Annotated in this window: 308 protein-coding genes, 2 tRNA genes, 1 other RNA gene and 6 pseudogenes (1 of these 317 cut by a window edge); 146 read left to right on the forward strand and 171 right to left on the reverse strand. The window is 42.2% G+C overall.

Annotated features, from left to right (window positions below; translation table 11 throughout):
* The 13 genes from U5J89_RS00255 to U5J89_RS00315 all read right to left on the reverse strand — a co-directional run.
* Positions 1–1,139, reverse strand: partial view of a nicotinate phosphoribosyltransferase gene (locus U5J89_RS00255; RefSeq protein ID WP_322573595.1) — the 5' portion only. Its footprint begins 271 nt before the window's first position; 1,139 of the gene's 1,410 nt are visible here — the first part of the coding sequence; it begins with the start codon at positions 1,137–1,139; its stop codon lies off the left edge, out of view.
* 36 nt (positions 1,140–1,175) lie between these two features.
* The gene (locus tag U5J89_RS00260; RefSeq protein ID WP_322573596.1) at positions 1,176–1,793 is read right to left on the reverse strand and encodes a phosphoribosyltransferase; all 618 of its coding nucleotides are present in this window, start codon (positions 1,791–1,793) and stop codon (positions 1,176–1,178) included.
* A 207-nt stretch (positions 1,794–2,000) separates the two neighbouring features.
* Complete coding sequence (locus tag U5J89_RS00265; RefSeq protein ID WP_322573597.1) at positions 2,001–2,456, reverse strand: plastocyanin/azurin family copper-binding protein; 456 nt, start codon at positions 2,454–2,456, stop codon at positions 2,001–2,003.
* A 34-nt stretch (positions 2,457–2,490) separates the two neighbouring features.
* Positions 2,491–2,976 carry a plastocyanin/azurin family copper-binding protein gene (locus U5J89_RS00270; protein ID WP_322573598.1) on the reverse strand — a complete coding sequence of 162 codons (486 nt, stop codon included), beginning with the start codon at positions 2,974–2,976 and terminating at the stop codon, positions 2,491–2,493.
* A complete protein-coding gene (locus U5J89_RS00275; protein WP_322573599.1) occupies positions 2,973–3,581 on the reverse strand; it encodes an SCO family protein in 609 nt (202 codons plus the stop codon). Before U5J89_RS00275 ends, U5J89_RS00270 begins: the two co-directional genes overlap by 4 nt.
* Positions 3,581–4,375, reverse strand: coding sequence for a formylglycine-generating enzyme family protein (locus tag U5J89_RS00280; RefSeq protein WP_322573600.1), 795 nt, complete (start codon positions 4,373–4,375; stop codon positions 3,581–3,583). Before U5J89_RS00280 ends, U5J89_RS00275 begins: the two co-directional genes overlap by 1 nt.
* A gap of 37 nt (positions 4,376–4,412) precedes the next feature.
* Complete coding sequence (locus tag U5J89_RS00285; protein ID WP_322573601.1) at positions 4,413–5,546, reverse strand: multicopper oxidase domain-containing protein; 1,134 nt, start codon at positions 5,544–5,546, stop codon at positions 4,413–4,415.
* Positions 5,547–5,772: 226 nt separating this feature from the next.
* Positions 5,773–6,519: a DUF2249 domain-containing protein gene (locus U5J89_RS00290; protein WP_322573602.1), complete on the reverse strand. Its 747-nt coding sequence runs from the start codon at positions 6,517–6,519 to the stop codon at positions 5,773–5,775.
* 143 nt (positions 6,520–6,662) lie between these two features.
* On the reverse strand, positions 6,663–7,013 hold the full coding sequence (locus U5J89_RS00295; protein WP_322573603.1) for a DUF488 domain-containing protein: 351 nt from the start codon (positions 7,011–7,013) through the stop codon (positions 6,663–6,665).
* 54 nt (positions 7,014–7,067) lie between these two features.
* A complete protein-coding gene (locus U5J89_RS00300) occupies positions 7,068–7,892 on the reverse strand; it encodes a phosphosulfolactate synthase (protein WP_322573604.1) in 825 nt (274 codons plus the stop codon).
* A 267-nt stretch (positions 7,893–8,159) separates the two neighbouring features.
* Positions 8,160–9,527, reverse strand: coding sequence for an MmgE/PrpD family protein (locus U5J89_RS00305; RefSeq protein WP_322573605.1), 1,368 nt, complete (start codon positions 9,525–9,527; stop codon positions 8,160–8,162).
* A gap of 118 nt (positions 9,528–9,645) precedes the next feature.
* Positions 9,646–10,278, reverse strand: a complete 633-nt coding sequence (locus U5J89_RS00310; RefSeq protein WP_322573606.1) for a helix-turn-helix transcriptional regulator — start codon at positions 10,276–10,278, stop codon at positions 9,646–9,648.
* A gap of 36 nt (positions 10,279–10,314) precedes the next feature.
* Positions 10,315–11,085, reverse strand: coding sequence for a hypothetical protein (locus U5J89_RS00315; protein WP_322573607.1), 771 nt, complete (start codon positions 11,083–11,085; stop codon positions 10,315–10,317).
* A 166-nt stretch (positions 11,086–11,251) separates the two neighbouring features.
* Between U5J89_RS00315 and U5J89_RS00320 the strand changes: the two genes are divergently transcribed.
* From U5J89_RS00320 to U5J89_RS00345, 6 genes are all read left to right on the forward strand, one after another.
* Entirely contained in the window at positions 11,252–11,605 is a 354-nt protein-coding gene (locus tag U5J89_RS00320; RefSeq protein WP_322573608.1) for a DUF3470 domain-containing protein, read from the forward strand.
* 8 nt (positions 11,606–11,613) lie between these two features.
* Entirely contained in the window at positions 11,614–11,937 is a 324-nt protein-coding gene (locus tag U5J89_RS00325; RefSeq protein WP_322573609.1) for a metal-sulfur cluster assembly factor, read from the forward strand.
* A gap of 139 nt (positions 11,938–12,076) precedes the next feature.
* The gene (locus U5J89_RS00330; RefSeq protein WP_322573610.1) at positions 12,077–13,186 is read left to right on the forward strand and encodes a hypothetical protein; all 1,110 of its coding nucleotides are present in this window, start codon (positions 12,077–12,079) and stop codon (positions 13,184–13,186) included.
* Positions 13,187–13,211: 25 nt separating this feature from the next.
* A complete protein-coding gene (locus U5J89_RS00335) occupies positions 13,212–13,637 on the forward strand; it encodes an OsmC family protein (protein WP_322573611.1) in 426 nt (141 codons plus the stop codon).
* 77 nt (positions 13,638–13,714) lie between these two features.
* On the forward strand, positions 13,715–14,284 hold the full coding sequence (locus U5J89_RS00340) for a plastocyanin/azurin family copper-binding protein (RefSeq protein WP_322573612.1): 570 nt from the start codon (positions 13,715–13,717) through the stop codon (positions 14,282–14,284).
* Positions 14,285–14,556: 272 nt separating this feature from the next.
* Positions 14,557–14,871 carry a hypothetical protein gene (locus U5J89_RS00345; protein ID WP_322573613.1) on the forward strand — a complete coding sequence of 105 codons (315 nt, stop codon included), beginning with the start codon at positions 14,557–14,559 and terminating at the stop codon, positions 14,869–14,871.
* A gap of 72 nt (positions 14,872–14,943) precedes the next feature.
* On the opposite strand, the gene U5J89_RS00350 is transcribed toward U5J89_RS00345, so the two are convergent.
* The 9 genes from U5J89_RS00350 to U5J89_RS00390 form a co-directional block, all read right to left on the reverse strand.
* Positions 14,944–15,351, reverse strand: a complete 408-nt coding sequence (locus U5J89_RS00350; protein WP_322573614.1) for a cbb3-type cytochrome c oxidase subunit I — start codon at positions 15,349–15,351, stop codon at positions 14,944–14,946.
* Positions 15,352–15,604: 253 nt separating this feature from the next.
* Positions 15,605–16,168: a hypothetical protein gene (locus U5J89_RS00355; protein ID WP_322573615.1), complete on the reverse strand. Its 564-nt coding sequence runs from the start codon at positions 16,166–16,168 to the stop codon at positions 15,605–15,607.
* 72 nt (positions 16,169–16,240) lie between these two features.
* Positions 16,241–16,705 carry a hypothetical protein gene (locus U5J89_RS00360; RefSeq protein WP_322573616.1) on the reverse strand — a complete coding sequence of 155 codons (465 nt, stop codon included), beginning with the start codon at positions 16,703–16,705 and terminating at the stop codon, positions 16,241–16,243.
* Entirely contained in the window at positions 16,693–16,914 is a 222-nt protein-coding gene (locus U5J89_RS00365) for a DUF3565 domain-containing protein (protein ID WP_322573617.1), read from the reverse strand. Before U5J89_RS00365 ends, U5J89_RS00360 begins: the two co-directional genes overlap by 13 nt.
* 5 nt (positions 16,915–16,919) lie before the next feature.
* The gene (locus tag U5J89_RS00370; RefSeq protein WP_322573618.1) at positions 16,920–17,399 is read right to left on the reverse strand and encodes a hypothetical protein; all 480 of its coding nucleotides are present in this window, start codon (positions 17,397–17,399) and stop codon (positions 16,920–16,922) included.
* Positions 17,386–17,565, reverse strand: a complete 180-nt coding sequence (locus U5J89_RS00375) for an acetyltransferase (protein ID WP_322573619.1) — start codon at positions 17,563–17,565, stop codon at positions 17,386–17,388. Before U5J89_RS00375 ends, U5J89_RS00370 begins: the two co-directional genes overlap by 14 nt.
* Before the next feature lie 2 nt (positions 17,566–17,567).
* Positions 17,568–17,957 (reverse strand): group III truncated hemoglobin, encoded by a 390-nt coding sequence (locus tag U5J89_RS00380; RefSeq protein ID WP_322573620.1) that lies wholly within the window; start codon positions 17,955–17,957, stop codon positions 17,568–17,570.
* A 4-nt stretch (positions 17,958–17,961) separates the two neighbouring features.
* A complete protein-coding gene (locus U5J89_RS00385; protein WP_322573621.1) occupies positions 17,962–19,161 on the reverse strand; it encodes a hypothetical protein in 1,200 nt (399 codons plus the stop codon).
* A 103-nt stretch (positions 19,162–19,264) separates the two neighbouring features.
* A complete protein-coding gene (locus U5J89_RS00390) occupies positions 19,265–21,340 on the reverse strand; it encodes an acetate--CoA ligase family protein (protein WP_322573622.1) in 2,076 nt (691 codons plus the stop codon).
* Positions 21,341–21,458: 118 nt separating this feature from the next.
* On the opposite strand from U5J89_RS00390, the gene U5J89_RS00395 reads away from it, so the two are divergent.
* Positions 21,459–22,862: a tryptophanase gene (locus U5J89_RS00395; protein ID WP_322573623.1), complete on the forward strand. Its 1,404-nt coding sequence runs from the start codon at positions 21,459–21,461 to the stop codon at positions 22,860–22,862.
* Between the two features lie 462 nt (positions 22,863–23,324).
* On the opposite strand, the gene U5J89_RS00400 is transcribed toward U5J89_RS00395, so the two are convergent.
* The 21 genes and pseudogenes from U5J89_RS00400 to U5J89_RS00500 form a co-directional block, all read right to left on the reverse strand.
* Positions 23,325–24,713: a tyrosine phenol-lyase gene (locus U5J89_RS00400; RefSeq protein WP_322573624.1), complete on the reverse strand. Its 1,389-nt coding sequence runs from the start codon at positions 24,711–24,713 to the stop codon at positions 23,325–23,327.
* A 312-nt stretch (positions 24,714–25,025) separates the two neighbouring features.
* Positions 25,026–26,840, reverse strand: a complete 1,815-nt coding sequence (locus U5J89_RS00405) for a hypothetical protein (RefSeq protein ID WP_322573625.1) — start codon at positions 26,838–26,840, stop codon at positions 25,026–25,028.
* 93 nt (positions 26,841–26,933) lie between these two features.
* A complete protein-coding gene (gene ric / locus U5J89_RS00410) occupies positions 26,934–27,653 on the reverse strand; it encodes an iron-sulfur cluster repair di-iron protein (RefSeq protein ID WP_322573626.1) in 720 nt (239 codons plus the stop codon).
* Between the two features lie 77 nt (positions 27,654–27,730).
* Positions 27,731–28,771 carry a COX15/CtaA family protein gene (locus U5J89_RS00415; RefSeq protein WP_322573627.1) on the reverse strand — a complete coding sequence of 347 codons (1,041 nt, stop codon included), beginning with the start codon at positions 28,769–28,771 and terminating at the stop codon, positions 27,731–27,733.
* A 153-nt stretch (positions 28,772–28,924) separates the two neighbouring features.
* Entirely contained in the window at positions 28,925–31,579 is a 2,655-nt protein-coding gene (gene ppdK / locus U5J89_RS00420) for a pyruvate, phosphate dikinase (protein ID WP_322573628.1), read from the reverse strand.
* Between the two features lie 12 nt (positions 31,580–31,591).
* Positions 31,592–32,449 (reverse strand): oxygen-independent coproporphyrinogen III oxidase, encoded by an 858-nt coding sequence (hemN, locus tag U5J89_RS00425; protein ID WP_322573907.1) that lies wholly within the window; start codon positions 32,447–32,449, stop codon positions 31,592–31,594.
* Positions 32,355–32,969 (reverse strand): radical SAM protein, encoded by a 615-nt coding sequence (locus U5J89_RS00430; protein WP_322573629.1) that lies wholly within the window; start codon positions 32,967–32,969, stop codon positions 32,355–32,357. Before U5J89_RS00430 ends, hemN begins: the two co-directional genes overlap by 95 nt.
* 114 nt (positions 32,970–33,083) lie before the next feature.
* On the reverse strand, positions 33,084–33,875 hold the full coding sequence (locus U5J89_RS00435) for an ABC transporter permease subunit (RefSeq protein WP_322573630.1): 792 nt from the start codon (positions 33,873–33,875) through the stop codon (positions 33,084–33,086).
* A complete protein-coding gene (locus U5J89_RS00440) occupies positions 33,872–34,582 on the reverse strand; it encodes an ABC transporter ATP-binding protein (RefSeq protein WP_322573631.1) in 711 nt (236 codons plus the stop codon). The genes U5J89_RS00435 and U5J89_RS00440 overlap by 4 nt, the downstream gene beginning before the upstream one ends.
* Positions 34,579–35,826, reverse strand: a complete 1,248-nt coding sequence (locus U5J89_RS00445) for a nitrous oxide reductase family maturation protein NosD (protein ID WP_322573632.1) — start codon at positions 35,824–35,826, stop codon at positions 34,579–34,581. The genes U5J89_RS00440 and U5J89_RS00445 overlap by 4 nt, the downstream gene beginning before the upstream one ends.
* Positions 35,827–35,873: 47 nt before the next feature.
* Positions 35,874–36,323: a nitrous oxide reductase accessory protein NosL gene (locus U5J89_RS00450; protein ID WP_322573633.1), complete on the reverse strand. Its 450-nt coding sequence runs from the start codon at positions 36,321–36,323 to the stop codon at positions 35,874–35,876.
* 17 nt (positions 36,324–36,340) lie between these two features.
* Complete coding sequence (locus tag U5J89_RS00455) at positions 36,341–36,910, reverse strand: hypothetical protein (protein WP_322573634.1); 570 nt, start codon at positions 36,908–36,910, stop codon at positions 36,341–36,343.
* 87 nt (positions 36,911–36,997) lie between these two features.
* On the reverse strand, positions 36,998–38,974 hold the full coding sequence (nosZ, locus tag U5J89_RS00460) for a Sec-dependent nitrous-oxide reductase (protein WP_322573635.1): 1,977 nt from the start codon (positions 38,972–38,974) through the stop codon (positions 36,998–37,000).
* Positions 38,975–39,012: 38 nt separating this feature from the next.
* Positions 39,013–39,480, reverse strand: coding sequence for a cytochrome c (locus U5J89_RS00465; protein WP_322573636.1), 468 nt, complete (start codon positions 39,478–39,480; stop codon positions 39,013–39,015).
* Between the two features lie 225 nt (positions 39,481–39,705).
* Positions 39,706–40,158 carry an Rrf2 family transcriptional regulator gene (locus U5J89_RS00470; RefSeq protein WP_322573637.1) on the reverse strand — a complete coding sequence of 151 codons (453 nt, stop codon included), beginning with the start codon at positions 40,156–40,158 and terminating at the stop codon, positions 39,706–39,708.
* A 116-nt stretch (positions 40,159–40,274) separates the two neighbouring features.
* Positions 40,275–41,277, reverse strand: a pseudogene (gene rfbB, locus U5J89_RS00475) (dTDP-glucose 4,6-dehydratase).
* A gap of 72 nt (positions 41,278–41,349) precedes the next feature.
* A pseudogene (locus tag U5J89_RS15850) lies at positions 41,350–41,511 on the reverse strand (GIY-YIG nuclease family protein); the annotation flags it as partial.
* Positions 41,512–42,059: 548 nt separating this feature from the next.
* The gene (rfbC, locus tag U5J89_RS00485) at positions 42,060–42,608 is read right to left on the reverse strand and encodes a dTDP-4-dehydrorhamnose 3,5-epimerase (protein ID WP_322573639.1); all 549 of its coding nucleotides are present in this window, start codon (positions 42,606–42,608) and stop codon (positions 42,060–42,062) included.
* 337 nt (positions 42,609–42,945) lie between these two features.
* Positions 42,946–43,239: a GIY-YIG nuclease family protein gene (locus U5J89_RS00490; protein ID WP_322573640.1), complete on the reverse strand. Its 294-nt coding sequence runs from the start codon at positions 43,237–43,239 to the stop codon at positions 42,946–42,948.
* Between the two features lie 453 nt (positions 43,240–43,692).
* The gene (gene rfbD / locus U5J89_RS00495; protein ID WP_322573641.1) at positions 43,693–44,562 is read right to left on the reverse strand and encodes a dTDP-4-dehydrorhamnose reductase; all 870 of its coding nucleotides are present in this window, start codon (positions 44,560–44,562) and stop codon (positions 43,693–43,695) included.
* The gene (locus tag U5J89_RS00500) at positions 44,562–45,266 is read right to left on the reverse strand and encodes a sugar phosphate nucleotidyltransferase (protein WP_322573642.1); all 705 of its coding nucleotides are present in this window, start codon (positions 45,264–45,266) and stop codon (positions 44,562–44,564) included. The genes rfbD and U5J89_RS00500 overlap by 1 nt, the downstream gene beginning before the upstream one ends.
* Before the next feature lie 362 nt (positions 45,267–45,628).
* Between U5J89_RS00500 and U5J89_RS00505 the strand changes: the two genes are divergently transcribed.
* From U5J89_RS00505 to U5J89_RS00545, 9 genes are all read left to right on the forward strand, one after another.
* Positions 45,629–46,141 (forward strand): hypothetical protein, encoded by a 513-nt coding sequence (locus U5J89_RS00505; RefSeq protein WP_322573643.1) that lies wholly within the window; start codon positions 45,629–45,631, stop codon positions 46,139–46,141.
* A gap of 131 nt (positions 46,142–46,272) precedes the next feature.
* Positions 46,273–46,719 carry a hypothetical protein gene (locus U5J89_RS00510; protein ID WP_322573644.1) on the forward strand — a complete coding sequence of 149 codons (447 nt, stop codon included), beginning with the start codon at positions 46,273–46,275 and terminating at the stop codon, positions 46,717–46,719.
* Positions 46,720–46,731: 12 nt separating this feature from the next.
* Positions 46,732–47,763: a hypothetical protein gene (locus U5J89_RS00515; protein WP_322573645.1), complete on the forward strand. Its 1,032-nt coding sequence runs from the start codon at positions 46,732–46,734 to the stop codon at positions 47,761–47,763.
* 193 nt (positions 47,764–47,956) lie between these two features.
* Positions 47,957–48,475, forward strand: a complete 519-nt coding sequence (locus tag U5J89_RS00520; protein WP_322573646.1) for a DUF4402 domain-containing protein — start codon at positions 47,957–47,959, stop codon at positions 48,473–48,475.
* 18 nt (positions 48,476–48,493) lie between these two features.
* A complete protein-coding gene (locus tag U5J89_RS00525) occupies positions 48,494–49,039 on the forward strand; it encodes a DUF4402 domain-containing protein (RefSeq protein ID WP_322573647.1) in 546 nt (181 codons plus the stop codon).
* A gap of 191 nt (positions 49,040–49,230) precedes the next feature.
* A complete protein-coding gene (locus tag U5J89_RS00530) occupies positions 49,231–49,551 on the forward strand; it encodes a hypothetical protein (RefSeq protein WP_322573648.1) in 321 nt (106 codons plus the stop codon).
* A gap of 220 nt (positions 49,552–49,771) precedes the next feature.
* On the forward strand, positions 49,772–50,269 hold the full coding sequence (locus tag U5J89_RS00535; RefSeq protein WP_322573649.1) for a DUF4402 domain-containing protein: 498 nt from the start codon (positions 49,772–49,774) through the stop codon (positions 50,267–50,269).
* Positions 50,270–50,422: 153 nt separating this feature from the next.
* Positions 50,423–51,247, forward strand: a complete 825-nt coding sequence (locus U5J89_RS00540) for a hypothetical protein (protein WP_322573650.1) — start codon at positions 50,423–50,425, stop codon at positions 51,245–51,247.
* Entirely contained in the window at positions 51,244–54,732 is a 3,489-nt protein-coding gene (locus U5J89_RS00545; protein WP_322573651.1) for a hypothetical protein, read from the forward strand. The genes U5J89_RS00540 and U5J89_RS00545 overlap by 4 nt, the downstream gene beginning before the upstream one ends.
* Before the next feature lie 32 nt (positions 54,733–54,764).
* Here the strand turns inward: U5J89_RS00545 and U5J89_RS00550 are convergent, their stop codons facing one another.
* The 6 genes from U5J89_RS00550 to U5J89_RS00575 form a co-directional block, all read right to left on the reverse strand.
* Entirely contained in the window at positions 54,765–55,166 is a 402-nt protein-coding gene (locus U5J89_RS00550) for a hypothetical protein (protein WP_322573652.1), read from the reverse strand.
* A gap of 466 nt (positions 55,167–55,632) precedes the next feature.
* Positions 55,633–56,883 carry a pyruvate dehydrogenase complex dihydrolipoamide acetyltransferase gene (locus tag U5J89_RS00555; RefSeq protein ID WP_322573653.1) on the reverse strand — a complete coding sequence of 417 codons (1,251 nt, stop codon included), beginning with the start codon at positions 56,881–56,883 and terminating at the stop codon, positions 55,633–55,635.
* A gap of 62 nt (positions 56,884–56,945) precedes the next feature.
* Complete coding sequence (locus tag U5J89_RS00560) at positions 56,946–57,929, reverse strand: pyruvate dehydrogenase complex E1 component subunit beta (protein ID WP_322573654.1); 984 nt, start codon at positions 57,927–57,929, stop codon at positions 56,946–56,948.
* A gap of 154 nt (positions 57,930–58,083) precedes the next feature.
* The gene (gene pdhA, locus U5J89_RS00565) at positions 58,084–59,190 is read right to left on the reverse strand and encodes a pyruvate dehydrogenase (acetyl-transferring) E1 component subunit alpha (RefSeq protein ID WP_322573655.1); all 1,107 of its coding nucleotides are present in this window, start codon (positions 59,188–59,190) and stop codon (positions 58,084–58,086) included.
* 106 nt (positions 59,191–59,296) lie between these two features.
* A complete protein-coding gene (gene alaS / locus U5J89_RS00570; protein ID WP_322573656.1) occupies positions 59,297–61,735 on the reverse strand; it encodes an alanine--tRNA ligase in 2,439 nt (812 codons plus the stop codon).
* A 67-nt stretch (positions 61,736–61,802) separates the two neighbouring features.
* A complete protein-coding gene (locus tag U5J89_RS00575) occupies positions 61,803–61,967 on the reverse strand; it encodes an alanine--tRNA ligase-related protein (protein ID WP_322573657.1) in 165 nt (54 codons plus the stop codon).
* 350 nt (positions 61,968–62,317) lie between these two features.
* Between U5J89_RS00575 and U5J89_RS00580 the strand changes: the two genes are divergently transcribed.
* Complete coding sequence (locus tag U5J89_RS00580) at positions 62,318–62,887, forward strand: DUF502 domain-containing protein (protein WP_322573658.1); 570 nt, start codon at positions 62,318–62,320, stop codon at positions 62,885–62,887.
* 60 nt (positions 62,888–62,947) lie between these two features.
* On the opposite strand, the gene U5J89_RS00585 is transcribed toward U5J89_RS00580, so the two are convergent.
* Together U5J89_RS00585 and U5J89_RS00590 are read right to left on the reverse strand one after the other, a co-directional pair.
* On the reverse strand, positions 62,948–63,874 hold the full coding sequence (locus U5J89_RS00585) for an FAD-binding oxidoreductase (RefSeq protein WP_322573659.1): 927 nt from the start codon (positions 63,872–63,874) through the stop codon (positions 62,948–62,950).
* 315 nt (positions 63,875–64,189) lie between these two features.
* Positions 64,190–64,552, reverse strand: coding sequence for a response regulator (locus U5J89_RS00590; protein WP_322573660.1), 363 nt, complete (start codon positions 64,550–64,552; stop codon positions 64,190–64,192).
* A gap of 223 nt (positions 64,553–64,775) precedes the next feature.
* Between U5J89_RS00590 and U5J89_RS00595 the strand changes: the two genes are divergently transcribed.
* The 10 genes and pseudogenes from U5J89_RS00595 to U5J89_RS15855 form a co-directional block, all read left to right on the forward strand.
* A complete protein-coding gene (locus U5J89_RS00595) occupies positions 64,776–65,519 on the forward strand; it encodes a hypothetical protein (protein ID WP_322573661.1) in 744 nt (247 codons plus the stop codon).
* A 163-nt stretch (positions 65,520–65,682) separates the two neighbouring features.
* On the forward strand, positions 65,683–66,279 hold the full coding sequence (locus U5J89_RS00600; protein ID WP_322573662.1) for an RNA polymerase sigma-70 factor: 597 nt from the start codon (positions 65,683–65,685) through the stop codon (positions 66,277–66,279).
* 72 nt (positions 66,280–66,351) lie between these two features.
* A complete protein-coding gene (locus U5J89_RS00605) occupies positions 66,352–67,803 on the forward strand; it encodes a DUF5666 domain-containing protein (protein WP_322573663.1) in 1,452 nt (483 codons plus the stop codon).
* A gap of 13 nt (positions 67,804–67,816) precedes the next feature.
* Positions 67,817–68,779: a FecR family protein gene (locus tag U5J89_RS00610; protein ID WP_322573664.1), complete on the forward strand. Its 963-nt coding sequence runs from the start codon at positions 67,817–67,819 to the stop codon at positions 68,777–68,779.
* 3 nt (positions 68,780–68,782) lie between these two features.
* Entirely contained in the window at positions 68,783–71,428 is a 2,646-nt protein-coding gene (locus U5J89_RS00615; RefSeq protein WP_322573665.1) for a TonB-dependent receptor, read from the forward strand.
* Between the two features lie 77 nt (positions 71,429–71,505).
* The gene (locus U5J89_RS00620; protein WP_322573666.1) at positions 71,506–71,967 is read left to right on the forward strand and encodes an NfeD family protein; all 462 of its coding nucleotides are present in this window, start codon (positions 71,506–71,508) and stop codon (positions 71,965–71,967) included.
* 164 nt (positions 71,968–72,131) lie between these two features.
* Entirely contained in the window at positions 72,132–73,079 is a 948-nt protein-coding gene (locus U5J89_RS00625; RefSeq protein ID WP_416208490.1) for an SPFH domain-containing protein, read from the forward strand.
* Entirely contained in the window at positions 73,076–74,017 is a 942-nt protein-coding gene (locus U5J89_RS00630; protein ID WP_322573668.1) for a stomatin-like protein, read from the forward strand. The genes U5J89_RS00625 and U5J89_RS00630 overlap by 4 nt, the downstream gene beginning before the upstream one ends.
* Before the next feature lie 112 nt (positions 74,018–74,129).
* A complete protein-coding gene (locus U5J89_RS00635) occupies positions 74,130–74,453 on the forward strand; it encodes a hypothetical protein (protein ID WP_322573669.1) in 324 nt (107 codons plus the stop codon).
* Between the two features lie 30 nt (positions 74,454–74,483).
* A pseudogene (locus U5J89_RS15855) lies at positions 74,484–74,830 on the forward strand (2OG-Fe(II) oxygenase); the annotation flags it as partial.
* Here the strand turns inward: U5J89_RS15855 and U5J89_RS00640 are convergent.
* Positions 74,774–75,799: a TIGR00341 family protein gene (locus tag U5J89_RS00640; protein WP_322573670.1), complete on the reverse strand. Its 1,026-nt coding sequence runs from the start codon at positions 75,797–75,799 to the stop codon at positions 74,774–74,776. The pseudogene U5J89_RS15855 and the gene U5J89_RS00640 overlap by 57 nt on opposite strands.
* A 161-nt stretch (positions 75,800–75,960) precedes the next feature.
* Here U5J89_RS00640 and U5J89_RS00645 point away from each other — a divergent pair, with 161 nt between their 5' ends.
* The gene (locus U5J89_RS00645; protein WP_322573671.1) at positions 75,961–76,359 is read left to right on the forward strand and encodes a nuclear transport factor 2 family protein; all 399 of its coding nucleotides are present in this window, start codon (positions 75,961–75,963) and stop codon (positions 76,357–76,359) included.
* Between the two features lie 7 nt (positions 76,360–76,366).
* On the opposite strand, the gene U5J89_RS00650 is transcribed toward U5J89_RS00645, so the two are convergent.
* The 6 genes from U5J89_RS00650 to U5J89_RS00675 all read right to left on the reverse strand — a co-directional run bounded on the left by U5J89_RS00650 (position 76,367) and on the right by U5J89_RS00675 (position 84,208).
* Positions 76,367–76,747: a LytTR family DNA-binding domain-containing protein gene (locus tag U5J89_RS00650; protein WP_322573672.1), complete on the reverse strand. Its 381-nt coding sequence runs from the start codon at positions 76,745–76,747 to the stop codon at positions 76,367–76,369.
* 58 nt (positions 76,748–76,805) lie between these two features.
* Entirely contained in the window at positions 76,806–77,861 is a 1,056-nt protein-coding gene (locus U5J89_RS00655) for a FecR family protein (protein WP_322573673.1), read from the reverse strand.
* Between the two features lie 98 nt (positions 77,862–77,959).
* Positions 77,960–78,520 carry an RNA polymerase sigma-70 factor gene (locus U5J89_RS00660; protein ID WP_322573674.1) on the reverse strand — a complete coding sequence of 187 codons (561 nt, stop codon included), beginning with the start codon at positions 78,518–78,520 and terminating at the stop codon, positions 77,960–77,962.
* A gap of 401 nt (positions 78,521–78,921) precedes the next feature.
* On the reverse strand, positions 78,922–79,956 hold the full coding sequence (locus U5J89_RS00665; RefSeq protein WP_322573675.1) for an AAA family ATPase: 1,035 nt from the start codon (positions 79,954–79,956) through the stop codon (positions 78,922–78,924).
* Positions 79,941–81,506 (reverse strand): ATP-dependent nuclease, encoded by a 1,566-nt coding sequence (locus tag U5J89_RS00670; RefSeq protein ID WP_322573676.1) that lies wholly within the window; start codon positions 81,504–81,506, stop codon positions 79,941–79,943. The genes U5J89_RS00665 and U5J89_RS00670 overlap by 16 nt, the downstream gene beginning before the upstream one ends.
* A 767-nt stretch (positions 81,507–82,273) precedes the next feature.
* Positions 82,274–84,208 (reverse strand): hypothetical protein, encoded by a 1,935-nt coding sequence (locus tag U5J89_RS00675; RefSeq protein WP_322573677.1) that lies wholly within the window; start codon positions 84,206–84,208, stop codon positions 82,274–82,276.
* A gap of 930 nt (positions 84,209–85,138) precedes the next feature.
* Here U5J89_RS00675 and U5J89_RS00680 point away from each other — a divergent pair.
* The 6 genes from U5J89_RS00680 (at position 85,139) to U5J89_RS00705 (ending at position 90,725) form a co-directional block, all read left to right on the forward strand.
* The gene (locus U5J89_RS00680; RefSeq protein ID WP_322573678.1) at positions 85,139–85,618 is read left to right on the forward strand and encodes a hypothetical protein; all 480 of its coding nucleotides are present in this window, start codon (positions 85,139–85,141) and stop codon (positions 85,616–85,618) included.
* 154 nt (positions 85,619–85,772) lie between these two features.
* On the forward strand, positions 85,773–86,684 hold the full coding sequence (locus U5J89_RS00685) for an ATP-binding protein (protein ID WP_322573679.1): 912 nt from the start codon (positions 85,773–85,775) through the stop codon (positions 86,682–86,684).
* A 355-nt stretch (positions 86,685–87,039) separates the two neighbouring features.
* The gene (locus U5J89_RS00690) at positions 87,040–87,486 is read left to right on the forward strand and encodes a hypothetical protein (protein WP_322573680.1); all 447 of its coding nucleotides are present in this window, start codon (positions 87,040–87,042) and stop codon (positions 87,484–87,486) included.
* Positions 87,487–87,591: 105 nt separating this feature from the next.
* Positions 87,592–87,918 (forward strand): hypothetical protein, encoded by a 327-nt coding sequence (locus U5J89_RS00695; protein ID WP_322573681.1) that lies wholly within the window; start codon positions 87,592–87,594, stop codon positions 87,916–87,918.
* 939 nt (positions 87,919–88,857) lie between these two features.
* Positions 88,858–89,538 (forward strand): hypothetical protein, encoded by a 681-nt coding sequence (locus U5J89_RS00700; RefSeq protein WP_322573682.1) that lies wholly within the window; start codon positions 88,858–88,860, stop codon positions 89,536–89,538.
* 173 nt (positions 89,539–89,711) lie between these two features.
* Positions 89,712–90,725: a TlpA disulfide reductase family protein gene (locus U5J89_RS00705; protein ID WP_322573683.1), complete on the forward strand. Its 1,014-nt coding sequence runs from the start codon at positions 89,712–89,714 to the stop codon at positions 90,723–90,725.
* A 115-nt stretch (positions 90,726–90,840) separates the two neighbouring features.
* Here U5J89_RS00705 and U5J89_RS00710 read toward each other — a convergent pair whose 3' ends face one another.
* Positions 90,841–92,037 (reverse strand): site-specific integrase, encoded by a 1,197-nt coding sequence (locus U5J89_RS00710; protein ID WP_322573684.1) that lies wholly within the window; start codon positions 92,035–92,037, stop codon positions 90,841–90,843.
* A gap of 160 nt (positions 92,038–92,197) precedes the next feature.
* Positions 92,198–92,564: a transfer-messenger RNA gene (gene ssrA, locus U5J89_RS00715) on the reverse strand.
* 297 nt (positions 92,565–92,861) lie between these two features.
* Between ssrA and U5J89_RS00720 the strand changes: the two genes are divergently transcribed.
* Positions 92,862–93,254, forward strand: a complete 393-nt coding sequence (locus U5J89_RS00720) for a hypothetical protein (RefSeq protein ID WP_322573685.1) — start codon at positions 92,862–92,864, stop codon at positions 93,252–93,254.
* 8 nt (positions 93,255–93,262) lie between these two features.
* Here U5J89_RS00720 and U5J89_RS00725 read toward each other — a convergent pair whose 3' ends face one another.
* Positions 93,263–95,851 (reverse strand): bifunctional aspartate kinase/diaminopimelate decarboxylase, encoded by a 2,589-nt coding sequence (locus tag U5J89_RS00725; protein WP_322573686.1) that lies wholly within the window; start codon positions 95,849–95,851, stop codon positions 93,263–93,265.
* Positions 95,852–96,008: 157 nt separating this feature from the next.
* Between U5J89_RS00725 and U5J89_RS00730 the strand changes: the two genes are divergently transcribed.
* From U5J89_RS00730 to U5J89_RS00760, 7 genes are all read left to right on the forward strand, one after another.
* Positions 96,009–98,282 (forward strand): TonB-dependent receptor, encoded by a 2,274-nt coding sequence (locus U5J89_RS00730; protein WP_322573687.1) that lies wholly within the window; start codon positions 96,009–96,011, stop codon positions 98,280–98,282.
* A gap of 2 nt (positions 98,283–98,284) precedes the next feature.
* Positions 98,285–99,166: a DUF4249 family protein gene (locus U5J89_RS00735; RefSeq protein WP_322573688.1), complete on the forward strand. Its 882-nt coding sequence runs from the start codon at positions 98,285–98,287 to the stop codon at positions 99,164–99,166.
* Positions 99,141–99,857: a DUF4159 domain-containing protein gene (locus U5J89_RS00740; protein WP_322573689.1), complete on the forward strand. Its 717-nt coding sequence runs from the start codon at positions 99,141–99,143 to the stop codon at positions 99,855–99,857. The genes U5J89_RS00735 and U5J89_RS00740 overlap by 26 nt, the downstream gene beginning before the upstream one ends.
* Positions 99,858–100,007: 150 nt before the next feature.
* Complete coding sequence (rpiB, locus tag U5J89_RS00745) at positions 100,008–100,418, forward strand: ribose 5-phosphate isomerase B (RefSeq protein WP_322573690.1); 411 nt, start codon at positions 100,008–100,010, stop codon at positions 100,416–100,418.
* Positions 100,419–100,423: 5 nt separating this feature from the next.
* The gene (gene glyA / locus U5J89_RS00750; protein ID WP_322573691.1) at positions 100,424–101,722 is read left to right on the forward strand and encodes a serine hydroxymethyltransferase; all 1,299 of its coding nucleotides are present in this window, start codon (positions 100,424–100,426) and stop codon (positions 101,720–101,722) included.
* Between the two features lie 20 nt (positions 101,723–101,742).
* Entirely contained in the window at positions 101,743–102,585 is an 843-nt protein-coding gene (tatC, locus tag U5J89_RS00755) for a twin-arginine translocase subunit TatC (RefSeq protein WP_322573692.1), read from the forward strand.
* Positions 102,586–102,707: 122 nt separating this feature from the next.
* Positions 102,708–103,268 carry an FKBP-type peptidyl-prolyl cis-trans isomerase gene (locus tag U5J89_RS00760; protein WP_322573693.1) on the forward strand — a complete coding sequence of 187 codons (561 nt, stop codon included), beginning with the start codon at positions 102,708–102,710 and terminating at the stop codon, positions 103,266–103,268.
* Between the two features lie 12 nt (positions 103,269–103,280).
* Here U5J89_RS00760 and alr (U5J89_RS00765) read toward each other — a convergent pair whose 3' ends face one another.
* Genes alr (U5J89_RS00765) through U5J89_RS00775 form a run of 3 tightly spaced genes read right to left on the reverse strand, consistent with a single transcriptional unit; the run spans position 103,281 to position 105,958 of the window.
* Positions 103,281–104,345 carry an alanine racemase gene (gene alr / locus U5J89_RS00765; protein WP_322573694.1) on the reverse strand — a complete coding sequence of 355 codons (1,065 nt, stop codon included), beginning with the start codon at positions 104,343–104,345 and terminating at the stop codon, positions 103,281–103,283.
* Between the two features lie 13 nt (positions 104,346–104,358).
* Positions 104,359–105,756 carry an NAD(P)/FAD-dependent oxidoreductase gene (locus U5J89_RS00770; RefSeq protein ID WP_322573695.1) on the reverse strand — a complete coding sequence of 466 codons (1,398 nt, stop codon included), beginning with the start codon at positions 105,754–105,756 and terminating at the stop codon, positions 104,359–104,361.
* Positions 105,722–105,958 carry an FAD-dependent oxidoreductase gene (locus U5J89_RS00775; protein WP_322573696.1) on the reverse strand — a complete coding sequence of 79 codons (237 nt, stop codon included), beginning with the start codon at positions 105,956–105,958 and terminating at the stop codon, positions 105,722–105,724. The genes U5J89_RS00770 and U5J89_RS00775 overlap by 35 nt, the downstream gene beginning before the upstream one ends.
* A 107-nt stretch (positions 105,959–106,065) precedes the next feature.
* Between U5J89_RS00775 and sppA the strand changes: the two genes are divergently transcribed.
* Together sppA and U5J89_RS00785 are read left to right on the forward strand one after the other, a co-directional pair.
* A complete protein-coding gene (sppA, locus tag U5J89_RS00780; protein WP_322573697.1) occupies positions 106,066–107,856 on the forward strand; it encodes a signal peptide peptidase SppA in 1,791 nt (596 codons plus the stop codon).
* A 9-nt stretch (positions 107,857–107,865) separates the two neighbouring features.
* Positions 107,866–108,717, forward strand: coding sequence for an MBL fold metallo-hydrolase (locus U5J89_RS00785; RefSeq protein WP_322573698.1), 852 nt, complete (start codon positions 107,866–107,868; stop codon positions 108,715–108,717).
* A 9-nt stretch (positions 108,718–108,726) separates the two neighbouring features.
* On the opposite strand, the gene rho is transcribed toward U5J89_RS00785, so the two are convergent.
* The gene (gene rho / locus U5J89_RS00790; RefSeq protein WP_322573699.1) at positions 108,727–110,202 is read right to left on the reverse strand and encodes a transcription termination factor Rho; all 1,476 of its coding nucleotides are present in this window, start codon (positions 110,200–110,202) and stop codon (positions 108,727–108,729) included.
* 130 nt (positions 110,203–110,332) lie between these two features.
* The gene (locus tag U5J89_RS00795) at positions 110,333–111,616 is read right to left on the reverse strand and encodes a folylpolyglutamate synthase/dihydrofolate synthase family protein (RefSeq protein WP_322573700.1); all 1,284 of its coding nucleotides are present in this window, start codon (positions 111,614–111,616) and stop codon (positions 110,333–110,335) included.
* An 84-nt stretch (positions 111,617–111,700) separates the two neighbouring features.
* Between U5J89_RS00795 and U5J89_RS00800 the strand changes: the two genes are divergently transcribed.
* Positions 111,701–112,786 carry a quinone-dependent dihydroorotate dehydrogenase gene (locus tag U5J89_RS00800; protein ID WP_322573701.1) on the forward strand — a complete coding sequence of 362 codons (1,086 nt, stop codon included), beginning with the start codon at positions 111,701–111,703 and terminating at the stop codon, positions 112,784–112,786.
* On the opposite strand, the gene U5J89_RS00805 is transcribed toward U5J89_RS00800, so the two are convergent.
* Both U5J89_RS00805 and pyk read right to left on the reverse strand, forming a co-directional pair.
* Positions 112,783–115,377, reverse strand: coding sequence for a tetratricopeptide repeat protein (locus tag U5J89_RS00805; RefSeq protein WP_322573702.1), 2,595 nt, complete (start codon positions 115,375–115,377; stop codon positions 112,783–112,785). The two genes, U5J89_RS00800 and U5J89_RS00805, sit on opposite strands and share 4 nt — an antisense overlap.
* 20 nt (positions 115,378–115,397) lie before the next feature.
* Complete coding sequence (gene pyk / locus U5J89_RS00810; RefSeq protein ID WP_322573703.1) at positions 115,398–116,831, reverse strand: pyruvate kinase; 1,434 nt, start codon at positions 116,829–116,831, stop codon at positions 115,398–115,400.
* Positions 116,832–117,070: 239 nt separating this feature from the next.
* Here pyk and U5J89_RS00815 point away from each other — a divergent pair, with 239 nt between their 5' ends.
* Positions 117,071–118,510: a GWxTD domain-containing protein gene (locus tag U5J89_RS00815; protein WP_322573704.1), complete on the forward strand. Its 1,440-nt coding sequence runs from the start codon at positions 117,071–117,073 to the stop codon at positions 118,508–118,510.
* A 1,038-nt stretch (positions 118,511–119,548) separates the two neighbouring features.
* On the opposite strand, the gene U5J89_RS00820 is transcribed toward U5J89_RS00815, so the two are convergent.
* A complete protein-coding gene (locus U5J89_RS00820; RefSeq protein ID WP_322573705.1) occupies positions 119,549–120,940 on the reverse strand; it encodes a RagB/SusD family nutrient uptake outer membrane protein in 1,392 nt (463 codons plus the stop codon).
* A gap of 11 nt (positions 120,941–120,951) precedes the next feature.
* The gene (locus U5J89_RS00825; protein ID WP_322573706.1) at positions 120,952–124,011 is read right to left on the reverse strand and encodes a SusC/RagA family TonB-linked outer membrane protein; all 3,060 of its coding nucleotides are present in this window, start codon (positions 124,009–124,011) and stop codon (positions 120,952–120,954) included.
* A 401-nt stretch (positions 124,012–124,412) separates the two neighbouring features.
* Here U5J89_RS00825 and U5J89_RS00830 point away from each other — a divergent pair, with 401 nt between their 5' ends.
* Positions 124,413–125,837, forward strand: coding sequence for a GWxTD domain-containing protein (locus tag U5J89_RS00830; protein ID WP_322573707.1), 1,425 nt, complete (start codon positions 124,413–124,415; stop codon positions 125,835–125,837).
* 726 nt (positions 125,838–126,563) lie between these two features.
* On the opposite strand, the gene alr (U5J89_RS00835) is transcribed toward U5J89_RS00830, so the two are convergent.
* Together alr (U5J89_RS00835) and U5J89_RS00840 are read right to left on the reverse strand one after the other, a co-directional pair.
* Positions 126,564–127,736 (reverse strand): alanine racemase, encoded by a 1,173-nt coding sequence (gene alr, locus U5J89_RS00835; RefSeq protein ID WP_322573708.1) that lies wholly within the window; start codon positions 127,734–127,736, stop codon positions 126,564–126,566.
* Positions 127,733–128,998, reverse strand: a complete 1,266-nt coding sequence (locus U5J89_RS00840) for an amidohydrolase (RefSeq protein ID WP_322573709.1) — start codon at positions 128,996–128,998, stop codon at positions 127,733–127,735. The genes alr (U5J89_RS00835) and U5J89_RS00840 overlap by 4 nt, the downstream gene beginning before the upstream one ends.
* Before the next feature lie 158 nt (positions 128,999–129,156).
* Between U5J89_RS00840 and U5J89_RS00845 the strand changes: the two genes are divergently transcribed.
* Positions 129,157–129,696 carry an REP-associated tyrosine transposase gene (locus tag U5J89_RS00845; RefSeq protein WP_322573710.1) on the forward strand — a complete coding sequence of 180 codons (540 nt, stop codon included), beginning with the start codon at positions 129,157–129,159 and terminating at the stop codon, positions 129,694–129,696.
* 126 nt (positions 129,697–129,822) lie between these two features.
* Here the strand turns inward: U5J89_RS00845 and U5J89_RS00850 are convergent, their stop codons facing one another.
* The 5 genes from U5J89_RS00850 to U5J89_RS00870 form a co-directional block, all read right to left on the reverse strand.
* A complete protein-coding gene (locus U5J89_RS00850; RefSeq protein ID WP_322573711.1) occupies positions 129,823–130,419 on the reverse strand; it encodes a peptidoglycan DD-metalloendopeptidase family protein in 597 nt (198 codons plus the stop codon).
* Between the two features lie 108 nt (positions 130,420–130,527).
* Positions 130,528–131,601: an alanine/ornithine racemase family PLP-dependent enzyme gene (locus U5J89_RS00855; RefSeq protein WP_322573712.1), complete on the reverse strand. Its 1,074-nt coding sequence runs from the start codon at positions 131,599–131,601 to the stop codon at positions 130,528–130,530.
* A gap of 3 nt (positions 131,602–131,604) precedes the next feature.
* Positions 131,605–132,048: a GNAT family N-acetyltransferase gene (locus U5J89_RS00860; protein WP_322573713.1), complete on the reverse strand. Its 444-nt coding sequence runs from the start codon at positions 132,046–132,048 to the stop codon at positions 131,605–131,607.
* A complete protein-coding gene (locus tag U5J89_RS00865; RefSeq protein ID WP_322573714.1) occupies positions 132,048–133,532 on the reverse strand; it encodes a sodium:solute symporter family protein in 1,485 nt (494 codons plus the stop codon). Before U5J89_RS00865 ends, U5J89_RS00860 begins: the two co-directional genes overlap by 1 nt.
* Positions 133,533–133,668: 136 nt before the next feature.
* Entirely contained in the window at positions 133,669–134,022 is a 354-nt protein-coding gene (locus U5J89_RS00870; protein ID WP_322573715.1) for a polymer-forming cytoskeletal protein, read from the reverse strand.
* Between the two features lie 176 nt (positions 134,023–134,198).
* Between U5J89_RS00870 and rocD the strand changes: the two genes are divergently transcribed.
* The gene (gene rocD / locus U5J89_RS00875; protein ID WP_322573716.1) at positions 134,199–135,434 is read left to right on the forward strand and encodes an ornithine--oxo-acid transaminase; all 1,236 of its coding nucleotides are present in this window, start codon (positions 134,199–134,201) and stop codon (positions 135,432–135,434) included.
* Positions 135,435–135,710: 276 nt separating this feature from the next.
* On the opposite strand, the gene U5J89_RS00880 is transcribed toward rocD, so the two are convergent.
* Positions 135,711–135,783: transfer RNA gene (locus tag U5J89_RS00880), tRNA-Met, on the reverse strand.
* 114 nt (positions 135,784–135,897) lie between these two features.
* On the opposite strand from U5J89_RS00880, the gene lat reads away from it, so the two are divergent.
* The gene (gene lat / locus U5J89_RS00885) at positions 135,898–137,256 is read left to right on the forward strand and encodes an L-lysine 6-transaminase (protein WP_322573717.1); all 1,359 of its coding nucleotides are present in this window, start codon (positions 135,898–135,900) and stop codon (positions 137,254–137,256) included.
* Positions 137,257–137,321: 65 nt separating this feature from the next.
* On the opposite strand, the gene U5J89_RS00890 is transcribed toward lat, so the two are convergent.
* From U5J89_RS00890 to U5J89_RS00900, 3 genes are all read right to left on the reverse strand, one after another.
* A complete protein-coding gene (locus U5J89_RS00890) occupies positions 137,322–138,041 on the reverse strand; it encodes an SDR family oxidoreductase (RefSeq protein WP_322573718.1) in 720 nt (239 codons plus the stop codon).
* 205 nt (positions 138,042–138,246) lie between these two features.
* Positions 138,247–140,508 carry a phosphoribosylformylglycinamidine synthase subunit PurL gene (purL, locus tag U5J89_RS00895; protein ID WP_322573719.1) on the reverse strand — a complete coding sequence of 754 codons (2,262 nt, stop codon included), beginning with the start codon at positions 140,506–140,508 and terminating at the stop codon, positions 138,247–138,249.
* A gap of 72 nt (positions 140,509–140,580) precedes the next feature.
* Positions 140,581–141,273 carry an HAD-IA family hydrolase gene (locus U5J89_RS00900; protein ID WP_322573720.1) on the reverse strand — a complete coding sequence of 231 codons (693 nt, stop codon included), beginning with the start codon at positions 141,271–141,273 and terminating at the stop codon, positions 140,581–140,583.
* Positions 141,274–141,468: 195 nt separating this feature from the next.
* Here U5J89_RS00900 and U5J89_RS00905 point away from each other — a divergent pair, with 195 nt between their 5' ends.
* From U5J89_RS00905 to U5J89_RS00915, 3 genes are read left to right on the forward strand one after another with little or no spacing between them, the layout of a single operon-like run.
* Positions 141,469–142,056: a LemA family protein gene (locus tag U5J89_RS00905; protein WP_322573721.1), complete on the forward strand. Its 588-nt coding sequence runs from the start codon at positions 141,469–141,471 to the stop codon at positions 142,054–142,056.
* A gap of 14 nt (positions 142,057–142,070) precedes the next feature.
* Positions 142,071–142,520 (forward strand): TPM domain-containing protein, encoded by a 450-nt coding sequence (locus U5J89_RS00910; protein WP_322573722.1) that lies wholly within the window; start codon positions 142,071–142,073, stop codon positions 142,518–142,520.
* 24 nt (positions 142,521–142,544) lie between these two features.
* Entirely contained in the window at positions 142,545–143,321 is a 777-nt protein-coding gene (locus U5J89_RS00915; protein WP_322573723.1) for a TPM domain-containing protein, read from the forward strand.
* A 57-nt stretch (positions 143,322–143,378) separates the two neighbouring features.
* On the opposite strand, the gene U5J89_RS00920 is transcribed toward U5J89_RS00915, so the two are convergent.
* The 11 genes from U5J89_RS00920 to U5J89_RS00970 form a co-directional block, all read right to left on the reverse strand.
* Positions 143,379–144,614, reverse strand: a complete 1,236-nt coding sequence (locus U5J89_RS00920; RefSeq protein ID WP_322573724.1) for an aminotransferase class I/II-fold pyridoxal phosphate-dependent enzyme — start codon at positions 144,612–144,614, stop codon at positions 143,379–143,381.
* Positions 144,607–145,095 carry an Lrp/AsnC family transcriptional regulator gene (locus U5J89_RS00925; RefSeq protein ID WP_322573725.1) on the reverse strand — a complete coding sequence of 163 codons (489 nt, stop codon included), beginning with the start codon at positions 145,093–145,095 and terminating at the stop codon, positions 144,607–144,609. The genes U5J89_RS00920 and U5J89_RS00925 overlap by 8 nt, the downstream gene beginning before the upstream one ends.
* A 178-nt stretch (positions 145,096–145,273) precedes the next feature.
* The gene (locus U5J89_RS00930) at positions 145,274–147,766 is read right to left on the reverse strand and encodes an acyl-CoA dehydrogenase (RefSeq protein ID WP_322573726.1); all 2,493 of its coding nucleotides are present in this window, start codon (positions 147,764–147,766) and stop codon (positions 145,274–145,276) included.
* Between the two features lie 27 nt (positions 147,767–147,793).
* On the reverse strand, positions 147,794–148,411 hold the full coding sequence (locus U5J89_RS00935) for a TetR/AcrR family transcriptional regulator (RefSeq protein ID WP_322573727.1): 618 nt from the start codon (positions 148,409–148,411) through the stop codon (positions 147,794–147,796).
* Between the two features lie 97 nt (positions 148,412–148,508).
* On the reverse strand, positions 148,509–149,201 hold the full coding sequence (trmB, locus tag U5J89_RS00940) for a tRNA (guanosine(46)-N7)-methyltransferase TrmB (RefSeq protein ID WP_322573728.1): 693 nt from the start codon (positions 149,199–149,201) through the stop codon (positions 148,509–148,511).
* Between the two features lie 38 nt (positions 149,202–149,239).
* Entirely contained in the window at positions 149,240–149,899 is a 660-nt protein-coding gene (pdxH, locus tag U5J89_RS00945) for a pyridoxamine 5'-phosphate oxidase (protein ID WP_322573729.1), read from the reverse strand.
* Positions 149,900–149,907: 8 nt separating this feature from the next.
* Complete coding sequence (locus U5J89_RS00950) at positions 149,908–150,489, reverse strand: thioredoxin family protein (protein ID WP_322573730.1); 582 nt, start codon at positions 150,487–150,489, stop codon at positions 149,908–149,910.
* Between the two features lie 232 nt (positions 150,490–150,721).
* On the reverse strand, positions 150,722–151,783 hold the full coding sequence (locus U5J89_RS00955; protein ID WP_322573731.1) for a PA0069 family radical SAM protein: 1,062 nt from the start codon (positions 151,781–151,783) through the stop codon (positions 150,722–150,724).
* A 138-nt stretch (positions 151,784–151,921) separates the two neighbouring features.
* Positions 151,922–152,728: a hypothetical protein gene (locus tag U5J89_RS00960; protein ID WP_322573732.1), complete on the reverse strand. Its 807-nt coding sequence runs from the start codon at positions 152,726–152,728 to the stop codon at positions 151,922–151,924.
* A gap of 138 nt (positions 152,729–152,866) precedes the next feature.
* A complete protein-coding gene (locus U5J89_RS00965) occupies positions 152,867–154,228 on the reverse strand; it encodes an NAD-dependent succinate-semialdehyde dehydrogenase (protein ID WP_322573733.1) in 1,362 nt (453 codons plus the stop codon).
* Positions 154,229–154,303: 75 nt separating this feature from the next.
* Positions 154,304–155,488 carry an aspartate aminotransferase family protein gene (locus tag U5J89_RS00970; RefSeq protein ID WP_322573734.1) on the reverse strand — a complete coding sequence of 395 codons (1,185 nt, stop codon included), beginning with the start codon at positions 155,486–155,488 and terminating at the stop codon, positions 154,304–154,306.
* A 119-nt stretch (positions 155,489–155,607) separates the two neighbouring features.
* Between U5J89_RS00970 and U5J89_RS00975 the strand changes: the two genes are divergently transcribed.
* Together U5J89_RS00975 and U5J89_RS00980 are read left to right on the forward strand one after the other, a co-directional pair.
* A complete protein-coding gene (locus U5J89_RS00975; protein WP_322573735.1) occupies positions 155,608–156,090 on the forward strand; it encodes a hypothetical protein in 483 nt (160 codons plus the stop codon).
* Positions 156,080–159,202, forward strand: a complete 3,123-nt coding sequence (locus tag U5J89_RS00980) for a T9SS type A sorting domain-containing protein (protein WP_322573736.1) — start codon at positions 156,080–156,082, stop codon at positions 159,200–159,202. The genes U5J89_RS00975 and U5J89_RS00980 overlap by 11 nt, the downstream gene beginning before the upstream one ends.
* Positions 159,203–159,220: 18 nt before the next feature.
* Here U5J89_RS00980 and U5J89_RS00985 read toward each other — a convergent pair whose 3' ends face one another.
* Together U5J89_RS00985 and U5J89_RS00990 are read right to left on the reverse strand one after the other, a co-directional pair.
* On the reverse strand, positions 159,221–159,841 hold the full coding sequence (locus U5J89_RS00985; RefSeq protein WP_322573737.1) for a thioredoxin family protein: 621 nt from the start codon (positions 159,839–159,841) through the stop codon (positions 159,221–159,223).
* Positions 159,842–159,921: 80 nt separating this feature from the next.
* Positions 159,922–160,827 carry a UbiA family prenyltransferase gene (locus U5J89_RS00990; protein WP_322573738.1) on the reverse strand — a complete coding sequence of 302 codons (906 nt, stop codon included), beginning with the start codon at positions 160,825–160,827 and terminating at the stop codon, positions 159,922–159,924.
* Between the two features lie 91 nt (positions 160,828–160,918).
* On the opposite strand from U5J89_RS00990, the gene U5J89_RS00995 reads away from it, so the two are divergent.
* On the forward strand, positions 160,919–161,830 hold the full coding sequence (locus U5J89_RS00995) for a 3-methyladenine DNA glycosylase (RefSeq protein ID WP_322573739.1): 912 nt from the start codon (positions 160,919–160,921) through the stop codon (positions 161,828–161,830).
* A 109-nt stretch (positions 161,831–161,939) separates the two neighbouring features.
* Here U5J89_RS00995 and U5J89_RS01000 read toward each other — a convergent pair whose 3' ends face one another.
* Complete coding sequence (locus tag U5J89_RS01000) at positions 161,940–162,173, reverse strand: GIY-YIG nuclease family protein (RefSeq protein ID WP_322573740.1); 234 nt, start codon at positions 162,171–162,173, stop codon at positions 161,940–161,942.
* A gap of 212 nt (positions 162,174–162,385) precedes the next feature.
* On the opposite strand from U5J89_RS01000, the gene U5J89_RS01005 reads away from it, so the two are divergent.
* Together U5J89_RS01005 and thrC (U5J89_RS01010) are read left to right on the forward strand one after the other, a co-directional pair.
* Positions 162,386–162,637, forward strand: a complete 252-nt coding sequence (locus U5J89_RS01005; protein WP_322573741.1) for a hypothetical protein — start codon at positions 162,386–162,388, stop codon at positions 162,635–162,637.
* Positions 162,638–162,749: 112 nt separating this feature from the next.
* Positions 162,750–164,453: a threonine synthase gene (gene thrC / locus U5J89_RS01010; RefSeq protein ID WP_322573742.1), complete on the forward strand. Its 1,704-nt coding sequence runs from the start codon at positions 162,750–162,752 to the stop codon at positions 164,451–164,453.
* A 71-nt stretch (positions 164,454–164,524) separates the two neighbouring features.
* Here the strand turns inward: thrC (U5J89_RS01010) and thrC (U5J89_RS01015) are convergent, their stop codons facing one another.
* From thrC (U5J89_RS01015) to U5J89_RS01040, 6 genes are all read right to left on the reverse strand, one after another.
* On the reverse strand, positions 164,525–165,844 hold the full coding sequence (gene thrC / locus U5J89_RS01015; RefSeq protein ID WP_322573743.1) for a threonine synthase: 1,320 nt from the start codon (positions 165,842–165,844) through the stop codon (positions 164,525–164,527).
* Positions 165,841–166,788, reverse strand: a complete 948-nt coding sequence (locus U5J89_RS01020) for a homoserine kinase (protein ID WP_322573744.1) — start codon at positions 166,786–166,788, stop codon at positions 165,841–165,843. The genes thrC (U5J89_RS01015) and U5J89_RS01020 overlap by 4 nt, the downstream gene beginning before the upstream one ends.
* A 1-nt stretch (position 166,789) precedes the next feature.
* Complete coding sequence (gene thrA / locus U5J89_RS01025) at positions 166,790–169,264, reverse strand: bifunctional aspartate kinase/homoserine dehydrogenase I (RefSeq protein ID WP_322573745.1); 2,475 nt, start codon at positions 169,262–169,264, stop codon at positions 166,790–166,792.
* Between the two features lie 51 nt (positions 169,265–169,315).
* Positions 169,316–170,071 (reverse strand): 2,3,4,5-tetrahydropyridine-2,6-dicarboxylate N-succinyltransferase, encoded by a 756-nt coding sequence (locus tag U5J89_RS01030; protein ID WP_322573746.1) that lies wholly within the window; start codon positions 170,069–170,071, stop codon positions 169,316–169,318.
* A 65-nt stretch (positions 170,072–170,136) separates the two neighbouring features.
* Positions 170,137–171,021, reverse strand: coding sequence for a 4-hydroxy-tetrahydrodipicolinate synthase (dapA, locus tag U5J89_RS01035; protein WP_322573747.1), 885 nt, complete (start codon positions 171,019–171,021; stop codon positions 170,137–170,139).
* Positions 171,022–171,023: 2 nt separating this feature from the next.
* Positions 171,024–171,695 (reverse strand): dihydrodipicolinate reductase C-terminal domain-containing protein, encoded by a 672-nt coding sequence (locus U5J89_RS01040; protein WP_322573748.1) that lies wholly within the window; start codon positions 171,693–171,695, stop codon positions 171,024–171,026.
* A 131-nt stretch (positions 171,696–171,826) separates the two neighbouring features.
* Between U5J89_RS01040 and U5J89_RS01045 the strand changes: the two genes are divergently transcribed.
* The 6 genes from U5J89_RS01045 (at position 171,827) to U5J89_RS01070 (ending at position 175,880) form a co-directional block, all read left to right on the forward strand.
* Positions 171,827–173,080, forward strand: coding sequence for a DUF819 domain-containing protein (locus tag U5J89_RS01045; protein WP_322573749.1), 1,254 nt, complete (start codon positions 171,827–171,829; stop codon positions 173,078–173,080).
* 153 nt (positions 173,081–173,233) lie between these two features.
* Entirely contained in the window at positions 173,234–173,788 is a 555-nt protein-coding gene (locus U5J89_RS01050; RefSeq protein WP_322573750.1) for a hypothetical protein, read from the forward strand.
* Positions 173,781–174,431 (forward strand): hypothetical protein, encoded by a 651-nt coding sequence (locus tag U5J89_RS01055; RefSeq protein ID WP_322573751.1) that lies wholly within the window; start codon positions 173,781–173,783, stop codon positions 174,429–174,431. Before U5J89_RS01050 ends, U5J89_RS01055 begins: the two co-directional genes overlap by 8 nt.
* A 45-nt stretch (positions 174,432–174,476) precedes the next feature.
* Positions 174,477–174,641, forward strand: a complete 165-nt coding sequence (locus tag U5J89_RS01060) for a hypothetical protein (RefSeq protein WP_322573752.1) — start codon at positions 174,477–174,479, stop codon at positions 174,639–174,641.
* Positions 174,642–174,662: 21 nt separating this feature from the next.
* The gene (locus U5J89_RS01065) at positions 174,663–175,145 is read left to right on the forward strand and encodes a hypothetical protein (RefSeq protein ID WP_322573753.1); all 483 of its coding nucleotides are present in this window, start codon (positions 174,663–174,665) and stop codon (positions 175,143–175,145) included.
* Positions 175,146–175,151: 6 nt separating this feature from the next.
* A complete protein-coding gene (locus U5J89_RS01070; protein WP_322573754.1) occupies positions 175,152–175,880 on the forward strand; it encodes an SAM-dependent methyltransferase in 729 nt (242 codons plus the stop codon).
* A 66-nt stretch (positions 175,881–175,946) separates the two neighbouring features.
* Here the strand turns inward: U5J89_RS01070 and U5J89_RS01075 are convergent, their stop codons facing one another.
* From U5J89_RS01075 to U5J89_RS01090, 4 genes are all read right to left on the reverse strand, one after another.
* Positions 175,947–176,324 carry an ankyrin repeat domain-containing protein gene (locus tag U5J89_RS01075; RefSeq protein WP_322573755.1) on the reverse strand — a complete coding sequence of 126 codons (378 nt, stop codon included), beginning with the start codon at positions 176,322–176,324 and terminating at the stop codon, positions 175,947–175,949.
* A gap of 154 nt (positions 176,325–176,478) precedes the next feature.
* A complete protein-coding gene (locus tag U5J89_RS01080) occupies positions 176,479–178,116 on the reverse strand; it encodes a dipeptidyl-peptidase 3 family protein (protein WP_322573756.1) in 1,638 nt (545 codons plus the stop codon).
* Between the two features lie 32 nt (positions 178,117–178,148).
* A complete protein-coding gene (locus U5J89_RS01085) occupies positions 178,149–179,171 on the reverse strand; it encodes a mechanosensitive ion channel family protein (protein WP_322573757.1) in 1,023 nt (340 codons plus the stop codon).
* Between the two features lie 7 nt (positions 179,172–179,178).
* The gene (locus U5J89_RS01090) at positions 179,179–182,121 is read right to left on the reverse strand and encodes a hypothetical protein (protein WP_322573758.1); all 2,943 of its coding nucleotides are present in this window, start codon (positions 182,119–182,121) and stop codon (positions 179,179–179,181) included.
* Positions 182,122–182,281: 160 nt separating this feature from the next.
* On the opposite strand from U5J89_RS01090, the gene U5J89_RS01095 reads away from it, so the two are divergent.
* Genes U5J89_RS01095 through U5J89_RS01110 form a run of 4 tightly spaced genes read left to right on the forward strand, consistent with a single transcriptional unit; the run spans position 182,282 to position 185,364 of the window.
* A complete protein-coding gene (locus U5J89_RS01095; RefSeq protein ID WP_322573759.1) occupies positions 182,282–183,559 on the forward strand; it encodes an N-acetylmuramoyl-L-alanine amidase in 1,278 nt (425 codons plus the stop codon).
* Positions 183,560–183,577: 18 nt separating this feature from the next.
* Positions 183,578–184,234 (forward strand): uridine kinase, encoded by a 657-nt coding sequence (udk, locus tag U5J89_RS01100; RefSeq protein WP_322573760.1) that lies wholly within the window; start codon positions 183,578–183,580, stop codon positions 184,232–184,234.
* A 56-nt stretch (positions 184,235–184,290) separates the two neighbouring features.
* On the forward strand, positions 184,291–185,010 hold the full coding sequence (locus U5J89_RS01105) for an SDR family oxidoreductase (protein ID WP_322573761.1): 720 nt from the start codon (positions 184,291–184,293) through the stop codon (positions 185,008–185,010).
* A complete protein-coding gene (locus tag U5J89_RS01110; protein WP_322573762.1) occupies positions 185,011–185,364 on the forward strand; it encodes a DUF4296 domain-containing protein in 354 nt (117 codons plus the stop codon).
* Position 185,365: 1 nt separating this feature from the next.
* Here the strand turns inward: U5J89_RS01110 and U5J89_RS01115 are convergent, their stop codons facing one another.
* A complete protein-coding gene (locus tag U5J89_RS01115; protein ID WP_322573763.1) occupies positions 185,366–186,802 on the reverse strand; it encodes a helicase-related protein in 1,437 nt (478 codons plus the stop codon).
* Positions 186,786–187,295, reverse strand: coding sequence for a DEAD/DEAH box helicase (locus tag U5J89_RS01120; RefSeq protein ID WP_322573764.1), 510 nt, complete (start codon positions 187,293–187,295; stop codon positions 186,786–186,788). Before U5J89_RS01120 ends, U5J89_RS01115 begins: the two co-directional genes overlap by 17 nt.
* A 502-nt stretch (positions 187,296–187,797) precedes the next feature.
* On the opposite strand from U5J89_RS01120, the gene U5J89_RS01125 reads away from it, so the two are divergent.
* Genes U5J89_RS01125 through proC form a run of 3 tightly spaced genes read left to right on the forward strand, consistent with a single transcriptional unit; the run spans position 187,798 to position 188,991 of the window.
* On the forward strand, positions 187,798–187,923 hold the full coding sequence (locus tag U5J89_RS01125; protein WP_322573765.1) for a hypothetical protein: 126 nt from the start codon (positions 187,798–187,800) through the stop codon (positions 187,921–187,923).
* A 4-nt stretch (positions 187,924–187,927) separates the two neighbouring features.
* On the forward strand, positions 187,928–188,206 hold the full coding sequence (locus U5J89_RS01130) for a hypothetical protein (protein WP_322573766.1): 279 nt from the start codon (positions 187,928–187,930) through the stop codon (positions 188,204–188,206).
* Positions 188,203–188,991 (forward strand): pyrroline-5-carboxylate reductase, encoded by a 789-nt coding sequence (gene proC, locus U5J89_RS01135; RefSeq protein ID WP_322573767.1) that lies wholly within the window; start codon positions 188,203–188,205, stop codon positions 188,989–188,991. The genes U5J89_RS01130 and proC overlap by 4 nt, the downstream gene beginning before the upstream one ends.
* 79 nt (positions 188,992–189,070) lie before the next feature.
* Here proC and U5J89_RS01140 read toward each other — a convergent pair whose 3' ends face one another.
* The 3 genes from U5J89_RS01140 to U5J89_RS01150 all read right to left on the reverse strand — a co-directional run bounded on the left by U5J89_RS01140 (position 189,071) and on the right by U5J89_RS01150 (position 192,569).
* Positions 189,071–189,838: a succinate dehydrogenase/fumarate reductase iron-sulfur subunit gene (locus U5J89_RS01140; protein ID WP_322573768.1), complete on the reverse strand. Its 768-nt coding sequence runs from the start codon at positions 189,836–189,838 to the stop codon at positions 189,071–189,073.
* 76 nt (positions 189,839–189,914) lie between these two features.
* On the reverse strand, positions 189,915–191,834 hold the full coding sequence (locus tag U5J89_RS01145; protein WP_322573769.1) for a fumarate reductase/succinate dehydrogenase flavoprotein subunit: 1,920 nt from the start codon (positions 191,832–191,834) through the stop codon (positions 189,915–189,917).
* Positions 191,835–191,861: 27 nt separating this feature from the next.
* Positions 191,862–192,569, reverse strand: coding sequence for a succinate dehydrogenase cytochrome b subunit (locus U5J89_RS01150; RefSeq protein WP_322573770.1), 708 nt, complete (start codon positions 192,567–192,569; stop codon positions 191,862–191,864).
* Positions 192,570–192,801: 232 nt separating this feature from the next.
* Between U5J89_RS01150 and U5J89_RS01155 the strand changes: the two genes are divergently transcribed.
* The 7 genes from U5J89_RS01155 to coaBC all read left to right on the forward strand — a co-directional run bounded on the left by U5J89_RS01155 (position 192,802) and on the right by coaBC (position 198,539).
* On the forward strand, positions 192,802–193,425 hold the full coding sequence (locus U5J89_RS01155) for a YigZ family protein (RefSeq protein ID WP_322573771.1): 624 nt from the start codon (positions 192,802–192,804) through the stop codon (positions 193,423–193,425).
* A gap of 76 nt (positions 193,426–193,501) precedes the next feature.
* Complete coding sequence (locus U5J89_RS01160) at positions 193,502–194,047, forward strand: cob(I)yrinic acid a,c-diamide adenosyltransferase (protein ID WP_322573772.1); 546 nt, start codon at positions 193,502–193,504, stop codon at positions 194,045–194,047.
* A 108-nt stretch (positions 194,048–194,155) separates the two neighbouring features.
* Positions 194,156–195,499 carry a phosphoglucosamine mutase gene (gene glmM / locus U5J89_RS01165; protein ID WP_416208488.1) on the forward strand — a complete coding sequence of 448 codons (1,344 nt, stop codon included), beginning with the start codon at positions 194,156–194,158 and terminating at the stop codon, positions 195,497–195,499.
* A 72-nt stretch (positions 195,500–195,571) separates the two neighbouring features.
* Entirely contained in the window at positions 195,572–196,453 is an 882-nt protein-coding gene (locus U5J89_RS01170; protein ID WP_322573774.1) for a YicC/YloC family endoribonuclease, read from the forward strand.
* On the forward strand, positions 196,446–197,024 hold the full coding sequence (gene gmk, locus U5J89_RS01175) for a guanylate kinase (RefSeq protein WP_322573775.1): 579 nt from the start codon (positions 196,446–196,448) through the stop codon (positions 197,022–197,024). The genes U5J89_RS01170 and gmk overlap by 8 nt, the downstream gene beginning before the upstream one ends.
* 15 nt (positions 197,025–197,039) lie before the next feature.
* Positions 197,040–197,333, forward strand: a complete 294-nt coding sequence (locus U5J89_RS01180; protein ID WP_322573776.1) for a DNA-directed RNA polymerase subunit omega — start codon at positions 197,040–197,042, stop codon at positions 197,331–197,333.
* 3 nt (positions 197,334–197,336) lie between these two features.
* Entirely contained in the window at positions 197,337–198,539 is a 1,203-nt protein-coding gene (gene coaBC / locus U5J89_RS01185; protein WP_322573777.1) for a bifunctional phosphopantothenoylcysteine decarboxylase/phosphopantothenate--cysteine ligase CoaBC, read from the forward strand.
* On the opposite strand, the gene U5J89_RS01190 is transcribed toward coaBC, so the two are convergent.
* The 3 genes from U5J89_RS01190 to U5J89_RS01200 all read right to left on the reverse strand — a co-directional run bounded on the left by U5J89_RS01190 (position 198,536) and on the right by U5J89_RS01200 (position 202,179).
* Entirely contained in the window at positions 198,536–200,689 is a 2,154-nt protein-coding gene (locus tag U5J89_RS01190; RefSeq protein WP_322573778.1) for a PAS domain S-box protein, read from the reverse strand. The two genes, coaBC and U5J89_RS01190, sit on opposite strands and share 4 nt — an antisense overlap.
* A gap of 80 nt (positions 200,690–200,769) precedes the next feature.
* Positions 200,770–201,912 carry a hypothetical protein gene (locus tag U5J89_RS01195; RefSeq protein WP_322573779.1) on the reverse strand — a complete coding sequence of 381 codons (1,143 nt, stop codon included), beginning with the start codon at positions 201,910–201,912 and terminating at the stop codon, positions 200,770–200,772.
* Positions 201,913–201,969: 57 nt separating this feature from the next.
* Positions 201,970–202,179, reverse strand: coding sequence for a hypothetical protein (locus U5J89_RS01200; RefSeq protein ID WP_322573780.1), 210 nt, complete (start codon positions 202,177–202,179; stop codon positions 201,970–201,972).
* 92 nt (positions 202,180–202,271) lie between these two features.
* Between U5J89_RS01200 and U5J89_RS01205 the strand changes: the two genes are divergently transcribed.
* On the forward strand, positions 202,272–203,000 hold the full coding sequence (locus U5J89_RS01205) for a hypothetical protein (protein WP_322573781.1): 729 nt from the start codon (positions 202,272–202,274) through the stop codon (positions 202,998–203,000).
* Position 203,001: 1 nt separating this feature from the next.
* Complete coding sequence (locus U5J89_RS01210) at positions 203,002–203,862, forward strand: hypothetical protein (RefSeq protein WP_322573782.1); 861 nt, start codon at positions 203,002–203,004, stop codon at positions 203,860–203,862.
* A 2-nt stretch (positions 203,863–203,864) separates the two neighbouring features.
* On the opposite strand, the gene surE is transcribed toward U5J89_RS01210, so the two are convergent.
* From surE to U5J89_RS01245, 7 genes are read right to left on the reverse strand one after another with little or no spacing between them, the layout of a single operon-like run.
* On the reverse strand, positions 203,865–204,632 hold the full coding sequence (surE, locus tag U5J89_RS01215; RefSeq protein ID WP_322573783.1) for a 5'/3'-nucleotidase SurE: 768 nt from the start codon (positions 204,630–204,632) through the stop codon (positions 203,865–203,867).
* A 12-nt stretch (positions 204,633–204,644) separates the two neighbouring features.
* Positions 204,645–205,472: a 3-methyl-2-oxobutanoate hydroxymethyltransferase gene (gene panB / locus U5J89_RS01220; RefSeq protein WP_322573784.1), complete on the reverse strand. Its 828-nt coding sequence runs from the start codon at positions 205,470–205,472 to the stop codon at positions 204,645–204,647.
* Positions 205,473–205,916 carry a 3-hydroxyacyl-ACP dehydratase FabZ gene (gene fabZ, locus U5J89_RS01225; RefSeq protein WP_322573785.1) on the reverse strand — a complete coding sequence of 148 codons (444 nt, stop codon included), beginning with the start codon at positions 205,914–205,916 and terminating at the stop codon, positions 205,473–205,475.
* Between the two features lie 41 nt (positions 205,917–205,957).
* A complete protein-coding gene (gene ubiE / locus U5J89_RS01230) occupies positions 205,958–206,647 on the reverse strand; it encodes a bifunctional demethylmenaquinone methyltransferase/2-methoxy-6-polyprenyl-1,4-benzoquinol methylase UbiE (protein WP_322573786.1) in 690 nt (229 codons plus the stop codon).
* A 35-nt stretch (positions 206,648–206,682) separates the two neighbouring features.
* Positions 206,683–207,330, reverse strand: a complete 648-nt coding sequence (locus tag U5J89_RS01235) for a histidine phosphatase family protein (RefSeq protein WP_322573787.1) — start codon at positions 207,328–207,330, stop codon at positions 206,683–206,685.
* A 1-nt stretch (position 207,331) separates the two neighbouring features.
* The gene (locus tag U5J89_RS01240) at positions 207,332–207,967 is read right to left on the reverse strand and encodes a hypothetical protein (protein WP_322573788.1); all 636 of its coding nucleotides are present in this window, start codon (positions 207,965–207,967) and stop codon (positions 207,332–207,334) included.
* A 52-nt stretch (positions 207,968–208,019) separates the two neighbouring features.
* The gene (locus tag U5J89_RS01245) at positions 208,020–208,730 is read right to left on the reverse strand and encodes a ComF family protein (RefSeq protein ID WP_322573789.1); all 711 of its coding nucleotides are present in this window, start codon (positions 208,728–208,730) and stop codon (positions 208,020–208,022) included.
* A 149-nt stretch (positions 208,731–208,879) separates the two neighbouring features.
* On the opposite strand from U5J89_RS01245, the gene U5J89_RS01250 reads away from it, so the two are divergent.
* The 6 genes from U5J89_RS01250 (at position 208,880) to U5J89_RS01275 (ending at position 219,049) form a co-directional block, all read left to right on the forward strand.
* The gene (locus tag U5J89_RS01250) at positions 208,880–210,031 is read left to right on the forward strand and encodes a helix-turn-helix transcriptional regulator (RefSeq protein ID WP_322573790.1); all 1,152 of its coding nucleotides are present in this window, start codon (positions 208,880–208,882) and stop codon (positions 210,029–210,031) included.
* Between the two features lie 23 nt (positions 210,032–210,054).
* Positions 210,055–212,058, forward strand: coding sequence for an NAD-dependent DNA ligase LigA (gene ligA / locus U5J89_RS01255; RefSeq protein WP_322573791.1), 2,004 nt, complete (start codon positions 210,055–210,057; stop codon positions 212,056–212,058).
* Between the two features lie 122 nt (positions 212,059–212,180).
* Positions 212,181–214,631, forward strand: a complete 2,451-nt coding sequence (locus U5J89_RS01260) for an HDIG domain-containing metalloprotein (RefSeq protein WP_322573792.1) — start codon at positions 212,181–212,183, stop codon at positions 214,629–214,631.
* Between the two features lie 5 nt (positions 214,632–214,636).
* Positions 214,637–215,545 (forward strand): site-specific tyrosine recombinase XerD, encoded by a 909-nt coding sequence (gene xerD / locus U5J89_RS01265; RefSeq protein ID WP_322573793.1) that lies wholly within the window; start codon positions 214,637–214,639, stop codon positions 215,543–215,545.
* A 99-nt stretch (positions 215,546–215,644) separates the two neighbouring features.
* On the forward strand, positions 215,645–216,205 hold the full coding sequence (locus U5J89_RS01270; protein WP_322573794.1) for an ECF-type sigma factor: 561 nt from the start codon (positions 215,645–215,647) through the stop codon (positions 216,203–216,205).
* A gap of 24 nt (positions 216,206–216,229) precedes the next feature.
* Positions 216,230–219,049: a serine/threonine-protein kinase gene (locus tag U5J89_RS01275; protein ID WP_322573795.1), complete on the forward strand. Its 2,820-nt coding sequence runs from the start codon at positions 216,230–216,232 to the stop codon at positions 219,047–219,049.
* 218 nt (positions 219,050–219,267) lie between these two features.
* Here the strand turns inward: U5J89_RS01275 and U5J89_RS01280 are convergent, their stop codons facing one another.
* Both U5J89_RS01280 and U5J89_RS01285 read right to left on the reverse strand, forming a co-directional pair.
* On the reverse strand, positions 219,268–220,917 hold the full coding sequence (locus U5J89_RS01280; RefSeq protein ID WP_322573796.1) for an IPT/TIG domain-containing protein: 1,650 nt from the start codon (positions 220,915–220,917) through the stop codon (positions 219,268–219,270).
* A gap of 134 nt (positions 220,918–221,051) precedes the next feature.
* A complete protein-coding gene (locus U5J89_RS01285; protein ID WP_322573797.1) occupies positions 221,052–222,248 on the reverse strand; it encodes a DUF5050 domain-containing protein in 1,197 nt (398 codons plus the stop codon).
* Positions 222,249–222,776: 528 nt separating this feature from the next.
* Between U5J89_RS01285 and U5J89_RS01290 the strand changes: the two genes are divergently transcribed.
* Together U5J89_RS01290 and U5J89_RS01295 are read left to right on the forward strand one after the other, a co-directional pair.
* Positions 222,777–223,337, forward strand: a complete 561-nt coding sequence (locus U5J89_RS01290) for an ECF-type sigma factor (protein WP_322573798.1) — start codon at positions 222,777–222,779, stop codon at positions 223,335–223,337.
* Positions 223,338–223,422: 85 nt separating this feature from the next.
* Entirely contained in the window at positions 223,423–226,131 is a 2,709-nt protein-coding gene (locus U5J89_RS01295; RefSeq protein ID WP_322573799.1) for a serine/threonine-protein kinase, read from the forward strand.
* A gap of 67 nt (positions 226,132–226,198) precedes the next feature.
* Here the strand turns inward: U5J89_RS01295 and U5J89_RS01300 are convergent, their stop codons facing one another.
* From U5J89_RS01300 to U5J89_RS01310, 3 genes are all read right to left on the reverse strand, one after another.
* Positions 226,199–227,338 carry a DUF5050 domain-containing protein gene (locus tag U5J89_RS01300; protein WP_322573800.1) on the reverse strand — a complete coding sequence of 380 codons (1,140 nt, stop codon included), beginning with the start codon at positions 227,336–227,338 and terminating at the stop codon, positions 226,199–226,201.
* Positions 227,339–227,521: 183 nt separating this feature from the next.
* On the reverse strand, positions 227,522–228,049 hold the full coding sequence (locus tag U5J89_RS01305) for a hypothetical protein (protein ID WP_322573801.1): 528 nt from the start codon (positions 228,047–228,049) through the stop codon (positions 227,522–227,524).
* Positions 228,050–228,143: 94 nt separating this feature from the next.
* The gene (locus tag U5J89_RS01310; protein WP_322573802.1) at positions 228,144–229,340 is read right to left on the reverse strand and encodes a DUF5050 domain-containing protein; all 1,197 of its coding nucleotides are present in this window, start codon (positions 229,338–229,340) and stop codon (positions 228,144–228,146) included.
* Positions 229,341–229,869: 529 nt separating this feature from the next.
* Here U5J89_RS01310 and U5J89_RS01315 point away from each other — a divergent pair.
* Positions 229,870–230,430, forward strand: coding sequence for an ECF-type sigma factor (locus U5J89_RS01315; protein ID WP_322573798.1), 561 nt, complete (start codon positions 229,870–229,872; stop codon positions 230,428–230,430).
* An 85-nt stretch (positions 230,431–230,515) separates the two neighbouring features.
* Positions 230,516–233,224, forward strand: a complete 2,709-nt coding sequence (locus U5J89_RS01320) for a serine/threonine-protein kinase (protein WP_322573799.1) — start codon at positions 230,516–230,518, stop codon at positions 233,222–233,224.
* A gap of 67 nt (positions 233,225–233,291) precedes the next feature.
* Here the strand turns inward: U5J89_RS01320 and U5J89_RS01325 are convergent, their stop codons facing one another.
* From U5J89_RS01325 to U5J89_RS01345, 5 genes are all read right to left on the reverse strand, one after another.
* Entirely contained in the window at positions 233,292–234,470 is a 1,179-nt protein-coding gene (locus U5J89_RS01325) for a DUF5050 domain-containing protein (RefSeq protein ID WP_322573803.1), read from the reverse strand.
* 143 nt (positions 234,471–234,613) lie between these two features.
* Positions 234,614–235,792, reverse strand: a complete 1,179-nt coding sequence (locus U5J89_RS01330; RefSeq protein ID WP_322573804.1) for a hypothetical protein — start codon at positions 235,790–235,792, stop codon at positions 234,614–234,616.
* Positions 235,793–235,809: 17 nt separating this feature from the next.
* Positions 235,810–236,274, reverse strand: coding sequence for a hypothetical protein (locus U5J89_RS01335; RefSeq protein ID WP_322573805.1), 465 nt, complete (start codon positions 236,272–236,274; stop codon positions 235,810–235,812).
* A 160-nt stretch (positions 236,275–236,434) separates the two neighbouring features.
* Positions 236,435–237,865: a hypothetical protein gene (locus U5J89_RS01340; protein ID WP_322573806.1), complete on the reverse strand. Its 1,431-nt coding sequence runs from the start codon at positions 237,863–237,865 to the stop codon at positions 236,435–236,437.
* A 202-nt stretch (positions 237,866–238,067) separates the two neighbouring features.
* Positions 238,068–238,928, reverse strand: a complete 861-nt coding sequence (locus tag U5J89_RS01345) for a hypothetical protein (RefSeq protein ID WP_322573807.1) — start codon at positions 238,926–238,928, stop codon at positions 238,068–238,070.
* Positions 238,929–239,086: 158 nt separating this feature from the next.
* Here U5J89_RS01345 and U5J89_RS01350 point away from each other — a divergent pair, with 158 nt between their 5' ends.
* The 4 genes from U5J89_RS01350 to mtnA all read left to right on the forward strand — a co-directional run bounded on the left by U5J89_RS01350 (position 239,087) and on the right by mtnA (position 245,523).
* Positions 239,087–239,275: a hypothetical protein gene (locus U5J89_RS01350; RefSeq protein WP_322573808.1), complete on the forward strand. Its 189-nt coding sequence runs from the start codon at positions 239,087–239,089 to the stop codon at positions 239,273–239,275.
* Between the two features lie 373 nt (positions 239,276–239,648).
* On the forward strand, positions 239,649–242,342 hold the full coding sequence (locus U5J89_RS01355) for a TonB-dependent receptor (RefSeq protein WP_322573809.1): 2,694 nt from the start codon (positions 239,649–239,651) through the stop codon (positions 242,340–242,342).
* Positions 242,343–242,547: 205 nt separating this feature from the next.
* The gene (ggt, locus tag U5J89_RS01360) at positions 242,548–244,260 is read left to right on the forward strand and encodes a gamma-glutamyltransferase (protein ID WP_322573810.1); all 1,713 of its coding nucleotides are present in this window, start codon (positions 242,548–242,550) and stop codon (positions 244,258–244,260) included.
* A 204-nt stretch (positions 244,261–244,464) separates the two neighbouring features.
* Positions 244,465–245,523, forward strand: coding sequence for an S-methyl-5-thioribose-1-phosphate isomerase (gene mtnA / locus U5J89_RS01365; protein WP_322573811.1), 1,059 nt, complete (start codon positions 244,465–244,467; stop codon positions 245,521–245,523).
* An 18-nt stretch (positions 245,524–245,541) separates the two neighbouring features.
* On the opposite strand, the gene ytxJ is transcribed toward mtnA, so the two are convergent.
* The 3 genes from ytxJ to U5J89_RS01380 all read right to left on the reverse strand — a co-directional run bounded on the left by ytxJ (position 245,542) and on the right by U5J89_RS01380 (position 248,014).
* Positions 245,542–245,928, reverse strand: a complete 387-nt coding sequence (gene ytxJ, locus U5J89_RS01370; protein WP_322573812.1) for a bacillithiol system redox-active protein YtxJ — start codon at positions 245,926–245,928, stop codon at positions 245,542–245,544.
* Positions 245,929–246,262: 334 nt separating this feature from the next.
* Positions 246,263–247,339: an ATP-dependent 6-phosphofructokinase gene (locus tag U5J89_RS01375; RefSeq protein WP_322573813.1), complete on the reverse strand. Its 1,077-nt coding sequence runs from the start codon at positions 247,337–247,339 to the stop codon at positions 246,263–246,265.
* 3 nt (positions 247,340–247,342) lie between these two features.
* Complete coding sequence (locus U5J89_RS01380) at positions 247,343–248,014, reverse strand: L-threonylcarbamoyladenylate synthase (RefSeq protein ID WP_322573814.1); 672 nt, start codon at positions 248,012–248,014, stop codon at positions 247,343–247,345.
* Positions 248,015–248,234: 220 nt separating this feature from the next.
* On the opposite strand from U5J89_RS01380, the gene U5J89_RS01385 reads away from it, so the two are divergent.
* Positions 248,235–248,942, forward strand: coding sequence for a metal-dependent hydrolase (locus U5J89_RS01385; protein WP_322573815.1), 708 nt, complete (start codon positions 248,235–248,237; stop codon positions 248,940–248,942).
* Positions 248,943–249,022: 80 nt separating this feature from the next.
* Here U5J89_RS01385 and U5J89_RS01390 read toward each other — a convergent pair whose 3' ends face one another.
* The 3 genes from U5J89_RS01390 to U5J89_RS01400 form a co-directional block, all read right to left on the reverse strand.
* Positions 249,023–250,015 (reverse strand): universal stress protein, encoded by a 993-nt coding sequence (locus tag U5J89_RS01390; protein WP_322573816.1) that lies wholly within the window; start codon positions 250,013–250,015, stop codon positions 249,023–249,025.
* Between the two features lie 42 nt (positions 250,016–250,057).
* On the reverse strand, positions 250,058–251,182 hold the full coding sequence (locus U5J89_RS01395; RefSeq protein ID WP_322573817.1) for a DUF368 domain-containing protein: 1,125 nt from the start codon (positions 251,180–251,182) through the stop codon (positions 250,058–250,060).
* A gap of 89 nt (positions 251,183–251,271) precedes the next feature.
* Positions 251,272–251,940: a protein-L-isoaspartate(D-aspartate) O-methyltransferase gene (locus U5J89_RS01400; RefSeq protein WP_322573818.1), complete on the reverse strand. Its 669-nt coding sequence runs from the start codon at positions 251,938–251,940 to the stop codon at positions 251,272–251,274.
* A 147-nt stretch (positions 251,941–252,087) separates the two neighbouring features.
* Here U5J89_RS01400 and U5J89_RS01405 point away from each other — a divergent pair, with 147 nt between their 5' ends.
* The 8 genes from U5J89_RS01405 to U5J89_RS01440 all read left to right on the forward strand — a co-directional run bounded on the left by U5J89_RS01405 (position 252,088) and on the right by U5J89_RS01440 (position 265,254).
* Positions 252,088–255,168 (forward strand): AsmA-like C-terminal region-containing protein, encoded by a 3,081-nt coding sequence (locus tag U5J89_RS01405; protein WP_322573819.1) that lies wholly within the window; start codon positions 252,088–252,090, stop codon positions 255,166–255,168.
* Positions 255,169–255,273: 105 nt separating this feature from the next.
* The gene (gene cysS, locus U5J89_RS01410; protein ID WP_322573820.1) at positions 255,274–256,728 is read left to right on the forward strand and encodes a cysteine--tRNA ligase; all 1,455 of its coding nucleotides are present in this window, start codon (positions 255,274–255,276) and stop codon (positions 256,726–256,728) included.
* Between the two features lie 575 nt (positions 256,729–257,303).
* Positions 257,304–257,693 (forward strand): endonuclease domain-containing protein, encoded by a 390-nt coding sequence (locus U5J89_RS01415; RefSeq protein ID WP_322573821.1) that lies wholly within the window; start codon positions 257,304–257,306, stop codon positions 257,691–257,693.
* Between the two features lie 171 nt (positions 257,694–257,864).
* A complete protein-coding gene (lgt, locus tag U5J89_RS01420) occupies positions 257,865–258,695 on the forward strand; it encodes a prolipoprotein diacylglyceryl transferase (protein ID WP_322573822.1) in 831 nt (276 codons plus the stop codon).
* Positions 258,696–258,715: 20 nt separating this feature from the next.
* Entirely contained in the window at positions 258,716–260,458 is a 1,743-nt protein-coding gene (locus tag U5J89_RS01425) for a phospho-sugar mutase (protein WP_322573823.1), read from the forward strand.
* A gap of 152 nt (positions 260,459–260,610) precedes the next feature.
* Positions 260,611–261,363 carry a ZIP family metal transporter gene (locus tag U5J89_RS01430; protein ID WP_322573824.1) on the forward strand — a complete coding sequence of 251 codons (753 nt, stop codon included), beginning with the start codon at positions 260,611–260,613 and terminating at the stop codon, positions 261,361–261,363.
* A 90-nt stretch (positions 261,364–261,453) separates the two neighbouring features.
* On the forward strand, positions 261,454–263,688 hold the full coding sequence (locus U5J89_RS01435; protein WP_322573825.1) for a S9 family peptidase: 2,235 nt from the start codon (positions 261,454–261,456) through the stop codon (positions 263,686–263,688).
* Between the two features lie 312 nt (positions 263,689–264,000).
* Positions 264,001–265,254 carry a hypothetical protein gene (locus U5J89_RS01440; RefSeq protein WP_322573826.1) on the forward strand — a complete coding sequence of 418 codons (1,254 nt, stop codon included), beginning with the start codon at positions 264,001–264,003 and terminating at the stop codon, positions 265,252–265,254.
* A 60-nt stretch (positions 265,255–265,314) separates the two neighbouring features.
* Here U5J89_RS01440 and U5J89_RS01445 read toward each other — a convergent pair whose 3' ends face one another.
* Entirely contained in the window at positions 265,315–266,235 is a 921-nt protein-coding gene (locus tag U5J89_RS01445; protein ID WP_322573827.1) for a mechanosensitive ion channel family protein, read from the reverse strand.
* Between the two features lie 248 nt (positions 266,236–266,483).
* On the opposite strand from U5J89_RS01445, the gene U5J89_RS01450 reads away from it, so the two are divergent.
* Together U5J89_RS01450 and rlmN are read left to right on the forward strand one after the other, a co-directional pair.
* A complete protein-coding gene (locus tag U5J89_RS01450; RefSeq protein WP_322573828.1) occupies positions 266,484–266,912 on the forward strand; it encodes an OsmC family protein in 429 nt (142 codons plus the stop codon).
* Between the two features lie 135 nt (positions 266,913–267,047).
* Positions 267,048–268,161 (forward strand): annotated as a pseudogene (gene rlmN / locus U5J89_RS01455) (23S rRNA (adenine(2503)-C(2))-methyltransferase RlmN).
* Here the strand turns inward: rlmN and lepB are convergent.
* The 4 genes from lepB to U5J89_RS01480 all read right to left on the reverse strand — a co-directional run bounded on the left by lepB (position 268,158) and on the right by U5J89_RS01480 (position 272,271).
* Positions 268,158–269,255 carry a signal peptidase I gene (lepB, locus tag U5J89_RS01465; protein WP_322573831.1) on the reverse strand — a complete coding sequence of 366 codons (1,098 nt, stop codon included), beginning with the start codon at positions 269,253–269,255 and terminating at the stop codon, positions 268,158–268,160. The pseudogene rlmN and the gene lepB overlap by 4 nt on opposite strands.
* 19 nt (positions 269,256–269,274) lie before the next feature.
* Positions 269,275–269,907, reverse strand: a complete 633-nt coding sequence (locus tag U5J89_RS01470; RefSeq protein ID WP_322573832.1) for a hypothetical protein — start codon at positions 269,905–269,907, stop codon at positions 269,275–269,277.
* A 14-nt stretch (positions 269,908–269,921) separates the two neighbouring features.
* Positions 269,922–271,736 carry a translation elongation factor 4 gene (gene lepA / locus U5J89_RS01475; RefSeq protein ID WP_322573833.1) on the reverse strand — a complete coding sequence of 605 codons (1,815 nt, stop codon included), beginning with the start codon at positions 271,734–271,736 and terminating at the stop codon, positions 269,922–269,924.
* 169 nt (positions 271,737–271,905) lie between these two features.
* A complete protein-coding gene (locus U5J89_RS01480) occupies positions 271,906–272,271 on the reverse strand; it encodes a thiamine-binding protein (RefSeq protein WP_322573834.1) in 366 nt (121 codons plus the stop codon).
* A gap of 655 nt (positions 272,272–272,926) precedes the next feature.
* Between U5J89_RS01480 and hisG the strand changes: the two genes are divergently transcribed.
* From hisG to hisA, 6 genes are all read left to right on the forward strand, one after another.
* Positions 272,927–273,808, forward strand: a complete 882-nt coding sequence (hisG, locus tag U5J89_RS01485) for an ATP phosphoribosyltransferase (RefSeq protein WP_322573835.1) — start codon at positions 272,927–272,929, stop codon at positions 273,806–273,808.
* A gap of 93 nt (positions 273,809–273,901) precedes the next feature.
* Positions 273,902–275,197 carry a histidinol dehydrogenase gene (gene hisD, locus U5J89_RS01490; RefSeq protein ID WP_322573836.1) on the forward strand — a complete coding sequence of 432 codons (1,296 nt, stop codon included), beginning with the start codon at positions 273,902–273,904 and terminating at the stop codon, positions 275,195–275,197.
* Between the two features lie 18 nt (positions 275,198–275,215).
* Complete coding sequence (hisC, locus tag U5J89_RS01495) at positions 275,216–276,274, forward strand: histidinol-phosphate transaminase (protein ID WP_322573837.1); 1,059 nt, start codon at positions 275,216–275,218, stop codon at positions 276,272–276,274.
* Complete coding sequence (gene hisB, locus U5J89_RS01500; protein ID WP_322573838.1) at positions 276,271–277,164, forward strand: imidazoleglycerol-phosphate dehydratase HisB; 894 nt, start codon at positions 276,271–276,273, stop codon at positions 277,162–277,164. The genes hisC and hisB overlap by 4 nt, the downstream gene beginning before the upstream one ends.
* 1 nt (position 277,165) lies before the next feature.
* Positions 277,166–277,777, forward strand: a complete 612-nt coding sequence (gene hisH / locus U5J89_RS01505) for an imidazole glycerol phosphate synthase subunit HisH (protein ID WP_322573839.1) — start codon at positions 277,166–277,168, stop codon at positions 277,775–277,777.
* A 106-nt stretch (positions 277,778–277,883) separates the two neighbouring features.
* Positions 277,884–278,600 (forward strand): 1-(5-phosphoribosyl)-5-[(5-phosphoribosylamino)methylideneamino]imidazole-4-carboxamide isomerase, encoded by a 717-nt coding sequence (hisA, locus tag U5J89_RS01510; RefSeq protein ID WP_322573840.1) that lies wholly within the window; start codon positions 277,884–277,886, stop codon positions 278,598–278,600.
* A 10-nt stretch (positions 278,601–278,610) separates the two neighbouring features.
* On the opposite strand, the gene U5J89_RS01515 is transcribed toward hisA, so the two are convergent.
* Complete coding sequence (locus U5J89_RS01515) at positions 278,611–279,114, reverse strand: phosphoheptose isomerase (RefSeq protein ID WP_322573841.1); 504 nt, start codon at positions 279,112–279,114, stop codon at positions 278,611–278,613.
* Between the two features lie 429 nt (positions 279,115–279,543).
* Between U5J89_RS01515 and hisF the strand changes: the two genes are divergently transcribed.
* Positions 279,544–280,305, forward strand: coding sequence for an imidazole glycerol phosphate synthase subunit HisF (gene hisF, locus U5J89_RS01520; protein WP_322573842.1), 762 nt, complete (start codon positions 279,544–279,546; stop codon positions 280,303–280,305).
* An 81-nt stretch (positions 280,306–280,386) separates the two neighbouring features.
* Positions 280,387–281,001, forward strand: a complete 615-nt coding sequence (gene hisIE / locus U5J89_RS01525) for a bifunctional phosphoribosyl-AMP cyclohydrolase/phosphoribosyl-ATP diphosphatase HisIE (protein ID WP_322573843.1) — start codon at positions 280,387–280,389, stop codon at positions 280,999–281,001.
* A 280-nt stretch (positions 281,002–281,281) separates the two neighbouring features.
* Here hisIE and U5J89_RS01530 read toward each other — a convergent pair whose 3' ends face one another.
* Both U5J89_RS01530 and U5J89_RS01535 read right to left on the reverse strand, forming a co-directional pair.
* Positions 281,282–282,289: an acetamidase/formamidase family protein gene (locus U5J89_RS01530; protein ID WP_322573844.1), complete on the reverse strand. Its 1,008-nt coding sequence runs from the start codon at positions 282,287–282,289 to the stop codon at positions 281,282–281,284.
* 28 nt (positions 282,290–282,317) lie between these two features.
* The gene (locus tag U5J89_RS01535) at positions 282,318–284,366 is read right to left on the reverse strand and encodes an OPT family oligopeptide transporter (RefSeq protein WP_322573845.1); all 2,049 of its coding nucleotides are present in this window, start codon (positions 284,364–284,366) and stop codon (positions 282,318–282,320) included.
* A gap of 166 nt (positions 284,367–284,532) precedes the next feature.
* On the opposite strand from U5J89_RS01535, the gene U5J89_RS01540 reads away from it, so the two are divergent.
* The gene (locus U5J89_RS01540; RefSeq protein ID WP_322573846.1) at positions 284,533–284,949 is read left to right on the forward strand and encodes an OsmC family protein; all 417 of its coding nucleotides are present in this window, start codon (positions 284,533–284,535) and stop codon (positions 284,947–284,949) included.
* A 298-nt stretch (positions 284,950–285,247) separates the two neighbouring features.
* On the opposite strand, the pseudogene ilvD reads toward U5J89_RS01540, so the two are convergent.
* Positions 285,248–286,928, reverse strand: a pseudogene (gene ilvD, locus U5J89_RS01550) (dihydroxy-acid dehydratase).
* A 545-nt stretch (positions 286,929–287,473) separates the two neighbouring features.
* Between ilvD and ilvB the strand changes: the two are divergent.
* From ilvB to leuB, 8 genes and pseudogenes are all read left to right on the forward strand, one after another.
* Positions 287,474–289,229 (forward strand): annotated as a pseudogene (gene ilvB, locus U5J89_RS15860) (biosynthetic-type acetolactate synthase large subunit).
* Positions 289,226–289,750 (forward strand): acetolactate synthase small subunit, encoded by a 525-nt coding sequence (gene ilvN, locus U5J89_RS01565; protein ID WP_322573851.1) that lies wholly within the window; start codon positions 289,226–289,228, stop codon positions 289,748–289,750. Before ilvB ends, ilvN begins: the two are co-directional and overlap by 4 nt.
* A gap of 26 nt (positions 289,751–289,776) precedes the next feature.
* Complete coding sequence (ilvC, locus tag U5J89_RS01570) at positions 289,777–290,802, forward strand: ketol-acid reductoisomerase (RefSeq protein WP_322573852.1); 1,026 nt, start codon at positions 289,777–289,779, stop codon at positions 290,800–290,802.
* Positions 290,802–292,391: a citramalate synthase gene (cimA, locus tag U5J89_RS01575; protein WP_322573853.1), complete on the forward strand. Its 1,590-nt coding sequence runs from the start codon at positions 290,802–290,804 to the stop codon at positions 292,389–292,391. Before ilvC ends, cimA begins: the two co-directional genes overlap by 1 nt.
* Before the next feature lie 134 nt (positions 292,392–292,525).
* Positions 292,526–293,710: a 2-isopropylmalate synthase gene (locus tag U5J89_RS01580; RefSeq protein ID WP_322573854.1), complete on the forward strand. Its 1,185-nt coding sequence runs from the start codon at positions 292,526–292,528 to the stop codon at positions 293,708–293,710.
* A gap of 178 nt (positions 293,711–293,888) precedes the next feature.
* Positions 293,889–295,202, forward strand: coding sequence for a 3-isopropylmalate dehydratase large subunit (locus U5J89_RS01585; RefSeq protein ID WP_416208489.1), 1,314 nt, complete (start codon positions 293,889–293,891; stop codon positions 295,200–295,202).
* Positions 295,203–295,232: 30 nt separating this feature from the next.
* Positions 295,233–295,811, forward strand: a complete 579-nt coding sequence (locus tag U5J89_RS01590) for a hypothetical protein (RefSeq protein WP_322573856.1) — start codon at positions 295,233–295,235, stop codon at positions 295,809–295,811.
* Entirely contained in the window at positions 295,798–296,907 is a 1,110-nt protein-coding gene (leuB, locus tag U5J89_RS01595) for a 3-isopropylmalate dehydrogenase (RefSeq protein WP_322573857.1), read from the forward strand. The genes U5J89_RS01590 and leuB overlap by 14 nt, the downstream gene beginning before the upstream one ends.
* A gap of 86 nt (positions 296,908–296,993) precedes the next feature.
* Here the strand turns inward: leuB and msrB are convergent, their stop codons facing one another.
* The 11 genes from msrB to U5J89_RS01650 form a co-directional block, all read right to left on the reverse strand.
* Positions 296,994–297,443 carry a peptide-methionine (R)-S-oxide reductase MsrB gene (gene msrB / locus U5J89_RS01600; RefSeq protein ID WP_322573858.1) on the reverse strand — a complete coding sequence of 150 codons (450 nt, stop codon included), beginning with the start codon at positions 297,441–297,443 and terminating at the stop codon, positions 296,994–296,996.
* Between the two features lie 191 nt (positions 297,444–297,634).
* Complete coding sequence (gene gap, locus U5J89_RS01605) at positions 297,635–298,639, reverse strand: type I glyceraldehyde-3-phosphate dehydrogenase (RefSeq protein ID WP_322573859.1); 1,005 nt, start codon at positions 298,637–298,639, stop codon at positions 297,635–297,637.
* 124 nt (positions 298,640–298,763) lie between these two features.
* A complete protein-coding gene (locus U5J89_RS01610) occupies positions 298,764–299,453 on the reverse strand; it encodes an ankyrin repeat domain-containing protein (protein ID WP_322573860.1) in 690 nt (229 codons plus the stop codon).
* A gap of 92 nt (positions 299,454–299,545) precedes the next feature.
* The gene (gene fmt, locus U5J89_RS01615) at positions 299,546–300,460 is read right to left on the reverse strand and encodes a methionyl-tRNA formyltransferase (protein WP_322573861.1); all 915 of its coding nucleotides are present in this window, start codon (positions 300,458–300,460) and stop codon (positions 299,546–299,548) included.
* Positions 300,461–300,468: 8 nt separating this feature from the next.
* Positions 300,469–301,038: a peptide deformylase gene (gene def / locus U5J89_RS01620; protein ID WP_322573862.1), complete on the reverse strand. Its 570-nt coding sequence runs from the start codon at positions 301,036–301,038 to the stop codon at positions 300,469–300,471.
* Positions 301,010–301,465, reverse strand: a complete 456-nt coding sequence (gene ruvX, locus U5J89_RS01625; protein WP_322573863.1) for a Holliday junction resolvase RuvX — start codon at positions 301,463–301,465, stop codon at positions 301,010–301,012. Before ruvX ends, def begins: the two co-directional genes overlap by 29 nt.
* Positions 301,466–301,467: 2 nt before the next feature.
* On the reverse strand, positions 301,468–301,800 hold the full coding sequence (locus tag U5J89_RS01630; protein WP_322573864.1) for an HU family DNA-binding protein: 333 nt from the start codon (positions 301,798–301,800) through the stop codon (positions 301,468–301,470).
* A 163-nt stretch (positions 301,801–301,963) separates the two neighbouring features.
* The gene (locus U5J89_RS01635) at positions 301,964–304,213 is read right to left on the reverse strand and encodes a bifunctional (p)ppGpp synthetase/guanosine-3',5'-bis(diphosphate) 3'-pyrophosphohydrolase (RefSeq protein WP_322573865.1); all 2,250 of its coding nucleotides are present in this window, start codon (positions 304,211–304,213) and stop codon (positions 301,964–301,966) included.
* Between the two features lie 171 nt (positions 304,214–304,384).
* Positions 304,385–304,960: an outer membrane protein gene (locus tag U5J89_RS01640; RefSeq protein ID WP_322573866.1), complete on the reverse strand. Its 576-nt coding sequence runs from the start codon at positions 304,958–304,960 to the stop codon at positions 304,385–304,387.
* A gap of 175 nt (positions 304,961–305,135) precedes the next feature.
* Positions 305,136–308,813, reverse strand: a complete 3,678-nt coding sequence (locus U5J89_RS01645; protein ID WP_322573867.1) for a T9SS type A sorting domain-containing protein — start codon at positions 308,811–308,813, stop codon at positions 305,136–305,138.
* A gap of 23 nt (positions 308,814–308,836) precedes the next feature.
* Positions 308,837–309,364, reverse strand: a complete 528-nt coding sequence (locus U5J89_RS01650) for a hypothetical protein (protein WP_322573868.1) — start codon at positions 309,362–309,364, stop codon at positions 308,837–308,839.
* Between the two features lie 253 nt (positions 309,365–309,617).
* Here U5J89_RS01650 and U5J89_RS01655 point away from each other — a divergent pair, with 253 nt between their 5' ends.
* Positions 309,618–309,836 carry a cold shock domain-containing protein gene (locus tag U5J89_RS01655; protein ID WP_322573869.1) on the forward strand — a complete coding sequence of 73 codons (219 nt, stop codon included), beginning with the start codon at positions 309,618–309,620 and terminating at the stop codon, positions 309,834–309,836.
* A gap of 247 nt (positions 309,837–310,083) precedes the next feature.
* Positions 310,084–310,350: a hypothetical protein gene (locus U5J89_RS01660; protein ID WP_322573870.1), complete on the forward strand. Its 267-nt coding sequence runs from the start codon at positions 310,084–310,086 to the stop codon at positions 310,348–310,350.
* 82 nt (positions 310,351–310,432) lie between these two features.
* On the opposite strand, the gene U5J89_RS01665 is transcribed toward U5J89_RS01660, so the two are convergent.
* Together U5J89_RS01665 and U5J89_RS01670 are read right to left on the reverse strand one after the other, a co-directional pair.
* Positions 310,433–310,723 carry a hypothetical protein gene (locus U5J89_RS01665; protein ID WP_322573871.1) on the reverse strand — a complete coding sequence of 97 codons (291 nt, stop codon included), beginning with the start codon at positions 310,721–310,723 and terminating at the stop codon, positions 310,433–310,435.
* A gap of 553 nt (positions 310,724–311,276) precedes the next feature.
* On the reverse strand, positions 311,277–312,395 hold the full coding sequence (locus U5J89_RS01670) for a GNAT family N-acetyltransferase (RefSeq protein WP_322573872.1): 1,119 nt from the start codon (positions 312,393–312,395) through the stop codon (positions 311,277–311,279).
* A gap of 563 nt (positions 312,396–312,958) precedes the next feature.
* Between U5J89_RS01670 and U5J89_RS01675 the strand changes: the two genes are divergently transcribed.
* From U5J89_RS01675 to U5J89_RS01685, 3 genes are all read left to right on the forward strand, one after another.
* Positions 312,959–313,519, forward strand: a complete 561-nt coding sequence (locus U5J89_RS01675; RefSeq protein WP_322573873.1) for a ferritin-like domain-containing protein — start codon at positions 312,959–312,961, stop codon at positions 313,517–313,519.
* Between the two features lie 31 nt (positions 313,520–313,550).
* Entirely contained in the window at positions 313,551–313,796 is a 246-nt protein-coding gene (locus U5J89_RS01680) for a hypothetical protein (RefSeq protein WP_322573874.1), read from the forward strand.
* Positions 313,797–314,452: 656 nt separating this feature from the next.
* Positions 314,453–315,271, forward strand: coding sequence for a hypothetical protein (locus tag U5J89_RS01685; protein WP_322573875.1), 819 nt, complete (start codon positions 314,453–314,455; stop codon positions 315,269–315,271).
* Positions 315,272–315,595: 324 nt separating this feature from the next.
* Here the strand turns inward: U5J89_RS01685 and U5J89_RS01690 are convergent, their stop codons facing one another.
* Positions 315,596–315,931, reverse strand: a complete 336-nt coding sequence (locus tag U5J89_RS01690; protein ID WP_322573876.1) for a type II toxin-antitoxin system PemK/MazF family toxin — start codon at positions 315,929–315,931, stop codon at positions 315,596–315,598.
* The gene (locus U5J89_RS01695; RefSeq protein WP_322573877.1) at positions 315,925–316,182 is read right to left on the reverse strand and encodes an AbrB/MazE/SpoVT family DNA-binding domain-containing protein; all 258 of its coding nucleotides are present in this window, start codon (positions 316,180–316,182) and stop codon (positions 315,925–315,927) included. Before U5J89_RS01695 ends, U5J89_RS01690 begins: the two co-directional genes overlap by 7 nt.
* A gap of 578 nt (positions 316,183–316,760) precedes the next feature.
* On the opposite strand from U5J89_RS01695, the gene U5J89_RS01700 reads away from it, so the two are divergent.
* From U5J89_RS01700 to U5J89_RS01715, 4 genes are all read left to right on the forward strand, one after another.
* Positions 316,761–317,603, forward strand: coding sequence for a TIGR02452 family protein (locus tag U5J89_RS01700; protein WP_322573878.1), 843 nt, complete (start codon positions 316,761–316,763; stop codon positions 317,601–317,603).
* A 488-nt stretch (positions 317,604–318,091) separates the two neighbouring features.
* On the forward strand, positions 318,092–318,313 hold the full coding sequence (locus U5J89_RS01705; protein WP_322573879.1) for an AbrB/MazE/SpoVT family DNA-binding domain-containing protein: 222 nt from the start codon (positions 318,092–318,094) through the stop codon (positions 318,311–318,313).
* Positions 318,310–318,699, forward strand: a complete 390-nt coding sequence (locus tag U5J89_RS01710; RefSeq protein ID WP_322573880.1) for a type II toxin-antitoxin system death-on-curing family toxin — start codon at positions 318,310–318,312, stop codon at positions 318,697–318,699. The genes U5J89_RS01705 and U5J89_RS01710 overlap by 4 nt, the downstream gene beginning before the upstream one ends.
* Before the next feature lie 263 nt (positions 318,700–318,962).
* The gene (locus tag U5J89_RS01715) at positions 318,963–319,334 is read left to right on the forward strand and encodes a hypothetical protein (RefSeq protein WP_322573881.1); all 372 of its coding nucleotides are present in this window, start codon (positions 318,963–318,965) and stop codon (positions 319,332–319,334) included.
* A 256-nt stretch (positions 319,335–319,590) separates the two neighbouring features.
* On the opposite strand, the gene U5J89_RS01720 is transcribed toward U5J89_RS01715, so the two are convergent.
* The 10 genes from U5J89_RS01720 to U5J89_RS01765 form a co-directional block, all read right to left on the reverse strand.
* Positions 319,591–319,923, reverse strand: coding sequence for a DUF86 domain-containing protein (locus U5J89_RS01720; RefSeq protein WP_322573882.1), 333 nt, complete (start codon positions 319,921–319,923; stop codon positions 319,591–319,593).
* A complete protein-coding gene (locus U5J89_RS01725; protein ID WP_322573883.1) occupies positions 319,913–320,218 on the reverse strand; it encodes a nucleotidyltransferase domain-containing protein in 306 nt (101 codons plus the stop codon). Before U5J89_RS01725 ends, U5J89_RS01720 begins: the two co-directional genes overlap by 11 nt.
* Positions 320,219–320,618: 400 nt before the next feature.
* The gene (locus tag U5J89_RS01730) at positions 320,619–321,014 is read right to left on the reverse strand and encodes a PIN domain nuclease (RefSeq protein ID WP_322573884.1); all 396 of its coding nucleotides are present in this window, start codon (positions 321,012–321,014) and stop codon (positions 320,619–320,621) included.
* A complete protein-coding gene (locus U5J89_RS01735; RefSeq protein ID WP_322573885.1) occupies positions 321,011–321,208 on the reverse strand; it encodes a type II toxin-antitoxin system VapB family antitoxin in 198 nt (65 codons plus the stop codon). Before U5J89_RS01735 ends, U5J89_RS01730 begins: the two co-directional genes overlap by 4 nt.
* A 164-nt stretch (positions 321,209–321,372) precedes the next feature.
* Positions 321,373–321,549, reverse strand: coding sequence for a tyrosine-type recombinase/integrase (locus U5J89_RS01740; RefSeq protein WP_322573886.1), 177 nt, complete (start codon positions 321,547–321,549; stop codon positions 321,373–321,375).
* 142 nt (positions 321,550–321,691) lie between these two features.
* Entirely contained in the window at positions 321,692–322,090 is a 399-nt protein-coding gene (hepT, locus tag U5J89_RS01745) for a type VII toxin-antitoxin system HepT family RNase toxin (protein WP_322573887.1), read from the reverse strand.
* Complete coding sequence (locus U5J89_RS01750) at positions 322,083–322,520, reverse strand: nucleotidyltransferase domain-containing protein (RefSeq protein WP_322573888.1); 438 nt, start codon at positions 322,518–322,520, stop codon at positions 322,083–322,085. The genes hepT and U5J89_RS01750 overlap by 8 nt, the downstream gene beginning before the upstream one ends.
* 143 nt (positions 322,521–322,663) lie before the next feature.
* On the reverse strand, positions 322,664–323,839 hold the full coding sequence (locus U5J89_RS01755) for a tyrosine-type recombinase/integrase (RefSeq protein WP_322573889.1): 1,176 nt from the start codon (positions 323,837–323,839) through the stop codon (positions 322,664–322,666).
* A 353-nt stretch (positions 323,840–324,192) separates the two neighbouring features.
* Positions 324,193–324,267 (reverse strand) — tRNA-OTHER (locus U5J89_RS01760).
* Positions 324,268–324,741: 474 nt separating this feature from the next.
* Positions 324,742–324,996, reverse strand: a complete 255-nt coding sequence (locus tag U5J89_RS01765; RefSeq protein WP_322573890.1) for a hypothetical protein — start codon at positions 324,994–324,996, stop codon at positions 324,742–324,744.
* Positions 324,997–325,241: 245 nt separating this feature from the next.
* Between U5J89_RS01765 and U5J89_RS01770 the strand changes: the two genes are divergently transcribed.
* From U5J89_RS01770 to U5J89_RS01805, 8 genes are all read left to right on the forward strand, one after another.
* Entirely contained in the window at positions 325,242–325,487 is a 246-nt protein-coding gene (locus U5J89_RS01770; protein WP_322573891.1) for a hypothetical protein, read from the forward strand.
* 69 nt (positions 325,488–325,556) lie between these two features.
* A complete protein-coding gene (locus U5J89_RS01775) occupies positions 325,557–325,805 on the forward strand; it encodes a hypothetical protein (protein ID WP_322573892.1) in 249 nt (82 codons plus the stop codon).
* 108 nt (positions 325,806–325,913) lie between these two features.
* A complete protein-coding gene (locus tag U5J89_RS01780; protein WP_322573893.1) occupies positions 325,914–326,252 on the forward strand; it encodes a hypothetical protein in 339 nt (112 codons plus the stop codon).
* 158 nt (positions 326,253–326,410) lie between these two features.
* On the forward strand, positions 326,411–326,587 hold the full coding sequence (locus U5J89_RS01785; RefSeq protein WP_322573894.1) for a hypothetical protein: 177 nt from the start codon (positions 326,411–326,413) through the stop codon (positions 326,585–326,587).
* Positions 326,580–326,840: a hypothetical protein gene (locus U5J89_RS01790; protein ID WP_322573895.1), complete on the forward strand. Its 261-nt coding sequence runs from the start codon at positions 326,580–326,582 to the stop codon at positions 326,838–326,840. The genes U5J89_RS01785 and U5J89_RS01790 overlap by 8 nt, the downstream gene beginning before the upstream one ends.
* Positions 326,841–326,919: 79 nt before the next feature.
* Positions 326,920–327,351 carry a hypothetical protein gene (locus U5J89_RS01795; RefSeq protein ID WP_322573896.1) on the forward strand — a complete coding sequence of 144 codons (432 nt, stop codon included), beginning with the start codon at positions 326,920–326,922 and terminating at the stop codon, positions 327,349–327,351.
* Positions 327,348–327,617 carry a hypothetical protein gene (locus U5J89_RS01800; RefSeq protein ID WP_322573897.1) on the forward strand — a complete coding sequence of 90 codons (270 nt, stop codon included), beginning with the start codon at positions 327,348–327,350 and terminating at the stop codon, positions 327,615–327,617. Before U5J89_RS01795 ends, U5J89_RS01800 begins: the two co-directional genes overlap by 4 nt.
* A gap of 97 nt (positions 327,618–327,714) precedes the next feature.
* Positions 327,715–328,008: a hypothetical protein gene (locus U5J89_RS01805; protein ID WP_322573898.1), complete on the forward strand. Its 294-nt coding sequence runs from the start codon at positions 327,715–327,717 to the stop codon at positions 328,006–328,008.
* 13 nt (positions 328,009–328,021) lie between these two features.
* Here the strand turns inward: U5J89_RS01805 and U5J89_RS01810 are convergent, their stop codons facing one another.
* Positions 328,022–328,216: a hypothetical protein gene (locus tag U5J89_RS01810; RefSeq protein WP_322573899.1), complete on the reverse strand. Its 195-nt coding sequence runs from the start codon at positions 328,214–328,216 to the stop codon at positions 328,022–328,024.
* Between the two features lie 181 nt (positions 328,217–328,397).
* On the opposite strand from U5J89_RS01810, the gene U5J89_RS01815 reads away from it, so the two are divergent.
* From U5J89_RS01815 to U5J89_RS01845, 7 genes are all read left to right on the forward strand, one after another.
* On the forward strand, positions 328,398–328,604 hold the full coding sequence (locus U5J89_RS01815; protein ID WP_322573900.1) for a DUF1737 domain-containing protein: 207 nt from the start codon (positions 328,398–328,400) through the stop codon (positions 328,602–328,604).
* A gap of 32 nt (positions 328,605–328,636) precedes the next feature.
* Positions 328,637–329,290 (forward strand): CHC2 zinc finger domain-containing protein, encoded by a 654-nt coding sequence (locus tag U5J89_RS01820; RefSeq protein ID WP_322573901.1) that lies wholly within the window; start codon positions 328,637–328,639, stop codon positions 329,288–329,290.
* A 78-nt stretch (positions 329,291–329,368) separates the two neighbouring features.
* A complete protein-coding gene (locus tag U5J89_RS01825; protein WP_322573902.1) occupies positions 329,369–329,965 on the forward strand; it encodes a hypothetical protein in 597 nt (198 codons plus the stop codon).
* A 141-nt stretch (positions 329,966–330,106) separates the two neighbouring features.
* The gene (locus tag U5J89_RS01830) at positions 330,107–330,547 is read left to right on the forward strand and encodes a hypothetical protein (RefSeq protein ID WP_322573903.1); all 441 of its coding nucleotides are present in this window, start codon (positions 330,107–330,109) and stop codon (positions 330,545–330,547) included.
* Complete coding sequence (locus tag U5J89_RS01835; protein WP_322573904.1) at positions 330,540–331,703, forward strand: hypothetical protein; 1,164 nt, start codon at positions 330,540–330,542, stop codon at positions 331,701–331,703. Before U5J89_RS01830 ends, U5J89_RS01835 begins: the two co-directional genes overlap by 8 nt.
* A gap of 474 nt (positions 331,704–332,177) precedes the next feature.
* Positions 332,178–332,501, forward strand: a complete 324-nt coding sequence (locus U5J89_RS01840) for a hypothetical protein (protein ID WP_322573905.1) — start codon at positions 332,178–332,180, stop codon at positions 332,499–332,501.
* Positions 332,502–332,556: 55 nt separating this feature from the next.
* The gene (locus U5J89_RS01845; RefSeq protein WP_322573906.1) at positions 332,557–332,709 is read left to right on the forward strand and encodes a hypothetical protein; all 153 of its coding nucleotides are present in this window, start codon (positions 332,557–332,559) and stop codon (positions 332,707–332,709) included.
* Positions 332,710–332,799: the final 90 nt, after the last annotated feature.

A 332,799-nucleotide genomic window follows, 5' to 3' on the forward strand; every position in this document is an offset into this window, starting at 1 on the left:
TCAATGTCTGATTCACCATCTAACGCAACAACTTCACCGCCATAAAATGAGCCATCTTCATTAAACAGCCGATACACCTGCTTTTTTCCAGGCAGATTAATTTTACTAACTGTTTCTGAAAGCTTAAGACGCGGCTCACCATTGGCATACGACAATTTATAAACGCCATCAAGAGCAGAATCAGGTCGACCGGTAACCAAGCTCGTACCCACTCCAAACAGGTCGATAGGTGCATTTTGATTAATCAGACTTTTTATAACATGCTCATCAATCTGATTAGAGGCCGCTATTTTCACATACTCCAATCCAGCCTCATCCAGCATCCTGCGCGACTCTTTGGCCAGCCAGGCAAGATCTCCGCTATCAAGGCGAATGCCCTTTAATTTTTCTCCCCGCTCTTCCATCTCCTTGGCCACTGTTATGGCGTTTGGCACTCCGCTTTTCAGGGTATCATAGGTATCAACAAGAAGCACACAGTCGTGGGGACGAATCTCAGCAAAATCGCGAAATGACTCTATCTCCTCATCATAACGCTGAACAAATGAGTGCGCCATTGTGCCCGATATCGGCATGTTATAATCGCGACCACTTCGCACGTTACTAGTGGCATCAAATCCACCAATAACAGCAGCACGACTGGCCGAATAACCACCGAGCCCGGGAGCGCGCCGCAATCCAAAATCTACCAGTTGACGATCACCGGCTGAAAGTCTCATCCTGCTAGCTTTCGTAGCAATTAAAGACTGATAATTAAGCGTATTTAGGATAAGGGTCTCAAGCAGCTGAGCTTCAATGATAGATGCTTCAACACTAATTACCGGCCGGTTTGGAAATATGACATCGCCCTCTTTGCAAGCATAAATATTCCCGTTGAAGCGAAAGTCTTCCAGATAATCTAGAAACTCCTGATCCATCCCTTCATCTTCCAACAATTCCAGATCTTTTTCATCAAAACGGAGATTTTCTACGACTTCGAGCAGATCTTCAAGACCAGCAAAAACAGCGTAACCGCCATCAAATGGTAGCTTCCGGAAAAAATAATCAAAAATAGCTGTTTCGTCTTTCAGGCCTTTGTGAAAATAAACCTGAGACATCGTTATCTGGTACTGATCAGTATAGGTTGCTGTGTAATCAAACATAATAAGAAACGTTTTTAGTAAAGAGTATCACGATATTTAGTTTTCCGGATAGTTACTTTTCATAGCAAGCACTTTGTCTAGAAGTTCTTTTTGAACATCAAGATCATACTTATCCGAGAGGTGTTGCAGCATCTCTTCTTTATCAGCTGATAACATCTCATCCTTTTTCAAAAACTCTAACAAATCTTCCGTAACCGCCCACTGATAGATCAGCCACTTCCACTCCGTCTGATATGCCCCCACAAAATCGGCGCTAAGAGAGGTATTCTCCTTCTCATGCAACACAGCTGTTTTAACCGTTGCAACTCCCTTTGTTTTAATATGATCAACGGCGACCTTTAAGGTCTTTCCAGAATCATTAACATCATCTACGACAAGAACATTTTTTCCTTTGAGATCAATATCTATGGGATCGGTAATTTCGACTTCTTCTTTTGCCTTGCCTCCTGGCGTATAATGACGGATCTGTATTGCAGTAAGCGTCTTAATATTCAAAAAGTCACACACCAATCGTGCTGGCGGAAAACCTCCGCGAGCAATCCCAACTATAGCATCAACATTCAAGGTAGACTCAGTTATTTTTTTGGATACCTTATAAGCCATCTCATAAACTTCAGCTAAACCAACGATACGGGCTGTAAAATCTTTTTTCATGTTCCCTCCTCTTTTAAATATGTCTTATCGGATATCGACCATAAACAATTTAAGCTATCAAACTCTTTTTTAATAACTTTATACAAAATAGATTTTAAATAAGATGACCTCTTAAAAATCATCTTTCCTATTTGTCCCTAAAATAAAAAAGGACATCCGCAAGGATGCCCTTCAAAAAATAATAGATTTTAAATAACTGGCTTACAGTTATTCTCGAACTTTTAATATACCTTTCATTCCAGCTGAATAGTGTCCCGGGAATGAGCAGATATACTGATAATCCCCCGTTTCTTCAGGTACGGTAAATGTCACTTCAACCGTTTCTCCGCCGCCGGCCAGACCAGTAGCTGCAATTATTTCATCCTCATATTCCGGTGCGATATAATCGTTGTCTCGCGCCCTCATGGAAGCCTGAGCAACCTCATCTACATCAGCATCCTTATCAATAACTACTACGTTATGTGCCATTGCCTGTTTCGGGATCTGACTTTTAGTAGTAAGCTTTATAGTGATTTCTTCACCGGGCGTAGCCTCGATCGTAGTAACGCTAAACTTCATATTATCCATCCCCACCATCTCGATGGTTCGCTGTGCCATTGCAGAAGACACAACACCGGTAAAAATGAGTGCAATTATTAGTGTAATTTTAGTTAGTGATTTCATAGTAAGTAACCTCTTTTTGTTTATTGATATGTATTTATTGATTTAAAAATATTTCTGTTTCTTCCTTCAATTTCGTTAATGCTGCTTTGGGCATACCTTCATCGGGATAATCCTCAGCAGCATCGAGAGATCCTGCTATTATTCGTCCCACATGACCTATTTTTTCGTGAGGAAGGCAAAAATAATCGTACACGCCTTCTTCTGATATCGTTAATAACCACTCGTCGCCTTGTTCCATAAGCCCCGAATCAAAAGGTTTCGCTGACAGCGGAATTCGCTTCGGTCTCCGGTTTTCGGGATGGTACGCCGTTACCGTATGCAATCCTTCGCGTACTAAAAATTGTATCACATCGCCGGGATTGACTGCCACGACCACCGGATCAAACCGCGCATCACCATCAGTGCCTTTGACTTCTACGGTGACCGTATCAGCCTGAGATACATCAACGGCGATGGTATCTTTCCATCCAATAATTGTTACAAAAGTTATTAGTAATATTACTACTGAAAATTTCATCATTTGTTCAGTCCAGCCATTATCGACTCAATTGTTGCCTCAGCCTTATTCATAGGCTGATTCAATCCCTCAACCCGATGAGCAATTCTACCTTCTTCATCCAAAACGGTAACCAAATTGGAATGGGCAAAATGTCCATCGCTTTTCTTTGAATACTGCACGCCCAGCATCATAGCCAGTGTTCGCACGTCAGCATCATCCGCAGTTATAAAGTGCCAACCGGGAATATCCAGCTGCTCATATTTTGCATAATTGTTCAACACCTCAGGCGTATCATTTTCGGTGTCAAAACTGACGGCTAACACGTTCACATCCTCTCGCAAAGATTCATCCACCCCGCTGTATAAACGCCAGGCGTCCTGTATCAGAATGGGACAAACGTCGGTACAATTTCCATAGAACATCACCACAATCACCGGAGTACCCCTGAAATCTGCCAAAGATACCGTCTCACCACGATGATCCGTCCACTTTGCCTCCAGGTGATACAGTGAATGCTCCGAATCCACTTCCTTAGCATTCAGAGTATTATCAGCACCATGATTGTGCTGTGCTGACAAGCTCGTTGCTGTAAGCAAAAAAATCAGTATGAGGTAAAATTTCTTCATCACAAGCTCGCTTTTTGATCTTCAATCGTTTCTACATCGTAAGCACAGCGAAATCCCACGGTGCTGTTGGTGCTTTTTGGACTAAAACTCATGCGCGTTATATACCGTATAGAGGCCGCATAACTGTAAGCATTGCCCAGTTTTTGCATGCGTCCAACCGTGCCACAATCCAAAGAAAGGTCATTGGCAATAACCGGTTTAAAATCTTCGACCCATTCCATAATCAATCCAAACTGATCTTTAACGCCATGCCGATTTTCAATTCCGGTAGAACCCACGGCTCCGATATTTTCATTATCAAACGTTGAGTACCAGCTCATTAAACTGTTGGCAAACTCCCGGGCCTCATCAAGTGAATCAAAATCCATAAGCTGCGCCGAGTACTCCCATTCATTAAGAGTTGGCAGGCGTCCACCCACCGACTGGCAATACGCATTGGCCGCATACCATGAAACATTTGTTACCGGTTGATCCGGATTTACAACTTCATCAGAATTGGTATTCTCCCAGCTTTTCAGATATCCTTTGTATGCAAAAATACTCGGGACATTTCCGGGTTGCCAATTCTCATGATCTTGTAAAAATTTACTGTACTGTTTATTCGTTACAGCCGTCTTATCGAGATAAAAAGAATCAACTTCTACAGGTTCTCCCTTTACTTCGGGCATTACAGAATGAAATGATCCCGACGAAACCAGCACCTGGGCATCAGCCACACTGGACAGGCTCAGCATCATCACTGTCAGTATAGTCAGCGTGATTTTTACAGGTGCTATGTTCGTCAGGATATTCATTTCAATTAATTAAGTAGACGTTTATTAATTTATGGATTTACTTCTCACGTGGTCCAGCTTTCAATGTACCCGTTGCGCCTTTTTCAGCATCAGCAAATTCGTGATCAATCAGAATGTACTTGCCTTCTTCAGGCACGATCATATCTATTGTCGCTGAACTTGAGGCACCAAGTAGCACCGTCTGCATGCCGCGCATTTCATTAAAGGGGTGACCTTCTAACCAGACGCGATCAAAAATACCGCCGATAACGTGGAAGCTTGACGTTCCGCTTGGGCCGTTGTTGGATACGTGGAAGCGTACGCGATCACCGGCATTTGCTTTCAGCGGTTGGTCGTGCAAAATCGTCTGGTGTCCATTGAATACGACGTGCGAAGGATTTCGATTTTGAGCTGCTTCATAATCGTACTGATAAAGATCACCGGATCCTTTTTTCAGGTAATATTCTGATTGTACGATTACATACTCCTTATCCACCTCGTATTCGGTATCATAACCCTCCTTCGGTGAAACAACGACTACGCCGTGCTGTCCCATGGCCGTGTGCATAAGTACGCTTGGCGTTCCGCAGTGATAGATGTATGATCCAGCATAATTGGCAACCCAATCAAACTTGATGGACTGACCCGGGGCAATCGTTCTCCACTTGTCATCTTTGGCAACGGTTCCCGCATGAAAATCCATTGAGTGCGGCATCGGCATCGTAGCTTCTTCAGCCTTCATGTAATTATTCTGGGCCACCTGCTGCATAAAAGGAGAACCTTCTTTTGTTGGCTCCGTGATGGTTACCTCTTCATCCGAACGATTCTTCATCGTAAACGTAATGCGGTCGCCCTCCCTGACGTGCAGTACCGGACCGGGAACGGTTCCACCAAATGTCCACGCCTCGTATTTTACGCCATCTGCCACCTCAATTTCCTGTGCAATAATATCGATGCGAACTTCGTGGGTCTTGTTCCCCTTATAATCGAGCGGCTCAAGGTTGGGAAGCAGACTTAAGTGATCTCCTACCACGGGAGGCCCGTCATAATCTTCAGTAAACACTTCCGCTTCGGGCATCCCAAAGGTCTTGCCATCCATCTCATACTCATCCGTTTGAGCATAGCTCAGGCTCGTAATCCCCGTTAGTAACAATCCTATTATAAGTGTAAAAGTAAGTTTTATTGATTTCATAGCAGTTAAATTTATTGCTGATTACTATTTAAGACAATTTTGTCTTTTATTGTTCTGGAACATTGTTATGCAACCACCATGCCAACATATGATTGAACTAAAGAAAATTCAAAATCTGTCCTCAGATGGGTCTTTTTTAGGAAAAGAATAATTTTTTAACGATGAACTTATGCACCGTTGCAATACTACAATTCCCCATTCCTGCACTGCTGCAATAGTGTAAATATTATTCCTTAAGCTTCATAACTTTCACCTTCCACTCCTTGGGCATCGTTTCGAGATATTCCCATTTGAAGGGTTCATCACTTTCGGCTTCCATCTGATAATAGAGTGGCTTGGGATCATGATCATTGATAAAGACAAATGCTTCTCCGGACTCGAGTTCATCAAAGGCATCGAACACCATATCATGTCGCTTTGCCGGGGGATGCGGACGTACATCAAACGAATTTATGATCGAAACATCTTCCAGGGCGGGATCGGTTTCTTCTTTTTTTGTCACATGTATTACATATTCACCCGGATGATCTTTTTTATATGTCCACGTGTATTCACCATCGAATTTCTTTTTGAATATTCTGCGGATTTCTTCCGGATCTTTTTCCGAGTTAATCTCCATCGTGTCTCCTTTTAGCATCATACCATACCGATGGAATACAGCATACTTCCAATCTTTACGATCGGCTTTGCGGAGATCCAACAAAGTAGAAATATCCTCAAATTCACGTCCTTGTGAGGGCTCAGTCCTTGTTACGCGGACTTTCCATTCCTGTCCGCCGCGCTGCAGGTATTCCCAACCGACCACATCACCATAAATTGATCGAAATTCGTAATACAGCGGCTTGGGATCGTGGTCGTTGATAAAGACAAAGCTGTCTCCCGCCGGTAGTTCTTTAAATAACTTCAGTAGTTTTTCGTGTCGTTTTATGGGGATTAACGAGCGTACATCAAGTTCTTGTTCTGTTTTCTGCATTATTTGATTAAATAATTTTGATGAGTATTAGAAACATCATGTCATGCTGAACTTGCTGTGTCCCGACTCTTCGGGGTTTCAGCATCTATTACACTTATCATTTTAGATCCTGAAATAAATTCAGGATGACACAGGAATAGAATTTACTTCTGTTGCTCTTCCAAAAATTCCTTCAGTACCAGAGCGTGATTATGATCTTCATCTTTTGCGGCATAAAGCAGCGTGACCAACTGTTCCCTCGAATTTTTTAGGAGATGATCAATTAAATCTCCCTTCTCAGTCAGCTCTGCTTTATACCGGTTAGCAAACTCCTCAAATTTATTCGGATCGTGATCAAACCACTTTCGCAGCTCGGTTGAGGGCGCTATTTCTTCGCACCACTTATCAAGTCGGGCCTCTTCTTTGGATACGCCCCGCGGCCACAGGCGGTCCACCAACACGCGATAACCATCATCTTCAGAATAATCTTCGTAGATACGTTTGGTTTTGAACATAATCGAAAAGAGATGGAGCCCACCTCAAAAGGTGGCCTCCATCTTATTTTTGTATTAATCTTTATACGTAAGCACACGCCCCCAGAGGCTCTTCGTACCCCAGATACCACGACGCAGCGTTTCGAGCTGCACGATCTGGCTGTTATCCACAAACATATTTACTTCGGGACCATAGTTTTTGATGTACCAGGCAAAAACCTCAGGATCGGCCGCTTCAAACATCAGCTTCTCCAAGCCGATTTCATTGATAAATTCAGCCGGCACGTCGGTTCGCCACGGATCAGCGTTTTCAGTTATTCCCTCCGACTCGATCATAATCATATAGGCTCCGGCATCCACAAAACGCTTGGCCTGCTTGACCGCATAACCGGTATCGAGCGTGCCTTCGGATTCGAGTTCGCCCTTGGCCGTATCACCGCCGGCGCCAAACTGGATACCGATTTCGGGCTTTGCTTTAAGTCCGGCTTCCTGCACCTTTTCAATAAGTCGCAGCCAATCATCGGTAGGCAGGGTAATAAATCCCGCAGAAAGCTCGATAATGTCAAATCCATAATCTTTGCAGGTCTCGATATACTTATCGACGGCCTCATTTCCCTGTGTAAGCACGTATTCCATAAATCCGCCGGTAGATACCAGCGCCTCGTGCTCGTGTGCAATATCGATAAGCTCGGTTACCGCTTCTCGCGGCATGATGGAGAACGATCCGCCGGAAAACTTGAGCGAGTCGACGTGTTCGCCCATAGTTTCCATAATATCCTTGAGATACCGCTTGCCCATTACATCGTAATAGGGACCGCGAATCTCGGTAATGCCTGTTTTTCGAGGTTTGGATTCCCGTTCGTTCTTGTTGAGAAAATCGAATGTTTTTTGTTCAGCCATAACAGCTACCTCTCTGTAATTTTACTTGGTGAGACACGGCACGCCGTGTCCTTACATGCAATTAAATTTAATAATAAATCGATATTCTTACTTTCAATTATTCAAGCAGTAATCCTTCGATCAATCTCCCTAAATCCCTCTTCTCCAAGAGGGATTTTTAAGACCCTTAATTAAAATATGAGCCGGTAATTTTTTCATGAGTTCCTCCTTAGAAAAGGAGGACAGGAGGATTGATCTCTTTTGTCAATTTTGGATAAATGCAATTTTTTACTGCTGTTTTTTAATGTTGCTTAATAAATTCATCAAATCCGAAACCGAGTATTCCTCAAAATGCTGAACCATATCTACAATCTGATTGCGTAATTCCTTTGTCGTATAGGGCTCAGCCAATCCCTCAAACTTCTGGATGATCGTCTCCCAGCTCATGGGACGCGTATGAAATCCCTCGTAATCACTCTTTTCAAGGGAATGGGTTTTTCCATTTTTGAGATGCACTTTAATCTTGGTCGGCATCTCATCGGGGAATCGGTCGCTGTATTCCTGTTTGGGTGAAACCTTTACTTTCTTCAGCAGTGCCTGAATGTCATCTGCTTCGATGCGGTCTTTCTCGTACTGCTCTGGCATCACCTGTCCGTCAAGTAGCGCAGCCGACACCATATATTGTAACGAGTGATCGGCTTCTTCTTTGGTTCGCACAATTGTTTTATCACCCTCTTCACCACCGCCGATAATGTGATAGGCCACATCAAAAATTTCGATCTCAATTTTGTCCACTTCATCTGCCGAAAATCCGTGCTTCTCTTTCAGCTCAATCATCCCTTCAATGGATGACTGCGAATGGATCTCTGCGTTATACTTTTTGATAATGGTATCAGTCACCCGCTCGAGATCTTCGCTTTGCCAATCGATTGAAAACTGGCCGGCAATGGAATCCATAAATCCTTTGTTACCTTCAAAAACAGCGGGCGGACCCGTAATGCCATATTTGGCAAGCATCGCCGCATGCGTCCCGCCAAATGCTGTATGTGGATAGGCCAATCCTTTCCAGTTCGAGAGTGCACCAGTTCGGGTCACGCGTAGTGCATTCAGTGCCGTTCCCGCGATGGAAATAGCGTTGGCTGTTTTCTCTTCATCCAATCCCAGTGCCTTGGAAACACCGGCCGCTACGGCGTAAGAACCCTGTGTAGTGTGATCGAAACCTTTATCGCGCACCGGGGCTTCATCACTCAATCTACACTGCACTTGATAAGCCACTGCCAATGCCGTCATAAAATCTTTGCCGCTAAGTTCTGTCGTTTCTCCAGCCGCCAGAATCGATCCAATATTATCGCTCGGATGACACGTTTCTCCCTTAGCCAAATAGCTATCGTTAAAATCCAAGTACCTAACCAAACCACTGTTATACAAGGCCGCACGGTCAGGCGTTGTCTTTCCACCCCCGATAAGCGTGCTCATTTCTGATCCACCAAAATCTTCAAGCATTTCTCTAATTGCTTCAACCGGCGGACCTTCAAAGGCTCCGATTGCAGTTCCCAGCGAATCCAAGAGCCTGATTTTTAACTGCTTTTTGGCCTCATCCGATAAATCGCTGTAAGAAGCATTTTTCACAAAAGTGGCCAGTTTATGAACAAGCATAATACTGAAGTTTAAAGTTTGTGATTAAAATATAATAGATCCTACTTTAAATGATTTAATACTGTCTTATCTTCTATTGTACTTATTTATCATCAATTACCATTACATTCAACACTCATTATTGATCGGCCGGAATGTCATAAGTACAGGAATAATCCCCCTCGGCGATATAACTGGTCCGCTGCGCATTCTCGTTAAATAACTTCTTATAAAACATCTCCTCCAGCTTACAGGGCAGCCGTGTTTCTTTAATAACTTCACTAAAGGGACAATTACACTCTTTTACCGTCAGTGACTCATCACTTTCATCAAAGTTAAACTCTGGCATAAACCCCTCCTCTTCCAGCATCTGCATCAGTATCTCAACTTTTGATTCCAAATCCTTGGCCGAGGATTTCTTTATACGGCCTTGGGCTTCTTCCAGGCGTTGGTCCCAAAAATCCTCGAAAAATTCCTCAACCAGCTGCTCACTCCCTTTTGATTTAAGATAGTTAATAATATTGCGAATCAGCTTCGACTCAGAGGATGGAAACAGGCTATTCCCTTTGGAGGTCAGTTGATACTGCAAGCTGGGACGTCCGGGTCCCGATCGCACGTATTCTCTATCCACAAAACCATCCCGCTCGAGCTGTAGAAAATGCTCGCGGAGGGTCGTTTTCGCCAAATCAATCTCATCCACGGCTTCATCAATAGAAAGAGTACCCCTGCGTTTTATTAAATCGACAATCTCTTTTTTTGAGCCGGTAATCATGATGGATGGTTTTTTAAACTTTTAGATTTACGCGTGTTATTGTTGAGTTAACCCTTTGCTTTTATCTCTTCTTTTATACGCGGTAATAAGCTGCCCCTTCTCTATTTTAAACTGTTGATCCAACTGGGAAAACAGGATTTTAAAATTCTCGTTTTGGATTCGCAATGTTGAACACGCATTCCCGGGATTTTCAAACTTATTTCCTTTTTCCCGGATGGTCTTCATAAAATTACGCAGGCGATTTTGATCTTTTCCAATTACAGTAAATGATTTCTCTAATTTTTGGATCGTTCCATGGTTCAAATTGTTGTTACTATTATTTTTGAGGCGCTGGATTAGCGGGAAAAACTTTTCTCGCTCAAAGGTGTAATACATACCGAGCGCTTCTCTGAATTTTTCAAAGTGCCACTTCATCCTTTTAAGCCACGTATATTGATTTCCATGTATTTTAATAACGCGTGGAAAATTTTCCTCTAACTCCTCCAAAAGTGATCGGTTAGAACGTATAAATGAATCTTCCAGGTATCTCGTCCATTTTGTCAGTGAATCATCCTTCTCAGGAACAGAACCTGTATTATTTTTTGGAGTTTCTCCCTTAGTTGTTGAACTGTGTTTCTTTAACCACTGAAGTACCTCTACTTCACTCCATTTGCGCTGTTGGCAGACCGACCGAAGCGTTTCCTGCTCATGGTCAGAGGGTGACAACCCAATAGAAGAAAGTAGCTCACCCGCGTCATTATCTGAGCAAACTATCTCTGAAATAGTAGCTTCAGGGGTAAGTTGAGAAAGGAATTGATCGGAATTCATAACATTATGTATGTCAATTAAGTTTGTTTTCAATCCATTCCTAAGATATCAATCATTTTATGATAAATCAATAAAAAAGGTAAAAACCGTTTTTATAGTTGATATTAATTTCATGGACTCCTACCTTTGCATTGAAGCAATTAAAATCGAGTACGAGTTAGCAGATATGGCGTACGTTGTAACCGATCCCTGTATTCAATGTAAACACACCAACTGTGCGGCCGTTTGTCCCGTTGATGCGTTTCGGGAAGGACCCAACTTTTTGGTGATTGATCCCATTGAATGCATTGATTGTGATGCGTGCGTAGCCGAATGTCCCGAAGAAGCTATTTATCCGGACGACGAAGTGCCCATGGAATGGGAGGATTACATCGAATTAAACGAAAGACTCTCTGAAGAGTGGGCAGACCATGTGATCAACCAAGCCAAAGATGCCCTGCCCGATGTTGAACAATGGAGCGCAAAGCAAAACAAACGTGAACATCTTATTGAAAGCTGGGAAGAAAAACCCGTAGAATAGTTAAGAAAATGACAGAAAGTACTCCCATAGATAGAGGCAAGATAGTCCGGCAACTCCGTGAAGTCATTGATCCCGAACTGGGTGTCAATATCGTGGACCTGGGACTGGTATATAATATCTTGATTGACGATGGCAAGGTAGTGCTCGAATATACCGTCACCACGCCGGGCTGTCCCATGCGTCGCTATCTGCAACAGGAAATTGAAAAGACGCTCAAGTCGATAGATGAGATCGATGAATTCGAAGCGCGTCTGGTCTGGGAGCCAGAGTGGTCAGTCGATATGATCAAGGATGATGTAGAATTCTTTGCTCATCCCCCGCCTATGCAATAACTACGATTGCTAATGAAGTGATTTAAAAACTAACCACCGTGTCATGCTGAACTTGGTTCAGCATCTGAAATTTATTTTGACAAGTATAGATCCTGAAATGAATTCAGGATGACACAGATTCAAAAATTTCACTTGTTTAATGAATCCCGATAAAACACCAACCTACATATTAGTAAGTCTTCTTATTTTAGCGGCCATCGGCTTGCTTACTGGACTCTACTCGGGACTCCTGCGCCTGGGATTGCTGTCCTCAGCCGAACCGGCGATATCTCCCATCGCCCACGGTCCGCTGATGATCAATGGATTTCTGGGTACGCTCATCGGACTTGAACGTGCAGCTGCCCTAGAACATAAATGGGCGTACACGGCACCGGTATTTATGGCGGCCTCCACTATTTTACTGCTAATTGGCTTTCCCATTCCATCGAACTGGGCCCTTATTATCGGCTCAGTCGGACTTACCGCAGTGATGGGCTATCTGTATTATTTACAGCCCAAAATTTACCACCTAATTATGGCTCTGGGTGCCGCCTCACTATTGGCAGGAAACGTTCTTTTCGTAGCTGAATTTCCAATTTATGAACTGGTTGGCTGGTGGGCGGCCTTTCCAATGCTCACTATCTTTGGCGAACGTCTGGAGCTCAATCGCATCATGCGTCCGCCCAAACGAGCTCAACACCTATTTGCAATACTCATTTTGGGATGGATTTCCGCTCTTGCGCTTACCCATTTTGATCGCACTATCGGCTGGATTCTTGCCTCACTCCTACTCATCGTCATCGCCGGCTGGCTGATTAAATACGATGTGGCCCGGCGAACGATCAAATCTACAGCATGGACACGCTACAGTGCCATCAGCTTGCTAACAGGATACGGCTGGCTCATCCTAACGGGATTATTTGGACTCTGGAAGGGCTTTCCTACCGCCGGCCCCATTTACGATGCACTACTGCACATGCTTTTTGTAGGATTTGTATTCAGCATGATTTTCGCGCACGCCTCGGTCATTATCCCCTCACTTTCCGGTAAATTAGTGCCCTACCACAAGTATTTTTATCTGCCTCTTATTTTGCTACATCTGTTTCTACTGGCACGTGTGATAGGTGACTTTGCCTGGTGGCCAGTCGTTAGAAAAATAGGCAGCTATGGTAACGTGATAGCGATCCTACTGTTTTTGGGCGGAATCGCCTTTCAACTATTTAGAGAAACCAAAATTAAAGAATCTAAACTTAACCCTACATCCAACTAAATATTAATTAAACACTTATATCATTATGCCTACCCAAAAAGCAAGTGCACAATGGAACGGAGATCTGAAAAACGGAAATGGAACAATGGAATTTGGAAACGGCGCCTACTCAGGCAGCTACACCTTTGCCTCCCGATTCGAACAGGCCTCGGGCACCAATCCCGAAGAGTTAATTGGAGCAGCCCATGCCGGATGTTTTTCAATGGCATTATCATTAGAGCTATCAGAAGCCGGATATGATCCTAAATCCATTGATACCCGTGCGGAAGTCACCTTTGAGGTAAACGATAATGGCCCCGCTATTAGTGGAATTAAATTAATTACCAAAGCAAACGTGCCCGACATTGGGAACGATGATTTCCAAGAATTTGCTAACGGTGCTAAGAAAGGATGTCCAGTATCTAAAGCTTTAGCTGGCACTGACATCTCACTGGAAGCAGAGCTACTTTAATACACATTTCATGCTGTATAGAACAAAATACTTTCGTATCTTCTATACTTAATTTTTAACTAAAGATTTACACATTTATGACACGTTTTGCACCTTATTTATTCTCACTTATGTTGCTATTCGTCACTGCCTGTGGCGGTGGATCTGACCAGCAACAAGCTGAAGATCAGACAACAGATACCCAAGCTACCGAACAAGCTGATGACGTTCGTACGATCGAAATAGTCGGTATCGACCGCATGAAGTTCGTCGTTGACGGCGAAGAGGAAGGTATCACCACCGGCGAAAAAATGGGCGACTATGTATTGCTCGAATCAATTACTGCCAAACCTGGTGAAGAGATTCGCATTAGTCTATATACCGAAAGTGATCTACCGGCATCTGCCATGGCACACAACTTTGTGCTGCTTACCATGAATGCTGATGCAGCAGCCTTTGCAAATGCTGCGTCTAAAGCCAGAGATAATGATTATATTCCTACTGATATGGAAGATCAAATCATTGCTCATACGGACCTTGCTGCCGGCGGAGAAACAGTAGAAGTTACATTTACTGCACCAGAAGAAACCGGAGAATATGAGTTTCTTTGTAGTTTCCCCGGTCACTATTCTGGCGGCATGAAGGGAATCCTCAACGTAGAAGAATAATTTTCTTCACGATTTGATTCTATTTTTAAAGGCGACTGTTTATATCAGTCGCCTTTTTTATTTCTGTCACTTTTTAAAACAGAAATTCAATTCTCGTGTATTATTTCTCGGTTTTTATTCACACAAACTCAGCCATTTTCTGGATCGGAGGCATGCTGTTTACGCCAGGAGTGCTGGTTCCGGCATCCCGACATAAATTACTCAAAGACAAAAAAGGGAACTTTTTTACACTAGTTGGCAGAAAGTTCAGCCGTATTTCCTAGGTACTTTTTGTGGTGCTAATTATTACCGGCATAACCAATTTATTAACAAGGTGCTATGCCGTAGAACAACTTCTAACCGGTTCTTTTTGGGTTGATGTATTTGGAGGTAACCTATTTATAAAGCTGCTCATATTTGCTTTGGTATTAATCATGAGTGGCATTCACGATTTCTATGCCGGACCGAAGGCTGCAAAGCTGATGGATAAAGAGCCAAATAGTGATAAAACCAAAAAGATGCGCAACATTTCCAGCTGGCTTAGTCGTCTTAACTTATTACTGGGATTGGCTATTCTCTACTACGCCATGCGCTTGCTGAGAGGATAATTAGAAAAAATAGAGGTAATAAGTAATGAGTAATAAATAATTTTTTGCTAATTACTCGTCACTTTTTACTTATTACTTATTATAACTCACTGCTCGATTCCAGTGTAGCCCTACAAAAAGAACTACAGCTATAATTTCTAACAAGCGTCCCCAAATAGTCGCTGAACTTCCAATTATATCTAAATACGAAGCTACATTTATTAATATCCCAACATTTAGCACTCCCACCATCAGCATTGCTAAATTGGGATTGCCACGCGATTTATCAACAAGATAGCGCGGCAAAATCCAGTAGGCCGTTCCCATTGTAAGCTGAATAATCCAGCCAAAAATGCTTACCTCGATGTGGATTGATAGCAGGCTCCATACCGACGAGGATTCGGGGTATACCTTGCTGATTAAAATCAGCGCACCGATAACAAATCCTGCCAGCATGTACAGCATCGAAGCTTTAATCATCCAGCGACTTGGTGTTGGCATGGACTAGTTGTTGCTTTATTATTACTAACGTGTCACCCTGAACTCGTTTCAGGGTCCATTTGAAAACTTCATTTAGAGTATAGATGCTGAAACGAGTTCAAAATGACACGTAACGACCTGGCGCATGAATGTTGAGTTATTAAATAATGAACGAAAGCTTAAAAAGCCAGAAGGTGGCAAGATCTGGCAAGGCGTGTCCGCTTAATGCGCGTCTCATAGGGCCTAACAAATTATTTTTATTTTCCCGAAACTTTTATTCCATTTTCATCTTACCCGTAGCGATCATCCAGTGATGTAGTTGGTGATGGGCACCTTCAGATAGTAAGCCTATATATCCCAATGCCCGGATTTTTTGTACTTCGGACTCGTTATTAGTAGTGCAAGTAATCATCCAATTGTTGCCATTTTGTTTCGCATTCATATCCCACCCCTTCTCTTTTTTGATCATATCTGGGTGCATGCTGAATAATTTTTCCAGCGCTTGAACTGCTCGTTCAGAATGAGGACGAACCGTAATTGCAATCCCTTTTTCAATTTGATCTTTTGATAGTATCTCTACTTCTTCAGTAAACGCTTTCATATCAAGCAGATGCTGTCGCAAAGCTTCTAAGTTAACCTGCGACCAATCGGTGTCGGGATTTGCTTCCAGTTTTTGGACTACTTCCTGAATAGTTCCAAAAATATCATTCCCGGGTTCGGTAAGCGGAGTACTATTTTGATGCATGTTATGTTGGCCATAAGCAGTTCCTGTGATACCAAATATAATAAACACAGCAACCCATTTAAGAGCAAAAGTCGTAATTTTATAAAAAGGCATTACTTTTGGAGCTTTGAAATTTTTGGCTAAATGAAATTATATGTAGTGTAAGAAATATTTGGCCCTATAACATTATTTATCACTATTAGCTTTCTGTCGTTCACGTTTCTTCTTTCGTTGCCTGCGGCGCTGTTCTTTCGATTGGATACGCGGCCACAGTTCTGTGATATAAGTCAGGGCGGCCCCTACTTGACTCACCGCTGATATCACAATCAAAATGCTCCACAATGATCCCGTAACTAAATAGGTAGCGGGTTCTGCAACTACACGCAGTATTAATCCAACATTTAAAAAAATATATGTAAGCCAACCCCAAAGCTGTGCTTTAAAACCTTCTTCGCGGGTTCGACCGGGAAACATCCACATGGATACCCCAAAGATAATCTGCGTAATCCACCCGACCATCAACAGGTGCCAGAAGAGCGGCACGATACCGGGAAATTGGAGCCAGTTAAACTCAGCAGCTAATCCCAACAACAGCGAAGCTAAAAAATAAATGAGTCCCGTTTTAATAAATACACGCGCTATTCTCGGCATGACGGATCAAAATCTTTTGGTTCGTTGCGATCACATTTCTTACAGTTCAATTCTTTTCCGAGTCGACTTTCCCTGCCCTTTTCAGTAGTCACCCAGGGACGAAGCATCCACGGCGGATTATGCCGCACGTGCTGGTTATGTCCGCACTGCAGCTCAGCCACCCAATCGTTTTCTTTATCTTTATGAAATCCTATAATGGGCTGCTCCATTACAACTACTGCTCCAACCTTGCTGTAGAAATTGGTTTACGATAGTTGGAATGGCAATCCACACATCCCTGCTGGGTTATGCGATAGTGCTTGAGTACCTTCTGCATATTTTCTTCAATAGCTGCCATTCGCATTGAATCGGCATGATGGTGTACCACCATGTCAAATTCTAAAAACTGCTTCATCTCTTTATCAAGCGTTTTCTTTACCAGTTTTTTATCCTCGGATGTCATCGTCGGATGATCAGATATATTGCCAGCTCCTTCTTCGATCATTGCAAAATTTTCAGTGTAAATTCCACGGTCAACCTGCTGAATATCATCCATCAGCTGCTGCATCATAGGTACCAGAGGCAAGGTTTCTGGCTGATGTGACTTTTGTCCGGATATATCTTGTGTAAATACGGACCCACCCATCAAAACAAAGACACTTATAAAAAGTATGAGTACAATATATTTCGTGTGAGACATTTTATTCTTCATCATGGATTACCTTGTCTAATTTCAAATTCTGCATTGCACTAATAGCCGCTTCCATGGAGCCCTCGGTGCACAATCCGCTCATTGCTGCATCCTGGAATCCTTCACGAGCTGCATTAATACAAGCTTCACGGACATTCTCTGCAAGTTCTGCTCGATCACCATCCTTCATAATTATTCTGCCTCATTCGATTTCTCAAATTTTCCGCTCATCGCCATTCTTGTCGAAAAAGAATTCGCAATATTCTCAGCCATCTCTTTGGCATAATTAGCTCGCTTACCCTCAAAATGTTCATCTACCGTTTCAACAAATAAGCCAACCCAGCGGCCAAAATCATCTTGCTTAATTGGCAATGGCAGATGTTGACGAAATGGACGTCCCTTGTACCGTGAAGTGCCGAACAACAATTTTGACCAGAAGCTCACCATTTTGGGTAGATGCTCATCCCAATCCACGTTGGCCTCCTCGTTAAAAATGGGACCCAGTCGTTCATCCTTCTCAATTTTTGCATAGAAAGCATGAACCAAAGTAGCTATATCTTCTTCATTTCGAATATCATGCATAATCCTAATGATGTATTTTCTTTGGGAATTGGATCAGCTTAAACCAATAAACAGTTACCGCTAAAATTGGAAGTATGGCTCCAATTACCAAAGCATCTACAATCCATGCGCCTGAAAGCACCTGTGGCCAAAGTCCGGTAAACATCAGTAATGTAAAGAGCGTCACAATTATTGACACACCGATAATGTGGAAATACTTTTGGGAGATCATTGATTGATCATTGATCCAGGCAAAAGCCAGCAACGTCAATCCTCCCAACAAAAGAATGTGCAGGTAAAGTACCCGTAATGCCGGATCGGACAGCCAGAAAGAGCTGGGCACAACAGAGGCTCCCAATTGCAATATACCTTTAGAGGTTAATAATAGAGCAGGCCAAACCCAGATCGGATGGCTCCATTTTCCGGATCTAAAGACAGCTCCCATAACCAGTATCAAGCCAATGGCCGCCAGCCCTCCACCCAATCGAGCCGTACCTAACAACATGGGTGAGAGCAATGATTCTGAAATCCCATAGGGAAATGTCAGCGGTGCTCCGATGGCAATAGCTCCCAATGCAAATTGCGGAGATACCCACCAGGTTTGTTCATCGATCTCAAGTTCACTGATTAAAATACCGCACAGCACCAACACCACCCATCCTTCGGTAAAAGCTGCTAGGAAAAAGTGCGTCATGCTTTTCATGAGCAGATGCGACTCGGGAGCTACCTCCTGAATCACAGCTACGCCCCATGCTCCCAGCGAGCAGACAGCCAACAAGATAAGTGCCCCATCAAACCATGGCAAGCTTTCATCATTCTTTAATACAGCCCTGCTCTTCCAGTAGCCAACCATAAACCCATACCAGCCGATCATCACCAAACCCGAAAAGATGACCGAAAATGGAAGCGATGCCGATCCAATGACAACCGAACGATATCCGTAGAATAGGAAAAAAGGATAGGCCATTAATCCAAAAAATATAACCGCTGCAATAGCAGATCTCATCCCATTAATACTTTTTACTTTGTCCTCAGTTTTGCCAATAATTTTTTGCATGATGATATACAACGGTAACGGCACGGCCCATCCAAAGAACATGAGGTGAGAATGTGCGTGACGGATATTTCCCAGCGACAACTCTCCGGGAATCCATCCCATCATCCCTAATCGATACAGAAAGCCCGTTAGTCCTGCCAACACAAAACATGCTATTGATGCATGCAATAACCAATGACTCTTGAAGTGATTTTCTTTTAAATACTTGCTCTGATTCCTCACCGAAACATCAACCCTTAACTTATGTAATACATTAAGTAAAAATTAGAAACTATATGGTGATCTTTTCGTCATCAGTCATCGTCCCTCGAACATCGACAGCAAAAGCCCCCTGCCCTTCGGGTAACACATACAGCGGATTCATTTCCAGTTCGTCAATGTTAGATAAATCGTCACCGAGCTGTGATAACCGCATCAAATATTTAATCACTGTTTCCCGATCGGCCGGCGGCTGATTACGCCATCCTTTCAGCTTAACTCCTGCACGGGTAGCGTCCATCAGTTTTTCGGCCTGTAAGCGATTTAAAGGAGCAATAGCAGATTCAACATCCTGTAACAGTTCTACATCTGTCCCTCCTGTTCCAAACAATACCATCGGACCAAATTGGGAATCCCGACGAAGTCCCATAATTACCTCCTGCCCCCCGCTCAGCATTTTTTGAACCTGCACGCCTTCCATATCTACACCTGCAGAATCGGCCGCCTGCTTAATATCTTTCCATGCCGATTGTACATCCTCAGCATTACGAAGCCCCAGCTTAACTCCGTTGACTTCCGTTTTATGTGAAACTGATTCAGAAATCAATTTCAAAACCACAGGATACCCGATAGATTCAGCTGCTTCAATGGCATCCTCCTCAGTTTGGGCAAATTGCTCAGGTGGAAAAGCGATACCATATTCCTTTAGCAACGATTTCCAATCTTTTTTTGATACAGCTTGTTGTACGACATTCTCATCAAGATCTGTAAATCGCTCAGGTGTTTGCTGAGGTACGTCAAACCACTCCTTTCGTTTAACCATAGCCGCCAATACCGAAGCTACCCGTTCCGGAAAAGCAACATTCGGTATTTTGCGTTTATGTAGTATTGTTAGCGCTTCTTCTACCGAGGCCTTTCCCATGATAGAAGTAATAACCGGCTTGTCATGGACGCCCGCCACTTCGCCCACCACCTCCGCTAAACTGGCCGGCAAAAACCAATCCTGAGGCGCTTGAATCACAACCACTGAATCCACCGTTTCGTCGGTTAACAGTGCATCCAACGCTACGGCATAGGTCCCCGGTCCTGACCCCGCCAATACATCTACGGGATTACTTACGCTTGCCGCTTTAGGTAATCTCGACTTTAAATAGTTTTTAGTCTCTGTGGTTAATTCTGCCAGTTCCATTCCAGCTTTTTCCAAGGCATCAACGGCCAGAATAGCCGGTCCACCCGCATTTGTTAAAACCGCTACGTTTTTTCCTTTGGGAAGCGGTTGCCATGCCAACGCCCGCGCCCAATCAAACATCTCCTCCATCGTACTCGCTTGCTGTACCCCTGCTCGATCAAAAGCAGCCTCGTAGGCTTCCGTACTCCCTGCCAGCGCTCCCGTATGGGATGCCACCGCTCGTGCCCCGCTTTCACCACGGCCCCCTTTCAACGCTACTACCGGTTTATCTTTAGCAGCTCTTTGGGCTATTTCCATAAAGGCCTTTCCATCCGAAACACCTTCGATATAGGCCGTTATTACACTGGTCTGATTATCTTCATGAAGGGCTTTAATCATCTGCGTTTCATTGATATCAACTTGATTGCCCAGGCTTACAATTCTCGAAAAGCCAACACCTGCCCCACGGGCCCAATCGATCACCGAGGCTACCATTGCCCCCGACTGCGAGCAAAATCCAATTTCTCCGGATTCGGGCATCCCCGTCACAAAAGTTGTATTCACCGGCGTATGGGTATCGATAGTGCCAATACAATTGGGACCAATGAAATTGACCTCCCATTCGTTAGCCACTCTTTTAAGCTCTTCTTCGAGCTTTTGTCCTTCTTCGCCGGTCTCGCTAAACCCACCACTAATAACGATCGTATGCTTGATGCCTCGCTGTCCACATTGTTTAATAATTTCAGGAACAACCGGTGCCGGAACAATAATAACAGCTAAATCTACGGGGTCGGGAACTTCTGCGACCGACTCATAACAGGGTAAATCCAATATTTCTGTTGCCGATTTATTAACCGGATAAATACCTCCCTGATATCTGTAATCCTTAAGATTGCGCACAACACCGTAACCCAATTTATGTGGATTTCGGGAAGCCCCAATAACGGCAACACCTTCTGGCTTAAAGAATGGTCTGAGCATAATTAATAATATTCAAATTTAAGAGTAATTTGTCTTATTTTATCCTTTATTTTATAATTTGTCAAAGGCTAAACACCTTTTTTTACACGAAAATATTAACAGGAACCGGCATTAGACTATGGAAAATTCATCCCTAACTCCTTTTAGAACAGATACCATCATCGAACCTTTCCGTATCCGCTCGGTAGAACCAATTCGGTTTACCACAATGGAAGAGCGCGAGCAATTGCTTAAAGAAGCCGGATATAATCCGTTTTTATTGAAAGCTAAAGACGTACTCATTGATCTACTCACCGATAGTGGAACCGGGGCGATGTCATCTAAACAGTGGGCGGGTATGATTGAAAGTGATGAATCTTACGCCGGTTCTTCCTCCTATTATAAACTGGAATCAGCCGTACAGGATATCACAGGTTTCAAACACCTTATCCCAACCCACCAAGGACGAGCTGCTGAAAATATTTTCTTTACCACTATTGCCGGTGAAGGGGATGTTATCCCCAGTAATACCCATTTTGATACTACTCGTGCCCATGTTGAACATGCCGGGGCTGAGGCACGTGATTTAGTGATTGAAGAAGGACATCAACCACAGAGTAACCATCCCTTCAAAGGGAATATGGATCTGGAAAAACTGGAAGAAACGATACAGGAAGTAGGCTCAGAAAACATCCCAGTAATTATGATTACCGTCACAAATAATTCGGGCGGCGGACAACCGGTAAGCATGGCTAATATCAAGGCCGTTTCTAACATCGCTAAAAAACACAACATCCCGTTCTTTATTGATGCCTGTCGATTTGCCGAAAACACCTGGTTTATCAAGACTCGTGAAGAGAATTTTGCGGATAAAGATCCTATCGAAATCGCTCGCGAGATGTTCAATTATGCCGACGGCTGCACCATGAGTGCAAAAAAAGACGGTATGGCTAATATTGGAGGTTTCCTGGCAATGAACAGCGATGAGCTGGCATCAGAATGTCGAAATCTGGAAATTCTTACTGAGGGATTTCCCACTTATGGTGGCATGGCCGGCTACGATATGGAGGCTGTTGCTCGTGGACTTTATGAAGCCCTCGATCCCGATTACCTTCGCTATCGCATTCGTTCTATAAGCTATCTTGGGGATAAACTGACTGATGCCGGCATTCCCATAGTTCAACCTACCGGCGGACATGCGGTGTACCTCGATGCCAAACAAATTCTTTCCCATATCCCACCGACGGAATATCCAGCGTGGTCATTTAATAATGCCCTTTATCTTCTGGGCGGGATTCGCGGTGTAGAAATTGGCACCGTAATGTTTGGCAAACAACCCGATGGCTCTGAAAAACCGGCGGCCATGGAACTTGTACGATTGGCCTTTCCACGTCGCATGTATACCCAAAGCCATGTGGATTATCTGGCAGAAGTAATTATCTCTGCCTATGAGCAGCGTAATAAGTTAAGCGGCTATAAGATTGTCGAAAGTCCGGACGTGCTGCGACACTTTTCTGCTCAACTTGAACCTATTAATGAGTGATAAAAATTGTTCAATTGTCATAGCTAACTATAGATCATCCTGTTCTCAAATCAAGAATTTTATAACGATAAAATAATGGAGCTAACAAAAAGATAGGCTATAAATAGAAAAAGCCCTGCGATTGCAGAGCTCTTTTTCGATCAACTGTTTATAATATAAGGATATTACCCTACACGGAACAAGTATATCTGCTATACTACAACTAATATATAACTAATCAATAAATGATAAAAAGTAATAGCTGTTTATTCGTAGTTTTTTAAAAGGTTTTCATTAATGCATATCTATTCTTTTTTCGAAAAAACATACTACCCTTGTGCTGAAATTTGAAGGTTTGGCCAACATAATCACGGAAATTTCTGTTAAGTATCCTGTAGAATTAAAAGAACTTAGTTCTACAGATTTATTTTCGGAAGGCAAAAATAAAAGCGCGGGAATTAATTCCCGCGCTGTATATATCAATTAATCGAGTTTCTTAAACCGCGACTGAAAGAACCGTAAGTATTCCGGCTCGTAATCGAACTCTAGTCCCGTAATATTTTCACGCTGTTGGTACACGGCTTCCACAGATTCGGCTACCACATCCATATGCGCCTGCGTATATACGCGCCGCGGGATGGTCAGTCGTACCAACTCCAAATCAGGATAATTATGTTCACCTGTTTCAGGATCACGACCGGCAGAAACAACTCCACGCTCCATACTTCGAATACCGGCATCCAGATACAGCTCGGCGGCAAGTGTCTGCGCGGGTAATTCTTCCTGACTAAGATGAGATAAAATCTTCTTGGCGTTTAAGAAAACACCGTGACTCCCAATCGGACGAACCACCGGCACGCCCATATCAATCAGTTTTTCGCCCAGATACTGCACTTGGCCAACACGGGCACGGATGTGATCTTCATCTACCGACTCCGTTATACCGATCGCCAGGGCTTCCATATCACGCCCGGCCATACCGCCGTAAGTATGTAATCCTTCATAAACTACGACCATATTCTGTGCTTTTCGGAAAAGCTCTTCGTCGTTAAGCGCTAAAAATCCGCCGATATTTACCAGCGCATCCTTTTTGGCACTCATCGTAGCCCCATCAGTAAGCGAACAAATCTCATGTACAATATCCTTGATAGGAGTATCCTCGTAGCCTTCTTCTCGCTGCTTAATGAAGTAGGCATTCTCAGCCACACGCGTCATATCATGAATAATCGGAATATCATACTCATTGGTCAGCTCCCGAACTTCTTTCAGATTGGCCATCGATATGGGCTGACCACCGGCCATATTCACCGAGGTTGCAATAGATACATATGGAATTTTATCGGCCCCTTTCTTTTTGATGAGATCTTCGAGTTTATTGAGATCTACATTGGCCTTAAACGGATGCTCATTCTCCGGATCGTGCGCCTCATCAATTATCACATCCACAAAAGTGCCACCGGCCAGTTCCTGGTGCAGCTTAGTCGTCGTGAAATACATATTGCCTGGCACAAAATCTCCCTCATTAATCATCAGCTGTGAAATCATGTGCTCGGCTCCGCGTCCTTGGTGAGTAGGAACCACATGGTCATAACCATAATATTTCTGGATTGCTTCCTCGAGATGATAAAAGTTTTCACTGCCGGCATAGGCTTCATCGCCCATCATCATGCCCGCCCACTGGCGATCACTCATCGCAGAGGTGCCACTATCGGTCAAAAGATCTATATACACATCGCGCGACCGCAAAAGAAAGGTATTAAAACCGGCCTCCATAATTGCTTTTTCTCGCTCTTCCCGACTGATCATCCGTACCGGTTCTACCATCTTAATTTTATACGGTTCGGCCCATGATCGTTCTCGATTATCTGCCATAAAAATCCTTTTTATTATATTTTTGATTCTAAGTATTACTCTGTCTCACGGATTAGTAATTATTGCCGTAAATTATTTTTTCAATCTCCCTAAATCCCTCTTCTCCAAGAGGGATTTTTGAAGCACACTTTTTCTGAATAATAGCTAATCAAGAACTAAGGGGGTCCTCCTTGGAGAAGGAGGACAGGAGGATTGATAAAATCCTGTTCATATCACCTAATTTTAGCGTTTGGAAATAAGCGGGTATAAATTTTCCAGTCAACTCCACAGAAAAATAGATGGTTTCACAAAACCCCAATTTTATTCCCACGGTTACACTCCCACAGAAATGCGTTCTTCGTAAGTATTCAGAATAGCCTGCAGGCGCTGTTTCTGCTCAGATACAACCAAGGAAATTGACGGCAAATTTTCATCCTGATAAGGGTCCGTATTTGCAATTTCCAGGCAATACGCCATGCCTTCTTCCAGGTTCTTCTGAAACTTCTGCAATTTCTTTAATCCAGACTCACCATCCAATTGCCCGGCCAGCTCTTCAACATAATCAACATAGAGCGTAATCTCCTTGGCGAACATATGGGGGCGTTCTTCATCTGCCAGTGATTTACTGCGTCCGTAGATATGATCGACCATCTCCCGAAGTGTATACTCCCCATTATAATAGGCAATATTCGGTCCCGGACAGATGGCCTGGGGCGCCCGATGCTCGGCCAGTATTCCTAGGTTAATAAGTGCGCCATTGCCCAGATGATCACACAGACATGCTTTGCTCAGCACTTTTTCGCGCGTTTGCTCTTTTTTATCCTCAGGCATTTCACTTTGTGCAATTTGATCGAGCTTGAGCAGCTGATACTGCGTGGAAGCCGTACAAATGGGCTGATCAGTAAATTCGGTATTGGATTTCAAGAAACCCTTCGGACAGGGTGAGCCCGGCTTATCTTTTTCGATACGTTCTTTATGCCACTGTTCTGACCCAGTATTTTTGACATTATTGAACGGCACACCCAACGGTGAAACGCCGCTCAGGTAAAGCTCCTTTTCGCCCGCATTTTCCATAAGCTGACGAGTTGGTTTGTCTACAGTTGTAGCTTCTGGAACCAACAGAAACGGACTGCCCCATCCGGTGGAATCCATCTCGAAATCATTTAGCAGACGATCGGCCTCACCGCTGACGCCAATACCACCCTGAACGGTCAATCTTGGTTCGGTGATTTCCCAGTCATCCGAAAATCCATCAGCATTTTCTTCGTAATACTTTTCAATAAGGGGCTCCACCGCTTTTGTAAGCTGATCACGTTTTTCACGAAATTCCCGAAGCAAACTCGGCATTAAATGTCCATCGGATGGAAACGCGTGTCCCCCACAGTTCAGTCCCGATTCAATACGATATTCAAATACCTCTAACCCCTTTTTTGCCAAATACTTTCCCTGTATCAAGGCCGAGCGAAAATCACTCACTTTCAGAATAATTTTCTTCTTTATTTCTCCGGCCGCATCCCTATAAAAATCCTTGAACTCCGTAATATAATTATAGAGACGCGGGTTAAATCCGGCTGATAAAATCAAGCTGGAGGAAACCTTACTTTTAGCATACCCGCGGAGAGCTGCACTGGCGTCACTAAATTCGTTGCTCATCGGTGTTCCGTTACCATCATAATTCAGCTTATCCACCTTCGCCATGATATTTACATCGATAGAACCGGACTTCATCATTCGTGAAAGTTCACATGATAATCGATCCCGCAAACTCCCTTCCTCCGTACTCATCAACTGGTTGTACTTCTCTTTTATCGTACTGTTATCGGGAAGCATCTCGAAATACTTGGCCTTCTCGTTTTTCTCAAAAAAGGGCTTATTTTTTATGACCGAAAACTTCTTTTCCACGATCTCCTGTACCGTATTCAGATAAGCAGTAATTCTTCGGGCACGGCCATCTTCGGCTGTGCGTCCAATATTGTTGTATTCAAAATCGTACTTTTTGCAGTAATACTTGCGGATTTTTTCAACCAGCAGGTCATCCACAATTGAGATTACTGAGTTAATTCCATACGGTCCGACCCTGATAGGAGAATCAATAGAGTGGCCGGTTCCCATTACGGGGATCGAAAAGTCATGGGGAGAGTGGGACATAAATTGGGTCTTATTTCGTATTTAATTGCAAATTTAAAATAATATGCAACACGCAATACGATCTACGTATTGCGTATTTTATTGAGCCTATTTCTAATTCAATTGTTTTTCAAGTTCAAGCGCTTTGGGAAACAGAATATTATTTTCGAGGTGAACATGCTTGTGGAGATCTTTCTCAAAGCCCTCCAGATTTTGATAAAGCAACCGGTATGTCGTACAGGCATCTTCGGGTGGAGTAAAATCATTACTTAACCGTCGAATTTTTGCCATCGAGCTGCCTGCTTCCTCGTGCTCATCCTCCATCATTGCAATGGGATTGGCCGCCTCCCCAAATTCGGGAGCTTCCGGCTGCACTCCTTTCTTTTCTGCCTCTACCAACTGCTTGATATAAGGAAAAAGAATACGTTCCTCTTTATCGAGATGATTGAATATTTCGGTATGGAGCATGGTAAACTCGTAATAAATTTCATTCAGCTCTTCATGCTGATCACCATGCACTTTGGCCACCTTTTTTGCATACTTGCCAATTTCGGGCAGTTTATTACGGGTAAATTCATGGTGATTGTTAACAATATAATCTACCAGAAAATCCAGTGACCATTGATCGTAATTATCATCTTTGATACCGTTTGTTCTTATCTGATCTAAAGCTTGAATAACCTTATCGGGATTCACGTTCTTACCTGTACAAGCCTCTTCAATCGTCCGACCTCCACCGCAGCAAAAATCCAATCCATACTGCTGGAATACCTGCGCCGTCCTGTAATCATCTTTAACAACCTGTCCAATTGTACGTTCTTTTGTAATACTCATAATTATGATCTGAATTTCTTAGGTGATTCTAACCTTTATAATATTAAAGACTATTTTATCCTAAATTAAGAATAAAATTAGACATTTACCCAATTAGATTTAATATCGTGGTGATACCAGATCCAGAAAAAGAGAACGGCTAATGCCCCCGCCTGATGCACTACACCTATCAAAAGCTGAACGTGAGTAATCACCGTTAAAATACCCAGTACATACTGTGTGAGCATCATTCCCAGTAAAATCCTGGCTTTTTGCTTGAGCAGATCGTCTATACTCGAATTTTTATTCTTCCACCAAAAACCGATTGTTGCTATGCCCAGCAATGTCCCCAAAATCCGGTGTGTCCATTGTACGGTTCCCGGATGTTCCACAAAGTTTGCAAGTACAGGTTGTAGCGTCCATGTACCTTGTGGTACCCAATCACCGTTCATCGTTGGAAATGTATTATAGATATATCCGGCATCAAGTCCGGCCGTAAAAGCGCCCCAAACAACTTGAGCAATAAAGAGAATAAGCAGCCCAATAGACCACCGCCTGAGGGAAGGCAGATCGGGACTTGTCTTGGCAGATGATTCATTTTCATAAAGATCGAGCGCATACCAGATACAAAAGCTGAATAAGAGCATGGCCAGCAACAGATGAATGGCCAATCGATAGTGGCTGACGTAAGGTACATCCACAAGGCCGCTTTTAACCATAATCCAGCCCATTGCTCCCTGGAGTGCTCCTAATCCGAATAACACCCAAACGCGCCGCAAGGTCTTTGAATTGAAATAGCCTCGAATCCAGAAAAACGCAAACGGAATCAAAAATACGAGCCCAATAACTCGTCCCAGCAGGCGGTGAATATATTCCCAGAAAAAGATAGTTTTAAACTCTGCCAGCGACATTCCGGCATTTAGCTGCTGGTACTGGGGAAATTCTTTATAGCGTTCAAAAGCAGCCAGCCATTCGGCTTCATTCATCGGGGGAATGGCTCCCATAATCAGGCTCCAGTCGGACATCGAAAGTCCGGAATCCGTAAGACGAGTAATGCCTCCTACAACCACCATAATAAAAATGAGGATGGCACCAGACCAGAACCAGGTTCTTACTGCTTTTCTTTCAAATGAATTCACAAAAAATGTATCGCTCGTCTGTTATTTATGATTGATTGTGTCCGAATTTATCTAAAGGGTCAAAGTCCCTCGAATAATAATTTTTTGTCTAACAAAAAAACTGCCCCCTCTTAATGAGAGGGCAGAAGAAGATATCATCTAATCATGAAGTAATTATGAAACGACCTTTTTTCCGGATCGCAGAAAAGCCTGTGCAGAGGCAAGTCGTGCAATGGGCACGCGATACGGCGAACATGATACATAATTCAATCCAAGGTTATAGCAAAAAGCCACACTACTGGGATCACCACCGTGCTCACCGCAAATTCCAACCTTAAGATCAGACTTTGCATCGCGACCTTTCTCTACTCCCATTTGTACCAGTTGCCCCACGCCTTCTTCGTCCAACACTTGGAAAGGATCATTTTTAAGGATTCCCTCATTCAGATAATGCTCCAGGAACTTACCGGCATCATCACGACTGTAGCCAAAAGTCATCTGGGTCAAGTCGTTTGTACCGAAAGAGAAAAAGTCTGCTTCATCGGCAATTTTATCGGCAATAAGTGCCGCCCGTGGAATTTCGATCATTGTACCTACTTTATAATCGACCTCACTGCCCTTTTCAGCAAAAACTTTTTCGGCAATTTCATCCACAACATGCCGCTCATGGATGAACTCCTCAGCTGTGCCCACCAGCGGAATCATGATTTCCGGATACACCTTTTTACCCTTACTCTTAACTTCAACAGCCGCTTCTAAAATAGCACGCGACTGCATTTCAGTAATTTCGGGATAGGTGATTCCGAGTCGACATCCTCGGTGTCCCAGCATGGGGTTAAATTCGCTCAACAACCGGATTTTACGCTTTAATTCGGCCGTGCTAATTCCCAGCTCCTTCGCAAGTGCTTTAACTTCTTTTTCCTCCTCGGGCAGAAATTCATGCAGCGGTGGATCCAGCAACCGTACCGTCACAGGCAAACCTTCCATTGCCTCAAAAATTTCAATAAAATCCTGACGTTGGTACGGAAGCAGATTTTCCAGTGCACTTCGACGCTCCTCCTCGCTCTCGGAGATAATCATGCGACGCATTTCGCGAATCCGCTCATCCCCGAAAAACATATGCTCGGTACGAGCCAGTCCAATTCCCTGTGCACCGTATTCTCGGGCGCGTAAGGCATCTTCGGGCGTATCGGCATTCGTGCGTACCTTCATATCACGGAACTCATCCACCCAGTTCATAAAGGTTCGGAAATTCTCACCAAATTGGGGAGCCTCCACTTCTTTTTTCCCCTTGATTACTGTTCCGCGTGCGCCGTCGATCGAAATCCAGTCGCCCGCCTTTACGGTAACATCACCGGCCGTAAATAGCTGCTTGTCGTAATTAATATTGATATCATCACAGCCAGCCACACAGGGTTTACCCCATCCGCGGGCGACCACTGCAGCGTGACTGGTCATTCCACCGCGTGATGTGAGAATTCCTTCGGCAGCCGACATTCCGCCCACATCTTCGGGACTTGTTTCAATACGAACCAAAATCACCGGATTTCCTTTACTATGCTCTTCTTCGGCGGTATCAGAATCAAACACCACTTTACCCACCGCAGCACCGGGGGATGCCGGCAACCCTTCTCCAAGAATATCGTTTTTATCAATTTCATCCTCCTTAAGCTGGGGATGTAATAGTTGATCCAGATGACCGGGCTCTACCAAATTTTCTACGGCTTTATCTTTTTCCAGAATACCCTCATTCACCATATCTATGGCAATTTTGACCGCTGCCGCACCCGTTCGTTTACCATTACGGGTTTGCAGAATAAACAGTTCGCCCTGTTGCACAGTAAACTCAATATCCTGCATATCCTGGTAATGCTCTTCCAGCTGATTGGTCAGCTCAAGCAACTCATCATAAGAATCAGGCATCACCTCTTTAAGCTCATTGATATCGCGTGGCGTACGAATACCCGCTACCACATCTTCGCCCTGTGCATTAATCAAAAATTCACCGTAAAGTTCACTTTCACCATCAGATGGATTACGCGTAAAGCAGACGCCCGTGGCACTATCGTCGCCCATATTTCCAAATACCATCGCCTGCACATTTACTGCAGTGCCCAGCAACCCGGTGATCTTATTGATCTTACGATACTTGATAGCTCTTGGAATATTCCAGGACCCAAAAACACCGTTTATCGATTTGTGTAACTGTTCATCAGGATCTTGCGGAAAATCCTCTTCCGTATTTTCCCGGTACACTTTTTTATAACGATCAACCAGCTCTTTGAGATCATCAACATCCAGCTGGGTATCCAGCTCAACACCTCTCTCATCCTTCAACTCCTGCAGAGCTTCCTCAAACTTTTCATGTGCTACGCCCATTACTACATCACCAAACATATCAATAAAACGGCGATAGCAATCGTAAGCGAATCGTTCGTTCCCCATTTTTTGGGCCAATCCCTGTACCGACTGATCGGTGAGACCCAGATTGAGTACCGTATCCATCATGCCCGGCATCGAAACAGCGGCCCCCGAACGCACTGATACCAAAAGTGGATCTTGAGGATCGCCAAATGTTTGCCCCATTAACTCTTCGAGATGGGCAATACTATTCTGTATTTCGGCTTCAAGTCCTTCAGGCCATTCTCCATCATGCTCATTATAGTATTGGCAAACTTTGGCAGATATCGTGAATCCCGGCGGTATGGGCATGCCGATGCTGCTCATCTCGGCCAGGTTCGCACCCTTTCCACCCAGTAATTTTTTCATTGATTTATCTCCTTCTGCCGTGCCGCCGCCAAACGTAAAAACTTGTTTCTGAGCATCCATAATAGCCACCTTTTATACCGTTTTTGAAAACGAACGCGAAGACTTTTTTCGATTTAGATATTTATCAAAACACATCGCAATATTTCGCAGAAATAATCGTCCACGTTCTGTTATTATAATTTTATCGGATTTAATAGTAACGAATCCATCAGCCTCCAACTTCGAAAGACGTTGTAGGCTGTCACTAAAATAATCCTCAAAAACTATGCCCCATTTATCCTCGATTTCAGCAAATGAGAGCATCCTTTTACACATTATTTGCATTATTACACGATTACGCAATTTATCATCATTGCAAAGATGCAATATCTTCGCCAAAGGCCTCTCATTTGCATCCAACATCTTGTAATAGTCACCAAGTTCCTTGGTATTTTGCCAGTAATAATCTCCCACATTCGAAATACCAGACATCCCAAAAGCGTAAAGATCGGCGCCGGCTAATGTACTGTATCCCTGGAAATTACGTTGCAAACTTCCATTTTCCATCGCCTTAGTCAGCTCTTCATCTTCTCGTGAAAAGTGATCCATGCCAATAAACCGGTATTGGTTATCGGTAAGATAGGAAATACTTAATTGCAGCATCGCCAGCTTTTCATCAGTAGTAGGCATATCTTCCTCATTAAGCAACTTTTGGGCGGGCATCATGCTCGGAATATGCGCGTAGCTGTACACTGCGAGACGATCGGGTTGCAGAGTGAGAATATCGTCCATTGTCTTTCTAAAAGTGTTGACGGTCTGCAGCGGCAACCCGTAAATCAAGTCAAAGTTTATGGAGTCAATTCCAGACTCCCGAAGCCATTTGGTTACTTGTTTTGTTTGCTCGAAGCGGCTGAATGCGGTGGATGGCTTGCTGCACTTCTTCGTTAGTATCCTGAACGCCCAGTGATGCTCGGTTACATCCAATATTCGCCAATGTTTGAATGTGCTCTTTCGTGCATTTCCGCGGATCAATTTCTACGCCGAATTCTGTCTCACTATTTGTGTTAAATCGACTATGAATAGCTTTACCGAGTCGCTGCAGCTGATCAGGCTTCAGAAAAGTGGGCGTACCTCCGCCAAAGTGAATCTGTACGACTTCCGAATCAGGATGCAATATTTTGGCTACCTGATCCATCTCTTTTTCCAGGTAATCGAGATAGAGATCGCCGCGATCCTGATCTTTGGTAATTACTTTCGTACATCCACAGTACCAGCAAAGCGAGAAACAAAATGGGATATGAAAATACAGTGAGATGGGATGCGGCTCCTCGTTACGATCTATCAAATAATTATGCAGCACTTTCACATCTTGGTCATCGGCTTCCTGAAACTGCACGGCCGTGGGATATGAGGTGTAGCGCGGTCCCTGCACGTTGTACTTTTTGATGAGATCGAGACTAACGTTTTTCATAGCTATCTGCTTTAATAGAACACGGATTTTACAGATGCTACAGATGACCGCGGGTAATAAATTATTTATCTGCGGTCATTAGCTTAACCTGTGTCATCAGCGTTCTATTGATCATTAAAAATCTTTTTTCTCGAATTGACGCTGGCTTCTCCACAATGGAATGCCGAGCCACAGCATCAGGCAACTTAAAGCAACACTAATGCCCAACATACTCCCAAAGAAACGATTGAATACAGCCCCTGTGTATCCCATGAGGGCCGAAATATCAAATTCAAGTAACACCGTAATGCGAGCTAAATCAATGGGATTTGCCAGTGCTAAGGCCAGCATTGGTTTCTCAATGGGGTAATCTCCAAAAGCAAAAACTGCCAGTAATATGAGCCCATCGTAGAGCACTGCTAAAAAGAGCCAGCTTACCAAGGCAAAACCAAGTCCCTTTACGCGATCCTCAAAAAACTTGAGTCCAAACCAGAAACCAAGTCCCGTAAACAGCAGACTTAATACAATACCCAGACCTAATATCAGCAAAATAGATTGCAGATTGGCTGTAACAATCATGCCAGTGTAAATCATTGGGATAACTGTACCTAATGCATAAGCAACCGCTAGCGGCACTGCCAACCCACCGAATAATCCCCAAAATAGTGAGGGCCGGTCAATGGGTTGGGCAAGGAGCAGTTCGGTAAATTCACGGGACTGATACAGATACAGCGCGCCGTAAATCATCCCTACAAGAGGAATCAGCAAGAGCATGATGTTTGAAATACTAAGCATGGCTTTGGGGCCTGCATTACCGAAGCGAATCATTGCATCGGCAATTAGCAGGTAAATAAGTCCGTAACCAACAATCCACTTGCCGCGAAGCAGATCTTTCCATTGATATTTTAAAATTGTAAGTGCTTTCATGCTGCTGTTTCCTCCATCATTTTTGCCACGGCGCCTTCAAGCCGCTGTTCTTGTTGCCGTTCTATAAGCTCTCGCATTGGGCCATCATATCGAATATTGCCTTCCACCATAAAGATCAGATGATCGGTCAACTCTTCAATCTCACTCATAATATGCGATGTTAACAATACCGTTTTGCCCTTCCCTTTTTCTTCCTGCACCAGCCTCTTAAACTGTACGCTCGACTTGGGATCAAGCCCCGCCGTGGGTTCATCAAAAATCAATATCTCCGGGTCGAACATCATCGCCAGAATAGCGCCCACTTTTTGACGCATTCCGCCGGAAAGTGCTCGCATTCGCTTGTCAATTTCATTATCCAGATCAAAATATTCGAGCAATTCCCTATCACGATTGGTATCACTGCCCCTCATATTTTTAATAAACTGAAAGAGTTCTCCAATCGTCATATTTTCGGGATAGCGAGCAATTTGAGGCATATAACCAATCTTGTTTCGGTATAGCCACTCCCCCTCTATTGATTTTCCATCAACCTGGATGTCGCCTGACGTAGGTTTTACCAGCCCCAATAGTGCCTTTATCGTAGTCGTTTTTCCCGATCCGTTGGGACCAACAATACCCGTAGCCTGTCCGGCCGGAATCTCTAAATCCAGCTCGTTAAGGACCGTACGAGTACCAAAATCTTTGCGTAATTTTTTTATTGAAATCATTGTACAGGTTCCATTTGAGGTTTTGAATCAAGGAGTGTTTCCGGGGTAAGCACCGGCATAAACTTTTCGGCAGCATCCAGAAGATCAACCAGCAAGCTACGCAACAGTAACAGAGACTGCGGTTGTTTTTCTACCAATATGGAGAATAATCGCACCGGACGATGAGGCACATCTCCCACTCCGTCACGATTTAAATCGTAGCCCTCATATTGACTCCAGTAATTCTTATCAAAATTATTGCTGTAATTCATTCTACTATTTGTGGATACTTCAAAAGAGTTAGCCACGAAATTATTCCTGTGAAATTCGTTATCTGTTGAGTTTGCCATCAGCTGAACAGCCCAGCCGTTCTGTTTGAATTGATTGCCTTCCACGTTATTTCGACTGGAAGCTTCCATATACAATCCCACAGAGTTATTTTCAAAGGTATTTCCCTCGATTTTACTTCTGCTTATTTCCTTGGCAAGTAACCCATAAGCTGACGAGCCCCAGTTATCGGCAAAGCGATTATTGATCACATCTACGTGCTGCGAATACATCACTGCCACACCCCCGCCATTGTTCCGAAACGTATTTTCTTCATAGCGACAGTTATCAGAATACATAAAGTGAATACCATAACGAATATTATTTTCGCTCATATTGCCCCTGATATAAGCACCTTCCACAAATTCAAAATAGAGTCCATCGCGATGCCCTGCTACATAATTGTCGATAATCCGAGCATCTTTTGTGTACCAGAGGTGAATAGCATTACCGGATTTAGTTTCGCGCGTACCCGATGCGGTAATATGATTATTTTTAATAACAGAATTGGAAGTTTTTGACAGGTAGATTCCAAAAAAATTATCAGTCAATGTTGCATTTTCAATCAATGTGCTATCAGTTTCCTCAACAAGTATACCAGCATAATCTTCCATAAAGCTAGTGCTAGCGTGCCTTACCTCTACATTTTTAAGAGTCACATCATCAGCCGTAATAACAATTACAAAGCCCTTGTATTCTCCATCTATAACTACTCCATTTTCGCCCAGAATGGTTAGTGGTTTATTTACCCTGATATCATATTCGCTATATGTTCCTTTCTTAATTTTAAGCGTATCGCCTGGTTCGGCCCGGTCAATGCCCTGCTGTACAGAAGTGATATCACCGTCTTTGGATACGGTGATCTGCGTAGCATAACTCAACGGAGCCATGAGCAACAGACCTACGAAAATTGCTATTATTTTTGATATTATATTCATTGCCTCAATCCTTTTTTGAGCAAATTAAATTGTACGGTACTACTTGTTTACATTTCGACTTGGGATACCTTGGCCCAATCCAATAATTTTCCCGGCCGTTCAGCTATGTGCTTCTTTGCTTCTTCTTGGGAGGGAAAAGCAAGCAGTGATTCGCCCATGGGACTATTCACTACTTCACTTTTCACAAACTGGGCCTCCCTGGCATTTAACCAATTACCGGGCTCATCATAGTTACTCACATAAAGCTTTGCTCCATCCAGCTCATCTTCATTCATGCGATGATAAACGGCCATGCATTCAATAGCATCAAACTTTAGCGCCTTACCCTTATCTGTTACAATTTGGGAAGCAAACTGCTTGTCCGTAATCATCATTTTACAATGCGCGCATTCGTCACTGCCATAGTGAACTTCTGCAGGTTCCTGACTACAAGCCGTTACCAGCAACAACAATCCTATAGCAGCAAAAACTTTTATAATATTAGATAAATACATCATTGTTTACCTCCTTTTAATCAATCCTTTTTGCTTCTCCACCATACTGTACCTGCAATACTCATTGATAGCAGTGAAATATAAAACCCAATATGCGGCAGTGAAGTAGCATTAATATTTAACAACTGTTTACTACCTATCAAGGGCGGTTGGTAGGTCATTCCGGGGACTTTAATGGGGGCATCGGGATTTAGATTGTGCCCGTAATCGTAACCCCAGAGATAAAAATCTACCAAACCGGCAATAGCAAACAACACAAACAATCCAAGCCAGAACAATATCCACTTAGGTTTTCCTATTCCCGCAATTACTAATCCACTGAGAATAAGGAACCCAAAAATATACGGCATGACCTTAAGCTCGGGTATAGAATCGGGATTAATTTCCTTCATCCCGATATAGTGATTCAATCCGTTAATATTTTGCAAATCGTTTTCATTCTTGCCCTCAATATTGTCAATAGAAATATTCATTCCAATACCTTCGGGGTACTGCGGAGCTTCCATACTAATACTCCAAATGGGCGTAAAATAAACGCCGATCAACATGAGTGCCGCTACTGCCATTAAAATCCGATTTCGAGTATCCATAATATTAATCCTTACTTAATGTAATACGATTATTTTAAATAAGAGGAAGGGAGGCTTCACCCTCCCACCCTCAAGGATTGAGGTCACTTACTGACCTGTGCTATAAGAGATTGGTGTATCAGAATTTTCTGGTGATACTCGTACATAGCCCTGCATCTCCTGGTGCAGCGCCGAGCAGAAATCGGTACAATAGAATGGGAACACGCCTACTTTCTTAGGTTGCCATTTTAATGTCAGGGTTTCACCAGGCATTACAAGTATCTCGGAAGTGTTAGCTCCTTTCATGGCAAAACCGTGCGGTACGTCCCAGTCCTGCTCGAGGTTCGTCACGTGGAAGTACACTTCGTCACCAACTTTAATGCCTTCGATATTGTCAGGCGTAAAGTGACTTCGAATAGTAGTCATATACACGTGAACTTCGTTACCGTCACGAACTACCTTGGTCTCTTTCTCGCTTTTGGTAGCGTGCGGGTGATTATTGTCATCGATTTCGTAGAATCGCTTCTGATTTTTCTTGACCTTTTCCGCAGCGATTCCCTGGGCGTAGTGCGGCTCACCCTCGGTGGGGAAGTCGAGCAACAGCTCCATCTTTTCGCCAGAGATATCAATCAGCTGTGCCGAGTGGAACAACTCTGGTCCGGTTGGCAGGTAACGATCCTTGGTAATTTTGTTTAATGATACCAAGTATTTGCCGTCGGGATTTTCACTGTCACCGCCCGGAATCATCAAGTGTCCCGGAGAGTAATACACGTCAATACGATCAACGACTTCAGTTTTTTCAATATTCCACTTAACTATTTCGGAAGAGATAAATGCCGTAGTATAGGCATTTCCTTTGCCATCAAACTCGGTGTGGAGTGGTCCCAATCCTGGGTTTTCCACCTCACCATGTAGAATGGAATCGTATTTTAATACAGGGATACCCTGCTCTTCACCTGCGAAGTCTTCGTTTTCAATGGCATCCTGCATTTTGGCAAAGGAGTGAACCGGAATAACCGTAGAAAGTTTACCCCCGGCCGCGATGTATTGTCCCGTAGGATCTACGTCAACACCGTGCGGTGATTTAGGCGTAGGAAGAAAATAAACAATACCTTCCAGCTTTCGCGGATCAAGTACGCGTACTTCTTCAATGACTTCACTTTTTGCAATACCGCCTTCTTCGTGATCGATATAATTGCGATAGTGCTTGCCGGGAATCATTTCTCCCTTGCCCTGCTTGGCATATTCAGCTGCTTTTTTCCAGTTGATAGCAGCGATATAGTCCTTATCATTCTTTGAAGCATTGATCTCTAACAGAGTATTCGCTTCTTCACTGTTATATGAAGTAAAAAATGACCATCCGTCAGAAGGACCTTTTCCTGCATGGGAAAGATCATAATTAAAGCCAGGCATCATAATCTGGAAATCAATGCTCATGTGTCCTTCATCTGACACCTTGATAAAAGAGATGGTCCCTTTAAAATTCTCTTTATAGCTGTCAATGCTCACATCCATATTCTCCAGACTACCCTCCTTCATAGGTATACTAAAACGTGTGGCTGCAGAAACGTACTCGGTATTGGGAGTTACAAAAGATGAAGCGTGATTACCCGCCGAATTGGGAATCTCGATAATCTCTTGTGTTTTAAACTCATCCAAACCGATACGAGCAACACGAGGGGTATTATTCTCATTCATAAATACCCAGCGTCCGTCGGTTTCGCCATCTGTTTGAGATAGCTCAGGGTGGTGTGCATCGCCCCACGGTATAAATCCGTCGGTCGTCTGCAACATAGCTTTAGTTTCCTCAGAAAATCCATACCCATTTACCGGAGCCTGTGAAAAGACCGGAATGGTAAAGATATGTCGACCTGATGGCAATCCATATACGCCCATCTGACCATTGTATCCGCCGGAGAAGAAGCCGTAAAATTCGTCGTGCTCTCCCGGTGCTACGTAGACTTTCTGTGCAGCGTCAGAAGAGGAGCCAAACTCCCCGTTCGAGCTACATCCCATAGATATAAATCCCATAGCTGTGATTGCCGCAAGCGACCACAGTAAAGATTTTTTTAACAATTTATTCATAGTATTTCTCTTTTAGATTATTGATTGGTTGATTGGTGTTATTGTGATTCTTGTGCTAAGTATTCTACGACAGCTCGTGCTTTCTCACGCGTCAATTGTTGATTCGTCATTCGTGTTGGATATTCGGTAGTAACTGATTTTGCAACCGGATGCTTTGCACGCATTTCATCCGTATTTAGTATCAGATTCATGACGTATGCCGGTGACCGTACATTCATTATGCCACCCAGCGGCGGACCCACATAGCGGCTGTCCAGCTTATGACAGGCGCCACATTTCATATCAAAAACCCGCATGCCCTCTTTCGCCAATTCGGGATCTATTTCGCCAATTTCTATTTCTTCATCCACCGGACCAATGCCATGCTCCATTTCAAAATCCGTTAATTTCTGCTCTTCCTTTTCGGCAGAGGCCTCACTTTCATTTTTTTCTCCGCTACCGCCACAAGCCGCAAACAGCAGCATTGTTAATATTATCAATCCTGAAAGTTTTGTTATCTGTGACATAATCCTATTAAAGTTTTAAGAGTTCTTTATCTTCTATTAATAATTAGTACAAGTAATGTGCCAAGAATCAACAGCCGGCTATATGTTGTGTGAAATAACACCTGTATAATCTATTTACTGATATACATGCTTGAAATATTCTTTAAGGATATTACTAGCTATTGAATTTTTGCAGATACACAACAAAATTACTTTTAACCATTGCAGTACTGCAATACATTGTGATTAACCCCAAACAAATTTTCCATCAGGTGTTATGCGTAAATCCTTTGCCTTTCCTTCCTTCGACATATCCTGCAAGCTGGTGGTTGTAAACAACTCATTTATTTCATCTCGAGTATCCTCCCACATTTCATGCATTGGACAAGGTTTTTCACTACCACAGCCGGGTAATCCCAAAACACACTCGGTAAAAATAGCCGACCCGTCAATGGCTTCAACAACCTCTTTCAGCATAATTTCCCTGCCTGACTTTGACAGCCTCACGCCTCCCTTCGGACCTTTCATCGATTCCAGAATATCTTCAGCTGTTAATTGCTGCAGTATTTTAGTCAAAAAATGGAAGGAGATATCCAGCTTTTCACTCAATTCTTTGATTGATACATAATCCTCTCTCGAGATCGATGCAAGATAGATCATTGCCCGAAGGCCGTACACACATGATGTAGAGAAGATCATTTATTTTAAGTTTTAAGACAATTTTATCTTAAATATAACTCGCTTGTAAATAACCTTCAACTTTTTTTGGCACTTTATTTTTGTTATGTGATCTCAGAGATTAGTAGGAACAAACGTTATTCGCTATATCGCCGGATATACCATTGTACGGTCTCTCTCAAACGTTGCTCAAACGACGCCTCGCTATTCCATCCCAGCTCTTCCTTAATTTTAGAGGCGTCAATAGCATAGCGAAAATCATGTCCGGGACGATCTTTGACAAAGGTAATCAGGTTTTTGAAATCCGAGCTCGGTGCATCACCGACCTCCTCATTTAAAATATTACAAATCTTCTTTACCAGATCGATATTCTTCCATTCGTTATTGCCGCCTATAATATAGGTTTCTCCCGATTCTCCCTTATTAAAAACCAGATCCAATGCACGGCAGTGTTCCTGAACATAGAGCCAATCGCGGACATTTTCTCCTTTTCCATAAACGGGAATATCATTGTGCTTGAGTGCCGTACGAATAACGGTGGGAATCAACTTTTCGTCGTGCTGGTGCGGACCAAAATTATTGGAACAGTTTGTTGTAACCACATTCATCCCGTAGGTGTGAAAATACGATCGAATAATAAAATCACTACCCGCTTTTGATGCCGAATACGGTGAATTCGGGGCATAGGGAGAGTCCTCCGAAAAAGCGCCCTGTTCCCCCAGCTCTCCATACACTTCATCGGTGGATACATGCAAAAATCGATTATTTTGCCACTGTTCTTCATCCTCTTTCCAAAACTGTCGGCATTCCTCAACCAAATTAAAAGTCCCCACTACATTCGACTGAATAAAAGGCTCCGGCCCCTTGATAGAGTTGTCTACATGCGACTCTGCCGCAAGGTGGAAATACGCCTTCGGGCTTATAGCTTCGGATGATATTCCGTACGGCCTCGCGATCTACAATATCCAGCTTTTTAAAGGTATAGCGATTCGAATTTTTAATCTCATCGAGATATGATAAATCCGAAGCGTAGCCAAGTTTATCGATATTGAGCAGCTGATAATCGGGATACTTCTCGTGCAAATACAGCAGCAAATTTGATCCTATGAATCCCGCACCGCCTGTAACTAATATTCTCATTCTAAATCTTTATTCTAATTTAAATTATTAGCTCTTATTCTCTTGTCCTGTGAAATACGATTTGAGCCGCTTTTAAACAAACATCTTTCCATAGTGAGTCTTTAAGTACTTTTCACGCTTTATCGCATACTTTTTATTTCGACAACCTTCATAGTAGATCAATTTGAATGGTCGGCGGTTCTTTGTTGATTGAACGTTACCTGCTTGATGTTTCTCAAATCGTGATCGCAGATCATCCGTATAACCTTCTTTTTCGCCTTTTGGCTTGACCCATCCCGATTATCTCGGGACCAGCAAAGCTGAAGTAAAAACTCTCCCGAAAGCTTTCGGGATAACTCCTCGGTGCCGGTTTCATCAATCAACGCTGATTAAATTCTATAGCAGCCCCTCGTCAGACAGAAATTTCTCCCATCTGGTTTTTAACGCTTTCGATAATAATAAGTTGATTACTTATTATGAAATTCACGGTTTAAAGTATGGCCTTGAATTGTATACTGCAGCCAAAGGATGCTATTTTGTAGATTTTATACTGGTGATATACCAATATTATGCACAATTGTCTAAAGACCATCAAAATCTACGCATCCTGCAAGCTAAAGTGATTATACAATTTATAGTCTTGATTTTTTAGTTCCTTTTGTATCAAGACAAAAGGAACACTACAAAATTTAGATTCTGTTTTACATAGTTCAAAAATAAAACACAACGATTTGCCGATAGACTTTACTTTCAACTATTTCACGGTATAAATCCACTACCCGTAACAAGTACTTGTTTTTTCTTCATGAGAATAGATCTTCCTCTTTAATTTCCTGAAGCCGCGGTTGGTGCATATCTTTCTCTGAGATAATGGGATCAGTAACCTTCCAATCGATATTCAGTTCGGGATCATCCCATAACAGCCCCCGCTCTCCTTCCGGATAGTAATAGTCGCTGCATTTATAATACACTAACGCATCATCCGATAGCACCGAAAATCCGTGAGCAAACCCCTTGGGGATAAACATCTGGTGTTTATTTTCGGCGGAAAGTTCCATCGCTACGTGCTCACCAAATGTGGAAGAACCTTTCCGCAAATCTACCGCCACATCCAAAATGGCTCCCTGCATTATCATCAACAATTTATCCTGCTGCCGCTCAATCTGATAGTGCAATCCGCGTACAGTATTCTTCTGAGATTTGGACAGGTTATCCTGCACAAAATGGACATCAATATTTTTCTCCTTTAGGTGCTGCTCCCGGTAGGTCTCCAGAAAAAATCCCCGATCGTCCCGATATACCTCAGGCTTTAGCAATAACACATCGGGGATGTCAGTTTTAATTATTTCCATACTCATATTTTGGAATTCAATTAAGTCCAAGATTTCTCGTATACCCTCAAACTTTGGCGATGATGCTCAGCTTGATTGCGAATATATGGTTTTACTTTTTCAATCGCAGAAGCTTAAACCAAAAATTCCTCATACAACCTCCACCAACGCCTTATATTGGCTATAAAAACGGTAATCATTGCTTTTTTTATAAGAAAAAAACAACGTTGATGTCATGGTGAGCGGAGTCGAACCATCTCCTCGAAATAGATGGCTCTTGAATCAGGGAAATTAGTTAGATGCTACGCGAACCTAATGGAAGGAGATCCCTCCGCGCCGGTCGGGATGACATTGCTTTTTATATAAGAAGCTCCTCATACAAATCTTTCCACTTCGGATTTAACCGTTCAATAAGAACCTCTTTTTTCTTTCGGGTCCATCGCTTTATCTGCTTTTCGCGGTCAATGGCGTCTTGCGGGCAGTCACATTCCTCAATATATACCAATTTTGTGCAATTGTATCGCTTTGTAAAGCCCTCCACCAATCTATGTTTATGCTGCCAGCCTCGGCAAATGATGTCGCCCGTCATGCCGGTATAGAGTACTGTGTGATGAGTATTAGTCATAATATAAACGTGATATTTCTTTTCCATAGAATAGTAAGACCGTTTAAGAGGTGAAATCTTACAAGCAACAATCGTCATTGCTCCCTTTACACAATGACAGCTTTTGTGTATGAGAGTTTAGCCCTTTAAATACTATGCGAACTTTTTCCGGGAGACTGCCGCGGTTATTCCGCTAACGCGGAACGCCCTCGCAGTGACATTGCTTTTTTAAACAACAACGGCTGTCATCGCGAGCGAAATGGAGTGGAGCGTGGCGATCTCCATAAAACAATTTACTAAGGCTTAAAGGATAACCTTTAGATGCTACGCAAATCTATTCAAGAAGATTACCACGGTCGTCCCGCGAATGCGGGACTCCCTCGTAATGACAGCCTTTAAAAAACAACGACTGTCATCGCGCCGTGCCCCATAGTTGCGGGGAGCGGAGTCGAACCATCTCCTTGAAATAGATTGCTCGTGAGCGAGGGAACGCACCTTTACTTACAACCGATTAAGCAGCTTTCGTAACCCCTCTTTCCAATCAATAATCTCAATTCCTGAAATCTCATCAATCTTATGTGTGCATAATTTCGAAAAATACGGACGTTCGGCTTTGGTGGGAAAGGCATCCGAATCAACCGGCTCAATCTCAACGTCCATACTAGCCTGATCAAAAATTTCCCGGGCCAAATCGTACCACGTTATCAATCCATCTGAAGTGATGTGATAAGTTCCACGATGTCCATTTTCCAATAGTGTCAAACAGTTACGAACCACATTTTCAGCAAAAGCAGGACTGCCCCACTGGTCATTCACCACCTGCAGCTCGTCGCGCTCCTGTGCCAGCCGAATCATAGTCTTTACGAAGTTGGAACCAAACTGGCCACACAGCCATGATACGCGAATAATTAAATGGTTTTCAGCGGTCTGACGAATAGCCTGCTCCCCCTCCCACTTGGTCTTGCCATACCAGTTCACAGGATCAGCCGGATGATCTTCAGGATATCCCTCCGGAAATTCCCTTTTATTAAGCTTTGTGCCGGGAAACACATAATCAGTCGAATAGTGCACCAGCTTAAATTCCAGCTGCTGACTCAGTTCTGCCAGGTACAACGGAGCCTCCATATTGACCTTACGAGCCAGCTTCTTATGATCTTCGGCTCCATCCACATCCGTAAAGGCTGCGCAATTAATTACAACATCCGGCTTTTGATCACGAAACTCATCAGAAACCTCCTGATAATGGGTGATATCCAGATCACTTGATGTGTACGAGAGCAAGGCAATCTCATCTGAATAGTCTCTATTAATAATGCGTTGCCACTCTCTGCCCAATTGTCCTGATGCCCCAAGTAGTATTGCTTTCATCATTATTCAGAATCAACCAATTCATTTGCCCGCTTGTATGATGAGGGCGTTCCCGCATCAGTCCACCAACCCTCCATCACCGAAAACCGCATACCGTCCTCTTTTATATAGTGATTATTGACGTCAGTAATTTCCAGTTCTCCGCGATCGGATGGCTCCAGATCCCGAATAAAATCAAAGACCCGGGAATCATACATATACACTCCGGTCACCGCCAACTTACTTTTAGGCTGATCCGGTTTTTCTTCGATTCCAACGATTTTATCACCCTCTACTTCTGCCACTCCAAAACGCTCGGGATCATCTACTTCTTTAAGTAAAATTTGTGCTCCCTCACCGGGATAGGAATTTATTGCCTTCTGCAGGGAGGTTTGGAAGATATTATCTCCCAGAATCACCGTCATGGAATCATCTCCCACAAAGTTTTCTGCCAGTCCCAACGCCTGTGCAATTCCGCCGGCCTCATCCTGCACTTTATACGTAAATCGGCAGCCAAAATCCTTACCCGATCCCAGCAGGTTTACCACATCCCCCATGTGCTCGGTACCGGTTACAATCAATATTTCTTCTATACCTGCGTTGGTTAATTTCTGAATGGGATAATAAATCATCGGCTTATTACCCACCGGCAACAAGTGTTTGTTGGTTACTTTCGTCAGTGGATATAGTCTCGATCCCGTGCCGCCCGCTAAAATAATGCCTTTCATAGTCTTAATTTGTGATCAATGAATGTAAAACCATCCGAAGCATATAAAATTATTACTACGGATGCTCAATATAATTTCTTTAGGCTGATCTTTAAAATATCTCTCACTTAAACTTTTAAAGACCAATTTTTAACTATTTTACCATATAAAACTTTAAATTATGTAACATTATAGTCTGTGTTCCCTCCTGATAGTACAGCAGACGACTAAAAAATAAATATTTTACAATCATCGTTAATGAAAATTAATTAGGTCTATACAGTCGTTATTATAATATTGGCGATGAAGTTTCATTAAGGATGGTAAAACATTTAATGTTTTCTAACATTTGCAATAAAATTGATATTTAGACATCTACAGCTATGGTAGGATATAGTGAAGTATTACAAACAATGGCAGCAATGGTGCTGTTTTCCCTGATCTTGTTGACTTCAAATAAGATAATCTTTCTTAACAGTCAGCATGAAGTCGAAAGTGAAGTTGAGAAAAGAGCTATCACTATTGCTCAAAGTTACATTGATAGAGCACGCGCTCTGCCTTTTGATGCCAATACAGTATCAGGCGAACCTTCTCAAGTACCCGAAGGATTCTCTGATTGTGGCCAGGCCAATTCCACAGATTTCAATGACTTTGATGATTATCACGATTTAAAGGAAAAGGTGGATTGGGAACCCGGTTCTGGTGATGAAGCATTCCAAGTAGATGTAGAGGTATTGTATGTAAGTCCGCCGAATTATGAAATGGCAAGCGGCCACACTGACACACCCTACACCGAATACAAAAAAATGGTTGTAACCGTGACCAGCGACTATCTGAAAGATGGAAACGGTGACAACATTGAAATTAAAATACCGTACTTGCGCCGATATTATTAACAATAATACAAGTTAACATTATGAATCTGGGGCTGACAACAAGTTTTATTATTGCAGGAGTTTTACTCTTGAGTATTCTGAGCATGAATATGAATATCTCACAGAGCTCTACTGCATTAACTATGCGACAAATGATACAACAACGAACGGCAACTATTTCAGAAGTTTTAGAAAAAGACATTTCAAATATCGCTTACGGTCAAGAAAAGCCCTATGATGATCCTATTCTTGATGCCCGGGAGGGATTTATAGAATTCAAAACGGATATTGATGACGATGGAAATCCAGATAATATTCAGTGGGAACACGACGAATCAAATAACCAACTGATTCGAAAACTTAACGGAGATGCAACCACCTTTAAATGGAATATTACTGACTTTAAAATGACTTACCTGGACAGTGATCGAGATACCGTATTGGGTAATGATCAAAATGAGCGCAATGATATTCGATTTATTGATATATCAATGACTGTGCGAAGTCCTGAGAAAATAGGTGGATTGGGGTCATCTGATCCCGAATACATAACAACAAATTGGAATAGAGAGTTTAGACCAATTAACTTAAGCTTATAGAGGTACACTACCATGGGTAGACCAATGTTAATTATCGTAATGGGCTTACTTGTAGCCCTAGGCTATACGTTTATGGGAATGAACAACCAGCGCAAAGCTATGACCCAAGGGTCAGTAAATGCGGCAGAACAAGCCATGGCCCAAAACTTAGCTCATACAGGTATAGAATTTGGAATTAATGAATTAAGTGAAAACCCCAGTTGGGAAGAGGGTGAGAATAATACAATTAGTAAATCCATAGATGGTGGAACAATTAAATATTATTGGGCTAATCTTCCAAGCTCTAGCAACATTGAACTTACTGTAATAGCAACGATTGACAATACCAGTAAAGAGATAGTTGCAAAAATATCCAAAGGAAAAGCCATTGATATATCCAAAGTACCTGGTGCTATGGGTGTATATGGATCGAATACTACTGTTCGAATTAATGGACAGCCTCCAAATATCGACGGTAGAAATTTTTCTATGGATGAAACTTCTCCCAATGATGATGCTGATAGTTACAAGCCGGGGGCAGTCGGTATTCGTAGTCAAGATGACACATTTGAAAAAAAGGGAAAACCCGGTGATGACTCTTTTCTTGTAGGTGAGCCTGATGGTTTTGCGCAGGATTCAGACTTAGATAGTCAAAACTTGCAAGATAATATAGATAATAAATATCTACCTAATGCAGAATCATATAATGGCTTAGATTTAGGTACCAAAGACAACCCTAAAATAGTATCTGTTGAACAGGATGGTTCTGCTAATGGTAATGGTGCCGGTATATTAATTATAAGACCGGGTGTGAATTTTCAAATTACAGGAAATGATAGATATTACGGTTTAATCATTGTTCAAGGGAATCTAGAACTAAAAGGAACACCTCAAGTTTATGGTTCTATACTTTTTGCTGACAACTCTAGTATTGATGTAGAAGACCCCGAAGGTACATATGCGGGTACACCTGACCTACGGTACAGTAGTGATGCCTTAAACAATGTTAATAAGAATCTGCAAACAGGCGGAAGCAAAGTAAAACTCATCAGTATGTATAACTGATCATAGTTTTTGAAGTAGTAACATTTTTAAGATTCACTTATCTACCTTAAGATTTACTAATGCAGAGGGAACCTTTCCTCTGCATTTTTTATTTTAGGCTGACTACAGAAAATGGTTAGGTTATCAGCCAACATTTTATAGGACTATTCGTTTACATAGTGCGAACAAACGGCAATTATCCAATAGGACTTTGATGCAAAAAGCTACTACAATATTGCTGCTCATATTTACAGCAGTAAGTTTTACAACCCTTACAGCAGCGGCACAGGATCAGAATGGAGGGTCGAGCAGAATTAGCATTAGTGCTTCTGCCCAGGTGGTTGAATCCATAGAAATGGTAACGCTAAGAGATATTAGTTTTAGTCCCGTACAACCCAGCCAGCAAACGATTACCATCGATCCGCTTTCTGATACCAACACGGGCAAAATGGTTGCCCTGGGCAATGCCGATTCCCAGATTCGAGTTAGCTTTGTCCGTGAACGCACCTTAACACACGACAGCGGTACCAACTCACTAACCTTCACCTATGAAATTGCGGGCAATGATGAGGACGATCAGAGCTCGGCCGAAATCCTGCAAACCGACAATCGCGACCTGACTCTCAACGGAAATGGAGAATATTATTTCTGGATTGGCGGACAGGTCAACGTTGAAAATGCCAAGCCGGGTAATTACAACGGCGATTTTACCATTGAAGTTGAATATATTTAATTCTACAGGGTGCTTTCTATGAAAAAACTTTTTACTGTAATATCGCTGCTTCTGTTGCCCATTTGGGCACTTCAGGCACAGACCCTTGCTTTAAATATTGAAGCCCCTCCGGAATTAACCATAACCGTCATATCAGATGGAGTTCTTGATTTTGGTAGTCTTTTACAGAATCAGGGTACTGTTCAGATTCAATTGCAGGACCCTCAAACCGAAACTATAAGCATCGAAGGAGAACATAACAGAGATGTTCGTGTTACGATTTATCCTCCTCCAGCACTACAACTAGACGCAGATAATAAACTACCTTTTACCCTTGGAGCAGCTTATGCCAACGACGGCGAAGACAATAAAAATCAGGCAACAGTATTTTCCGGCAATACGGCTACATTTCCAATTTATCAGGATGATGGAGGTGGCCCACCCCCATGGGCCAAAGGAGGAAAAAAAGGCGGTGGTCCCCCGACTTCAAAAGCATACTTATATATTTATGGAGATATAACCGTTGGAAATGACAGAGCCGGAACCTATACCGGAACTATAAACATAAGTGTTGAGTATGATTAAGAAGCGGTTTAAAATTTTATTTTGTATTTCGCTCTTAATTCTTCCCCTAGCCTACTCTGGGGATGCCCAAACCGTGCGTTTCAATATGGACGTACAGCCTGAGTTAGGCGTAGAAGTACTTCAGGATTTAAATTTCGGTACGGTGGTTACCAACAGCGGTACCCAACAAATTGAAGCTGGGTAATCCGCAAATGGGTATTTTCAAAATCAGGGCACTGGCGGCACAAAGCGCGATCCTTAGCCTGCAAAAACCAGACCGCTTAACACCATCCGCCGGACAAGATACAACCAATACCATCCCTCTTACTTTAGATGCAGCCTATTCCCCTGAAGCAAGCAATTATCAGGATTATATGCCCTTTGCCAATGAAGAGCTACGCATAACCCTGGGCAGTGATAATGAACAGGTTTGGGATACCGGCTACGTATATATCTTTGGAAATATTGACGTCGGCAATGTTACTCCGGGCGCCTACTCGGGCACGTTAGTTTTGAACGTCGTTTACCAATAGAAGTTACGATTTATTAATCTTTGGCAATATTGAAACGCTCTAAAGAATATTCCTTGTTAATTAACTTCACTAACAACGCTAGTTACTTAACTTTAGAAAAGTTTAGAATCCTTTAATTAAAAGGCTCTAACTAGGAGACCCAAGAGATCATTTTTATCTTGGGAGTGAAGCAAACAAAGAAACTCAATTTATCTACAAACAATAATAAACGGCTTAAATTATGAAACGATTACTCCAACTTACTCTCGCATTTTTTTTGATGACCGGTTTAACAACAGCTACATTTGCACAAATTGATGCCACAGCAACCGTTGAATCAAATGTATCTGTTACCGATGGAAGTAACTTAGACTTTGGAACTTTAGCAGCTGGTGCTAGCAGTACTGTAAATGTTGGTGACGCTACTGCCGGTACATTTCAAATTACAGGTAACGGCGGTCAGCTTGATCTAACTTTTTCCTTTGCAAATGGCGGAAACTTAGTAGGCCCCGGTGCTGATATCGCTATTAACTTCGATAATACTAGTGCAGCTTGGGACAACTTGGCAACCAGTCAAAGTAATACATTCGACCCTACGGCAGGGGCCACTACTTCTGCTCTCTCTGCTGACTCCGATAATACTCTTCATGTATTCATCGGTGGTACTATTAATGCAGCAGCTAACCAAACTGCCGGTACATATTCCGAGGAAATTACATTGACCGCTGCATACAACTAAGTATTTTTTCCTTCACTAAAAGCCAAGACCTAATTCGTCTTGGCTTTTTTATTTGTTAGACTGCGCCAGAATAGTTCAATCAGTAGCTTACTATGCTTTTTTGTACAAATTTCTTAGGTTCCCCAAACGGCAATTAAAACCAGTCTATCCGCAATGAAAAAACTGTTATTTATATTTCTGCTTCTTTTTGGGGTGCTTTTTACCGGCGCCAAGGCGCAAATTACCATCGCTCCCACCATGGTTTTTATTGACCAGCAAGAGCGTTTTGGAAGCTTTTTGGTACTAAACGGATCGGATCAGGCGCAGGAGGTATCCATTGAATTTCCCTTTGGCTACCCCACAACCAATACGGAAGGCAATGTAGAGATGGTATATGACGACAGCAGCCGGGCCCAGCAGTACGGTATCAGCAACCTGGTTAAGGGCTTTCCACAGAATTTTGTACTCCAACCCGGTCAGCGCCAAACGGTGCGAATGACCGTACGACCCAAAGACTTTTCGGATGGCACCTACTGGACACGCATTAAAACAACGTCAAATGCTCAGAACCCTGCTGTGGGTGAAGAAACTGATGATGGAATAACGGCCCAAATCACTTATAAGTTTGAGCAGGTTACGACTCTATTCTACAAACACGGCGATACCAATACCGGTATAGAGATCCAAAAGTTTAGCCAGCAAAATTCGGAAGATAATTTTGAATTTATTACCGATGTCAAAAGATCAGGAAACTCTCCTTTTCTTGGAACCATCATATTAACGATCTCAGACCGTAGTGGTAATACCGTAGTAGAAAAACGTACTTCCACGTCTATCTATTTTGATTACCGACAAGTATTTGAGGTAGCACAGGATGAGCTGGAAAATGGTAAATATACGGCCAAAATCACCTTTGAAACGCAGCGACCCGATGTGCCTTCGGAAAACATCGTTCAAATGGAACCGGTATCTCAATCCATAAGCTTCACCAAAAAGTGAGTAAAGAAGGACGTTTTTTAATTCTATCTCTTCTTCTATTCGCTTTAAGTACGCCTGCCCTTTCTTTTAATAATAGTATACAGGCTGCACCGACATCCAGTTTTCAGGACGGACAAGCTAACCAGCAGCAGTCAAATCAACAGGAGATATTTCTTTCCTTTACCTACCGCAATTTCTTTGAAAAGGTTATTACCGCCTATTATGAGGACGGCACCTACTATCTTCCGGTTTCAGAAATATTCAGCAGTCTAAAAATCTCTCACGAGGTAGACAATGGCAGTTTATCTATCCAGGGCTTTTACCTTGACCCCGATAATAATTTTCGATTCGACTTTAGCAACTACGAAGTAACGCTGGATAACAAGGGAACCTTCCGTTACGATGCCTCCAAAATGCTGGTTAAGGAACTGGATTTCTATGTGAGTCTTGACGTGCTATCCGAAGTGTTTGACTTAAACTTTTCTGTGGACCTCAATAATCTGCTATTGCAGCTTGAAACCCCCAACACCTTGCCCATTGTGGAAGAGTACGAGCGACAACGGCGCAGAGAGCAACAAGATAAAGCCAATATCGGGCAAAGCTATCATCCACTTATGTTTGAACGGGACCGAACGTTTTTCGGAGGTGGCTTTTTTGACTATTCGCTCACTTCAATAATAAACGAAAACCAAAATTCATATACCTATAATTTTGACCTTGGAGCAGAAATAGCCGGTGGCGATCTCGAGGGTTCTGCATTTGGTAACTATTCCGGCGGATCATCAAACTTTACCACCAATAACCTGCGCTGGCGATACGTCATGCGCAATAATGACTACCTCAGCCAAATATACGCCGGACAAACACGTTCTGATGGATTAAGCAGTCGAAATTTTACAGGGATTAAACTGACCAACGAACCCATCGAGCCCCGGTATATGTACGATTCCTATGAGGTGGAGGGCACTGCCCCAATTGGCTCAGAAGTTGAGCTTTACTACAATAATGCCCTCTATGACTTTACCAGAATAACGGAAGACGAACAGTATCGTTTTTTAGTGCCACTCACTTATGGTACTTCGCGATTGCGGTTGCGAATCTATGGTCCCGACGGGCGCATCCGGGAACGAGAAGAGCGAATACAGATCCCTTTCAACTTTCTGCCGGAAGGGGAATTCAGCTATCACCTGAACGCCGGTCAACTTGATAACCCTATTTTTGGCACCACTACAGAAAGTTATATGACTCAGGGCGATGTAGCGTATGGAATCTCAAACTGGCTGACCCAGCAAGTTGGGGTAGAATATTTTGATGAATATTCCAATGAGTCGCCTGTTTTCTATAGTTCTACTTCTGCGCGGGTTTTTGACGATTACTTGTTAAATCTCGATATCGCTCCCAATGCTTTCTATCGAATATCCGGGAATGTTGTTTATCCCTCATCTGCCAGCTGGGGCATAACCTATTCCAATTATACCGACAACCGGATCTATAACCCCGTTGGTAACGAGCAGGAATTTTCAGCTAATGCATTTTTCCCATTATCAATAGGAGAAGTGCCATTAAACTTTCGATTTCAAGGGAATTACGCTCAAAATTCACCGCAGGATAATATGAGCTATTCCATTGACTTAAACTCCCGCATTAATCGCCTGAATCTCAGGTTCAGTTACCGGGATCGTCAGTTCGGCGACTTTTCACTTGATCCAAGCACCAGCTCAGATCTGAGCGCATCCGCTACGTACCTCATTTCCAGAACCCCCAACATACCCCGTTATCTTCAAAATACATTTATCAGTGGCAGTATCGATTATAGTCCGGGTATTGGTGCATTCAGAGAGGCCGAAATACAAGCCTCAAAAAGCATATTTGAACATGGAAGAATCCAGGCCTCCTACTCCAGAAATTTTTTAAATGACCTGAATTTTCTAAACCTTGGCCTGACCATCGACTTCAATGCATTTCGAAGTACGTCAAATGCCCGGAAATCAAGAGATCAATATTCATTTACACAAAATATTAGAGGTTCCATCGGGTATGATGATTACAATAAAGATTTAACCGTCTCAAACAGGCAGCAGGTAGGACGTTCTGCAACATCTGTTCGTCTTTATGTAGATGCAAACAATTCCGGGACCTACGACGAGGGAGATGACGTAATCAATGAAGAAGCAGTTCGCATTGGACGAGCCGGCGTCATGTCTACCTCTTCGGAGGGTATCCTTCGATTCAGCCAGCTTCAGTCCTACCACAGGATTAATATGGAGGTCAATCAATCAGAAATAAAAAATCCTATGCTGGTGCCTGAAATAGAAAAATTTTCTATTGTTACAGATCCCAACCAGTATAAACCAATAGATATTCCCTTCTATACTTCCGGGGTAATATCGGGCAAAGTCGTAAAAATGACCAAAGGGAAAGAGAATCCACAGTCCGGCCTCCGCGTATATTTGGATGCTAAAGAGGATACCACATATAAAAAAGAAATGCGCACCTTTAGCGATGGTACATTCTATGCCTATGAAATTCCACCGGGTAACTATAATTTATATATAGATAGCAAACAGCTGGAGTTCCTCGATGTTAATTCGCAACCCGATACCATGGAGGTTGAAGTTGAGGCCCTGGCCGAGGGAGATTTTGTAGAAGGGTTGAACTTTACCCTAAAACCTAAAACAACGCCTGAGCCCATTGCAGCCGATACTGTATCTGCTGACTCAACCACTGACACTACGTATATCTCTGATCAGGAACTCTATTATAAGATCCAGATTGCCAGTTTCAGGACGTTATCAAAAGCTAAAGAAGTTGCTATGGAAGCGGCAAGCAAACTTAAAGGATCCTTTAGTGTGATATTGAATACTAACACCGACTTATACGCTATTCGTAGCCTCCCCTTGCCAAATCGGAATCAAGCTATCCAAAACATATTATCATATCACCGCAATACCTTTGAAAAAGCCGCACTGGTTGTCCTCGACAGTGGAAATATTGCACCTGATGCCCCTCAATCAGACTTTATCAAGCTGGGAGAATTTAAAACAGAAGATGCTGCTAACCGCTTTGCGGAACAAACCAAAAATGACTTGGATCTATTAACCTCAGTCAGTTTTAATGAGGCCAATGAAAAGTATTTGGTATATGTAGATGAGCGATATTACTCAAAAACATCGATGGAATCCCAACTGGCTACTATACAAGACAAACCATCTTATGAAGATGCCTCTATGGCAAACATCCAAAACTATTCGCTATTTCTTGGTGAGAAAGACGAGCGGGCAATGAACTTTAGTTTTGAAATCCGCATTGAGAATCCGGGAGGTGAATTGGATGAAAAACTATTAAAATCCATGATTGATCCTGAATCAGGAGCGGAATTCAAAAAGTCTAACGGTACCATTGTTTTTGAAGGGCTTATATCCTGGACAAAGACCAAGCAATTGCAACAGAAGCTTGCTGATATCCCTGCAATAGAACATCCGATTACAGTACTGATTGAAAAATAGAAGGATTGGCTGGGATTCTACTATTCTCTTTTCTAAAGGTATTCTACAGTCGCTTTCAGTTCTCCGCTGTAAGAACCTCTTTCGGGACTATCTTGTGAGTTTAGACCCTGGAAACGAATATTACCAGCATTAGTCTCTATATCATTAATAGCTGTGATATTGAGATTTATCTGATTACCATTCGAATTAAAGAGTTGTAGCTTATCTGATACTTTTACCAACGTATTATCACTGCCCTGTAAACGCATTGCCCCAAGATCGGAGTTTCCGTTTTCTGATAAGTTAACTTTATCCGGCTGACTCATTACAATACTTGCTCCCTCTACTACTTCAACACTCACTTTCATTGACGCCTGTGCTGATTGTTGTGCTACAGCTGAACTGGCAAGTAGCCCGCTTATAAGTATTGTTGATATGAATATTTGTTTTAACATAATTGTCTCCAAGTATTTACTCTCTGGGAGTAATATATTAGAATTTATTAATATTAAAAATTTCTAATGTTAATTAGATGTTCTTAATTTTTAAATATAGCCATAGCAGTATCAGCAGGCGTTTTTACAAAGATTAGAATTATATCAGTAGATTTATTTTAAGGAGAGAAGATATAATCCGAGGAGAAATGAGAGATTCTGACAGTCAAGAAATCAAAAAAGTATGAAAAAGTATCTCTTACTTATTCAGTCATAATAGCTTGATGAGGTTTGTATCTGTCAAAAAATTCAGAGCAATAAAAAAAGCCCTGAACCTTACGATTCAGGGCTTCAATAAATGAAAAATAGAAGATTTTGAATTACCATCCCATCCGACCGCTGAATTTGCGATCGGATGGATTAACAACTCTCTAAAGCATGTCCATCAGATGGTTTCTACAAAATAGTTCTAATATTGGCACTCAGATTACAGCACCATCCCCAAAGGATTCTCAAGCATACGTTTCAGCGTATCTAAGAATTTAGCTGCTGATACGCCATCCACAATACGATGATCGCTGGACAGGGTAACTTTCATCCGCTTGCCGGGAACCACTTCCCCATCTTCTACAACGGGTTCTTCACGAATAGCTCCCACCGCAAGAATACAGGCGTTGGGCGGATTGATGATAGCCGTAAACTCTTCGATACCGAACATGCCAAGGTTGCTAACCGTGAACGTACTGCCTTCCATCTGTTCGGGCTGCAAGTCGCGATTCTGAGCTTTTTCAATCAGCTCTTTACTTTCGACCGCAATCTGTTGTAATCCTTTCTGGTCAGTATTATCAATAACCGGAGTAACAAGTCCCTCGTCAATACCCACAGCCACGGCAACATTAACATCGCCATGTTCAATAATTTTATCTCCCTGCCATGAGCTATTGATATCAGGATGCTGACGCAGTGCTGTTGCACATGCTTTCACCACAATATCGTTAAAGCTGATTTTAGTATCACTAATTTCATTGAGTTGCTTTCGGGCATCCCAGACCGCGCTCATATCAATATCAATGGTCTCATAATAATGCGGGCTACTGAACTTACTTTCAGACAATCGTCGAGCAATGGTCTTTCGCATCTGAGATACGCGGTGCTCTTTGTCCTCCCTTGATACCGTAGCTGCCGGTGCTGCAGCAGGCGCTTTCGAAGGTTCGTAACTTTCTATGTCTCGTTTAATGATTCTTCCGTTTGGACCACTTCCTTCTACATTTGCAAGATTGATGCCCTGTTCTTCAGCCATATTTCGCGCCAAAGGAGAAGCTTTAATTCGTCCGTCATCAGGTTGACCGTTTCCTTTCTCATCCAGATCACCGAATACGGGATCGAAACTTTCCTCTTCTTCATCAGCCTCTTTAGCAACTTCTTGCTTTTCTTCATCAGAAGATTCCTTGGAACCGCTCTCAGATTCAGCTTCTTCCAAAATATCACTGATATCTTCACCTTCCTCACCAATCACGGCAATCAAACCGCCGAGTGGCACAGCATCTCCTTCATCAACAAGAATTTTTAGGATCGTCCCGGCATCAAAGACCTCAACTTCCATCGTTGCCTTATCAGTTTCCACCTCGGCAATAACATCGCCGGATTCCACTGTATCTCCTTCTTCAACATTCCACGAAGCGATAACGCCTTCTTCCATCGTATCGCTTAGCTTGGGCATTTCAACCTTAACTGCCATAATAGTTAAATTTAAATCGTTTACTAATTGTAATTTTATTCAACAAATTTGAAACTCAGTGTTTACTTGCGATAAGTAACAGTATTAACTGCATCTATCACCTGGTCCGGACTTGGCAACCACTCATCAAAAAGATTTTTGGCAAAGGGCGCATTTGTATCCGGCAACGTAACGCGCTGTACAGGGGCATCCAGATAGTCAAACGCCTCGCGCTGTATCAGGTATCCAACCTCGGCCGCGAATCCGCCAAACGGATGCGCTTCATCAACAATTACGCAGCGATTGGTTTTGCGGATGGATTTCACAATTGTTTCCATATCCAGCGGCTTAACAGTACGGGGATCAACAATTTCCACATCAACATCTTCCTTGGCCAGCTTTTCGGCTGCCTGGGTAGCAACGTGGTACATTTTTCCATGCGCTACCACCGTTACGTCACTTCCTTCGCGTTTTACTTTGGCCTTTCCAATGGGGATGGTAAAATCATCCTCTTCGGGCACTTCGCCTTTCAAACCGTACATCTGCTCAGATTCCATAAAAAGTACCGGGTTATCATCGCGAATGGCCGATTTCAAAAGACCTTTGGCATCGGCCGGCTCTGAGGTATAAATCACTTTAAGTCCGGGAAAATGCGCATACATGGAATCATACGAAACCGAGTGCGTGGCACTCAACTGTCCCGCTGAAGCATTGGGTCCCCGAAATACAATCGGAATCTCCACTTGTCCGCCGGTCATATATCGCGCTTTGGAAGCGTGATTAATAATCTGATCAGCGGCCAGCACGGCAAAATTAAAGGTCATAAACTCCACAATGGGTCGCAGGCCATTCATGGCCGCTCCTATTCCGATACCGGCAAAACCGAGCTCGGAAATAGGCGTATCGATCATCCGCTTTGACCCGTATTTATCGAGCAGACCTTTGGTGACCTTATAGGCTCCATCGTATTCGGCGACTTCTTCGCCCATTACAAAAATATTTTCATCCTGAGACATCTCTTCATCTATTGCTGCCCGGATTGCTTCTCTGAATTGTAACTCAGCCATTTTATCTAGATTCTCAGTTAAGTTAGCTTTTCGTAGTACTTATTTATTATCAAATTCTGTAATCGCTCCACATTTTAGAAGCCAGAAGTTTGAAGTTAGATAAACCCTTAAAACCAGCATTTAAATCCAATCTCAAACTTCCAACATCCAGCTTCTAGGTATGGAATGGATAATCATCTTCGGCAAACATGTGATCGTAAAGATCTTCTTTTTCGGGGAAATCACTTTCCTCAGCAAAATCGATCGCATCCATCACCGTGTCTTCCACACTATCTTGAATTTCATCAACCTTATCTTCATCAATGATACCTTCATCAAACAGGTAGTTTTTAATTCGCGCAATCGGATCGAGCTTTTCATATTCTTCGAGCTCTTCATCCGTACGATACTGCATGGGATCCGACATTGAGTGTCCGCGATAGCGATACGTTCGAATCTCTACAAACCACGGCTCAGAGTTTTTTCGGACGTCCTCGGCAATTTCTTTCATCTTTTCGTAAACCGTGAGCACATCCATGCCGTTGATCACCATTTTCTTCATCTTAAAACCATCGGCACGATCCACAATTTCACCAACCGAATGTCGGTGTACGGCCGTACCCATTGCATAGCCGTTATTTTCTACGGCATAGATACAAGGCAAACCCCAGTTTTGGCTCATATTCAACGTTTCGTGCAGGGCGCCCTGTGGAACAGCTCCATCGCCCAGGAAACAAGCCGTAACACGGTCATTTTGCTTGTATTTGTTGGCAAAAGCAATTCCGCCGCCGAGGGGAATATGTCCGCCTACAATTCCGTATCCACCCCAGAAGTGTTCATCCACATTGGCAAAGTGCATCGATCCGCCCTTGCCTTTTGAACAGCCGGTCACTTTTCCATAGAGCTCAGCCATACCTTCTTTGGGGGATACCCCTCGAACTAAGCCCCATCCGTGATCGCGATAGGCCGTAATAATATCATCGTCATCATTCAGGGCGTAAGTCGTTCCGGTAGAAATAGCCTCCTGTCCCATATATAGGTGGAGGAATCCACCGAACTTCCCTTTTTGATACATCTGCATTGCGCGTTCTTCAAACCGGCGCTGCAAATACATCTGTTCAAACATATCTACAACATCATCGTCCGATAAGTCGAGATCACTATGTTTCTTATCGGTGGGATCGGGCAATTCCGTACTGCGAACAATCTCTCCGTCGGTACGGATACCGGTTCCTTTTGGAGTAAACGAAACTTCTTCAGCGTTTTTTTCTTTTTTAGCCATAATATCTTTAACAGCAGATTAGCTGTTACAACGTTTCAATTGAAAATTTCACTCAAATCAGACTCAGAAAATATACCTAAAATTATGGAAGATTACAGGTAATCCGTTAATCTAAATGTTTGTTGATAATTGACGGAAGCTGATCAAATAATTCTTTCAGCTTTTCCGGTTTTCGTCCGCCGGCTGTTGCCAGGTTCGGCTGGCCTCCGCCTCCACCGCCGAGCATCTGTCCAAGCTCACCCACTAATGCACCGGCCTTTAACTCTTTTTGTTTAATGAGGTCTTCGGTTACAGCCGCCATCACATAGACTTTGCCTTCTTCAGAATCTTTGGCCCCAAGCACCGTAACCGTTCCTTCCTGCTGTTTATCGAGCGACTCATACCCCAGCTGTTTCAGCAGATCCATATCGGCATGCGGCACTTCACCGGAAACCAACTTGATACCGCTGTTGAGTTCCCGCGCATTCTGGATAAGTCCATCTAACTTGGAAGCACTCTGTTGTTTGCGCAAATCTTCAACCTCTTTTTCCAGCTCTTTTCGTTCTTCAATAAGCTGATGTATATCGCGCACCAAGTCTTGGCTCTGACCTATCTCTGAGCGAATTTGCTGTACCAACTCGTTTTCTTGCCGCAAATACTCGTCCACACTCTTTCCTACTTTTGCTTCAATTCGTCGAATTCCAGCCGCTGCAGAAGATTCACCGGTAAAACGGAAATAGCCAATTTCGCCGGTAGCATCTACGTGCGTACCACCGCAAAGCTCCATCGAATAATCCGGATCAAAAGAAATTATGCGGACCTTATCACCGTATTTTTCGCCAAACAGCATCGTAGCCCCGCGCTCTTTCGCTTTATCAATAGGTACATTGCGCTCTTCCTGTTTAGAAATATTCTGCTGTATACGATTGTTGACAATTTCCTCAATCTGATTCAACTCACTATTCGTAATTTGATCATAATGTGAGAAATCGAATCGCAGATGTTGTTCATCAACCAGTGATCCCTTTTGTGCGATATGATCGCCCAGCACCTGTTTTAGTGCGGCATGTACCAAGTGTGTAGCGGAGTGGTGCTTTCTGACTTCCTTGCGTCGGTCGCCATTGACCATTGCCTCCCACTCTCCTTCGGGATCTTCGGGCAATTTATCAACAATGTGAATGTAGCCGTCCGGCGATTGCTGTACATCCAGCACCCGCAAGTGTTCATCACCATTGCTGATGATTCCCGTATCGGCTACCTGACCACCGCTTTCTGCATAAAAAGGTGTTTTGTCCAAAATAAGAGCATTTTGGTCGTCACCTTTACGCATAGCTTTAATATTACTCCAGGTTGAAAGCGAATCGTATCCCACAAACTCAAAATCTTCGGTATCGGTAACAGTAAACCATTCTTCTTGGGATGATTGATCCACGTTGAAGTTCCCCGCCGCACGAGCGCGTTCTTTCTGTTCTTTCATACGTTTATTAAATCCTTCCACATCAACATCCATGTCCCGTTCGCGCGCCATCAGCTGCGTCAAGTCGATGGGGAATCCGTATGTATCATGCAGTTTAAAAGCATCTTCGCCGGATATTTTGTTCTTACCCTCGGCCATCTCATTAAATAGTTCAATGCCCTGCCCCAGCGTATTTAAAAAGCTTTTCTCTTCGGATTGAATAACATTCTGCACGTAATCCTGCTGGTTGACAAGAACGGGAAATACATCTTTGAACTGTTCGGCCAGCGTGGGCACCAGCTTGTAGAAAAACGGCTTTTTCAAATCCAGCTTGTCCCAGCCGTAGCGAATAGCGCGCCGCAAAATTCTACGAATCACATAACCGCGCCCGTCATTACCCGGCGATGCCCCATCAGCAATAGAAAAACTTACCGCACGAATGTGATCGGCAATAACCCGCATGGCAATATCGATCTCATCGTCATCACCATAGGTAACATCCGCAAGTTCACCAATTTTATTAAGCAAGGGCGCAAAAAGATCGGTGTCGTAATTCGACTTTTTATCCTGTAGGATTGCACAAATACGTTCAAAGCCCATACCCGTATCTACATGCTGGGCAGGCAGCTTTTTAAGTGAGCCGTCGGGCTGACGATTAAACTGAATAAATACCAGGTTCCAAATCTCCATCACCCGCGGGTCATCCATATTCACGAGCTCGGCTCCATCTTTTTCTTTACGCTCCTCGTCAGGACGAATATCCACATGTACCTCGGAGCACGGGCCACATGGTCCGGTTTCGCCCATCTCCCAGAAGTTGTCCTTTTTATCAAATTTCAGAATGTGATCGGGATTGATAGTGGTTTCCTCTTCCCAAAGTTCAATCGATTCTTGATCTACCGGAAGTCCATCGTCCTCATCCCCTTCAAAAACCGTTGCATACAATCGGTCCGGATCAAGTCCCCATTCATCAACAAGCAGCTCCCATCCCCAGCGGATGGCTTCACGCTTAAAATAATCTCCGAACGACCAGTTACCGAGCATTTCAAAAAGCGTGTGGTGATAGGTATCGTGTCCGACTTCTTCAAGGTCATTATGCTTGCCGCTCACACGAATACAGCGCTGACTGTCAACCGCTCGCTGCCAGGTTTCACCATTTTTTTCGTAACCGGATTGTTCATCCAGAAAAGATCGGTTTAAACTGATTCATCCCTGCATTTGTAAATAGCAAAGTAGGATCATTCTGGGGTACAACCGGTGCGCTGGGTACAATCAAATGATCTTTTTCTTTAAAAAAGTCCAGGAATTCCTGGCGTATTTGTGCAGAACTCTTGTGGGACATCAGTTTTGTTTATCTTAGTTTCAGATTATTCAGACCGTTGAAAATAGCAAAAATTAGTGTTGAACTCATCTTAAAAACGGTTGAAATAATAGTTCTTTTGCACACTATTAATTGCGATTATAGATTATGTTCATACATTATTCTAGAAGAGGCCTCGCAAAACCTATTCTTTCGTGTCATTCTGAACTCGTTTCAGAATCTAAATCTTCTATATTAGTTTTAAATATAGATCCTGAAACCTGTACTCCGAAGTTTTAACGTAGGAGTATAAATTCCCCGCATAGGCGGGACACTGCAGGATGACATTTTAAGTTTTGCAAAGTCCTCTAATAAACAAAATATTTGTCGATATGCGTCCCATTATCAATAGTTTTCTACGTGGATTATTACTCGTCTTTCCAATCGGAGCTACCATATATGTAATTTATTCGGCTATTAGGTGGTCAAATAATTTTTTTAATGATCTGCTTTTTGAGTGGCTCAATATCGATATTCCCGGGTTGGGTATTATCACTGTTTTCTTTGGGATTTCGGCCATTGGATACATCTTTTCGCGAGCTATCACCAAACCTATTGTTACATATTTTGAACAATTCCTAAAAAAGGTTCCCTTCATCAAAATTATTTATACTTCGCTGAAAGAGCTTACCGAAGCCTTTGTCGGGGATAAAAAACGATTCAACAAACCGGTTCTTATTGATTTAGGTGGTATGGAAGCCAAACGAATTGGTTTTGTTACTCAGAAAGATCTCAACCAGTTTGGTATCGAGGATATGGTTGCCGTTTATTGTCCCCACTCTTACAACTTTTCGGGAAACTTATTCTTGGTGCCCACCCAAAACGTCACTCCCATTGAATTCAATTCTACTGACGTAATGAAGTACATCGTTTCTGGAGGGGTAACAAATATTACGAACTAGTTTCGCATCAATTAAGAATAGTAGAATAATGATAGAAACGAATTACAAGCTGTATCTCACTTAATACACTTCTACAAATGTTCGTGCAGAAGGCTTAACGTATCTTTTAAGATCCCTTTCGTCCCATTCTTCGGGTGTTTTCCCGGATGCGGGCTCTCGAACATCCAGATACTGGGTAAATCCTTTTTTAGCCAATGCACGATAAATACCACTCTCCATCCCTTTAAGTCCACAAATATACATTAGCGTGTTCTCCTGCTCCATGAGGGGATCAAGTAATTCGGACTCATCCCATAAACAGGTTTGTACATATTTTTTAGTGCCGTCGGGACGTCGATCTTCACGGGAAACATGAGGCAGGTAATGAAAATTATCGTGCTTCTCATCCAAGGGCTCAAAATAATCTGCATAAAGTAAATCTGTGCGATACGCGCAGCCAAATATCAGTACGATTTCATTTTCAAAACCGTTATCAAGCAGCTCTTTAATCATGCCCCGATAGGGTGCAATACCAGTGCCTGTAGCAAAAAAGACGTAATTAAAGTCGGTGGCATTTTCGGGCAGTAAAAAACGGCGTCCGCTGGGACCGGTCATTTTTACTTTATCCCCGGGCTGCAGGTCTGCCAGGTAATTGGAGCATACGCCCAAATACAGCTCATTATTATCAAATTCTTCTATCGTTCGCTTAACCGTTGTAGATATCAGATGTGATTTGCCATCTTCTCCTTTTGTAGGCGAAGAAACAGAATAAAGCCTCAATTTATAATCGCGACCCTTTTCATTTTTTCCGGGCGGTAAAATGCCTATTGACTGTCCAACACGAACGTGTCCTTCCAAATCGGTTCCCGAAATATCAAAAGTCACATGACGTACAAAATTGGGGCTACTTTCTTTCGTGCAAATCCTATTTTCGACGATTGGCACTTCGACAGGATCTTTGGGCGTATAGATATTTAATTCTACTTCTGGGAGTTTGATCTCCGGCATAATTGTAATTTAAAAAACGTTATTTAGATCAGATTTAAACGGCTATGAACTTGTGAATGTTCAGCCAAAATTACAAGCGGATTTTGTACTTATATAATCTCTAAATACGAAAAGCCAGCCAGCTAAAAACGTTTTTAATATTGTTAGATTTGATTAGAAATGAGACATCGATCCAGTGTAGGGATGTAACCGCAATTATCAGCCTTTCAGTACTTGTTATATTACTATACGGACTTAGAAAAGATACTGATAATTAATTTTCAGAGCTACATTTTTCATTCAGTGGTAATTCGACCGCAATATGTCCTATTCTCCTCATGATGCCACACTGAAAGATTTGCTTAAATCAGATTGGGAAATAGGTTTAGAAAGAAAATCGATATAATCGGTATTATTCATTTTCTTCTGATGAGCCAAGTCAGAATTTCCGGAAATATAAATTACTGGAATCGACATTTTTTCCTGAATCCTTCTCATAGCTTCAATCCCATCCATCTCTCCTTTTAGACGGATATCCATTAAAATTAGATCGGGACTGTGTTCTAATGCCTTATTTATAGCATCTTCTCCGGATGAAACTTTGTCGATAACCTGATGACCCATACTGGTAACCATTCGCTCAATCAACATGGCAATAATCATCTCATCCTCAACAATTAACACTTTTTTTGTCTCCATAGAAGCCGTTGTTATACAAATATTTTTAAATACTGTGCCTTTTTGTTTATAAGAGTATTGAGTTGCAGAGTTGTTACAAATCAGACCTCTATTATTGGTATTAGTTCCATTAATATTTCTTAATAATTTATTCCAAAAAAGGATTGGGGGTACCCCCTTGCGGTATGTGTATTAACAACAGAAGTTGAACACAATTATAAAAAAACTACAAAGAGGTAATGTTATGAATCTACTTAACAGGCTATCCCTAATTATTTTAATACCTGCATTATTATTTGCCGTAAGCTGCAGTGTTTCTGATTCCAATTCAGGCGGTGAAAAACAGGTAGCAGTAAAAATGAAGCTAAATCAAATGTCAACAGCCACTGCTAAACAAATCTCATCATCACCCACCATACAATCGGTAGACTCCCTGACGGAAGTTAAACTCTTAGTCGAAGAACTGGAGTTGGAAAGTACGATGGATGAAGATTCTCTTGATTTCGAAGTCGATGACTTTGTTGTGAACCTTCCGCTCGATGGCAGCGAAATCGAACTTTCGTCAGCTAATGTGCCTGCGGGAGTGTATGATGAGTTTAAAATGGAAATCGAACACGACGATGACACCAATGTAAACGATCCCGATTTCATTAACGAATCCGGCGATGACGATGGATATACTATTGTTATTAAGGGCGTTTACAACGGTGAAGACTTCATGTATCGCTCCCAGGAAGATTTTGAAATCGAGATGGAATTCAATCCTCCTTTCGAAATTAATGACAGCTCCTCTCCTTCTATTGCAATTAACATAGATCCCAGTGGTTGGTTTAAAGATTCATCCGGCAATGATCTGGATCCCACAGATCCTGCTAACCAAGAGCAAATTGATGAGAACATTGAAAACTCATTTGATGTGGAGGAGGAAGAAGACGATGATGATGACGATGATAGCGACGATGACGACAGTGATGATGACGATAATTAGTCAATGATGTCATCTAACATAATGCAGTTCTAATTATTATGAGGGCAAGCCTTCCACAGGTTTGCCCTTTTTTTATGAGTTTCTCATCAAAAAAAATTTTTGCCAAAATAAACCTATAGAGTTCGTACTTTTAAAAATTCACTCTTGGTTTTACTTTTAGCTCATGATTGATCCCGCAAGTGTACCCCTTGTATTATTTGCCTTAGCCACTGCACCTGCTAAAAAAGCAGATGAGGCAGCAATAGCTCAAAAAATTAAAGAAGGCAATCATGATGCATTCAAGAATTTTTATGACCTTCACTACGACTCTCTATTTCGCTTTTTAGTAAGCAAAAATACGTCCCCGGAAAATGCCAAAGATCTCATCCAAAAAGCATTTATTTATATCTGGGAGCATCGGGAACAGATTGACCCACAAAAATCTTTGAGGGCATATATTTTCCAAATTGCTTACACGCGCATGCTTAATCATCATCGTGATAACAAAAAATTTAATGTCGAAGAGGCTGTTCCGGAGCAACAAACCTCTCACACTCCCGAGGATTCTGCACAAGCCAGCGATCTAAAACGATTAATCGATCAAGCTATTGAAGACATGCCCGAAAAGCGGGGCACTGTATTTCAGCTATGTTTTATTGATGATTTTACTTATAAAGAAGCAGCCGAGGCATTAGAGGTAAGCCCCAAAACGATTGAAAACCATATGGGGTTAGCACTTAAGGATATGCGCGAGTATCTTAAAAATTTTCAAAATTATTAGGGGTAACCCCCAACCTGATGTGTACTATATATGAAAGCCTGATATACTCCTAATTCTATATACCATTTAATAATGAATCTCTATCGAAGATTAAAAATATCAACCGCGGTTCTGCTCCTTATTACAGCCGCAGGCTGTACACTCGATGATGTGAGCAGCAGCAATGATGAAACTATTACGGAGCAGGATCTACAAGCGGCCAGTCAAATTTTAGGGGAATCCCTTTCCAGCGACAACAGCGGCATTTTATTAAGCTTAAATGATGCACTAACAAACTTCTCGAGTACCAACTTCACTACTTCTCAAAATAAAACCGGCACTCCAACTACGCAGGATGATCGCAGCGGTCGAGGTGGAGAAACAAATTACAATTATTCCTATGACCAGCAAACGGGTACTCATACCATCTCCTTCAGCAGACAAGTTGATCGCCCTCTTTTTAGCAAAACTGTTATAGATACGCTTAATTATATTTTTAAGGATAATAATGGTGCGTTTATTGAGTCACCTGATACTGAGGCAGATCGCATTGAATTCATAAACTATAATGCCAATCGCGAAGGAGAAATATTAACACCTCGCAAGAGTTCCTTTTTTGTACGTACTGATACCTTTCTAATCGACGGTGTTTCTGATGCAACGCCCGTGCTCTCTATTGATGGTGTTCACAATAGTAATGGAAATATCGAAGTTGACAACCAGGTCGAGAACCAAGCCTTTGAACGCAGCTACGAGCTGGAAATCAATTTTTTAAGCATTGAAATAGAGAAACCCTCCAGTGGTCCCATTGATCTTAGCCGAGGGGTAACAGGTACCTTAAGCTGGGAAATGACCATCCGAAAAAGCGCCAATGGCAGCTCCGATTCCAAAACGCTTCGCGGCACTATTGAAATGAGTGGAGACGGTACTGCACTTCTTCGATTTCAAGACTTATTTAAAAGGTTCCAGGTTAATCTTAGGAACGGAGATGTTAAAGATCAGGACGAAGAATTTGAAGGCCGTGTCCAGTCGGTAAACATAAGTGAAGAATTCATAACACTCGTGAATGGTCGAAGCATCTATCTTACTAAAAACACTGAAATTGATGATGACGATTATACATCTTTAGAAGAAGTACAACAGGCTGTTAACGATGGCGTTTTTGTCTGGGCCGAGGGTGAAGGATATGTCAATAATAACCGATTTTATGCTGAAGAAATTGAGTTTGAGCGGGAAGATGAAGAAGGTGATGCTGAAGGTGAAATAGAATTCAAAGAATGGGTTTCTTCGGTAGATCTTGAAAATAAAACGTTTACACTTGCTCAGGATGTAGTAGTACAAATAACCGAAAATACTACCATTGAAAATGAAGGCGACTACATCACGCTACAAGAGGTAGCTGATGCGCTTGAAAATGGTGCAATAGTTGAAGCTGACGGTAGTGCGTTGGAAGAAACGGAAAACCCGGATATTGATCTCACAGCAGTAAACGTTGAGTTTGATCGTGAAGAACAAGATGATGACGATAATGATGAAAACGATTAGACTAAGTGTATAAATGGCTGACCAATTACCACATAACGATCCAGACTTACAACTTGCCCGAAAAGTTGGTAATCATCAGTTGGATGAAAAGCCGCTATCGGATATTGATGATCCACTCATTAATCAACTGCTGACTTATAAGAGGCAAAAAACAAGTGAGAATCCCATCGATCCCGATGATAAACAACAGGTTTGGGATGACATTGCTTCTGCAACACAGCCACAGTCACAAAGTGCCAAGGTTACATCTATTTTTAGTTCAAAATCGATTCAATGGGCTGCTGCAGCTGTACTCATTATTGGGGCAATATTCAGTTTCGTTTACCTTAATTACCTTAATCAACCGCAAATAGTGGCCCAGTCACAAACAACCATTAAAACAGTAACACTCAGCGACGGAAGTTCGGTAACTTTGCGTCCGCACTCTACGCTGTTTGAGGTTGAAGAATCTGCTACGTCACAACAGTACCGACTCGAAGGTGAAGCGATATTTGATGTCACCTCCGAGCCGGACCGTACTTTCCAAGTCACAACTGCATTGGGAAAAGTTACGGTTTTAGGTACTCGTTTTTCGGTAAGTTCGTGGGGTAAGCAAATGCAGGTTTTTTTGGATGAAGGATCTGTGGAAGTCATATCTACTCAATCACAAAACCCTGTTCAACTTTCCCCCGGTCAATCTGCCTCTATAGACAGTAGCAAAAATATAACCGTTTCCGAGAAAGCAAATCACAAAGAGTATTTTGATTGGATTAATGGGGAACTTGTTTTCGAAAATAAAGCGTTGAAAGATATTACTGCTGAAATTGAGCAACAGTTCAACATCACCATCACATTACCGGAAACGATTGCTGAAGATTCTCTTTCCGGTCAATTACCGCTGGATAATCTTGAATTGGCTCTACAGGATCTTGAACTTGTATTAAATGGCGAATTCTCAAAAACCGGCGAACAAAGTTATACTTTTGAAGCAAATTAACGCATGACCATTTATAAGTTTTTATTCAAGAGTTTCGTTATTTCGGGATTATTAATCATTGGAGTTACGCAACACGTCTGTGCACAGTACCAGTATAACAATAAGCCCGTACTTCAAATCATCAATAATTTAGAACAGGAAACAGCTTTCGGATTTCTCTATCGGGATGCCCTTCTCTCTGATATCAAACTCAGCTTTACTGCCTCAGAAACAAATCTTTTTTCAGTATTTCGTACAGCTTTAGCCCCACATCAACTATCCCTCGATGTTGACAGCACCCGAAAACAGGCAATCATTTATCAGAAAAACACAGACGGAGCAACAGACCGAACCATTACCATACGCGGTCAGGTTGTAGATGCCCAAACCGGTGAACGCCTCCCTTTTGCAACGATCCGCTGGAAAAAGCAGGGTACCACCAAAGGAACCGGCGCTAATGAAAGCGGGGCCTTTTCATTCAGCAGAACATTTAACCGCCAAACTATTGATATAACCGGCTCTTATGTGGGATACAGCTCTAAGACTATTCGCTTAAACTTGTCGCAGAAAAATGCGATCAGAGAACTCACGTTCCGGCTTCAGCCCACGCGTATTGACGGAAATGAACTTATTATTACAGGCACCAATTCTTATAATGATATCGATCAAAACGTAACAGGTCTGGTAAATATGGGCACCTTTAGCCCGATGGGAGAAACCAATGCCCTTCGTGCCTTGCAAAACCTCCCCTCTGTATCACTGGCCCCGGCCTTAAGTGACGGTTTAAATATTCGCGGCAGTACCACTGATGGCTTTCAAGTATTGATTGATGACATTACCATATATAATCAAAGCCATCTTTTTGGCCTTGTTGACAGCTTTAATGCAGATATTTTAAAACGAAGTGGTTTTTTCTATGATATAGCACCCGCACAATTTCAGGCGCCTCCCGGGGGCACCCTCTCACTACTGACAAAAACGGGTTCACTGGATCAACTGTCCGGATCTGCAGGCCTCAGTAATACATCGGCTCGGATTTCGCTTGAGGGTCCCATCCAAAAAGGTAAAAGCAGCTGGCTCATTTCAGGACGCACCTCGTACATGAACACCGTTGACTGGTTCAACAATACGGATCTAGTTGAATGGGGACTTAATATTGATCGCAACAAAGACGTATTGGATAATGATCTCATTGATTTTAAATCCCAATTGGTTTCTCCTAAACAAGCGGATGCTTCATTTTTTGATCTTCACGCGAAAACGTACTTCGAAACGCAAAGCGGAAACCAACTTATTATCAGTGGATATTGGGGCGGCGACGATACCCGGCAGCAAGCCAACCGCCTTTATCGCTCTTTTTCGACAAATAATCCTGAGAACCTGGAAGAACGCCCTGTAACAACCGCTAATGATTGGCAAAATGCAGCGGCAAGCATCAAATATCAGCAGTGGTTTGGCGATAACATCTATTCAAATACTACTTTTGGTACCAGTATTTATGAGACTTCATTTTTAAAGGAGGATTTTACCTATATCGACATTACGCAAGCCCAGGGAGCACTGCAGGCCTTTGTTTTTCCATTTGAGAATCAAAGTATCTTAAATGAAATAAAAGCTGAACAACAGCTACAACTAACAAAAGAACATTGGACAGGAACAGGTGGCGTTTCGTATCATTATTACCTGGGAGAATATTTTGAGGATTCTTTTGAACGTCCCGGCTATTTTTCTTCACAGTCATCACATCAAGTTGACACCTACCTTCAACTCGACTACAGCGGCTTTGAGATGCTCGATATTTTTGGCGGTATGCGATTGCATTACTACAGTAACGGTAATTTTGTGCAGTGGTCTCCCCGTGTAAAAATCACTCTTTTCCCTGATTCCGATCTATCACTCTCCGGCGGATACAGCAAAAACCATCAGTTCTTAAATAAAATAACACTCAGTAACACCGTTACATCCGATATATGGATTTTGGCCAGCAACAGGCAGCCTCCCACATCAGTAGATTATTTCTCAACCGGAATCTATTACGATCCATCCGATCAGCTCTATCTGCAGGCAGAGGCCTACCACAAAGAATTTAAAAATATACGTCTTCACGAGATCAACACTTTCTCACTAAGCAATACCTTTAACAATACTCCCTGGTATGTACAAAATAGTGGTCTCGGAAAAGGATTGGAGTTTTTGATGCGAAATCAGTTTCAGCATTTTAAGATCAATCAGACATTAACTATTTCCGAAATTACGTTATCCAATCCGGAAATTAATGACGGCGACCCTTTTTATGCTGACTGGGACCGGACCTACCGTTATACAGCGTCCGCAGAAATAAATCCCATAACGAATTTTTCATTATATCTATCCTGGATGTATGCCAGTGGAACACCCAACAAATTAGCCACATTTGGTCCACAGAACGAGGAGCGTCTTGGAAATTATTATCGCACTGATATTTCTGCCGAATACAGTCAATCGTTTGGTGGAACCGAACTCTCCTTCTCACTAAGCGTTTACAATCTCTTGAACAGGAAAAACCCCTGGTACAGAGATCTGTCTTTCGTAATAGATCAAAGCTCTCCCCAAAACCAATTCCGTAGCGTTCCGGTAGATGTGTATGATATAGGCATCCAGCCATCGTTCAATATCAGCATTCGTTTTTGACACAATTGACTAAATTGAGGTTTGTCCCGATCTGTTTTTTAGCTATAATATGACAAACTAAAGTAAATCAAGTTGGGATGGATGCAGAAACACTTACTATGATCTTCTTTATCGGGGGGATTGTACTCATGATAATCGAAACACTCATCCCGGGAGGCGTATCATTTTTCTTGGGCGTAAGCGGACTTTTTGTTGGCGCACTGCGCTGGTTTGGAATTTTAGAAGATCCTGCCACCTCTATTATTACCTGGCTTTTTACATCGGTAGCACTCATCCTAGCCATGCGTCCCATATTAATGAAGTACTGGGGTGGAGAAAGCAGTTACAAACTTGCCAATGAAGATGTGGAAGCCATGGATCAGGTGGTAGATGTCGTTGAGACCGTCAATCCAGATGATAACTCCGGACGCATTCGTTTCCAGGGCATTTCGTGGCAAGCCCGAACATTGGAAGGCGAAATTCAAGCAGGTACCAAAGCAAAAATCCGGTACCGCGATAATGTAACGTGGATCGTTGAGCCGGTAGATGAGTTCGAATAATAATCCGATTAAAATAACACCAATTCCCCACGGATGAATCCGTGGTCTAAGCCTTTAAAAAAATCACTTTAAGCGAACTTAAAAAAATTTCTTAGCCTAATAATTCATCATTAGGCTAAATGACCAAGCAAATACTCTTATCTATAACTAAAAAATCAACCATCATGTGGACGACCTTACTTATTATCATTGCCTTGGGCGTCTTTATCTTTACAAAAGTATTTATCATTGTAGAGATGCGCGAAGAAGTCATTCAGGAACGACTCGGTAAATACATTAAAACACTAAAACCAGGACTGCACTTTTTAATTCCTTTTGTTGATCGCCCTGCTTACCGTCAAGAAATGCGCGAGCAGGTGATCGACGTGCCCAGCCAAACCTGTATTACCAAAGACAATATTGAGGTAGAAGTAGATGGCTTGGTATATGTTAAAGTGATGGACGCCTATAAAGCCAGCTACGGTATCGGCAATTATAAGATGGCGGCTATAAATCTTGCGCAAACGACCATGCGGAGTGAAATTGGCAAAATCACGCTGGATGATACCTTCTCCGAGCGGGAACAGATGAACGAAAATATCGTCCGGGAAATCGACAAGGCTTCCGATCCGTGGGGAATAAAAGTACTACGATACGAAATTCGGAACATACGTCCATCAGATAATCTGATTCACACGCTTGAAAAACAGATGGAAGCCGAACGCGATAAACGCGCCGAAATTACCAAATCTACCGGAACACGCGATTATAAAATCAACGAATCGCAGGGAGAGCGACAAGAGGCTATTCTGCTTTCTGAGGCACAGCGGCAAAAGCGAATTAACGAAGCCAAGGGCAAAGCCAAAGAGATCGAACTTATAGCCAAGGCTACCTCCAAAGGCATTAAACGCGTATCCGAAGCCATTGCCAAACCCGGGGGTGATCTGGCTGTTAAAACAAAACTAATCGAACAATTTATCGGCCAGCTGGGCAATGTGATCGAACAAGCAAATGTATCCGTACTGCCTACCGAAACTGCTAATCTAAAAACATTTTTTGAAGGCGTCAGCAAGGTAAGTGACGGCACACAACCTTCTTCTGCCTATAAAGCCACCAAGGGAGGCCAACAATGATAGAACTCATCAGCCAAATTGTACTCGGACTTTTAAGCATTTATGTACTCTTTAAATTCATTCAGTCGATTCAACTCGTACCTACACAAAAAGCATATATCGTAGAACGACTGGGTAACTATCACCGAACACTCGGACCCGGATTTCACGCTTTGGTACCCTTCTTCGACCAAGTAAAATACAAGCAGGATCTGCGCGAAGAAACCATCGAGGTAGAACCACAGGAATGCTTTACAAAAGATAATGTAAAGGTTGAAGTTGATGGGGTAATTTACCTGGCCGTTATTGATCCGGTCAATGCTAGCTACGGCGTTACTGATTACCGTTTTGCAGCCGTTCAGCTGGCGCAGACGACAACCCGCTCTATTATCGGTACCATGGATTTAGATGACACCTTCGAGGATCGGGCGATTATCAATAAAGAAGTCGTCAATGTGCTCAGCGAAATGGAAAAAGCCTGGGGTATCCGGGTTCTGCGTTATGAGATCAAAAATATCTATACGCCTAAAACCATCCAGAATGCTATGGAGCGTCAGATGACGGCCGAGCGTGAACGTCGGGCGACCATCGCCAAATCGGAAGGGATTATGCAGTCAACGATTAATGATGCGGAGGGAGAAAAAGAGGAAATTATCAATAAATCGGAAGGCGAAATGCAGCGGCAGATCAACGAGGCCGAAGGTGTTGCCCAGGAAATTGAATCCATAGCCGAGGCAACAGCAATATCAATCGAAGAAATTGCCGATGCCCTTTCTAAAAATAAGGGAAAAGAAGCTATGCAGATGCGGCTTGCAGAAAAATATATCAGCCAGCTTTCAAAACTTGCCAGCGACAAAAATGACGTCATCATACCGACTGACATCACCAACTACGACGCAATTATGAAGGGGCTTTCGCTGGATAAAATTTCAATTGTACCGGATGAAGAAACAGGCTAACATTGTTACAGCATGGAAGATGTTTGCACCCCCAGATTTTTAATTCCAACTAAATTTTAAGGGTGTGCATTTTTAAAAGTTCATATATTGTTAGTCAAAAAGCCTGGCCTCTATGAAATCATCTAAAAAAATATCACACTACTCTGAAAACAAATGGGACAGCTGGCTTACAACACTGGCCGAACAGGAATACTTTTTTGTTGATAACTTTATTCCTGATCAACTCTACAAAGAAACACAACAATATTTTCAACAGCTACTTGATGAACGTGAATTTAATAAAGCCGCTATTGGCACCAATCAACAACGACAGATTGAGTCTAATATCCGCGGCGATTTTATCTACTGGCTGGACAAACAAGAGGATACTAAAATAAGCTCACTTTTTATTCTGTTTGATGAAGTATTGGCAAAACTAAGAGAATATCTCTTTTAAAGCGTATCTAATTATGAATTCCACTTTGCACTATATCCTCCCCACACAAGATATGAGAAACACATAGATCAATTCCACGGGAGGAAGAATCGGGTTATCTCCATGCTCATCTACCTCAATGAAAATGGAAGCCCGGTGACGGAGGAGAACTGAAAATATATGAGCCAGAGGGTGACACTACTTTAATTGAACAACTTGCCAAACGACTGGTTATGTTTAAGAGTGATAAGGTAGAACATGAGGTTTTGCTTACCCAAACACCGCAAAAAAGTATTACGGGATGGCTTTTACATCAGCCGGCTACAATTGGGCACTTTTTTTTAAAGCGGGTTCACGGACAAGTTCCAATACCAGATTATTATAGCCAGAATTGCTAACAAAGCTACCCAAATTCCAATGGCAATGCGGGTAGCCTTTTTTGCTTTTTCGACCTCCCACCAGCTGCGGGGCTGAATGCCCTGCACCAAGAAGGTAAGTATTCCAGCCAAGTTAATACAAATAAGGTTTGTGGTCGTAAGAATCACCGAACCTATTGCCAAATTTGTATATCCTGCCCCCAGTAACAATCCCACGTTAACCAGCGGCGGAAGCAAGGCAACCGCCACCATCACACCTACTATTGCGGCAGGTACACCTCGAGTATAAGCCAACACTCCAGCGCTACCTGCAGCCAGTGCGATGGTGATGTCACCCAGATTCACATTTGTTTTATTAATGAGTTGCTGCGATTCAAGATCGACCTGCATCACTAATCCCATTAGAAAAGCCAAGCCCAATGATGCAACTATTCCAGCGACATTGGTTTTAAGGGATTGCCATCCCAAATCCAAATCACCGAGTGTTACTGACAATGCCATGGAGACGTTAGGACCCAAAAGCGGAGCAATAACCATCGCTCCGATAATGACAGCAACATCATCACGAACGAGTCCAACCCCTGCAACAAGTGTTGATAACAACACCAATCCTACAAACACAGTATTCAACTCGCTTCCGCTGGCAACATCAGAATAAAGCTCTTCACGACTAATTCGCCCAATGCTTTTTCCCTCCGATTCGTCCTGCTCCTCATGAGAATCTTTTTCATCCTCTTCCTCTTTAGGTTGCGGCAATGTTGCCTCTACCTCAAAGAGCATGATCCTAAACCCTTCCACATGCGAAAACTTTTCGGCAAGTTCATCGGTAAGAGCTTCCGTGCGATTGGCATCCACCAATATCCGCAATATTGAACAGCCATCCTCCAAATTGTCGGACCAGACGCCAAATACATCTTCCTCTTCAACAAAAGTGCGCGCTTCTTTTGCAGTCTCGGGCGGAGCAATAAGCTCCAGCATGCGGTAATTCATTTGCCAAACTTTTTTGATAATTTGCTACAGGGTACAAAGGAATTCGAAAAGTAAAAAATGAATATTTAAATAACCTCAACAACTAGATTACATAATCGTAGTAATGACTTAATTGTTAAATTTCAATCATTAAAAACGAATGTAAAACTCAATTTTTTTATATGAATGCTGAAGAAATAAGAGCTACAATTGAACATTTTTTTGAGGCAATGGATACCCAAGATCTCAAGGTAATGAAAAAGCTCATCCCTAAAACAAATTCAACTGTACATATAGGAACGGATAAAGGCGAAATTTGGAAAGGATGGAAAGAGCTCAATAATGCTACGGAAGGACAGTTTGAAGGGCTCGAATATTACAAGGCAAATATTCGAGAGTTAACGTTTAATGTTGCAGAATCCGGAGATGTAGCCTGGTACTTTCACAAACTCGATGCCAAAATTAAATCGAATGGCAGTATTACTCATTGGAAAGGGGCACGCTTTACCGGCGTTTTGCAAAAAATTGACGGGCAGTGGGTAATGGCGCAAACACAAGTTTCAATCCCGGAATCAACCTGATCCTAATTTAATTGAGCGTAAATTTTTCGAGATTGTCCTTATAATTTCTGCTCATTCGAAGGGTCTTCCCGTCGCTTAAAATTACTTTTGAATCTCCGGAAAACCACGGCTCTATTTCTTTAACTTCATTGATATTTACCATCCATGATCGATGAATGCGTACAAACTGAAGTGGATTTAACTTTGACTTCAGGTTCTTTAACGAACTTCTGATCATGTATGACTTTTCAGGTAAATGGAGCTTTAAGTAATTACCAGAACATTCGATCCACCGTATTTCAGAAACATCGACAAAGATATTTTTGTCTGAGTTTTTAACCAAAATGCGATTTAAATACGGTTGTTCAACTTGCCCGTTTATTTTTTCCGCTTGTTGCTTATTCTCCATTCTTTGTCCCCTTTTATTTTAGCATTTACTTATTTGATACGAATATATTGCCTAACAGTTATTCATTTTGATGCAAATACAGTTTATCATCTTCTCGGATGTACTCGATTGATAAGTCGAGCGAATCTGCAATTCGTTCTAACGCTCCCAGCAGTGAATGGTCAGCTGTTAATGTAAACCGATACTGTCGAAGTGAGTCCTCCTCAAGTTCAATATCTACATCATAATTGCGTTCAAGATATCTAAGAGCAACAAACAACCTGTTGTTGACAAATTTAATTTTCGGATCCTTCTTCTTAACGCTGCTGTGTCGTACTAATAACGGTTTATCAAAGTTTACTTTTTCTAAACTATCTTCTTCCCGTACAGAATCTTCCGGTGCTTTAAATCGCAAAGTGGCCGATTCATTTTCTGCCAGATCAAGTGGCTCCAATCGTTCATCCTTAGAAAAGAAACGAACTTTCCCTTCATCTACTTCCACAATTACTTCTGGCTGATCAGGATAAGCCTCAACTTCAAACTTTGTTCCCAGAACCCGGATAAATGAATACTCTGTATTTACAACAAATGGACGAGCGAAATTATCTTTAACCTCAAAATAAGCTTTGCCTTCCAGGCTAACACTTCGGGCCTCCTTCTCAAATCCTTTTTCAATAATTAGCTCACTATCAGCATTTAAACGAACACTCGATCCATCGGCAAGCGTAACGGTCGTATCTGAGCTGGATGACGCCACTACTGTTTTAGGATACTTTGAGGTAGTTTTTTGGTTGATTTGCTGTTGCTCTTGCTCTAAAAAGAACAATACAACAAACAGTGATAATATTATTGCGGCAGCAATACCCATCCATCTGTGTATTACATTACCTGTAGACTTCTTCTTGTATTTTGAAGGATGATTGATATCAGATTTAATATGTGCATATAACTCATTAGAAGGGACTTCAGGATATTCGAGAACATCTTCAAATGTTTTAGCAACTCTGATGTCACGATCAATTTCAGTCTCCAAGAACTGCTGCCCTTCATCCGTCTTTAGCCATACCAATACCTTTTTAGCTTCAGCATCGGTACATTGACTGCTGAGATATTTTTCGAATAGTTCTTTATCCATGTAAATCTTTCAATTAATACTTCTGTCTTCTCTTCTATAACTTAGTACACCTGCCAGCGACAAAAGTATTATGGATTTTTTTAAAAAATTGAGAAAGGCTACTCAAAAGAGAGTTCGGTATGCTCTCCAAGTTGCTTCTTAATAAATTTTGATGCTTTATAATATTGTGATTTTACCGTATTTACCGAGATATCAAGCTTCTGAGCAATCTTTTTATTTGATTTCCCTTCCTGCATTTTAAGTTCAAAGATCTCTCTTTTCCCCTCCGGCAACTGTTTCAAAAAGAACTCAAATACCTTTTTATAGTTTTTGAGCGTTAGTTTAGCTACCGTTTTATTCTGTGATACCGGCTTCAAATGAGAATACTGTTTATTCTTATCTTCGTCTCTCTTTTGATTCCTGATCATGTTCAACACATGATTCTTTGCCATTGTAAATAAAAATCCCTTAAGTGATTGCCCGGAATCAAGTTTTTCGCGGTAATCCCAAAGCTTGATAAAAACATCATGAACAGCATCTTCAGCCTGCGGTTTACTTTTCAGATATTTGAAAGCAATTCCATATACAGGCCTATGATATTTTTCATAAACTTTACGAAAAGCCTGCTCGTCTCCCTCTTTAAGGTTTTCTATAAGATCACGATCGATATCCTGTTTCATAAAACTGGTTACATCCCAAAGTTCAAATACAAACCATAGCCCCTACTTAAAACTTTGTAATAAAATAAAAATCCTACAAAACCATTGTTCGATTTAATTTTTACACGACTATAACTATTCCATGTTACAATTTAAGATCTGCAACCAAAACCATGAGGTCCTTATTGAAAAATGTGTAAAAATACAAAAGCCCAACCCTTTGGAGGTTAGGCTTTTACTAATCTGTTGTGGAGGTGCGGGGAGTCGAACCCCGGTCCGAAATGGTTCTTAAAAGTCAATAAACCAATATTTTCCGCTACTTGTCAGCCAGTGCTAACACATTGTTAAATCTATGATAGGCAAATTGACTATGCAAATCCTATAATTTCTTATCGTAAACCTACCTACTATTGTCGAGAGAACTATCCTCTTTTATGATGCTTAATCTTTTCCTCAGAAATAAAATACAAATCATTATGTGACCTTGAACAAGCAACGTACAATTTATTTTTAGTTACTGGACTTAACTTTTCAAGCTTTCCCTTTTTATAAAATCTTTCTGTTTTTTGATTCAAAACAACACAAACATTTTCATATTGGTTTTCTCCCTTGCAGTCCCCCCAGTTCCTTGAGTAACAATCGTATTTATAATGTTCTTGGTAGAAAAGCTTTACAATTTGATCATCTTGATAAAGGTCCTCAATTTCTTCTGCTGTTTCAATATATTCAACTAAAGTAGAATCTTGTTTGTGAGATTCAATTTGAATTCCCAGTTGATTATTAATGAAACCACAAACTGTTGGACTACATCTCCAGCTTTTCTCAAGTTCATCTTCGTTAACCTCAACTCCCAGAGCTTCAAATTCTTTTAGATATTCACCATAATCCTGATGCAAGTTCTTGTTTGTATTACCATCGCGACTTGTATCAAATGTGTGTTGGTAGAAGTCACCAACAAGTTTGACTTCTAAGTCAGTGGTTAAAATACTTTTTAAAAGGTTAAAGTCATGTCCTGCAAAATCTTGAATCTCATCTATATAAAGAGCATCATAATATTTTTCTATCCTTCGGTTAATATCTTCTAAAACATCAAGCTCTTCCAATAATCTGGCAATACGATTATGATATAACCTCCTATTTTTTGAAACATAATATTCAATCTGATTTGCTTTGGTATACCTCTTACTCGGGGGAGGATAGTCATAAGTTATACCTCTTGGTTTAATCTTATAACCCAAAAAAGGATTAAAACAAAAAGCGTATAGAAATGGGAAGTAAGTATATAGGTCTATATTCTCGGGTAAGTGGTCAAACTTTTTTGCTATTTCATGTTTTAAATTTCGATAATTATTAATCGTATAAGTTATTACCAAGTAATTCTTCTCAAGATCAAGATTCTTAATTATATGAGTTGTTTTCCCTGACCCTGCAACAGCTGATATTATTGATTTATCCATTCTATAGCTTCTTCAATGTATTGAGGAGTAGAGAGCTCATCTCTTTTGTTATCAAGTATCTCAAAAGCAGATTCAGTTTTGTTAGCCAACATATACTCTTGTACACTTAGTGTCCGCCTTCCTTCAGCGAACAAGTCATCACAGAGGCTTTCATTTTCCTTATAAACAGCCTTTTCAAATGTTGAAACTGAGTTATCTTGGTCTGCAAATACCTTAGCATTTTCACTCAAATAATCAGCATATCTTTCTTCGCAATTCACTTGATAGTTGCCATCATTATCTGTGATAACAGCAGTTTTAACACCAAGCAAGTTGGAAATTTCTAAATACCTCTTAAAACTGGTTCCCCCAACGGAAATAATATGTATATCAGTTTCCTCGATATCAGTTGAAGTAACCTCTTCAAAAAAAGCTTTTAATAAAATAAACTCAGCATCTCCCTCGACTAACAAAACCTTTTTCGATAATATAAATTCAAGAAGGTTATTATTAGGAGCCTTCATAAAAAAACGGGCTGTATCCTCACTTAAGTCATCTAAAAGCACATAGTCTGTACTTAAACTATTTAGCAAAATTGCCCTTCTTAAATCCAACCTGCTACTTATTAAACTATTATGAGTGGTTATGAACAACTGCTTAGTCTCCGAATCATGAATCTTTTGAATAAGTTTCTTCATGTTCGTATGACTGAGGTGATTTTCAGGCTCTTCCAAAAGAATGGTATCTAAATCACCCTCATTTTTTTGAAGGGCAAAATCGGTTTTTATAAAGCATTGTTTACCTTTGCCTTTATTATCAAGCGCAATTTCTCCCTCTTTAATTGTAAGATCATTTTCGAGATTAGACTTAGGCCCTGTATCTACAGCAAAAGAATAATCCCCTTGAATTCTTGTGTTTAGTTCTGATAACTCTTCTCTCCTAAACTTGTCTTTGTAATTTCGGTATTCATTTTCATGTTTATTCTTCTCTGCATCTTCAGTATTAGTTGAATAAATCGTCTTTATATATTGTCGTTTAGCATAATCACTACTTATTAAGGAGTTATCAATAAGTAAGTGTTGCATATACTTTCTATAGCCTGAATATGATTTGCCAGCAAAAGTTTTGAAAGTTATAGAGTAAAATTCAAAAGGAAAGTTATCTACCTCTTGATCAAGTATTTCAGCTATTTCAGAGCTCAGATCTTCTCTTGGCTCACATAAAAGCTGTAAACCGTGAGTATTTAAATCGCTTGAATTATACTTGCCCTCTAAATCCTTATTATTTTGATCATTCAAATATAATTCGACAAATAATATCGGCAAATCCGCATACTCTTTTTCTGATTCTAAAAATTCATTAATAGTATTTTTATTAAACAAACTTTCTAATCCATACCTCTCGACCTTACTTCGACTTCCACTCAAAACCAAGTCAATAGCTGATACTAATGTACTTTTCCCAGACTCATTATCTCCAATGAACAAATTTAATGTTTCATTAAAATCAAGTGATAAGTTTGGAAACCTTTTGAAATTCTGAAGCTTAATTCTCTTAATGATCTTGTCCATAAATGATCTTGTTTTTTAGTGATATGTTCATAAACGTTAATAATTATGATAGACAGATGCACATCACACATTTATATTCAGTCACCAGCATCTTAAATTATTATCGTATCATTACACTAATTGAGACCACAATTTGATATAAGACTCTTGATAATCTATATAGAGAAGTGGGGACTCGAACCCATCACTAAAATCCTTCTTCAAAAGCTCTAAACCTACCTTCCAATAGCTTCAAGAATTAATGCTAACAAATTGTTCAATTTAGAAGGGCAAAACTACCATTCTAAGCTATCTAAGACCTGTCTCTTAAAGAATTCAATTATATCTATTATGCTAAGTCAATGGTGTTGAGGGAGATTATTAGCTGATTAATACAAGCGCTCGAACAGTTCTTTTTTTGCGAGCCTCGTAATTCTTCTCAAAACTTAACAAGCCCAAGCAATAGTTTTCCGTTAGCTTTCTATTGATTAAACTACTGGAAGGTTTACTTCTAATAGAGAAATACTTGTTCCCATTACCCCACCGATGGGTGTAAGGGGTACGTTGGGGGTCCGAATGTCGCTCAGCACAGTGATAGTACCGTTTTTAATGCGTGAGCTATTTTGGCCCCACAATTCATCTATCCGTTAGGTACTTAATAGAAGCCTAACGAATTAATTACATTATGTCCTCAACTAAATTGCGAAGTTCGCAAGAATGGAAAATGACGAAAGGGCTCGCTCTGAATGCGAACCCTTCGTAGTTCAACATCATATGTTATTCTGAGTTTAATTATACCTGAATTCAGCCTGATTTAAGGGTAAATTGCTATATACGTTTACAGTAGAATCTTCCCTTAAGAGTCTGGCTCTTCCTACCGCCTGTATTAAATCAGCCTCAATACATTGAAGTTGTAGTTGTGTTAGCTCAGGATGATTAAAGCTATTGAATTTGAACTCAAACCCATTATATCTGACTAAATTATACTCAAAATTGACTTCTGTTTCGTCAAAATCTATACCTATAGCTTTTGCCCTTAATAGGTATAGGGCATTGGTTTTGTGAGGGGTTCCAATCACATCAAGGTTGAAACCTTTCAAGTAGTCATGTCCCCTCAAATTTCCGAAATGCATTAAATCGTCTGCCTTTGAGATATCTTCCTTCTTTCCTTTGAATGTAATTGCAGCGTCTCCAGTAAGCTTGTCATTTGCCTCCTCAATAGAGCCTTCAAGGCTGGTTTTACTGTAGCTTTTCTTTGTATGCTGAATAATATTACCTGTAATCTCAATATTTGATAAGTCAACCACCTTAACCCGTTCGCCATACAGCTTTTTATAAATCATTGGACTACAAGTCGCGCTCATGATGGCAATCTTTTTATCCTGAGGCAGTTCTTTGCGAGAAATATAATGTAATTCTCCCTCGTTTTTATAGACATAATCAGCATTAATGAAGCCCACTACATCAAAAGAAACCTTACTTTCGATTAACTCTTCTTCGATATCTGATAGCTCTAACTTGCAATCGGGTATCTTCTTAATACTTTTTTCATCCATCCAACTACATTGACTATATAGCTCATCAAAGAAATTTAAATAATTCTCTTCAACGTCTAATAATAGTAGCTTGTTTAGCTGATTTAATGTAGTGCTTTTGATAGAAAGTACATGCGAAATTGGATCTTCATCAAAGATCAACGTATTGTGATCATACTCATTACAGACGCCTCTTGGATGGGTAGTAAGGACAGTTTTCTCAGTGTTATATGTTCTATTATGTTGACATATAAATCTGGAAGCTTTATCCCTATCTTGTTTACTATTGGCATGATGTCTTAACCAGACGAGCAATCTAAATTTTTCATTACTCAGGCCAGCGTTGTGATAGAATTCAATCTCTTCATTTCGAGTTGAGTTCTCAAGACTGGGCGTTTCAGGTGAACAAACATGATCGGCTTTCATCTTATCTGAAACCTCGTCTTTAAGAGCATGTGTTGGTAGTGCTATAGTTACTCCTTTTGCCTCAAGTAGATGGCGGGTCTTACCAAAGCCTGCAGGACATTTAAAAAGGTAGATACTGTTACTTTTGTCTTTTGAAAATGCCTCAAACTCTTCCTTAAATTTTTCTTCCGCTTCTGAAAGACTCATCAAGTCAGGCTTTTCTAATTGCCTAACATAACCTTGTGGTTTTCTTACAGAACATGCTATAGTATCATAACGATGATCATTGGTATGAGGAGAGTATTGCGCGAGTGGCATCGGCTCAAAATAACCACCTTTCAATCTTCTATTCTTCTTTCTTAGATATTTTAGCGTGTTAAAGTTCGTATTGGAGTAATCTGTATTACCGTCATTGTTATGCCTTTGCATGATCTCTTTCATCCATTTAAAACCCCCAGAAATCCAATATAAATTAGAGGCTAAACCCAATAGTTTTATTTGATTCAACTGCTCTCCTTCAGCAAATTCTCTAAGAATTTGGACCTTGGAACACGCTTCTTCGAAGTCAAATTTATTACTGTTCTGTTTTTTTCTCTTTAATTCTTTGAACCAATAACCATCACAGTTTTTGAATGGAGTATTTTCATCCAAATGGTCAGTCCTACCATAATTCTCTTCAATTGAATGTATATCGTCTATACAATTGATGAAGCTCTCTTGATCAGGGAAATATCCATTTAGAATTTTCAGTTCGTTGTCTTTTATAAGAGTTTTTGTGCTCATATTTCTGAAGCTTTTTCAATTTGAAATTAACATTAAACTCATTGCAAGAGATCGCTCCCGAATGAGTTCGAGGTCCTAATAAAAAAGTTGCCTCATCCAATCCAATGAGAATTCTACAGGGGTTTGGAAAAAAATCGTATATCTCAGAACTGGTTTAGAAAAAGGAACTTGATATAGTATATGATAGGTCAAGGTTGTTGAGAATGGTGTAATGCCCATAAGCTTTGTTCAACCTTGTAAGAGTTATTACAATAGATGCGTATCCTTATGTATAGTTATTATAAGTACACGCTTTTGTTGAATTTCACTTATCGAGATGTTGTCCTTCGGTTTTTGCAAACGCCAAACATCCTCCCAAACCTATTGATCCAACAAGATGAAATGTACTTTTTTGAGTAACAGTCAACCTACATATTCAAAAGAGTATTTTTCTGGACAAGAGCATTAGAAATGTACGTTCTATTTTAGATAAGTCATTGGTTGTGAGGAAGTTAGTTACTGAACGTAAGTGTTATTTATACTTGCAAGTCATTACAAGAAATGCGTACTCTTATACAATTAATATAGAAGTACGCTTTTTATGAAAAGCATAGAACTCTAAAAAGTTTAACTCTCCGTACAGCTGAACCTCTCCATCTCACACCTATTGATACCAAACATATAAAGAAGTGTTTTTTTTCTAATCGTACACTGTTTGTATTGTACTTAACTTACTTTAGTACCGTAAATTAGAAATGGTAAGCTAAAGTCGAATTTTTCTTATCCAGAGGGGGAATTGCGAGCCTCGCAATTCAACTTTTACAGTAGCTACTTTTCAAAGTTAAGTCAAATTTTTGGCTTTTTAGCTCTCCATTGGTTATTTATCAACTTAACATTCATGCGTGCACACCTAATGCGCGATTGCGTTAGGTGTTAAATAGAAAATTCAGCATGTTCACTTTTATTTTAAGCTTATTGATTTCAGCAGGATTTTATAAGCTCTTAGAACACTTCTTTAGCAAAGAAAAAGATAGTATTAACAAAACGTTGGGATCGTTGGCTTTCTTTTTCTTCTTAACTATTTACTACGGTTCCGGCTATTTTGGGTTTAAAATACCTGGCTCAGTATTTGAGAGAAATGAATACAAAGCAGTCGTAGAATTAAAAGTCAAAAATGAAAACTCGATCCGACTTATTGATGGCAAGATCCAAAAATCTATTTTCAAAGGAAGAGAACAAAGTTACAGCCAATATTATCTACTTTACTTAGAACTTCCATCTGGTCAGAAAAAATACTTTACAGAAAACAATCAATTACTCGGGAAAGCTTTGGAACTTGAAAGCTATGTAAATTTGGAAGATGACTCAGGGGATAACTGGAGTATTTGCTTACAACCTCTTTTGCCCTACTATTTATGGATGAACAGGTAAATTAACAACTAAACAGTGTCATCAAGTGAATGTCCTCACCTATTCTTGCCCGCTTCCTTTCCATTAGTTAACCTTCAGTTTATAAACAATTTCAACACGTTGGTTCCTTCAGCTTATGCGCAATGTCATAATAGATATTTAAATATTCATCATTATGGAATACAATTATCAATACATAAAAAACCTAATCGCTCATAAAGAAGAGGAATCTTTAAAGCTGGAGTTCAAAAACACAGAAGCACTCAAGAACAAAAAGGAAATGGCTAAAGATGTATCTGCGATGGCTAATTCAGCGGGAGGAATTATTGTTTATGGGATAAATGAAGTTGACCACAAAGCGGACAATTTATCTACTATTGATGGCAATAAATACAACAAAGAGTGGTTTGAAAATGTGTTGGTATCAAACATTCATCGCCCAATTAAAGATCTCAAAATTCATCCCATTAGATTGGAAGGAAAAATCTCAAAATCTATTTATGTGATTGAAATTCCTGAAAGCGAAGACACTCCACATATGGCTTCTAATAACAGATATTATAGAAGGCATAATTTCCAATGTATTCCTATGGATGAATACGAAGTCAGGGCATTATATTTTAAAAATAAAACGCCTGACCTCTACATCTCATCAATGACAAATAAAACATCTGTCGAAATTGAAGAACATCACGGTCGAAAAATAGCCTTTAGTAAACCGAGCTTCCAGATATATAATGAAGGAAATGGTATTTCTTTAAATCACAAGATTGTTATTGAGATGAATGAATTAGATAAATATACCATCTCTGTAGATGCATTGAGAAGTAAAACCTCATTATCTCAATCATTAAATGAAGATAAGAGTCGGATAATATCTATTTATGACAAAACACCAATATTTCCAGAAGAACTAACAAGCATTGGTGATTTTAAATTTGGTTATTTGTTTGATGAAATCAGTAAAGAAAAAGAGACAGATGAGAAAAAAATAAAGGTCAAAATTTTACATGAAACTGGTGTAGATTCAATGAATCTGAGTTTATATGACTTTTACAGGAATACAGACATTGAAAAATACATATAGTCACGCATTAAGCAGGATGCCCCCACATTCTCTTACTTTATCTTGCGAGACTCGCAATTAAGCTTTATCAATAGTTACTATCGAACATAAGTCAAAGCTTGTGAGGAGTTAGAGCGCTTGAAATTTTGCGGTTAAAGCGCTTCAACCTCTTAATGCACAGTTAGCAGACCCCTATTTATAACTGCTTCTATGAAGGAACTTTTTTAGCAGTATCACCATCCTCAACAACATTGATCCATCCAATATTATACTTGTCACATATCTTAACCAGTTGGCAAGAGTACACCGATTTTATATTTGGCCTCAAAATTAGTACAATCGTTAGTAAATAAACTTTATGCTAAGACATTGATCAATGAGAGAAGGAAAGCATATCTTCTTAGGATTTCTAATTTTATTTATTAGCGTAAGCTGCGGAAAAGATTACAAAGTTATTGAAAAGTTTCCTGAAAGTATGCAAGGAGTCTGGAAACAAGAGTATGAAGATATTTATTGGAAAATTAACTCTAATAAAATATATCTAATAGATAAAACTACTGAGGACACAGACACCACAGTTATTAATACTGATGAGATCAGACGGACAGGTAGAGCAAATTGTAAAGACTGTGCTAATTGGGGAATAGAAATCGTAATTCAAGATGGATCAAAAAGCTGGCGAAATTTCTATTTAGATAACTATAATGAGCTAAAGAAAAATTTTGATGAACTCTTAGTAATCCCATCTATGAAAAGTTCACACGACAATCAGAGAACTTATTTCAGTAAAATGAGATTAAATAGGATTTACAATCCAAATTAAATTTTTAGCTACGGCCGAAATATGAAAAATAAAATAGAGCTACAAAACAAAAGATTGGATTTAAATACGATAAATAATTTCCATCAACACTAATAAAAACATTTCATGTTCCGCATTATTTTAGGAACTATCGTGTTAAGTTCCGCCGCTATAAATTTGGTTAATCAGTTTTCAATCAAGCGTTGGATGATGACCCTAATCCTAATTGGTCTTGCTGGGTTATTATATTTTATCAATGTTTTTTTAATAAAATACTACATCAAAAAGAATGCACCCACATTATGGAATAAAAAAGAAAGTATTTCAGGTATACAAAATTGGGAATTAACAGCTAATACTGGAGTCGTTCCGAATTGGGTTTCGTGGTTAGGGATTTTATCTATATCAGCTTTAATAACTGCAATCGTACTTTGGGTTATTGCTTTGCTATAAAAAGATGCCACATAAACTCCGCATAATAAGCACCTTACACTTTCTTATTATCTGCTGCTACTGGCTTTTGAACTCTTCCTTCATTACTTAGTAATTCAATATTTAGTCGTACCTCTGTCATCAAGGTCATAGGTTATTTGCAAAATAAGCTGAAAAAAACTCGCTATTTGGTATTTAAAATCATTAAGAATCAGTTATGGAACGAAATTGGATTGATAAATACTTCTGGCAATTTATCATTATCACAAGCATAGTAATTACTGTAATCATAAATCTCATCAAAGGTTTTCCAGTAACCACCTATCCTGAAGAACCATATTTTCAGATGCTTGGAAATATTGGAGTAATCTTACTATTCCCCTACATGATTATGATTCCTTATCTAATATACCAGAAAATGAAAACAGGCAAGATACCGCAAGAAAAATTTCACAACTGGTACTTTGGCATCTGGTCCACATTTATTGTCTTTTGGATAATCGGAACACTTAATTGATATGCAATTTTTATTATATCAGTTACCACTTATAAAATTTAGCTGGTAAAATTGCGAACCTCGCAATCCAACTTATGCAGTGGCTATTTATAAAGTTAAATCAAAGATTGTGAGGAGTTAGAGCGCCTGAAATTTTGCGGTTAAGACGCTTCAACCTCTTAGTACATAGTTTGCGACCCCTCTTTTAACTGCTTTTAGAATGGGGAATTTCCTGAGCGCTTGCCCCACTTCTTCCAACACCTTGATCTATTGAACTACTTTAGCTTTGAATGAAAACAAATATAAATGGATATTATCTGTACATATTATTCATTTTGAAAATCCACTTTTGAATCCCTGAAGTTTCTCCCAGTTGTTTTAATGATACACATCATATATTATGAAAATTGATTGATATGAATAAACATAGGTTAGCAAGCCTCTAAAAATTGAACCTCATTAAGATGATGAAATCCAGATATTTTTTACTCACTCTTTCACTTTGTACTATTCTATTTTGCTCATGTTCGAAAAGCGATGATCCAACAATAGCTATTGAAGGTGTTGTTGAAGATGCGCAAGGAAATCGAATTTCAAACGCAAAAATTGCTTTGACATATCATCTTTCTGGTTCCAATCCTGATACAGCTTCTAATGACGGGGTAGGCATCCAATTCCAAGTAGCGTCTGAGCAAAATGTGACCCTGAGAATTAAAGACAGCTCTGACGATTTAGTAACTACGTTAATTGACGAAATTAAACCTGAAGGTATTTATCGCTATTCTTGGAGTCTGAGGAATGATGAAAACCAGTTTATTACAAGTGGAATCTATACCTATGAGATAATATTTGGTAATAGTGACAATTTTGAGAAGAAATTGTTTTTAAATATCGGTCACTACGATGCCTATTCTTTTGAAGAGGTTTCATATTTAGCCAGAACTGATGAAAATGGTCGATTCAAAATCAATAAAAAAGATCTGGTTTTCGACAATCCCTCACTTGATGAGCTTTCTTTAGAAGGCAATCTTAGTAATCAGCTCACGATATGGGCAATTGACTCTGAAATGGGTGTTGCGTCAAATTCGGATGTATTTTACGATGTTCAGAGTTCGGAAATCCAACAAACAAATATCACCTATTAATCCAATGGTCCGGCTTGCTAACCCGCGCATTAACGCGGACAGGCCTCGCCATTCCTTTGCCTTCCTTTCATTTATTAGTTAATGTTTCGTTTTAAAACTAATTCAACGTTCCGGCGCCTGCCGGTTATGCGCAATGTCGTTAGCCGTACAACAACGTAAACTAAATTTTAAATATGTCATTTCATCTGAGAGTACTCTTATTAACAGTTGCTTCCCTCTTTTTCATTACAATAAATACATTTGGCCAGTCTCAACAAAGCTTCGTTGACTCTACATTTTCAGCATACATGGATAGTGCCAGTGTAGATCTAAGAGAACATAGTTATTCAGACAGCCTCCAAAAGAAATATTCTGACGAGTTCTATCAATATTTTGTACAACATTCAAACACAGAAACAGGTCGGCAAGCCTTATGGAGGGCATTTCTATTATGGGGCAATTTGGGAGAAGCTAAAAAAATGGATAAGGCGATGACTCAACTTGACTATGATTCAAAAATCTGGCGTCAAATTATTATTCCGATAAGTAATGGATATCACCTTAGCGATCAAAAAACAAGGAAGGATTATATTGACCTTCTTGAAAAACTTAAGACCAATTTAGTTGACCCCGAAAGTAAGTCTGAAGTACTTTTTGCTTTGGCTCGACACTACAACACCAAAAATAACAATAAGAAGGTTATAGAGCTGGCCAGAGAAATGATCGAAATTAACGCCAACGATTTCTATGTGGAAAAAGCATTAGGTTTTCAACATGAAGCAGAATCATTAGGTATTGGAGTTCAGGCTCCAAATTTCAGGGCAAAAACCATTCAGGGAAATAAAATCTCGCTTTCTGATCAAAAAGGAAAAATTGTAGTGCTTGAATTCTGGGCAACCTGGTGCGGTCCCTGTATGCCTGACATTCCACATCTTAAATCAATCAATTCCAATTATTCAGAAAATGATGTTCAAATTATTGGTGTTTCGTTAGATACTGATAGTGAAAAACTGAATAGGTTTGTAAAAGAGAGAGAAATCAATTGGCCTCAGATTTTGCAATCCCAAAGATGGGACGATGAAATTACTCAGATGTACAATGTTTATGTAATTCCAAAAAGCTTTGTTATTGGTCGGGATGGCAAGATCGTTGCTAAAAATATACGTGGAGAAGAACTTGAAAAAGAAATTGCTAAGCTTGTTAAATAATAAGTTGTCCGGCTAACCCGCGCATTAAGCGGACACGCCTCGCCGTTGGTTTAATCATTGCGAATCTCGCAATTTTGAAAAAGCGGGAGCCTAACATGACTCCCGCCCTATTTCTCTACTCATTTGAAGCTATCCTATCACGAAGCTTTTTCATATCAGAACTGATCTTTGCATTTGTGACTCGTGCGTAGTGAGATGTCGACCGTCTATCACGGTGTCCAAGTAAAATTTGTACCGTTTCTAATGGGATGTCATTATCCAAAGTAACTGATGTTGCAAAAGTATGGCGACCACAGTGAGTCGTCAGATTCTTTTTGATTTCACAACACTTGGCAATCTCTTTCAGGTATTTATTCATTTTTTGATTTGAGATTACAGGCAGAAAGTCTGGGCACTCTACATATTTATCATAGATTTCTTTGGCTTTGCTAAATAAAAGAAGGTGAGCTGGTTCATTCGTTTTAGTTCTGTTTTGTTGTAGCCAGATATCCCCTTCATTGTCTTTGTAGAAATCAGTCTCCCTATCCAAGCTTGCTAAATCGCTATAGGCAAGGCCAGTGTAACAGCAAAACACAAAACAGTCGCGCACTCGCTCTAACCTCTCACAATCACTGAAATCATATTCCTCGATACGTTTCAACTCATCCATTGTAAGATAGGTAGGCGTTTTCTCCTTTTTACTCATATTAAAACCATCGAAAGGATCACGTCTGATATAGCCTCTTCTTAGAGCAATGTTAATGATCTTCTTAATGTGTTTCAGATATTTGAAGGTGGTATTGTGGGAAATCTCTTTCTCCATTTTAAACCAGTGCTCTAAGTCCTCAACAAACTTTAAGTTGAGTTTTGACAAATAGATATCACTCTTATTGTATCTATCATTTAGAAAGCTTTTCGTATGCTTTAGCATTGTGCAATACTTGGCATAGGTAGCCTCAGCAACCTCTCCCTTATCTGCTAATTCTTCCATTTTTTCGTTGTGTTGATTGAATAATTCAATGAATGAAATAGCCTCGTTCTCCCCTTTCATTTCGGACAGAAGACGTTCAAGAGTTACGACATCATGTTGGTTGATCAGAGCATTTTCAGCCTCTCTAACTTGATTCTCAATAACACTGAGGGTTTCATTGATAGAGTTAGACTGTGGATGTGAAGAACTTACTCTCTGGGTATCTTGATTCCAGTATTGGCTATCAATTTTCTGACCAGTCGAGCGAGTTGACTTTTCTCCCTCAACACTAATGCGAGCATAAATTGTGGAAGAATTATTGCGGGTAAGCAAGTAAAAATAGACGTTACTTTTGCGTAACATGTTCGAGCCTCTGTTAGCTTTATTTGCAATTTGTGTTAAAAGATGTGCTAACACATTGCTAACAAGTAAGGCTTAAAACTAAGCATGTGGACTCCGAAGGAGCCACTTTTTGAGCGTCTAAAGGCCGATTACAGCCTTCAGAACGGTCTCAAAGCGAAAAAAGTGGAGGTGCGGGGAATCGAACCCCGGTCCGAAATGGTATATCGTTCAAGCATCTACATGCTTAGTTGCCGTTTAAAGTTCGCCTGAAGCTTCGCCCGGCAACAGGCAACTTCAGACTAGACTGTTAAAGTTTTACGCAGGTTCGACAGTCAACGAAACCTACGCTATCCTGTCATAATCGGCGCTCCATTCAGCACTGACAGGCAAGAAGCTGAAGGAACGGCTAAGCTGCGTTACGCAGCTAAGCTATAAGAATAGTTGTTGTCAACTACATTTAATTGCATGATGATGATTTACGAGTTCATCGCTCAAACTCGGCATGCAGCCTGCGATTTTACTCACTCCGTCGAATCCATTACACCCCCAATAAATCAAAGAACAGCAATCTTTAAAGAACGTTTCTTGTACTCCTCATGTTTCACTTTATATAACAAATTAAAGCGAGGTAAAATTCAAACTATTTTACGCCAAAGTCAATGTAACAGATTATAATTATTTCTTATTGATTTCTATTACAAAGTTCGATAATCTACTTTTAAAAGGTATAACTTGATGGACTTTTTACCGTTATGAAAAAAACACACCTTCTTATTTTAGCAGTAAGTTTTCTCACTTTCGGTTGTATCACCGGCAATCAAGAAAGGGGAAATACTCCTCCGATAATGGATATTAGCATTAGTTACGTTAACGAAGAAGGAGAAGATTTATTGGAACCAGATTTTTTTCGGTTTTACAACATCTACTATCTGCAAAAAAATGAAGACTCCGGAGAATTTGAACGTATTAAAGCAGGTAAAAACCAACATTCTTTTTATTTAGATCAAGAAACCAATCGCTATGCACTTCGTGTTTTTCCCAATCGGGAATTTATAGACGGAAAATCCACCACGCTAATCGAAGATCATCGTGATAATAAAGATACCCTGCGCGTGCAAGGATATAATGAAGGTCGCGGCTCAATAGCCGAGCGTATCTGGTATAATGGCGAGCTGGTTTGGGAAACAGCACCCAATCCGCCAAGACGTTATTTCACAATCACTAAGTCCAGCTTATAAAGTGCATATCATTTAATAACCTTTTCTCCAGCCGGTTCTCGCAAATTATAGTTCGAGCTCATCACTTTTCCGTAGGCTCCGGCATTTGCAATCAAAATAACATCCCCCTCTTCTGAATTGGGAAACAAGCGATCAATACCCAGCTTATCACCTGATTCACAAATAGGTCCAACGATATTTACAGTCTGATTGGTAGGCTGCTCTAACTTTGAAAGGTTAACAATGGTATGCCGAGCGCCGTAGAGAGCCGGCCGGATAAATGAATTCATCCCTGTTTCGATACCTACATATTGCATTTCCCCTTTCCCTTTCAATTGTGTTACCTTACTCAATAATACACCGGCGGTAGCAACTAAAAATCGTCCGGGCTCAACCCATAGATCATACTGCGGATGAGCTTCTTTAAACTGCTTCAGTGATTTATCAACCTCTTCGATATCCAGGATGGCCTGAGTTTCATTTTCTTGAATCCCAAAACCACCACCCACATCCAGTATGTCGACACCACCAAGCTGTTCAGCAACGTTATGCAGAATCACAGCCGTATCTTTCCATGATTGCGGATCTTTAATACCGCTTCCTATATGAGCATGCAATCCCTTTACAGATATCTCATGCGCTTCAATCAATTCTTTTAGTTCGTCAATCTCAAAGCGAGGAATCCCAAATTTTGATTGCACACCGCCGGTTTTAACATGCTCATGGTGCCCGCCACCATGGCCGGGATCAATCCGCAGAAAAAGCTCTTCTCCCTTAAACAGACTTGGCCATTTCTGCAGTGTATAGATATTATCGAGCGTCACGTTAACGCCCCGTTCCAGTCCCTTTTCATACTCAGATCGGGGAGCAAAATTGGGAGTAAACAGTATTTTCTTGGGATCGATATCAGGGAATAGGTCAAACACTTTTTCCACTTCTCCAATCGATACACACTCAAAGCCAAAACCAAGTTTTCTAAATGTTTTTAATATCTCATCATTCGCATTGGCTTTCATCGCGTAGAGTCGAAATGATACCGCATCCAGATTTTGTATAAACCCTGCGTATCGTTTAACCGTATCCAGATCATAAACATAAGAGGAACCGTTATTCTGCATAATTTCCAGCAGTTGTGCGCGTTTTTCCCTCCACCAGTCCTTTCCATCTTCTTTTACCTCATCACTCTCCTTCATCAACTGCGACCAGGTTGGACCAAACGAATCCTGCTTACCCGACTGTAAAATTACTTGTTCGTGCAGCTGACGGACCAATCGATCGGCTTGCTTGCTTTCCACCACAAAAGTAAAGTTAAGATCATTCGCTGCCTGACTCACCAAATAAACCTGGTGTTCCTGAAAGACCTCAAAGGCCGAACCCAGCTGATGCAAAATAGTACGAATGCGACGTCCCAAAAGACTTACAGCTGAAACAGATTCAATGACTTCAACATGGCAGTAATTCTCCAGATCCTGCACAAACTCATCGCGAATATCCTGGAAATGATCATTCAATCCCGGATCAAGGGAAACCGTAACGTTGGACTGCGAAGTGGATACCAGATCAATAGACAAACCAAAATGCTTAAACACCTCAAAAGCATCCGCCAAGAAACCAACCTCCTGCCACATACCCAGCGAATCCATACTCACCAGAATTACATTATCACGAACGGCAATAGCTTTCACAATTGCTTCATCATCAGAACCCTTGGCAGAAATTATTGTACCGGACAATTCAGGCCTCAACGTACAGCGCACATGGATAGGGATATTATGCTTGCGAGCAGGCATTATACTCCGCGGATGCAATACCTTCGCCCCATTTGTGGCAATTTCCTGGGCTTCTTCGTAACTAAGATGATTTAACAACCTCGCAGAAGGCACAGCATGCGGATTAACCGAAAACATGCCCGGCACATCAGTCCAAATTTCTAACCGTTCTGCTCCAATTTTGGCAGCGAAATAGGCTGCCGAAACATCCGATCCGCCGCGACCCAAAATTACGGTTTTATTTTCCGAATCACTGCCGATAAATCCCTGTGTAACTACAATGGGACCCGCCTTATCCAGCGCATCAGCAACTCCTTCATCATAATCAGTGGTGCTAACCGCAGAAATAATCCGTGAGCGTTCGGTGGCATTTTTACGGATAATCGTTTTTATCTGTTCCCGTGCATCCATCCACTGAACACCATCCAGGGTTTGTTGCAGGTAGGCACTGCCCAATTTAGTTGCCATCAGCTCCCCCATCGCCAAGAGCCGCGCCTGAACCCGGTAGCTTGCTTCACCGATCAGCTCAATCCCTTTTACAATATGTCCCAACTCCTCAAAGTCATCAGAAAGCAGTTCTTGGGCAGCAACGTCCAGTTCTCGACCTAAATCAAGATGCTGCTCTTTAATCTCTTCTACCTTTTTGAGAATAATTTTATCAGACGGCGTTTCAATAATTTCTTGAAGTGTATTCGAAACCCCGCTTAAAGCAGAATGCACCAGGCACACCCTGTAGCCATCATTGCGTCGTTTTTTAACTTCCGATGCAATTTTTTTCCAATTCTCCAGTGATGATACACTGGTGCCCCCAAATTTTAAAATAATCCATTTCGAACGTTCGCTGGTCATATTGTATTGATACTAACTGAAATTCTTGTTTTTACTCATATAAATAGCCGTAAAGATAATAATCTCTGAAACCGTTTTTTGAAAAATTCAGAAACTAATTTTCGGTGAGTCTTTTTATTCTCTTACTTTGTGCAACGTTAATTACGATTTATAAATTATGGCTATTCGAGACGTGAAAAAACTCATAGCAGTGCTGGTTATTTTTCTTTCAGCACAATTTACATATGGGCAACAATCTGCTTCGGTTAACGGATACATTTCTGACGCCGAAACCGGTGAAACGCTTATATCAGCCAATATTGCTCTAAAAGACAGTCGTAAAGGCACATCATCAAATACTTCGGGATACTTCTCCCTAACAGATATCGATCCCGGAACATATACCATCGTTGCTACTTACGTAGGGTATCAGCGCCACGAGCAGGAGATTTCTCTGGAGCCCGGACAAAGCTTACGCCTTGATATTGAACTTGATCCGGAAGGATTCCAACTCGAAGAAGTCGTTGTTGAATCAGAGCGTGAAAAAGAGGAGCAACGTAATATTGGTATTGCACAAATGCAGACGAAACTCATTAACGATTTGCCCTCTGTTCTTCAATCTGATGTCTTTCGATCGCTGCAGTTACTCCCGGGAGTAAAAGCGGCTTCCGACTTCTCAAGTGGACTCTACATTCGCGGGGGAAGTCCCGACCAAACCTTAATCCTGCTCGATCGAACAACAGTATACAATCCTTCGCACTTTTTCGGTTTTTTCTCAACCTTTAATCCGGATGCTGTTAAAGACGTGCGCCTCTACAAAGGCGGGTATCCGGCCAAATACGGCGGTAGGCTTGGATCGGTACTTACCATCTTTAATAAAGATGGCAATAGAAATGAGTTTAAAGGATCGGTTACAGCAGGACTGCTCTCTTCGCGCGTTTCTATAGAAGGTCCTTTCAAAAAAGGGTCTTATATGCTTGCCGTGCGTCGCTCTACCCTGGAACCGGCACTTGCCATATTACAAAATACTACTGAGAACATTCCTGAAAGCTTTTATTTCCTTGATGTCAACGGAAAAGTCAATTACGATGCCAACGAGAACAACAAAATCTCACTGGCCTTTTACGCCGGAACCGATAACCTTGAATTCCCCTTCGCCACCGATGCAGGCATTGACCTCAATTATGGCAATCAGACACTCAGCTCAACCTGGACCCATATTTTTTCTGGCAAGGTATTCTCGAACTTTACCCTAACCGGATCACGATATTTTAACTACCCCTCCATAAATATTGCTTCAACGCCCATCGATCGCTCTAATAATATCTACGATTTCTCGCTCAAGGGAGATATCGAATACTTGCCCAACGACAATCATGAAATTTCTACCGGCTTTTGGATGGGAAATATGACCTTAAAACTACAAGACAGTTTTGATGGTGAAGATACATTTAGCTCGCGTATCCAATCACAGTACGGTTCATGGTATATTCAGGATAAATGGGATATAACAGACCAGTGGATTGCTACTCCCGGATTGCGAGTAGCCGGATTTAGTGAAGGGCAATACCTGCGGCTGGAACCCCGCATGTCGCTGGAATATCGTCCTACCGATCGTATCCGCCTGCAGGGAGCTTATGGACGTTACAATCAGTTTTTGACGCTGATTTCCAACGAAGCCTTTACCGGTTTTGATGTCTGGCTCACCACTGACGACGGCGTTCCTCCCGCTTATGGTAATCAATATGTGGTAGGAGCAAAAACAATTCCATGGGAGGGCTACGGTCTGGACCTTGAACTCTACTATCGTTCGATGCATGATCTTTTTGAACTCGATCCTTTTATTTCGGATCAAGCCGGATTACCGTACAAAGAGATTTTCCGTTTTGGAGATGGATATGCATATGGAGCAGAACTTTACTTTGAACGACAGGTTGGCCGATTAACAGGATTTGCCGGATACACTTTTAGCGTAACACGACGAAAGTTTCCCAACTTTAACGATCCAATTTCGAATCAAGGTACCGCCCGATACTATCCACCGAAATATGATCGCATCCATGATCTCAACATTGTTTTACAATACGATATTAGCTCACGGTGGTCAACAACGATAACCTTTAATTATGCCACCGGACAAGCCTATACCAAACCACTGGGACGCACAACCGCTTTTGATGTTCCAACTTCCGGACTCAGCTTCGACCAGCTGATAGTCGGGCGTGTTAATGCATCACGACTACCCGACTACAACAGGCTGGATTTTAGCTTTAGTCGTAAGGGCACTTTTTTTGGGATGGGAGAAGCGGAATGGCAATTTCAAATTATAAATGCCTACTCTCGTCGCAATGTTTGGTTTTACAATTATAATTTGGATGAAAATCCAGCGGAGCGCGAAGCAATAAAGCTGCTTCCCATTTTACCAACCATTTCATACACCGTCGATTTTTAACCATGAAAAAATTATTAGCAATAATAACTTCCTTGGCTATCTTGTCAGGCTGCGAACTTTACGAGCAAGATAAATACCAGGAATACTATGTCGTAGAATCGTATTTAATTGCTAACGGTAATCTTCAGCAAGTTCGACTTTCTACCACAAATCCAATCGATGAGACTTATCAATTTGAGGATAATGCCATAACCGGTGCAACGGTAAAAATTCAGCGCTTAGATCCTGACAGCTCTGTCGTCGAAGAGTACTCCTACCAAGAACAGCAGCCCGGTATTTACACTCCTATTAATAATATTACTGTACAGGCCGCACAACTGTATCGCCTGCATGTAACTACACAAAATGGGGATGAAATTTCTGCCACTACATATGTCCCCGGTAACTTTGAAACCGTAAATGAACTGGAACCTGCCTATATATATCAGGGCCCACAGCAAGTTGAACTCACAACCACTCCCAGCTCATATATAACTGATCGCCAAACTTATTTTATTTTTACTATTAATACATTGGACCCAAACCCCAATAATTTAACGCCCTTTTATGCTGATCAAGTGGAAGATGAAGAAACCGATATTGAGGAGTACTACGTTAACTCATCGGGTATTGTAAATGAGGGCAATTTTGAACAAAATTCCGACGGCACCATCACCCTGCGATTACCCTGGCTGGCCGTTGCATTTTACGGTTCCAATAATATAATTGTGAATGCCATAGATGATAATCTCTATGACTTTCTCCGATCCCATGATACGCAATCTGGAGGCACAACTTTATCGCCCGGCGAAATTCAGAATATCCGTTATAATGTAAACGGCGGAATTGGTATTTTTGGAAGCATGGCCAGTGATACCAATGGCACTTTTATTGCTCGACCATAATCTACCGCTGATGTATTCACACATTTTTAAATACATAATAATATTCGTGTTGGCAGCTGGTTTTGCCCTGCCTGTAAAAGCTCAGGATTCCGATTCCTTTAAATTAGCCCGTATTCAATACCGTGGAGGCGGCGATTGGTATAACGATCCGTCAGCGTTACAGAACCTGGCTGAATTTGCAAGACAACAGGTCCCTATCGCAATAAATCCGGAATATGACGATGTTGATATTGGCAGTCCTGATCTATTTAATTATCCTTTTGCGTTTTTAACCGGCCACGGTACCATCACCATAAACCAGGCCGAAGCCTCAAATCTGCGAACATATCTGCAAAACGGCGGTTTTCTTTACGTTGATGATGATTACGGACTGGATAAACATTTTCAAAAAATGATCGACAAAGTATTTCCCAACGAGGAGTTAGTCGAGCTCCCTTTTGACCATCCGATCTACCATCAAGTATTCGAATTTCCCGAAGGACTCCCCAAAATACATGAACACGATGGCAAACCGCCGCAGGGATTTGGCATTTTTTTGGAAGGCAGGCTTGCTGTATTCTATACGTATGAAACGAATTTAGGGGATGGCTGGACAAATCCCGAGGTACATAATGATCCTGCTGCAATCAGAGAAAAGGCTCTTCAAATGGGTACAAATATCTTAATATATGCCCTCACCAGCGGGCGATAACATTGTAGTGCGTTCAGTTCGAATGAAAGCAAATATATTATGCACGATCCCTTTTTAATAAGGCGTAATTTACGGATATTTAACCAACTTATAATTCAAGCAAATCTCCTGTAATTATGATCATTCCTATAGCCAGCGATCATGCCGGTTTTGAGGCCAAAGAAAAAGTTAAAACTATGGCTCGAAGAAATGGATCACATGCCTGTTGATTTTGGCACTCACTCTGATGAGTCAGTTGATTATCCCGATTTTGCTGTACAAGTAGCTGAGAAAGTTAATGACGGTGAGCACGAAAAAGGGATTCTTATTTGCGGAAGTGGACAGGGAATGTGCATGACTGCGAATAAATATAGAAACGTTCGCGCCGCACTGGTATATGATGATAAATCTGCAAAAATGACTCGACAGCATAACAACGCAAATATTTTATGCCTGCCGGGTCGAGAACTTAGTGAAGAGGACTTAAAAAAAATTGTCGAGATCTGGCTTAATACCGATTTTGACGGCGGCCGCCACGAACGTCGCGTTAATAAAATTCACGATCTAACCGATAAAGAGTAACATTTATGCAACCTCTATCCGATCAAGATTCTGATATATATCAACTTTTAGCCGAAGAAAAAGAACGGCAAAATGATAATTTAGAACTCATTGCATCTGAAAACTTTGCTTCACGTGCCGTCATGGAAGCAATGGGGTCTACACTAACAAATAAGTATGCTGAGGGATTGCCCGGCAAACGATATTACGGCGGCTGCGAAGTGGTAGATAAAGTTGAAGAGCTTGCCCGCGAACGAGCCAAAAAACTTTTTGGAGCCTCCTGGGTAAATGTTCAGCCCCACTCGGGAGCCCAGGCAAATGCCGCAGTCTATCTCACTTTTATGAAACCCGGCGAAACACTGTTGGGTCTTGATCTCTCGCACGGCGGACATTTAACACATGGATCGCCCGTCAATTTTTCCGGAATATTGTATAACTCTGAATTCTACGGGGTAGATAAAGAAACCGGCCGTATAGATTTAGAAGAAGTCCGCAAAAAGGCCAAAGAAATACAGCCAAAGCTTATTTCTATCGGGGCCTCAGCTTATCCCCGCGATTTTGATTACAAAGCATTTCGCGAAATTGCTGATGAAGTCGGAGCCTACCTGTGGATGGATATGGCGCACACTGCCGGACTCATCGCTGCGGGCTTACTGAATGATCCTCTACCCCACTGCCACGTAGTTACCACAACTACCCACAAAACATTGCGCGGTCCGCGCGGCGGCATGATCTTGCTTGGAGAAGATGGAGAAAATACACTCGGTGTCACTGCTCGCAAATCCGGACGGACAAAAAACTGGAGTGAGATACTCGATTCCGGCGTATTCCCGGGAACGCAAGGTGGTCCGCTCATGCATGTTATAGCATCAAAAGCTGTTTCTTTTAAAGAAGCGCTGCAAGACGATTTTAAATCATATCAAAAGAAGGTACAAGCGAATGCCAAAGAAATGGGAGATGCGTTTATGGAGATGAACTACAACTTGGTAAGCAACGGTACCGACAATCATCTAATACTTGTCGACTTGCGCAATAAAGGCTTAACCGGTAAAGTTGCTGAAGAAGCACTGGACAAAGCTAATATAACCCTCAATAAAAATATGGTCCCCTTTGATACCGAAAGTCCGTTTGTAACTTCGGGTATCCGTATTGGATCACCGGCTATGACCACCCGTGGATTTGGAACCGACGAGTTTAAAACAATTGCTAAGCTGATCGATAAGGTACTGCAAGATCCGGAAAATGAATCTGTGATAAGTGAAGTGAGAGGCCAAGTTTCTGAGCTCTGCAAGGCATTTCCTCTTTATGATTTCGTAACAGCTTAGTATTTGTCCCATATCCTTTTATGAATGAAGAACGACAAATAATGACCGAGGATTTACCCGAAGCAAAGAAGCCCAAAGATCGAACCGCCAACATGTCGTTTTTAGATCATCTCGAGGAACTTCGTTGGCGACTCATTAAGGGGCTTGGTGGAATTGGCATAGGTATGATTATCGCTTTTTTCATTGGGGATTTTCTTGTTTCTGAAGTTATGCTGGGACCTACCCATTCTAATTTTTTCGTGTATCAGCTTCTTGGCATTGATGCCATCGATCTCACCATCCAAAGCAGAAAACTACCCGGGCAATTTTTTACCTACTGGGGTACCCTGATCGTCTTTGGAGGTATTTTGGGTTCTCCCATCCTATTTTATCAGCTATGGTCGTTTATAGAGCCGGCCATGGAAAAATCGGAAAAATGGAAATCTTTTGGTCACAGTGCTTTCATTACCTTCTTTTTTCTGTTAGGCGTTGCTTTCGGATACTTTATTCTTGTTCCCTTTGCCCTTCAGTTTTTCAGCCAATTTCAAATATCTGATGCCATCCACAACGATTTTGATATCAACGAATATTTTAGCTCGCTTACAATGTGGGTGCTCTCATGCGGTATTATCTTTCAACTGCCGGTGTTGAGCTATTTCTTTTCCAAATTCGGATTACTGACCCCCGAATTTTTAAAACAATACCGGCGACATGCGATCATTACCTGTTTCGTTCTCTCAGCTTTTTTGACGCCCCCTGATCCGGTCTCACAAGTGCTTATTGCAATTCCTTTGGTATTGCTTTTCCAGCTTTCTATTTGGATCAGCAAATTAGGAGTTCGCAAACGCAACAAAGAGCTGGAAAAAGCGTTTAGTGATGGCTAGAGACTTAAAAATTTTGTTTTCCCGTGCACTGTAAATACGTTACCTTTAACGCTATTAAATTAAACATAGATAGAAATTTATAACTACCTCATTAAAATCAGATTTTAATTAGTACCAAATCAATGAGATTTATAAAAAAATTACCTTTTCTGCTGGTTGCATTACTCTTTTCTTCAGTACTTATTATTCAGGGCTGTAGCGATGAGAATAACCGCCCAACCGGACCGGACTTTAGTAATGTACCCGAACCCTATAACATGTCAAATGCAGATACCACGTATACCAAAGAGGGTGGGGTCGAAATTTATGTCATCGAAGAGGGAGTGTGCCCAAGCGGTGAAGAGGAGTTTTGCACCGTTACTCCTCGTGATCAAATCAGTTTAAAGTATACAGGGCGAATTTTTGATGGTGGAACAGGTGAGGGAGAAATTTTTGAAAGTACTTATGTGGACAGCACTCGCTCTTCTGCAATTATCACAAACCTGACTCCGAATTCTACACAACAACAGGCAGCACAAATCGAGGGATTCCGACGTGGCCTGTTAGGAATGAAGGAAGGAGAAAAAAGAGTTATTATTGTTCCTCCGTCATTAGGATACAGTGATAGCCGACCAGGAGTAAATGGTATGGATCTAAGAGATGAAACCCTTCGTTACGACGTAGAACTGACTGGTATTCAATAACAGCTCATATCTTTATAAAATATATTCCCTGGGAATCTTGGGATTGATACTCGTTAATATTTCGTAGGGTATCGTATCAATTTTTGATGCCCAATCCCGCGCATCACTTTCGGCATAAAGCAATTCAACCGAGGTTCCAGGCTTATATTTATCATCACCCAGAAAAACCATGCTGTAGTTCATGGTTATATTACCTACCAGTGGATATTTCTCCCCGCCTATCCGTACCGTAAGCTCTTCTGATAAACTTCGTTTGAGACCGTCATCATAACCCACGGGAATGACACCCAAATTTCCGTCTGAAGGAGCCTGCCATGTCGCTCCATAACTAACTGGGCTTTCTTCAATAATAGGCTTTATTTGAACGAGATTTGACTTCCATTGAAGTATAGGTTTGATTCCTTCAATATTCGTTTTGCCCGGTGCATAACCATAGAGTCCAATACCCAGACGAACCATATCAAACTGCTCACTTGAATAAAAAGCAGTAGCACCGGTGTTTGCAACATGGGCTGATAGTTTGCCAGGAAATTGCTCTCGAATTTTTGTGAACAAATGATGCTGTTCCGTAACAAAATCCGATTCCGGACTATCAGCTGTTGCAAAGTGGCTATAGAGTCCGGTACAAAATAAATTCTGATTTTCCTCCATCAACGATAGAACCCGTTCCGACTCTTCAGGGGAAAATCCCAAACGACCCATACCGGTATCAAAATTGAGGTGATACGAAGTTCCATTGGGAAGCCAGTCAAAATGTTCTTTGGCACTCACCGTGGCCGTTAAATTATGTACCCTGTATTGTGATGCGGTCGTTTTCTGCGGAACTTCAAAAACCAGAATAGGCTTTGTGATATCTTGCTTTCGCAGCTCAATCCCTTCGTGAATATCATTTACGGCAAAAGCTTCTACCATAGGTTCCAAAGTACTGGCTACCTCTACGGCGCCATGGCCATAGGCATCCGCTTTTACCACAGACATCACCCGAGTATCTTCATCTAAATATGATCGAAGTGCCTGCAAATTTTTTTTAAGCTTAGCAAGATTAACTTCAACTGTGGCATTCGATTTCTGAATCATAAAAACGGTACTATTAAAAATTGAACCAGGATTTCTTTTTCTCTTTTAAAATTACGTTTGCAGCATTATATCCTGCTGCCCCAAAAACACCTCCACCCGGATGACACGATGCCGATGATAAATACAAGTTTTCAATGGGCGTTTTATACTCGCTCATCTCGGGAATGGGACGAAACATAAACATTTGATCAAAACTCATCTCCACATGCATTACATTTCCGCGCAATAACCCATGCTTTCGTTCAATATCAAGTGGCGACTGTATATACCAATCTATGAGCTTGTCTTCCATATTCGGCGCATAGCGCGTTACCACATCATATATTTTTTGGGCTTCCCGTTCCCTGATATCATCCCAATGCAAGCCATTCTCCAGTTCATATGGATGCCACTGTGCCCACGCAAAAAGGGTATGTCCTCCGCTCGGTGCCACATCAGGATCAATTTGTGAAAACGTCATTGCCAACACAGCCGGATCCCCCGGTGGCTTTTTCTGTAGGTAATCACCAATTGCATCATTCATATACTGAACCGAAGGCGCCAGAAGCTGCATTCCGTTATGGATAAAAGTATCATCAGGACAAGCCGAATAACGGGGCAGTTCCTCCACCGCACAACGGATGACCATTCCAAAACCATTGCCCACGTTTATATTTTCCACTTTTTCATAGGTAGAACTTGGAAGATGATCACGCCCTACCAATTTCATCATGGTCGTTTGCACGTGCGCATTTGAGATAATAGTATCAGCCCGGTATTCCTCTCCTTCTGCCAAAACTCCCAGTGCCTTTCCATCTTCAATAATAATATTTTCAACAGGTGATCCGGTAATAATCTCTCCATCGTGCGCTTCAATAAATCGGGCCATCGCCTGTGTTAACATTCCGCTGCCGCCGCGCGGATGCTTAGCTCCACTCTGGTGTAACATCGACTGCCAACCGGCAAAATCGCCCGTAGCGGGATGATCAGGCGTTGGGCCCGACTGTGCCGCAAACCATATTAAAGCCGCCTTCATATGCGGATTTTCGAACGCATCATCAACGACTTTCCCATAACTGCTCAGTATTTTCTGGAGGCCATCAAGCTGCTTTCCTTTTTCGAACATTCCGCCATCACGTATCTGTCCCTTGGCAACTTCGGTAATAATATTCTTTCCGCTGGGCGGAACCATAAATGCTTTTAAAACCCCCTTGTTAATGCGTCCCCAGAATTCCACAAAATTACGATAGTTTTCGACATCTTCGGGAGCCACTTTGGCAATAGAATCCAAGGTGCGTTCCAAATCCTTAAAAAAATGAATAACGCCCTTTCCCTCCGGTACCGGGTACGACATAATTGGATCCATTTCAATGTAATCCAACCCATACTTCTCCAGCTCAAGCTCTTCCAAAATCCCGGTCTGATGAATCATAATATGAACAGAAGAACCCTACATCCATCCGAAAACCCTGCGGGTATTTATCTGACTTGAACATCGTCTCGGTACTCACCGCCCCTCCCAGTTGATCTTGACGTTCAATCACTGTAACAGAATAGCCTTCTTTGGCCAAATAGCAACCGGTAACCAAGCCGTTATGACCTGAACCTATAATTATAACATCTTGTTTAGACATTGTTTATAACACTCACTTTTGATAACATACTTCAAAATTTAACGTACAAGGTTTTTAACAATTCATCACCGCAATTAATTCTGAAACAACATACTTGGTTTAATTTTATGAACTTCTTCAAAACACTTATTGCCGCTACGCTGGGTACCCTTATCGCACTGCTGCTTATTTTCTTTGTTGGCATTATCACTATTTCAACAAGTTCGCAGGAACCGGAACCATACATCCAGAGTAATTCCGTGCTAAAAATTTCTCTTCGCGGGACGTTACCCAGCCAGGATTCACAAAACCCACTGGATGAACTCTTGAACCAGTCAAACAATGATAAGGTCTCCCTGGAAACATTGAAAGAAAATTTGTCCAAAGCTCAAGTTCATGATAATATCGAAGGCATTTGGCTTGAGATTGATTTTATGAGCGAAAGCTGGGCAAATCTTCAAGAGGCGCACCGGCTTATAAGTGCTTTTCGCGACAGCTCTGACAAGTTCATCTATGCCAGTACCAACGATCTCGGTTATAACGAAAAAGGGTATTACTTGGCAACAGCGGCCGACTCTGTTTTTGCTCCGCCGGAAACATTTTTCGAATTTGATGGATTTTTCAGCCAAGTTACATTCTTCGATGGGATGTTTGAAAAACTGGGGATAGATGCAGAAGTCATTCGCCACGGTAAATACAAGGGCGCCGTTGAACCTTTTTACAGAAAAGATCTATCCGATGAAAACGAATATCAGCTAACCCAAATCTTAAATCAAACAAGCAGTACCTTTCTGGATGCGGTTAGCAATAAGACCGGCCATTCTATCAAAGAGCTGAATCAACTGTTAAATGGTCAGCCTAACTTGACTACCCAGTTCGGTTTTGAAAATCAGCTGATAGACTCTCTGGTCTATACCGATGAATTAGTTGCACATATGAAAACAAGAATAGGCCTCGACGAAAGTGCTTCTATCAAAACGGTAGACTTTAATCGCTATTCAAAAGTTACCCCATCCTCAGCCGGGCTTTCTACTCCATCAACTTCAGATAAAATTGCAGTAGTATATGCCGATGGACCTATTATGCCGGATGTGGGTTCCAACTCCCCATTCAACAATCAGCCTCAGATTACTGTTGATTTTATTGAGGAGCAGCTCGAAGAAATTCGAGAGGATGACAATATTAAAGCATTAGTATTGCGTATCAACAGCCCGGGCGGTTCCGGCAGTACTTCTGATGCAATCTGGCGCATGATGCAAGAAACCAAGAAAGATATACCAGTCATTGTTTCGATGGGCGGCGTTGCTGCTTCAGGCGGATATTATATAGCCATGGCCGGCGATTCTATTGTTGCAGAACCAACAACTATTACAGGATCCATCGGCGTTTTTGGCACCAAGTTTAATACCAAGCAATTAATGAATGACAAGCTGGGTATTACCTTTGATGAGGTAAAGACACACGAACACGCTGATTGGCTGCTTCCAACCCGGGAATTCACCTCATCTGAGGAGAAAGCATTTCAACAGTATATCGACAATTTCTACCAAACTTTTATCACCAAAGCGGCTAAAGGACGAAATATGGAAGTTGATCAGATGGACGAACTTGCCCAGGGGCGCGTCTGGGTTGGGGCTGATGCCCATGAAAATGGTCTGGTAGATGAGTTGGGCGGCCTCGAAAAAGCACTGAGCATAGCAGCAGAAAAAGCCGAATTAAGTGATTATAAAATTGCCAAATTCCCCAAACCGAAATCAATCTATGAATTGTTTATGGGTTCTGCAGCTACTCAAGCCAAAGCCCTGTTACCCAGCAGCTGGTTCTTATCTAACGAAATACAAACTGTGGAACAGCAGTTTTCTGTTCTCAAACGTCGCGATGCATTAACATTATTCCCATACGAAATCAGCATTCAATAAATAACCGATATGAATATAGGTTCTTTTACGGTAGAAGTGTTAAGCGAAGGGCACTTCGAGCTTTTTGAAGATGGACACATCAACCGATCTAAAAGAACTGCACACTCGGGCTCAACCCCCAAATATCCCAGCGATAGCAATGCTGTTATGGTTGGGATCAATCCCGTTTTAGTACAATCGGGAGGCCAAAATATATTACTCGATACCGGTCTTGGCTGGGGATTAGATGCAGGCAGCCAATATACAGATGTTTCCAACGTATGCACCAACCTGCGTATCTTTGGGCTAACCCCCAAAGATATCACCCACGTGATTCTAACTCATTTGCATTACGATCACGCCGCCGGCTCCTCCTTTACAGATGCAGAAGCCAAAACGCAGCCTACTTTCCCAAATGCCACATACTATGTCCACCAGCAGGAATGGGACTTCGCACTTGAACAGAGTAAAGGACAGCAACTATCGTACTGCGAACGGTATCGCCTGGACGATTTTTACCGATTGGTCAGTGATGAGCGAGTTACCTTTTTATCCGGTAATAAAACAGAGATTATGAACGGTATTACAGTCGTTAAAACAGGAGGACATACGCCCGGACATCAAATTGTGATCCTTGAAAGCGATGGAGAGAAGGCCTACTATATGGGAGATTTATTACCGACCGAATATCAGCTTAATGAGTACGCCATGGAAAGAGCAGATATCTATCCTCTCGAAGCCAAGAAAAAGAAAGTCCGGCTTCTGCAAAAAGCCTGTGACGAAAAAGCCTTATTACTTTTCTATCACTCTGGAAATGGACAAGCAGGTCATCTATTTAAAGATGACGACAAAAAATATGTTTTAGCTAAACAGCTACCCTAACAAGGTTGACTATTTATTCATGGAGAGCAAGAACTCTTCATTATCTTTGGTCCCCTTCATCTTATCGAGGACAAATTCCATCGCTTCAAAACTATTCATGCGATTTAGATAACGTCGTAAGAGTACCACTTTTTCATGCTCTGATTCCGGGACAATAAGCTCTTCGCGTCGCGTTCCGCTTTTAAAGATATCCATCGCCGGATAAATTCTGCGCTCAGAAAGATTACGGTCAAGCACAATTTCCATGTTACCGGTCCCTTTGAACTCCTCGAAAATAAGATCATCCATACGAGAACCGGTCTGAACCAGCGCTGTAGCAAGAATAGAAAGACTGCCGCCATTCTCAATATTACGGGCTGAGCTAAAAAGCTGACGGGGCGCTTTTAGCGCTTCTGAATCTATACCGCCCGACATTGTTCGTCCGGACGACGGCTGACAAATATTATATGCACGCGCCAATCGAGTAATAGAATCCAACAATACTAATACATCGTGCCCACTTTCTACAAGACGTTTACTTTTCTCAAAAACAATCTCAGAAAGGCCAATATGATTTTCCGGTTTTTCATCAAACGTAGACGCTACTACCTCTGCATTTTCAACATTGCGTTCCATTTCGGTTACTTCCTCAGGACGCTCGTCAATAAGCAGAATAATGATCTTCGTCTCGGGATTATTCTCATTGACAGCATTTGCGATATTACGCAGAATGGTCGTTTTACCTGTTTTAGGTTGTGCAACGATAAGGCCACGCTGTCCCTTTCCTATCGGCGTAAACAGATCCAGAGCACGGGTAGTATATTCTGTTGGTTTATGCTCCAGTTTAAGTCGGTCTTCGGGATAAATAGGCATAAGATCTACAAAATCCTCACGGTTATCCATGTCATGAGGAATTTTACCATTCACCCCATCTACGCGCAGAAGAGCAAAATACCGTTCTCCGACTTTAGGCGGACGGATAATTCCAATCACGCAATCACCCTGTTTAAGTCGAAAACGCTTTATCTGAGAAGGTGATACATAAATATCATCGGGACTGGCCTTGTAATTATAATTCACCGACCGCAAAAAACCGTATCCATCAGGCAGAATTTCCAGCGTTCCCTCCTGTATCAGATATGGACCTAATTCGGGCTGAATTTCAGCCAGCCGTTCATCAAGCGTGGGGGCATCCGATTCAGGCAGAATTTCATGTACACTTTTTTTCTTCTTTTTCGTGCTTCGATTATTGTCGGAACGTCCGGAGTTACTACGACTGCCATTATTATTGGACTGATGGTCACTACCATCTTCATCCAACTCTCCTCGAGCTCTTGCTTTGTCACGAACTGATTGTGTAATACGATTAATCAGTTCTTGCTTGCGCAAGTCTGATACCGAACTTAATCCCTGTTCACGGGCTAAATAACGAAGTTCCTTAACTGTTTTTTCCTGAAGAGTATCTATTTCTTCAAGAGAAACTCCATCGGTTTGGTAATCCGACATAATCTTCTTCTATCTATTTTTAAATATGAAAATGGGTTACGATGAATAAAATGATCCTATAATCTTTTGTCAGAAGCTATAGAGAATAGATCTACGCTGTAATAAGGGAGCAAATTCAGGTAGATATGAGTTATTGGTTTAAAACAAAAGTTGAAACCCAGTCCCGAACTGTTTCATAAAAGTAAAAACTTCCTGAAAAAATTACTAATTCTGAATCAAAATCGTCTTGCATTATTTTTTTTCGATCTTCATCAGAAGCAGGAAAGGGATTTGCCTTGGGCAACCATTCTTTAATATCGTCAAAAGTTGCTGCCCGTTCAAGGCCTAGGGAATAATAATAGATATTTTTGAATTCTAAAAATTCTGTCATCACTTCCTCCCGAATTTTATCTTGCATCAACGAGAGCACCAACGTTGCATTCTCAACATTGCCCACAGTTTTTACTGATTCTTTTAAAACCTTTACGGCCTCCAGGTTATGCCCGCCGTCGAAGTACCAATGCTCACCATCAACAAGTCGCTCAAACCTCCCAAAACCGGTATTAACACGCTTAAGACCACTTATAAAGTTCTCTTCTGTTATACTCCCATACTTATCCCCAAGTACAGAACAAACTTGCCAAACAATTGCCACATTCTTTGCCTGTATCGGCGAAGTTAAATTACTGGAAATATTAATCATCCTGTCATCAACCGTTAACTGGTAATGCCCAGTTTTTATGTATTTCGGATTTAAATTATCAATTGTATAAAAAGGACAGGCTTTCTGTTCGGCAATTTTAACAATTTCGTTTTGGGCTTGCATGGGTAAATCCCCTATCACTACCGGACGACCTTCTTTTAAAATACCTGCCTTTTCCCGTGCGATTTCGGTAATACTATCCCCGAGAATATCGGTATGATCCAGCGAAATACTGGTTATTACACTTATTTTCGGGTCGATGATATTGGTAGCATCTAACCGACCACCAAGGCCTACCTCAATGCAGGCGATATCCACATTCGATCGCGCAAACCACCAAAAGGCAATGGCCGTACTTATCTCAAAATAGGTCAACGTATACGCTTCAACATCATCTATATACGTATTAAAAAACTCCAGAAGTTCATCGTTCGAAATAACATCACCATTGATACGAAAACGCTCATTAAACGCAATGATGTGCGGAGAGGTGTACACTCCGGTCTTATAACCTGCCTTTTGAAATACAGAAGCCAATATATTGCATGTGCTTCCCTTTCCATTTGTACCCCCGATATGAATTGAGTCAAATTCTTCATGCGGGTTACCAATAGCATCGCAAAAATTACGAAAACGGGATAAATCAAAGTTTGCTGCAGAAGCCCCCCTGGATTGAAATTTAGGGATGCTATCGAGATACTCTCGAACGGATTGTAGAGAGGTAAAACGCATTGAAGCTGAATTTAATCGTTTTAATTTCGTTCTTAGAAAAAAGCTCTTTACTTTGCGATAGCAAAATATCGCTCGTCATATATTATGATTTATAATTCGTTGGTTAAATCACTTTTATTTAAGCTTGACGCCGAGCAAGCCCATTCTACCATCCATCGCTTTGCTGAGACTGCCTCAAATAGTAGTATCTTAAAAACTTTGGCAAAGAGTTTATACAATTATCAATCTGCGAAATTAAGTCAACAAATATGGGGATTAACATTTAGAAATCCTATTGGACTTGCCGCAGGTTTCGACAAAAATGGAGAAATTCCCGAAATAATGGAGGCACTGGGATTCGGCTTCGTAGAAGTGGGCAGCATTACCGCCAATCCCAATACCGGAAATCCCAGACCCCGTGCCTTTCGCTTGCCCAAAGATCGGGCAATTATCAACAGAATGGGATTAAATAATGACGGAGCCCAAACTATTGTTAAGCGATTGAAAAATAAAGAACTATCCATTCCATTGGGGATTAATATTGCCAAAACCCATGATCCCAAAATCATGGGGGATGCGGCAATTCAGGACTATGTGCAGAGCTTTAAAGAAGCCAAGAAAGTAGCCGACTATATTACGGTTAACATATCATGTCCCAATACCGCAAAGGGGAAAACATTTGAAGATCCCTCGGCTTTGGATGAACTGCTATCAGCCCTAAAAATACGTGATGATGCTCGTGTAGTGCCTACAACCGTGAAATTCTCTTCCGATCTCACCAAAGATCAATTGCTGCAGCTGTTAGAAATATGTGAAAATCACCGCATCCACGGATATGTGGCATGCAACACTTCCGCATCCCGTGATGGACTACAAACAAGTGAAGCTGAACTCAATAATATTGGTCGGGGCGGACTAAGTGGCCGACCAATTGCTAATAAAAGCATTCAAATTGTTGAATGGATAAGCGAGGCAACCAAAGGGCAAAAACCAATTATTGGCGTAGGCGGTATTGATAATTTTAGTACAGCCCTCAAAATGTTGTTAGCAGGAGCAGATTTACTCCAAATGTATACCGGACTAATTTATGAAGGTCCCGGACTTATAAAATCGATCAACCGTCAGCTGTTAGGCGAATTAGAAGAACTGAATATCAAATCTATCCATCAGCTGGTAAAAGCATTCGATTAACGTCGGATCGGGAAAGATATCCGGCAGGTAATTTCATCTGGAGCTTGCTCTGCCTCTAATGGTGCAAACTGTAAATGATCATCAAAAGCTTCTTCAAAGGACTCTTCTATACCCAGCGAGGTTTTTTGTGAAATTAGTTCATATGACTTTACTTTTCCATCCTCTCTCACCACAAACGAATACGTTACATTGCCAGACAATGACATCCCCTCTAATCTTTTTGGATAGGTAACCTGCTTCAAAAACGATTCCATGCTCGGCTCTACATTCAGTGAAATTCCCAGATCTTTACAGGTGATATTTTCTTGTGATCCGGATTGATGCTCTTGCAGCAATTTACTCAACTTATTTACCCTTTTCTGCTGTTTGGCATTTGGAAAAGTAGTATCAAACTGCTGAATAGCAAATCGCACGCTATCCCAGGAAGCGCCGGAAAAATCCAGCTTTTTTTTCAATATTGCTGCTGTTGTTGCCGAATCAACCCTTGACGTATCGCTCGAATCAGCCGTCAATGAACGTTTATCAGTAGAATCAACAAAATCACTATTATCTTTAGCCCGATTAATGTAAGCCTCGATTGATTGATAAAATATATGTGGAGCCAGATCAGAGTCACGATTATCAAGCGCTAATTTTCTTAATTTTACCGCCTTTTGAGAAGTAGTATCCTGCAAGTGACGATAATACTGATTTATCAATTTTTTCGTCGTATCCTGTTCAAAAGTACCCTCAGATCCATCTCCCATCCTAACCTTGACCCGCCGCGCATACCGTGTTTGGGGATATTTTTCCTGAATAGTTTTACCCCAGTACTGAAGACTATCAGTATTATCTTCGGTAGAAAATATTTCAAAAAGGGAATACATCGCCGGAGGATGAAGCTCTTTGGCGATATCATTTTTAAGAACCTTGTGAAAATAATGCCGTGCACTATCGGGCATATTTAAATTCAGAAATAACAAATTGCCCAACTTATATTGGGCATTGGCTTTCACCGTTCTCAGCTGATTTTTTTGCTCTGCCGTTCGGGGTATTTCCTCGAGATTCAACTCTACAACCGATTCTATATTATCCAAACTATTTGCGGATTGGTTATTATCAGTCACCTCAAAATCCTCTTGTCTTTCCGCCCCTCTAATAGCTTCTGCTCTTCGCCAGTTGTCAACAAGTGGACGATCCCCCCAACGCAATCTAAACTGCGTTTTGTATTGTTTTACAAACTGTGCATTTTTGTAATTAAGATATCCATATTGGGTGGGTATCTCGGACGTGCCGGCGTCCTCCACTCCAGCGATTTCAGTATTAGCAAAAACGGTTGATTCTTCTCCTTCATTCTTTTCCAGCTCCCGTTGCATTTGCGCTCGTATAGCATTCAATGCCGAGTCTAGCTCCTGTTCTGAAAGAGAGCCCAACCTCAACAAGCTATCCGCTCGGGTTATTGATTTTTTCAGTTCTGTATACTCACCATACGTATCCGCTAATTCGGCCGGATTGTCAGAATCACTGCCATTTGGTGAAGAACTGTTTATCGTAGAGGAAGAGTCGAAATAAGCAGCTGCAACTTGGTACTGATTATATTGATCACTATATATTTTACCCAGTCGAAAATAAATATCAGCTTTTAAGTCACGTGGCTGCTGGCTTTCGGTACCATACAAAAGATTTTTAAACATTTTTTCGGCCTTTCCGGCCTCTCCCATCATCTCATAGGTTCTGCCTATTTCAAACAAAAGCCGGCCGCGACGGTCAAGATTTTTATCATCTTTCCGTAAGGTTTGAAAAATGTCAAGAGCCAGATCAAATCGGGTCGCCTTTCTGGCAATATCAGCCTGCTTAAATTGAGACCAGTAGAGATAATCAAAATCGGGGAAATTATTTTTAACTTCTCCAAAAGCATTAAAAGCCTCTTCATATCGTTCCTGCTGCTCCAATACCTGTCCAAGCAAAAAGTACGTTCGGCCAAGCAGTGACTTACTTTGAATGTTTGATGTGGCGTCAAATAAATAATCAACAGCTTCACCCCAATTCTCCAACATAACGTGGTGCTGACCGGCCAGGGCCTGTATCTCCCCCCTATACTTCCGAGGCCATTTTGACGGGTATTGTTCGAGCTCAGATTCTACAAAACTTACTCCAGCCGTATACTGCTTTAAATCAAGTTGGGTTCTGCTTTTCCAAATGATGGCACGTGAAATCATTTCGGGGGACGAACCGGCATTTATTAATTCTTCAAATTTTTGAAGGGCCGGATAAAACTCCTGACGATAATAATTTGATTTGCCAATCAACAGAATGGCATCATCCACCCATTTCGACTCGGGAAACTTACGCAACACCTGTGCCCCCTTATCAATCGCATTTTGAAAATCATTATAACCGGCTTTATTGGGGGCGGGATGGATGCGAGCCGGTGAAGAGGGATCAATAGTTAGAGGCTGGTTGTTGACTTTCTTTAATCCCGACTTAAAACTCTCGCGGGCATTATAAAAGGTATTATAATAAGCCGTAAAATTATTCCAAGAACTTTTCAGGGAGCTCCCACATCCCACTAAAAAGACCCCTGTTAACAGTAAGAGAAGATACTTCCTCAAGGTTTATCACTTATTTTTAATTATTCGATCGTACTCACCTTAATCATATTCGTACGTCCTTTTTTGGCGATTGGCATACCCGTAGCAATAATCGCACGGTCACCTTTATTTACCAATCCATGATTTTTAAGGTGTTCCTCCATCAATTTTACACTTTTGTCGGTATCAAATATTTCATCAATTTTTATGGGTTGTACACCCCAAACCATTCCCAGCTGCTTACGTACTTCATCACTCTCAGTAAATGCAACAATAGGTACTCGCGGGCGGAACTTAGCGATACGTCGGGCGGTACTGCCAGAATGGGTAATCGTACTGATGACCTTCGCATCCACATTTTCGGCTAACATCACACAAGAATACGCCAGCGATTCAATCACCTGTTTCTCTTTCCACTCAGGTTTCCGATACTCCAGACTGTTGTAGATATGATCGGCATTTTTTTCAACCAGACCACAAATTTTATCCATGGTTTTAACCGATTCCACCGGATAATCTCCCGCAGCCGTTTCGCCCGAAAGCATTACCGCATCGGTCCCATCGAGCACGGCATTAGCTACATCTGAGCTTTCAGCACGAGTTGGGCGGGGATTTTCAATCATTGAGTCAAGCATTTGAGTTGCCGTAATAACCGGCTTGCCCGCCTGGCGACATTTATCAATAATATTTTTTTGCACCATGGGAACTCTCTCACTGGCAATTTCTATACCAAGATCACCCCGGGCAACCATAATACCGCTGGACTCCTCAATGATATCATCAATAACCGTTACCGCTTCGGGCTTCTCGATCTTTGCAACAATACCGGCATTGGAGCCTTGAGCCCGTACCCTCGAAATAACCTCCTGAATATCATCAGCAGAACGAACAAACGACATAGCCACATAGTCCACATCTTGTGAAACTGCATATTCAAGATCTTCGATATCCTTTTCGGTAAGCGACGACATCGACAGATTTACATCCGGCAAGTTGAGTCCTTTACGAGATTTCAACAACCCGCCGACGACCACCTGTGCCACTAATGATGACTCATCTTTTTTGATCACCTTGAGCTCAAGTAATCCATCATCAATCAACAGCCTATTTCCTTCTGTAGCATCATTAATCAATCCCTCATAATCAACAGGAATTGTTTCTGAAGTACCCTCGATCTCTTCTGTTGTTAACGTAACATAATCTCCGGACTCTACCTCCTGTCCCCCATCTTTCATCGTACCAATCCGGATTTTTGGGCCCTGCAGGTCCGCCAAAACAGGGAGACTCACTCCATATCGATCAGCTACTTTTCTTACATTCTGGATGACCTTGCCATTTTCTTCGTGCGTACCGTGAGAAAAGTTAATCCGGGCAATATTCATCCCATTTCTCACCAGCTTATCGATTTTTTCCTCTGTGTTACTACTGGGACCAAGGGTGCAAACAATTTTTGTTCGTCGTTCGCTAATACTCATTTAAATATGTTCTTTTACTGTAAAATTTATATTTCTAAATACGCTGAGAAATGTTTTGCCGTAAATAATAGTTTAGTATAAAAACATTTCAATGTATGAAATTATAACTATAAACGTTATCGGATATAGGCAACTCTTTATAAAAACAGAACTAATACTTTAAAAGTTTTAAGCAATTGGTATATTAAAATTCGGATACTGTATTACGTCTCTCCAATATCCTTTAACTGTATCTTTTTATGAACTCATATATACAAAAAACGTGGTTCCTTAAATATCTTTTGATTCTTGGTATAGGATTAATGGGATGTGCCAAATCCATAAATCCCGACATTGAGCGAGGATCAGACTATAATTTCAGGGATGGATATCCCGAAGTTCGTTTTTCTGCCATCGGGTTAATTGACGATCAGGGAGAACCTAAAATTGATATTGCAGCTGATATTGTTTTGGGAAGCCTCATCTATAATAAAGAGGGTGACAAATACATAGCTAACCTTACTATTGATGTTCAAATTATTAACCAAACCAATCCTGATAATATTATCGGATCAAAACAGTATGAAATTGATATCGAAAAAGAAGATCCCAATATCGTATACAGCCAGCAGATTCATACCTTTCAGGAGGCACTTGACGTAGAGCCGGGACGATACACCATTAATTTTACTCTTACTGATCAAAGTTCGGATAAAAAAATCACACACTCTGCTGAAACCTACCTTCCTAATCCCGAAAGTAATATATCTAATCTCACAAATATTCGGATGGAAGGAAAAAATATGAGTTCAGAAAATCCGTCTTGGTCGCCCATTACCACTTATGATGTGCCCGGCCGCGTGGATTCACTGAAATTTGTATTCCAGGTTACTAATAATAACTCCAGCAAACCGCTGGTAATAGACTCACAACTGCTTCGCTTCGAATCGGATACCTCGTACGCCCGACCCATGCACTTTAATGATTACAGCCCTTCGAGCATACAGTACAAGGGCATTGATTATAACCAAGAAGAAGTTATCCAATCTACCCAGCGTAAATTAATAGAGCGGGGAAATGTACTTATCGAATTTACTTTTGGGAATCAACGGCGCGGTAACTATCGATTCGAAGTGCAGACCAATATTTCTTCTGAGGAATCTGATGAAGCATATAAAGCCCGTGATTTCGCAGTCAAAAGTAAAAACTATCCCTCTATAAAATCGGCGCGAGAATTGGCTAAACCCTTAGTTTATTTAATGCGCGAGAAAGAGTATGAGGAATTAATAGCTATTAATGATCCTGACTCACTAAAAGCTGCTGTTGATCGATTTTGGCTTAAAAATATTGGTAGTAAAAGTCGCACCAAAAGTGTTCTTAAGAAATTTTACAATCGGGTAGAAGAAGCCAACAAGCAGTTTTCAAATTTTAAAGAGGGTTGGAAAACTGATCCGGGCATGATGTATATTCTTTTAGGTCCACCCTGGTATGTTGATGAGCGATTAGACGAAATGTATTGGTCTTACTCATATAACCGCTCTGATCCGGAAAGAAACTTTTATTTCTTTGAGCCCAGGCATAAAAGCGAATATTTTCCATTCAATCATTATATCTTAAGACGATCACAATCGTACTTTACACTGCAATACCAGCAAGTTGAATTGTGGCTGTCCGGATCAATTATGCAACGAAGTTTATAGAAAATTTTTGTATCAGCTCATAAAGATAATTCCACAAGAGCTATACTCTTTAGTTACGAGCGATTTGCACTCTCGTAGTACCTTAGTTATAGGGAGTACAACTCCCTTGAAGCTAAATAGATAATTGAGCTTTCCCCTTATAGACGGGACGGGCTCAGTAGTCAATTATATCTACTTTTAAACGGTCAACTTTCAGTGAAGCCTACAGTTCCAAACAAAACAAGCTATTATTATTAAAAGTAACTTTTTTAACATAGGCTACCTCGTTTACTTTTCATTATAGTTAAACGGATCCATGTATTGATATACATAAACCGTAATGCCTGCCTGATTACATCAAACAGACAACATGAGTTGCCCTGGTTTTTATATGTAAACTTGTGTTAGAGCCCCACAAAGGTGGGGTAATTATTTATTTCTGGAGCCCTGGTTTTAAATGTAAGATTGTTTTGGGAGTATCCCTGATCCCAAAGCTGCTGCCAATCTTTTCAAAAATAGGTTTAAAATCAATGCCCGTGTGATAAAAAGTATTATTTTGAGATAAGCGGTAATAAATTACTATCAGCTGATTAGGCTAAACAAACCAGCAAAGGATTGGAATCATTGAAAGTTTTAACACTCCAATCATTTTATTCACTCCATCAACAAAGTCAAGGCACACCCTTCCAAATCTGTCATCGCGAGGGAGTGATTTATGCGACCGCGGCGATCCCCAAACGATATTAAAAAGCACTTACTCCATTCGGGGATGGTCGCTCACCATGGCAGGGCTTCTTTGATTGAAGGAATTGCCACGTTCTCTTCTGTGGCTCATAATGTCAGTTTCTTCTTTTTGAATAACGCTCTTTAAGATTGCTCTACCGTTAGGCCAGAGATATCCCCTCATCTATAACTTCTTTCCCCGATAGTGCATCCCCATTGGAACTAATTTATTATACATCCAATCGCAAAACAGTATTCGACCTAACATAGCACCCAAATAAAAAAGCCGCCCTTTTTACAGGGCGGCTTTTAAAAGTTTAATGAACGGAAGGAAAATTAGTTATTGTATCCCTCGTTCTGCTCAATATTTGAGTTGGCTCTTATCTCAGCATCCGGAATCGGAAGTGCAACACGATAGTCATCAGCAGGTATCAACTGCGTACGTGCTGAATTTGCATCGCCAACTTCTATATCTCTTCCTGTTCTCAGCAGATCATACAGACGGTGCCCTTCCATAGCCAGCTCCAGACGACGCTCAAGAAGCACATCATCTACTGAAACCGGAGCAGTATATGGTGACCCGTTATCATATCGATTGTCAGCTACCCGATTAAGTGCTTCTAGTGCTGTCTCCTGAGCACCAGTACCACCAGCGGCGATAGCTTCTGCATAATTGAGAACAACTTCGGCATAACGAATAACGCGTACGTTATCTGTGCCAAGCACATCTGAATATTTGCTCATCATACGATCACCTGCAGCGTTATATAAGTTCAAACGAACATCATCTGCTTGGTGAGCATTGTATAGATCACTCGATACTTGAACATCACCGTAGTTCGTGGGACGATAAATTCGAGCAATATTATCCGTTCCCAAACGATCGGTTGACGTAAAAGCCAACTCAAAGAGTGAGTTCGGGCCTGAACCTGTTTCCCAAGTTTCTACTAAAGCATCCGCTGCTGTAATAGAATAACCGCTGTTATTGATGATATCCTCAGCAATTGGAATAACCGCGTCATTTTGTCCCGTATATAAGTAATAACGGGTTTGCAGCGCACGTGCTGCCCAATAATCCATTTCAGTTGCAACATCAGATGATTCATCCAACATAGAAACTGCTGTGTTGAGATCTGACTCAACAGCGGCCCAAACATCAGCAACAGCATCACGTGATGGAATAAAATCATCACCTTCTGCTTCATCGGCCGTCAGGTATTCCGTTTTGATTGGTACTCCATTACTGGGATCTCCACCTGCAACATATTGCTGACCAAAGGCAAGCAACAGATTCATGTGAGACAATGCACGAATGGCATAGGCTTGACCTTTGAGATGATCTACTTCAGTAGACGATTCTAAGTCCGCCCCTATTGCAAGATTAGCTCCTGCAATAGTTTCATAGAACACATCCCAGACGCCCAATGCATAACCACTGTTAACCGTAAAGTTAAACTGATCTTGTGCAATAAAACGACCAGAATTATTGTTTGCCCATGCATTATCTGACATGGCTTCTGCAGAGACATAAAAGTCCCTTCCATACAGTTCTACACGATTTAGATCATCATAGGAACCGTTCACTACGGATTCCAAGTCTTCTACAGTCTGTACTGCACTGTCCGTAGGTTTATTCTGATCAACAGCCGGTGTCAGGAAATCCTCACAACCACTGCTGAATCCTGCTATAAATAGCAGTACAACTAAATATTTAATGTAATTCTTCATTATCAATACGTTTAGAAATTAGCTTTAACTCCAAAGGTGAATGTCTTCATCGGCTGGGCTGACAGCGATGTAAAACCACTGGCTTTCTGCTCAGGATCGTACTCCAGATCTTCATCAAACATGTGTGTCCAGAGGTTACGACCATTTACATAGACCGTAGCCGAGGTAAGACCAACGTTCTCCAACAGTCGCGGAGGAATGTTGTATCCCACATTCAATGATTTCAGACGCAGGTGATCTCCGTCGTACAAGAAACGAGAAGAAGTTGCGTTGGAATTATCGGTTCTAAGCAATACCGGTCGTGGATTTTCTGCATCCGTATTGTCAGGAGTCCAGTAATCGGATTGTCCTGCATACTGACCGAAAACAGCATTAAATGCACCGAAACCATCAGATCTCATATAATACGCCCAGTTATCAAACAATTTGTGCCCAAAGGCAAACGACATGCTAGCCTGTGCATAAAATCCGTATGCATCAATACGTGTATTGATGGAACCGAATTCGGTGGCTTGTGCATTTCCGCCCTGGTAATACTCATCAGCAGCGTTATAATTGTTTGTCGTTGTACGACCGCCGTTACCGTCGTCCATGTACCACAACGGATCCCCGTTATCGGGGTCAACACCGGCCCATTCTTTCATGTACCAAGCATCCACTTCGTAGCCTTCGACGGCACGATATCGTGTACTGGTAGTAATTTCAAGTGGATCACCATTTACATCCGTTGGCAACGAGGTAATCTCGTTATTAACGATGGTAAAGTTACCACCCAGGTTCCAGCCAAAGTTGTCAGTATTGATAACCTCAGCATTCAGCTCAAATTCAAAACCTTGATTGTAAAGTTCGCCAGAGTTTTGAACCTGTGAGTTATGACCTGTAGTTCGGGAAAGTGGAACGTCAAACAGCAGATCACGACTATCCTTGCGGAAGAAGGTCGCAGAACCGCTTATGCGTTCAAATACCTCAAACTCAAGTGCAATATCCAGTGAATTGGCTTTTTCCCAAGTCAAATCAGGATTACCAAGCTGAGTAGGCTGAATATTTGGCTGATCGTTATAGCTACCAAAACCTACCAGTGTTTGATAGCTGTTCAAATCAATAGAAGCATTACCCGTCAGTCCGTACGAAGTACGAAACTTCAGGAAGTCTAACCAGTTAATATCCTGCAGGAATTGCTCCTCGGTAAGGATATATCCTAAACCAACAGACCAGAAAGTACCCCATCGTTTCTCCTCAGAAAAACGGGAGTTCCCTTCCTGTCGAATACTGACATCAGCTAGTACTTTGTCATTAAAGCTATAGTTTACTAATCCAGTAAATGACTGTACCGACCAATCTCTTGTAGTACCCAATGCACCTTGCGGTGTTGCAGTAGTACTCAAGTTAGTGAGACCGTCTGCGGCAATACCTTGACCCCAAGCGTCAAAATAACGAGCTTGATTTTTCTGGCTCTCAGCAATTACACGCACATCAAAGGTGTGATCTTCAATAGGTTGGAATACATAATTCAACGTATTTCTCCAAACGTAGTTGAAGTTCCGGTTGTCGATATCATTAACCAAGCCGCGAACGTCTTGAGCATCACCATAAAATGGATTGTCATAATACTTTTCCTCGGTCATAATATAGTCCAAGGCAAAGTTTGTATTGAATGACAGATTCTCCATGATCTGAATATTCAGATTGGTGTTATTTAATATCCGCGTATTACGCTTACGATCAATATCATTATTCTGTACATAAACAGGATTAAAAATATTGGTTCCATTTGGCTGAAAGATATTCGCACCAATAGCTCCTATATTAGGAGTTCCATCCTCGTTAAAAGCAGGACCTGTGGGTGGCATGAAGAACTCAGCTAAAACCGGACTACCGAAATAACCGGCGCCCTCGAGGATACCATCCTGTTCTACAAATGACCCCGTAAAGTTGTTGTCGAGTGTTACACGATCATCGAGCTTGTGAGAGATATTCAATTTCCCTGAATACCGTTCAAGACTTGTACCAATTTGTGCACCTTCTTGATCAAAGAAATTACCCGAGGCATAAAAAGTTGTTTGCTCGTTTCCACCTCGTGCAGAAAGACTGTACTCCTGGTGAATAGCATTCTCATTGGTTACCACATTGCCCCAGTCGGTACCATTTCCTTCGCCATTCCAACCTGAGCTTCCATCGCCATAGCTAAGGGCCTGACCGCCGACAAAGTTATTGTAAGAATCGACAAAAAGTCTATCCCATTCTTCAACACCCATTGCACCGGGTCCATCTACCGCACGATTACTGAAACCGCGCTGTACATTTACCGAATAGGTTACATCCGATGCCGAGCCACTTTTCGTTTGAATAACGATTACACCGTTAGAACCACGCGCACCATAGGGAGCAGTAGAGGCGGCATCCTTCAGAACCGTGATAGATTCAATATCAGAAGGACTCAAGCTCGAGAGTACACCTAACGAACTGGTAGCAGGATCATCAAAAGTCGTGTTTTGACCACTTACTACGGGCACACCATCAATTACATATAGCGGAGAAGTACCGGCATTAATGGAGCTAATTCCACGAATACTAACGTCCTGTACCGCACCCGGTGTACCGGTTGAGGCAGAAATATTTATACCGGTAGTATTACCTTCAAGTGCCTGGTCAATAGAGGTAACAGGCGAAGCTTCAATATCGTCAGAACTTACCTGCCCTACCGATCCAGTAAAGTTTCGTTTTGAATACTGACCATAACCGGTCACAACAATATCGCCCAACTCGGCAACATCGGTTTTCATTTCAACATCAATAGTTGTTCGCCCATTAATGGGGATCTCCTGCTGGACGTAACCAACAAAGGAGAATCTTAACACTCCATCGGACGGAGCATTAATTTCGTACGTACCGTCGGGAGCCGTTGCGGTTCCCCGGTTTGTACCTTGTAGCATAACTGTAACTCCCGGAAGCGGTTCGCCATCAGCAGCATCCACAACCGTACCAGAAACGGTAACGTCTTGTGCAACTGCCGAAGAGACAAACAGAAAACCGAAAGCACATACTAATAGAGATAGTACCTTCAACTTCATAATTAGATAGTTTTTGATTAGATAATTAGCCCTCAAATGCCGCCGATACAATAACTTTTATGTAATAGCCATTGTAGAAAGAGCAACATCGGAAGGAGTTTATTGGTGTTAAGATATGTTGGTGTACCAACACATCTTAATTTCTTGTTCAAAATTTGAATAAAAGAGCAACCTTTTGAAAACTAATAGCCTTAAATACCAAACGTTTAATATATTTTCTGTAAATTTGTACTGTATCAAAGAAATGTAATTTACTAAAACCAGTCACTAACAACGTTAATAATTCCCCGGATACTTATCAACTAAAAATTTTGTGTTTCTTACCGCTGTTATTAAGTTGAATTAATGAAATTGAAAAAATATTTAAAAAGTTAAGTTTACTCATCCGCAATCATACAATTATGATTAAACCATTGCGAATTTTTTTACTTTTCTTAACATTCGCCGGATCAATATTTCTGTTCAGCTGCAGTTCCAGCAAAATTGATGTTACACAACAGGGGTCGGATTATACGTATAAAGTAGGACATCCCGAATTACGCATTAATGCTTTCGGTTTTATTGATCAAGAACAAGGACCTACATTAGAAATTACTGCAGAAGTTATTAAGGGAAGCCTGGTTTACAGCCAACAAAATGACTCCCTTTCAGCGAATATTGCAATAGATATTCAAATTGTTGATTTGGATAATGGCGAAAATATCATTGAAAGCGAGCGCATTACAAAAACAGTTTCCAGCAGTAATGAGCAGATTACGAGCAGCCGAGAAACCATAACGATTAACTATTCGCAACAGGTATCTCCCAGCAATTACCAGATATCAGTCACAGTTACAGATTTAAATTCCAAACGTAAGCTTACCCAAACCACTGAAACCTTTATTCCCGAAACGGATGAGGGGGAGTTTACCATCAGTACTATACAAATGTATGGCAAAGAGGATGATACGGATTGGGCTCCCATTACCGGCTATGACGTACAGAGCAGCGTAGATTCACTGCGATTTATCTTTCAGGTAATTAGTCCTCAAACAGAACGCCCGATGACGATTGATAGTCGCCTTGTAGAATTCAGATCAGACACCGGTCTTCCCCGATCAATGACCCGCAACAATTACAGCCCATCATCCATTGAGTACAAGGGGATTGATTATGATCGCGAAACGGTAATTCAATCCACACGGCGTGTTCTTTCTGATTATAGCAGCGTATTTGTTGAGTATAAATTTGCTAATCAAAATCGGGGGAACTATCGCTTTGAAGTCACAACAAAGAAGGAGGGGGATGAAGAAGATCAGTTTAACGGACGAGCTTTCGGTGTAAAAAGCCCGAACTTTCCTGCCGTCCAAAACCTCAATGAGTTAGCCCGTCCGCTGGTCTATTTGATGGATTCTAAGCAATACGAATCTTTAATGGAAATCTCTGACAAAGACTCCTTAAAACGAGTTATTGATCGCTTTTGGTTAAAAAACATTGGTAATAAACAAAAAACACGGCGCGTAATTGAGTTGTATTATACCCGGGTTGAGCAGGCCAACAAAATGTATTCGAATTTTAAGGAGGGATGGAAAACCGACCGAGGCATGATATATGTTATGTTCGGTAATCCTTTTTATACCAGAGATCGGCTCAGAGCACTCACCTGGTACTACTCCTATAATCTTGAAGATCCTGAATACCGCTTTCGATTTGTACAACCACAATTAAATAACAAGTTCTTTCCTTTCGACCACTATCTATTACAGCGGCAGAGTTATTATCATAGCAGGAGGTATATTCAGCGTGATCTTTGGCTGAGTGGAAGCATCTTACAGCGACGAATTTAGGTTTTGAAGTGATTAGGTTACTGAGTGACGAAGCAAATAAGTTTCGAAGTTACAAAGTAACAGGTAACAGAAACTATCCATCGTTGTGAAAAATCAACATAGTTGTGTAAGAGTTGCGCATTAGTTGTGAGAGAATTCTACTCTCGAACAACAACTAATTATAAAGCACCTTTTCCTTCGGGAGTGCAACTCCCTCGGAACAAAAGTGAAATAAAAGCAATGTCATCCCGAGCCCTACTCCGCTATCTGCTGCCTCAAAGCTCCAAGGATTAGGAAAGCTTCGAAGGGCAGGCGTAGCCGAGGAATCTCCCAATTGCAATTCGCGTAGCATCTGAAGAACTTATTCCTTAAGAGCCTATAACCTATTTCAAGGAGATCCTTCGAGTCCGCTTCGCTTCCCTCAGAATGACATCACCGTTGTTTTTTAAGAAGCATCTAAAGTACTATCCTTATTAATGCTTGCGAACAATTCCACCCTGGTTCAAGGTTGTAACTTGGAACAGGTACAATATTATGCCTCAATTATGGCACAAGTTATAAACTTGCGCCATTTCATACTCATTAATCAGGATTTTAACATATAGTTGTGAGAGAGTTGCACTCTCGAACAACTAAGATCCTTCGGGAGTGCAACTCCCTCGGAACTAATTCAACTCCCTCGGAACTATGGGAACTAAAAGATATTTTATAACTCAGTCTCTTAGTAACTTTATCAGCTGATAATCCTTACACAGTACTTCGGGGAATACGGGACGGTATCTGTACCAACACTTCATAATTCATATTATTTCGCATTTCACTAAAAGAAGAAACCGTTATTTCCTGCTCTCCCTGATGACCAATAATGACGACCTCATCCCCCTTTTTAACATCAGGAATATCTGTAACATCCACTGTTAACAAATTCATATTAACCAATCCCGCCACCGGTGCTCGTTTCCCATTCACCAGTACAATTCCCACGTTCGTCAAATTACGAGCAAACCCATGGGAATATCCTATGGGAACAGTAGCAATGGTTTCATCTCGGCCGGTAAGATAAACATTTCCGTATCCCACAAATTCACCGGCGGGAACTTGTTTCGTGCTCAAAACATGACTTTTCCAACTCAATACGCGCTCGAGTGGATCTTTATGCTCTTTATTAATTTCCGGATATTTCTTCACGAAGTTCATATACGTTTCCCGATTCGGCCAAAAGCCGTACTGTGCAATTCCAAAGCGCACCATATCCATAATTGTTTCCGGATAATTTAGTGCCGAGGCCGAACAGGCGGTGTGGCGTTGTTTGGCTTCAATTCCCTGATCTTCAAACCATGAACGGTATTCTTTAAAATTTTCGATCTGCTCTTTAATCCGCACAAAATTTCCAACACTTTCGGCCCCGGCAAAATGGGTACATAATCCATCCATCTGCAGGTGTCTCCCATTGTTTTTAATGATGCTAACGGCCTCTTCAAAATGTTCACGCTCCAATCCCAGGCGATTCATGCCCGTTTCAAGGTGGAGATGGATCCGCGCCGGCTTTCCAATCCGATCTGCTTCCTTAACGGCATTTTTCAGACGATCCAATTCAAAAATAAAAAATGAGATGTCGCGCTCAATGGCCCATCCCAGTGCTCTGTTATTAATCATCCCCATAATCATAATATGAGTATCTTCCTCCGCACTTGCGCGAGCAGCCTGACGTGCTTCATCTGAGCTGAAAACAGAAAAGTGACGAACACCGCATTTCTCCGCCATTGGAACAAAGTGACTAATACCGTGTCCATAAGCATTTCCCTTTATAACTGAGCTAAATACTACATCTTCACCAATGTAGTCCTTTAAAAAGGCGATATTTTTCTCAAAAGCCTGCTTGCTTAACTCAATCCATGAGGGATATAACTCGTTATTCATGATCTGTCAATCGCTTCGTTTATAATTTGCATGAACATTGAAATGCCGGTAACTATAATTTCATCGGGAAAGTCATAAGTCTGAGCATGCAACGCCGGATGATTCTCCCCTGCCCCTAATCCAAACATTGCCCCCTTATGATCCTTAGTAAAATGACCAAAATCTTCCGACCAGCTAAACGGCTCTTTTTTATGATGAATTTCAGATCCGACCTGCCCGGCAGCAGATTCAATAATTTGCACTGCCTTATCATTATTCACCGTGGCAGGAAATTCCTCAACCCACTCAATATCAAGACCAAGATTATAAGTATCGGCATGCCCTTTTGCTATTTGGATACAATGATCTTTTAGCTTTGCTAACAAATCATCGTCGTAGGTTCTCAGCGTCGCCATTACCGTACCCTGACCCGGTGACGTTCCAAAAGCACGTTCTCCCAGCACAGCATGAATAACGGTTACTTTTGCTGATTGTTCCAACGGTACCTGAAACTGTGGTACTGCCGAAAATGACTGTATCGTTTGTGCTACTGCCAACGCAGGGCTATTTCCCTCTTCGGGATGAGCTGCATGAGCTGTTGCTCCGTCAAAACGAATAATCAATCCTACCGAGGCGGCAGCAAAAGTATCATTTTTAGCAACAACCTGGTGCTTTGGAAAACCCGGTAAGTTGTGAAGTGCAAAATAGTAATCAGGGGCTAAATCCTTAAATTTCGAGTCTTTAATCACCCTCTGTGCCCCTTCCCCGGTCTCCTCGGCAGGCTGAAATAACAGTGTCACCTTTCCAGCTTTCGGTCGCTTATTTCCAAGTAATTTTGCCATACCACCAACAATCGCCATGTGTCCGTCGTGACCACATTTATGACCGATGCCCTCTGTTTTAGATTGGTAAACGGCTTTTATCTGATCCGATATTGGCAATCCATCAAGTTCACAGCGAATCAGCAGATGTGGACCGGCCTCTTTGGAATCATAAGTTGCTGTTATTCCATGACCACCAATATTGGTCTGCAACTCATCGGGATTGGTAGCTAACAAAAAATCTGTGATGATTTCTGCTGTTTGGTGCTCCTCTCCCGATATCTCAGCCGCAGCATGCAGCTGATAACGTAACTTTTTTAATTCAAGTAAAAGTGGTTCTATATCGAAATTGAGAGGCATGCCGAATGTTCCTAAATCACAATTTGTGCAAAGCACAATTAGTGGATTTTCAAGCAGAATTTCCAATGCTTCTTTTATCCCTTCGGTTCTTCGGGAGTACAACTCCCTCAGAACTGAGGGAACTGAGGACAGAAGTTAAGTATGGAGTAAACTCCCTCACAAGTTGCGAGAGAGTTGTACTCTCGAGCAATAGCAGTTACTATTAAAATTTATTTGTAAGGATCGGCTAAATTGAATGGTCTTACTTAAAAAAAGCCAACATGAGTTCGTGGAAAATTCATCCTGATACCCAATATTACTTTTGTACAACCTCTATCACAAAATGGTATCCTGTTTTTACAAGAATTGAATATTTTTCTCTGATTATTAACAGCCTGATATTCTGCCAACGAAATAAAGATTTATCTATTCACGCATATGTAATAATGCTTAATCACATGCACTTAATTATTTCCGCTGGTAAACCTGAATCTATTCCAAATATCTTCAGAGATTTAAAACGTCATACTTCCTCTGAAATAAGTTCTTTGCTAAAAACGCATGGAAAAAGTAATGCTTTACGAATTTTTAAGAAAACCGCTAATAAATCTAATAAAGATCAAGAATATAAAGTCTGGCAATCTGGTTATCATCCTATTAGTTTAGAAACAGAACACTTTTTTAAGCAAAAGTTAAATTATATACATCATAATCCTGTCCATAAGGGATATGTAAATGAGCCGACACACTGGCGATATTCCAGTGCTGCCAATTATGCCGGTTATGATGATGTACCTTTACAGGTGGATAAGATATTCTGATACTTTTATTTCTATCGTTCTTCGGGAGTACAACTCCCTCAGAACTGAGTTTGAAACTAAGAGTCCCCCAGTTGCGAGAGAGTTGCACTCTCGAGCAACGATAGTGTTCGGTATTAAACTACAATTTCAGTATAAGTCACCCAGCACTATTCGGGGATCCGGATATTTTTGCAAAGTCTCTTCCCTGTTTTCGGGGGCTACAACGCCCGGCATATCAGCTTCTTGGGGATCTTCAACAGAAAGTTGAAAATGAAGATGAGGCGCCCACCCTCCGTTTACTTGTTGACTGCCAAGTGTGGCTATTTTTTGTCCTTTTTTTATTTCTTCTCCAATCGAAACCATCGTGAGAGATTCTTTAGACAAATGTCCATAGAGAGCGTAAAGAGAGGAATCATTCAGCTCGTATTTAATTACAATTGTAGGTCCGTAATCCCCGGGCTGATCGTTATTCTGTATATAACAAACTTTCCCCTCCCAAAATGAAAAAACCGGTGCTCCCGATCGGGTCCAAATATCAATTCCCATGTGAATATTACGCTCATTATCAAACATCGATTCCATATACATATTTGAGCGCTTTTCATTGTATTTCCCAATCCCCCACTCTTTTGACCGGATCAAATCCGCATCATATCCCCTGGTAAAATCAAATACAAATAGCTCATCCCTGTTGTCGGGATAATCCATTACTTTGGCAAAATTATAATCAGAAAATGTACTCATAGCAGTTCCGTAAGTATTGATGGGAGAGATATACCTTGGTTAGTAGAGGATAATATCCTTTTCCAAACTATTATCCAGCTTCGAAATTTACAAGCGGATATATTCTAACTACTCCTCGACTATTTTATCGATGTAGTCAGAGTTCATAATCCCCAATGCGCCCATATATTTCATGCGGAAACGGATAAAATCACCCACTTCGTATCCGGCCTCATTATCACCCACATCCAGGATAAGCATATCCGAGCTGGCATCGGCAATCTTAAAATCATCATCGTCATTAATAAGATGATCGGGATCAATATCGAGATACCCAATATCCAGGATAGCCCGATAGGATGTCTTGCCATATTCTTCCTCATCAATATCAGCCACTTCGCCCTGAGGATTCATACCCAGCTCCCCACTCGGCACCTTGGGCTTTTCAGCTATCTCAATAACTTGAGAATACAGTTCCATCACATCATTGTGCATCCCTTCGATAGTGCCATCGGTAAATAGATTTTTCCCAAAGAATAGGGCTTCTCCCACTCGAAAGTGATTTACTCCGCTTGGCAGCTGGTTCCGCAGCAGCAGAGGAATAGTAACCGTAGTGCCTCCCGATACCAGCGGAATTTCTTTATTAAAGCGTAGCTCAATAATCTGCTTATACAGCGATAATTGAATGAGCTTATCCTCATCCGGCATTACGCCATGCATGCAGTTCAGGTTCGCCCCGATGCCGATTACTTCAATATTTGACAGCTGAAATACCTTCTCATAAAAGTCGATCAGATTTTCACGGATCACTCCTTCGCGCAGATCCCCCAGCTCAATCATAATAATAACCTTATGGATCTTATCCTGTTTCTGCGCTTCTTTTGACAGAGCATGCAGCGTTGAGAGCTCCGTATTCAGGCTTACATCAGCATACCTTACCACCGAATCGATAATATCTTTGGGCGGCGGCTTGATATAGGTAGTAAGCGTACCGGGATCGATCTCTTTAATCTTTTTGAGGTTGCTGATACGGGAATCCAGCATCTCTCCAATCCCTAAATCGGCTACCTCCTTCAGATATTCTTCATGCCCGCAGAGTAGCTTGGTGGTAATACCCCACTTAATATCATTATCCTTAAAAAGGGTATCCAGATAGTTATAATTATGGCGAAGCTTGTCTCTATATAGTTTTAAATAGGCCATTCCCTATTTGCTCAATCGCATTTCAAGATATTTGTTCGTAAACCCGTATTTCTCATACAGATATTTGGCGGGATTATCGGGTTCCACATGCAGCGCAATATCTCCTTCTGTTGCATCAATAATGCGCTCCATCAAATCCTTGCCAAGTCCTTCACCACGGTAATCACCATGTACGGCAATATACACCAAAATATGCTCAGGGATAAATCCGCCCATATTAGTATGATTAATAATAACAGCCCCCACAATTTGATCTTTTTCGTGAGCAACTAATATAAAACCGTCCTGCCCTTCTCCATCTCCATAAGCATAGGCAATACTCGATAAAATATGTTTTTTTTCATCTCCATATTCATCCAGATGCTCGTAAAGAAAATTGGCAATATCCTCTCTACTGAATGTCGTCGGATTCTCAATATCAGAATGTACTAAATCGAATTCAATCATTATTGATTTATAGCATTAACATTATCTGCTGATTTGCTAGTCATATTCTCGGTATTTTTATCGGGAAATGCCAGTGACACGGCAATAAACACAATTGCCGAAACTGTAATTCCAAAAACATTAGCATCCAATCCTGCCGGGAGCTTGTCCATTAATAACTCTAATGAGACTGTTGTAGAACCACCAAAAATCATGGCTGCAATGGCGCCAGTACTACTGCTTTTTTTCCAATATAATGCTCCAATAATCGGTACAAATAAACCCGACACCATAAACGCATACGAATAAAGCATCAAGTCGAGCACATTCGTCATTGTTGTAGCAATTAGCAGCGCAAATGTTCCGAGTACCAGTGTTGTAATCTGCGAAAACCGTAAAAAGGAATCACTGTCATGATCAATATCTCTAAAATAGCCAATAATATCGGAAACTACATTACCGGATGCCGCCATCAAACAACTATCTGCAGTGGAGAGTATAGCCGAAAAATAAGCACTCATCATAATACCCATAAGACCAACGGGCAGTACGGTACGCAACAACATCGGCAACCCGGTTTCGGGGTCGGTTTCGGATACATCGGCGGCCCCCAAATATTCAAACATACCCTGCTCAGCACCCACTTTTGCGAAAAGTCCAAGTGCAACGCCCATAAAGGCCATAATAGGCCATTCAAAAACACCGGCCAAGTACCATGCTCTTTTAGCTGTTTGTTCATCATTACAGGCATAAATGCGCTGATAGAGGGTCATTCCCACAAACCAGATAGGAATTATGGTAACCGCCCAGTAAACCACATCCTGCCAAGAAATATTCGTCATCGAAAGCAGGGCTGGATCCACGTTCTGTGATATGCCTTCCCATCCACCAACCGCTGTATACGAAATGGGTATTCCTATAAAAATAAGTCCAATCATAAGAATCGCCCACTGCACAGTATCAGTGTAAATAACAGCTTTAAGTCCGCCCATTACCGTATATAAAACGGCCACTGATCCCATAATAATCAGTGCTGTCTGTAGATCAAGGTTGGCAAAAGTACCATTGGCTAATTTTGCGCCGGCCAGAATTTGTGAACTGGTAAATCCGGCATATCCTACTGCAGAAATTATGCCCGCCACCAAAGCTACCTGAGGAGTAAAATAATGCTTAAAAACTTCGGGGAACGTATAAGCAGTGTCGAATACACGATTTCCTTTTACTTTAGGGATGAGGAATACGGCCGCAAGCCAAGCGCCTAACAGACCGGTAAAGAGCATCCATGATCCAGACATACCCATAGTAAAACCCAGGCCGCCCAAACCAATGGAAAAACCACCGCCTACATCAGTTGCAACAACCGAAAGGCCAATATGTAGACTATTCATATTGCGTCCACCCACATAATAATCGTCGCCCCCCTCATTTCTCCGAAGGAAAAAGACGCCAAACCCCAACATTCCTACCATGTATAGGAAAAAGATCGTCAGGTCAATCCAATGCATATCCTGTTACTGTGTAATTGAATTGGACTTTCATTTAATAAAAAAACCCTTGAGCTATTACACTCAAGGGTTCCTACTTTTCTAATGCGTTAATATACCTTATAAATGCTGTATAGTGCAAACCCTTCAAGGGCTACTAAAACTTGCTTTCTGTGCGATTTGAAAATGATTGTTCTTTAGAGGATTCAGTTTCTTTGGCTTTTGCCTCATCGATATCATCCGACTTAAGCTCAAACTTATTCATATTTATCTTTGCCGATGAGGCATTTTCCAAATCTTCTAAATAGATATCCCCCTCATGATAACACCCTTTCGCTAGATATATACTGGGAGCATAGATATCGCCTTCGACCCATCCATCCTCTTTAATCAAAACAGATGAGGTAGCCTGAAAGTTACCAATCACTTTGCCTTCAATTATAATATTTCCAGCAGAAATTTCCCCCTCAAAAAAGGTATTTTTGCTGATAACAATTTTATTATTTTCCACCCTGCTAAAGCCAAGTTTTTGTCTCGGTTAAATCACTCCTGTTTCTATAATAAGATTTTTCTTTGCAGTCTCTCAAAATTTCACCCTACAAATTTCAAAAATTAATTTATCTTAATCCATATACGCCCTATTTTTAGGATCAGCAAACAGAAAATTAATTTAAAGATGGACTTTTCATGATCTCAACTTCCCAAGCTATTGAACTCGAAGATCAATATGGCGCTCATAATTATCATCCCCTGCCGGTTGTTTTATCCGAAGGCGAAGGAGTTTTTGTTTGGGATCCGGAAGGAAACAAATATTACGATTTTCTGTCTGCATACTCGGCAGTAAACCAAGGGCACTGTCATCCACGAATTATTAACACATTAAAAGAGCAGGCCGAAAAGCTGAATTTGGTTTCCAGAGCTTTTCACAGCGATCAGCTTGGGGCTTACGAAAAGTACATGCATGATCTCTTTGGTTATGACAAACTTTTACCCATGAATACGGGCGCCGAAGGTGTTGAAACAGCTATTAAACTCTGCCGAAAATGGTCGTACGAAAAGAAAAACCTGACACCTGAAAAAGCAACGATCATTGTTGCCAAAGGCAATTTTCACGGACGAACAACCAGTATTATTTCATTTTCTAACGATCCGGTTGCCCGCAAGAATTTTGGTCCCTACACTCCGGGCTTTGTTTCTATTCCTTATAATGATTTGGATGCCCTTGAGAAAGCTTTACAAGAGAAAGATGTAGCCGGATTTCTGGTAGAACCTATTCAGGGCGAAGCCGGAGTTGTTGTTCCAGATGACGGTTATCTTAAGAAGGCCGGCGAATTGTGCAACAAGTACAATACACTGTTTATTGCTGATGAAATTCAGACGGGCATTGCACGAACAGGTAAGATGTTATGCGTAGATCACGAAAATGTTCGTCCAGATATTGTGATCTTGGGCAAAGCTTTATCCGGAGGGGCTTATCCCGTTTCGGCCATAATGGCTGATGATGACATCATGGAGTGCTTACGCCCCGGTGAACACGGCTCAACATATGGCGGAAACCCACTGGCATGTGCTGTTGCAATGGAGGCTCTTAAAGTAGTAGAAGATGAAAATTTAGCTGAAAACGCTGATCGGCTTGGGGAAATATTTCGAGAAGAAATGAATAATCTTATTCAGGAATCGGAACTGGTAAGGCTGGTTCGCGGTAAAGGCCTGCTGAACGCAATCGTTGTTAACGATTCTGAAGACAGCAAGACGGCATGGAATATTTGTCTAAAGCTGAAAGAAAACGGACTACTGGCGAAACCTACTCATGGCAATATCATTCGCTTTGCTCCGCCGCTCGTAATGAACGAAGAACAGCTACGAGATTGCATTTCAATTATCAAGAATACGATAAAAGAATTCGAAAAAGTAAAGGTTTAACACATAGCTTGTTCAACCCTACTAAAAGCTGGCACTTAGCTGAATAGCGAAGACATCATCTTTTAGTTCTAAGCCCTTGTTCTTGAAAATACATTCTTTCTTGCTAAGATCTTGAGTGAATAAAAACTTATATTGGAAACAAGAATTTTGCGCTGAAATTTAATTCCAAACAGGTTAATCAAATATCCCGATTGTTAAACCTGTTAAATTAAAGTACGATAAGAAATGCCAAATAAAAAAGCGGCTTTCTGAATCTCAGAAAGCCGCTTTCGGTAGTGGCGGGGGGAGGATTCGAACCTCCGACCTCCGGGTTATGAGCCCGACGAGCTACCAGCTGCTCTACCCCGCGATGTGAGTCGGTAATAATAAGGCTTGACATGGGTAATTGTCAATAGTAAATTCAAAATTCTTTCCCGGTTAGACTCCGACACATAAACACTAATTAAATACTATTAGGAGGCTTATGTCCACGAATAACACAGTCGCTCCCGCACAAGTACACAACATTTTACAAAAACATATTTTAACCGACGGCTATGATATTGTGCTCGATCTTGAGAAGAGTGAAGGCACCTATCTATATGATGCAAAAAGCGGAGAGCGCTACCTGGATTTCTTCACCTTTTTCGCCTCCAACCCACTTGGTATGAATCATCCTCAATTAGCCAATGAGGAGTTCCAACAAAAGATCGGAAAAGTGGCAATTAACAAACCATCGAACTCGGATGTATATACCGAAGAAATGGCCGAATTTGTGGATAATTTTGATCGCGTCGGCATCCCCGATTACCTGCCCTACTCCTTCTTTATTTCCGGTGGAGCACTGGCCGTTGAGAACGCCCTGAAAGTGGCCTTCGACTGGAAAGTGCAAAAGAATTTCCAAAAGGGCTATCGCCAGGAAAAAGGTCATAAAGTACTCCACCTCGAACAAGCTTTTCACGGGCGCACCGGGTATACGATGTCACTGACTAACACTGATCCCAAAAAAGTAAAGTATTTCCCAAAATTTGACTGGCCGCGAATTATTTCACCGGCCATGAGGTATCCCGCAACAGAAGAACGCATCCAAGAAACTATAGCAGATGAAGAACGGGCCATTGCTCAGGCTGAGCGTTATTTTGAGATGTATAAAGATGAAATTGCCTGTATCATACTTGAGCCTATACAAGGAGAGGGCGGCGATCGTCATTTTCGTAAGGAATTTCATGAGGCACTAAGGAATTTGGCGGATAAACACGAAGCGCTTCTCATTTATGATGAAGTTCAAACCGGTGTTGGACTTACAGGTAAATTTTGGGCGCACGAACACTACGTAAAACCCGATATTCTGGCGTTTGGCAAAAAGGCACAAGTATGCGGAATTCTTGCCAGTAAGCGTGTTGATGATATCGAAACAAACTGTTTTCACGTTTCCTCGCGGATAAACTCAACCTGGGGCGGCAACTTGGTTGATATGGTTCGATTCGGACGTATACTGCAGGTAATTGAAGACGAAAATCTTGTTGAAAATGCGGCAACTGTAGGGAACTTTTTACAAGATAAAATTAATAACCTATCGGATCAGTTTGAACATGTAACCAACCCGCGCGGGAAAGGACTTTTCTGCGCCGTTGATTTCCCCAATACTCATGCACGCGACTCGGTTATCAAGGAGTGCTTCAAAAACAATTTGATGATCCTTTCTTGCGGAGAGCGAACCATGAGATTCCGTCCGCCCTTAACGGTTAATAAGCAGCAGATCGATGAGGGAATAGATATTATAGAAAAGTCCATCAAATCTGCCATGGGCAAATGCCCGGCACTGAAGAACACCGATAATTGATGCAGGTTACAGGATGCAGGATGTAATTTATCCTGAAACTTGTGCCTGGTATCCTTTTCTTGCTCCTACACCATCTGATGTGATTCGGGCTGGATCGTAATCTCATTGAGTACCGATCCCTCGGGCTGATTTGCGGCATAATAAACGGATTTCGCCACTTCTTCCGGCGACAACATTTTGTCTGTCTGCACGCGCATATCTACCGTATCGCTCTCCCACATCGGGGTATCCACGCCGCCGAGATGCATTAGAGTAAATTTTACACCACTTCGTTTATGTTCTTCAACCAGTGATTTAGTAAATCCTGTGAGGGCAAATTTTGAAGCAGAATACACCGATGAATTTTTCATGGGATACTTACCTACACTACCCGGAAACATAATTACGCGACCCTTTTTCTCGGTGGCCATATAACGCACAACAGTTTGCGTCACTAAAAAAGTACCATATACATTCACATCCAACATATCTTTAGCTTGTTCGGGATTAATATCAAGCAGCGGCTGTATTATTGCTGTCCCAAAGGCATTAACTAATACATCGATAGCTCCCAGATCTTCGGTTACTTCCCGGGCCATCTTCGAAACTGATGCCAGATCCGTAACATCAACGCCAATAACGTAAGCATCACCGCCGGAATCATTAATTTCTTGGGCCACTTTTTCAGCTTTTTCCTGATTTCGTGCAGCAAGTACAACCTTTGCACCAGCTTTCGCAAAAACGCGGCCACATGCACTTCCTATTCCTCCCGAGCCGCCAACTATAAGTACAATTTTATCTTTCATATCAGATTTATTTATTAGCCGCAGATATTCATCAATCTGCAGGGATTATTAATTCTTTGATCGTAAGATAATTGAATAGAATTAGCTGAACTTTCGTTCAAAAAAATTTGGCTGTCAGCAAACAGATTACCAACAGCCTATACTCATTTAATAATTGGAGAGTCCAACTCTCCAATAACTGAGTTTTAAAAATTCTAAAAAGAATCTACGCTACAACATCTTCCTTTTGCTTCATAGCGCGTTCAATAACATTATCGTAGATGTCATACATCTCTTTAACTGATAAAGAAACAAAATCGCCAATTTTAAAATCGTCTTTTTCGCCACTCACATTTCCCAATTCCGCGAAAGGTATGTTATTATCTGACAGTTGATTTTCCAGGGCCGATTTTTGAGTAGGTTCGCAGGTAACCACTACACCAGATTGCGCCTCACTGTAAAGCACCTCATGTTTGTTGTCTCCAAGTTGATTAACTGAAACCCAGGCTCCCTTTTTGGAAAACATTGCCATTTCGGCCAGTGTAATTGCCAATCCGCCATCGGAAACATCGTGAGCAGCATTTACCAGATTTTTCTGGATTGCATCAAGCAACGTAGACTGCAGACGCCCTTCGAAATCGAGATCTATATCAGGCGCATTACCGGTCGTCAAGTCATGTACGGCATGCAAATATTCACTGCCGCCAAGCCCTTTTCGTTTCGCTCCTATGTAATAAATAACGTCCGTTTCATTCTTAAAACCGGGCGTCATGGTATTATTTTCAAGATCCTCTATTAAACCGAGCATACCAATCACTGGTGTAGGGAAAATAGCCATCTCCGGATTTTCGTTATAGAAACTAACATTTCCACCGGTCACGGGGGTGTTAAGCACCCGACAGGCATCACCCATTCCAGCAAGTGCTTCTTTGAAGGTCCAGTACACTTCCGGTTTATAAGGATTTCCAAAGTTCAGGCAATTGGTAATCGCCATCGGCTTGGCACCGCTGCACACCACATTTCGAGCCGCTTCGGCCACAGCAATTTGTCCGCCGCGACGCGGATTCAAATACACATATCGACCATTACAATCCGTTTTAACAGCCAATCCTTTATTCGTTCCTTTAATACGCACCACACCAGAATCTGAAGCTCCCGGACCGTTAACCGTATTCGTGCGGACCATCGTATCGTATTGCTCATATACCCATCGCTTCGACGCGATATTAGGTGCGTTCAACAACTGCTTGACTATTTCGTTATGATCGGAGGGGTGATTCAGCGAGTTGACATCAAAAGACTGTGTTTCTTCTAAATACTCGGGTCTCTTTGCCTCACGTTCATACTGCGGAGCACCTCCGCCTAATGCTAAACTATCAGCAGGAATATCTGCTTTCACTTCGCCGTCTTTGAAATAGGTGACGTTTTGGCCCTCTACTACTTCACCAATCACAACAGCATTCAGATCCCACTTCTCATAAATATCAATAATTTCTTGTTCACGGCCTTTTTCAGCAACCACCAGCATACGCTCCTGACTTTCAGAAAGCAACATTTCGTAAGCCGTCATCCCTTCTTCACGCACTGGTACCTTATCTAGGTTGATTTTCATTCCAAAGCCGCCCTTTTCACTCATCTCAGAAGAAGAACTACTGATTCCGGCTGCTCCCATATCCTGCATACCGACAACAGCACCAGTTTTAATAACTTCCAGACTTGCCTCAAGAAGCAGTTTTTCAGCAAAGGGATCACCTACCTGAACACTGGGGCGGTTTTCCTCACTCTCCTCGCTGATCTCTTCCGAAGCAAATGTTGCTCCATGAATACCGTCACGACCAGTATCCGACCCAACAATAATCACCGGGTTGCCTACTCCCTTCGCAACTGCAGAAACGGTTTCGCCTTTCTTTACAATGCCAACACTCATGGCATTCACCAAGGGATTGCCCTCGTACTTTTCGTCGAAATAAATTTCACCGCCCACCATTGGCACACCAAAGGAATTGCCATAATCCGCAATACCGCGAACTACTCCATCCAACAGAAAACGAACACGGGGTGTATCCATATCGCCAAATCGTAATGAATTAAGGCTGGCAACCGGACGTGCCCCCATCGTAAAAATATCGCGATGAATGCCACCAACGCCCGTAGCTGCTCCCTCATAAGGCTCAATAGCTGATGGGTGGTTGTGACTTTCTACCTTGAATACGCAACCTAGTCCATCACCAATATCGACCAGGCCGGCATTTTCTTCTCCGGCTGCCACCAGCATCTGCGGACCTTCGTTGGGCAGCTTTTTAATTTCGAGAATAGAATTTTTGTACGAGCAGTGCTCGCTCCACATCACAGAATACACGCCAAGCTCCGTAAAATTGGGCGTACGACCGAGATAATCTTTAATCATCTCAAACTCTTCTTCGGTCAATCCGTGATCTTTAGCTAATTCAAGTGTTACTTCCGGCTCCTTCATCGTGTTATCAGACATTAGGCTTATTGTTATATGATGGAAAGTTGAAGGTTCAAGGTTAGACAGAGATCCAACCCTCAACCTTAAACTTTAAACCTTCAACAAATTCTTTAAATCCATAAAATCATCAAATACAAAATCAGCTATCTGATGTTTTTCGGCTTCTCCATTCTGCGTAAACCAAGCTACATTCCATCCGAAATCCGTTCCGCCTTTAACATCAGAATTCAATGAATCGCCCACATATAGAATCTCATCTCTATCAACCCCCGATTTTTCAGTAGCATGTGCAAACACATCGGGATGCGGCTTTAAGACCCCCACTTCTTCAGATATGACAGTAGTATGGGCTGAATTATATAAATCAAATGCCTCAAACTTTTTACGCTGCGTTTCCGCAAATCCATTTGTTAAAATACCCGCAGGATACTTCTCAATAATATTGTAATAAGCTTCTTTCGCACCATCCATCCATTTCCAGTGATTGCGGTATGCCTGCATATAAAACGTGCCAACTTCTTCGTACCGACTCTCATTCAGACCGAATTCTTTTAGCGTCAGCTCAAATCGATTGCGCTGTAACTCTTTTCGGCTGACTTTTGCCTGACTATATAAGCTCCACTGCTTTCTGTTTACTTCATGATAAACATCAATCAATTCTTGAGAGGAAACATCATCAAAAAGATCAAAATGAGTGTGAACATCTTTGAGTCCTGCTGCTTCGGCAGATTGGTGATCGAGCAGGGTATCATCCAGATCAAAATAGATAAATTTGTAGGACAAGAGTATAACTATGTAGGTTAAAAATGATTTGTTCAAAGATAGGGATTTGAATGCTAATATTTAAAAACGAATAGGGTTCAAATATTTATTGCTGTGTGGAAATATTGAATTATTTTTAATCATATTAGCTGCATCAATTTATTATCACTTTCGTATATTTATGCTCTAAATTATTAATAATAAAAAACGTTGGTCATGAATATTAAGACTATTATCGGATTGGGCGTTATTGCCTTGTTGGTTTTTATAGGGATTGGAAAATACAACACGCTTGTTGAGCAAGAACAGACTGTAGAACAATCGTGGGCTCAGGTTGAAAATCAATATCAGCGACGGGCTGACTTGGTTCCCAACTTAGTTAACACCGTGAAAGGAGCCGCAGATTTCGAACAGGAAACACTAACCGAAGTAACCGAAGCACGCAGCAAAGCCAGTTCGATTCAGATATCAGCTGAGGACCTTAACGATCCACAAAAGATTCAGCAGTTTCAACAGGCCCAACAGCAACTTTCCGGTGCCTTATCGCGGATGCTTGTAACAGTGGAAAAATATCCTGAGCTGAAAGCCAACCAGAATTTCAGGGACCTACAAGTCCAATTGGAAGGAACTGAAAATCGAATTGCTACAGAACGTCAGCGTTTTAACGAGGCCGTGCAAAAATACAATACTACCGTTCAGCGGTTTCCCAATAATCTCTTTGCGGGTATATTTGGATTTGATCAGAAAGCCTACTTCGAAGCTGATGAAGGCGCCCAGGAAGTTCCGGAAGTTAATTTTGACTAAGAATATAACCTATTATGCCAGCACGACAGTTTTTAACCGAAGAAGAAGAGCAACAGATCGTTGATGCCATTAATGCGGCAGAACAAAAAACATCCGGTGAAGTTCGTATTCATATTGAGCATCACTGCGAAGGAGATGCGTTAGATCGTGCAGCCCAAATTTTTCATGATCTGGGGATGGATGAAACCAAGCTGGAAAACGGCGTTTTAATATATATTGCTACTGAAGATCACAAGGCATCCGTCTATGCAGGTAAAGGCATTCACCGTGAAGTCGAAGAGGGATTCTGGGATGATGTGCTACAAATCCTTATCACTCACTTTAAAAAAGAGGAGTATGAACAGGGTATAGAGAAAGCCGTCCATAAAGTAGGAGATAAACTGGAGGAACTATTTCCCTATCACCAAAAAGGTAACCTCGATGAACTTTCGAATGAGATCAGCTTTCACGACAACAAAAGTTAGGTTTTAATTTTTAGCACTGTCTCTATGTTTTCTACCAAATCCACATCATTTTTTACAACTTTTCTGATCGCAATTTTCCTGCTGCCCAGCCTGTTGACGGCTCAGGATCTACCCTCCGAACCGGTGGGACACGTTAACGACTTTGCAAAGATGTTAACTTCCGGTGAACGCCAGCAGCTCGAGCAAAAACTGCGTAATTATCGTGATACTACAACCACAGTAATATCAGTTGCTATTCTTGATAACTTAGGAGGAATTTCTATTGAAGAAGCCGCAACCACCCTTTTTAATGATTGGAAAATGTGGGAAGACAATAAGGATAATGGTGTACTTATATTAATTGCTCAACAAGAGCGAAAAATGCGCATTGAAGTTGGATATGGCTTAGAAGGAGCTATTCCCGACGTGATGGCGGGACGGATTATACGTGAAATTTTAACCCCTAACTTTAAAAATTCTAATTACTACGAAGGTTTAGATCGTGCAACGTCGGCAATTATTCAACTTGCGAGCGGGGAATTTGAGGGACAGTTAGCTGATGAGGGATCATCAAAAGATAATAGTACTGCCGATTTTATCATCTTTATGCTATTTCTCTTTTTCGTCTTTTATGCTTCCTCTCGTGGTGGAGGAAAAGGTCGTGGCAAAGATCGCAAACGTCGAACACTTGGGCCCGGTGGATTTATCTTCTTAGGGGGCGGAGGCTTCGGAGGCGGAAGCTCCGGTGGCGGTGGTTTCGGCGGTTTCAGCGGCGGGGGCGGATTCGGCTCCGGCGGTGGTGGTGCCAGTGGCGGCTGGTAAAAATCCAACCATTTAATACAAGAGCCCTATACTTCTACATAACGGATATCTAAAATCTTAAATCGTTACCGCTTGAGACTCAGGTAATGCCTGTTTTAAATCGGAAATAATATCATCAACGTCTTCTATGCCAACAGCTAAGCGGACCAATCCATCTGTGATACCCGCTTGTAAACGCAGCTCTTCATCCATCACCGAATGCGTCATCGAAGCCGGATGCTGTATTAATGTATCCGCCGTGCCCAAACTCACTGCCAGCGTACAAAGCTTCACATTGTCCATAAGTTGAACACCCGCTTCAAAACCACCTTCAAGTTCAAAGCTCAGTATCCCTCCATAACCCTTCTCAAAAATATTGGAAGCCAAATCATGATCAGCATGAGAGTTCAAACCAGGGTAAAACATTTTGCTAACGGCTTCGTGCTCCTCTAAATACTCAGCCACTTTCATGGCATTCTCAGCGTGACGCTCCATCCGCAAATGAAACGTCTTTAATCCATTTAATAATAACCAAGCTTCAAACGGACTCATAACTCCGCCAAGATTTTTGCGATAGGTGGATATGTTGTACGTATCCAACATCGATTGACGAGCAATCAGCGCGCCTCCAATAAGCGTTCCATGTCCATTTAAATATTTTGTAGCTGAATGCAACACCATATCTGCTCCATGCTCGAGGGGGCGCAGATGGTATGGAGTAGCAAAAGTATTATCAACGATAAAGATCAGATCGTAAGCTTCAGCCAGATCAGCAATAGCAGAAATATTTGCAACCTCCATTGTTGGATTCGCTATCGTCTCGGCATAAATCACTTTAGCATCACCATTCTCACTGAGGGTATGCTCCAGTGCTTCTAAATCATTCAAATCCACAAAGTGGGTTTTCATACCCAGTTCAGTAGTTTCCTCTTTTAAAAACTGACCTGTACACCCATATAGTGCCGGTTGTGCAACAATAGATCCGCCTTGGGCTATAGCAATCAAAGCAGTGCTTATCGCCGCCATTCCACTACTAAACGCCAATGCAGACACTTCTTCAAAATCCGGGAGACCTGTCCCCTCCAAACGAGCAAATATATCTTCGAGTCGATCAACGGTCGGATTTCCAAGCCGCGAATAGGAATGTGTTGCTCCTCCCTCTTCATGGGCAAAAAATTTACGTCCATCTTCTACGGAATTGAATCGAAATGTAGAAGTTTGATAAATGGGCATTACATGCGAACCAAACGGATCATTTTCAGGATGGTCGCCATGTACTGTTTCACTTTCTATACTGAATTTTGATTTATCCATGGTCTTGGTCCTCGTCTATTGGTATATGATAATTTTCTTTTTTAGTGGACAGGACGATATTGCTATAAATGCGTTCAATACCCGGAAGACGCGTTAATTTATCGTGCATGAATTTTTCGTAAGCCGACATATCTCTAACTACAATTTTTAACAGAAAATCAGAATCACCTGTTATATGATAACAGGACTGTATTTCAGACATTTCGTTAATCCGGTCACATACTTCATCTAGTGTATGCATCTGGTGCACCGCCAATCTCAGTGAGCAAAATACGACCAATCCCTTTCCAATCGCTTCTTCGTCAACGCGAGCTCCATATCCCTTTATGATACCTTCACGCTCTAACCGCTTAACTCGCTCCAGTGTTGGCGTGGTAGTGAGCCCCACTTTTTCAGCCAGTTTATTATTTGCAATACGCCCGTCTTGCTGAAGAATAGACAATATTTTTCGGTCAATATGATCTAACTGAAAATTAGGCATATAATATTATACTGTTAAAAATGTATTATATAGTGTTTTTAACTACTTAATAAATAATATATGGTTTAATTAACTAATATATTACGATTAAGTCAATATATCCTGCTACAAATAAAAAAGCCCTGCCAGTTATAGAACTGACAGGGCTCCTAACAATCAATAGAATTGAGAGAAAATTTTATCCGGCAATATTTTCAGCTTCGGCACTGTCTTCAAGTTTCGGTGTCGAGGGCGTTAGGTTTTCGTATTCCTCGAGAGTAAACTCATCAACCTGAACCATATCCACGCGGGCGTCTTCGGCTTTGCGGATAAGTTCAGCTTCATCCTCCGAAATAATGCCTTTTTCAAGCGCCTGATCGATAACAAAGCGAGTCTGTGTTTTAGGCAGCTCTTTTTTCTTGGTTGCTGCTTTGATCTTGTCATAAACCGGCGCTGCTTCCTCGGAAAGCTTGAAAGCATTTTCGTATCGTCCCAATGCTTCTTCTTTGTCATCGGAAATATACATGCCGTCAGTCAGACGATCTCGCTGCTCACCGCGTTTTTGCATCGCCTGGGCAACTTTGTGTCCCAGTTTATTAGATGGGCTGCTACCAATACGATTCATACGCGACCACAAAGCAATGGGACCACGGAACAACCAGCTGAGTCCGGGCACTTTAATTTCGCGATAGATGGCATCAAAAGCTTCTTGGATCTGAGCAAACGCATAATCCATTGACCATTCGAAAAAGATACGATCTTCTTCGCGCTGACCTTCGGCATCATATCTGCGCAGCGTTGCGGTAGCAAGATACATCCAGCTTAAAATATCCGCGAAGCGACCACTAATTTTCTCTTTTATTTTGAGTCCACCGCCATAGGACCCGAGCGCGATATCCGCCAAGAAGGCAAATGACGCCGAAGCCCATGAAAGCTTCTTATAATATTTTTTAGCAGGTCCACCCACCGGTGAAGAAGCAATCGCTCCTCTTGTAATACTCATCAACAAGGCACGTGCCTTATTTCGTCCCACGTGCCCAATATGTTTCCAGAACACATCATCAAAAGCCTTTACATCACCGCGGGTCAACGCATCAATTTCGTCGAAAGCATACGGATGACATCGAATAGCTCCCTGACCAAATATCATCAGGCTACGCGTTAAGATATTCGCACCTTCAACTGTAATAGCAATAGGCAATGAAATATATCCATGGGCAAAAATATTCCTAGGCCCGCGCGATATTCCGGCTCCTCCCTGTATATCCATAGCATCGTTAATAATCTGACGCCCCAGTTCTGTGAAGTTGTACTTGGCAATAGCAGTTACAACCGAAGGTTTTTCACCTATATCAAGGCCGGCACAGGTATAACGGCGGGCGGCCTCCATTAAATAATTGAATCCACCAATTCGGGCCATCGGTTCTTCGATGCCTTCAAACTTACCTATATTGATACCGAACTGTTTTCGTACGGCAGTGTAAGCTCCAAGTGCGCGGGTAGCAACTTTAGCACCGCCCGTACTTTGGGCCGGCAGTGAAATTCCGCGTCCCACGCCAAGCGATTCCATCAGCATGCGCCAGCCATTACCCGCCTGCTCTGGACCGCCAATAATTTGGTTAACAGACACCACGGCATCATCTCCGTCAATGGGACAGTTATAAAATGGCACGCCTAATGGATCATGGCGACGTCCTAAAATAATGCCATCAGTTTCACTTGGGATAAGCGCACAGGTAATACCAGGATATTCGCCCTTTCCAAGATGATTTTCCGGATCTCGTAGTTTGAAAGCGAGTCCAATCAGGGTTGAGATAGCCGCGAGGGTAATATATCGTTTGGTGAAATTGAGACGAATATAGAGCTCACCATCATCCCCTTTAAAGACTTCACCTTCAGCCGTCATTGCTCCGGCATCAGATCCCGCGGTCGGTTCTGTAAGAGCAAAGCAAGGCATCTCTTCACCGGTAGCCAAATTGGGCAAATATTTATCTTTCTGCTCGTCGGTCCCATAATGCATTAAAAGCTCAGCGGGACCTAATGAATTAGGCACCATCACGGTTGTAGCCAACGGCCCACATCGCGAAGCTAACTTCGTGACAATGGCACTGTGTGCTGAGGCCGAAAATTCGAGTCCACCATATTTTTCAGGGATGATCAATCCAAAAAACTTATGCTCGCGCATAAACTCCCAAACTTCATCCGTAAAACCTTTACGTACAAACACATCCCAGTCACTGACCATAGAACAAAGTTCTTCAACAGGACCGTCCAAGAATGCCTGTTCTTCGTCACTCAAATCGGGATACGATTCGTTGGCCAGTCGCTTCAAGTCTGGCTTACCTGAAAACAGCTCCGCATCCACCCACACGTTGCCGGCTTCGATAGCCGTACGTTCGGTTTCAGAAATCTGGGGCAAAAAGTTCATTGCATCCAGCAATTTCATCAACGGTCCGGTAAGCACCGTTCGCCGAATAGGTTTTATATTAAATACGACCACCAATGCTGCAAAAACTACAAAGAGCCAGGTAGGCGCAGAAAATCCCCAAAGTGCTACAAATCCGGCTATGGCCCAAATCCAGAGTGGCGTGCCCCAGAAGGCCAAGAGTGTAGCAACAATAACCATGCTTACAATCACAGCCCACAATGGGTACTGAAATAAAAATCCAAAACTCTCATTTAACAAATCCATAATAGTCACCTATTCGTTATATCACACTTACTTGTTTTTTGTTTGTAAAGCCGTTCTAACCTTATATCCATCAATTATATGCTCAATGGCCTCATCAATAAATTCTTGCTGATTGATACGGGTATCCAATCGCTTTGACAATACTACCGACATTACCCCGTGCAGCTGTGCCCAAAACGTATATGCTGCCATTCGGGGCTTTTCTTCAGCAATCAGTCCGGCATTAACGCCTTCTTGTAATACGCTACTTACAATTTCGTAACCTTTACGAGCCTTGCGAAATTTTTCTTTGGGATATCGGGTCATCTCATCCGAGCTCGTTAAATGAATTATCTGATATTCCCGCTGATTATTTAACGCAAATTGCACGTATTCATATGCCAGTGCTTCGAGTTTTGCTATCGGGCTATCTGCTTCAGCAGCTACTTGTTGCAGCTGATTATTCAGTCGTTCAATGGCCTGCTCCATTAATGTGTGAATCAGATCATCTTTATTTTCAAAATGCAGATAGATGCTGGTAGCACTCACATCAATTTCACGAGCAATTTTGCGGAGAGAAAAATTGCGATATCCCTCTGAAAGCAACACATTGCGTGCGGCTCCGACAATTTGCTCTTTAAGATTCAATTCCTTGGTTTCACTCATATACGCATAGGTTAACAGTGTTAACTTATGTAAGTAAACATTCTTAATGCGATAAAGCAATACTCTAATAAAACTATTTTGGGGAGGTATTCAGTTCCTAATCAAGTTCCCAGCTAATTTCTTCGCTGGGAAGAGAGAACTTAATGAATGAAATGGACCGACCTTCTTGAAGGTAACGAGCTTCGTAATGGGTTTGAATAGTTAGCAATTCATCATTAGGACACTCCTGATAAATATTCTCAACAATCCTATGCACCTTACAGCCAGATTTTGCTACCGATTCCCTGGTAAATGAAAAGAGCTCATCACTATCAGTTTTAAAATATATGGCACCTTCCTCTTTTAAGACGCGCTGGTAAATCTTTAAAAACTTCGGACCCGACAAACGATTATTGCGATCCGAATAACGAGGATATGGATCGGGAAAGGTAATCCAAATATCATCAACTTCATCGGGTGCAAAATACTCGTCTAAATGATCAATATAGATTCGCAAAAAACGCACATTATTTAATCCTTCTTCCAGTGCCTGTTTGGCTCCCTTCCAAATACGATCACCTTTTATATCAACCCCCACAAAATTTTTATCGGGATTGCGTCTTGCCAACTCTAATGTATACGTTCCCTTACCGCAGGCCAGTTCTAAGACAATCGGATTCTCGTTCTCAAATATATCGGAGTGCCAGCGACCCTTTGGTTTTTGGGATCTCGCATCCTGAAAGTCGGTAAGCTCCAGCGAATTCGGAAATGCTGTCAATTCTTCAAATTTTTCCAGCTTGCCCTTACTCATCCTAAATAACTAAATAATCAACTGTTAGAAATACTTTTTTAGGGTGCAAGTCTAAAGATATCCCAGTCAGTACCTAACTTTTCATAGCAGAGTCGATCGTGCATTCTGCTCTCACGTCCCTGCCAAAACTCTATTCGTTGGGGGCGCAAGAGAAATCCACCCCAAAAGTCCGGCAACGGAACTTCCTGATTCTCAAATTGCTCTTTTATCTCTTGGAACCGGTTCTCCAATTCTTTCCGGGAGCTCACTTTGGTACTCTGCTCTGATGCCCAGGCTCCCAATTTGCTTTCCCTGGGTCGTTGCTTAAAATAATCCTCCGACATTGATCTGCTTACCCTTTCAACCTCTCCCTCAATGCGGACCTGTCTTTCCAAGGGTGCCCAGTAAAAACATAAGGCAGCATGGGGATTTTCATTCAGCTCCTGTCCTTTCCTACTTCCATAATTCGTGTAAAAACGGAATCCGGCCTCATCTACTCCTTTGAGCAATACAATGCGAGATGATGGTTTTCCCTGCTTTGTAGCTGTAGAAAGAGTCATGGCATTAACATCCAAAAGATCAGCAGAATAGGCTTGCCTAAACCATTCCATGAACTGATCTATGGGATCCTCACAAACCTCTGACTCTGCCAATGCCTGCTGGGAATACTCGCGCCGTAATTCTGATATCCTTTTTTTAGACTGGCTATCTTCAGACATTTTAAATCCTATCCGTCAAAATATTCAGGAGCATTTCCTTTTTTCCACTTGATGTTACACCCCATACTTGGTTTCTGATCTTCTTTCACTTCACCATCAAAAAGCAGATCTACAGCTTCACGAATATCATTGCCAGTAACTGGCTTATCATTACCCGGCCGGCTGTCATCAAATTGTCCGCGATAGACCAACTCATCATTTTCATCAAACAAGAAGAAATCAGGGGTGCAGGCAGCTTGGTAAGCTTTTGCAACTTCCTGAGTACCATCGTACAAATAAGGAAATGAAAATTGCTTCTCACGAGCCAACGAAGCCATCTTAACTGGGCTGTCATCGGGATAATTTTCAACATCGTTGGAACTTATTGCAACAACGCCAATTCCTTTCTGCTGTAAATCTCTGACTGTCATTACAAGTTCATCCAGGATGTGCTTAACAAAAGGACAATGGTTACACATAAATACTACCAGTAGTCCCTTGGCATTATTGAAATCATCAAGCGAAACCAACTGATTATTTACCGTATCAAATAATTTAAAATCTGGCGCTTTTGTGCCAAGTTCCATCATTGTAGAAGGAGTATTAGACATAGCGAAAATCGTTAATTGGATTTATACTTTATATTCAGACTGAACGTACAAAATTTAGCCGTTTTATGTTCAGTGAATATATACGAAATGAAAGGGAAAATGAATAAAAAAAGCCCGATATCTGCATAACAAATCAGGGCTATAATAATTTATGAAAAACCTGTTCGCAGATATCGAGCTGAAGGTACTATCTCTGATCATCTTAAACGGATATTTATACAGGATGTTACACTTAAAACAATCTTAATTGCCCTTCCTGGGGCCGCTGAAAGTATTTCGTCGAAAGCCGCAGTTCTTTCTTGTTCAAACCCAGCTTTTCAACATTGATTTTAAACATATTTCTTATTTGACTGGCGAATTCGCCCCTTCCATGAAAGCGTTCTCCAAATTCACTTTTATTTAATTTGCCATCCCTGATGTCACGAATCCTATTTAGCACCTTCTCCTTGCGGTCGGGAAAATATTGTTCTAACCATTCTTTAAAAAGATCCTTAACACCATGTGGCAATCTGACGATTGTGTAAGCAGCCTGTGTTGCGCCGGCATCTCTTGCTTTTTCCAAGATTTCAGGACATTCATGATCGGTTAGCCCCGGTATAATGGGAGCCACATTAACGCCCACCGAAATACCACGATCGGCCAACTCCTTAATAGCTTTCAATCTACGGTTGGGCTGTGATGTTCTCGGTTCCATCACACGGGCCAAATCGCGATCCAGCGTGGTAATAGACAGCGTTACATGTACGGCATTATATTTAGCAAGCTCTTCTAATAGATCGATATCACGGGTAACCAGATAGTTTTTAGTAATGATTCCTACAGGGTTTCGCGCTTCGGCAAAAACTTCCAGGCAACTTCTCGTGATCTCCAGCTTCCTTTCTACAGGTTGGAATGGATCGGTAACCCCGCTCAATGCAATGGGTTCGGGCTTCCATTTTGCGGAAGCGAATTTGGATCGAAGTTTTTCTGCAGCATCATATTTTACCATGATCCGCGACTCAAAATCGAGTCCGGCCGAAAATCCCAGAAATTCGTGTGTGGGACGCGCATAGCAATAAATACATCCATGCTCACATCCGCGGTATGGATTTAACCCATAAGTAAAGGGAATATCGGGACTGTCATTTTTAGATAATATCTCTTTGGTATCATCAGCAATAAGCTTGGTATCCTGTGCAGGTTTTTCGCCCGTTTCTTCGTCAAGCTCATAATCGATATACTTGCCCTCAAAACGATTGGCCGGGTTATCTGAAGCCCCGCGACCCCGAATTGGGTTTTTATCTTTTTGATCCATGAGAATTCGTTATCCGTTGTATTTCTACTATAGAATAACAGTATTTATGACAACATAGTGTCATGAAATTTGATACCTATAAAATAAAAAAGCCCGAGCAAATTAAACCCGGGCTCTTGCCAAATAGTTATACGTGATTTAGTCACAGGCTATATCTTGGAAACTTTCATCCCAGCATAGTTGATTTCCATCTGACTCATGATATCCCTCATTGGTTTCTGAATTCCAGTTAATAGAGTGGTCTGGTTCATCAGTATATAGCATATTAAATAGGTGATCAGATTGATTGGCTTCGTAATTAGCCGATAATCCCACTTCACCGTTTTCATCATACCAATTTACATCCATCATTTTTTCACTATCACTTGTTATATCCCATGCTGAAGTATAAGCAATACGCTCTTCACTGGTATTTTCATCGAGAGTATTAAAGATCCATTCCCCACTCTTACCATCGGGAGAAATAATGCCTTCTAATATTTTATAGTCTTCGACACTGGTTTCTCCATCATTGTAACTCCAATACATATTCCACTCGTAATCATTGGCCATCTCTTCTGCAGTTACACGGACAGATACACTTTTATTCTCATAATTATAAGAATACTCCCACACCCACATCCCATCTTCGAAATCCGCTTCTTCTGCAGAACCAGCCAATAATAAAGGAGTATATATGCTGGCAAAAGTAAAAACAAACTGATTTGCTAATGCAATGTTACGGGCTCCGTAATAGTTATTGGTCTCCGCTAAAGCGTTACTTGCAAAATTTTTGGGTTGATTATCCTCAAAAAATGAAAAGTCAGGTTGCATCTCTTCACTTAATATCTGCGGGAATGCAGGGGCTTCTGAAGGGTTTACATCCGGACCGGTACTGTCATCTCCACAGGCTACCATTCCCATAAATAATGCAATAAAAAACAAGTATTTTGTATAACGAAACATTTTAATTCCTCAATTAGTTGTAGTGATCTCCTTAACAAATATGAAGTTGTCTAAGAAAATAGGTCATCCAGACAATTCGTTCGTTAAGGAAAACCCTGTATACTTTGTAATCTTTACAACCTAATTGAGGATTAATAGTTATGCCCTATATACTGTTTTAATGTTCACGAATTCTTTAATACCGAAGTGCGATAGTTCACGACCATACCCGGATTCTTTAACACCCCCAAATGGCAATCGTGGATCGGACTTCACATACTCATTAACAAAACAGCAGCCAGCTTCCAGCTCATACGCTGCAATTTCCTCAGCACGTTGAAGGTCCTGAGAAAAAACAGCCGCCCCCAATCCGTAATTACTGTCATTCGCTACTTTAATAGCCTCGCGGGTATCTTTTACTTTGATAACTGATGCCACCGGACCAAACAGCTCTTCCTCATAGGCAGGCATACCTTTTGAAATTTCGGTAAGAATTGTTGGAGGGTAATAAAAACCTTTTCTATTGGGAATAGATCCCCCAAGAATACACTCTGCGCCAGCACCCACACTTTGCTCAACCTGATCATGAAGTTCATCACGCAAGTCTTTACGTGCCATTGGACCAATATCCGTTGAACTATTAAATGGATCGCCCATTTTCTTTTCATTCATCTTATGAAATACTGCTTCGAGGAATTCATCATAAATATCTTCAACAGCAATTAACCGCTTTGCAGCAACACAGCTTTGTCCGCTGTTAATCAGCCGGGAATTCACACAGGTTTCGGCGGATTTTTCCACATCGGCATCTTCCAAAATGAGATAGGGATCACTCCCGCCAAGCTCGAGCACTGTTTTCTTTAGCACACTTCCCGCCGTTGATGCTACAGCTTTTCCGCCACGGGTACTACCTGTAAACGTAACAGCAGCAATATCGGGATGCTTAATCAAATCTTGTGTTTGATCCACATCTGCAATTACGGTACGGAAAAGATCATCAGAAATGCCGGCCTCGTGCATCAACTCTTCTATAGCCAAGGCACATCCGGTTACATTGGGCGCGTGTTTTAAGATCACCGCATTACCTGCCATCAGTGCAGGAACACCAAACCTAAAGAGCTGCCAGAATGGAAAATTCCACGGCATAATGGCTAAAACGGTTCCCAATGGATTAAAAGTCACGTAGCTTTTGCTGGCATCAGATTTTATAACTTCTTCAGCAAGAAAATCATCCGTATTATCTGAATAATAATTACATACCCAGGCACATTTTTCGGCCTCTGATTCACCCTGCGCCAAAGGTTTTCCCATCTCACGAGCCATCAATTTGGCATACTTTTCCTTGTGTTCCTCCAACAACTCAGCAACTCGCTGTAATAGTAAGCTTCGCTCATAAAATGAATTGCGACGCCATTTCTCCTGGGCCGTAGCTGCATCGCTTACAATAGCATTCAATGCATCATCCTTCATTTGATCATACTCTTCGATAAGCTCTCCACTAGCTGGATTAATAGATTTCATAGCAGCTCTTTCTTAATTATTAGTATTTATTATCTGAATAATTAGTTTACGAATAGCAATCTTCTCAACCAACTTTTAACCATATTTTTTGACGGTCTTATTGATAATCTGCAAAGTTGACCGTAACAATTCCTCTTTAATAATAAGCGGTGGTGCCAGTCGCACCAGTGTATTCGAATGAAGCGTCCATCCTAAAATAATACCTTTCTCCATACACTCTTCCACTACCTTTTGGGTTAACTCACGATCTTCCAGTTCCATCCCCAGCATCGCTCCCACACCGCGAATTTCTGTAATACCTTCAGCCGTTAATTCATTCCGAACAATTTGCTCAATTTTTTTCGCCTTCGCGCCGTAGTTGTCAGAAAGCAATTCCGACAGCGTGGCATGGGCCGCAGCACACGAGACGGGATGGCCGCCAAAGGTAGTTACGTGATTCAACGGAGGATCGTGTTTAAATGTCTCAAATATCTGAGATGAGGACACAAAAGCTCCCATTGGCATGCCGCCGCCCATTGCCTTTGCCAGACTCATAATATCAGGGACTACTCCATATCCCTGAAAGGCAAATAGTGAACCGGTACGATAAAAGCCTGTCTGGATTTCATCAAAAATGAGCAGTGCCCCTACCTCATCGCATCGCTTTCTCACCGCCTGCAGCCACTCTTTTTTTGCAGGGATGATTCCTCCCTCACCCTGAATAGGCTCCATAATTACGGCTGCCGTCTCTTTGTCAATGGTTTCCAAACCGTCAAGACTATTGAAATTCAAAAAATGGACATCGGGCAGCAGCGGAAGATATGGATCGCGGTAAACATCTCGACCGGTCACACTTAACGAACCGTGGGTATCTCCGTGATATCCATGATGGAATCCCACAAACTTATGTCGCCCCGTATGTTTCTTGGCCAGCTTCAACGCACCTTCATTAGCTTCGGTACCGCTATTCACAAAATAAACGCGATCCAGCGAATCGGGCAGTTGCGAGGTAAGCAGCTCAGCATATTTCGACTGCGGCTCCTGTATAAATTCACCATAGACCATCACATGCAGATGGCGATCTACCTGGCGTTTTACTGCTTCTACTACTTCGGGATGACGGTGCCCTAAACTACTGACCGCAATACCGGAAATAAAATCCACATATTTATTTCCATCGGTTGTAAAGATATACGGACCTTCTGCCCTTTCGATTTCCAATCCCATGGGCGCATCGCTGGTCTGGGCAACGTGGTTATAGAAAGACTCTTTTTTATTCAAAATACGTTACCTTCTTTAATAATTATGTATTCAATCAAATATTATAAGAAATAAGGTGACTTTTTAATTGAGTTTACACGTCTAAATTTTATTTTAAACTAAATTAGATATTTTTTTGCATGTCAACTTTTAGCACAATTCTTAGCTTACTTATTGTAATCACAGCCTGTACTCCATCAAAAAAAGATGACTTATCAAGCAAAAATGATAAAAGTCATACTGATTCTCTTATTATACAATCACGCAACGATACTATGGGTGTACAACCTCCCGCTCCTTCACTTCCTCCGGGAACAGTAAAAATAAAAGCGAATATAGAAAAAATTAAAAAACTAAGAGATGAGGTAGCCGTTTATATCACAGTTTCTCAAGTACTACAACGTGGTTCTTCCACACCATTACTCCAGAAAGAACAATCCGTTAAAGTTGATGCCACAACATTTAATAAAAATGCAAACCAACGATTCCTCACCTTAGAGGAAGGAAAACAATTCATTCTACTTGTGGGAAATACTCAATCCCTGGGTAATCAGTCTCAAAAGTGGACTCTAAACAACATTGAAACTGATTCTTCAAATAAAACCATCTCCGATGACTCGTAACGCTATAAAATATTTGCTTCTTTCAACCCTTCTTGCAGTTGGGTTGCTCGCTCTATTTTTATTTTTGCCTCAAAATACTTCTACCAACCAAAAGGCAGAGCAGATTGAAAAGCCTACCTCAAATCAAGTTGAACGATTAAAAAAGAAAGCAGCCCGGGGCAAGTACTATTTTCGGATGTTACGAAATCCGGCCACAAATAAGATTCCCGATGATGCCCGCCAGCGAGAAGTGCAAAAGGCAAAGCAAATCCCAACGCGCCAAAACATAGATATTCAATTTTCTCATCAACAAAAAGGACTTCTGGACTTCCACAATTTTACTTGGGAACAAGCCGGACCCTTTGATGTAGGCGGTCGAACTCGAGCATTGGGTGTAGATATCAATAATTCAAATACTATTATTGCCGGGGGGGTATCGGGCGGAATCTGGAAATCTACCGACGGTGGCAGCTCATGGAATCTCAAAACAAGCGACTTTACCAATCTTAGTGTTACTTCACTGGCCCAGGATCCTACTGAGCCGGATACATGGTATTATGTAACTGGTGAATTTTTGGGAAACTCAGCATCTGACCGCGGATTTACTGCTCCCTATTACGGTACCGGCGTTTATCGATCCACTGATAACGGAGAAACCTGGTCAATTATTCCTTCCACTAAAGATGAGAACGCTTCATACAACAGCCCTTTTGACTTTATGAGTCGTGTTACGATTAGCCCGGTTACGGGATCTGTATTTATTGCAAGTCATGGCTTTGGAGTACTCAAACTTAATAAATCTACCCAAGAATTTGAGTTGGTTCTTGGCGGAGTAGGAGAGCATCTTTATACTGATGTTGTTAGCAACTCAAATGGGGATTTGCTTGCGGTTATTTCCGAAGCCGACGCTGGCGAACAAAATCAAACTAATGAGCCTGGCATCTATTTATCTACTGACGACGGTGCCAGCTGGACTAATGTTACGCCATCCACTTTTCCCAGCACGCACCGCCGTACTGTCGCCGCATTTGCACCTTCTGCACCAGACTCAGCTTACATATTAACACTCAAAGGACAAGGGGACGAAACCAATCAAGGGGTCAGTTTTCATATGCTCGATCTCGACCTTGGAGCAGAAATGCTGGAGGATTCAGAAGATCGTTCCGAAAACCTCCCGGATTTTGGTGACCCTGTAGGTGGTATGGAACTTCAGGGTGGATATAATATGCTGGTAGCTGTAAAACCCGACAGTCCAGAGTTTGTAATTGTAGGCGGTATTAATCTGTTTCGTTCTCGTGACGGATTTGCCACTAGTCCCACTGGCGGCTATAATGATGATGACAAAAATGAATACTGGATAGGCGGATATGCTAAAGAGAATAATTCGAGTCAATATCCCAATCATCACCCGGACCAGCACGAATTTTTCTTTGATCCAAACAATCCAGACCGCATGTGGTCCGCCCACGACGGCGGCATCAGCGTCACTGATAATCTTACAGCGGTTGCGGTGGGCTGGCAAGACATGAACGAAGGCTACGTTACCACACAATTCTATTCATCTGCTATATCCTCCGAAATAGATGATGACCGGGTAATGGGCGGCACACAAGACAATGGTACGCCCTTTTTTCGGTTTGATAGTGAAACCAGTGAAAGCACAACTTCAGATGATATCTCTTTTGGCGACGGAGGATATGCATTCTTCACTCCATCGCACCTCTTTGTATCTCGACAATTAGGAAGTGTTCTTCGCTATAAAAGATCTGAAGATGGTGGACCTACTAATCCATTTGCATATGTGGATCCAATTGATGTAAAAGAGCAATTATTTGTGCATCCGTATGTTGTTGATCCCAATGATGAAAGTATTATGTATTATCCTGGAGCCAACACACAGGGAGGCACCTGGAATATCTGGCGTAATACCAAGGTTGATGATATTAGTAATTCAAGCAATCCCGATGGCACTTCGAAAGAATGGGAAGATTTGAACAATCTAAGTGTTCCATCCGGATATGAAATTTCGGCTCTTACTGTTTCACAAAATCCTGCCAACATTTTATTCTATGCCGGATCTTCCCGAAATCAACAACCGGTACTTTACAAGCTAAGAAACGCCCATGAAGCCACCTCTGGTGCAGAAGAGATATCAATACCTGATGCCGCTGATGGTTCATATATCCACGATATAGAGGTGAGTCCTACCAATGCCGACGAGATTACCGTAATAATCTCAAATTATGAAGTTGAAAGCATTTATCATACGCTCGATGGCGGAGAAAGCTGGGTGGGAGTAGAAGGAAATCTCGGTGATGGTGGTGATTTAGGTCCCTCAATACGTTCCTCAGTCACTATTCCAGGAGAACAAGGCAACATCTATTTTGTTGGAACCAGCACCGGTATTTACTCGACTACGAATCTCGACGGATCAAATACAAACTGGGAACAGGAAGCAACAGATGAAATTGGTTATGCCGTAGTTGAACAGCTAAATGCTCGATATAATGATGGAACTATTATTGCAGGAACTCATGGCTTAGGAATGTACCGCGGCTCTTTTAATGGTAGCGTTTCACTACCTTCAATAACAGTTAATCCTACCAAATCTCGGGCCGGGGAAAAAGTCACAATTGCGGCCTCTAACTTTGAGTTTAATAACAACCCTGAAGAAAATGAAGTAACCTTTGGTACAGTGATGGCCAATGTGCTGGAGGCTACTCCAAACGAGTTAGTTGTTGAAGTTCCACGAGGAGCTATTCCGCGCAACTCTAATTCCAATGCTATTCAAGTAAAAGCAACTGCTGGCAATACCAGTGCAAGTCAAAACTTCACTATTTTACCCCCTAATGACTTTGCCATAAAGCAAAATTATCCTAACCCATTTAATCCTTCAACGATCATTCCGTTTGATGTTCCAGCCAGAACTCGAGTAACTCTAACAATATATAACATAAGTGGAGAAAAAGTATTAGAGCCTATCAAACAAGAATTCTATAATGCAGGATCTTATACAGAAAGAGTTGACCTGTCAGGTCTGGCAAGTGGCATTTACATCTATACTATTTATGTACAAGCGGTATCGGGCGGCGATGATGCACTTCAATCCAAAAAAATGACTTTAATTAAATAATAATTTTGTCCCTCATAATTATTCTCTCCACTCTTCCATGATTTTTTTGAATTCGGACTGGAACTCATGGGTACGGTCCTTTGCATACCACTTATGCAGCTTCTTGGCCCATTCTTCTTTGCTGATACCTTCATCATTTTTCCATGCCATCGCTTTTTCCTGGGCTGCATCAGGTCGCGGTCCCCATGTGCCAATTTCCTTGAATGTATCGGCATCCAGACAAATTAACTTCGGAATAGAACGACCGCCATTGGTTAAGTACTCATCCATAATATTCAGATGCTCATCCCGGAGAATAAACTTTATATCTATATTTTCGGATTCATTGGCAATCTTAACAAGAGCTGGAATATTTTGAGCCGCATCTCCACACCACGCCTCAGTAAGCACCAACCAAATCCAATTTTCGTCAAGCTCATTCAATTCTTCAACCAGTGAATCCATAAGCTCTACCCGCTTATCAAGACGATTCATTCGCTGCACGTTCATCTTAGTATAATGAACCATCTCTTCGGAGTGATTATCGCCGGTAGTTTTATCCTGCTCCAACAGCTCATCAATCATCTGGCGGTATTCATCATAATCCATCGCTTCATTAATAATTTCAGGTGTAATAACACTTTCTGCAACACTGTTCATACTGTCTGTAGATTTTGAAAATTAACGTTGTAACTAAAGACGATAATAGATCTCATATTCTTACTGCAATAACAAATAGCCTACCCAAGATATTCCATTATTCTTGAATGCTTTAAGAAAAGGGCCACAACCAGAAACCCTACAAATGCCATCGATGTACCATATTTGATCCACATAACCTTGCTGTAATCTTCGCTTGTCGTGGACAACCCTTTTAACAATGCAAAGACAATTATCCCAACAATAAATCCCATCACTCCAAAGAGAAAAGCAAGCCAAAAGTTCGACATTCCAATAGCAAAACCTACCAAAACAAGTCCGCTTAAAAAAGCCGAAATAAAAAATTGCGTTACTCCTTTTTTTCCATATTGCAAGGCAAATGTATGGTCACCCCGCTTCCTATCTTCCTCCACCTGATATATTTGCGATATGGGATACAGGCTTAACAGCATCAGGGTAACACCAACGGCCGCAATCCAAACCGAAATATCAAGTCCTGAATTTCCCGCAGCCAGATAACCCAACAGTACTGAATTAAATCCCGTACTTACGCCAATGGCCACAAGACTTTTATGGGGATGATTTTTCCATCGTGCCAACGGCGTGGAATACAACCAAAAGAAAAATATGCTGATCAGATATATACCGCTAAATAAAAAACCTTGGGCGACAGCAATCCCCAACCCAATTCCCTGTAAAATCAGGCTGGCAGCCCACATCCACGACTGCATCTCAGGTGGATTTTGTAGTCCGCCAATCGGTCCCTCATCCTTATCCCAAAAGGAATTATATGCGGTAGCACCGCCAAAAAGCAACAAATGAACATTAGCAAATTGAAGAAGAAATGATTGTACGTCCAGATCCGCACTTAAAAATCCGCCGAGTAAAAATCCACCCGACAAAATAAATAGCTGGTAGTGCCAACGCAGATGTAGTATAAAATGCCAGAGTTGCTTAGTTATATGAATATTTTTGTGATCCGGCATTGGGCATTACTTATAAGTTACTGGATTCAAAAATGTCAGCATACCAATTTTAGGCTTATCAATCCAACAAAAGATTGGTATTTTAGGAGTTATGATTTTAACCGAGACGCAAGAAATATCATATATTAAAAACCAATTATCGCCAGATCAATGGCGAACTCAAAAAAGCGATCACTTCCAGAAAATCAGTACTCTTATTGATGATTACCTGGAAAGGCGATCGCACCAGAAAAAAGATCCGGTACTCGATTTCCTATTCGAATATTACGCCTTTCGTCCCTCATATCTAAAACGCTGGTCACCGGGTCTCGGCACACTGCTTATTAACGGAGCATCGCACAATTGGCCATTCGATGAAATGGCAACAGCTGATGGAAATTCCTTTTTGGACATAAGCCATTTTGATAAGGGACGTATTTCTTCTGCTAAATGGATTTTAAATGTACTCGAGCAATCCTTAACCCGAAAGCCGTCATTTGGCTGTTTTGGGATGCACGAATGGGCTATGGTATATAAAGCCGATCGGGTTCGCCACGATTATCTATCCCTGCGCATGGATAAAGAGGAATTAGCTGAATTTGTGGAATCACGCCCGCTGGTTTGCACTCACTTTGATGCCTTTCGCTTTTTTACGGATGAGGCTAAACCACAGAATAAATTTGAGCTCAATCGGGAAAAATTCGCTGATATGGAGCAGCCCGGATGCCTGCATACCAATATGGATCTATACAAGTGGGCTTTCAAAATGTACCCGTGGATTTCCAGTGAAACAATCAGAGAAGCTTTTGAGCTGGCTTTGGAAACACGTGTTATGGATATGAAAGCCAGCCCCTATGATTTGCGCGACTTTGGGTTAGCCCCTATCAAAATAGAAACCGATGAAGGACGCCAGCAATATATGAAGAAGCAGCGATCCATTTTTAAAAAGTCGCAGCCAATCCGCCGACAGCTTATCGAGGAGTACGAATTCATTATAAAAGCTGCCTCCAACAACAAGAGGTAAAGATCCTGAAACAAGTTCAGGATGACACTTGCTGATTTATATTCTGATCCCACAAGTCTTTTAACTGTGGATTCAATTTTTTGATCAAATTAAATTTCCACTCCCTATGTCAGTTTTTAAGTTGCTTCTCTCTTTCTATTGCTTCTTTAATATTTGGATACCGCTCAAAATATAACAGTACATCTAAATTGTATTTTGTAGTAAATCTTGAACCATAGCCAAACTTATGATCAAGTATTCTTTCATCTAATTCACTTGAAACGCCTATATAAAGCACGTTACGTTTAACATTAGATAAAATATAAACATAACCATTTTTTCCCGATGTATTCCGATATCCCATTGTTATCCTTTTTATTTTTATTATAAAATCAACAATAGTAAGATACTTTTGAGGGTACCTCCCTTACATAGAATATGTGTCATCCTGAACTTGTTTCAGGATCTATGATTTGCAATAAAGAATCAGGAACCAATAATCTTTGACTGCCTATCATCTAATGCGTATTGTTCTAAAACAGATAAAAAATCCAAACTCCAAATCTTATCATAATAATGGCTGAACTTGAGGACGCCGATTACGAAGCTTATGAACAGGATATCAAGCTGCTCGTCGACACTCTTCGCAAGTGCTTTAACGCCGAAAAAGCTCGGTACAGCGTAGTCGGACATCTTAATACCCTATTTATTGAAATTGAAGGGCTGGATGAGCTTTCAGCTGAAGAAATTTCGGAAGTTGCAGAACCGGTTCTTGATGAGCTCGACATGGATTTTGATGAAATTTCACTTATCCCGCTAAAGAATTAATAAAAGTTTTAAATTTTGAAAAAGGATATCATTCCTGAACGGAATCACCTATTTTCAAACATATCTTGACTGTAATACATATTTCAAAATATAACTTAGGGTTTTACTTATTATGGCAAGTGCAACTACAGATTACCAACTCAGGTGTGTGGCCAACGACCACCTTAACTCAGAAGAAGAAACAACTACCTACTGCACACAGTGCGATAGTGTTCTTAGAGTCCACTACGATAAGCCTTCCGATGGGCTCCAATATCCGCTAAAAGAGCTCAAACCTGACCCGTTAAAAACCCATCCTTCGGCACTCAAAAAGTTGGACCGCTTGTCAGAAACCTATGGCGCAGACCTCTGGGCCAAGCTCGAATTTGAGCATCCCACCGGCTGCTTTAAAGATCGCGGCAGTTATATCGAAGTTCAGAAAGCCCTCGAACTTGGTGCTGATGCTATCTGTCTTGCCTCAACCGGAAATATGGCAGCCTCGGTAGCAGCATATGCTTGTTATTTTAAGATTCCCTGCTTTGTATTTGTACCTGAAAAAACGACGGATGCTAAAATTGCTCAGGCTACTATATACAACGCCAATATTATCCGCATAAAAGGAGATTTTAGCACCTGTGAAGCACTTTGCCGTAAATTTGCGAAATCCGGCAACTACTATTTAGCCGGCGATTATGTTTTTCGTGAAGAGGGACAGAAGTCTTTCCCCTACGAACTCCTGGAGCAGAATGGTGACGATTTTGATTACATTTTTGTCCCTGTGGGATGCGGAACTAACTTTGGTGCAATCTGGAAAGGATTTTCCGAGCTCAAAGAATCAGGCGAAATTTCTAAGCGACCAAAAATGATTGCCATCCAACCCGAGCAAAGCTCTCCGGTCGTGGAAGGTATCTTCAAAAAAGAGAAAATCATCAAGAAGCAGGTAAATACGATGGCCCAGTCGGTGGCTGCTTCCGACCCGGTAGACTTCCATAAAGTGATGCTGGGCATTGAAGAATCGGACGGCTCGGCATACACAGTGACCGAAGATGAAATTCTGCAATCACTCAAGGAGATGGCCGTGGAAGAGGGCCATTTTACAGAACCGGCCTGTGCCCTTCCGCTGGCTGCTTTCAAAAACAATATCGATAACTTCAAAGATAAAAAGTGCCTGTTTATCCTAACCGGATCTGGCCTTAAAGATACCAAGGTGGTTGCAAAGCACTCCTTATCTTCACCGGTCCTTTCGCCCGATATTGATAAGGTTACAAACTATATCAAATCTGGCTTTATCGAGATGCAGAAGGATTCCTGGGGTAAGTCGCGTGATACGTTTATGGCAAACCTCAAGATGGATGAAGATCACGAAAAGCTCTACAATGAGTACATATCCAAGATCAATAAAAAAGGCAAAACGCTTAGCAACAACGAGATTGAAGTGCTTCAATCGTTGATATTTAATGAAGATCTGGATCTTGAATATCCTGTTGAGGTTCTTGATTACAAAATAACCATGCGCAAGCACGGCTTGGTACAAGCTGCTGTCAAGCTCGATATACAGGGAGAAGAAATTATATCAGAGGCCAAAGGTGTTGGTCCCATTGATGCTATTTTATCTGCTATTCGCGCCGAAACCAATTCGGTCTTCCATCTTGAGGTCAAAAATCACGAAGTAGAAATACTGAGTCCCGACACAGATTCACTGGTTGTCGTCACGCTTACTTTGGCTAACAACGATCAGGAATGGGTATCGAAAGGGGCTTCACCGGATACGCTTGAAGCGGTTATTCAAGCATTTACCAAGGGAATAGCAATAGCGATGAAATCTACTGTGACCTAACCAGTTAAAGATTATCGATAAGTCCCCGGCACTTGGAAGTGCCGGGGACTTGGCCTCATTCATAAGAAGAATCATCCATAAGTATCCAAAAGCCACGTTTTTAACTCTTCGTAGTCGTCTGACATCCTAATACTTTGTTTTTGCTTATCCAGACACGCTTCAAGTCGGGTTGGCATATCAATTTTCTCATCGATGACAGGCTCAATCACATCCCCAAACTTCGCCGGATGTGCAGTAGATAAAATAACAAATGGTGAGGATTGAGCTTCTCCAAAATATGACCTTTCAGTCATCTGATACTGCTGAACCGCCCGGTAGCCTACTGCCGTATGCGGGTCCATCAAGTAATCTTTTTTTCGATACACTTTTTTGACAGCTCTTTTGGTTTCGGCATCAGAAAATGATGCACTCCATAGATGCTCTTTTATTTTCTGATGATCACCGTCAAAGATATGTATAATCCGTTCGAAGTTACTGGGATTACCTACGTCCATTGCATTTGATATCGTCCGTTGTGAAGGACGTGGATGAAATTTTCCGGTACGTAAAAATTCCGGAACTACATCGTTGATATTAGTAGCAGCAATAAATCCGGCGGCGGGCATGCCTATTTTTTGGGCCATTAGCCCCGCAGTAAGATTGCCAAAATTTCCGCTCGGTACGCAAAAAATGGGTGCCTTTTCTTTCGGTAGTTGATCAACCGCATAACCGTAGTAAAACATCTGTGGGATGAGCCTCGCGATATTAATAGAATTGGCTGAACTCAGCATTAACTGCCGATTTAGCTCCGAGTCCGAAAATGCCTGCTTCACCATCCGCTGACAATCATCGAATGTGCCCTCCACTTCCAGCGCCGTCACATTTTGACCAGCTGTAGTAAGCTGCTGCTCCTGGATACGACTCACTTTCCCACTGGGATAAAGCAGACAAACCTTGATGCCATCCACACCTAAAAATCCCTGTGCCACAGCACTGCCGGTGTCTCCTGAAGTAGCAGCTAAAATCACTAAGTCTTGATCAGATTTCTCTCGCAACGCAGAAAAGATGCGAGACATAAAACGAGCTCCAAAATCCTTAAACGCCAACGTAGGACCGTGAAACAGTTCCAGGATATATATACCATTTTGAAGTTCAATTAACGGAGCATCAAAATTAATAGCTTGGCCAACGACATTTTTCAAAGCTGAATCATCCAGCTCATCTACAAAGAGACGACTGATTTCATATCCGATATCCGGCAATGTTTTCTGGTTGATTTTATTCCAAAATTCATCTCGCAGTTTCGGCCAATGCTCCGGCATATACAATCCCCCATCGGGCGCCAATCCCCGCAGTGCCGCCTCGGCAAACGAAACCGAATCTGCTTTTCCCTTAGTGCTGATAAATTTCATCGCTCCTCCAGAATCTGGGGCCCCGCTTTATTAATTTTAGATACGTAAACCTCGTTTTCGAGTCCAACTTTGGTAAAGATGTCTTGCATCGCTTTGCCCACGGATTCAGCTGTTTTTTTATCCACTGATAGTGCAAAAATAGAAGGACCCGAGCCCGAAATTCCACTTCCGAGTGCACCGGCATCAAGAGCAGCTTTTTTGACGTCATCGAAGCCTGGAATCAACACCGAGCGAACCGGCTCAATAATCACATCCTGCAGCGATCGGGAAATGAGTCCGTAATCACCTTTCAACAACCCGGCAACCAATCCACCGACATTACCCCACTGCGTTACCGCTTTCTGTAATGAGACATTACGGTGTAAAATTTTTCGCGTATCTTCAGTTTTAATTTCTATTTGGGGATGTACAACCGTCGCAAATAACGATATTGGACAATCTAATTCAAAGACGTCTGGCGGTTGTTGACTACGGATAAAAACAAATCCCCCAAACAATGAAGGAGCAACATTATCGAGATGAGGTGTTCCACACGCTATGCGTTCGCCTTCGGCGGCAAAACCAAGCAGTTCATTCCGTGAACACGGCGAACCCAATAAACAATTTACCGCTACAATTGCACCTACTGAACTGGCCGCACTGGAACCGAGCCCGCTTCCGAGCGGCATCTTTTTATAAATTTCCAGCTCGATCCCTACATCACTATTAACGTGCTCGAGCAACTTTTTTGCCGCAACGCCGGCTGTATTTTCATCTACCGAGGTCGGCAGAGCGCCTCCTTCTCCGGTAACTTTTGTGATCCGAATTCCCGGCTTTTCAGATCGACATGCTATAATCTCATCACCCGGCCGTTCAAGGGCAAACCCCATTACATCAAAACCACAGCTGACATTGGCAACCGAAGCCGGGGCAAATACTTTCACTCTGTTAAGCTGATCACCCATTTCACCACTCCTCTCTAAATGAAGGCGTATTGCTAATGCGCAAAATATCGGCAATGATGCCGCTAGCTGTAACATCAGCTCCAGCTCCCGGACCTTTTACCACAATAGGACTTTGCTGGTAGTGCTGCGTCTTGAAAGCCACAATATTATCACTGCCGTCCAGTCCGTAAAACGGATGATCAACATCAATTTTTTCGAGCTTCACAGTTGCATTTCCATCTTCATAGCGAGCAATGTAGCAGAGCTTTTTATTATTAGCCTCTGCATCCTTATAGAGTTCCGTAAATTCATCGTCATGCTCTTTCAGAATTGCAAAAAATTCCTCCACAGAATCGACTTCACGTGCTTCTTCAGGAACAAGATTTTGAATATCGATGTTATCAAATTCAAGCTTAAGTCCTGCCTCACGGGTTAAAATAAGCAGTTTTCGTCCCACATCATGTCCATTAAGATCCTCGCGCGGATCAGGTTCAGTAAATCCCTTTTCGCGTGCCGTACGTACTACTTCGCTGAAGGATGAGCTTCCATCAAAGGTATTAAAGATATAGCTGAGCGTGCCCGAAAGCACTCCCTCGATTCGCATCACCTCATCACCGGTAAGTACCTGTTCTTTAAGAGTTGCCACTACCGGCAAACCCGCACCCACATTCGTTTCGTAGAGATAGGCTACGTTATTCTGGAATGCCAACCGCTGCAATTCTTCGTACTTGGCAAGTGAACTGGAATTAGCTTTTTTATTCGCTGTCACAATCGAAATATTCGACCCCAATACCTCTCCATAAACCTGCGAAACTTCATCGCTGGCCGTACAATCGATGAAAATACTGTTCGACAGATTCAATCCTGCCATCTGATCAATAAAATTACTGATATTTGCGTCGTCACCTTTGGAAAGCATCCGATCTTTCCAGTTATCAAGAGCGATACCATTTTCATCAATCAAAAACTTTTTACTATTGGAGATCCCTGCCAGCTTTAGTTCAAGATGGTAATCGTCAAGCAGCTTTTTGGCCTGCTTCTGGATAAGCTCCAGCAACTTTCCACCAATTAATCCCACCCCCACTAAAAACAAATTTACCGTCTTCAGATTTGCCAGGAAAAAGGCATCATGCAGCGTATTTAGCGTTTTTGTTTCGTTCTTGCGATCTACTACAATGGATATATTACGCTCGGAAGATCCCTGGGCAATTGCTATTACATTAATTCCGTTCACTCCCAATGCTTGAAAAACACGTCCCGATATGCCCGGTTTTTGGCGCATATTATCACTGACCACCGCCACAATCGATAGATCATCCTCGACCTGAATTTCATCAATATTATTATCCTGTAACTCGTAGCTAAATTCTGCTTCAATCGCTTTACGAGCTGCTTCTGCCTGTCCTGGCAAAACCGCCACACTGATGGTATGCTCCGATGATGCCTGGGTGATCATGATGATATTCACTCCTGCATCAGCCAATGCACCAAACAGGCGCGAAGAAATACCCGTTACGCCAATCATCCCGCTTCCGCGGACGGTGAGCAGCGTAATGTTATCGATAGATGAAATTCCTTTGATCACCGATTCCCCGGGTACCGACTGATCGCTGATTCGCGTTCCATCGACATCAGGTTTAAAGGTATTTTTTATCAGGATAGGGATGTTCGCTTTCATCGCCGGCTGCAATGTAGGCGGATAAACAACTTCAGCCCCAAAATAGGAAAGCTCCATCGCCTCTTCATACGACAGTTCCGGAATCACAAAATAACGCTTCACCTTACGCGGATCGGCAGTCATCATCCCTTCGATGTCTGTCCATAACTCAATCGCATCAGCCCCGAGTGCCGCACTAATCAGTGATGCAGTATAATCAGAACCACCACGTCCCAGCGTAGTAGATTCCCCAGATTCAGTTGAAGCCACAAAACCGGTAATCACTTGGATGCTGTCGGGATCGGCTTGCTCAAAATAAGAACAGATATTTTCAGCAGTTTCATCAAACAGCACCCGCGCCGAACCAAAATCTCGGTTGGTCTTAATAAGCTGACGTGCATCAACATAATCTGCCGAGATGCCAGTATCATTCAAGAACTCACTGATAATAAAGGCCGAAAAGCGTTCCCCGAATCCCATTACAAAATCGCGTGTCCGGTCGGTAAGCTCACGGGTCAGAGATACCCCGTGCAGCACATCATCAAGCTCGTTGAACATCATTTTAAATTGAGCCAGCGTTTGACTCTGTTTCTGGATGCTCACCAATTTTTTGATGACTGTATTATGACGCTGCTCCAGCTCTGTAAGAATTTCCCGATAGGTTTCATTCCCTTCAGAAGCATGGGTAATCGCTTCTTCAAGCGAATCCGTTACACCTTTGAATGCAGAAACCACCACGGCGATCTGATGATCTCTCCTTTTCTTTATAATAATGTCAGTAACTTGCCGGATGGCATCGATGGAGCCTACCGAGGATCCACCGAATTTTAAAACGCGCATAAATATAAATATGTGATTATAATAATTGAGAACTGCTTATCAATTTCATAGTTACCGCAGTGCATCTTCAAGTTCAAGCGAAGCATCACTATCGGCATCTCGATATTTCACGATCAGCGGACAAGCGACATTAAGTCCCTGCTCTTTGGCCCAGTCACCGCTCATGGGACGCGTGCCCGGAACAACAACGGCTCGCTCAGGAATATCTGCTCCCTTGCCAAGTACTTCCTCATTGACGCAGTCATAAACAGGAATCGATTTTGAAAGGGTGACGCCGGGAGCAATTACAGCTCCTTTTTTAACAAGTATTCCCTCTACGATAACCGATCCCGCGCCTATAAAACAGTCATCTTCAATAACTACTGGCGACAATCCAACCGGTTCAAGCACGCCGCCTAACTGCACTCCTGCCGACAAATGAACATTTTTTCCAACCTGAGCACAAGACCCAACCAGGGCATGACTGTCAATCATCGATCCTTCATCCACATAACCACCAACATTAACATAAGCAGGAGGCATAATAATAACATTCTCCGCGACATAGGCTCCGCGACGAACGGATGATCCGCCCGGTACCAAACGCACATTTTCATCAGCTGAAAATCTGCGGGGCGGCAAGTTGTGCTTATCCACAAAACCATCATAAATACCCGAGTACTCGGTATTTTCTCCGGCCGAGAAAGAAGCCAAGATCGCTTCTTTGACTTCCCGGTTTGCTTCCCATCCATCACCTTTTGGTTCGGCCGCACGTTCTTCCCCGGTTTCCAATTTATCTAAAATTTCTTCGTAGTTATTAGTGCTCATTTGTTAATAAATTCTTTTAAAATTATTTAAGTTTCCGACACTTCAGAAGTGTCGGAAACTTCATTTTAGCTATTCTCTTTATACCAGCGTTGGATCATATTATCAGCATTTTTGAGGATGCTGATATCCTCAACATCTTCTTCTGTTAGCGGTGGATGCAACGTAGAATTTTCTATCCATCCCTTATCGTGCAACAACACTTTTGCCGGAACAGGGTTGGGTCCACTAAACATAGCATCTGTACACTCTTGCCACAGAGGCAACAGTTCCGGACCACGACCCTCCAAACACCAATCCACATATTGATGCGTCGCTTTGGGCCAAACGTTCGAAGCCACCGAAACCAATCCATCACAGCCCGCCATCGCAAAAAATGGAAGTAATCCGTCATCACCGCTGTAAAAGGTAATATCCTTGGCCGTCTTGCGGTAATTCTGAAAATCTTCAATACTCCCGCTTGCTTCTTTAACCGCAATAAAGTTGGGATGATCAGCCAGCTCTTTTAATACCAATGGACTCATTTTACTGCCTGTACGCGACGGTACATTATATAGCATGCATTCCTTGTCGGCTGCATCTAACAGCGATTTAAACCACTGCACCTGTCCTTTTGGGCCGGGCTTGGCATAGAGCGGGGTTACCAACAGAAATGAATCCACATCAAACTGATGGCAATACTCGATCCATTCAATCTGGTTGCGGAGATTAAATCCGCCCACTCCTACCATAATTGGAATATCTACATTGAGGCTTGCAGCTGTTTTAACCACCTGCTTTTTATCTTCAAGAGGCAGTGCCAGCCCTTCGCCCGTACTGCCCAAGACAAGCACGCCGTTGCCAGCTTCATTCTGCTTGTGGATTAGCGAAGCCAAATCATCGAGATGAATATTCCCATTCTCTTTCATGGGGGTTACCAAAGCTGTATAGAGTGGTGTATCTGTTATACTCATAATTATTGCTGCATTACGTTATCAAAGATAGTTGAAAGATCGTGAAAACCCGGACTCACATCACCGTTAACAAGTTGTTCCGCTGCCCAAATAGCTCCTTGAGCAAATATTTTGCGATCGTGCGCCTGGTGTTTCAGATGAATTGATTCTGTATCTGTTTTCACTTCAAGCTGATGAATTCCTTTTATATCACCTTTGCGCTCTGAGGTAATTTTCGCTTCTTTTCCCAGCCATTCCTCCCACGAAATAGCAGTCCCGCTGGGGGCATCCTGTTTATGCTTGTGATGGATCTCATGAATGTAAAACTGCGGATCATCCAATACTGAAGAACTCTGGCCAATGATATCCAAGCATCGGCGCACAATATTCATTCCCAAACTAAAATTCGAGGCCTGTAGCCATTTGAGATTTTTCTCTTTTAGTTGATGGTCCAAGTCGACCGGCCAATCATAACCGGTTGTTCCCCATGCGGCTGGAATTCCTGAATCCATAAGCGGATCTATCAGCTCATCTGCAGCTGCCCCCGGCACGAACAAAATAGCGGCATCAGCCTCCTTAAGCTTTTCAACCGTTGGTTTATTTGTGGAATCGAATGGACCTACAATTTGATCCTTTTTTAATATCTCAACGACTTTGCCACCGGTTTTTCCTGTGCCTACAACAGCAATTTTCATACTCTTTTTCTTTTAACATTAAACGCTGAATGAGTGATAAGTATAACCTTTTCAGTGTCTATTTTCATCCATTTGCGCAATTACCCAAATATAATGTAGATTCAGGCTTAACAATTCAAAAACCACCAAATATGTATACCTTATTTGCAGCGCCCGTTTTTACCAATGACGCAGTCGTATTAGGACTCTTATTACTAATTCTGGCATTCATATTTGTCACCTCGAGCAGCGACAATCCCAAATGGCAAAAATTCTATACCTTCGTGCCCTCGCTGCTTCTTTGCTATTTTATTCCATCTATTTTTAACTCCCTCGGTTTAATATCGGGGGAAGAATCCAATCTCTATTTTGTAGCCTCCCGATACCTGCTTCCCGCCAGTCTGGTGCTCCTTACCCTCAGTATCGACTTTAAAGGAATTATTAGGTTGGGTCCCAAAGCTATCATCATGTTCTTAGCAGGAACTGTTGGTATTATGATTGGGGGTCCGCTGGCGCTCATCACAGTAAGCTATTTTGCGCCTGAAATGACCGCAGGGGCAGGTCCCGAAGCCTTATGGCGTGGACTTTCAACCGTGGCCGGGAGCTGGATTGGCGGCGGGGCAAACCAGACAGCTATGTTCGAAGTGTTCGATCCCAGCGCCGACCTGTTTTCTGCCATGGTTACGGTAGATATTATTGTTGCAAATATCTGGCTGGCTTTTCTGCTATACGGTGCAGGCATTTCTGAAAAAATTGACGCATGGTTCAAAGCGGATGCTTCACCCATTACGGAACTCAGAAAAAAGATCGAAGACTATCGCGCCAATGTAGCTAAAATTCCTACCCTCGCTGATATTACAACAATTGTTGCTGTTGGCTTTGTAATAACAGCTATTGGTCATCTTGGGGCCGATGGCATTGCCCCCTGGATTGGTGAAAACTTTCCCCAGCTCAGCAACTTAAGCCTGGACTCTGAATTTTTCTGGATCATTGTTATTGCCACTACCGGTGGTTTAGCTCTTTCATTTACTCGAGCTCGTAAACTCGAGGGAGCAGGTGCTTCCAAAATTGGAAGTTTGTTCCTGTATATCCTGGTAGCTACTATTGGGATGAAAATGAACGTGATGGCTATTTTTGAAAGTCCCGGTTTCTTCCTCATCGGACTGCTCTGGATTATCATTCATGTCATTATTTTGTTTATAGTAGCCAAGATTATTAATGCCCCATTCTTCTTTATCGCCGTAGGTAGTCAGGCCAATGTAGGAGGTGCTGCTTCAGCGCCCATTGTAGCCTCAGCCTTCCACCCGGCCCTTGCCCCTGTTGGGGTGCTCTTGGCCGTCTTGGGATACGCTGTTGGAACATACGCAGCCTATATCTGTGCTATCATGATGCAATTTGTGAGCTGACAAAAGGCAGACGGCAAAAGGCAAACGTAATTTCTTTTCACGTTTGTCATTTGCCGTTTCACTTCTCACTTTTGCCCAAATTATTTACTGATTAAAAGCGGGAATTTTTCTATTTTGCAGGTTATTTCACAATAGCTTTTTTAACACTTCTACATGCGCATTCTCAAATTTATCGGCGTTTTTCTGGGAACACTCCTTGCCGTATTTTTTATCGTTTTTGGATTCAACCTGGATGCCCTTAAAACTCTATATAATAACAGCGGCGACCTCCAAGAGGGACAGGAATGGGTTTCAAAGGCTACTTCGCTCAAAGGGCTTACCCAATATATCGGATCCAATCCACAGCATACGACTATTGTCTCTCGTTCTGTAGCTAATCCAGATACGACCATTGCCTACGGTGCAGATAAGCCACGCACGATGGGGACGCTCTCAAACTTCTTTCTGATTACCACTTATGCCCGACTGGTAGAAAATGAAATCGATCCAGATGAATTGATTTCACTTGACAAAACAGACCGTTTTCTACTCCCTTATATTGATGAGTCCCACCACGATGATGCCAAAAGTGCTCTCCAAAATAGAGATGTTATTACTGACGATGGCAAAGTCCCGCTAAACGAACTTTTGCAAATCGCTATCATTTATAACGACTTGGCAATATCAGATTTTCTGTATTATAAATTTGGTCAGAAAGCAATTGAATGAAACATTCGATCTGCTTGAACTTGAATCCACTGATCTACCCCTTCCCTTTTCAGGATTGTATATCACTCTCCATCCCGGCTTAACTGATAATAAATTTAATGCTCACTTTGAGAAACTATCAGCTTTATCCGAGGACGAATTCCGGGCAAACGTTTCAAAAAATGCCGAACGTTTTAGGACGGATGATACATTCCATGATCGGGTTACGAAACTCTTTGAAGAAGAACAAGGTCTGGGTATCGGCTTTAAAGAACGGAGAAATATTCTGAGCCTATTTCCAAAATCAACGGGACAAGAATTAGCAGAGCTCATGATTCGCCTTGAGCAGAATGAGCTTATTTCTGCCTCTGTTTCGAAAAAAGTAAAGGGAATCATGGATTGGCCCTATCAAGAGCAGGGATTAAACAATGATTTCAAATACTACGGTGCCCTTTATGACAACAGGCTTGGCCTGCTTAATGGTATCGACTACGGCGCCTCTGTTTATTCCGAGGAACCGTTCGGACAAGCAGTATTTTTTGACTCCCTGCAAGTTGCTTTTTGGTTTCACATGAGCAGCAACCTAATGCATCAGGATTACCAACAACGTATGATGTGGGACCCTGCATTGCGTCAAGCTACGCTTCAGGAAATCAGCAAATAGTCTTACATTTCCAGTAGTCAATATTAAAATAATTGAGTAACCACTATGGCAACATCAGACAAAGTTAACGAAACGGTTCGCGGCGGTATCACTTTGGGTACGGTCCTAGCGGTAACCATCTCATGGTCGGTAAATAAATCAATTTTATGGGCTATTGTTCACGGTCTTTTTAGCTGGTTTTATGTGATTTACTACGCATTAGTCTATTAAACGTTTTGCACTTTTTACACCATGAATAAATACAAATACCTATACCTTTTTTGGCTCTTACCCGCCGCTTTTCTATTTCTAACCCTACATCAGGGATTGGTTTACTATGGAGTTACCGATACCTATGAAAATGGAAACAGCTATACTGCTGAAGTTGTGGAATTCGAACTCAAACAAATTGCCGCTCAAACAAATGGTTATATCATTTTGCGATTTACGACTGGCGACAACCAAGAAATTCAGCGAAAACTTTCGCTACCGGTCGAGATGGCAGGGGACTTGCAAGATATCCGCGTAGTTCCGATTCGCTACCAACCCGGTGCCATGCAGGAAATTGTGATGATGCCCACTTATGAAACGCATAAAAATCTTATCTGGACAAATGCTCTTATGGCGGGCGTTGCTTTGTTAATGACTTTCTTTATTGGACTTGCAGCTCATCGTTTTGCTAACAAAAAGATGAATGAACCTGAAGAAGAATTCGTCATCGAACGAGTAGATTAATTTGTTATGACTCTATCAGATTCTACGAAAGGCACTCTTTATCTCATCCCCAACACCTTGGGCAAAACGCCCGAAAACAATACCATCCCCGATTATGTGCTGAATGTTATTCGGAAGATGCAAGTGCTTATTGTAGAAAATGTACAAACGGCGGCACGCTACCTTCAGTGGGTTGGAGATACTGTTCCCGAGTATGAAATTGAGTTTCTGTTACTTAATAAAAAGACACCCATCCACGAAATTGCTTCGTTTCTGGATCCTTTAAAAAAAGGAAAAGATGCGGGATTACTTTCTGAGGCCGGATGTCCTGCTGTGGCAGATCCCGGATCGGAACTCATAAAAATGGCTCATGACCAGCAGATTAAGGTACAACCGTTGGTAGGTCCCTCTTCCATTTTACTGGCACTGATGGGATCAGGCTTTAATGGACAACAATTCACCTTTCACGGTTATCTTCCAATTGACAAAAATAAACGTCAGGCGGCCATTCAACAGTTAGAGAAGCAATCGAAATCGTCGGGTGGTACGCAAATTTTTATGGAAGCACCACATCGAAATGATGAGGTCATTAAAGATGTCATCCGGTTTTGTGAACCGACTACTCGGTTTTGTACGGCCACCAATTTGACGCTGCCTGATGAACAAATTGTCTCCCAAAAAATAACGGAGTGGCGACAAAACTCCATCGATTCCATACACAAAGAACCAACGATATTTCTCCTGTATGCCTCGTAGTTCTTAAATAAAAAAAAGCCTGCTCTATCACAGAACAGGCTTAAAGAATAAATACGAATTAAGGTATTACGCTCCCGCTTTTTCCAACATATTAACAATGCCTTCATAGTCATGAGAGCTGGCCTGATCTTTAGCTGTCCAACCGCGATCATCCATTACACTAACATCACTATGATGTTGTATTAACAGTTGTACGATTGCATCAAAGCCGTTACTGGATGCCCAGTACAATGCACTCGTTCCCCGGTTATCACGGTTATTCACTTCTGCACCATGATCAAGCAGATATTGAACAACATCCAAATGGCCGTGCTTGGCCGCTTTCATCAATGCTGTCCGGTCATGCTCATCACTGGTATTTACATCAGCACCATTCTCTATATGCTTTTTAACGTTCTCTATATCTCCATTTTCTGCTGCTTCAAGAAAGGTGTTTTCTTCCATATTTAAACCTCCTTATTTAGGATTAAAGGTGGGTCTCTAAAGCCATTGTAAATGTTTGGAAGACCATAGTCAACCCTTTAAGAAAATGTTTTTCAAAAAGAAAAAGAGGATACATTTCTGCATCCCCTTTAGACCTTTATAATTAATTAAAAGCTTACTTCAATCCGAGTACATCCACGCCTTGATTGAAGGTTACATCGACCGGGATTGACTGCTCGGATAATCGATCCAAAGACCGCTGCAGCTGTTCTCCGACAGTGCCATACTCTTCTACAAATGCTGCCACGCCTTCATAATCACCATCGCCCTGAAGGGTCAGGATCTTATTGGAAAGGGAATCAGTTGCTTCGGCCATTTTATCAAAGTTTACGCGATAGGTCTCGGCCTCTTCATCATAACTGAAAGCGCCTTTCTCCTTAAAGTAATTGAACCGAATAAGATTGGCCTTCCCATGCGCACTGGATGATCCAAATCGGATAGACCGAAAAATGCTGGCCATAAAGGTTACATAATTATTTTCAATCGTTCCCTCTTCGACCATGCCATCCTCGCGCAGCTCAGAAACCATATACAGTCCCAACACATCGGCCTTGCCTTCCTCCAGTGCCGATGCATGTTCTTTGAGCGCCTCGCGAACTGTTCCTTTACCATTAATTGTATTTTTGATCCCAAGACCGTGAGCCACTTCGTGGAACATTGTGTTGCCAAAGAACGCATCAAAAGTCAAGTATTGACGCTGGTCTTCAGCAATAAGAACCTCAGAGATGGGCTCCAAAATTTTATCATATTTGGCCCGCATGGCATTTTTTAATTGCAGACGACGGGTTCCCTTCTCCAGCTGGACTTCTTCATCGTTCGGCAAATTTATTGCTATAGTTTTTGACCCGGCATTGGCATCCCCGGCGTAATAAACAGCATCATAGGCATTGAGGTCAGAATCGCGTCCGGGTGTTTCCTGCTTGTATTCCTCAGCAACGGGCAGCCCTTCCTGAAGTTCGGGCAGAACTTCGGCATATTTCGACAGACGGTTACTCCATTCCTTGTCTTTAATCAGCACGAAGGTTTCGTGAGCTGCTTTGTAGCCAAACAGCTGATCCTCATAGGTTTCGATGGGACCTATTACCACTTCAATGGTATTATCTTTCATATCCAGCCATGCCATATCGCTCTCCTGGTATTCATCTGTGAGAAGCGCTTCTGCACGGAGATTCAGATACTTCTTCAGTCCCTCATCCTCTGCTAGCTCAGCTGCTTCCTTCAATTTATTAGCAGCTTGTTGATGCTGCTCGGCAAAAGCCTCGTGATAAGGAATGGTTGTCAACCCACCATTTTTTGTACGGCGTACCAGCGTATAAAGATCATCTTTGGCTTCAGAATCCCAGTTCTCGAATTCCTCTTTGGTCATATCCGGTGGATAAAAATTGGCACCTTCCGGTTTTGGTCCCACATCATCAATAAAAGGTTCATTGCCATTCAGTCGATCCCACGGACCGTAATTTATACGGGCAAACTCTTGTTCTTTCTCAGAAGTATTGTTTAAAAGAGTTTCCTTGTTGCCATAGGCTTCCTCCCAGAATACCTCGTCCATCGCCTTCCCGGCGTCAATAAGCAACTTTATAATTTCCTTCTGATTATCGCTGAGGGACGAAACATCCGCCTTTAACGTGAATTCGGTATATTGGTTCAACCGATCATCAATCGACATTTCGCTATCACTTTCCATACCCTGACAACCTGCCAAGAAAACGGCAATTGCCAGTATTACTAACGCTTTAGGTAAGGTAAATTTCATATTAATCAATATTTTAGGTTACAGATTTAGGACTAATCAATATACTTCTGTTTGGGAAGCATATCGCGTTCTTTTAGTTCACTTAGAATCAATTCTGTCATATCACTTTTAAAAGGAAATTCGTACCTGATATCGAGAACGTAAGCTTTTACCCGAAGTTTGAGGACAAAATTTTCTTCATGCACTTCATTCAATGCAATTATTGCAACAGGCTTTTGTAAATATACATAACGCGATGAAACCGCGGCGCGATAGGCAATTCGTTTAACTGTATCGACATCCACATTCATCGGCAAAAATATTTCTGCCACTACCTGGCAATCCAAGGCACTGGAATTCGAATTTGATACCGCCGTGTTCATCAATTCACTGTTGGGAATCGTCACTACAGAATCATCGGGAGTAACGATTCGGCTAGACCGCAATCCAATCGAAAGCACTTCACCGTAATGCTCTGCCACCTGAATTTTGTCTCCCACCTGGAATGGCCGATCCATAATAATAATAAACCCGCCAAAAATATTTTTTAGTATGTCTTGCGCAGCAAATCCCACAGCTATACCCACCGATGCCAATACCGTAATAATAGTACTCAAGGGCGGATTGATAATACCCGCGATAATGATATATATCGCAAATATCCAAATCACCAATCGTACAACCGGCACCATGCGTTTGATCCCAAGTCGATAACTGGTAAACTGCTCTGACAGGTTTTCTAACACTACCACCACAAACCGATTTAGGAAATAGGTGATAATTAAAGCAATAATAATAGCCAGTATTACACCTACAGAAATAAGATTTTCAATCTCCGAGAGAGCTTCTCCGGTTTCTTGGCCCACCTGATCCAAATTAGAGCTCGTATCGGCTCGGGTGGTATCAAGATTAACGGTATCTTTCTGTGTTGTATCAATCTGTACGGGGCCAACTATCACCGTAGTATCGGCCTGTTGTGCTACGGTATCTTGATCTTGCATGACAGATAGACCAACATCATAAAATCCCAAAAAGATGATGGTCGTAAGAAGTATAATCTTGCTAAATCTATACATGCTGTAATTACCCCAAATGAATTATATTTCGTTCTTTAAGCACCCGAACAACCTGTCGGAACATTAAATGGTTAATGGTGTACGACTCATTTTTTTCAATCAACATTCCGCGCGACCGCAACCGATTCAGCAGCAGCCTGCTTTCTTCCAGCGTTATATTCATTACCATCGCCAATTCTTCATCCAATAATGTATCGTGTAGCACAAAAGCAGCCAGCGCAAATAGTACCTGAGGGTTTAGATCCTTAATCATCTCTATAGAAGTTATCTCAAGTGACTGTATATGAAAATACGTCTCATCAAAATCCCGGATGGATCGAATCCAAAATATCATCGCAATAGAGGAATTTCCTTCGGCCAGCGTTGTAAGCTTCTCGAAATATTCTTCCTTCAGGTGTTCCTGAGCCTCCTCTTCCTGATCTTTTAGCTTTCGATACGTACGAGATTGTTGTATTTGATCATCCGGCTCAAAATAAAGGGAATATCCACTGGCCTGATGCCTGCTTAAAATAAGACGTTTAATCTGCTCGGCATTTAGCGAATCGCTTTTACTAATATGAGAAAAGTATTCGCTGATCTGTAATACCTTATCCAAGAACAACCAGGCGTAACGAGAGCAGCTGACCATCCAAAAAATATTATTGCGCGTCTCTGAAATAAGATATGATAACTTCTCAATAGCCTTAAAGCCGTTAATATTACGGACAAAACAATTTTGGATTGACTCCAGGATAACTACTCGGCGTTGGTTAGACTCCTTTATAGCTGTAATCAACCCCTCGATAGTCTTCGTAGATTCAACCTCTAATATTGTTGCTATTTTATTTACAAGTTGTTCTTCTTCCCAAATAGTTTTTGTAAACTCTACGGTTTCAACTTGCACGCCTTCGAGCTCTGATTCAGCTACTAAATTGAGAAATGATGATTTTCCACTGCCCTTTTCCCCAACCACTGCAAAATTAGTGGGAAACTGATTCTGCCACTGCTCATACGCTCTTTTAAAAGTTATGGTCGATTCCTGTGGAGGCTCAAAAAATCTTTTATCAGCAAGCGAATTAAAGTCGAACAAGCGCCGGTAGATATAGGGCAACGTGTTCATTTTCTGATCCGTCTCTGAAAGATAGGTCGCAATATCTGCCCGTTTCGACTCCTGAATCTTTTGCTCCTTAAATCCCAGAAACGCTTTGAGGTCGACACCGATTGTTTTTGCTTTTTTCCAAACAAATCGGCTCCACAACATCAGCCGATCCTCAACTCTTGCCCACCGTGAGTCTAAAACTGTCTGCCAATCCTTTGTTTTCTCTTTCATCCTATATTTGGCATTCAGCATCTGGAGCTGTTTCGAATCCCCCTCGTGCAACAGGGCCAACAAAGAGGAAAAGAATTCTTCACTTCCTTCATCAATAACATCATCGATCTGTTGCCATTTTTCCTGCACCCGGTCATTTAGCTCCTGAACCTTTGCCAAAATGCGCTGTAGCGCTTCCCCCGCCACTTTCGTGGGATCTTCATTCTCAACTACATCTTCATTCGGAGCTTCCTGTGCCGAATCAAAATTGACTGATATTATATTTTTGAGCTCAACAATTTCTTCCAGATTTTGAGATAGAAACTCCTCGTACTGCTGGTTGGCTGGCTGCAATGGTTTCATGAATAACTCTCTAAGAGTCCGAATAACCAATTGACGCCACTCCACTTCCTCCTGATTTACCGACGGCGGATTTTTATCGAGCTCGGCATCGAAAATAAGTTGTGCTTCTTGTGGAGACTGTCCCACCTTTAAGAGTAAATCCTCAAATAAATGCTCCGTTTTATCTGCTAAAATTCGTTTATCCAACAGTTTCTTAATAGGCTCAATCAATCGCTCATCCACAAAAGTGATAAGCTTTTTATGTAACTTCTCCAGCTCATCCAGCGAAGCTCCCTGACCAACTTTTTTAATAGCCTCCTCAAGATTTGCTGAAAATTCCCGGAGTGGATCTTTTAGCGATTCTCGGAATATATCCTCAAACGCTTTTTTAAAATTTGAAATCTGCTCTCCAATTTCGGAACGTAACTTCAAAAACTGGAAAACATCCATGGTTCGCTCAAAAAAGAGCTGTTGTACAAGCTGCCATTGCTCTTCTTGGGTCCGAAACCGGTTGCTTATTTTTTCTTTCTTTGTCTGCAGTCGTTCTTCATCAAAAAATCCCCTATTCCATTCAAGGGTGCCCACTTTTTCGATGTCCCTAACTATTTGAGACTGCTTATTACTAAGTGCTTGCTCAACCTGATTCAATAGATCAGTCTTTCTCTCCTCCAGCCTGGCTTTTTGGTCTGATACAAAAGCAGCTAAATCTAATTTTTTCTGCTCTTCTGTTTCTTTAACCAGTAGCTCCTCAATATCCTTAATCAGATCCAATTGTACGCGCTGAAGAATATGTCCCCATTCCAAAACCGACTCATCATCTAACAAATGATAACACACTGCCTTCTCTAAAGGGATTTTTTGCTCCCAGTGGGGATACGCTTTTTTGTTACCTCCAAAAATGCTCTTTAGGGATTGAGTAGCTCCATATCCAAACTTAGTAATACCGCGGACAATACTTTTTCCTCGTTTGCCGAGTGCTACCCAAACAGCATCTTCTTGCGTTACTGCAAACCGTGCTTCATTTTGTTTCCATGTAATATCAGCCGGAAACTTCTTACTGATCTTATCAACAGTTGGTAAATATATGTCTAAAATACTCTCACTGTCTTTACCGGATAGGATATCCTCAATATTTTTTAATATCCCCGGAAATCCTTGTTTTAACATATCATCTGCGGCATACTTCCGTTCAATAGCCGAAAAATACCTCAAAAGCTGCTCAAAACTATTGAAACGTGCCTTAATATGCTGGACAAGATGGGCCTGCAGATTCTCTTCAATTTCCTCCTGTAGCTTATCCCTAAATTCTTGACGATCCAATAGAAATACCTTCGTTAATTTAATTTTCCGTAATTTGACTAAAATATGAGGAAATACAAATTATTACTCACCGTTACTTATTGCGAATCATGGCAATAATCGCTTTTTCTTCTTGAGCAAATATTAGTTAATTTCGATCAAAATATTCTTCAGCATTACAATGAAATGTAAGGTGATCGATCCCATTTTAAAATATTTGAACTCCCATTCAAAATGCGGACACTTTTGGTCACTATTGGCAATCTGTCTCTTTTTAAGTTTTGGATTATCCCAGCCTCTGCAGGCGCAGGATAATTCGCTGCAAATGGTTTCTACTGCCGAGCGCAGCGACGGCAAAGGACAAGTTATTCGATTTCATCTAAAACAGCCTGTAGATTCTTTTCAAGTTTATCAGCCCGATGTGGACCTGATACAGATGACCCTATATCAGGATAATATCGATACCACTGATATCGAGCTGCCAAATATCTCTTCCGCTTTTGATGAAATCAGTTTTTACGACATTCCGGACGGCATTGGCATTGACATCTACATTACTGAAGGTAAATTCTACGATGGGAAGGCATATCACGACGGTAACAGTGATGACCTATTGCTGGGACTTACGGAAGTAGATAAAACTGAGTTGGAGTATCTTACCAAAGATACGGAACCGATTATCTGGTCAAGTTTTACAATTACCGAAAAAGACTTACTGGAAGGGAATGGCAACTATGAGAGTACCGACTATAATGAAACGAGAAATAAAATGAAGTTCGATGTAGTCGTCATCGATCCCGGCCATGGCGGTCATGATCCGGGTTCCATCGGTCACAGGAATGTCAAAGAGAAACATATTGTACTCGACATTGCTAAAAAAGTAGGGGGCTACATCAACGAGTATATGCCCAATGTTAAAGTTGTCTATACTCGTGAAACCGATAAATTTATCGAGCTTGAAGAACGCGGTAGTATCGCAAATGAAGCTGAGGGCGACCTGTTTATATCGATACACTGTAATTCCCATTCTTCCCGCCAACCATATGGAACCGAATTGTTTTTTCTAGGACTGGAACGCAGTGAATCTGCCTTGGAAGTAATGAAACGTGAAAACAAGGTTGTGCGACCAAATAATGATACTGAACAACGTGAGTTAAGCCAGGAAGAATTATTAGTCTACGAATTGGCAAATAGCAGTTATATCGCCGCCAGTGAACAAATTGCAGGCATGATGGAATATCAGTTTGACGAACGAGCCCAGCGTCACTCACGGGGGGTAAAGCAGGGACGTTTTGTGGTGCTGTATCATGCTTCTATGCCTGCTGTACTCGTTGAAACTGGTTTTATCAGCAACCCCAGCGAGGCGCGTTATTTAACTTCCGAACGCGGACAGGCTTATATTGCCTCCGCTATTTTCAGGGCTATCAGAAATTACAAGGAAGGAAATAGTAATCCATAATTTCAAAATCATTTTATATTGGACCCTCTGATAATTGGCGTTGCAGGTGGCAGCGGATCCGGAAAAACTACTGTTGTACAGCATATTATCAATGCTATTGGTGAAGAAGATATTCTTCTGATTCAGCACGATTCCTATTACCGAGATCTTAAACACTTATCATTTGAAGAACGTACGCAGCAAAATTTTGATCACCCTTCTTCGCTCGAAACCGAATTAATGATTCGTCACTTAGAAGCCCTAAAGGAAGGTTATCAAGTTGAAATCCCTATTTATGATTTCACCAAACATATCCGCAAGGAAGAAACACGACTAGCTGAGCCCAAAGAGGTGATTTTGGTTGACGGTATTCTCGTCTTCACCGAAAAGGAATTACGTGACCTCATGAACATCAAGCTCTATGTTGACACTGACGATGATATCCGGCTGCTTCGACGTATTCAGCGTGACATTGTAGAACGCGATCGGGAGCTTGAACATGTACTAACGCAGTACCAAAAATATGTTCGCCCCATGCATCTCGAATTCGTAGAGCCCACAAAACGTTATGCCGATATCATCATTCCTCACGGCGGCGAAAATAAAGTCGCACTCGATATGGTAAATGCTCTTATCCAAGATCGGCTTACTAATTCTGAAGTAACGGAGGAAGAAAACGAATCAGTTGCCGAATAGTTTTGTTATAAAGGATCAACAGCAAAATTTGTCAAGAATATTAATCGTATATTATTATGGATATTAATAATAAAATAGCCATTGTTACCGGAGCCAGCAGTGGAATTGGAGTCGATTTTTCTCAGGCTCTCATAGATAAAGGAGCTACCGTTTTCGGCTTGGCTCGTAGCACTGATAAACTTAAAAAAGTACAGCAGGAGCTCAGCCAACAGTTTAAACCTGTCACCATGGATATCACCGACCATGACGCCATAGAGAAATGGATCGATGAGACTTTTTCGGCGGATCATCAACCCGATATCCTTATTAACAATGCCGGCTTGGGCCGTTTTGCGGATGTTGATAAGCTTCCATTGGAAGACTGGGAAGCTATGGTACAGACAAACTTATCCGGAACATTCTACATGACGCGTCAGATTGTTCCAATGATGAAAGCAAAGAAATCGGTCTGTCATATCATCAATATAGCCTCTATTGCCGGCAAAATTGGGAATCCTAAAATGACCGGTTATAATGCCTCAAAATTTGGGGTTCGGGGATTCAGCGAAGCTCTCTTTAAGGAAGTTCGGTACGACGGCATTAAAGTTACCTGCTTTTATCCGGGATCTATTGCCACCAGCTTTTTTGGTGATAAAGATATGGATACCCACGATAACATGATGCAACCCGAAGAAGTGGCTCAGGTGCTAATAAATGTTCTCGAAACGCCCGACAACTTCCTGATTAACGATATCACTATGCGACCGTTAAATCCCAAAGCACCCGAAGATCAATAGATGAAGAGGTTCCCTACTCTTATTTTTCTGCTGCTGTTTTCAGTATTGAGCTGTTCAAATGATTCTTCCAAACCCGATCAGCTCATAGCAGAAGAAAAATATATCGACTTGATGGTGGAGCTACAGCTTGTACGATCTTATGGAGAAATCAATTCGCTGGATAGCCTTACGGTCGATTCACTAACCGATGAAGTTTTTCAAAAGTACAAAACAACTGATTCGGTGTTTGTTCGGAGCCATAACTACTACCAACAGTTTCCAAAAAAACAACAAATGCGCATCGAAAAAGCAATTGAACGCTTGAAAATGGATCAGGTGTCAGATACTACCAAACAAGACACTACAGCCAACTGATCTACGAATCTTTCCATGCGTATTTATCGCCTTTGGTAATCAGCATCTGCTCTCGGAGTAGATAACTCAGCAATCGTTTTGTTCGAGCTTTATTCCAGCCAACCTTATTTGCAATCTCGGCAAATGACCTCGGACCTTCTTTGAGCACATTTTTTATCTGATGTATCTCTTCATTTTTAATTGGAATTGTAGCTTCATTGGTATCCAAACAGTTGTCACAGTGTCCACAAGGCTCTAAATTTTCTTCACCAAAATAATGACGAATATAAACTTCCCGGCAGTTCTCTGTTGAAATATAACCTTTCATGTATTCCAACTTTTGCAATAAGTTGTTACGATGATTTTCCAGTTTTTCTGTGCTCAATGAAAGATTGGAATGTCGTTCCTCGATCAACCTAATCAGCGGCAGCTCCCCAATGGATTCATACTTTAGCATATGATCCCGATCCTGTAAAACCTGCAATCCCTTTTTTACGGAATTTGCCGAAACCCCCAGCTTTCTCTGTATATAATCAAATTCCAGATACTTCATTTTTCCAAATGCTTCCCCTCCAAATTGACGGAAAAGCACATCCAGAAATTCCGCTTTCTGCTGATTTTCCAAGGCATTAATCTGATCATGCACATAATCCTGACTTACAATAAAATGTATCCCAACCTGTGGGGTGATGTGTTCTATAAGTTCAATAACTCCCAGCTGGCTGAGGACGTCCAGAGCAGTTCGCACTTTTCGCCGTGATAATCCGGAACGTTTTTCGAGGGCCTGTATCGAAACTTCTTCTCGCTCCTCCATCTCAGAACCCACTGCCAGATTCAACTCGTCACAAAGCACATCATACACTTTTTGCAGCTCCTCTTTACCGGGATAGGAATCCTTAATACGCTTCTCTGCAATAATAGCATCGGCCTCCTTAAATAATAATATGGGAAAACTTTCTTCTCCATCGCGACCTGCTCTGCCCGCTTCCTGATAATAGGACTCCAACGAATAAGGCATCTCATAATGGATAACATAACGGCAGTCACTTTTGTCAATTCCCATCCCAAAAGCATTTGTTGCTACCACCAGTGGCGTTGAACCATCAATCCACTCCTGCTGTATTTGTTGTCGGTCAGCCGAATCAATTCCAGCATGATAAGCCCTTGTTTTTATCCCCATCTTCTTTTCAATCTTTTGGGATAATTCTTCACAATTTCGACGGGTACCTCCGTAGATGAGTCCGGATCCTTTCGGAGCTGCCTGTTGAACAGCTTTTAAAAGCTTATTGTCTTTTTTCTGTGTTTCAACAACCCACCATTTAAGATTGGGACGATCAAAACCCTTGGAAACGATAACCGGATCTTCCAGTTCCAAACTTTTTTGGATATCATCTCGTACTTCCGGCGTTGCTGTGGCCGTCAGGGCTATCCAGGTTACCTCGTCAGCAATATCTTCCAAGGCTGGACGAATTTCCCGGTAACTCGGGCCTAAAATCGTGTCCCCATTCCGAGATACAATGTGCCTCATCAATTGCAATAAGATCGATATCCAACTTGGGCATTTCGGCTTCCCAAAGGGTAGTCTTAAGTCGTTCGGGAGAACAATAAAGCAGATCATACATCCCGTTTCGGGCATTGGCAAAACGCTGCTCAATCTCCCAGGATGAAATAGTACTGTTCACAAATGTAGCCGAAATCCCCCGATCGTTAAGCTGTTCAACCTGATCTTGCATCAGGGCCACCAACGGTGAAATCACAATAGTCACTCCATCCAAAACGGTTGCCGGCACTTGGTAGCAAACCGACTTTCCGCCCCCCGTCGGAAACAGCACCATCGTATTTCTTCCCTCCAATACCGATTGAATCACCTTATCCTGCCCGAGACGAAAGGATGGAAATCCCCAATATTTTTGAAGAGATTCCTGCGCTTTTTTAAAGAGGTTCTCACCCATAAATTATTTAGTCAAAAAATTGATATCTATTTATAGTCGCACACAATAGAACAAGACTACCGAATAATAGTAATTTTTTTAGCCAGAATTTATTGGTGAAAAATGTATCTATAAGTAGCCAGATACATCATTGTGATTTCTTCGTTATGTATTGTGATGTATTCACTTAGAAAAATTATTAAACCAGCGATGAACAATTGTAAAATGCAGAAATAGCAGGGAGAAAAAATTCCATTTGTCTTTTTCTCTGAAACCCATAAGTTAGTCAGCAATGAAATCAAACGGAACACATATCACATTTTTCAGCGACAGTACTACTGTTGCACGCCCATCTATGTTCCGGATTTCTGTACGGCCGCGGCCCCTTCGGGCTCAACAATAACCTTCCTTCGGAGGATACATGATTTTTGTGCCACTCCGTATGACCCTCACCTTTTTCAACTGATACTTTCACTCCAGCGGATAACTTTATCGCTGAATTTCTATTAATCATTGCCGTACGATGAACATCAAACTTTCTGTAGCCGATAAGAAGCATTTTTCTTATGCCGAGGAAATTTGCAACCTGATGGAAAAAGCCGCCAAAAAGCGCGGTACAGACGCTGAAATCATGCTTGAGCATCAGTGAATTTATGCTTCAACATATCAAAATAAATAAAGAAGCTATTGAAGATGAGCGCTATAAATACATTTACAGTGTAGAAGAGGTGAACCAAAAAGTGCTCGAAGTCATACCCTTTCGCGAGGCTTATCAGCAAATTGGGAAAGCCATCAAAAAAGGAAACTTTCATCCTGATCGTACTATCAACCATACACACGAAGGCAGTATTGGCAATCTTTGTAATGATGAAATAAGAAAAAGATTTACTAACGTATTTAACAAATCAAAATCTAAAGAGAACTCATTATGAAAACAGAAGTAACTATATTAGGAGGCGGAAATTTAGGTAGTGCGCTCGCTAACGGACTTGCTCATACCGAAGAGTACAGTACAACCGTTACGCGCCGTAACATCGACCTAATTAAACATCTGGAAGAAAAAGGGATCACCGTAACATCAGACAATAAAAGCGCTGTTGAAAAATCCAAATTGCTTATTTTAGCTGTTCAACCCACCCAGATTGAGGCGTTGATCGATGAAATAAAACCGGTACTTGATCCGGATAAGCATATCCTCATATCCGCGATTACCGGACTTACGGATGAAGAAATTACCGAACTCACCGGACCCGGCTTCCAGATTATCCGCGTGATGCCCAATACAGCAGCATCCATTAACCAATCGATGACTTGTATCGAAAAAACACCTCACGAAGAAGCTGAGCAAGAAACGATCAAGCTGTTTAACACCTTGGGTAAGACGCTACTCATCGAAACCGAATTGATGGAAGCATCAACGGTACTCGGAGCTTGCGGCATTGCCTTTTTTCTGCGCTATATTCGTGCAGCTTCGCAAGGTGGAATCGAGGTCGGTTTCCACGCGCAGGATGCACAGCTTATTGCCGCCCAAACAGCGCTTGGGGCCTCAGCTCTGCTTCTAAAATCGAATGGGCATCCCGAAGCAGAAATTGATAAGGTTACGACCCCCAAAGGATGCACAATAGCAGGACTCAATGAGATGGAACACAACGGACTTAGCTCTGCACTCATCAAAGGGATAAAAACGTCATATGATATGATCGAAAAAATTCGGTGAACATTATTCATTCTCAAAAAAAGCCCGATCAATTAAATGATCGGGCTAAAAAATTATTGAGATGTAATCAGGCGCAAAATTATGCTTCCGTACCAGAAAGCGTTGCTTTCACATAATTACGTCGCATTTCGGCAATAGCTGAAATGGAAATTCCTTTCGGACATACAGCTTCACATTCGGCATAATTTGAGCAATCGCCGAAACCTTCTTCATCCATCTGTTCAACCATGGCCACCGTCCGTTTTTTGCGCTCGGGTTCCCCTTGTGGTAATCGATTCAAGTGTGCAAGTTTAGCTCCTGTAAACAGCGAAGCTGAAGAATTCGGACAGGCTGCCACACAAGCCCCGCACCCAATACAAGTAGCATAATCAAACGCTGTATCGGCAACGGTTTTATCGATGGGAATAGAATTAGCGTCAGGTGCTGATCCTGTTTTGACCGAAACATAGCCTCCCGCCTCAATAATACGATCAAAAGCAGTACGGTCTACAACCAAATCTTTGATAACAGGAAATGCCTTGGCACGAAACGGCTCAATGACAATAGTATCACCATCACTAAAATTACGCATGTGCAGCTGACAGGTACAGGTCATGTCTTTAGGCCCATGGGCTCGGCCGTTAATCACCAGGTTACAAGAGCCGCAAATTCCCTCGCGGCAATCGTAATCAAATTCGATGGGTTCTTCTTTACCTTCTGCAACAATTTCCTCGTTAAGTACGTCGAGCATCTCTAAAAAGGACATATGCTCGTTCACTTTATCGAGGGTATAGTCAACCAGCTTTCCCGGTTGATCAGGCCCATCTTGTCGCCAAATCTTTAGATATACGGTAAATGTATCAGCCATAATTCTATTCTATAATCAAAATAAGATGTTAATTGTCATACCAAGGAGATCCTTCGTTTCACTCAGGATGACTTCGTCATTTATAACTGCGTTGCTTCAGTTCTACAAAATCAAATTCCAGATCTTCTTTATGCAGCTCTTCCTGTAGTTCTCCGTTCACGCCCTGATATTCCCAAGCTGCTACATAAGAATACTCTTCGTCGTTCCGTAGTGCTTCGCCTTCTTCGGTTTGATGTTCTGCCCGCAGGTGACAACCACACGATTCGTCGCGATGCAGGGCATCTTTTGCCATCAGCTCACCGAGCTCAAGGAAATCGGCCACGCGTCCGGCAAACTCCAGATACTTATTATAATTAGATGATTCACCCGGAACACGAACATTATTCCAAAATTCTTCTCGAAGCTCCTGAATTTCCTTGATTGCCTCCTTAAGTCCTTCTTCGCTTCGCGAAATTCCAACTTTATCCCACATAATCTGTCCCAATTCACGGTGGAACTCAATCACACTTTTATCACCGTCTACTTCAAACAGCTTGTCAATTTGAGACTGGGCATTTTTCGCTGCCTCATCAAAGGCCTCGTGATCTTTACTGACATCATCGAGATCCGTACCAGCAATATAATTACCAATGGTATAAGGGATGATAAAATATCCGTCGGAAAGTCCCTGCATGAGCGCGCTTGCACCAAGACGATTCGCTCCGTGATCAGAAAAGTTCGCTTCACCGGCTACAAACAATCCGGGAATATTGCTTTGTAAATTGTAATCAACCCAGAGCCCGCCCATGGTGTAGTGTACGGCAGGGAAAATTCGCATCGGTTCTTCATAAGGGTTGTCATCCGTAATATTTTCGTACATCTCAAAAAGGTTGCCGTACTTATCGGAGATCGCCTTTTTGCCCTCGCGTTCGATAGCATCGCGGAAATCAAGATATACAGCTCGTCCCGTTTGCCCAACGCCCATGCCTTCATCACAGACAATCTTGGCATTTCTGGAAGCCACATCTCGAGGCACCAAGTTACCAAATGCAGGATATTTTTCTTCTAAATAATAATAGCGGTCCTCTTCGGGAATATCGTTAGGATGACGGTCATCTTCTTTATCCTTTGGCACCCAGACTCGTCCGTCATTACGGAGGCTTTCACTCATCAGCGTAAGTTTCGACTGATAATCCCCGGAAACCGGAATACAAGTCGGATGAATCTGTACATAACAGGGATTGGCAAATGCCGCTCCGCGTTTATGGCAACGCCATGCAGCCGTTACGTTTGAATTCTTTGCATTAGTGGAAAGATAGAAAGCATTGCCGTATCCGCCACTGGCCAGCACAACAGCATCAGCCATCCAGCGCTGAATTTCACCGGAGACAAGATCACGGGTAACTATTCCACGTGCCTTTCCGTCAATGATCACCAAGTCGAGCATTTCGTGACGGGTATGCATCTCAATTTTACCTTCACTAACCTGGCGCATCATCGCTTGATAAGCTCCCAAAAGCAACTGCTGACCGGTTTGTCCACGGGCGTAAAACGTTCTGGAAACCTGCGCACCACCAAACGAACGATTAGCAAGCAAACCGCCGTATTCCCGTGCAAAAGGTACGCCCTGCGCTACCGCCTGGTCAATAATTTCGTTAGATATTTCTGCCAATCGATAGGTATTGGATTCACGAGATCGGTAGTCCCCTCCTTTAATCGTATCATAAAATAGACGCCAAATGGTATCGCCATCATTAGGATAATTTTTGGCGGCATTAATTCCACCCTGCGCAGCAATACTGTGGGCGCGTCGGGCCGAATCCTGAATACAGAAACTCTTTACATTGTAGCCTAACTCTGCAAGACTTGCCGCGGCAGATCCTCCTGCCAAACCGGTACCTACAACAATAATATCGTGCTTACGCTTATTGTTAGGAGCAACAAGTTGTATATCATTCAAATGCTTGGACCATTTTTCTTTGAGCGGTCCGGAAGGAACTTTTGAGTCTAAATTCATAAGTCTAAAAGTGGATTTACAAAATGATTATTGGCACAGAATGAGGGCTGCTTCACAGCCTCCGCCAAAGTAGATATAAAGTGGTATAAAGAGAAATCCTACCGCCATCAGCACGGCAAAAATAACGCCTACCGTGTAAATCAATGCAGAGTATTTGTTGTGTTTCATCGTCAGCGAAGTAAAAGCGCTCCAGAAACCGTGTCCCAAGTGAAAACCGAGCAGTATCATAACCGCGGTGTATCCAAAAGCATACAGCGGTTGTTGAAAGGTAGAAAGCATAAGCCCCTTAAGATCGCGCGCTTCCTCTCCACCCGGCAACGTAACCATTTCTGTAGCGCCGAACTTAAATGTATCTATATGAATCACCAGAAAAACCAATAGTACGACACCGGTAAATATCATGGATTTTGAAGCCCATGACATATGGCTCGGCCCACCCTTGCTCTGATATTTCTCATAACCTTCGGGACGAGCCTTTCGACGATTCCACCAGATTGATATTCCCACATAGGCGTGCAAAAGAAAAGCTACAGCCAAGCCAGCTTCGAGGATGTATAACAACCAACCCATACTTTCAAGCGCATGGGCCGCCTCGTTAAAGGCATGAACATCCCCAAAAACCTGAAGATTCGTAGCCAAGTGGAAAATAATAAATATGATTAATCCTACTCCGGTTACACCCGTTAGTATCTTACGACCAACCTGAGATTTTAGCGCGTCTAAAAATGATGGCATTGTAATTGATAATATTTAATAATCTATTGTTATAACCGCTGCATAAGCGCCAACGTTCGGACACCTAATCCATAGGGTTGAAGATGTATTTTAATGGATAAAAAGGCAAGGTTCTACGATATGGTTTTATGGGTTAAATGTTATTCAGAAATGTTCTAAATTGGATGTCTATATTTATTCCTCTTAAATCGTTATTTGTTAATCATTTATCGCCAGTAAAATAATTTCTGCATTGTATACAATTTCCCAGACAACACAACATTCTTTTCGTGAAAAAGGATCAAAATTCATTGGATATCTCTTTCCCGTTTCGTCCAAAGAAGAATTTGAGGATCAACTTGATAATATAAAATCGAAATATCCCGACGCCACCCACCATTGCTATGCCTGGCGAATCAATCCCACTAATACAAAAGAATTTTCTACGGATGACGGTGAGCCCAGCGGCACAGCCGGACAACCGATTTTAAATAAGTTAAAATCCTATGAAGTAGTTAATTGCGGATGTGTCGTTGTACGATATTACGGAGGCACAAATTTAGGCACATCAGGATTGATTCAGGCATACGGTCGATCGGCCGAAGGGTGCCTTGAACAAGCTGAGCGCAGTACCATCATACCCACAAAAAACGTGGAGATTACCTATCCCTATAATCAGCAAAAAGAGATTGATCAGTTAAAAAACCGTTTCGATCTCAAAGAAATCGAGGCCCAATATTTAGAAAGGGTAACCATAAAAATAGCTTGTCGGTCCGATCAAGCAGAATCTTTTTTGAATGCACTTAAAAATCTGGAACATGCCGGCGTTTCTACAGAACACTTAGGAAGTGGCTATGTAACAATGAGTACCAATTAAGGGTGATAATAAACCTGAAAATCTGCTTCTTGCTCCGTACTTTTAGTCATCAAATTTCAGAGACTAATAACAGATTATGAAAATTTATACTAAAACAGGTGATTCAGGAGAAACCTCGCTCTTTGGCGGGACGAGAGTGCCGAAATCAAACGAGCGTATTGAAGCCTACGGAACCGTTGACGAACTTAACTCCTTTGTGGGATTAGCCACCAGCTATGAACTTTCTGATGCCGGTACCAAATATTTGCGCAAGGTACAGGAGCTACTCTTTACCCTCGGTGCTGATCTGGCCACTCCCCCATCGTCCCAAACTCGAATCGACCGTATTTCCGAAGATGATGTCTCCTTTTTAGAAGATGCTATTGATGAGCTGGAAAAGGATCTCGAAACCCTAAAGAATTTTATTTTGCCGGGAGGGTCTCAGCCGGGCGCAACACTGCACGTGGCCCGAACCATTTGCCGCCGCGCCGAACGGGCAACAGTTGCATGTTCGAAATCTGATAATATTTCTGAAAACTGTATTAAATTCCTCAATCGCCTTTCTGATTTCCTTTTTGTCGTGGCCCGCTACGAAAACAAACATGCCGCCGTTCGCGAAGAAACCTGGAAACCGGATAAGTAGTAGACAGTGAACAGTTGGCAGTTAACAGTTAAAAACTTTCCTCTGATTACTGCCAACCGATATCCTAGACTTATTAATCAACTATTAACCGATAACAAATAACAAAACATGTCATTAATGATTTCAGTCTCGGGCATCCGGGGCGTATTTGGTACCGATCTAACACCGGAAAATTTAACACGCTTTACGGCCGCATTTGGTCACTGGTCGGGCAACGGAAAAATTGTGGTGGGACGTGACACCCGCGTTACCGGACAAATTTGTGAGGATATCGTTTGTGCCACGCTGCAATCGGTGGGCTGCGATGTTGTAAAAGTAGGAGTGGCTCCTACTCCAACAGTAGCAATGGGGGTTTTGAAACACGATGCCGACGGAGCCATCATTATTTCGGCCAGTCATAATCCCGAAGAATGGAACGCACTTAAGCTGCTTAACAGCAAAAGTGAGTTTCTGGATGATAGTCAAGGCAAAAAGGTTATTGAGATCAGTGAAGAGAAATCCTATTCCTACCAGAAATATGACCAGGTAGGGAGCGTAACAGAAGATGACCAACTGCTGGATTATCACATCCAAAAAATATTGGACCTTCCCTACATCGATCCGGATCTCATTGCTTCAAAAAACTTTTCAGTAGCCATTGATCCCGTAAATGGTACCGGAGCCGTGAGTTTGCCCCCATTGTTTGAGGCTCTCGGAGTGGATACTGTTCATGCAATTAATGATGAACCCACCGGCATTTTTGCGCACGTAGCCGAGCCTCTCCCCGAGCATCTGGGAGATATTTGTGAACTCGTGAAAGAAAAAAAGAGTGATTTGGGTATTGTTACTGATCCCGATACTGATCGACTTGCCCTCGTAACAAACAAAGGCAATTTGTTCGGAGAAGAATACACCCAGGCCGCTGCATTTGATTTTCTGTTGGATAAAAAAGCGGGTCCCTGTGCCACCAACCTGTCTTCTTCACGAGTAGCCGAAGATGTAGCTAAGAAATACGGACAAAAATGTCATCGCTCATCGGTTGGAGAAATAAATGTAGTGAAAAAGATGCAGGACGTTGATGCCGTGATCGGCGGTGAAGGCAATGGCGGAGTAATTAATCCTGATCTGCACTATGGTCGCGATGCGCTGGTGGGCACAGCAATGATACTTCAATTATTGGCTGAACGCGATGTCACAGCAGAAGAATATCGCAATAGTCTGCCCGATTATTACATGCGTAAAAGTAAAATGCAGCTGGCTGATGTTGACGGCGATGCCCTGCTCAAAAAGGCAAAATCGGAATATGCAAATTACAATCCCGATACAACCGACGGCGTAAAAATAGATTTTGAAGATGGATGGGTCCACCTCAGAAAATCCAATACTGAACCCATTATTCGCGTATATTCCGAAGGCATAACGCCCGAGAAGGCAGAAGAACTTGCTGAAGAAGTGGTGGCTTCGATTCAGTAATTTTTAACCGGATTTTACTTTCGTATCTTATGCTTTTTCTGACTTTCTAATCCTCATACATAATTCGCTTTTATGATTACATCGATGACGGGCTTCGGTCGCGGCGAGGCTTCAGAAAACGGTATTACTGTAACAGTTGAACTAAAATCAGTGAACAGCCGCTACCTGGATATTTCACTTCGCCTGCCGCAATCACTGCAAGATAAAGAGCTGGATATTAAAGAAATCCTGCAAGATCACGTGGAACGAGGCAAAGTAAATGTTTCTGTTCGGGTAGATAAGTCAGAAACCGGGGAACCGGAAATTACTTTTAATAAAAAATTGGTTGAAGGCTATAAACAGCTTCTTAATGAGCTGCGTGATGCCGCAAATATTGAAGCTCCCATTACTCTGCAGACGTTGCTGGAGTTCAACGATATTTTTGAGCAGCGTGAAGATGATGAAGAAACTCGTAAACAGATTTGGGAGCTCGCTCAAAAAGCAGTTGAAGATGCAGCTTTAGAGTTAAAGGACATGCGTCTGCAAGAAGGCAGTCAGCTCGAAAATGATCTCAACCAGCGCATCGATCATATTGAGGAGATGTTGAATATCGTGATGGATAAAGTGGATGGACGCTCTGAGGAGATTAAAGAAGATCTTGTTGAACGCATCAACGAATTGATTGACAGCGATAAGATCGATCCTGATCGCCTGGAGATGGAAGTTGCTGTTTTAGTGGACAAGATGGATATCACCGAGGAAATTGTGCGCACCCAATCCCACATCAAGTTTTTCCGGGAGGCTGTCAACAATGACAACTCCGTCGGTCGTCGACTCAATTTCCTGAGCCAGGAAATCAACCGTGAAATTAATACTATTGGCTCCAAAGCAAACGACTCGGAAATATCGCAGTATATCGTCAAAGCCAAAGAAAGTTTAGAACAAATTCGAGAACAGGTACAGAACGTTGAGTAAGAATCCCGCTCCCGGTAAAGTTATTGTAATAGTAGCACCAAGCGGTGCCGGAAAAACTACCATTGCTCAGCGCCTGCTGAGGAAGTATCCGAAGATACAGTTTTCGGTATCTGCCACGACTCGGGAACCGCGAAAAGGTGAAAAACATGGCGAAGATTACTACTTCTTAAGCGATGAAGAATTTGATCAAAAAATAAAAAACGAGGAATTTCTGGAGTGGGAGCACTACAGCGGTAACCGCTATGGCACACTGCGATCTGAAGTTGATAAACTGATGGAATCTGGGTATTTTCCCTTGCTTGATATCGAAGTGAAGGGAGCCCTTAACGTACAGCGGCTCTACAACTCGGATGCCATTTCCATTTTTATTGAACCGCCCTCGTTGAAAGAACTTAAAAACAGGCTCTCTAAGCGAGGCAGTGAAACAGAAAGCTCGCTAAAGCAACGCCTGAAGCGGGCAGAAATGGAAATAAAATATGCCGATCGCTTCGATTATTCTGTTGTTAATGACGACCTTGAAGAAGCATATACAGAAGTCAAGAATATTATAGAATCCTTTATCACTGACTAAAAGCTGGATTACAACATGGGTATTAAAACATTAAATATTGAAAAGCTGAATAAGGACACTGGTAATCAGTACGAGCTGATTACAATCATGTCTAAACGGGCACGTCAAATAGCGGCTCAGGAAAAGCTTGAACTTGATGAAAAACTCAAGTATTTCGAAGGATTTGAAGATGACGATGAGTTCACCTTCAACGAGGAACAGGAAAATATCTCAAAAGAGTTTGAGAAACGTAATCATGCTACGCAACGCGCTATTGAAGAAATGCGTCGCGGAGAAATTTATTTCCGTTATCCACAAGAAGAAGATTAATTTATGTTATCCGGCAAACGGATAATACTGGGAGTTACCGGAGGAATTGCAGCCTACAAGGCTGCTTTTCTTTTACGTGCTTTACAAAAAGCTGGTGCCGAAGTGCGTGTAACGATGACGCCCGCTGCTACGCGGTTTGTAGGTACCGAAACCTTTTCTTCTCTTTCTAAACACGAGGTTGCAGTTGACGTTTTCCCCGAGAATGAATCGGCAACTCAATCATGGACACAGCATATCTCTTGGGGCGAATGGGCTGATCTTTTTATAATTGCCCCCTGCACAGCCAATACCCTAGCTAAAATTGCGACTGGAGCAGCTGATAACATGCTTACTTCAACGGTTTTAGCCGCTCGTTGTCCGCTACTTATCTGCCCAACTATGGACGGCGAAATGTATAAATCCCCGGCAGTACAAAAAAACCTGAGTACCGTTCAGGAATTTGGCTATCACGTACTGGAACCGGAAGAAGGCTATTTGGCCAGTGGATTGGAAGGCAAAGGACGTCTGCCCGAAACAAATCTAATTCTTGAAAAATGCAGTACTGTTCTCAGACAACATCAGTCAGAAGGTCCCTTAACCGGCAAAAAAGTGGTAGTCACCGCAGGACCGACCCGGGAACACATTGATCCCGTTCGGTTTATTTCCAACCCCAGTTCGGGAAAAATGGGCTTAGCTATGGCTGAAGCAGCTCGAAACATGGGCGCTGAGGTTACCCTCATTCATGGTCCAATAACCATGAATGCACCTACCGATATAATCAGTATTGAAATTAAATCTACCGAAGAACTTTTTGAGCAAGTAAAAAATCATTCTGATGCAGATGTTATTGTAATGGCAGCGGCCGTATCTGATTTTACACCCGAAAAGAAACACGCTGAAAAAGTAAAAAAGGATAAGGCCAACTCATCCATCAAACTCAAGCAAACCCCTGATATTCTTGCCTGGCTCGGGGATCACAAAAAGAATGGGCAAGTACTTATCGGTTTTGCGATGGAAACAGAAAACCTGATCGAAAATGCCGAGAAAAAGCTCAAGAAGAAAAAGGCCGACTGGATTATTGCCAATTCCCTAAATGAAGATGATTCCGGTTTTGAATCCGACAGAAACAAGGTGCATCTGCTTGGAAAAAAAGACGCAGTACAGATAGAAGGATTAAAATCCGAAGTTGCCCGAGAGGTGCTGTCTCATATCTTCGATAACAGTTAATGCTCACCGTTTTCATTAGTAAGCAGCAAGCTTCCGCTTCCCGTTTGTTTCTTACTTTCAAAAACAACCTTAAACTCTGCTCCCTTATCAGAGGTATAAAAAAGTTCTCCTTCAAGCTGATTGGTCAAAGTTTCTATTAAATTCATACCAATTGAAGCGTGGTCTTCCACCAAAAAATCTTCCGGTAATCCTTTGCCATTATCACGTACAACGATAGAAATCTCCTGATTGGATTCCCTAAGCAGAATCTCTATTGTCCCCTTCTGATCGTCATCAAATGCATGCTTATAGGCATTTGTTACCAGCTCGTTGATGAGAATTGCAGTTGGTATAGCCTGATTTATGTCGAGCAGAACATCCCCGGTATCTACCTCTACATCAATATGCTGATGATTAAATGGCAGCGTGTTTTTAATCGTATCAATCAATTTAGATATATATTCCTCAAACGAGATATCAACAAAATTCTCTGACTGATACAACAGCTCATGCACAATACCGATTGACTGTATCCGCAGCTGTCCATCATTCAAGGCATTTCTTATTTCCTCATTATCCGCCTCAAATGCCTGAAGCTGTAGCATCCCCGAAATAATAGCCAGGTTATTTTTCACCCGGTGATGAATCTCCTCTAACAACACTTGCTTTTCTTTAACCGACTGCTTTAACTGCTCCTGATATTTCTTCTGCTCGGTAATATCCACGTAAATACCAAAGCCGGCAATGGCCTCATCATCTAAATAAACGGGAATAGCTCCTAATAAAAGATTAAGTTTTTCTCCCTGCTTATTATACCTGATGATATCAGTATAAAACTTATCCTCCTCAAATCCCTCGTCAGGCATTCTTGGCACAATTTGATCATCCTCCTCACCAACGATTATTTCATCAATATCCTCATTCAGGAGCTCATTTTCGGTATAACCAAAAAGTTCTTCAAAACTTTTATTTACTTTTTGCACCCTGTTCTTGGTATCGATCATTACCATGGCACCGGGCGCTTTAAGAAACAGCTTTCTAAATAACTCCTCGCTTTTTCTAAGTTTCTCCTGCGCTTTTTTCTGCTCTGTGAGATCCCGTACAATAGCCTGCACGTAAACATCGTCGACCAATTGCAGTCGATTCAAGCTTACTTCCACATCCACCGCTTTGCCATTCAACGTTTGATGCTGCCATTCAAAAACTTGGGATATTCCTCCAAGAGCCTTCTGGATTTTTTGGTGAGCTTTAACAGACGATTTTTGTCCATCGGGCTGTAGTTCGGGCGAAAAATTAGCAGGAGATTTCCCTAAAATCTGCTCTTTTGAATGTAATCCAAAAATATTAAGCACTTGGGTATTGCATTCAATAAACTCATCACCATCCATAATAAAAATGCCGTCATTGGCATTCTCAAACAATCGTTGATAGCGAATCTCCGCCTGTTTCTCATCGGTCACATCTTCAATAAATGTAAGAACAGAAATAAGGTCACCGCTCTCATTGCGCATCACCGAAGTATGAACACTTAGATCTATTAAATGACCCTCGCGATGGTACATCTTAACCTCGAAGTGCGTCTTGTCGCCCTTGCCACTGATAAGGTAATTCATATTTCTTTTAACCACACGGAGATCATCTTCAAAAAAATTAAAAACTTCGGGAGAATATCCCAGCACCAAATTTCTAGGATAACCGGTAATCTCTTTGGCTCTTTCAGACCATTCTATAATTTTAAAATCCGCATCCCATTTTATCATAGCCAGCGGACTGTGATTTACGTGATGATTCAACTCATCAAATGCCCGTTTTGCTTTCTTTTCAGCTTCCACGCGTTCTGTCACATCATGGACAAATGCCATACGGGCATTTTTGTATCCATTTTTATAGGGATGGGAAGAAACCATCACATAAATAAGAGATCCCTCTTTCGTTTGGTGTTGGGCAACTTCAACATGATTGGATTCATTATCTTTTCGATTCTCAATAGCAAGATGTAGCTCTTCGCTGGCTTCCTTCGGGCGTATATCATGCAGATTCAAGGAATTGAGTTCATCTTTTTGAAACCCATATTTCTCAAAAAAAGCATTATTGGCTTCCAGTATATCAAGCGAATCCTTGTCATAGATAAGCACGGGGTTGGGGTTAAGATCAAAAAGTGACCGATCCATAGATGATATTTGACTTGTCCTTCTATTTTATGCTAAGGGTAACTGATCAATCTATCTAATTCAAGTTTTGTGAACTTAAATTAAAACTCCCACTTATAGGTTCGATGTGTTTTATGATGGAAACATCCCAAAGCCTCCAAGCTGCGCTGCATCAACCAGTTACTCTCGCTTACCCAGGCTCCTTCCAAATATTGAAGGGAGGGCGCTGCTTCTTTAGTAAACTGAATACCGCGGGTAAATGTGAGTGCCTCTAAGCCTATCTTGCGATATTGTGGGCGGGTGCCGTAAACAAGCGTTCTTAAATGCCGTGCCCTACGTTTAAACCATAGCAGTTTGGGATAGTGCCACCAGCGCAATTTTCCCCCTGTTTCTTTTGACAACTCATTGAGATCTGGTACACAAACTATAAACGAGGCCGGTTCCCCATCCACAAAAGCAATAAGCACGCTCTCAGGAATTAAGACCGGCTTAAGTTTCTGAATCATTGCCTCAACGGTATCCTGGGTGAGCTCGGTAAACTCCGTTTCGCGCTCCGTAATATCCTGCTGGCTCCAGGCTTCGTTATAAATTTGACGCATATATTCCGCATCGCGATAAATGTTTTTCTTATCTATAGAACGCAAGGTCACATCTGATCTGGCTTCAATACGATTTGTTATTCGTTTCATACGATCCGGTATGGGCTGATCAAAGTTACGCTTATAACTCCAGTGATCGTCGAGTTTTTCCGCGCCGGTCTGTTCCAGAAATTCTTTGTAATACGGTGGATGATAAAACATCCCGTAAATGGGAGGTTCTTCATAGTTTTCCACCAGCAATCCCCAATAGATATCATTTTCGCCAAAATTAATAGGTCCGCGCATAGCATTATATCCGCGTTCCTGATGCCAGTCTGCAGCAAAATTTATTATTTCTTCTGCAATTTTCGGATCATCCCGCATTTCTATAAATCCCATCCCTCCCATAGTAGGATCGAGCACTTTATCGCGCTCCGGCGTATTCATCACTGCAAAACGTCCTACGACTTCATTGTCCTCTTTCACGAGAAATCGCTCGCACTCTCCTTTGTCAAAAAATACATTTTCGTCACGATCAAAAATACTCTCTATTTCAGAACGGAATGGCGGTGCCCAATGGGGATAGTTTTTATAAATTCGAAATGGCAACTGATGGAATGCATCAATCTGTTGGGATGTACTTACCAATTCAAAGTTATAAGCCATTTTCAGGGAGGTCGCTACGTTTAAAATCTAATCTTACGATTCCTCTAAATCGGGTAATTATTCATAGATTTCCAATGGAATAACACCTATTATTAGAGGGCAAAATGCCAACTTAATATCGACAACTGGCTTGAAGGAACAAAAGAAAAAACGGCTGATAGCAATTCTGTTATTAGTATCGTGTTTTATAAGCGGATTCATCCTCTTTTCTACCTCTGATAAAAACTCAAAACGACTTTCATCACTGACCGAAGCTGATTCACTCATTCAGCAACAGTTTTCAAGTTTTAATATCTCAGAAGATCAGATATCTGTTTCCACTACTCAAGTAGACTCAAATTTTTCTCGTAAAACATATTATGTGGGGCTGCCTTACCGATTTCTCAAAAACCCAGTTTCATGCCGAGCTCAATAATGCCCTTTATCCATTTGGAATACAAACTCCGGCTCGGGTCACCTTTCCTCAGAAAAATGTAGATATTCAATTATCATATAAGGAGACCGTAATCCGGACGATTTCACTGCAAACCGATCCCAAACTCTCGCTGCAACAAAATGATATCAGCCTTCTGTTAAGTTTTGATGAGATACCCGAATCGCAACTCATATCACAACTGAATACTCTTGCCGAACCCATTCCCCTGGTGCTAAAAATTGAACAACCAATGCAGGTTCAGACGTTAAAAAAAGAACTCAATGGGAAATACCCCTCTGTTATTTTTTGGTTTCAAAACAAGAATGGGAATGATCTGATCAAAACAAATCCACAGGCAGCACGTGCCCGACTGGATCGTCTACAGGATATCTCTCCCAATTCCAGGGTTTTAATTACTCAAAATGATGCTTCTTCGTTATTAGAAAATTTTAGCAGGCTTACATTTGTCGATGCCTCAAATGCCCAGCTACTGCATGAACAGTTGGGGAAAAAAGTATTCTATGAAGAACTTACGCTATTACAATCCAATACTCAGTCTTACTTAGCGTTAATTACCGGAACGGAAACAACGGTTGAATGGCTGATAGAGAAATTACCTGACCTTAAAAAAGCAGGTGCTCGTATCATTCCACCGCCAAAAATGAATTTATAGCATGATTGATCGTCTTGATACTGACAAATGGCTGAAACGCTTTGAACTTAACCAATTTCCCGAACCCAAAATTGTGCAACTTAAACATCCGGTGTTGCTCTGTCACGGGTATGGAGCCATCGCATCACTTGTTAAACCATCGCCGCTTTATGATGTAGCACTACTTCTTCGATCACACAATGTACTCGCATATGCCCCTAACATTGTTCCTTATGCCAAAATTGAAACCCGGGCAAATGGTTGGGTTAAACTCATCAAAGAACTCACCGGAAATATTCCCAGTGGTAAAGTCAATATTATAGCTCACAGCATGGGCGGACTTGATATGCGCTATGCCCTTTCGAACCTGGATGTTGCACCACATGTAGCTTCGTTTACTACAATAAGCACGCCACATCATGGAACCAGCCTGGCCGAACTTACCTTAAAAACTCCCGATGCAATTCGTGATAAACTGGCAGATTTCCTCGATTGGATGGGAGATCGTATCTTTCCTCATACAAAAAGTGATTCAGTAGCATCGGCGGCACAGCTGACCCGTGAATATGTGACAGAGGTTTTTAATCCCGCAACACCAGACGTTGACAACATTCCCTATTACTCCTATACCTCGGCAGTGGGTAAAGGCACCAGCGAACCCATCCGGGTAATTACGCGATATCAAAACATGCATATTTTCAAAGAGGAGGGGCCCAATGACGGGATGGTATCAGTAGAAAGTGCCAAATGGGGCGAACATATTAAAACCTCTAATCTCTCTCACCTGGAGCAAATGAACTTGCGCGTCAAAGATGATCGCGAAGCGCTATACCATTCTTTTTGGTTAGATGTGGTTAAAATGCTCGAAGCCAAAGGACATTAATCTTACAGCTCAATATCTTCTTTTTGTTTGAGCAGGGTATAAGCCGTCATATCATATTGGATAGGCGTTAATGAGGCGTAGCCTTTTTCCAACACGTTAACATCCAGATCGTCTCCTTCATCAAGCAGCTTTAACGTACCGGTCATCCAGTAATACGATCTGTTGTTCGGATCAACGCGGCCTTCAAACTCTTCCACATAACGACTATTCGCCTGGCGCGCCCACTTTATGCCTTTAAGTGGTCCCGCAGGTACGTTTAGATTCATTGTAATTCCTTTGGGAAGTCCCTCGCTGAGTACATATCCAATTACTTTACGCGCCGCATCTTTAGCACCGGATAAATCCGCATCTTCATCATAATCTGTACAGCTTACCGCTATCGAGGGATACCCTAAAATGGTCCCTTCCGTGGCAGCACTTACCGTTCCCGAATACAAAATATTAATCCCGGCATTGCTACCGTGATTAATCCCACTGACAACTAAATCCGGCTTACGTTGCATCAGCTGATCATGGGCCAATTTAACCGAATCAGCCGGAGTACCCGTTACCGCCTGTCCGTTAAAACGACCATCAATTTGAAAAGAGCGCGAACGGAGCGGCGTGTTTACGGTGACGGCGTGCCCTACCGCACTTTGTTGACGATCGGGAGCAATAATTTCCACATCGCCAAACTCGTCGGCAACTTGGGCAAGGGCTCGTATACCCGGAGAAAAGATGCCATCATCATTACAAACTAAAATTACCGGATTCTTATCGGATGTACTCATAGATAAAGTCAGTTAATCGTATTGTTCATTTTCATTCGGAAAATCACCGGATTTTATATCCGTAATATAACGCTTAACTGCATTCGTCATCGATGAATGCATGTCATCATATCGGCGAAGAAATCGCGGTTTAAATTCCTTGTTAAGCCCAAGCATATCATGGGTAACCAGCACTTGCCCGTCACAGTTAGGTCCGGCCCCAATACCAATAGTTGGAATAGCAACCGAATCCGTTACTTTAGCTGCAAGTTCAGCGGGAATTTTTTCTAATACTATTGAAAAACAACCGGCCTCTTCTAATCGCTTCGCATCTTCTACAAGTTGGTTGGCCTCAGCTTCCTCTTTTGCACGCACCTTATAGGTACCAAATTTATAAATACTCTGAGGTGTGAGCCCTAAATGCCCCATTACCGGGATGCCGGCATCTACAATTTTTGCAATCGTCTTTGCAACTGATTTACCACCCTCTAACTTTACTCCATGGGCACCGGCCTCTTTCATCATGCGGCCGGCATTTTCGAGCGCTTCTTCGGCTGTCACCTGGTAACTCATAAAGGGCATATCAGCAATAACAAGCGCCGTTTCTACGCCCCGAACCACACACGAGGCATGATAGATCATGTGATCCATCGTCATTGGTACCGTGGTTTCATAACCCGCCATCACATTGCTGGCAGAATCACCGACCAGAATCACATCTATTCCCGCCTGATCAACAATACGTGCCATGGTATAATCATAGGCAGTGAGCATGCTAATCTTTTCAGATTGCTGCTTCATTTCTACGACAGTCTGGGTAGTAACTTTTTTAGGACGATCTGAAGATTGTTGAGTACTCATTTATTCTTCGCTTGGAACTATGGCCGCAGTGGCATCCAATTCACAGACAACATTATCATCAACACGAGCTTCTGCTGTCATATTATAAAAGTTACGCTTTTCCTGAACCAATTTTACTTCCATCCTGAGCTGATCACCGGGCACTACCGATTTACGAAATTTTGCCCTGTTAATCCCCGTAAATACCGGAATATAGTCTTCCGGATTATCAATATGAGAGTGCATCAACATCAAACAGCCACTTTGAGCAATAGCTTCTACCTGAAGTACACCCGGCATAATGGGCCGATTGGGAAAGTGACCGTTAAAAAAATCCTCGTTGGCTGTTACATTTTTTATGGATAGAATACGTCCCTCTTCAACTTCTAACACGCGGTCAACCAGTAAAAATGGATACCGGTGTGGAATTAGCTCTTTGATTTCATCAATTGTTAGCTGGTCCATAGTCTCGTAATATTTTTTAAAAGTATAATAATATAAATGATTTATTCTACGGTACCCACATAAACGTAGGCGATTCCACCTGTTAATTTTTCAAAAAAATGTGAAGAAAATGATCCTGCTTCTTCCATCAGCGCTATAAAGTCATTTCCTGCGGGAAATTCAGCACTTGTTCGGGGCAGATAGGTATAGGCCTCTCTATTACCGCTTATCCACCCTCCTAATGTAGGCATAATATATTGGCTATATAACTCATACGGATATTTAAGCAATCCTTTAGGTTGCCCGAATTCTAAGACCACCACCTTTCCACCCGGAACTACAACTCGCGCCATCTCTTTTAGGGCTTGTACAGGATCATCAACATTGCGAATTCCAAAAGCAATACTTGAAATATCAAAAATATTATCCTCATAAGGCAAGTCCATGGCATCGGCCACCTCAAAATCGACGACCAAATTATTTTCTTTCGCCTTAGCGGGAGCATGTTCTATCATCTCAGCACAAAAATCGGTACCCAGCACATAGCCTTCATCACCGACCGCCTCCTTAAACTCTAATGCCAGATCACCAGTTCCCGTAGCACAATCCAGCACCCGATCACCGACCTTAGCTCCGCTAAGAGATACTGTATGATCTCTCCATATATGATGGATGCCAAATGACAGGATAGTGTTCACCCGATCATAATCATCGGCAATATCGGCAAACATTTTTCGAACTTTCTCACTCATAAAACTTTATACAATTAATCAATTTCTACCTGTAGTTAGGATACGGCCTCTTCTTTAGATTGTACTTCGGTCAAATGATCAGTCTTGTTAATATATAGTGATTTAAACCCGGAACCATTCCACTTTAGATGGTACAGAGCCCCATTACAATGTGGAATTTCATGCATCCTGCTAAGTCCATAGCCAAGCCATTCTGATAATAAGATACGTAATAATCGGCCATGCAAAACAAACAACAAATTTTTGTGCTGATATTCTTGAAGTATCATTCTTGCTCTGTTATCGGCACGTTTGAAAACCGCATTAGGACTCTCACCCTGATCAGAAGCAAAATCCACCGCTCCTGACTTCCACCGTTCATGGAGATGTTTCAACTCTGATTTAATCTCCGAAATGGGCTTGCCTTCCAAAATACCAAAATCCATCTCATCCAAATCACGGTAAGCCAACACATCCAAACGTTGTTGCTTAGCTATGGTCTCGGCCGTTTGTCGGGATCGCTTTAAGCTGCTGCTGAAAATTTGTTGTATTGATATATCTTGCAGATCACGAGCTATAGCTTGTGCTTGCCGAATACCTGTATCATTCAATGATGCATCAATACCGCGCCCCTGAATTTGGTTACAGCGATTGTATTCCGTTTCTCCGTGACGAGCCAAATAAATATTTGTTTCACTGCCCATGTTAGCTCTTCCCCTTTTTTCTGCTTGTTGCCAGCTCTACAAATTTATCTTCCATCTGCTGTACTTCGGATGGCTGCAGGTTGTAATGCATACCGTATTTAATCAGTATCATTTTAAATACACGATCATTGAGTGTCAGCCTTTTATCAACGCCTTCATCTATTTTATCCCACAACCGTTTTAAAAGGCCCAGCTTCATCAAAAAGAAAAATACGAGTCCGATACCGGCAGCCAAATACTGTCCGGTCATCCCTAATGCACTGATAATAACCAGTGATGTAATCAGCAAATAGCCGTCAGTATTCAATAACTTGAGTACCTTGCCTAGATAAACTGTCACAAATGCGCTTTTTGAACGATACCATAAAAAGTGAAATGCAATGGCTATCGTCACGGCAAATATGGGATGAATCACCAGCAATAATACTAACAATAGGGTAAGCGATAGGCTGTCTGCACTGCGCACCCAGGCAATAGCTTCTTCGACCAACTTATCCAGTGGACGTTTTTCCAGCAGTCCCGGTACAAACTGCTTAATCTGATCAGTGGTAATATGAAACCAATCTCCGGTTCGAGTAACGATACCGAGTTGCGTTTCGAGAAATAGATTTTTTGCGCCGGGGTATTGATTTTTCATAAGCCGAAAAATATCCTTCTTTTTGCAAAAAACGAATTTTCAATGCGATTAATTATGCCTGCGCCACAGTTAAAATGATAACAGGTCCAGCCCCTGCCTTTTTTAATGTATCTGCCAATTCAAAGGTAGTGGCGCCGGTTGTAAATACATCATCAATTATCACGCACAATCGATTATTTATCAATGGCTTATTGTTAACCCTGAACGCTTCTTGCATATTGTCAAGACGTTTTTCGAGGCTAAAGCCCGTTTGGGAACGGGTATTTTTAATCCGAACGATATCATCTATTTCACAAATAGGAACTTCTTCCCAAATCTCCTGAAATCCCTGCGCCAACTTAAACGCCTGGTTAAATCCACGGTATCGATATTTTAAATAGTGCAGTGGTACCGGAACGATCACTGATTCATGATCATCAAATAAATCCACAATGCCGGGATGCCTTTGCACGCGCCGACCCAACGCTCTGCCCAGATCGCATCCCACAGTTGTAAGTCGCTCGTACTTTAGCTGATGCAGTAAATTTTGCAGGTCACCGCCCTTATCAAATTGCCAAAGTGCATGTTGAATCACAATTCCATCCGGCAAAAGTGAATCAGAAGAGACTTTCTTATTTTCGGGGTTACCGTCCTCAAAACGATTGGTCAGACAAAATGAGCAAATCTGTCGCTGTTCCTCGGTATGCTCGCGACCACAGCAAACACAAACATTGGGAAATACTACCCTTTTAAAACCGTTAGCAATTTTTAGAAATATACTCATCGGCAACTATTTTTATAGGTAAGACCTATTGTCAGCACAAATCCTTACAGAGAAACTTCTTTTCAGCAAAAAATTTTTGGCAACCACTATATTTATTTAGATTATACGCCGAATAAACGGTTTGCCACTACTAATTCAGAATATTATTTATGGCATCACTCGGAAGAGATCTTGCCCACATTCGCAAAGAGCAAGAATTGAGTCTCGAGGAGATTTATGAGGCTACCAAGATTCCAACAAGGATTCTCGAATCTATCGAGGACGACTCAATTTTTACCGACTTTGAAAATAATGCTACTTACATTCGCAGCTATGTACGAAGCTATGCCAAAGCATTATCTATAGATGAGAAACAGATTATCTATGCCCTGGACAAAGTTCAAAAGAATGACTATTCGGGATCGCTTCAAAGTCTGTTTGATGAGCAGCCCAAACGCTCTTTTGAATTCGATGAGGAAGATGATGACGCTGATGAGGAATCGGCAGATTCGGACGAACTCCAGGATAAAGATATGGTTCACGATCATTCACCTGAGTTCCAATCCGACCAAACCGACTCATCTGAGAATTCTCCGGAAACACCAAGATCCTCCCCCCTGCCAAAAGCCGACCATCCCGATGTCAAATCGGTGGACTGGGCTGACATGGGCCGAAAATTTAAGCCTCTAAAATCAGTACGATCCAGAACTTGGGCTGGAATTTTTGTCACTCTTTTAATAATCATTGGGACTGTTTCTTTCTTCTACTTTTATGAAACCGACCCGGTTTCCAATGAAGTGGCTAATAATCCAACAACCAATCAGCAAACAGAGTCTTCTGAAGAAAAGGTCAGTACGGATTCCCTCGAACTGGATATCGTCCCAGCAACCGAAACAAATGATACTACCGAACAGCAACCAACTGCTACAGCTGATGATATACCGAATGAGGCCCTCTCTACTTTGCCTGATACCCTGAGCATAGTACTTTATGCTGCCTATGGACGATTAGAGCCAGTACGCGTGTATACCGATATTATGAATGACATTAATCCCTATTGGATTGAACAGGGGGAAGCAATTCGATTTAATTTTGTAAATGAACTCAATATCCGCGGACAATTTAGCCGCATGGTATTATTGCTCAATGGTCATCCTGTTCAAAATCTCCGCGAAGAATTTTACAATCCCGATTCAAGGCTGCTGGAAATCAATCGCAGCTATTTTGAAAATGACCCTCAATGGCTTCAACCTGCTCCGGATTCACTGCAAATTGATGCCCCTCCCCCATCTACCATCAGAGATCGTCCAACTTTTAATTAAATCGATACAAGCTTTCTCTTAAAATGAACAGAAAAGAGGCAAAAAAACGCGTTGAAGAACTACGCGAATTGCTGGACAAAGCCAATAAAGCCTATTATCAAGACGCGCAACCTTTTATTTCGGACAAGGAATTTGATGATTATCTGGCAGAGCTAGAAAAACTTGAAGAAGAGTATGACCTCGTTGAACCACAATCCCCGACACAACGCGTAGGTGGTGAACCCAGCAGCGATTTTAATACTGTTGAGCATCCCGTACCGCTGTTAAGCCTCGACAATACCTATAATGAAGATGAGCTTAACGATTTTGACCGCCGGGTTCGTGATATATTAGAGCACGATAATTTCACCTACATGGTTGAATTGAAGTTCGATGGAGCAGCTATTCGACTACGCTACGAAAATGGCAATCTGGTGCTTGGAGCAACACGTGGAGACGGAGAAAGAGGAGACGAAATTACCAGGAATATCAAAACCATTAAAGATATCCCGCTTCATCTCGATAATGATTTCCCTGAAGTTGTGGAGGTCCGCGGCGAAGCGTATATGGAGCGGGAAGCCTTTGTACGAATGAATGAACATCGCGAAGAACAGGGGCTCAATCCCTTTGCCAACCCGCGTAACTCTACGGCAGGCTCGTTAAAGATGCAGGATCCACGCGAAGTGGCCCGGCGACCCATCCGTTTTTTCAGCTTTGATTTACTTACGGATGATACTGATGCCGAAATCACACAGTATCAAAAAATGAAGCTGTTGGATAAATTCGGGTTACCGGTGTGCGAGCATTTTAAGCAGTGCGCTGATATTTACGAGGTACATGCACAAATTGATGAATGGAAAAACCTACGTCACGACTTGCCTTTTGAAACAGATGGCGTAGTTATAAAGGTAAATGAAGAGAAATACCGCGACACCTTGGGAACGACTTCTAAAGCTCCCCGCTGGGCTATTGCTTATAAATTTGAAGCCCAACAGGCCACAACTACGCTGCAGGATATTACACTTCAAGTTGGACGGCTTGGTAAAATAACTCCTGTAGCAGAGCTTAAAGCCGTTGAACTGGCCGGTACTACCGTAAAACGAGCTTCGCTGCATAACGAAGATGAAATTCATCGAAAAGATATTCGGATTGGAGATCGCGTGGTAGTAGAAAAAGCCGGTGAAATTATTCCCCAGGTAATAAGCGTAGTTAACCCCGATCGCGAAGATCGTGGCCCACGTTTCGAAATGCCCCAACATTGCCCCGCTTGTAATGAAAAACTGATTAAATTTGGGGACGAGGTGGACTGGCGATGTATCAATCCCGAGTGCCCCCCGCAGAAACGTCAACGTATCGAACATTTTGCTTCGCGCGATGCCATGGATATTGACGGACTGGGCGAAGCTGTTGTGGATCAGCTAGTTTCAGAGCAGTTAATCAGCAATTACGCTGATCTGTATGATCTCACCCAAAAACAACTTCTGCCGTTAGAACGTATGGCCGAAAAAAGCGCCCAAAATCTTATCGATGCTATTGAAGATAGCAAATCTCAGCCGCTGGACCGGGTGATCTACGCCATGGGGATACGCTTTGTGGGTAAAACTGTAGCACGCGACCTGGCTAATGGCTTCCAAACAATGGAGGCTCTCATGGACGCAAGTCAAGAAACAATGGAGGAAATTGAGTCTATCGGCCCTAAAATTGCGCAGTCGGTCAACAAATTTTTCAACCAGGACCACAACCGTAAAATTGTCTCGAAGTTGCGAAACCACGGACTCAATTTTGAGATGGAACAAGAGGAGCAAGCTTCACAAAAACTGGAGGGCAAAACATTTGTACTAACAGGGAGCCTACCCTCGTTAACACGAAAAGAGGCAACACAACTAATCGAAAAACACGGCGGCAAGGCAACATCGTCCGTAAGCGGTAACACCGACTATCTGCTGGCAGGCGATTCTCCGGGCAGTAAATACGATAAAGCCGAAGAATTAAATATCCCTATACTTGATCAAAATACATTTCTGGACCTTATCGATGAAAAACTGTAACCTACTACCGGTTTGGTAATATGGTTATGGGTTGGTATAATTTTGTAATCAACGTATCTTATCCAAACACTTTAATATTTTTGTCAGGTTAGGTTTCACAGAAACGGACTGAATTTACATTTATGGGTATTCTTGAAAAATTGGGATTAGCACCCAAAAAGAAGCAGGGCGCTCCTGTAATCGGGGAAAAGAAGAAAAAACAAGAAGAAGCCTCTTCATTTAAGTACAATCCTTATCTAAGAGCATTTATCCTTGTTCTATTTCTGGGAATTATTGTCCTTGCCATACCAGAAAGCTCCTATAAAGAACCCATTAACTACAATATTGGTGAGCCCTGGCGGGCCGACGACTTAACAGCTCCTTTTACTTTTGCCATCCAAAAAAGTGACCAAGAGCTCGAAAAAGAACGTCAAACAATACGAGAAACAACTCCCCCTATTTTTCATAAACAGCCAGATGTTCAAATTGAGGTGCAAAGCAAGTTAGATTCTCTCTTTCAGAGTTTCGGGCCACTAAAAAAGGGCTATGAAACCTGGCAGCAGTCAAAGCAAGATGAGGAATCAGATGCTCAGCGAGACAGCCTGCGATTCGAAGAGCTAAAAAACAGAGCACCCATAAATTTATCTGATTCGGTCTGGCAAACAATTCTGGAAAACTATGAGTCTGTCACTCCTCAAAACAACAGTTCTAACGCCGGTACAAACAATCAGTTTTCTGAGGTAAATCTTAAAGATCAGCTTGAAACACTTGCTGATGAAGTCCTTGAAAACGGGGTTTTAAATGTTCCAAAATCAGAATTATCTAACGATGAAATTACGATTCGTGACTTACAGGATCGCACCGAACAAACCCTCAATTTAGTAAACGTCCGTGATCTGCCTGAAGCAAAAGAATATGCACAATATCGTCTTTCACGCAATTTTTATGACGAATTAGCTAAAGCGGGCAGCGAAATTTTTGCCCAAATTATCCAGCCGAACTACATTTTCAATAAAGAAGAAACCCAGGCACGAATCCAGGATGCTCTTGACCAAATATCCACTTCAAAAGGAGCCGTTGCCCAGGGACAGGTTATCATTCGGCGGGGTGATATTGTTACTCCTGAGAAATATAATATGCTGCAAAGTTTGGCTGATGCTCGTGCACAGAAGGCAAGTACCCTAGAACGCTGGTTACGTTATGGCGGGAATATCATAGCAGTCGTTTCTATTCTTACCATTTTCTTTTTCTATCTCTATCTGTATCGCAGGTATATCTTTATCAACAATTCGATGTTAACACTGGTACTCATTGCCTTTTCTTTGGTTATTGTCAGCAGTGGCATCGTTTATCATTTCGAAGATATATCTCCCTTTATTGTACCTATTGCCATTGCTCCCATAATACTAACCATTATTTTCGATTCCCGGGTGGGGCTGTTATCAACTATTACCTTAGCCCTTTTAACCGGCCTTATTAATGGCAACAATTTTGAATTCGTTACTGCTACCACGGTTGCTTGCAGCCTCGGGTTATTCTCAGTGCGTGATATTAAAAAGCGGTCACAATTTTTCTTTACCACTCCGGGCATCGTATTTGGGTCGTACCTTGTGGTAGTACTGGGCTTTAGCATGACCACTTTTGACAGCTGGAGTGTTCTCGGCAGCGAGCTCCTGTTTATTGCCATCAACGCAATATTTATTCTATTTACCTACCCGTTGATTTTGCTCTTTGAAAAGTCGTTTAACGTCACAACCGACTTTTCACTCTTAGAATTAAGCGATACAAACCTACCGCTGCTAAAAACATTAATGACAAAAGCACCAGGTACTTTCCATCATAGCCTGCAAGTATCAAACCTTGCTGAAGCTGCGGCAGGCGCTATCCGCGCAAACGGCCTGCTTTGCCGAGTTGGAGGGCTCTATCACGATATTGGTAAAATGGATAATCCGGAATACTTTATCGAGAACCAAACCGAAGGTAATGTGCATGATAAACTGAAACCACGCATGAGTGCACTTGTCATTAAAGCTCATGTCTCTAATGGGGTTAAAATAGCCGAAGAACACGGTCTGCCCGACATAATCATCGACTTTATAAAAACCCATCACGGTGATTCACTTATCAAATTTTTCTGGGAAAAAGCCAAAGAGCAGGCTGATACCAGTAAGAAAGAAATTAAAGAAAAAGATTTCCGCTACGACGGTCCCCTGCCCCAAACAAAGGAAACTGGAATCCTATTACTTGCCGATGGTGTTGAAGCAGCTTCGCGAGCGATGAAAGACCCCAACTACCAGAAGCTTGAAAACCTTATTGACAAAATGATTGATGACCGCGTCAATGAGGGGCAACTCAGTAAAACGCCGCTTACTTTTCAAGATATCCGAGCAATTAAGGAAACATTCCTCAATATTTTGGTAGGTATATACCACAGCCGAGTTGAGTATCCGGATGATGAAAAAGAGCAAGAAAAGAAAGCATCAGAAAAAACAGAAAACATCGATCTGGAAGAAACACCGGCTACCGATGAAATGCCTGACCATCCCGACTCCCCCAAAAAGCCGCCACGGGTAGACGAATATTACAATTCGTAATCAGCATGCATTTCCAACAAGAATTACAGCGATATCTACAGTTTGTTAAGTTGGAAAAGAGCCTCTCCAAAAACTCCGTTGTATCTTACAAAAATGACCTGAAACGATATTTGCGATTTGTAGCCAACGACTTGCAGATATCTGACTTGGGAGGTATTGAGTTGCGCCATATCGAAAACTACCTCGAAGAACTGACAGCCATGGATCTATCGGTAAGCTCTATAGCCCGTAATATATCCAGTATCCGCGGCTTCCATGAATTTGCCGTTGTTGAGGGTATGGCCGAAGCAAATCCTGCCGAACTTATAGATCTGCCTAAGAAAGCGAAGAATCTGCCCGACGTTTTAAATCCTGATGAAGTAGAAGCCATTATCGACATTCCGAACCGCGAAACAGATGCCGGCATACGTAATGCTGCCATACTGGAAACGCTTTATGCTACGGGCATGCGGGTCAGTGAGCTTACCGGTCTTGAACTCGACAATCTCATTTTTGAGATAGGATTTATCCGTGTGGTTGGGAAAGGAAATAAGGAGCGCCTGGTTCCTGTCGGAGAAATGGCCCAATCGGCACTAGAGCATTATATCGAGGTCGTACGTCCGAAATTTCAGAGTGATAAAAATCCCCAAAAAGCCGAAAACAAGGTTTTTCTGAGTCAGCGCGGTAACCCTCTGTCACGGATGAGTATTTGGAATATCGTCAATGATGCTGCCGAGCGAGCAGGGATCGAAAAAAATGTATATCCACATATCTTTCGTCACTCTTTTGCTACTCACCTATTAGAAGGCGGAGCCGATCTTCGAGCTGTACAAGAGATGCTGGGACACGCTTCCATTAATACCACCGAAATTTATACCCACGTTGATCGCTCCCTATTGCACCAGGTTCATAAAGAGTTTCATCCAAGGGCGTAATTAAACCTCTCTATCCTAAATAATGTGAATTAATCCATGATGCAAATCATGGACATAATTGCTTTTTTTATATCATAAAAAATAATCTACAGAAGAAATATGCGTACCAAGTCTGAAATAACCCACCTTCTTAAAGAGGTGCGTCATGACAGTGGGCAAGCTATGGAAAAATTATTTCCACTCATTTATGATGAGCTCAAAAAAATTGCCCATTCTAAACTCCAAAAAGAGCGTAATGATATCACCTTCACCGAGACCGCTCTTGTGCACGAAGTTTACATGAAGATGATTGATCAAACAAAAATTGAGGTGCAGGACAAAAATCATTTCATGGCTATTTCTGCACGTTGTATGAGACAAATTCTGATTGACCATGCCCGAAAAAAGAAAGCTGAAAAGCGAGGCGGCGATAAAAAAGACGTAACATATATTGATAAGCTTCTAAAACAAAGACACAAAACCGAAGAGCTGATCAATCTTGATAACGAACTAAATAAATTGGCAAAACTTGACCAGCGGATGGCTGATATTGTGGTACTCCGTTTTTTTGGGCAGATGACCGTATCCGCCACAGCAAAAGCCCTGGACATATCAGAACGAACAGTCAAAAGGGACTGGGCAAAAGCACGAGGATGGCTTTATAAAGAATTAAAAGGGTAATCTAAAAAAGGCTTCACTTTTTTTATGGAGCAACATCAATGGAAAAAGGTCAACAAAATTGTTGATACTGCACTTGAATTGGACGAACAAGAGAGGGCAACTTACATTGAAGAAAGTTGTAAAAATGATGAAAAGCTAAAGCGGCATGTAACCAAACTTCTTGCCGCTATTAAACAATCAGAAACGGAAGATTTTTTAGCAACCCCAGATACCTATTTTGAGAATATTGCTGGGGAAATATCGCCGGCAAATGCACCCGATGCCTCCTCCATGGTTGGCCAGCAAGTGGGCAACTATAGTCTTCATGAACTTATAGGCCATGGCGGGATGGGATCTGTCTTTAAAGGTAAACGCGCCGATGAAGCCTATGAAAAAGAAGTAGCCATTAAGATATTACGGCGCGGAATGGATACCCCATCAAATATTGCCCGGTTTAAACGGGAACGAAATATCTTGGCAAATTTAGAGCATCCAAACGTTGCTCGTTTATTGGATGGGGGACTTACCAAAGAGGGTTTGCCCTACTTGGTCATGGAATATGTAGATGGCACTCCCCTGCTGGAACACTGTAATCAAAATAATTTAACCCTTAAAGAAAGATTAGAACTATTTGAGCAGGTATGTTTTGCTGTTCAACACGCCCATAAAAATGCTATTATCCATCGTGATCTAAAGCCGTCTAATATCCTTGTTACCAAAGATGGAAAGGTAAAGGTGCTGGACTTTGGCATCGCAAAACTTATAAAAATGGATGGTTCGGAGGGTATAACCTTCCAAACTCGCACCGGTTCCCGCATGCTCACATGGGGCTATGCAGCACCCGAACAGGTTACGGGAGAAACTGTAACCACTGCTACTGATTCATATGTTCTTGGAATCCTATTATATGAACTTTTGACCGGTGTTCATCCTTATAAAATAGATGATAAAAGTTTTATTGAGCTTGAAAAACAAATAAGAGAACAACAGTCCGAAAGCCCATCAACACAGTTTTCTGAGTTATCTGTAAGTAAGAAAAATACAATTGCGAAAGAGCGTAAAACCACAACCAATAAGCTTTCAAGTGCTTTAAAGGGCGACCTCGATGCTATAATCATGAAGGCTTTGCGTAAAGAATCAGATAAGCGCTACAGCTCGGCCGAACAACTTCTCGAAGATCTCAATCGGCGAAAAACCAATCTGCCTATTCTTGCTCGGGAAGATACCTTTCGTTACAACGCTTCCAAATTTATAAAACGGCATAGAACTAATCTTTCGGCAGCCGCGGGCTTTTTACTACTACTAATAGGCTTTACTATATTCTACACTTGGCAAATTACCCAAGAACGCAATAGAGCCCAGCTTGAAGCCCAAAAAGCTAAAGAAGTTAGTACGTTTTTAACGGATATGTTTCGGGCCAGCAATCCCAACTATAATCCTCAAGATACGGTTACCGCTGCCACCTTCCTAAAACGAGGACAAGAACGTATTGATCAACTCGAAGGGCAACCCGAAGTGCAGGCACAGCTGCTTGAAGTAATGGGACGAGCCTATACCGAGATTGGACAATTTGATAAGGCAAATCCCCTGCTACAGAAAAGTCTCCAGCTTCGAAAAACACATCAGGGAACTACAAGTATCGCGTATTCACAGAGTCTTGACGCCTTCGTCGTTTTTCAACGACTCAAAGGGAATTTTGCTGAAGCAGAATCGCTTACCCGTGAATCTATTTCTATAATAAGAAACAATCATCCTAATAATAAAAAGCTTCTTTCAAATGGATTAAATGAGCTTGGGTTAATGCTTGACCAACGGGGTAAATATGAAAAAGCCGACTCTGTTTATAAAACTGTTCTCCAGATTCAACAACAGCTTTATGAATCCAGCCATCCCAAACTTGCCCATACACTAAATAACAGAGCTGGAGTACTACGAAAACAAGGGCAATACGAAAAAGCAGAAAACCTTTATCGAAGATCATTGACTATTTGGAAGGAGAAAAATGGAGACATCCACCCAAGTACAGCAATGGGCTATCACGATCTTGCCTTAGTACTAAATCAACAAGGAAAACTTGAAGAAGCGGATTCTCTTTATCATAAAGGGCTAAAAATCGATAAACAGCTATACGACCCGCCTAACAGGAACATTGCTCAATCATATAATAATATTGGCATTTTTTATGGGAAGCAAGGCCAATACCAAGAAGCTAAACCTTATTTAACGAAGGCGCTAGCGATGCGCCGTAAATTATTCACGGAGTCCCATCCTAAACTTGCAGAAATCTTGAATAATCTGGGTCGACTTCACATCGAACTGGGAAACTATGGAAAAGCTCACCCTTACCTTCAAGAAGCACTCAAAATTGATCGCAAAAATTTTGGTCAAAAGCATCCTTATGTGGCTGGTGATTTGGCAAACCTAGCACGTATTGAAAAAGAAAATGGGTCATTAAATATGGCTGAAAAACATTTGCAGAAATCCTTGTCGATTTTTAGAGCCACTTTACCTTCTGATCATAGGAAAATAGCCGATATACTCACAGAACTTGGGGATCTGCTTGTTTTCCAGAATAACCCAACTGAAGCGGTCTCTTTATTAAAAGAAGCCTTAACAATCAAAAACAAATCATATGATGAGAGAAGTTGGCAAATTGCCTATACCAAATCTTTACTCGGTAACGCCTTGGCCAAGAATATGGAATTCAAGAAAGCTGAATCATACTTAGTACAAGGATACGAAACGCTAAAAGAAGAACGCGGATCGTCTGATAATTTTACTACACAAGCCAGAAATAATGTAATAGAACTCTATAAAAACTGGAACAAACCCAAGATGATACAAAAATATTCCTCTGCTAAATGACATACTCTTGATAAGAAAACCTGCCAGGAACAATACCTGACAGGCTCACTTATCCTATCAACCAAATAAGTTATTTGTAGAAGCCGAAATATTCGGCTACAGCTTGATAATTTATAGTATCGAGACCATCAAAAATAATAGCTCCCGATCGTGACAAAATAAAGGACTCTGCAAAATTACAGAGTCCTTGGGGAAAGATTTTTAAAACTTGTCAGTTACTATTTTACCGGGCTCCAATCTGGGAATCTTTCGTCGGCACTATTATTTGAGAGATTTACAGGACTTCCAGTACCGTCAGCATTTATTTTATAAATTTCATCATTCCCGTCACGATCAGAATCAAATATAATTTCTGATCCATTCCGCGACCAGCTAGGATATTCATCGCTTGCAGAATTTTTTGTAATACGTTGAGGACTACTACCGTCCGCATTTATTACATATATCTCTTTATTTCCGTCTCTGGAACTGGTAAAAGCTATCTTGCTGCCGTCAGGAGACCATACCGGATTTGTATCACTAGAATTAGTGCTTGTCAACTGCTTTTCATTACTACCATCTGGGTTCATCGTATAAATATTAAAGCTTGTATTTGTCTTCTTACTTACAAACACAATTTTACTACCATCAGGCGACCAACTGGGATCTTTTTCATTAGCACTGGTGTTGGTAAGCAGCTGTTCATTGCTGCCATCGGGTGCGATAGTATATATTTCTTCATTGCCACTGCGATTATCCCCAAACACGATTTTAGAGTCGTCAGGGGCCCAGCTGCCGTTAAATGTGTCCCCAGAAGAATTTGTAACCTGTCGAATATTTGAGCCATCAGCATTAACAATAAACAGATTAAAGTTTCCATTGCGATAACTGGCAAAGAGTACGCGAGTTCCTGAATAAGAAATCTGCGGTAAATAATCCGTTGCAGGATCATTAGTCAATGCTTGCTGATTCGATCCATCTGGATCCATCAAATAAATATCAGCAACAGAACCTCTAGTTGTTTGAAAAGCAATTCGATCATTTATAACGGCTTGGCATTTAATATCAAAAGAGGTAGATGTGGTATCGCCGGCCGTAATATTTATTGTTCGTGGATTTTGGCCCTGCACACTACAGTTTTCAGCAATAGCAGATAGCTCAAGCTGATGGCTTCCCTGCTCAATATCAGGAAATGTAGCAATGCCGCTATTGGCTACGCTTGATGGAGCATCCCCGTCGATGGATAAATCGTATCGATTGTCGTCCTTGTCACTGCCGGTGGTGTTCGTGTGTACTTCCAGGGTACCATCCATTATAACATCAAAATCGGGGCCGGTCGTGGATTTCTGCTTGACTGTCACCTCCATCGGCCCATCAGCAGCGCCTTGCGGCACTTCGGTAATAAGTTCATCCTCGGAGGCACTCTTGATAGTTGCCTGCGTGCCATTGAAAGTAATGCTGTTCTCAGACGCTGTAGCGCTAAAGTTCATGCCTTTGATCGTCACTTCGGTGCCCACCGTACCGCTGTCGGGTTCCACGGAGCTGATGCCCGGGGCTTTGGCCTCTACTATAAAGCTGGGACCCGAAGCAGTAACCCCTTCGACGCTCACTTCTACCGGGGCTGACCCTTCGGACAGACCTTCCGGCACTTCGGTCTGGATCTGGTCTTCGGTAGCACTGGTCAGCGTGGCAGCGGTGCCGCCAAAGGTTACATTCATATCTCCCTTGGGACGAAACCCTTTGCCTGCAATCGTCACCGAGGTACCCGGCGGGCCGCTTTCGGGCTGGACGCTAGTGATTTCGGGGTTGGGTCCTCCGGAGTCTGATCCGCAGGAAGCCAGCAGTAATATTGTGATGAATAGGATCGAGAGTTGTAGCAGTTTGTTCATGATCTGAGATGTTTATAAAATTCCAATTACATAGCAACATGCGTAACGGCGAGCGAAAGGAGGACAAATAAAAAACCTACAGCAGCTTTCACGCCACTGCAGGTCATATCATTTATGTGTTTAATCAATAATTACTACTTCACCGGACTCCAAAATGGTGCCGAATCTGCATCACCATTATCCGTGAGTTTTTTAGGTGACCCGGAACCATCGGCATTGATCATAAATATTTCTGAATCTCCATCGCGCGTACTTTGAAATACCAATTGCGATGCATCAGGCGACCAGGAGGCATTGAGATCAACAGCTGAATTATCCGTTATTTTTCTCAGTTCTCCGCCTGATGTATTCATAGTATATATTTCTCTATTCCCTTCACGATCACTGTCGAAGAGTATTTTGTCCCCTTCCGGCGACCAGCGAGGGTTGTAATCATTATCAGAATTATCTGTTAACTGTTGCAAATTCGTGCCATCCGTATTTATGCTGTATATCTCCGGATCTCCGTCCCGATCACTGACAAACACTATTTTTTTACCGTCCGAAGACCAGCTGGGAGTAATATCTTTAGCTGAATTTTTGGTCAGGCGTTCCAATTCTGTCCCGTCGGATTTTGAGATATAGATCTCATCATTTCCGCGCCGATCATCATTAAAAGCAAGTTTTGAATCATCAGGAGACCAAGATGGATTACTAGTTGAACTTTCGAAAATCGTAACCTGCTCCTGATTAAATCCTTCCGGATCCATGGTAAATAAATCTAATTTCCCGGATCTGTCACTGATGTACGCAATCCTAGTTCCATCATGAGCAATTACAGGAAATCGATCGTTGGGATTATTAATATTATGAGAGGTTACAAGCTCTACATTCGAACCATCCGTATTCATTAAATAAATATTATCCTTTCCGCTTCGATCGCTATAGAAAGCGATCTGGTCATTAGCTGCAACTTGGCATTCTATATCGAAGCTGGTAGTCGTAGTATTCTCTGCGGTAATATCTACTTGCTGGGGGTTGTTTCCGTCCACCGAGCAGTTACCGGCAATTCCCGACAGTTCCGTATCGTAGTTGCCCTCTTCAAGGTCTTCGACGGTTATCGTCTCGTCGGTGCCCATGGAATGATCAGACCCGTCTACACTAAGTGTATACCCGTCGGAATCCACATCCGAACCGCTGGTACTGGTCGTCACTTCCAGGGTTCCCGTCGTGGGTTCTTCGGGTTCAGGGTCGGGATCAGGTTCTGGCTCGGTACCCGTGCTGTTATCTCCGCACGAAATAACCAGCCCTATTAACAAAAGGGGTAGTAGCGTTCGTAGTAGTTTTCTCATAGTAAAAGTATTTATTTAGCATGATAATTGAGTTAGATCTTTCAGCGAGCAAAATCCTACTAATAAATATTGGAATCTATCCTATATGTAGTGGTTTTGGCGCTATTAGATCTATTACACAGCAACATGCGTAACGTGAAATAGAATGGTGACAAATTTATTACCTAACCAATACCCCATAAAAAAAGCCCTGCCGAAAACGACAGAACCCTTGTCTTTAATACACTTTTTTTTGGAGTTTTATTCTTTAATACTAGAGCGTTTTTTCCCTCCTGATACGTCACCTCCTTAATTTCATCAGTGGTCATCTTACTTTTAGCCACTACCCTTTCAGAAGTATTGATCTACCGAATACTATTTATTAAGCCGGGTGAATTCGATACGAATAGACTTTAAATATGTCCAAAATTACATTTAGGTATTAATACTAAAGGGTAATAGTATTTACTCTCTTGAATATCCATTCACAAAGGCATACGTTTTAAAAGATTAATTCTTGGGGTATAATCTGGAAAGGATTATTAAATAATGAGAGATAAATCAGAGATTACACAGCTCTTGGTGGAAGTAAAAGAGGGATCCGACGAAGCCTATGAAAAACTTTTCCCACTTGTCTATAAGGAATTAAAACACATTGCCTGTTCCAAGCTCAAAGAAGAACGCAATGATATTACGATTACCGAAACCGAGCTGGTGCACGAGGTGTATCTAAAAATGATCGACCAGACCTGTATTGAAGCTTCCGACAAAGAACATTTCATGGCTATTGCCGCCCGATGCATGCGGCAAATTCTGGTGGATCACGCTCGCAAGAAGAAAGCCGAAAAGCGCGGCGGTGACCAACAAGATATTACCTATGTAGATGAACTGCTTAAAATAAAGCAGGAATCCACTCAAGTTATAAACCTGGATAAAAAACTGAACCAACTTGCCGAATTCGATGAGCGACTGGCTGATGTGGTTACCCTCCGCTTTTTCGGGCAAATGACTATTCATCAGACTGCCAAGGCACTGGATGTATCGGAACGCACCGTCAAGCGCGACTGGGCCAAAGCCCGGGGCTGGCTATATAAGGAATTGAAAAACTAGTTATTTGTTATTCGTTATTAGGTTCTTGAATTAAATTTGGTAATAGCTGAAAACGAATAACTATTAACCAATAACAAATAACGAAATGAATCAACAAGAGTGGCAAAAGATTGATGCAATCATCGACACTGCCCTCGAACTGGAGGGAGATAAACGTACTGCTTTTATCGACGAGCAGTGTAAAGGGGATGAAGAGCTGAAAACTCAAGTTACCGAGCTGCTCGAATCCATTGAAAATTCAGACACAGAAAATTTTTTAGAGGGATCCGCCCCCTATCCCAAACATCTGGCCGCCGATCTTGCCAAAACGGAAGACAAACCGCAGGAATCTTCTCTTATAGGAGCAACCATCGACTCGTATCGTATTTTAGAACTCGTCGGCCACGGTGGAATGGCCTCCGTTTTTCTTGCCGAACGCGCGGATGAAGTATACAAAGGCAAAGTAGCCTTAAAGCTGATGCGGCAAGGCATGGATACGCCCTCCAATAAAGCTCGTTTCAAAAGGGAACGAAATATCCTGGCCAACCTGGAGCATCCCAATATCGCCCGACTGCTCGACGGCGGGGTAACCGACAAGGGACTGCCCTATCTGGTGATGGAATACGTAGATGGCACTCCGCTTTATACGTATTGTGATGAACATAATCTTACCATCGAACAGCGACTGGATCTCTTCAAATCAATATGCCAAGCCGTTCAATACGCCCATAAAAATGCTGTTATCCATCGCGATTTAAAGCCCGCTAATATCCTGGTAAAAGAAGACGGAACCGTAAAAGTGCTCGATTTTGGCATTGCTAAACTGCTGGAGCCCGAAGATCCCGACGAAACGCTCTTTCAAACCCGCACCGGCGCCCGTATGCTGACGCTCGGATACGCCGCTCCCGAACAGATAAACAACGACCCGATTACTACATCTACGGATATCTATTCCCTTGGAGTTGTGTTATACGAGCTGTTGGCAGCAGCATCTCCATTTAATATGGAAGGAAAAAATTTGTCCGAAATTGAATCGCTTATTCGTACCAAAACTCCGGAAAAGCCTTCGTCAAAATATGGTGAACTTTCGCAACTGAAACAGGATAAAGCAGCTTCGCAGCGTGTGGCCAATCCAGATAAAATTTCCCGAAAGCTCAAAGGAGATCTGGATGCCATCGTAATGAAGACCCTGCGCAAAAATCCGGATGCACGGTACAGCTCCGTTGATCAGCTATTACAGGATTTGGATCGCCTGAACAATAATTTACCGCTAATAGCCCGCAAAGACACTATTAGATACAAAATATCTAAATTTTTAAAACGCCATAAGACGGGCATTTCTGCGGCCGCTGGATTTATATTATTGCTGGCGGGGTTTGCCGGTTTTCACACCTGGCAGATTACAGAGGAACGTAACAGAGCTCAGGAAGAAGCTCAAAAAGCACGCACTACCTTGGATTATTTGATCGGGGTATTCCAGCATGCCAATCCGAATCGTCCCGGCAATCAAGATATAACGGCTCAGCAAATACTTGAACAGGGCACAGAATACATCCAAACCAAAGTTAAAGATCAGCCGGATATTAAAGCACCGCTAACGCAATCCATTGGGATGATTTATCTGCATCTGGGTGAATACGATAAAGCCGAAACACTTTTGCGGGAAGCTTTAACACTTAATAAAAAGTTCGCTTCCAAGGAAAGCCGGCAATGGGCGGCTAGTTTAAACAGTTGGGGCGAATACAATATGGAAATCGGCAAATATGATACCGCTAAAAAGTATTTTAAAAAATCGGCTGCGGTATATAACAGTTTAGGTAACAAGAATAAATATGCCTCAATAATAGGAGAATTGGGTTGGATAGACTATAGAAATGGAGATTATGAAAGGGCCGATTCTCTGCTTCGCAAAGCGCTGGAAATCAACCGTACCGTACACGGCAGCGAAAGCAGGCAAGCAGGCACCGACTTACAGTATTTGGGATGGATTAAAAACGCCCAGGGCCAGTATGATAAAGCAGATAGTCTCTTCAGAGAAGCGCTTTCCATTCGAAAGTCTGCTCTCGGAGAAAACCATCGACTCGTCGCGCAAACACTGCAAAGCCTCGGACGAACGCTTTACAACAAAAACGACTACGCCAAAGCTGAAGAAATAGAACGGCAAGCCCTCGACTTACAGCAACGCATTTATGATCAGGACCATCCGGATATCGCTACTTCACTGAGAATTCTCGGGCTAATTAATATGCGGCAGGAAGAATTTCCGAAAGCCAAAACATACTTTGAAGATGCTCTAGATATGCGCCTGAATTTTTTGGGAGAACATCATCCTGATGTGCTGAAAACACAAAATGACCTTGGTTCGATTCATTTCTTTGAGGGCAATTACATGAAAGCTGCCGATCTTTTTAAACAGGTTGTAGCTTCAAATAAAGAAGTAAGAGGCCCCGATCATCCGGAAGTCGCTACCAGCTTAAATAATTTGGCGATGTCGCTGAGAAAAGCAGATCGGAAAGATGAAGCAATCGAATATTACAAAGAAGCGCTAGAAATTGGTCGAAAAAATTATAGCGAAGAACATCCCAAACTGATACAGTTCCAGCGAAATACCGCCATACTTTATGAGGAATTAAATGAATATCAAAAAGCCTCTGCATTATGGCTCCAAAATTTTAACGTGCTAAAGCAAAAAAACGGCCTAAACAACAGCGATGCTAAAGAAGCGCTGAATCATTTAATTACGTGCCATCGCAAACTGGGCAATGCTGAAAAGGTGGATAAATACAATTCGATATTAGCTCAAACAGATAATTAAAAACCCACGGCGGCCTTTACGCCACTGTGGGTCAATAATTATTGTACAAATTTTTATAAATACTTTGCTATTCTACCTGTCTCCAATGGGGATTTGAATCGGAAGCGACGTTCTCTGTCAGGTTTACCGGCGACCCGTTGCCGTCAGCGGCTATTTTATATATTTCGCCATTCCCATCACGCCTGCTTCTAAAGGCAATTTCGGTTCCGTCCGGCGACCAGGTCGGAGCTATATCACTTGCACTATTATTGGTTACCTGTTGCACGTCCGACCCATCGGTATTTATTGTATATATTTCATCGTTCCCGGTCCGGTCGCTGACAAAGGCAATCTTCGAGCCATCCGGCGACCATCGCCCATCATAATCAGCATCGGAATTCTCAGTTACTTGCTGACGATCGCTACCGTCGGAATTTATGGTATAGAGCTCTAGATCACCATCGATATCACTATTATACAGAATTTTTGAACCGTCCGGAGACCAATCCGTATAATAGTCATCAGCACTGTTGCTAGTAAGCTGTTGCTCATTGTTACCGTCGATGCCGATAGTATAAATTTCTGTATCACCACCTGATTCATCAACAAAGGCCAGCTTGGAATCATCCGGCGACCAGCTGGGTGCAAAGTAGGCATTAGACAAACCGGACTTAATTAGCTGCACGTTCGATCCGTCGATATTCATCACATATAACCCGTGAGAATCACCCCGATCACTGACAAATGCTATCCGGGTCCCGTCATGAGAAATAGCTGCGAGTCCGTCATAGTCCGTATTTGTGGTTAGGTTGGTGGGAGATGAGCCGTCGGCGTTCATCAGAAAAATATCTTCACTCTCATCCCGATCACTGATAAAAGCAATCTTTCCATTTGCAGCGGCTTCGCAGGTGATATCGAAAGACGTTGAGGTCGTCTCACCCGCGGTAATATTTACACTGCGCGGATTTTCACCATCCACTGAACAATTTTCCGCTATATCAGTCAGCTCAGCGTCATAGCTGCCTTCTTCCAGATCTGATATTGTTATTGTTTCGTTTGGACCGATGCTTTCTGTTGAGCCATCAACCGAAATCTCATAGCCATCATCCTGATCATCGCCGCTGGTAGAGGTGGTGATTTCCAACGTTCCTGTTGTCGGTTCGGGATCAGGATCCGTGTCAGGTCCGGTACTGCTGCTATTACTTCCACAGGAGATTAAAAAACCCATTACAAAAATGACCAATAATATGTGCAACAAATTGTCTCATAATACTACTGACTTTACTCAATATTGGTTTTCCACTACATAGTACTATGCGTAACGGCTGGCGGAATGGGGACAAATTCAATTCCAAGAATATGAAACCCGCAACGGGATGGCATCCCGCTGCGGGCAAAATATAATACTATGCTACTTTATTGAACCAGGACTCCAGGATGGATTTTCATCAAATCCCGGGTCGGTTGTTACCCTAAAAGGTGATGTTCCATCGGCATTGATAATATAAATATCCCTGCCGCCGTCCCGATCACTTTCGAAACCAATTGAAGTTCCCTCGGGCGACCAGGTTGGGGAAACATCAAAGCTACTGTTATCGGTAACTTGCGATACATTATTACCATCCGAATCCATAGTGTAGATCTCTTCGTCTCCGTCACGATTGCTGGCAAATGCTATTTCTGTTCCATCAGGTGACCAGACAGGTTCACGATCACCTTGCGTAGCATCATCCGTCAATGGCTGAACATTGGTACCATCAGCATTTATACTGTAAATATTCCAATCACCGTCTCGCAAGCTCTGGAATACAATGGTGTTTCCGTCCGGTGACCATGATGGATTGTAATCGGCAGTAATATTGTGATGAATAGGATCGAGAGTTGTAGCAGTTTGTTCATGATCTGAGATGTTTATAAAATTCCAATTACATAGCAACATGCGTAACGGCGAGCGAAAGGAGGACAAATAAAAAACCTACAGCAGCTTTCACGCCACTGCAGGTCATATCATTTATGTGTTTAATCAATAATTACTACTTCACCGGACTCCAAAATGGTGCCGAATCTGCATCACCATTATCCGTGAGTTTTTTAGGTGACCCGGAACCATCGGCATTGATTATAAATATTTCTGAATCTCCATCGCGCGTACTTTGAAATACCAATTGCGATGCATCAGGCGACCAGGAGGCATTGAGATCAACAGCTGAATTATCCGTTATTTTTCTCAGTTCTCCGCCTGATGTATTCATAGTATATATTTCTCTATTCCCTTCACGATCACTGTCGAAGAGTATTTTGTCCCCTTCCGGCGACCAGCGAGGGTTGTAATCATTATCAGAATTATCTGTTAACTGTTGCAAATTCGTGCCATCCGTATTTATGCTGTATATCTCCGGATCTCCGTCCCGATCACTGACAAACACTATTTTTTTACCGTCCGAAGACCAGCTGGGAGTAATATCTTTAGCTGAATTTTTGGTCAGGCGTTCCAATTCTGTCCCGTCGGATTTTGAGATATAGATCTCATCATTTCCGCGCCGATCATCATTAAAAGCAAGTTTTGAATCATCAGGAGACCAAGATGGATTACTAGTTGAACTTTCGAAAATCGTAACCTGCTCCTGATTAAATCCTTCCGGATCCATGGTAAATAAATCTAATTTCCCGGATCTGTCACTGATGTACGCAATCCTAGTTCCATCATGAGCAATTACAGGAAATCGATCGTTGGGATTATTAATATTATGAGAGGTTACAAGCTCTACATTCGAACCATCCGTATTCATTAAATAAATATTATCCTTTCCGCTTCGATCGCTATAGAAAGCGATCTGGTCATTAGCTGCAACCTGGCATTCTATATCGAAGCTGGTGGTCGTAGTATTCTCTGCGGTAATATCTACTTGCTGGGGGTTGTTTCCGTCCACCGAGCAGTTACCGGCAATTCCCGACAGTTCCGTATCGTAGTTGCCCTCTTCAAGGTCTTCGACGGTTATCGTCTCGTCGGTGCCCATGGAATGATCAGACCCGTCTACACTAAGTGTATACCCGTCGGAATCCACATCCGAACCGCTGGTACTGGTCGTCACTTCCAGGGTTCCCGTCGTGGGTTCTTCGGGTTCAGGGTCGGGATCAGGTTCTGGCTCGGTACCCGTGCTGTTATCTCCGCACGAAATAACCAGCCCTATTAACAAAAGGGGTAGTAGCGTTCGTAGTAGTTTTCTCATAGTAAAAGTATTTATTTAGCATGATAATTGAGTTAGATCTTTCAGCGAGCAAAATCCTACTAATAAATATTGGAATCTATCCTATATGTAGTGGTTTTGGCGCTATTAGATCTATTACACAGCAACATGCGTAACGTGAAATAGAATGGTGACAAATTTATTACCTAACCAATACCCCATAAAAAAAGCCCTGCCGAAAACGACAGAACCCTTGTCTTTAATACACTTTTTTTTTGGAGTTTTATTCTTTAATACTAGAGCGTTTTTTCCCTCCTGATACGTCACCTCCTTAATTTCATCAGTGGTCATCTTACTTTTAGCCACTACCCTGTCAGGAGTATTGATCTACCGAATACTATTTATTAAGCCGGGTGAATTCGATACGAATAGACTTTAAATATGTCCAAAATTACATTTAGGTATTAATACTAAAGGGTAATAGTATTTACTCTCTTGAATATCCATTCACAAAGGCATACGTTTTAAAAGATTAATTCTTGGGGTATAATCTGGAAAGGATTATTAAATAATGAGAGATAAATCAGAGATTACACAGCTCTTGGTGGAAGTAAAAGAGGGATCCGACGAAGCCTATGAAAAACTTTTCCCACTTGTCTATAAGGAATTAAAACACATTGCCTGTTCCAAGCTCAAAGAAGAACGTAATGATATTACGATTACCGAAACCGAGCTGGTGCACGAGGTGTATCTAAAAATGATTGACCAAACCTGTATTGAAGCTTCCGACAAAGAACATTTCATGGCTATTGCCGCCCGATGCATGCGGCAAATTCTGGTGGATCACGCTCGCAAGAAGAAAGCCGAAAAGCGCGGCGGTGACCAACAAGATATTACCTATGTAGATGAACTGCTTAAAATAAAGCAGGAATCCACTCAAGTTATAAACCTGGATAAAAAACTGAACCAACTTGCCGAATTCGATGAGCGACTGGCTGATGTGGTTACCCTCCGCTTTTTCGGGCAAATGACTATTCATCAGACTGCCAAGGCACTGGATGTATCGGAACGCACCGTCAAGCGCGACTGGGCCAAAGCCCGGGGCTGGCTATATAAGGAATTGAAAAACTAGTTATTTGTTATTCGTTATTAGGTTCTTGAATTAAATTTGGTAATAGCTGAAAACGAATAACTATTAACCAATAACAAATAACGAAATGAATCAACAAGAGTGGCAAAAGATTGATGCAATCATCGACACTGCCCTCGAACTGGAGGGAGATAAACGTACTGCTTTTATCGACGAGCAGTGTAAAGGGGATGAAGAGCTGAAAACTCAAGTTACCGAGCTGCTCGAATCCATTGAAAATTCAGACACAGAAAATTTTTTAGAGGGATCCGCCCCCTATCCCAAACATCTGGCCGCCGATCTTGCCAAAACGGAAGACAAACCGCAGGAATCTTCTCTTATAGGAGCAACCATCGACTCGTATCGTATTTTAGAACTCGTCGGCCACGGTGGAATGGCCTCCGTTTTTCTTGCCGAACGCGCGGATGAAGTATACAAAGGCAAAGTAGCCTTAAAGCTGATGCGGCAAGGCATGGATACGCCCTCCAATAAAGCTCGTTTCAAAAGGGAACGAAATATCCTGGCCAACCTGGAGCATCCCAATATCGCCCGACTGCTCGACGGCGGGGTAACCGACAAGGGACTGCCCTATCTGGTGATGGAATACGTAGATGGCACTCCGCTTTATACGTATTGTGATGAACATAATCTTACCATCGAACAGCGACTGGATCTCTTCAAATCAATATGCCAAGCCGTTCAATACGCCCATAAAAATGCTGTTATCCATCGCGATTTAAAGCCCGCTAATATCCTGGTAAAAGAAGACGGAACCGTAAAAGTGCTCGATTTTGGCATTGCTAAACTGCTGGAGCCCGAAGATCCCGACGAAACGCTCTTTCAAACCCGCACCGGCGCCCGTATGCTGACGCTCGGATACGCCGCTCCCGAACAGATAAACAACGACCCGATTACTACATCTACGGATATCTATTCCCTTGGAGTTGTGTTATACGAGCTGTTGGCAGCAGCATCTCCATTTAATATGGAAGGAAAAAATTTGTCCGAAATTGAATCGCTTATTCGTACCAAAACTCCGGAAAAGCCTTCGTCAAAATATGGTGAACTTTCGCAACTGAAACAGGATAAAGCAGCTTCGCAGCGTGTGGCCAATCCAGATAAAATTTCCCGAAAGCTCAAAGGAGATCTGGATGCCATCGTAATGAAGACCCTGCGCAAAAATCCGGATGCACGGTACAGCTCCGTTGATCAGCTATTACAGGATTTGGATCGCCTGAACAATAATTTACCGCTAATAGCCCGCAAAGACACTATTAGATACAAAATATCTAAATTTTTAAAACGCCATAAGACGGGCATTTCTGCGGCCGCTGGATTTATATTATTGCTGGCGGGGTTTGCCGGTTTTCACACCTGGCAGATTACAGAGGAACGTAACAGAGCTCAGGAAGAAGCTCAAAAAGCACGCACTACCTTGGATTATTTGATCGGGGTATTCCAGCATGCCAATCCGAATCGTCCCGGCAATCAAGATATAACGGCTCAGCAAATACTTGAACAGGGCACAGAATACATCCAAACCAAAGTTAAAGATCAGCCGGATATTAAAGCACCGCTAACGCAATCCATTGGGATGATTTATCTGCATCTGGGTGAATACGATAAAGCCGAAACACTTTTGCGGGAAGCTTTAACACTTAATAAAAAGTTCGCTTCCAAGGAAAGCCGGCAATGGGCGGCTAGTTTAAACAGTTGGGGCGAATACAATATGGAAATCGGCAAATATGATACCGCTAAAAAGTATTTTAAAAAATCGGCTGCGGTATATAACAGTTTAGGTAACAAGAATAAATATGCCTCAATAATAGGAGAATTGGGTTGGATAGACTATAGAAATGGAGATTATGAAAGGGCCGATTCTCTGCTTCGCAAAGCGCTGGAAATCAACCGTACCGTACACGGCAGCGAAAGCAGGCAAGCAGGCACCGACTTACAGTATTTGGGATGGATTAAAAACGCCCAGGGCCAGTATGATAAAGCAGATAGTCTCTTCAGAGAAGCGCTTTCCATTCGAAAGTCTGCTCTCGGAGAAAACCATCGACTCGTCGCGCAAACACTGCAAAGCCTCGGACGAACGCTTTACAACAAAAACGACTACGCCAAAGCTGAAGAAATAGAACGGCAAGCCCTCGACTTACAGCAACGCATTTATGATCAGGACCATCCGGATATCGCTACTTCACTGAGAATTCTCGGGCTAATTAATATGCGGCAGGAAGAATTTCCGAAAGCCAAAACATACTTTGAAGATGCTCTAGATATGCGCCTGAATTTTTTGGGAGAACATCATCCTGATGTGCTGAAAACACAAAATGACCTTGGTTCGATTCATTTCTTTGAGGGCAATTACATGAAAGCTGCCGATCTTTTTAAACAGGTTGTAGCTTCAAATAAAGAAGTAAGAGGCCCCGATCATCCGGAAGTCGCTACCAGCTTAAATAATTTGGCGATGTCGCTGAGAAAAGCAGATCGGAAAGATGAAGCAATCGAATATTACAAAGAAGCGCTAGAAATTGGTCGAAAAAATTATAGCGAAGAACATCCCAAACTGATACAGTTCCAGCGAAATACCGCCATACTTTATGAGGAATTAAATGAATATCAAAAAGCCTCTGCATTATGGCTCCAAAATTTTAACGTGCTAAAGCAAAAAAACGGCCTAAACAACAGCGATGCTAAAGAAGCGCTGAATCATTTAATTACGTGCCATCGCAAACTGGGCAATGCTGAAAAGGTGGATAAATACAATTCGATATTAGCTCAAACAGATAATTAAAAACCCACGGCGGCCTTTACGCCACTGTGGGTCAATAATTGTTGTACAAATTTTTATAAATACTTTGCTATTCTACCTGTCTCCAATGGGGATTTGAATCGGAAGCGACGTTCTCTGTCAGGTTTACCGGCGACCCGTTGCCGTCAGCGGCTATTTTATATATTTCGCCATTCCCATCACGCCTGCTTCTAAAGGCAATTTCGGTTCCGTCCGGCGACCAGGTCGGGGCTATATCACTTGCACTATTATTGGTTACCTGTTGCACGTCCGACCCATCGGTATTTATTGTATATATTTCATCGTTTCCGGCCCGGTCGCTTACAAAGGCAATCTTCGAGCCATCCGGAGACCAGCGCCCATCATAATCAGCATCGGAATTCTCAGTTACTCGCTGACGATCGCTACCGTCGGAATTTATGGTATAGAGCTCTAGATCACCATCGATATCACTATTGTACAGAATTTTTGAACCGTCCGGAGACCAGTCCGTGTAATAGTCATCAGCACTGTTACTCGTAAGCTGTTGCTCATTGTTGCCGTCGATGCCGATAGTATAAATTTCTGTATCACCACCTGATTCATCAACAAAGGCCAGCTTGGAATCATCCGGCGACCAGCTGGGCGCAAAGTAGGCATTAGATAATCCAGACTTAATTAGCTGCACGTTCGATCCGTCTATGTTCATCACATATAACCCATGGGAATCACCCCGATCACTGACAAATGCTATCCGGGTCCCGTCATGGGAAATAGCTGCGAGTCCGTCATAGTCCGTATTTGTGGTTAGGTTGGTGGGAGATGAGCCGTCGGCGTTCATCAGAAAAATATCTTCACTCTCATCCCGATCACTGATAAAAGCAATCTTCCCATTTGCAGCGGCTTCGCAGGTGATATTGAAAGACGTTGAAGTCGTCTCACCCGCGGTAATATTTACACTGCGCGGATTTTCGCCATCCACTGAACAATTTTCCGCTATATCAGTCAGCTCAGCGTCATAGCTGCCTTCTTCCAGATCTGATATTGTTATTGTTTCGTTTGGACCAATGCTTTCCGTCGTACCATCAACCGAAACCTCATAGCCGTCATCCTGATCATCGCCGCTGGTAGAGGTGGTGATTTCCAACGTTCCTGTTGTCGGTTCGGGATCAGGATCCGTGTCAGGTCCGGTACTGCTGCTATTACTTCCACAGGAGATTAAAAAACCCATTACAAAAATGACCAATAATATGTGCAACAATTGTCTCATAATACTACTGACTTTACTCAATATTGGTTTTCCACTACATAGTACTATGCGTAACGGCTGGCGGAATGGGGACAAATTCAATTCCAAGAATATGAAACCCGCAACGGGATGGCATCCCGCTGCGGGCAAAATATAATACTATGCTACTTTATTGAACCAGGACTCCAGGATGGATTTTCATCAAATCCCGGGTCGGTTGTTACCCTAAAAGGTGATGTTCCATCGGCATTGATAATATAAATATCCCTGCCGCCGTCCCGATCACTTTCGAAACCAATTGAAGTTCCCTCGGGCGACCAGGTTGGGGAAACATCAAAGCTACTGTTATCGGTAACTTGCGATACATTATTACCATCCGAATCCATAGTGTAGATCTCTTCGTCTCCGTCACGATTGCTGGCAAATGCTATTTCTGTTCCATCAGGTGACCAGACAGGTTCACGATCACCTTGCGTAGCATCATCCGTCAATGGCTGAACATTGGTACCATCAGCATTTATACTGTAAATATTCCAATCACCGTCTCGCAAGCTCTGGAATACAATGGTGTTTCCGTCCGGTGACCATGATGGATTGGTATCGGCTTCATTATCAGTTGTTACGCCTGTTATATTTGATCCGTCATTATCCATTGTAAAGATATCATCGACGCCATCACGCTGGCTGCTGAATACAATCTGGCTTCCATCGGGCGACCAGGCAGGATATTCATCCAAAGCAGCATTATTTGTCAGCTGCGTGACGTTTTTTCCGGCTTTATCCATAACGTAAATCTCCTTGTCTCCGTCGCGGTCGCTTACGAAGGCAATCTTGGTTCCACTTGGGGAAACCGCAGCTTGTCCGTCAAACGTGCCGTTATCGGTGAGCTGCGAGGCTCCGCTACCGTCATCTCCTATGGTAAATATTTCGGCATCGCCGTCACGGAAACTGGTGAAGACCAGCTGATTTTTGAGCGGCTCCTGACAGTTTATACTGAAGGTTGTTGTTTTCGTATCACCCTCAGTAATGGTGACCGTGCGCGGGTTATCGCCTTCTACTTCGCAATTATCGGCCACATCAGTCAGTTCCGCTTCGTGATCACCGACGGGCAGTTCGGAAAACAGTACAGATTCGTTGGCACCTATGGTCTCGGTTGTTTCATTTACCGTAATTTGATAGCTGTCATCTAGATTTTCGCCGCTTGTTTCTGTAACAACATCCAGCTGACCCGTAGATGCCTCCTCAAGCATAAGCACACCGAAGGGTTGGGTAGTCTGCTCTCTCTCAGGCGATTCGCCTGCAAGGTGTGCATAAACAACTACCATCGTCTCATTCTGCCCCAAATCAACCTGCGAAAGAGCTACATCTTCAATTTCAGACGGGCTCCATTCGTCACCTGGAACCCACTATACTCACCGGGTACCCACTCATCACCTGGAACCCACTCATCACCAGGCACCAAAGAAGGACCTAGAGTTATTTCTCCCGTTAACAATCCTGAAGAAAGTTCATCAGCCGAGGTTTCAACAGCTTCGGTTGTGGTGCGATTAACCACCTCACCATTTTCCACCTGGAACGCAGAAAGCACAATATTACCACTCCACCGGGTACCAGGTATCATGCTTACCTGCACATTATCATGGTAATAATCCCAGGTAAAGTCGCTGGGGGTTTCCTGAATCATGCTACTCAACCCATCGGAGGGCTCCGTCGCAAACTCCAAGGGCTGTGGTTCCTCTTCACCGGTAGATTCATCACCGCAGGAGATGAATACCAGCGGAACAATCAATAAAACGAATACAATTATAAATAGTGATCGTCGCATAATATTATGGTTATATTCCAATTAATAATTCCCCTACATAGTAATATGCGTAATAGCGGGCGAAATTGGGACAAATCGATCTGTGATTTTAATTCGCCGGTAATTACAGTTGTCCACACCTAACAATAATTCTCTCAGTTTTATGAACTTTAGTTCTTGCTCATTCATTGGTTTCATGTAGAATTCTAATCATAGATTCACCACTCACATTATTTATGGAGTCCTCATCTTCTACTGTCCTAGAGTGGTCATACTGTTTTTGAACGACTATAACAGGACTAACTTCAACGGCTTCCCAATTATGGAGTGCATAAATATCTTCAACAGTTATAGCCCATTCATCCAGTTCAACTTCTTTATGTATTTCATTTTCGTGCAGCAGCCACCAACTAAATGAAAAATTAGGATGGATATTACAGGAATTCTTTTTCATATCATGAAATTGTATCTGCAGTTCCGTTTCCCCGTTCGTTGTAGTAGGATCCCCGTATACAAATTTATGCACTTTTAACCGGGCAGGATCAGGCAGTTCGCAATTTAATTCTGAGTGGTTATAATTTGCCCATGTAAGATCACCGCTTCCCGTGTACATGCTATCTTGCTTGTCATAGTTAAGCTCTACCGTTGCCTCTACCTGTTCTTTAATTGTTGATGAAAGACTTGAGGATTCTTTTGAAATACTCTCCAATGTAGTTATTGCACTAAACGTCAAGGTTAAATTACTGATTTTGTCGCCGCAGGGATCTGCCGGTTTTTTTACAGGTTTTTCAATCTTATCCCAGGCTGTAGTTATAGCATCCACCAAGCTGGAACTTTGTCCCTCGCGTTGTGCTTCAATTTCGCTTGTTGCTATATCAATATATTGGGCAAACACGTCATAACCATCCGCGAGGCTAAACATTTTGAAATTGAATCTTTTTTGAGCGGCTTTCATATATCGGAGAGACTCTTGCTTGCACTTGCCTTGATTGTTGCTTTGCCATTCACTGGTTGGTATAAGATGACCATCAGGTCCTATAAGCATATAAACTACCCGGGTCCCAGAGTCATTTACTTCGGTCGCAATAAAATCAAAAATATTAGGATCACTATTTGCGGTAGTTGGTGTCTGATCATCATTTACTGACTTAGACGGTGCTGTCCACCCTTTATTCTGCATGACCTGTTTTACCGCATCCACAGCTTCCTGTTGGGCTACCGGCTGAATTTCCTGACACTGAATCTCAAAGGTAGCCGAGGTAGTTTCACCGGCTGTCACAGTAATTGATCGCGGATTATCGCCATCCACGCTGCAGTTACCGGCAATATTTGAGAGCTCTGCATCGTAGCTTCCTTCGTCCAGGTTATCAAACGATATGGTTTCATTGGAAGAAATATCTTTCTCATTATTTCCCAGCGTAACTTTATATCCATCGTCATCCTGATCATCACCGCTGGTTGAGGTGCTTATCTCAACCGTTCCGGTTGTCGGTTCAGGATCGGGATCAGAATCAGGATTCGAGTCGGGTCCCGTACTGCTGCTGTCACTCCCACAAGATATTAGAAGTCCTATTACAATGAACAGTATCGATATATGTAGTAAGCGTCTCATAATAACTTTGTTTTGTATTCTATACCTTTGCGTTCTACATAGTAACATGCGTAATAGCGAGCGGGATTGTGACAAATTTAATTCATGAGATTTTACCCCTCCCCTCAATACATTAAAGATGGGTAAATTAAAAATGGGCCCTGCCTCTCAGCAGAGCCCATTTTAAGGCTATCTAAATGAAATTACTCTCTCTGGATTTTAATTATCGATAGAAGCCATAATATTCTGATACCGCTTTGTAATCGGAGGGATCCAGTCCACTGGGAAGAATTTCTCCTGACTTCTGCTTTCTTTGATCTTCGGTATTGGAAGCTTCAACTCGAACAATCTCTATACGTTCATATTCTGTTCCTCCACCAGATGATTCGATAAAAAAGGCTGTATAATCATCATTTATGTTTCCGAAACTAACAGAATATGTTGAGAACACCCCATCACCAGGAATAGGATAATATCTGAAGGTAGAATTATTAAGCCCTCTGTCATTAGCCAGATAAACTGACCAAGAACTATTCCTAAATTCATCATTACTTATGCCAGGAACGCTTAGAGTCAAAGAAGATTGACTTCCAAAATCATGTCCCGGAAAGATATACCGTGTAACATTGGCATTGCCGTCGGCGCCTTTCAGGTTAATGGGCGTTCCCCATCCGTTTTCCGTTTTGGGTCCGTACATATCATAATTGGCTTTATCCAGGTAAAAATCGCCCAGATCACCTAACGAAGCATCAGGGGCACCAGTGCCGGCATGAATCTGACTGCCGTCTTCCCCATCTTCACCCATTAAAACCATAATAGGATTGCCCCAGCCGTCGTCGTCTTTGGGGCCATAGAGTTCACCGGTATCTGTGTTCAAGTAGTAATCTCCGTTGTCACCGATATCAGAGTCCGGTGCGCCCTGCCCGGAATACATCATACTACCATCTTCACCTGCTGGTCCAACAGGGCCTTGTGGACCTTCTGGTCCCTGCGGGCCTTCAGAGCCGGCGGGACCTTCGCAGGCTATAAAAATTGAAATTGAACAAACTAAAAGTATCGTCACTATTCGTGTTATTCGTTGCATAGTTACTATTCTTTTTTAGAATTAATGAATACTACATAGTACTATGCGTGACGGCGAGCGGGATGAGGACAAATGGATTTCGAAAAATGAATTTGGCCCATTTTTCATCTGGCTTTCGCATATACTAACAAAGGAGAAAGGAGATACTTTGCTTTTTTATGGATCAGCAACGGTGGAAAAATATAGAATCAATTGTGGATAAAGCGCTGACTTTGTCAGATCAACAGAAACAAGAAAAGTTTATCAAAAAAGCCTGCGAGCCCGACCAAGACCTCTACAAACAAGTCAGCGCCCTCCTAACTGCTATCAGGGAATCAAAAGACGCGAACTTTCTGGATGAACCTTGATATCAACAAGCTATCAATTAAAAAGATATACCTTCCGAATTCATATATACAGAAACTCACCTGTTGATTCTTCTCTTTTAAAAAAGGGCTTTGCAAAACTAAAAAAGACCATTCATCAGAAAAAAGAGTCAATACCATTCTCTTCCCTGAAAAGATTAGCTGTCCTGCCTATGAATTAGGGCTTAGTACTATTCGATGAACCCCCGAAAAACCGATCAAAACTACATTTAGCTGGTTTAAGAAAGAAATATGTTGATATATAAATAGTTTGACATTAAATGTTTTTACATTTTGGTAAATAATTTGTTATATCGTCTTAGAGGAAGAAATCTCCTCTGACTCAAATAAAAACAGGAACGAGGACAGACACGATATGAAAACAACAGTTAGATTATTTTCTGTATTCATACTATTGCTATTGCCCTTTGTGTTATTTGCACAAAGTTCAGCTACGTTAGAAGGTACGATAATGGACTCCAATGGTGAAGCACTTGCCGGAGCCAACATTTTCTTGGTAGAGAGCTCGCAGGGTACTGCTGCAGGCGAAGACGGCAGCTATACCATAGAAAATATTGATCCCGGTACATACACCGTTAGAGTTACTTTTGTTGGATACCAGCAGATAGATGAAGAGATATCATTCTCTGCAGGAGAAACGGTTACCCAAAATTTTACCATGCAAGAAACAGCTGTCATGGGTGAGGGAGTAACGGTAACGGTAGGTTCACGAGCAGGTCATACTGCTGCCGATGAGCTGGCGGTTCCTGTTGATGTATATACTGCCATCGACCTGGAAAAAGCCGGTACCTCTGAAGTTGGTCAAATGCTTGAACAGGTTTCCCCTTCGGTCAACTTTCCACAACAGACTGTTGCCGACGGGATGGATGCCTTGCGATCGTTTACCTTGCGTGGACTTAGTCCCGATCATACGCTGGTACTTATCAATGGAAAGAGACGCCACAAATCGGCATTGGTAAATCGCCTGGGATCGGGTATCCAAAAAGGATCGAGCCCCGTTGATATGAATGCTATTCCGGCCAGTGCGATCCAACAAATGGAAGTCCTGCGTGATGGGGCCGCCGCCCAGTATGGTTCGGATGCCATTGCAGGGGTTGTTAATATCCAGCTTAAAGAGGAACCGGTCCCCTTGTCGCTCAGTTATAAATTAGGCGGTAATGCTACCGATAATTTTTCCAATGATGGAACTACCCAAGATATTGCTGCTTCATATGGTTTACCCATTGGAAAAGATGGATATATTAACCTGTTTGGAGAGGTGCGCCTGCAGGATCCCACAAATCGCGCCGGTGCCAGCCCGCGTGATCAAATTACCGCCGGCGATGGCGACGTGGTTATGGATATGGATGGCGATGGTGTTCAGGAGGTAGTTGAAAAGAACAATCCTGTCTCCCAACCCAACTTCCACTGGGGTAGCGGAGAATCTGACAATTATTACCTATGGGGTAATTCTGCTATACCGGTTAACGAGTCAATGGAAGTATATGCCTTTGGGGGATACAGTTACCGAGATGCTCTTGGCCAAGGCTTTTATCGCCGATCTCTGGGAGATCGAAATTGGCCGCAAATTTATCCCATCGGATTTCTCCCGGAATTTGATATAAAAATCAATGACTACTCGGGGTCACTCGGTCTTCGCGGACAGATGGGCGAATGGAATTACGACCTTAACCTGCAAACAGGTAGTAACAATTTCGAGTACAACATTGCAAACTCACTTAATGTGACGCTTGGTCCGAGCTCGAATCAGACGGAATTTTATGCAGGCACAGTTGGTTTCCAGCAGTCTCATGCCATGCTCGATATCGATCGAACATTTGATGTAGGGCTTGCTGGACCGCTTAACTTTGCTGCGGGCGCTGTTTATCGCATTGATCAGTATGAAATTACGGCCGGAGAAGAGGCTTCATATATTGACGGTCCGGTGAAAGTTAATCAAAATGGAGGACGCGCCGCCCCGGGTGCTCAGGTATTTCCCGGATTCCGTCCAAGTCAGGCGGTGGATGAAAGTCGTAATAACATTGCTACATATGTGGATATGGAAGCTGACATTACCGAAGAATTTCTCGTGAATATTGCCGGTCGATTCGAAAGTTACAGCGATTTTGGAGAAACCATTAACGGTAAGCTGGCTATGCGCTATCAACCACAAGAAGAGCTCATATTCCGGGGGGCGGTAAGTACTGGTTTTCGTGCTCCAAATCTTGCACAACGTTATTTTTCTAAGGTTTCCACAACCTTTATCAATAACGTTCCCTTCGAAGTTGGACTCTTTAATAACGATAGTAATGTAGCCGATGCCCTCGGTGTTCCGGATCTAAAAGAGGAAAAATCGTTCAACGTGAGTGGTGGTCTTGCGGTAAGTCCCACTGATGCTTTCACCTTCACTGTTGATGTTTTCCACATCGATATCAAAGATCGGATCATTTTATCAGGTAACATGGGTGGTCCCGAAATTGAGAACCTTGTTTCTCAATTCGGAGCGCAGCGCGTTCAGGTCTTTTCCAATGCCATTGATACCCGTACATGGGGTATTGACCTAACAGCATCATACCGTACGGTGATAGGCGAAAATGGAACCTTGTATTTAAAGAGCGCCTTAAACAGCACCCGAAACCGCTTGGCAAGTGGCGTTGCTACCCCAACACAGCTAAGTGAATCGTTCGGGGAAAGTATCTTTGGACGCGAGGCTCGTTTAGAACTTGCCCGGGAACGCCCCAAAAATACGCTTAACCTCGAGGCAACCTACGACAACGGTCCATTTAGTTTCAGCATGATGAGCAAACGATATGGAGAGGTTCTCGTACCGGATCAGGATCCAGCTGAGGATTATACCCTAAGCAAAGAATGGGTTATTAACCTCTCAACCAGTTACGAAATCGTAGAAGATTATGCTCGCATCACGGTGGGAGCTCGTAATCTGCTGGATAATTATCCGGATCTGACGCCTGATCACTCTAACTTTCTTGGCATCTTCCCCTATCCTACCGCTTCACCGATGGGATTTAACGGGCGCTATGTCTACTCAAAACTCTCTCTGACGTTTTAATTGTAATTCATTTACCCAACTTCTCTCTACTCCTTCATTTCCGGAGTAGGGAGTACATTGGGTATTATTTTAGATATTAATAAGTAATTCTCTTACAATTCAACTCTTTGCAAAACGTTACGTCAAATCCTGATTTATACAGGATGGCGCAAAGCTTTTCTCTAAAAAACACTAAGAACTGCATGCTCAAAAAAAATTTAGTCTGATGAACAAACCAATATTCTCTCGATTGCTTAGCTGTATTCTATTCTTCGCTCTTTTTGTATCACTGCCCAGTGAAAGCATTGCACAAACCGGATGGGCCAAATCCTATGAAAATGGCATTGTCGTATCCGCCGAAAAACATGCCTCTGAAGTTGGTAAAAAAATTATGCAGCAGGGTGGCAACGCTGTTGACGCTGCTGTAGCTGTACAATTTACCTTGGCCGTTACCGAACCACGTGCCGGTAATATCGGCGGCGGCGGATTTATGGTACTGCATATGGCTGATGGTACGACCACTTCACTGGACTTTCGGGAACGAGCCCCACAAAAAGCAACGAAAGACATGTTCATAAGAGACGGGGAATATCAGCCGGATCTAAGCCGAAGATCGGCACTGGCTTCTGGTGTCCCGGGTGTAGTTGATGGTATGATCAAGGCTCTTGAACGGTACGGTAACCTTCCACTGGAAACGGTAATAGCCCCGGCCATAAAACTGGCCCGGGAAGGATATCGCCTAACCTGGCTACAAGCACAGGATTTTAATGACAAAGCAGATGAATTTAAAAAGTACCAATCCTCTACAAAATATTTTACCAAAAAAGATGGGAAGCCTTTTGAAGAAGGAGATCTTTTTGTTCAAAAAGATTTAGCCAAAACTCTTGAACGAATTGCACGATTGGGCAGAGCCGGTTTTTATTCGGGAACTACTGCTGATCAAATTGTTGAGGAAATGAAACGGCAAGGCGGTATTATCAGCTATAGTGATCTCAAAAATTACGAGAGCAAGTGGCGCGATCCCGTAAAGGCAAGCTTTAACGGTTACGATCTTCACATTATGCCACCGCCCAGCAGCGGCAGCATTGCCATTGCCCAAATGCTTACTATGCTCGAGGATTATAATTTAAAAGAACTCGGTTTTAACTCGGCAAAGTACGTTCATCTCATTACCGAGGTCATGCGTAGAGCATTTGCCGACCGGGCCCATTTTCTCGGTGATCCCGATTTTGTCAATATCCCGCAATCAGAGTTATTGGCAGAGGATTATAATCAGCAACGCATGGAAAGCTATAGCTGGGATAAAGCTACTTCCAGCGATGACATTTCTCACGGCAATCCCATTCAGGTTATAGAATCCACCGAAACAACCCATTATTCAATTGTGGATAGTGACGGCAATGCGGTTGGAGTTACAACCACCTTGAACGGTTCGTTTGGGAATAAGCTTGCCGTTGACGGTGCCGGATTCCTGCTTAATAATGAAATGGACGATTTTACCGCCCAACCCGGCGAACCCAATATGTTTGGACTCATACAAGGAAAAGCCAATTCCGTTGCTCCCAAAAAGCGGATGCTCAGCAGCATGTCTCCCACCATTGTTACCAAAGATGGAAACGTGCGAATGGTCTTGGGAGCCGCCGGCGGACCTATGATTATAACGGCGACATTCCACAATTTTCTTAATATGGCTGTCTTTGGGATGGATCCCCAAAAAGCCAACTCAGCGCCGCGTTTCCACCATCAGTGGATGCCTGATAAATTGTATTACGAAGAATTTGGCCTAAGTCCCGATACCCGGCAAATGCTGAAAGAAATGGGACATACACTTGAATCACGCAGCAGCATAGGGCGTACCCATACCATATATATCAGTAAAGACGGATTAAAATATGGATCACCAGACCCTCGGGGAGATGGTTCTGCCCAGGGATATTAAACCTAATGAGTTTTAAGTTTTATTCACCCGATTGTAATATATCTGTATTGCAATCGGGTTTTTTATTTCAAGCCTCTACAATCCTCACTGTGGACGCCACAAATCTTGTCAGTAAAAAAATCAGCATATTTAAGGTTGTAAATTCCCGCTTCTTTTGTCATAATCATTATCGTATGCTCAAAATTAAATTAATATCTATTGGTCATGAGTAATGATATCGATACTGCAGTACAATCTATTGAGTGGCGAGAGGATCATGTTCGCATCTTAGATCAAACATATCTGCCCGGACGCGAAGTCTATAGCGATATCCGAGATGTGGGACGCATGTGGGAAGCCATCAAAAAGCTGCGCATTCGGGGAGCACCCGCTATCGGTATTGCAGCGGCCTACGGCTTATATTTAGGAATTAAAGATATGCCTGAAAATGCATTCGAAAGCTTTATGGTCGAAGTTGATCGCATTGCCGAATACCTGGAGGGAGCCCGGCCTACGGCCGTAAATCTCAAGTGGGCAACCGATCGGATTAAATCAACCATCCGGGCCCATAAAGATAAGGATATCAGTGAGATTAAGGAGATCGTTTTGCAAACAGCCAAGACCATCCACGATGAGGATAAGCGAACCTGCAAAAAGATTGGCGAAAATGGCGTTGAGCTCATTCCCAAAAATGCGCAAGTACTAACCCATTGTAATACCGGCAGTCTTGCCACAGGTCAATACGGTACCGCCCTTTCGATAATATTTCACGCCCATGAACAAGGTAAAAAACCATTCGTTTGGGTGGATGAAACGCGTCCACTGCTACAGGGATCCCGCCTTACCGCCTGGGAGCTGATGAATGCTGAAATCCCAATGAAAATAATAACGGATTCCAGCGCGGGCCTACTCATGCGTCGCGGCGAAGTTGATCTGGTTATGGTAGGTGCTGATCGCATTGCTGCAAATGGTGATGTGGCCAACAAAATCGGGACCTATCCCCTCGCAGTTTTAGCGAGAGAAAATGAGATACCTTTTTATGTAGCGGCTCCCCTCTCGACCATCGATATGGAAATGGAAACCGGCGATGAGATTCCGTTGGAGGAGCGCGATCAAGAAGAGGTGCTTAACTACAGCGATGCCCAAGTAGCACCCAAAAAAGCCGAGGCCTATAATCCCGCTTTTGACGTTACTCCGTATTCATATATCAATGGCATTATAACCCAAGAGGGAATTATTGAACCGCCGTTTGAGGAGGGATTTAAAAATATTTTTAGTGATTGAGAAGTCAGAAGCCAAGCATCATCTAATTTTTTTCAATATAGTATCGGTATCAATACTGCCATGAGAGCCATGCCAAACCACCTCACTATTATCCACTAAAATAGCCTGGGGCGACTCGTGACGAACATCTAGCTCAGAAGCTATTTCATTAGAGGCGTCACGGCTGCGTACAACATTTACAAAATGCATATCGGCATGCTCTTTAATATCATCCGCCCCCATCTCAAGATCTCCTTTCGCAACAAAACAAACGCTGCAGCGATGACTGTGTTTGTAGATTAGTTGCGGCTTTTCATTTGATGCTTCAATAATGGGATCCACCTGAGAAGGATCTGAAATCATCTCCCAAATCTCACTCGTTTCGGATCCCGAAAACGCATTTTTTACTGAATTAAAAAGTCCCATAATAAAATTTTGTTTTACCTATCTATGCTGGTCCGCAGCAGAGCTACGGAACGAGAATTACAATAATCTAAATAATATTATCTCGTGACGATGCTCTGTCAAGTGATCTTGTAACCTGACAGATAGTTCAGTTTATTTACCCATTAAAGCTCTTGTGTCATCCTGAACTTAGCGTACCCCGACACTTCGTGAGATTCAGGATCTATCATCCAGCTAAAATTTAAAGATGCTGAAATAAATTCAGCATGATATTTTAATAATTGATTTAAAATTCATATCCCTGCTAATTCCATCCATCCGATCGCGAACCAAGCGCTCGGATGGGTTGAAATTGTCAGTCGCCCAGGCAAATGCCAATATCCCGCGCCGTCTGCATGGTATCACTCTCCAACGAAACCGACTTCATTTTTCCCTCAATACTGGTGATGGGGATACGCGTTAGCTTATTATCCTGCAACACGACCAGTTTATTATAGTCGTGCTCTTCCACACAGCGAATGGCAGCCGCACCGAAACGAAGCGAAATAAGCCGGTCGTAGGTTGAGGGAGATCCGCCGCGCTGAAGGTGTCCCAGTACAACCGATCGCGACTCCTTACCCGTCCGCTCGGAAAGCTCATCGGCTACCTGGTCGGCAATACCGCCCAATTGTACCTCCTGCCCCGGGGTTTTGCCCTTGGTAACGATTTCTCCGTCTTTTTTGGTTGCTCCTTCGGCCACTACAATCATCGTATAATGAAGTCCCTTCGACTCCCGCTCTTCAATTTTTTCCACAATAGAATCATAGGAAAACGGAATTTCAGGAATTAGGATCACATCGGCAGAGGCTGCAATACCAGAGTAGAGTGCAATCCATCCGGCATAACGCCCCATTACCTCGACGACCATCAGGCGGTGGTGCGATTCGGCCGTAGTCGTAATCCGATCGATCGCTCCTGTCGCAATATCAATAGCCGTATCAAAACCAAGCGTCACATCGCAGCCGTAAATATCGTTATCAATGGTTTTGGGCACGCCCACAATATCAAGACCTTTCTGGATAAGTTTACTCGCAATATTCATCGAGCCATCACCGCCTATAGCAACAAGGGCATCAATACCATGCTTTTCAAAGGTTTTCACCAGCTTATCAGATACATCTTTTGTATCCCAACTGCCGTCGTCTTTTTTGTACGGCATCTCAAAGGGGTTGCCACGATTGGCCGTTCCCAAAATAGTACCGCCCTGCATCGTAATTCCCTGCACGGCTTGGGCATCGAGCTTTATAAAAGGTTCATCAGTAAATATTGAACCATATCCGTTTTTGATGCCATACACTTCCCAGCCTCTTTTTAGTGCTGCCAATGTAGCTGCACGAATAGCGGCATTAAGACCGGGAGCATCGCCACCGCCTGTATTAATAGCAATCTTCATAAATTAATTTTGTTTTTCTAATGGTTCTCGTTCCCTTTCAAACACTTCTTCCACTTGTTCAATTCCAAGACCGCGTCGAACAATCTTGGTACTATCATCAGTCATATCCAAGATAGTGGTTTCTTGGGAAGGTAGATCCTGCTGGTTGTCAATAGTCACATCTACCTGCTTATCAAATTTTCGTAAGAACGGTTCCCTGTCAAATTTTTCCAGGGCGTCTTCATCCATTTCGGGCTTCTTAGCGGTAATTGCAAGCATGGGATTACCAACCTCACGGACCAAGCCTTCACAAATAGGATAGTCTGGCACGCGAATACCTACCGTTTTTTTCTTGGGATGAACAAGCAGCTTGGGCACCTCTTTGGTAGCAGGCAAAATAAAGGTATACGGGCCGGGAATCAGCCGTTTGATCAGCTTAAAATTATAGTCAGAAATATGTGCAAACTTTGCTATACCCGACAACGAGTCACATAAAATGGTTAGGTGATCACCCTTTCCCAGCTGTCGAATTTCACGAATCCGCTCAATCCCTTTTTTATTTTTATAATCACAGCCAAGAGCATATTGACTGTCGGTCGGGAAAAGTACCACCGCACCATCTTTCACCTTGTCGGCGATTTCAAATAATCGTTTTACATGGGGTGTCTCGGGATGCAGTTTGATTCGTTCTGCCATGAATAAACCTCAAATGTTTTTGGAGTTATACGATATTAGATAAGCTCAGAAAAACGCACGGAATGATTCACTATAAAATGTTGTGATAGTAAACGAAATGGAATAACATTCAACTTCATAATTCCTCTTATTTTATGCGCTTTTGAACTTCATTAATAACACATTGATCACGGATAATCAATACTATTTCTCATAAATCATTAAATAAACTATTAAAGTTATGGATACATCAGTGCAAGCACAATGGTTAGGACATTCTGCTTTTAAATTCGTGAGTCCGCAAGGCACCAATATTTTAGTTGACCCTTTTCTGTCGGGAAATCCATCCACCCCAGATGAGTATAAACAACAGGATGAGATCGATTATATTCTGTTAACCCACGGACATGAAGATCACGTGGGCGACACGCTGGATATTGCCGAAGCTACTGGTTGTAAAGTCGTTTCACAGGTAGAGCTTTCGCGATTACTGGTTAGCAAGCACGGTCTCGACGAAGAACAGGCTATCGAATTTAATAAGGGTGGTACAGTAGCCTTCGATGACTTTTCGGTAACTATGGTAGATGCCAACCACAGCTCTTCATTCCAGGGTGACTACGCAGGCGAATCAGCCGGGCTGGTGATCTCTTTCTACGATGATATCACCTTCTATGACCTTGGGGATACTAATATCTTTTACGAACTGGAACTCTATGGTGAGCTCTATGAGCCCGATATCGTTGCCGTACCTATGGGCGACCACTATACGATGGGTCCCGGTGAAGCTGCTATGGCCTGCGATCTGCTTCAGGCCGATTATGCCGTACCCATTCACTACGGCACGTTTCCACCATTAACAGGCGATCCCGAAGACTTCAAGAAATACACCGAGAAGTCAACTGATACCGAAGTCTGGATTCCCGAAGCAGGAGATCATTTCTTGGCATAAGACTCATTTATACTCCAATAGAAAAAGGCGCAAAGTTTCTTTGCGCCTTTTTCTTATGATTAATGGACTTGAACGAAACCTTATTTCTTCGATAACTTCTTCTCATCCGGCTTAACAGTGACTACCGGTGTACTCAGCGACTGCGCTACCTTTTCTGTTGTAGAACCCAGTAATAGGTGAGCAAAACCGCTGTGACCATGTGTGGCCATCACAACAACATCAGCATTTTCGGCGGCATAATCTTCAATACCCAAGTGGGCCGAAACCCCTCGTTCAATTGCAGTGTAAATATTAATACGTCTATTTGATGCATTATCTGATACCACAAACTGATCTCTGAACTTTTCATCACCGCGAGCTATCTTAACATTATCAAAACCCTCGGCAGCCAGATAATCATCCAACCGACTTATGAGAGACTCATAAATATTTTGTTCATCGGTTTTTTGGGGATCCCGGCTTTCAGAATCCAACGGACTACCATAAAGCTCCTGTACGTGATACAAAGTAATATCTGCATCATAAATGGTCGCCAATGTCAGTGCCATCGGAAGCGCTGTAAAGGATAACGGAGATCCATCCGTAGGAATCATAATATCCTTAAGCCCCTCGGCATTGAGTCCTTCATCCACGGTAAACACCGGGACCGATGAATGACGAACTACTTTGTTGGTTGTAGATCCACGCAGCAACGATGATTTATGATGGCCTTTCGATGCCATTACAATAAGATCATGATTATTCTGTTTGGCATGTTCTGCGATAGCTGTCGAAGACTTTCGATCGATGTTACAAACCACTTCTCCCTTGTTTTCATCAGCAATATAATCATCCATGGCCGTCTGCATCTGATGGACAGCCTCTTTCTGTGCCATAGGATAAATTTCATCATCCAAATTTAATGGTGCCTGCATATTCGACAAGCTTTTATGGAAATAGGTCAGGGTCGGAATAATGTGAATAAAATCTACCTTGGCTCCAACCCGATGAGCAATTTCCTGGGCATGACGATAAGCCAACTGAGCGTTTTCCGAAAAGTCTGTAGGTACTAATATTTTTTTAATTTCCTGCATGACAATAGTCTTTAATATGGAGATTCATCAGTTTATTTAACGTTAGGTTTCCGTCCGTAAATAGTCAAGTCCCATCACCATAATTAATCCGATAAGCATTCCCCAAATACCACTCCAAAAATGGTCCGTCCCCGCCTCCTGAACGGTTAAATACGGAATAAATGGATTACTCTTAACAAGCTTGTTCTTAACGGTCAAAATCTCTATTTCTTTTTGTGCGCCATCACGATTCACCTTTTCACCCAGCCGCTCAAATTCAGGACGATTTTGATCCGGCGGATTATTTCGAAGCTCCGCCGCTTTTGAGCTGTTATAGGCCACCACTTCGGTCTTGCTAACGATTTGCTTAAACGTCCGATCCTGATACGGCCAAATCACATATAGCGATCCAATTAAAAAGCCAATGAGTACCGCCAACGTTTTTGCTTCGTAGCGACTTAACAGCCACGACAATAACCTTGAAAAAAGCACCAGTCCAACTACAGCCCCTGCAACAAAAGGAAGTAATGATAATAACCCGGCTGTTGTCTCGGAGGTACCCACCTTACCAAATTGTGCTAATATATAGTCGTACTTTCGCAGGATAAGCAGGAAATACGAACCTGATATTCCGGGTAAAATCATCGCACAAATAGCTATAGATCCGCTGATAAAAACAAACCACGGTGCTTCGGGCGTATCAGTCGGAACCAAGGTAACAACCCAAAATCCAATACCCGCACCAATAAAAACCATCAGTCCATGCACCCAGTTAAAGCCCTCAATAGCTTTGATAAGCACAAAAATAGATCCCACTATTAATCCAAAAAAGAGTCCATATACCAACTCCGGATTGGTAAACATATACACCTGTAGAGGCACTACTTTTGTAAAAAACAGTATAGCACAGAACATACCCGAGAGCAGCACTACCATAAATTTCCAGTGTACCTCACGAAGGGCGTCCCGAAATTTTAATGTGACGAGCTGCTTAAAAAAGCGCGTATCAAAACTCTTAATCGCATTGATAAGGCGCGTATAAATTCCGACGATCAGCGCCAGTGTACCCCCGCTTACTCCCGGCACAATATCGGCCGATCCCATCAAAAAACCTTTAATCAATAAAAAGGGAGACTCACTCCAGCTTGTAGAATCGGACTTTGAATCAGAATTATTGGTTTTTGACAACGGAATTAGGAATTAAGAATTAGGAATTAATGAATGCCAAAGATATAGCAAGGATCATAATTTTTCATTGAATAATTTTTAATTCCTAATTACTTCTGCCATCCTTTTTCACCGATCAACGGTACGAACTTAAAATCACTGAAATGCTCCTCTTCAAACTCGTCCTCCCGAATTTTGATAATGCGTACCATTTCCTGCCTGTTTTCATCCCCCACCGGAACAACCAGGCGTCCATTAATATTGAGCTGTTCAACTAAATCCTCGGGAACAACCGGGGCTCCGGCCGTAACCACGATAGCATCATAAGGTGCGTAGGCCGACCATCCGAGCGTACCGTCACCCAGCTTGGCACGAATGGAGTATCCCAGCTCTTTCAGAGTTGATTTGGCCTTTTTGTAAAGCTTTTCATGGCGTTCAACGGTATACACATTGGCCCCCAGCTCACACAAAATTGCCGCCTGATACCCTGATCCGGTTCCAATCTCCAGCACTTTTTCGCCGGGCTGTATTTCGAGCAATTCCGTTTGTCGTGCAACGGTGTATGGCTGTGATATGGTTTGCTCTTTACCAATGGGCAATGCAGTATCTTTATAGGCACGATCCTGTAGTGCCGTATCCACAAAAACATGACGCGGAACTATGTTAAAGGCCTCCAGCACACGCTGATTTTCAATACCCTTATCAGCCAGCGCTTGAACTAATCTGCGGCGACGCTGTTTAAACTTTGGATTATCTGCTCCTGAACCCCAATTTAACATGACAAACTTTTGTATTTTACCAACCGATTATAAATTGAATATAACATAAGGAACTTGTGGCAATATATTCGATTTTTAATCAATGAAAACTTTGTTACTATCAAAAATTGTGGATAGAACTTCAATTGAGACCAACACCTTGAGATTATGAAAACGTTTCTAAAGATAGCCGGTGCACTTGTCGGATTAGTTATTATTATTGTTATCGGGCTGAATATTTACTTTACGGATGAGCGCCTAAAAAACACCGTCATGCCCTACGTCGATGATGCCGTGGGACGTACTGTAAATGTAGAAAAAATGTCGCTGACGCTGTTCAGAACTTTTCCCCAGCCAGGCATAAGTATACAAAACATGAGTATCCCCGGAGAAACCGAAGGTGACACCCTCCTTTCCTTAGATGAACTTATTGTTTCAGTTGAACTTTTCTCCCTGTTGGGCGACCAAATAAACATTTCGGAAATCAGTCTTAAAAATCCGCAGTTCACGTACATCGTAAATGCCGACAGTACTACGAATATCGATTTTTTAATGGCTGAAGATGACGCCGCGGCCGATACAACGTCTGAAGCACTGGCTATAAATATTCCCTATTTTAATATTAGCGGAGGTGATTTTGGCTATCGGGATGCTACTTCGAAAACCGATGTACGGATAGACGACCTCAATGCCGATATTTCCCTCAACTACGCCGATCTAATCACAAGCACCATCGATCTGCAATTGGGTGGGCTTTCGGCTTCTATGGGAGAAAGTACCTATCTTAACAACCTGCCACTGAGTATAAGTCAGCAGTCCACTATCGACCTGGAAAACGAAACCATAACACTTGATGAAGGGACTTTTTCTATTCGCGGACTGGCGCTTAATCTTACCGGCTCGCTGTCTGACTGGAGCAATAATTTAACCACTGATCTTACATTCAATTCTTCATCCGATAATTTTGGGGAGCTATTACGTCTCGTACCGGCTGAGTACGAAGAATATACTCAGGGACTTGAAACGCGCGGGGCGCTGGCGATTAATGGCACACTTAAAGGAGCATTACTGGGCGAAGAATTGCCAAACTTTGATATCGGAATTACCGTCAGTGATGGCTACGTAAAAAATCCGGATCTGCCCCAGTCTATCGAAAACATCCAGTTGGCAGTCAATGCAACCAATAAACTGATTGCCGTCAAAAACCTAACCGCTCGAGCCGGAGCAAATAACCTTTCGGCAAGCGGTCAGCTCGAAAATCCACTGGAAGACAACGCCACGTTTTCTGTTGATTTCGATTCGGATGTCAACTTGGCTACCGTCAGCGACTTTTATGACATCAGTCAGTTTAATATTGAAAACCTGGGCGGACAGCTTACTGCTAACGGACAGGCCTCCGGAAGTATGGAGGCTCCCGAAGAAGCAACTTTTGATGCTACCATTTCGCTGAGTAATGGCTTACTCAAATATGCCGATGTAGCCAAACCTATCGACAATATTTCTATCGATGCCAAAGCAAATCAATCGGTCATCACTATAAACAATATGGAGCTACAGGCCGCAGCCAACACCTTTTCGATGAAGGGATCAATTAACAAGCCGATGAGCGAAGATCAGCGTAGTATTGATATGACAACAGATTTAAGTTTTGATCTGGCTACCATCAAAGATTTTTATCCCATCGACGAAGATACGCTAAGCATGCGTGGACAATTCAAGGCTCAGGCCGTCTTAAAAGGACAAGCCGATCAGATAGAAAATGCAGTACAATCGGGAAATATTTCGCTTTCTAATGGATTTATCAGCCATAAATCACTGGGTAAACCCATTGAAAATATCACCTTGAATTCGTCTTTGGATGGTCCCAGTCTTATAATCTCAAAAGCCAGCTTTACCACCGGCGATAATAACCTTGGCATTTCAGGAAGTGTGAGAAATTACCTGAGTGATAATAGAACGGTCGATATAAAAATGACCGGAAAGGCGACACTCAATCAGATTAAGGATTACTACAAGCTGGAACCTACACTAACTGAACTTACGGGATTAGCTGATCTCAATTTACGTATCCAGGGTGCTCCTGCTGATCCGGCAAACATGCAGTTCAACGGCCAACTAACAGCGCAGAACATCAATATGGATGGAGAAGCCATGGTCCAGCCGGTTACCGATCTCAATGGAAAGCTCAATTTATCGCCCGGTTCTGTAGATTTGGATCAGTTGTCCTTTAACATTGGATCTTCTGATATTGCCCTATCGGGATCCCTCCGCGATTATATGGAGTATCTCAAAGCAGAAGAAGATCGAAGTACAACCCCACAACTCCAGGGAACATACAAAAGCAATCTGCTTAATTTAGATGAACTGATCGACTGGAGCGATACTACCGAAACGGAACCGATTCCCATCCATCTACCCGATTTAACAAGTTCGGTAAATGCCGAAATCAGCAAGATGATCGTCACCGGCGTTACAATGACGAACTTAACCGGTGAAGCTTCCACATTCCCGGACAAAATTACCATAGATCAAGCATCCATTAATCTTTTTGATGGGCAAGCAACAGGCTCTTTCACCTGGGATGTCCCAGAACCCGAGCGCACCATGATCTCATTCAACGGTAACTTGGACGGGTTGCAAGCTGCTGCCTTTTTTGATGAGTTCCAGGTGCTCGGTGAAGACAGCAATTTCCACGAATATATATCTGGAGAATTCAGCGCCGATGTAAAATACTATTCGGAACTCGACAAGTTTTTGTCTCCGGTCATCGAAACATCAACCATGGACGGAAATTTCGGGATGACCAACTCACGGATCCAGGGACATCCCATCCAGATAAAGCTGGCTGCACTTTTAAATGCAAAAGAGCTCAACAATATCGGTCTTGATAAATTTAACAGCACCTATTCGCTCAAAAACAGTGTGTTTACCATTAATAACCTGCGCATGACCAGCGACGATATCGGCATGGAGCTCAATGGCACCCAGCACATGGTATCCGGTAAAATAGATTATCAAACCAAACTCTTCCTGCCGAGCCGCTTCAAGAAAGGAATTGCATCCGTGATAAGCTCCCAGGCCGTTGAAGCTTTAACACAAGAGAACGGTACCATTATGGTTCCGCTTCGGATGACAGGCACCCAGGAAAATCCAACCATCCGCCCGGATAAAGAAGCAATTGCTCCCATTGTAAAAGACTACCTGAAAGATAAGGGTAAAAATCTTCTCAAGGGATTATTCGACAACTAATTACAACGATTTTACCCCAATACACGTTGTCAACTGTTGCTATGAAACGTTATCTTTGCGAACTGGAAACGCAATTTTATGATAAATAAGGAAGCATCCTGATTCATGGATAAATTACACATTTACAATACACTGTCCCGTAAAAAAGAGGAATTCAAACCCATTAAAGAGGGCTTTGTAGGCATCTATGTTTGTGGACCTACGGTGTATGGAGATCCCCATCTGGGACACGCCAAAAGTTATGTCTCATTTGATGTAGTCATCCGATACCTCCGTTATTTGGGATATAACGTTCGCTACGTCCAAAATATCACGGATGTAGGGCACTTGACCGACGATGCCGATCAGGGAGAAGATAAGCTTGAAAAGCAGGCAGCCATCGAAAAGCTGGAGCCTATGGAAATTGCCGAAAAATATACTTACAACTATTTCCGCGATATGGATGCGCTGGGTGTTCAGCGACCTGATATTTCTCCCCGTGCTACGGGACATATCATCGAGCAGATCGAGATGGTCAAGAAGCTACTCGAAAATGGGCACGCCTACGAAACCGACGGCAATGTCTATTTTGATGTCTCTTCGGATGAAGATTACGGCAAGCTCAGCGGCCGTGATGTTGAAGATCAGGAAAGCGGTGCTCGCATTGAGACTGCCAGCGATAAGCGTTCGCCCGAAGATTTTGCCCTCTGGAAAAAAGCTGATGACGGCCATATTATGAAGTGGCCATCACCCTGGGGCAAAGGTTATCCGGGCTGGCATGTAGAGTGCTCGGCAATGTCAACAAAGTACCTAGGCGAACATTTTGATATTCACGGTGGCGGCATGGACAACCAATTTCCACATCACGAATGCGAGATTGCGCAGAGCGAGGGTGCTTTCAACAAACCGTTTACCAACTATTGGATGCACAACAACATGGTTACCCTTGAGGGACAAAAGATGGGTAAATCACTGGGTAACGCTATCTCGCTGCACGAGTTTTTCTCCGGCAATCACGATCTGCTAACCCGTGCCTGGGATCCGCAAGTTATTCGATTTTTCTTACTGCAAAGTCACTACCGCAGTACTACCGATTTTTCTGAAGATGCGCTTTCAGGGGCCGAAAACGGACTTCGAAGTCTGCAGGAAATGATTAAAACAATTGACCGTGCTGATGGAGGTTCCGAAGATGCTTACGATCTGAAATCCCTGAAAACGGAGCTGGAAAGCAAACTCAATGACGACTTTAATACGGCACAAGCCATTGCCGTTCTTTTTGAGGAGCTAAAAACCCTCCGCAAACAAATTAATAGCGGAGATATCCCCGAAAATATTGACGATATCAAAAAATTTCTGAGGGATTTTGTGGACGGTGTGCTGGGACTCTGGCCGCAAGAAGATCAATCGTCAGCCGGCGATGATAAGACACATGATCTTATTGAGCTGCTCATTGATATCCGCAATAATGCACGGCACGAAAAGAATTTTGAACTTTCAGATACCATCCGCGACCGTCTCGAAGAACTGGATATCAAGCTGATGGACAGCCCCGAAGGCACAGATTATAAAATCGTGAATTAGTAACTATTAATAAGTTATATAAACTTTTTTGAACATAGGCATTATCCACTTCTCCCATTTCAAAGAGAGACATGGGAGGAGGTCAAACTACAAAATCATCTATTAGTAAAATTAAAACCGTAAGATTTCTAAGCAGTTAAAAAGAGTTAGATAAGTATTAAGAATTGTTATTATGGCATAATATCAAATTATAACCCTTAAAGTGAGTATTCAACCACCCCTGCACCCCTCCTTTATAAGGAAGGGATTATGGTGCTTGTATCTCAGAATTTTGACAAATAATAAAAGTCTCCCTTTAAAGAGGGGCTATAAATACTCAAAATGAATTGTTCATTACCAATTTTTTGAACTACTTGGGATTTTGGACACAAAAATAATCATTGTTCTATAATATAGATTAAATTTGAGTTTAAAAGATGGAATTTCATCTCTTAGAACATTTATCCAACCACCCCTATCCCTCCTTCATTAGGAGGAGATTTGATAGTCGTATTTATTTACGTATAGTGATTAACAAAAATTCTCCCCTTCCTAAGGGGAGACGTAAGAGGGGTTATTTAAGATGCTTTTAAACAATGAGCAAAGGGAAAAGCAAAATATTTAATCCACAACACACCAAAGCTCAGAGAAAGTATTTGCGAAATAACATGACCAAAGCAGAAATTATTCTTTGGTCTCAGTTAAAAGGACGAAAATTACTGAACTATAAATTTCGTCGCCAACATGGAATTGGAGATTATATCGTAGATTTTTATTGTCCCGAAATAAATCTTGTTATTGAAGTTGATGGAGAATCTCATTATACCGATAAAGGTGCTACACATGATGATAAAAGAACTGCATTTTTAAATGATCTGGGTATAAAAATTCTGCGTTTTACTAACCCTCAAATCAAAAATAATATAGAAGGTATGTTGGAACATATTATTACTGTTATAAAAAAATTAGAATTACAAAATTCATAATTTACTTTCCAACCACCCCTACCACCTCCTTCATAAGGAGGGGATTATGGTGCTTGTATCTCAGCATTTGGACAGATAATAAAAGCCTCCCCTTACTAAGGGTAGATGCAAACCGTGCCCCGAGTATTCGGGGAGGGGTTAAAACAAAGTTATTAAACGATATACTTTTACATGAACTTATTACTTTTAGCGAACGATTATTTTACTTGGTCTGCCGATCCTATAGCCTTTAGTCTGGGACCACTCGAACCGCGCTGGTATGGAATTCTTTTCGCTTGTTCATTCTTGGTTGGTTTTTGGCTGACAAGAAAAATGTTTATCCATGCAAAACGCGATCCGGAAGAAGTCGATCAACTCTTAACATATATGTTAATTGCTACTGTAGTTGGTGCTCGTCTGGGACATGTACTGTTCTACGATCCCGGCTTTTATCTGCGGTATCCTTCCGAAATTTTAAAAATCTGGCACGGCGGGCTGGCCAGTCACGGTGCGGCCATCGGTATTATCATCGCCATGTACCTGTTTGCCAAAAAATTCAGGGATATGAGTTTTCTATGGCTGGCTGATCGTGTAGTCGTCGTCGTTGCCATTGCAGGAGCATTTATCCGAACCGGTAATTTTATGAACTCTGAGATTGTTGGGGAACCCACAGAAATGGCTTGGGGTGTCATTTTCACCAGAGTTGACATGATTCCTCGTCATCCAACCCAGCTTTATGAGGCACTGCTTTGTATTGTAGTATTCGGGATTTTGTGGAAAGTATATCACTCCTACCGTAAAAGTCCCCCAGAGGGATCACTCTTTGCTCTATTTTTAACTACATTATTTACCGGACGCTTTTTCCTCGAATTTACCAAAATGGAACAGGCCGCTTTTGCCGCCGACTGGGTATTTAATATGGGGCAATGGCTCAGCATCCCGCTTATAGTCATCGGAATATGGCTGATGATCAAAAAAGTAGAATGGAGCCAAACTCCGGTCGCTGAATCACAAAAAAATTAATCTATTAACTTTCATTTATCATGAAATCATTAGATCCACAAATAAAACAGAATATTGACAGCTGGCTAAATGGCAATTATGATGAAGAAACCAAAGCTGCCATCCGCAAAAAGGTGGATAATGAAGAATACCAAGAGCTGACGGATGCCTTTTACAAGGATCTGGAGTTTGGAACGGGCGGGTTGCGCGGAATTATGGGCGTGGGCTCTAATCGCGTAAACAAATATACCTTTGGGATGGCCACCCAGGGGTTCAGTAACTTTTTGAAGCAGAATTATCCCGATGAACAAATTAAGGTTGTAATTGCTCACGACTGCCGAAATAATTCTGAGGAACTGGCCCAGGTAGTAGCTGATGTATTTTCTGCCAATGGTATTTATGTTTACTTGTTTGAAGGGTTACGCCCCACCCCGGAACTTTCATTTGCAATCCGCGAACTGGACTGTCACGGCGGGATAATGCTTACGGCTTCACACAATCCCAAAGAGTACAACGGATACAAGGCCTATGACGAGCATGGCTGCCAACTGGTTGCTCCTCAGGACAAAGCAGTAATGGAGGAAGTCCAAAAGATCGAGGACATCAATGAGGTCAAATTTGAGGGTGTATCCGAAAATATAGAAACCATTGGCAAGGACATTGATGAAAAGTATCTGGACGCCTTAATGGATATCTCTTTGTCACGGGAAGCAATAAGTCGACAAAGCGATTTAAGTATCGTTTTTTCGCCTATTCACGGTACTTCCGGCGTAATGGTACCCCCTGCCTTAACGCGATGCGGCTTTAAAAACGTAACGCTCGTGGAAGAACAGATGACTTACGACGGAGATTTCCCTACGGTTGAATACCCCAATCCCGAGGAGGAGGAAGCCTTATCAATGGCCTTAAACAAGGCCAAAGAAATTGATGCTGAATTGGTCATGGCTACCGATCCAGATGGAGACCGTGTGGGCATTGCTATCAAGGATCATCACGATGAGTGGGTTCTGCTTAACGGAAATCAAACCGGAGCACTGATCATCAACTATGTCCTTAACGCCTGGCAGGAAGCCGATAAACTCGATGGCGATGAATATATCGTTAAAACAATTGTTACATCTTATCTAATTGATACTATTGCCGAAAACTATGGTGTAGAGTGCTACAACACGTTAACCGGCTTCAAATACATCGGTGAGCTGATGACCAAGCTGGAAGATGAAAAACAATTTGTTGCAGGCGGTGAGGAAAGCTATGGCTATCTAATTGGCGATCATGTACGCGATAAAGATGCTATTATTTCCGCACTCATTATTGCCGAAATGGCTGCATATTATAAAGATCAGGGGACCAGCCTTTTTGATGCCCTGTTGGATATCTACCTTCAACATGGGTACTATCGCGAGAAGTTGGTTTCGGTTTACAAACGCGGACGCGAGGGCGCTGAGGAGATCCAAAAGATGCTGAAGAATTACAGGGAAAATCCACCCAAAACATTGGCCGGATCTGATGTCGTTGTTATCAAAGATTATAAATCACAGGTATCTAAGAATGTAAAAACCGGCGAAACCGAAAATATTGACCTGCCGGTTTCAAATGTTCTGCAATTTATTACCGAAGATGGTACAATGGTGACGGTTCGACCATCCGGTACTGAGCCTAAGATAAAATTTTACTGTAGCGTTAATACCAAACTTATCAACCGTACCGGTTTTGATAAAAAAACCAGCGAACTGGAACACAAAATGGATACCATTATTCAAGAGCTAACCAAAGAAAACTAATTTCTTGATTTTTAATGAGTGATGAGTCACATCTTGAGTATTACTCATCACTCATTTTACATCTTCCCTATTTAATTCAATTCTAAATTTTTACGGATAGTGGATTAACAAGAATCACTCTGTATATTCCTGAGCATCGATTAAAAAAGACTATGAGTGATTTATTACAACAACCCGCATTTGATGTCTTTATTTATGCCCTAATTACCGCTGTGGCTACGGGTTTGGGAGCACTCCCCTTTTTCTTCTTTAAGAGTTTAACACGGAACTGGCTTGGCATTTCTAATGCCATTGCTTCCGGACTTATGATTGCGGCAAGCTTTGGCCTTATCTATGAAGGCATAAATCACGACCTCTGGTTTACTTTTTGGGGCATCGTTATCGGTCTCATATTTATTATTGGCAGCAAAAGGTTAATCAATAGATATGACGATAAATTCTCTATTAAGCATATCAATCAGGCTGATGCCACCAAAATGCTGCTTATCGTCGGAATTATGACCGTCCACTCATTTACTGAAGGCGTCAGTGTTGGGGTTTCCTTCAGCGGTGGAATAGATCTGGGATTGTTTATTACCACCGCCATTGCCGTGCACAATATTCCCGAGGGATTAGCTATAAGCCTGGTGCTGATTCCGCGAGGAACATCCCCGTTGAAAGCTGCTTGGTGGAGTATCTTTTCAAGCCTTCCCCAGCCGTTGATGGCCGTACCCGCCTTTTTGTTTGTCGAAATATTTGAAACTTACCTACCTATGGGACTTGGCTTTGCCGCCGGGGCCATGATATGGATGGTCTTTGCCGAACTCATCCCCGACGCTTTGGAGGAAAGTGATACCTCCACCGTCGCGACAACTATAACTATATCTATTGCCCTAATGATTATATTCCAAGTTCTGATTGAATAACAGATTATAAATTTTAATTTGTACCGGCTTTTAATTATTAATTTCTTCAACTCTTACAAAGACCTTTTCTCTAAATAGATATTAAAAAAAATGAAATACCCATTCTCTTTATTTTTCAAAACGCTGGCTCTCAGCATTTTTGTGGGAGCATTTTTATTTCAACAACCAACATTAGCTCAGGAGAAACAGCGCTATTCCAGCGTCAAAGAAGCCCTCTCTAAAAGCAGTCAGCTTAGTGGCTCCAACGGCCCAAGAAATGTCAACTGGATTGACGACGGCAACCGATACTCGTACATGAAATACAACGAGGAAACGGAAAATATGGAGATACGGGCGTATGATCCCGCTGCGAAAGAAGATGAACTTATCTTCAATAGTGCCAACCATACTTTTCCAAAATCCGATTCTACTTTTGAATACTCTTCATTTCAATGGTCTGATGATTCAAAATACCTGGTATTTCAATCGAACTTTCGGCCGGTATACCGCCGCTCGGGTATTTCTGACTACTACCTTTATTCTGTGGAAGACGGATCTCTCAGCCTACTAGTAGAAGATGCACGAACGGCAGAACTTTCTCCAGACGGAAGTAAGATTGGCTATGAACGGGACGGAGATCTCTTCGTGTATGATCTTGAAGCCCAGAAAGAAAAGCAGCTTACCAATAGCGCCAAGGAATATTTTTATAACGGACGCTTTGGCTGGGTATATGAAGAAGAGTTCGGGCTGGCCCAGGCGTGGGTATGGTCACCCGACAGCGAAAAAATTGCGTACTGGCAAACCGATGAACGCCATGTCAATATTTTTCAAATGACCGATTATTCAGGACAGCATCCTGAATATAAAAAGATTCCCTATCCTAAGGTGGGCGATGAAAACCCAAAAGTGAAAATCGGGGTTATAAATGTAGAATCCGGCCAGCAACAGTGGATGGATACCCCGAGCGACGGCTACATTCCCAGAATTTACTGGACAGCCAATGAAAATAAACTGGCAACCGTACATCTGAATAGAGCTCAGAATCATCTCAAGCTGTTCTTTAATAATATCAACAATGGTGAACGACAGCTGATAATGGAGGAGCAGTCTGATGCCTGGATCGATGTATTTGACTTTTTTGCCGGTATCGATCACCTGTTTTTCTTTCCCAAAGACAGCAAAGAGTTTTTCTGGATTTCCGACCGCAATGGCTGGAGTCATATCTATCGCTATGGATATGACGGCTCTGTCAAAAATCAGGTTACCAAAGGAAAATGGGAAGTCACCTACGTACACACTGTGGATTATCGCAACAACAGGATCTATTACACCTCCACCGAAGAATCACCGCTTGAACGGCATCTGTACTCCATCAACTTTACCGGTCGAAATAAAACCAAGCATACCCAGACAGAGGGAACGCATAATATCAGTATGGGCTCGAACAGTAGGTATTATATTGATCGCTATTCCAATACTTCAACTCCAACACAGGTTGAGCTCTGGAGTACAATGAATGGAAAGTTAGAAGTGCTTGAGGATAATGCTTCAGTAGAAACGTTTACAGAAAAACATGTTTATGCTCCGCGAGAACTGTTTTCCTTTACGACTTCCGACGGACAGAAATTGGATGGGTATATGATTAAGCCCATTGATTTTGATCCTGACAAGGAATATCCCCTGGTACTCAATATTTATGGAGGTCCCAGTGCACAAGGCGTATATAACAGCTGGGAATCCGGCGGTTGGAATCAATACCTGGCGCAGGAAGGCTATCTGGTAGTAAATGTAAACAACCGTGGAAGCGGAGGCTACGGGTCTGAATTTGAAAAAATTGTTTACAAGCAGCTGGGCAAATGGGAAGCCAAGGATTTTGTAGAAACAGCCCAATTTATGGGTAATAAAAGTTGGGTAGACAGCAGCAGAATGGCCATGCGAGGACACAGTTACGGTGGCTATATGACGACCTATACTCTGTTTAATTATCCCGATGTTTTTGATGTTGGTATCGCTACAGCACCCGTTACCGACTGGCGATTTTACGACAGTATTTATACCGAGCGTTATATGGGACTGATCGAAAATAATAAGGATGGTTATGAGGAAAGTTCATCCATAACACATGCCCAAAACTTAAAAGCGAACCTTTTGCTCTCACACTCTACAATGGATGAAAATGTGCACGTCCAAAACACCATGCAGCTTTTAACCGAGCTCACGGGAAATGGCCAAGAGGTGGATTTGCAGATTTTTCCTCCCGGTGCACACGGAGTTGCCTTCAATACCGCAAGTTACTACCTGCTCTACACTTCGTATGTGGACTATCTAAATCGCCATTTCAAATAGAATTTGAATTTATTTCTATCACAACCAATAATCATCTAATCTTGTACTATTACTTTCAAATGATGGGAGAAGTCCTTGAGAAAGTAAATTGACCTCCGTTTTCACATACATTTACCTACTTAACTTAAAATGTACTAAAAAAAATAAAGCGTAATTTTACCTTCACATAAATGTCGGTAATAGTTTATTTTTGCTCCTAACATCATGGCAGGTTTAATATATTTTTGCAGGTTTCATTCGATCTTTTTATTCGATAATCTTTATTTTAATCACTTAGCTCATATTAAATAAGTTCAAGTGATCTAGTAGTTCATGAAGCCATATCCCCTCCTTTTTTGTATATCTCTCATCATAATTCCACTATCTGTATTTAGCCAACAATCTGATTCAGAAAATGAGACCATCCGCGTTTTCCTGGATTGTAATCGCTGTAACGAATCATTTATCAGACAAGAAATTCCTTTTGTAAATTATGTACGAGACAAAGAGGATTCTGAAATCCACCTCCTTATTACCCGACAAAGAACCGGTAGTGACGGAACCGAATATACCCTCAGATTTTTAGGCAGAGACCGTTTTAAGAGCCAACAAGATACACTAAAATATATTTCTCCAAGTTCTGACACTCAGAATGAAGAGCGGAAAGGACTTGTCAGGACTATCAAAATTGGACTCTTACCCTTTATTTCAAAAACCAAGGCCATAGAAAATATAACTGTTGATTATAATAGAGAAGGTGATGTTCAATCTACGGCCGAAGAGGATAAGTGGAATTACTGGGTTTTTGAACTGGATGGAAGAAGTTTCTTTAACGGCGAAGAATCACGAAGCAATTTATTCATTTCCCTTGGTGCCTCCGCCGACAGGGTAACCCCCGAATCAAAAATAAACTTTGGCTACGATTATAATTTCAATCGTCGAACTTTTACAGAATTAGACTCATTAGGTAATGAAAGCACAAATAGTTTCATTACCCGAAGCCAGCGCTTTGATGGTTTATACGTCAAAAGTTTAAATGATCACTGGTCTGCAGGTATATCTGCTGAAGGGCTCTCCTCTTCCCGTGAAAATATTGACTTAAGCATTTCAGGTAGTCCTGCAATAGAATACAATATTTTTCCGTATGAAGAATATTCTACACGCGAAATCAGCTTCCTCTATAAGATAAGCCCCGGGTATTTTGATTATGAAGAGATCACAATTTATAATCAGAAATCAGAATTCCTGATCCGCCAACAATTGCGTGCTCAAATGGAATTCACCCAACCCTGGGGTGAGATTGAAGGCCGAGTCAATGCTTCCACTTTCTTGCATGATTTCAGCAAAAATCGAGTCGATATGAATCTCGAATTTGACTTTAGAATCTTCCGGGGACTTTCACTAAGTATCGATGGACGATATTCCCTCATCAATGATCAGTTATCTATCCCGAAAGGAAATATCAGTGATGCCGAACAACTCCTTAACCTACGTGAACAAACAACCTCATACTCTTACCGCGGATCGATAGGCATTGAGTACTCATTTGGATCGATATATAATAATGTAGTGAACCCTCGTTTCTGATAGCAAATAGCAAAGGCCGGGTTCATAACCCGACCTCTGTTCTAATTTTTTTGGTTTCTATTACGATTCACGAGATTGATATCCCTCTCCCAACATTGTATTTAACTTTTCACCGCCTCGAATACCAAAATCAAGCGTACGAATAGGAAACGGAATCATAATGTCATTCTCATCAAAAGCTTGGGTAATGGCAATAATGGCATCGCTTCGCGCTGACAAGAAATCAGGATTCTTACGAAAATTTACCCAGAAATGGATATTAAAATTAATTGAGCTACCGCCGAATTCCTCATAATAAAGCTCAACTCCCTTCTCGGCGTTATAGTTATCCAATCCCTTAACAGCCTCAATAGCTACCTCCTTGGCTTTTTCCAGATCATCACCGTAGGAAACACCGCAAGACAAATCAATACGCCGCAATCCAGTGCTTGTAAAATTTTCAAGCGGATTTTCGAATACGCTCTTGTTGGGAATATATACGACCTGTCCTTTTGGCGTACGGATTATGGTATTTCTAAGATTCATATTCTCTACCTCGCCATAAAACCCATTGGTTTCTATAATATCACCAATACCAAACGGGTGGCGGATGGACAAAATAACTCCTGAAATAAAATTCGAGGCGATATCCTGAAATGCAAAACCTAATGCCAAACCAATGATACCGGCACCGGCAAGGAGTGAGGTTACTGCCCCATCAAGTTTGAGAACGCTTAAAGCAATAAAGAATCCAATACCAATTATTAAAACGCCCGCAATGGTTTCCAGTAAATTGATAATTGTTTTATTGCTGGTTGTCTTTTCCAGCATATGTTTTACGCCCTTGCGGACAAGGCGGCCAAGTATGAAAAACGCAATCAGTATAAGCAATGCTACCACTAAATTAGGTAACATTGCGATAGTCGTTTCCAACCAATTTATCAATTTTTCTGTGAGTGTACTGTACACATCCACAAATTCGTCTTCCATTTCTTGATTCATTTGTTATAAATTTTTGGTTGTCATTAATTTCTTTAGACCAGATTTAAATCTCTAAAATTTAAATACAAAAAAAGATCATTCATTTAAATAATGATTTCATAATATGAGGATATAATCCCTGCATAGTTCCCTAATCAATTATCGATCGTAACTATTACATACCATTTTTAATATCCAATAGGAATGTCATAAAGGAATAAGCTGTTCTTGTATCTCATAACAAAAGTTTAACCAAACATTATTTATCTATGCCTACACGTAAAGCAAAAGCAAGCTGGAATGGAGATCTCAAAAACGGGAAAGGAAACATGTCATTTGGAAGCGGAGCCTATAAAGGTTCCTATTCATTCAAATCCCGTTTTGAGGATGGCACGGGCACTAATCCCGAAGAACTCATTGGGGCCGCTCATGCCGGCTGTTATTCCATGGCGCTTTCTGGTGAATTAGCAAAAGCCGGATATGCACCCGAAGCCGTAACAACCAACGCTGATGTTGCTCTCGAAATGGTGGACGGTAATCCTGCAATAACTACCATCACCTTAAACGTCACGGGCAATATTCCAGATATTGATGAAGATGAGTTTCTGGAGTTAGCCGAAGGAGCTAAAAAAAATTGTCCGGTTTCAAAAGCATTGGCAGGAGTTAATATTAAACTGAATGCCATGCTCGAAAACTAAATTTCTTAACTGTTGATAATTTATCTTCGGGGATGTCTTTTGAGGCATCCCCCTTTTTATTTGCAACGGTATTACATTAAAAAATCATTGTTCTTTGTTTAACAAACGTGCTTTAGGATTTGTATCTTTGTAGATATGACTACAAAAACTGATATCGACGAAAAAACAAACCTGAAAAGCCTAACCAAAGAAGAGCTGCAGGAGTTTACTGCGGATTTGGGACTTCAATCCTTTCGCAGTGACCAGATTTTTCAATGGCTATACCAAAAAGGCGTGCACAGTTTTGATGAGATGACCAACCTCTCTAAAGATCTGCGTTCTCGTCTCAAAGAAATAGCCAAGGTCCCAACTATTGAATATGTGACCCATCAGGAATCTGAAGACGGAACCATGAAGTTCCTTTTCAAACTGCAGGGCGAAGAAGAGCATAAAGTTGAGGCTGTGCTTATTCCAGATTTTTATGATGATGGAGCTGCCAACAGGCTCACGGTTTGTGTTTCATCACAGGTGGGATGCGTGTTTGGATGTTCTTTTTGTGCGACAGGAAAGATGGGATTTTTTCGCAGCCTGACGCACGGCGAAATCGTCGATCAGGTACAATATATTAACGAGCTCTGCGAAGAACGGTTCGGCAAAGGAATCACCAATATTGTGTATATGGGAATGGGCGAACCGCTCCATAATTACGAAGCGGTCGTTAATTCAGCAAATATAATTACTGATGAGCTTAGCATCGGTCTTTCGCCCAAACGTATTACGGTTTCAACAGTTGGACTCACCAAGCAGATTAAGAAGCTGGCCGACGAGCGTCAGCCGTTTAATCTGGCAATATCACTGCATGCGGCCAATGATGAGAAACGCGACGAGATTATGCCTATCAATAACTCGATGGGACTCGATAAATTGAAAGAAGCGGTCCAATATTATTACGACAAGCTTCACCGGCCTATTACCTACGAATACCTGCTATTTGATGAATTTAACGACAGTCCCGAAGATGCACAGCAGCTCGCTGATATTGTGCAAGTGGGCGCCTAGTAAGGTGAATATTATCATGTACAACGATGTAGCCGGAGTTGCATTAAAACGAGCCCGTGAACAACGCCTGGATGCTTTTATGCAGGAACTTGTTTCGCGCGATGTTACGGCTACCGTTCGACGAAGTCGAGGTGACGATATTGATGCGGGATGCGGACAGCTTGCCATCAAAGAAGGTCAGCCTATGGGTAAAACCATCCGCAAAAATTAGTCGTGGATAAAGTTTAAGAGTCGACCAAAGCGAGGCAACATGCGCTCACCATCCCAGGAGAAGTAAATAATGCCCGCTTTACCTACAATGTGAGTCTGAGGTACAAATCCCCAAAAACGACTATCTTCACTGTTATCACGATTATCTCCCATCATAAAGTAGTAATCCTGTTGAATCGTATATTCATTTGTCGGCTTACCGTTTATGATAAACTGATCTCCATTCCGCTCTACATTATTCCCCTCATAACGAGTAATAATATTTTCGTAGATATGATAATTATCAGACGTTAACGTAACCGTTTGTCCTTCAAAAGGCACAACTACCGGCGGAATGTGATGATGATTGTTAAATCCGGATGAAAAACTAAAATCCCGTCGGTTAAATTCATTGAAATCCTCCGGTAAAACAAACAATTCTACATTATTAACTTCAGGCCAACCGCTCATTTTTTCAGCTACGTCCTGCGTCATCGTCACCCGGTATGATCCCTGGTTTTGTGACCCGATAAGTCGTCCTCCAGCTGCCTCAACCTTAGCCGGACTCAATCGAACCCGATCGCGAACCGTAACAACATAGGTTTGCTGGATTCCCTCAAACGATTTTGCCTGGTCTCCATTAATAAAAAGCTCCGCATCATCAACAGCAACCGTATCCCCGGGCACGCCAACAGCACGTTTAATATAGCTTGTTTTTGCCGCAATCGGATCCAAGTCTATAGGATAATTAAATACGACAATATCATTGCGTTCAACTTCACTTAAGCTTGGCAAACGCGTCCACGGAAGTACCGCGCCGGGCAAATAAATATTCGTAAACGGCACGCCTAACACCATCGGTGTTCGGGCTCCGTAGCTAATTTTAGAAACAATTAGAAAATCTCCCGTCAACAGAGTTTTCTCCATTGAAGGTGTGGGAATACGATAGGCCTCAAATAAAAGAGCACGAATTATTATCGCTGCCACTGCTGCAAAAAGCAGGGCATCCATCCATTCCCTGAGCCAACTTTTTGCTTCTTCGTTCTCTTTTCCTTTTCGCCGTTTCCTTCGAGAGCGTCGTTCCTGGCGCTCCTCTTTCGATAATTGATCTGCCAATGTAACTCCTAAATATAAATTAATCTATACTCATTCCTTCAGGTGAGTCAATTTCTTCATTTCGAAACTTCCCATCCTCATATTTAACAATATACCACTGCTCTTTCTCAGGTGAATAAAAGTAATCTTTGAACTCACCGAACTCTTCAACTGACAACAGCTTTTGTACAAATTCCCTTTTTATTTGAGGCATCAAATCTACGTATTTGCTTGCTCCGCCATACGTTAAGCCACTCCCAAACGGTCCGTTCCAGTCTAATACCATTAACGGGATGCTGTCATTTACCATGAACCAATATTCAAATTGTATGGCTTTACCGGGTCTAAAGTTCTCTTTATAAATGAGATCCTCAAGCGTTTGCGTAGGATCCCCAAACAAAGCTTGTAACCGGGCCCTGATTTCATTGGTTTGCCGATCATCGAGCTTAGTGTCTTCATATAACCCCTGTCCGGTTAAGCTTATGTCCCGGATTTCACGCTCAAATTGAGCGCGCTCTTCTTTGGTTATCTTATCAAATTCTGCGGCCTCAAACTGAGCAAAAGCCGGCAGTGAGATCAGACTTAATAATAGAATTATGATTCCAATAAAAGCTGCCTTCGAAAAAGGTAAGCTTGAAGCTTCTTTAACTGAATTAAAAAATGTTCTGTTCATTACCTAAATTACCATTAATTATTATTGTCATCGTCCATAGAAAGGACCGCTAAAAATGCTTCCTGAGGTATTTCAACCGTTCCTACCTGCTTCATACGCTTTTTCCCTTCTTTCTGTTTCTCAAGAAGTTTGCGTTTTCGCGAAACGTCACCACCATAACATTTTGCCGTCACATCTTTTCGGATGGCCGGAATAGTCTCACGGGCAATAACATTATTGCCGATAGCCGCCTGAATGGGTACCTCAAACTGATGTCGATCAATAAGCTCTTTTAGCTTCTTACATAACTTGCGTCCCAGATCATATGCTTTATCTCTGTGTGTTATGCTTGATAACGCATCAACCGGTTCTTTATTTAATAAAATATCCAATCGCACCAGATCACCCTTTCGATATTCCAAGAACTCGTAATCAAGGGAGGCGTATCCCCGGGTTCCACTTTTAAGGCGATCATAAAAGTCAAAGACCACTTCGGCCATGGGCAGCTCGTACTTGATTTCCACACGCTGACTCTGCATATGGATCTGGTTTACATATTTACCGCGCTTCTCTTGGCATAAGGTCATCACCGGACCAATATAATCCGAAGGTGTTAAAATACTGGCCTGGATATAGGGTTCATAAACCGCCTCCACATTGGCGGGATCCGGCATATCACTCGGGTTATCAACAAGTACCTTTTTATGCTCCCCACGTTCCGTAATATGCACCTCATATTCCACATTGGGCACCGTCGTAATAATATCAATATCAAACTCGCGATCGAGTCGCTCCTGAACAATCTCCATGTGGAGCATTCCCAGAAATCCGGCCCGAAATCCAAAACCCAGTGCTTCCGATGTTTCCGGCTGATAGGTCAGCGATGCATCATTAAGCTGCAGTTTTTCGAGCGCCGATCGCAAATCCTCAAAATCATCCGACTGCGTAGGGAAAAGTCCGCTAAATACCATCGGCTTCGGCTCCTGATATCCGGGAATCGGTTTTTCTGCGGGATTATCAGTTCGTGTTACGGTATCACCCACACGAGCATCCTGCAGCGACTTTACGCTTCCGACAATATATCCCACATCGCCAGCCTCAAGCTTGTCGGTCTTTTCCTTTTCGAGTTTTAAAAAACCAATTTCTTCGGCTTCGTATTCCTTTTCTGTTGCCATAAAACGGATGCCATCACCTTTATTAAGGGTTCCCTGCATCACGCGCACATACACAATAGAACCGCGATAGCTGTTGAATACAGAATCAAAAATGAGAGCCCGCAATGGCTTCTCAGTTTCTTGCTCCGGGGCAGGAATACGCTCCACAATGGCTTCGAGAAGCTCATCAACACCTTCCCCGGTTTTGGCAGAAACATGCAAAATTTCATCATGAGTGCAACCAATAAGATCTACAATCTGTTGTCCCACTCCTTCCACATCGGCACTTGGCAAATCAATCTTATTAAGCACCGGAATAATTTCGAGGTCCTGATCTATAGCTTGATACAACGTAGAAATTGTTTGCGCCTCTATGCCCTGGGCTGCATCCACAACCAATAGCACTCCTTCGCAAGCTTTCAGCGCCCGAGAAACCTCGTAGGCAAAGTCAACGTGACCGGGCGTATCAATCAGGTTAAAAGTCACATTCTCACCGTTCGGACGTTCATAGTCCATCCTGATGGCGTGACTCTTAATCGTAATGCCGCGCTCACGCTCCAAATCCATGTCGTCGAGAATTTGCTCATGCATCTCGCGCTCGGTGATAGCACCGGTACGCTCCAAAAGTCGATCTGCGAGCGTGGATTTGCCGTGATCGATGTGGGCAATAATACTAAAGTTGCGAATCTGAGTCATATAGATGTGCCTGCAGCACTATTTTTGCTTGCTCAAAAGAACGCTAAAGATACAAAAATGACGATGGCATTGCACAAAATATTCGTCTCAGGGTTATAAAAAATATTTTATAAAAAAACCCAACACCGGTTAAGCGTCGGGCATATAAATTTTTAAATAATCCTAGGAATTACGCTTCCGGGATATCGAGCGGATCCTCTTCTTCTGGCTCAGGACTTAACAGCTCAACATGAAACCGAAACTCTTCCTTTTCTATCGTCATTGTGTTATACATCTCGCGAATAAGTTCAAACACAACCTCCGTTTCACCGCGCACACTTGTTGACATATAATTTACATCTACCTCAACCTCATGCTGGGCCACCAGCTCAAGCAAAAAATCAATACTTTCTCGCGGATCAGAAGCTTTCAGTGGGATGTAGGTAAATTGGGCAGTTGTAATCATAATATAATGTCTGTTAACTGTTTTAATTAATGGGATGTAAGAATAGCCTTTTACCAATAATACTTCAATCAATTCATCATAAAATTTCATCCTGTTATTTAGTTCCTCAAGAAATATCAGAAATCCCGGAACATTGAAATTTTTTTGCTCTTTAAATGGAGCTAATTAGATATCATCAGAAAGATAGATCCATGCATAAACGAATTGTTCAGAATCCCATCATTCAACTTACGCTTTTTACGTTGATGCTAATTGTATTTGTAGTTGCCATATCTGCATAATTTTATATTCAGAAATTAACAGTTGGATTTTTCAATATTCATGTTCATTCAAAATACGGTCACCAAAACTGCTGATGCAGCATCAAATAATATGCAGCTAATAGAAAATTCAAACTGATATCATTCATTTACCCCTCAAGGTAACATGAATAGTCGAAGGCTCTTGCCGCACGGCAAGGGCCTTTTTTCTTTGCGGAATGATTTTCCCACTCATCCAGTTTACGAAATTCAATATCGAAAGAGCTTCTTTTTAAAATTACGTTTTTAAAAATGATTGTGGAAGAATTCCGTAAAAATCTTATCTTTGGCCTGATGCAAAAACAAAGCCTACACATATCCGTCCATTCTCACCTCCATCACGGCGGTTGGCCCCGTCACTAGCATTACTTTGTGTAGCTGAAGCTACATCGTTTCCCCTTACTTTTTTAACAGTTTTCCCAATTAAATTTCAATAACTATTTGTTATGCAACGCACCGCTGACTCTACTACTTCTTTACGTATAGCCATTCAAAAATCAGGTCGGCTTACCGACAAAACCATTGAACTGCTCAAAGGTATCGGCCTTCGTTTTGATGATTACAAACGAAACCTACTCGTAAAATGCCGCAACTTTGATGTTGAGCTACTATTGATCCGAGATGATGATATCCCCGAATATGTACAGGATGGCGTCTGTGACCTCGGTTTTGTAGGCGCTAATGAAACACAGGAAAAGGGCGCCAATGTTACCATTCTCCGCGGACTTGATTACGGAGTTTGCCGTCTTTCACTGGCTGCTCGCAAAGATGGTGATATTCAATCTGTTGCAGACTTTGAAGACAAATCGGTAGCTACAAGCTATCCAAATTTAACACGGAATTTTTTCGAAGAACAAGATATCAATGCCGAAATCGTAACCATTTCGGGGGCCGTAGAAATTGCTCCCCGTCTTGAGGTAGCCGATGCCATTTGCGATCTTGTTTCTACCGGAAACACACTCAAAGCCAATGGACTCGAAGAACTGCAGACGATATTAGAATCCGAAACACAACTTATCCGAACCAACAAAGAACTATCGCCCGGCAAGCAGCAGCTCATTGAAAAGTTCCTGCAGCGGATGGATGGCCACCAGCAAGCCGAGCGCAGTCGTTATATCATGATGAATGCCCCGGAAGAAGCAGTCCCAAAAATCAAGGAAATCATTCCTTCCCTTAAAAGTCCAACAGTAATGCCGCTTGCCGATAACGGCATGGTTGCCGTTCATACAGTCATCCCTATTGACGAATTCTGGATCGTGATGGAAAAACTAAAAGCTGAGGGCGCAAGTGGAATTGTGATTTTACCTATCGAAAGCATGATACTGTAATCTTATATTGACCCTCTTTGAAGCATAGAAGTAAAACTAATGTTCAGAATCTTCTTGCTTCTCGCTCACAAATAACAAGAGGACAGCAACACTATGAAAAAGTATTCTTATAACAGTTTATCAAAGGATGAACTTAAAACACTCTGTCAGCGACCAAAAATGGATTTCCGGTCCATATTCGGACAGGTTGAACCCATTATCCAAAAGGTAAAACAAGAAGGCGATACGGGCATCAATCACTTTACGCAAAAGTTTGATGGTGTAGCCCCCGATCCGCTCGTAATCAATCCTGCGGAACAGGAGGTTACTATTAACGAAGATATCAAAGAAGCAATCGACACCGCTTTTGAAAATATTTACCGTTTTCACAAAGCACAGCTTCCCAAACCACTGGAAGTAGAAACAATGCCCGGCGTGCAATGCAAGCGAGTTGCTCGTCCGATTGAGCGTGTGGGTTTATATGTCCCCGGCGGAACGGCCATCCTCCCCTCTACCCTGATGATGCTTGGCATTCCTGCCATGCTGGCCGGCTGCTCTACTATTGTAGTTGCAACACCTCCTAAAAGCGATGGTTCTGTTGCAGATGAAATACTGTATATCGCCCAAAAAATAGGGGCAACACATCTCTTAAAAGCGGGTGGTGCACAAGCGGTAGCCGGAATGGCTTTAGGCACCGAATCTGTTCCCAAAGTGGATAAAATTCTGGGTCCCGGAAATCAATATGTAACAGCTGCTAAAATGATGCTGCAAAACAGTGAAGCTCAAATTGCCATTGATATGCCGGCCGGTCCGTCAGAAGTTCTCGTCATTGCTGATGAGACAGCAAATCCTGCGTATGTAGCAGCAGATCTGCTATCACAAGCAGAACACGGCGAAGACAGTCAGGTCGTATTAGTTGCAACCCCTGATTTTGATTTAAATCAATGTCGCCGTGAAATTGACGAACAACTTACAGAGCTTCCCCGCCAAAAAGTTACTCAAAAAGCTATAAATAAAAGTTTTATCCTAACGGTAGATACCCTTGATAAAGGTTTTGCATTTTCCAATCAGTACGCTCCGGAACACCTGATTGTACAGTGCAAAAATCCGGAACAATACGAAGATCAAATCATGAATGCGGGATCGGTATTTCTGGGACCATGGACGCCCGAAAGTGCCGGAGATTATGCATCAGGAACCAATCATACGCTCCCGACTTACGGATATGCACGGATGTTCAGCGGCGTTTCTGTGGATTCTTTTTTAAAGCAGATCACTATGCAACAAATTACGTCCGTGGGATTACAAAATGTGGGACCTACTATTGAAAAGCTGGCGGAATTGGAGGAGTTAGAAGCCCACAAAAATGCTGTATCTATCCGATTAAAAGACATAAATAAAAATACTTAAGGATTTATTTAGCACATTATGAATCGATCTTTTGATCTTGAAAAACTTGTTCGCCCCAACATTAAAAAGTTGGTTCCCTATCACAGTGCCCGTGAGGATTTTGGTGAAGGACTGTTACTTGATGCTAATGAAAATAGTCTGGGTGCTCCATTTTCCGATAATCAACAATTGCATCGCTACCCCGATCCCAAACAAACAGAACTGAGAAAACTTATTGCCGAATGGCGGGGCGTTCGTCCTCAAAATATATTTACCGGCGTCGGAAGCGATGAAGGAATCGATCTGCTGTACCGAATTTTCTGCCGGCCGGGAGAAGATCGGGTATTGACCACTCCTCCTACCTACGGTATGTATAATGTATCAGCCAATATTCACGACATCGCAGTTGACGAAGTGCTGTTGGATGAGGAAGGTTTTCAGCTACGGGTAGATAAAATTTTGGATGCCGTAAAATCGACCACCAAAATGCTTTTCCTGTGTTCTCCGAACAATCCCACCGGAAACACTTTTGCAACCTCTGATATTCAGAAATTAGTTGAAGAATTTGAAGGTATAGTTATAATCGACGAGGCCTATATCGACTTTAGCAATCAGGATAGCTGGGCCTCCAAGGTAGTTGAATATCCCAATCTTGTGGTACTTCAAACGCTGTCCAAATCATTTGGATTGGCCGGTATCCGGTTGGGAATTACTTATGCGCAAGAAGAGATTATTGATTACATGATGAAGGTGAAGGCACCGTACAACATTAACAAATTGACGGCAAAGAAGGCCATCGAGGGATTACAAAACTGGAAAACCGTGCAATTTCGGGCAGATGCCATAAAAAAGGAACGAAAGGAGCTTAAAGACAAGTTGGAACAACTGAAAATAGTGCAGAAGGTTTTCAAAAGTGAAGCTAACTTTTTACTTGCTAAATTTACCAATGCCAAGAATATCTACAAACAACTTACCCAGCAGCATATTATCATCAGATATCGTGGCAACGAACCTCTCTGCGACAACTGTTTACGCATCACGGTAGGAACCCCGGATGAGAATGAACAATTAATTTCAGCTTTAAAAAGTTTAGGATGATGAAAATAAGAATTTCTACTGAGGCATTGTCCGGTTCCAGTAACAATTTACTATGGAGCGGTGCTCTCTACGGTCTCAAACGACTACAAGAATTTGATCATCAACTTTTTTTCCTCACTGATGATTTGTCCAAACAACAGCAAAAGCTTCTGGAGAATGAAAAAATAACATCCGTAAAAACCTTGCCGGATGCCATTGACCTACAGATTATTGCTGAAAAAAATAAACTTGAAGCATTGGATAATAATGGATCCGAAATTGAATCGGCTCCGGATTGGATCGCACTGAGCAATAAAATTTGCTTTCCTACCCGCAAAGCTTCTCAAGAACGGACAACGGCAGAAACTGATATCAATGTAACCGTTAATCTTGACGGTACCGGGCAAAGCAATATTTCTACGGGACTTGATTTCTTTGACCACATGCTGGAGCAGATTGCCAAACACGGGTTAATAGATCTGGATATTTCTTGCGACGGGGATCTTGAGGTGGATGAACATCATACCATTGAAGATGTTGCCATAACACTTGGAAAAACAATTAATAATGCCCTTGGCAAGAAAATTGGAATTCAGCGATACGGATTTGCGTTGCCTATGGACGAAACCCTTGCGACCGTAGCCTTAGATTTTTCTGGCAGACCCTATTTAGAGTTTGAGGGTAGTTTTAAAAGGGAAATGGTTGGCGATGTTCCCACTGAAATGGTTGAACATTTCTTTTACTCACTTGCTATAAATCTACAAGCTACCTTGCATATTTCAGTTAACGGCGACAACGACCATCACAAAATAGAAGCTTGTTTCAAAGGATTTGCCCGCTGTTTGCGTGCTGCTGTCAGCCGTAATGAACGAAATTTAAATCTATTACCCAGTACTAAGAACGTATTATAAGATGATCGCTATTATCAATTACGAAGCCGGCAATCTTGCCTCCGTTTCAAATGCTTTTAAGCGGCTCAATGAACCACATATCATTACTGATAAAAAAGAAGAGCTCAATGAGGCTGACGGCATCATTTTTCCCGGTGTTGGCCACGCGCAACCGGCCATGAAATCCCTGCAAAAGAATGGGCTGGACAAATGGCTCAAAAATACCAAGAAACCCGTATTGGGGATTTGCCTTGGAATGCAACTGTTTTATGAATCATCCGAAGAGGGTGAATCTGAGGGATTAGGTATTATTCCCGGCCGACTTGAAAAGTTCGATTCTTCCAAAGCAAAAGTACCTCACATGGGATGGAATACTTTTCAGGATATTTCTGACCATCCACTTGTGAATTCATTAACCGATGATCAATATTTTTATTACGTACACAGTTTTTTTGCTCCTCTCAATACTTACACCGTAGCAACCTGCGAGTACATTCAGCCTTTTACTTCTGTTGTGTGCAAAGACAATTTTTGGGGAGTACAATTTCATCCCGAAAAATCAGGAAAAGTAGGATCGCTGATCCTGCAAAACTTTCTAAAGCATGTTCACAACAAAATGAATATGCAAAAGTAGAAGAGTTATTCAGTCTTTACTTATCTTCCTTCTGTTTCTTCTCGAGAATCTGTTAACTGTCTCATTTTTTTACTTTCACAATTAAATTCTAACAAATTCTTACTTAATGAAAGTTATTCCCGCTATTGATTTATTAGATGGGCAGGTCGTCCGACTTCGCAAAGGAGATTACAATGAAAAAACTGTTTATAATGATAATCCCCTTGCTGAAGCCAAAAAATTTAAAGAAGCCGGATTTGATCATATCCATATTGTAGATCTCAATGGAGCAAAAGAAGGTAGATTTGTTAATATAAAGTACATTAAAGAAATCATTAGCGAGCTCGGTATCTCCGTACAAACGGGGGGCGGCATTCGCAGTTATGGAGATGCCAAGATGCTGCTGGAGCAGCAAGTATCAAATATCATCTGCAGCTCAATGGCTGTTAAAAGTCCCGAGCAATGGCTAAAAGTACTTGAGGATTACGGTAGTAAAGCAATACTTGGTATGGATCTGAAAGACGGCAAAGTCGCTTATGGTGGGTGGCTGGAAACACTCGATAAGTCGCTGGAAGACTTTCTACAGCCAATGATAGACCGAGGCCTTTCAACCGTTTTATGTACCGATATTTCTAAAGACGGCACCCTTGAAGGACCCAACCTGGAATTATATCAGCAGCTATCAAAGCAATTTCCATCACTAAATTTCATCGCATCCGGCGGCGTTTCAGATGTAAATGATCTTAAAGCATTATCCAAGCAAAACCAATATGGGGTAGTCGTTGGACGCGCATACTACGAGGGTAAACTCTCTCTCGACGAAATGCAATCATATCATTCATAGTAATCACTGCTTAACGCCCGAAGTCATCTTGCACTCTTACAATATCATCTTCATCAGATGGATTATCCGGATCGGTGTGCTGCCATATTTCGGCCAAAATTCCCCAATCATCAAGTCCAACTAAACGATGACGTTCGCCCTGTTTTAATTTTACGTATTCACCAGCTTGCAACGTATCTACAGATCCTTGTTCATCGGTATCGCTGGTCATCACTCCGACAGGACCTTCAAGCACCCGCCATATTTCAGCGCGCCGGTGATGATATTGCCATGAGAGTCTTTTTTGGGGTTGAACAACTAAAATTTTAGGACTCAGTTTTCCCGATATTCTCAAATCTTCAATATCCTGATCTCCAAAAAATGTTTTGCCAAATTGGGGAGCCTGATCCTCATCAATTACAAAAAACCCGCCCCACGGTCGTTCATAATCTTGATCAACGATAGTAAAGCCTTTTTTCTCTATATACTCCTTGGTCTTATCAAATATCTCTTTCTTGGTTCGTTTGCTACTCATCAGAAATTATTTTTGTGATTTCCTTTTATTGAGAGGCAAAAGGTACAAATAATCCAGTACCTCACATAAAAAAAGCCGCGGCAAAACCGCGGCTCGAATTATTTGTAAGTTAAAATCAATTAGTTTTCGCGTTCGCAATCAATCTTTGGTTCTTTTTGACACGGATCAACTGCCGTTGCTCCACATTGAGGACACTCTGTTGGTTTTGCCATAGTACTCGGTCTTTTGAGTTAACCTTCATTCAACCATACAAAAATATTCAATAACACGATCCTCAGAAGGGAAATTTAAATTCGGTCTAATTAATTATTCATTACCAAAAATTACACGTTTGGGTAAACATTTTTAGTGTTCACTATTTTAACCTGTTTCCCTAAGATTTTCTATATTAAGCTACTAATCAATTATTGATCTCCACGAATCTGTTCTATGCTCGCAAAACGTATTATTCCCTGTCTCGATATTAAAGGCGGTCGAACCGTTAAAGGCGTAAATTTTGAAGGACTGCGCGATGCCGGAGATCCCGTTGAGTTGGCCAAGCGCTATTCCGATGAAGGAGCAGATGAGCTCGTATTTTTGGATATCACGGCTACGAAAGAGAAACGAAAAACCCTGGTTGATCTCGTAAAAAAAATCGCGCTCGAGATCGATATCCCCTTTACTGTGGGGGGAGGAATCAGCAATACTGAACAGATCGCAGAACTACTACATGCAGGTGCTGATAAGGTGTCTTTGAATAGTGCTATCGTTCGTGATCCTGACCTCATTAACAGAGCAGCCGAACAGTTCGGCTCGCAATGTATTGTAGCCGCCGTCGATGCCAAACGTATTGAGGATGAATGGATCGTTTTCATTTCGGGTGGTTCAAAAAATACCGGAAAAAATGCCTTGGAATGGATTAAAGAAGTTGAAAAACGCGGCGCCGGAGAAATCCTCCTTACGAGTATGGATCAAGATGGAACCAAAGAAGGCTATGATATAGAACTACTGCAACAAGTCAACGAATTTACCACCATTCCCGTTATTGCCAGCGGCGGTGCCGGCACCAAAAAACACTGTATAGATGCCATAAAAGAGGGAAATGCTGATGCTGTGCTGGCCGCCAGTATTTTTCACTTTCAGGAAATTGAAATTTCTGATCTTAAAGAAGAGCTTCAGAAGGCCAACATATCTATTCGTACTACCAAATAAATTTTAATAGGTCGTATCGTGTAATCCGTATTATTCTGTTTATCAAAATTACACTATGCAATACGCAATAAGCTTTAAAGTATGATTAATATCGATTCTCTAGATTTTGAAAAAGTTAATGGATTAATGCCGGCCATCATTCAAGACGCCAATAATTTTCAAGTATTGATGCTCGGCTATATGAATAAAGAGGCCCTGCAAAAAACACTTAAAGAAGAACGCGTTACATTTTTCAGTCGCACCAAGCAGCGACTTTGGACCAAGGGTGAAACATCGGGCAATTATTTGGATGTGGTGGATATCCAGCAAGATTGTGACGATGATACCTTGCTCATTTTAGCTAAACCGCACGGACCTACTTGCCACACGGGCGAACAATCCTGTTTTTATCGAAAAGATTTTAAACCCACAAAAAATTTAAATTTCCTAAACGATCTGGAAGAACTTATCATCAGTCGAAAGAAGGAAATGCCAGAGGGTTCCTACACGACTTCCCTTTTTACCGATGGGATTGACAAAATTGCCCAAAAAGTGGGTGAAGAGGCTGTAGAAACGGTTATTGAAGCTAAAAATGAGAATCACAGCTTAGTTGACGAAGTATCAGACCTAATCTATCACCTGCTGGTTTTATTAGTTGAGAAAGGCGTTCCGCTACAATCTGTCGTAAAGAACCTTGAAGAACGTCATGACAAATAAAGACGGATAGTTCAAGTTCTACACTTGGATCAGAGTTAGTAAATCCTTCCCCATATAACAAGCGCGGGAATTAATTCCTGCGCTATTGACGTCATTATTCTAAAATTCATCGGATTGCAACTCCAGTCACTCGATGTATTTAAAAAGGGTTCTGCAAAACCTCCGAAAATTAACTTGCCATTACGAATCTAAGAATCAATATTCCGATCAAAGTTTTAAAAAGGAGATCGCCGCACTTCGTTCGCGATGACAGTATGGTTTTCCAAAGATCTCTCGAATATTATTTTACGCCCAGCACTTCTTTTGACATGTGCATCGTTACCAGCATGTGCGGCACGTCTACCACTTCGGCAATTTTGAGATCCCCCGCCAACGAACATAGCGCATAGGCATCATTGCGATCCATGCCGTGTTCTTCTTCGAGATAATCAATCATATAACGCGTTGCCTTCTTCGCCGCTTCATCAATGGTTTTTCCGAACCCGGTTACCGCATAATAATCATCCGTTTCGTATTGCGGCTCTTGAATTTTTCGTCCTCCTTTGATCACTTCCACTTCGTAAACAATGCGCGTAGGCGCTTCAATGGCCGTACCACAAACTTCTCCGTGACCTTGTGCGGCATGAGCATCACCTATTGAAAACAGGGCTCCTTCTACCTGTACAGGGAAATAAATAGTAGTTCCCTCTGTCATATTGGGGTCATCCATATTACCGCCGTTAGCCCGCGGCGGTACGGTTGAAAGCTCTTCTTCTGTATCTGGCGCCACACCCATGACGCCCGGAAAGGGATCGATAGGAATATTAATACTATCGTTAAAAGCTGCAGTATTATCCCCTTCATTAAATTCAAACGTCTTCAAATACGGCTCATCAAACTCATCGGCCAAAAAACCGAAGCCGGGAATAATACCGGTCCATCCCCAACTGCCCAATTCAATTTTGTGCAGTTTAACTTTGAGCACATCTCCCGGCTCTGCCCCCTCAACATAAACAGGTCCGGTTAGCGGGTGAATGGGATCAAAGCTTAAATTTTTGATATCCTCTACCGTGGATTCCGGAGTTAACTGCTGGTCGGATGCCTCTTCGGTATTTACTTCAACCACCGCTCCCGACTCCACGCGAATAAGCGGTTCTACGGTACTACTCCAGTAACTATGCGTTTGATCGGCTGAGAGCGTATACTGCGGCTCCGGAACAACCTCTAAATTTCCGGTATCCGACATCTTTTGTTCACATCCTATCCCCAATAACAATATTAATCCGAATATTAAAGTATGCTGTTTCATTGTAACCCTGTTTATAATTAACATTTGATTATTTCTTAACGGCTACTTTGTATAGCCAAATTATAAAAAACACTGCTGCCAATGCGCCCAGCCAATCGGCAAACGGTGCAAATGACTCCGGAACTAACCTGATAGCATCGGTACTCTCCTGTATGGCAAACGGAATGGCCAACACTATACCAATCAGTGCCTCTCCAGTTATTAGTCCCGATGAAAACAATAATCCCCTGCGCTCTGCCTTAGTTTTAGCGGCTTCCACATCGGCTCCTTCCTGTTTTGCTCGATTGACCACCATTCGTCCGGCCCACCATGCAATCATACCTCCGATAAAAATAGGTACTGTAAGTTCAAGAGGCAGATATATCCCAACTGCGACTGCAAGTACGGGCGTTCGAAATTCATACTCTTTGGATTCGAGGATTTTATCCAAAATAATAATAGCCACCGCAATAACCGCTCCTATCCAGATCATATTCCATTCCAAATTGCGGGCGAATACCCCTTCAGCCACTGACTGCATGAGCGTAGCTTGTGGAGCGCTCAACATTTCTGCGGAACTCATTCCCTCACGCGGCAAAACCCCACCTAATCCGTATGCGTTGAACAGTAAACTCAATATTGGGGCAATAACTAAGGCTGCCGAAACAACACCCACAATCTGCATAATTTGCTGTTTATACGGAGTTGCCCCTACGATCTGACCCGCTTTTAAATCCTGCATATTATCACCGGCAATAGCAGCGGCACAAGCCACCATTGCCCCAACCAGAATTGCCGCAGCTGCAGCGGCCTGAGCTCTTCCCGTATCAACTGAGAAATCAAGCTGAGAACCCAAAAGAGCCAATAGTATCAGTGACGTTGCCAAAATAGTAGCTATGGTTACCCCCGAAATAGGGTTATTGGATGACCCTACAAGACCGGCCATATATCCGGCAACAGAAGAAAATAGAAAACCGGCCACTAACGAAAATACAGCACCTATTCCCATTGTGGTCCAATACAGTCCGCTCGATACCGGCAGATGCGTTGTATCAATAACCTGGGTGAACACGATAAAGATCGGGACGGCTAATCCAATGATTCCCCATAACACGTAATTGATAGGCATATCACGCTCGGTGCGTGGTATATCGGCACTTTCTCCGGTACGAGCTTTCTTAACCGCTTCCCATGATGATGCGATTCCATCCTTCAGTGGTTTGGCAAGTGAAATCAACGCCCAGATACCTCCAACAACCATGGCTCCAACACCCATATAGCGAATCTTTTGACTCCAGATTTCGAGGGCCGCATCGTATCCACTCATATTTCCAACGACTTCGGCGACATCAGCAGGACTTGCAAATGCCATGTACAGTGGAATTCCGAACAACCATGAAATGAGTCCCCCTGCAAAGACGAGTACCGCAATATTTAATCCCACAATATATCCGACTCCCAGGAGAGCCACCGACAGTTCTGTCCCCATCCCGAAGATAGATTTACCAGCTGTCACCGATCCGCTTACTGATCCCGAAAACAATTTAAATCCTGTTTGTCCCAATTTATACAGTGCGGCAGCCAGACCGGCCCAGGCAATTTGTACAATACCCTTACCACCTTCGGTCCCCGCCTTCAACACCTCACCGGTAGCAACGCCTTCCGGAAATTTAAGCTTCTTCTCGATGATGAGAGCTCTTCGCAGTGGAATAGTAAAAAGTACTCCAAGAATCCCGCCAAACATGGCAATGGCCATGGTATCGAGGAAAGGAAAGTCTGACCAGTAGCGGAGCAAAATAAGGGCGGGTAAGGTAAAAATAACTCCCGCAGCTAATGATTCACCGGCCGATGCCGCCGTCTGCACAATATTGTTTTCCAGGATATTTGACTCTTTAAACATCCGTAATACTGCCATGGAAATAACGGCCGCCGGAATGGAGGCCGAGACTGTCATCCCCACTTTTAATCCCAGATAGGCATTGGCACCGGCCAAAATGGCCGAAAGCAAAATTCCCAGAATTACCGCTTTAAATGTTATTTGCGGATAATCATCCTCCGCTCGAACATACGGTACAAATTGCTTGGTCTCGTCACTCAAATCATTCCCCCGTTATTTCTGGTTGATTCGCTGCAAATTAAAAGAACTAAACAAGAAAGCAAGAGGCAGATTAACCGGTTGCCATTTTCATCCCTACTCTTTGCTTACTATCGGTGTTTTTGTACTTTGGGCTGCAAAATATCAGTAAAGAATACAACCACCTACTATGAAAATTACGATCGATCACCTTGAAGATTTGCACATGGAAGCCCAAAATGAAGAAGGCGGCAAAATTCGCATGGATGGGACAACCGAAATAGGAGGAATCGAAGGAGGATTTAGTCCCATGCAGTTATTACTCGCAGGAATTGGCGGCTGCAGTGCTATCGATATTATTGGAATTCTGGAAAAGCAGAAACAACCACTCGAAGATTTACAAGTCATCGTCGATGGTGATAAACAATCCGCCGGAACCTATTCTGAATTTAAGACCATCCAGCTGAATTTTGTTTTCACCGGCGATCTCGAAGAAAAGAAGGTGGAACGAGCTATTGATCTGTCACTCGACAAGTATTGCTCGGTTTCAAAGGCTCTCGAAAAAGGATCTGAGATCTCCTACAGTTATGAAATAAGATCCAGCTAATATCGGAAAGCTCTCAAAAACCGAAAAAGAAAGCCATTCGCACCTAAACGAGCATAACGAATACCGAGAGCACTCCACGCCATTTTATCTGAACTCGAGTTTTGTGTTCGATTCAGCCAAATACGCGAGGGCCTAGTTTTTAACTCAGGTTATTTACTTTGAGTACTAAAATCTATATCGATCTTTAGCGCGGGAATTAATTCCCGCGCTTTCTATTTTTCAGGCTTTAATAGTACCCAAAAAGTATTTCTCTATCTCAACTCTCCAAAAATTTAAATACCTGAAGATTTGAACGCTCTCACCTATCCGTAACACAACCCTCGGAAGCTGACGAAACCAATTTGGCATATTTATAAAGTGATCCGCTTTTTACATCCAAAGGTGGAGCCTCCCAATTCTTGCGGCGCTCTTCCAGCTCATCTTTTGAAAGGTGAACATCAATTTCCCGAGTATCCGCATCAATCGTAATCGTATCCCCATCTTTTATTAGCGCAATAGCACCTCCAACCTGTGCCTCCGGCGTAACATGACCAATTACAAAACCGTGCGAACCACCCGAAAAACGTCCGTCGGTAATCAGGGCCACATCCTTCCCTAAGCCAGCCCCCATAATGGCGGCCGTGATGGAAAGCATTTCGCGCATTCCCGGCCCACCCTTAGGGTCCTTCGTAACGGATTACAACCACATCGCCCTTTTGGACTTCTCCGCCTTCAATACCTTTCAGGCTTTCCTCCTCGGAGTTATATACACGCGCCGTACCGGTAAAACGCGTGCCCTCCTTCCCCGTAATTTTGGCAACAGCTCCCTCCGAAGCCAAATTACCGTATAAAATTTGCAGGTGGCCGGTCTCTTTAATAGGATTATCGATGGGCGAAATAATATTCTGTTCCTCAAAAAGACCAGGTACATCCGCCACATTTTCTTCAAGCGTATTTCCGGTAACCGTCAGGCAATCACCGTGCAGATATCCTTCTTCAAGTAGCAATTTTTGCACTGCCGGAACGCCCCCCACATTGTAAAGATCCTCCATTACATACTTACCACTTGGTTTTAAATCAGCCAAATACGGTGTTTGGTTACTAATCTCTTGAAAATCATCAATCGTAAATGGGACTTCTGCAGAACGGGCAATGGCCAGCAAATGCATCACTGCATTAGTTGATCCGCCCAGAGCGACAGTAATCGTCACTGCATTTTCCAGGGCCTTTCGAGTAATAATATCACGTGGTTTGATATCTTCCTCAAGTAAATGAAATATAGCATTTCCCGCCCGTTGGCATTCTTCTATTTTTTGCTGATGGGTTGCAGGAATTGAGGAACTGAAGGGCAAGCTCATTCCCATCGTTTCAATAGCGGATGCCATCGTATTAGCAGTGTACATTCCACCACATGCTCCGGCCCCGGGACAAGCGTGCCGAAGCACATCATGCATTTCATCCTTGCTTATCTCATCCGACAAATACTGTCCATAAGATTCAAAAGCCGATACCACGTCGAGATCTTTTCCATTTAATTTTCCCGGTCGAATGGTGCCTCCATATACCATAATTGAAGGACGATTAAAGCGAGCCATAGCCATAATTGAGCCCGGCATATTTTTATCACATCCCACAATCGAGATATTGCCATCGTACCACTGTGCTCGCATCACCGTTTCAATTGAATCCGCAATAATTTCGCGCGACTGTAAGGAATACTTCATTCCCTGGGTCCCCATCGAAATTCCATCGCTCACACCTATGCTGTGAAACACAAAACCAACCAGTCCCGCATCCCACACACTGTCGCGAACGTGCACAGCAAGATCATTTAAATGCATATTACATGGATTCCCCTCCCACCCAGTACTGGCAATACCGACTTGTGCCTTCTTCATATCATCATCGGTAAGGCCGGCGCCATAAAGCATAGCCTGAGAGCCAACCTGCGATTCTTTTTCTGTAAGTCTTGAACTGTATTTATTGAGCTTGTGAGACATAAACGGCGTTTTAGACAATTTATATTTTGTGATAAGAGACTGCCAAACGATTGAAATATTCTCTATACAAAAAGACAAAAAGCTACAATAATCCAAAGATTATTCAAGAGAACAATACAAATAATCTGTAATCAGAATTAAATTTGACAAGAGAATATCCGTTACCTATAATATTGATTCTTATTTGAAAGAAATAGCTGAAATTGAATTCACAAGCAATAAATATTAACGCATTAGACAAACAATCGGGAGTATTTTCCGATCTGTTCAATGCTGATGGTATTTTTATGTTGCTTGTACATTCGTTGCTCTCTCCCTTCACTTCTTTAGCTGTTTCTATCTCTTCTATAGTAGAAATAATTAGTATAGAGTCTGTAATAGGTCTGCTAAACCTACTAATTATTCTATCTATTCTAATTTCTGGCATTATTAACCTAATCCTAATTATTAACTAACCATAACAGCCAGAGGTTAGAAACTGAATTCCTGATCATATTTAAACTTTCTTCTGACCTCTGGCGGGAAAAGTATATCTGCGAGGTCACATGGAATCTGCAAAAGCAAATACAAGCAACCATAAGAACCAAAAGAAATCTGTCACAGAAAAGCCATCACCCGTATTAAACGGAGCTGGTATTCTCATTAAAACACTGGAAGACCTCAATGTTGATACCGTATTCGGCTATCCGGGCGGTGCCGTTTTACCCCTTTATGATGAGCTGTTTGACAATAATGATATCAACCATGTTCTCATCAGACACGAACAGGCCGGCTCGCATGCCGCCGATGGATATGCCAGAGCCACGGGCAAACCGGGCGTAGTAATGGCGACATCGGGTCCGGGCGGTACAAATACCGTAACAGGCATTGCAACAGCGGCAATGGATTCAATACCGATCGTCGTTTTTACCGGACAAGTTCCCAGAGAAATGATCGGCAATGATGCTTTCCAGGAAGCAGATATTGTTGGCATTACGCGTCCCATCACAAAGAATAATTACCTGGTTAAAGATGTGGATGAGCTGGAAAAGACGGTTCGCGAAGCCTTTCATGTTGCTACCAGTGGACGTCCGGGGCCTGTATTAGTGGATCTTCCCAAGGATATGCTTCAAGCAAAAGGACGGTTTAGCGGACTCCATAAAGTATCGATCCCAAGTTACAAACCCACCAAAAAAGGTCATTTCACGCAAATCCAAAAAGCTGCTGAATTGCTTAGTGAAGCCAAAAAACCCCTGATTTATGCCGGCGGTGGAGTCATCCTTGGTGAGGCCTGGAAAGAGCTTACCGCCCTGGCCGAAAATCACAATATTCCCGTTACCACTACCCTTATGGGATTAGGCGGCTTTCCAGAAAGCAAGCCGCAATCGCTTGGAATGCTGGGCATGCACGGCACCTATTATGCCAATATGGCCACGACCGAATGCGATGTTCTGCTTGCTGTTGGGGCCCGGTTTGATGATCGCGTTACCGGCAATCTGGAGGGATTTTCTCCCCACTCAAAGAAAATACACATTGATATTGATCCCGCGAACATCGGAAAAAATGTAGCAGTTGACGTGCCCATTGTCGGTGATGTAAAACACGTTTTACCGGAAATTGACAAGCATACTGAACAAGCCAGAGACCGATGATTGGTGGGAAACCATCAATAAGTGGAAAGAGGAACATCCGCTGAAAATACCTGATGAGGACAACAAAATTAAACCGCAGCAGATGATGGAATCGATCTCTGACATCACCAACGGAGAAGCCATTGTAGTGACCGATGTAGGGCAACACCAAATGTGGGCTGCTCAACATTATACCTACAACTATCCCCGCTCGTGGATCTCATCGGGTGGACTGGGCACTATGGGCTATGGTTTTCCTGCCGCGCTGGGAGCTTATTTTGGCTGTCCCGACCGTCCGGTTGTATGCATTACCGGTGATGGTGGATTTCAGATGACAGCCTATGAACTGGCAACGGCCGTGGAGTACGAAGTGCCCCTCAAGATTGCCATCATGAACAACGAATGCCTTGGCATGGTACGGCAATGGCAAGAACTATTTTACGATGAGCGATACAGTCATTCTATTCTCAAAAAAGGGAATCCTGATTTTGTCAAACTCGCTGAAAGTTATGGTGCCGCCGGGTTCCGGGCATCCAATAAAAATGAGATGGAGCAAGTGCTTTCCAAGGCTATGGAAATTGACAATCGCCCGGTTGTTATGGATTTCCGGGTTGACGAACGTGAAAATTGCTATCCGATGGTACCCTCGGGAGCGGCATTAAATGAAATGGTTTTGGGGGATAAGGAATGAGCTCAACACAGAACGGTACAGCAACCAGCCCAAAAAAGCACACCCTTTCGGTGGTGGTAAAATATAACCTCAATGCGCTTTCTCGCATTATCGGGATTTTCAGCAGCAAGGGGTTTGAAATCGACAGTATCAGTTTTGGATCAGGAAAAGAGACAGGGCTGGCACGAATCACTATTACCACGCACGGTGATGAGCAAATTATCGAGCAAATCACTAAGCAACTGCATAAAATTATCGATGTGGTAACGGTTTCCGATCTCACCCATCAAAGCTTTGTAGAACGCGAAATGGCGCTGGTAAAAGTTAAGGCACAGCGGTCGGCACGATCCGAAATAATGCAGATTACCGATATTTTTCGCGCCAAAATTATCGACATCAGTCCAGATAACCTGGCCATAGAAATCACCGGCAATCGCGACAAGATCAACGCATTTATCGGCATGGTACGTCCATTCGGCATTATCGAACTGGCACGAACCGGTACTGTAGCACTTAAAAGAGAATTCAAAGGATCAGTTTAACAACAAATACTCAATTAATATCTATTATGGAAGCAAAAACATATTATAACGCAGATGCAGATCTCAAATTTCTGACTGATAAAACGGTAGCCATCATTGGATATGGAAGTCAGGGTCATGCACACGCATTAAATCTCAAAGATAGCGGCGTAGATGTGGTCGTGGGTCTTCGGAAGGACAGTTCATCACGCACTGAGGCCAAAAATAAAGGTCTTGATGTTTACTCAATTGCCGAAGCAGCTCGGAAAGCAGATATTGTAATGGTGCTTATCCCCGATCAATACCAGGCGAATGTATATGAGCAAGAGATAAAACCGAACCTTTCTGATGGCAATGCCCTTGCATTTGCCCACGGCTTCAATATCCACTTTAATCAAATACAACCCGACTCGAATGTGGATGTATTTATGATCGCTCCCAAAAGTCCGGGGCACCTGGTGCGCAGAGTTTATAAAAAGGGATCGGGCGTACCCTGCCTTATTGCCGTGGACCAAGACTATACGGGAACCGCCAAAGATACCGCACTGGCCTACGCCAAAGCTATTGGAGGCACCCGCGCAGGCGTCTTGGAAACCACTTTTAAAGAAGAAACCGAAACCGACCTTTTTGGCGAACAGGCCATACTTTGTGGAGGCGTTTCTGAACTGGTAAAACAGGGCTTTGAAGTACTTACCGAAGCGGGATATCAACCCGAAATTGCCTATTTCGAGTGCCTGCACGAGCTCAAACTTATCGTGGATCTGATGTACGAGGGCGGCATTGAACGCATGTATTACTCCGTAAGTGATACCGCTGAATACGGCGGACTTACTCGTGGAACGGAAGTCATTGATGAAGTCAACAAGGAGCGGATGAAAAACGTGCTCAAGCGGGTACAAAACGGGGCTTTCGCCGACGAATGGATCAAAGAAAATGAAGATGGCATTCCCAATCTCAAGCAGTTGCGATCACAGTTAGGTGACCATCAGATTGAAAAAGTGGGCAAACAACTGCGCTCTATGATGGAAGGAATTTTGGAAGAGGAAAGTGAAGTTGACGAGGCCGCTGAATAATGGATCAGAAAATCTACACATTTGATACTACGCTCCGGGACGGCACGCAGGGCGAAAAGGTAGCTTTTTCAGCTCAGGACAAACTGCGCATCGCCAAGCGACTCGACCGTTTTGGCATCGACTACATCGAAGGAGGCTGGCCGGGCTCCAATCCCAAAGATATGGAATTCTTTGCCCGGGCCCGCGAGCACACTTTTGAACACGCTCGTATTGTGGCATTTGGCAGTACCTGCCGGACCGACACAGATCCCAACAATGATCCGAATATCCAGAGACTTATTGAAGCGGAAACGCCAACGGTTTCGATCTTTGGCAAAAGCTGGCTGCTTCATGTAAATGAAGCCTTGCAAACTACGGCGGAAGAAAATATCCGTATCATTCACGACTCGGTGCACTATCTCAAAGAGCATCACAAAGAAGTTATATATGATGCCGAACACTTTTTTGATGGCTATAAAGCCAATCCCAATTACGCCCTGAATACTATCAAAGCCGCCGAAACGGCCGGTGCTGATACGATTGTACTTTGTGATACCAATGGTGGTACGCTTCCGGCGGATATCACCCGAATTATTACAGAAGTTCAAAAGCATATAAATACAGAAGTTGGAATTCACGCTCACAACGACTGTGAGCTTGGCGTGGCCAATTCTATAACGGCTGTAAATGCCGGGTGCACTCATGTACAGGGTACTATCAACGGGTATGGGGAGCGATGTGGCAATGCCAATCTCTGTTCCATTATCCCCAATCTACAGCTTAAACAAAACTATTACTGTGTGCCCGAAGATAATATGGCTCACCTTGCGGGGCTCTCTCATTTTGTGAGCGAAGTTGCGAATCTAAATCCCAACGACCGTCAACCCTATGTGGGTAAAAGTGCTTTTGCTCACAAAGGCGGCATCCATGTGAGCGCAGTGATGAAAAATGAAGAAACCTACGAACATATCCCTCCCAAGAAGGTGGGCAATAAACGACGCGTTCTTGTTTCTGATTTATCAGGCAAAAGCAATATACGATTTAAATCCAGCCAACTGGGCATCGACGTAAATAATGATAGTAATGAAATTTCTGCGATCGTAGATAAGCTTAAAGAGATGGAAAATAATGGCTACCAGTTTGAGGCCGCAGAGGCTTCGTTTGAACTGCTCGTCAAAAAAATGAAGGATCAATATGAGGAATTTTTCTCGCTCGAGGGCTTCCGGATTATTGTAGAGAAGAATATCTCCGGCACCTCCCGAACCGAAGCCACAATTCGTCTTTCCGTAAATGGACAGATGGAACACTGTGCTGCGGAAGGCAGTGGCCCCGTTCATGCCCTCGATAAAGCACTCCGCAAAGCAATGCATCGCTTCTATCCGGAAATTGCAGACATGCACCTACAGGATTACAAAGTGCGGGTTCTCAATCAAAGAGATGGAACTGACGCACAGGTACGGGTACTTATCGACTCGGCTCATCCCCAGGATTCATGGACCACTGTTGGCGTCTCCAGAAATATCATTGACGCCAGTTGGGAAGCCTTATCAGACAGTTTTAACTACTATTTATCACAACAATATCGAACACATAATCAAAAAGCTATATAACATGACTTTGTTAAACCGACTACCAAAGCCCCAGCTACGCAGTCTGCTGACTGCCTTAAATCTATTGTACCTACTCCACGATCACCAAAAAATTATTGTACAAACGTCGATTAAAAATCCACCTGATCACTATTATGAGTACACAAATTCAAATTTTTGATACGACCCTTCGCGACGGTGAACAATCTCCCGGATTCAGCATGAATCAAGATGAAAAACTGCGGCTTGCCCTTCAGCTCGAACGCATGCAAGCTGACGTTATCGAAGCCGGCTTCCCCATTGCTTCGGAAGGTGATTTTAATACCGTGCGTGAAATCAGCAAAAACATCACTCAAAGCACAGTGGCGGCCCTTTGCCGCACTACTAAAAAAGACATCGAACGAGCGGCAGCCTCACTGGAACCGGCTGCTAAACCGCGCATTCACACTTTTATTGCCACTTCTGATATTCATATGAAGTACAAGCTCAAAAAAAATCGCAAAGAGGTGATGGAATCGGCAATAAAAGCTGTTGAATTATCTAAACAATACTGCGATGAAGTTGAGTTTTCGGCTGAAGATGCCTCACGAAGCGATCCCGAGTTTTTGTTCGAAATATTTGAAGCCGTCATCGATGCGGGAGCTAACGTCATCAATGTGCCCGATACGGTAGGCTATGCCATGCCCTGGGAATTTGGCCAACTCATTAAAAGCATTCGACGAGAAGTCCCTAATATTGACCAAGCTACTCTAAGTGTCCACTGCCACAATGACCTTGGCGTAGGTGTTGCCAATTCGCTTATGGCTTTGAAAAATGGCGCACAGCAAATTGAATGCACCATCAATGGAATTGGAGAACGCGCCGGCAATGCATCACTCGAAGAAATTGTGATGGCTATTGCCACCCGTGAGGAAGAAATGAGCACGAATATTGTAACCGAGCAGCTTGTGCCATCCAGTAAGTTATTATCAGAAATTACGGGTCACAAAGTGCAGCCAAACAAAGCCGTTGTAGGCGATAACGCTTTTGCTCACGAAGCGGGCATTCATCAGCACGGGGTGCTTAACAATCCTATGACTTACGAGATAATGACACCCAAGTCGGTAGGACTTAAAAGCAATAAAATTGTGCTCGGCAAGCATTCAGGCCGTTTTGCACTGGACAAAAAACTGCAAAAAATGGGGTATGCCCTTACCAAGGACAAATTGAACCAAGTATACATGAAATTCACTGATCTTGCTGATGAGAAAAAGAAAGTCAGCGAAAAAGACTTGCTAAATCTTATCAGCCAAACATTACCCCAAAGAAAAATATCCGGAGACGATATCAGAACCCTATAAATTATTTCGAAGAGTACAGCTCCCGCGCAAACAGAGAAGCTGTCAGCCGTCAGCTATTTGTCAGGTAGTTGCTGCTGATAGCTGAATACTGATGACTAAGGGGCCTGATACCTGATCAATTTCAACTGAAAAACAAATTTAAAATTTCTAACTACTTAATATTAAAACATTTAGCATTATGGGAATGACTCTTACAGAAAAAATTTTAGCGAATCACAGCGGTGCCGCATCCGTGGAACCCGGTGAAAGCGTATGGGTAGACGTGGATGTACTTATGACACACGATGTATGTGGCCCGCCCTCTATCTCTATTTTTAAAGACCAATTTGGCGAAGGTGCCCGCGTTTGGGATAAAGAAAAGCTCGTCATTATTCCTGACCACTATATTTTTACCGAAGACAAATACGCTAATCGTAATGTGGATATCCTGAGAGCTTTTGCCGCAGATCAAGACCTGCCCTATTTTTATGATGTGGGATCTGAAGACTACAAAGGCGTTTGTCATATTGCCCTGCCCGAAGAGGGATTTACCCGTCCCGGCGAAATACTTTTTGGCACTGATTCGCATACCTGTACCGCCGGGGCGTTCGGACAATTTGCGACAGGCATTGGCAACACCGATGCGGCCTTTATTATGGGTACCGGTCAACTTTGGGTAAAAGTACCCGAGACTATGCGTTTTGAATTTCACGGCACCTCCATGCCTCCCTATTTGATGGCCAAAGATATCATCCTGCAAATTATTGGCGATATTGGTGTTGATGGAGCCACTTACCGCACCATGGAATTCGGAGGACCGGGAATAAGCTGCATGACAATGGAAGACCGTATGACCCTCACCAACATGGTAATTGAGGCGGGCGGCAAAAATGGCGTTGTGGAACCCGATGCCACAACAGAAGCATACGTTAAACAGCGCACTGACAAACCTTTTGAACCGGTGTACAGTGATCCCGATGCCAACTATCACTCCAAATATCGATATAACTTAGAAGAGATGGTTCCGATGGTTGCCAAACCACACAGTCCCGATAATAAAGCAAAAGCTATTGAGCTCGAAGGTACGACGCTGGATCAGGCATACATCGGATCATGCACGGGTGGAAAGCTGTCAGATTTTAAAGCCGCGGCCGAAATTATTGCCGGCAATGATCTCAAAATTGATACTTACGTTGTGCCCGCTACTACCGAAATTGCCGATGGACTCGAAACCGAAACCGTAAACGGCAAACCACTAATCGATATCTTCAGAAAAGCCGGCTGCAAAATTGGTCAGGCCTCATGTGCGGCATGCCTTGGCGGACCCTCCGACACTTTCGGCCGGCTCAACAATCAGGAGGTATGTATTTCTACCACAAACCGAAATTACCCGGGACGTATGGGATCCAAAGAATCGGAAGTCTATTTGGCCTCTCCCTATACGGTAGCTGCATCTGCCGTTACCGGAAAGATTACGGATCCGCGCGTTTTTATTCACCAAACTATTATTTAGAACCTACTAACCCATTACTTATTGATAGCTATGTCAAAACAAAATCAAACTATTAAAGGAAAAGCGTTTGTGCTCGGTAAAAACATTGATACCGACCAAATTATTCCGGCCGAGCATCTTGTTTACAGCCTCGATGATCCCGAAGAACGAAAATTTTACGGTCGACATGCCCTTTCCGGGGTTCCCGATAAGCAATCGGGGCTTCCGCAAGGAAACATCCCACTGGTGGATGATGATCAATTTGAAAGTGAGTTTTCCATCATCGTAGGCGGTCCCAATTTTGGATGCGGATCATCTCGTGAACACGCTCCGGCTTCGCTCGATATTGCCGGTGTTGAGGCCATTATAGCCCCCACCTTCGCGCGTATCTTTTATCGTAATTCAGTGGATGGCGGATTTGTTATTCCCTATGAAAGTCTTCAGGACCTTAGTCAGGAAGTAAAAACCGGTGATCAAATTGAAATCCATCCCGAAAAACAAACGGTAATAAATATCACCCAGAATACCAGTTACGAAATTCGTCCACTGGGAAGTGTGGCCAATATTGTAAATGCTGGTGGAATTTTTGAATTTGCACGAAAGGAGGGAATGATTGATGTCAAAAACTAAAGAACTTATTGTATTACCGGGCGATGGTATCGGACCGGAGGTGACCAAAGAAGCAATTAAAATACTGCAAACCGTTTGCAAGCGGCACAACAAAAAACTAAGGATTCGAAGCTTCCCGGTGGGAGGCGCCAGCATCGATCGCTACGGACGTCCCCTTACGGAAGAAGCCCTTAAGGCATGCAAAGAAAGTTCAGCAGTGCTGTTGGGCGCAGTCGGAGGTCCCAAGTGGGACGATCAACCTAAAGATAAGCGGCCTGAAGCAGCTCTGTTACAACTACGAAAAGAGCTCGATCTTTTTGCAAATCTCCGCCCCATCACCACCTATAAATCACTTCTGCAAAGCTCCCCATTGAAACGAGAAATCGTCAGTGGGGTGGATATCATGATTGTCCGTGAACTTACCGGTGGAATTTACTTTGGAAGGCCGCGATTTATCGAACAAACGGAAAACGGGGAGCGGGGCGTAGATACCCTGTCGTATACAACCGAAGAAATTGAGCGGGTAGCTCATGCCGCCTTTAAAACAGCCGCAAATCGAAATAGAAAGATCATTTCTGTGGATAAATCCAATGTATTGGATTCTTCACGGTTGTGGCGAAAAACAGTACAGGAATCAGCCAAACAGTGGCCCGAAATAGAACTCCAGCACATGCTGGTTGATAATTGCGCAATGCAGCTCGTACGTAATCCCAAACAGTTCGACGTCATTCTAACGGGCAATATGTTTGGAGATATTCTCAGCGATGAGGCTTCTATGATTACCGGATCTATTGGTATGCTACCTTCGGCCAGTCTCGGCGAAGAGTTTGCCATGTACGAACCTGTTCATGGATCGGCACCCGATATTGCCGGACAAAGAGCTGCTAACCCGATAGCTGCCATTGCTTCAGTCGCACTTATGTGTCGTTACTCACTGGATATGCCCGAAGCTGCCCTTGAAATTGAAGAAGCCATTAAAGGTACTCTGGAAGATGGATTTCGAACCGCTGACATTTATGGTCATTCAACAAAGGAATACCGTGCCACTACATCTGAGATAGGAAGTGCAATCGACAAACATTTAAGTCCCAATCTAAAACCAGGAAACTTACTCTAAATAAGCAGAGAAAGAATACTCCAATTTTTATACAACTAATGAGAATACATCCAAAAGCATTAATATATAGGAAGCGCTTATTCGGTTTACTCTGTTGCGACAAGCTGCAATGATGCTGAATTCACGCAGTATCGCAGTCCCGTGGGTTTGGGTCCATCAGGAAAAACGTGCCCCAGATGTGCATCACAGACATTACATAATACTTCAATGCGCTGCATTCCGTGGCTGTAGTCTTCTTCATATTTAACGACATTATCTTTTACAGGCTCCCCAAAACTGGGCCAGCCCGAGCCTGACTCAAATTTATCGGTAGAATCAAAGAGCTCTGTGCCACAACAAACACAGGCATACAAACCCGGCTTGTGACTTTCGCAATATTCGCCTGTCCCCGGCCGCTCCGTACCATGCTTTCGAGTTACATAAAACTGCTCGTCGGTAAGTTCTTGCTTCCACTCTTCATCATTTTTTTCAACTCTTCTCGGCGGTTCAGGATTACCTTTTCCTGCGTATTCATTTACCTGTTTCCAATCAATCATAAGCTTCAACTAGACTATTAAAAAGAAAAAGGCCAGAATAAATCTGACCTTTATTGTCGGGACGATCCCGAATAATCGGGACACCCCTTCGTCCCGAACGAAGTGCGCTACCGGACTGCGCTACGTCCCGTTAAGGGATATTAAATTAGATATAGTCCACTTCTGAAGTGGACTATATCTTAATCTTAGATTTATGCAATTTTTTTGATTAAATCAGCAGTACGAGCCGAATATCCTGCTTCGTTATCGTACCAGGCAAGAATTTTAACAAGGTTGCCGTTCGCTTTGGTAAAGCCGCTGTCATAAATACAAGAATGGGGATCACCTAAAATATCAGTAGAAACCAACTCTTCTTCTGAATAAGCCAATACCCCTTTCATGGCACCATTAGCAGCATCCTTGAACGCCTTGTCAACCTGTTCAACGGTAACATCCTTACTAAGAATGGCCGTAAGATCAGTCAGTGAACCATCCGCAACAGGAACCCGAACAGCACTTCCATCTAACTTACCCTTAATTTCGGGCATCACTAATTCTACCGTTTGCGCAGCTCCAGTTGTTGTTGGTACTAAATTTAATCCAGCGGTACGTCCACGACGAGGATCCTTGTGCGGACCGTCCAGAATATTTTGGCTACCCGTATACGCATGGGTTGTGGTCATAAATCCTTTTTCAAGGCCAAAGCTATCATCAAGAACTTTTACCATCGGCGCCAGACAATTGGTCGTACAACTGGCGTTGGAGTAGATTTGGGCGTTGTCATCAATAATATCATCATTTACCCCCAGCACTACGGTTTTTACATCACCGTCACCTTTTGCCGGAGCAGAAATGATTACCTTCTCAGCACCTGCTTCCAAATGTTTGGATGCCTCTTCTTTTGTGCGGAAGAACCCCGTTGATTCTACAATAATATCAGCACCGCGCTCTCCCCATTTCAAATTGGAAGGGTCCTTTTCTGCTGAAACTCCAATCTTCATTCCATCAATCGTAATACTGTTCTTAGTATGGCTTACCTCACCCGGATAAGTACCGTGAACAGAATCACGTTTAAAGAGGTAGGCAAGCGTCTCAGCATCCATTAAATCGTTAACACCTACAATATTAATTTCATCTTTGTGGTACGCCATAATAGATCGCGCTACCAATCTTCCAATGCGCCCAAAACCATTAATACCTATATTAATTTTACTCATAAATTGTAACCTTTTCGTTACTTCGTTAAAGTTCTCGCGATATTAAAATCGCGTGTTATTGACTTTCAACTAAAAATAAGAGTTCAAACGATCTTTTGTAAACTATTCCTTAATTAATTTGCCACTAATCTTCATCCAGATCGATATCTTCGGAAATCTCTTCTTCATCTATTAAATCATCAATCTCATCTGTATCAAGAAGATCATCACCATCTTCATCATCCAGATCAGATTCTTGTTCATTGGCAGCATCGGCCTTTGCACCGGCCCGCCGTAATTGACTTGCGACTTCAACATTATCATTATCCAAAGCCAGTGACAGGGCTGAATGACCATCTTTGTCTTTCACTTTTATCTTTGCCTTGTTTGCCAGCAAATAATTAACAATATCGGAATGACCTTCTCTGGCAGCAAGCATTAAAGGAGTCTGCCCCCATCTCTGCTCAGCATTAACATTAGCACCATTTTCGACCAATAGTTTAACGGCCTCTAAATTTCCTTCGCGGGCCGCGGCAATAAGACTCAAGTCACCGGCCTTAGCTCCGTGGTTCAACAACTTTTGAATAATATCGACATGTCCATTTTCGGCTGCCCTGCTAACAGCTGTGCCCCCCATTGATGTTGAGGCATTAACATCAGCACCCTCATCCAATAAAAAATCGACAACCTCGGCCTGGTTATTTTCAGCTGCTAAAATAAGTGCAGTGACCCCATTTTTTGCAGTCTCATTTACATCATACTCATCTTCACTGAGCTTCTTTAATTGGGCCAAGTCTCCATTTTTTGCGGCATCCAGCAGTGGTGATAACTCCATATCAACATTATTTTATTGTAGGATAAAAGTGAAAGTGATTATATGACAATTATCTGATTATTTGTCAAAATAAATTTCCTTTTTGGGATATTTTAATGAAGCATTCCATGGCCGTTATAGCCGTTCATAAAATCCTTCCCGCTCATTCGCTTTTTACCTTCCAGTTGTACTTTTTTCAGTACTACGCTTCCGTTTTTACAACCCGCAATAAGATCATCATTATACATCTGCAGGCGTCCATGAGCTAAATCTATGGAAGGACCCATTTCTGATCGGTACATGTTAAACTTCAGATCGTCCAGCATAGCCCATGCCGTTGGAAATGGGCTAAGACCACGGATTTTATTGTGAACCTTTTCGGCCGTTTTACTAAAATCAATCTTACAATCCTCTGTAAATAATTTAGGCGCCGGCGTTGCTTTATCGTGATCCTGTTCCATCAATTGATAGGAATTCTGTTCTATCTGATCGACAGCATCCAATAACAATTCACTGCCCATTTTCTTAAGGCGCTCGTACACATCGCCCGTAGTCTCATTGGGACCAATATCGGTTTCTCGCTGCACAATGATATTCCCGGTATCAACTTTTTCATCCAGAAAAAACACCGTACAGCCGGTCTTCTCTTCTCCATTCATAATTGCCCAATGAATGGGAGCAGCTCCTCGATACTTGGGAAGCAGTGAAGCATGCAGATTAATCGACCCTTTTTGGGGCAGATCAAGAATTTTCGGTGGCAAAACGCGAAATGCAACAACAACAAACAGATCAGCGTTTAATGCCTTGAGCTTATCATAAAAGCGGGAGTCGTCAAGTTCTTCTACTTCAATAACCGGCAAATCCAGTTCAAGTGCTCTTCTTTTTACAGCCGTTGGTGAAGGTTTTGCACGTCGACCGCGCCGCTTATCCACATTACTTACAACTGATACAATTTCGTGGTCTGATTGGTGCAATTTCTCCAGGCTGGGAATCGCAAAATCCGGAGAGCCCATGAATACAATGCGCATAAGAACCTCTATGTGGCCTTTTGCTTTTTGGGAACGGTAGGATAATCTATCTCGGCACGTCCCTTGTCAATATCTTTGAGCTTAGAACTCAATAATTTGCGTTTAAACATGGAAAGATGATCCAAAAACAAAATGCCGTCAAGATGATCGGTTTCATGTTGTATTACTCTAGCCAGCCAACCGTCGATTTCCAGTTTCTGCTCATTAAAATCACGGTCCAGATAGTTTACTACAATTTTTTCGGGACGGGTTACTGATGCGTTAACGCCCGGTATGCTGAGGCACCCTTCCTCCATATCAACTTTCTCTTCACTTTGAAAGCTGATCTCAGGATTGATAAATGCCATAGGCCCATATTTACTGCCTCCCTCTTCTTCTGTCAAGGGACCGGCATCAGCTACAAATATCCGGAGCAATTCCCCTATCTGTGGAGCAGCAAGTCCGACTCCATCAGAATTGTACATAGTATCGAACATATCGTCGATAAGTTGCTGTATTTCAGAAGTATTTTTTTCGACGGGTTTTGCTTCTTTGTGAAGCACTTCGTCATCATATGTAACGATCGGTAATACGGACATTATCTGCTTTTACAAGTTCAATATATTTCTGGAGAATAATAGCGGCAGCGGCCTGATTGACACGGTCAGATTCGCGACGTTTCATTTTAGGGACGCCTGCTTCGACCATTGCTCGAACAGCCTCTTTTGTAGTATAGCGCTCATCAATTTTAGCTATTTCGATATCGGGGAATTGTGTCTCAAGCTTGGCCAGGAATTCCTCAACCATCTTGATGGCCCTGCCTTCATCCCCTTCGGGAGTAAGCGGCCATCCTACCACAATTTTCTCAACGTTTTCATTTGCAACCTGTTCACCAAGCGCTTCAAAAACGTCATCAACATGATAGGTTCCTATGGGATTGGCGACTGTTTTTAGTAAGTCGGTACGGGCTAAGCCAATCCATTTTGTTCCTACATCGATACCGACTATTCTTCCATATTCTGCCACGGCTAATCTTCCATTTCTTCTACTTCCTCTTCATCAAGAGGTTGCTTTAAAAATTCTTTTAAAAGTTTACTGGGTTTAAAATGTGTTTTGCGATGAGGCGGCACATAAATTTCTTCGTTTGTGCGCGGATTTCGTGCTTTCGGCTTCGCTTTGGTCTTTTTCACTTCAAAAACACCAAAATCGCGTAATTCAATCCGACATGTTGGATCTGCATCCATCATCGTTTCGCGCAGTGCGTCCAACACTGCATTCACCCATGGATCAGACTGAACCATTGGTTCGTCCATCTGCTCAGCAACGCGTCTTACAATATCTCTTTTGGTATAGGTTATCATAATCTGAAAATGATCTTTTTAACTCTGTAATTCGCCACTATTTTATTCTTGTCCCTGGTCTCCAATAGTGGAAAAGCACTAATTTTTTATCTGGTTGATGATATTACTTTTATCCCAGAGATAAAAATGATCTTCTTCGATAAGTAGTAACGAAAACAATGACTTATTCGTACCTGAATACACTTTTTACGCCTCCCACCTTCTGCAACTTATTGATAATACGGCCGAGGTGGTCAATATCATCAACATAGACCGTAAGAATGCCTTCAAACATACCACTGTCGCTATTTACGTTGATACTTTTCATATTCGTTTCAAGCGACTTCGAAAGCACATCGGTAATGTCGTTAATCATACCCACGCGATCTTCACCGACCACCTTAACAGCACCAAGAAATTTGGAGTCAATATTTTTCGCCCAGGATACATCCACAATACGTTCGCCATCGGTTTGTATCAGATGATGAATATTTTTGCAATTTGAGCGATGCACTTTCACATCACCGGTTCGGCTGATGAATCCCATTACATCATCACCTGGAATGGGATTACAGCAATTGGCATAGCTGTATTTAACGTTGGTGAGCTCACCATTGATCACCAGTGCTTTGTCATCGCTAATCGACCGGGCAGCATTAATATAGGTCTCTTGGATTTCCTCTTCCGTTGCGGGAGCCGGCTTATCTTCATCCTCCTTCTCCTCAATGCGTCCCTTACTGGTAAACTGTTTAACAACATCGTAGAGCTCATTAACATCAAAACTGCCCTTTCCGATATCGTAAAACAGATCCTGCGTAGAATCGAATTTCAGCTTTTGGGCAATGCGCGTAAGATCCTGTTCTGATATTTCAATATTAGCGCGCTTGGCTTTCTTCTCCCAGATTTCACGTCCCTCGTCAGCCGTCTGACGTTCTTTCTGTTTGATGTACTGCCGAATTCTCGACTTTGCCTTGTGCGTAACAACATCGTTGATCCAATCGGGATTTAAATTGATCTTATTTCCCGTAATGATTTCCACCTGATCACCGATATCCAATTTCTGGCGAAGCGGTGCCATTTTACCATTCACTTTTGCCGCAATAGCCCGCTCTCCAATCTCACTGTGGATATCGAAAGCAAAATCAATAGGCGTCGCTCCCTGCGGCAGCGTTCTTAGCTCACCGTCGGGGGTAAACACATATATTTCATCCTGATATAAATTCAGCTGAAAATCCTTAACAAATTCGGTTGCCGCATCGGGACGAGGATTATCCAATACATCGCGCACCCAGTGGACAAACTTATCCAGCGTTTCAGAGCCGCCTTCTTTGCCCTCTTTATACTTCCAGTGTGCAGCCACCCCTTTTTCAGCGATATCATCCATGTGGCGGGTGCGTATCTGCACTTCAACTTTGCGTCCTTTTTTGGTAATAACCGTTGTATGCAACGATTGATAGCCATTGGCTTTAGGCACCGAAATAAAATCACGAAACCGCTTGGGAATAGGCGTATACCAATCAGTAATAATAGAATACACGCGCCAGCAGTCCTCTTTAGTGTGAGGTTCCTCGAGAATAATGCGAATAGCAAAAAGATCGTAAATTTCCTCAAAGGGCTTTTGCTGGCGCTGCATTTTTCGAAAAATTGAATAAATATGCTTGGGACGCCCTTTCATCTCAAACGTAAAACCCTGATCATCCAATTCTTCCTCGATGGGATCCATAAACTCCTCGATAAAAGCTTCCCGGGCTTCTTTCTTTTCCCGAAGCTTACGAGCAATAAATTTATAGGAATTAGGATCAATTACTTTAAAACAAAGATCTTCGAGCTCACTTTTGATATTAAAAAGCCCAAAACGATGGGCCAACGGAGCATACAGTTCCATCGTCTCTGAGGCTTTTTGCATCTGCTTCTCGCGCGGCAGATGCTGTATGGTACGCATATTGTGCAGTCGATCCGCAAACTTAATTAACACCACGCGGATATCTTCTGCCATCGACAGAAGCATTTTCATAAAGGTTTCGGCCTGCTTGGTGTTGCGACTCTTAAAAACACCCGAAATCTTTGTCACACCGTCAATAAGATGCGAAACCGTATCGCCAAATTTTTCTTTGATATCATCGAGCGTCACCTCCGTATCTTCGACCGTGTCATGCAGCAGCGAGGCAACGACCGAAACGTCATCAATATTAATTTCTGATGCCACAATTTTCGCCACAGATACCGGGTGATAGTAGTAGGGCTCACCGGAGGCACGATCAATACCCTCGTGTGATACATAGCAGAGCTTGAATGCGCGGGAAACAAGGTCTTCGTCAACCTCTTCCAAATTTTCACGGCATACTCTTAACAGCTCATCAAGATCCTCTTGCTGAGGAGGATCCAGAATGTAGCTGTCCAGATCAATATCATATTTCGTTTTTGTATCTGCCATATAGCTTACACAAAGAAGTTTTTAAGCGCTTTCATTGGTAGTAAGAACAATACCAACGCCCTTTGCATTCAAAAAAGGGACTGTATACTTATTTAGCAATCACTAAATTAATTAAAATAAAAAAGCGGACGCCTTAATATAACGCCCGCCTTTTGAACTTATGTATATTTTTTAGAATGACAATGAAACTCCAAAAATAAGCCTTCCGGTGCTATTTTGAATATCAGAAAGTTCATCACTGTAATTAGAAATATCTTCAAAACGATATTCGACAAATGGTTTAATCATCGGTATTGGACTCACTTCAGCCCCCACAAAACCGTTCCAATAGATAGCACTATCATTATCTTCTGCATTCAAAGGAGATCCTGACGGAAGATTATCCCGACTCACATCTAAAGTAGAAGCTCCCAATCCCAGTCCCACATATGGACTTAATAAACCGAGAGAAACACCACCTACAGCCGCTAAGCCATAATCATAATTGGTTATATCAGTAGAATATGTTCTGTTCTCATATGAAATATCATCATTAAAATAACTGAAGTGGCCTCTTAGAGAAAGATTTACTATGGGAAGTTTTTTAAGAATTTCACGCTCAAGCCGCAGGCCTAAACCATTTTTCGGCTCCTCATTTCTAATTTCGTAGGAAGCCCCGATACTGGTTTGGGCTATACTCGACTGGGGCATAATTCCCAGCGTTAAGACAACTGCAATTATTGCTAAAATGCTTTTAGAAAATTTCATAATGAACTCCTCTTAAGTGTGAATTTTTATTTTAAATATTTTTTATAGGGTAAGGGTGTAACAAAAGTTATGCAAATTAAGTTACCACATATTTACATGTGTCAGAAGTAGTTTTATCTGATTTAGATTTAATAGTTCCACATCATTCAATTACGCGCCTCTAACAGCTGAAAGGCTATTTTATAAGAGTCATCTTCTGCAATTTAACGGTTTGTCCGGCCTTAAGATGTATAAAATACATTCCACTGGAAAGATTACTGCCGTCAAAGCTGACCGTATATGAACCACCTGCGTGGGGCTCATCAACCAGCGTACGCACCTTTCTGCCCAGCACATCATAAACCTCAAGGGTAACCTGCGCCTGCGATGCTACCTGGTATCGAATTTGTGTTTCGGGATTAAAGGGATTGGGATAGTTAGGCAACAGGTTGTGCTCTGTTATCTGTATACCCCCCGTTGCTTTGGTCAGAACCATCTTCTCATGGGGATGTTGAATCTGTGTTTGAGCATTACCGGTTACATCATAATAAACTGTATCCCGGCCAGTTATTCCTTTTACAATATAATGACCCCTATTAGATGAAGCACCCGAAACTGTAACCGGATAACTGCTTGCGGTAAACTGCAATTCTGTTTCACTTCCCTCGGCCACGCGCAATCCCTCTGTACTTCGCACATCCAGAACCGCTTCAGGAGCCATTGGCGGCATCATAAATTGTTCTCGCTCTGTCTTGCTTAACGGCTGTTCTGAAATATAAAACTGCTGCTTAGCATTGCCTATGCTAAACGTTATCCTGCCAAGTTGATTCGATGCTATTAGAGGCTGGGTTTTTCCGGAGGAGCTTTCTGGAGCAATCTCAATTTCTCCGGCCTGATTAGCCTGAATCCAATAGCCCTGTAATGATTTTATATCAGTTGCGGCTTGATAGCTTCCATCCACAAACTCAAAAATATCAGAAGCGCTTAATATACCATTAGGATCATTAATAGCCGAAACTCCCACCGTATCAGCAACACCACCGATAAGATTCCAGCCTTCCTCCAGCGCAATGGTGGCAGAAGTATCAGCCCGTCCGTTATAGACAATCTCCGAACCCGAACGACTCTTTGCCCAATATCCATTGTGGGAAGTTATGTCCGAAGCTGACTTGTAAGTCCCGGAAAATTCAAACAGCTGCAGGTCATTTCCGGGTTCAACATCTGAATCAGAAGCCATCGGCGATCCTACAAGCTGCCAGCTGTTATTGACATCAAGCGTTTCCTCAACCATCGGCAATAGATCAGGTGCAATATTCCCAACATCCGTTCTTCCCACAAAGATACCGCGGCCGTGTGTACCTACCGCAATAGTTCCATCCGAGGGACGTGCCATAATATATTCTGCAACTGAATAACCAATACTTGCCGGCGACCCGTCATCCGACTCACGAATCCAATTGGTATTTCCCCCTTCCAGTGTCATCGTAGAATATACCCCTGTACTGGTACCCACCAGATAAAGATTCCCTTCTTCGGTTGGTAAAATTTCGGCGTTCCGTATTGAAGGACCCGGATTTTGTGAATCGCCTTCCAAATTTCCTTCAATCGCTGTCCAGTTCTCCCCGCCATCGGCCGAGTGATATAATCCCACGATATTATAATTTGAAAGTACTGCTATCAGCTCATCTCCGTCATAGGGATTCACGGCAATATCATGCACGTAAGCACCAGATGAAGCATCCGAAATGGATATATCAGTAGGCATATCAGAATTAGAAGCATCATCTAACCTGAATATTTCTGGTATCCCGGAACCTGAGGATGCTCCATAATATAGGCGATTTGACGGATTCAGTGAGGTCACCTCCAGCGTACTAATCGTATATCCCGATGAAGATGTTCCCTCAAAGCTTTCCCAGCCTGTAGTTGCACCGGCGCTATTTCCATCCGGAATCTGATCTATCTCGGTATTTCGCCACATCTCAGTTCCACCCGGATAATACATTATAGTCTCATCATTGGGATCAATCGCATAAGGATGAATAAAAAGCTGGTTTTGGGCATTGGCGGGTTGAACCCTACTCCAACTACCGCTAGGAGCAGTAAAAGGAGAAGTTATACTGCCATCCGATTCTATACCGAGTCGCAATACCGTTCCATTTTGAGAAGAAACAAAGGCATAGTCGGTGCCCCAAAAAGCGTATGATCCATCGCCGGATGAAACATCAATCTGCTCGGTCGTCTGTTGATTATTACTGCTAAACCGGTAGAACGGAGTTCCGTTATCCTGAGTACCTCCCATAATGCGGTCGTCATCTGCGGCAGACGGAATCGCCACCGTATAAAATTGTCCGGTAACATAGCCCTCGTCGGTATCTTCCCAGCTGACCGATGATGCCGTAATATCGGTCGTTTTACTTAATCCACCATCATGGCCCGACCACATCGTATTGGGATCATTGGGATGGAAGGCCAGCACATGTTGGTCGGGATGGTGATTAGGATACTGGCTGACATTATTGGACTTTGCATATCCTCCAATCCAATATTCATCTTTTTCGCTGTCATCCGAAATTCCATTGTTATCCGCATCTTCGGGAGCCGTTGCAAAGCCATCCTGAGATCGAAATAAATTAGTTGCTCCAAGCAACACAAAGTCAGGATTATCCGGCTTTACCCTCAACACCATGTTGTAATTAAACTGAGTATTTACAAATCCTACCGGATCTCCAAAATCAGGGAGATTGGCAGAACGATCTTCACTGTCATCATTAGCAAAGTCGTGAATAAAAAAGCTGATATCCTCATCCGAACCTGAGCCCGATCCCTCATAAGTATAGCTGTAAGCCGTATCCGGAGCAGAGGGTGCAAAAGCCAAATAAGTGCGATCGTGCGTAGCGGGGAAATCTGCAGGCGTTACATCGGTCCACGAATTACCGTCATCGGTAGAGCGATAAAGCCCAGGGCTGTTATTTGGAGTAGCGCTAGAACTTGCACTATTTTCAGAAAGAGCTGCCAATAATTCGCCTTTCCCATTGACTATTATATCAACATAGCGATGAGCACCCAAGGGACCACCAAACACTAGATTAAAAGAACCCCCTTCATCGGATGACTTAAAAACACCAAAACCATTTGCTGCAAAATAAACATCCCCATTGGTGGGATTAACAACGATTCGAGAAATAAAATCAAACTGAGTGTTCCATCCTGCATCAGTGTCTTCAGTAGCAGCTAAACGTGACCAGGTTTCTCCATTATCCGTCGATTTATAAATACCGGTACCGAAATATGAGGCCGTGCCGCCGCGGTCAGATGCGGTATTACCTCTGAATTCTCCCGTTGCATAGTACCAGGTATCAGGATTTGTTGGATCCTGTGCCACACTGCTGACACTCATATTTTGGTTGGGATCGGTTTTTAGTTGCCAGGTGCTGCCACCGTCGGTACTTTTCCACATCCCACCGGAAACACCGCCGGCCAGAATGGTATTGGGATTATCCTGATCAAAAGCCAATGCCCGCGTTCTGCCACCTAAATCGGTTGGTCCGGCCATATTCCACGTTATATCCCCTATCGCCTGTGCAGTGGCCGTACCCGATTTGCGCAGCAATCCGCCATTTCGGCCGGGCAGCTGCTTGGCATGATTGAGTTCCCGGGATCGAATATTCGGAGGAATACTATTTGTAGCAGGATCGCGAAGTAAGTTAAAAAAGTAATCGGTTCGTGCCTTCTTTTTTTCAACGGGGTCGAGCGTTGTATTCTCTGTAGCTACCTTCGTTGTATCCTGCCCTGACAATCCAATATACCAAATACCAGCCCCCAGCAGCACTAATACTACTAACCCGGCAATGGCACGATAATTTTTTCTCACTCTGCGCATCATTATTCAATTATTTATTGTGATTTTACCTCAACCAGCGACCATCTTTTGCTATCCTGAGATTCCCCGAGACTCATCCCTTCTTCGGAAGATATAACCATCCTAATAGTCTTTCCTTTCTGCATCAATGCCTTATCTTCCGGGTTATTTTTCAGGTACCTCCCAACGCTGATCGTCAACTCTTGTTGGGCACCAATGGGTGATGTCGCAGAACCGTATCCCAAAATTTCTTCTGCTTTAACAGTAAGCTTCATATTGCCCTTACTATCGAAATCATCAGAAATAACAACAGCTTTTACCAATGCTGTGCCGGGAGCCAGATCCTCACCTGCGGGGGGAGGAGTTGCTTCCTCTTCAGCTGTATCTTCTTCAATAGTATCTTCTTGGGCCGTAAAAACCGGTCTTTCCGCTTCAGGAACACTGTCGCTGTAAACAGGTTCAGACTGCGGACTATCTTGAGCAGGTTTCTCTGACAACAGGTACCATCCCAATCCCAAAAGAAGAACAACAAGAATGGTCAGTAATATTTTTAATTTGTTCACAATTCCCCTGATTACTAGTAGTAAAATGATTGACGTTTAAAAGATATAACAGGAATCAATAAAAGAATAATTTATTAATACTGAAATCAGAATGTCTGAAAATGATGTTAACTATGGACATTCCGAAAACAGAATTGTATCTTTAAACATAATTTTAATTCCCACCTTAGAATTGAGATCCAAGATAGAGATATCACACGATACATTTCTTTGACGATCCATCTAGGGTGTATAAACACAATACTTAGTATACATGACACAACAAGGTAAAGTTAAATGGTTCGATGTTGAGAAAGGATATGGATTTATCGAGCCTGAGGACGGAAGTAAAGATGTTTTCGTCCACCGCAATAACGTAGAAAATTTGGACTATAATCAAGGTCTTGAAGACGGAGAGAATGTAGAATTCGACGTTGAAGAAACCGACAAAGGTTTGAGTGCTATCGAAGTACGAAGCCTTGATTATAAGTAAGTTTAAGCCAAAACTTTTTGGTATATTAAAGCCCGCTTTTCTAAGCGGGCTTTTTTATTGTTTTAAGGGAAGCATATTGAAGTTCCTTTCTGTTTTCTTTGCTCAGTGTTAAAAGATATCCCCGAAAGAATTTAGCGTTCGAGGGTCTAAACAAGGCACTGTAAAAGATTTCACAATCACTTTTACTGATATTACCCTGCCGTTATCAAGAGATAGATTCAAATGAAATTACTTGCCGAAAAGAACTATGCATCAATCATCTGCTCAACTTTTTAAGAAATATCTTCGCGAGAAGAATATTAGTCCCCAGGAATTTTCTCAAATATCAGGCATGCCCGAAACAGAGGTACTGGGTATTATCAAGGGTAATTTGCCTATAAGCAATCTTCGGGCTCATCATCTGGCTGCTGCCTTTGACACCGATGTCGAACTCTGGTTACATGGTGATCGCAAAATGAAAGAGAAAGAAGTAAATCACAGACTTAAACAACTGTCCCCGGTTGGGAGTGAATAATTAGATCTTATTTTTATACCAGAAGCAATACATTTCCTCTTGCAAAAATCTTCCATCATCCTAAAAGTACTCTCTACACATTTTAGGGCTTTTTAAGAATACGAATTCCTCGTCCAATATCTTCATCATGGTGTAAATGGAAAACGTTTGCCAAAAATAATATCGCCAGCGTTCCCAGCAGTGAAAATAAAAGAATACCACTAATTGCAACATATAATGCACAAACACCTACCAAAGGTGCACCAATTGCTCCCCATATAACGTTGCTTTTCAATGTAATGCCTTGTTCACCAATTATATAACCGACTATCCAACCGGTCGTCGCTCCTAAAACGAGGAGCCAGAAAATTGTTGTTGCTGATAATGTTTCCATAGTTTGATCAATTTTTCGCAATTAATCAGAAATTTATCAACAATTCATAAACTTTGCTGTAAGGGAATTCCTTCTTTTCACCGGTTTTTTTTTGATTTCCGGTACAAGGTACATAGTTGAACCAGTTTTAAAGGGTCCATCCCCAGTTGGGAGTAAATAATTTGATCTTAATGACTTTCGCTTTTTGGCTTGACCCAAAAAGCTGGTAAAAGCTCAAGAAGAATTTAACTCCTCAGTGCTGACACCATCACCCCTCGTTGATACTATTTACAGCCAGCACTTCGTCAAGCAGAAATTCTTCCGATTTCGAGCTTCACCCTTCATTTAGTTTTTAGAAAAGAAATAAAACCTTCTCTCCATTTCACAGTTTCCAATCTTTCTGCATAGCGAATTTCAGAATAAAAGCCGAAGAGAATCGAGGTAATTCTATACCAGTCAACAACTTTTAAATAGCCTCTGGCTGAAAAAAGTGTGAAGAATCTTGCAATATACTCTGTCTCGCAAGTACAGCATACAACTCCAGAGAGGATTGATTCAAATTCACCAACAAAACCTATAAGCTATCCCGGTAGGTACGGCGCCTTTTGTGAAGTCTGTTTTCATAATTTTTCCAAAGCGATCGTATGGCTTCATTCTCCGCAAGCTCGGGATTGCTTTCAACGGTGGTAATTCCATACTGGTTGAATACTTCGTTCATCTCCTTAAAAATAATCGAAGTCACCCCTTTGTTCTGATAATCCGGTTTTATCCCAATCAGGTAAAAAGCAGCTTTTTGGGGAAAGTATCGCGCCTTTAACAGGTGATACCATCCAAACGGGAATAGCTTACCATTAGCTTTACGCAATGCCTTGGAAAATGAGGGCATGGTAATGGCAAAAGCGATGAGATTCCCCTCTTCGTCTGCCACACAATTAATAAAATCAGGATGAAGAAACTTGAGGTATCGATCCTTATAGTAGGAAATCTGATCGGGTTTTATAGGAATATAAGTACTTAAACTACTATAGGTTTTATTGATGAGATCAAACATCTCGTCTGCATATTCGAGAATCTCCTTGCTGTTCGAAAAACGAACCATGTGAAGGTTATACCGTTCCTTAATAAGCGTTGAAAACCGGTCAACCTTCTCTGGTGAATTATCAGGAATCTGAATCTCATACTCTACCCACTCCTTTTCCTTTTCAAACCCAAGCTGCTCCAGGTGGGAGGAATAATAAGGCAACCCATACCAGGTAATCATCGTGTTGGGCTCATCAAATCCTTCTACAAGCATGCCCGCTTTATCCATATTCGAAAAGCCCAGCGGGCCTTCCATAAGTTCCAATTCGTTCTCCTTGCCCATCTGCCGGACTTGTCTAAGCAGTGCTTCGGAAACCTCCGGGTCATCAATAAAATCAAAATATCCGAAACGTATTTTGGGGATATCCAGCTCGCGAACTTCAAGCCGATTTATAATTCCCGCTATCCTCCCCACCGGCTGTTCATCCCGATAGGCCATGAAGTACCTGGCTTCGGCATGATTGAATACCGGATTTTCTTGGGGATTCAGGTTTTGCAGCTCATCACTGATAATTGGCGGCGCCCAGTATGGGTTATCACCATACAATAAAAAGGGAAAGTGAACAAAGTCATAAAGCTCATCATGGGAAGTCAATTCACGAATAGTAATCATGCAGTATCTGTATCAATTTTGACCAAGCAAAAAACGAAGTTAAAAATACTCCCTTATATTTTCTTTTATGATACTAATAAGTAAAGGTAAAAAATAATGACAATTTACCGATAGTATCTACTTTTTTTCATGTCTCTAACCTGCTTTTTCCCATTCACTTTCGGTCATTATCCCAAGTCCATCGAGAGATGTATCCCCCTCAAAAGTCATCTACTGTCAAGGTATATTTATTTACTCCTTTCGGTCGGTTGAAATACCATCATTGATTGTGGGCTTTTCCCTTACATGGTACATAAGACTGTAATCATATAGCTACATACTTGATTACGACAGGCATCCCAGCATGCAAAAAAGAAATTCATATCTGCTAAGAAAATATAATTTATTCCCCTACTACATAAAACGAGATTCCCCTACATCAACGCGCGAAAAGTACCTATCCATTTCATTTGCATCATTACGTTATGATAACAATAAGAAGCTAATGACAAGATATTTGTACCCATGGAAATTATATGTAATCTGACTATTAACACAATCTAAAACTGCAGAAGGCAACCGCCATGACTACACACAATACGCAAGATATTTTTGATCTTTATGACTTAATGCTCGAGCAGTTACGAGATCTTTATGATGGCGAACTGCAGCAGATAAATTTTTTAGAAACCCAATCAGAAATTGCGGAATCTTTTGAACTTAATGAACTTCTGACTTTTCATCTCAGGGAAACCAAACGCCATGCCCAGCGCATTAAAGAAGTTTTTGAAATACTTAATGAAGATCCTGAAGGAGAAAGTTGTGACGGAATAAAAGGGCTTATTATAGAATCGCAAAAACTGGTAGACCGATGTCTTAATGAGGAGGTACGCGATGCTGCTCTGATAACAGCTATTCAACATATCAATCATTATGAGATGGCAGGTTACGGCACCTCCATTGCCTATGCTAAAACGCTCGAACGACATGATATTGCTGAACTATTGCTGGATACTTTGCGTGAGGAAAAACGTGCTGATATGGGACTAAGTGATCTGGCAAAAAATCAGATTAATCCTGATGCCAAGTGGTCAGCTATTGTAAATAAAGTAGGTACACCGGCGGCCCCGACCGAAATCAAATAAATTGTGTTAATACTCCTTATTCTCGTTAATTATGAAGCATACATTAACACGAAACCTAAAAATAAAAATTGATCCAAGATCTCTTTCACAAGCTGATATTAATAGTCTGGAACAGTGGGAAAATGAGGGCGGATTGAGTACATCCCAAACTACGTTCTTAAAATTCTTAAGTCCGCTAAGAAAAGGAGAAATATTTAAGGTAACCGGTGGTGATATCCGTTTTGAAGATGGGAAGCTTTATTATGAAGCTGAAATTGAAATTTTAGCATTGCCATAATGTTATTTGACTGATGATATCATCTTTATTACTGTTGGTATTATTTGAGAACCAATGACTTTATCCCCTTTTTTTCACCTAGTACTGCTCAAGACCTTGCAGGCTTTTTGCTTATCATATCCCCCTCCAAAAGTTGAGTATTATACAAACAGTCTTAAAAAAGAGTTTTATAAATAATACGACTCCTTTGATGGGAAACACTCTAAAAAGATGAATTATAAGTATTTTGACCCTTTGGCGTTGTCTGTGTCTACCAGGGTACGCGGGCTTGATTCAACCGCCAACAGTAGGTAATGATCAGCAAACTCACTGAAAGGCTGGTTAAAGATCAAGAGCCTACTATGCTAAAAGATTCGTTGCATATATACAAAAAACACAATCACCTGTTTTGGGCTCTACCGAAAAATTCATGAGTCCAGAAATAAAACCCTGAAGCCAATACCTCCTCCCTTTATGATGACTAATTGGAATTTCTAATGGTAGCTTCCAACCGTTTTATAAAGTGTCTTTTACTCTTATTTAAACTCTGTACCACTTTTAAATCCTTCTGATATCAGGGATTCTGTACAGATGACAAAATAAAATAGCAATTAGATAGTTTTACTAAAGAATAGTAAGTTGATTAATAACTACGAGCGAAAAATAATATAGACATCATGCAATGGATTAAGTATTCTTTTTATTTGGCAGGTATGTTATTGCTAGTCGCAGGATGTAATGACCTTACCGGCAGCGAAGAGGATAAAAGAGATCTGCTGCCTATTAAAAAGGGAATTGAATTCTCCGTGCAGGAAACACACGACCAAAGCAGTCAGACGAATGCTCCGGTAAAACCGTTCATTCAGCTTTCCATGGATACAAAGGATATCTACAACTGCATGAATTACCGCATCGATTCCAAATTGAATTCCACGTCATCCGGCCAACTCATTGATATTTATGGCGTGCAGGATCAGGGCGTCTGTCTTACGGCACTGGGTCCGGCCCAAAACGAATACGCGCTTGACCTGCAGCCCGGTGATTATGATCTCACATTTAGCCACCGGGGAAACTCCTATAATTATAACCTGAAGATCACTAATTCCTCACTTCATATTACGGGTGATAAGCATTCTTTTGTCAGTCCCAAAACAGAAACCTTCTGGCGGTATCCCGAAAACTCTTTTACCTACCTGTGCAGCTCCACCGACGATACCCGTTGGATGTGTGAGGAGTTCGAGCAGATGCTCAACGACTCTTTGGACATCTCTTCCTTTACGTTTCCCGATTACGGCACCAAACCTTATCCATCAGTTGGAGATCAATATGATATTGCCACCTATTACAAATATCCCGAGGAACCTGTTTTCCAAAAGGCCGGCGAAATGCTTGAGGGGTATTCCGACAGTGTCGTCAGTCAGTACGAAGGAGCATACTTGTCAGTGATAAATTGGAAGAACCAGGGATTTCGCTCGTGGACGGGTACGGGTGAATAGATGCTTGGCAACTGTCCATAAAGGAGTGTCCCTTTTCCAACTGTGGTATTCATTTTTTATAACTAAAACCACCGAAATTATCGGGGCCAGAAAATCTACTGGAACGAATCAAAAAAGTCATGTGGGAATCTTAGATTTTGTACTGGCTAAAAAAAGAACACGGAACTTGCTTTAAAACGTTAGTTATTATTCTTATAACACTTTATTCGTATAAAAAACTACTTTGCATATGTTTTTATGGTAACCATGTAGAACAAATCATCTATCCGTTTAACAAATAGAGTAATAAAGATAGTTTTAAACGAGTGGAAGTGCCAAGCGCACTCATGCAGCAAACATTTCTTGTAGAATATTTAACGTTTTATCTTGGGCAGAAGAACTGATCGTTCCCAATTTTTTAATCAATCGTTGTTTATCCACTGTACAAATTTGATCTAAGACGATCTGTCCACGCTTCTTTTGAAATGTCGTAGTAACTCGTGATGGATAGTTTTTAACTGTTGATATCATTGGGGCAATAATGACCGTTCGGATATGCCGATTCATTTCATTAGGCGAAATAATCAGGCAGGGACGGATTTTCTTTATTTCCGAATCTTTTGTTGGATCAAGGGATGTTAAGTAGACATCAAATCGTTCAAAGCGATCTTGTTTTACCATGTCCACTCAGTTTTATCCCAATAGCTTGGAGCCTCCATCTCTTCTTTATCGATCAGTTGATCATCCACCTCTTGAGTCATTTTCTCAAAAGCACTGTCCCAACCTTTCCGAGTTTGTTCAACGGAAGACAAAATGATTTGGTTGTCTTTTACAGACATTTCTATTTCTTTCGAAAGGCCAGCTTCCTCAATAACAGACTTCGGAATACGAACCGCCTGGAAATTTCCAATACGGATAAGCTTTGTTTTCATAACACTAGAGTTAAATCTGACTACATTTATACTTTAGTTATAATATAAATACTATGCAGCGATTGAAATAGAAATTTAGTGTGTGACCCAAGGATATCGTACATAAATGGAAGGTACTGTAGAATGCCGATTTATAGTTCCACTTTACGTGATTTGGCAAGACTGACTCTTGGATGTCAAATTTGTTAGAAATTAGATTAATAAAAAAAGCCTGCCAAACAGATAGGCAGTACTCGTTCATCAAACAAATTTAACTCTTTGGAATATTTCATGTAAATCAATTCTATCTATTCGACCCTAATTAGGGTTAATTAGGCTAATTTATGGGGGCATAAAACAGATCAAGCAGAGATGAAATGGTTAACATTTTTAGAATAGATCAGATCGATTTGTATAACAATTCCGTCAAATAAAACTCCTGATGTGAAGGATCTTAAAAACAGAGAATTATGCAAATATTTATGGGTAAATGAAAATTGCCTGATATGTTAGGTTCTTTCTTTATTAAGTACTTTTCACTGTTGATATTATTAGTAGAATAAATGAAACATATAGATATTTCAGAATAGTTCTGATTTATGGATAATAAAGAGATTGCCCAACATACCCTTCAAATACTGGATCAGCAATGGTATCGCTCTCCCAGTGATGATAAAATAGATCTTTCGGAACCACTTGAACAATGCATTAATGAAACCCATTGCTATACTCCAAAACAGTTAGACGATATTCGCCAGCAGTTCTTACAGCAGCCGGCTCCCAGTGATAATCAAACTCAGATTGAAATCCGCAATGAAACCACCCTTCAGGGAAGCCGAAGGCTTGCGGCCAAGGAAAAGTATAACAATATCGGTGTACTCAACTTTGCTTCAGCCCGCAATCCGGGTGGCGGATTTAAAACGGGCGCACAGGCTCAGGAAGAAAGCCTGGCTCGCAGCTCCGGATTATATTTCAGCCTGAAGCAGTGTCCCTCCTACTACAAATATCACCGGTCACACAAAAGTACCTTATACTCCGACCGGATGATCTGGTCGCCCCACTGCCCGGTATTTCGCACCGATGACGGTACGCTTCTAAATCAGTACTATACCGTACATTTCATAACCAGTCCGGCCCCCAATGCCGGGGCGGTGAAACAAAACGAACCGGAAAACATTCCGAAAATCGAGCCAACACTCAAAGAACGAAGCTCCAAAATTCTGGCACTAGCCGCCCATCATAATTGTGATGTGTTAGTCCTTGGCGCTTGGGGATGTGGTGTATTTCAAAACGATCCAGAAGTGGTAGCCAAAACGTTCAAAAATCACCTTGGATCGAATGGGGACTTTCACAACCGATTTCGAAAGGTATTATTTTCGGTACTTGATAATTCAAATGACAAGCATATTATCCAGGCATTTCGGGACCAATTAGGAGATTGAGGATTAATCCAATAGAAATCTCCCTTGTATCCAAAAAATAAAAAGGGCCTGACAAGTATCAGTTGCCAGACCCTACTATTCATCAAGAGAGACGCTCTTAAGAGAGCGCTTCCAAAGGTAATGATTAACCTTCAACTTGCCAATTGAGTTACCAAATTTAGCACTTACCGCCTAAGCCTATTACACAATAATCCTGCCTCGTCATAGGTAAATTCGCCTATTTTATTGTTGAATAATTAAAAAAGATCGATCTCAATTTATGGTAAAAAATAATAAGTGTAACATGAAGAAAGGCCCAAGGGAATTCCTTAGAGTGCTTCAACCAAATGGATTATATTTCTTGTCATGCAAAATACAGTCAACTAGCCCCGTACATTTCACTTAAATGGGTTAGGCAAACAATAATATTTGGCAAATATTGGCGTTGCATTATTGTATATAATATTATAACATTGTTATAACAATTAGACAATAGAAACAATATTATTATGGAAACAAAAATTAGAAAAATCGGAAATAGTTTAGGAGTAACGCTTCCCAAGCAATTGATTGATGAACTCCACCTCAAAAGCGGAGATACATTAACCATCGAGAAAAATGGACCTAATTTAGAACTTAAACCAATGGATCCCGAGTTCGAAGAATGGGCAGAAGCCTATCGCCAGGCAAATACCGATTATAAAGAGGTATTGAAAGAGCTGGCGAAATGATAAAATTTTTAGATAAAGAGACTATTCTGGCTTTTCATAGGGATCAGGTTGAAACATACGGTGGCAAAGAAGGAATTCGAGATGAAGGGTTGTTAGAATCTGCTCTTGCTCAACCACAAGCAAGCTTTGGAGGTGAATATGAACATAGCAGCATCATTGAGATGGCAGCCGCTTATGGCTTTCATATTTGTAAGAATCATCCATTCTTTGATGGAAACAAGAGAACAACATTGGTAGCAATTTATACCTTTCTGTATGTCAATGGTTATCGCCTGCAAGCAGACAAAAAAAGTCTTTATGCTGTGATGATTGATTTGGCCAATGGTAGACTTGAAAAAGAAGAGCTGGCAAAATTCCTAGAAGGAAATACTAAAAAGAGAAAATAACTTTATTTATCTAACGAACTCATACAAAAATAGGTTATTAAATCATTTGCTCCTCTACCGTATATATAATTGGAAAAACGATCGCTTTCTGACCTTTTAGCTCATCGTTCGCTATTTAGCAATCGACAAAATTCGGGCACCTTATACGAGGTGTATAGGTGTATAAGTCAATCAGCCTCCATGATTTTCCACCTGTTGAAATCGGTCCGTGTATCGGTCATGTTATCCAGTTCGTAATATTTTCATATGAACCGTAATTAAAAATGGTGAAAGGGATAACAATGAATATTTCTAAACGATCGAAAATGGTATGTGGAATTCTTCTGGTTCTCGTACCAACTATTATGTACGGGGGCATCACACTCTTGGGAATACTAACAGAGGGCAGCGCCGGTATTGCACCTGGCAATTTATCACTTACTGATTCACAATGGGGGCTATGGCGAGCTGGTCACGCTCATGCAGGTGTATTGGTTATCCTTTCGCTGATTTTGCAACCTCTTATCGATGGAATACAACTCTCACCTCGACTGGAGTGGACAGCCCGATTAGGTGCACCAGGGGCATCTATTTTGATGTCCGGCGGATTCTTTGGACAATGTGAATGGGTACGCCCTTGCGAAGTAGATCCCTAAACCAACTATTATAATGGTGTATATTATTGTAAAAACTCAAGTGCCAATAACTAAAGCCTAATCTCTATCAATTAATTTGAATCCAATTGAAATTCAACTAACACAATGTCCGAAGCATGTCCGAAATGTCCGAAGCTTATTTTTTCAACTGATAGTAGCGGTTGCTTGTCTTTCCTTCAGCGGGCTGGACATCGGAAAAATTTATATAACCAATCATCAAAAGAACAGATATGATCCATCTCTTTTATAGGATCAATTAATAATCTTCGACCTTATCTAAGAGTTCTGGAACTCGATTTACAGCAAAGTCCCACATGGCTGCTTCGTCGATAATATTATAACCATGAGCAATGATATTTCTAAAGTCTATAATTTTTCGATATTCAGGAATCTGTTCGGTAAGGGTTGCTTCTTCAATCCGGGATAATCTGTGCAACGCTTCTCCGATGATTTCAAACTCTCTTTCAATAGCAAGTTGAAGCATGCGATCTTCCTGAAAATCTTCGAAGCTATTACCGTCAATAAAATCTAATATCTCCTGACAAGAAAGGGTGATGTCAAGAAGGAGCTTTCTGGTTTTATGCGGCATAAAGAAGTTCTTTGGTGCGTTCTACTTCTTGCTGAAAGATGGAATTTCTAAACTTTTTAAGGTGATACAAGTCAACAGGCTGACCATAGATTTGCTCGAGCTCGTGTTTGAAATCAATGAATTGATCAAATGCTCCTTCAAAGCCCGATCGATCAAATTTAACAATAAAATCGAGGTCACTGTCCTCAGAAAAATTATCAGTAGTAGCGGACCCAAATAAATATAACTCCTGTACGCTAAACTCTTTACAGAGCTTTTGAAGTTGGTCAGTTTTAAGATCTACTTTTGTATCCATAGTTACTCCATCAGTTATTGGCTGACACAAATTTAATCAAAACTCACACACTTTTCTATTAGGTACAAACAAAATTAAAATTTTGCTATATAAGAAAAACTCTCAATTTGCCCGATTTGAACTTGTTTTCTAGGATTAGACATTAATCATACCCCCCGTAGAGATCTTCGAATATTCGTTAATTATTAATCAATCCCTTGCACCGCATTTTTTAGATCACTCTCATCCAAATGCTCATAAATTTGGGTTACATCAATGGATGAGTGTGCCACTATTTTTTTTTACTTGTTAAAATCAATTCGCGAATCGGTCATCTTATCTGAATCTGATGGTATTCACTTACCCTTAAATAAAAATAGGAAAGGAAAAACAATGGATATATCTATACGATCGATCCAAATCAATTAACGTAAATTTGCAAAGGTAACTGGATTGCTATCTGGTCGAAGTCTCTATCATTATGAAGCAGCTCTATTTCATACTCAATGCACCAGCTCCCAATGAGTATATCAACGGTTTTACGAATTGTTACACCTTTCGATCGAAGAAAACGAAAATTAGCTGCTGCTTTTATGGCCAGTGATTTTCCACCCAGATGAACACAGTCTAACGGATCCAGAGCTCGTTTAGCTAAACGAAACTCTTTGTCGCTATCAAAACCCTGTAGAATTTCGATGAGAATAATATCTCCCACAAGTACTGACTGCTGGGAAAGAATCCGGTCAAGACTTTCAGTTTGCCTGTTTTCTATACCATTGAAATAGTCAATCCATACGCTCGTATCTACTAAAATCACTTCTTGTCAGTCCTCATATCTTCTAAATCGCCTTTCCAATGTAATTTTCCCCGCAAGTCTTTGATATTTTCTTGCTTTTTTCGCTGTACTAACAACTTTAATCCTTCTTCCACAGCATCTTTTTTCGTTTTCAATTGACTCACCTTCAAGGCTTCATCCATCAAATCATCATCGATAACTACATTCGTTCGCATAATTATATCCATTTAGTTAATGTGTATTTTTTATCAATCTATACACATAACCTGTAAATTCCTAACTTATTGTATATGGGTTTGGGCCTAAAATATTTTACCAATGTAACAGAAATATTTATTCCTGATGAAGGATACTGCTCAAAAACTTCTAACACATTTTTCTAATCGATCCCCTTCACCGCATTTTTTAGGTCACTTTCATCCAAATGCTCATAAATTTGGGTCACATCAATAGACGAGTGTCCCATGATTTTTTGGACCATGTGAATAGGTACGCCCTTGCGAAGTAGATCCGTAAACCAACTATTATAATGGTGTATATTATTGTAAAAACTCAAGTGCCAATAACTAACGCCTAATCTCTATCAATTAATTTGAATCCAATTGAAATTCACCTAACACAATGTCCGAAGCATGTCCGAAGCTTATTTTTTCAACTGATAGTAGCGGTTGCTTGTCTTTCCTTTAGCTTCTAATAAGCTACGAAAATCTCTCACTTACTGCATTTGCAAAAGCCGTAAAATCATCCAGGTGGTCCAAAAATTGAACCAATCGATCTACATCAATTGCGACATATTCGTGTACCAAAATATTTCGCAATCCTGCCATACTAACAAGACTACCCTCAAGTTCCTCATCAATAATATCGAACTTCCCCAATAGCTTGATACAATCCGAGTATGTTTCGGCATTCCCAAGATTGTGATGAACGGCTAAATGACATGAAAGGTCGATAACAATTTGTATGGACTCTAATAGTCCATACCGAAGCGCCCATTCTTTTTTCTTGTCACGTTTTATATCAGATGAAGAGTAAGCAGATTTTAGCTCTCGTAACTCGGCAACATTATTTTCAAGGTTTTGTAATCGTTTATTCATAATCTCGCTCACCAAATTTTTTAGTTTTCATACGCTTCTCAAAAGCATCTTGGAACTGCTTCCGTAAATATGCTGTATCAAAATAATGTTGGTAAGCTTTACTCTTATAAACCGTGTGGATATCTGCATTCTTGTTTAATACTGCCTTCCCTTTTGACAGGATTTCATAAACAAATACGGGGTTTTTATTGGGCAATTCGTTTAATATTACCAAATCAATATTAATCTCAAATAACTCATCTAATGCAGACTGCATTTCCCCTTGACTGATAAGATCAGGAATAGAATCCATGTATACCGCAACATCAATGTCCCGATACCTCTCTTTGTTAACAAAAGATCCAAAAAGATAAACGAAAATGACCTCATCCTTAGGTCGGAAAAAGTCTTTTATCTTTTGTTCAGTTTCCTTTCTCGTATCAGCTTTCATAAAATTGTCCGCTTACAGCAACGTAAATTATTCATTACTAACTAATAAGGTACAAAATTCTATTCCCTCTGCGAAGTTACCACCCTAAAACAAGCATTTAGTAGTGCTATCTCTGTGTATTATTCGCATTTATATTTTAAGAATTAGTCGATACCCTTCACCGCATTTTTCAAGTCACTTTCATCCAAATGCTCATAAATTTGGGTCACATCAATAGACGAGTGTCCCATGATTTTTTGGACAATGTGAATGGGTACGCCCTTGCGAAGTAGATCCGTAGTACAAGAGTGGCGCAGCCCATGCAGGGTAATGGTATTGGGTACGTTCTCTGCCAGCCGGACAAATTTTTTAAAGGATCGAGAAAGCGATCCGGCCGTCATTCCATGAAATCTATTCAGTCCAGTAGAACTCGGAAACACATATCCATCCTTGGGCTCTCCCTGATCCTTGTGCCATTGTACAAGCCAAGGTTTCAGCGGCTCGCGAATGGGGATCACGCGCTCCAGCGCAGATTTGGTCGTATTGGAATTGGTATTATAGATTCCAATGCGTCCGTGATCATCCGGATCCTCAGGATCACCTTCAAGATTAACGTGCCTCCATTTCAAATTAACTGCTTCACTGGCACGCATACCACAGTAATACATCATGTTGATCATGGGCTTAAACCACAGCCGCTTTTGATGGGGCTTGGTGACATGCCCCTTCTCCTCCTGCTCTTTATAAAATTTGTCAAAGGCTTCAAAAACGCGGTTCAACTCTTCCCGTGAAATCATTTTCTGCGATATCTTCTGCGGAATTTTTGGGGGCTTAATATTCTTGGTCACATTTTCTTTTATAATATCCTTTTCTTCCATCCAGTTAAACAAGGCTTTTATATGCCTGAGATAGCTGGCCTGCGTAGCTTTCGCCAAGTCGGACCGGAAACAAAACTCACGAATATCTTTTTCCAAGATTTCCCTTACCGGCATAGTCGATCCCAGCTGATCTTCGAGCATATCAAAGTGCCGGCGATAATTATTCTTGGTCTGCTCGTTCGCCTGACTGCGCTCATCCAAAAACTGTTGACCGGCTTCAGCCAATGACATATGCCTGACCCGCTTTTCCCAATTCCTTTTCCGCTTCTCTTGTTGAGGCGACCAACCATGAAAAGGATCAATCTCTCCCCGCTGAAATTTATCCTCATATTCATATTGGAGTTTTTTTGCCTCCCTTTCTTCGGTAACTTCAAGGCTAAATGCTTTTTGTCTTCGCTCCCCATCAATAGTCTCTGAAAATCGAATATAATAAGTGCCTTTTCGCTTTTTTAAACTTGCCATAATCGCCCTCTATTTAATTGTGGTTAAGTGATACAATGTGATACATGGCTAATAATTAGCTGCATAAAAATGCTTTCGACGGTTATAGGCTCTAAAAGCATATCTTATCTACAACAATCAATTGACAAACCTTTTCGAGCATCTCAAAAAATTTTTGAAATAAACCTCATTAAAGGCCTAAAAAATCGCCAAAAATGTACCACTTTGTGTACCACATTTTACAAAAATCGGGAGAAAAAGGGAAGGGTTGTAATTAGTGAACTTTTATGAAATGCAAGCAATTTTGGCCTAAAAAATGCTTTTAAATGCTCTAAAGGGCTATTTATTGGGATAAAAAGGAGGGAAAATAAAAGTGGGCCCGGCAGGACTTGAACCTGCGACCAATCGATTATGAGTCTATCCTATAGGTAGGAATATTGCCGTTAAACGCTATATCAGCTTTTAAAATGTTCCATAAAGTGTTCCATAATTCGTTTTTGTTGTACCCAAAACGGCCTTTTTAGCCATTACAAGCTGTACCTGCTTTTTGTTGTTAAGGAACGGCGTTCCCTCTCATACCTCCGACCAGTTGACAAAGAATCTGTTGTATGGAGGGTTATATAATACCTCCACACAACAGACTAAATGTTTATCGGTTGGAGGGCTAATCATCACTTTCTTCCAGCCTTGCACCTATAGCGATTGCCTTCTGTGGATAGACTCATATTAAACATAGTGTTCTCTTGTTTTGGTTATTAATTGTACCCATTCCCGATTTTCGAGAAAAGTTGTAAAATATTTTAACACTCCTACCCTGAAAGACTCATACTGTCTCACTAAAATGATTAACCCTTTCAAAAGGACAGAATGTTTATTTCTACTTACAAGAGTACTAAAAAACTATTTGTTACAAATCCTACTCGCTACGACCTGAACGCCGAATCTTTCAGCAGCTTCGCTGTTAATTGCGAACATTGCTCGGCAAGATCCAAAAGCAGCTGACTGTCTCTCAGATCGGCTTTGCGCTGTTCTATCGACTCAATTAAGCGGCGGGCCTGCATAAAGTCTGCGATATAATCGTCTTCCGGCTTCGCGGCTTTATTGGTCCGCGACTCCGGGGGATACTTCTCTCCCTCCCCTGTTAACAACCACGTTCCCGAACAGCCGGTCCCGCGCACAATCTTACCTAAAATTTCTGCACCTGGGTCCTGATTCTTACCCCTTTTAGATCGGATACATACGAATGATTGCCTATACCACAAGCCTCTAAAAACGCCTTTTGTGAGCCATATTGATCGACTAAGAGTAATATCCTATTAGCTATTTCGTTCTTATCTGAATTATTTATTGGCATATTCGCCTGTATCTGAATACCTTAGTAACGCATTGTTAATTCACTAACCGTTAGTAAGGAATTAAAAAAATGAGTGTAGCGCAAATTACTTTAGAAGAATTAAAAACCGCCCTCCGGCTCGATAACAAAACGATTACAGACTGGGTTCGAGGACTGCGAAACCCCAAAGGCGAAACCATAGATCGCACCAATGTATATCACGCCTTGCAGACCGGTACGCCCAAATGGTTGCTTAAAGAGATCAATGATAAAATTCGCAGCTCTCACAGAAAGTACCCCACATATTATAAGGATTTGACCGAAACCAATAGATAGTTAGACCCCTGAACTAATCAATCCTTACAAAATAAACTATTAAAAAAATATTAACCCCCTTTTGCTTGTATGCATGCAGATCCAACCCGCAAAGAATTAGTGACGATGGTTCAACAGATTCGTTCGTATTGCGACCTACTGGAACACAAGATCGATCAAATAAAACCCGAAAAGGAATGGCTTACCACGGCCGAGTTTGCCGAAAAAGCAGAGCTGAAATTAAAGACCGTTTCAAATTACTGCGGCCAAGACAAATACCAACGGATGCAGAAGAACGACCGTGGCAAGTGGGAAATTCACAAATCGGAATTACCCTGAATAAACAGTTTCGTCGTCCGTCTCCCTCAAAGTTAACAGTCAAACATAATGTTCTCCCCCAGAACAGTTGAGGCGGGCGGCCCAATTTCTAACTAAATCCCAGACCCAATGAGTTCAACCACACAGTTCAGTAAAAAAGACCGGCGCTATTTGAATTACCTAACGCTACAAACAGTAATCACCAAAGCCATGCAGCGTAACCAAGACCGTATTGGCGTTAATTTTGAGCTGGCCGATGAGTTGGCCTGGGATGTATCCCAACAAATAATCGAGGCAGTGATCATTGAACGCGCCAGAAGGCGATTGACGGTAGATAAAATTTGGATAGCGACTGCGTGCAAGAAGCGAACCTTAGCAAAGCCCACGATATCCCCTATGCCAAAAAGAAGCCCAAGCAAGCCCCGGAAGGACACAACGGCGCTAACTGGGGGGTACTGTTGGGCATAATTCTGTTAATGATGTTGCTCGTATTTGCGGGCGGTTACGTCGTGTGAATCAGTATCTAACCAAATATAAAGCTATGACAAAGACCAGCTTAAAACCGAAAACTGGGAGCTAAAAGAGGAAAATAAGCAGCGTACACGCATAAAAACGACCGCCTAAAGATGCGGATAGAAGAGTTGGAAGCCCATATCGAGCTCCAAAAGGCTGAAATATTGATGCTGCAGCAGCGGGCGAAAAGGCAGAAGGAATCGAAGGAGGTTTGTAAGATGCCGAAGCGGCAAACCGAAAATATAAAATCATTCGAAATTGATAACCGAAACACCCAAGGCTATGACTAACATAACCAATTGGCAAAACCATAAGGGCAACAATCAAAAACCACAAAAACAAGAGGTTGAAATCTCCCCTGATGATGTAACCTTCATCGAATGCGAATGCGGCAGTATGCACTTCAATCAAGGTATCAAATTGGGACGATTGTCTAAGGTGCATCCCAAAAACCCCACCGGCAAAACCCAAATTATACACATGCCGGTAACGGTTTGCATGGGCTGCGAAAAAGGATTGGACAATAACAAATTAGCCGAATAGCCATGCCCTTATTTCAAATCATGTTTTACCTGCTCTTATACCTGCTTTGCTGGATCGTCGGATTCTTAGGGGTACGCTGGTGGCATCAAGCAGATCCGACCACTGGTATGGCAACCCCCTTGCATCCCGAACGGCTTTTATTGCCGGTTCTTTGGCCGGTCCCCTTACATGGCCGCTGGGCTTCTTTATTCACGGAATTAATAATAACCAAAAAACAACCAACAATATGCCAAACAGCACTTACAGCCTATACCATTATGACAAACGAAAGCGCCAAACTACCGAATCAATTATCACCGGCGTTGATATTACTACAGCCGATGAAAAAGCTAAGAAAAATGCCAAGCGCAAGGCGGCCGCTAATAATACAACGTGGAAGCGTATTACAGCGGGCGAAAACTGCAAGTTTTTAGTTGAGGGCCAAGAAATGGGCTTTATCGTAATTAAAGATAATGCTGGTTCTTCTTACGAGCGCACTCTTAAATCGCAGCAAAAAGCCGTAGCACAATGACCAATAACGTACCCTATGTATCGAGTACTATAATGGATAAGGTTCATAAAATCGCGGCCAAAAAGTACCCCGTCAATTATGAAGATGTAGGATTGATTTTACTGCAACATGATAAAAAGACCTATCGCAAACGAGGCCGTGAAGTAGCCAGCGACATGTTAGACTTTCTGATTTTTGACAACAGCCTGAATAAGATCGGCGTCGTCAAGCGCAAGGAAGTGAAGAATTACTACCCGGATAAGAGACATAAAAAAACTGCCAGCTAATTGTACCCTACACTCCATCCACCCATGGAGTTACCTATTTGAACCGTGACTTTGACAGGCGCGGGGACTTCTCATTTGCAATAAAACAAAACGTACGATGGCAAAGACAATACCTAAACTCACTATTGATCCTACTGTTCTGCATACCGCACGGCGTAAATTACAGAGCCGTCAGCCCGACGAAAAAGTACCGCTAACCAAAGAGGAACGCGAAGCGCTTCTTGCGCTCATTCAAAAGGGAAAGCGTAAGATTTATCCTACCAAAATGACACTGGATCGGTACACCTATCACCTTGATCAGATCGAGAAGATAGAACCGGCCAAAAACCCATCCCAGTTTGAAAATTGGGCCAGCCAAATAGAAGAATTTGAACAAAAGTTCTGTAAATGATTTTACCCCCATATCATACCATATCGCATTCCGAGATCGCCGCGCTACGGCCAAATATGAAAGCCGTTTTTGAGCCGTTAAGGTCATTTTTAGCAGTTTTGTCCCTATCAAGGGTATTGAGTCGCTTGGCAGGTTTCATGCCCGTAACGGTCAAATATTCAACAGATAAACTAACCGGAGCAAATGCGACGGTTGACGGTTCAATCATTCAAGATTCAAAATTCCTAATTAAACTCCTTTCCCCCGCGCCCCCTTTTGTAAAAACCACGACCGCTACGGGAGCCGAAAGAACCGGCCATTTTCAGCCCCGAAGAAGCAAAAAAACCACCGTTTGGGAGGGCAACCAATCTTTATCCACTGATAACTATTAACCAATAACGAACACAACCATGAGTAAAATAATAAACTACAAAACCCTTTCGGCCTCCTATCCTGATGAATTGGACGTAAAAGTAAATGAGGCCATTAACGAAGGATGGCAACCACACGGCTACCAGTTCTTTCAAAGTGCTTTTCATTCAACCGATGGTAAAGACAAAAACGAAGGAAGCCATAAAACGAAGAAGCTAACCCGAATGATTCCCCAATCCAAATAGACCGCATTAAAGAAACCGCCAATGATGATATCGTGGCCGTGGTGGAAAAGTACGTCAAATTAAAGCGGTCCGGCCACAGCTATAAAGGCAAATGCCCCTTCCATGATGAAAAAACACCCAGCTTTTCCGTAACCGAGGGCAAAGGTATTTATAAATGCTTTGGCTGCGGGGAAGGCGGGGACGCGGTGAATTTTATTATGAAGATGGAAGGCCTGGACTTCATCGAGGCGATCCGGCACCTGGCCGGAATGTTGAGGATCATTATTAATGAAGAAAAAGCCGAAACCCCAAAGAACTATACCCCGCCTAATGCAGTGATCCCGAGCATTTGGAAGGCCAAACGGCATATCCGGAAAGAAGAGCGGGCTATTGTCTGTTTTTCTGATGATATCCTGGACGAACTCCAAGAAAGCGGCCGCAATAATGTCGTGCTGGTAAAACAATGGGGATCCAACCAAGCCCAGCTGCTGGCAAAATATACCAATGATATTACGATCATCTGCCGGGATCGTACAAAAAAAGCTATTCCAATCACTGGCCATAGCAGCGCGGCAAAACCTGTCTATAAAGGTTGCCATTACGCCCAAAGACGATCCCCAACACTGGGCATCATTTATCGTTCAGCACTTCCCCCCTACAACGAAAATACGATCAGCATGTATCAAAATTATCTCGCAAATACCTAACGGTATTTCACGAGCTACTGAAACACAATACTTAGCAAAGAATTGGGATAAATCTAACGAAAAAGAATAACTCATAGGATGGATTTAACAGCTATTCAACCTGACTTTTGGCGCTGGTACTTGAAAGAACATTTTATGGACTTTCAAGACCTGTCCCCACACGATCAGACCATTAACAATCAGAAAAACATCTTTCTGGATCACGGCAATTACGACCTTACCATTGATCTTATTGAGGGGGTTTGCACGGATTCAAGCAGTAAAGAATGGCCCCTTTTACAATATATCGCAGCCAAAAACGGCGACAGCTTAGATGCTGCTGAAATGCGCGTCGAAGTGGAGTATAACCGCTGGGACGAACGCCAAAAGGTAGAAAAGGAGAACCTTAAATATTTTCGGGAGCCGGAAAACTACTGCTGGAAAAAGCGGACCGACGACGACAGCACCGAAGAAGTAACTGACTTTGATATTATCCTTAATTCGGTGATTGAAAAGTACGATATCAAGCAGCAGGAATGGGAGCTGTATTATGAGGCCACACTGCGCAGAGAAAAGTTTGGCCGCATCATTACCAAAGATATTAAGCTGGAACCCGGCGACGTGCACACCAAAGACAATTTTTCGTCGGCGGTATGGGAAAGGCCTGTTCCGGGTAAAGAATCTCCGGCGGGATGATATGCGCGACTTTTGGTTTCATGTGAACCTCCACTATCAGCCGCGGATCGTTCAGGGAGTACAACCACTACGGATTTATCTACTTTGAGAACCAAAAGTATTTTTTAGCGGATAATGTGCTCATCAAATTTCCCAAGCGGAATGACAAGCCCCTGGGAACTTATAGCCAAACAAAAAGGCGCGTTTCCTGTAGGTGAAAACAAGTACGTTAAACCGCCCGAAGATGCCATTCACTTGCCCCATTTCGAATTAGGCGTTCCACAAAACGGGATCTATAAAAAGGCCATGCGACAGCTGCTAAGCCCTGAAGGGTTTGAACGCGAACTGGCCGACGTGGAAGAACATTTTTGCAATATGGTAGGCGGCCAAAGCGAATTCCGGCAGTGGGGAAAGCTGCTTATCGGGTATATTTTTAGCTACCTGTTTTTTGAGGATATCTACGACCATTATAAACACGTTATTTTTCTCTATTTCTATGGAGAGGGTAACGTTGGTAAGGGTGAAGTTGTAAAACGGATTCTAGATTTCTACGGCATAAACTACCTTGACAGTTTAAACACGCCCGCCCCGTTCGGTGGATGAGGCCATTGAAGAAAAATCCCAAATTCCCTTGTGGATTGATGAACACGTCCCCGAAGTACCAGGCAAAGATGCGGCCGTCGCTGATCAAACGTGGAACAGTTGGTTTGAACTTAAAATGCGCCGGACCAACATTCAGAAAAACGGCAGTTGGGGAGCCGAACGCAAAGAAGTACGAACCATGCCGGTGTTTTGCTCCAACTTTAAGCCCAAGACCGATCACCTGTTGAGCCGTTGTATCATTCTGGAATACAGCAAGGAAAAACGCGGCCTGGAAAAGCACGTCTTAGCACTTAAAAATGATAAAGAGCTGCTGCAACTGCTGATGTTGAGTTTCATGCAGCATTATAACCTGATTGACCGTAAGGCCTTTCGCTGGGATATGGACCGCGTACGCTCGATGCTGAAAGAAGATGTCAAACAAGAGCTAAAGCAGCGCAGCGGCAATGCCATCCTACAAGACCGGCAAATTTCACAATTTGCAGCACTGATCACCGTCCGGCACTGGCTTCATAAAGAGTACCGCAATCAAATAACCGGCATAGCCCATCAAAGCCAATCCTTGGAGGAAGAAGAAAACCAAACCTACCGGCGTACTACCCAAAAAGAGATAGCTGATAAACTTGCCGACATACTTGATGCCGATTTATACCAGTTTGTGAAATCACAAATTGTTAAGTCAGCCGTAACCGCCGCGCAGCACGATCCACTAAGCAACTACCTTGAAACCATTGGTACCCTTATCCAAGCCAACAAAATTACCGAGCAGCACTTTAATTGGACCGACGACGGACACCTTAAAATATGGGCTAAAGCCGTTTGGGATAAATACCTGGAAGCCAAGCGCGGTACCGATGATTTAGTCCGACGGGAAACCGTGGAGGCCAAGCTCCGGAAAATGAGTGAGCTAAGTAAAGACGGATCCCTAAAGACTGTGAACTGGACACCGGAAACAACCATGAAGTCTACCAGTCAGAAGGGCTTTTATATAAAGAACGCCGCAAAGAAAGAGATCTTCCGGCACGCCTTCCACATCAACGAATATGGACCAGCACTGTCCCAGTTGGCCGACGATGAGCAAGCCCCGCAAACCTCCGATACCAACGGCCAATCAGCCGATAGCAGACAGACTGATATAGACGATGATCTACCGTTCTAACTAAAATTTTTTAACCATGACCTTTTTTATAGAAAATACCCAAAAGTGAAGTTTGGAAGTTTGGATCGTACAAAAATAGGCTTAGAAAGGTATAAACCTTATTGATTACAAACTTTTAAGCAAACTTTTGGCAAACCTACCCAAACTTTTGTTGCGGTGATCCAAACTTTTCAAACCTGCGAAGTTTGCCAAAAGTTTGGATTCTTAAACATCCTAAGTCCATTATTTATTAATACTTATCGGAATTCACCCAACAAGGACAAACTTTTAGGGTTTGTCAGCAAACCACTCCTAAAAGTCCATTCAAACCATGTAACCCCATATTTTTACGGTATTTCGAGAAGATCCAAACTTCCAAACCTCGATTTTAGGGGATCCATATTTTTCAAAATCCCGCCTAATTAATTTAGGCAGAATAGCTAAATACTTAATTCCTTATCAGAATCTCTTAAACTGCAATAAAGACAATTATCCATGTATCAATTCCCCGACTTCAACGGTAAATCTGTACTGGCAACCGTCCGCGAGCATTGGGATCTATCCCACCGCGTACCGTTGCCCACCTTTGACCTTAAATGCCCTGTTTGCAGTCATGATAAAATACTCTGTAAGCATTGGGTGTATTTCCTCCGTAAGAACCCCTATTCCAGCAATCCCCACCGCTGTGATGTATATATGAAGTGTACCGGCTGCAGTGCAGTTTGGCAGCATGGCCTCGTAGTACCCAAAGAAATGCACCCTGGTCAGCGGCTCGTCATTTTATGGCGCGAAATAAAACAAGAACTTTCCAAAAAGTAGGCTCAATAAACTATTACCCTCATTTCAAACGGCAAATAAAAAGAATAAAAATACGATGGCTATAGATAAAAAATACACCGAGGAAGAATTGGTAAACATGAAAGTATTTACCATTGGAGAGGCCCAAGCTTATGTCGAGAAAAAATTAGGTATGGGACGTGCCTATTCTTTGACTGTGTCCGGCCGCTACTTAATCCCAAGCCCGTAGCCAAAAACTACCGCAAAGAAGAATGCTCATTTGGTAGTACGCAAAAAGAGGTTGATAAAGTGATTGCCCGGATAAAACGTAAGCTGGTGG

It is taken from the genome of Fodinibius sp., from assembly GCF_034521915.1.
Classification (GTDB): domain Bacteria; phylum Bacteroidota; class Rhodothermia; order Balneolales; family Balneolaceae; genus Fodinibius.

Coding starts and splice junctions, on each gene's coding strand:
- U5J89_RS00260 (WP_322573596.1), bottom strand. CDS start 1,793: ATGAAAAAAGATTTTACAGCCCGTATCGTTGGTTTAGCTGAAGTTTAT.
- U5J89_RS00265 (WP_322573597.1), bottom strand. CDS start 2,456: ATGAAATCACTAACTAAAATTACACTAATAATTGCACTCATTTTTACC.
- U5J89_RS00270 (WP_322573598.1), bottom strand. CDS start 2,976: ATGATGAAATTTTCAGTAGTAATATTACTAATAACTTTTGTAACAATT.
- U5J89_RS00275 (WP_322573599.1), bottom strand. CDS start 3,581: ATGAAGAAATTTTACCTCATACTGATTTTTTTGCTTACAGCAACGAGC.
- U5J89_RS00280 (WP_322573600.1), bottom strand. CDS start 4,375: ATGAATATCCTGACGAACATAGCACCTGTAAAAATCACGCTGACTATA.
- U5J89_RS00285 (WP_322573601.1), bottom strand. CDS start 5,546: ATGAAATCAATAAAACTTACTTTTACACTTATAATAGGATTGTTACTA.
- U5J89_RS00290 (WP_322573602.1), bottom strand. CDS start 6,519: ATGCAGAAAACAGAACAAGAACTTGATGTACGCTCGTTAATCCCCATA.
- U5J89_RS00295 (WP_322573603.1), bottom strand. CDS start 7,013: ATGTTCAAAACCAAACGTATCTACGAAGATTATTCTGAAGATGATGGT.
- U5J89_RS00300 (WP_322573604.1), bottom strand. CDS start 7,892: ATGGCTGAACAAAAAACATTCGATTTTCTCAACAAGAACGAACGGGAA.
- U5J89_RS00305 (WP_322573605.1), bottom strand. CDS start 9,527: ATGCTTGTTCATAAACTGGCCACTTTTGTGAAAAATGCTTCTTACAGC.
- U5J89_RS00310 (WP_322573606.1), bottom strand. CDS start 10,278: ATGATTACCGGCTCAAAAAAAGAGATTGTCGATTTAATAAAACGCAGG.
- U5J89_RS00315 (WP_322573607.1), bottom strand. CDS start 11,085: ATGAATTCCGATCAATTCCTTTCTCAACTTACCCCTGAAGCTACTATT.
- U5J89_RS00320 (WP_322573608.1), top strand. CDS start 11,252: ATGGCGTACGTTGTAACCGATCCCTGTATTCAATGTAAACACACCAAC.
- U5J89_RS00325 (WP_322573609.1), top strand. CDS start 11,614: ATGACAGAAAGTACTCCCATAGATAGAGGCAAGATAGTCCGGCAACTC.
- U5J89_RS00330 (WP_322573610.1), top strand. CDS start 12,077: ATGAATCCCGATAAAACACCAACCTACATATTAGTAAGTCTTCTTATT.
- U5J89_RS00335 (WP_322573611.1), top strand. CDS start 13,212: ATGCCTACCCAAAAAGCAAGTGCACAATGGAACGGAGATCTGAAAAAC.
- U5J89_RS00340 (WP_322573612.1), top strand. CDS start 13,715: ATGACACGTTTTGCACCTTATTTATTCTCACTTATGTTGCTATTCGTC.
- U5J89_RS00350 (WP_322573614.1), bottom strand. CDS start 15,351: ATGCCAACACCAAGTCGCTGGATGATTAAAGCTTCGATGCTGTACATG.
- U5J89_RS00355 (WP_322573615.1), bottom strand. CDS start 16,168: ATGCCTTTTTATAAAATTACGACTTTTGCTCTTAAATGGGTTGCTGTG.
- U5J89_RS00360 (WP_322573616.1), bottom strand. CDS start 16,705: ATGCCGAGAATAGCGCGTGTATTTATTAAAACGGGACTCATTTATTTT.
- U5J89_RS00365 (WP_322573617.1), bottom strand. CDS start 16,914: ATGGAGCAGCCCATTATAGGATTTCATAAAGATAAAGAAAACGATTGG.
- U5J89_RS00370 (WP_322573618.1), bottom strand. CDS start 17,399: ATGATGAAGAATAAAATGTCTCACACGAAATATATTGTACTCATACTT.
- U5J89_RS00375 (WP_322573619.1), bottom strand. CDS start 17,565: ATGAAGGATGGTGATCGAGCAGAACTTGCAGAGAATGTCCGTGAAGCT.
- U5J89_RS00380 (WP_322573620.1), bottom strand. CDS start 17,957: ATGCATGATATTCGAAATGAAGAAGATATAGCTACTTTGGTTCATGCT.
- U5J89_RS00390 (WP_322573622.1), bottom strand. CDS start 21,340: ATGCTCAGACCATTCTTTAAGCCAGAAGGTGTTGCCGTTATTGGGGCT.
- U5J89_RS00395 (WP_322573623.1), top strand. CDS start 21,459: ATGGAAAATTCATCCCTAACTCCTTTTAGAACAGATACCATCATCGAA.
- U5J89_RS00400 (WP_322573624.1), bottom strand. CDS start 24,713: ATGGCAGATAATCGAGAACGATCATGGGCCGAACCGTATAAAATTAAG.
- U5J89_RS00405 (WP_322573625.1), bottom strand. CDS start 26,840: ATGTCCCACTCTCCCCATGACTTTTCGATCCCCGTAATGGGAACCGGC.
- ric (WP_322573626.1), bottom strand. CDS start 27,653: ATGAGTATTACAAAAGAACGTACAATTGGACAGGTTGTTAAAGATGAT.
- ppdK (WP_322573628.1), bottom strand. CDS start 31,579: ATGGATGCTCAGAAACAAGTTTTTACGTTTGGCGGCGGCACGGCAGAA.
- U5J89_RS00430 (WP_322573629.1), bottom strand. CDS start 32,969: ATGAAAAACGTTAGTCTCGATCTCATCAAAAAGTACAACGTGCAGGGA.
- U5J89_RS00435 (WP_322573630.1), bottom strand. CDS start 33,875: ATGAAAGCACTTACAATTTTAAAATATCAATGGAAAGATCTGCTTCGC.
- U5J89_RS00440 (WP_322573631.1), bottom strand. CDS start 34,582: ATGATTTCAATAAAAAAATTACGCAAAGATTTTGGTACTCGTACGGTC.
- U5J89_RS00445 (WP_322573632.1), bottom strand. CDS start 35,826: ATGAATATAATATCAAAAATAATAGCAATTTTCGTAGGTCTGTTGCTC.
- U5J89_RS00450 (WP_322573633.1), bottom strand. CDS start 36,323: ATGATGTATTTATCTAATATTATAAAAGTTTTTGCTGCTATAGGATTG.
- U5J89_RS00455 (WP_322573634.1), bottom strand. CDS start 36,910: ATGGATACTCGAAATCGGATTTTAATGGCAGTAGCGGCACTCATGTTG.
- nosZ (WP_322573635.1), bottom strand. CDS start 38,974: ATGAATAAATTGTTAAAAAAATCTTTACTGTGGTCGCTTGCGGCAATC.
- U5J89_RS00465 (WP_322573636.1), bottom strand. CDS start 39,480: ATGTCACAGATAACAAAACTTTCAGGATTGATAATATTAACAATGCTG.
- U5J89_RS00470 (WP_322573637.1), bottom strand. CDS start 40,158: ATGATCTTCTCTACATCATGTGTGTACGGCCTTCGGGCAATGATCTAT.
- rfbC (WP_322573639.1), bottom strand. CDS start 42,608: ATGGAAATAATTAAAACTGACATCCCCGATGTGTTATTGCTAAAGCCT.
- U5J89_RS00490 (WP_322573640.1), bottom strand. CDS start 43,239: ATGGAAAAGAAATATCACGTTTATATTATGACTAATACTCATCACACA.
- rfbD (WP_322573641.1), bottom strand. CDS start 44,562: ATGATGAAAGCAATACTACTTGGGGCATCAGGACAATTGGGCAGAGAG.
- U5J89_RS00500 (WP_322573642.1), bottom strand. CDS start 45,266: ATGAAAGGCATTATTTTAGCGGGCGGCACGGGATCGAGACTATATCCA.
- U5J89_RS00505 (WP_322573643.1), top strand. CDS start 45,629: ATGGTAGGATATAGTGAAGTATTACAAACAATGGCAGCAATGGTGCTG.
- U5J89_RS00510 (WP_322573644.1), top strand. CDS start 46,273: ATGATACAACAACGAACGGCAACTATTTCAGAAGTTTTAGAAAAAGAC.
- U5J89_RS00515 (WP_322573645.1), top strand. CDS start 46,732: ATGGGTAGACCAATGTTAATTATCGTAATGGGCTTACTTGTAGCCCTA.
- U5J89_RS00520 (WP_322573646.1), top strand. CDS start 47,957: ATGCAAAAAGCTACTACAATATTGCTGCTCATATTTACAGCAGTAAGT.
- U5J89_RS00525 (WP_322573647.1), top strand. CDS start 48,494: ATGAAAAAACTTTTTACTGTAATATCGCTGCTTCTGTTGCCCATTTGG.
- U5J89_RS00530 (WP_322573648.1), top strand. CDS start 49,231: ATGGGTATTTTCAAAATCAGGGCACTGGCGGCACAAAGCGCGATCCTT.
- U5J89_RS00535 (WP_322573649.1), top strand. CDS start 49,772: ATGAAACGATTACTCCAACTTACTCTCGCATTTTTTTTGATGACCGGT.
- U5J89_RS00540 (WP_322573650.1), top strand. CDS start 50,423: ATGAAAAAACTGTTATTTATATTTCTGCTTCTTTTTGGGGTGCTTTTT.
- U5J89_RS00550 (WP_322573652.1), bottom strand. CDS start 55,166: ATGTTAAAACAAATATTCATATCAACAATACTTATAAGCGGGCTACTT.
- U5J89_RS00555 (WP_322573653.1), bottom strand. CDS start 56,883: ATGGCAGTTAAGGTTGAAATGCCCAAGCTAAGCGATACGATGGAAGAA.
- U5J89_RS00560 (WP_322573654.1), bottom strand. CDS start 57,929: ATGGCTGAGTTACAATTCAGAGAAGCAATCCGGGCAGCAATAGATGAA.
- pdhA (WP_322573655.1), bottom strand. CDS start 59,190: ATGGCTAAAAAAGAAAAAAACGCTGAAGAAGTTTCGTTTACTCCAAAA.
- U5J89_RS00575 (WP_322573657.1), bottom strand. CDS start 61,967: ATGTCCCACAAGAGTTCTGCACAAATACGCCAGGAATTCCTGGACTTT.
- U5J89_RS00580 (WP_322573658.1), top strand. CDS start 62,318: ATGCGTCCCATTATCAATAGTTTTCTACGTGGATTATTACTCGTCTTT.
- U5J89_RS00585 (WP_322573659.1), bottom strand. CDS start 63,874: ATGCCGGAGATCAAACTCCCAGAAGTAGAATTAAATATCTATACGCCC.
- U5J89_RS00590 (WP_322573660.1), bottom strand. CDS start 64,552: ATGGAGACAAAAAAAGTGTTAATTGTTGAGGATGAGATGATTATTGCC.
- U5J89_RS00595 (WP_322573661.1), top strand. CDS start 64,776: ATGAATCTACTTAACAGGCTATCCCTAATTATTTTAATACCTGCATTA.
- U5J89_RS00600 (WP_322573662.1), top strand. CDS start 65,683: ATGATTGATCCCGCAAGTGTACCCCTTGTATTATTTGCCTTAGCCACT.
- U5J89_RS00605 (WP_322573663.1), top strand. CDS start 66,352: ATGAATCTCTATCGAAGATTAAAAATATCAACCGCGGTTCTGCTCCTT.
- U5J89_RS00610 (WP_322573664.1), top strand. CDS start 67,817: ATGGCTGACCAATTACCACATAACGATCCAGACTTACAACTTGCCCGA.
- U5J89_RS00615 (WP_322573665.1), top strand. CDS start 68,783: ATGACCATTTATAAGTTTTTATTCAAGAGTTTCGTTATTTCGGGATTA.
- U5J89_RS00620 (WP_322573666.1), top strand. CDS start 71,506: ATGGATGCAGAAACACTTACTATGATCTTCTTTATCGGGGGGATTGTA.
- U5J89_RS00625 (WP_416208490.1), top strand. CDS start 72,132: ATGTGGACGACCTTACTTATTATCATTGCCTTGGGCGTCTTTATCTTT.
- U5J89_RS00630 (WP_322573668.1), top strand. CDS start 73,076: ATGATAGAACTCATCAGCCAAATTGTACTCGGACTTTTAAGCATTTAT.
- U5J89_RS00635 (WP_322573669.1), top strand. CDS start 74,130: ATGAAATCATCTAAAAAAATATCACACTACTCTGAAAACAAATGGGAC.
- U5J89_RS00640 (WP_322573670.1), bottom strand. CDS start 75,799: ATGAATTACCGCATGCTGGAGCTTATTGCTCCGCCCGAGACTGCAAAA.
- U5J89_RS00645 (WP_322573671.1), top strand. CDS start 75,961: ATGAATGCTGAAGAAATAAGAGCTACAATTGAACATTTTTTTGAGGCA.
- U5J89_RS00650 (WP_322573672.1), bottom strand. CDS start 76,747: ATGGAGAATAAGCAACAAGCGGAAAAAATAAACGGGCAAGTTGAACAA.
- U5J89_RS00655 (WP_322573673.1), bottom strand. CDS start 77,861: ATGGATAAAGAACTATTCGAAAAATATCTCAGCAGTCAATGTACCGAT.
- U5J89_RS00660 (WP_322573674.1), bottom strand. CDS start 78,520: ATGAAACAGGATATCGATCGTGATCTTATAGAAAACCTTAAAGAGGGA.
- U5J89_RS00665 (WP_322573675.1), bottom strand. CDS start 79,956: ATGGATAAATCAATAATATCAGCTGTTGCAGGGTCAGGGAAAACAACT.
- U5J89_RS00670 (WP_322573676.1), bottom strand. CDS start 81,506: ATGGACAAGATCATTAAGAGAATTAAGCTTCAGAATTTCAAAAGGTTT.
- U5J89_RS00675 (WP_322573677.1), bottom strand. CDS start 84,208: ATGAGCACAAAAACTCTTATAAAAGACAACGAACTGAAAATTCTAAAT.
- U5J89_RS00680 (WP_322573678.1), top strand. CDS start 85,139: ATGTTCACTTTTATTTTAAGCTTATTGATTTCAGCAGGATTTTATAAG.
- U5J89_RS00685 (WP_322573679.1), top strand. CDS start 85,773: ATGGAATACAATTATCAATACATAAAAAACCTAATCGCTCATAAAGAA.
- U5J89_RS00690 (WP_322573680.1), top strand. CDS start 87,040: ATGAGAGAAGGAAAGCATATCTTCTTAGGATTTCTAATTTTATTTATT.
- U5J89_RS00695 (WP_322573681.1), top strand. CDS start 87,592: ATGTTCCGCATTATTTTAGGAACTATCGTGTTAAGTTCCGCCGCTATA.
- U5J89_RS00700 (WP_322573682.1), top strand. CDS start 88,858: ATGATGAAATCCAGATATTTTTTACTCACTCTTTCACTTTGTACTATT.
- U5J89_RS00705 (WP_322573683.1), top strand. CDS start 89,712: ATGTCATTTCATCTGAGAGTACTCTTATTAACAGTTGCTTCCCTCTTT.
- U5J89_RS00710 (WP_322573684.1), bottom strand. CDS start 92,037: ATGTTACGCAAAAGTAACGTCTATTTTTACTTGCTTACCCGCAATAAT.
- U5J89_RS00720 (WP_322573685.1), top strand. CDS start 92,862: ATGGATATTAGCATTAGTTACGTTAACGAAGAAGGAGAAGATTTATTG.
- U5J89_RS00725 (WP_322573686.1), bottom strand. CDS start 95,851: ATGACCAGCGAACGTTCGAAATGGATTATTTTAAAATTTGGGGGCACC.
- U5J89_RS00730 (WP_322573687.1), top strand. CDS start 96,009: ATGGCTATTCGAGACGTGAAAAAACTCATAGCAGTGCTGGTTATTTTT.
- U5J89_RS00735 (WP_322573688.1), top strand. CDS start 98,285: ATGAAAAAATTATTAGCAATAATAACTTCCTTGGCTATCTTGTCAGGC.
- U5J89_RS00740 (WP_322573689.1), top strand. CDS start 99,141: ATGGCACTTTTATTGCTCGACCATAATCTACCGCTGATGTATTCACAC.
- glyA (WP_322573691.1), top strand. CDS start 100,424: ATGCAACCTCTATCCGATCAAGATTCTGATATATATCAACTTTTAGCC.
- tatC (WP_322573692.1), top strand. CDS start 101,743: ATGAATGAAGAACGACAAATAATGACCGAGGATTTACCCGAAGCAAAG.
- U5J89_RS00760 (WP_322573693.1), top strand. CDS start 102,708: ATGAGATTTATAAAAAAATTACCTTTTCTGCTGGTTGCATTACTCTTT.
- alr (WP_322573694.1), bottom strand. CDS start 104,345: ATGATTCAGAAATCGAATGCCACAGTTGAAGTTAATCTTGCTAAGCTT.
- U5J89_RS00770 (WP_322573695.1), bottom strand. CDS start 105,756: ATGATTCATCAGACCGGGATTTTGGAAGAGCTTGAGCTGGAGAAGTAT.
- U5J89_RS00775 (WP_322573696.1), bottom strand. CDS start 105,958: ATGTCTAAACAAGATGTTATAATTATAGGTTCAGGTCATAACGGCTTG.
- sppA (WP_322573697.1), top strand. CDS start 106,066: ATGAACTTCTTCAAAACACTTATTGCCGCTACGCTGGGTACCCTTATC.
- U5J89_RS00785 (WP_322573698.1), top strand. CDS start 107,866: ATGAATATAGGTTCTTTTACGGTAGAAGTGTTAAGCGAAGGGCACTTC.
- rho (WP_322573699.1), bottom strand. CDS start 110,202: ATGTCGGATTACCAAACCGATGGAGTTTCTCTTGAAGAAATAGATACT.
- U5J89_RS00795 (WP_322573700.1), bottom strand. CDS start 111,616: ATGCGTTTTACCTCTCTACAATCCGTTCGAGAGTATCTCGATAGCATC.
- U5J89_RS00800 (WP_322573701.1), top strand. CDS start 111,701: ATGATTTATAATTCGTTGGTTAAATCACTTTTATTTAAGCTTGACGCC.
- pyk (WP_322573703.1), bottom strand. CDS start 116,831: ATGAGTATTAGCGAACGACGAACAAAAATTGTTTGCACCCTTGGTCCC.
- U5J89_RS00815 (WP_322573704.1), top strand. CDS start 117,071: ATGAACTCATATATACAAAAAACGTGGTTCCTTAAATATCTTTTGATT.
- U5J89_RS00820 (WP_322573705.1), bottom strand. CDS start 120,940: ATGAAGAATTACATTAAATATTTAGTTGTACTGCTATTTATAGCAGGA.
- U5J89_RS00825 (WP_322573706.1), bottom strand. CDS start 124,011: ATGAAGTTGAAGGTACTATCTCTATTAGTATGTGCTTTCGGTTTTCTG.
- U5J89_RS00830 (WP_322573707.1), top strand. CDS start 124,413: ATGATTAAACCATTGCGAATTTTTTTACTTTTCTTAACATTCGCCGGA.
- alr (WP_322573708.1), bottom strand. CDS start 127,736: ATGAATAACGAGTTATATCCCTCATGGATTGAGTTAAGCAAGCAGGCT.
- U5J89_RS00845 (WP_322573710.1), top strand. CDS start 129,157: ATGAGTTCGTGGAAAATTCATCCTGATACCCAATATTACTTTTGTACA.
- U5J89_RS00850 (WP_322573711.1), bottom strand. CDS start 130,419: ATGAGTACATTTTCTGATTATAATTTTGCCAAAGTAATGGATTATCCC.
- U5J89_RS00855 (WP_322573712.1), bottom strand. CDS start 131,601: ATGGCCTATTTAAAACTATATAGAGACAAGCTTCGCCATAATTATAAC.
- U5J89_RS00860 (WP_322573713.1), bottom strand. CDS start 132,048: ATGATTGAATTCGATTTAGTACATTCTGATATTGAGAATCCGACGACA.
- U5J89_RS00865 (WP_322573714.1), bottom strand. CDS start 133,532: ATGCATTGGATTGACCTGACGATCTTTTTCCTATACATGGTAGGAATG.
- rocD (WP_322573716.1), top strand. CDS start 134,199: ATGATCTCAACTTCCCAAGCTATTGAACTCGAAGATCAATATGGCGCT.
- lat (WP_322573717.1), top strand. CDS start 135,898: ATGTCCACGAATAACACAGTCGCTCCCGCACAAGTACACAACATTTTA.
- U5J89_RS00890 (WP_322573718.1), bottom strand. CDS start 138,041: ATGAAAGATAAAATTGTACTTATAGTTGGCGGCTCGGGAGGAATAGGA.
- purL (WP_322573719.1), bottom strand. CDS start 140,508: ATGTCTGATAACACGATGAAGGAGCCGGAAGTAACACTTGAATTAGCT.
- U5J89_RS00905 (WP_322573721.1), top strand. CDS start 141,469: ATGAATATTAAGACTATTATCGGATTGGGCGTTATTGCCTTGTTGGTT.
- U5J89_RS00910 (WP_322573722.1), top strand. CDS start 142,071: ATGCCAGCACGACAGTTTTTAACCGAAGAAGAAGAGCAACAGATCGTT.
- U5J89_RS00915 (WP_322573723.1), top strand. CDS start 142,545: ATGTTTTCTACCAAATCCACATCATTTTTTACAACTTTTCTGATCGCA.
- U5J89_RS00920 (WP_322573724.1), bottom strand. CDS start 144,614: ATGGATAAATCAAAATTCAGTATAGAAAGTGAAACAGTACATGGCGAC.
- U5J89_RS00925 (WP_322573725.1), bottom strand. CDS start 145,095: ATGCCTAATTTTCAGTTAGATCATATTGACCGAAAAATATTGTCTATT.
- U5J89_RS00930 (WP_322573726.1), bottom strand. CDS start 147,766: ATGGATTTGTTAAATGAGAGTTTTGGATTTTTATTTCAGTACCCATTG.
- U5J89_RS00935 (WP_322573727.1), bottom strand. CDS start 148,411: ATGAGTGAAACCAAGGAATTGAATCTTAAAGAGCAAATTGTCGGAGCC.
- trmB (WP_322573728.1), bottom strand. CDS start 149,201: ATGAGTAAGGGCAAGCTGGAAAAATTTGAAGAATTGACAGCATTTCCG.
- pdxH (WP_322573729.1), bottom strand. CDS start 149,899: ATGTCTGAAGATAGCCAGTCTAAAAAAAGGATATCAGAATTACGGCGC.
- U5J89_RS00950 (WP_322573730.1), bottom strand. CDS start 150,489: ATGTCTAATACTCCTTCTACAATGATGGAACTTGGCACAAAAGCGCCA.
- U5J89_RS00955 (WP_322573731.1), bottom strand. CDS start 151,783: ATGGATCAAAAAGATAAAAACCCAATTCGGGGTCGCGGGGCTTCAGAT.
- U5J89_RS00960 (WP_322573732.1), bottom strand. CDS start 152,728: ATGTTTCGTTATACAAAATACTTGTTTTTTATTGCATTATTTATGGGA.
- U5J89_RS00965 (WP_322573733.1), bottom strand. CDS start 154,228: ATGAAATCTATTAATCCAGCTAGTGGAGAGCTTATCGAAGAGTATGAT.
- U5J89_RS00975 (WP_322573735.1), top strand. CDS start 155,608: ATGTCAACTTTTAGCACAATTCTTAGCTTACTTATTGTAATCACAGCC.
- U5J89_RS00980 (WP_322573736.1), top strand. CDS start 156,080: ATGACTCGTAACGCTATAAAATATTTGCTTCTTTCAACCCTTCTTGCA.
- U5J89_RS00985 (WP_322573737.1), bottom strand. CDS start 159,841: ATGAACAGTGTTGCAGAAAGTGTTATTACACCTGAAATTATTAATGAA.
- U5J89_RS00990 (WP_322573738.1), bottom strand. CDS start 160,827: ATGCCGGATCACAAAAATATTCATATAACTAAGCAACTCTGGCATTTT.
- U5J89_RS00995 (WP_322573739.1), top strand. CDS start 160,919: ATGATTTTAACCGAGACGCAAGAAATATCATATATTAAAAACCAATTA.
- U5J89_RS01000 (WP_322573740.1), bottom strand. CDS start 162,173: ATGGGATATCGGAATACATCGGGAAAAAATGGTTATGTTTATATTTTA.
- U5J89_RS01005 (WP_322573741.1), top strand. CDS start 162,386: ATGGCTGAACTTGAGGACGCCGATTACGAAGCTTATGAACAGGATATC.
- thrC (WP_322573742.1), top strand. CDS start 162,750: ATGGCAAGTGCAACTACAGATTACCAACTCAGGTGTGTGGCCAACGAC.
- thrC (WP_322573743.1), bottom strand. CDS start 165,844: ATGAAATTTATCAGCACTAAGGGAAAAGCAGATTCGGTTTCGTTTGCC.
- U5J89_RS01020 (WP_322573744.1), bottom strand. CDS start 166,788: ATGGGTGATCAGCTTAACAGAGTGAAAGTATTTGCCCCGGCTTCGGTT.
- thrA (WP_322573745.1), bottom strand. CDS start 169,264: ATGCGCGTTTTAAAATTCGGTGGATCCTCGGTAGGCTCCATCGATGCC.
- U5J89_RS01030 (WP_322573746.1), bottom strand. CDS start 170,071: ATGAGCACTAATAACTACGAAGAAATTTTAGATAAATTGGAAACCGGG.
- dapA (WP_322573747.1), bottom strand. CDS start 171,021: ATGAGTATAACAGATACACCACTCTATACAGCTTTGGTAACCCCCATG.
- U5J89_RS01040 (WP_322573748.1), bottom strand. CDS start 171,695: ATGAAAATTGCTGTTGTAGGCACAGGAAAAACCGGTGGCAAAGTCGTT.
- U5J89_RS01045 (WP_322573749.1), top strand. CDS start 171,827: ATGTATACCTTATTTGCAGCGCCCGTTTTTACCAATGACGCAGTCGTA.
- U5J89_RS01050 (WP_322573750.1), top strand. CDS start 173,234: ATGCGCATTCTCAAATTTATCGGCGTTTTTCTGGGAACACTCCTTGCC.
- U5J89_RS01060 (WP_322573752.1), top strand. CDS start 174,477: ATGGCAACATCAGACAAAGTTAACGAAACGGTTCGCGGCGGTATCACT.
- U5J89_RS01065 (WP_322573753.1), top strand. CDS start 174,663: ATGAATAAATACAAATACCTATACCTTTTTTGGCTCTTACCCGCCGCT.
- U5J89_RS01070 (WP_322573754.1), top strand. CDS start 175,152: ATGACTCTATCAGATTCTACGAAAGGCACTCTTTATCTCATCCCCAAC.
- U5J89_RS01075 (WP_322573755.1), bottom strand. CDS start 176,324: ATGGAAGAAAACACCTTTCTTGAAGCAGCAGAAAATGGAGATATAGAG.
- U5J89_RS01080 (WP_322573756.1), bottom strand. CDS start 178,116: ATGAAATTTACCTTACCTAAAGCGTTAGTAATACTGGCAATTGCCGTT.
- U5J89_RS01085 (WP_322573757.1), bottom strand. CDS start 179,171: ATGTATAGATTTAGCAAGATTATACTTCTTACGACCATCATCTTTTTG.
- U5J89_RS01095 (WP_322573759.1), top strand. CDS start 182,282: ATGAAATGTAAGGTGATCGATCCCATTTTAAAATATTTGAACTCCCAT.
- U5J89_RS01105 (WP_322573761.1), top strand. CDS start 184,291: ATGGATATTAATAATAAAATAGCCATTGTTACCGGAGCCAGCAGTGGA.
- U5J89_RS01110 (WP_322573762.1), top strand. CDS start 185,011: ATGAAGAGGTTCCCTACTCTTATTTTTCTGCTGCTGTTTTCAGTATTG.
- U5J89_RS01120 (WP_322573764.1), bottom strand. CDS start 187,295: ATGGGTGAGAACCTCTTTAAAAAAGCGCAGGAATCTCTTCAAAAATAT.
- U5J89_RS01125 (WP_322573765.1), top strand. CDS start 187,798: ATGAACATCAAACTTTCTGTAGCCGATAAGAAGCATTTTTCTTATGCC.
- U5J89_RS01130 (WP_322573766.1), top strand. CDS start 187,928: ATGCTTCAACATATCAAAATAAATAAAGAAGCTATTGAAGATGAGCGC.
- proC (WP_322573767.1), top strand. CDS start 188,203: ATGAAAACAGAAGTAACTATATTAGGAGGCGGAAATTTAGGTAGTGCG.
- U5J89_RS01140 (WP_322573768.1), bottom strand. CDS start 189,838: ATGGCTGATACATTTACCGTATATCTAAAGATTTGGCGACAAGATGGG.
- U5J89_RS01145 (WP_322573769.1), bottom strand. CDS start 191,834: ATGAATTTAGACTCAAAAGTTCCTTCCGGACCGCTCAAAGAAAAATGG.
- U5J89_RS01150 (WP_322573770.1), bottom strand. CDS start 192,569: ATGCCATCATTTTTAGACGCGCTAAAATCTCAGGTTGGTCGTAAGATA.
- U5J89_RS01160 (WP_322573772.1), top strand. CDS start 193,502: ATGAAAATTTATACTAAAACAGGTGATTCAGGAGAAACCTCGCTCTTT.
- glmM (WP_416208488.1), top strand. CDS start 194,156: ATGTCATTAATGATTTCAGTCTCGGGCATCCGGGGCGTATTTGGTACC.
- U5J89_RS01170 (WP_322573774.1), top strand. CDS start 195,572: ATGATTACATCGATGACGGGCTTCGGTCGCGGCGAGGCTTCAGAAAAC.
- U5J89_RS01180 (WP_322573776.1), top strand. CDS start 197,040: ATGGGTATTAAAACATTAAATATTGAAAAGCTGAATAAGGACACTGGT.
- coaBC (WP_322573777.1), top strand. CDS start 197,337: ATGTTATCCGGCAAACGGATAATACTGGGAGTTACCGGAGGAATTGCA.
- U5J89_RS01190 (WP_322573778.1), bottom strand. CDS start 200,689: ATGGATCGGTCACTTTTTGATCTTAACCCCAACCCCGTGCTTATCTAT.
- U5J89_RS01195 (WP_322573779.1), bottom strand. CDS start 201,912: ATGGCTTATAACTTTGAATTGGTAAGTACATCCCAACAGATTGATGCA.
- U5J89_RS01200 (WP_322573780.1), bottom strand. CDS start 202,179: ATGAGTGAATCAGCTTCGGTCAGTGATGAAAGTCGTTTTGAGTTTTTA.
- U5J89_RS01205 (WP_322573781.1), top strand. CDS start 202,272: ATGTGGGGCTGCCTTACCGATTTCTCAAAAACCCAGTTTCATGCCGAG.
- U5J89_RS01210 (WP_322573782.1), top strand. CDS start 203,002: ATGATTGATCGTCTTGATACTGACAAATGGCTGAAACGCTTTGAACTT.
- surE (WP_322573783.1), bottom strand. CDS start 204,632: ATGAGTACATCCGATAAGAATCCGGTAATTTTAGTTTGTAATGATGAT.
- panB (WP_322573784.1), bottom strand. CDS start 205,472: ATGAGTACTCAACAATCTTCAGATCGTCCTAAAAAAGTTACTACCCAG.
- fabZ (WP_322573785.1), bottom strand. CDS start 205,916: ATGGACCAGCTAACAATTGATGAAATCAAAGAGCTAATTCCACACCGG.
- ubiE (WP_322573786.1), bottom strand. CDS start 206,647: ATGAGTGAGAAAGTTCGAAAAATGTTTGCCGATATTGCCGATGATTAT.
- U5J89_RS01235 (WP_322573787.1), bottom strand. CDS start 207,330: ATGGGCAGTGAAACAAATATTTATTTGGCTCGTCACGGAGAAACGGAA.
- U5J89_RS01240 (WP_322573788.1), bottom strand. CDS start 207,967: ATGAAAAATCAATACCCCGGCGCAAAAAATCTATTTCTCGAAACGCAA.
- U5J89_RS01245 (WP_322573789.1), bottom strand. CDS start 208,730: ATGAGTATATTTCTAAAAATTGCTAACGGTTTTAAAAGGGTAGTATTT.
- U5J89_RS01250 (WP_322573790.1), top strand. CDS start 208,880: ATGGCATCACTCGGAAGAGATCTTGCCCACATTCGCAAAGAGCAAGAA.
- ligA (WP_322573791.1), top strand. CDS start 210,055: ATGAACAGAAAAGAGGCAAAAAAACGCGTTGAAGAACTACGCGAATTG.
- U5J89_RS01260 (WP_322573792.1), top strand. CDS start 212,181: ATGGGTATTCTTGAAAAATTGGGATTAGCACCCAAAAAGAAGCAGGGC.
- xerD (WP_322573793.1), top strand. CDS start 214,637: ATGCATTTCCAACAAGAATTACAGCGATATCTACAGTTTGTTAAGTTG.
- U5J89_RS01270 (WP_322573794.1), top strand. CDS start 215,645: ATGCGTACCAAGTCTGAAATAACCCACCTTCTTAAAGAGGTGCGTCAT.
- U5J89_RS01275 (WP_322573795.1), top strand. CDS start 216,230: ATGGAGCAACATCAATGGAAAAAGGTCAACAAAATTGTTGATACTGCA.
- U5J89_RS01280 (WP_322573796.1), bottom strand. CDS start 220,917: ATGAACAAACTGCTACAACTCTCGATCCTATTCATCACAATATTACTG.
- U5J89_RS01285 (WP_322573797.1), bottom strand. CDS start 222,248: ATGAGAAAACTACTACGAACGCTACTACCCCTTTTGTTAATAGGGCTG.
- U5J89_RS01290 (WP_322573798.1), top strand. CDS start 222,777: ATGAGAGATAAATCAGAGATTACACAGCTCTTGGTGGAAGTAAAAGAG.
- U5J89_RS01295 (WP_322573799.1), top strand. CDS start 223,423: ATGAATCAACAAGAGTGGCAAAAGATTGATGCAATCATCGACACTGCC.
- U5J89_RS01300 (WP_322573800.1), bottom strand. CDS start 227,338: ATGGGTTTTTTAATCTCCTGTGGAAGTAATAGCAGCAGTACCGGACCT.
- U5J89_RS01305 (WP_322573801.1), bottom strand. CDS start 228,049: ATGTTGCTATGTAATTGGAATTTTATAAACATCTCAGATCATGAACAA.
- U5J89_RS01310 (WP_322573802.1), bottom strand. CDS start 229,340: ATGAGAAAACTACTACGAACGCTACTACCCCTTTTGTTAATAGGGCTG.
- U5J89_RS01315 (WP_322573798.1), top strand. CDS start 229,870: ATGAGAGATAAATCAGAGATTACACAGCTCTTGGTGGAAGTAAAAGAG.
- U5J89_RS01320 (WP_322573799.1), top strand. CDS start 230,516: ATGAATCAACAAGAGTGGCAAAAGATTGATGCAATCATCGACACTGCC.
- U5J89_RS01325 (WP_322573803.1), bottom strand. CDS start 234,470: ATGAGACAATTGTTGCACATATTATTGGTCATTTTTGTAATGGGTTTT.
- U5J89_RS01335 (WP_322573805.1), bottom strand. CDS start 236,274: ATGCGACGATCACTATTTATAATTGTATTCGTTTTATTGATTGTTCCG.
- U5J89_RS01340 (WP_322573806.1), bottom strand. CDS start 237,865: ATGAGACGCTTACTACATATATCGATACTGTTCATTGTAATAGGACTT.
- U5J89_RS01345 (WP_322573807.1), bottom strand. CDS start 238,928: ATGCAACGAATAACACGAATAGTGACGATACTTTTAGTTTGTTCAATT.
- U5J89_RS01350 (WP_322573808.1), top strand. CDS start 239,087: ATGGATCAGCAACGGTGGAAAAATATAGAATCAATTGTGGATAAAGCG.
- U5J89_RS01355 (WP_322573809.1), top strand. CDS start 239,649: ATGAAAACAACAGTTAGATTATTTTCTGTATTCATACTATTGCTATTG.
- ggt (WP_322573810.1), top strand. CDS start 242,548: ATGAACAAACCAATATTCTCTCGATTGCTTAGCTGTATTCTATTCTTC.
- mtnA (WP_322573811.1), top strand. CDS start 244,465: ATGAGTAATGATATCGATACTGCAGTACAATCTATTGAGTGGCGAGAG.
- ytxJ (WP_322573812.1), bottom strand. CDS start 245,928: ATGGGACTTTTTAATTCAGTAAAAAATGCGTTTTCGGGATCCGAAACG.
- U5J89_RS01375 (WP_322573813.1), bottom strand. CDS start 247,339: ATGAAGATTGCTATTAATACAGGCGGTGGCGATGCTCCCGGTCTTAAT.
- U5J89_RS01380 (WP_322573814.1), bottom strand. CDS start 248,014: ATGGCAGAACGAATCAAACTGCATCCCGAGACACCCCATGTAAAACGA.
- U5J89_RS01385 (WP_322573815.1), top strand. CDS start 248,235: ATGGATACATCAGTGCAAGCACAATGGTTAGGACATTCTGCTTTTAAA.
- U5J89_RS01390 (WP_322573816.1), bottom strand. CDS start 250,015: ATGCAGGAAATTAAAAAAATATTAGTACCTACAGACTTTTCGGAAAAC.
- U5J89_RS01400 (WP_322573818.1), bottom strand. CDS start 251,940: ATGTTAAATTGGGGTTCAGGAGCAGATAATCCAAAGTTTAAACAGCGT.
- U5J89_RS01405 (WP_322573819.1), top strand. CDS start 252,088: ATGAAAACGTTTCTAAAGATAGCCGGTGCACTTGTCGGATTAGTTATT.
- cysS (WP_322573820.1), top strand. CDS start 255,274: ATGGATAAATTACACATTTACAATACACTGTCCCGTAAAAAAGAGGAA.
- U5J89_RS01415 (WP_322573821.1), top strand. CDS start 257,304: ATGAGCAAAGGGAAAAGCAAAATATTTAATCCACAACACACCAAAGCT.
- lgt (WP_322573822.1), top strand. CDS start 257,865: ATGAACTTATTACTTTTAGCGAACGATTATTTTACTTGGTCTGCCGAT.
- U5J89_RS01425 (WP_322573823.1), top strand. CDS start 258,716: ATGAAATCATTAGATCCACAAATAAAACAGAATATTGACAGCTGGCTA.
- U5J89_RS01430 (WP_322573824.1), top strand. CDS start 260,611: ATGAGTGATTTATTACAACAACCCGCATTTGATGTCTTTATTTATGCC.
- U5J89_RS01435 (WP_322573825.1), top strand. CDS start 261,454: ATGAAATACCCATTCTCTTTATTTTTCAAAACGCTGGCTCTCAGCATT.
- U5J89_RS01440 (WP_322573826.1), top strand. CDS start 264,001: ATGAAGCCATATCCCCTCCTTTTTTGTATATCTCTCATCATAATTCCA.
- U5J89_RS01445 (WP_322573827.1), bottom strand. CDS start 266,235: ATGAATCAAGAAATGGAAGACGAATTTGTGGATGTGTACAGTACACTC.
- U5J89_RS01450 (WP_322573828.1), top strand. CDS start 266,484: ATGCCTACACGTAAAGCAAAAGCAAGCTGGAATGGAGATCTCAAAAAC.
- U5J89_RS01470 (WP_322573832.1), bottom strand. CDS start 269,907: ATGAACAGAACATTTTTTAATTCAGTTAAAGAAGCTTCAAGCTTACCT.
- lepA (WP_322573833.1), bottom strand. CDS start 271,736: ATGACTCAGATTCGCAACTTTAGTATTATTGCCCACATCGATCACGGC.
- U5J89_RS01480 (WP_322573834.1), bottom strand. CDS start 272,271: ATGAAATTTTATGATGAATTGATTGAAGTATTATTGGTAAAAGGCTAT.
- hisG (WP_322573835.1), top strand. CDS start 272,927: ATGCAACGCACCGCTGACTCTACTACTTCTTTACGTATAGCCATTCAA.
- hisD (WP_322573836.1), top strand. CDS start 273,902: ATGAAAAAGTATTCTTATAACAGTTTATCAAAGGATGAACTTAAAACA.
- hisC (WP_322573837.1), top strand. CDS start 275,216: ATGAATCGATCTTTTGATCTTGAAAAACTTGTTCGCCCCAACATTAAA.
- hisB (WP_322573838.1), top strand. CDS start 276,271: ATGATGAAAATAAGAATTTCTACTGAGGCATTGTCCGGTTCCAGTAAC.
- hisH (WP_322573839.1), top strand. CDS start 277,166: ATGATCGCTATTATCAATTACGAAGCCGGCAATCTTGCCTCCGTTTCA.
- hisA (WP_322573840.1), top strand. CDS start 277,884: ATGAAAGTTATTCCCGCTATTGATTTATTAGATGGGCAGGTCGTCCGA.
- U5J89_RS01515 (WP_322573841.1), bottom strand. CDS start 279,114: ATGAGTAGCAAACGAACCAAGAAAGAGATATTTGATAAGACCAAGGAG.
- hisF (WP_322573842.1), top strand. CDS start 279,544: ATGCTCGCAAAACGTATTATTCCCTGTCTCGATATTAAAGGCGGTCGA.
- hisIE (WP_322573843.1), top strand. CDS start 280,387: ATGATTAATATCGATTCTCTAGATTTTGAAAAAGTTAATGGATTAATG.
- U5J89_RS01530 (WP_322573844.1), bottom strand. CDS start 282,289: ATGAAACAGCATACTTTAATATTCGGATTAATATTGTTATTGGGGATA.
- U5J89_RS01540 (WP_322573846.1), top strand. CDS start 284,533: ATGAAAATTACGATCGATCACCTTGAAGATTTGCACATGGAAGCCCAA.
- ilvN (WP_322573851.1), top strand. CDS start 289,226: ATGAGCTCAACACAGAACGGTACAGCAACCAGCCCAAAAAAGCACACC.
- ilvC (WP_322573852.1), top strand. CDS start 289,777: ATGGAAGCAAAAACATATTATAACGCAGATGCAGATCTCAAATTTCTG.
- cimA (WP_322573853.1), top strand. CDS start 290,802: ATGGATCAGAAAATCTACACATTTGATACTACGCTCCGGGACGGCACG.
- U5J89_RS01580 (WP_322573854.1), top strand. CDS start 292,526: ATGAGTACACAAATTCAAATTTTTGATACGACCCTTCGCGACGGTGAA.
- U5J89_RS01585 (WP_416208489.1), top strand. CDS start 293,889: ATGGGAATGACTCTTACAGAAAAAATTTTAGCGAATCACAGCGGTGCC.
- U5J89_RS01590 (WP_322573856.1), top strand. CDS start 295,233: ATGTCAAAACAAAATCAAACTATTAAAGGAAAAGCGTTTGTGCTCGGT.
- leuB (WP_322573857.1), top strand. CDS start 295,798: ATGTCAAAAACTAAAGAACTTATTGTATTACCGGGCGATGGTATCGGA.
- msrB (WP_322573858.1), bottom strand. CDS start 297,443: ATGATTGATTGGAAACAGGTAAATGAATACGCAGGAAAAGGTAATCCT.
- gap (WP_322573859.1), bottom strand. CDS start 298,639: ATGAGTAAAATTAATATAGGTATTAATGGTTTTGGGCGCATTGGAAGA.
- U5J89_RS01610 (WP_322573860.1), bottom strand. CDS start 299,453: ATGGAGTTATCACCACTGCTGGATGCCGCAAAAAATGGAGACTTGGCC.
- fmt (WP_322573861.1), bottom strand. CDS start 300,460: ATGCGCATTGTATTCATGGGCTCTCCGGATTTTGCGATTCCCAGCCTG.
- def (WP_322573862.1), bottom strand. CDS start 301,038: ATGTCCGTATTACCGATCGTTACATATGATGACGAAGTGCTTCACAAA.
- U5J89_RS01630 (WP_322573864.1), bottom strand. CDS start 301,800: ATGATAACCTATACCAAAAGAGATATTGTAAGACGCGTTGCTGAGCAG.
- U5J89_RS01635 (WP_322573865.1), bottom strand. CDS start 304,213: ATGGCAGATACAAAAACGAAATATGATATTGATCTGGACAGCTACATT.
- U5J89_RS01640 (WP_322573866.1), bottom strand. CDS start 304,960: ATGAAATTTTCTAAAAGCATTTTAGCAATAATTGCAGTTGTCTTAACG.
- U5J89_RS01655 (WP_322573869.1), top strand. CDS start 309,618: ATGACACAACAAGGTAAAGTTAAATGGTTCGATGTTGAGAAAGGATAT.
- U5J89_RS01660 (WP_322573870.1), top strand. CDS start 310,084: ATGCATCAATCATCTGCTCAACTTTTTAAGAAATATCTTCGCGAGAAG.
- U5J89_RS01665 (WP_322573871.1), bottom strand. CDS start 310,723: ATGGAAACATTATCAGCAACAACAATTTTCTGGCTCCTCGTTTTAGGA.
- U5J89_RS01670 (WP_322573872.1), bottom strand. CDS start 312,395: ATGATTACTATTCGTGAATTGACTTCCCATGATGAGCTTTATGACTTT.
- U5J89_RS01675 (WP_322573873.1), top strand. CDS start 312,959: ATGACTACACACAATACGCAAGATATTTTTGATCTTTATGACTTAATG.
- U5J89_RS01680 (WP_322573874.1), top strand. CDS start 313,551: ATGAAGCATACATTAACACGAAACCTAAAAATAAAAATTGATCCAAGA.
- U5J89_RS01685 (WP_322573875.1), top strand. CDS start 314,453: ATGCAATGGATTAAGTATTCTTTTTATTTGGCAGGTATGTTATTGCTA.
- U5J89_RS01690 (WP_322573876.1), bottom strand. CDS start 315,931: ATGGTAAAACAAGATCGCTTTGAACGATTTGATGTCTACTTAACATCC.
- U5J89_RS01695 (WP_322573877.1), bottom strand. CDS start 316,182: ATGAAAACAAAGCTTATCCGTATTGGAAATTTCCAGGCGGTTCGTATT.
- U5J89_RS01700 (WP_322573878.1), top strand. CDS start 316,761: ATGGATAATAAAGAGATTGCCCAACATACCCTTCAAATACTGGATCAG.
- U5J89_RS01705 (WP_322573879.1), top strand. CDS start 318,092: ATGGAAACAAAAATTAGAAAAATCGGAAATAGTTTAGGAGTAACGCTT.
- U5J89_RS01710 (WP_322573880.1), top strand. CDS start 318,310: ATGATAAAATTTTTAGATAAAGAGACTATTCTGGCTTTTCATAGGGAT.
- U5J89_RS01715 (WP_322573881.1), top strand. CDS start 318,963: ATGGTGAAAGGGATAACAATGAATATTTCTAAACGATCGAAAATGGTA.
- U5J89_RS01720 (WP_322573882.1), bottom strand. CDS start 319,923: ATGCCGCATAAAACCAGAAAGCTCCTTCTTGACATCACCCTTTCTTGT.
- U5J89_RS01725 (WP_322573883.1), bottom strand. CDS start 320,218: ATGGATACAAAAGTAGATCTTAAAACTGACCAACTTCAAAAGCTCTGT.
- U5J89_RS01735 (WP_322573885.1), bottom strand. CDS start 321,208: ATGCGAACGAATGTAGTTATCGATGATGATTTGATGGATGAAGCCTTG.
- hepT (WP_322573887.1), bottom strand. CDS start 322,090: ATGAATAAACGATTACAAAACCTTGAAAATAATGTTGCCGAGTTACGA.
- U5J89_RS01750 (WP_322573888.1), bottom strand. CDS start 322,520: ATGAAAGCTGATACGAGAAAGGAAACTGAACAAAAGATAAAAGACTTT.
- U5J89_RS01755 (WP_322573889.1), bottom strand. CDS start 323,839: ATGGCAAGTTTAAAAAAGCGAAAAGGCACTTATTATATTCGATTTTCA.
- U5J89_RS01770 (WP_322573891.1), top strand. CDS start 325,242: ATGAGTGTAGCGCAAATTACTTTAGAAGAATTAAAAACCGCCCTCCGG.
- U5J89_RS01775 (WP_322573892.1), top strand. CDS start 325,557: ATGCATGCAGATCCAACCCGCAAAGAATTAGTGACGATGGTTCAACAG.
- U5J89_RS01780 (WP_322573893.1), top strand. CDS start 325,914: ATGAGTTCAACCACACAGTTCAGTAAAAAAGACCGGCGCTATTTGAAT.
- U5J89_RS01785 (WP_322573894.1), top strand. CDS start 326,411: ATGCGGATAGAAGAGTTGGAAGCCCATATCGAGCTCCAAAAGGCTGAA.
- U5J89_RS01790 (WP_322573895.1), top strand. CDS start 326,580: ATGACTAACATAACCAATTGGCAAAACCATAAGGGCAACAATCAAAAA.
- U5J89_RS01800 (WP_322573897.1), top strand. CDS start 327,348: ATGACCAATAACGTACCCTATGTATCGAGTACTATAATGGATAAGGTT.
- U5J89_RS01805 (WP_322573898.1), top strand. CDS start 327,715: ATGGCAAAGACAATACCTAAACTCACTATTGATCCTACTGTTCTGCAT.
- U5J89_RS01810 (WP_322573899.1), bottom strand. CDS start 328,216: ATGATTGAACCGTCAACCGTCGCATTTGCTCCGGTTAGTTTATCTGTT.
- U5J89_RS01815 (WP_322573900.1), top strand. CDS start 328,398: ATGAGTAAAATAATAAACTACAAAACCCTTTCGGCCTCCTATCCTGAT.
- U5J89_RS01825 (WP_322573902.1), top strand. CDS start 329,369: ATGGATTTAACAGCTATTCAACCTGACTTTTGGCGCTGGTACTTGAAA.
- U5J89_RS01830 (WP_322573903.1), top strand. CDS start 330,107: ATGACAAGCCCCTGGGAACTTATAGCCAAACAAAAAGGCGCGTTTCCT.
- U5J89_RS01840 (WP_322573905.1), top strand. CDS start 332,178: ATGTATCAATTCCCCGACTTCAACGGTAAATCTGTACTGGCAACCGTC.
- U5J89_RS01845 (WP_322573906.1), top strand. CDS start 332,557: ATGGCTATAGATAAAAAATACACCGAGGAAGAATTGGTAAACATGAAA.